This is a genomic window from Flavobacterium lipolyticum, assembly GCF_020905335.1.
Lineage (GTDB): Bacteria > Bacteroidota > Bacteroidia > Flavobacteriales > Flavobacteriaceae > Flavobacterium > Flavobacterium lipolyticum.
The window spans coordinates 634386-1095758 of record NZ_JAJJMN010000002.1; the positions used below are offsets into that span (position 1 = coordinate 634386).

A 461373-nucleotide genomic window follows, 5' to 3' on the forward strand; every position below is an offset into this window, starting at 1 on the left:
CAGAATCGTTTCAAGAGTCTCAGACTCTTTTTCATCAGTTAATAGATATTTAAAAATAAGTTAAATCTTATATTTTTGTAAAAAAGATTTAAAAATGAAAGAGGGATGCATAATTAGAGATCAAATATTGCCACATTTTATAACTTCAACAGTTGTAGACTGGGTAGATATTTTTACACGTCAGGTATATAGAGATATTGTCATTGAGAGTTTAGAATACTGCATTGAGAATAAAGGAATGATTTTATATGGTTACATTATTATGAGTAATCATATACATTTAATTATTCAATCTAAACATGGAAAATTATCAGATTTAATAAGAGATTTTAAAAAATTTACTGCGAAAAGTATACTTGAAAAAATTCAAAATACCCCTGAAAGCAGGAGAGAATGGATGTTAGAACGTTTTAAATTAGCAACCCACAGTCATTCAAGAAATAAAGAATACCAATTCTGGCAGTATGGAAATCATGCAGAAGAAATTTACAGTAATGAGTTTATGTGGTCAAAATTAGACTATATACATTTAAATCCTGTAAAGGCCGGAATTGTTGCAAAAGCATCAGATTATATTTATTCAAGTGCAAGTAATTATGTTTATGATTCAGGGCTCCTAAAAGTTGAAAAAGCTAATAATCCAGTAATGAATGTTTTAGACCATAAATCGTTTGTTCATTATAATAAATATTAAGTTTTTGGTTAAAAGTCAGAGACTTATAGCAGGTTTTGTTCTTTCATGAAGACTTGAGTAGGTAGCGCAAAGTCGGAGACATTTGCGCAGCTTTAGAAAAGAACACTGCGGAGAGGTGGAGAGCTGTGTGTTATTCTTGAGGATAAAATTACTTCGTTGCATACCGAAAGCGCTACAGAGCGTTATCAAACACTTATGGAACAACAGCCCAGTTTAGTACAGCGTATTAATCTGGGGTATATTGCCTTTTTTTGCGTGTAACACAGGAAACTTTGAGCAGAGTTTCTTGTTTTTTTAGTCTTTTCGCCAAGCTAAAAAAAAATGTAAATCTTTTATAACTTATTTAATGGAATTGAAAATACAAGCCTGTATAAAGATCTTACTTTTTTTCCTTCTTCTTCAGCCGGATTCCATTTACCTAATAGCTTTAATACCCTTATCAGCTCTTTTCCCGAACCATATTTAGCGTCACTACGTATTTTTATATAATTTAAACTTCCGTCTTTTTCAACTATAAATGTGGCATAAATTTCAGAATCTGCGCTTTTTTTTAATTCTGTTGGCACTACATAATTCTTTGTCAAAAATAAATACATATTATCTGTACCTTCAGAGTAGCTGGGAACAACTTTAGTAGATTGGACCGCATAAACATAGTCAGGTTCGCCCGGTTCAAAAACCCTGGTATCTTCGTAACCATAATAATCTTCATAATCTTCGTAAAGAGCGAACTGTTTATGGAGATAATTATATACTAGGTAATGATACTTTTTATTTTTTTTCAAAAGGATCATAGTAAACATTTGTCTTATTTTTTTTGAATATAAAATAGTTGCATTATCAAGCTTTAACAAAGGATTACTGTTAATAAATTCAGAAGCAATTTCTTTAATTCCTGTTTTACTTGTTTCCTGCCATTTCAAATAATACAGGTTACGTACCTGATTCCTTAGGTTGATAGAGTCTATCAAAGCAGAATATTTTACTTTACGTAAATCATTTTTAATTTTTCCATCACTTTTAATGAGTTTTGTACCCGTGGAGTCGCTATAAATAAAAAATAATCCTTTATCCTGATTTGGATTTGAGTCCCCTGTACATTCGCCTGATTTTTCAATTCTTTCCAAAAAGAAACGAATGTGATTATTGTCATTTTGAGTATACTTTCCGTAGGTTCTGGTAAAACAATCGTTACCGCATGGAGCAGAATAACCACTCATAAATGTATTGTTAGCATTTAGTATCAAATGATTTCCGGTGCTATTCTTATTGCTTTTAGAAAGATAATATTCTGAGTCATCATCCTGTTCTATAAGGTTGTCAATATGCCATCTGCCAGATAGCGTAACTTTCTGGTTTGAATTCTTAGAATTTTTATTTTCTGAGAATAAATTTTGAGAGTTACAGTTAACTATTGTGCCTAAAATTAAACAAAAGATATAAATGGATTTTTTCAAAGTGTTATTTTTTTTAATGATATACTTTGCAGAGCGGGGTGATATTGATTGGTTAGCAGTAGTTTTAATTATAATACTCTGATATTTTAATAATTGTGCTTTTTTCTTTTAGAAAGATCTCTATACCTTCAGAGATTAAATTATCTTCTGGATCATCATCTTTAAATTCAAAGAAAAATGATGAATCACTATTGTCAATTCTTTTAAACTGACCTTCAATAAGCTTTTTACAATAATTATTAAATTTAAATTTACATGCTACATCATTGATTTTTCTTATTAAGGCACTGTCTGATTCCTTTTTAGTGTAAATAGCTGTTTTAATTTCTATCGAACTGACAAAATGGTCACAGCCACCTTTATATACAGTTAAAGTATCACCATTAAATACCAGTGTTGCTCTATTATTTTTTGAATCCCAAACATATTTTTTGATTTCAAGTTCGCTTAGCCATTCTTCTGTTATTTTTTTGTAATTGTCATCAAATACACAATCTGAATTGTTTTCTAATAGAGCATCATCTACTTTAATAACCGAATCGGATTTAGTTTTTTTTGATTGTAATGTTTTCTGTTTATGTTTTTTTTCTGAACAAGAAAGCGTTGTAATTACTATTAATAAATAATAGAATGTTTTTTTCATAAAATTACTCTTAACGCGGATATATTTGTAACGATGTCCGACTTATTTACTTTAAATTAGTTTGGTTGGTCTGATGAATGTCAATGTTTTTTGTTTTCAAAAATAGCACTTTTCTTTCATAAATCTTCACGAGTGGGAGAGTTGAGTAAGTAGAACGCAAAGTCAGAGACATTTGTCGGCGTGGGATAAACAGTGTACTGATACAAGAGCAATATACCATAAAACTATTGGTACTGCAGAAAGAAGAGGTAGTATTGAGAGAACGATTATGGAGTAACTAAATTAAGATCTTTACCCGGTAGCTTTAAGGTGCGCTTTGCAGAGCAGGGGATGTGATAAAAAAAAGTTAAAAACGTTCTTTATTTTAAAGTGGCACAGTTCGTGCTTGGAAAGAAAACAATGAATAATCTGAATGCTTAATCGGTATTCTAAAAAATTAAAATAATGAAAAGATTTAAATGTATTTATGTTTTTGTAGCGGTATTATTATCAACAATTACATATGGTCAGGAAAGTTTAAAAATGTTTGTAAAAGAAAGTAAAGTGTCCTGTATGGGTGTTGGCCCTATGGAATGTCTGCAGGTAAAGTATGACAAGGACAAAGAATGGCAGCTATTTTACGACCATATTGAAGGTTTTAATTTTGAAAAAGGAAATCGATATGAGATCTTGGTAACAAGAACCAAAAGACAAGAGCCTATTCCTGCCGATGCTTCTGCATACCAGTACAAACTGAAAAGCATTGTTTCGAAAACTCCTGTAAATGCCGAAAAAGGAATTTACAATACCAAAATGATCTTGACCCAGTTAAACGAAAAAAAGATAACTAACGGGAAAGCATTTATTACGATTAATGACGAATCTGGTACAATAAACGGTAACAACGGATGTAATATCTTCAATGTAAAGTACACAAAGCTTTCTGCAAAAAATCAAATTAAGACCGATGCTCCTTTTGGAACTTTAATGGCTTGTGAAGGTGAAGGCATGAAATTAGAACAAGACTTTAGCGCTGCAATAACAAAGAAAAAGTTCAAAATTGTAAAGAAAAACAATAAAGTACAGTTCAGAAATGGGAAGAACAAAGTGGTGATGGAATTTTCTATACCAACTCAAAATCAACTGTGGAGTTTTATTGCAAAAAACAATTGGAAACTAATCGCACTTGAAAATGTTGGACAGGATTACGGAAAGGCTTCTATTAAGTTTAATCCGGCAGAAAAGAAGGTGAGCGGAAGTACAGGCTGCAACAATTTCTTTGGAACTTATGAAACTACCGGTGATCGTATTTCTTTTGATAAGGTAGCGTCTACAAGAATGGCATGCATTGGTGAAGAAGGAAACAAAACAGAGCAAAAAATGCTGTATTATTTAAACAATAAAGACTTACGTTTTGATGTAGCCGATCAAACGCTTAATTTTTATCTTAACGATAGATTGGTCATGATGTTTGGCATTACAAGATAAATTCAGTTTTATAAGTCATCTTAAAATAGGGGATGATTTCTTAAAAATAATTGCAAAACCAGTGAAGTTAATTCACTGGTTTTTTTATTATAGATAATTGGTTTTAAAGTCTGAGACTTTATGGTTCATGTGTTTTAAACTAGACGTTTACAAGTTGGCGCAAACTCAGAGACATTTACACAGTGTCTGTGAGGTATACTTTGCGGAGCGGGAGATGGTCGTATAAACACCCAAGACAACTGTCCGTTCACCTTTAACCCTGACCAGAAAGATTTGGATGGAGATGGTGTAGGTGATGTATGCGACAATTGTATTGCAATAGCAAATGGTCTGGCAGAAAAAGACGTTCCTGGTGTTGGCAATCAAACAGACACGGATAAAGATGGTGTAGGTGATGCCTGCGATAATTGCGTAAAAACACCTAACTTTGATCAGATAAATTCTGATGAAGATTCTTTTGGTGATGTTTGTGATAATTGCAGAACAAAAACCAACCCGTTACAAGAAGATGTCAATAAAAATGGAATTGGAGATGCCCGTGAAGGTTTAGACCAGGGAGAAGGAGATGGATCAGTAGTAACAAGTCCGTTGACCTCTTACCGTTTTGTTGGAGATAAAACCTATGAGTTCTCGAACCATTTAGGAAACGTTCTTTCGGTAATTACAGACCGTCCTTTGTTCGCACAAAACGGGCAAAACTATAGTTTCAATCCGGATGTTCTGAGCTTCTCAGATTACTATCCTTTTGGAATGTTAGTCCCGAATTAGACACGGGTCTAGTGATAGCTACAGATACGGTTTTCAAGGACAGGAGAAAGACGATGAGTTAAAAGGTGAAGGAAACTCCTTAAATTATACCTTTAGGATGCATGACCCGAGGGTGGGTAGGTTTTTTACAATTGACCCACTTACTCATAAATATCCATTTTATAGTCCATATCATTTTAGTTCAAACTCGCCTATAATGTCAGTAGAATTAGAAGGATTAGAGACAAGTACTTTGGTAAATGAAAAACAAAAGGCTATAAAAGAACATGGTGCTGTTAAAACTTGGTTAGGATTAAGGATTTTAGATTTTATTGAAGGATTCATAAATGTTGGAAGATTAACACAAGGAAAACCTATTTTGAAATATCCAATATTGCAAGCTAGTTCTGAAGAAAATCTTGGAGCAGTGAAATCTGTATACAATACAACATTCGAAGTAATGTCAGTTTGGCAAACTGCGAAATATGGAATTGGCGGTGAAAACGATGAGATTTAATTTAGTAATCCTTTTAAATCTTTTAAAAAGCCTAGAGCCCTTCAATCTATTACGGAAATTAGAACTAATTTAGCTAAAAGTTTTTTTAGCTAGTTTGGCGTAAGTAATATTGAAAAACATTTAGAAGCAGTAAATTTTGAAAAGCCAGTTTATACACAAATTTTAGAAGCTGGTTCAAAATTATTTAGGTATTCAAAAAAAGGTGCTACTGAACCAAAACATTATTTCTTTACTGAAGAATTTACATTACCTGGTGCACTTGGAAAATTAGATGCTATGAATAACCCACAAAATTATATTATTGAGGAATATACCTTAACCAAGCCTATCAAAGTACTAAATAGTACAACTGATTTAGCTGGAAAAGCAGGCGGTAAACAAGTATTTAGCACAGAAATTGAAAAAAATAGTACTGTTAAAGCCGCAAGTAATTGGGGTGATTTAATATCTAACTAATTATGAACACAATAGATAAATACTATTTTTTTTTGTAAAAGGCAATTACAAATATAGAATTCGATAAAAAATATTATTTTGAAAAACAAAATGATTTATTATTTTGTACTATTAAGACAGAAATCGGATTGTTTCCACATTTTAGAAATAAGAATGTCCAAATTGATAAAGATAAATTAACTATTGTTACTGGATTAATTGACAATAAAACTAATAAAATGGAGATTCCTAAAATTTCATTTTTAGAAAAAAAAACATTCCTTATTGATTTTATTAATAATGAACAAGATAATTATTTAAAAGAAAAATTAAATAAAGAGTTACAAATTTTCAATGAGAGTTCAGATTTTTTAAATTCATTTATTGAAGTAATACAAAATGAAGACAAAAGAAAAGCATATGCTTTTCACATGTCATTAGGTAATTTTTTAAGTATAAAAATTAAGGAAATAACTGAATCTATGGGCATCCATGAAGGCTCTTATGTGGTTTGGTAATTCCCTGCTCTGCAAAGTGTTCTAAATGAATTGCTAAATTTGTTGTATGCGCTGTGCGAACGTCACCCCGCTCTCCAAAGAGTTCTAGTGAATAAATAAATTTGTCCCGTGTGCTGTGCGAATGTCTCCGACTTCGCACGCTGCTGATATTGATCGGGTAGCAGAATCGGCTTTAGTGCTAAAAAACATTAAAAATCCTGGAAGTTACTCAAGATTAAGTAATAATGATGCTTGGAATGGTTTAATTCAAAAATATTCTAGTATTTTAGACGAAAAAGTGAAATGGCTAAAAGTGAATAATGAATGGTTTGAAAGGTATAATACTCCTTGGTTACAGAAGATTATTAGTAGAGGAGATAGAATTAAAGTAATTTCTGAAGAAATACCTAGAAATTTAATTAATAGAGATGCTACTCCTACACATTTTGCTAGAGAATTAGATTTTTTAAGAAAAAACGGATACTCTCCTGGTAGTGATTGGATTGATGGAGGTGTTTATCGGTATAAATCAAAATAATTTTTATGTTTTTAGAAAAATTAGAAAAGGAATTGAATAAGTATAGTTGGAGATACAAATTTACTATTAATGAACATAATCCATTTTATGACATAATTTTTCCAAATGTCATAATTACATTTTATAGAAATTTACAATATAGAAGTGTTGAATGTACGTTTGAAGTTATAAATCACAAGGAATATAAATCTAATTTGGAAACATTATTAAAGGCTAATAAAGTTGATACTTCTAATTTATACTATGAATATAGTTCTGTAGAAGAAGAAAGCTATATAAAGCAGTACGTACAAATAATATTTCAAAAATTGTTACATATCATAAATGGTAATTATGAGAATTTTGAAATGATTAACAAGTTCAATAATGATTTTAATTTAATCGTTAAAACTTTAGGAACAAGTATGATTTTTGATACAGAAATTTATAGAAAGTTAGAGAGGGGAGATGAGTCTTGGAGGGAAGATCTAATAAATATGAACCCTTCGGACAATTAGTACCCGCTCTACGAAGAGTTCTTCATTAAAGAGCAAATTTGTCGTGTATGCTGTGCGAACGTCTCGGACTTCGCACCCGCAACGATGAGTTATAAAGAGCGTTGAGGAAAAAAGGAAATTAACCAGTTGGAGCAGATTCTAAGGTTTATCTGCCAGATGGAACTAGTCAATCAGCAACACATATTTGGATTAGAAATAATGGAACAGGAACATTTCATGGGTATCCAAGACTTGATGCGGGGGAATAAGAAAATAATTAAATAAAAAAAACGATGATAATTCAAATAAGTAATCCAACAGTACTAAAAAATTACGATGAAGATGATGAAACAATCGCAGGAGCATTAAAATCTATATTTCCACATGACACAGAAATGGCATTTTTAAAATGGAATTATATATATATTCCTTTGTCATATAAGTATGACATCTCAATAATTGCAGTTGATTTTATTAATTTGTATGAATTCTTACATGATAGTACGAAAGAACATTTAGTTATAAATTGGCCATCTTCTACTTTTGTTAGTAAATGGGAAATTTTTAAGGACGGGCATAATTTAAAAATAGTTTCTAAGTGGAAAGAAGTATTAGGAGAAGTTTCTGATCTTTTAAATAGCGATAATATATTATTAATAAAAACAAACGAATTATATTTAGAGTTAGAAAAAATATTACTGTTTTTAAAAAAAGCTTTAGAGATTAATGGATATAACAATAATAATCTTTCGGACTTTTATTTATTTGAGAAGATAAATTTAAGTCTATGAGGGGTAATGCCAGCCTGCTACAGACGCTAAAGTATCAATTATCTCACAAGAAGGTGCTAGTAATGGAACTAATCCTCTTGGATTAGTAAGTGATGGACAACCAAAACATGAGCTAAATTTAGAAGAACTTCCTGAATAGTTATTAATACTTACCGTAATGAATTATGAAAAATACAATGATTTTTTTATTTTTTTATTGTCCTTCTATTGTCCTAGCATGTTCATGCATAGGAAAAAGCATGATAAATTCAGAGATTAAGAAAACTGATGTTTTATTTTTAGGAAAAGTACTGTCAAAAAAAATATTCTCAATGAAAATTGAATATCTCCCAGAAGAATTTTATCCTAAAAAAATTGAGTATAAAGTTTTGGTAACGAAGAAATATAAAGGAAATATAATAACTGATACATTAAAAATTGTTACTGGAATAGGTAGCGGAGATTGTGGTTTTAATTTTTTAATAGACCATAGCTATATAATTTACGGGATGTATTCTGAGAAACGACTTGAAAGTAGAGAAAAAGTTAATGAATTTATCGAAACTGACATTTGTACCAGAACAAGACTTTATGAATGTTTAGAAGAAAAAAAAATAGTACGATATTTAAGAAGACATCCTAGTAGATAAGATTTAGTTACATACTTATACTTAAAGCTCGAGCGATCAATGCTGTCTCGTCTTGAAAAAAGGTTACATACTTACACTTAAATCCTAAAATAGACTTGCATTCCCATTTTATTACTGCTATCCCTTTACAATTGTCGGGCTTTTTACATAATAATTTGTTAATCTATACTTTTACTTTACCAAAAACGTTCTAAATTGTGTCATAATTTGTAGTAGAGCTAATGAAATGTTTTACGATATCTTAGTGAAGAAAAAAACAAAATAAAGTATTAAACCGTAAAAAAAAGCAACATGTTAAAAGAAATTGAAAGTTTAATTCCGCATAGGAATCCTTTTTTATTTGTAGATAAAATAGTGTCATTTTCAAATGAAACCATTGTTGGTATTAAGACATTTGATGAAAGGGATCTTTGGTTAAAAGGAAGCGTTCCTATGTCTGAGTATATACCTGGAACAATATTGATAGAATCAATGGCGCAATGTGGTGGTGCAGGAGTTAAACTTTTAGGAATTACAAATGGAATTTTTGGACTTGTCAGTATTGAAGATGCTGAATTTTTTGCAACTGCAAAGTTTACAGATGATATTAAATTTGTAATACAAAATATTCGTCTAAGTGAAAAGATAATTAAGCAGTCCGGAATTGCTTATGTAGGAGATAAAGAGATCATTAAAGCAACCTGGATGTGTGTAAAATTGCAATAATGCAATTCATCAAAGCACCCCAGCTTTCCGAAGTACTCAACTGAAAAACAGCGAAAATGTCTCTGACTTTGCGCTTTTTTTATGCTTATTGAATTATTAAAGTCCGTAAAAGTCTCCCGACTTTTTATATTTATTTCTTAATATTACTTTGATTCTTTCTTGTCTAGAAATTAGACGTTTGCAAGTTGGCGCAAAGTCAGAGACGTTTGCGCATCACTTGTGAGGTACACTTTGCAGAGCGGGGGTTTTAATAAACTCTTACCACTATCTCAGTTATTCCCAGTCTTTTTATTCAATTACAATAATTTCAGGGTTAATCAAATTAATTCTATATTTTAAATTACTTGACGAATAGGCATGAATTTCATTGTTATTAAATTCGATTTTATAAAATGGATTCGAATCTGTAAAAAAAAGAGCCCATAAAAAATCATTAGACTTATCTGTGCAAGCTAAAAATCCTTCATTTCCCATTCCTCCTTCACCTCCAAAAATAATATATTCATTATTAATCTCTAATCTATTTGAAAAAACTTCAAAAGTTGTCCAAATATCCGAATTAAACTTTTCTAAACTCTCTATAGTAGTTTCGCAAAGAGGCGTTGAATAATGTGAAACATTATTTGCACCACTCACATTGTAACAATTTAAAATTATAATTTCATCATTATTTTTTTGCAAAGAATTTATTCCAACTAACTCTTCATTTAACCAATGCTCCAATATTTTTATGTTTTTCATATTTTTAACTTTTAATGACTCTCAGCTCTCTGAAGTGCGCAACTGAAAAGCTGCGCATTCTATGATATTATTTGTTTTTTATCATAGAATGCGCAGCGCTTGTGTGGTAGACTTCGCAGAGCGGGGAGCTTGCACCAATTCAAAAGAATCTAATCTTCGATTATTTCATACTTTATCTCTGTCAAATTATTGACATGCTTTAGTATTTCTCTTAGATGTTTGGCTTTTTCTTCTTTTTCTTTGTTTTTACCTTTTGTAAGAGATATTTTTATAAGTATTGGGCAATTTTTATAATTCTCTTCTTGCCACCAATCATCATATTCAAGATAATTATCTATAACTGAAATGGTTTCGGCTATTTCTCCAAATCGATAACCAAAATTACCCCCAGATGTGGGGGATAATTTTATATTTAGTTTTTCAGAAATTATAACTGCTATTTTCTCTTTGTTATCCTCTACATAACCAAAAGTTATATAATATGATTTTATCATTATTAGTTACATTTTTATGGTTAAACTTTTAGTACTACTTGGATTTCTAGTAGAAGGCTTACCACAAAAAATTGAAATCAGTTTTATTAGTAAGTAACTTTCGTACTATTGTAATTTATATCCTTACAACTAAAATAAATCGGACCAACATCTTCTGCAAGAAATTGAATTAATGTGTATCCCTGTTCTATTTCATATAAAATATTAACATCTCTCTGACATTCTATTTCTGGAATAATTAATACTTTACTAGTAGTGTCTGATTTCCAACTATCAAGACATTGTACAAAATAAATATCCTCAATTATTATTTCAATCTCATGAAAATAGCTAAAATCGGTACTACCAATTATTTTTGCATTTTTATTTTTCAATTCAATCAGTTCAAAATCAAACCATGGCTTGGTATTAATAATTTCATTAATTTTCTCTTTTATACTTTTCATATTATTTACATTTTACTTTTAGACCTGCAGGAATTTGTATGTGTGTATCAGCTGCTGCATGTGCATTATAAAGTGAATTAGCATTTCCTAGTTTATCAGTTGGTTTTAAAGTTTTTTCATAATGCCAATTACCAGAAGAGTCTAAATATTGAGTACCCATTCCCTGACCACTAGCGTCAACACCAGGTTTTTTCATTCCAACACGTAATATACTTCCCATTTTCCCATGTACCGGATCCGTTAAATTTAGAAAACCAAACCCATTAATATAGTGGGTTTGGTTTTCTAAATATGTTTTTTTAGGATGAGATAATAAAAGATTATAGTATATCCATAGAAAGAATACTTTTTTAAATGGGAGTTCTGTAAAATATTTCTGTTTCTTTGTTTGGAAAAACTTTTCGATATGGATCACCAATTTCTATCGGAGACCATATACCGTATTCCCATTTTATATTATTTTTTAAAATCTCTTTTATAAGATTTTCATTTGTTATATAATCAAAAGATTCTTTGTTCGTAAAAGTTAATTCTAATGTATGATAATCGTCACAAAGTATTTCATCTAAATCATCATAACGATCAATTACTTTCACTTTAAATTTCTCCGTATCAAATTTTGAAACAAATCTCCCTTTCTCATTTTTAACAGATAAAAATACATTAAAAGCTTTTTCTATTTTTAGAATTAATTCTTCAAACGAAATATTTTCCAATAGAACTATACTTATTTTTTTTGTCTTCATAATCATTAATAACATTTTAATCTAACTTGAACATCTCCTTTTCTTGCTAATTGATCCAATTCATGCGTTTTAAATATTCTAAATCCAAAAGGTTCATTTTTGAAACTATTATTTGGAAAAGCTTCGCGTAATTGTTTATCAATAGATTCTTCTATTTTCTTCATTCCTGCAATATCAGCAGCATTTCTAGTTCTATTAGTAAAAGCAGGATCATTTGCTAAATAATCGCTATTAATAAAAGCATCAACATCAAAATTATTAGGGTTAAGAGGTTTAGAAAGACTTGGATCGTGAGCTTTACTTATCCCACTCGCAACGCTACCTCTATAACCAATTGATGCATTTGGGTCAATTGCTTGTATTTGAGGTAAATGTGATTGCAAAATTGAGTTTACTTGCCCTTGTATAGCTTCTAAGCCGCCAGTAAGACCGAAGAGATCAATCCACCAATTACTATTATGAGTGTAAGCATAAAAATTAGGGTTATTTCCATTCAATCTAATTGGATCCTGTGATAAATAAAGTCCTGCCTCAGGATTATAATACCTAAACCTATTATAATAAAGTCCTGTCTCTATATCCTCATACTGCCCCAACTGCCTAAAAGGGACAAAATCTCGATCACCTTTTAGATTACGTAAATCTCCGTAAATATCATAATCCGTTTCCCAGACTAATTCGCCAGTGTCATTATAAGCTTGTACGGGTCTGCCAATATAATCATTGATAATAGAAAACTTTTCATCTCCAACAATCTTAGCGCTTGGAACAAACGAACCTCCTTCATACACCCAAGTTATGAGATTCTCGATAGGTTCCGGTTTATCATAGACTAAGTCATCCTCAGTGGCTATTAATTTAGGACGATCTTTTAAATCGTATTTCCATTCATGAATAAGAACGTTTCCATCCCAAACATAACGATTTATTCTTTGGTTTGCAATTTTTGCGGTACGTCTGCCCAGGGCATCGTACTCAAAATGTACCGTTTTTCCATCCGGGTTGGTGATGCTCTCGAGCATACCATTCGCCAGCCAGCTATAGGTGGTATCTCCGTCCTGCCACTGCTCGTGTTCTTGCTGTAATCTGCTTTCTTCGGTTTTGTTGCCTGCCAGTTTATCGATCCAGTTGGTGGGTTCTTCGAATTTTAGTACTTCGTTGATGTTTCTGGTACTTTTGTGTATCAGATTACCCAGTTCGTCGTATTTGTAATGATACTTTTCGTCCTGTAACAGTTTACCACCTTTACCATACTTCCGATCGCTACGATCGGGAGTTTTATAAAGATTTCCTACTGCATCCGGGGTTTTGTAAAGCTGTTCTTTACCATTATAATCTGCCTTTGCCAGATTACCAAAGTCGTCATAATCAAAGTAGGTGATATTGGAAGTCATTTGGTTTACCGCACTGCGCAGTTGCTGGTTGGTATCCCAGTTGTAAAAGCGTGATCCGCTGCGTTTGCCATTGGCAAATACTTCCCGTTCTTTTTGTTTTCCGCTGTTGTTGTAGCTGGTTTTAATGTGGAGTCCGTCGGTGGTGAAGCGTTCTATTTCTCTTCCTAGTTCGTCGCGTTTCAGAGTGGTTTCCCACTTCTGGTGCTGTTCTTTGAGTTCGTTGCTTTGTACCTCTATACGTTCCAACTGTCCTTTTGAGTCGTAATGCGTATTGATCTCTGCTCCTAATGAACTATTTATACCTATACGTTGTCCCAGTTTGTTGTAAATGGAAGTAAGGGTAATGGCATTATCATTTTTGTCGAGCTGCTGTTTTTGGGTTTCTTTTACGATACGCCCCATTTCATCACGCTCCAGAAGAATGCTTACGTTTTGGTTCACGGCTTCTGTTAAAAGTCCGTTTTTATTGTAGCTGTAGGTTTCCCAGGTACCGTCATGATAGTCGGCTCTAGTGATGCGTCCCAGTGCATCCTGCTCGTATTCAGTAAATTTTCCGTTGCCATGATCGATTCTGGTGACTTCACCTGCAAGATTACGCTGGTATTTTTTTACCATACCATCAAAAGCAGTTTCTTTGATTATTTGTCCGGCTTTGTTGCGGGCAAAATAGTAAACTTCGTTGTCTTCGTTTTTAATGGCTTGCAACTGTTCCATCTTGTCGTAATCAAAACGCACTTTTACGCCATTTTGCTCGCGTGTGGCAAGGCTTCCCAGTGGGGTATAACTAAACTTAATACTATTTTTATTGTCTTTTAGCGCTATGACTTCGTCATAATTGTTATAGGTAAACTGTATGACATTGCTGTCTTTCTCTACAATTTGTCTTACGCGATCCAATGCGTCGTAACTAAAATAATCGGCCATCTGCATTGGGGTGTAGATCGCTTGTACGCGTCCGCGATGGTCGTACTCCCATGATTTTAATTTTTGGTTGTTCTCTCGCCACTCTATAAGATTGTATTGATCGTCATAAATCAGTTCGAGTTTATTGTTGTTTTTGGCCACTGTCGCTAGTAGTCCATTATCGTGATAACTAAAGTGGGTAGTGGTTTTATCGGGAGCAATAATCGTTTTAAGCTGATCTTCTCTGTCTTCTTTGTACAGATAAACGGTTTTATTCCCTTCGGGATCTATGGCTATCGACGGGCGGTTTTCCTCATCATAAATCATGATTTCTTCGGTACCATCCGGGTAAACGGTACCGGTTTTGTTTCCTCTGTCATCATAATTAAAGCCCAGGATGCGTCCTTCGGGATCAATCTCACGATAGAGTTCCATAAACTCGGTATAATCGTAAAAGGTACTGTTGCCCATGGCGTCTTTTACTTGTGTAATCAGCTGACTTGGCTCGTAATAATAAGTGGTTACAGCTAGATTAGAGTCTGTTATCAGATTGTAACCTTCCTCAGGATGGTATTCCATCCAGCCTTCCTGCCAACCGCCATCACCCCAGGTGTGTATACAGCGGTTTTGAGTGTCATATTCCCAATAAAAAGCTTGTCCGTTACGATCCGTTTTTTTGACGATTAAATGATTTTCATATTCAATGGCTGTCGGTTTTTGCAATGCATCAATAATTGCACTTATGTTACCTTCGGGATCGTACTCATACGCCACTAAAAGTTCGTCCTGTTCCGGTCCGACAAGTTCCAGCTTTTGAATGAATCCGTCCTTAGTGCTTACTTTGATTTCTCTGCCGGCAGCATCGATGATTTTTTTCAGACGGTTGGCTACAAATTCGAAAACGATGTTAAGTCCGCTAACATTACTAATTTTAGTAAGTTGGTATTTTTTACCGTCAAACAGGGTAAAATCGTAAAAAAGCTTGCTTTGATGATCGTAAGCCTGATAGCCGTCCTGAGTTCTTTTCAGAGTTGTTTTTTCTTCACGGAGGTAAAATTCTTCTTCAGGCAGCAATATTGGAAAAGCAACAAGTCGCCCGTCGTCCATGCGAAGTCCTAAGGCATTGTCTTCGGTATATAATTCTACAGCTCTGTCGTAGACACTATGCATTCCATAACCAAGCCAGCCCACATAATCAGAATCGGAGTACCAGCTTCGTTTCCAGTTTAAAGGAATCGGACTGGTCAAATCAAAATCACTACCTTCATAAATGACCGCGCCATTGATCACGTTTACGGGATCATTAGCACACTTTCGGAGTCCATCTTTGAGTCCTTTAGGAGTTTTCGCCCCTTTAAGGTTAATTTTTTTAACAAGTCCTCTGACTTTTTTCATCAGAGTACTAAAACCAATACTAGCTAATAAGCCTGTAAGGACTCCTCCCCAATCGGGAGGATAGGGTCCACCAACCATTACGGGTTTTCCGGTAGGGATAGGCAATGAAAATGAGGTTGGGGCAAAAAGGGTTGGGGCAAACGGTAACATTTTCTTGCCTATTTTGGTTTTCCCTAAAGACATCGATAGGGGGATGCCGATATCATTACAGGTCATTAGCATATGTCCTTTGGGACTCATCCTCGTACCGTCTGAAAAAACGGTTTTTGAGGCGAAAAAATTCATACTTTCATGGCCTATGATAGGTGTCATAAGCCAGGGCGGTGTAAAAAGAGGAATGTGCATCAGTGGTATTATAATACCGCTGGTGTCCGAGTTTCCACGTTTAAAACCATTTACATGCACCGTGGCACCTAAAAACGGAATATAATCAAAAGGATCGATGACAATACCTATATAAGGATGAAAAGGGTTAAAAGGGGGTAGGGTAGTAAAATGGATGTCTATCCCCACTACAATGGTTAAATGGTTATCGGTTAATAGCATGTTTAGTAGGTGTCGCTTAATTATTGGGTGCTTCTATTATATTGGGGGGCTATTTATTTGCTATCCAATGTCATCACTTAAAGAATGATATGTCCATAGCTTTTTGTAAATACATTATGTTTACTTTATTTCTTGTAGGAAGAAGAAGAAAATCGAAATACAGTTATGAACGAAAATACAACAGTATTTTGGATACACAAACTAATTTGTAAGATTTATTATAAAGAAAAGACTCTAATTTGTTAGTTTAAGAAATTAGAAAAAAAACATAAAAAAAAATCCCACTTCGTAAGAAATGGGATTTTTTTTCTGACTTTGGTTAGACAAATTAAAAATCATTCTACTTGCTCCAATCTTTTTTTATTCTAATTTCTTTATTTGCATAAGATGAAAAATTACTTTTATTTTAAGCAATGAAATTTTGTTTTATGATACTCAGAAAGTTCAGATTTATCGATAGCAATTATACCAATAGCCACCTATGAGAGGAATATTTTTTACAGTTTGTAGTTTTATACTATTTTTTAGTTGTCAAAATAATAGTAAGCCGGCGCAGAAGAATTCTGTTATGAAAGCAGAAAGTAAACCTAAAAATAAACTTCATGGAAATGACAACAAAGTTTATAACCTTACATTAGTCAAGTCTTTGCCAAAATACCCTGGCGGCATAGAGAAATTTCATGTTTTCCTAACAAAAAATTATGTCGTACCGAAAGAAGTGGCTGAAGATGAGCAACCTTCTGGCGCAGTTTTCGCTACTATTATCATAGAAAAGGACGGAACCGTGTCTGATATAGAAATTCTTCGTGATTTTGGTTATGGTTCGGGAAAAGAATTAGAAAGAGTTTTAAGATTATGTCCAAACTGGATTCCGGCGACTATAGACGGAGAACCAGTGAGGTGTTTGTACAGTATTCCATACTATGTTCAATAATCAATTATTATATATAATGAAAAACTATATTTATATCATTTTGTCTTTTGGAACATTTCTTTGCTATAGTCAGGAACCTCCCGCCATTTTTAAATTAAAATACAGTTTATTAAATACTGATTCAAATCACTTACTAAGTGAATTCAGAATAGATTCCCCTTCGTTAGAGTATTATAAAAAATCAAAAAACGCCTATTTGACAGAAAGCAATTGGGACAATTACAATGATCGAATTAGGATTGATAATGAGTTTGCTTATTTTTATATGGGGAACCCTTTTCCTAGAGAAAATGACATAACTATTTTGAATATTTTTAGAAAGGATGATATTAAAATGAGCATCTTCATAAAGATTAATTTTGATTTAGATTTTGGAGAACCCTTGTATTTAAAGGGATTAAGATTTATGGAGCGATTCTTCTTTATTGATTTATCACAATTAAAAAAGAAAGGAAATAATCTATATACTACGGGTTATAATACTAAAGAAATCAAACTGGACCGTATTGAGGTTTATAAAATTAGTTCCAGAAAATTAGACCAAAAAATTAAATAAATCCGCTGTTCGAAGCGTTCACAGCACACACTATACAAATGTCAGTTTCTAAAAATAGAAAACACCTTCTTTTTAAAATTCTCAAAAGCATAAAAAAATCCCACTTCGTAAGAAATGGGATTTTTGTGACCTCGACTGGATTCAAACCAGTAACCTTCTGAGCCGTAATCAGATGCGCTATTCAGTTGCGCCACGAGGCCTTTTTGTTTTTTCAATTGAACTACTTTTTAGCAGCTTTGTTGATTGCTTATTGCCGGTGCAAAGCTAAGCATATGTCTATTTCTTCAATAAGGAATTAAAGAGAAAAAAAAAGACAAAAGATATTTTATCCTTTGCCTATATTAGTGACCTCGACTGGATTCAAACCAGTAACCTTCTGAGCCGTAATCAGATGCGCTATTCAGTTGCGCCACGAGGCCTTTTTGTTTTTCAATTCGGCTATTTTTCAGTAGCTTTGTTGATTGCTTATTGCGGGTGCAAAGATAGGCATAAATGTGAGATATGCAAGTATGAAATAACATAAAAATGAAAAAAAATGCAGATTGAAAAATATATACGTGATATTCAAGGATTTCCGAAAAAAGAAATTTTGTTCAAAGACATCACACCACTGCTCAATGACCCTATTGCGAGAAAAGAAACCGTTTTTATTTTGGCTGAATCTCTAAAAGGGCTCAAAATCGATAAAGTGGTGGGAGCCGAAAGCCGGGGCTTTTTCTTTGGGATATTACTAGCTCAGGAATTGAATGCAGGCTTTGTTCCGGTAAGGAAGCCAAATAAGCTGCCTTACGACACGATTTCGGCTTCGTATGAACTCGAATACGGCACAGACAGTTTAGAGATGCACACAGACGCCATAAAGAAAGGAGACAGGGTTTTGATTCACGATGATGTTTTGGCCACAGGAGGAACTGCAAAAGCCGTTTGTGAATTGGTAGAACAACTAGGAGGAGAGATCGTACAATGCAATTTCCTAATGGAGCTAAGTTTTTTGAACGGAAGAGAGAAAATTAGCAACTATCCTGTATTTGCTGCGATCACCTATTAAGTAGATTTTAGAATGAAGATTAACGATTTTTGATATCATACTTACTTGGCGGTACGGCTGTTGGTTTTGTATCGTCCTTGGTATCTGAAATCAAAAATCGTTAATCAAAAATCTTATATCCTCTCTCAAACTAGTGAAATTGTCTAAAGAGTAAAATTTAAAAACAGATAAAAAAAATCCCAATTCTAAATTATATTCAGAATTGGGATTTATAGTATATAGGAATTATTCTTTATCTCAAGGTTGCTCCAAGTTCAGTTTCGAAAGTCTGCTGTAATTTCGACATGATTTTGTCAATTTGAACGTCCGTAAGCGTTTTAGTGTTGTCCTGAATGGTAAAACTCAAAGCGTACGATTTTTTGCCTTCCGGAAGTTTATTTCCTTCATAAACATCAAACAGGTTAATATCTTTTAAAAGAGACTTCTCTGCTTGTCTCGCAAGGTTGAAAATACTTTCGTAAGTGGTACTTTTATCAATCAGTAAAGCCAAATCTCTTCGAACTTCAGGATATTTTGGAATTTCAGTATACTTAATCTTTCCGGTAATGATTTTTAGAATCAAATCCCAGTTGAAATCAGCAAAGTAAACATCTTGTTTGATTCCGAAATGTTTCAATATTGGCTTTTTAACAATACCTATCTCTACTAAAGTCTCGCTGTTGTAGCAAATTGCTGTTCCTTCTGCGAAAACATCCGATTGTACCGGAGCATTGGTAATTTTATCAATTCCTAAACGTGATAATACGCCTCTTACATATCCTTTTAGTAAGAAGAAATCCGTTGCTTTTTGGGGATTGGTCCAGCTTTCTTTGTTTCTGTTTCCTGAAATTAACAAAGTAAGATGTTTGTGCTCCTCATATCCGTTAAGATATTTATGATACGTTTTACCAAATTCAAATAGTTTTAAATCCGAGTTCTTTCTGTTGATGTTATACGAAATAGCTTCTAAACCTGAAAACAGCAAAGACTGACGCATCGTCGATAAATCACTGCTTAAAGGGTTCAGAATCGTAACATTGTGCTCCTCTTTTAAAGCAGAAGATAATTTTGCGTATGTAGCTGTGGTTAATGAATTGGCCATCATTTCGTGAAACCCTTGAGAGTTCAGCTGAGAAGCAATTACATTTTGAACCTTATAATCTTCTGTTCTTGGAGAATTAGCAACTGTCGCATTGAATTTTTTAGAAAAATTAATGTTATTGTATCCGTAAACTCTCAGAATTTCTTCGATCACATCAATTTCACGCTGTACATCTACACGGTAAGCAGGGATCGTTAAACCTAAACCTGAATCTGAAACGCTGTTTACTTTTATATCTAAAGAAACCAGAATTTTTTTGATGGTATCTTTTGGAATTTCTTGCCCAATAATTTTCGAAACGTGGCTGAAATTCAATAAAACTGAAAAATCTTCTACTTTTTTAGGGTAAACTTCTATGACATCAGAAGTGATTTTTCCTCCGGCTACTTCCTGAATTAAAAGTGCTGCACGTTTTAAGGCATATTCTGTAATGGTTGGGTCAATTCCTCTTTCAAATCTAAAAGAAGCATCCGTATTTAGTCCGTGTCTTTTAGCGGTTTTACGCACGCTAACAGCATCGAAATAAGCACTTTCTAAGAATATAGCGGTAGTTCCTTCTGAAACTCCGGATTTTTTACCTCCAAAAACACCCGCAATACAAAGTGGCCCTTTTTCGTCACAAATCATTAAATCTTCTTTGTGCAAGGTTCTTTCTACATCGTCTAAAGTCACAAATTTAGTGCCCTCAGGAAGTGTTTTTACAATTACTTTTCCATTGATTTTCGCCGCATCAAAAGCGTGTAATGGCTGTCCTAATTCGTGTAAAACATAATTAGTAACATCGACAATATTATTTTTAGGAGTCAGTCCGATTGCTTTAAGACGATCTTGTAACCAGGCTGGAGATTCTTTAACCGTAATTCCGGAGATAGTTACTCCGCAATATCTCGGTGCCAAAAGAGGCTCTTCAACCGTAACGTCAATTTTTAAAGTACGCATGTCTACTCTGAAATTGCTCACTGATGGTGTAATTAATTCGATATTTACACCACGCTGCAGCATTCCGGCTCTTAAATCACGGGCAGTACCCAGGTGACTCATAGCATCTGCACGATTTGGAGTCAATCCAATTTCGAAAACTTCATCGTTGACAACTTTAAAAACTTCCGCAGCAGGAGTTCCCGGAACTAATCCTTCAGCTAAAACCACAATTCCGTCATGACTTGTTCCCAGACCTAATTCATCTTCGGCACAAATCATTCCGTGACTTTCTACTCCACGAATCTTTCCTTTTTTAATGGTGAATTCAGCACCTTCTTTATCGTATAGAACGGTTCCAATTGTAGCAACAGGTACTTTTTGTCCCGCAGCCACATTAGCAGCTCCGCAAACAATTTGAATAGGAGCTTCTAAACCAATATTTACAGTGGTAACTTTTAATCTGTCGGCATCAGGATGTTTTTCGCAGGTCAATACATGCCCCACAACAACACCTTGTAAACCGCCTTTGATCGACTGGTATTTTTCGACAACTTCTACTTCAAGCCCTAAATCCGTTAGTAGCTCTGAAGTTTGATCAGACGGCCAGTCCGTTTTAATAAATTGTTTTAACCAATTGTAAGATATTTTCATTTTGCTTTTTTATTCTTGTATGAGGTTACAAATATAAGAATTGCACATTGTAGTAAGAAACAATTTATTTGCTTTTTTCGGACTATTCTTTCAGAGAGAAATTTTAGAATATCTAAGTCTCTTTTTAACACCGAGAAACATAATTTTACATCTTTAAATAAGGCGTTTCACTTGGAGCAAATCGCATAGCATATGGGAGAGAATTGTATTTCTTTTATATGTTCTTTCAGTAAATAGAAACTATTTTTTTATGTATTAATTTCTTTTAAAAAGACTTACTGCGTTAAATATCAGATATTTATATCGTTTGATTAAATTAACTCTTCAATGTGTTTTTTAATGTTTTCGGAGATCTTTTTTGTTGGCAGATCGTTTTCATCGTCGCCAAACGGGTCTTCGATTTCTTCGGCAATAAGTTCTAAACTTGCCAGTACATAAAAGATGAAAACCACAACCGGAGCTACATAATAGCCTAAACTTACCGAATAGCCAAAAGGAAGTGTCATGGTGTAGAAGAAGATAAACTTCTTGATAAAAGCGCTGTAAGAGTAGGGAATAGGGGTGTTTTTGATTCGCTCGCAGGCACCGCAAATGTCTGTAAATGATTGCAACTCTTCGTTTAAAATAATAAGCTGTTCTCCGCTGATTTTTTTATCTTCATACAGATCGTTTATTTTTTGAAAAATTATTCTTTTAACCTGATTTGGTTTGTGTTTGTGGTGATCAATTTCTAAATCTACATCTTCAAAAAGCTGCTTTCCGGTATCGGAATCATGCAAGTGTTTATGCAATACGGAAGCATAGGCAGGAATAAACTTTCTAAAGAATTTTTTATCATTTTCTTCTTTCAGCATGACTGAAAGTTTAATGGCCAGATTTCGGCTATTGTTAACAAGACCTCCCCAAAGTTTTCGACCTTCCCACCAACGATCGTAGGCCGTATTGGTTCTAAAAACCAATAACAATGAGATTACAAAACCCAACATCCCGTGCATGATCGGGATGTTGTGGATATAGTCGTTTTTGCCAATTTTAAAATACGAGACTTCCAAATACCCTACAATCGAAGAATAAATTCCGATCGCAATCATAACCGGAAGTAGTTTTCTAACGGTATCCGATTTATGAAAATGAAAAATAAAAGTGAACCAATCTTTGGTGTTGTATGAGATCATTTGGACTTGTTTTGAAACAAATTTACTTTAAAAATTGATATTCCCGGCCAATTCTTTCAACGCAATCTCAGATAATTTTGCCTGAAATTGTGCATTGCTGTAGCGTACTTTAGCATTTACATAATTTAATTGAGCCGTTCTGAAATCAAGCGTTGTAATAGTTCCAATTCTGAATTTATCTAAAGTAATATCTAAATTTTGTTTGGCAATCGTTACGTTGTCTTCTTCCAATCCAATCAATTCTAAATTGGTTAAATACGTTTGAAAAGCGGTACTTAACTGAGTATCGAGGATCATGTTTTGCTGTTCAATCGCAATTTGTGAGTTTTCGATCTGTAGTTTTACTACCTTTTCATTTCGGTGTTGATTGAACCCGTCAAAAAGGTTTAAAGTGGCATTAAAACCATAGTTAAAACCTTTAGAAGAGTTCTGACTTGTAAATCCAAGACTGGACTGACTTTCGTTAAAGTTGTATCCTGAAGTCAGATTTACCACCGGATAACGGTCTGCTTTTACTTGTTTAAGCTGAAGTTCCGCAATACGTTTGTTGATAATCTGAGATTCTAAAGCCGGATTTTGCTTGTGAGCCAATTCTATTAAATCAACTAAAACGAGTTTATTATCTACAGCAACTACATTGGTTACGGTAAAATTTATTTTAGGGTCACGTGCCAAGTATTGGTTGAGTAAGATTTTAGCATTGGCATAGGATTCTTTTTGTCTCAATAAAGCAACCTGATCGGAATTTAAATCAACCTGCGCATTTAAAACTTCCAGTTTTGATGCTTTTCCAATGCTGAAACGGTTTTGAGCCAGCGTTAATCTTTGTTTCGAAATTACAATTGTGGTGTCTAATGCAGACAGTTGCTGCTGTTGTTGTACCAAATCAAAGTAAGCGCTGTTGACCTGTCCGATTTTGACCAATATCACTCTTTTCATTTCAGAATCACCCAGTTTTTGCAATTCTTTAAGCTGATCCAGTTTGGCAAACATTTTCATTCCGTCAAAAACGGTCCATCCCAAACTAACACCGTAGGCTAAACTGTTATTTTTGGCATTTCGTAAAGAGGTTGTAGTTCCGTCCTGACGTGTTTGCGAGGAATTGGTAACACTGTTATTATCGGTTACCGAAGCCGTGGCCCTTGGCAGCATTCCCGCATTTCCAACTGTTACATTGGTTTCGTTTATTTTAAGGCTGTTTTTGGCAATCTTAATTTCGAAATTATTCTCTAAGGCGATCTTCATGGCGTCTTCAATGGTTAAGACTTCCTGCGCACTGCTTTTTGTTGTACAGAACAACAATAAAACGAGACTTGTTACTATTATTTTAGCTTTCATGTGATGAAGGATTAGCTGCGATTCGACTTTTTCAGAAGAGATTCGCAGCTTCTATATGGTTTCAGATTTTATATCAATTATTTCGTGTTTCTTTCATATTCATCAATATGATCAAATTCAGGATAATGTTTTCTCGCTTTGGACCACATTAAATAAATAGCAGGAATCACAAATAGGGTTAGAGCCAACGAAAAGATGGTACCTCCAACAATTACAACTCCCATACCAATTCTACTCGTAGAGGCAGCACCAAGTGACATTGCAATTGGCAAAGCTCCTAAAGCAATCGCCAAACTTGTCATTAAAATTGGACGCAAACGTGCTTCTGAGGCTTCTAAAATAGCTTCCAGTTTTGGTTTTCCTTGTTCGCGAAGCTGATTAGCAAATTCTACAATCAAAATACCATTCTTCGTCACCAATCCGATAAGCATTACCGTTCCAATCTGGCTAAAGATATTCCAGGTTTGATTGAAGAGCCATAATGAGAATAACGCTCCGGCAACTGCCATTGGTACGGTTAAGATGATGATAAGCGGATCGATAAAACTCTCAAACTGTGCAGCAAGAATTAAAAAGATCAGCAATAAGGCTAATCCGAAGGCGAAAGAAGTGTTTGAACTACTCTCAACAAAGTCTCTCGACTCTCCACTTAAATCAGTGGTGAAAGTATCGTTAAGTACTTTTGCTTTGATTCTGTCCATTTCCTGAATACCGTCGCTGATACTTTTTCCCGGTGCTAAACCTGCAGAAACAGTTGCCGACATATAACGGTTGTTGTGGTACAATTGAGGAGGATTACTTTGTTCTTCAATTTTAACCACGTTGTCCATCTGGATCAATTCTCCGCTTTTATTTTTTACAAACATAGAAGTCAGATCCAGCGGTTTCGAACGGTCTTTTTGATCAAACTGACCAATTACCTGGTATTGTTTTCCGTTTTTAATGAAATATCCAAAACGCTGTCCACTTAAAGAAAGCTGTAACGTTTGTGCAATGTCAAGAATCGAAATTCCTAAACTCTCTGCTTTTTCACGATCAATACTTACGTTGATTTCGGGTTTGTTGAATTTTAAATTCACATCGGTAACCGAGAAAACGTCACTTTTACCCACTTCTTCCATAAAAACCGGGATTTTTTCTCTCAGTTTCTCAAAATTCGGAGCCTGAATGATATACTGAATCGGTAATCCTCCACGACGGTTTACGGCAATGGTTGGCTGTTGAATAACGGATGTTTTAGCATCCGGATATCGTTTGGTCATTTTGGTCAATTGATCCGCAATATCCTTCTGAGATCTTTTTCTCTGATCCGGTTCAACTAATGAAAGTCGGATAAAACCGGAGTTAGTAGCCGAAGCTCCAAAACCCGGTGCAGTGATAACCAGACTCACTTTTTTCTCCGGAATAGAATCGTCTACCAATTTGGAGATTTCCTGCATAAAACGATCGGTGTATTCGTAAGAGGATCCCTCAGGCGTAGTCATACGCATGGTCACAGAACTACGATCGTCATAAGGCGCAGTTTCTTTTGGCAGTATGGTAAAAAACAAATAGATCAATCCAAAACAAGCAATCAGAATAGGGAAACTAAGCCATTTTTTTGCGATAAAACGATTCAAAGAGTCAGCATAACCGCTGTTTAGTTTCTCAAAGAAAGGCTCGGTTTTGACGTAGAATTTAGATTTTTTCTGTTCTCCGCCTTTCATCAAATAGGCATTAAGCATTGGTGTTAAAGTCAGCGATACAAAAGCCGAGATTAAAACGGCAGCTCCAATGACGACCCCAAATTCCCTAAAGAGTCGGCCAACAAATCCTTCTAAAAATATGACCGGTAAAAATACAGCTGCAAGGGTTACCGAAATCGAGATTACGGCATAGAATATTTCATTAGATCCTTTAATCGCGGCTTCAATTGGCGACATGCCTTCTTCAACTTTCTTGAAGATATTCTCGGTCACAACAATACCGTCGTCAACCACCAGACCGGTGGCTAAAACAATCGCAAGCAGAGTCAATACGTTGATCGAAAATCCGAAAAGCCACATGATAAAAAATGTCGCGATCAAGGAAACAGGAATATCAATTAATGGTCTGAATGCAATAGCCCAGTCTCTGAAAAACAAGTAAATAATAATGATTACCAGAATAATGGATATCCCTAAAGTTTCGGCAACTTCAAGTACTGATTTTTTCACAAAGATCGTATTGTCCAGTGCAATATTCAGTTTGATATCTTTTGGAAGATCCTTTTTTAAGGCTTCGTACTTTTTGTAAAATTCAGATGAAATGTCCAGATAGTTGGCTCCTGGCATTGGTACTATAGCAAGACCAATCATAGGTAAACCGGATTGACTCAATTTTGTTTCGATGTTTTCAGGACCTAATTCGGCTCCTCCAATATCGCTTAAACGAACAATCTTATCTCCGTTAGTACGAATGATAATGTTGTTGAATTCTTCCGGTTTTGAAAGATTACCAACCGTTTTTACGGTTAATTCGGTATTGTTTCCTGTTAGTTTTCCCGAAGGCAATTCAACGTTTTGGGAGTTTAAAGCATTGCGAACATCGGATACGGTACATTTATAAGCGGTAAGTTTTACAGGGTCAATCCACAAACGCATAGCGTAGCGTTTTTGCCCCCAGATTTGAACACCACTGACTCCGGGAATAGTTTCCAAACGTTGTGAAATCACATTTTCGGCATAATCACTCAGTTCCAGAGAACTTCTGGTGTCACTTTGCACGGTCATCGAAATAATAGCGTCACTGTCGGCATCTGCTTTGGAGACTACCGGTGGGGCGTCAATATCCTGCGGCAAACTTCTGATGGCTTGAGAAACTTTATCACGAACGTCGTTTGCTGCTTCTTCCAGATTTTTATCCAGATTAAATTCAATGGTGATGTTGCTGCTTCCCTGATTACTGGAAGAAGTTATGTTTCGAATCCCATCAATTGCGTTAACCGCTTTTTCAAGAGGCTCTGTGATCTGAGATTCTATAATGTCGGAATTGGCTCCGGTATAGTTGGTTCGGATAGAAACCTGCGCAGGGTCGATCGAAGGAAATTCCCTAACACCTAAAAAGGTATAACCAATGAAACCGAACAGAATAATTAAAAGATTCAGTACGATGGTTAAAACAGGTCTTTTTATACTGGTTGTTGATAAACTCATACTGTTATTTATGATTTTAGAGTTTAGATTTTAGATTTTTTTTTTGAATAACGGACAAAAGAGTATGGAATATAGAAAATAGATTGGAGCGTATTAAGTATCCCGTTAGACGTCATACATTTTACAACTCACATTTTACATTTTCTATTTTTTTACATTCACTTTTATTGGCGCCTCATTTTTAAGTGACATTACGCCACTGGTAATTAGAGTATCTCCGGCTTTTAGTCCTGACAGAATTAAAATAGAAGAGTCTGTTCTTGTCGTAGCGTCAACCATCACTTCTTTGGCCTTACCCATATTGGCAATGTATACTTTCTTACCGCTTTGTACCGGAATTATAGCTTCTGAAGGCACCACAATGGCATCTTTTACAATGTTTAGAGGCAGTTTTACATCGGCAAAAGTTCCTGGGAAAAGCTTTCCGTCAGCGTTATCAGCAATAGCACGAATTTGCAGTGTACGTGTAGCAACTTCGACTTCCGGCTCGATGGCGTATATTTTTGCTGTATAGACTTTATCGGAACCTGAAACGGAAAAATCGATAGTTGATCCGGATTTTACTTGTGAAGCATATTTTTCAGGTATCGAAAATGTAATTTTTAGTTTACCGGTATTTACCAGTTTGGCAACCAGAACGGTAGGAGTGATGTAGGTGCCCGGAGAAATTGAACGCAAACCAACTTTTCCTGAAAACGGAGCTTTAACGGAAGTTTTGGCAATTTGAGCTCTGATTAACTGACTTTGTGCCTGTGCAGAAGCATGATCGGCTTTCGCAATGTCAAATTCTTCCTGACTGATAGCTTCCTTCTGAAGCAATAATTTTGCTCTTCTCTCATTTTCAGCAGCCAGACCTTCACGGGTTACGGCTTGTCTAAGTTGTGCTTTTAATTCGATGTCATTTACTTTAAAAAGTACCTGTCCTTTGTTTACAAAACTGCCTTCATTGAAGTAAATCCCTTCCACAATTCCGGAAACTTCACTTCGAATTTCAATTTGTTCATTGGCTTCAATAGAACCTGATAGTGACAGGTTGTTGTCGAAGGTTGCAGTTTTAACAACTATTCCGGTTACAGTAGTAGGAGTATCTTTGTCTCCAAACTTTTTCGATTCGTCGTTTTTCTTTTTATTCGACACGACTCTGTAGGCAATAAAACCTCCTAATACGATGATCAGTAGGGCGTAAACTAAGTTTTTTACTTTCATAAACTTGAGGTAAAGGTATTTTTTTGGTGTATGTTTTGAGTAAGCACACAAATTTAACTTTTTGTTGTGAAATCTGGAGAGCTTAGCTTTTATTTAACATTTGTACGTACAAACATTACATAAAACTAAACTTAGACTCTTTTTCTGCACCAAGGTTTAATACAGGAACTAAAAAAAACAAAATAAATAATCAACTCGTTGGTTTTAAATAATATAAAAATTACTTAATACATAGTCCCGATGCATCGGGATATGTCTATATAAAAGTATATAAAAAGAAACCATAGTTGCAGCTGTGTTCAAAATAAGTGAAACGCCTGATTTAAAAATATTAATTCTATGTATGTACCTGTTAAAGAATGATTATATCCAACGGGTTAAATAAGTTAAAGTTTACATCCTTTTAAAACTTCTTTTCTATGGTTTTACCCACAAAAAGGGTAGAATTACGGGTTCTGCAAATCAAAAAAATCCGACAAAGATGATTTTCGAAGCATTTTGTCCGATTTTATTTGCACTTTATCGATTTTATTCGTAACATTGATAGGCTTAAACAAAATGATCTGTTTTTTAAGGACTAATAATGTTTTTGAGAGTTAAGCGTTAAAATGTGTAGGTTTTTTATTTGATTTAAAGTTAAAATAGTTAAATAAATAAACAGTGTAGTTAACAACTGTTTAGACATTTTTTAAGTTTCAACACCAAATTTACTTGTTTATGCTAAAAAAATTACTTGTTGGTTTATGGATGGCATTGTTGGTTGTTGCTATCTCATTTCTCTTCTGGCAGAATGAATTTAAATACAGTTTACCTACGCCGGTTCCTCAAAATTTCAAAGCGATAGCTCTAGGAAGCAAGATTGATTTAAAATGTTGTTTGGCAGATCGAAAACCCATTTTTATCCATTTCTTCAATCCCGACTGTCCTTGTTCTCGGTTTAACATTCCTCATGTTTCGGAACTCATTAAAAAGTATGGTGACCGGATTAATTTTAAAATTGTGGTGCTCAACAAAGAGAGGTCTTTCACTATAGCCGAAATTCAGAAAAAATTTGATGCTGAAATTCCGGTTTATTTCGATCAGGCTATAGCGAAAAGTTGTGGTGTATTCTCAACCCCGCAGGCTGTTCTTCTGGATGCTTCTCAGAATTTGTATTATCGTGGAAACTACAATAAAACCAGGTATTGTACCAATACAGACAGTAATTATGCGCAAATAGCAATTGATTCCTTATTGAAACAGCATCATTCTCCTTCGTTTGATGTTTTAGCGCTAAGAGCTTATGGATGCTCGTTACCAAAATGCAATAAATAAACCAAATTCTTAACCAAAATCATTTTAATTTATGAAAACAAGAGCCAGTTTGAATGAACAAGATTATTTGCACAATTTCATGTCTACGATGACCCAACGATCGGACACCATTGTCAATTATGTTTTAGCGATTTATTTTCTGTTTGGAATTGCTTTAGCTTTTAAATATGATACGTTTGAAATCGGAGTAGGAGTAGGTGTTTTAAATTTGCTGTTGTACTATTCAGCAAAGTTTTTCTTTAAAAAATCTAACTTTTACCAGTATGTGCTGGCTATTGTTTTGGCCATATTTATGGCACAGTACATCTATCAAATGCATGGTTTGTTTGAGATGCATTTTACCGTTTTTATTGCCAGTACAATTTTAATTATCTATCAAAACTGGAAGCTCCAGATTCCTTTGACACTTTTGGTAGTCTTGCATCATGGGGCTTTGGCGTATTTGCAAAATCAGGTTTTCAACGACCCAAAAGGATTACAATTGTATTTTTCACAGGTTAATTTTGATGTGGAAACCTTTGTAATTCACGTCGTCTTGGCGGCAGTGGTATTTTTTATGAATGGGTATTGGGCGTATTATTTTAAAGAACACAGTCAAAACCATATTTCTAAAATTTCAGACGAATACGAATTAGAAAACATGAAGCTGGCTTCTGCAAAGTACAGTTCACTAACCGCTACTAAAGATTATAATGATTTCATTCACAGAACTACACTGGATTTGAAATTACCAGTAAGCTCTGTGCTTAAACTTATTGACGTTTCCAAAGGACACACAGACAATGATAAATTATTGAATTATCTGGAGATGATGCGTGAAAGCGCCAAGAGAATTGACGACCTGGTAAACGATATTCATGTGAAATCTACTGATAGCAGGAATTAAAACAACAACTTGCAGTGTGTTTTAAATCAGTGATTTATACATTTTAAAATACAGGCCTAAGATAAAAAATGGTATTGCTTATTAATTTTAAATACAGGATTTATGGACAACAGAATTACTCGCCCGACTCCATCCGACAGAGAAGTCGACTGGAACAAAACAAAAGTATTATTAAGTAAAACAGATACAAAAGGAACCATTTTATATGCAAATGAGGCATTTATTGATGTTTCGGGATATGATGAGCACGAATTAATCGGTCACGCTCATAATATTGTCCGTCATCCGGATATGCCGAAAGTAATTTTTAAATTTCTATGGGATAGTATTAAATCAAGTCAGAATATCCATGTCATTATCAAAAACATGTCTAAAACGGGACGATTTTATTGGGTGGTAACCGATTTTAAAATCATTGCAGATGGTGATGGTGAAATTGTTGGTTACTTCGGAACAAGAAAAGCTGTGCCGGAAGAAATCATTACCAAGTTTATTGATCCTCTGTATAAAAAACTGCTGCATATTGAGGAGGTAAGCGGAATGGGTGCTGCCGAAGATTATTTGATTGGCTTTTTAGAAGAACGCAAAAAAACGTATATGGAGTACATCGATCATTTGATTGCGACAGGAAAAGACGATAAGAACAAAATAAGCAAAGGACTTTTTAGTGGTCTGTTTGAAAAAAAAGCAGCTCCTAAAAAATAACAACTTCACGAAGTTACATATACTTCATTGTAAAAGATAAGCATTCAACTTAGAAGAATTTGTCCCCCAACGAATTCAAATCACCAAAAAACATCAGTTGTTAAAAGCTTGGCCTTTACCACAATGAAGTATATTTTTTTTTTATAAATTGCCATAAGCCTTCGACTCCGCTCAGGGTGACCAAATTATTGCTGTATATGGTTTAGTTTTCATAAGCCTTCGACTTCGCTCAGGGTGACCAAAGTATAGCTGTATTTAGTTTAGTTTTCAAAAGCCTTCGACTCCGCTCAGGGTGAACAAAGTATAGCGGTATTTGGTTTAGTTTTCATAAGCCTTCGACTCCGCTCAGGGTGAACAGAGTATAGCGGTATTTGGTTTAGTTTTCATAAGCCTACGACTCCGCTCAGGGCGACCGCAATAGCTGTATTTGATTTAGTTTTCATAAGCCTTCGACTCCGCTCAGGGCGACCGTAGTATAGCTGTATTTGGTTTAGTTTTCAAAAGTCTTTGACTCCGCTCAGGTTGACCGTAGTATAGCTGTGTTTATTTTTAGTTCTCAAAAGTCTTCGACTCCGCTCAGGGTGACCGTAGTATAGCTGTATTTGGTTTAGTTTTCAAAAGTCTTTGACTCCGCTCAGGTTGACCGTAGTATAGCTGTGTTTATTTTAGTTCTCAAAAGTCTTCGACTCCGCTCAGGGTGACCAAAGTATAGCTGTATTTCGTTTAGTTTTCATAAGCCTTCGACTCCGCTCAGGGTGACCGTAGTATAGCTGTGTTTATTTTAGTTCTCAAAAGTCTTCGACTTCGCTCAGGATGACCATAGCGTTCTTGTTTAGAATATCCGTAGTAAAACACAATATCAGTATCTTAACATCTCAGCACCTTAGAACCTTAGAACCTTAACTAATATAATTCCAAATGTTTTTCTTCTTGGTCAGTTCGATAAAAACAGCCTTTAATATGGCGTGTTCTGGTTTTTGTAACGGTGCGTCTTCTTTTAGGATTTTCATGGCATAATTACGCGCCATACCTAGAATATCCCTGTCGCGGACAATATCGGCAATTTGAAGATTTAGAACGCCGCTTTGTTGTGTTCCCATCAAATCACCCGGGCCGCGTAGTTTAAGATCTACTTCGGCGATTTCAAAACCATCATTGGTCTGAACCATGGTTTCCATTCGTGTTTTACTGTCGGAACTTAATTTGAAACTCGTCATCAGAATACAATAACTCTGTTCGGCTCCACGTCCTACACGTCCACGCAGCTGATGCAATTGCGACAGACCAAAACGTTCTGCGCTTTCAATGATCATTACACTGGCATTAGGAACGTTAACACCAACCTCAATTACAGTGGTGGCTACCATGATATTGGTTTTACCTTCAGAAAAACGTTTCATCTCAGCATCTTTATCAGCAGGTTTCATTTTGCCATGCAGGATAGAAATAGCGTATTGAGGTAATGGAAAATCACGGGAAATACTCTCGTAACCGTCCATTAGATCTTTAAAATCCATTTTTTCTGATTCCTGAATCAACGGATAAACAATATAAATCTGTCTCCCTAATGCAATTTCATCACGCAGGAATTTCCAGACTTTCAAACGATTACTGTCGTATCGGTGAACCGTTTGAATTGGTTTTCGTCCGGGAGGTAATTCGTCAATTACAGAAATATCTAAGTCCCCATATAAACTCATAGCCAAAGTTCTCGGAATAGGAGTAGCGGTCATAACCAAAACGTGGGGAGGAATTTCGTTTTTCTTCCACAATTTCGAACGCTGTTCTACGCCAAAACGATGCTGTTCGTCAATTACAGCGAGTCCCAGATTCTGAAATTTCACCTTGTCTTCCAGTAGCGCATGTGTACCAATTAAAATTTGCAAACTTCCGTTTTCCAGTTCTTCGTGAATTATTTTTCGGGCCGCAGTTTTACTTGAACCTGTCAGAAGTTTTATGTTGATATTTAGCGTTTTAGCTAATTCAGATAAACCGATAAAATGCTGATTGGCAAGGATTTCTGTAGGAGCCATTAAGCACGCCTGAAAACCATTGTCTATCGCCAAAAGCATACTCATAAAAGCCACAATTGTTTTTCCGGACCCCACATCTCCCTGCAGCAATCGGTTCATCTGGGCATTGCTTCCCATATCAGAACGAATCTCTTTGATTACTCTCTTTTGAGCATTTGTGAGGCTAAAAGGTAAATGATTCTGATAAAATTCATTAAAAAACGTTCCTACCGTAGTAAAAGGATGTCCTTTTATTTTATGCTTTCGAATAAGGTTTTTAGTGATTAATTGAAGTTGTATAAAAAACAATTCCTCGAATTTTAGTCGGTATTGCGCTTTCGCTAAAGCATCAGTGTTTTTCGGAAAATGAATGTTGAATAAAGCGGCTCTTTTAGAAATAAGCCGTAGTTCCTCGATTAGATAAGCTGGAAAAGTTTCGGTAAATAGAGCCTGAGTTTCCAGAAACAGCTGTTCCATTAGTTTGTTAATGGTACGGTTCGAAATCCCTTTATTAGCCAGTGTTTCGGTGGAAGGATATACAGGCTGCATGGCCGAACGAAGACTTCTTTCATGTTCGCTCCACAATTCAATTTCCGGATGTGCCATACTAAATTGACTTCCGTATAGCGAACATTTTCCAAAAATCACACAAACCTCATTCAGTTTCAGACTTTCACGAATCCATTTATGCCCTTGAAACCAATTTAGATCTATTTGCCCCGTGTCATCAACAAAAGTAGCTACAAGTCGTTTTTTATTCTTTGCAAATTCGACGGTTTTAATATTGATTATTTTTCCAATAATCTGCACCTCAGATCCTGTATTCTGAAGTTCATTAATTTTATAATAACGCGTTCGGTCTATATATCTGTTCGGGAAAAAATTAACCAAATCTCCGTATTTATGAATCCCAAGTTCCTTTCGAAGCAGCTGACCGCGACTGGGACCAACGCCTTTTAGGTATTCAATGGGGGTTTCAAGGAGATTGTTGGACATTTCGGTAATTGTAGATTTTAGATTTTTAGAGTATAGAGCAAAGAATAAAGAGTACAGAACAAAGAGACAAGATTTTAGAGCAAAATCTATAATCTCGCCTCTTTGCTCTATTTTCTATTTTCGAATCGCTTTCATAACTGCGAAGATAAATTTTAATTGGGAAATTTGAAAGTCTGAAATAATTCATTGGCTATTTTAATAAATAAAGATATTGAGTAGATTTGTTCAGATGTTTTTAGACCAAAACCCTTTATAATGACTAACGAAGAAAAAGTTCCTTTTGAAACCATGAATTTTGCTGGTGTGACTTTCAAGGTGATTAACCGACCTGAAGCACATACTATTATTGGCGATCTTACTGATTTTAACAATCAAAAAATATACAATGTTTTTGAAGATACCTGGCGCTTTCCGGATTACGAAGACAATCCTATATTTCTCTTAGCGGAAGATGATGTGGAAATGGATACGTTTGAAATGGATTACAGTACAGATGAAAATCAGGATGTTTTTATACTCGGATTTATTTTCAAAGGCAATCTAACGGTTAAAAAACTTATTAGTTCTTTTGACACAGATAATTCACCTGCTCTGATCGTTTTAGGAGAAACAATTACTGCAAACATTACCTTGTTTGGAAGTGTACATTATTTAGGTGGCGGCTTAAAATGCGATTCACTTTTAGGAGAATACAATCATGGAGAACTTTTTGTAAAGGGTGATGTTACCGCCTGGTTGATCTACAGTGATGATATGTGGATGCATTTTGAACGTTTTACCAATGTTCAGGCAATTGTTAATGTGGGCAGACCTGATGTTTTGATTTGCAGTAATCTGACGGATACAGACGGATCAATCGTAATCATTGAAAATTACCTTCCTTCGACACACCGATTGAGTGATATCGTAAATGATTCTTTTATTGAATATTCCGATGATGGTACGGAGATCCTGGGTAATAATTACTATGATGATTGCTTTAAAAAAGGACTTTCAATTGTTGATCAGAGCAAATCAGATCAATATTTGTATACTGATTTTCGCGCTCAGTTTAGAGAAGCCGTAGAAACGGTAGTTGAGATGGAAAAATTCAAAACTGAGGAAAGGCTTTACAGCAATATTGGAAATACCACACATTTGTTTGTTTCTTTTGATTATGAAGAAAAGAAATACAGTCAGCTTTCAGAAGAAATTGGAAACGGATTTAATATTAGGATGCGTGGTTTATGGTGTCATGATACGGAAGAAATTACACTCATTCTCGAATATCTGGATGAAGAGGGGAATCCGAAATACCAATGGATGAATGATGAAACGACAAACGGAATAGAGTTTTATTGCATAAAACGTGCTGTAATAGAAGCTTTTTATTCTCTGACTTCAGAGACTGAAGAGGAAGAGGAAAGTGAAGAAATGGAGGAAGATGAAGAATACGACAACAGCTTTTCACTGGAAGAATTTGCTGTGCAGTTTGGCAAGTATGCTTTACCGGCAGATTTAGTAAAGTTGTACGAGTTTGAGCAGGAATATGGCCCAGAAACTTATTCGGAATGTTTTGGTTTGACTATTACAGAAGACAAGACCGGTATAAAAACATGGTCGGAAAAAGAAGCCTTTTACAATAGTTTTATCGAGTTTGCAGGAGCCAACGGTTCCGGAAGTTCGTATGCTTACTGGCTGATAAATGAGGATTTAAACGATTGCCCGATAGTCGTGTTTGGCGATGAAGGAGGTATTCATATAGTAGCCGAAAACACCAGTAAATTAATTCATCTTCTGACTTTAGATACCGAAATTTCAGTTGATTTCGATTCGGCTTATTTTTACAAAGACGAAGAGTATTATGAAGAGAACGAATATAAGGAAGAGTTTCAGCAATGGGTTAAAAGTGAGTTCAGTCTTGATGCGTTAGAAACCAATGAAGAAACAGAAGAAATTGTAAGCGAGGCTCAAAAGAAATACAAAAAACGACTGAATGATTTCTTAATCAGTTTTGATATTGAAATAGGCGAAAACGACGAGTAATTCTCAGAGAGTTCAAGAGCTCTACAAAATCGAAATTTCTATCTTTGAATAAAATTTATAAAAATGACTACACATTTAGCACTTTTACGCGGAATCAACGTTTCCGGTCACAACATGATAAAAATGGAAGCTTTGAAGACAATGTTAGAAAACATGGGCTTTCAAAACGTACGCACTTACTTGCAGTCCGGAAATGTATTTGTGGATACAGAAGAAGAAAGTGCTTCAAAAGTAGGTTTTATGATCAAACAGGAGATTTTTAAAGTTTTTGGACATGAAGTTCCTGTGATTGTAATTGCTAAAGAAGACCTGGAATTGTGCTTTTCTAACAATCCATTTTTAAAAGAAAAAGATATTGACATCAAGAAACTCTACATTGTTTTTGTTTCGATTGCTTTGAAAAAAGAAAGCATACACGATTTAAAAATCAGTCAGTTTAAGCCCGATGAAGCCAGTATTGATGAAAACAGAATCTATATTAAGTATGATATAGGTGCCGGAAAGACAAGATTAGAACTTAAATACATTGAGAAAAAACTAAATGTAATAGGAACAATGCGTAACCTGAATACCGTTACCAATTTGCTGGAGATGTATGTTTAGGTTTTTAGATCTTTAGATTATTAGATTGTTGGATCTTTAGATTGTTGGATCTTGATTGAAGAAACGCGAAAGACAGAGTCCCGGAACTAGTTTTTAGAAATTAATTCGTCGTAAGATCTAAGTAGTCTAAGCTAGTCTAACAATCTAAAGATCTAATAATCTATCTACTCTCTCATCCATTTTAACATCGTCGGAAAAGCCGGTTTTCCCTCCTTAGCAGCATTATCAACTCCTAAAGCGAGACCGATCCACTCAAGAAAAGGCAGACCAATAAAATTTCCTAAAGTAAAATTAGAGATCAGCCATTCAGAATCATTTTTATAACCATTAGGATGAAAAACCAGCTCGATTGGTAATTCTAAATGAGAACATGCGGCAAATGACCATAAAATAGCGGCCATTTCTTCGGCTTCAGTGGGCCAGTTAGAGGCTATTTTTTCGGTTCCAACGAGTTTTCTGTCGGAAGAACTGGTAACGGCAAGATGCCCCGCTTCGTGCAAAATATCACCCGGATATAATAATTTATCATAATCAATAATAACACAATTCGGACCTAAATCTAAACCCGGCAGAAAAGTGTCATTCAATTCCTTTTCAATTACATCTATTCCAATTTCAGTAAGAAAAGATATAATTTTCTTTATTTCTGAATTTTCTTTCGTGAACATATTCTCGTTTTAAATCAAATCGCAATACCAAAATCCATAATCAAAAGCATCACTGGAATTGGTGTCACAAGCAGTGTTTGAGGTTTCCTGAGTTTTAGGCTTTTCATACTTGCGGAAAACAATTTCTCCAATTTCAAAAGGAACAGGTTCGGAGAAAATTGGCCCATCAAAAGTAAAAGTATGAAATTCACCATTTTCACCGCAAACATCTACGTTTTCAGGTAAGTCGTTAATGAAATCCTGATCGATAATTCTTCCCACAAAACTTTTTTCTAAAAACCGCTCGTTTACACATACCACAATCGTTTTAAATCCAAGTGAAATGAATTCTTGTATCAAATCCTGAGTCGGAATTTTCCAAAGAGGGAATACACCTTCAAAATCTATTTTAGCCAATTGAGTCTCGCGATACTTGCGCAAATCTTCCAGAAAAATATCGCCAAAAATGGAATGTGTGATTCCAAGACTTTTTAATTCAGCTAAGGTTTCATTCATAACACCTTCATAGGTCTCCATCGTAGGCATCTCCGGGATTTGCATGATTTTCAAAGGTAAACCGAGACTTTTTGCTTGCGCTTCCAACAGTTCTACACGAACACCATGCATAGAAATTCGCTGGTATTGCTGATTAACACTTGTCAGTAAACATTCAATTTTGAAATCAGGATTTTGCAAAATTTTATAGAGGGCAAGAGCAGAATCTTTTCCGCTGCTCCAGTTAAATAAAGCTTTTTTAGGTATTGGCATGCTGTTGTAATTTTGTCTGGTAAACTTACAACTTTCATTCGATTTGTTTGTCAAACCTTTGTAACTTTGGAATTTCGCCCACAAATTTGGTTCAATGAAATATACGCTATTATTTTTTACCGCTTTTACTTTTGCGCAGCAAACACAATTTGTTGATTTTAAAACCGTTTCCGGACAATTGACTGTAAATGCTGTCGAAAAAACAATTTCAGGCACAGTCGATTATCAATTTGAGATTCTGAAACCGATTGATACGATCAGGATTGATGCAAAAAATATGGCATTTTCTAATGTTCAGATAGATAACAGAGAAGCTGTTTTTATAAGTACAGATAAAGAATTGAAGATTGTCGGTAATTTCCAAAAGGGAGAAAATCATCTTACTTTTCAATACAGCGCCAAACCAAAACAAGCCCTGTATTTTGTGAATATGGACAACTCGGAAGTACAAATATGGACACAAGGACAGGGAAGGTATACCAGCAATTGGTTTCCAAGTTTTGATGATGTAAACGAAAAGGTAGTATTTCGTTTAGGAGTAACATACGATAGTGCTTATCAGGTAATTTCGAATGGTATTTTAGAGAATAAAAAAATAAACGCCAATCAAACACAGTGGCAGTATAAAATGGAGAAACCAATGAGTTCTTATCTTCTGATGCTTGCCATAGGAAAGTATGATAAAAAAGAGCTAAAGGCAAAATCCAGAATCCCGTTAGAGTATTATCTGGAAAACAAAGATGCAGATCGTTTTGAACCAACTTACCGTTACTCTAAACGTATTTTTGATTTTTTAGAGAAAGAAATAGGAGTTAAATATCCATGGGAAATCTATCGCGAAATTCCGGTTCGTGATTTTTTATATGCCGGTATGGAAAACACCACTTCAACACTTTTCGCTACCCGTTATGTAGTGGATTCCATCGGTTTTGAAGATCGAAACTATACCAATGTAGATGCACATGAATTAGCACATCATTGGTTTGGTGACCTTATTACAGCCGAAAGCAGTACGCATCACTGGCTCCAGGAAGGTTTTGCAACCTATTTTGCAGCTTTGGCCGAAAGAGAAATTTACGGTGATGATTTTTTCTACTCCAAATTGTACGACACCGCACAACAGATAAAATTTGCCTCCAGGACCGATTCTATTCCGGTTTTAAATGCAAAAGCAAGCTCTTTGACTTTTTATGAAAAAGGAGCCTGGGCATTATTTGCATTACATGAATCTATTGGCGATAAAGCATTCAAAAAAGCAATAAAGAGTTATCTTAAAAAGTATGCTTATCAAACGGTAAATACACAAAACTTCTTCGATGAAATAAAAAAAGTCTCTGACTTTGATTTGGATAAATTTCAGAAAACCTGGTTGGAATCAATCGTTTTTGATACAGCAACAGCCAATACTTTATTGAGTAAAAACAAATCGATTCAGGTTCGATTAGAAGTTGATAAATTAAAAAAGACAGCTTTAGCAGAGAAAGAAGTATTTCTAAGTAAAACTTTAGATTCAGATATTTATTATTCTGTAAAAGAAGCTATTGTTAATCAATTAGAAAATGAAAAATACGAATCAAAGAGAGCATTATTATTGCAAGCTCTGAAAACTAATGAACTTCAGGTTCGGCAGGCAGTTGCGGCTTCTTTGACTAAAATTCCAGAAGACTTCAGGGTGGAATATGAAAGCTTACTTGACGATAAATCATATCAAACACAGGAAGTTGCTTTGTATTGGCTATGGAGAAACTTTCCCGAGCACCGTACCCGATATTTGGACAAATCAAAAAATTGGATTGGTTTCAACGACTACAATTTAAGAACACTATGGCTTTCATTAGCACTTTCAACACCTAATTATACAAATGATTCAGAAGTCTTAATCTCAGAGTTAATTGCTTTCTCTTCTGCAAAGTATGAAGCTACAACCAGACAAAATGCTTTAGAAAAACTGATTGCTTTTAAGATTATCAATGATGCTGTTTTAACGAACTTAGTTTCCGCGACAACTCATCACATGTGGCAATTTTCAAAGTTTGGAAGAGATACAATTCGACTTTTGCTAAAAAATACAGATTTGCGTGCTTCGTTTGAAAGAATTTTGACTAATTTAAACCCCGATGAACAATTTCAACTAAAACGTTTATTGGCAGAGGAGGTGAAGAAATAGCAATTTTTAGTAGTAATAAAAACAGATTGGAGTAATTTTTAAAAAAATACCATTGAATACTTTTAACTCCTAACTCAAAACCCACAACTTAAAAAAATATGAGAGCATTGGTTATTTCTGGTGGAGGAAGTAAAGGGGCATTTGCCGGCGGTGTCGCACAATATCTGATCGAAGAGAAGAATCACGAGTATGATTTGTTTATAGGTACTTCGACCGGTAGTTTACTTATACCTCATTTAGCCCTGGGACACATTAAGAAAATTCACTCTGTTTATACCAATGTTACCATGGCCAGTATTTTTAATATTTGCCCATTTGTTGTGAAAAATAAGGACGGAGTAGACATTGTAACCATAAATCATTTTAACGTATTACGACAGTTTTTCAAGGGAAAACGTACTTTCGGTGAAAGTAAAGGTTTAAAGAGGTATATAAAGAACAATTTTTCTATATCAGATTTCAATAAACTAAAAAAGCTTGACAGTGACATTGTTATAACGGTAACTAATTTTACCAAGAATGAAGCAGAATACAAATCGGTGAAAGATTGCACGTATGAAGAATTCTGTGAATGGTCCTGGATCTCCAGTAATTATGTTCCTTTTATGAGCCTTGTTGAGAAAAACAATTACGAATACGGGGATGGAGGCTTTGCGAGTTTAGTTCCAATCCGCGAAGCCATTAATCGCGGGGCAACAGAAATTGACGTTATCATTCTCGAAACCGAGGTAAATATGGACAAAACAGTTATCGGTAAGAATCCGTTTTCTTTAATGATCGATTTGTTTCGAATTGCTTTAGACCAGGTCGAAAAACATGATATTACCATTGGGAAGCTTCTCGCAAACAATAAAAATGTAAAACTTAATCTGTACTACACCCCAACAAAACTAACCGATAATGCCCTTATTTTCAATCAGGAAGTCATGAAAGAGTGGTGGGAACAAGGCTATGAATATGCCCAGAATAAATCTGAAGTCATGAGTGATAACAGATAGACTTTCTTAGACTTTCTTAGATTGTTAGATTTTTGGATCTTTAGATTATTGGATTGTTGGATCAATCGAAAAACACTCCTTATAAGATTTAGTTTCAAAATAGAACTAGTCCAAGCCAGTCTAATAATCTAAAGATCCAACGATCCAAAAATCCAGACTAGAAAAGCTCCGTTACTTTGATCTTTAGATTATTGGATCAATCGAAAAACACTCCTAATAAGGTTTACTTTCAAAATAGAAGTAGTCCAAGCCAGTCTAATAATCTAAAGATCCAACAATCCAAAAATCCAGACTAGAAAAGCTCCGTTACTTAGATCTTTAGATTATTGGATCAATTGAAAAACACTCCTTATAAGGTTTAGTTTCAAAATAGAAGTAGTCCAAGCCAGTCTAATAATCTAAAGATCCAACAATCCAAAAATCCAGACTAGAAAAGCTCCGCTACTTAGATCTTTAGATTGTTGGATCAATCGAAAAACACTCCTAATAAGGTTTAATTTCAAAATAGAAGTAGTCCAAGCCAGTCTAATAATCTAAAGATCCAACGATCCAAAAATCCAGACTAGAAAAGCTCCGCTACTTCATTCTTGATATACGCCAAAGCGGCATTGCTTGGAGATTGCTTCTCCAATAAATCATTTAAAATTACTTCACGCAATTTATCAGCACTGTCTACACGATCGCTCATGGCAGTTTTGCGGATGATTTGTATGGTCGAATTTTTTGCTGTGGTAATAATCGTCCAGCATTCATCCGACATATAAATTTGTTGGGTTAAATTGTGCTCAAACTCTTGTTCGATCTGATCAATCACGAAATTCTCGTAATCGTGTTTTTCATTTGAGATTGGAGCGATACGGATCAATAATTTGGTCAGATTGATACGCTCTAAGTATAAAGTCATACGCTCGTAAGCTTGTAAGCGTATCGGTAAAGATTCTTTATGTGCTTCTTTGTTTAATAAAAAATTACGCTTTTTATCGAAATTCTTAATGTGCAGTTCAAAAAAACTGTAAGCAACAAATCCGGTAACGACAGCAGGTAAAGTGTAACTGGCTAATTCTATAATTCTTGTAAAATCCATTGGGTTTAAATTTTTAGCAAAAATATACTTTTCGGGGAGAAATCCACTTTAAAATTATTGTAATAACAAACTGGAAGTATACTTTTGTGATGAGATTTTAAAACTACTTCAAATACAGCCTGAATGGACACCTACATTATAATTTTACTTTGTTTAGCTGCTTTTGCGGCAGGATTTATTGATGCTATAGTAGGCGGCGGCGGATTAATTCAAACACCAATGGGTTTGATTCTATTGCCAAATTTACCGGTTTCTACCGTTATAGGTACTCTGAAGTTACCCGCTTTTACCGGAACTTCTTTCGCAGCCTTTCAATACCTCAAAAAAGTTGTAATTCAATGGAAACTTTTAATCATCATGATGTGTTTAGCTGTTCCCTCTGCATTTCTGGGGTCCACGCTGCTAACCTACGTTAGCAACGATTTTATGAAACCTCTTTTATTGGTAGTATTATCACTTTTGCTGATTTATACGTATGCCAAGAAGAATTTCGGACAACATGAAGCCAAAGATCATTCGGCCGGAATACAAATACTGTATGCCGTTGTTATCAGTGTAATTGTTGGTTTTTATGATGGTTTTATCGGTCCCGGAACCGGCAGTTTTTTCGTGGTCGCTTTCATAGCTCTTTTAGGATTTGATTTTCTTCACGCGTCCGCAAATGCCAAAATGGTAAATCTCGCTACCAACTTCGGCTCGATTTGTTTGTTTATGATAAAAGGGAAAATAATCTGGACAATCGCAATTCCAATGGCGATAAGCAACGGACTTGGTGGCTGGCTTGGCGCAAAACTCGCCATTAATAAAGGAAACGGTTTTATTCGTGTTTTCTTTTTAGTGGTCGTAATTGGTACGTTAATCCGATTTTCTTACGATGTGTTTTATAAATAGGTGCTGAGTTGCTAAGATTCTAAGGGTCTAAGTTTTCAATTGGTTTTCGTTTCTAATAAATAACTATTAATAAATTTCATACATTGTAATAAATAATTCTCTTGAAAGTTTAGATAAACATGCCCACTAAATAGGTTAGTGCCTGATAATCTATATTATTAGAAAAACAAAAAACTTAGTACCTCAGAACCTTAGATTCTTAGTAGCTTATTAAAGCTATAATTCTTAATTTTGCATCACTATGGAGAAAAATTTCATGCAAAAGTACATTGACCAGCTCAATGAAGCGCAACGACAACCTGTTTTGAAAAAAGACGGGCCAATGATTATTATTGCTGGAGCAGGTTCGGGAAAAACCCGTGTTTTAACAATTAGAATCGCCTATTTAATGGCTCAGGGTATTGATGCTTTCAATATCTTGTCGCTTACTTTTACGAATAAAGCTGCCCGCGAAATGAAGCACAGGATCTCAGATATTGTGGGAGCTTCTGAAGCAAAAAACCTTTGGATGGGAACTTTTCACTCGATTTTCGCGCGTATTCTTCGTGCAGAATCAGACCATTTGGGTTACCCTTCTAATTTTACGATTTATGACTCTCAGGATTCTGCCAGACTGATTTCTTCTATCATAAAAGAAATGCAGCTGGATAGAGACATTTATAAACCAAAACAGATTTTAGGTCGTATATCAAATTACAAAAACAGTTTGATTACAGTTAAAGCCTATTTCAATAATCCTGAATTGGTTGAAGCTGATGCCATGGCAAAAAGACCTCGTTTAGGAGAGATTTATCAGCAATACGTTGAGCGCTGTTTTAAGGCCGGCGCTATGGATTTTGATGATTTGTTATTGAAAACAAATGAGTTATTGACCAGATTTCCAGAAGTTTTAGCAAAATATCAAAACCGTTTTCGTTATATTTTGGTGGATGAGTACCAGGATACGAACCACTCTCAATACCTGATCGTAAGAGCGTTATCTGATAAATTTCAGAATATTTGTGTGGTTGGAGACGACGCTCAGAGTATTTATGCTTTCCGTGGAGCGAATATCAACAATATTCTGAACTTCCAGAAAGATTACGAAGGCGTAATCATGTTTCGTTTAGAGCAAAATTACCGTTCCACCCGTAATATCGTGGAAGCAGCAAATACGGTGATGGAACATAATAAAACCAAACTTGATAAAGTTGTTTGGACGGCAAATGATTTTGGCGCAAAAATTAAAGTCCACCGAAGTTTAACAGATGCTGAAGAGGGACGCTTTGTAGCCAGTACGATTTTTGAACAAAAGATGCAAAACCAACTGCATAATGGTTCGTTTGCCATCTTGTACCGTACCAATGCACAGTCACGTGCGATGGAGGATGCACTTCGTAAACGAGATATTCCCTATCGAATTTACGGTGGTTTATCCTTTTATCAGCGCAAAGAAATTAAAGATGTTTTGTGCTACCTTCGTTTGGTAATCAATCCGAAAGACGAAGAAGCCTTGATTCGTGTAATCAATTATCCGGCACGTGGAATTGGAGATACAACCGTCGAAAAACTTACGATTGCGGCAAATCATTACAAACGTTCGATTTGGGAAGTAATGGTTAATATTGACAAAATCGATTTAAAATTAAATGCCGGAACAAAGAATAAAATCAGAGATTTTGTTACAATGATCCAGAGTTTTCAGGTCATCGATCAGAATCAGGATGCTTTTTATGTTACAGATCATGTCGCTAAGAAAACAGGACTTGTTCAGGAATTAAAAAAAGATGCCACGCCGGAAGGAATGGCTAAAATTCAAAATATTGAAGAGCTCTTAAACGGTTTAAAAGATTTTACTGAAGGACAAAAAGAGATTGATGGTGCAAGAGGAGCTTTGTCTGAGTTTATGGAAGATGTGGCATTGGCTACAGATTTAGATAAAGATACTTCTGATGAAGATCGTGTGGCATTAATGACGATTCACCTTGCTAAAGGGCTAGAATTCCCTCACGTTTTTGTAGTAGGAATGGAGGAAGATTTGTTCCCAAGTGCGATGAGTATGAGTACACGCAGTGAATTGGAAGAAGAACGTCGTTTATTTTACGTAGCGCTTACCCGTGCCGAACATCAGGCTTATTTGACCTATGCACAATCACGTTACCGTTGGGGAAAACTGACCGACAGCGAACCATCTCGTTTTATTGAAGAAATTGACGGGCAGTACCTGGAATATTTAACACCGGCCGAAACCAATTATCGCTATAAATCTCCAATCGACGGAGATATTTTTGGAGATATTGATAAGTCAAAACTACGATTGATAAAACCTGTAGGAAGTACACCGCCTAAACATGTTACAACCAATGAGCCAAAATCGGATTTGAATATTAGAAAATTAAAACCCGTTACTGGAACCAGTCCAAACAATGGAGCCGCCAATTTGTTTGATAATAAGCTCACCATTGGAAACATAGTGATGCACGAACGTTTTGGGAAAGGTGAAATCGTCAACATGGAAGGTGTTGGTGCTGATAAAAAAGCTGAAATAAAATTTGAAGTGGGCGGAATCAAGAAATTGTTGTTAAGATTTGCTAAATTAGATGTTGTAGGGTAATGAATGTTCCAGGTTTTAAGTTTCAAGTTGCTGTTCGGTAACCTGAAACCTGAAACTAATTAACTTTTAACAAAAAAATAAAATGGCTGAGTTCATAAAAATATATTCGGACAAACCCAGTGAAGCTGCAATAGCCAAAGTGGTAAAAGTACTTCAGAGCGGTGGTTTGGTGATTTATCCAACTGACACGGTTTATGGTTTAGGTTGTGATATTACCAATTCGCGTGCTTTAGAGAAAATTGCAAAAATAAAAGGCGTCAAATTAGAGAAAGCAAATTTCTCGTTCATTTGTCACGATTTAAGTAATTTATCGGACTATGTACGCCAAATTGATACATCAACGTTTAAAATTCTTAAAAGAGCATTACCAGGACCTTATACTTTTATTCTGCCTGGAAACAATAATCTTCCTAAAGAGTTTAAAAAGAAAACAACGGTAGGAATTCGTGTACCGGACAATAATATTATTCTTGAAATTGTTCGTCAGCTTGGAAATCCGGTGGTCTCAACTTCTATTCGTGATGAAGATGATGTAATTGAGTATACCACAGATCCTGAACTGATCTTTGAAAAATGGCAAAATCTGGTTGATTTGGTTATTGATGGCGGATATGGCGATAATGTAGGGTCTACAATTATTGATTTATCAGAACACGAGCCGGTAATCGTTAGAGAAGGAAAAGGGGATGTTGGTATTTTGTAAATTAAAACTTAAATTATTCTTCAAAAATTAAGATTGTAAATTAAAAATTTTGTTAGTTAGTAATATAATTCTATTACAAATTCTATGAAAAACATAATTTGCATTTCTTTTTTAATTATTTCTATAAATACTTTTGCCCAGAATATTAATGGGAAAGTTTTTAATAAAAATAAGGCACCATTAGCAGGAGCTAGTATTTATCTTGACGGAACTACAATTGGCACTGTTGCTGATGAAAATGGAAATTTCACTTTAAATTACGACCCGAAAGCAAATAATATTCTAGTTATAAGCTTTATGGGGTACGAGAATGAGTATCTTGCAACTTTCGATTTAAAAAAGGAACTCAATATATATCTGACTGAAGCAAAAAACAAACTAAATGAGGTAGTAGTAAGCAGAAAAGATTTGTTTAAAAGAGTGGATAAACTTAAGCTTTTCAGAACCCTTTTTATAGGAAAGAGACATAATGTTGTTATTCAGAATGAAGATGATATTTACTTTAAATATGATAAAGAAAAGTTTATTCTAAGAGCTTTCTCAGACCGACCATTGATAATAGTCAATCCTGAATTAGGGTATAAAGTTGATTATCAGTTACAAAATTTTGAAGTGAAATTTATAAAACTAAGTGTGTCTCTAAAAGATGCAATACAAAATTACTATGCTGGTTTAAGTCATTTTGTAGAAATAGACAGTTCTGTTGAAACATTAAAACGAAGAGAAGAAGCGTTTCAGGGATCGCAAATTCAGTTTTTTAGAAATCTAGCAAATAATACCTTAGAAGAATATAATTTCGTTCTATCTAAGAGTAATAAAAAAGTTATAGCAAATAATTGTTTCAAGTTGACAAAAGATGAGTTCTCTACAAAAGTGGAAGTAATTAGCCAGCCAAGAGGATTGGAAAACGATAAATTTATTGCTTCGTATGATCTTACATTCAATAATAAAGAAAAGTCAAATATTACTTTTGAGACAAAAACGTTCTATATTTATAAGTACGGAAATAACTCCAATATTGAGAATATTATTTTTCTGGGGAAATTTGCAGAAGTAGGAGTAGGAGATATGTTACCGTTGAACTATGGAATAAAAGATGACTTGCAAGAAGTTTTAAATTAACAACTTAAGATAGGATATTAGAAGTGATATTGATTCAAGAACCTTAGGTTTGTGATAATATCAATAAGTAGTTTTTTTGAAGATAGTATTAACAAACAAGGCCATTTGTAAAAAAAAACTTAAATGATATAATAATCTAAAATAATTAACTAACTTTAGGTTTGTTAAAATTTAGTTAGTTAATTTAAAGATAATGCTATTCTTGATTTATATTTAATTGGTTATTAAAAAATTAAGGATACATAAAAGCAGGTCAATTGACCTGCTTTTTCTGTTTTAATAAAGTATGTAAAACGAGATTCTTATTTCGCTTGTTTCTTCATTTCTTTTTCAATCATATCATAGAATTGATCGATTTTTGGCATAACCACAATACGAGTTCTTCTATTACGGGCTTTGTTCTCAGCACTATCATTAGCTACTAATGGTACATAAGAACTTCTACCGGCAGCGATTAATTTAGCAGGGTTTACACCAAGTTCATTGCTTAATACACGAACGATTGAAGTAGAACGTTTAACACTTAAATCCCAGTTGTCTAAGATAATTCCATTACTTTTGTAAGGAACGTCATCTGTGTGACCTTCAACCATACATTCAAAATCAGGTTTGTCGTTCACTACTTTAGCAACTTTAGCCAAAACAGATTTTGCTTTGTCGCTCACGTCATAACTTCCACTTTTGAATAATAATTTATCAGCGATAGAAATAAATACAACTCCTTTTTCTACGTTGATTTCGATATCCGGATCATTGATTCCAACAGCTCCTTTTAAGCTTGTAACTAAAGCTAAAGTCACACTGTCTTTCTTAGTTAATGCATCCTGAAGTCTAGATATTTTTAAATCTTTTTCTTTTAAACTTTCTAAAGATTTCTCAAGATTTTCAGCTCCTTTAGTAGTTAAAACAGTTAAGTCTTTAGAAGTACTGATTAAATCCTGATTGTGTTGTTTATAGCTTTCAGCAGTTGCTGCTAATCCTGCTTTTTCTTCCAAACAAGTATTTAATTTAACTGTGCAAGAGTTTAATAAATCTTGTATCTCTTTGTTCTTAGCTTCTAAAGCAGCATATTGCTTCTTCGATACACACGAAGTTAAGGCCATTAGTACTGATAGTGCGATAACTATTTTTCTCATAGGTATTATATTTAATTAAACGTTGATTACAAATTTAGTTCTTAATATTTTGATTAATGTTAAAGATTTCTTTAAATACCTGTAATTTCTTTAGGTAATACAAGTAAACGATACTTTTAACCATATAGTATTCTTGTATCTGGAAATCTTTACGCTTTTTAAGGTATTTTAAAGATATGCTATAAAAAGAGAAATGAGCTTTCAGGATAGCATAAGTATGGCTAACCTTTCCCTGAGTGAGGAAACGGATACCCGCTATTCCGTCTAAAACCATTCGGAAGAAAATCACAAAGAACAGTCTCTTTTTAGGTAAATTCTTAACGAGCATCAATAATGAATTTCTAAAATTTAAGAAAGTCTTTCTTGGATTTCCTTGTTGCAAAGTCGCACCTCCAACATGATAAACAGTGGAACCGGATACGTACTTAATCACGTGTCCTTCATTTGCAGCACGCCAGCACAAATCGATTTCTTCCTGATGAGCAAAAAAGGTCTCATCAAAACCACCTAATTCATGGTATACTTCACTTCTGATAAAAAAACAAGCCCCCGAAGCCCAAAACAATTCACAATTATCATCATACTGCCCATTATCTTTCTCTATCGTATCAAAAATACGGCCACGACAAAAAGGGAATCCATATTTATCAATGAAACCACCGGCCGCACCTGCATACTCAAAGTATTCCTTATTTTTATAATCGAGAATTTTTGGCTGAATGATTGCGGTTAGTTTTTCATTCTCAAAAGTTTCAAGGATAGGAGTGAGCCAGTTCTCAGTAACTTCAATATCTGAATTTACCAAAGCATAAAATTCAGCATCAATATTTTGCAAAGCATCATTGTAACCTTTAGCAAAGCCATGATTGCCTGTGTTTTGAACTATTTTTATGGAAGGAAAATTATTCTTAACAAAGTCTATAGAATCATCCGTTGAAGCATTGTCAGCAACATAAATTTGAGCACCCTCAGAAAATCGGATAACAGAAGGTAAAAATTGTTCTAACAATTTTACGCCATTCCAGTTTAAAATTACAACAGCTATTTTATCCAAAAGTAATTCTTATTTATTTTAATATTATTCTATTCTTTATAATCGGGCAAGCTTCTTAAAAACTGATATTTTTCATTCTCAAAATCCATCTGACAGTAAAAATGATTCAGTCCGTTTGTAACATTCAAAAACCGTGCCTGCATTGTCATGTTATAACGGGCAATCTGATCAAAAGTTGCCTGAGAGATTTTAACTTCGGGGGCTTTGCATTCTACCAATATATGTATAGAGCCATCAGAATTGAAGACCACTACATCATACCTCTTCCTTAAACCATTGACAGTAAGAACTTTTTCAACGTTTATAAGTGATTTAGGGTACTTTTTCTCAATCATTAAAAACTGAACGACATGTTGACGAACCCATTCTTCTGGAGTAAGAATGATAAATTTTTTCCTGATTTCATCAAAAATAGACACTTTATTTTCGCTATTTTTGAATCGGAAAGTATAGGTTGGGAAATTAAGTTTAAGCATAAAGCAAATATAATTTGAAAATTAGTCAATTTGAAAATTAACCAATTATTTATTTTGAATTAAACTGAAGACTGATACCGCATACTGAAAACTTAATTTAATGGACGAAGTTGTAAAAATTGTTAATGACATAAAAGCCGGAAATATAAAACCGATCTATTTTTTAATGGGCGAAGAGCCTTATTATATTGATAAATTATCGGAGTATATTGAACAGAATGTGCTTGCTGAGGAAGAAAAAGGATTCAATCAGACTGTTTTATACGGGAGAGATGTATCGGTTGAAGATATTGTAGCAACGGCCAAGCGCTATCCTATGATGGCTGATCGTCAGGTTGTTATTGTAAAAGAAGCACAGGATTTATCGCGAACAATTGATAAAATAGAGTCTTATGTAGGCAATCCGATGGAGACAACGGTCTTGGTTTTTTGTTATAAATACAAAACGCTGGACAAACGTAAAAAAGTAACCAAATTACTGGCTCAGAAAGGAATTGTTTATGAAAGCAAAAAATTATACGAAAATCAGGTTGGTGACTGGATAAAACGTGTACTTGCCGGAAAGAAATATACAATTGACCCAAAAGCCAATGCAATGCTGGTTGAATTTTTAGGTACCGATTTGAGTAAAATTAATAATGAATTAGAAAAATTGCAAATTATTCTACCACAGGGAACCGTTATTACGCCACAACATATCGAGGAAAACATTGGTTTCAGCAAAGACTATAATGTTTTTGAATTGCGAAAAGCGATAGGCGAACGAAATCAGTTAAAGGCCTATAAGATTGCGGAGAATTTTGCCCATAATCCTAAAGAATATCCATTAGTAATGACGACAGGATTAGTATTCGGTTTCTTTGTTCAACTTTTAAAGTACCATGGACTTAAAGATAAAAATCCTAAAAATGTCGCAGCAGCCATTGGGGTCAATCCTTATTTTTTAAAGGAATACGATTTAGCAATAAAAAACTATCCGATGCGTAAAGTGAGCCAAATTGTAGGTGCACTGCGTGATGTTGACGTTAAAAGTAAAGGAGTAGGAGCCAATGCATTACCACAATCCGATTTATTAAAAGAAATGCTATATAAAATATTCAATTAAACAATTCAAAATTAGTTCATTAATAGTGTTTTTATGTGTAATGAACGTATCAATCTATCCTGATTTATTCGCTTGGAATTTTGTTTTTAAAATCGCAACTGACAGGGACGATTTTATTTTTTCTTTTACTACATACATAAAATGAGTACAGTTACAGGAACTATTTGTCATAATAGTAGTATATAATTTATTAAAATTTTGGTAAAAACAATCTAAATTTACTATATTACCTCAATATAATTTATATAAAAAAATTCGGTGGCCCCATCTACTTTAAACTTACGCATTTCAAGAATAAGGATTATTCTTGCACTATTGGTTTGTCTTTTAACTGGTTTTAAGAGTCATTCTCAGTCTCAAATTCTCTCGAAAAAAAAATCAGACATTATTCTGTCAAAGATTGATAGTATAAAAAAGTTAATCCAAACAGAGAATGTCGAAAATCACCTTTTAGGACTTAAAATCTTAAATAAAACAAAAGCATATCTAGAAAGAACAAAAGACACGGCAAGTCTTTTATTCTTTCACAGAGAGAGTATCAAACTAATTTCCTATTTACGAAGTTTTGGAACTCCAAATGCTTATCTTTTTGAAAATTTCCAAATCTTAAAAAAATACAATGATAAGCGGGAGTTAGCCTTATTACACGAAGCTCTTGGTGATTTGAGATATTATGAAGGCAGTAAGTTATTGTCGCATGAATATGATTTGAAAGCGCAAAGCTTAATAAAAAAATATGGCAACTATGAGGACAATATAAACATAAACTACAATCTCTCCGTTTATTATAAAAACTCTAAAGACTACAAGAAATCTATTGATTTTGCGATGACCTCGCTTGAAAACATTAAGAAAAGCAACACATTCGAGAAGAACAATTTCAAGATACCAAATTTATACCTCTTCATTTCTGAAGATTATTACCATTTAAAAGAAAATGACAGCGTATATAAATACCTGATACTTGCAGAAGAAACAAAAACGAATACCACAGACGGAAGGTTTCCTTATGGAGCTAAGCTGAATGAATTAAAAGCAATGTATTATTACAATATAGGAGATCTGGAAACTGCGGCAAAGCTGTACCAAACTTCAGTATCTGAATATGTTAAACTCAATCAGTTTAAAATGAGACTGGTTCAAAAATCAAACAAGCTAAACAGTACTTTAAAAATAAAAAGTATTGAGAATAAAGGAAAAATTAATGAAGCGAGACTTGAAAGCGTAAGTGAATCTTATAAAAATTATTTGTTGATTTTTGCCTTATTGATTGTTCTGATATTGACAGTACTATTTATAATTCAATTTAGAGCCTATAAATATAAAATGAAGGTCAATTTAATCCTTCAGAAGAAAAACTTAGAGTTAAAAAAAATAAATAGAGAGTTAAATGAGGCATCAAAAATAAAAGATACTTTTCTTGATGTGGTAACGCATGAATTGAAAACTCCTTTAAATACAATTAAAGGAACAGCATATTTACTTAAAAATGAAAAATCGGAACTTCTAAAGGAAGATTATATTAAAAATTTAAATTTTTCCTCAGATTACCTGCTAGGTTTTATCAATAATATGGTAGATTTTAAAAATCTAAAACGTCACGATACTGTTAACTTAGACTACAAAGACATTAACCTGGAAATAATACTAAACTCCATCATTGAAATGTTTAGAATCAATAATCTGAACCAGAACAGGATCTTAATTGATTTTGATGATAAAATTTCACCTACTTTAAAATGTGATGAAATAAGATTTACTCAGGTAATTATGGAGTTGATGACGAATGCCGCAAAATTTACTAAATATGGCGAAATAACTTTAAAAGCAGAATTAATTCATTCTGTTAACGGTGAGGAAAGTATTAAATTTGAAGTTTCTGACACGGGAATTGGAATTTCAGAAGAGGTTCAATATAAAATATTTGAACCATTCATACAGGAATCGGCCGAGATTAATAGTAATTACGGCGGAAGCGGTCTGGGGTTGTCAATTATAAAAAGGACGTTAGAACTTTTTGGAAGTCAGATCAAAGTTAGATCTAAAAAAGATGAAGGAACTACTTTTTCGTTCGTAATCGATTTTGAAATTTCTAAAGAAACCAATGACGAAACTATTTTCAGTGATGCTGAAAGACAAAAAGAGCAACTTTCAAATATCGAGATTTTATTGGTTGAGGATAATAAAATGAATCAGCTGATCGCTAAGAAAATTTTAGTCAATAAAGGTTTTAAATGTGAAGTAGCTAATAATGGACTTGAAGCAGTTGAGAAAGTAAAAGCTAAAAATTATGCCATAATATTGATGGATATAATGATGCCTGTTATGGATGGTTTTGAAGCATCGGCAATTATTAGTAATTTAAAACCTGAAATACCAATCGTAGCTTTAACGGCCATTTGCGAAAATATCGGCAACGATGATTTTCAAAGGGCTAAAATTTTAGAAAAACTTGATAAGCCGGTAGATCCAGATATTTTGTACAAAACAATTTTAAAATATGTTGTACAAAAAACGCTTTAAGATCTATGGAAATTCACGATATTTGCATCTCTAAAAAATTACTACTTTTAAAATACTAATAACGCAATTATGGGAATGAATAAAAATACCATCCTGGGATGGGCTACTTTTATAATGGTGCTTATGGGCTTGTTACTTATTGGTCTTGGCGCTTTCAGATACAGAGATGTTTCAGGCTGGGGATTTGCTGCAACCGGAGTTGGTTTTATTGCAAACGCCTGGGTTTTTAACGCTTTGAAAGGAAGGGTGTAAGTTTGTTGTTAATAGTTTGTTGTTAGGACTAGAATAAATCTGAAGATTTACATATTTGGTATAAAACCAGAACATAATGCTAATATGTTACGTTATTGATTCAATCAACAACTTTAAAAACAAATGAAAGAGCTGCAATAGAAAAAAAATAAAATTAGGAGAATGATGAATTCTTTAAAGAACTGTAAAATCATAAGGAGTTAACTTTAAGTAATTCAATAATAAATAATAAACGAATAACTATAAACATAATAATAAACATAATATGTCAGACGATAAGAAAGTAATTTTCTCAATGCAAAAATTGAGTAAAACCTATCAAGGAGCAGACAAGCCAGTTCTTAAAAATATTTACTTGAGTTTCTTCTATGGAGCGAAAATTGGTATTTTAGGACTTAATGGTTCCGGAAAATCTTCACTTTTAAAAATTATTGCCGGAGTTGATAAAAACTATCAGGGTGATGTTGTTTTTCAACCGGGTTATACTGTTGGTTACTTAGAGCAAGAACCAATACTTGATGACTCAAAAACAGTTATCGAAATTGTTCGCGAAGGAGCAGCTGAAACTATGGCAGTTTTAGAAGAGTACAATCAGATTAATGATTTGTTTGGTCTTCCTGAAAACTATGAAGATCAGGATAAAATGGACAAGTTAATGGATCGTCAGGCAGCTTTACAAGATAAAATTGATGCTCTTGGTGCGTGGGAAATTGATACAAAGCTTGAAATTGCAATGGACGCCTTACGTACACCGGAAGGAGATACACCAATTAAAAACCTTTCAGGAGGAGAGCGCCGTCGTGTAGCACTATGCCGTTTGTTATTGCAACAACCTGATGTGTTACTTTTAGATGAGCCTACCAACCACCTTGATGCTGAGAGTGTTCTTTGGTTAGAGCAACATTTAGCACAATACTCAGGAACTGTAATTGCCGTAACGCACGATAGATACTTCTTAGACAATGTTGCGGGGTGGATTTTAGAATTAGACAGAGGCGAAGGTATTCCATGGAAAGGAAACTATTCTTCATGGTTGGATCAAAAATCAAACCGTATGGCTCAGGAAGAAAAAGTGGCTTCTAAAAGAAGAAAAACTTTAGAACGTGAGTTGGAGTGGGTTCGTCAGGGAGCAAAAGGTCGTCAAACGAAACAAAAAGCCCGTTTACAGAACTACGACAAATTATTGAATGAAGATCAAAAACAACTGGATGAAAATCTGGAAATCTATATCCCGAACGGTCCGCGTTTAGGAACCAATGTGATTGAAGCTAAAAATGTAGCAAAAGCTTTTGGGGATAAATTATTGTACGATAATTTGAACTTTACTTTGCCACAGGCGGGAATTGTTGGAATTATTGGGCCAAACGGTGCCGGTAAGTCGACTATTTTCAAAATGATTATGGGAGAACAACAAACTGATAGTGGAGAATTTTCAGTTGGTGAAACTGTAAAAATTGCTTACGTTGACCAGTCACATTCTAACATTGATCCAAACAAATCAATTTGGGAAAATTTTGCTGACGGTCAGGAATTGGTAATGATGGGAGGTAAACAGGTAAACTCAAGAGCTTACTTGTCACGTTTCAATTTTGGAGGTGGTGAGCAAAACAAAAAAGTATCTATGTTATCCGGTGGAGAGCGTAACCGTTTGCACTTAGCGATGACATTGAAAGAAGAAGGAAACGTGCTTTTACTCGATGAGCCTACGAATGACCTTGACGTAAATACACTTCGCGCACTTGAGGAAGGTTTAGAAAACTTCGCTGGTTGCGCTGTAATTATTTCTCACGACAGATGGTTCTTGGATAGAATCTGTACGCACATTCTTGCTTTTGAGGGAGACTCTGAAGTTTATTTCTTTGAAGGAAGTTTCTCCGATTATGAAGAAAACAAAAAGAAACGTCTTGGTGGTGATTTAACTCCAAAACGTTTGAAATACAGAAAATTGATTAGATAATATTCTAAGTAAATTTTAAAATAAAAAAAATCCCAAATTCTTATCCTATAGATTTGAATTTGGGATTTTTATTTTAAGCAGCTATTGAATTTGGGATTGGAAATTTGATATTTTTACAAAATAAGAACCTTCTTGTAAATATAAATCATCATTTTTTATCTCCATAAATCTTAAATATTTAAAATTAATAGAAGAATGCGTTTTGTATGCCCTAATTTTTAACTCATCCTTTTTATACAAATTTAAAGTATTGTTGTTAAAATTAAATTTAAAGATACCTTCCTGATCTACTAAAACATATAAATTATTCTGATTGTCAAAAGAAATATTCTTGAAACCTGAAAAAAAATAACTACGGCTAGTAGCTAATGTAGTGACTTTCCATCCATTTACGGTGTTTTCGATTTTACGGATTGAATTTCCAAGGTAGTTATTGTCTCCTCTGTCTATTACATATATTATATTATTCCTTATTATAATTTGGGATACGTCTTTAAAACTGGCATCTGCTCCAATACCATCTTTTACTTCATCTTTCCCGGAACCTGCAATCAGTGTTTCTTTGCTCAATAATGGATTTACTTCTTTTATCGTAAGTGAACCAGTATCAAAAACAATATAAGAATCGTTAGTATAATTACAAATCGCATTTAAAATGATAGGTTTAGAATTTGTAACTCCTAAAGGTTTCATTGTGTAATAACTAGCAACTGATTTGTAATTATTTGTAAAATTATAAATCATATTCCCTACTTCATGATCATTAGTTGTTATCAGAATTTCGTTTTTTTCATTCTTGGTCAATCTATTATAAAAAAAACGTAAGTCGTGAAAAGTTTTAAGTACAGCTACTTTACCATTTCTATCAATCGTGTATAAATTTGCCAGTACGGCTCCTCTTCCGGCAATATAAACTATGTTATTGTTATCGACAACGAAACCATCAATTTCAGTCGGAATTTCAGAATCTGTTATATAGTCCGCTATTAATTCTCCAGGAATGTTTTGATCATTTTCATTATTACTGCATGATGTTAACACTACTAATAAAATCATTAAACGTATTATTTTTTCTTTCATTTGTTTAAACTATTTTTTAAGATGTAAGATGAGATTATTTTTTATAAAAACTTCGCTTTCAATTCCGGAGTAGGAATCATACAGCTTTCTTTTTTACCATACCAATTGTATCTGTTTTTAGCAACATAATCATAAATACGGTCGCTGATAAAAATGGGAATAATCCTAAAAATTTCTGAAAGCCTCCAAAGACCACCAAATTCTTTTGCAATAGCTATTACTGCTGAAGATTTATAAAAGTAAGCAGAGTCAGGATTCAATAATAAAATACTGTCCATTTTTGCAAAACTAATCCCCAACTGCTTACAAATCGAAATCCCTAATTCTGATTGCAAAGCTACAAATCTGAAAATGTCATTTTTGTCATGCTTGATTATAAATTGTACGGCAGAGTTACAGAGATTGCAGATGCCATCAAAGAGAACTATTTTTTTATTTGCGGGTAAATCAATCATTTTTTAAACATGTACTATTTTGAAGGAACAATTCCTTTATTTATTTTATCTATTGTTGTTTTGTTTTCAATAGCATTTAAAGATTAAAAACGGCTTTGATAAAACATTTTTAAGAGGCTATTAAAATAAAGTGATCTTCTTATTAATTTTTAAAGAATTAATGCTTTAAATCTCTTTATTTTAATTTTTACCAAGAAAAACGCCAATTTTACTACTTTTTTACTGCTTCAACCAACTCCAGCTCGTCTAAACTTACTTTCGAAGTGAAAATGCCATAATTTACCGTTGCTTTATTTTTTTCTATCGCGTCAATACTTCCAACAGATCTTCCGTCAAGCATTCTTACACGATCACCAACTTTTAGAATTGGTTTTGGTTTTTCGACTATAGGTTTAAGTTTCTTTTCTTTTTTCTCCTTTCGAATTTCTTCTACTTTAACAGTGATTTCGGCAATTACTTCTTTTTTCTTTTCAATTATTGCTTTCGTTTCTTTTGGAGTAACTTTTTTGCGTTTTGAATTTTCAATCTCGACTATTTTCAAAAATTCACCAATAAGTTCCTTTTTGTTTTTATTGTTAAAGTATTTCTCTGAAATGTCTTCGATTTTCTGACCGATATAAATGGTTTTCTGATTACTATCGTACAGTTCCTGATAACTTTCCAGTTTTTGCTTGATCTTAACGTTGATGTTTTCCATCTTTTTGCTTTCTTCACGAGCCCTGGTTTCTTCCTCTTTCAGATTAAGAGAAGTTTTTTCAAGCTTAGAACGCTCCTTTTGAAGGGTTGCAATCGTTTTATCAAAACGTACTTTGCCCACTTCAATTTTCTTTTTTGCACGATTAATCAATCCAAAAGGAATTCCGTTTTTTAAAGCTACTTCAAAAGTAAATGAACTTCCGGCCTGACCTAAAGCCAGTTTGTACATAGGTTCTAAAGTTTTTTCATCAAACATCATGTTGGCATTGGTTGCGTATGGCAATTCATTAGCCAAAATCTTTAGATTGGAATAATGAGTGGTTATAATCCCGAAAGCTTCACGATGATAAAATTCTTCCAGGAATATCTCTGCCAAAGCACCACCTAATTCCGGATCAGACCCTGTACCAAATTCATCAATTAAGAACATAGTCTTCTTGTTGCATTTTTTCAGGAAGTAGTTCATGTTCTTTAATCGGTAGCTATAGGTACTCAGGTGATTTTCAATAGATTGATTGTCTCCAATATCTGTTAAAATCCTGTCAAACAAAAAGGTTTCGCTTCGTTCGTGAACCGGAATAAGCATCCCGGATTGCAGCATTAATTGTAATAAACCTACCGTTTTTAGCGAAATTGTTTTACCACCTGCATTAGGTCCTGAAATCACAATGATACGATTATCCTGCTTTAGCTCAATGGTTTGCGGATGAGTAACTTCATTTTTCTGTTTGTTGTTCAGATATAAAATCGGATGATACGCTTCTCTAAAAAACAACCTTCTTTCTTCTGTAATAGTAGGCAAAATTCCGTTGATTCGATTTGCATATTTTGCTTTTCCGGCTACAACATCAATATCACTCAAAAAATCCTGATATTCAATTAATAAAGGCAAGTACGGACGAATTGCATTTGATAATTGCTTCAAAATTCGGGTAATTTCTTCCTTCTCTTCGTATTCTAAATTGGCTAATTCTCTGGAGTATTTTAATGTAGCTTCAGGTTCGATATAAGCAATACTTCCGGTTTTCGAACTTCCTAAAATAGAGCCCTTCACTTTTCGTCGGTACATGGCTAAAACGGCCAAAACTCTTCGGTTTTGCACAAAACTTTCTTTGATATCATCAAGATAACCAAGGCTATTGTACTGTGTAAGAGCGACCCCGAAACTTTGATTTACTTTACCGCGAACCAGGTTCATACCCTGACGAATACTCAGTAAAGCCGGCGAAGCATTGTCTTTTATTTCACCATATTTGTCTACAATCGCATCAATAGTGGTCACAATATCTTTTGTGTATTCAACACGTGAAGCTCTCGCATTTAAATTTGGATAATAATCATCAAACTTTTTAAGGAAATTTAGTAAAAAGTTGGAAGTCGAAGAGAGTGTAGCAATTTTTCTAAAACTTCCCACTTCAAGAAAACTATCTTCAATTGCCAAAAACTTAATCTCGTGAGTTATAGCGTCAAATCCGTGATTGGGAATGGCGTTATTATTTTGAAAAGAGGAAACATATTCTGATGTTTGCATCAAAGCCTGCATCAAAGTTTCCTGATCTCTAAAAGGTGTTATTTGTAAAGCTTTTTCTTTTCCTATATCAGTATTACAGCCGGCTGAAATGGTTTCGAGTACCGTAGGAAATTGTAAATCTTGTAATGTTTTTTCGGTTATAGATATCATTATATATCGTAAGTTGTAAAGGTTCAAAGTTACAAAGTTTTGAAACGAAATAGCACTATTAATTAGTACTTTGAAGAAAACTTTGCTTAATTTGTGATAAAATTTAAAAAATGGAAATCAATCTTTCTCCTGATTGGGAAACGGTATTAAAAGATGAAAATCAAAAAACTTATTTTTCTGAGCTAATGAAAACTTTGGAAATTGAATATCAAACATATACTTGTTATCCACCTGCAGAATTGATTTTCTCCGCTTTTAATACCTGTACTTTTCAAAACTTAAAAGTTGTCATCATAGGACAAGATCCTTATCATGGAGAAGGAGAGGCGAATGGATTGAGTTTTTCTGTAAATGATTCCGTTAAAATTCCACCGTCACTGCGAAATATTTACAGAGAACTAAATGACGATCTCGATTCGATCTTTATGCCAACTTCGGGCAATCTTGAAAAGTGGGCAAAACAAGGTGTTTTACTCTTAAATGCATCCTTGACGGTTCGCAAAGACAGCCCAAATAGTCATAAACATTTGAAGTGGAATTTGTTTACAGACGCTGTAATTCAAGCCATTTCGGATCAAAAGGAGAATGTTGTTTTCCTGTTATGGGGAAGCTTTGCTCAGAAAAAAGGCGCTAAAATTGATCGTTCCAAACATTGCGTTTTAGAATCCGGACATCCTTCACCTATGAGTGCTAATCAGGGAAAATGGTTCGGAAACAAACATTTTAGCAAAACCAATGATTTTTTGAAATCCAAAGCAATCAAAGAAATCGACTGGCTGTAGAAACGGATAACTAGTTAGAATCAGTTTTTAGCACAACAAAAATGTTGCTGATTACTACAAATGACAGACCTATTCTTTAGTGTCTTTTTTAATGATCTCTTCCAGAATAGCTTTGTTCTCGTAGTTGATTACCTTTAAAATAATCTCTTGATTTTTAGCTGTTTTACCTTCAATGATGTAAAGTTTTCCTTTACTTACAGGCACATTGCTTTTGTCAAAATCAACATCACCAAATGTCAGTGTACTTTTAATATCTGCGGTGTCAACCCATTTTTCATTTAAAGTCTGAATTGCTTTTTCGGAATACTGAAAAGGCTTAGTGCGTAAATTATTTAAAACTCTGGCATTTGGAAAGTAGTTGCAACGTGTATCTTTTCCACTGAACACAAGGGCTACAAAAAAGCATCCCATAACCAAACCAATCAAATAATATGCAAAACGATGTACGAACTTCATGAAATATATTTTTTGCAAAGGTACACTAAAGTTCCCTTAAAATACAAGTAAATTAATATCGTTGTCCGGCAAATCAAACCATTCCCCAATTGCTTTACTGGTCAGGATTCCGTGATACATGTAAATTCCATTTTTTAATCCTTTATTGCATCGTATAGCACTTTCCAAACCGCCGTCTTCCGCAATTTGAAGCAAATAAGGAGTAAGGATATTGCTTATGGATAATGAAGCTGTTTTAGAATATCTGGAAGGGATATTAGGCACACAATAGTGCAGCACATTGCTTTTTATAAAGGTTGGTTTTTCGTGAGTGGTAACTTCTGAAGTTTCAAAACAGCCTCCGGTGTCAATACTCACATCTACAATTACAGCACCTTTTTTCATGTGTTCGACCATTGTTTCCGTAACAATAATAGGACAACGCTCTTTACCGCGCATGGCACCAATTGCCACGTCACAACGTCTTAAAGCTTTTAGTAGTGCTTTTTGCTGAACAGTTGAAGTAAAAATACGTTGATTAAGACTGTTCTGTAAACGACGTAATTTAGTAATTGAATTGTCAAAAACTTTCACATTTGCCCCCAGTCCTATGGCCGTTTTTGCAGCAAACTCACCAACGGTTCCAGCACCCAGAATAACAACATCAGTAGGAGGGACTCCAGTGATATTACCAAACAAGAGACCTTTTCCAAACTCGTCCGTAATCATTAATTCGGCTGCGATAAGAATAGAAGCTGTTCCTGCAATCTCACTTAGTGATTTCACAGCAGGATAGGAGCCATCTTCGTCTTTTATGTACTCAAAAGCCAGTGCCGTTATTTTTTTCTGTGCTAAAGCTTCAAAGTATGCCTTCTTCTTAGTTTTTAATTGAATGGCCGAAATTATGATAGTTTCCGGATTGATCATTTCAATCTCGGCTGTTGTAGGAGGTTCTACCTTAAGAAGCATTGGACAGCCAAACACTTTCTTTGTATCATTTGTTACTTCAGCTCCTGCATCAGAGTACTCTTTATCACTATAACTGGAGCTTTCTCCGGCTCCTGATTCAATCATTACCCTATGCCCCTCATAGGTCAACGCACTAACAGCATCCGGAGTCAGACAAATACGACGTTCCTGATAACTTGTTTCTTTAGGAATTCCTATAAAAAGCTCACTTTTGAATCGGCCAATTTCAAGTTTTTCTTCTTGTGGCAACAATTGCTGTTTCGTAAATGGGGTTAAGGTAATTGACATGGGTTGTGCAAAAAATTAAGAGTACAAATTACGTAAAAAGTTTTAAAATCAATGTAAAAATTCTGCTAATAGTTGTTTAAGAATTATAACAGAATTTTTTCCATTTTTATATCAGCTCTTTCGTAACTCACGTCACCCAAAGGAACTTCAGTAAAACCAAATTTCTCATACAAATGAAGTGCAGGAAGCAGTATGCGATTGGAATACAAAAACAGCTTTTTAATATGGTTCTCTTTTGCAACAGTCATGCAATGTGTTAACAGTTTGTTTCCAACTCCAAGGCCTTGTGCTTGATCCGAAACAGCCATTTTACTCAATTCAAAGGTAATGTGATCAACTTTCATTAAGGAAACAGTTCCGATAATTTCACCGTTATATCTGGCATAGAAGATTAATCCGCCTTTATCGATAATTTCTTCTTGTGGGTTAGAAAGTACCAACTCGTCTTTTTCTTCTACTTTAAAATACTTTTTAAGCCATTCCAGATTTAGAATCTTAATGTGTTCTTTTAAATCAGTTGAAAAAGAGATAATTTCTACGGTATTTTGGGTATTCATTTTTATTTTCTTAGTGTCTTTATGTAGACCTTTCGCCTTTTGTTGAAAGTTTTAGGATAATTTTAATTCTCTTTTTCCATCTGCCAGCAGTTCAATTGTGATGGTTGAAGTTTCTTCCGGCAGTAAGCTTGCAATTTTCTCAGACCATTCAATAAAACACCAATTTCCGGAATACAAGTAATCGTCAACTCCCATGTCTAGTGCTTCCGTTTCTTTGTTTAATCTATAAAAATCAAAGTGGTAAACAATTTGATTGTTAGAAGTATAATATTCATTAACCAAAGAGAAGGTTGGACTACTGGTTGCATCCTGAACTCCCAGGTTTTTACACAATTGTTTGATTAAGGTAGTTTTTCCAACACCCATTTCTCCATTGAAAAGAATGATTTTTTTTGGATTTGCTGCTAAAATTTGCGTGGCTACTTCTCTGATTTGATCTAATGAAAAAACGATGTTCATTTTTTGTTTGTTTTAATTAGTCTCAGTTTTCAGTCTCAGCTCTAAACTGAGACTGAAAACTGAGACTGAGAACTTTTTCTATTTAGGGTTAAATACCAAAAACGGAATAATCATTTCTTCTAACGAAATCCCTCCGTGCTGGTAAGTGTTTTTATAATAACTCACATAGTGGTTGTAGTTGTTTACATAGGCTAAAAAGTAATCGTTTTTAGCAAAAATAAACGAACTACTCATGTTAATCGCTGGCAAACCAATGGCTTTAGGCTCTTTAACGACATACACATCTTTTTGTTCGTATGTTAAACTACGACCGGTTTTGTAGCGCAAATTTAAACTTGTATTTTTATCTCCAACCACTTTCGACGGATTTTTTACATTAATAGTACCGTGATCTGTTGTCAAAATCAATTTAAAACCTAAAAGTTGTGCCTGTTGAATAATTTCGAGCAGTGGCGAGTTCTTAAACCAGCTTAAAGTGAGTGAGCGATAGGCTTTGTCATCTGAAGCCAGTTCTTTTACCACTTCCATTTCAGTTTTGGCGTGCGAAAGCATGTCAACAAAATTATAAACTACAGTTACAAGATCATTTCCTTTTAAAGCTTTGAAATTTTCTGCCAATTTTTTTCCTCCTGCGTAATTGGTGATTTTGAAATAATCTTCTTTAATATTTAAACCTAAGCGTTTTAATTGCGCTGATAGAAATTCGGCTTCAAAAAGGTTTTTTCCACCATCTTCAACATCGTTCTTCCAATATTGCGGAAACTGTTTTTCCATCTCTATCGGTAATAAACCTGAAAAGATTGCATTACGGGCATATTGTGTGGCGGTTGGAAGAATAGAAAAATAAGGAACCTCTTTTTCCAGTTTATAATAATTAGAAACCACCGTTTCAAAAGATTTCCATTGATCATAACGCAGGTTGTCAATTACCACAAATAAAATAGGCTTATCCTTCTTTTTAAGCTCCGGAACTACTAATTCTTTGAATAAATTGTGCGATTGAACAGGCTTGTCCGCCTTTGGAGCAAACCAGTCTTCATAATTTCTCTCGATATATTTTCCGAATTGCGAATTGGCTTCTACTTTCTGAGACTCCAGAATTTCTATCATTGCCTGATCGTTAATATTCTCCAGTTCCAACTCCCAAAAGATTAATTTCTTGTAGAGTTCAATCCAATCTTCAAAAGAATTAACCATAGCCAATTCCATGGAGATTTTTCTAAACTCCTTTTGATAATCCAATGTCGTTTTTTCAGAAATTAATCTCGAATGATCTAGATTTTTCTTTAGACTTAACAGAATCTGATTCGGATTCACCGGTTTTATGAGATAATCGGCAATTTTGGAACCAATAGCTTCTTCCATGATATACTCTTCCTCGCTTTTGGTAATCATAATCATCGGAATAGCTGATTTCTTCTCTTTCATTTCCGAAAGCGTTTCCAGACCACTCATTCCGGGCATATTTTCATCTAAAAAAACAATATCAAAATTATCTTCTTCAAATAGTGTAATCGCATCTAAACCATTGTTAGAGGTGGTTACAACGTAGTTTTTTTTCTCCAGAAATAATATATGTGGTTTTAAAAGATCGATTTCATCATCGACCCAAAGTATTTTTATCTTGTCCATAAACGATTTTAATTTTTAATGCAATTTATAAGTATAGAACTTAAAAAGTATTAAAAATAGTATAAAATTCAGAATTAAGAATGGTTAATTTTTCTAAAAATCTTTTCAATATAATATTATCATATTGATTTTCAAAGGGAACCTTTGTTGATTTTTAAGTAAAAAACGCAAAGTTGTTTATGGTTAATTACTTATATTTGTTCACCTAAAAATAACCAAATAGTGACTCATATCAATAAGTTAAAAATATTCAATGATCCCATTTATGGGTTTATCTCCATACCGAACGAACTTATTTACGATTTAATTCAGCACCCTTATTTTCAGCGTTTACGCCGTATTTCGCAAATGGGTCTGTCGTATTTGGTTTATCCCGGAGCAAATCATACGCGTTTTCATCATGCCTTAGGCTGTATGCACTTAATGCAAAAATCAGTAGATACACTTCGTTTTAAAGGAGTTGCAATTTCGACTGAAGAAGAGAATGCGTTATATATAGCCATTTTACTACACGATATAGGTCACGGACCTTTTTCGCATGCCATGGAAAAGAGTATCGTAGAAGATGTGCATCATGAGGCCATTTCATTGTTGTTTATGAACAGGCTCAACGAAGAGTTTGAAGGAAAACTAAGTCTGGCTATTCAGGTTTTTAAAGGCGATTACCACCGAAAATTCATGTTACAACTGATCTCAAGTCAGCTCGACATGGACCGAATGGATTATTTAAAAAGAGACAGTTTTTATACTGGTGTAGCCGAGGGAAATGTAAATTCTGAGCGTTTGATTCAGATGATGAATGTAGTTGACGGTACTTTGGTAATTGAAGAAAAAGGAATTTATTCTGTGGAAAAGTTTCTGCTTTCAAGAAGATTGATGTATTGGCAGGCTTATTTGCATAAAACAAGTCTCGTGGCAGAATTAATTTTGATGAAGGTACTAAAAAGAGCTAAAGAACTTACTCTAAAAGGCATTATTCTGCCGTGCAGTGAGCCGCTTTTGTATTTCATGAAGAACAGAGTCACTCTGGAGGATTTTGATGCTGAAAAATTAGACCTATTTTCTCAACTGGATGATTTTGATATTATTAGCGCTTTAAAAGCTTGGCAAAAGCACAATGATTTTATACTTTCTACTTTAAGTAAAATGCTTATTAATAGAGATTTACTTAAAATTAAGCTTACCGCAGAAAAAATACCTGTCGAAGAATTACAATCGCTGAAGGAAGAATTTGCTAACGAACACCATATTACACAATTAGAAGCCGGTTATTTTATTTTTGGTGGAAAAATTAAAAATCAAGCTTATAGCAAAGAAGCTGAACCCATACGAATTTTGAAAAAAGACAAAACAATTGAAGATGTTGTAGAAGCATCTGACCAATTGAATTTGAGGTCATTATCTAAATTGGTAACAAAATATTACATCTGTTTCCCAAAACAACTTATCTAAAATTAACATTTAAAATCTATTTTTTATATTTTTGTCGCAATGAAATTTACAGCAGAACAAATAGCGGGAATTTTAGAAGGAGAAGTTGTTGGGAATCCCAATGTAGAAGTTTCTCGGTTATCTAAAATAGAAGAAGGTGAGGAGGGATCGCTTACTTTTTTGGCCAATCCAAAATATATCAATCATATATATACCACAAAAGCATCTGTAACAATTGTTAATGATAGCTTTATTCCGGAACAGGAAATCACTACAACTTTAATAAAAGTGGAAGACGCTTATGCTTCTTTCTCTAAACTTCTACAGTTTTACAATCAGGTTAAATTAAACAAAAATGGTATAGAAGCACAGTCTTTTATAACAGAAGGAACTAAATATGGAGAGAATTTATATTTAGGAAGCTTTAGTTACATTGGACAAAACGTGGTTCTGGGCGACAATGTAAAAATTTATCCGAACAGTTTTATTGGAGATAATGTTGTTATTGGTGATAATGTGTATATTTTTGCAGGCGCTAAAATTTATTCCGAAACTATAATTGGTAACAATTGCACTATTCATTCCGGAACTATTATTGGTGCGGATGGTTTTGGTTTTGTACCAAATGACGAAGGAGTATACAGTAAGGTACCACAAATTGGTAACGTTATTATTGAAGACAATGTTGATATTGGTGCTAACACTACCATTGACAGAGCAACTCTTGGTTCAACTATTATCCGACAAGGAGTTAAATTAGACAATCAGATTCAGATTGCGCACAATGTTGAAATTGGCAAAAATACTGTAATTGCAGCGCAATCAGGTGTGGCCGGTTCAACTAAAATTGGCGAGAACTGTATGATTGGCGGACAAGTAGGTATCGCAGGACACTTGACTATAGGTAACAATGTCAGATTGCAGGCTCAATCAGGAGTAGCAAGAAATATTAAAGATGATGAAATTCTACAAGGGACACCGTCTCTTGGTTATACTGATTTTAACAAATCGTATGTTCATTTCAAGAATCTGCCTAAAATAGTTTCCGAAGTAGAAGAATTAAAAAAACAAATAATAAACCCAAAAAATGGAAATAATGGTTAAACAGAAGACCATCAAAAATGAAATTTCACTAACAGGCGTTGGATTACACACTGGGAAAGAAGTTACAATGACTTTTAAACCAGCTCCAATAAATAATGGTTTCACTTTTGTAAGAGTAGATTTGCAAGGTCAGCCGGTCATTGAGGCTGATGCTAACTATGTTGTTAATACGCAAAGAGGTACTAATTTAGAAAAACTTGGCGTAAAAATTCAAACTCCTGAACATGTTTTGGCGGCATTAGTTGGATGTGATCTTGACAATGTTATTATAGAATTAGATGCTTCAGAACTTCCTATCATGGATGGTTCTTCAAAATATTTTGTGGAAGCAATTGAAAAAGCTGAAATAGAAGAGCAAGACGCTAAACGTAACGTTTATGTAGTAAAAGAAGTAATATCATTTACAGACGAAACGACCGGAAGCGAGATCTTGGTTATGCCTAGCGACGATTATCAGGTGACTACAATGGTAGATTTTGGGACTAAAGTTTTAGGGACCCAGAATGCTACTATGAAAAGTATAGCTGATTTTAAAAATGAAATTGCAAGTTCAAGAACTTTTAGTTTCTTACACGAATTAGAGTCATTACTAGAGCACGGTTTAATTAAAGGTGGTGATTTAAATAATGCAATCGTATATGTAGACAAAGAAATTTCGGAATCTACTATGGCGAATTTAAAGAAAGCTTTCGGGAAAGATGAAATTTCGGTAAAACCAAATGGTGTTCTTGATAATCTTACTTTACACTATCCAAACGAAGCAGCAAGACATAAGCTTCTTGATGTAATTGGAGATTTATCTCTTATCGGAGTTCGTATACAAGGAAAAATTATCGCCAACAAACCAGGGCATTTTGTAAATACACAGTTTGCTAAAAAGTTAGCTAAAATTATCAAGATTGAGCAAAGAAATCATGTACCTGTTTATGATTTAAATCAGGAACCTTTGATGGATATTCATAAAATCATGGCGATGCTTCCTCACAGACCTCCATTCTTGTTGATTGACAGAATTATCGAGATGTCTGATCGTCACGTGGTTGGTTTGAAGAATGTAACCATGAACGAAAATTTCTTTGTTGGACATTTCCCAGAAGCACCGGTTATGCCGGGGGTATTAATTGTGGAAGCAATGGCACAAACGGGTGGAATTTTGGTTTTAAGCACAGTTCCGGATCCCGAAAATTATTTGACTTACTTTATGAAAATTGATAATGTCAAATTCAAACACAAAGTATTGCCAGGTGATACCTTAATTTTCAAATGCGAATTGATTTCTCCAATCAGAAGAGGGATCTGTCATATGCAGGCAAATGCTTACGCAAATGGGAAATTAGTGACCGAGGCAGAATTAATGGCTCAAATTGCGAGAAAACAATAATAATTAATCAATTTTATTGTTTAGGTTTGTTGCCCAAATTAGACTATTTTAATTTAAAATATAAAAAATACATATGAATCAACCATTAGCATATGTTCATCCTGGCGCTAAAATCGCTAAAAATGTTGTAATTGAACCTTTTACAACAATTCACAATAATGTTATTATTGGTGATGGTACTTGGATTGGTTCAAATGTGACGATCATGGAAGGTGCCCGCATTGGTAAAAATTGCAATATTTTTCCGGGAGCGGTTATTTCTGCGGTACCACAAGATTTGAAGTTCGGCGGAGAAGATTCTCTAGCTATTATTGGAGATAACTGTACAATTAGAGAATGTGTTACGATCAACAGAGGTACAGTGGCCTCCGGACAAACTATTCTTGGAAACAATTGTTTAGTTATGGCTTACGCTCACATTGCACACGATTGCGAAATTGGCAATAATGCCATCATTGTAAACGGTGTTGCACTTGCAGGTCACGTAGTTGTTGGAAACCACGCTGTAATTGGTGGTTTAGCAGCGATTCATCAGTTTATTCATATCGGAGATCATGCTATGATTTCGGGTGGATCATTGGTTAGAAAAGACGTTCCTCCTTATACAAAAGCAGCAAAAGAACCTTTGTCGTATGTAGGGATTAATTCAGTAGGTTTAAGAAGAAGAGGTTTCAGTACTGAGAAAATCAGAGAAATTCAGGAAATCTATAGAATTTTATACCAAAAGAATTACAACACGACGCAGGCTTTAAGTATTATTGAAGCTGAAATGGAAGCAACTCCTGAAAGAGATGAAATTCTGGATTTTATCCGAAATTCATCTAGAGGAATCATGAAAGGATATTCCGGAAACTATTAATTTTAGAGTTTAGATTTCTGATTTTAGATTTCTAAGTTGAAAAAATTGAAAATTGAAAATTAAAAATATTAATATAAAAATGAAGATTTATTCTATAGCTGGAATCTAAAATCTACATTCTAAAATCAAAAATAAAAAAATGGCATCTACATCAGATATTAGAAACGGATTGTGTATTAAATTCAACCACGATATTTTTAAAATTGTTGAATTTCTTCACGTAAAACCTGGAAAAGGACCTGCTTTCGTAAGAACAAAATTAAGAAGTTTAACATCAGGGAAAGTATTGGATAATACATTTTCTGCTGGACATAAAATTGATGTTATTCGTGTAGAAACGCATAACTACCAGTTTTTATATGCTGAAGGTGATGAGTTTCATTTTATGAACACAGAATCTTTCGAGCAAATCTCTCTAAATAAAAACATTTTAGATGCTCCGGGATTATTGAAAGAAGGAACAAGTGTAATGGTTCAGGTAAATACTGAAACTGACTTGCCTTTATCAGTAGATATGCCATCTTCTGTAATTCTTGAAGTTACTTATGCTGAGCCGGGAGTAAAAGGAAATACAGCTACAAATGCTACAAAAAACGCGACAGTAGAAACTGGAGCGTCTGTAAACGTTCCTTTGTTCATCAACGAAGGTGATAAAATTAAAATTGATACAGCTTCAGGTTCTTACATGGAGCGTGTAAAGGAGTAGTTTTTATGAGTTTTCAGTTTTCAGTCGCAGTTATCAGTTTGTTAATGCAGATTGAAAACTGAGACTGAAAACTGAGACTGAAAACTAAATAAATATATGAAATTTCCAAAGAGTCATTCTTTACAAGAAATTGCAAATTTGCTTGACTGCGAATTTATTGGTGACCAAAACTTTCCTGTTTTAGGCATGAACGAGATACATGTCGTTGAAGCCGGAGATATTGTTTTTGTTGACCATCCTAAATATTATGACAAAGCTTTACAATCGGCGGCTACTATAGTTTTGATTAACAAAAAAGTAGATTGTCCTGAAGGTAAAGCCCTTCTAATTTCTGATGATCCTTTCAGAGATTTTAATATCTTAACCAAACACTTCAGACCATTTCAAGGCACCAATGTGTCGATTGCACTCTCTGCAACTATCGGAGAAGGTACTGTAATTCAGCCCAACTGTTTTATCGGAAACAATGTTACCATTGGTAAAAACTGTCTGATTCACCCCAATGTCACTATTTACGATCATACCGTAATTGGCGACAACGTAATGATTCATGCCGGAACTATTTTAGGAGCCGATGCTTTTTATTACAAAAAACGTCCTGAGGGGTTCGATCAGTTAATTTCCGGAGGAAGAGTAGTTATCGAAGACAATGTCGGCATAGGAGCGCTGTGTACAATTGACAAAGGTGTTACTGGTGATACCACTATTGGTGAAGGTACAAAATTGGACAATCAGGTACATGTTGGACATGATACTGTAATTGGTAAAAAATGTTTAATTGCTTCACAAACTGGTATTGCCGGATGTGTAATAATTGAAGATGAAGTTACCATTTGGGGACAGGTAGGAACAACCAGTGGCATTACAATAGGAGCAAAGGCTGTTATTATGGGACAAACAGGAGTTACCAAATCAGTTGAAGGAGGAAAGTCTTATTTCGGAACCCCAATCGAAGAATCGAGAGAAAAGTTAAAACAAATGGCCAATATCAAAAAGATTCCTGAAATTCTAAATAAATTGAAGTAATTATGTCTATAAAAGAATTTGTTCAAAAATTTTACAAGTCAGATGCCTTAATTGATAGCGAAATCATGAAAGCTTACTTACATCCCGAAGTAAAGTTAGACTGGAACAGCACTAAAGGACTAATCGAAATGGATTACGATTCTATGATGGCTATGGCAAATGAGCTTAGTCGAGCTTATGTTCGTTCGAAGGTTAGAATTAGCCATATCATTGCCGAAGAAGACTTAGTTTCAATACGATATTCTCACTTTGTAAAAACGATTGAGAACCCTAGAGAAGAGATGTTATTAGCTCATTTTGCCACAATTTGGCAAATAAAAGATGATAAATTATATCGCGGTTATCAAATGAGTCAATTTTCTTAATTTTTTTAAAGACAAAAAGGTTAAAATACGTTACAAAACCTTACTTTTGCATCACAATTTTAAAAACTACATAAAATATATATCATGAGTGTTTTAGTTAATAAAGATTCCAAAATAATTGTTCAAGGATTTACAGGTAGCGAAGGAACTTTCCACGCTTCTCAAATGATTGAGTACGGTACAAATGTTGTTGGTGGTGTAACTCCGGGTAAAGGAGGAACAAGCCATTTAGACCGTCCGGTTTTTAACACAGTAAAAGATGCTGTAGAACAAGCCGGAGCGGATACATCTATCATTTTTGTTCCGCCAGCTTTTGCTGCTGATGCAATTATGGAAGCTGCTGACGCTGGAATTAAAGTAATTATTGCTATTACTGAAGGAATTCCTGTAGCAGATATGATTAAAGCTAACAACTATGTTAAAGAAAGAAATTCAAGATTAATCGGACCAAACTGTCCTGGTGTAATTACTCCGGGTGAAGCTAAAGTTGGTATTATGCCAGGTTTTGTTTTCAAAAAAGGAACAGTTGGTATCGTTTCTAAATCAGGAACTTTAACTTACGAAGCTGCTGATCAGGTTGTAAAACAAGGTTTAGGAATTACTACTGCTATTGGTATTGGTGGAGATCCAATTATTGGAACTACAACTAAAGAAGCAGTTGAATTATTAATGAACGACCCAGAAACTGAAATCATCATTATGATTGGTGAAATTGGAGGTCAATTAGAAGCTGATGCTGCTAAATGGGTAAGAGCTGATGGTAACCGTAAACCAGTTGTTGGTTTTATTGCGGGAGAAACTGCTCCAGCAGGTAGAACAATGGGTCACGCAGGTGCTATTGTTGGTGGTTCTGATGATACTGCTGCTGCTAAAAAACAAATCATGAGAGACAACGGAATTCACGTTGTTGATTCGCCAGCTGAAATTGGTAAAAAAGTAAAAGAAGTACTTGGATAATTCCGGGTATTTAAAATAATAAATTCCAAAAAAGTCTCAATATTCTGTTGAGACTTTTTTACATTTAAAGTCCTGAGGGATAAATCAAAAAAACTTAGTATCTAAGTATCTCAGCATCTTAGAAACTTAAAAATAAAAATATGTACAAAGAATTAGAAAAATTTAAAGTAAACAGCAGCTTTACTTTTACAATTGAAGACAGTTTAGAACAAGTTTGTAACGCTCCTGAAGGAGGTGCTGGTGTTTTTGTAGTTTATGCAGTTGAAGGAAATACAAAAGAATTGATCATGGTAGGATCTACCGGAACTGTTCAGAATGATGGTACTTTGAAAAGCAAAAACGGCGGATTGTACGATAAAATTGTAAACGGGCATCAATTTGCCAAAACAGGAAGAAAATACTCTTGGCCGGCTCAAATGAAATTAGAAAATATTACTGCTCTTGAAGTAGTTTGGTTCGAAACTTTCAATGCAGATTCAAAAGGAATTCCAACTACAGTAGAAGGACAGGTTTTGCAAAATTTCTTAGATGAAAATGCAAAATTGCCAAGATGGAATGTAGCTTTCTAGAAGAAACTTCAATATAAAATTGTCGAAAGCCTTGCTAAATATTTTAGTGAGGCTTTTTTTAATAAATTCGTTGCAAGAAGAACATTTGGATTTCTTGCAAACCTTTTTGATTAGTTGGGCTGTAAGCCCTAAAGCACAAACATAGTGCAACGCACTATGACTAAATCAATGGAGCACATTGCCCTGAAGGGGCAAGAGCATGCTTAGGCCATAATTATAAATGCGTTTTTGTTTGAGATTCGGCTTTCGCCCTTTCAGGGCTTGAAAAAAAATGTTTTACCATGCAATAGTGCTTTGCACTATTCTATTGCTATGGCTCTTTCAGAGCAAGTCTTTAAAACTATGCTTGTGTACTCAATATAGGTTTATAAATGATTATTTGCTGATAAATTTTTCAAACCTTGACATCATTTCATCTTTCTCTTTCAACATACGCTCGTATAACGCCATTTTTTCGTCATATAATTGAACAATTTTATCAATAGCATTGAAAGAGGGTTGATAGCTAAATCCAGAAGCGTCAGCATTATCTTTAAAATCTTGGAATGAATAAGTATTTGCTATAACATTTATTGCTTGTTCTTCATCAAAGTTCTGAAAAGCTTCAACAGGAATCTTTAGTAGTGCAGAAATTTGTTTCAACAAACTATCTTCAATCACTTCTTTCTGCTCCAGCATAGAGATTTTCTTCTGATTCCATTCTTCTCCCAGATCATACACTAATGCTTCCTACTTTATGTTAAGCATTTCTCTAAAAAAGTTTTACGTTTCTTCCCTGATGTATTTTCTGTTCCATAACAATTATCAATTTTCTAAAGACTCAAAGATAAGGTCTTGGCTAAGTTTCAAGGATAAAAAAACATCCCGTAAAACATCCCTTTTGTCAGATATTATAGTCAAATTTCAAATAGATTATCCTTTTGAAAAAATAGAGCTTCGCTTAAGATTCTTTTTGTTAATCTCCAGTTTATTTTTTTATCATATTTCAATTCGCAATTTAAATTTAACAATAAAGACCTCTTTTTCAAGTAAAGCCAAAATTGTAACAATGTAACAAATTAAAATAAAGCGGAAACTGTTATTAAAGATAATGTTAAAAAATAACAATAAAACTATGGTGATAAAATCTGACATTTAGAAAAAATAAAGCAATACTTTTAATTTTATTTTTCAGTGCTAAACCCCGTGTTTTCAGTAAAAAGTGTATTTATTGGTACGTAAATTCCTCTCTTTTTTTATTTTCGAAAATTTGTTTTATATATATGCTTTTATATATTTATCGCACAGATATAAAGAATATTGTTAACAAATCTTATTCTTTGTGTTAAAAACAAGTGCTTATTTTCAAGAATTCTATTGCAATTTTATATGAATACCAAAACTCTACAATTCAAAACTTCTGACGATCTTACGCTTTGGACTAACTTGAAAAATGGAGATGAAAAATCATTCTCTCTGTTGTTTGAAAAATACTATGGTGATTTGGTAAACTACGGAAATTCGCTTTCTCCAAATGCTGAAAAGGTACAAGATTGTGTTCAGGATGTTTTTACGGATATTTGGGTTTACAAAAACGGGCTTCAAAGTTCAGTTGTAGTAAAAGCCTATTTATTGTCGAGTGTGCGCAAGCGTATTGCACGTTTGTACGAACGCGATCATATTTTCCGCAAGTCAGCAAGCACAGATTCCATTGCTTTTCTTTTAGAATTCTCGGTAGAACACGATCTCATGGATGACGATTATGCTACAAAAGAAAAAGTAGTTCATTTGAACAAATTATTAAACAATTTACCGGCAAGACAAAAAGAGGCCCTGTATTTAAGATACCATCAAGGCTTAACAGTTGATCAGATTGCCGATATGCTAGAGGTAAATTATCAATCAGCAAGTAACTTACTACACCGCGGTTTACTTACTCTTCGCAAAGAATGGAAGGGTAGTGTTTCGTTAATTCTTCTTCTTTCTTCAGCTACTTTTTAATTTTATTTATACAGAATTAAAAAAAAATCATAATTTGGTGAGTATATAATAAGAAAGCCGTCCTCTATGTTTTTGTAACCCTATTTCTAGATGCAAAAACGTAATAAATATACCGAAATTGAAGATTTCTTATCTGATGAATCATTCCAGTCCTGGATCTTATCCAAAATAGACAATGATGGTTGGGAAGAATGGACTTTAGAGAGTCGTCAGCGTGCTAAGCTGGTAGAAGACGCGAGATTATTGTTGTTGGCCATGAAAGTACCGGATCAGCCTATATCTCCTGTAGATCTACATCATGCTTTGCAGGCCACCTGGATTAAAATCGAAGAGAAAGAGAATCAGAACAATTCAACCCCAAGTTCCAAGATAAAATTTCTTAAGAAATATTTTCTTAGTGGTATTGCCGCTGCTTTAATTCTTGGTTTAGGATCAATTTGGTTATATAACAACCAAATAGTCACCGTTGGCAGAGAAGTAACCTACAATGAGTTGATTAGTGAAAACAACGAGGGATTGGTAGAACAAACTAATAATTCAGACAAAGCTCAAATTATTACTTTATCTGATGGTAGTTCGGTTTTATTACAGCCTAATAGTAAACTTAGTTACCCTAAGATCTTTACCGGAAATGAAAGAAAGGTGTACTTATCTGGCGAAGGTTTCTTTGAAATTAGTAAAAATCCTAAAAAGCCTTTCTTTGTTTACGCAAATGAAATTGTTACAAAGGTAGTCGGAACTAGTTTTAGAGTCAAGGCCTATTCTGATCAACCTGATGTTGAAGTTTTGGTTCGCACCGGTAAAGTAAGGGTAAAATCAAACGACCTGGTTGCAAAGTCAGATGATCATGAAGTTGTTTTGTTACCAAATCAGGCGTTACGTTTTCAACGTAAAGATTTAAGTTTTAATAAAATTACAAATATCACTCAGGATATAGTCCTTACCCGTAGTGTCGGAAATATTGAGCAGCTCAGCTTTGAATTTACCGATATTCCGGTATCACAAATTTTTGAAACGATAGAGCAGGCCTACCTTGTAGACATTGATTACCCCAAAAATAAACTCAAAGACTGTCATCTTACCACTTCACTTAGTGATCAGCCTTTGATGGAAAAATTAAAAATTGTCTGTAACAGCATTGGCAATAAGACCACATTTGAAATGAATGGAAATCAGATTGTTATAATATCTGATGGATGTAACTAATCACATTTTACAACTGTAATTGTAAAGTTGAGTTTTAAAATTTAAAGAATCGAAAAATAACCAAAACAAGAAAATTAAAGCGCCTATGTAAAAGAAAATGCATAAAAAAAGTGCCGAAATGCTGTAACATTATCGACACTTAAATGAATCAAATTACTCTCTGTAAAGAGTAATTGAGGATGTTTCTTAAAATACACTCGAATCAGTATTAATCAAAACAAACCAAAATTATGAAAAAACCAGTTGTTAAACAACGATTACTCCATCGAATCATGAAAATAACACTATTTCAGTTTGTTCTGGCACTTGTGTTTTCAAGTGTTGCCATGGCAAATGATGTAAATGGACAAAAAAAGTTAGATACTAAAGTTACAATTAATATTACAAATTTAACTTTAGACAATACATTGTCTAAATTACAAAAGTCTGCAAACGTAAAATTTTCTTACAATTCAAGATTGCCACAACTGAATCAGAAAGTTAGCATAGATGCTAACGATGAAACATTGTCGAGTATTTTGAATCGAATTTTATTGCCATTTAATATCACTTATACCGAAGTAAGCAATCAGATTATTTTGCAAAAAAGTGCTTTGTCAGATCCTTTTACAGGTGTTGAATCAAATAATTCTTTGTTTGAGAGCTTAACAGCCGCGGGGCCAATTATTAAGGGTACAGTTACAGATGTTAGTGGTAGTCCGCTACCTGGAGCTACTGTATTGGCTAAAGGAACTAAAATCGCAGTACTAACAGACTTTGATGGTAAATTTTCTATCGAAATGCCAACAAACAGCGACAGGCTTGTGATCTCTTATGTTGGAATGGAGACTAAAGAAATCGGGATAACCAATACAAATCCGGTTGTGGTTTTAAATGAAGCAGGGCAAAATCTAAAAGAAGTTGTAGTTACTACAGGTTACGAAAAAACTTCAAAAAGAACTTTTACAGGAGCAATCAGTAAAATTTCCGGCAGTGAATTAAAAGTCGATGGTGTTGTAGATGTAAGCAGAATGATTGAAGGTAAAGCTGCCGGTGTTACTGTACAAAACGTTACAGGATCTTTTGGTTCGACACCAAAAATTACTGTTCGTGGATCTTCTTCTATTTTCGGAGATACAAAACCTTTATGGGTTATTGACGGGGTTGTTCAAGAAGATATTATCAACGTATCATTTGCTGATTTAGCTTCCGGAAATTCAGCAACATTATTAAGCTCTGCTGTAGCGGGTTTGAATGCTAATGATATTCAAAGTATTGAAATTCTTAAAGATGCTTCGGCCACTTCAATCTATGGTTCAAGATCTTTAAATGGGGTAGTAGTTGTAACTACTAAACAAGGACGTAGAGACTCTCCTCTAAAAGTAACTTATTCTGTTGAAAATACAGTGAGAACTGTACCAAGTTATACTCAGTATGATATTTTAAATTCTCAGGAATCAATGAGTATTTTTCAAGAGATGAGAACAAAAGGTTACCTTAATCAAAGTTCGTCTATTACTGCAAGATTTAGTGGTGTTTATGGTATTTTGGCTAAAGAAGTTAATCGTTATAATGAATCTAACGGTCAGTATGGCGTTAGAAATGAGCAGCCATACATCAATGAGTTTTTGCAAAAATATGAATTAGCAAGTACAGACTGGTTTAAAGTTTTATTTAGACCCTCTATCACGCAGAATCACTCCTTAAGTTTTTCAGGTGGTGGAAAAAATAATACCTTTTATGGTTCTCTAGGATACTACACAGATCCGGGATGGACTTTGGCTGATAATGTAAAACAGTTATCATCAAACTTAAAAGGAACATTCTTTATTAACGACAGATTAAATATTACTTTATCAACACTTGCTTCTATACGTGATCAGGAAGCACCAGGTACATATGAAAGTAAAAATGATGCTGTGTTTGGTAAAATAACCAGAGATTTTGATATTAACCCATTTAATTATGTATTAAGTACAAGCAGAACGCTTAGACCTTATGATGAAAATGGTAATTACGAATACTACCAAAACAACTGGGCTCCTATGAACATCTTAAAGGAGTTGAAAAATAATACTATGGGGATAAAAGTAAACGATATTCGTTTTCAAGCTGACATAGATTATAAAATAAATAAAAATTTGACCTATAACTTTACGGGGTCTGCGCGTTATGCCAATACATCAAGAGAGCATAAAATTTACGAAGATTCGAATGTAGTAGGGGCATATAATGCAGGTGTTGGTGCGACTCTAAATACTCAAATCCAAAAGGATAATGTGTTCTTGTACCAAAATCCAAATGATTTAACAGCACCAAAAATATCTGTATTGCCAAATGGTGGATTTTTAAGAAAATACACCAACGATATGACTTCTTATAATGTTAGAAATAGTATTACCTACAGAAACACCTTGAATGACAAACATGAATTAGAAGGTTTCTTTGGTACAGAGTTTAGATCAGTAGACAGAAATAATGACAATTTTACTGCTGCAGGAATTCAATACGAAAAAGGACTTAGTGCTTTTATTGACCCTAAATTAATTGAAAAGTTAGTAAACGAAGGAAACTCTTACTACGATTTTGGAGCTGAAAGAGAGCGAACAGTTGGTTTCTTTGGAAAAGTAGGATATACTTACGATCGTCGTTATACAGGATCTATTACGGGTCGTTATGACGGGTCTAACAGACAAGGAGATACAGGATCATCAAGATGGCTTCCTACCTACACCTTAAGTGGTAAATGGAATATTAAAGAAGAAAATTTCATGAAGAATGTTGAATCTGTTAACACTTTAGCGCTTAGAGCCTCATACGGTTTAACAGCAACAGCAGGTCCTGCTACAAATTCATTGGCTATTTACAAAAGTTTTATCACAAACCGTTTTAATACCGGAGACAGAGAAAATGCTATAAACATTGCGGATTTACAGAATGCAGATTTGACATGGGAAAAACAATTCGAAACCAATATTGGTTTAGATCTTGGATTGTTCAGAAACAGAGTACAAGTAACTACAGATGTTTACAGACGTAAAGCATTTGATCTTATTGATTATGTAATTACTTCCGGTGTTGGAGGACAATCTGTTAAGCAGGGTAACAATGCCGATATGGAGACTAAAGGTATCGAGTTTGGTTTTACTACTCAGAATATTGCTGCTAAAGATTTTAAATGGTCTACCACATTAAATTTTTCTGTTTATGACCAAAAAATTACAAAATTAGCCAACAGACCAGCAGTATTTGATTTGATAGCTTCAAATGGAGGTAACACAGTAGGTCATCCTAGAAACTCCCTTTATTCTTATCAGTTTACAGGTCTGAATCCTGAAGGATTACCAACTTTTAAATTACAGGATGGTGCTGAAAATAATATTACAGAAGCTAATTTTCAGGACACTAACAATGTAATGAAATATTTAAAATACGAAGGATCTGTTGAGCCAAATAAATCTATTGGTCTTGCCAATACGTTTACTTACAAAAACTGGTCATTATATGTTTTCATCGTAGGATCAGGAGGAAATAAAATCAGATTGAATCCCGTGTATAATAATGTTTACACAGATCAGACTGTTTTCACAAAAGAATTTGCTAACAGATGGATCAATCCAGGAGACGAAAACTTCACCAATGTACCAGTTATTGCAGATCGATTGTTGAATAGAAATTATGGTGAGAACGACTTACAGATTGCCTACAATACTTATAATTTTTCTGATGTTAGAATTGCAAGCGGTGATTTTGTAAGGTTAAAGAATATTTCTCTTGGCTGGGAATTTCCAAGTGATTTTAAGAGAAAGTTAGGCGTTAGCAGCTTTACTCTTAAAGGATCCGCAGTTAATCCATGGTTGATTTACTCCGATAAAAAATTAAACGGACAAGATCCTGAATTCCGTAATACCGGAGGGGTAGCTTTCCCTATTACAGCCCAATATACTTTTGCAATAAATATTTCATTCTAATACTAAAATTGATTATGAAAAATATAAAAATAACACTATCACTAGTATTGCTGATTGGTTTTAGCAGTTGTGATGATTTCCTTTCAGAAGTACCAGATAACAGAACACAGATAGATACGCCTGAGAAAATATCCGAATTATTAGTTACAGCCTATCCTAACGCTTCCTATTTTGCACTTGCAGAAGCTATGTCTGATAATGTTTTTGACTCAGAGTTAAAACAGGCTGCGAATGTAAACAATGATAACAGCTATAATTGGGAAATGCAAAATCAGATCGGAACAGATACTGAAAATGGATTTTGGATCGGATCGTACGAAGCTATCGCGGCTGCCAATCAGGCATTGGATGCCATTGAAAAATTAGGCAGTCCAACAAGTTTAAATCCACAAAAAGGGGAGGCTTTGATTGCGAGAGCCTATTCTCATTTTATGTTGGTTTCATTATGGGCGAATCGTTACAATCCTGCAACAGCCGGATCAGATTTAGGAGTTCCGTATATTACAAAACCGGAAACAGCCTTATTGGTACAATACAAACGTAATACAGTAAAAGAAGTTTTCGATTTTGTAGAACAGGACATTATAGAAGGTTTAAAATATGTAACGAATGATTATAAAGAACCTAAGTTTCACTTTAACAGGGATGCTGCCAGAGCCTTGGCATGTCGTTTTTACTTAATAAAAGGGGATTGGGACAAAGTTCTTGAATTTTCTGAAGGACTTGGTTCTAAACCAACTAAAATTAGAAGTTATCTTGCATTTAATGCTGTTCCTTTCTCTCAAATGCCTTTAGAATACTCTAAAGCAGAGCAAGAAACCAATCTCTTAATTGCTTATCCTAACTCAATTGCAAACAGAGCAGGTGCTTACCGATTTGCTCTTGCAGGAAATAAGTCAGATGAAATATTAGGAAATCAAACCAATATGTGGGGTAAACCAAATTTAATTAAAGCTCAGGGTCAATATTACAGCGGAGTACTGGTTGTGGTTCCTAAACTTTACGAATATTTTAAAGTTACAAACCTAACATCTGGTATTGGAGAGCCTTATACTGCTACCGTTTTACTTAGCAATGACGAGTTGTATCTGAACAGAATTGAAGCATTAGTCATGAAGAATAGGATGGCAGAAGCTAATATTGAATTAGGATACTTTTTAGGAACCAGAACATCAGGATACAATGCTGCAACAGATCTATTCAATGAATCAGTAGTACAGGCTAAATATCCGGTAATCTCAAATGAGTTTACTCCGTTCTATACCTTAAGCCCACTTCAGGCTTCCTATATAAAAGCATTAGCAGAGGCAAGAAGAAAAGATTTTTTACGTGAAGGACTTAGATGGTTTGATATCAAACGTTTTAATCTGGTTGTAACTCATAATACACTTGAGTTTGGTAAAGTAATTCGAAAAAACGTCTTAGAGAAAGACGACAAACGAAGAGCATTACAAATTCCGCTTAGAGCTTCAGATAATGGTATTGAAAAAAATCCTAGATAATTTTTAATTAAAGTATAGTATGAAAATAGTAAAAACATATAAAATAGCACTAATGGCAGGGGTCTTACTTCTTGCATCCTGTGCTCATGAAGTGCAGCCAAAAGAAAGTCAATTTGATTTTTCAGCACTGTCAAAAACAGATTTAGATAAATGGATTGGGACCACTTTCTTAAACCCTTATAATATAAATGTATATTATGAGTGGAATCAAAATTTAGTTGATAATACTAAATATCTATTCCCACCACAGGTAGATAAAGTTCAGCCGGCAATGGAAGTGGTAAAGAAAATCTGGGTGGACAGTTACACCAAGATTGGCGGAGTGAATTTTGTAAAGAAAATTGCTCCTAGAGAATTTGTACTTGTTGGAGGTGTTAATTTAAACACTAACGGAACAGTAACTTTGGGATTAGCAGAAGCCGGTCAAAGAGTTACGCTATTTGAGGTAGATAAACTTAATAAGAAAAACAGAGCTAATGTTACACAGTTTATTCACACCATTCAGCATGAATATGTGCATATTTTAAACCAGACTAAGCCATTTGACGAGCAGGCCTGGTCAAAGTTAACTCCGGTAGGTTATACTTCTACATGGTATACAGAGGCCCTTTCAACTTCAAGATCATTAGGTTTTATAACCAGTTATGCAAGATTAAACATTTATGAAGATTTTGCCGAAACTGCCGCTACAATTTTAACCAGTTCAAAAGCAGAATACGATGCCATTTTGGCGGGTGTTACAGATGCTACTGCTAAAGCAAATATTAAAGCAAAAGAGGCATTGGTTGTAAAGTATTATAAGGATTCTTTTAATATAGATTTCTATGCCTTAAGAGATGAAGCTCAAAAAAACACTGATGTTGTAGTTAATAACTAAGGACAATAAATTTTATAAAAATCATATTATGAAAGCAAAAAATATATATAAGTATTTAGCGATTTCTTTTATAGCTTTATTACTGGGGTCTTGTACAAGCACAGAAGTAGACGCTAAATTTGATAAAAATGCTACAGAAAGATTAAGTTCCCGTCAAAAAGAGCTGAACGATGTTTTACTTTCATCTTCAGAAGGATGGAAAGCAGTTTATTATACAGACAGCACACAATTAGGGGGGTGGACACATTTATTTAAATTTCTTCCAGAAGGAAAAGTAGATATGGCCTCCGATTTTAATAGCCTGACAGGAACTTACAAAAGTCAGTACGAAATTCAGGTCGGTAGCACTGTAAGTTTAGTTTTTACAACCGAAAACAGAATACATCTTTTGTCCGATGCAAATAATTCTCCAACAGCGGCACTTTTAGCCAAAGGATATTTAGGAGATTTTCAATTCTTTTATTATGGACAAAAAAATGGAGACATTATTTTTAGAACCAATAGAAACGGACACGAAGTTCGTTTTGTAAAAGCGACAGCAAAAGATTGGACAGATTTAGCTAAAAACACGCCAATAATAAATGCCATAACAGGAGATGAAGTAAGTCCGCTTTATAGATTATTACAGATTAATGACGGATCTACAATTCAAAACTATGATTTTGATTATAATACAGCTGCGCGTTTTGGAGTGGCAACATCTTTATTGACAGGATCAAATGACGTTCAGAATTTAGCTTTGGCTTTTACACCAACGGGAGCTACAGTAAAACCGGCACTTACAGTAAAAGGTCAAAAACTAACTAATTTTGTGTATGATACCGCTACTAATAATTTTGTTGCAACAGGAACTGGAGGAGTAAGTGCAACTCTTAAATTTAGCAATGTCCCACCAAGGTTAACAGATGATTATAAGATACTGCTTCCGGGGAAGATTTCTGCCAGATTGGGATACTTTGTTGATGATTATACAGAGGATGCATCAACAAACTCACAATTGTTTATAAATGAGTTAGCAAAAATTAACGCAAGCTTACCTAAAGGTGTAACCATAGCATCCGTTCAGCTTTACTTGAATCACTCGCTTGGAAATTTCATTTATTATACGTTCGCAGGTGGTCAGCCTGCAATTTTTCACTACATAGATGTTGTGGAAGACGCACCAAACCAAAAGATCATTCTAAAACATAAGTCTTGGAATGGAAACACAACTGCTGCAGCTCCAGCATTCTTGGCTAGTTTTGATAAAAATCTTGTCAATACCACTGGTGTTTTTGTCAAAAAAGAAAACTTCAAGTTAGGATATACCAATACAGTTTATACGTTTACTAGTGCGTCAAGTTCATTTAGAATGACAACCTGGCTGCTTTAAGTCGAACCTAAAAAAATGCATTGTAGTCTTTTAGAAAGAGCAGCTACAAACTACAATGCGTTTTGTCTTTATTTTATTTTATTTTTATTTTGAGTTGAGGCAGCCCTAACGGGCTGCTTTTTAAGTGAGAAATCAGAACAACTCGTTTTACTTGATTTAGAAACCAAACTAATATGTAATTTAAGAATATCTTTAGGTCTGAAACTCAACGGACAAAAAATGATTGAGATAATCAACTGTTAAATAACCAATTTTATGATGTTAAAAACTATTTTAAATTTCTCAGGAGTTGAAGTACTAGGCAAAGAAGAACTAAAAAGAGTAAACGGAAGCGGTGGAGTAAGATGTACTATTCCATGGACACCTTTTCCTTATAACGGACCATGTATTATGCTCCCTCCTGAACAACCGGTAGAACCAATATGCAGAGCAACAATAGATGGCGTGATTTGTGAGTAGTTTTTAAGATGTGTCGTCTTTAAAAAATGATATTCAACCCATACTAATAATTGAATAAATGGCTTTTAAGACAAAACACCTAACTAAAAGCAGTCTCTTTCTTTGCGTTAATTATTAATTTTCAGATGTTAACACCATTGATTACACTGCATTTCTTTTGAAAACTAAGAGAGATAAATCTTCACTTGTTAGTCCATTTTTTTATAGATTAAGAAAAACCGTTTCATAATTTGAAACGGTTTTTTTATGATTATTAGTAAAGAATCATTCTTAATCCTAAATTATGCCGTGACTTAATTTTTTTAAAAAGGGAATTATCATATATTTGACAAGTCATTCACAGCACTGTTTTTTACTCTTTTTTCAAGAGAAAGTAAATAGCTCATTAGCTGGAAATAATATTAACATTAATTTTGAATATGAAATTACTAGAAGGAAAAGTTGCCATTATTACGGGCGCTAGTCGTGGAATTGGAAGAGGAATTGCTGAAGTTTTTGCTAAACATGGCGCAAACGTTGCTTTTACATACAGCTCATCTGTAGCTTCTGCAGAAGCTTTAGAAGCTGAATTGAACGGTTTAGGAATTAAAGCAAAAGGATACCAATCAAATGCTGCCGATTTTAATGAAGCACAAACTTTTGTTGATGCAGTTTTAGCTGATTTCGGAACCGTAGATATCTTAATTAACAATGCCGGAATTACAAAAGACAACCTGTTAATGCGTATGTCTGAAGCAGATTTTGATCAGGTTATTGATGTAAACCTGAAATCTGTCTTTAATATGACAAAAGCAATTCAAAAAACCTTTTTGAAACAACGTTCAGGATCCATCATAAATATCAGCTCAGTAGTAGGAGTTTCAGGAAACGCAGGGCAAACTAACTATGCCGCTTCAAAAGCGGGTGCTATTGGTTTTACTAAATCTGTAGCATTAGAGTTAGGTTCCCGTAACATTCGTTGCAATGCAATCGCGCCAGGTTTCATTGAAACGGAGATGACTGCAAAATTAAACGAAGATGTGGTAAAAGGATGGAGAGAAGGAATTCCATTAAAAAGAGGAGGAAGCGCAGAAGATGTTGCTAACGCTTGTCTTTTCTTAGCTTCAGACTTAAGTGCGTATGTCACAGGACAAGTACTTAATGTTTGTGGAGGAATGCTTACCTAATAAGTTGATTGTTGATGGTTTGTTGTTTATTGTTCTGCAGCCATAAACTATAAACAAAAAACTCTAAACCATAAACAAAATAATATATGACTACAAACACGATTCTATTAATATTACTTTCTTTAGTAATCGCAGTTGGTTTGTCGTATTTTCAATATTTTTTTAAAGCCAAAAACAAATCCAATGTGATTTGTTTTTTGGCTTTTTTACGTTTTTTAGCCATTTTTGGATTATTGCTTCTACTAATAAATCCAATAATGACCAAAAATGCACTGGAAGTTATCAAAACTCCGCTTGCAATTGCTGTAGACAATTCAAGTTCTATTACCGCTTTAAATTCAAATAAAAAAGTAATAGAATTGCATCAAAAATTGATGTCGAATCCTGCTCTTCGGGATAAATTCGAAATTCAGTCCTACCAGTTTGATGCCGATTTTAAACCTTCGGAGAAGTTTGATTTCAAAGGAAAACAAACCAATCTTGACGAAGTTGCCAAAAACCTAAAAAGCATCAATAAAAACCTGATTTTTCCAACTGTAATTATAACTGACGGAAATCAGACTACAGGAAACGATTATGTCTATCGTTTTGATCCTGTCAATAAAGTTTATCCCTTGGTTGTGGGAGATACAACCACTTTTTTAGATCTTAAAATCAATCAGCTTAACGTAAACAAATACGCTTTTCACAAGAATAAATTTCCGGTAGAAGTATTTCTTCAATACGCTGGAGACAAAGCCACGAATGCTGATTTTACAATATCACAAGGAGGGAAGGTCGTTGCCAAAGAAAAAGTTTCTTTTTCTCCCTCTAAAAAAACAGCAACCTTAAACTTGCTTTTACCAGCAGATAAAGTAGGCCTACAAATTTTTAAGGCAGCAGTTTCTTCCAATATCAAAGAGAAAAACAGCTACAATAATATCAAAAATTTTGCTGTCGAAATCATTGATCAAAAGTCAACGGTTGCAATCGTTTCTGCCATAAATCATCCCGATATTGCAGCCTTAAAACGTTCGATTGAAACCAATGCCCAGCGTAAAGTGATTCTGGTTAAGCCAAACGATATCAATCAGCTACAAGAAGCTTCTGTTTTGGTTTTATACCAGCCAACGACAGCATTCAAGGCCATTTTCGATAACAATAAGCTTGCCGGAGTAAATACTTTTATCATAACGGGCAACAACACTGACTTTAATTATTTGAATCAGCAGCAAAAAAATCTGGTCTTTAAAATGAGTGGTCAGAGAGAAGATTATCTGGCAGAATTTGAATCGCAGTTTAATCTGTTTGCTGTAGACAATATAGGTTTTGAAAATTTTCCGCCACTGCAAAATTTATTCGGAACGGTGACAACGAATGGAAATGTATCAGTACTGCTTTCTTCAAAAATAAGAAATGTTTCGACAAATGCACCATTACTGGCCTTTACAGAGAGTCAGGCAAAAAGAACTGCTTTTCTTTTAGGAGAAAACAGCTGGAAATGGCGTCTACAAAGCCATATTGACAATCAGTCTTTTGAGAAGTATGACGTTTTTATTGATAAGGTTATTCAGTATCTGGCTTCAACTACTTCCAAAAAATCTTTGGTAGTTACACACGAAAGCTTCTACAATTCCGGTGAAGCTATTGTGATCAATGCGCAGTACTTTAATAAAAACTATGAGTTTGATGAAAAAGCAAGACTTACGATTACCGTAACAAATGCAGCAACCAAACAGGTAAAAAACTACGACTTGCTAAAAGGAAACAACTCTTTTTCCGTAAACCTGGATGGACTTTCAACTGGAAAATATAACTTTACCGTAAAAGAATTAAACACCAATACTTCTTATTCAGGTCACTTTGAAATTTTAGATTTTGATATCGAAAAACAGTTTGTAAATCCGGATGTTCAGAAATTAAAGCAATTAGCCTTACAAACCAACGGAAAAGCTTTCTTTGAAAATCAATCAGATGATTTAATTCAACAGCTTTTAGAGAACAAAGAATACAAATCGATCGAAAAAAATATTTCCACCAAAACACCTTTAATTGATTGGGTTTGGCTGTTGATTTTAATTGCTTTGGTATTGACTGCAGAATGGTTTATCAGGAAATACAACGGGTTGCTTTAACCAATCATTTAAAAGCCATAGGTAAACCGTAAAACTTGAAACTTGAAACTTGAAACAGAATAACTAAAAACTAAAGCAAATGGATTTCAGGCTAAAAGTATTCTACACCGTTGCACTCCGTCTTAACTTTACCAAAGCGGCAACTGAATTATATATTTCACAGCCAGCGGTTTCCAAACACATCCAGGAACTTGAAGAAGCTTATAAAATCAAGCTTTTCGAACGAAACGGTTCCAAAATTGCTTTAACTCCGGCAGGAGAAATTCTGCTCAAACACACCAAAAACATCTTTGAAATCTATCGTGAAATAGACTTCGAAATGAGCAGTTTTATTAACGATCGTCAAGGATTACTGAGGCTGGGAGCGAGTACAACCATTTCTCAGTACATTATTTCACCGGTATTAGCACGTTTTCATCAAAAACAAAAAGACATCAAAGTCAATTTGCTCAACGGAAATACAGAACAAATTGAGAATGCCTTAATCCATAAAGAAATCGAAATTGGAATTGTCGAAGGACAATCCAAAAATCAATCAATAAAATACACTCCGTTTTTAAAAGACGAACTGGTACTGGTGTGCAATACCAAAAATCCGCTGATCAAACAAAATGAAATTTCATTAGAAGATCTGAAATCGATGAAATTTATCACCCGTGAGCGTGGATCTGGAACACTTGAAGTTATAGAATACTCTTTGAAACAAGTTGGGATAAAAATAAGTGATCTGCAAATCGAAATGCAGTTAGGAAGTACCGAAAGCATCAAATCATATCTCCTAAATTCGGATTGCCTGGCTTTTATGTCCATTCACGCAGTAGGTAAGGAACTTAAAAACAATGAATTAATGATACTTGATATCGCTAACTTATCTGTTGAACGCTACTTCTACATCATTACTTTACTGGGTAAACCAAATGCATTAACCGAGCTTTTTATCCAAAATTTGTCTTCTTATTATAACTTAGAGTTATAGCCAATCGCGTTTTACGATTGGTAATATTGATACAAACGACGGACCTTTGTAGAAGAAATATCAAATTACTTATTTTGAAAACGAAACAACAAACATCGGTACATTTTTTTGAAATTAATCCCTACCTGCAACAGGCAATTTTTGCTTTTATCATTGTTCTATGCTTATTTTCAATCATTTCACCTCCAATTGCTTTATTATTAGGGGTAATTCTGGTAAATGTCTTTGGAAATCCATTTGAAAAGTTCAATGCAGTAGCGATTACTTTTTTACTTCAATTTTCAGTGGTAGGTTTAGGCTTCGGAATGAATGCGACCGCAGCGCTCTCTGCCGGAAAAGAAGGATTCTTACTTACTATATTATCCATTTTCAGCACTTTAATTTTGGGAACTTTCTTAGGGAAATGGTTAAAAACCGAGAAAAAAACCTCTCATTTAATTTCTTGTGGAACAGCTATTTGCGGAGGAAGCGCCATTGCGGCCATTGCACCAGTAATTAAATCTAATGAAAATCAGACCTCAATCGCTCTGGGGGTTATTTTTATTCTGAACTCCGTAGCATTGTTTGTTTTCCCCTTTATCGGACATCAACTCGACTTGTCACAAAAAGACTTTGGATTATGGTGTGCCATAGCCATTCACGACACGAGTTCTGTCGTAGGAGCAGCCAATAAATATGGTACAGAAGCACTACAGATTGCAACTACGGTGAAATTAGCCAGAGCCTTATGGATCATACCGATCTCTCTCTTAACTGCTCTGCTTTTTAAGAATAAAAACTCTAAAATCAAGATTCCGTATTTCATAGGTTTATTCATTCTCGCCATGCTTTTCAATACTTATGTACCTCAAACGGCTGTCCTGGCACCACCTATTGTTTCGATTGCCAAAATCGGTCTTACGATAACTTTATTCCTGATAGGAGCTACATTAAGTATCAATACTTTAAAATCAGTTGGAATTAAACCTTTACTACAAGGAGTTGTTCTTTGGATATTTATTGCGGTTCTGGGGCTTGTATCGATACTATTTTTCCACTAAAAAGAAATAGCTATTTCACATTCAAGAATTTAACAACAGGCTTATCCATCAGCTTATACTGTTTTCCTTTAAACGAATAACGTCTTTCGATCTCGAAATTAAACTTCTTTTTAGTTTTGGCCATTGCAGCAATTTCATCGGGTAAAACGACTTCAAATTCATCATTAGCCTGAGCAGCTTTACTAAAGGAACCGTTTGTTTTAACGATAATATCCTTAAAGTGTTTTTTCTTTGTATCCTTTACGACCGTATAAGAACCGGACCATTCTACGCTCGCCACATTGGTGAGTTTATAATTGTAAGACTCTAAAATAGGCTGATACCTTCCGTCAAATCCGGCAATCAGATAGAGAATCCCCTCAAATGGACCGCCCGCACCACCATTTACATGGGTGAGTGTAAAGGCGAACTGATCTTCTCCAATTTCTATCAATTTTGGAGAAGGTGCCTGAGAAAATGAACCAAACGCCGCTACAGCAGGCTGAAAAGACCTCATTTGCCATATCTTATCATTTTTTGCAAACTTAGCAACGCCAACAAGTCCACCAGAAAATCGCCCAGTCTGCAGCCCGTCTTCGTCGTAAAAAGAATGGTTAAAAAGCAGCAATTTAAACTGATTCCCTTTGGAATCTGTATAATCAAGAGTACCCAAAACCCTGGTGGCAACGCCATTTTCATAAGGAAACAACTGATCGCCTTCGACACCATTGACATCAATATAGGCGGTAGGTTTGCATTTGCTGCATTTCCAACTTATAAAAGTATTATGGTCGGAGAGATTGTATATTTTACCCGGAAACAATTGCTGCATCGTTTTCACCGAATTGAACGGATCCGCGACCTGTAATGTTCTTTTGGTATTCAGAATCGTATCTTGAACATTCTTCAATTCGACAATATCTTCTTGTGCAAAACTGCTGGAAGTGTAGAGCAGGAAAAGAATTCCTATAGAAATCAGGCGCATATTTTTAGATTTAGATAAAAAGTAACGAATTTACGAAGAAACTTTTAATTTGAATTTCAATTACTTCGGATTCAAAAAAAAATAAATGAAGCTAATTTTGCAATCTTTACGATTATTCACTTTGAAATGTACATAAATAAAATAAATTTGCACCTCTAACAAAAATAAAAATGAAAAACTTAAAAATGAAACCAAGACTAATTGCATTATTCGCATTAGCAATTGGTTTTTTGACATTATCCTGGGGGATGGTGGGTCACGAACGTATTAATAAAGCCGCAGTTATGGCTTTGCCACACCCGCTTCAGGTATTCTTCTATAATCATATAGATTTTATTACACAGGAAGCCTCTGTACCGGACATTCGAAAATATGCCTTAAATTATAAAGACGAAAATCCTAGACATTATTTTGACATGGAGAGTTTTGGTAACCCAGCAGATTTCCCACAGACTTTAGAAGCAGCAAAGCAAAAGTACGATGCCAAATTCTTAAACGAGAACGGAATCCTGCCTTGGTATATCGAAGAGATGATGGTAAAACTAACAAAAGCTTTTAAAGAGAAGAACAGAGCTGAAATCTTGTTTTTAGCAGCAGATTTAGGTCATTACGTTGGTGATGCACACATGCCATTGCATACTTCTTCAAATCATGACGGACAATTAAGCGATCAAAAGGGAATTCATTCACTTTGGGAAAGCAGACTTCCTGAATTATTTGTTAAAAACTACAGACTAAACGTTCCGCAAGCACAGTACTATGAGGATGTTCACAAAGCAACTTGGGATATGATTAATGATACTCACAGTTTAGTTCAGCCTTTGCTGGATGTGGATAAAAAGCTAAGAACAACAACTCCGGAAAATGAGACTTTTAAATTGGATGCTGAAGGGAAAGTACTAAAGAGCAAATACAACACAGCTGTTTTCTCTGACGAATATGCTAAAAAACTGCACAAAGAATTAAACGGAATGGTGGAGAATCAAATGAAGAAAGCCATTGCAGCAACAGCAAGCTTCTGGTATACAGCATGGGTAAATGCAGGAAAACCTGATTTAAGTGATTTAGATGCATTTGAGCTGACACAAAGAAACAATCAAGCTTTAAAAGATGACGCCAGATTATTTCAACAAGGAAACTTATTTGGAATGAAAAATCAGAATGATTAAATTAGTTTACAGTCTCAGTATTCAGTAGCAGTCATCGTCTTTGAACTGCGTTTAGTTTACAGATTGCAACTAATTTATTAAAATAAAAATAGCCTCAAATTCTAATGAACTTGAGGCTATTTTTATTTTAGTCTTTGTTATATAGTTTTTCCCAAAGACTTCATTTACGATCAATACCGCAACAGTAAGTAATATTCAAACTGAGACCGCGACTGAATACCGCGACTGAGTACTGAGACTGAGTACTGAGACTGAATACTGAGACTGAATACTGAGACTGAATACTGAGACTGAATACTGAGACTGAATACTGAGACTGAATACTGAGACTGAATACTGAGACTGAATACTGAGACTGAAAACTAACGCTGATACTTCTTCTCTTTAAGCATATAGGAAGCTGTTTGATAAAAAGAAATGGTTTCTTTTACCAGATCAGCTCTCTCTGTTTTCATCGGAGTTTCGTTGTAATCAATCTGAAATTCAGGAGCAATACCCGGTTTCGGATTAATTTGCACATTAAACTGTTTTACCTGCTGCTTAGGCGACAAAATCGTCAAAACATTGTCTTTTAGTAGTCCCATGTCCTGATAAGTAGCGATAAAAGCTCTTGGTTTATAATCCGGTTCTAAAACGTCCTGACCGAAAAACTTACTTTCGTAATTAAAATTTAATAATCCAAAGAGCGTTGGCATAACATCTATTTGCGACATTAACTGATTGTATTTTTGAGGTTTTCCATTCGGATCATAAATAAACCCCGGAATTCTATACTTATCTAAAGGAAGCTCAGTTTTTCCTGCACTTGAGGCACAGTGGTCGGCTACAATAACAAAAATGGTATTCTTAAACCAAGATTGTTTGCTTGCCATTGCAAAAAATCTTTTCAACGAATAATCTGTATATTTTACACCACCTTCACGAGATTTTGCATCACCCGGAATATCAATTTTATTATTTGGATACGTAAAAGGTCTGTGGTTACTCACCGTCATAATATGATTAAAGAAAGGCTTGTTTTCCTTTTTCTCAGCATTCATAACCTTTATCGCTTTATGGTACATATCTTCATCACAAACACCCCAAACATTGGAGAAAGTAATTTCTTCAGGTGCAAAACTTGACTTGTCTACAATTTCATAACCATTTCCGGAAAAGAAATCCTGCATATTATCAAAGAAAGCATCTCCGCCATACAAATATTTCACCTTATATCCTTTTTGCTTAAAAACAGCTCCGGTAGAAAATTTGTTCTTATTATCTTCTCTTTTCACAACACTTTCACCGGCAGTTGGAGGCAAGCATAAAGTAACCGCTTCCAGTCCGCGAACTGTTCTGTTTCCGGTAGCATACAAATTGGTAAAAAGAAGACTCTTTTGAGCCAAACTATCTAAAAAAGGAGTAATATTTTCCTCATTTCCATACATCTTCATAAAATCGGCACTATAACTTTCAATAGTAATCAGAACCACATTTTTATGATTTTCAAGCGAATCTCCGGTGATAGTTCTTTTAGTACTGTTTCCTTTAATAGTAGCGAACTGTTGTTTTAGTATCGCAAAAGCCTCTTCATTAGGTAACGTTTTATAAAAATCAAAGTAATCAAGCTTACTGTTCACAAATGCTAAGTAAAATTTATAGATACCGTTAGCCTGTAATTCGTTAACAAAAACATTCTTTGAATTTTCCGTTTTTGCCAGCGTTGGAATCGCAATTAGTGAAACAGCAAATGCTCCAAGATAGATAGCCGTAATTTTTAGTTTCTCACTTATAGTCGGAATATGGTCAATATAGTTTCTGGACTTTTTAACAATAAAGTAAGTCACAATTCCAGTCACTAAAAATAAAGCCGAGAACAAAGGAATAACGGGATAGGACTCCATAATATTTCCAATAACCTCAGTAGTGTAAATCAAATAATTTACCGCAATAAAATTATACTTCACACCAAACTCATTCCAAAAGAAATATTCACTTAAACCATTTTGCAGAATTAGTAAAACATACAGGAACATTACAAATGCAAACAACCAATATCTGATTTTATCTCTTAACTTAGGAAGAAACAACAAAAGTGCAAAGAGAGCCATCTTAATTCCGATAAAAATCATAACAATCATTGGCAAAGCACCTCCATACTCGTCAAAGACACTTTTTCCGGAAGCTGCATAGATAAAAAGAACTGCAAAAATCCCAAGAATTATATAACCGGAAGGTTTATTATACTTAGAATTGGATATGAAAATTAGATAAAGCCATAAAAAAACACTTGCCACAACAAAAACAAAAAAATCAGAAATAAGCCCCAGGACAAAGATTTTTAAGCTTTGAATAATGGTAAATGAACTTTGTGTTATAGGATGAAAAAACAAAACAATTCTTAACAGAAAACTAACGATAAAATAAAATATCGCCAGATTGTAAATTGGGGAAAACTTTTTTGAAAGGGACATTAATAGCTTTTTAAGTTCAGAAATTATTAATTTAAAAGAGTTATTCGTTTGCTTAATATTGTAAAATTAGCAAAAATAACATACTTTTTTTAAGAATAAACAACGAGTAGTCTCTTTTATAGTCAAATATGAGAATAGTACCTATTTTGACTTCTGTTTCAAGCAAAAATAATCCCATTAAATTAATTCAGAATAAAGTTATGCTTTTGCCTTTCTTAGTGTTAACTTAAGGTTTACTTAAGCAGGTTAATTTTCGGCTATTCTAATGGTATTAAATCCTTTCTGACCTCAAAAGTCTTATCTTTGAAGGTAGATAATTACAGTTCAACTAAAATTACACTATTAAAATGCACATTCTAATCGTTGAAGATGAGTTAGGTATTGTTCAGTTTTTGCAACAAGGTCTGCAGGAAGAAGGATACCAGATTACGACAGCCAATGATGGCTCTAAAGCTTTTGAGCTGATTCACAGCCAACACTTTGATTTGATTTTATTAGACTGGATGCTTCCTAAAATTAACGGATTAGATTTGTGCAGAGCCATTAGAGTTAAAGATCAGAAAACCCCAATTATCTTTTTGACCGCTAAAGATACTGTACAGGAAACAATAGAAGGCCTAAAAGCAGGAGCAAATGACTACATTAAAAAACCTTTTAGCTTTGAGGAATTGGTGGAACGCATCAAAATACACTTTAGAAATCAAAAAGGATCAGAAGATTTGACTTTGGGAACTATCAAAATAGATTTGTTAAAGCATACTGTTCTAAAAAACAATGACGAAGTTGCACTGACCCAAAGAGAATTCGAACTCTTAAAATATCTTATTCAGAACAAGGGAAAAGTCTGCACACGAAATCAAATATTAAAAGATGTTTGGGAAATAAACTTCGAATACGACACTGGTGTAATCGATGTTTTTATGAATGCCATCAGAAAAAAACTCAATTTAAAAATTGAAGAAGATTATATTAAAACGATACGCGGTATCGGATATATTGCAAACGATTTATAAATGACACAACTTTCTTTTAAAAACAGAATTGCTTTAAATTATATCATTACAACGGGATTATTAATTTTAGCCGTTTTCTCCGTCATTTATTCTATTGTAAAACATACGGTTTACAGTCATATCGATGAAAAAATAAAAGTTGAAATTCAAAATCACCTCCAGGAAATTAAAGAGGTTAAGGGAAAGGTAATTTTAATTGATGAAGAAGAATGGAACGAAAGAGAGCACAACACGGTAGATGTAAATCCGGTTTTTGTAGAGTTCCTTGATCTGAATAAAAAAATCATTGAAAAAGCGCCGAATCTAAAAACCCAAACTCTTACCTTTAATGATTCTGTTGAAGATTTTGAACTCTTTGACACTAAAATGGGAGACCATGCGATCCGACAAATTCAGGTTCCGCTTCATCTTAAGGAAAAGAAAATTGGATATGTGATTGTTGCCATGTCCCTGGCCGATTCTAAAATGGTATTGAACAACCTGTTTGATATCATGTCACTTTCTTTTTTAGGGATTTTGATCCTGTTATTTTTCATTGCCAGATTCTTTGCGGGACGAAGTATAAAACCCATCAATGAAATCATTAATACCTCAAAAATCATCACCAAAGACAATTTAAAGGCACGTATCGCATTGCCGAGAACTAAGGATGAATTGTACACGCTCTCGAAAACGATAAACAATCTTTTAAACCGAATTGAACATGCAATTGAACGCGAAAAAGAGTTTACCTCTGATGCTTCTCATGAACTAAGAACGCCTCTTACTGTTATTAAAGGAACACTTGAAGTGTTAATTCGTAAACCTCGAGACAATAAGGAATACGAAGATAAAATAAACTATTGCATAAAAGAAGTCGACCATCTGAATATGCTTGTAGATCAACTGTTGTTGATGGCTCGTTTTGAAAATCAGAAGAAAAATATTAATACCGAATCTGTTTATCTAAATGCGATAATTTTAGACGTTTTCAGATTAAACTCCGAAAGAATTAACAATCAGCAGATCAAAATTAAATTTGATACTCGTCAGGATTACTATATTGAGTCGGATAATTTTTTAGTCATTACCATACTTAGAAATATAATTTCCAATGCTATTAAATATTCGCACAGTGGAGGAGAGGTAACTGTTCTGCTCTCCGAAGAAAATGAAAAGACAATCTGCAGAATTTCGGATAACGGTATTGGTATTGCAAAGCAAGATTTAGACGCTATTTTTAGTCCCTTCTTCAGATCCAATTCTACAGAACATCCGGAAATTAAAGGAACCGGATTAGGGCTTTCCATCGTAAAAAGGGTAACTGAATTACTTCATATCAAGTTTAAAATGGAAAGCGAAATAGGGGTCGGTACTACCGTAATTTTATACTTTGATCAAAATAAAAAAGCACTATTGTAGATTCTGAAAGACCTGTAAAACCAAGCCTTGAAAGATTTTTTAACAATAAAATACCGTTAAGTTAAAATAAAAAATGCTTTTTTATGAAAATAACTACTATATTTGCAACCGAATCAAAGAATTAAAAAATAAAACAAGACATGATTTCTAATCAATTACATCATCATCATTTTCATTATTGCTCTCAGGCGATGTGTTAATGGTATGCGTGTAAATCATCATATTTTAAAACCCGTTTGAGTACATCAAACGGGTTTTTTTATACCACTTCTTTGTACTCAGACTATTTAATACTAAAAAACTAAAAAAATGAGTACATTAAAAATTGCAATTCAAAAATCAGGTCGATTAAACGAAGACAGCATTCAAATTCTTAAAGATTGTGGTATTTCAATCAACAACGGAAACGATCAGCTTAAAGCCGAAGCTTCCAACTTTCCTTTAGAAGTTTTATACCTTCGAAACTCAGACATACCGCAGTATTTAATTGATGGAGTGGTAGATCTAGCTATCGTTGGTGATAATTTACTTGTGGAGAAAGGCCGACAAATCGAAGTAATTCAAAAACTGGGTTTTTCTAAGTGCAAAGTTTCTGTTGCAGTTCCCAAAACCTTTGAATACAATTCGATACAGGATTTATCAGGTTTGCGTGTTGCAACCTCATATCCTAATACCGTAAATGAGTATTTTAATTCTTTTGGACTGACAGTCGATATTCACCAAATTTCGGGCTCAGTAGAAATTGCTCCTAATATCGGACTTGCAGATGCCATTGTTGATATTGTTTCAAGCGGAAGCACCTTATTCAAAAACAATTTAAAAGAGGTTGAAGTAATTCTTAAAAGTGAAGCTGTTCTCGCTGTTTCACCAAAAGTATCACCCGAAATTCAAAAACACATTGATACTTTAAAATTCAGAATCCAGTCCGTTTTAAGAGCTAGAAACTCCAAATACATCCTAATGAACGTACCTAACGATAAAATCGAAGCAATTGGAAAAATTCTGCCGGTGCTTCGAAGCCTTACCGTTTTGCCGCTTGCACAGGAAGGATGGAGCAGCGTTCACTCGGTAATTGATAAAGACACCTTTTGGGATGTAATTGACCAATTAAAAGAGGAAGGAGCAGAAGGAATCTTAGTGTGTCCAATTGAGAAAATGGTTCTTTAAATGCACTTCGTGCGCTGTAAGCAATAAGCTTTAAGCTATATGCTGACAGATTAAAGAAAAAACAAAACTGCTTATAGCCTAAAGCTTAAAGCCTAAAGCATAAAAAAAATGAATAAAATAAACAATCCGAAACTAGATACCTGGTCAGAAATACTAAAACGACCAACTAAAACGATCGATGATATTGAAGTTACAGTAAAGGAAATCTTTAAAGAAGTACAGAAAAAAGGGGATGAAGCTGTTGCTAAATACACTTCAATTTTTGACGGAATTGCTCTGGAAAACTATGAAGTTTCATCTGAAGAGATTCAGGAAGCCAATAGTAGCATTTCAGAGGAACTAAAAGCGGCTATTCTGTTAGCAAAAGAAAACATATATAAATTTCACAGCGCTCAAAAAACAGATAAGATCTCGATTGAAACGACTGAGGGAGTCAACTGCTGGCAGGAAAAGAGACCTATTCAAAAAATTGGCTTATACATTCCGGGAGGAACAGCACCTTTGTTTTCAACTGTTCTAATGTTGGCTGTTCCTGCCGGAATTGCAGGCTGTAAAGAAATAGTACTATGTTCTCCGCCTGATAAATCCGGGAAAATAAACCCTGCAATTCTATATGCAGCTACTTTATGCGGTGTAACCAAAATCTTAAAAGTGGGAGGGATTCAGGCCATTGCCGGAATGACATTCGGAACAAAGTCAATCCCTAAAGTATATAAAATTTTTGGACCTGGAAATCAATTTGTAACTGTAGCAAAACAGTTGGCAACTCAATTTGGAGTAGCCATCGATATGCCTGCCGGACCTTCAGAATTGCTGGTCGTAGCTGATGACACCGCTGTACCAGCATTTGTTGCCTCCGATTTACTGTCTCAGGCAGAACACGGAACAGACAGTCAGGTAATTTTGGTTTCGACTTCTAAAAGATTAATTCAAGCCGTTGAAAAGGAGATCCAGATTCAAATTGAAGAACTTCCCCGAAAAGCAATTGCCAAGAAAGCCATTGAAAACTCAAAACTAATTTATGTAGAAAACGATCAAATCGCTTTAGATTTAATTAACGAGTATGGACCGGAACATTTTATAATTTGCTCACAATATGATGATTTCTACTGTAACGGAATTATCAACGCAGGTTCTGTGTTTATAGGCAATTACACCCCTGAAAGTGCAGGAGACTACGCGTCAGGAACCAATCATACTTTACCAACAAACGGCTATGCTAAAAATTACAGCGGCGTAAACCTGGACAGTTTTGTTAAATCAATGACCTTCCAGAAAATATCTAAGGAAGGCATTCAGAAAATTGGCAGCGCCATTGAAATTATGGCTGAAGCTGAAGGATTACAAGCTCACAAGAATGCAGTGACATTGCGATTAAAGAGTTTGAAGGAAAGAGGATAGAGGCAAGAGTCAGGAATATAGAAGCAAGAATATAGAGCAAAGACTATAGAACATAGAAGTAAAGGATATGGTATTGACTGACCAGATAAAAAGTCTACTATCTTGCCTCTTGGCTCTATTATCTATTCTCTAAAGAAAAAACAAAAAAAATGAAATTCGATATAAACACGATAACAAGAGAGAATGTAAAATCTTTGAAACCTTATTCTTCAGCACGTGATGAGTTTGAAGACTTTGATACTGCCGACATGATTTTTTTGGATGCGAATGAAAATCCGTTTCAGACTGGAGTAAATCGTTACCCTGATCCACAACAACTTTCGGTCAAAGCCATTTTAGCGAAGAATAATAAGGTAAAAGCAAACCAGATTTTATTAGGAAACGGAAGTGATGAAGTTCTCGATTTACTATTCAGAGCGTTCTGCGAACCTAAAACAGACAATATCATTTCGCTTCCGCCAACTTATGGGATGTACAGCGTTTTGGCAGATATTAATGCCGTCGAGAACAGAGAAGTTTTACTTTCAACTGATTTTCAGCCACAAGTAGATCAAATCTTAGATGCTGTTGACGATTCGACCAAAATTATCTTTTTATGCTCTCCAAACAATCCTACGGGAAATTCATTTTCAGACGAGAGCGTTGTAAAACTACTTCAAAACTTTAAGGGTTTAGTTGTGATTGATGAGGCTTATATAGACTTTTCAAAAAAGGAAAGCTGGTTGACGGAGATAGACGAATATCCAAATTTAATCATCACGCAAACCCTTTCAAAAGCCTACGGACTAGCAGGAATCCGTTTAGGAATTTGTTATGCTTCCGAAGCTGTGATTTCGGTTCTCAACAAAATAAAACCTCCTTATAACGTAAACGAATTAACCCAGCAGAGAGCTATAAATCGTTTGAATGATCCTGAAAGGATACAGAATGAAATAGCTTCAATTATCGAACAAAGAGAAGAACTAATTAAAGTTTTACTTGAGGTTGATTTTGTAGAAAAAGTATATCCAACAGAAGCTAATTTTGTTTTGGTAAAAGTAGACGATGCCAATAAAAGATACAATCAATTAATTAAAAAAGGAATTGTAATCCGAAACAGAACCAATCAGCCTTTATGTGAAAACTGCCTTCGTTTGACGATTGGGATTCCGGAAGAAAATGCTGTTTTGATTAAAGAATTGAAATTATTGAAATAAAACTTAACCGCAAAGCTCGCAAAGAATTACGCGAAGTACGCAAAGTTTTCTTGCCACAGATTATATAGATTAAAAGAATTTTTATTTTGCCACAAATTTCTCGAATTTTCACTAATTCAATTCGTTTTAATTCGTGAATTCGTGGCGAAAAATTAAACACAAGGAATAAAAAAATCATTATAATCTATATAATCTGTGGCAAAACAAAAATATAAACTATGAAAAAAGTACTTTTTATCGATCGTGACGGAACGATTGTTTTAGAACCTGAAAATTACCAATTAGACGCTTTGGAGAAAGTAGAATTTTATCCAAAAGCTTTTCAATACTTAGCTAAAATTGCCAACGAATTAGATTACGAATTGGTAATGGTTACCAATCAGGACGGTCTGGGAACGGATAGTTTTCCGGAAGAAACGTTTTGGCCAACACAAAATTTTATCTTAAAAGCTTTTGAGAATGAAGGAATTAAATTTGATGCAATTTTCATCGACAGATCTTTTCCGGAAGATAATGCCCCAACAAGAAAGCCAAGAACCGGGATGCTGACACAATACATCGATAACCCGGAATATGATTTAGAAAATTCTTTTGTTTTAGGAGATCGTTTGACGGATGTTGAATTAGCTAAAAATCTGGGAGCGAAGGCTATTTTTATTAATGATAATGATGGAATCGGGAGCAATGAAATTTCATCCAAGCGTGAAGAATTAGACCAAACGATTGTGCTTCAGACAATGAGTTGGAAAACCATCTATGAGTTTTTAAAATTAGAAGCACGTTCAGCCTCAATTACACGTAAAACGAATGAAACAGACATTTTTGTTAATTTGAATCTGGATGGAACGGGAAAAAGTAAAATCGAAACCGGAATTGCATTTTTTGACCATATGTTAGATCAAATTTCCCGCCACGGTCAAATGGATTTAGAAATATTGGTTAAAGGTGATCTGGAAGTAGATGAACACCACACCATTGAAGATACGGCAATTGCTTTGGGAGAAGTTTTCGCCAAAGCATTAGGAAACAAACTGGGAATCGAACGTTATGGCTTTTGTTTGCCTATGGACGATTGCCTGGCACAGGTCGCAATCGACTTTGGCGGAAGAAACTGGCTGGTTTGGGAAACCGAATTCAAACGCGAAATGGTGGGTAAAATGCCAACAGAAATGTTTTTTCACTTCTTTAAATCATTCTCAGATGGTGCAAAAGCAAACATCAACATCAAAGCTGAAGGAACGAATGAGCATCACAAAATCGAGGCAATTTTTAAAGCTTTCGCAAAAGCGATAAAAGTGGCAGTGAAAAGAGATACGGAGAAAATGATTTTACCTTCAACAAAAGGAATGTTGTAAATCGCTATAAGCTATAAGCAATAGGCAATAAGCCTAAAGCTTAAGGCTTAAAGCATAAAGCTTTTATTAATGAAAATAGTAATCATAAACTACGGTGCAGGAAATATTCAAAGCATCATGTTTGCAGTGGAAAGACTCGGTTTTAAAGCGGTTTTGAGCAATGACCCTGATGAAATTCAAAAGGCCGACAAAGTAATTTTTCCGGGAGTAGGTGAAGCAAGTTCGGCAATGACTAAACTGAAAGAAAGCGGTTTGGATCGTTTGATACCGAACTTAAAACAGCCTGTTTTAGGAATCTGCCTCGGAATGCAATTAATGTGTAATGCTACGGAAGAAGGAAATACTCAAGGTTTAGGAATTTTTAACGTAGACGTCATAAAATTTTCGTCTAATGTAAAAGTACCACAAATGGGATGGAATCAGATTTATAATCTAAAATCTGATCTGTTTAAAGACATTGCCGAGAATGAATTTATGTATTTGGTACACAGCTTTTATGCCCCAAATTGCCAATATATGATCGCAACAACAAACTATGATACAGAGTACGCGTCGGCATTACAAAAAGATAATTTTTATGGAACGCAATTTCACCCCGAAAAGAGTGGTGATGTTGGGGAGAAAATTCTTGAGAACTTTCTTAAACTAAGTAACAAAGAATAAAATCCAAATTCCAACAACGTAAGAAAATCTAAAATCTAAAATCAGAACTCTAAAATTTAGAAAAATGAGAATAATACCCGCCATAGATATTATCGACGGAAAATGTGTTCGCTTATCGAAAGGCGATTACGACACTAAAATAATTTACAATGAAAATCCTATCGAAGTTGCCAAATCATTTGAAGCTCATGGAATCGAATACCTGCATTTAGTAGATTTAGACGGTGCAAAGTCAAATAAAATTGTCAATTACAAAATCTTAGAGCAAATTGCGACACAAACCAGCTTACGAATTGATTTTGGAGGCGGTTTAAAATCAGATGAAGATTTAAGAATTGCTTTTGAAAGTGGGGCAAACCAAATTACAGGCGGAAGTATTGCTGTAAAAAATAAAGAAATATTCCAAAAATGGATCTCTCAATATGGTTCTGAGAAAATTATACTGGGCGCTGACGCCAAAGACGAAAAAATTGCCGTTTCGGGCTGGTTAGAAAATTCAGACGAAGATTTGATTCCGTTCATTCAGGAGTATCAAAGCAAAGGAATTCAATACGTTATTTGTACCGATATCGCCAAAGACGGAATGTTAGAAGGCCCAAGTTTTGATTTGTACGGCAAAATTTTAAAAAACTGTAATGTCAAATCGAGCGAAGTCGAAATTAAATTGATCGCATCAGGCGGAATTTCAACATTCGATGAATTGCCTAAACTAGCCGAACTGGGCTGTGAAGGAACAATCATTGGAAAAGCAATCTACGAAGGGCGCATTAGCTTAAAACAATTAGAGAATTTTATAATTAGAAAATGAGATAATTGGAAAATGAGAAAATTAGATAATTTGATAATTCAAAAACAATCGTAAAAAAGAAATTATCTAATTGACTAATTATCACATTTACCAATTCCCTAATTAACACATTAAAGAAATGTTAGCAAAAAGAATCATACCCTGTTTGGATATAAAAAATGGGAGAACCGTAAAAGGGGTTAATTTCGTTGATCTTCGTGATGCAGGGGATCCTGTTGAGTTGGCAGAACTGTATTCAGCAGAAGGTGCCGATGAACTGGTTTTTCTGGATATTTCAGCCACTGAAGAACGCCGTAAAACGCTTGTTACTATGGTTCGAAATGTCGCAGAGAAGATCAATATTCCATTTACCGTCGGAGGTGGAATTTCAAGCGTTGAAGATGTTGAAATTTTACTGAACAACGGCGCAGATAAAGTTTCGATCAATTCCTCGGCAGTCAAGAATCCACAGTTAATTAATGAATTGGCTCAGAAATTTGGAAGTCAGTGCGTGGTCGTCGCTATCGATGCCAAACAAATTAACGGGCTATGGATCGTACATTTGGTAGGAGGAAAAGTACCAACCGAACTCAACTTATTCGATTGGGCAGTTGAAGTGGCAAAACGTGGTGCAGGAGAGATATTATTTACTTCGATGGACAATGACGGTACTAAAAACGGATTTGCGAATGAGGCACTCGCTAAACTTTCAGCACTCGTTAATATTCCGATAATTGCCTCGGGTGGCGCAGGAAACATTCAGCATTTTGTCGATTCATTTAAGAAAGGCAAAGCCGATGCAGCCTTAGCCGCAAGTGTTTTTCACTTTAAAGAGATTGAGATTAAGACTTTGAAGCAAGAGCTTAGGAATAATGGTGTTGAAGTCAGAGTTTAGAGCACAGAGAATAGAAAATAGAACAAAGAGAATAGACTAAAGAAAAAAAAGATTCTGGTAATCTACAATCTGAACTCTAAAGTCTAGAATAAAAAGGGCAGGATATAATTAAAAAACCAAAAGAATTCAGCAATCTAAAATCTGAACTCTAAAATCTAAAATAACTATGAACGTAGATATTAAAAGTGCACACGGATTAATTCCGGCAATCATTCAGGATGCAGAAACCAGGAATGTACTGATGCTGGGATATATGAACGAAGAATCACTTCAAAAAACAATAGAAACACAAAAAGTAACCTTTTTCAGCCGATCCAAACAAAGACTTTGGACTAAAGGTGAGGAAAGCGGTAACTTTTTAAATCTGGTAAGCATTAAAAATGACTGCGATGGAGATACACTTTTAATCCAGGCAAACCCTGTAGGACCAACCTGTCACACAGGAGCAGACACCTGCTGGCAGGAAGAAAACAAAGAAAACTACAGTTTCATTTCTACCTTAGAAAGTACTATCAAGACCCGAAGGGAAAATGCTGATTCAGAAAAAAGTTATGTCGCTTCACTATTCGAAAAAGGAATTAACAAAATAGCCCAAAAAGTCGGTGAAGAGGCCGTTGAAGTCGTTATTGAAGCTAAAGACAATAACGATGATTTATTTCTTAGCGAAAGCGCCGATTTACTTTTTCACTACCTTATCTTATTACAAGCCAAAGGCTATCAGCTTAATGATGTTGTTGATGTTCTGAAAAAGCGTCAGAAGTAAAAAGTTTAGTTTCAGGTTTCAAGTTTCAAGTTTCAGGTTTCAAGTTTCAGGTTTCAAGTTTCAGGTTTCAAGTTTCAAGTTGTGTGAGGTAACCTGAAACCTGAAACCCGAAATTTACTCTCCAAACTTCGACTTCATTTAGTACACCAAAAAATACTATTTAGTAGAAAATAATACTTTTATGAAACTATTTATTGGCCTACTTTTACTTTTAATACCAACATTAAATTATGGTTACAAGAAAAATGAACTACCATATCCAATTGCTATATTAAAAGCAGATCTAATTGTAGACGGAACTATTACCAAAGTTTCTAAAAATGAATATGAATTTGCGATAACACAATTTGTAAAAGGTAAATCAGATTCGAAAATCAAGGTTTCTATATGGAAAGAATGGTTATGTGATCCCAGAATTAAAGAATTAAAAACTGGTCAGAGATTAATTTTATTGTTAGAAAAAACAACTCACAACAATTTTGCTACAATTAACAACAGTACTGGTGAATTGTATATAGATAATAATAGTTTTATAAATATATTTCTTCCGAAAGACTTCTCGACTCCAGAGATTTTTAAGAAAGGCATTTTAATGTTTATAGAAACTTATAAATTTTATGGCGATTCAAATGACAAGTTTTTTCAAAATGTATATTTTGAATGTAATAAATCTATTTTTGAAATTTATCTCATGAAACAAAATAATAGTACCTTTAATTTCCTAGTGAATTATACTAATTATTTTAAAATAAAGGAAATACACCCAGTCTTCCAAATCAAGAATTTACAAATATTTGGTTAAACAAAATTATCCATGAACTGATAATGTCAGTATTTTTTAGTTTCAATGAAAAGTCCCAACGGGACGAAATATTTCTAAAAAAACTATCGCCTCTCACGAGAGCCCCAGCGGGGCGGCATGTATATTACCTGTAGATCATCAAATATAGCGCTCCGATGGAGCTTTCTCAAAAATGTATTTAATTTTTAACTATAATTATTTCATTCCTGGCAGAATTAAAATGAATTGAAAATCCCTCTATTCAGTAAACTCAAAAACAGCAAACTCCTGTGGTTGATGAAAACCAAATCTAGAACTTTTATAAGCTTGTAAAGCAAGATATTCAGTGGTATTACCGTAATCAATTCTAAAAGCATTTCCTCGCCACTTAGTTCCCGCTTTTGGTGTTGAAAAACTACCGTTTTTAATCGTATTCAGGCTTGAGAAAGGAATTTTAATTTCGGTATTGAATCCTTCGTTCGTTATTTTGCTTTGTGTTTCCAATCCCAAAACATCAAACGCTATACTCATGTTCCATCCGCCACAAGCTGGTGAGATACACTTTAACAATAAATCATAATAAGAAGAGTAGGCATTGACCCCAATTTCGAGATAATTTTCCCCATTACCGTCTGGATCTATAAAAATTTCAACTAAATCATCAGTGTTAAAAATTTCAGTGTCTTTTTGCTGTGCCTTACCCATAATTTTAGAATCAATCGAACGATAGGCGATATACAGATTATCATTGTCCCATGCAAAAGAAACATACGTATCCTGAGTCGCCTTTTTTCCGGAATCATGAACCACAAAAGGCCCAAGAAAAGAAGTCTTCCAATCTGATAAATTGCCATCAATAGTAACTTTTTGAATAGTTCTTGGAATAAGAATATTTTGCGAATAAGTTGTGATCGAGCACATCAAACAAAGCAGGATAGTAATTTTAAGATTTCTCATAAATAACATATATGAATTTGATAAGCTAAAATACAGAAGAATAAACGAATTTTAACATTAATTTTTAGAATCCTCACTATAAAATCAGTCAAAACTTGATTCGAATGTTTACATTTGTTGAAGTGTAAACGGCTCAAAAAGCCTTCTTAATTTCGACTAAAAGAAAATATCTGCTTCATATGAAAAAATACTTAGGTGGCGTCTGTATCGCCTTTCTATTTGGCTTTACTGCCAATGCACAAGGACTTTTGAATAAGTCAGAAACTACTTTTACACATCAGGACACTTTACGCGGAAGCATTACAAAAGAAAGAGCCTGGTGGGATTTAAAATACTATCATCTTGATGTAAAAGTGAGCCCAAAAGAGAGAACAATTTCAGGTTCGAATACAATCCGTTATACTGTTTTAACCCCATACGACAAGATGCAGATTGATTTGCAGGAACCTATGCAAATTACGAAAGTAACACAGGGGGGAAAAGAATTACAGTTTAAGAGAGATGGAAATGCCTTTTTTATTACGCTGACTGAAAAGCAAAAAATAGGTGATACCAAAGAAGTGGTAGTGAGTTTTACCGGAAAACCAAGAGAAGCCGTTAAGGCACCCTGGGACGGTGGAATCAGCTGGAAAAAGGACAAAAACGGTAAAGATTTTATCGCTTCATCCTGTCAGGGACTGGGAGCAAGTGTATGGTGGCCGAACAAAGATCATATGTACGATGAAGTCGAGAACATGATGATCAGCGTAAACGTTCCCGGAGATCTTACCGATGTTTCAAATGGAAGATTAAAAAGCGTTAAAAAGGAAAAGGATGGAACTAAAACCTTCAACTGGTATGTTTCAAATCCCATCAACAACTATGGTGTAAACATCAATATTGGGGATTATGTTAATTTCTCAGAAGTATACAAAGGCGAAAAAGGAGATTTAGATTGTAACTATTATGTTTTAAGAGACAATCTTGCTTTGGCAAAAGAACAGTTCAAAGATGTACCGAAAATGCTAAAAGCTTTTGAAAACTGGTTTGGACCTTATCCATTTTATGAAGACAGTTACAAGCTGGTTGAAGTACCTTATCTGGGAATGGAACACCAAAGTAGTGTGACTTACGGGAATGGCTATAAAAATGGTTATTTAGGACGTGATTTAAGCGGAACAGGCTGGGGATTAAAATTTGATTTTATCATCATCCATGAATCTGGTCACGAATGGTTTGCCAACAATATCACGTACAAGGACATTGCCGATATGTGGATCCATGAAAGTTTTACTAATTATTCAGAAAGTCTTTTCCTGGAGTATTACTACGGAAAAGATGCTGCTGCAGAGTACGTAATTGGATGCCGTAAAGGGATTCAGAACGATAAACCTATCATTGGTAATTATGACGTAAACAACGAGGGGTCAGGCGATATGTATCCAAAAGGAGCTAACATGCTGCACATGATGCGTCAGATCATAAATGATGATGCCAAATGGAAATCGATTTTAAGAGGTTTAAATAAGACTTTTTATCACCAAACTGTGACAAGCAAGCAAATCGAGGATTACATCAACACACAATCCGGAATTAATTTTAATAGAGTATATGCTCAATATTTGACCACAACAAAGATCCCGGTTTTTGAGTATATGTTTAAAAACGGAACTTTCGGTTACCACTGGACCAATTGTGTCTCTAAATTTGACATGCCCGTGAGAGTAAAATTAAACGGAGTTGAAACATGGTTAAAACCAACAACCGAATGGCAATCAGAAAAAACTACTGATGAATCACGTAAAGTAGAAGTAGATAAAGATTTTTATGTAACGACTTCTAATATTATAGAATAAAGCACCTAAATGGGAATCGCTATTTGCGGACGCATTCAGAAGTAAATCGATTTTAACAAAAATTAAACAAAAGGGCCTGTTTTGAAAATCAAAATTGGCCCTTTTGTTTTGGAGTTATTTTTCTTTTAGAATGGGATTTTGACACCGCACAAAACACACCTGCCTCTAAGCCTCTGAATAAAATTTTAAAAGAAAACCCCATTTGACTCTTTTGAGGTATTTTAAGGGTTTGTTTCTTCTAAATATAACACCCGTTTTATTAAAAAAAGATTTTATTCTATTCTGACTGTGCTTAAATTTATAACTTAAATACAAATGAATTTAGTTTTGAGAATCAGTATTCCTTCTTCTATTTACTATATAACCAAACAGAGCAGCTGTAAAAAACATGATAAGACTATATACAGCGGCTGGTATACTCATGACACTATTCCCAATTACATTTAATGCAATAAAAATAGCCAGTGTGCCATTATGAATTCCTATTTCCATCCCAATAGCAATTGATTGTTTCTTATTGATACTTAACAACAACGGAGTATAATATCCAATTACCATACTTATTATATTAAACACCAAGCAAGCTAATCCTACTTGTTGAAAATAGCCCAGGAATTGATCCTTTTCCTTGATAATAGCCCCAATGATAATAAGCACTAGAAAAACAGCTGACATTGCTTTTACGGGTTTCTCCATTCTTCTTGAATTTTTTGGACAACGATAATTAATAAGCATTCCAATAGCAACCGGAACAAGTACAATTATAAATATCTCAACTATTTTTTTAAATTGCATGGGGATAACCTGCTCGTCAATCATAAAAACATCAATCGCTTTATTGACTATAAAAGGAAGCGTAAATAATGTCAGTACACTATTTACTGCTGTCAGTGAAATATTTAAAGCCACATCACCTTTTGCTAAATGACTGTAAAGATTAGCTGTTGCACCACCGGGAGATGCAGCTAATAGTATCAGACCAACGGCAAGTTCAGGACTAAGATTAAACGATATACTAACACAAAAACAAATAATGGGCAAAAGTATCATCTGACACAATAAACCTACAAGAATTGCTTTTGGGTAATAAATTACGTTTTTAAAATCATCCATTTTTAAATTTAGTCCTAAGCCTAACATGATAATACCAAGAGCAACAGGAAGCAACTGGGTTAACAAAGAATTTTGTTCCATAATTAAATTAATTAAAATTGTATGCTTTTACTAGTTTTAAAACATTAAAAACTAATTAAACATACTGATTCTCAATTAAAATTTTTCAGTAGAATTTCTATATGGTATCTATGATATAATATGCGGTCATTAATAAGTCATAATTGGCATAACTAATTTAAATTGCCAGTTACAAATAAAAAGTAAACATAGAAAATGAGAAGTTTGGATTTTTGATGGAACTCCAACTAAACAAATCAATAATGCCGCAACTTGAATAAATTAGAAAGAACACTATTATCGACTGTTTAATTTCGCCTTCTCTTTAATAATGTCGGCGATCTTCCTGTTGTCAATTTTACTTTCCAGCCATGAAATAATATCAAGGTATAAAAAGGCTCTTTTCTCATACGTATTTTTCTCCAATTCGATAAAACGAGTCCTCATCTTGATAAACTCCTTTTTTATATCGGCAGGGTAGAAGTTATTCAGATTTTTCATGAACTTGATAATCTCTTTCTGAACCTCATGTAAATCATTCATTTTCAAGAGAAACTTATACGTGTTCTTCAAATGATTTTCCAGATAATAATCCTTACCCAATTCGTAATGCGCAATCAAGGATAAAAGTCTGGCAAAGCACATTAAATCTTCACGCATCGACAGATTTTTATTGTTGATGATTTTATCCAAATAATTAATCGATTCATTGTACTTTTCAGTACCAAAATAAATAGAGGCAATTTTATAGTAAAACAACATCTCATGATGCTCATCAAGATGTTCGCTGTGAAGTTTTATCTTTTGCAGAATCTCCGGAATTAGATATTCACTTTCAGCAAAAGTTCCTTCCAGTATGTGAAGGTTCAACTTATTATTATAAACGTACAGAAAAGAAAGCGACGCAATATTATCATTTACCGGAAACCTTGGATCAGCAATGGTTTCTTCTAAAAGCGTCAGATATTTTTTGAAATTCGACTTGTATTTCAACATATACAGCGACTCTAGAAAATAATGATTCCCTTTTAAGAAAAAGACAGGATTCAAATAAATCATATTAGGATTGTCATAAAACAATCTTACCCATTTGTAGGCATATTTATAACTCGCTAAGAAGTCCTGAACCAGAAAACTACGCCAAAGATTAGCATTGTAAAACCAATACTTTTCCCTAAAACCAAACTTACTTTCGTCCAGCTTTGAAATGTGCTTATTGAAGTAATCGTCAATGTATTTGTACTCTTCGTCGCTTTTAACATAGCCGGTTTTTAGCATGATTCCGTACAACTGCAGCGATAAATTGGATAACTTACTTGAAATGGTGTTGCGATAATTCAGTTCTTTGGCCTGAATCACCAATTCATCGGCACGTCCCTGAATACTTCGGGTGATGTATTGCGATTCGATTAGTTTTTCGAATTCTACAATTTCATATGCCATGTATTTCTCGTCATTCTCAAGCGCCAGTTGTTTTGTTTTGTCCAGAATCTTCAAACTTTGTTTGTACAAACCTTTATTGTATAAAATAACAGCAAAATCGATTTGTTCCCGCAACTGATAACGAATATTCTGACTCGGAATATTCAAGCGTATACTCACTAAAATCTGTTTGTATAAGTATGATTTTAAATTAGATAGCTGAACCTTTTTAATAATACCACTCTTGAGAATCAGCTTTTCATCATAAGTTTCAGACTTATCCAGAATGTTAAATAATTCGATGAATTTGGTATTCGAACTCGTCTCTAAACGACTTGCAAAAATCTTAAATTGTCTTTTTTCGGATTTAGAAAGTGATTTTATTAATACAAATAAGAAATCTTTTTGATGGTTAGCCATTGTAAAATATAATAATATAACTTATTGGTTTCTAGTTAATTAACCTGCTTTAAAATGTTTTATGAACAGTATAATTTCATTAAAATGAATTTCGTGCCGGCAAAGTACAATATATATTTGTTATCAAGATGTGAAATTACATTAAATAAATGAATATGAATAGAGAGAAAGTTCAAATTTTTGACACCACTTTGCGCGATGGAGAGCAGGTCCCAGGATGTAAGTTAGATACGAAACAAAAACTAGTTATCGCAGAACGACTTGATACAATGGGAGTTGACATTATCGAAGCAGGTTTTCCAGTGTCAAGTCCAGGCGATTTTTTATCGGTTTCTGAGATTTGTAAAATTGTAGAAAATGCAACGGTCTGCGGTCTGACAAGAGCCGTAAAAAACGACATTGATGTTGCTGCAGCTGCCTTAAAGCACGCTAAGAAACCTAGAATCCATACCGGAATCGGAACCTCTCAATCTCACATACTCCATAAACTAAACACAACTCCGGAAGACATCATTGCAAGAGCAAAATTTGCTGTAGCACATGCCAAATCTTATGTGGAAGATGTAGAATTCTATGCCGAAGATGCCGGAAGAACTGATAACGCCTTCCTTGCAAAAGTTTGTGAAGAAGTAATAAAATCAGGAGCAACAGTATTGAATATTCCGGATACAACAGGTTATTGTTTGCCTGAAGAATACGGAGCAAAAATAAAATACCTAAAAGAAAATGTGAAAGGTATTGAAAATGTAACCCTTTCCTGTCACTGTCACAACGATTTAGGAATGGCTACCGCAAACTCCATTGCAGGTGCTATCAACGGAGCAAGACAAATTGAATGTACTATAAATGGCATAGGGGAGAGAGCCGGGAATACAGCTTTAGAAGAAGTTGTAATGATCTTCAAACAACATCCTTACCTTAATTTGGACACCAATATCAATACAAGAGAATTAAACGAGATGAGCCGTTTAGTTTCTGAAAGTATGGGAATGATTGTACAGCCAAACAAAGCCATTGTAGGAGCAAATGCTTTTGCGCACAGCTCCGGAATTCACCAGGATGGAGTGATAAAAAACAGAGCCACTTATGAAATCATGGATCCGCTGGATGTAGGTGTAAATGAGTCCTCTATTATATTAACAGCAAGAAGCGGAAGAGCTGCATTGGCTTACCGCGCTAAAAAAGTAGGTTACGAGCTTACTAAAGTACAACTGGATATCGTATACATTGAATTTTTGAAATTCGCCGATATTAAGAAGGAAGTAATTGATGCAGATATTCATCAAATTATAGAAGCTGCTAAAATTCAGGGAGAATTAATCAGAAACTAGTTCAAGAGAGCAAAGATCTTAGAATAAAGAGAATAGAAGAAAGAGAATAGAAGAAAGAGAATAGAAGAAAGAGAATAGAATAAAGAGAATAGAATAAAGAGAATAGAATAGAATAAAGAAAAAAGGATTTAAATACATAAAGAACGAGACGTTATGAATTTGAAAATAGCAGTTTTACCAGGAGACGGGATTGGACCAGAAGTAATTTTACAAGCCAAAAAAGCTTTACATGCTATTGGCGAGGTGTACAATCATGAATTTGTTTTTGAAGAGGCGCTTATGGGAGCTATTGCCATTGATAAAACAGGAAATCCTTTGCCGGAGCAGACATTAAACCTTTGTCTAAATACAGATGCGGTATTGTTTGGAGCAATTGGAGATCCTAAATACGATAATAATCCGTCAGCGAAAGTACGTCCGGAGCAAGGATTATTAAAACTGCGTAAGGAGTTGGGATTGTTTGCTAACATACGCCCGATAAAACCTTATAAATCATTAATTGATGCTTCTCCGTTAAAAAGAGAAATTATCGATGGTGCTGATTTTACTATTTTCAGAGAATTAACCGGAGGTGCTTACTTTGGAGCTAAAACCTTAAATGAGGAAGGTACACACGCTTCCGATTTATGTGAATATTCAGAAGAAGAAATCACAAGAATTGCGCATTTGGCTTTTAAATCAGCACAAAACCGACGCAAGAAACTTACGATGGTTGACAAAGCAAATGTTTTAGAAACTTCCCGTTTATGGAGAAAAGTCGTTCAGAAAGTAGGCCAAAGTTATCCTGATGTCGCTTTAGACTTTTTGTTTGTAGATAACGCAGCAATGCAATTGATTCTAAATCCAAAACAATTTGATGTGATTTTGACCGAAAATTTATTCGGAGATATTTTATCAGATGAAGCAAGTGTGATAACGGGATCTATTGGTTTATTAGCCTCAGCATCTTTAGGTGAAAAGAATGCTTTGTTTGAACCTATACACGGTTCATATCCTCAGGCGAAAGGAAAAAACATCGCCAATCCGATTGCTTCAATTTTATCAGCGGCGATGTTATTAGAACATTTTGGTCTGTTGAAAGAAGCTGGCATGATTTATAAAGCAGTCGAAAAAGCAATCGAATTTCAAGTAGTAACCGTTGATTTAAAACCGGATTCAAAGTTCGGTACAAACGAAGTAGGGGACTTTGTATCCAATTTTATCTTCAGTAAAGACGATTTACTCTATTTTAATAATGATAACGTTCACATTGGACAATCAACAATTGTTTAATATTTTTTGTTAAAAATTAAATAAATAACAAGAAGTATGTAAAATGTTGAGATTTTATTTTTTTAGTCCTTTAAGTTTTCATACTTTTGTCTCACTAAGAAAAACAAAGATGCAAATCTCAATTATTATTACTATTTCTGTCATTATTGTAAATGTGATTATCACATATGCACGGGGAATGGTATAAATATAATTGAAAAACTATATTATAAACCTTCCAAATACTGGAAGGTTTTTTTTTGAATTAAAATTAAAAAAATAACACAATAATGGAATTAAATAAGTACAGCAAAACCATCACTCAAGATCAAACACAACCAGCAGCGCAAGCCATGTTGTACGGTATTGGTTTAACTGAAGAAGATTTGAAAAAAGCACAGGTAGGTATTGTGAGCATGGGGTACGATGGTAACACTTGCAACATGCACCTGAATGATTTAGCAAAAGACGTTAAAAAAGGAGTGTGGGATGCAAATCTGGTCGGACTTATTTTTAATACCATTGGTGTAAGTGACGGAATTTCAAACGGTACAGAAGGAATGCGTTATTCCTTAGTTTCCAGAGATGTCATTGCCGATTCTATCGAAACAGTTGCGGGAGCGCAGTGGTACGACAGCATCATTGCAATTCCGGGTTGTGATAAAAACATGCCTGGTGCTCTGATCGCCATGGGACGTTTGAACCGCCCGTCTTTAATGGTGTACGGAGGATCTATTCATTCCGGAAAGTGGAAAGGAGAAACATTGAATATTGTTTCAGCTTTTGAAGCCTTAGGAAAAAAAGTAAAAAATGAAATTACTCCGGAGGATTTTAAAGGAGTTATTCAAAATGCTTGCCCGGGCGCTGGTGCGTGTGGTGGAATGTATACGGCTAACACCATGTCTTCGGCAATTGAAGCCCTGGGAATGAGTTTGCCATACAGTTCATCAAATCCCGCTTTAAGTCAGGAGAAAAGAGACGAATGTCTCGCTGCAGGTAAAGCTATTAGAACATTATTGGAAAAAGATATTAAGCCTAGAGACATTATGACTCGTAAAGCTTTTGAAAATGCCATTACAATCGTTGCCGTTTTAGGAGGTTCAACCAATGCTGTAATGCATTTGATCGCTATGGCACATTCCGTTGATATTGAAATTACACTTGATGATTTTCAAGCGATTAATGACAGAACTCCTGTACTCGCAGATATGAAACCAAGTGGCAAGTATATGATGGAAGACATTCATGAAGCAGGTGGTATTCCGTCAGTAATGAAATACTTATTGAAAGTAGGACTAATTCATGGAGATTGTTTAACTGTAACCGGAAAAACAGTGGCCGAAAACTTAGCTTCAACTCCGGATTTACAAGACGGACAACAAGTAATTCACGAAATACAAAAAGCTTTAAAACCAACCGGAAATATTCAGGTTTTATATGGAAATCTGGCTTCTGAAGGAGCTGTTGCCAAAATCAGCGGAAAAGAAGGTGAGTATTTTGAAGGTCCTGCGGTTGTTTTTGAAGGTGAGTTTGAAGTGATTCCAGGCCTTGAAGCCGGAAAAATTAAACCCGGTAATGTAGTCGTCATCAGGTATTGTGGACCAAAAGGTGGTCCGGGAATGCCTGAGATGCTAAAACCTACATCGGCCATTATTGGAGCAGGATTAGGAAGCAGCTGTGCTCTTATTACAGACGGCAGGTTTTCCGGAGGTTCACATGGCTTTGTGGTAGGACACATTACACCAGAGGCTTATGATGGTGGCGGTATTGCACTGGTAAAAGATGGCGATTTAATTGCTATTGATGCAGTAAAAAATACAATCGACCTGAAAATATCTGACGAAGAATTCGCAGCCCGTAAAGAAAGTTGGATTCAGCCTCCTCTAAAAGTAAACAGAGGAGTTTTACTGAAATATGCCAGATCAGTCTCAAGCGCTTCAACTGGTTGCGTTACCGATAAATAATTTTACAATAATAATTTCAAAAAACAATGACAATATCAATAAAATAACAAAGTTCAATTGCAATAAAAAGTAGAAATGTAAAGAATCAGTTTGAAATTGATTTTAACATTGCCATTGATTTTTGAAATTGATTTTTGACATTGAAAAAACAATATACTATGAAAATATCAGGGGCAGAAGCCGTTATAAGATGTTTGTTAGCAGAAGGAGTAGACTTACTTTATGGTTATCCGGGAGGAGCAATCATGCCGGTTTACGATGAATTATATAAATTTCAGGATCAGTTACACCACGTGTTGGTACGTCACGAGCAAGGTGCTACACATGCCGCACAAGGATATGCCCGAGCTACAGGAAAAGTAGGGGTAGCCATTGCAACTTCAGGGCCGGGAGCAACCAATTTAATAACCGGAATTGCAGATGCTCAAATCGATTCAACCCCAATGGTTTGTATCACAGGTCAGGTAGGGAAGCACTTGTTAGGATCTGATGCTTTTCAGGAAACGGATATCATTGGAATTTCGACTCCGGTAACCAAATGGAATTATCAGGTAACCGAAGCTTCGGAAATCCCTGAAATTATTGCAAAAGCATTTTACATCGCACGTTCCGGACGCCCGGGACCTGTATTAATTGACATTACGAAAAATGCTCAGTTTGACCAATTAGAATTTAGTTATGAAAAATGTACCGGAATCAGAAGTTATACTCCGGTTCCGAAACTAAAATTAGATAAAGTGGCCGAAGCTGCTGCTTTAATCAATAGCGCTAAAAAGCCTTTTATTGTTTTTGGACAGGGGATTATTCTGGGAAAAGCGGAAGCCGAATTTAAAGCTTTACTTGAAAAATCAGGAATTCCAGCTGCCTGGACCATTTTAGGACTATCAGCCTTGCCAACAGACCATCCCTTAAACGTGGGAATGCTGGGAATGCACGGGAACTATGGCCCAAATTTGCTAACCAACGAATGTGATGTCTTAATTGCTTTCGGAATGCGTTTTGACGACCGCGTTACCGGAAACCTGAATACTTATGCCAAACAGGCAAAAGTAATTCACTTCGAAATTGATCCTGCCGAAATTGATAAAAATGTAAAAACAGAAATAGCTGTTCTTGGAGATGTAAAAGAAGCCTTAACCGCTTTATTACCATTAATCGAAGCAAAATCACATGATTTATGGCATAACAAATTTAAAGAGCTAAAGGAAATCGAGTACGATTCCGTTATAAAAGAAGAATTAAACCCAACCAATAATAAAGGAATTTCAATGGGAGAAACCATAGAAATGATAAACAAACACTCAAAAGGTGATGCTATTATTGTCTCTGATGTTGGGCAGCATCAAATGTTTGCCTGCCGTTATGCAAAATTCAATTCTACCAAAAGTAACATTACCTCAGGTGGATTGGGAACGATGGGATTTGCTTTACCGGCAGCCATCGGAGCTAAAATGGGAAAACCGGATCGTGAAGTTGTGGCTATAATTGGTGATGGCGGTTTTCAAATGAACATACAAGAATTGGGGACCATTTTTCAGACTAAAGTACCTGTAAAGATTGTTATCCTAAACAACGAATTTTTGGGAATGGTGCGTCAATGGCAGGAGCTGTTTTTTGATAACAGATATGCTTCTACTAAAATGATCAATCCAAATTTTGTTGCGATAGCCGAAGGATATTATATTAAATCTAAAAAAGTAACACAAAGAGAAGATTTAGATGCAGCCGTTGCCGAAATGCTGGCTTCAAAAGATTCCTATTTCTTAGAAGTTATGGTAGAGAAAGAAAATAACGTATTCCCAATGATTCCAACGGGTGCATGTGTTTCTGAAATTAGATTAAGCTAAAATTAAAGTTTCATGTTTCAATTTTTTTGAGTTTCAAGTTGTAAAACGTGAAACCTGAAACTTGAAACAAATAAAACTAAAAAAAATGGAAAACAGAACATTTACCATATCGGTATACTCAGAAAATAATGTAGGATTGTTAAACAGGATATCAGGAATATTCTTAAAGCGTCACATTAACATATTAAGCTTAAACGTTTCTGAATCAGAAATAGAAAGTGTTTCCAGATTCATTATTGTTGTGGAAACAACAGAGAAATGGGTCAAAAATATTGTCGGGCAAATCGAAAAGCAAATTGAAGTGATAAAAGCATTTTATCATACAGATGAAGAAACCATCTATCTGGAAAACGCTTTATTTAAAATTGCATCAAGCCTGTTGTTTGATGAAAAACAAATTCAGAACATCATCAAGGACAGTCAGTCTACAATTGTCACGGTTTCCCGCGATTTCTTTGTGATTTCTAAATCGGGGAGACGTTCAGAAATCGAAGATTTGTATACCAAATTCAAACCTTATGGCATTATGCAGTTTGTTCGCTCAGGAAGGATATCTGTTTCAAAAGAAAAAATGGAAATTTCAACAATGTTAGAAACATTCAAATAGTATTATTTCATCTATTAACCAATTATTAAATACAACATTCATTAAATATTTTTAAAAAAAATGGCAAATTATTTCAACACATTACCACTTAGATTACAATTAGAACAATTAGGCGTTTGCGAATTTATGGAGCAATCAGAATTTGCAGACGGAATTTCGGCTCTGGCAGGAAAAAAGGTTGTCATTGTAGGCTGTGGAGCACAAGGTCTGAATCAGGGTTTAAACATGAGAGATTCCGGTTTAGACATTTCATACGCGTTGCGTGCAGATGCAATTGCAGAGAAAAGAGCATCTTATAAAAATGCCACTGAAAACGGATTTAAAGTAGGTACTTATGAAGAATTAATTCCAACTGCCGACTTAGTTTGTAACTTAACTCCTGACAAACAACATACTGCTGTAGTTACTGCCATAATGCCTTTAATGAAAAACGGAGCTACATTATCATATTCTCACGGATTTAATATTGTCGAAGAAGGAATGCAAATCCGTAAAGACATCACTGTAATTATGTGCGCGCCAAAATGTCCTGGTTCTGAGGTTCGTGAAGAATACAAAAGAGGATTTGGTGTTCCTACACTAATCGCTGTTCACCCGGAGAATGATCCAAACAATTTTGGTTTAGATCAGGCTAAAGCTTATGCTGTAGCCACCGGAGGCCATAAAGCAGGAGTTCTGAAATCGTCATTCGTAGCCGAAGTAAAATCAGATTTAATGGGAGAACAAACCATTCTTTGCGGGTTATTACAAACCGGTTCTATTTTATGTTTCGATAAAATGGTGGAAAAAGGAATCGACAAAGCCTATGCTTCAAAATTGATTCAATATGGATGGGAGACCATTACTGAAGCCTTAAAACATGGAGGTATCACCAATATGATGGATCGTCTTTCCAACCCAGCAAAAATTGAGGCTTACGAAATTGCTGAAGAATTAAAAGACATTATGAGGCCGTTATTCCAAAAACACCAGGATGACATTATCTCAGGAGAATTCTCCAGAACCATGATGATCGACTGGGCAAATGATGATGTAAACTTACTAAAATGGAGAGCTGCAACAGGAGAAACTAATTTCGAAAAAACAGCTCCACAAGAAGCTCCAATTTCAGAGCAGGAATATTTTGATAACGGAGTACTGATGATCGCAATGGTAAAAGCGGGGGTAGAATTGGCTTTCGAAACCATGACTGAGGCTGGAATTATCGAAGAATCAGCTTATTATGAATCATTACACGAATTACCTTTGATTGCAAACACAATTGCAAGAAAAAAATTATTTGAAATGAACCGTGTGATCTCGGATACTGCTGAATATGGCTGTTATTTATTCGACCATGCCTGCAAGCCGTTGTTAACAGAATTTATGAAAACAGTAGAAACAAATGTAATAGGTAAACCATTTTCTACTTCAAATGGAGTTGACAATGCTACTTTAATTGCTGTAAACAAAGAAGTTCGTCAACACCCTATCGAAGAAGTAGGAGCATGGTTGAGAGAATCAATGACAGCAATGAAAAAAATTGGATAATAAATTGGGAATTACCACACATACGGTTGTGGAATCTGCTCTGTATCTCCGTTTGATGTAATATTTTTGAATTAGTAAGCACTTATTAAGAAAAATGGATATAGATGCAAATTGCATTCACTTAACTTCTGAAAGTAAGACTGTAAGTTAAGTGAAGCTAATCCCTAATGAAGGGGGTATATTTAGTAATAAATGTACTTGTTGAAGTTTCATTTTAATTAATAAAGTTGCTTCTATTTTCAAAAATAGTGCGGAAGATTGTAATACAGAATTACAAAATTAATTGTTATTGAAATTGTTAAAATTAAAAAGGCATGGTATTCATTTATCGTGCCTTTTTTGCAAAATGTCTTTTTTCATCAAAAAGCCGTTTTTTATATTATACTTATTAAAAAGTAATATTTTTTTCAATATCTGTTTTTTTTTCCTATTATTTATGAATTAAATAATTTTAAGAATAGACTGATATTTAATACATTTATAAAAAAAAATTCTAAAAACGTATGAGTTATTATAAAATTGAAAATTTAGAACAGTATTTTAAACATTACAATAAGTCGATAAGAGAGCCTAGAAAGTTTTGGGGAAAAATAGCTGAGGAAAATTTTACCTGGTACCAGCAATGGGAAAAAGTAGTTGATTTTAATATGGCTGATGCGGAAGTAAAATGGTTTACAGAAGCAAAAGTTAACATCACTAAAAATTGCATCGACAGACATTTAAGCAAAAGAGGAGAAAAAACGGCTATCATTTTTGAACCGAATGATCCCTCAGAAAGCGCTTTACATATAACGTATAATGAATTGTACGAAAGAGTTTCAAAAATGGCGAATGTTTTGCGCGAGCAAGGCGTACGTAAAGGAGACAGAGTTTGTATTTATTTACCTATGATTCCTGAATTGGCAGTAGCTGTATTGGCCTGTGCCAGAATAGGAGCGATTCATTCTGTTGTTTTTGCAGGATTTTCAGCTTCTGCTGTGTCTGCCAGAATAATTGATTGCGAATGTAAAATGGTTATTACTTCTGATGGAGGATACAGAGGTAATAAAAACATTGACCTTAAAGGAATTGTTGATGAGGCATTAGAAACTTGCCCGTCTGTTACTAAAGTTTTAGTTGTAAAAAGAACTAATAACGAAGTTAAAATGAAAGACGGCCGTGACGAATGGTTACAGCCTCTATTAGATAAAGCCTTAGATAATAGTGTTGCGGAAATAATGGATGCTGAAGATCCGTTATTCATTCTGTACACCTCTGGTTCTACAGGCAAACCAAAAGGAATGGTACATACCACAGCCGGATATATGGTTTATACGGCTTATACCTTTAAAAATGTTTTCAATCACGAAGAAAATGATATTTTCTGGTGTACTGCTGATATAGGTTGGATTACAGGTCACTCTTATATTTTATACGGACCTTTATTAAATGGAGGAACAACCGTAATTTTTGAAGGAGTTCCATCTTATCCTGACTTTAGCCGTTTTTGGGATATTATTGAAAAACATAAAATCACACAATTTTATACCGCACCAACTGCAATTCGTTCACTTGCAAAAGAAAGTTTAGATTATATCCAAAAATACCCTCTAAAATCACTTAAAGTAATTGGATCAGTTGGAGAGCCCATCAACGAAGAAGCCTGGCACTGGTTCAACGATCACGTTGGAGATAAAAGATGTCCGGTTGTGGATACCTGGTGGCAGACTGAAACCGGTGGAATTATGATTTCGCCAATTGCCTTTGTAACCCCAACTAAACCAACCTACGCGACTTTGCCATTACCGGGAATTCAACCTGTTTTGATGGATGAGAAACGCAATGAAATCGAAGGAAATCAGGTTGTTGGAAGTTTATGTATTAAATTTCCATGGCCGGGAATCGCCAGAACAATCTGGGGGGATCACCAACGCTACAAAGACACTTATTTCTCTGCTTTCCCGGGAAAATATTTTACAGGTGACGGGGCATTGAGAGACGAAGTAGGGTATTACAGAATTACCGGTAGAGTAGATGATGTTGTAATTGTATCCGGTCATAACTTAGGAACAGCTCCTATTGAAGATGCCATTAACGAACATCCTGCAGTAGCCGAATCTGCTATCGTTGGATTCCCTCATGACATTAAAGGAAATGCCTTATATGGTTTTGTAATCTTAAAAGAAACAGGAGAAGTAAGAGACCGATCTAATCTTAGCCGTGAGATCAATCAATATATTTCTGACCATATCGGACCAATTGCAAAACTCGACAAAATTCAGTTTGTTTCAGGCTTGCCTAAAACACGTTCAGGAAAAATTATGCGTAGAATTTTACGTAAAATAGCAGAAGGTGATTTTTCTAATTTTGGAGACACTTCAACTTTACTAAATCCTGAAATTGTTGACGAAATTACAAAAGCGAGGGTCTAGTATCTTCACAAAATAAAAAAAGCTGTCCATTGGGCAGCTTTTTTTATATCGATTATTTTTTTTACTTCCTTAATCCTTTAAGAAGTGCATAAATAGCCATTGCGTGTCCGTGACCTAAATCAAAATCTGCTTTTAGCCAGGTTACAATTTCGGTTGCTTTTACTTCAGGTTTTAATTCTCCACTGACAGAAAATCCTTTTTCATCTGAAAGTTTTTTAAAATCATCAGGACCTTTTCCTGTCTTTGTTTTAATATTGATTAAATAAGCTTGAAATGACATAATTTTGTAATTTTAAAAGTTATACTTTATTTTTCGACAATCGTTTTTATGTTCGTTAGACTTTCTTCTACATCAGCTCCAATTATTTTATCCATATCAAAAAAAAGAAGCATAAAATTCTTAGGCCAGTTCATTCCGCTATTATAAATCCAGATAAGCTTTGTTTGATTTTCGGCTAAAGTTTCCGTTTCCATATGCCCGTTTGCCGTAAATACATAAGGCGCTAGAAAACGAAGTTCAAAATCGATTCTGTTATTTTCTACTTTTTTTATTTCCCATTCTCCTTTACCAGTCTTATGGTGTTTGCTTTCAAAAGTCAGAAGAGAACCCGCAGTCCCGTCAGTACCTGTTATCTCTATTTTTGTGGCAGGATCCAGCAATAGCCATTTACTGTACAATTTTTGATTTCGATTCAGTTTTATAAAATCAAAAACTTCCGCTTTGGGTTTATAAATAGTTATTTCTCTCTTAATAGTATACTTATTTTTAGTAAACATCGCTACTACTAAAGCTATTGAAACTATAGCTACCAATACCGTTATTATTTTTACGAATATCATTTTCATTTTTGTTAAATTGGTTAATTAAAAAGCTCTTTATATTTATTTATAATATTGATTTGCAGCGAAGTTAAACATCCCGGAGATTCACCGATGGCCTGAAATATAATCTGACTGTCCAGACATTTTCTACAGAACGTCTTTACTTTAAGGCAATTACCGCCGAAAACCAGATGAGAATTTATAGTTGTCATTTTGTTTTACTTTTTCTGTTAATTTTTAATCAAACTAACAAGACAAAGATGCGATTACTTACAAAAGACAATACTGTACGTAAATGACAACAATAGGGGGATTTACGTCATTTCATTCCACACTACGAAAAACAAGCAAAATCGAAGGCTTGCAAAACTAAAGAACTTTGATTGCCCTTAGCCTGACAGCTTTTCACCTAACAAAAAAACTCTAAAAAAAACAAATCCGACAACCCCAAAACCTTGGGATTATCGGATTTACAATATTTAATTAGCTATGCTTTATTTTGAATACTCCAAATTATCTTGTGGTATATCCTCCATTAGCAAAAATAGTTTGCCCGGTTACCCACCAGCCATCGGTCACTAAAAACTCAACTAAAGGAGCAATGTCTTTGATGTCCGTAAGTCCTCCTAAATCCGAAGCCTGTTTGTGATAAGCCACTGCATCAGCACTTTCCTGACCATAGAAGAATGGTGTATCCATAGGTCCCGGAGCGACAGCTGTAACAGAAATACCTCGCGAACCAAATTCCTTTGAAGCCGCTCTCGTAAAGTGCTCTACCGGAGCTTTTGCCCCTGCATAAGTAGAATAATATCCTGTAAATGCTGCCAGTAAGGAAGTAACAATCGTATTAATTTTACCATTGTCATTCAATTTTTTACCCGCTTCCTGTATAAAAAAATAGGCTACTTTTGAGTTGATATCACTCATACTGTCGTATTCTTCTTCGGTAGTCTCTGCAAAAGGTTTCTTTAGCACTTTCCCAACAGTATTAATAGCGATATCAACACCTCCGAACTTAGCAATTGCAGCATCAAACAACTTGGTAATATTTTTCACCTCAGTAAGATCGGCCTGAAACAAAAATGCTTCTCCTCCGGCATTTTCAATATCTGCCAAAGTCTTTTCCGCATCTGCCTTTGTGTTTTCGCTGTTGTAATGAATGACAACTTTTGCACCTTTAGCTGCAAAATTACGACTTAACAAACCTCCTAAGTTTTTTGCACCACCTGCAATTAAAACCACTTTCCCTTTCAAATTGTTTCTTGCCATTGTATCTAATTTTAAATTAATAACGTAAAGATGACAAAACAGCTCGTTTATTTCGTGGTGAACTTTTCGGAAATTTTATTTTTGATTTTCCGCTCTGAACTGTCCTGGTGTCTGCCCAACAAATTTTTTGAAGAATTTAGAAAAATTTGATGGGTCGTAGGTTAGTGTTCTGGCAACTTCAGAAACAGATTTATCGGTGTGGGCAAGCATTCTTTTTGCTTCTTCTATAATTTTTAAATCGTAAAAGTAACAAGGATGGTTTCCGGTTTCTTTTTGAACGGTATCGGTCAAATGTTTATGAGAAACAAACAACGCACTTGCTATTTGGTTGATTTCCATAAAGTCGGCGCCATTTCCCAAAAGGACCTCCGCAATATGTGTATCCAAAAAAAGGAAATACTTTTCAGTGATTTCCTTACTTCTTTTTACTATGTTTTGATTCATTTCACTCATTATCCAACACTTATAAAACAAAATTTAAATTCGTTTTACTTCAACAATCATTTATGGTGAATCCAACTGCCTATTTAATTCCTAATCTCGATTTCAGTTTCAGGAATAATAGGCCAATTTTATACGCGTCTTCTGCAGACGAATTTCTATCGCTTTTCGGAATTTTGAATATTTCACTTAAATCGTCCAAAGAAAACTGTTTGTCATTAATATCCATCAATTTTCGGTACATCATATCGATATCCAGCGCTTCATTTTTTAATCTTCCACAATCCAGACGTTCTAATGCTGCATTCAACATTTCGATATCAAAATTAATATGATGTCCAACCAGAACTGAGTTTCCTATAAAATTGATTAAAGCTTCTATCGCATCAGGTTCCGGCATCTTCATCATTTTGCTTTCGATGATAAACTCATTAGAAAGTCCGTTATCCTGTAAAAATTTGTACTGCAGCAAAACAGCTTCAAAATTGTCTTTAATCACAATGCTGTCATCCGTAACCGAAAATGCACCTAAAGATAAAATAACATCTTTATTCGGATTTAAACCTGAAGTTTCTGTAGATAACACCACAAATCTGTTTGGTTTAACTTCAAATTTCGTTAAGTATTCCTTCCAAAAATCAGGATACTCTTTATTGATATTTTTAATCCAGTCTAGCATACTTATGAGAATTGTGTAAGTTGAAATTTACTCTTAATTAATTCCTCAAGGTCTTTCATTGGGGTTAAGGCATTTTTTAACTTTTCTTTGTCTGTTTTGGACATTTCCCTCAAATTGATATATTGTCCGGAATCGTCATTTTTCAAACCTTCAACAGTTCTAAATTTAGACAAAGTTAGAAAAGCTTCAGCACAGCTTAAATAAATCTCTGCATTTTTAGAATCTGTAATCGCTAATTGTTTAAATCTCAAATAAGTATTTTTAATTCCCTTTATATTAGCATTCAAAATCAGCAAACGAGCTGAATCAATTAAAGGCATTAATGCACGGGTTTTAATATCAAATTTTGTTTTATGTGGTCCTTCTTCTTCAATAATAAACTTTTTGAAAAAGCTTAATGGAGAATTGCGTTTTAAAGCATCATTCCCTAAGAAATCAAAAAACAAAGTATTGTTTACGGCATTCTTAAAGATTACGTTTTCGATCACTTCTTCAATTTTTGGTTCTCCAAAAACAATCTCATAATCAAAGAAAATACTGCTCAAATCATTACTGTTTTCACCTGGAGTATTCATCCAGCTATTATACTGTTTTGTCCAGTCTGTCAACGACTTACACCAAAGCATATTACTCCCCATATGTCCGTTTGGACAAAGTTCGTAACCCACTTTTTCTAAGATGGAAGTTGCTCTTTTAGCCAGTCTTAAAAAGTAATCTTTTACCTCTCTGTACTTGTCCGGTGCTACGTCTTCAAAAATCAGAATACTGTCCTGATCTGTAAGCAAAAGCTGCTCTTTACGTCCCTGACTACCAATACTTAACCACGCAAAACGAGCAGGAGGGGAGCCTAAATCTAAAATAGACAGCTCGACAGCACGTTTAATAATAGCCAGATTAATTTCGCTTGCGATGTTACTGACATGAGAAATTGGAATATTTTTTTGGATTGAATTCTGAATCAAATCAGACAAACGATCACGGATTTGTTTTAGATCTTTTGGTAATTGAGAACGTTTTACTTCCTTAATCAAAACACCAGGATTACTGGCCTGAGCCACAATTAGATCGTGCTCGGAAATAATTCCTTTTACAGCAGATTTACTTGTGCCGTCTTTGGTAACACATAAATGAGTAACATTATGTTTCAACATTAATAATTGTGCTTCAGCCAAAGAAACATTTTCAATAACCGTAACCACCGGCGAAGACATAATCTTATCAATGGTTTCAGTGATAGGATAACGGCCAGTCGCAATTTTAGAAGATAAATCCGCGTTGGTTACAATACCAATTGGATTGTTTTTTTCACAGATCACAATATTGTCTACCAATGATTCGGTCATCAAAATAGCAACATCTTTGATAATGTGATTGGATTCAGTTGTTAAAGGCGAATTATTGTAAGCCAAAGACTGAATGTACTGCATTTCAGATTGCTGATCTACATAAAAAGCAGTATCAGAAATCAATTTTCCGTTGGAATGTACATTGTCCTTTGCATGTCTTGAATTTACAGCAAAGCTTTCCAGCAGAAAATTCAACACATCCGAATTATTCGCTACGAATGGTCTGAAAACTGCAATTGGAATAGCATAGATAATACTTTCTTCACGAGCTTTAGCCGTCATCATATAGTTATTTTTGGCAAAAAACGGACGCAAGCCAAAAATATCTCCTTCATGACATTTGTTTATAATAGTTTCCTCGGCATCAGCAATTGTGGTCAGATTTACAATACCTGAAGCAACAACATAAAAGCTGTCATGAAGCAGGTCATTGTTTTGAAATAATACTGCATGTTTTTCTAAATTGATCACACGAATGTTAGTTGCAATATCTGATAATTCCTGAAAAGTTAAATTATCAAATGGCGGGTATTCTTTTAAAAAATCTGCAATATGCTCAGCAATTGTATTCATACGGTTGATATTTTTTTTAAAGTATCGAATGTAAAAATAAGAAAATTATGTCTTAGAATGAAAGCATCCCATACAGAATATAATTATTTTAAAGAAACCTTAAATATAACCATTTTAAAGCTTCTAAAACAGCTCATTATAATTTTGAAACTCAATTTAAATTAGTTATTGATATGGATTGGTGAAAGTACAGGCACAGAGTAGCACTGAGAATCGATTCTTTTGCATTAGAATAATCTTTATCGAAAATATTCGAAGGATAATGAATCACAGTAGAACAATTCTCTAAATTTTCTATTTTACATAATATAAATTATAGGTCAAAATACATACACTAGATAATCGCTAATATATTGACGTTTAAAGCCTTTGTTGGTTCTTTAATGAATTGCTTTGTTGTCATACTGTAATACTTATTAGTAAATATTGCAAACATTCAGAAACTAAAATTTCAATATCATGCTAAGCTCCGCTTGCTGAGATTCTCATAAAATATAATTTTGAAATTTATTTTTCAAATACTACGAAATTGCATTCATAATGTTCAACAAGATTATTAGCTAAACTTGCAAATTCTATAAAACTTAATTTATAGCCTGTGATACGTCTTTAAGAATATCATGCTAATTTCCATTTGCTGAGATTCTCGTAAAATATTATTTTGAAATTTATTTTTCAAATACAGCAAATTTCAACACATAATGATCGGCAAGATTATTAGCTAAACTTGCAAATTCTATAAAACTTAATTTTAGCCTGTGATGCGTCTTAAGAATATCATGCTAATTTCCGTTTGCTGACATTCTCGTAAAAAATTATTTTGAATATTATTTTCCAAATAAGGCCTTTATACGTCCTTTAAAAATTTATCATTTCTTTCTTTTATTTTTTGAAGCATTTTGTCATGTGTAATTATTCGACCAGCGTTAATGTCATTTTTAGCTTGTTCAATTTCCTTTATAAATTCCAGCATATAAAATTCATCAGGACAAAGAATTTTGGCAATTTCCAGGATTTCATCCGGCGTAAAGGATTTAGTCTTCAACTTTCTATAAAATATAGATCTTGAAATTCCAACTTTTTCAATTGCGTAATTCTTTTTATACGTCGATTTATCTATTAATTCATAAATTTCGTTTACTACTTCCTTATAAATCAGAATTTCTTTTATCATAATAATTTTGCTTTTTCTATTTTACATAATATTATTCTCTTCCACTTCACGATTAAGAGTTGCTAAAAATTTATCTTTGCTTTTCTCTGTTGTTTTCGTCTTAGCAATTTTTATATTACTAAGTGCGACAAGACTTACTTAGTAATCAAACCTTATACAAGATGCTTTATACCGCAAAAAGCATAATTTAGAAACAACAATAACCAGCCTACCTATTGGTGTAAACATGTGGGATTTGATTATCGATACATTAATATTTACAATCGAAAAACTGGTAATTATATTTCTCGACAATACTTCAATAATTATATAATATATAAGCCTTTGTATTAAGTTACAAAGGCTTATTTTTTTTTATAAAGTAATATTCAATTCGTTTCTAAAATAATCTTTCCAAAAGTCAACTACTTTTGTTATCTCTTCATCAAAGAAAAGTTTGCTATTGTCTGTTAAAATTATTTCGAGTCTGCTAACTTCAAATTCTTCCATGGAAAAATCAGATGGGTCAAATTCTCCCTCATATAAATATGCAGATTGTATTCCAGCTTTTGGATGGCTTGTATCTCCATGTTTACTAGAATTTGCTAAATCATGCATTATTTTTAATGAATTGCAATTAGGATAAAGAGTTCCACGAAAACTACCTAAATCATCTATATTATGAGTTGTTTGAAATTCTTTATGAACCCAGTCTGTTAAATGCCACGCTTCGATAGCAATTTGTAAAGCTTTCTCTGAAGAATCAGGGTCTTCCGTAAACTTATCATGTAAGAAGATTAAATGTTTTAATTTTTTCTCGGAAGAGTCTTGGTCAAAAAGGTATGCTGGCATAGTTATTTTTTTTGCAATTTATAACTTTTTAATGGTATAATTATTTATTCTTTTATAGCAATTGCCACGATAGAACAATAGGAATTAATAAAAAAAGTTAATTCCTTGTTTCAATACCATGCAAATCCCGTTTGCTGAGATTCTCGTAAAATATTAAATACTTTTACAGATGACGCACAAGTAAACTTCAACTGTATATTTTTAAACACATAGAAACATAGATTCGATGTCTATAAAAGAGTATTACAAGAAACATGTTTCTTACACATAGTAGTCTCTGTGTGTTTTAAATAAGTGAAACGCCTTTTTTGAGACTTAAAATCTATGTTTCTAGGTGGTAAATGAGTTAAGAGTATTATCTTTTTCTACTCGTACAATTTGGTTAGAACTGTATCTTTGGGAACTAAATCGTCACCGCCTCTTTTTGAGAATTGTAAAACATCATCCTTTGCAAATAAAACGGCACCTGCGGAACCGTCTTTGCCTTTAATGGTAATTTGAGCTTTTTCGCCAAGCGCGTATACATTACCGGTAACTTCCATAACGCCGCTGACAAATTTCTGATTGTCGCTCGTAATCTCAGCCGTTCCGAATATTTTATTATTGGATTGCGCCATATTAATTTTCAGGACATATTCTTTGCTGCAGGTTTTACAATTTTCAGTGCTCCAGGTTCCGGTAAATCGATTGGTTTGCGAATAGGACGCTATAGCAACAATCATTAATAAGAATACGAAAATTTTCTTCATTTTGATTTAAAAGTATTTGTAATTCAATCAGCTTCAAATATAAAACAAAAAAGCATTCACCGTAGCGAATGCTTTTGTTTGATTTCAATTTTTAGTCTAAAATCTATTGTTTTAGTTTTGTTTTATCTTTTTCAGGTAAACTGGTTTTCCGTTCAGCGATACGCTAATTTCATTGTTTTTTTCATTGAAAGTAGTTCGCAGCGCATTTCCTTTAAAAATGGTGACGTCTCCGTAGACTTTTCCGGTTTCATCAGATACGTATTCAAACAGCAATTTTTTGTTATCCGGTTCAAGTCCGATTTTGTAGCTTGAAAATTTTGAAGTGGTTAAATCAAACTCCTGATGCGTGTCAATAATATTGCCATCTGCATAAAAATTGGTAACGGTTTTGTTTAAAGTAATGTCCGGGTAATATTTGTTTACTTTTTGCAGTAATGCGTACTGCTCTACATTTGCCTCTTCTTTTTTGGACGTAATGGTTTGTGCAAATGAAATTGTGGTAAAAATAAGCGCGAATACTAAAATGTAATTTTTCATAATTTTTGATTTAAGATTAGTGTTAATAATGCTTTTTTATAGTTCAATTAATGCGTAACCTAATCAAACGTTTTATTAAAAAACGTTTAAATTACACTACAAGATATGAAATCTTTACCTTTGCAAAAAATGAAAAGCAATTTTTTAAGAAAATGACAACAAAAAAATACATTACCCTTATCCTTATTTTAGGTTCTTTAACAGCACTCGGCCCATTTTCAATAGACATGTATCTTCCTGGTTTCTCTGGTATAGCAAAGGATTTGCATACTTCGGTAGCAAAAGTATCCATGAGTTTATCCAGTTATTTTATCGGAATCTCAGCAGGACAATTATTATACGGACCATTATTGGATCGTTTTGGCCGAAAAAAACCTTTGTTTATAGGTTTGATGGTTTATATTCTGGCTTCTTTGGGATGTATTTATGTAACTAATATTGATTCGTTTATCCTTTTACGATTTGTTCAGGCCATTGGTAGTTGCGCTGCCACAGTGGCTTCTGTAGCGATGGTTCGTGATTTATTTCCCGTAAAAGACATTCCAAAAGTATTCTCTTTATTGATGCTTGTGGTTGGGCTTTCTCCTATGCTGGCACCAACAATTGGAGGTTATGTAACAGAAGATTATGGCTGGCATACCGTATTTTTTATCCTAATGTGTATGGGAATTGCTATATTAATTGCATCACAAATTGGTTTACCAAATACTTATAAACCTGATACCTCAATATCTTTAAAGCCAAAACCGATTATCACTAATTTTATCAGCGTTTTTAAGGAGCCACAATTTTACACCTATGCCTTTACTGGTGCAATCGCTTTTTCGGGCTTATTTTCATACGTTGCGGCCTCGCCTATCATTTTCATGGATATCTACCACGTTGATGCCAAGACTTACGGTTGGATTTTTGCTTTTATGTCGTTAAGCTTTATCGGTTCAAGTCAGTTAAACTCCTTATTATTGAAGAAATATTCAAGTGAACAGATGATTTTTGGGGCACTAATATCGCAGTCTGTTATTAGTATCCTTTTTCTAATTCTAGCTTTAAATGACCTTTTGGGATTGTATGAAATTATAGGAATGTTGTTTTTATTCCTGGCTTGTCTGGGAATTTCGAATCCAAATACTGCCGGACTTACCTTGGCGCCTTTCGCTAAAAACACAGGAAGTGCGTCAGCATTAATGGGGGCTATTCAGTTGGGTATTGGGGCTTTGGCTTCGTTTGCTGTTGGAGTTTTCGTTAAAGATTCTGTAGCTCCAATGGTAGCTATTATGACCATCACTACTCTTACAGCTTTTGTCTTTTTAAACATCAGCAAACGTTCTATCAAACAAAAAGTAGAATTGTCTTCGGAAGACGATATTGCGATTGGTCACTAATAAAGATATTTTGAATTGTCATTTCGACGAAGGAGAAATCACACTAGAAACTCCGCAAAGTAATTCGCCAATCTTTGTCGAGCCACTAGTGTGATTTCTCCTTTCAGTCGAAATGACAAGACTGCATAAAAAAGCCAGAATTTAATAATTCTGGCTTTTTTATGCTCCATTAAATACTCCAACTTCATTTGAATTTGAAATTTAAAAAATTGGGATTTATTTTCTAAGATCTTTTATCCGGTCTGATAATCATTCTCAAAGATTGATCTCTGGCAAAATAAGCGACCATCCAGTTCCAGAATGTATTTAATCTGTTTCTGTAAGTGATTAGAGATATCAGGTGGATAAACAGCCAGATAATCCAGGCAAAGAATCCTTTAAAATGCCATTTTGGACTTGGTAAATCTACAACAGCTTTATTTTTTCCAATAATAGCCATAGAACCTTTGTCATTGTACATAAATGCTTTTAAAGGTTTGTTTTGGACCATTGCTTTAAAGTTTTTAGCCAAATTTAATCCTTGCTGAATAGCGACCTGCGCTACTTGCGGATGTCCGTCCGGGAAATTTTTATCACCGGCTGTGATGGCTGTGTCACCAATAGCGTAAACATTTGTCAAACCATCAACTTTATTGTATTCATCTGTTGCCATTCGTTTTCCACGACCATAGCTTTCTGCTGGGATTCCTTCAAAAGTTTTAGCAGAAACTCCGGCTGCCCAAATCAGATTTTTGGTTTTAATGGTCTCGCCGTTAGCGAAATGAACAGTATCATCAACATAGTCAACAACACGTGTTTGAAGTTTTACCACAACACCAAGTTTGGTAAGTGCATCCAGAGTATCCTCCTGAGAAGCTTTACTCATAGGTGAGAGGAGTGCGTCTCCCCCATCGACTAAATACACATTACTGGCTGATGTTTCTAATTCCGGATATTCTTTTAATAGAATACTTTTGCGCATTTCGGCAAACATTCCCGATACTTCCACACCTGTTGGTCCTCCTCCCGCTACAACAATGGTTAACAATTTGCGTCGTTTGCGCATGTCTTTGGTAATTGCTGCTTTTTCAAGGTTTTTAAGCAGTGCATTACGCATTTCGATGGCGTCGTTTAGCGTTTTCATCGGAATGGCGTTTTTCATTACATTTTCCATTCCAAAATAACTGGTTTCAGCACCGGTTGCAAAAACTAAATGATCGTATGTTAATTCTCCGTTGTTCAGGATAATTTTATTCTCGGCCGGAACCACAGAAAGCAGTTCTCCTAAACGAAACTGAAGATTCTTTTTACCAGCAAAGAATTTTCTAAACGGATAACTGATACTTGAGGGCTCTAAAAAAGCTGTGGCAACCTGATATATAAGTGGTGGAAAAAAGTTATAATTGTTCTTGTCTACAAGTGTTACCTGTATCTGAGGATGGTTAACAAGCTCTTTTGCAAGATTGATTCCTGCAAAACCACCTCCTATGATGACTATCTTCATATATGCTGTATATTAACTGGGATTATAGTGAAATTACCTTATAAATATACGACATAAATTAGCAAAGTTAATCGGCCGGAATATTACTTTTTGAATTTTTTAACAGGTTTTTCGGTGACTTCAACTTTGTTCTGTAAAACATAACTGGCCATCAGTTTTTCAATTAGTTCGTCTTTAGTCAGATGATGAAAAACGGTCTTTACCTTCGTTTTCAGATCGCTTGACATATCATAATTGGGCTTTGTTTTAAAAATTTGCTTGGCCCATAAAAGCATATTGTTTTCTTCAAGACTTAAAGCCGACGGTTTTTGGAATTTGGTAAATTTAATTCCTAATTCTGCTTCAAATTCCGGAATTTCTGCTACTTCTTCCTCCTGTAAAACAGTTAGTGAAAGCCCCTTCGCTCCTGCCCTTGCCGTTCTTCCGCTTCGGTGAACGTAGTTTTCATAAGTGTCAGGTAAGTGATAATTCACAACATAAGAAATCTCTTTTACATCAATTCCTCTGGCTGCCAAATCTGTAGCCACTAATATATTGATATGTCCTTCACGAAATTGCTCCATAATTCTGTCACGTATTCCTTGTGACAAACTGCCGTGAAGTGCTCCAGAAGAAAAACGATTGATCGCTAAATTCTTCGCCAATTTATTGACTGCTGCTTTGGTTTTACAGAAAATAATACCGCGTTCTCCCTCTTTTGAATTCAGGAAATGCATTAAAACATCCAGTTTTTCAATGGGATCCACTACAATATATTCGTGATCAATTCCTTGATTACCTGCAGTTTCCATATTGGCGCTAACCTGAACTACATTTTTATTCAAATAGTTCTGAATCAGTTGTTTGATTGTTCCCGGTAAAGTAGCCGAAAACAATAAAGTACGGTGTTTTTTAGGAAGTTCCGCAATGATCTCGTCCAAACTTTCTTTAAGTATCGAAACCATTTCATCGGCTTCATCCAGCACTAAATAAGAAGTTTGTTTTAAATCAATCGCTTTGCGCTGAATTAAATCAATTAAACGTCCCGGTGTAGCCACCACTATTTGTGTAGGCTGTGTTAATCGCTCAATTTGTGGTTTTATTGGAATTCCTCCACAAATTGAAGCAATAGAAATATTTGGAATATGTTTTCCAAAATCTTCTAAATTTCTAAAGATTTGCTGTCCAAGTTCTCTTGTTGGAACTAAGATGACAGCCTGAACAACAGGAGATTTAGTATCCACTAACTGCAGTAACGGCAATCCGAAAGCTGCGGTTTTACCGGTTCCTGTTTTGGCTAAACCAACTACATCCTGAGTTTCAGCCAGAAGTAATGGAATTGTTTTTTGTTGAATTTCTGTTGGTTCAACAATATTCAATTCGCCTAATGCTTTTAAAATTGGTGCTGAAATTCCTAATGATGAGAATTGTTTAGACATACTTTTTATTTTAGAGTTCTGATTTTAGATTTTTGATTCCTGCTACAGATTACTCGGATTAAAATGATTTTTTAGAACCTTTAGTTCTTTATTTTGTCATTTCGACGAAGGAGAAATCACATCCAATATTCGACAAACTTTGTGTAATACCAGTGCGATTTCTCCTTCGTCGAAATGACATATTGTAACTTTGATTTCGCTCAACGCGAAAACCTGAAACAAAATTTTTCTATTCGTCCGGTTCGTTCATGATTTTTTCACGATACTTCTTACCTATTAATAACGTCAGGTTCTTTTTATAATCGTCAAGAAGCCATTCGCGGTAATTTTTACTACACTGACTCAAACATTTTGCAAAACGTTTGATACGGCATTCTATATCATCATCAAGTTCTTTTCCTAATGATTTTGCTTCTTGCAGCGTTTCTGTATTGTCCACACACATGGAAGCATGTTGTTCTAATGATTTGTCTAAAACCACTTTTGAACGTAAATTTTGTTTGATAATTAACTTATGTTCTTCATCAACATCAAAAGTTACATCGGCAGTTTTACTGAATTTAGCACGTAATTCCGGAGGCATACTGTATTTAAAGTACATTTCAATCTCAGTATCATCGCGAAGATTCTCTAAATAAAATTCCGGCGATTTAAAGATGTGCTGCCAGTTTACCGGCTCACTCCATAAACCAAAACGCGCTGCATTATTACCTAGGTCGATTACTGTAAATTCGTCTTTTCCGGGTAATTTACGGGACCCACGACCAATCATCTGATAGTATAAAGTTAATGATTTAGTCGCTCTGTTTAAGATAATTGTTTCAACTGTTGGTTCATCAAAACCTGTTGTTAAGATTCCCACAGAAGTCAGAATCGCATCCGGTGTTTTTTTGAACCATTGTAAAATATCCTTACGCTCTTCTGAGCTGCTGGTGTTATCAAGGTGTCTGATGTCATAACCCGCTTCTCTAAATGTTTCATAAACATATAACGAAGTGTGGATACCATTATTAAAAATCAGGGTCTTTTTACCTATTGAACGTTCTGTATAAGCATGCAGTAATTTTTCCTGCATAATAGTATTGGTGTACAAATCATCAGATGATTTTACGGTATAATCTCCGTTAATACCTACTTTAAGAGAGGTTAATCCAACATCATAACTATAGGTAGTTGCACGAGCCAAAAATCCCTTGTCAATCAATGAACTAATGGTATCACCCACAATAAGTTCATTGTAACTCTGGTGCATCGGTAATTTTATATTTGAACTCAAAGGCGTCGCTGTTACTCCAAGAATAAAAGCATTTTTGAATGAGTTTAACAGCTTTCGGAATGAGTTGTAATGCGCCTCATCAATAATAACCAAACCGATATTATCTAAATGTAATTTTTCGTCATTGATACGGTTTTTCAAAGTCTCGACCATGGCCACAAAACAAGAGAAATCGTTTTGATCCGGTAATTCTTTTACTTTACTGTTAATGATTTTATTGGAAACACCAAACCCTTTCAGCATTTTTGAGGTTTGCTTACAAAGTTCGATACGGTGTGTCAGGACCACCACTTTTTTATCATTATTAGCTAAATAACGACGAACGATTTCGGAAAAAATCACAGTTTTTCCACCACCAGTAGGCAATTGATATAATAAATGATGTTTCGGAGGAGCGTTGTCTAAACGATCAAAAATGGCATCAATATCGCCTTTTTGATATGCATAAAGTTCTTTTTTCTCTTCTCTTTCTATTTCTAAAGTGTTTTGAGACATTGTTTATTTTTGGATTTTTGCAAAAATACACCGAAAAAACAGTTTTTCACTTTATTTTAACCTAAAATAAATGTTTTTTTTAAATAAGATTTTTTATGAGAATCGATTTATTAGTCGATTTTCTCTAAAATTGCCTCGAAATCGTACCTATTTATCCATATTTGTTGAAGAGTTTCTTGTTGAATGGTGACGATTCGTTCTTTAAAATCCGGTAAAATTCCATTGGAAATCGAAAAATTCACTGCCTGTTCAAAGGAATTGAAGATGCTTTTACAGAATAATTCCTGTTTAACCGGATTTTGAGACGAATAAGTTTGTGCTATTTCTATATTGTAAAGCATGATATCAGCAACCACAAAAGGATCAACTCCCAATAAAATAAAATGTTTGATGTATTTCTGCGCTACTGAACGTCGCAATTTTGCTTTCGGACGTTTTCTGGCTCCTGCTTTTTTGATCGGAAAATATTCGTGTGAAATCTTTACTTTACATTCCTGCAACAGTTTATCTTCTTTAGGATTAAAGACAAAATCGTAATACACTTTTACAGGACTAAACTTTTCATACAATTCGATAATTTGCTCTTCGAGCTGTTCCTTATCTAATTCGGCAAGATATTTTTTTAAATCGCGTTTACTCATTATCAAAGTTTAAGATTACAAAAGTAAATTACTTTCCTGATTCATACTGCAAAAACCAACGATAATACTTAATTTTGCTAGTATTAAACTCAAAAATTAGAATATGCTCAAGATTTTCAAAGTTACTGCAATTTTAGAGGGAATCTCTTATTTAGTATTGTTTACCAATATGCTTTTCATCAAAACCAATAATCCTGAACTTTATCACACCTTATTACGTCCGTTGGGAATGACGCATGGTGTTTTATTTATCGGATATGTTTTACTCGCTATTTTACTTAAAAAACCGCAAAACTGGGATTTAAAAACCTTTGCAATTATACAAATCGCCTCACTTATTCCGTTTGGAACTTTTTATATAGAGAAAAAATACCTGGAGAATAATGCCTAGACTTTTGGATAAAATATTCAACTTTTTATACCCTATTTTTAGAGACTGGGGCATGAGTCGTAATATTGCGTCTTATGTGAGCCTGGTCTTTAATATTGCCATTATGGTAATACTGGCTTATGCCATTTATTATTTGGCAAAATTTGTTTTGGTTACACTAACCGCCGTTTTTGCGCAGCGTACCAAAACAAAATTTGACGATTACCTTATTCACAATAAAACCACAAAATATACAGCCTATTTAATTCCGTTTTTCTTTATTTACAAGGCTGTTCCAATCATTCTGGATAAATATGAGTACTGGGAATCTGTTTTTGGAAAAATTGTAGGTGTTTATATCGTTTTGCTGGGATTGTGGATTACCCGCACCATTTTTAATGCTTTACGTGATTATTTAAAACAAAAACCGGAATACAGCGACAAACCAATCGACAGTTTTGTTCAGGTTATTATGATCGTACTTTGGATTTTTGGAGTTGCCATTATTATTTCGAAGTTATTCGGAATCAAACAAGGCGAATTGCTGACTATCCTAGGAACACTTTCAGCTATTATTATCTTGATTTTCAGAGATACTATTCTCGGGTTTGTTTCGAGTGTACAGGTAGCGATAAACGATATGGTTCGTATTGGTGACTGGATTACGATGGATAAATTCGGAGCTGATGGTGATGTAATCGAAATTAACCTGACGACCGTTAAGGTTCGAAATTTTGATAACACGATTACCACAATTCCAACCTATGCTTTGAGTTCTGATTCTTTTCAGAACTGGCGCGGTATGCAAAAATCTGACGGTCGACGTATCAAAAGACACGTTTTAATCAAAAGCAGCAGCATTCGTTTTTTGAATGACGAAGATTTGAATCAGATGAAAAAAGTACAATTGATTTCTTCTTATATCGAAAGCAGACAAGCTGAAATCGACAAATACAATGAGCAACGCGGAGTAGATAAAACTCTAGCGCTTAATGGCCGAAACATGACCAATTTAGGATTGTTTCGCAAGTATATCATGCAATATTTGGTAACACATCCCGGCTTAAACAAAGACATGCACATGATGTGCCGTCAACTGCAATCGACTGCAAATGGAGTTCCTTTAGAAATTTATGCTTTTTCGAGCGACAAACGCTGGGCCAATTACGAATATATTATGTCTGATATTTTTGATCATGTAATGGCTTCCGTAGAATACTTCGATCTTGAGATATTTGAACTGCCTTCGAAGATTGGTAGGTTTGATTAAGAAAAGTTTTGTTTCAGGTTTCAAGTTTCAGGTTTCAAGTTTCAGTCTCAGTTTTCAGTCTCAGTTTTCAGTCTCAGTTTTCGGTCTCAGTTTTCAGTCTCAGTTTTCGGTCTCAGTTTTCGGTCTCAGTTCTCAGTGCCAGTGTTCAGTCTCGGCATAAAACTGAATACTGAGACTGCGACTGAATACTAAAAACTACTCCTTAACTTTTTCAAAAACAAACCCTGATTCGTTATAATCTATAGGCTGATCAGGCATAAAAAGCGGAAGATTAAAATAAATTCCGATTACTCCTTTTCCTAAGAACAATTTATTGTCTTTTTTTAGCAAGGCTAAAGGAATTCTCTTCCAGCTTCCGCCATTAGCAATAAAATGATAATCCCCTCTTAGCGTATCTCCTTTGATATCCCCTCTTACATCCCCCGAATCTTTACCTATTTTATGGTAGAATACTTCATAACGGCCAAAAAAACGCTTATTGTTTATACGAATGTCCAAGATTGCTGTATCGCCTTTGTGAACCGCACGATAGACGGCATGTTTGTACTCTTCTTTGTTTTCTTTTGAATTGCAGGAAATTAGAGCAAGAGTCAATAAAGAAGCTACTATAAAAGTTTTGACCATTGTTTGAGTTTTTAAAATAACAGGTTCTGTTTTTGTGTGCCGAAAAAATTACAAACGATCTTTTACAAATTCAATTTGAGTTTTTCCGTGAGCTTTGGGTTTTCCCTCTTCATCCAGACTAACCATTGTAGTTTTATCTATGGTAATGATAATTTCACGAGTCATCATATTACGTACGGCACATTTTAAAATCAGTGAAGTGTTTCCAAATTTCACAACATCAATTCCAATTTCAACGATATCACCTTGTCGGGCGGAACTCTTAAAATCAATTTCAGACATGTATTTGGTAACTACTCTGGTATTTTCCAACTGAATGATCGTATAAAGCGCCAGTTCTTCATCGATCCAGGCAAGTAACTTTCCTCCAAATAATGTTCCGTTCGGATTTAAATCTTCGGGTTTGACCCATTTTCTGGTATGAAATCGCATAATATTTAGTTTGAATAAAAAATTTTGTATTGGATTTTTTTCTAAATTTAAAGAAAAAACATGGAAGCAAGAGACACTTTTTTAAAAGAATTCAGAGGCGAAACTTTAGGAACTATAAGTGCTCAATCTTCTGCGGATGAGTTGTTTCAAAATCAAACGATTAGACCCATTTTAAAACTTCAGAACGATTTATTTGTGGCGGTTTTCATCAACTATGTCAACAAAAATAAAGCTGATTTTTACTCGTACACAGTCGAAAAGAAACTCCAAACCATCGAAAACTCCATTCAGAAAGATATTAAGTTTAGAAATTCTCTAAAAGGAATCGTAATGGCGCTTTTCACCCTTGAAGAATACGAAACCTATATTCAAAACTCCTCCAGTCTCAACAAAAGGATGATGAATTTACTCATCGACCGATTGAAAAGTCAGGTACAATTGTTTGAACTAGAATCGAAGTCGAAATAGAATTTGACCTATAAAACAAATCCGATAGATTTTAAAAACCTGTCGGATTTGCATAAATTACTGTTTAAACCTCAAAATAAAAAAGACTAACAGTTAAACAAACTGTTAGTCTTTTTACTTTGCATCCATTAGGACGCAGTTCTCAAAAAAATGTTTTACACTTAATAAAACAAAATCTTGCAAACGACGATTCTATAAGTTTAAAATCGGCCGTAATTATTGCTGTTTATTCCTCAGACAACATTAATTCTTTGATATATTTCACCGGAGCGCTTCCAAAACTTAAGAATTTCTCGTGAAACTTCTTCAAATTGAATTTATCCCCTTCTTTCTTTTTAAGTTCTTCTCTTAAGTTATAGATCTCAGTATATCCTGTAAAATAAGAACACAATTGTACTTGTGATAAAGTAACACGTTTCCATTTTCCATCTGCCTCTGCCTGCTGTTGAAAAGCTTCTTTAGTCAATAAATCCAATGCTGCTTCTTTAGACATATTTTTAGTATGTACGCTAATATCCAAAATGGTGTTGCAAGTAGCTCTCAAGTTCCATTTGTAATACATTAACCACATTTCATCAGAGTTTTTATATCCGCTTTCCAACATCATTTTCTCTGCATAAACAGCCCAGCCTTCTACCATAGCGCCATTTCCTAAAATAGATTTAATGATACTTGGCGATTGATTGCTGTACACCAATTGAGTATAATGTCCAGGAACAGCCTCGTGAATGTTTAAAATTTGAAGGATATAATCGTTGTATTCACGCAGGTAGCTTTCTGCATTTTCAGCCGTCCAACCTGACATACTTCCCACATTATAATAGGTGTTAGCATTTTTATCATAAGGTCCGGGAGCTGAAATAGAAGCTCCTGCCACTCCTGCCATATATGCCGGCTCTTTACGAACTACAAGTGGTTTTGAAGGATCGATATACAATAAATCTTTTGCTTTAACATAGGCTGTTAATTCCGGAATTTGTTTTTCAATTTCAGACTGGAATTTCTCCGGTGTAGTATGCTGCAAAGAGATTTTATCAATTACTTGTTTGATTAAATCCAGTTTATCAGCAGGCTTTGGTTCGTTTCCTTTGTATTTTTTCCAAAGTTTATCAGCTAAAACAAACATTTTTTCGTGCAAATCTTTTTTATGATCCACGGCAACTTTAAAGATTTCCTCCGCCGTATAGCTTGATTGAATATCAAAATTGAACTTTTTAGCAAACAATTCCGATCCAAGTCTGAAAGAACGTGGTGTTTTGTTGTCTAACTTCTTTAACCAATCAGCATAATCTGTAACTGCTTTTTTTAGCAACGATTCCTTTATCGAGTATTTGTTTTTTCTCGGCAGCAGTTAATTTACTTTTTTCCAAAGCTGTAGCCAAGTCAACGTCAAAAACACTAGAACCACCCAAATTTTGTGCTATAGCAAGCTCTGTATGTTCAACTGTTGGATTTTTAATATTCTTTTTGGCTGCTTCATAAAATGCAGGAACCTTATTCATTTTAGCATTGAAAGCACGTAAACGAACTTCTAATGAATCGTATTTACCATTTAAGATTTCAGCGAAAGCTCCACAAACATTATATTCAGAAGGATTCCACTGAGAAGATTTTACTTCCTTAATACTAAAAACAGTAGCTTCCAACTGATTTTTTATCATTTGAAAATCTGTCTTATTGTTATCCGACAAATCTTCAAGTTTAAATTGTTTTAAAGAATCCAATTCAGAATTAACAAAATCAAGTTGTCTTTTTTCCTCAGCAGCATCCGGAACCACCAAAACACTGTCTAGTTTATGATAACCAACAGCCGAAGCCCAGCCCGGGTTAATCTTCCATAAATCAGTAACAAAACGATCCTTATAAGCGTCGAATTTTGTATCTAATGCTTTGTCGCTCTCAGACTTCCCATTCTTATTACAGGAAAAAAGTACCGTGATTGCAAAAATTGAAACAAACAGTTTTTTCATAAGTTATATTTTTTATGGTTTAAAGATAAAAAAAATGTTCTTTATGCAAAACTATTTGTTATTTGTAATTAATATTTCAATAATTCTAATAAAACATCTTCAAATCGATTTTTAGCTAAAAACTGATCCTCCAGTGCTTTGGTAAACGGAATAGGTGAATCTAAACTGGCTACTCTTTTTACAGGAGCGTCTAAATATTCAAAGCATTCCTCCATAATTAAGGCCGAAATATCACTCGCAATACCTCCAAACAAAGTATCTTCCTGATAAATGATTACTTTTCCTGTCTTTTTAACCGAATTAAAAATAGTTTCGGTATCCAAAGGCTGTAACGTTCTTAAATCAATTAAATCTGCTTTTATTTCAGGGTTTTTATTCAGTGTTTCTAATGCCCAATGAACGGTGGCACCAAAAGCTATAATAGTGATAGAATCTCCTTCTTTCAATAAGGCTGCTTTTCCTAACGGGATAGTGTAATACTCTACAGGAACATCCTGATAAACGCTGCGATACAATTGTTTGTGTTCGAAAAACAATACCGGATTCGGATCATTTATAGAAGTATTCAATAATCCTTTTGCATCATACGGAAAGGCCGGATAAACAACTTTCAGTCCCGGAGTTTTAGTAAACCATGCTTCATTAGTCTGCGAATGAAAAGGTCCTGCCTGAGTTCCTCCGCCACATGGCATTCGTACCACAACATCGGCTTTTTCTCCCCAACGATAATGAGATTTAGCCAGCAAGTTTACGATCGGGTTAAAACCTGTAGAAACAAAATCAGCAAACTGCATTTCGACAATAGCTTTACAGCCGTTGATTGACAATCCCATTCCGGCAGAAACAACCGCACTCTCACAAATTGGGGTATTTCGTACACGTTCTTTCCCGAATAACTTCACAAATCCATCCGTAATTTTAAAGGCACCGCCATACTCGGCAATATCCTGCCCCATTATCACCAGATTCTCATGCCGTTCCATCGATTGTTTTAAACTACTGCTGATGGCATCAATAAATCTAATATTAGTTACTTCAGAATCAGATTTAACTTCTTCATAAACAAATGGTTTATACACATCATCTAATTCACCACTATAATCCGGAACGATTTCCGGCTCTGCATTTGCCATGGCCCAATTTTCATCAATTTCCTGTTTAAGTGAACTGTGCAATTGTTCGTCAAATTCAGTAGTCAGAACACCGGTTTCTATTAAATACTTTTTGTAATTCGCTACCGGATCTTTGGCTGCCCACTCGTCCATTAGCTCTTGCGGAACATATTTGGTACCACTTGCCTCTTCATGGCCACGCATTCTGAAAGTCTTAAACTCCAGTAAAACCGGATGCGGATCTTTCTGCATTTCTTCTTTCAGTTGTGCCAGTTTATTATAGATTTCCACTATATTATTTCCATCAATAATATGACTCTCTATACCATAACCTATTCCTTTATCGGCCAGGTTTTCACAAAAATACTGCTCGTTTGTTGGTGTAGATAATCCGTAACCGTTGTTTTCAATTACAAACATGACAGGTAGTTTCCACACGGCAGCTATATTCAGCGCTTCATGAAAATCACCTTCACTGGTAGCACCTTCACCTGTAAAAACTGCTGTTATTTTATTCTCCTTTTTAAGTTTATGCGCCAGTGCAATTCCGTCTGCGATCCCGAGTTGTGGACCCAAATGCGAAATCATACCGATAATATTGTATTCCTGAGTACCAAAGTGAAAACTGCGGTCTCTTCCTTTTGTAAAACCATTTGCTTTTCCCTGCCATTGCGAAAATAAACGATGTAGCGGGATATTTCTACTGGTAAAAACGCCTAGATTTCGGTGCATAGGCAGCACATATTCTGATTCATCTAAAATAGAGGTAACCCCCACTGCGATGGCCTCTTGCCCTATTCCGGAGAACCATTTGGAAACTTTTCCCTGACGAATTAAGATGAGCATCTTTTCTTCGATGAGTCGGGGTTTGAGAATTTTTTTATATAAGTCTAATAATTGAGTGTCAGTTAGGTCTTGTCTGTAAAAGATCATTAGCGGTTAGTTTTTAGTATTTCAAATATAGAAAAATATAACAATTTTATTGCTTTTTGTTAGAAAATTTTAATTTTAGTATAACTTTTAAAATTGAATTCTAAAATATTCTCTACCTTTGTTACTGAAAGGTTTTACAACGCCTTTTATCTTTAAATAAAAATGTAAAGTATGCAAAACATTCCTAGTGTAGACTTACGTGATTTCCTTTCGGACGACCCGAAACGTAAACAAAAATTTGTAAATGAAATCGGCAGTGCATTTGAAAACATTGGCTTCGTAGCCCTAAAAGGTCACTTTTTAGACGACCAGTTGGTAGACGAGCTATATAGCGAAATTAGAAAATTTTTCGCTTTGCCAGTAGAAACTAAGCATAATTATGAAATTCCCGGTATTGGCGGACAAAGAGGTTATGTATCTTTTGGAAAAGAACATGCTAAAGGACGCAAAGAGGGAGATTTAAAAGAATTCTGGCATTTTGGTCAGTACGTGGATGCTTCTTCTAAATATGCAGCAGAGTATCCTGAAAATGTAAATGTTACAGAATTACCTCGTTTTAATGTTGTAGGTAAAGAAGCGTATCAAATGCTTGAGAAAACAGGTGTTTATGTGTTAAGAGCCTTAGCATTACATTTAGGACTGGATGAGTTTTATTTCGATCAATATGCGAAAGACGGAAACTCTATTTTAAGACCAATCCACTACCCGCCTATTACTACTGAGCCGGAAAACGCAATTCGCGCGGCTGCTCATGGTGATATCAATTTGATTACCTTATTAATGGGTGCTCAGGGTAAAGGATTACAGGTTCAGAATCACGATGGCGAATGGATTGATGCTATTGCTGAAGACGATCAGTTGGTAATTAATGTTGGAGATATGTTGTCAAGACATACAAACAACAAGTTAAAATCAACTATTCACCAGGTAGTTAACCCACCAAGAGAATTATGGGGAACCTCTCGTTATTCTATTCCGTTTTTTATGCATCCGGTAAGCGATATGAAGCTGGATTGTTTGGAAAACTGTATTGATGCAGAGAATCCTAAGAAATTCGAAGATATTACAGCTGGAGATTATTTATACGAACGCTTGGTAGATTTAGGTTTAATCAAGAAATAAACCTAAATTAGATTCCAAAATTTAAAAATTCCAAATCCCAAACTCATCATTGGGATTTGGAATTTGATTTTTACATACTATCTTTAATTAGCATTTATTTTTTAGCATAAAAATTATGGACTTACAAGATCAATTAAAAAATTTGTTTCCGGATCATGTCGAATCCAATGAACCTGAAGAGGTTCAGGAGCAAGATCATGTTCTTTATATCCAAAAGGAACCTATGATTTGCAAATTCGAAAAACGAAAAGGAAAAGCCACCACCATAATCGAAGGCTACGAAGGATCAGACGAAGATTTCAAAGTACTGGCTAAAGAAATCAAAACCAAACTTAGTGTTGGCGGAACTTTTAAAGACGCCTCTATAATTATTCAGGGAGATTATCGGGATAAAATTATGGAAATCCTTAAAGCTAAAGGATTTAAAACTAAAAGAGTTGGCGGGTGATGATTCTTGATTTTAGATTGCAGATTTTAGATTTAAATAATCCAACCGCAACGTCCGCAAAGAATTTACAATAGTAACCCTTGAATAAAAACGCAAAGATCGCAAAGCTTTGGCTAGAAAAATTTAGAATTTAGAATTTTCAAAAAAATCTTAGAACCTTAGAACCTTTGCTACTTTGCACCTTTAAAAAAACTTAGAACCTTAAAAAAAATGATACAAAATTCAGAATTAATACTTAATCCGGACGGGAGTGTTTACCATTTAAACCTTCGTCCTGAACATATTGCGCACGATATTATTTTCGTAGGAGATCAAAACAGAGTGGAAAAAATCACTCAGTTTTTTGATTCTATTGAATATTCTACACAAAAAAGAGAATTTAAAACTCAAACCGGAATCTATAAAGGAAAAAGAATATCGGTAATGTCAACGGGAATTGGTCCTGACAATATTGATATCGTGATAAACGAACTTGATGCTTTGGTAAACATCGATTTTGAAACACGCCAACCAAAAGAAAACCTGACTTCTTTGAATATTATACGAATTGGAACTTCAGGTTCTTTACAAACCGATATTCCGGTAGACAGTTTTGTAATGTCTAAATACGGATTGGGACTTGATAACATGCTTCGTTCTTATTTAATTGACGAAGTTTCGAATGCTGATATCGAAGAGGCTTTCATCAAGCATACGAACTGGGATGCTAAAAAAGGAAAGCCTTATGCTATCGCTTGTTCTGAAAAGCTGGAAAAAATTATCGAATCGGATCAAATGTTCAAAGGAATCACTGCAACAGCCGGAGGTTTTTACGGACCACAAGGACGTGTTTTACGCTTGGACATTCAGGATCAGGAATTAAACAATAAAATGGATAATTTTAGTTTTGACGAACAAAGAATTACCAATTTAGAAATGGAAACTGCAGCGATATACGGACTTTCTGCTCTTTTAGGGCATAATGCGCTTTCGTTAAATGCAATTATCGCCAATCGTGCTTCGGGAACTTTTAGCGAGGATCCATATAAAGCGGTTGATGCACTTATTGCGTATACTCTTGATAAGCTGGCAGGAAATTAATTCAATACTATAATCCATTCGGAAATTAGATTATTCATGGAAAATGCTATTTTAAAGTTTGAAAAATTACTGAAGGATAATTCGACCTATTTCCCTTCTCTGAAAAGTGAAATTCTGGAAGCTAAAAAACCCGGGAAATGGTCAAAAAAAGAAGTTATCGGACATTTGGTTGATTCAGGGATTCATAATCTGGTTCGTTTTACAGAAATTAATTATCTGGAAAAACCGTATTATCACAGACCTTACAATCAAATGGATCTGGTAAATTTAAATCAGTATCAAACCATGGACATTGAGGACCTTATACAGCTATGGCTCTCCATAAACCGTCAAATTGTAAGGATCATGAAGAATGTGGATGAAAAAGCTTTGGATTATGAGATCATTTTAAGTGATGCATCTGTAATTGATCTAAAGTTTTTAATGACTGATTATGTAGAACATTTAGAACATCATATTAATCAAATAAGATCCTAAAATTATGTTTTTAAGAGTTGCCCGACATACCGATAATATTGAAAAAATAGCTAATTTTTATATCAATGTCCTTGGTTTTGAACTTTTGGGCAGCTTTGAGAAACATAAACATTACGACGGTGTTTTTCTTGGGATGCCGCAGTCCGACTGGCATTTCGAATTTACACAATCAAAAGTAAAAGCAAATCATACGTTTGATGAAGATGATGTAATTGTGCTTTATCCAAAGTCAATTATAGATTACAATGAATTGATAGACAGGGTCGAACGCAACAATATCTCCATCTTAACTGCAACCAATCCTTTCTGGAATGAGAACGGAAAGATGTTTTTAGATCCTGACGGTTATCGCATTGTGATATCGTCTTTGAAAGCAGTGATCGATGAGATTAATTAATAGAGGTTGCAATAAATATAAAATGAAATAATGGCAGAAACGCATAAAAAAATCCTGTTCAAATACTACAGCACTTACCTGGAAGAAATAGTGTCGGAAACCATGTGGGCAGAAATTTTAGATTCTGAGAAAGGTCTTTTTAAATTGGATAATATTCCCTTTTTTGGTCCTTTAATTGCTACTGATGATATCTTCAGGGCAGAATATGATGAAAATGAAAAGTGTTTTATTCACAAAGAAACTATAGAACATTCAGGAAACTCAATCGTACAGGTTCTTATTCTTGAAAAAGAATTTGATAAAGAAATCATACGCGAAAAATTAAAAGCAATCAATTGTTTATCAGAAGCATTAAACGAAACCTTTCTTGCAGTCGAAATTGCGAAAAATACTGATTATTCGATTGTAAAAAACTTATTATCAGAATACGAAGCAAATGCTGTAATTGAATTTGCCGAACCTTGTTTATCAGACAAACACAGAACTGATTTATTAAAAAATTAATGTCCCAATAAACTTAGAATACTCTTAACCAACTTAAACTAAACTTAGAATGAAAACTGTAAAAATTGTAGGTGTTCCTGAGCACTTCAATTTACCATGGCAAATGTGCATTGAAAATGGTGAATTTGAAGCCGAAAATATTGATTTACAATGGGAAGACATTCCGGAAGGAACCGGCAAAATGTGTCAGATGCTGCGCAATGATGAAGCTGACATAGCCGTTATCCTGACTGAAGGTATTCTAAAAGATATTGCAGCAGGAAATCCAAGCAAAATTGTTCAGATCTACGTACAATCACCTTTGATTTGGGGGATTCATGTTGCTGCAAAATCAGCTTTTGAGACCGTGAAAGATCTTAAAGATAAAAAAGCAGCCATTTCACGATTGGGTTCAGGATCTCAATTAATGGCTTATGTGAATGCACATGAGCAAGGATGGAAAACCGATAATTTACAGTTTGAAATTATAAATACAATTGACGGCGCTGTTGAAGCTTTAACTAACGGAACTGCCGATTATTTTATGTGGGAGCGTTTTATGACCAAGCCACTGGTGGATCAAGGTATTTTCAGAAGAGTTGGTGACTGCCCTACTCCATGGCCATCGTTTGTAATTGCCGTCAGAGACGAGTTTTTGAAAAAGAACCCTAAAATAGTCGAGCAGATATTGGAGATAATCAATAGAACAACTCAGGATTTTGCTCAGATTCCAAATATTGACAAAACTCTGGCAAGTCTTTTCAATCAAAAACAAGAAGACATCCAGGAGTGGTTAAAATTAACCAAATGGTCTCAGAAGCAATTGACAGAGAAAGCTTTTATCAAAATTCAAAATCAATTATTTGATCTGGGAATTATTGAGAAAAAAAGTACTTTTGTTGAAACCGTGAAAGCGCTGTAAAAACTGCTTTTGAATCTTATGATAAAATTTCCTAAAATTGACTTTCCGCAATTAAAATCCAAATTACAGGTGAAATCACCCTGGGACAGGATTATTATTATGCTATTGAGTCTTTTAATTACGGTTCCAATTTTTATCATATTACATCAAAATCTGATCGATTTACAATGGGCATTCAATTTAGATCGTGTTTTGATTTTTGTACTGGTTTTTACTGCAATTTTCTTTCTTCTGATGTTGCTCAGAACCATCATTATACTCTGCATTGCGGTATATTTATTAGTATTGTTCTACGGAACGGTTATTGGAAATTACGGCTTCAGTGAAATCTCCGAAGACTACAATTCGATGATTTATACCATGTCTGACAATCCATTCCCACAGGATATTATTGTAGCAAAACTGCTTCCGTTTCCTAATAAATCCAAAATCATCAATGCGATAGAGTATCAGAATCCAAAGGTTCGAAACTTTGCCATTATGGCCACTTCTAAGCATTTTAAAGGCCTTAAAGGTTATTCAGATTACAGAACCATCATTCAGTGTTTTGCTGTGTTTAAAGAAATCAACAGCCGTTGGAATTATGTTAATGATCCTAAAGAAGGGGATTATATTGCAACTGCGAGTGAATCTTTAGAATACTTTTCAGGCGATTGCGACGATCATTCTATACTGATGGCCGCTGCGGTTCGATCGATTGGCGGAACTCCCCGATTGATTCATACGAAAGGACATATTTACCCTGAAATACTTATCGGTTCAACAATCGACTTGGAAAAAGTGAATTACCTGATCAAAAATGTGCTTTTTGTAAAAGAAAGTTATGGCAAAAAAATTCACTACCATATAGACGAACGTGGGCAGGTATGGATGAACCTGGACTATACGGCCAAATATCCGGGTGGGCCTTTTATGTACGAAGAAATTCTGGGAGAGCTCACCTTAAACTAGTTTTTCTGAAGCTATTCAGACACAAAACCCTTTAGATTTATGGTTTTTTCATGTGTGATAGTAATTTTATAAATATTTGATTTTTAGATTTTTAATTAGAATAAATTTTGTAATTTTCTGTAGTTTAACATATAACCACAAAATCATGAAAAAATCTAAATTATTTATCTTCGCAATTGCAGTACTGGCTGTATTAATGATTTCATGTCATAAAGGTCGAAATAAATTAGTGAACTCCTGGAAAATTACTGCTGTAGAGCCTAAATTACCGATTTCAGATTCTATGAAAAATGTAATTCTAACACAGGGCACACTTACCTTTACCGAAGACGGACATGTTACCGGATATCTTACTCAAGAAATTAACAATGGTACTTATGCTTTAACAAAAGGTGGTAAAAATTTAGTCATAAAGGATGAAACCGGTACTCCTTACCCTTGTGAAAGTATCATAACAGAAGATCAACTGACACTAGACAGTAAAGAAATGAAACTTACCCTCAAAAAAATATAATATTTTACACCTTACAACAATAAAACCACTCTTTTATAAACCAGAAAGAGTGGTTTTTTATTTGGATCTCTACTCCAATCTCTTTTTAAATAACAAAACACTTCTGAAAGTGAATTCCTTTATTCACTAGATTTTTTTTGTCAAACTATTGTAATTTAAAATTTTAGACCTAACTTTAATAAACCAAAACAAATGCCCCCAATAGAACCTATGATTTTAAATTCGAAAAAAATATTTCTGATCGACGGCTTAGGAGCTTTATTTTCTACTCTTTTGTTGGGCGTAGTACTGGTTGAATTAGAAATCTACTTCGGCGTTCCTAAAAAAACACTCTATCTTCTTGCTGTTTTAGCCTGCCTGCTTATGGCTTCTTCATTTGCGAGTTACTGGCTTGCAAATGAGAACTGGCGAGGTTGCCTCAAAATTATTGCTTTTGCCAACCTGTTATACTGTGGTGTCACAGCAGGTCTGTTGCTCTATCTTTATACGCACCTAACTTATTTAGCGGTATTCTATTTTCTCGCAGAAATTGCAATTATACTCTTTCTTGCCCGAATGGAATTTAAAATTGCGAGCCGTTAACTTCTTATCTACTCTGTAGCTTCATCACTGGGAAGTCTTAAAAACATTGACAATCTTACTGTTACAATAAAATATTTTAAAAAAAATGTGTCAAAAATTTTGCGCAGTCAAATAACTGCATTATATTTGCTGTCAAATAACTGCACAATGGAAATTCGTAGAGATGTATTTCAGGCAATTGCCGACCCTACCCGAAGGGCAATCTTAAGCTTAGTAGCTATCCAGTCAATGACTCCGGGAGTTATTGCTGAAAATTTTAATTCTTCCAGACAAACTATTTCAAAACACATTCAAATATTAACGGAATGTGAACTTCTGGAGCAAACGCAAAATGGAAGGGAAATTTATTACGTAACTAATGCCAGAAAAATGAAAGAAGTTGCTGATTTTATAGAACCGTTCCGCCAAATGTGGGACGATCGTTTTAACAAACTGGAAAGTATCATGAAAAACTATAAACCGAAAGAATAACCAAATTATGGAACGAAAAACGAAAATTACTGCCGAAGAAGGTCAACAGGATTTACTAATTACAAGAGAGTTTGATCTTCCGCTGAAATTATTGTTCACGGCTTATACAGAGCCCGAAATTGTCGAACAATGGATGGGAACCAAAGTGCTAAAGCTGGAGAACAAAAAGTACGGAGGCTGGCAATTTGAAACTTCCGATCCTAAAGGGAATGTGGTTTTTAAAGCCAACGGAGTAATTCACGAGTTTTTTCCGGAGCAGAAAATCACAAGAACATTTGAAATGGAAGGCTCACCATTTCCACCTCAGCTTGAGTTTCTTGAATTTGAAGCCGTAACAGCTGAAACCAGTCTCTTAAAAATGCATATTATTTACAGATCTGCTGCACTTAGAGATCAGATGTTAAAACTGCCTTTTGCTCAGGGGATCAATATGGCTCACAACAGATTACAAGAATTCGCTGCCAAAAAATTGAACTAAACTCGGAGGTGCAATGATTTAACACATAGAAACATAAATTTTGTGTATTTAAAAGAATATAAAAAGAAACATGTTTCTAACACATAGTAGTCTTTGCGTCTTTTAAATAAGTGAAATGCCTTTTTCGGGATTGCTAAATCTATGTTTCTATGTGTTTAAAATAATTCCCAACTAAAACAAACTAAAACAAACTAAACTAACTTAAACTAAACTATAAAATCATGAAAAAAAGAGACAAAATCATCTATTGGGTTGCTACATTATGGCTGGCGTTAGGAATGACAGCAACAGGAATCGTACAAATGCTAAAAATAAAAGAACAGGAAGGCATGATACAGCATTTAGGGTTTCCGGTGTATTTTTTAACACTGATTGGTATTTGGAAATTATTAGGTGCCGCAGCTATCTTAATTCCTAAATTTCCATTACTAAAAGAGTGGGCTTATGCAGGCTTTTTCTTTACCATGACGGGTGCTGTTTTTTCGCATTTAGTGGTTGGAGACCATCCAAAAGAACTATTCGGTCCGGTATTACTAATTGTTTTGACTATTGTATCCTGGCAGTTCAGGCCTTTAGAAAGAAAGACCGTTTTAGCAAATTAGTCTATTTCTTCCGGTAAAAAATATCAAAATTATTTTAACACATAGAAACATAGTCTTTGTAAACTTAAAGAAGGCGTTTTACTAATTAAAATTCACCTAGTAAGTTATATAAAAGAAAAACCTTGTCTTTTTTAAGTATTAGTATCTATGCTTCTATGTGTTGGCATTCAATTTTGTTCGATTTCACTCCATACTATTAAAAATATAAAAAAAATTTAGCTTCTAAAAATCAAACCCAAATGAAAAACAAACTATCAACAGCACAAAGTGAAGAATTATTGAAAGTACTACAAATCCGTTTTGAGAACAATATGAAGAGACACGCAGGTCTCGAGTGGAAAAATGTTCAGCAAAAACTGGAGGCAAATCCGGGGAAACTCTGGTCACTCGATGAGATGGAACGAACCGAAGGCGAGCCGGATGTTGTTGGATTTGATGAGAATACGGGAGAATTTATTTTCTTCGATTGTTCTGCTGAAAGTCCAAAAGGCCGAAGAAGTCTGTGTTTTGATCATGAGGCACTGGAAAAAAGAAAAGAACACAAACCTGCCGGAAGTGCTGTAAATATGGCCGAAGAGATGGGAATTGAACTTTTAGATGAAGTACAGTACAAAGAACTTCAAAAACTGGGTAAGTTTGATGCCAAAACTTCAAGCTGGATTGTTACACCTTCTGAAATTCGCAAACTGGGTGGTGCGTTGTTCTCTGATTTTCGCTACAATACTGTATTTGTGTATCATAATGGCGCCGAATCTTATTATGCAGCCAGAGGTTTTAGAGGATCTTTGAGAGTTTAATGAATTTTAATAACAATAGCATATGAACCCTAAAGTTGATCTTTACTTTGAAAATGCTGAAAAATGGCAAAAAGAACTGGAAGAGTTACGAAAAATTGCGCTGGATTGTCAATTGACAGAAGAACTAAAATGGGAAACAGCCTGCTATACACTGCATGGTAATAATGTTGTTTTAATACACTCTTTTAAGGAGTATTGTGCTTTTCTGTTTTTTAAAGGAGCCTTAATGAAGGATACGGATGGAATTCTAATCCAGCAAAGTGAGAATGTCCAGGCCGCAAGACAAATTCGTTTTACGAGTCTTGACGAAATCAAAGCTCAAAAAGCAATCTTAAAAACGTATATTTATCAGGCCATTGAAATAGAAAAAGCCGGTTTGAAGGTAAAATTAAAGAAGACTGCCGAATTTGAGATCGCAGAAGAATTTCAACAAAAACTAGACGAAAACAAGGCTCTTAAAACTGCTTTTAAAGCTTTAACTCCAGGTCGTCAACGTGCTTATTTACTGTATTTCTCAACCCCAAAACAATCTAAAACGAGAGCGTCCAGGGTAGAAAACATGACCAATCAGATTCTTGAGGGAAAAGGATTGAAAGACTGATCGCTTTTGAAAAACAACTAATGATGTTGTCACAAATTAATAAATATGGAAAAACAAATGTTCTTTTCAGTAAAGGCTTTGATTATAAAAAACGATACTTTTTTAGCGGTTTATAACCTTGTAAGGGGGATTAAAATATGGGATTTACCCGGTGGCAGAATGGAATTTGGAGAGACCGCCGAAGAAACCTTGAAAAGAGAAATTAAAGAAGAGTTAAATGTTGAAATCAGGCCTGTGAAAGTAATTGACACCTGGAATTACCTGCCGGCCGATAATTGTCAGATCACAGGGATCATTTACTACAGTGAACTCATTACAAATCAAATCAAATTATCAGAGGAACACGACGGCTATGAATGGATTGCATTTGAACAGGCAGAGGCTTTTTTTACAAAAGATTTTCTGTTAGACCAAATTCAACTATGGGATTGGAATTCAATTAAAAATGATGCCGTTAGATTTACTAAATCCATTAAGTAGTCGCTGTTATCGTTTTTTTATCATTTTGACAAAGGAATGCTCGAGCGATTAAAATTTTAATTGGAGACGTTTTTTTCACGCAGATCCGGCAGATTTAGCAGATTTTTTTAATCTTTTTATCCCTTTGTTATGGACTATTAATCTTAATTACTCACGTTCTCTGTTCGCTATCACGAGACAAATCTCTTTTACTGCTTTTTTTCAGAATTTGGACATCTCCTTAAAGGGGTTAAATTTTGACTTTACCAAAAGAAATTAGTTTTATCTTAGTACTAAAAACAAATCTTATGGAAGACCAAAAAAATCAAACCAACCCCTCCTCTTCTGACCCAACACCAAAAGTAACCGGAGTGGGAGGTATTTTCTTTTTTTCAGAAAACCCAAAGGAAACCAGAGATTGGTATGCTAAAAACTTAGGGCTTGAAGTTAACGATTGGGGATCTACTTTTGAATCCAGAAAAATAGATGCTCCTGAGGTCGTAGAATCTCTTCAATGGAGCCCGTTTAAAAAGGATGATGCGTATTTCTCTCCTTCCAAAAAAGAGTTTATGATTAATTATCGCGTACAGCATATTGAAGCTCTTGTCAAACAGCTAAAAGAAAATGGTGTAACGGTACTTGATGATATTGCTACCTACGATTATGGAAAGTTTGTTCACATTATGGATACTGAAGGCAACAAAATTGAGCTTTGGGAGCCGGCATAGGATGTATTGGTCTTCTCTGTACAAATAAATTATGTTTCTATGTGTTTAGTTTTTTTCACGCAGATCTTGCAGATTTAGCAGATTTTTTATTCTGGAATAGTTCTTAGCTGTACGGAAGGAATGTGTTTCTTTTATTTGTACTTCTTAGTACATAGAAAAACTATGTTTCTATGTGTTTAGTATTTTTTCACGCAGATCTTGCAGATTTTTTATTGTGGAATAGTTCTTAGCTGTACGGAAGGAATGTGTTTCTTTTATTTGTGCTTCTTAGTACATAGAAAAACTATGTTTCTATGTGTTTAGTTTTTTTTCACGCAGATCTTGCAGATTTTTTATTCTGAAATAGTTCTTAGCTGTACGGAAGGAATCTGTTTCTTTTATTTGTGTTTCTCAGTACATAGAAAAACTATGTTTCTATGTGTTTAGTATTTTTTCACGCAGATCTTGCAGATTTAGCAGCTTTTTTATTCTAAAAATATTTCTTAGCAATTATATTCGATCGAAACATCCAATTGCCTCTTGGCTGAAATAGCTTAAAAACTATTTTGGCAAACATGGGGCGTTACAAACATGCAATTCAGTTTTATGGGAAATAACCCTTGCATAGCTCTTTGAAAAACCGAACTTCTGAAAACTTAAAGAAACTTATAACAGATGCAGCTACATCATTGTTTAGGCCACTACATACAGCATTAATTCTAAAGATAATTCTTATATTCGCTGATGGGAATGTTAATTTTTAACAACACCAACTAACAATCAAAAAAACGCCATAACCAAAAAAAAATTATGAAAAAAGTAACTCGTCTGTTTACATTAATGCTCTTTATTTGTTACGCTTCTACCCCACTCTATTCGCAAATTACATCTGAAAAAATAGATCTTTTAATGCAGGACGCTTTGGAGAAATTTAAAGTGGCAGGGGCCTCAATTGCTGTTGTTAAAGATGGAAAAGTAATTCACCAAAAAGGATATGGTGTTGCCTCTATCGAAACAAAAAAAGCCGTAAATGAAAGCACAAATTTTCAAATAGCCTCCAACAGCAAAGCTTTCACAACTGCAGCGCTCTCTATTCTTGAAGACGAAGGCAAATTGAAATGGACAGATAAAGTAAAAGACCATCTTCCAAAGTTTAAGATGTATAATGATTATGTTACAGAGAATTTTAACATCCAGGATTTGCTAACACATCGCAGCGGACTTGGATTGGGTGTGGGTGATTTGATGTTTTTCCCTGACGGCTCCAATTTTACAATAAATGATGTTCTAACTAGTTTTCAATATTTTAAACCGGTATCTGCTTTTCGAACTAAGTTTGATTATGACAATTTATTGTATCTCGTAGCGGGAGAATTAATTTCTAAAGTAAGTGGTATGACTTACGAAGATTTTATACAAACCCGAATTATTGATCCTTTGCAAATGAACAATTCTTTTGCACAAAGCGACAGGATAAAGGATAAAAGCAATCTGGCTGTATCACATTCGTCAGAATCCGGAACTATAAAACGAATTGATGGATTCGGAATACAGATAAACGGTGCCGCCGGAGGAATCATTTCTAACGCAGCCGATATGGCAAAATGGATGACTTTATGCCTAAATAAAGGTCAGTATGGAAGCGACTTGAAATCAACACTATTTTCTGTGAAAAATCATAACGAAATGTGGCGCATCCATACCGTTGAAGAAGTAGATCGTGATCCGAGATATAATTCACATTTTAGTGGTTACGGTCTGGGTTGGGGATTAACTGATGTGAAAGGAAATCTAAAAGTTTCTCATACAGGAGGTTTACCAGGAATGCTATCCATTGTTATGATGTACCCGGATCTAAACTTAGGCATCGTGATTTTAACCAACACAGAGAATGGCGGTGGCGGGCTCTTTACTGCCGTTACCAATACTATCTCTGACAGTTATTTAGGCCTGGACGATTTTGGCTGGACCAATAAAATTGTGGAATGGATGAAACAAGGTAGAAATACAGGAGATGACGTTACCAAGAATGTTTGGGAAAAAGTAAAATTGGCAAAAAATGTGAAAGTAAAAAACGAAGACTTTACTGGCGTTTATACTGACAATTGGTTTGGAGAAATTGAAGTCTTTGAAAAAAACAAACAGTTATGGTTCAGATCCTATCGTTCACCAAAATTAAATGGTCCTATGGCTTTTTATAATGCTAATACATTTGCCATAAAATGGGAATATCAGGCTATGAATTGTGATGCCTTTGCGATGTTTTCACTGGATGAAACCGGTAAAGCACAATCAATTAAAATGAAAGGCATCTCTCCTAATATTGATTTCAGTTTTGACTTTCAGGATCTGGATCTAAAAAGAGTGAATAAATAAACCTATTTTTTATAACAAAATTAAAAAAAAGTCCGCAAAGTTTTCTTTTATACTTTGCGGACTTTTTGCTTCTCTATTTAATCAAGTAATGCTTTAAGCTCTGATTCCTTCTGGTTAATAATGAAAAGCTGACTTTTATCGTCTAACAATATCTTGTAATCAAACTCTTTGGCTGCATTGAACTTCCAGTTTTTTAATTCTTTAAAACTGTTCTTAATGAGTTTTAAATTTTCAGCGTTATTTTTAGAAACAATGATCATCTTAGTCAGATTTGATTTTTGCATCTTTTCTAGAGTGCTTATGCTTATTTCAGTCTCATCCTCTGATCTGGAGCGGTAGCGGTATTTTTGTTTGATGGTATCAAAATCCTTTTCATTTTCAGAAATAACGTATCGGTAAGCCATTAGATTTTCCATTTCGTTTATCCAGTTTGGGAATTTTGTTTCATAGATCTCAATATAACGATCTATAAAACTTTTGTCAATGGCTTTCTTTTGAGAAATGTACTCGTTAAGCATAGGGTAAATTTCTTTTGCCATGAGGTTGATGTATTTTTTATTGTACCAGTCACCACTATCTGCTTTTCCATTCAGCTGTGCGTATACATAACCATTGGCTAAGGAAGTTGCCAGCGCTTCGTTAAGCAGCTGATAGGCGTAATTGCTGTACTTGGATTGGTTTTCTTTGAAACTATTGTCGATCATTTTTTTTACTTCCAATGGCTGTTCGTTGTAAATAATATGATACGTTTCGTGCAGCATTACACTAAAGAGATCCTTATAATCGTCTAAATCTGTTTGAATGGCACTGATGAAATTATTACCAAAAGAATTTGCGGTAAAGCCTTTAGAATTAGGCAAAGGATAAAATGCGATTTCAAAAGGAATTGAAGTGTCCCAACTCGAATTGTAAAAAATCAAACCCATTTCAAAGTAACGCTCCATGTCATTTTCCTTTGCGTATTTAGTAATTTCAACGAGCTGTTTTTCAAATTTTTCTTTATTGGGATTGTATATGAGTTCGTTGTAGATTGGAGTAAAAGCGGAAATAATTCTCGTAAGATCATTCAACGTTTTGTTGGTTAGCACTCCAATAGAGCGTATTTTAAAATCTTTTAAATTTTCTGTTTCGATTAAATTTTTTCTCAAAAAATCAAAGGATTGCATTGGTTTTTTAGAACCTTCCGGGAATTCTTCAAATGGATAGCTGTAATCCAATGTCAGATGATCAAATTCTGCGGCCAGTTTCTGAAATTCCTCAGTGTTGTATTTTGATTTTTGAAACTCGGTTTTAAAAACGTTGTCCGGATAGTTTTCGGATAAATTCTGAAGGAAAACAAAAACAGCTAATTGCTCAGAATACTTAATATTAAATACTGTTTTTTGAGCAAAAGACCAATTGGTTATGGCACATAGCATAACGACCAAAAGCTTAATTTTTAAAGTAATTTTCATTGTTTAGTAATTAGAATTTATTCGATAAGGATTAAAAATAATTCAAAAATTAGCAGGCAACAAACACTCACGATGCCCTACACAAAACAGTAATTGCTATGTTATCTTCCATAACTCCCCCAATCTGTTTTTAGTATCTTTAGCTTACTATTTTGCACTAGCCCTCTTTTATCTTAAATTTGCAGTCTTGTTACAAACATAGCAAAGTTTTCAAATGCTGAAGTGTCTAAATTAGGTAAAAAAAGTGGGAATACATACGATCGAAAATGCAGAAGGAAACTGGACTATTTGTCCCGAATGTCAGGGACGCGGTAAAAAAAGCCAAAGACTCAGCAAGAAAGTACGGCTTCAGTATCAGATAGCGCTGGAAAACTTTGAAAAATCGAAGGACTCAGGAGTTCCTCCTACTCGTCCTAAAGCGCATCTGAATGTCTGTCTCCACTGTGACGGATCGGGATTGATTCCTTCGGAACATCCTACTATTATTGACCAAGAAAACTTCCCGCATGTCGCTATAATTGGAGCCGGTATTGGAGGAGTTGCATTGGCTGTCGCTTGTCTGCACCGCGGAATTCCTTTTACTCTTTACGAACGCGATACTAACTTTGATACCCGATCACAAGGTTATGGTCTCACTTTGCAACAAGCCAGTAAAGCCATTGAAGGATTTGGTATTTTCTCTTTAGAAGAAAAGGTCATTTCAACCAGACATTTGGTACATACTCCGGAAGGAAAAGTAATTGGGGAATGGGGTATTCGAAAATGGATTCCGTCGGATACCAAAACAGCTCCGAAGCGAACGAATATGCATATTGCGCGACAATATTTGCGTTCAGCATTACTGAAACAGCTTGGGACAAATGATATCGTACAATGGGGACATCAGCTCCTAGATTTTAAGGAATCCGAAGACCAAAGTATTTCCTTAAACTTTGAAGTAAATGGCAAAATCAAAAGTGCTAAAGCTGACCTCATCGTTGGAGCTGATGGCATTCGCAGTACGGTACGAAAACTATTAATTGGTGACGATGTTACTCCTTTGCGTTATCTGGGATGTATTGTGATATTAGGCATTTGTCCGTTAAAGGCTCTTAATGGACTTGATCATAATTTGCTCGACTCGGCAACTGTGTTTCAAACGGCTAACGGCAATGAGCGAATTTATATGATGCCTTATACAGAAGATTCTGTAATGTGGCAGCTGAGTTTTCCAATGTCCGAAGACGAGGCTAAAATATTGAGCGCGCAAGGACCAAAAGCGTTAAAAAAAGAGGCTTGTCGAAGAACACAATGGCATGCCCCTATTCCACAAATTTTATCGGCAACTTTAGAGGCGCAAATTTCAGGTTATCCGGTATACGACCGTGAATTACTTCGTCCTGAATTATTAGCCAAAAACAAACTGGCTACATTGATTGGGGACGCTGCACATCCGATGAGCCCTTTCAAAGGACAAGGCGCTAATCAGGCACTGTTAGATGCGCTTTCTTTGGCTCGCGCAATCGTAAGAGAATGCAGACCGCTATCCAACTGGAGAGAGGCAGGAATAAGAGAAAGTGTACTGACTGAGTTTGAATCCGAGATGCTTGTGCGAAGTGCTGCCAAAGTAAAAGGCTCTGCTGATGCTGCTGAATTCCTGCATTCTGAAATTGTACTTCACGAAGGCGATGAACCAAGAGGCAGATGTTTAAAGAATAAATAAGCCAATCGTTTATGGCGTTTTTGTACATCTTTTTTTCTCGCAGATTTTGCAGATCAAGCCGATTTTTCTTTACCATCTATATGTTTTAAACTAAAAAAAGGAGCCACTTTTCAATGACTCCTTTTCGATATTAAATTTTAGTATTATTGAATTCTTTTTACAGACAGCTTGTCTAAACAGAAGTAAGCCGCAGTATTCATTCCGTATACGGGATGTGAATCTGTTGAAGCCATTTGAAAAACAAGGTATTTTACATCTCCCAGACCTTGAAGTGCTGTAGCACTTACATTTATCCATCCTGTTGGCATTACTAAAGAACCTCCTGTGTAATCAGCCAGTGATTGTGTAATTGGTGCAGTAATAGTTCCGCTTGAATCTACTCCGTAAATTAACAATTCAAAGTGATCTCCTGAAGAAAAGGCCTGAGCAAAACCGTCTCCATACAAACAACCATAATAAGGCCATGGGTGCATGTTGATTTTTAATCCTTTTACATTATACAATCCTGTATTTCCAATTTTAATCCAGTTAGAGAAACTTGTCTCACTAAAAGTAGTTCCCTGTGGATTTTTAGGATCTGTATAACTTGACCAGTAGGCTACGATGTACGGATCTCCTGTTGTACCCGGAGTACCTGCCGCAATAGTAGAAGAAGTTCCGAAACCACTTCCTGCCATAGTACCCCACTGATTGGCTACCCAACCGTTAGATCCGCCGGTACCTGCTCCTGAACCGTAATTGGTAATATCATTTACATTGGATACAATAAAACCATCCCAATAGTTGTAACCTGATGATGTTCCGCTATGTGAAAATTTAAATATGTCAACTGTTAAATTGGTATTTGCCACATAAGTATTTTGCCAATACTTCCCTCCTGTTGTTGATGTTCCGCTGGTCAATAAAGAACTTGTCAGGTTAAGCGTAGAAGTCGTTCCTATCGAAGGATCGGTCACTGCGCTTTTAGAAGTTAAGCCTGAGCTTTTAACCGCTGCACTGCCGCTTTCGCTATTTAATAGATTTTCATCATTGCTACAGGACGAAAGTCCCAGAATCAAACCTACTGTCAAAAAATAAAGTACTTTTTTCATGATTTATAAAAATTTTGGATTAATATTCTTGGTTGATTAATAAATAGTTTTATTCCGCTTTTCGATTATTTTCCTGCGGCAAAATTCAAATCTTCTACCTGTTTAAAGGAGTTCGTAACCAGGTCTAATGCGCCAATCTCTGTGAACGTAGACACGTATACCTTTACGAAATCGACCCCGGGAAGATGTACTTTATTACCATTACCATCTACAGCCCAACTAATGTCTATTGAAGGATCTTTGATTCCGCCATAACCCCATTCAAAAGTTCCAACATTGAATGCTGTACCTTCTCCATCGCTAATATCTTTTGTCGCCAAATTGACTTTTGTTCCTTTTAATGTGTAAGAATCACCAAGCCATTGTGGGTAATAATTATAACGTCTCCATTTTTTTGTTCTGGTGATAAAACCTGAAGCCGTTTTATTACTTGCCCATTTAAGATATTCCTTGTCGAACTGCCAATCGTACTTTCCTGCTACGGCAGTTTTACTTGGGTCCGGCTTGTAATACGTCACCTCATAGTTCTTCACTGTAGTCGATTTATAATACTCACTTCCGGCTATTTCGTACCACTCATTATCCTCTGCAATCCCATTTTTATTGGCATCGTAAGCCACCATAATACTCACAGGAGAAAACTTTGAAGCATTTGAAACTGTATTCATCTGAACTGTAAAATCGCGTTTGCCATAAGCATTGATCACCGTGTGATCGAATTTTGTTACGATATAACCACCGAAAGTTCCCAGATCAACAAGAGATCCGTCAGCCAAAATAGCCTGTGCATTCTCTATCGCTTCCGCTTTCGTTGCAAACTCAAAACCGTCATTGTTATAATGCGGAGCAGGTACATAATCGATAATGGAAAGCGCTTTCGAAGTATACGTTTTACCGGTTTCGGCAACTGTAACTTTAGTAGAAGCCTGTTTTACCAACTTATTCAGCGTTACGGTAAAATCTACAGCATAACTTAGTGCTTTTGGCGCTATAAACTTCAAGGTCTTACTGTCGCCGATAACAGAATCTTTAGCCACTCCGTCTTTTCCGGTTACTTTTAAAGTCCATTTGTATTGGGCAACAGCACCATTTGCATTTTCAATCGTTACTTCCGGATCAATCGCTACAACGTTGTATCGCTCCGTTGTAAAATCTGCTTGCAATTTTATAGTAAGAGTTGGATCTTTAATCGGCTCCGGTTTAGGTTCTTCAATTACAGGCTCCGGCTTTGCATCATCATTGCTACAATTGTAAAAAGAACAAACAATGGCGAGGTACAAACTATATTTTATAAACTTTTTCATATTTTTCTCTTCTTACTTTTTTAGATTGTATTTTTTAATTATTTGAAGATCTGCAGCTCCTGAGAATCGCGTAGCCATAGACGACTGCTGGTGGCAAAGTCCCATTGGTTCGCTGACACAGTTCACTACTTTGATAAAATGAATTCCTGGAAGATTTGCTTTATTTCCATTCTTGTCTACCGCCCAGTCGATATCAATATCAGGGCTTTTGGCATTTACGTATCCCCATTCCGGAGCCTCAAAATTCCATAAGGTAGTTTGCCCCGGACGTACTGCTGCGAAATTTACGTTTAGCTTCGTTCCTTCGTAAACAGCTGTATTTTGAGTATCCCAGGCTGGATAATACTCTTTCTTAGTTTTAGACCTTGGTAAAAAGTAGGTTTGAGATTGGTTGTTCTCGCAATAAAGATGCTCACGATCTAAAAAAGGATCATTTGGACCGCTTACTACTACTTTCTTACCGGCCGCAGGTTTATAGTAGGTAATTTTAAAATTCTTAACCGTGTTTTCTTTAGCATGCTGACTTCCTATGATTTCATACCATTCGTCTTCATCGGGTTTTCCATTGCCATTTTTATCATAAGCAACATAAATTAAACCCGGAGCCGGAGGATTGGCTTTATCCGTTAAATCTGCTCCGTAAACTCTGAAGTCTTTTTTTCCTGAAAGATTAACTACCATGTGATCAAATCCAACCACAATTGAACCTCCAAAACCTCCTAAATCGATTGGATAACCAACGCTGGTTTCGCTAATTCTTCCCAATGCTACCCTCATAACATCTGCTTTCACAAATCCGTCTTTGTATAAATCATTGGCAAACATTCCGGGTGCCGGATTAAAATCCTGAATACTTGTTATGTAAGGATTGTAATTTTGAGTCTCATTTATCACATTCACTATGGTGGCACTTGTCCCTTTTTTATCTCCTTCAGTAACATTTAAGGTTAGTTCATAGGCACCGGGATATAAAGCCACAAATCGTAAATCTTTTGTAGTTCCTACAATCGAATCTTTAGTCTGATTGACCGGATTTTTTTTAAGTACCCATTGATAATTTGGATTACTGGTTTCAGCTGAAGCTGTAATATTCAAAACTTTAAAGGTGTTTACTTCAAATTTATCCTGAAGCTTTACTGCTATTGGTATGGCGAGTCCTTCTCCAGAGTTGGCATCATTTTTATCGTCATCGCTGCATCCGGTAAATACCGCTGCAAAAGCCAATAATAATAAATGGGCAAAGTTTTTTTTCATAATTCCTGATATAATAATTTAGTTTAATACACTTTTGAATGGGTTATCGCGTAGGAATGCTTTCTCCTGAAAGATGCAAATCTGTCGCCCCCATTATTTCTGTCGAAGTTTCTCCGAGCCATCCCGCCTGCTGATTAAGGCCATTGTACACTTTCACAAAATCGATTCCGGGAAGCATTACTTTGTTTCCTTTTTCGTCCACAGCCCAGTTAATATCTATGGCCGAATCATCATCATTGTTTGGAGCATTATCTGCATATCCGTATAAAAAAGCATACTGCACAAAATAACTTCCCGTTCCGCTTTCATCAACTGCGTTATCGGATAGTCTTGTTCCTTTATAAGTGATAGAAGATTGGTCTTTAAGCCATTTTGGCCAGTAATCTAAAGAATGATTGTAAGCATTATTCTGAACCAGATAACCACTTTTCCCCTGATTGTCTTTCCATAAAATATACTCCATATCAACAAAACCTACTGTACCTGTAGTTCCGCCCGACACCGGAATTTTATTGGGATCAGGTCGGTAATACGTTATTTCATAATTCTGAATCGTTTTTGGCATCTTATGCCCACCGCCTTCTATCTCGTACCACTGATCGTCCGGAAGTCCGTTTTTATTTGTATCGTAAGCAACCATAATTACTCCTGCTTCACTGCTTCCGCCGCGCATGGTACTGTTCGGATTTGGATTAGCCTCTGCCCAGAATGCATTACCCAGAATTCTGAAATCACGTTTACCCTTAACATTAACAATGGTATGATCGAATCCAAAAACAACATAACCGCCAAAAGCCCCCAATGAAACCAGATCACCGGTTTTCTTAGCCAGATAAGTATTGGCTCTTGATAAAATTCTTTCAGGAGTATCTCCGTCATTAGCAATAGGCAGATCGTTTACAAACTGCCCGGGTGCCGGTTTAAATTCAAATACTTTTGAGATATAGGTTTTATACTCCTTCGTTTCTTTTGTAACGGTAACAACTACTTTTTGAGTTTGTACACTTCCTTTGTCATTTACAGTAACGGCCAATTCATAGACTCCTGCTTCTGCTGCCGCAAATAAAAGTTCCTTTGCTGTAGTAGTACTTAGTGCATAACTTTCTGAAGATGCTTTTGTGATGGTCCAATTGTAAGTAGCTTCTGCTGTTGCGCTGATCGTTGGATTTAAAGTCGTAATTGTAAATCTCTGCATACTAAAAGCTAAATCTGAACTAACAGGCGTCGGATTGCTATTTTCATTTGATGCATTATCATCAGAACAATTGGTTAAGGAGAGTACTGCAATAAGCAACAATAAGGATTGGCAGTTTTTGAAAATAGGATGGTACATGTGGTATTGTTTAGGTTGGTAGTAGTAAAAGCAGGAGAAAATGAAGGAATAACCAAAGAAGTTTTAATTAAAAGCCTTCAACAGAGCGCAATGTTATCCTTATAAGCGTACACAATCCGGCACCGCCAAACGTCCCTGGAATTGAGATGATTTTCTATTAGAACAGGATTAAAATAAGGGAAGAAACCGACACATAATGCATTCAAAAAATCCCGACTCCATACCGATTTCCGTTTCAGAGATGATGGTCTCAAAGAGAAAAAGCAACTATACAACACTCCCGACTGAAGCAGCATAGAAGCAAAAACGATAACAATCAATAAGAATTCTCTTTTTGTATGATACATCACTAATTGAATTAAGAAAACTCCGGGATGTATAAATCAAAAAAGCAATAAGAGAGAATCCCGTCATAAAAAATGACAGGTTCGTTTATTGTTGTTCAACTTTATTCCACGAAAGTCTTAAACTATGTGATTGTGGCAGGTCTCCTGACTTGTTCCATCTTTAAAACAGCCTTCTCATCCCGCAAAGCGAGGCAATGGCATGAGTAACGTTTAAAGACTTATACAGAACTTACAGTAGCGGGTCTGCTCAGGATTTACACCTGATTCCCTTTTAACCATTTTTTCTTAAGAAAAAACAGACCAAAATCTGGCGCAAAGATATAACTATCTTTTACAATAGCGTAATTCTGAATAAAAAATTCCAAATTCCAATATATCTGTCCTAAACACTCTTAGAATTTTGATTTTATTAGTTGATCCCAGAGTGTAACTTTAAAAAATATTTTTTCTTTTTTTTATTCAGATTTTACCCCTTAAATCACGTAGTTATACGCTAAAATTATCAGTACCCAAGTACTAATTTTATAATGGTTTTTGAAACTATAACAACCCTTATAGATTACAATCAAAAATTAAATTACTCCACCAAAAAACAAATAATAACTTAAATCTTATCATTATGAAAAAAGAGTTTCAATCAAACGGGTGTTCTGAAATAAAGCTTGAATCGACTATCCAGAATAATTTTGGCTTTGAACAACTTTATACAGAAGTTTACCTAGGTTTAAACAATGGCAAAAAAACTAGCAAAGCTATCTTTAGTACACCAGAAGACCTGACTGATGGTTCCATCCCTTTAACCCCAGCTTTTCAACATCACGAGGGAACACTTTATCTTAGACATTATTTAACCTATGAGGCAATGCCGGGAGGGCTCGATCAAGCTAAAACAGCTGCAAAGAAACTTCAGTTTCATTATACTATAACGAACAACTGTGATGCTAAAACTAGCAATTTTAAAGGATTTGGACTTGGACCAACTTTTATAGAGAGTGGAAGTCTCGTTTTTTTTGTGACTTTAATTGATATTGTATGAGAACACTAAATATACTTACCTTCCTAATTAGCTTTTCTTCTTTTTCACAATCTATCCAAAAGGTTGATTTAAAAAAAGTAGAAATACTCAACTCAACCGCTTTGGCTTTACTAGACAATTCTGCAGCTATTATATCATCAAATCCGGATGTTAAAGAATTCAATATTAATACAGAAAGTCTGGAGAGTATCTCCTTCGACGGTAATTTATTCTCATCGAACATGAGAGGACTCGAGTACTATGGCTTAGGAACCAAAACAAAAGAGATCAAATCTTTTACCATGCAAAAAATGCAAATGCCTTCGGTTTCCGGAGCATATAGTAAAAATGATTCTATTGCTAAAGTAGCGGTCGGAATTAAATTTAATGTTTTCACACTGTATAATGCCTCATCTGAAGACATGAGAGAAAAATATGCTTCAATGCGCCAAAAATTAAAAAAACTTATAGCATTAGCTAACGATCAAATGGAAAGAGAAGGATATGAGATAGGCGAAGACGAAGACGAAGCAAAAAAATATAATGCTCGCTTCGAAGAAGTATTAGAGGAGCTAATTAAAAACGAATCAGGAATCGAAGCAAAGAATTTTTCAGATATCCTTAAAGCTCCTTTATTAACACTTGATATAGCATCGGCTTATAGTATGCTAATGCCAGCAAAAGATTTCAACAAGTCCCAATCTGGTCGTTTTGGTGCATGGTCTACCCTTACTTTTACATTAGGCAAGGGAGACGAGCATTTAAAGCTATATGGATTCTGCAGATACATACAGGATAATACAGACTACGATTCAAAAAGTAAAAAGTTCACCAACCAAACTAATTTTTTTGATATCGGCTCAAAAGCACAGTTTGATTGGAATAAAATCTCTGTAGGTTATGAATATATTAAACGAAATGGAGACGGTAAAAACTACAGATCTGTTGGATTTGTTCAGTACAAAGTGTCTGACAATCTTTATGTGACAGGCGGTTTTGGAAAAAACTTTGAATCTGCTTTAAACGACGAAACAGTCTCTCTACTTGGGATAAGATGGGGGATTAATGCCAAAGACAGTCGCGACTGGGAATAGCGGTAATTAATAACCAAAATATAAACTCCAAACTCCGGCTAAAATTTGCCGGAGTTTGGAGTTTTTCATAAAATCGTATGGGCCGATTATGTGTTCCTATTCTGAAAAGTCAGGATGAATAGAGTTTGTTTAATTTCTCTAAACCAAAAGCAAATGTTCCTGTACAGGTCCTAATGCAAAAACAATAAACATGGACATTACGGTTAAAATCATAATGACCATAAATAATAAGGTCCCAAAAATACCCGAATCAACCCTCAAGGTGCCCAGTGAAGGAGCTACGGCTTTTTTAGCACTTAAACAACCAATGATTAGAAATGCTCCAATCATCGGAATAAAGCGACCGGCAAGCATCGTAACTGAAGTGGTTAAATTCCAGAAAGGAGTGTTATCAGCCAGCCCTTCAAACCCGCTTCCATTTCCCGCCATCGAAGACACATACTCATAAACGATAGTGGTAAAACCGTGTGGCCCTGTATTGCTCAGCCATTCCACAGCTTCCGGAACATACAAATAAACATGAACCGCTATTGCCGAAAATAATAATGGAATTGCCAAAGCACAAAGGTTAACCAAAACAGCTACCTGAACTTCCTTAATCGAGATTTTTCTGCCAAACAACTCCGGAGTTCGTCCTACCATCAGCGAACCAATAAAAGTAGCTATGATCAGGTAAATAAACATATTGATCCATCCGGTACCCAGCCCTCCAAAAAACGCATCTACCTGCATTCCAATAAACATCCCTATCGAAGACAACGGCATATAACTATCGTGCATACCCGTTATCGTACCGGCCGGGATTATCATATTGACTGCACTGTAAAAGGACGAATAATACGTTCCAAAACGCACCTCTTTACCTTCCATATTGGCTAGTGAAGCGTCAATTCCCATTGCGCTGAGTTTGGGATTACCAGACATTTCACCATAGAGTAAAGGAATACAAGTCACAACAAACCCCATCAACATCACTCCCAAAAGCATTCTTGAAAATTTCTTATTGTTGAGGTATCGGCCTACGAAAACAATAAAAGACATCGGCAAAAGCCAAACGATAATAGTATGAATGATGTAGGTGAAAAAGTTAGGATTCTCAAATGGATGCGCACAGTTGGTTCCAAAAAAGCCACCGCCATTAGATCCTAATTCTTTGATTGGAAGAAACACCGCTGCCGGTCCTGTTGACACTACTACTTCCCTGCCTTCAACAGAGGTAATTTTCTCAGGCTCGTCAAATGTCATTGGTACACCGTTAAACAAAAAAAAAGTTGCCGTAATCATACTTAACGGCAACAATATACGAGTAGATGATCTTACAAAATCACTATAAAAATTCCCTAATCCTTGTATTGATTGTGCAGCAAGTCCCCTGACTACTGCTACACCCGCACATAGGCTTGTGGCCGCACTTAAAAACTGTAAAAGCATAAACACGCCTACTTGTGCAAAATAACTCGCTCCTGTCTCTCCTGAATAATGCTGCAAGTTGGTACTGGTCAAAAAACTAATTGTCGAATTTAACGCCAATGTCCACTCCATACTGTCGATACCAGCCGGGTTTAAAAATAGTTTTCCCTGCAGCAATAAAATAATAAATCCCCAAAGAAACCATATGAATTGTACAGATAACAATACTTTTAAATATGTTTTCCAATTCATTTGAACCGTGGGGTCAATTTTACAAAACCGGTATATCAATCGGTCTAATGGATTAATGAAGTCCGTTATGCTTTTTTCATTTGCATATATTTTTTTCATTTCCCGGCCTACGATGACCGACAGCAAAATAACAGTTAGAAGAATACCAAGTGAAACTATTAATTGAGTTAACATATATTTTAAGATTGAGGTTCTTTGCGAAAGCACCAACAACTAGTCCATACGAACAATAAAAATGTTAATCCCTGATTTACAACCGAAAGCAAATATAAGAAACGCTACTACCTTATCATTTTGATAAGATTACACTATCATTTTGATACTATTTCCTTCTTATTCCTAAAAAATCTCAAGGAATTAGGATACTAAAAATCAAATAATTAATTAGAAAGTACTTTTTACGGCACATCATTTGCATAAAAAACACAAAAAGTAAGTCCGTTTACTTTTATCAAACTTAATTTCCAAAGCCATGAAAAGACATAAAAAAAATGCCGGTTACTTTAAAATTTTTAAACAAGCTACTAAAGAGCGAAGACAAAAAAACAAAATCATACTTACGATACAAGTCATTTTTATAACCATTATAACTATTATGGTGTATCAAAGAATTATGACATAGAAATGTATTGCAAAAAAACGAATCAGCTTATACAACGCTCTTCACCTTCAGGCAAATAAGTCCAAAATAGTAATCACACCAAACTTATCACTCCCTGAATAAAGCGACACAGAATAAAATCCGGAGAATGCTGATACGTTTTTTTGCCTATCGAATCAATTTTAAAAATGCACTATACACATCATCTTTAATTGAGGTTCGCAAATAGACTTCGTTTTCGTCTTTGGTTTTATATTCAAACTGAATCAAAGCCGCATCAGAATAATAAAAAAAGTAATCATCGCCCAAAAATTCAAGATTTGAAATAGGTCTCGTTGATAATTTGTATTCAAATGCTACCTCACCATTGGTAATGTCCAATTGAAAGAGCTTACTTTTACGAGTGTATCCCCAAATATTATCACTTTCTTCGACCATATACTCCACATTATCGGCTTTAAAATCCCTTTTCCAAATTTGAGTTCCTGTTTTTGAATCTACAGCATATATCGAAGAAACTTCGGGGCCTTGTGCGGCAAAATATAGCTTCTTGTCTTTGCAAAATATACGCTCCTTAATATTGTTCTGAGTTTCCTCCAATTTAAACTGCCACAGAACCTCTAGTTTATCAGGATTTAGAGCAAAAACTACATTTTTTTCATTTGCTGTAAAGATAGTTTCTCCATCTGTTACCAATTTTCCGCGCATGGCTTCCTCAAAACTTTTTTGAATAAGAAGTTTTCCTGAATTAGCTTCAAAACTATAAACAGAAGTTCCGCTTTGAATAAAAACTTTGTTATTGAATAAAAGAACCGGACTTTCATTATTTTCAGCATCTAGTTTATGATTCCATAGCAAACCGCCAGTTTTAATATCAAGTGCATAAAGATTCCCGTTTTGAGAGGTTACCAATAATTTTCCCTCATTTATAACCGGAATCTGATTTTTCAGGATGATCTGATCTGTGCTATTCCCCAGTCTTGATTTCCAAAAAACAGCACCAGTCTGATTATCAATCGCAAAAATTTCTCCGTTAATAAAAGGAACATACACTACTCCATCCTGCAATGTGACAGCATTTGCACACAACTCCGTAAAAGAATCTGTTGCTTTTACAGTCCAGTTAATTTTTTCGGACTCTAGATTAAAGGAAAAAAGAGAACCGTCATAATCGTAAATCAATATCGACTCTTTATCCAATGCAACTTTCGCCAACGGTTTTAGCACTTTATGAGTAACTTTATCGCTAATATTGCCCGCAGCTTCCATTTTACCTGGTACTGAAACCGTTTGTACTTGTCCAAAAATATTGGTAACGGCACACACCAATAAAAGAGTTATTAGATTTTTTTTCATTTTTAGATTTGGGGTTAAATGAACTGATTTCTTTTTATCAAAACGAAATTGCCTTTTAAGGGATTCCTAGCTTGATAAATGCTTAAAATTATTACGGTACTAATATAGAAACAATTTTCACCGATAGATCAATATTCAAGAAATAACAACTAAAAAAACTTCTTAAGGAATTAAGGCTTTTTTTATAGTCCTTATAAACCTGCATACAAGCCATTTCTCCCATGGTTTAATGAAAATTTCAACTAAACGACGACGAGAAATATTTTTAGTTTGTTTTTCAAATCAACCAAATCATTCTCTCTAATAATTCTTACATTCGCTCAGGGAAAAGTCTATTGATGCCCACTAATAAACAATTTAATGAAACAAACTTTTACACTCTTCAGAATCCTCTTTTTAGTACTTTTTATTAGTGGCAACAATTACGCACAACACAAAGACGACTTTTCTTCAAAAATTGACAGTCTGATACAAACCACAAACCCAAGAAATTTTAACGGAGTGGTTGTTATTAAACAAAACGGAAAAATAAAATATGCAAAAGCACATGGCTATTCAGATTTCAACAAGAAAACAGAACTGAAAATTTCCGATAAATTTTCAACCATGTCAATTGCCAAACAAATCACGGCTACACTTATCTTACAAGAAGTAGAAAAAGGAACAATCCATTTAGAAACCCCTATTCGTAAATATTTACCGGAATTAAAATATTCGTGGGCAGATACCATCACCGTTAATCAATTGCTCAACAATACTTCGGGATTAAGCAGTGAAGATATAGACAAACCTCTTAAATTTACTCCGGGAGTCGCTTTTAATTATTCTAATATTGGCTATTATGTAGCAGGACAAGTTTTGGAAAAACAAAGTCATAAAAGTTTTGAAGAGCTAGTAACTGCTTTGTTTAAAAAGTGCGGAATGACCAACAGTTACTACCCCAATGAGACAAACAATACATTTTTAACAAAAGGGCACTCCATAAAAAAAGAAGGTAGTATCAGGCTGAACGAACAATTAAATTTTGATATTCATAATTATTTTGGCAGTCATTTAATTGTTTCGGTTCCTGACTTAGCAAAATGGAATGAATGTCTGCACTCCGGTCAACTATTAAAACCCGCTACTTACAAAATGATGATCGCTTATTCAATCACCAATACCCATCCGCTTTTTGGTGATAAACCAATTGGCTATGGTTATGGATTGCGAATAAATGATAAAACCAATATTATGGAAATCGGACATACAGGTTTTCATCCTACTGAAGGATATACAGCGGTCAATTTATACTATCCAAAAACCAAAACCAGCGTTATTGTTATGGAAAATCAAGCATTTGAAAATTTTAGTATTGCTTATTATTTTGAACAGGAAATTAGGAAAATCGTTAGAGAAAGTAATCTGTTGAATTAAAACTCAAATTTATAAAAGCCATATGCATAAACGAAATTCAAAACAAATTATCACCGTACTTTTTTTGACTTTAAGTCTAAACTTCGCCTTTGCGCAAAAAAAAGAGTTCCGGAAAACCACCGTTGACATTCTAACTTTCGTAAATAACCGAAAAGTATTAAACAGTTTAAATACCGATAGCTTTCTTAAAAGAATTTTTACTAAAGACAACATACAAATTCCTTATAGATTTCTAACGCCAAAGGATAATAACAATCACCAAAAATACCCTTTAGTCATTACTTTCCACAACTCTACCCGAATTGGAAATGATAATGAAAACCAGCTTGAACCATTTGCAAAAATTTGGCTGAGACCTGAAATTTATACTAAATATCAATGTTATGTAATCGCACCACAATTCAGCGAGCGTTCTTCAAATTATGAAAAGAATAGTGATGGAATTCCAATTTCAAAACCTTCTGCAGCTGTTTTTGCCTTACTCGAATTAATTCAAAATATTGAAAAAGAATACCCAAACATCGATAAAAACAAGATTTACTTAATTGGATATTCTATGGGTGGATCGACTGCGCAAAATCTACTCAATATCGCTCCAAACCAATTTGCCGCTATGGTTTCCGTAGCAGCAGTTCCTGATTTTTCAAATCTTAAAAAATTAAGTAAGAAGAACATTTGGCTTATTCATGGAGAAAAAGACGATGACAATCCTTATATCGGTAGTGTGGAATTGTTTACAAAATTATCTTCAAACAAGAATTTGACTTTTACCACTTTCAATAATTTAAATCATAACAACATTGTGATTCCGTTTTTACTAACCGAAGAGATTCCAAAATGGCTGTTTGAAAAGCACAAGTAAATCGTATTTTGATGGATTTAGAACTTAATATCCTTGAATCAAATGTCTGCGCAGACTGTTGATAAAGCATTTTATTTGTTTTTCTCCATCCATTCAATGATTTTTAAGGCAACGCCATTTGAGGATTGAAAATTTTGTCCTGTAATAATACGGCCGTCTTGTTCCACATAAGATTCATTTCTCTTTGAAAATTTAAAATCCCCTCCTCTGTCTTCTATAGTCTTCTGAATTAAAAATGGAAAATGTTTAAAATATTCGCCATCTTGTTTTTCGAAAGAGTCAGGATAACCGCTTATTTTTTTTCCTTCCACTAAGAATTTACCATTTCTGGTTTTCAGGTTAACAATACCGGCTGTTCCGTGACATACCGAAGAAATAATGCCATTATTATCTTCGTACACTTGCATCGCGATACGTTGAATATCTGAACTTTCAGGAACATCATACATAGCACTTCCACCGCCGATATAATGAACGGCTTTATAGTTTTTATAATCAATTTCTTTAGGGCTTACGGTATGTTTTATGGCGTACATAAAATCCTGATCGTATAAATATTGCTTTTGTAAATTATCGGAGGTATTGATATAAGCTAAAGGAATACTACCACCCTTTGGACTCACAAAATCAACTGTATAACCGGCATGTATAAAAGTATCATAAGCATTTACGATCTCCGCGAAACTATTGCCTGTTGCAATGGTAGAATTTCCATAATAATGTGCGTTAGAAACAATAAATAAAATCCTTTTTCCAGATTTATTACTTGTTTTACTGCTGGCCGCTTTGCTAATTATTTTCCATTCACCCTGAATTTTCTTCAGCAAAAACATATCCATAAATTCTTGTTTTTTTTCTGCAATGATAATTTCAGCCTTTGCAATAGCAATATCATTAAAAAACTCCAGAGAAATAACTCTGCCCACACGACCGTTAAATTCTCCTTTCTTACCTTTTTGAAACCAGCTAACATATTCCGAGGCCGGAACGATCCATAAAGGTTTGTCTTTGTGACTCAAAAAAAGACTGGCCTCAGAATAAAAAGCCTTACTAATACTGTCAGGCTCATTATAAGATGTACCCTCGATATAGTTTTGAATGCAATTCTGAATTAAAGACTGTTCTGATTGTGAAAAAGATAAATTGGATACTAATGCAAATAAGATTGCAAGAAAGATTCTCTTCATAAACTTGGATTTAATGGTTTTAAAAATATTGCTCAAAACTATACTCATTGCATTCTAAAACGTTCCGGATTTATAATAACGGACTCCAATTTTATACTTTTAGGAGTAGAAATGATTCTTTTTGGTAAATAGCTTCAAAAAAGTCAGGCATAAAAAAAACTCCTTAATTTCTTAAGGAGTTTCTTGATGGGAAATGAAGGATTAAAACAAAACCTATATATTAAGCTATTTCAACCCAATTCAATTCTTTTATCTTTTTGGATCTGTTTAGGCTAACTGCAATGCGAATTCTATCATTTCTTTAAAAGAATTTTGTCTGTCATCTGCTGATAAAGCCTCCTTTTTAAGGATATGATCCGATACCGTTAAAATAGCCAAAGCCTTTTTTCTATATTTAGCAGCTATAGAATACAAAGCAGCTGTTTCCATATCAACAGCCAAAACGCCGTAAGTTTTCCAATTTAAAAAAGGATCCCCTAAATGACTTTCAGTATAGAAAAAATCAGATGTCAATATTGACCCCGTATGCGCTTTTATCTTATTTTGTTCTGCAATTTCATTGGCCTTTTTTAATAATTCAAAATTCGCCGTTGGAGCAAAATCATTGCCGTTAAATTTAAATTTATTCATCCCGGAATCTGTGCACGCACTCATGGCTAAAACAATATCCATCATATTTACATCATCCTGGATAGAACCACAAGACCCCACTCTCACCAACGTCTCTACACCATACTCTTCTATTAATTCCGTAATATAGATTGAAATGGAAGGCATCCCCATACCTGTGCCCTGTACACTAATTCTCTTACCATTATAAAAACCGGTATATCCTAACATTCCTCTAACCTCATTATAGCATATAACGTCTGTTAAAAACGTTTCCGCAATCAGCTTTGCTCTTTTTGGATCACCAGGAAGTAAAACGAAATCTGCTATATCACCCTTTTTTGCGTTATTATGTGCACTCATATTATTATTTTTTAGATTTATAAACTATATTTCTCTCCTCTAATTTACTTGATTTGGATACTATTTCAAGCATAATTCTATAACGGATTTTAATGACAGTCAACGTGATATGAATAAAAACTAATTTGGAGTTGTTCTTGCTTTCGCTTCATAAATCCCTGACAACACCTTAATAGAGGTCCCATAAAACAAAAAACCTCCAAAATCAAAGATTTTGAAGGTGTCTTAAAAAGTGGTGGGCGATGAGGGGTTCGAACCCCCGACCCCCTCGGTGTAAACGAGGTGCTCTGAACCAGCTGAGCTAATCGCCCTATTTTATTAGGTCGCTATCCTTTCGTGATTGCGAGTGCAAATATACAGCTAGATTTTGTATTTGCAAGCATTTTTCGAAAAAAAATTAACTATTTTTAACTTAACACACCTACCCGCTTCATAGTCAATACCTTTTATAAACTATTTTTTATTCGTTCTGTTATTTCGTCAATTGCTCCTAGCCCATCAAAAGTCAAAACTTTAATTTTAGACTTCATATATTCGATTGCAGGCCGGGTTAAAGTTTCAAAAACTTTAATTCTCTTCAGATGGATTTCAACATCTTTATCGTCTTTTCGATTAGACGTTTCAGCTCTTTTTTGTGCTCTTTTTAAAAGTTCTTCTTTTGGAACTTCTATATTGATTACCTTACCTATTTCCATATTCTTGGATGCAATGAGTTCCATCAAATCATTAACCTGAGGTTCAGTCCTCGGATAACCATCCAAAATAATTCCCTTAGCCGAACTGTTTTCATCCAGAATTTTACTAAAAAGATCTTTCATAATGGAATCAGGCACTAAGTCTCCTTTTTCCTCATATTGAGACATTATTTTTCCGATCTCTGTTTTATTCTGTTTTTCCAGACGGCATCGGTCTCCGGTTGAAATATGCTTAAACTTAAGTTCTTCTTTTAGAATTTCACATTGAGTACCTTTTCCTGAATACGGAGGCCCCATTATTACTAATATTTCCATTTATGTGGTGTTTTTATTCTTCTTTATTATCTTCAAAAATTTGAATGAGTTATTTTGTTTTTATTTGCATGACATTACAAATTTACAGGAAATGCAAATTAATTACTTTAAAGACCTTCTCGATAAAGAACCAAACTAAGTCTATATTCACTTTATAGCAAAATAATACCTACTATTTTGTTTAAACAATATAACTAATTTCAGCTTTAAAAACACTATTTTAATTAATTTAGTCGTAAACTTAAAATAACTATCTGTAAATGGAATTAACTATTAGAAATTATACTATTGCTCAAAAATCTGAAAAATTTGACATTCTAGTACCATGTGATAGTTCAGTTGAACTAAAGTTTTCCTACGTAGATTTCGAAACTAAAGAAACCCCTAAAAAAAAACTAACAGTAAAGTTCGCCCTCAATCAATCTAACGATGAATTAAGTGAGTTTAATTTCGTTAACTTCAAGAACACTGATCTTATTTTCTTTAGATATACCTATCAATGGGGAATTATAGATTTCAAAACAAAACAACTAAAAAGAAATATCATTGACAAGTCTTTGGATTTTCCTTTTTTTTACTTGCATGATAATTGTATCCTGGTAATTGATGATTCTTTTGCGGAAACCATAACTTTTGATGGGGAAACAATTGACAAGATCAGTAATGAACAGCCTCATGAAATGAACGAACATGAAGATTATTTTGAATTTGACATTATTGGAATTGAGAAAAGAAAACTAAGTAAATTCCATAAAAGATAGACTATCGATAAAATTCTTAGTTTCTCTAAAGTCGTATATAGATTTTTTCTTGTTCAGATTATCTAATCTTTTTGCTTAATCCCCAACTTTTGAACCTGATCCAGAATTTGTTCTTACTTTCACTAAACAAAACATATACTACAAACTCCATAAATCTACAAAATAAAAAACCTCCAAAATCAATTGACTTTGGAGGTGGTATTATTGGTGGGCGATGAGGGGTTCGAACCCCCGACCCCCTCGGTGTAAACGAGGTGCTCTGAACCAGCTGAGCTAATCGCCCTATTTTACTAGGTTGCTATCGTTTGTGATTGCGAGTGCAAACTTACGACTAGATTTTGTATTTACAAGCTTATTTTGAAGAAAAATTACATCATTTTGCGAAATATTTTTTAGTAATCTATTTATCAATCTTTTAAAACAGAAATATTTTTTACCATTTTTTACCATTTAGTTAAAAAATGAAATCTCAAAGCCTAATTTCGAATATTCTTTTGTATTCACTCGCTATAATCATACATTTGCATACCTTAAATAGTATACTCAAATGCCTAGATATCAAGAAAACGATTTACCTAAAGCTAAATTAGACTCTAATTCACTTCAAAAAGCACTACGAATTTTTAAATACGGTAAAAATCACAAATGGAAATTCTTTCTGGGATTGATTTTTCTCTTATTAACCAGCGCCACTGCCCTTGCCTTTCCCAAATTAATGGGTATGCTCGTGGATTGCGTTACCAATAAAAATCTCAACAGAGCCAACGAAATTGCGGTTGGACTTATGGTCATCCTTACACTGCAAGCTATTTTCTCTTTTTTCAGAATTTCGCTTTTTGTAAATTTTACTGAAAATTCACTTTCAAACATTCGTTTTGCTTTGTATGAAAACTTAGTAAAACTACCCATGTCATTTTATTCTCAAAAACGTGTTGGAGAACTAAACAGCCGAATCAGTGCTGATATTTCACAACTACAGGATACTTTCACTACGACCATCGCTGAATTTTTACGTCAGTTGATCCTAATTATTGGTGGATTTGTTATCCTAGGTAACATCAGTCCAAAGTTAACTTTAATGATGTTGGCTATTGTACCTGTGGTCGCTGTAGCGGCAGTTGTTTTTGGAAGATTCATTCGCAAGTACGGAAAGAAAACGCAGGATAAAGTAGCCGAAAGCCAGGTAATTGTTGAAGAAACGCTGCAAGGAATAAGCAATGTAAAAGCTTTTGCCAACGAATGGTACGAAATTCAGCGTTATAAAAATAAAATCAAAGAAATTGTAAAAATCGCTATAAAAGGCGGTCAATACAGAGGTTACTTCGCTTCTTTTATCATTCTTTGTCTTTTTGGCTGTGTCGTTGCTGTGGTTTGGTACGGAATCACCTTAACCATTAAAGGTGAAGTGGAAGGCGTAGGAGATTTGATTTCTTTTGTACTTTACACCACATTTATTGGTGCTTCTTTTGGCGGAATTGCCGAAATGTATGCGCAGATTCAAAAAGCAGTTGGCGCAACGGAACGTGTTTTTGAATTACTGGAAGAAACTCCGGAGGATATCAATGCCAAAACCAGAACTACCCCAATTGAAAAAATCAAAGGAAATCTTTCCTTCAAAAATGTTGCTTTCAGTTATCCTTCCAGAAAAGAAGTTGAGGTACTAAAAGAGGTGAATTTCACTGCCGAATTTGGTCAGAAAATTGCGATTGTAGGCCCTAGCGGTGCCGGAAAATCAACCATCTCTTCGCTCCTTTTACGCTTTTACGACAGAACATCTGGTGACATTACTGTTGATGGAAAAAGCATCTATGACTACGATTTAGAAGAGCTTCGCGGAAACATGAGTATCGTTCCTCAGGATGTCATACTGTTTGGCGGAACCATTAGAGAAAACATTGCTTACGGAAAGCCGGATGCTACCAATGAAGAAATTATCGCCGCGGCAAAACAAGCCAATGCTTTTAATTTTGTAGAAGGTTTCCCTGAAAAATTTGAAACCCTGGTAGGAGAACGTGGCGTAAAATTATCAGGTGGACAGCGTCAGCGCATTGCAATCGCAAGAGCATTACTTAAAAACCCAAGTATTTTAATATTAGATGAAGCAACATCATCTTTAGATAGTGAGAGTGAAAAACTGGTTCAGGAAGCATTGGAAGTTTTAATGGAAGGAAGAACAAGCATCATCATCGCACACCGACTTTCGACTATTAGAAACGCCGATAAAATTTTGGTTTTAGATCATGGAAAAATTACCGAAGAAGGTACACATCAGGAATTGATCAATCTGGAGAATGGAACTTATAAAAACTTAAGCAACCTTCAATTCAGCAACTCCTAATTAGAATGTAAGCAGTATTAACTAACCTTAAACCAAAGAAATGCCACATTTAAGAATCGCTTTAATTTTATTATTTATTGTTGCAAATACGATCAATGTTCTTGCTCAGGAAAAACCTTTTAATGTGGTTAATATTTCCAAAGACGGATCACAATACATCAAATTTGGAATGAACCTTCAGGTTTGGGGAAGATATTCCGAATTGAACGAAGGAAGTAAAATTGGCACAAATGAAGTTAGTGATACCTACGATATCGTCATCAGACGTTTGCGTTTGCAGGCAATGGGAATGCTGACGGAGAATATTTTCTTTCATCTTCAACTGGGACAGAACAATATTAATTTCACACAAAACAATGGACCTTCAAATGCACCGCTTTCAGTTATGGATGCTTTAGGAGAATATCATTTTAGTAAAAAACTTCATATTGGCGGTGGATTAACAGCCTGGGGAGCCGGAACAACTCGTTATTCAGCGAATAGTTCTTCCTCACATCTTACTCTGGATACGCCCATGTACCAGCAGTTTACTAATATTTCATCGACATTCGGAAACCGAAATCTAAGTATTTACGCTAAAGGTGATCTGGGCAAATTTAATTATCGTGCCGCTATTACCAATCCATACCGAAGTACAACTGACAATCTGGGCATTAATTCTTCGGTAAGCACACAAACACCAAAAGCACAATATGCAGGAATCTTAACTTATTCTTTCTTCGATAAAGAATCTCTTGAAGATGCCTACCACAAAGGAACGTATTTAGGAACAAAGAAAATCTTTAATATCGCACTAGGCTATATGACTCAAGCCAAAGCCATGTGGCGCTTAACTCCTGATGCGGCTATCGCATACGACGATATGAGAATACTGGGTTTTGATGTTTTTTACGACAGTCCAATTAACAGTAAAGGTGCTGCTATAACTGCTTACGCGGCTTTTAACAATAATAATTACGGAAAAAATTACATCCAGTCTGTTAACACACCCAATCCCGCTATAGGCGATAATTCTCTGATAAACGGTTCAGGTGCCGGATTTATCGGTGTAGGAACCGGAAATATTTATTACGCTCAGTTAGGATATCTTTTTGGAAAATCAGATAACGAATCCAAAAAAGGTCGTTTCCAGCCGTATGCTGCCACACAAATTGCAGACTTGGAAGCATTAGACAGTCCAATGGCTATGTATGAGTTAGGTGTAAATTATTACACTACCGGTACTTTGGGACCAAAATTCAGTTTAAACTATCAAAACAGAGCGGTTTACGACAAAAACCTTACAGGTGCTTACAAACAAAGTGACCGATTAGGAATGGTCGTTTTACAATGCCAGGTTTCATTTTAATTCAATACCCAAATCTGACCGGATTTAAAAACCGTCGGATTTAATAGATAAATAAGACAAAATCAATAAAAAATCCCAAATTCCAATTGTTGCGATTGGGATTTGGGATTTTTTATTGTATTGGAATTTTACTTTAATTTATTTTCCTTTTCTTCTTTTACGTTCCGCTTTAATCATAGACAATTCGCGGCTGGTTTGACCTGCAACTGAAGTATTCTCTTCTGCACGACGAATCAGGTAAGGCATAACATCTTTGACTGGTCCGAATGGTAAATATTTCGCAACATTATAGCCGTTCTCTGCTAAATTGTAACTGATATTATCACTCATTCCGTACAATTGTCCAAACCAGATTTTAGTATCGTTTTTCGCAATTCCTTTTTCCTGCATGATCTCCATCAGTTTATAAGAACTCAATTCATTGTGAGTTCCTGCAAAAATGGACATGCTTTCCAAATGCTCTGCCATATAACGTATAGCAGCATCATAATTAATATCTGTAGCTTCTTTAGAAACGCAAATTGGGGAAACGTAATTTTTCTCTTCCGCACGTTTGTTTTCTTTCTCCATATAAGCACCACGAACGATCTTCATTCCTATAAAGAAACCTTCGCTCTTAGCCACTTCATGCAGTTTTTTCAAATAATCCAAACGATCCCAACGGTACATTTGCAAAGTATTGAAAACAATCGCTTTTTCTTTATTGTATTTACGCATCATGTCGGTAACCAAATCATCGGCCGCATCCTGCATCCAGCTTTCTTCTCCGTCAATTAGCAAAGCCACATCTTTTCTGTGAGCTTCAGCACAAACATGATCAAAACGGGCTACTACTCTATCCCACTCTGCTTGTTCTGCTGGAGAAAGCGTTTGTTTCTCTCCTAATTTTTCATATAATTCGAAACGTCCAAAACCGGTTGGCTTAAATACTGCAAACGGAATCGCCAGACGTTCTTTTGCAAATTCAATGGTTTTTAGTGTCATTTCTAAAGCAGCATCAAACTGCTCTTCTTCTTCTTTTCCTTCAACTGAATAATCCAACACTGATGAAACACCTTTAGTAAACATTTTGTCTACCACTGTAATACAATCGTCTTCGTTTACACCACCACAAAAATGGTCAAAAACGGTTGCACGAATCAATCCCTCTACCGGAAGATGCGCTTTAATAGCAAAATTAGTAACAGCGGTTCCTATCCTCACCAAAGGCTGGCTGTCGATCATTTTAAAAAGAAAATAAGCTCTGTCAAGTTCCGTATCACTTTTTAGCGAAAATGCAACCTGAGTGTTATCAAATATTTTTTCCATTAAGGTCAGTTTTTTATGCAAATATAGATAGAGTTTTGAATATTTGTCAATAATCACTACCCAATTTTTCAATATCATTAACAACATTGTTATATTTTTACAGCTTGCAACACAAGAGTTTGCCACATAACAATCTTTTTGAAAGAAAATTACAGATAAACACCTTGAAACCTTATATAGAATGATTCGTTTTAATACAAATTAGAACAAAACTTTGAATATTATTTAGTTAAAAATGCCTTATTTTGCGGTTTCAATTCAACGACAGAGATATGCAATCTATTCAGGCCAATAATTATCTGGTGCATTTTAACCAAAATGCATACGAAGCTTTAAACCATCACTTAAAAGAAAGTAAATATTCAAACGTGTTTATTATAGTTGATAATCAAACCAATGAGCATTGTTTACCGAAGTTTTTACCTTTATTGGAAACTGATCTGACCATTGAGATCATTGAATTTGAAGCAGGAGAAATCAATAAAAATATTGAAACCTGTATTGAAGTATGGAAAGTCCTGACAGAACTTGGTGCCGACAGAAAATCACTTGTTATTAATCTTGGTGGTGGTGTTGTAACTGATTTAGGAGGCTTTGTTGCTTCGACTTTTAAGCGCGGAGTAGATTTTATCAATATCCCTACTACCTTATTATCTATGGTTGATGCTTCTGTTGGAGGAAAAACCGGAGTAGATTTAGGAAATTTAAAAAACCAAATTGGTGTAATTAACGTACCTCAAATGGTATTAATTGACACACAATATCTTGAAACGCTACCGCAAAACGAAATGCGTTCCGGTCTTGCCGAAATGCTAAAACACGGGTTGATTTACGATTCCGCCTACTGGAAGCGGTTTTTAGATTTAAATTCAATTGATTACGCTGATTTTGACGAATTGATTTACCGTTCTGTAGAGATAAAAAATGACATTGTTGTTCAGGATCCAACCGAAAAGAACATTCGTAAAGCCCTTAATTTTGGACACACCTTAGGGCATGCCATAGAAGGTTACTTTTTAGAAAGTGAAACAAAAACGACACTATTACACGGTGAAGCCATTGCGATTGGAATGATATTGGAAAGTTATATTTCACTGCACAAAAACTTAATTTCAGCAGCAGAATATGCCGAAATTAAAACCGCAATTAAGAGTATTTACGAAGACGTAAAAATCGAAGAAAACGACATCGATCCGATCCTCGAATTGCTGATTCACGACAAAAAAAATGAGTACGGATTAATTCAATTTGCCTTAATCGAAGGAATCGGAAAAATAAAAATTAACCAATCGGTTGAAAATAAATTGATTCTAGACGCGTTTCAGGATTATAAATCTTAAACTTTTTTTAATAAAAAAGCTTTGCTTTAGGTATATATTATTTTTTACATTTGCCACGATGAAAACGAACAGTAAACAAAGACATTTTAACTCTTACAGAAACCGCCTCAACAGTTCTTTACTAAGAATGTTGAACCGTTTTTATAATAGTAAAAGTCCATTTTGTTTTGATGTCTTTTTGTGCTCGAAAGCAGAACACGAAAAGCTGGAAATTATATTTGCTAATATTAGGGTTTGAATTTTAGATTGAATTTTCGTCATCTAAATTAAATATCACATCCTAAATATTAAAAAATAAATGAATACAAAATATTCTGACCTTATCAATCAAACTTACTATTTCCCTCAGGAAGAATTCAAATTAAACAAAGACAATCTACAATTTCACAACATCGATTTGATGAAATTGGTAGAGCAATACGGAACTCCTTTAAAGTTTACTTATCTACCTCAGATCTCAGAGAACATTAATAAGGCAAAAGCCTGGTTCAGAAAATCAATGGAGAAAAATAAGTACGATGCCAAGTACTACTACTGTTATTGCACAAAAAGCTCTCATTTTGAATACATTATGAATGAAGCTTTCAAGAATAACATTCATATTGAAACCTCTTCGGCTTTTGACGTAAATATTGTTGAGAATTTATTAGAAAATGGTAAAATCAACAAAAGTACTTATGTAATCTGTAATGGATTTAAAAGAGACGAATACATTAGTAATATTGCGAGATTGATCAATAACGGGCATAAAAACACAATTCCGATTATTGACAACTACGAAGAGTTAGATTTACTTCAGGCTGAAATCAAAGGAAAATTCAAAATTGGAATTCGTATTGCTGCCGAAGAAGAGCCTAAATTTGAGTTCTATACTTCAAGATTAGGAATTGGATACAAAAACATCGTTTCGTTCTATAAAAAACAAATTCAGGAGAATGACAAACTGGAGTTAAAAATGCTTCACTTTTTCATCAATACCGGAATAAACGATACCTCCTATTATTGGAATGAGTTGGTAAAATGTATCAAAGTATACATTGCCCTTAAAAAGGAATGCCCTACCCTAGACGGATTAAACATTGGAGGTGGTTTCCCGATTAAAAACTCTCTTGCATTCGAATACGATTATCAATATATGATTGATGAAATTATCAATCAGATTAAAATTGCATGTGACGAAGCCGAAGTAGATGTACCCAACATCTTTACAGAATTTGGATCATTTACGGTAGGTGAAAGCGGTGGCGCGATCTATCAGATTTTGTATCAAAAACAACAAAATGACAGAGAGAAATGGAACATGATTGATTCGTCATTCATTACCACTTTGCCGGATACTTGGGCAATAAACAAACGTTTTATCATGTTGGCGGTAAACCGCTGGAATGATACTTACGAGCGGGTTTTATTAGGTGGCCTGACTTGTGATAGTGACGATTATTACAACTCAGAGCAAAATATGAACGCTATTTATTTACCTAAATACAACAAAGAAAAGCCACTATACATTGGTTTCTTTAATACTGGTGCGTATCAGGAAACTATTGGAGGATATGGCGGTTTACACCACTGTCTGATTCCGCAGCCTAAACATATATTAATAGATCGCGATGAAAATGGCATTTTAGCTACAGAAGTTTTCTCTGAACAACAAACTTCTGACGATGTGTTAAAGATTTTAGGATATACAAAAAAGGTTTAAAAAAAAATACTGCTAAATAAATGTTAATAAATATAAAATTATTAATTTGCAGTATCAACTAAAAGGTTAAACTTTTAATTCAAAAAAAAATAAAAAAACAAGAACAAATGAAAGGACCAATCAGTCAGTTTATTGAAAAACATTATTTACACTTCAACTCTGCCGCTTTAGTAGATGCTGCAAAAGCATACGAACAACAATTGGCTAATGGAGCTAAAATGATGGTAAGTATGGCTGGCGCTATGAGTACAGCAGAAATTGGTAAAATTTTTGCCGAAATTATTAGACAAGATAAAGTACAAATTATTTCTTGTACTGGAGCCAATCTAGAAGAAGACATCATGAATTTAGTAGCACACTCTCACTACGAAAGAGTGCCAAACTATCGTGATTTAACACCGGAAGACGAATGGGCTTTATTGGAAAGAGGATTAAACCGTGTTACTGATACTTGTATTCCTGAGCATGAAGCATTCCGTCGTTTGCAAAAACACATCTACAAAATCTGGAAAGAGGCTGATGATAAAGGAGAACGTTATTTTCCACATGAATTCATGTATAAAATGCTTTTATCAGGCGTTTTAGAAGAATATTACGAAATTGATTTAAAAGACAGCTGGATGTATGCCGCTGCTGAGAAAAATTTACCTATCATAGTTCCGGGATGGGAAGACAGTACAATGGGAAATATCTTTGCTTCCTATGTAATTAAAGGTGATTTAAAAGCCTCTACCATGAAATCAGGAATTGAATACATGACTTTCCTTGCAGATTGGTATCCAAAAAACAGCGCTAACGGAATTGGATTCTTCCAAATTGGTGGTGGTATTGCAGGAGATTTCCCTATTTGCGTAGTGCCAATGTTGTACCAGGATATGGAAATGCACGATGTTCCTTTCTGGAGTTATTTCTGCCAAATCTCAGATTCAACAACCAGTTATGGTTCGTACTCGGGAGCAGTTCCGAACGAGAAAATTACATGGGGGAAACTTGACATCAAAACCCCTAAATTTATTATAGAGTCGGATGCTACAATTGTGGCTCCATTAATTTTTGCTTATTTATTAGATCTATAAGATATATATGAAAAGAGTTATAGTAGACTACGCTAAACTTACCAACGAAATTTTAAACCTTTTGGTAGAAAAATTTCCTGATGGTTATGATGATTCGGATGTAATCCGTTTTAGAAATGCTAAAAACGAATTAGTTGAAGCTGTTGAAGTTCGTACTGAAGACACTATTTATTTGGTAAAAATTAGTACTAAACTTGCTGACAGAATCGAAAATTATGATGAAGACGATGATATCGACGTAGACGTAGATACAATCGAACCTGTAAAAGGTCTTGATCTTGATGACGATATTGACGACGACGACGATGATGACAATCAGGACAAACCAGATGTTGACAATGGAGATGACGACGATGACGACGAAGACAAAGAAGATATTGCTGACGACGAAGATGATGAAGACGAAGATTAAGCAATCTTTTTCAAGATAATTTAAAGGAACTCTATTGGAGTTCCTTTTTTTTATGACTACATAAGTCCTCTGTTTAAAAAATAAGAAAAATACTATATATTTGCTTTTTTGCTTTTCTTCCTAATCAATCAACGCCATGACTTCAGAAATTCTACATGCCAAACTAAAGGAAAATTTCGGATTTGAAAAATTCAGACCCAATCAGGAAACAATAATTACTACGATACTTTCCGGTCAGGACACTTTAGCTATTATGCCAACCGGCGGAGGAAAGTCAATCTGTTTTCAGCTGCCCGCTTTAGTTTTACCCGGAATCACAATTGTGATTTCTCCACTAATTGCTTTGATGAAAGATCAGGTCGACAGTCTAAAAACAAATGGTATTAATGCCTGCTACATCAACAGCAGTCAATCCAGTCAGGAACAACAATTTTACATAGACAATTTAAAATCAAACACTTTCAAGCTTGTTTACATTGCGCCCGAGAGCTTGTCATATTTGGACGTAGCTTTCAACGAGTTGACAATCAGTTTAATTGCAATTGATGAAGCGCATTGTATTTCTTCCTGGGGACACGACTTTCGTCCGGCTTATACTAATTTAGGATATTTAAAGAGCCGCTTCCCTTCTACTCCGGTTCTCGCTTTAACCGCTACAGCCGATAAAGCAACCCGAACTGATATAATCAAACAGTTAAAACTTAGAAATCCAAAAACGTTCGTAGCCTCGTTCGACCGAAAAAATCTAAGCCTCGAAGTGCGCCCGGCTTTAGACCGCGTCAAACAAATTGTTGATTTTATTGAAAAGAAACCCAATGAATCCGGAATTGTTTATTGCTTAAGCAGAAAAACAACCGAAGAACTGGCGGATAAACTAAAGAAGAATGGAATTACTGCAAAGGCCTATCATGCCGGGCTTGACAATAAAATCCGAGCTAAAACTCAGGATGATTTTATAAATGACGATTGCCAGGTGGTTTGTGCCACGATTGCCTTTGGAATGGGAATCGATAAATCCAATGTTCGATGGGTTATACATTACAATTTACCCAAAAATATTGAAGGTTATTATCAGGAAATCGGTCGTGCGGGCCGGGATGGGTTACCTGCTGAAACCGTAATGTTCGAAAGTTACGCCGATGTAATACAATTACAAAAATTTGCCTCCGAAGGATTAAACTCCGATGTGCAATTGGCAAAATTAGAAAGAATGAAACAATACGCGGATGCTTTAAGCTGCCGTCGAAAAATTCTGCTTTCGTATTTCGGCGAACTGGTAAAAGAAAATTGTGGTAACTGTGACATCTGCAAAAATCCGCCCACCTTTTTTGATGGAACTATTTTAGCGCAAAAAGCGCTGTCTGCAATCGCCCGTTTAAAAGAATCTGAGCCGTTAGCTGTAATTGTTGATTTTTTAAGAGGCTCGAGAAATGCGTATATCTACGAAAAAAACTATCAAAGTCTAAAAACGTACGGAATTGGATCCGACATTTCCTGGTACGATTGGAATCAATACTTAATTCAGTTGATCAACTTAGGATATCTCGAAATTGCCTTTCATCAGCACAATAAAATTTTACTAACGTCTTTTGCGAAAAAAGTTTTGTTTGAAGGAGAAAAAGTAAAACTAAATACAGTCGTTAAAAAGGTAATTGATAAAAATGAAGTAAAAGAAGCCAATACAAAAACGGCCAAAAATTCTCTTTTCGAAACGCTACGAAAACTACGCTACGAAATTGCTCAGGAAGAAGAAGTTCCGGCTTACGTAATTTTCAGTGATGCTGCTCTGAGACAAATGGAAACCTTACGACCAATGAGTGATGAAGAATTCCTTGCTATCGATGGTGTCGGAAATGCAAAACTCGAAAGATATGGTTCTGAATTTATAAAGGCTATCATTCAATTTCAGAAAGCCAAAAAGACAAACACAAAAGTAAAAAAAGAAAGCAACACGTATAAGACTACTTTAGAACTTTTTAGAAATGGCGAAACTGTCACAGAAATTGCAGGAAAAAGAAACTTAGGCTATACCACAATTATATCACACTTAGCCAAACTATATCTTGACGGTGAGGAAATCGATTTAAGTTCGTTTGTAACAAATGAAGAAGTCAAACAATTGCACAAAGCTCAAATCGAACTGGAATATCCTTCTGCTCTAAAACCCTACTTTGATTATTTTGAGGAGAAAATGAGTTATGATAAAATTCGTTTAGGACTTGCAATTGTGGAACGAAACAAGTAAGACTTGCTTTTTTTTGTCATTTCGACTGAAGGGAGAAATCACATGCGGGATTCGACAAAGATTGAGATTCTAGGAGCGGAGTTTCTTGTGTGATTTCTCCCTTCGGTCGAAATGACAAATAGTGTAGAAATTCAGTTTGGACTCAGCACATGTGATTTCTTACTTCGCCGAGATGACATAAAAACAAAAATTCGTGAATTGCTTCGCCTGTTCGCTATCGCTTGGGTCGTGGCGACAAAAATTTATCACCTCTTTCATCACAAAGAGAAAAAAGTAGCTTAACTAAAAAATAAAAAAATCCTGCGAAATTTACTCCACAGGATTTTTTGTTTTATACTGGAAAGAATTTTACAAATATCGTTCTTCAAAAACTTTCTGATGGTGTTTTTGATGTCCAATTATTACGAATCCCAGAGCACGTACAGAAATCTGAAGATTAGAAGCTGTCCCAATTCTCTTAAGCTGCTCTTCTGACAAACTCTTAAAAAACAACAAATTAGAATGTCTTAAAGCAGAGAGTTCCGTTAATAAACTCTGAATACTTCTGCTATTTGAATCTGTACTAATCGCATAGTCATTCTCTTCAAAACTTGGTAAAGCCGTTTTATCATTTCGCGAGAATCGCAAAGCACGGTAAGCAAAAATTCTCTCACAATCCATAATGTGCTGAATAATATCCTTAATCGTCCATTTTCCTTCTGCGTAACGATAATCAAATTTATCCATCGGGATATTTTGCACAAATCTGATAAACTCATGCAATGAAATTTCTAATTCTTCAAATAAATTTACGTCTCCGGCTTCTTTGATGTAATTGGCAAATCCGCCAGAATATTCATTTTCTGTTAATAAAGCTGTGTTCATTTTTTATAATTTTTAAGCTGAGTTTCTACTCGCATTTGTATTTCCGAAAAGTGATCTTGTTACTATTTTTTCATACACTTTAACCAAGTCTTCATCTACCACACTCTCCTTATTTAATTCGTTAATTCTTAACAAAGCATATTGCTGTATTGTCAACAATGGCAATACAATACGCTCTCTTATCTGAATCGATGCTATACCATCAGGGTAATTTTCCATAAGCGTTTTATGCCCTGCAATTTTCAACAAAAGACGTTTGGTTTCTGAAAATTCATTGTAGATAATTTGCCAGAATTCACCAAATTCAGGGTCATTTTTCATATAAGCAGTTAGCGGTAAAAACGATTTCGCCAATGACATCATACTATTCTCTAACAATGTTTTGAAAAACAAGGAATCGTGATACAAATTTTGAACTTTGTCCCACTGTCCACTTTCTTCAAAATATTTCAAAGCTGAACCAACCCCAAAAAATCCCGGTACATTTTGCTTTAACTGACTCCAGGATCCCACAAAAGGAATCGCTCTCAAATCAGCGAAATCAAGTGATTCGGATTTACTTCTTTTAGACGGTCGGCTTCCGATATTGGTTTTTGAGTAATATTTTAGCGTACTCATTTTCTCCAGATACGGAATAAACTTTGGGTGATTCTTGAAACTCAGGTATTTTTCATATCCTAAATCAGCCAATTGTGTCAAAATTTCAGTTTCTTCAACACTCAGCTCATTCTTTTCTTTACTAAAAACCTGATTGGTCACTCCGGCACTTAATAAGTTCTCAATATTATAACGACAGGAATCTAAAGTTCCAAAATTGGAACTAATCGTTTGTCCCTGAATTGTAATTTGAATTTCGTTATTCTCGATTTTTGGTCCTAAAGAGGCATAAAATTTATGCGTTTTTCCACCACCACGAGCAGGAGGCCCACCGCGACCATCAAAAAATATTGCTTGTATACCGTATTTTCTTGAAATTTCTGTCAATGAAATTTTAGCCTGATAAATACTCCAGTTCGCCATTAAATACCCCCCATCTTTCGTTCCGTCAGAGAAACCTAACATAATGGTTTGTTTGTTTTCTCTCGCTTCAAGATGTTTTGAATATTCTGAATTAGTATACAATTGCTCCATAATCTGATGTGCATTTTGTAAATCATCAACAGATTCAAAAAGCGGAATAATATCTACCGTCGGATTCTCCCAATTGTTCAGACGAATCATCGCAAAAGTTTCCATAACATTCAAAGCGCTTTCGTTATTACTGATAATGTAACGATTGGCTCCAGATTCACCATTTGCCTGCTGTATGGTTTTAATGGCCTGAACAGATTCTAATGTTGATCTTGTAATTTCATTTTCAAAGTCAGCAGGATTCAAGTCCCCTTTTACTTTCGATAAAACCCCTAATTTCTCCTCTTCAGACAAATCAAAGTAATTTTTCGGAAATATCTCTGAACCCGAATTCAGATAAAAATCCACCACATCTTTAAATACAGCATTGTGAATTTTACTGTTCTGACGGATATCCAACGTAGCAAAGTGAAAACCAAATAGATTAATTTTTACTAAAAAAGCTTCCAGTTCATCTAAATAAAGGGATTGATGCTTCTCTATAATTATGGTTCTGATTTTGTTTAATTGCGATAATAATTCTTCCAGAGTGATATAAATCTCGCCTTTAGAATAAAAAACAGAACGGTAAAGTTTATGTTCAAGTTCAGAAACCAAAGTATCTACTCCTGAGAAAGTTAACTTTCTTTTTAAATTCCTCATTTCTATATAATAACACTTCAGAATTGAGGTACGCAAACGCTCGGCTACTTTTAAAGTAATATCGGTCGTAACGAAAGGATTTCCGTCGCGATCACCTCCCGGCCAGAAACCCAATTTTATCAATTGATTCTGAATAGAACTCCCCTGAAGGATATTTTTTTGCAAATAGTGAACAATTTCTCCTGAAGTAGCGTAGAACACATTTTCTAAATACCAGATCAAACTCACCGCTTCATCATAAGGATTTGGCTTTTCGTTCTGAATAAAAGGTGTTTTTCCAAGCTGCGCCAGCAATTGTTTGATTTTTAATAAATCATTTGAACGAATAGCATCTTTCAAATCATTTATAATACCTAAAACAGGCCCTGGGTAAAACTGCGTTGGATGCGCTGTTAAAACAGTTCTGACATTAAAGTTTTCTAAAAACTCAATCAACTCCTCATTCTTCTCCTTTGCATCTGATTTTTCTTTAATGTCACGCAACGAACCACGCCCTTCCATATTATTAACTTCCGGAAAAGCAGCATCTTCAATGGCATCAAACAATACAATCTGACGTTCGATATACTGAATAAATCGGAACATTAAATCGATTTTGTCTTTTTCTGAAGCATCATTCAGGAATTTATTAGAGAAGAAATTAACAATTTCTTTAGGAGTTTCCTGCTTTTTGAATCCTGTCTCACAAGTATCTGTAAACAAAGGAAGTAAAACTCCTGTATTATCAATTGAATCAAAAGGTAATGTTATAAATACACTATTGTAAATATGGTATTTTGAAAGAACGTCCTGATTGAAACGTTCGATTTTTGGTAACGTGTACATAATTTATGGGTAGTTGGTTGGTTAATTGGTCATAAAAAAACCCCAAGAATAAACTTGAGGTTATATTTAGATATAGCATTCAAGAAAATATTACATATTTTTAAAAATAGTATGCATCAAACGCTTCTTATCGTTTATACTTTCTTCTAATGAAATCATAGTTTCTGTTCTGTAAACACCGTCAATATCATCAATCATAAAGATAACTTCTTTCGCATGTTTAGTATCTTTTGCTCTAATTTTGCAAAAAATATTGAATTTTCCTGTCGTTACAGAAGCTACTGTTACGAATGGAATTTGATTGATTCGCTCTAATACAAATTTAGTTTGAGACGTATTATTAAGGAACACACCCACATAAGCAATAAATGAATACCCCAACTTATCATAGTCTAAGGCTAATGAAGATCCCATTATTATCCCTGCGTCCTCCATCTTTTTTACTCTAACATGCACTGTACCAGCAGATATCAATAGTTTTTTAGCAATGTCAGTAAACGGAACTCTCGTATTGTCTATTAACATATCTAAAATCTGGTGATCTACTTCATCTAAACGAAATTTACTCATAATTCTTTAATTAATATTACTAATTGCTATTACAAAGTATAAAAATATGTATAAAAAACAACAAATTCACAAAAAATCTAACTTTTTATCAACCCGTTAACAAATTTAACATTTTTATCTAAACAAAAATCTGCTTTTTGATTCAATTTCGGAAAACTACCAAAGTCATCAGAGTAACCAGCACCTTTTGCATCGTATTCATAATGTCCAAAATAATTTTCCAAATCGCCTACTTCAACTATGTAAGCATTGAAATGAATCTTATTTTCAATCAATTCCTCTTTGTATTGTGCGACAAAATTCGTAATAATTTCGATACCATCATAATTTATTTTGATATTTTTCCACATAAAATCATAAAAAACCACTTTATTTTGTGAAATATTCAAATAATCATTAATTCTATTATCAACTAAATCGTTTTCGCTAATCAATTGAAAACTCGAAACAAGTGAAAAGAATAAAAACTTTCGAGTGATTTCGCGCTCGTAATCATCAGGAAAATGACCTGCCTCAAACAAGATCGTCGGGACTCCCAAATGCTGAAATGTATCCCCTATACAATTGATATTAAATGAGTCATCAAAACGTCCGACCTGCCCGGGAATATATTGCTGTAAAACATCATTGATTCCGGCAATAACATTAATAGCCTTTAAACGATTCTCATTAACTTCTCTCTCTTCATTATAAGAAGGAGCCAAAAACGAAAGCGTTGCCGGTTTTCCGGTTTCACCAGCCCCAAAAATAGTACGCTGATCATGCAGGTTAAAACAGAAATGCGGTTTAAAAGCCTCAAATACCGATCTTAAAATATTGCTTTCTGGCTGCGTTAGATTTTGCGAATCACGATTTAAATCCACTTTATTAGCGTTCTCACGTGTATACAGTCTTGCTCCGTCAGGATTCAGCATTGGAATACTGTAAAAAGTAAAGTTTTTTAACATCTTCTGCGCAAACTCAGAACCGCTGTTTAACACATTTATAAAATCAAATAGCGCTTTTGTAGTCGTACTTTCATTTCCATGCATTTGAGACCAAAGATAAATACGTGTTGGACCGCTCCCAATTTGATAACTATAAACGGGTTCTCCTAAAACCGATTTACCAATAATCTTTACTTGATTGTTTGTATTTAATTGCTCTAATAAAGGCTGAATATGATCTAAAGTCAGATAACGTCCTTCTATGGTTTGTTCTTTATGCTGGTGAAATAATTCTTCTAAATTCATCGTGTTTTGATTAGTTTACAAAAGTAAACATCTTTATTTTTACAATTGTAAATGATTTGTAAACAAATTAATTTAGAATTGTAAACAGTTTTCTCTCTATTTCCAAACCCCCTCTCACTTCACCAATAAACATTAGTCGCAACTTTAATTCCATAAAATCAATTCTTTATTTTTCAATTAATTAACAGCAATCACTTAAAGCAATAAATATGCTATTTCAAGGCTTAATTAAAGATTTTTGACTCTTAAATTGTTTTGCGTACTGCTTTTGATTACATTTGTAAACAGCAAATTTCCAAACAGTAATTTACAATGGTAAACATCGACGATTTTGTAAAACGGCTTGAAATTATACTAGACTATTACGCCTTAAATGCTTCCTCTTTCGCAGATCGAATTGGAGTTCAGCGTTCCAGTATGTCTCACCTGCTTTCCGGCAGAAACAAACCCAGCTTAGATTTTGTACTCAAGATTTTGGAGGTTTTTCCTGAAATTGATTTATACTGGATTTTAAATGGTACGGGGAATTTTCCAAAAACAGAAGACAGTTCCGATCTAAAGAAAAATGAATCAGTGCCTGAATTTACAAAATCTCTTTCCTCTATTCCATTAGACAAAAATGCTGCTTCAGGAAATTCTTTATCAGAAAATATAAAAACGAAAAATGCATCCTCTGCAGAAATTAAAAACCAAAATTTAAATGCTGCAGAAAATGAAATTGAAAAGATAGTGGTATTTTATAAAAACGGAACTTTCAAGACTTACGTTCCTTAGTTTGAAATTTTTGAGTATTTGAAAATCTTTAAAATTATTTTTCATTTAAACCGATTCTCGCGCAATGGGATCTACAGCAAAAAAATCAGCTCCAAAATCCGTTTTCAGGAATTTTACCCAAAACTCCTTCATAGTGTTTTTTCAACACACTCAAATCACAATCATAATCCCCCGTTGGAAGAAATGGCTTTCCTAAATTAACCTCTTTTTTCCCCCAGTCAAAAGCGACAGGAATAATGGGCACATTTGCCTTAAGAGCAATATAATAGAAACCACTTTTTAATTCTTTAACACCTTTACGAGTTCCTTCGGGAGCTACAGCCAGGCGAAAAACCTCTTTACGGTCAAAAATTACAGCAATCGATTCCACTTTATTCAATCCGCCGGTACGATCTATTGGTTCTCCTCCCACATTTCTGAAATAATATCCAAACGGAAAGCGGAATAATTCTTTCTTTCCCACCCAATTCATCTCCAAGCCAGAAATTCCACGGGTAAAAATTCCTAAGTAAAAATCATGATTGCTTGTATGCGGCATCACCATCATCACACATTTTTTTACTTCAGCATTTTCGATTCCTACTATTTTCCAGCCCATTAGCTTAAAAAAAATGAATTTGTACAATCGCTTTTTCATTAATTACTTTTTTACTGCAAAATAAAAGATTTAAAGTGGTATTTTTGAGTAAAAGCATTTAAAATGATCCAAAAATTGTTCAGTTATATTGTTCCTATAAAAATATTCAAAAAAAAATCACAAAGAAGCAAAATCATCGAAGTTACCTGGGCCAACGGCGAACTGGTTCTTGATTCTGAAAATACAAATTACTCTTACGGAAGCCTGCAGCGCATCTTAAGATATGGTCTTCGAAATATTGGATACGATACTATTCTTAAAATGGATCATATTTTATTATTGGGAGTTGCCGGTGGAAGCGTAGTTAAAACTTTGGTGGACGAAATTCAGTATAAAGGTAAAATTACCGGAGTAGAAATTGATCCCGAAATGATTAAAATAGCCAACGAGTATTTCAACCTGAATGAAATCAAACAACTGGAGGTGGTAATTGATGACGCATTTGAGTATGTTTTAAAAACAAAAAATAAATATAATTTAATTATTATTGATATTTTTGAAGATATCAAAATGCCAAATTTTTTATTCGAACGTTTTTTTAGCGAACGTATCTGTTTATTGTTGCAAAATCACGGATTTGTTTTATTTAATACCATGATTTTAGATGAGGCGCATAATGTTCGAAACCGAAAATACATTTCTGAAATTGACCCCAAACTGTTTGCTTCAAAAATGCTCCCACGAGTTGAAGCTCACAATGAATTAATAATTATCGAAAAAGTAGTTTAAATTTATGAAACCTCTTGCCTCTATTTTAAAAGCCTTACCTCCCACTAAAATAATAGATTCCACCATTGATATTTCAAAATACATCCCTTTAGATTTATCCGTAACCAATCAGGAACTTGCTGATTTTAAACCTACCTGTACCCAAGAATTTGAGGATTTTATTTCAGACTACTTAGAAAAAAATGATGCCGAAGTAGCCTTTGGCGGTTATATTGAAGGAAGAACTCTTTATCAACGCAGTACCATTTTTAAAAATAATTCTATTCCGGAACGCAACATTCATATAGGATTAGACTTATGGACAAAAGCAGACACAACAGTTTTGGCACCACTCGATGGAAAAGTACACAGCTTTAAAAACAATATAGGTCTCGGCGATTATGGTCCGACCATTATTTTAGAGCATCGGGTAGAAAATGAGAAATTTTATACTTTATACGGACATTTATCGTTAGAAAGTATAGAAAACCTCAGTGTTGGGACATTTTTTAGTAAAGGTCAAAAGATTGGAACCTTGGGAAGTTCGTCTGTTAACGGGGACTATCCTCCACACGTACACTTTCAGATTATTCGAAACATCGAAAACTATTCCGGCGATTATCCGGGAGTATGTAATACCAACGATTTGAACTTTTACATTGAAAATTGCCCTGATCCCAACTTATTATTAAAAATTACTTAAATAGTTATGAAGAAAGCAGGATTGATTATATGTTTGTTGTTGTTGATGGGATGTAAATCGAAAACCATCCACAGAGATACTGAAGATTTAAAGATCAAAAAAGTCAATGCTGCCGAAATAAATTCCAATCAGCAGAAAAAAGCGTATGAATTAGGAAAAAGAGTACTGGAAACCTGCAATTCTTCAAAATTCAAACCTTTTAACGAGACTGAAGTCACTAAATCGGTAATGGAGAATACAACCGAAGAACGTCTGACCAAAACCTGTCAAAGGTTCAGACAATACTATGGAAGTTTCATCGATTTAAAACTGGACGGTGTTTACAGAACCAGGCAAGAGGTTATTTATCGCTATCATGCCCTGTACACCAAAAAAGTAGCCAATAAAGAATTGCGCATTTTTGTAAACGAAGATAATCTGATCTCAGCTATAAAATCAATGGATTGGGACGAAAAATTTGACTCCAAAATAACAGAACAATAAAGTAAAAACCTATGAATTTAAAACTGCCTCTTTTAATCGTATTGTTAATCTCCAGTTTCGTAAATGCACAGCAAACCATAAGTGTAAAAGGCTCTAAACCATTTCCGGCAACAACCAGTTATACTTTTATCTGTGAAAGATATGTATTTACGGGCGAAACAGAAGTTCAGATTGCAAAAACAGATAAAGGAGGGGTCTTAAAACTATCAATAGGAATTTCTAATGATAAAACTCAAATCTCAGGAGGCGTATACGTTGACCTTGTTAACGGAGATGTAATTGCTTGTGTGGACAAAAACATCAAAGAAACTCTTGACGGAAAAACTACCGCTTATTACTATTTCACCCCTGCTGAAATGGTAAAACTAAAAAAAACAGATATTAAAGCCATCCGATTTATCATTAAAGGGAACAATACGGCCGCTTTTGGTGATCAGACCGGTTACTTTACCGCTTTAAACAGAATGGCGTACTTTTCGACAGCATTCGATAAATCTAAAAAAACTTTTGACACTGCAGCCGCAATCAGCATTTTATAAGTTTTCATGCTAACTGTTTTAACACAGGGAAATATCACTTCTACATCCATAAAAAAGACATTTCATTTCACCTAAAAGCACATATTCTTCCCTACGAAGAAATACTTTCCTTTTTTTACACTCTTTTTTGGCCTGAAATTATGAGAACATTTTTTTACTAATTAAACTCAACAGGTTTATATTAGTATAATAATTTCTTATATTTATAATCTAAATACCACTTTCATGAATTCGAATGAAGTTTTAATTACAAAATTCTATACTGCTTTTGCCAATGCCGATGCTAAAACAATGAGCGAATGTTACCATCCAAAAATTCATTTTATCGATCCTGCCTTTGGTTTACTAAAAGAAGAGCAGGTTTCTAAAATGTGGGAAATGTTGATTTCGAAAAGTAAAGGCAACATTAAAATCGAATTTTCAGATATTAAAACCGATGATTCTTCGGGCAGTGCAAAATGGATTGCAACTTATAATTTTAGCAAAACCAACAGAACGGTAATCAATCGGATTTCCGCTGAATTTACTTTTCAGGATGGTCTGATTATTAAACATACAGACAGTTTCGATGTTTGGAAATGGTCGAAACAGGCTTTCGGTTTTACCGGATATTTAATGGGCTGGACAGGATTTTTTCAAGGCAAAATTCAGGAACAGGCACTCTTATCTCTAAAAAAATTTCAGGCAAACCAGACAGGTTCTTAAAACCTGTCTGCTTTATTTAGTTTTACGATTTGAACCATCCGGCCACTAAATCGTCTTCAAACGAACCGGCGTTCTTGTGAATAAATTCATTTGTATCTTTATTATAGGAATAATCCAAAGCCCACTCCTCGTGATTTTTCGCCAAATCTTTAATGCTTTCACAAACAAAAGCAATTTCTTTATCGGTAGTAGTCGGATGAATTGACATTCTGATCCATCCCGGTTTTTTAATTAAATCTCCAATCGTAATTTCATTCACTAGCTTATTGGATGTTTCCTGATCTACGTGCAATAGAAAATGCCCATACGTTCCCGCACAACTGCATCCTCCTCTGGTTTGAATTCCAAATCTGTCATTCAATAATTTCACTCCTAAATTGAAATGAAGATTTTCAATAAAAAACGAAACAACCCCTAAACGGTTCTTATGTTGGCCTGCCAGAATTTTAATGTTGGAAACAGTATCCAATTCATTAAAAACATACTCTACAATCTCATGTTCACGTTGCAGAATATTCTCGATTCCCATTTCTTCTTTCAGCTCAATTGCCAGCGCCGTTTTAATTACCTGAAGAAAACCCGGAGTACCACCATCTTCACGATCCTCAATGTTGTCGATATATTTATGTTCGCCCCATGGATTGGTCCAGCTTACTGTACCTCCTCCTGGACAATCGGGAATCATATTGTTGTATAGTTTTTTATTAAAAATTAAAACCCCTGAAGTTCCGGGACCTCCTAAAAATTTGTGTGGAGAAAAGAAAATTGCATCCAGGTATGCTTCCGGGTCTTCGGGATGCATATCGATTTCTACATAAGGTCCTGAACAGGCAAAATCAACAAAACAAACACCATTGTGCTTGTGCATCAATTTTGCAGCTTCGTGAAACGGTGTTTTTAAACCTGTAACATTCGAACAGGAGGTAATAGAAGCAATTTTAATAGTTCTTTCACTGTATTTCTCCAATAGTTGCTCTAAATTATCCAGACAAAAAAGTCCTTTTTCACAAGATGGAATAATTTCAACATCTGCAATGGTTTCCAGCCAGGAGGTCTGATTGGAATGGTGTTCCATATGAGAAATAAAAACAACAGGGCGCTTTTCAGCTGGAACAACAGTGCAATCTTTCAGGTTCTCCGGAATTTTTAAACCCAGAATTCGCTGAAATTTATTGACAACACCCGTCATTCCGGTTCCATCTGTGATCAAAACATCATCATTGCTCGCATTGGTATGACGCTTGATGATCGATCTGGCATGATGATAAGCTTTTGTCATGGCAGTACCTGACACAGTAGTTTCTGTATGTGTATTGGCTACAAAAGGCCCAAATTCGTTAAGAATTTTCTCTTCAATAGGTCGATATAACCTTCCGCTGGCAGTCCAATCGGTATAAATAATCTGCTTTTTGCCAAACGGAGAAGAAAACTCCTGATTAATTCCTACAATATTCTTTCTAAAATCCTGAAAATAGGTTTCTAAAGTGATGGTACTATTTTTGCTGTTCATTAGTGTGCCTGAATTTAATTGCAAATATATTGCTTTTTTATACAATTGCGAATTTATCAATTATAAAGTTCAAACACCAAAAAACTATTTAATATCTTTATTTTAACTGTCTTTTTACTTATAATTTATCACAATATTCTATCGGATTAATAGGGCATTAAATCTTGAACAATACTATTTATGGAGAATTTATCAGTTGCCACTTTTGGTGGAGGATGTTTTTGGTGCATTGAAGCTGTAATTCAGCGTTTAAAAGGAGTCGAATCCTTAAAATCAGGATTTTCGGGAGGTTTTATTAAAAACCCGCCCTACCGTGAAGTATGTACCGGAAGAACCGGTCATGCAGAAGTCATACAAGTTGCTTTTAATCCTGACATAATTTCATACCATGACCTGATCTTCATATTTATGACTAGTCATGATCCTACCACCCTGAACCGTCAGGGTGCGGACAGCGGAACACAATACCGCTCGATTGTTTTATATCATAACGAAGAACAGAAAGTGATTACCGAAAAAGTTTTGGAAGAAGTAAAAGCCTTTTATGAAGACCCGATTGTAACGCAGCTCGTTCCTTTTGAAGTTTTTTACGAAGCTGAAACAGACCATCAAAATTATTACAACAACAATCAGGAAGCACGTTACTGCCAGATCGTAATTGATCCTAAAGTTCATAAATTAAAAAAAATGTACGCCGACAAATTAAGGGAGTAAACAAGCATTTTTACCACATCTTAAAATAACACACTACCAACAGAACTCGTTCTAATTTGGAGTCAGAGAAAGATTATTCTAATGAAAAATTTAAAAATAAACAACCGATTTACTGCTGAATTGCCTGCAGATCCAAATGAAACCAACGAAGTTCGTCAAGTTTCTAATGCGCTTTTCTCGTATGTAAATCCAACAAAACCATCCAATCCTAAACTCATTCATACTTCACAGGAAGTAGCAGAATCGGTTGGAATTTCGCTTGATGAAATTAAGTCCGAATCCTTTTTGAATGTTTTTTCAGGGAAAGAAGTATTGCCTGAAACTCGTCCGTTTGCTATGTGCTATGCCGGACATCAGTTTGGAAACTGGGCAGGACAATTGGGTGACGGCCGTGCCATTAATTTAACTGAAGTGACACATAATGATGAATCTTTTATGCTTCAATTAAAAGGTGCCGGAAGAACTCCGTACTCCCGAACTGCTGACGGCCTGGCTGTTTTGCGTTCGTCTGTAAGAGAGTATTTATGTGCCGAAGCCATGCATCATTTAGGAGTTCCCACTACCCGATCGTTATCCCTTATGCTGTCCGGAGATCAAGTTTTACGTGATATGTTATACAATGGAAATGCCGCTTATGAAAAAGGTGCAATTGTTTGTCGCGTCGCTCCTTCCTTTATTCGTTTTGGAAGTTTTGAGATGCTGACCGCCCGAAATGAGCTTCAAAGTTTAAAACAGTTTGTAACGTACAACATTAAATACTACTTCCCGGAAATAAAAGGAGAGCCTAAAGAGCAATACCTACAATTTTTTAAAACAGTAGCTGATAAAACCCGCGAAATGATTCTGCATTGGCAGCGCGTGGGTTTTGTACACGGAGTAATGAATACCGACAACATGTCAATTCACGGAATTACGATTGATTATGGTCCTTATGGCTGGCTGGAAAATTACGACCCAAACTGGACTCCAAACACCACCGACAGCCAATACCGAAGATATCGTTTTGGAAATCAACCGCAGATTGCGCAATGGAATTTGTACCAATTGGCCAATGCCATTTTCCCTTTAATCAATGAAGCAGAACCTCTAGAAAAAATTCTGGAGTCTTTTATGATTGATTTTGAATCTGATTATAAGAATATGTTTTTAAGCAAATTAGGCTTGCTTATTTCAACCGAAACTGATAATGCGTTAGTTGACGGTTTGGAAACCGTTTTACAACTCTCTGAAACAGACATGACGATCTTTTTCCGAAATTTAAGCAGTGTACAAAAATCCGATTCTCCTGAAAAAGCTATCGAAAGAATTCAGGATTCGTTTTATATTCCGGAACAGATCTCAGGAACAATTTTAGAATCATGGCAAAAATGGTTTACTCTTTATCTCGAAAGACTTCGTACAGAAGAGCGTTCGGATAAAGACCGTTCGGAAAAAATGAATACTATAAATCCAAAGTACGTGCTGCGAAATTATATGGCGCAATTGGCTATTGATGCCGCAGATCAGGAAGATTATTCCTTAATTGATGAATTGTACACACTTTTACAAAAACCATACGACGAACAACCGGAATTTCAAAAATGGTTTGCCAAGCGTCCGGATTGGGCACGATCTAAGGTTGGGTGTTCCATGCTTTCCTGTAGTTCTTAGTTTTTTTTGCCACGAATTCACGAATTTTAGGTTTTATAAACTTAAACCGTTGGGTGAAATTGTATATAATTTAATTTTAAGCAACGGGTTAAACTTAATGAAGTTTTAATTCGTGAATTCGTGGCTATAAACTTATTTCGAAATAATACAATCCACAATCATGCTTGCATGCACACGAGAATTTTCGATAAACCATTTGTGCGTATGCATGCCTCCAAAAGTTACCCCCTGCTAAGAATAAATCTTTCACATTAAAATGGTTTTCCAAACGTCCGGACTGGGCCCGCCCAAAAGTTGGATGTTCTATGCTTTCCTGTAGTTCTTAGTTTTTTTAGCCACGAATTCACGAATTTTAGTTTTTATAAACTTAAGCCGTTGGGTGAAATTGCATAAAATTTAATTTTAACACATAGAAACATAGATAGTAACACCTCAAAAAAGAAGGCAAAGTAGAAATATCTTTCTTTCACATAATATAATATGTGCTTTTTAACTAGTGAAACGCCTTTTTTAAGTCTAAAAAGCCTATGCCTCTATGTATTAAAACAATTTCACGCAACGGGTTAAACTTAATGAAGTTTTAATTCGTGCCTAGAAACTTATTTCGAAGTAATATAATCCACAATCATACTAGCATGCACACGAGAATTTTCAATAAACCATTTGTGCGTATGCATTCCTCCAAAAGTTACCCCTGCTAAGAATAAATCTTCAACATTAAAATGGTTTGCCAAAGGTCCGGACTGGGCCCGCTCAAAAGTTGGGTGTTCCATGCTTTCCTGTAGTTCTTAGTTTTTTTTTGCCACGAATTCACGAATTTTAGTTTTTATAAACTTAAACCGTTGGGTGAAATTGTATATAATTTAATTTTAACACATAGAAAAATAAATAGTAACACCTCAAAAAAGAAGGCAAAGTAGAAATATCTTTCTTTCACATAGTACAATATGTGCTTTTTAACTAGTGAAACGCCTTTTTTAAATCTACAAAGCCTATGCCTCTATGTGTTAAAACAATTCCACGCAACGGGTTAAACTTAATGAAGTTTTAATTCGTGGCTAGAAACTTATTTCGAAGTAATGTAATCCACAATCATGCTCGCATGCACACGAGAATTTTCGATAAACCATTTGTGCGTATGCATTCCTCCGCAAATTACACCCGCTAAGAATAAACCTTCCACATTGGTTTCCATAGTTTCGGGGTTGTATGTAGGGGTTTTTAATTCATCTTCTGATAATTGTATTCCCATATTTTCCAGAAAAGCCAAATCAGGTTTGTATCCGGTTAGCGCCAGTACAAAATCATTTTCAATAGTAATTTTCCCCATAGGAGTTTCTATTTCTACTTCAGCCCCCCTGATTTCAGTAATATTTGATTCGAAATAAGCTTTAATGCTGCCTTCCGCAATTCGGTTTTCAATATCGGGTTTTGCCCAATATTTTACCCGACTGTTGATTTCCTTTTTCCGAATGACCATGGTTACATTGGCTCCTTTTCTCCAACATTCCAAAGCCGCATCTACTGAAGAATTGTTTGCTCCTACCACCAAAACATTCCTGAAAGCATATTCATGGGCTTCCTTATAATAATGACGGACTTTAGGCAATTCTTCTCCTTTCACTTCCATTTCAATCGGAATATCATAAAAACCGGTTGCAATTATCACATTGGCGGCTTCATAAAGTGCTTTATCGGTTGTAATTTTAAAAGTAGTATTTAAGAGTTTTTCTACCTGAAGTACTCTTTCAAATAAATGAATGGAAAAATTAAAATACCGATGAATATTACGATAATACTCCAATGCTTCCTGACGACCAGGTTTTGGGGCAAGACAACTGAACGGTATGTTTCCTATTTCAAGTCTTTCCGCAGTGGAGAAAAAAGTCATATACAAAGGATAGTTGAATATACTATTGACTATAGCTCCTTTTTCAATTATCAAATAACGCAAACCTTTCTTTTGGGATTCAATTGCACAAGCCAGACCAATTGGTCCGCCCCCTACAATAATCAAATCATATGTATTCATGTTTTTTACTTCTCCCGCTCTTTAAAAGGATTCTTACTCAAATAAGCGTTATAATATCTTGGGTCATTTGTTACTTCTTCACCCAGCCAATCCGGCTTCTCGAAAATTTCTGTTTCCGATTCCAACTCTACTTCTGCCATCACCAGTCCTTCATTTTCACCGTAAAATTCGTCTACTTCAAAAATATGTTTTCCTAATTTTATTTCGTAACGTGTTTTCTCGATTTTTCCTTTTTCACATAACTTAAGCAATTCCAATGCTTCATCAAGCGGAATTTCATTCTCCCATTCAAAGCGGGACATTCCGCCCTGCTGACTGACTCCTTTTATGGTAATAAAACCTCTTTCGCCTTTGATACGCACACGAACTGTTCTTTCCGGAACTGCACTTAAATATCCTTGGGCAATTTTATTGTGCGTAAAAGCCTGTTCTTTAAAATCAGCTGATTTTACCAGAAACTTTCTTTCTATTTCGACCATTTTGATGTCTGAATTTAATTTTTATGCAAGTTACTCAATTTAATTTGGCCTAAGAATTGAAATCACAAGAATCATTGGTAGACATTAAATTTCATTTTTGTAATATGCTCACAATAAGAATAATAACTTTAAAATAACTGATTTTTAATAGGTTATGTATTTATTTTTTTGTTAAATTTGATAGAATCTTAACTTCATCACCTATGTCTAAAAAAGCACTTTATCTGTTAGGCATTGTAATAACCATTATTTTAGGTACCTTTTTGTATTTGAAATTTTGCTGCAATTGCACTATGAAAACACCTGCAATTGATACCGGAAAAGTATCAAAAGTAGTGGCTCCGGACGAAACTATTGTCCCTTTTATTCTAAATGGTTCCGGAATTGATTATCACACCAATGATAATATCAAGTTCCTTAAAAACAGTTCTACAGCACTTTTGCCTGTGGGTGATTCGGTATCGATTGGAGTTCAAAACCTTAAAACATTCCTGATCGCTAATCCAAAGCAAAAAATTACCCTAACAGGTTATGCTACTTCAGATGAAACCAATACGACCACTTTTGAAAATCTAGGCCTCGCACGGGCTAATGACATTAAAAAATATTTTGTGTCGCAAGGTTTACCTGATGCGCAGTTAAACACAAAAGGTGAAGTGATTGATAAATGGCAAACGAAAAAAGATACACTTTTTGGACCTGTCAAATATGCTTTTGAAGCTCCGGAAGCCGCTCCGGCTGTAACCGATGAATGGATTATTCTGAAAGAGAAAATCAATGGTGATCCACTTATTTTACATTTCAGTACCAATAAATCCAGTGATAAGTTAACTCCTGCAGAAAAAGAAAAAGTTGCCGATCTAGTGAAATATATGGAACATGTGAAAGAAGCGGTAATTGTGGCTGTTGGGCATAGTGATAATGTTGGAAACCGTGATTCTAATGTGGCTCTTGGTCAAAAACGAGCTGAGTTTACTAAAAATTATTTGTCGAAAAATGGTGTTGACGGAAATCGGATAACAGCAGAATCAAAAGGTCCTGACGAGCCTATTGGTGAGAACACCACTGCCGAAGGTAGGGCAAACAACAGAAGAACAGTAATAACAATTAAATAATCAATCAAAATATACGATCATGAATATACCTTGTATCTTAATACCGGCTCTAGTGGGATTAATCTGTGGAATATTAGGTTACTTACTGGGAAAAATGAATTCTAAAGGTGACGATTCACTTGCTTTGTCACTACAGGCCGATTTGGATGCCTGCAAAGCCAATACACGAAACCTGAATGCTAAAATTTCTTCTCTGGAAGCTGAATTGGCCGCAAAAGCTAAAGTTAATAACGCTCCACAATCTTTCGCAGCAACAGCGATACCTGCAATACCTTTTGACAGTGCATTAGCAGCGACCGCTTACGGCAAAAAAATTAAAGAAAATGATTTAAAAATAGTCGAAGGTATCGGGCCAAAAATTGAAGCGTTATTTAACGCTGCTGGAATTAAAACATGGCACGAACTGTCAGAAGCTTCAATCGAAAAATTACAATCCATTCTGGATGGCGGAGGTGAAAATTATGCTATTCACAATCCAAACACCTGGGCCAGACAGGCATTACTCGCTTACCAGAGCAAATGGCAGGAATTAAAAGACTGGCAGGACAGTCTAAAAGGCGGAAAAGAATAAAACCGAAATCAATATAACCCTAAAAACTGGCTTTAAGCCAGTTTTTTTTATAAGCTGCTGAGAAAATCGAAATCCCAGTCTTTTGTTTTACTGTACCATAACTGCCCCCCCACAACTTCAAGCGGACAATCAAAATTATTCGTGTAAAGTGCTCCGGTTCCAAGACCCTGAGGCATTTTTGAGTTTTGCAAAAATGTCCATTGTGCGATCGCATTAAGACCTATGTTACTTTCCAATGCTGAAGTAATCCACCATCCTATTTGATATTTATCGGCCAAATCTATCCATTCTTTTGTGCCTTTGAAGCCACCAACAAAACTAGGTTTTAGAATAATGTATTGTGGTTGTATTTTTTGCAGTAAAGCCTCCTTTTCTTCCAATGAAAAAATACCAATCAATTCTTCATCGAGAGCAATCGGAAACGGTGTGGTTTTACACAAATCGGCCATTGCGGCAATGTTTCCTTTCTTTATAGGCTGTTCAATGCTATGCAACTGATATTTATTCAATTGATTCAATTTACCTAATGCTTCATTTAAAGCAAAAGCGCCATTAGCATCCACCCTGATTTCAATTTGCTCTGCTGAAAAATGACTGCGAATAAAAGCCAATAACTCCAATTCCTTTTCGAAATTGATCGCTCCTATTTTCAATTTTATACAATTAAAACCGGTGGCTAATTTCTCTTCGATTTGTTCTTTCATAAAGGAAGATTCCCCCATCCAAACCAGACCATTTATCACAATTGACTCTACATTACTGGTAAAATCGGACGGAAACAAAACAAAAGGATCTTCACTTTTAAAGGATAAAAATGCCATTTCAACACCAAATTGTATCGATGGAAATTCTAACAAAGCATCCCAAAGCGCCTTTTCTCCTAAATGAATATTATCACACGTCCACTGCAGTTTTTCTTCATAATCTTCGCGATCATCCGCACTCAAACCACGAAGTATTCCACACTCTCCTATTCCTTTTTTACCGTTCTCTTCCAGAACAATAAACCAGGTTTCCTTCTCGGTCATAACCCCTCTTGAAGTCCCGGAAGGCCTTTTAAAATCAAGCATGTATTTATGGAAGGTTGCTTTCATATAATAAATAGATGGTAAAAAAATAAGCCTGAATAAGTAGGTGTCATACCATTAAACAGGCTTATTATTGGTTTTATGTTTTTTTTAATTGTACAGTTTCAATATTTTTTCAAAATCTTTTGAGGGTAATCCTGCTTTTTGAAAAATTACGAAATCCTGTTTTGTTTTCTCTATCCAGCTTAAACTGTCTGTTACGTTTTGCGACTGGTATTTTTTATAAATGGCTTTCGCTTCGCTATAATCATCACTAATCAGATAAACGTGCGCCAGATTTAATTTGACAAGCAACTCCGTATCGTCCAACTTTTCACCTTCTTTCAGAAATTTAATGGCTTTAGCGTATTGTTTGGTCAAAATATAGCAATATCCTATCGAACTGTAATCCAAAGCCGTTGCTTTTCCGTCGTTAATAATAGTATTCAGTTTCGGAATTGCTTCGTTGTATTTATGAAGTCTGACTAAAGCAGCCACTTGTGTTCTTAGGTCGTTATAAACATTTTTAGAAATATCAGCATCTTTATAACAGCTATTTCCAAAATCCTTATAAACTTTACTCTTTTCAATTGGCAGTAACTTTTGAAACTCCGTATAACGATATTGTTTCATGATTTTATCGAGTATGCAAACACAAAAATCATCAGAATTCGCCATTTTCTGAGCCATTGTGGAGGTTTTACAAAGGCTTATAATTTCATTTTTATTGTCCTGATTCCATCCACGATTTAATTTTGTGTCTACCCACGGCACCACTTCCAAAACTATTTTTTGATTTAAAAGCCAGTTTTTGCTGTGAAAACCAAACCAAAGTGTATTTACATTCTGACCCAGACAGGACGATTTATCCAGCGATAATCGTTTAGCGTCTTTGCTTAAGGGATCTTTCTGATCGTAACAGGCTTTATCCGTTTTACCATCAGTGATATACTTTTTTGCTGTTTCGTTGGAGGTAAACAGAGCATACGTACAGGTATCATCTCCTGAAATTTTAGACATCAGAAAAACTGCTCCGGCCGATCCCTGACTGATTCCGGTTGGATCCGGAATTGATTTTAGAACGGAGACCAGACTGTTTGCCATTTCCTGATTTTCATCCAGAAGTGTGATTCGGTATACAATTTCTGTTGTTCCTACGGGTAAATCTTCTGTTTTAAGCATAATTCGGTCACGGGCAGAAACTATAATTTCTTTTGTAGTAGCACGTTCTTTATCCCAATAACCGTCTTTTTGCGCAAAAATGCTGCACGAAGTTGTAATTAAAAGAAACAGGGCAATTTTTTTTAAAATCATTGTAGAAAATTTATTTTAAGATCACTTACAAAATTCAGACCTTATTATTTAATATTCTGTAAATTCTTTTCTCCGCTTCAGCTTTTGTAATACCGTTATAAAAATCTTTCACAAAAGGATGATCGAAATCCTGGTGTGGAAAAATCTCAGGTCTTTCATTACCAGGTTTAGTCACTACTGTTGTCGGAATACTGTTCGAAAATTCGTAATCCGGAATGTAATTGGAAAGCCATCCGAAATACTGCGCCTCGTGATTTTCATCTTCGCCATTTTCCAGATAGTCTTCAAAACTTTTTTCACTAAGTGAAACCCAGAAGCCATACTCTAAATCTTCGCAATGATCGTTCACTTGCTGAACCAAAACCACTCTTATAAAGCGATTGATATGATCTTCATGTTTAATGACACAAAAATCCTGGTCAATAACTGCAATTTCTTCTTTTTCCTGTTCCGAAAGCTTGTTGTAAGCAGAAGGTGAACTGTAAGCAATTGCAGGCCAGCTTTCATGCTCTTCGCCACAGCATTCACAAATAAATTTAATATCTGACATTTTATTACAGTTCAATTGACTCGCCAATTTCCAAAAGCATCAGATCTTTTCCTTTATCGAAGAACTTGCGAATAGCGTCTTCATGATCTATTTTAATGTAACCAAAAGTATCAAAATGATATCCAAGGATCTTATCGCATTCTACAAAATCTGAGGCTATGATGGCATCTTCAACATCCATTGTAAAATTATTACCGATTGGAAGAATGGCCAGATCCAATTTGGTTCTCATTGGAATCAGTTTCATATCCATAGTCAGTGCAGTATCGCCGGCAATGTAAATGTTTTTATGTTCGCCTTCGATTACAAACCCACCCGGATTTCCACCATAACTTCCATCAGGGAAAGAGCTTGAATGAATCGCATTGACATATTTCACTTTTCCAAAATCAAATTGCCAGCTTCCACCGTGATTCATCGGGTGTGAACTGAAACCTAATTTAGCATAATAACCTGCAATTTCAGCATTTGAAACGATCGCTGCTTTGGTACGATTGGCAATAGCTTCAACATCCAGAATATGATCACCATGCGCATGAGTAAGTAAAATATAATCTGCTTCTAAGCTGTTGATATCAACTCCTGCTGCTTGTGGATTTCCTGTAATAAAAGGATCTACAATAATTTGTTTTCCACCCACTTCAATACCTAAAGACGCATGTCCGTAAAATGTTATTTTCATTTTAATTCATTTTTAAAATTGAACTTTGTTTTATCTTCCCCCTAAAAAGAGGTTTACAATAATGTCTGAAATCAATGAAATCATACATACCGTCAGTAATATTGAAAGTAAAAAGGTGCTTAGTGCCAGTTTCTTCAATTCGGGATCTAACAACTTTGGATTTTGGTTTTTATAAACGGTAATTAAATGCTTAGTTAAAGGAACAAAAGCCAATAAAAACAAATACTGATCGAAGTTATAATCACTCAAAAAGGCAAAAGTAACCACTAAAAGCATAGCCGTAATAATCAAAGTGAAATGATAAATTTTAGCTTTTGCACCACCAATCTGAACTACAATCGTATTTTTTCCTGATTTGCGATCTGATTCTTCATCACGCATATTGTTCAGGTTTAAAACTCCAACACTTAATAAACCGATTGAAATGGCCGGTAAGATCAAAAGCGGATCGACTTCTTTTGAATACAAAAAGTTTACTCCCAATGTACTAACCAATCCAAAGAAAATAAAAACGAACAAATCTCCAAATCCTCTGTATCCGTAAGCTGAATTTCCAACGGTATAACGAATTGCCGAAACAATTGCTGCTATTCCAAGCAATAAGAAAAAGATGGAATATCCAAAATTACTTTCTCCAAAAGCAAAATAGATCAATACAATTGCAGACAACAAGGTCAGAAATGAAGTAATTATAATGGCTTTTTTCATGGCCTGAGGTGTAATAACACCACTCTGAATAGCTCTTTGTGGTCCAACCCTGTCCGCATTGTCAGTACCTTTTACACCATCGCCGTAATCATTTGCAAAATTGGATAAAACCTGCAATCCAAGCGTCGTTAATAGTGCAAAACCAAAAATTTTCCAACTGAATACCTCTGTTGGTGTATTAATGGTTTCCGTTGGGTTTGATAAGGCATATATACTTCCTACTATGATTCCGGAAACTGATAAAGGCAATGTACGCAAACGAGCGGCTTCAATCCAATGTTTCATTCTGTTTTTATTTTAGATTTTAGATTTTAGACTTTAGACTTTAGATTGTTGCATTCTTAATTTGAATTGCAATACTCTAAAGTCTATCCTCTAAATTGTATTATATAATTAGGATTTAATCTCAAATTTAGCTCCCAGTTTCAGATTCAAAAATCTAAAATCTGCAATCTAAAATCTCAGATAGTCTTATGGCAACCATTTATTCTCACCGAAGTTTGGCTTTCTTTTCTCTAAAAAGGCATTTCTTCCTTCTTTTGCTTCTTCGGTCATGTACGCTAAACGTGTTGCTTCTCCGGCAAAAACCTGCTGACCTACCATACCGTCGTCTGTTAAGTTCATTGCAAATTTTAGCATCTTGATAGAAGTTGGAGATTTTTGTAAAATTTCCTGTGCCCACTCGTAAGCAGTATCTTCAAGCTCATCATGTGGAATTACAGCATTCACCATCCCCATATCCATAGCTTCCTGAGCAGAATAATTTCTACCTAAAAAGAAAATTTCACGCGCTTTTTTCTGTCCGACCATTTTAGCCAGATACGCAGATCCGTAGCCACCGTCAAAACTGGTTACATCGGCATCCGTTTGTTTGAATATGGCATGCTCTTTACTCGCCAAAGTCATGTCACAAACGACATGCAAACTGTGTCCACCGCCAACTGCCCAACCCGGAACAACTGCAATAACCACTTTTGGCATAAAACGGATTAAACGCTGCACTTCAAGAATATTTAAGCGATGTTGTCCGTCTTCACCCACATAACCCTGATGCCCACGCGCGTTTTGATCGCCTCCGCTGCAAAAAGAATATACTCCGTCTTTGGTTGAAGGTCCTTCTGCAGACAGTAAAACCACTCCTATCGAAGTATCTTCCTGCGCATCGTAAAAAGCCTGGTACAATTCTGAAGTTGTTTTTGGACGAAATGCATTTCTAACGTTTGGTCTGTTAAAAGCAATTCTCGCAACTCCATTACATTTTTTATAAGTTATATCTTCAAATTCTCTGGCTGTAATCCAATCCATTTCTGTTTGTTTTGTTTTTAATAATTGATAGTGTAAAAATAAAGCATTTTTATATTTTTACCTACCGCTATTTGTTTTTAGTCGTAACTAAAATCTGTTGTAATGTTAACAATTGGTATAATCTTACAAATAATAATAATTTTAACAGTAGTTTCAAAAAATAATATTTAATTTTACAACCTAGAAATCAATGAGATACATTTTATTTCATTGACTAGAAGATTGATTTTCTTTCACTGATTTATTAACCTAAAAAATGATTTTTTTGAGAAAATTTAAAAATTTTGTCGCTCATTATTTTACGGTTTTTATTCATATGCCGTTGATCAATGAGCAAATGATTTATTCATTTGTTGAAACTTCAAAAAGGAGATAGTAACACCTAAGGTTAAAAGCTGGAATTGTTTAAGAATTAGTATCAGATTGATTACGAAAAGAGGAAAAATACTAACTAAAACTTTCTACAAGTTATTTTATCAAACTAAATGGGTCGAGCCGTGAAATTGAGTTTTTGCTTTTAATATGAATTTATAAATTGTTTAAAGACATACTTATTTCAGAAAATAGTTTCTAAAATTTTTAAAGCTGCTATTTTTTGAATAGATTCGAGTTTATTTTATTTCTGTTTTTTTTTAATTACAATTTTTTTTAAAACTAGAATAAAAAGGAAAAGGCTACTTGTAATGAGTAGCCTTTTCTGTTATGAAACTACCAAACTAGAGTAGAATCATCGCTCAAATCAAAAGTTGAGAATCTTAGATAATAATTAAAAAACTTAACTCTACTTAAAAGTCCTTCCTTATTTTTTTGACTTTACTCATTTTTTTTAGATACAATCTGCAATAATAGAACTCTATCTAAAAATACGGGAATTGCCAAATATTGTATAAGAAAAAACAAATAAAATATCTCTCCATTGAAAACCTTACTATTCTTTAATAAATGGCTTGCTGCTATTTTTTATTCTAATGATGTATAATCCATTTGGGAGAGTGCTAACATCAATTTGTCCGGTTTGGGTTCTGCCAGTCAGTATTTGCTGGCCTGTTAAATTATAAATTGCATATTCTTCATTTTCCATATTCGAAATAGTTAAAATATCCTTTACAGGATTAGGATATAGAATGATATCTTGGGATTTTTCTACCTCTTTTTCCAAAGTATCTCTCTTGCTTCTGCCTGTTTTACCGGGTCTTAAATCTTTCACTGTAATGTTAAGATCTGTATTAATACCAGCATCCGTTGATCTTTGAGTAGTATACAAATTAGGAAAAACTTTTCGAATTCTATTTCTCATTGCTATAACCTGGCCCGGAGTAAACATAAAACGGCAATTACTATAATCCATAATATTCTCTATCAACCTTCTCTGTCCTCCACATTGAAGAGGGGCAATACAATCTTTATAGGACCATAAGTATGTTGCTTCTGAGGCAGGAGTATCACTAATTTTATCATTTGGCCCTGTACAACCACCCGCAAAAGTGTGATCTAGTCCAAAATAATGCCCCAATTCGTGGGCAAGTGTTACTATTATTAATGGATTACTATCGTATTTGCTATAAGCAATAACTGTAAGAGCTGCTACTAATTCATTGTTACTATTATCAATCCAGATACCACTAGTTCCAAAGAGAAAAACATTTGCCTGATTTCTTAATTTAGGCACATATTTAATAAATATTTCATTTTTGTTAATACTCTTTATATCAATTCCATCTGCATTTTTATTTGCCATTGCAGCTCCTGAAGCTATCTTGTCTCGGTCATAAATCTCTTTTGATCCTTTACGGACAGTAATATCAATATCTTTGAACACAATTCTGGCATTAGCCATTTTGGCACCCGCCGCCACTGCTGCAGGTGGTAAAGTCTTACCCGTTTTATCGGTATAGGCTTTATTAGCCCAATTAAATTGCTGTCTTACCAAATCTTCGTAATAAGAAGCTGTATTGTTATCTTCCGGGGCTTCCAGAATTTCTGCATTTACTTTTTTGATGATAAAATAAGGATACTCTTTTTCTATTATTCTCTTCAAGTTGTCATTCCTTTCCACCGCGGGAACCCGTACGTCTATCAAAGTAGCATCTTTCACCGTAATTTTTACCACTACAGGCTGGTTTTCTAACTGTATCAGTTTATCCTCATCTATTTCCAAAGAACAGGAAGAACTTACAAGGCTGAAAGCCCTAAGCCAGTTCCAGGCCCAGCCTCCACAATTCACCGTAACTGTATTCGATGATTTAGCACCCAGTGTTTTTATATCATCAGAAGAAATCTTACCAATCTGCTGGCCATAATCAAAGTATTCGTAATTCATTTCTTTTGTTGTTTTAGAAAACACATTTGGGGAACTTTGAGTGATTTCCACATTATAGATCGGTCTGGTTACAAATGTCTTCTCATCGTTTGTCAATAGCTGCAACCCTCCTGCTCTCTTACTGTCGTAAGCATGCACCTCGATTTTGATATAACCTCCGGGTTTATCTATGGTTCCCTTAATACCGCTTAGGTAGTTGTTGCGACGGTTGTAAAGTCCTTTATAATATACGGTCAGTAAATCAGACTCAATGCTATTGTCTGTTTTCGGATTTGCAGACCAAAATTCCTTCTCTCCAACTACCTTTATATTATTATCCGGATAGCTGACAACACCACTGCCTTCTGATTTTTGGGCATACATAAAACCCGAAAAACAAAATATAAAACTCAAAATAATATATTCTTTTTTCATAATGTCTCTTGTTAAATTTTAAAATCCAACAGAATTGAATGAAATTTTCACCAGTAAAGGGAAATGAATCGAGAGTTTAAGTACGATTATACTTATTGCGTACAAAAAACACTTCGAATACTAAATTATTAAGACAGGTCGTTAAAAAAACGATAACAATCTCTTCATCAAACTATTCTTTAATAAATTGCTTGCTGCTATTTTTTATTTTAATGATGTATAATCCTTTTGGGAGAGTGCTAACATTAATTTGCCCGGTTTGGGTTCTGCCAGTCAGTATTTGCTGGCCTGTTAAATTATAAATTGCATATTCTTCGCTGCCTATATTAGAAATATTTAAAATATCCTTTACAGGATTAGGATATAAAAAGATGTCTCGTGATTTTCCTACTTCTTTTTCCGAAGCATCTCTCTTGCTTCTGCCTGTTTTACCCGATCTTAAATCTTTCACCGTAATATTAAGATCTGTATTGATAGCAGCATCCGTTGATCTTTGAGTAGTATATAAATTGGGGAAATCATTTCTAATTGAATTTCTCATTACTTTAACCTGACCCGGGGTGAACATAAACGAGCAATAACTGTAATCCATGACATTTTCTATTAACCTTCTTTGCCCATCACATTGAACAGGAGCAATACAATCTTTATAATCGGGCACATCACCCTTTATGATTTCAGCTCGAGGTGTATCACTAATTTTATCATTTGGACCGGTACATCCACCCTCAAAAGGATGAAGCAACTTAAAATAATGCCCAAGCTCGTGTGCAAGTGTACTTGTTTTCAGCAATAATTCCTTATTATTCGCATCGAAGTTATAACACAAAACTGTAAAAACAAGAAAAAATTTTCCATTTTTCATATCATGAAGATCGAAGGTATATCCTGTAGATTGGCTTGTTGTGCTAATTAATTTATGTACATATTTAATAAAAATTTCATCCATATTAACATTCCTTATATCAATTCCACCAACATTCTTCTTTTGTACGTCAGCTATTGAAATATTACTTAAGTCATAGTTCTTTTTTAATCCCTTTCGGATAGTAATATCGATATCTTTGAACACGATTCTGGGATTAGCCATTTTGGCACCCGCCGCCACTGCTGCAGGTGGTAGAGTCTTACCCGTTTTATCGGTATAGGCTTTATTGGCCCAATTAAATTGCTGTCTTACCATGTCTTCGTAATAAGAGACCGTGTTATTATCTTCCGGGGCTTCCAGAACCTCTACATTTACTTTTTTGATGATAAAATAAGGATACTCTTTTTCTATTATTCTCTTCAAATTGTCATTCCTTTCCACCGCGGGAACCCGTACGTCCATCAAAGTAGCATCTTTCATCGCAATTTTTACCACTACAGGCTGGTTTTCTAACTGTATCAGTTTATCCTCATCTATTTCCAAAGAACAGGAAGAACTTACAAGGCTGAAAGCCCTAAGCCAGTTCCAGGCCCAGCCTCCACAATTCACTGTAACTGTATTCGATGCTTTAGCACCCAGTGTTTTTATATCATCAGAAGAAATCTTACCAATCTGCTGGCCATAATCAAAGTATTGGTAATTCATCTCTTTTGTTGTTTTAGAAAACACATTTGGGGAACTTTGAGTGATTTCTACATTATAGATCGGTCTGGTTACAAATGTCTTATCATCGTTTGTCAATAGCTGCAACCCTCCTGCTCTCTTGCTGTCGTAAGCATGCACCTCGATTTTGATATAACCTCCGGGTTTATCTATGGTTCCCTTAATACCGCTTAGGTAGTTGTTGTGACGGTTGTAAAGTCCTTTGTAATATACGGTCAGTAAATCAGACTCACTGCTATTGTCTGTTTTCGGATTTGCAGACCAAAATTCCTTCTCTCCAACTACCTTTATATTATTATCCGGATAGCTGACAACACCACTGCCTTCTGATTTTTGGGCATACATAAACCCCGAAAAACAAAATATAAAACTCAAAATAGTATATTCTTTTTTCATAATGTCTCTTGTTAAATGTCTCTTGTTAGATTTTAAAATCCGGCAAAATTGAACGAAATTTTCACCAGTAAGGGGAAATGAATCGAGAGTTTAAGTACGATTATACTTATTGCGTACAAAAAACACTTCGAATACTAAATTATTAAGACAGATCGTTAAAAAAACGATAACAATCTCTCCATCAAACTATTCTTTAATAAATTGCTTGCTGCTATTTTTTATTTTAATGATGTATAATCCTTTTGGGAGAGTGCTAACATTAATTTCTCCGGTTTGAGTTCCCCCAGCCAGGATTTGCTGCCCTGTTAAGTTATAAATTACATATTCTTCGCTGCTTATATTCGAAATAGTTAAAATATCCTTTACAGGATTAGGATATAGAATGATATCTTGGGATTTTTCAGCTTCTTTTTCCGAAGCATCTCTCTTGCTTCTGCCTGTTTTACCCGATCTTAAATCTTTCACCGTAATATTAAGATCTATATTAATACCAGCATCCGTTGATTTCACAATGGTATATAAGTCTGGGTATTCATTTCTAATTGTATTTCTCATTACCTTGACCTGACCTGGTGTAAACATAAACCGACATTGACTATAATCCATTATATTTTCTATTAACCTCCTGTGTCCTCCACATTGAAGAGGGGCGATACAATCTTTATAAACCGGTGTAGTTGCAACTTCTTCCGCAGGAGGAGTATCACTAATATGGTCATTAGTTTTACTAACACAACCTCCCAAAAAAGTATGCTCTAGCATAAAATAATGCCCCAACTCATGCGAAACTATATTTGTACTCTCAAAAGCCGGAGGATTATTAGGTAAGGTATATCTTAAAACGAGAAAAGCCAAGTCTATATTATTTTTCTCATCAAAACCTTGAAAAGTATGTCCTCCCAAAGCTGTTCCTAAGTCAAATAATTCAGGAACATATTTGATGAATATTTCACGTTTAGTAGGCTCTTTTAAATTAATATCACGATCTCTTTCATTTTCTATATTCTGATTAAAATATCTTTTCTTTGATCCTTTACGGATAGTAATATCGATATCTTTGAACACGATTCTGGCATTAGCCATTTTGGCACCCGCAGCCACTGCTGCAGGTGGTAGAGTCTTACCCGTTTTATCGGTATAGGCTTTATTGGCCCAATTAAATTGCCGTCTTACCATGTCTTCGTAATAAGAGGCCGTATTATTGTCTTGTGGATCTTCCAGAACCTCTACATTTACTTTTTTAATTATATAGTATGAATACTCTTTTTCTATAATCCCCTTCAGATTTTCATTGTCTGCCACCGCGGGAACCCGTACGTCCATCAAAGTAGCATCTTTCATCGCAATTTTTACCACTACAGGCTGGTTTTCTAACTGTATCAATTTATCCTCATCTATTTCCAAAGAACAGGAAGAACTTACAAGGCTGAAAGCCCTGAGCCAGTTCCAGGCCCAGCCTCCACAATTCACTGTAACTGTATTCGATGCTTTAGCACCCAGTGTTTTTATATCATCAGAAGAAATCTTACCAATCTGCTGGCCATAATCAAAGTATTGGTAATTCATCTCTTTTGTTGTTTTAGAAAACACATTTGGGGAACTTTGAGTGATTTCTACATTATAGATCGGTCTGGTTACAAATGTCTTATCATCGTTTGTCAATAGCTGCAACCCTCCTGCTCTCTTGCTGTCGTAAGCATGCACCTCGATTTTGATGTAACCTCCGGGTTTATCTATGGTTCCCTTAATACCGCTTAGGTAGTTGTTGCGACGGTTGTAAAGTCCTTTGTAATATACGGTCAATAAATCGGACTCACTGTTATTGTCTGTTTTGGGATTTGCAGACCAAAATACCTTCTCTCCAACTACCTTTATATTATTATCCGGATAGCTGACAACACCACTGCCTTCTGATTTTTGGGCATACATAAAACCCGAAAAACAAAATATAAAACTCAAAATACTATATTCTTTTTTCATAACTGTCTCTTGTTAGATTTTAAAATCCGTAAGAATTGAACGAAATTTTCACCAGTAAAGGGAAATGAATCGAGAGTTTAAGTATGATCATACCTATTGCATACAAAAAAATGCTTCGAATACTCAATTATTAAGACAGGTCGTTAAAAAAACGATAACAACCTCTCCATCAAACTATTCTTTAATAAATTGCTTGCTGCTATTTTTTATTCTAATGATGTATAATCCATTTGGGAGAGTGCTAATATTAATTTGTCCGGTTTGGGTTCTGCCAGTCAGTATTTGCTGCCCTGTTAAGTTATAAATTGCATATTCTTCATTTTCCATATTCGAAATAGTTAAAATATCCTTTACCGGATTAGGGTATAAAACAATGTCTCGCGATTTTTCTGCTTCTTTTTCCAACGTATCTCTCTTGTTTCTGCCTGTTTTACCCGATCTTAAATCTTTCACTGTAATGTTAAGATCTGTATTGATAGCAACGTCTGTTGATTTCTCAATGGTATATAAATCAGGGTAATCATTTCTAATTGTAGCTCTCATTACTCTAACTTGACCTGGAGTGAACATAAACTGGCAATCGGTATAATCCATCATATTCTCTACTAACCTCCTATGTCCACCACATTGAACAGGGGCAACAATGCAACTTACACCTATATAGTTCATATCTTCTGTAGGAGGCGTATCGCTAATTTTATCATTTAAACCATCACAACCTCCTTCAAAAGTATGTTTCAGTCCAAAATAATGTCCCAGCTCGTGAGCTGCTACTCCTTTTTTAAAAATTATATCATTACTACCGTAGTAGTAATCCAAAACAATAAAAGCTACTTTTAGTTCGTTCTTTTTAGTACGTCCCCTAATTGTAACTCCTGCTTCAGAACCTGTGCCACTATTTATTCCATGAACATATTTAATGAATACTTCATTTTTATTTGTGTTATTGCCATCAATCTCACCGTCTTTTCCTTTTATTAACTCATTTATGTCATAAATTTGCTTTAATCCTTTTCTGATGGTAATATTTATATCTTTGAATACAATTCTAGTATTAGCCATTTTGGCACCTGCCGCCACTGCTGCAGTTGGTAAAGTTTTGCCGGTTTTGTCTGTGTATACCTTATTGACCCAATTAAATTGCTGTCTTACCAAATTTTCATAATAAGAAGCTGTATTATTATCTTGCGGGGCTTCCAGAACCTCTACATTTACTTTTTTGATGATAAAATAAGGATACTCTTTTTCTATTATTCTCTTCAAATTGTCATTCCTTTCCACCGCGGGGACCCGTACGTCCATCAAAGTAGCATCTTTCATCGCAATTTTTACCACTACAGGCTGGTTTTCTAACTGTATCAGTTTATCCTCATCTATTTCCAAAGAACAGGAAGAACTTACAAGGCTAAAAGCCCTAAGCCAGTTCCAGGCCCAGCCTCCACAATTCACTGTAACTGTATTCGATGATTTAGCACCCAGTGTTTTTATATCATCAGAAGAAATCTTACCAATCTGCTGGCCATAATCAAAGTATTGGTAATTCATCTCTTTCGTTGTTTTAGAAAACACATTTGGGGAACTTTGAGTGATTTCCACATTATAGATCGGTCTGGTTACAAATGTCTTCTCATCGTTTGTCAATAGCTGCAACCCTCCTGCTCTCTTACTGTCGTAAGCATGCACCTCGATTTTGATGTGACCTCCGGGTTTATCTATGGTTCCCTTAATACCGCTTAGGTAGTTGTTGCGACGGTTGTAAAGTCCTTTGTAATATACGGTCAGTAAATCAGACTCAATGCTATTGTCTGTTTTGGGATTTGCAGACCAAAATACCTTCTCTCCAACTACCTTTATATTATTATCCGGATAGCTGACAACACCACTGCCTTCTGATTTTTGGGCATACATAAACCCCGAAAAACAAAATATAAAACTCAAAATAGTATATTCTTTTTTCATAATGTCTCTTGTTAAATGTCTCTTGTTAGATTTTAAAATCCGGCAAAATTGAACGAAATTTTCACCAGTAAGGGGAAATGAATCGAGAGTTTAAGTACGATCATACTTAATTGCATACAAAAAATACTTCGAATACTAAATTATTAAGACAGGTCGTTAAAAAAACGATAACAATCTCTCCATCAAACTATTCTTTAATAAATTGCTTGCTGCTATTTTTTATTCTAATGATGTATAATCCTTTTGGGAGAGTGCTAACATCAATTTGTCCGGTTTGGGTTCTGCCAGTCAGTATTTGCTGGCCTGTTAAATTATAAATTGCATATTCTTCATTTTCCATATTCGAAATAGTTAAAATATCCTTTACAGGATTAGGATATAGAATGATATCTTGGGATTTTTCTACCTCTTTTTCCAAAGTATCTCTCTTGCTTCTGCCTGTTTTACCGGGTCTTAAATCTTCCACTGTAATGTTAAGATCTGTATTGATAGCAGCGTCTGTTGATTTCTGAGTGGTATATAAATTTGAAAAATCCTTTTTGATCGCATTTCTCATTACTTTGACCTGACCTGGGGTGAACATAAACGTGCAGTTGCTATAATCCATAATATTCTCTATCAACCTTCTGTGCCCACCACATTGAACAGGAGCAATACAATTTTCATAAAATCTCGTTTTTGGTTCTTCGGCAGGTGGAGTATCACTAATTTTATCATTTTTACCGGTACAACCACCTTCAAAAGTATGTATAAGGCTAAAATAATGTCCCAACTCGTGTGCAGCTGTTGTCTTTTTTATCGATAGTTCATTAACATCATCTTTATAGTCATAAGCCAAAACAATAAAAGCTAGTAATAGTTTTTCATTGCCATCACGCCCGACAACAGTTACTCCTGAAAAAACCGACTTTTCTGAGATTAATTCAGGTACATATTTGATGACTATTTTTTCTTTACTATCATTACTTACAAGATCTCTTATATTAATTCCATCAGCGTTTAATTTTTGTATTTCAGGTATTGAATTTATCTTATCTTGATTATAGATCTTCTTTGATCCTTTCCGGATAGTTATATCAATATCTCTGAATACGATTCTGGCATTAGCCATTTTCGCACCTGTCGCCACTGCTGCAGGCGGTAAAGTCTTACCTGTTTTATCGTTATAGGCTTTATTAGCCCAATTAACCTGTAGTCTAACCAAATCTTCATAATATTGGGCCGTATTATTATCTGCCGGGGCTTCCAGAATTTCTACATTTACTTTTTTGATGATAAAATAAGGATACTCTTTTTCTATTATTCTCTTCAAGTTGTCATTCCTTTCCACCGCGGGAACCCGTACGTCTATCAAAGTAGCATCTTTCACCGTAATTTTTACCACTACAGGCTGGTTTTCTAACTGTATCAGTTTATCCTCATCTATTTCCAAAGAACAGGAAGAACTTACAAGGCTGAAAGCCCTAAGCCAGTTCCAGGCCCAGCCTCCACAATTCACTGTAACTGTATTCGATGCTTTAGCACCCAGTGTTTTTATATCATCAGAAGAAATCTTACCAATCTGCTGGCCATAATCAAAGTATTGGTAATTCATCTCTTTTGTTGTTTTAGAAAACACATTTGGCGAACTTTGAGTGATTTCCACATTATAAATCGGTCTGGTTACAAATGTCTTCTCATCGTTTGTCAATAGCTGCAACCCTCCTGCTCTCTTACTGTCGTAAGCATGCACCTCGATTTTGATGTAACCACCAGGTTTATCTATGGTTCCCTTAATACCGCTTAGGTAGTTGTTGCGACGGTTGTAAAGTCCTTTGTAATATGTGGTCAGTAAATCAGACTCACTGCTATTGTCTGTTTTGGGATTAGCAGACCAAAATACCTTCTCTCCAACTACCTTTATATTATTATCCGGATAGCTGACAACACCACTGCCTTCTGATTTTTGGGCATACATAAAACCCGAAAAACAAAATACAAAACCTAAAATAATTTTTCTTTTCTCTCTCATAATTTTATCTAATTAACTCCTAAAATCGCTAACAAATAGTCGTTGTCTTTATATCCTAAATAACAACTGAATCAGTATATTATCAATTATTTACGATAATTACTTTCTTTTTCAAGTGCTTCTATCTTTTTATTCAATATTTCAATTTTCTCATTTTGATTCCTGATGTTTTTATTTTGGTCAATGATATGAAGAAGCAACTCTTCAACATTTTGTAAAAGGCCTTCATTAAAAGTATGTATTTTATATCCTTTTTCATTTACCTCTTTCTCAGAGACTATACCAGGAAGATGTTTGTTTTCTTTAACATAATTTTCCAAAGCCATTAAATCCATTTTCTTATAATCACTCTCAAAAACAACATCCTTCCAATGTGGTTTAGGAATAATATTTAAATCTGATGTCAAAATTTGTTTTTCAACAATAAGGGAGCAGTCCGCTTTAAGATCGTCAGTTAATCCGGGATTAGCTTCTATATTTTTAGAGCTGCCAATGTAGGTCATTCCACCCACTGTTAAGGCTGCGCCGTTTACCGGATTACCTGCGTTTATTGCAAGCTGTGCCAGATCATTTGCTCCTCCATAATCCATAATGACATACTTCCCATTGATCGTAATAGCATCATTATCGTCCCCTAGCTGTATTTTATTACCTAAGTTGGAGGAAATATTCAAGCCATTTTCGTCCCCATAACTAATAAGTTGTGTTTTGTAATCATCCACCAGCACCTTAAAATTGTCATGTTGACCATTTGGGTTAGTACTGGCAACCGTTAAGTTTCCCTGAGAGTAAATATCTCCTTTTACCCATAAATCGGCCTTGTTATAAGCGCTCCAGGTTAATGACATCCCCATATACTCGGTAGATTGATCATTATCATGCCACCATCTAAAACCTTCTACTCCTTTTAGACCACTACTAGGTCCATTGTTGTCTTTATCTACCAGTAAATCAAATATCGATGCAGCATAATAATACGGATATGTATCACTAGAATAAGGTAATGGAATAAAAGTTTGAGCAAAACCGGAACCTGTAAAAAATAAAAAGGTAAATAAATTAAAAAAGTAATCTTTCCTTTTTAATTGATTTTGAAATTTAGTTGTTTTCATAATATTTATTTTTTTGTTATTAGCAATGGTTAAAAACTACAGTAAAATATGTCGCTTTCTACGGTATGAAGAAAAATCAGCTTTAAGATGTTTTTTATTATTTCGACAGTACTTTAGTGAGGAACAGAGTCCAACTAGTATTGTTTAGGAATACTATTTAAACTGGTCCCAGGATTTGTTTTTCAACAAAAAGGGAACAATCATCTTTAAGGTCTTTATAATCTATATTTTTCTTTAAAGCTTGTCACTACATATATAAGGTTACCATTAATTATGTTATATATTAACAAGCAAAACGCATTACATCTAAACCGACTGTTGAATTTTAATCGATTAAATTATGTAAGTAAATTTATGTTAAATAAACAAAACACCATTGCAAAATAAATAAGTGCAAGGATTGATGTAATAAATGGCTGTATATAAACAACAACTTTAACTTTAGTCTTTTTCTTGTAAAAAACCAAAAACTATATTCGAATTCGATTTTATTTGAAACTTAAATAATTCATTTTTTAATCGTCCTTCGACATTCTTCTATTGAATCTTTGCATAAATTGTCTCTTATGATGAAAACTATTTTTTCTTCATACTCTACTCTGTCTGCTTTTTCCAGAAAGTAAAACTTAAAAAAAAATCCAAATTTCAATACTAGTATTGAAATTTGGATTTTAGAATTTAATGAATCGGAATTTTTACTCTTTTACCAGATAAATCCCGTCTTCTTTAATTTCGATAAGTTTTTCTTTATACAAAGCTCCAACAGCCTTTTTAAACGTTTTTTTACTCATTTTCAGTACCGTTTTGATATCTTCCGGATGCGAATTGTCATTTAAACGTAAAAAACCTCGATTGGCTCTTAATTCGTCCAGAATCTTTTCTGCATTAGGCTCAATACTTTGATATCCTTGTACTTGTAATGCAACGTCGATTTTATTATCAGGACGGATATTTTTAATGTAACCGCGCATTCTGTCCCCGGTTCTGATGGCGTCATCATACACCTCGTCTTTGTACAGCAATCCTTTGTGTTTCTCGTTAATGATCACATTGATTCCTATTTCGGTGATATGAGACACAATTAATTCTACTTCCTCCCCTTTTTCAACGGTCAGATGCTCATTGCTCAAAAACTGATTGGTTTTACTTGAAGCTACCAGACGATTTGTTTTTTCGTCCATGTACAAATACACCAGGTAACGTTTTCCCTTCTCCATAGGACGGGCCTGTTCTTTGAACGGAACAAGAATATCCTTTTCCATTCCCCAATCCATGAAAGCACCTACGTTATTAATGTAATTTACTCTTAACAGCGCAAATTCATTCAACAGGATGTAAGGCTCTAAAGTGGTCGCCACCGGACGCTGTTCGTGGTCCAAATAAACAAAAACGATTAATTCTTCACCAATTTCAAACTCGTTCGGAACGTATTTGTTGGGTAATAAAATATCGTGAATTCCTTCAGGGTCTTTTTCAGGATTTCCTAAAAACAAGCCAACTTTGGTATCACGAAGTATAGTAAGGGTATTGTATTTTCCTATTTCAATCATATGCTAAAAATTCTAAGCTGTTAAACAGCTAAGTTTCGAGCTGCAAATGTACGAAGTTTGAAAATGGTAATCCTAAAAATGTTTCTAATTAAAAAAAGGCAGTTGCATCTTATTCTAATTTATTCCTTTTGGTTACATTTGAGAACCTATAATTAATCCAAAACCAATGAAAAAGACCATTTTCTATTCTATTTTTACCTTCTTATTTTTTACTCATATTTCTACTTCACAGATTACAGAAGATCCTGAAATCAAAAAAATGATTGGTGAAATCAAAGCCGAAAATCTGGAAGCTACGATTCATAAATTAGTTTCGTTCGGTACCAGACACACCCTCAGCGACACTAAAAATAAAACCAAAGGCATTGGTGCGGCGCAACAATGGGTGAAATCTGAGTTTGATAAATTTGCTTTGGAATCTGGCGGAAGACTTACTTCTAAAATCGATTATTTTGACGTAAAAGCTGATGGGAAACGAATTGCCAAAGACAGTCAGCTTGGAAACGTTATGGCAACTTTAAAAGGTACCGATCCAAACGACAATCGTGTTCTTATCATCAGCGGACATCTGGATTCCAGGGTTTCGGATGTGATGAATGTCAAATCTGATGCTCCCGGTGCCAATGATGACGGTTCCGGTGTTGCGGCCGTCATCGAACTGGCCAAAGTAATGAGTAAAAGATCATTTCCTGCTACCATCATTTTCGTTGCCGTAACCGGTGAAGAACAAGGGCTTTATGGTGCCCGACATCTGGCTGAATTAGCCAAAGCAGCCAACTGGAATATTGTAGCGATGCTCAATAACGATATGATTGGAAATAGTCTTTCCAGCGGTACAAATTTAAGAGATAACACTCAAATCAGAGTATTTAGTGAGACCATTCCATTTACAGAAACTGAAGAAGAAGCCAAGATGCGCAAAGCAACAAACCGCGATAACGATAGTCCGTCACGATTATTGGCACGTTACATTAAAACAGCTACAGAGCAGTATGTAGATCAATTAAAAGTGAAATTAGTATATAGAAACGATCGTTTTCTTCGTGGCGGAGATCATACTCCTTTCAGTCAAAACGGCTTTACTGCTGTTCGTTTCTGCGAAATGAATGAAAATTTCAATCATCAGCATCAGGATTTAAGAACTGAAAATGGTATCCAATACGGTGATCTTCCGGAATTCATGGATTTTGACTATTTGAGAAAAAATACTTGTTCGAACCTGGCAACACTGGCTAATTTAGCCTGGTCACCAAAAGCACCTTTAAACGTGGGGATCGAAGTAAAAGAACTTTCCAATTCTTCTACTTTAGTCTGGACTGCACCTGAAGGACAAGCTCCTTTTGGTTACCAGATTTTAATGAGAGAAACTTCATCGTCTCATTGGGAGAAAACTTTTTTTGTGAAAGAAACCAAGGCCGAAATTCCCTATTCTAAAGACAATTACTTTTTTGCCATACAAAGTGTTGATGCTTTAGGACATGCAAGTTTACCGGTATTTCCGGTTCCGATTCGTTAAATTCTCTTACTATTATAAAACAAAGAAGACGCAAAGAAAAAAAATAATCTTTGCGTCTTTTGTAATTTATAAGGCTGAAAGCCTGAAAGTACAAGCATAGTGTAATGCACTATGTATAAATTAAACAAGAAATATTGTCCTGAAAGGGCAAAAGCAAACAGATCGGAGCATACATTTTAATAAAAGCAGCTCATTTTCCTTTAGAATATCATCCGGAATACGATAGATTGTCTTTCTTTGAATTTGGGCTTTTGCCCTTTCAGGGCTAAAACAATCGCCTTCATAATTCATAGTGCTTCTCACTATGCTCTGGCTAAAGCTCTTTCAGAGCAATAGTTTTGGAATAACTAATTCTGTAGCTTACAAGTTTTGGACAAATCTTTTTTCATAGAAAATTCTTGATGATTCACAAAACTTTGAGGTATTACAAAAATAACCCTATCATCTTTAAATATTTTTTTGAATTAAGAGAACAATCGTTATTCAAACTACTCCACAACTTTCCGTATTGCCCTATTTTCAACTTAAGCCAACTCTTTAAAATACTGCTTTAAAACAATATCATTCTCCAAAGTTGGCGTGAATACTTCCAAAATACAAGGAGCGTTGTTTGTAGCATAAAGCGACTTAATACCTCCCGTTAAAGATTCTTCATCTGTGGCTGTAAAATAAGGCATCTTATACATTTTGGCCAAATGTTCGGCTGTCAAATGATGTGACGTTTCGAAATAGGTATTAAAAACCGGTTTTTCTTCATGGCCTGGAAGAATCCTAAAAATTCCTCCTCCTCCATTATTGATTAGAATAATTTTGAAGTTTTCAGGTATGTACGAATTCCACAAAGCATTGCTATCGTAAAGAAAGCTAATATCTCCGGTAATAAAAACGGTTTCTTTATCGTTTCCTACTGCTGCACCAATTGCTGTTGAGGTACTTCCGTCAATACCACTAGTTCCGCGGTTACAATAAACTTCGATTGAAGGATCAATCTCAATTAACTGTGCATATCGAATGGCTGAACTATTGCTAATTTGCAACTGACTGTTTTTAGGAAGTGACCCGATTACTTTTTCAAATACTTTAAAATCTGAGAAGGTAATTTTACGCAGATATTCTTCTTTTCTGATTTTTCTTAAATCGTAAATTTGATCAATTTTAGAAAAATAATCACTTGCTGTAAATTCTGTCTTTGGAAGCAGCACTTTGAAAAAAGCATCAGGTTCCATTACAAAATGCTTCGTTAAAGCACTAAAGGTATCATAAGCACGTAAAGTATCAATATGCCAGTGATGTTCGGGTTTGTATTTTCGCAAAAAGGCTTTAATACGTTTGGATACAATCATACCTCCAAAAGTGATTAACACCTCTGGCTCAAGATCTTTAAAATCAACATCATCAAATGGCGTAATTAAAGTATCGATACTGTTAATAAAACTTGGATGATGCAAATTTGAGGTAGTCTCTGTCAGTACTACAATTGAGGGATCTTTGGCGAAGTTTTCCAAAATTTCTTTATCGACAGAATTCGCTTCATTTATTCCTCCAATAAGAATTAATTTTCTTTTTGAAGTATTCCAGACAGAAACAACTTCTGCTTCGTTTTCTATAGTTGTTGTTCCGACAATTTCCTCTAAATGGGTAATTGCTGGTGCTACAGAAAGTTCGGAAACAGTTTCGTATAAGGGCTCTTCAAAAGGAGCATTAATATGAACAGGGCCTTTTTGAAGTATCGCTGCTTCTATGGCTTCGTTGATCTTTAAATCGTTTTCTACTGAAGCTTCTTCAGTCAGATTGGCATTATATACTGAATGGTTCTGAAAAACATTCTCCTGACGAATGGTTTGCCCGTCTCCAATATCAATCTTACTTTGCGGGCGATCTGCCGAAATAACAATAAGTGGAATCTGACTGTAAAATGCCTCGGCTACAGCCGGATAATAGTTTAACAAGGCAGAGCCTGAAGTACAAACAACTGCGGTAGGCATTTTGGTTTGCTGTGCAATTCCTAATGCAAAAAAGGCAGCGCAGCGTTCGTCGGCAATACTATAACAGTTAAAATTAGGGTTTTGAGCAAATCCGATCGTTAGAGGAGCATTTCTTGATCCCGGAGAAATAATAATATTAGTGATTCCTTTGCCTGAACAAATTTCGATAATGCTTTGTGCAAGCGCTATTTTGGGGTAAATCATTCTTATGGTGTATTACTTTTTGAAAAGAGACTTACAGTTATAAAACTCTTTTTTTAACCTCACAAAGTTACAAACTTCGCATTGGATTTAACTTATAAATAGGAAGATATTAAAAAGGAGTTTCCCGAAAAAGGGAATATATTTGTAAAACTGATTGTTTCTATCCAAAACAAACCGATTATGCGTTTCTTATATCTATTCTTTCTTTTTATATCCCTACAGACTACATCGGCTCAAAATCAATTTATTCCTGATGACATGCCTTATAAGACCGCTCTGAACAATGCCAAAGCACAAGGAAAACCGGTTTTTCTAATGCTTTATGCCGATTGGTGTCCGCATTGTAATCTGATGAAAAAAGAAGTTTTTAGTGATCCTGCTGTGATCGATTTTCTAAAAAAGAATTATGTGTGTGTCTGGAAAAATATTGAAAAAGAAGAAGGAACTGCACTTAAGAATAAATTCAATACAAAATCGTTACCTTCCTTTTTGTTTATAGACCCTGCCACCGAAACCCTTTTATATGCTTTAAAAGGCGAATTAAAAAAAGAGGTTTTTATGACGGAAGTAAATAATGCCTTAAATCCGAAACTGCAATTGCCCTATCTGGAAAAAGAGTTTCTCGCTGATCCTTCTAATGTCGACAAATTTTTCAACTATCTGAACACGCTGAAAAAAGGAAAAGACCGTACTGACTTATCAATTCCAACACATATTTATCTCAATACACAATCTGACGCGCAATTAATTAGCGAAACCAACTGGCGAGTGATTGCCAATGGGGTTACCGATATCAAATCGAGGGAATTTCAGTATGTATTAAGTCATAACAAGGAATTTGCTGCTGTGGCCTCGCAAAGTCGTATCGATCGTAAGACTGAAAGTATAATCACAGAATCACTTCGTCCGTATGTTGATAATTTAGACACTACCAACTATTACAAACAAAGAGAAATTGCAAAATCGATACGCTTGCAAAAAGTAGATTCGCTGGTTTTTAAATTTGACTTAACTCTGGCAGAACGAACCGAAAAATGGCAATTTTACAAGAAAGTTACACTCGAAAGCACCCAAAAGTTAGTCTGGAATGATGCCAGTTCTCTGAAAGATATCGGACAAACTTATTTAAAGCATATTTCGGATACCGAGAGTTTAAAAAAATCAATCGTATGGATAAAAACATGCTATTGAACTGAATGATTCTTACGATGGAAATCTACTTTTGGCAAGGCTTTACCAAAAAATAAAAGATAAGAAACTGGCCTTGCAATATGCTAAGGATGCTAAAGAAATCTCCAAAGAAATGAATTGGAACCCCAAAGAAGTTGACGCTTTACTGAAAGAGCTAAACGCTAAATAATATTTTTTAGGAATCATCAGGCTGTCTCTTTAAAATAATTGCCAAGCAGTCGCACTCAAAAAACATCGCATATACCCAAAAAACTATGAGCCTAAACCTTAGACCGGCAACAACAAATGATTTAGAAAAGATTCTAAATATTGTAAACCATTCGATTCTGCACACCACCGCAAATTATAGTTATGAAATTCAGACTCTTGACGTTCAAACGAAATGGTTTGAAGATAAAAAAGCTAAAAATCTGCCCATAGTGATTGCCGAATTAGATGGCGAAGTAGTAGGATTTGGGAGTTACGGACAATTCCGTGAGAAAATCGGGTATCAATATACCGTAGAACATTCTGTATATGTAGTGGATACTGTTATTGGAAAAGGCATTGGATCTCAGTTACTGTCAGAGCTCATTCGTCTGGCTAAAGAACAGGGGTATCACGTTATGATTGGGGCAATTGATGCCGATAATGCCGGGAGTATTGCTTTTCACGAAAAATTTGGATTTGTCGCCACCGGAACCCTTCGCGAGGTAGGATATAAATTTGATCACTGGCTCGATTTGGTTTTTATGCAGTTAATATTGAAATAAACAGCTTTAGAAATACAAAATAAGAAACCCGCTAAAAAAATAGCGGGTTTTATTATTGATCTAACAAAAGCTAAAAAGAAAAGGGCTGAAAGCCCAAAAAGCAACAGCATAGTGCGTAGTACTATGAGTTAGATTAGGGGTGGGAATTGCCCTGAAAGGGCAAAAGCAATCTTCATTCCCTATAAATCTCAATAAAAACCGTTCACAACTCTTAGAGAATCTCACACAAAATATACAGAATGCATTTCTTTGCAATCAGGCTTTTGCCCTTTCAGGGCGTAACCCATAATTGCCATCATTATTCATAGTGCTATGCACCATGCTATTGCTATAGCTCTTTCAGAGCAAATGTTAATCTCATAAATCAGTTTTACAAAATCATCTCTTTCCTTTTTTATAATGTAACAAAATGAGTCAGAACAATGTTCTTTGTCCTCCATCTATAAACAAAAAAAATCCACAAAATTAAAAAGTAAAATTTCAATTTTGTGGACTAGATTTATTGTTTTCTTTTTTTAACCCTTGATCCAGTTGATAACTTCCGGATCTGTTGGCAATGTTCTTGGTTTAATCACTTTTACCAACTCCCCTTTTTCGTTAATCAGGTATTTTTGAAAGTTCCATTCTACTTCAGAATCCTTCAACCCGTTTTTGGATTTTTGTGTTAAGAATTTGTATACTTCACACATATCACTTCCTTTTACAGAAACTTTATCCATCATTGGAAAAGTTACACCATAATTTTGCTGGCAGAATGTCTCAATCTCTTTATTTGTTCCAGGCTCCTGCTCGGCAAAATTATTAGCAGGAAAACCCACAATTACGAATCCTTTATCTTTATACTCTTTGTAAATTGCTTCAAGATCTTTGTATTGAGGAGTTAAACCGCATTTTGATGCCGTGTTAACAATCATCACTTTTTTCCCTTTTAGCGAAGCAAAATCAAAAGTGTCTCCTGATAAATCTTCTACCTTAAATTGATAAATGGTTTCTTTTGTCATAGGTTTATCCGTTTTAGATAATTTCTCTTTACTGGTTTGTGCCTGAATTTTAGTACCGAACAAAAGGACAATACTACAAGCTATAAATGCTACTTTTTTCATTGTTTATTTTTTTATAAAATTAGTTAAATTCTCTTCTCAAAATCACTTTAAAATCTTTATTTTTTGCTAAACATACGTTAAATAAAAAAATGAAGCCTAACGTTAATCAGACGTTAGGCTTCCCCCCATACAAACAAATCAAACCATGAATTAATTGTTATTCCCCTTTTATATCGTTATATTAAAAATAGTTGATGCCCCGGTTTTAGTGTGCTCATATTTCAAAATTCCAATCCCTCAGGCGTATCTTTTTTAACGGCTTTTATCTTTTATTCTGGGCAAGAGTTGGACTACCTTCATTTTTTCTGGAAGTCCGAAGACATCAACTGATCTACTAATTCCTAAATAATGTATTATCGTTTATTACAAACTCTGAATTCTTATGAACAAGTCCTTTACGAAAATCACTTTTACTGAATCCCGCCAGCGACAAAACTGTAGTCAAACCAATAATCAATATTTTCAGTTTATTTAAGCTATTCATGACAAATAAATTTTTATTTATTGAGATTTACTTTACGATTTACTCTTTCTAAATATTAATTTTCATTACTAACTTTAAAAGCAAAAACGCCATTAAAAAATTCAAAACTTATTCATTTTCAAGTTTTTGCTATTTTCGACACTATAAATTCGATGTTATAATAGCATTTACGCAATTGGATTGCTTTTGGTTTTAAAAAAATCAAAAAAAAATGATATTTTTTTCAAACCCCTTACTTTCCTAGGTTTAAGACTACTAAAAAAATTAAAATATTCACGAAAAAATAAATTATCTTTATCTCAGGTTAGACATAATGTCCCTTAAAATTTTGTTCCAACTTAAAATACCACACCTATGAGTCAAGAAGAATTATTAGTTTTAATTTACAAGAAAGACGAACGAGCTTTTACCCATTTGTACGATATGTACTCGAAAAGTTTGTTTTCTGTTATTAATGTTCTCATAAAAAATCGTGAAGAAGCCGAAGATGTTTTGCAGGAAGTTTTTGTCAAAATCTGGAAAAACATCGATTCTTATAATGAGAGTAAAGGTCGGTTTTACACCTGGATCCTTAATATTGCAAGAAATACCTCCATTGACAAGTTAAGATCCAAAAATTTTAATAACAGTCAAAAAAACCTTTCTTCAGATAATTTCGTAAATCTGTTAGACGACAGTAATAAACTCGTTAATAGAATTGATACTATTGGAATACAAGAATTTGTGAAAAAATTAAAACCCAAATGTATCGAGATTATTGATTTATTATTTTTTAAAGGATATACCCAACAAGAAGCTTCAGAAGAATTGGCAATGCCATTGGGGACTATCAAGACGCAAAACAGAAACTGTATTAATGATCTAAGAAATTATCTAAAAATATAATGGAAGCAAAAGAGTATATAGAATCAGGAATTCTGGAACTATACGTTTACGGTTTATTGACCGAAACTGAAAATCTGGAAATAGCCGAACTGGCTAAGAAAAACCCGGAAGTTGATCAGGAAATTATTTCGATAGAGAAAGCTATTGTAGCTTTATCATCAAGTTTTTCTCCTTTTCACTCGGTAGCTAATTTTGAGAAGATAAAAGCTCGTTTAGAGCTGAAACACGGCAAAGTAGTCGACATGAAACCAGCTTCGAACTGGTCACAATATGTAGGCTGGGCTGCGGCAGTGTTACTGCTTTTAGGCTTTGGATATCAAACTCTGGAATTGACAAAAACGAAAGAAGCTATTGCTACTGTTGGGACTGAGAAAAACAAAATTGAAAAAGATTACGCTTTCTTAGATCAGCAGAACAAGCAAACCGAAAAAAGTCTGACTATAGTGAGGGACATCAAAAACACCGGTGTAACACTTGGCGGGCAAGCCGTTTCTCCAAGTTCATTTGCAAAAGTGTACTGGAACAAAGGCACAAAAACGACGTATATTGATGCTGCCGGTTTACCAAAACCTCCAAAAGGTATGGTGTATCAGGTTTGGGCTTTAAAATTAAGTCCTGTACTAACACCTACGAGTATTGGTTTATTGAGCGATTTTGAAGGAAACTCTCAAAAAATATTTGCTGTAAATCAAACCGATTCAGCAGAAGCTTTTGGAATTACTTTAGAACCTGCCGGAGGAAGCCTGACGCCTACAATGGAACAATTGTATACTTTAGGAAAAGTTTAAAACAAAATACATCTTATCACTTAAAAAACGCATATTCAATTTAATATGCGTTTTTTATTATTTTCAATTTGAAATATACCTAAAAAATTATGAATGGAAATTTACTTTTAAGAACTGCGGTCGCTATTATACTCCTTACTCATTCGGTTTTCGGAATGTTTAATAACGGAATCAATGATTTTGGAAATCTTTATTTAAATCAGATTGGCTTCGCTCCTTTTGGCGTTTTTCTGGCCTGGTCTATTAAACTATCCCATGTAGCAGCAGCCATTCTTCTGCTTATTAACCAATACGTTAAACCGGCAGGATTTATCACTATCCTCATATTGATAATGGGAATAATCCTTGTTCATTTTCAGGAAGGCTGGTTTGTTGTAGGCGGTGGAAGAAACGGTGCCGAATATAACTTTTTACTCATTGTCGTACTGCTGGCAATTATGTATCCCAATGGCTTAAAAAAACTAAACTAAATACCTCCCGTTTAGACATAAAAAAAGATTCAGCTAAGCTGAATCTTTTTTTGTTTATTATACTATTTACTATTTTTTCTTGCTTTTATAGTATTTACGGTATTTCGGATACGTTAAAGCTCCAATAACTGAAATGGTTCCTAACGAATACCAAATCCAGCTTAATGAATGTGCTTCTCCAGTGGCATACGAGTGTAAACCAACTAAGTGAAAGTTTACTCCATAATATGTGAACAATATTGATACAAAAGCAAACATACTCATTAAGTTAAAGAACCATTTTCCTCTAAGTGCCGGTACAAAACGAGCGTGAATCACAAAAGCATATACCATAATTGAGATTAAAGCCCATGTTTCTTTTGGATCCCATCCCCAATAACGTCCCCAACTTTCGTTAGCCCACTGTCCGCCCAGGAAGTTACCAATCGTTAACATGATTAAACCAATCGTAATCGACATTTCATTGATATAAGTGATCTCTTTGATATTTAAATCCATTTTAGCTTTGTTCTTTTCATTGGTAAAGAAAATCAATACCAAGGCTACAAAACCTAAAATCATTCCTAAAGCAAAAGGACCATAACTTCCAACAATTACTGCTACGTGAATCATTAACCAATACGAGTTCAATACCGGTTGTAAGTTTGCAATTTCAGGATCAATCCAGTTCATATAAGCTGCCATTACGATCATGGCAGTCACAAAAGCAGATGAAGCTACGGTAAGTTTCGATTTTCGGTCAAAAGCCAATCCAAAGAACATTGTTGCCCATGCTACATATATAATAGACTCATAAGCATTACTCCATGGAGCGTGACCCGAGATGTACCAGCGTGCAATAAGTCCTAAAGTGTGCAGTGCAAACAATACTCCTACCAGTATATGGAAACCGTTGATCGTTATGCGAAGCCATTTTTTCTCAAAAAAGATATTTACAATAGTAAACATCAACATCAAGACTGAAACGGTAAGATACCAGTACGGCAATTTTTTGAAAATATCGTATTTGTTATAGGTTATTTCGGCATCAATTTTCTCCTCGCTTGGTCTTACCTTAGCCCCAAACTTTTTTTGGAAACCATTAATACTTTCTACTAACTGATCGGCTGTTGTAAAGTTTTTAGAAATTGAGCCATTGTTTAATGCACTAAAATACATTGGCAGAATTTGCGTTACATAAGTCGAATCCATTCCTTTAAATCCTCCCTGTTGTCTTTCCAGATACGAAACCCATTTGTGATTTGGATCATTCGGAATAGGGAATATTTTCAGAATGCTGCCACTTAAAGCAGATTCCATCAGATTCACTCTTTTATCGGTATCTATGAAATCTTTCTCAAACTGATTTGGATTTGCTGCTTTATAGGCTGCATCTAAAAATGGTGAAAGTTTATAATTTCCGTTAGCATCAAAAAACTGTACAAACGCGGCACGTTTAGCTTCTTTCTCTACGCCAATAATTTTTCGAATACTGTCGTTTCCGGATCTTAGATGAATCAAAGGAATTTGTATCCAAACCTGAGCATACTGCGTCATAGACAGAAATACCTGATCAGAATTCATTCCGTTGTAGGTATCACTCTGACTTACTTTTCGAAGCAATTCAGATGAAAAAGTATTCACCGGTTTCATTCTACCTCCCGCATCCTGAATAATCAAACGTCCAAATTTAGCGGCATGTGATTCGGGAGCTTTGTAAATGGTGAGTAAAGAGTCTAACTGTTTCTGACTTGGCGGTGCAGTAACATGATTGGCATGATCCTTTGGATCTGTGTTGTGATCGTGATTGTGTCCCGGTGTGTGTACATGCGGAGCCTGAGCAAAACCACTTAAACCAATCATTAAAACTAAAATGGTGATTAGTTTTTCTTTTTTCTTTTTTACGCCTTCTAGTTTGCGTTTCAAATCGCCAAAACGGGAATGTTTGGTAAACATAATAGCCATTAAGCCTATGTATAAAAGAAAATATCCTAAATAAGTAATATTAGTTCCCCAGAAATCGTGATTTACCGACAATACTGTTCCTTTTTCGTCCGGATCAAATGAAGATTGAAAAAATCGATATCCTTTGTGATCTAAAACGTGGTTCATATAAATATCAGCATTAAATGTTTCTGTTGAATCCTGAACGGTTACTTTACTTTCAAAAGAAGAGTAGCTTTTTTCTGTTCCCGGATATTTTGTAGCGATAAAATCGTTTAACTTTATTTTGAAAGGCAAAACATAGGCTTTACTTCCGTAGAACAAACTGTATTCGATTTTTCCAATTTTAACCGTCTGAGGCTCCCCTACACTACCTTTAGAGCCTAAAAGTCTAACTTGTTTTTCCTGTCCGTCAGCCTTAATTTTTACAATCAAAGCATCATGATGTGATTTGGCTTTGTAATCGTTATTAGATTCATAATCCACAACTCCTTTAACGGCAGGATCAGGAAATACAATTCTGATATCACCAATACTGTACAAAGAACGCATCATTAAAGGTTGTACATTATCTTTGCTTACCTTACCTTTTAACTGATCGGCCATTCGCATGAACTCTCCTTCAAAAGGTGTCTGGATGGTATATTTATCTCCTGTAGTATTGATGTTGATTGCACCGGCAGTTGGTTTGTTCAACGCAAATAATACATTGTGAATATTTTGTACTTCACCCTCTTTCAGGTAATGCTCCTCACGTCCGCCAGAACCGGCTTCTACCATTTTTAAGTATAACGTTCCTGTTGGATCCGGTTTTATAGTCTCTTTAGCCCCCATGATGTAATTCACGTACGACACTTCAAAAGGAGTCTCATCGAATTTTCCGGAAAGCGTAAAATCATTATTGGTCACAGGTGAAAACAATAAGCTTTTGTCAAAAACTCTGCGTTTCATTTCTCCCTTATATTCTCCATCTGCAAAAACAGTCAGGAATGTTTTATCAGAATAAATTTGATTCTCAGCAGCCCCTTCACGGATAGGCATCATTCCTTCATAACTGATATAACGCGTAATAAAAGCTCCTAAAAGAATAAAAATAAAGGCAAGGTGAAGTAACAAAGTGGCCCATTTTTCTTTTTTATGCAATTGGTAACGTTTGATGTTTCCAAAGAAATTGATCAAAAAGAAGACCATTATCGCTTCAAACCACCAGGTATTATAGATTAAAATTCGGGCTGTATCTGTGTTGTACTTACTTTCGATAAAAGTTCCAACACCCATTGCAATTGCGAATGTTAAAAAAAGAACGGCCATTAATCGTGTAGAAAACAAAAAAGAGAATATTTTTTTATCCATTTTTAAGGAATTACATTGTATAAAAGTGGCACAAAAATACTTAAAAATGTTGATTTGCAACGGCTGTAATTTGTTAATAAAAACCAAATATAAATTAGTAAATCAAATCATTTCTTTAAAAAACGTGCGTTTAATTTTACAAATTTACAATCGAGTTTATGAATCTGTTTTTTTATGCCACAGATTACGGGATTAAAACAGGATTTATTCTTTGAGCAAACTACTTTTAGAACAGTCCTTTTTAAATAAATCAACAGAATCATTGCAATCCGTATAATCTGCAGCTAAACTTCTTTCATGCTTATTCTCTTTAAAAAAAATAATACTAATTTTGCGCTATGATTCGAATTACAATAATTGGTTCCGGAAATGTTGCCCAGCATTTGATCAAAGCTTTCTCTAAAAGTGAAGCGGTAGAAATTGTGCAGGTATTTTCGAGAAAAAAGGAAGCCCTTGCTTCTTTGGTAAGTTTTGAAAAAATCACGGATAGTTTTGACTCTTTACAAGAAGCTGATCTGTATATAATCGCGGTTTCAGACAATGCAATTTCAGAGGTTTCAAAGCAGTTACCATTTCAAAATCGTCTTGTCGTTCATACCTCAGGAGCGGCTCCCATCGAAACTCTGGATATAAAAAATCGTAGAGGTGTTTTTTATCCACTTCAAACCTTTTCTAAAAATACCACCATTGACTTTTCAGTGATTCCGGTTTGTCTGGAGGCTGAAAATACCTTTGATTTTCGTGTTTTAGAAAAAGTAGCCAAAAGCATTTCAAAGTCGGTTTACCCTATCAATTCCGATCAAAGAAAGGCACTGCACGTTGCAGCGGTTTTTGTGAACAATTTCACCAATCATCTGTATCAAATCGGACAGGAGATCTGCAAAGAACATCAGGTGCCATTTGACGTTTTGAAACCTTTAATCCAGGAAACGGCTCAAAAAATAAATACACTAGATCCGATTGACGCTCAAACCGGACCTGCAAAACGCAAAGATTCTACTACAATCGAAGCGCATTTGGAGTATTTAAACCCTGAAAATCAAAAGAATATTTATAAAATACTAACACAATCTATACAAAATAATGGCAAAAAATTATAAAGAAATAATGAATGACATCACCACTTTCGTTTTTGATGTTGATGGTGTGCTTACTGATAGTTCCGTTTTTGTAACCAATGAAGGAGAGATTCTTCGTACCATGAATATTCGTGATGGTTATGCTATGAAAGCAGCAGTTGAAAGCGGTTACAATGTTTGCATTATTTCAGGCGGAAGCAATGAAGGTGTTCGTGTACGTTTGCGCAATTTAGGCATTAATGACATTCATTTAGGAACTCCCGATAAAGTAGCAACTTTTGCAGCATATACTGAAACTTATAACATTCAACCGGAACAAGTTTTGTATATGGGCGATGATATTCCGGATTATCATGTGATGAAATTAGTAGGTTTACCAACTTGTCCACAAGATGCAAGTCCGGAAATTAAAAACATTTGCCGCTATATCTCACACGTAAATGGTGGTAAAGGTGCCGTACGCGATGTGATCGAACAAGTAATGAAAGTTCAGGGGAAATGGATGGAACATTTTAACGGAAAACACGATTAATGATTGCTGATTGTAGATTTTAGATTTTAGATTTTAGATTGCGCGATCACATCTCACATTTCACAAAAAAACTTAGCCCCTCAGCCTCTCAGAACCTTAGTACCTATAAAAAAATGAAATTCCTCAAACTCATTCGCTACAAAAACCTGCTCCTGCTAGCTTTTATGCAGGTATTATTTCGCTATGCCTTTCTAAAACAGCAGAATATTCCTTTAGCTTTAGCGGACTGGCAATACGGATTATTGGTTTTAAGTACCGTTTTACTGGCAGCAGCGGGATATGTCATTAATAATATTTACGATGTTGCAACGGATAGTATCAATAAACCTGCTGATGTTGTAATTGGTAAAGGAATTTCTGAAACAACAGCCTATAACCTTTATATTGGACTTAACATTACCGGGGTTGCTATTGGATTCCTGTTGTCTAATATCATTCTAAGGCCTATGTTTGCTTCGCTTTTTATTTTAATTGCTTCACTGCTTTACTTTTACGCAACGACATTAAAACAAATTATGATTTTGGGAAATTTTGTTGTGGCCTTATTACTTTCTGTAAGTGTATGGATTATTGGAATTTTCGACCTTTTTCCGGCTACCAATTCTGAAAATCAGGCACAAATGGCGAGTTTTTTCTCCATCTTAACCGATTATGCAATATTTGCTTTTATGATTAATTTTATTCGGGAAATCGTCAAAGACATTGAGGATCATAATGGCGACTACAATCAGGGAATGAACACATTGCCAATCGCTATAGGAATTAGCAGAACTGCAAAAATAGCCTTGGGACTTGCAATAATTCCTTTTATTTCTTGTTTACTTTATATCAAAACCTATTTTGTGGAGAACAATCTTTTTATCGCTACATTTTATGCTTTTGCATTTGTTTTGGCTCCCTTATTGTATTTTATTGTAAAAATATTTGGAGCGAAAAATCAAAAAGAATTCCACCATTTAAGTACCGTTTTGAAACTAATTTTATTCTTTGGAATTTTATCCATTCTCGTTATCACCTTAAATATCAAATACAATGCTTAAAGAAAAGCTAAAAAAATATACGTTAATTCTAGCTTCGGGATCGCCTCGCAGACAGCAGTTTTTCAAAGACCTGGATCTTGACTTCGAAATTAGGTTAAAGGACATTGAAGAAATCTATCCGCCGGAACTAAAAGCAGTCGAAATCACAGATTATCTGGCAGCATTAAAGGCCAGTGCATTTGAAGGTGAACTGAATGAAAATGAAATCCTGGTCACCAGTGATACCATAGTTTGGCATGAGAATAAAGCACTAGGTAAGCCAAAAAATGCCGAGGAAGCCTTTGCTATGATCAAGTCATTATCCAACACTACTCATGAAGTGATCACCTCCGTTTGTTTTAAAACAAACAGCTCTTCTACTCTTTTGAATGATATTACAAAGGTTACCTTTAATGATTTATCAGACGAGGCAATTTTGTATTACATCGAAAATTACAAACCCTACGACAAAGCCGGTGCTTATGGCATTCAGGAATGGTTTGGTTTTATGGCAGTTGCAAAAGTAGAAGGTTCTTACACCAATGTTATGGGATTGCCAACAGCCAAAGTTTATGAATATTTGAGTACTTTAGTGTAAAAATTTGTTTATGTTTTCTTTCAAAGAATATAGCCAGGAGATCTTAACTACCATAATTTTGATTCTCGTTCTGATAGCGTTGCGTATTATTGTTGCAAAACTAATTCGTCGTTATGCCAGTACAAGTCAGTTATTAGAGCATCGTACCAATTTAGTGATCAAGTACATTCACTTGCTCATGAACATACTGGTTATGATTAGCCTGATAGTAATTTGGGGCGTTGAAACCAAAGATATTTTCATAACGGTTTCTTCCATTGCTACTGTAATTGGAGTGGCTATGTTTGCTCAGTGGTCTATTTTGAGCAATATAACTTCGGGAATGATTTTGTTTTTTTCTTTTCCTTTCCGAATTGGAGATACCATCAAAATTCATGATAAAGACTTTCCAATCGAAGCAGAAATTGAAGATATAAGCGCCTTTCATGTGAACTTAAAAACAAAAGACGGCGAAAAGATTATTTTTCCCAATAATTTACTGCTACAAAAAGGAATTTCTATAATGCCTGTCCAATACGAAGAAAAGGAGTTTTTTGATTAAGATAAGTTCTTGAATCTTATACTATTTTATTCAACAAAATGCCTCTTTTCCTCAAAGCGTTAGGGATGGTAGCGATATCCTTTTGCAATACCCAAACATTTTTTTGCATCTCCCAAATCTCCTATTGCAAAAGATTAAGCGTACAGCCAGACCCGAAGGGAAACGCCATAAACAAAATTATCAGTAACGAAATACGAATCTAATGTTTTAAAGAGTGATAATAATTGCTTATATTCATCTACAAATTAACCTTTAAGCCGATAAAAAAATATAATGTCTGTAAACACAAAAATAGTCGTTTTTATTCTATTATGCTTTTGCTTACAAGGCACTTATGCACAGGTTAATCCACCACAGAAAAACGTAAAAACTAAAAAAGACAGTACTGAAGTTTACCAAAAAATTAGAAACTATTCGAAAAAGAATAAATTTACACAAACCCTTCATAAACTGTTCTTCAGGGGAGACAATACACAAAAAAAAGAAGTTTTAGTACAAAATGACACCACCGATTTTAGTGGTAAAATCATTCGGAACATTAATATTATAACACTTGATCCGTTCGGGCATTCGGTAACAGACAGCACCAAGATACCCAAAAACTGGGGAGAAAGAACAGGAAACAGACTGCATTTAAAAACAAAAAAAATAGCAATCTACAATCTGCTGCTCTTTAAAAAAAACACCCCTTACGACACTTACAAAGTACAGGAAACTGAACGTTTGATACGATCTCAGCGATATGTTACAGCTGTAAGAATTACGAATAAAATAATCGGAGTAGCCTCAGATTCAGTTGACGTAACGATTAGAGTTCTGGACTCCTGGAGTACGATTCCCAGATTTGCGGTCTCTGGTAATCAGGTGTCTTTTGGTATTAAAGAGAAAGATTTTTTTGGAACAGGACAACAATTGGACTATAAACACACCAACCGATTTAAAGATGGCCGTACTGCCAACGAAGTAAGCTACAACATTCCTAATATTAAAAATACTTATATAGGAACCACTTTATACTACAAGATTGATCTTGATAACAACTATACGAAAAGTATCAACATTGAACGACTTTTTTATTCTCCTTTGACCCGATGGGCCGGTGGTATATATGCGGGGCAGAACTACAAAAAAGATTCTTTGCAGGCACCTGATAAATCGTATGCATTTCAACCCTTTAAAAATAATTTTCACGATTTCTGGGCAGGGCATGCCAGTAAAGTAACTCAAGATGAAGACGGTATCACCAACCTCGTGGCAACCGCACGTTTTCTGAACGTTAATTATAGTCAAACTCCTTCTGAACTCTACGACCCCACTCGTTTTTACTCTGATGAAAAGCTGATTTTAAGTGGAATTGGTTTGAACCGACGCAAATTTATAAAAGACAATTATATTTTTAGAAATGGCCAAACAGAGGACGTTCCCATTGGGAAAGTCTACGGAATTACTCTGGGGTATCAATACAAAAACAAAGAATGGCGCCCTTATGCAGGAGCACAGTTCTCTTTTGGAAATTACTACCGTTGGGGATTTTTTAGTACCAATCTGGAAGCCGGTACTTTTTTTCATGATTCAAAAACCTATCAAACGGCTTTCTCGTTTGAATCTAACTATTTCACAAAACTATTCACTATCGGAAACTGGAAACTTCGCCAGTTTGTAAACCCATTCATCGTTATTGGTGCCAATCGCGAAAATATCATTGGAGATCAGCTTAACATTAATGAGGCAAATGGTTTGGCTGGATTTAATACTGCTATATACGGAACAAATAAGGTGGTTCTGTCACTTCAAACACAAACCTATTCCCCTTACGCTATACTAGGATTTCGTATCAATCCCTTTTTTAATTATGGACTCGCTGTATTAGGAGGTCCAAATGACGCTGTTGGAAGAAATAAGGCCTACCAAAAAATAACTTTGGGTTTGTCGATAAATAATGACTACCTGGTATTCAGTTCCTTCCAGATTTCACTGTCCTACTACCCTACTATTCCTTTTCAGGGAGATAATGTTTTTAAAACCAACACTTTTCAGGCCTCTGATTTTGGTTTACAAAGCTTTGAACTGGCTAAACCACGAATTGTAGAGTACCAATAGTAAAAAATCTATTTTTCTTTACTTTTTTCAAAAAAAACAGAGACTACAAAAATAACTAGTATTCAACACTTTAGATAAATTTCATTTTTAAAAAGTCGTCAAAATGCATCATTTATCCGATGAAATACATTGTGCTTTAATTTTTGGCACAGTATATGAATATCACAAAACAGGATCAACCTTAACCTTTAAATTAAAAAAAATGAAAACAATAAAATTAGCAATTGCAGGACTTTTTCTCCTGGTTGCAAATGCCACGCAAGCGCAGGTATCTATAAACGTTAACATAGGAACACCTCCGGCTTGGGGACCGGCGGGATACGAAGAAATGGAGTATTATTATCTCCCGGACATCGAAGCGTACTATGACGTTAGAGCTTCACAGTTTCTTTATTTTGGAGGGGGTCGATGGGTTAGAACAACCTACTTGCCAAGGCAATACAGAAACTATGATTTATACGGAGGTTATAAAGTTGTTTTGAACGATTATCACGGCAGAACTCCTTATACTTACTTTGACCGTCACAGAGTAAAGTACTACAAAGGATACCATGGTGCTCCACAAAGATGTTACAAGCCAAGACCAAGATATGGTTATGACGACCGTCATTATGATAAAAAACGCTACGAAAAACGCCATAAACATGATAGAGACGATGACGATGATGATGACGATCACGATGGTCATTACGGGCGAAGAAGAGGCTAATTATTGCTAAATCGTTAATTTTCAACACAAAAGAGGATCAAAAATCATGATACTCTTTTTTTATGCATGCATAGTAAATACCAAAAACGTTAATTTAATAAATATAATTTAAAAATAACAACTAAAACGATTGAAAAAGTTAAAGTATTCACAAGCATAATGAGTTACGACTTACAAAATCGTAATTTTGCACAAAATTTAAACAAAAAAATAGATTTTATGAAGAAGAGCGTTTATTTATTTTCATGGTTAGCGTTGTCCCTTTTTACATTTTGTACGAATCATGACGACTCTGCAACGAATGACCAGGCTAAAAACAATAACATCGAAATCAATAGCGATATTACGGCTTTAAATAAGAGACTTGATTACACCAATTCCGGAGTAATTTCAATTAGCGGTTCATCAGCTTCAACAGCTAAACTGTTGAATAGCGCTCAATCTTCGGCTACCGGTTTTCCATTGGTTCAAATTGCAGAGGTTAATCCACCAAAAGACAATAGCGGAAGAACGTTACAGGCCAGTCATGTAGCGGTAAACGGAAACTATGCTTACGTTGCTTATACCATGAGTGGTGAAGCATATTCAGGAGCTATTGATGTTATTGATGTCTCTGATCCTTATAAACCTAAATTGATCACTTCAGCCCTAATCGCCAATACCGATATTACCTCGCTTACCTATTCAAACGGAAATCTAATTATTGGTGCAGCGGCCGATATCGATAAAAATCCATCGCTAAAAAGCCCTGCTGTTGTCATTAACATGCCTTTAAGTTCAGGTATGCTAACGGATAAATACACGATCACTAATCTTGAAGGTCAAGTAACAACTGATGCTGCTTCGAATTCAGGTTCTTATTTTGCGGTAACCGGAGATCAGGGAAGTCTGTTTAAAATCAATGCTGCCTCTAAAACAATCTCAGGAAAAGTTGCCGTAGAAGATTTACGTTCTGTAGCAATCAACGGAGATAAAGTAGTGACTTTGAGCGGAACAAAAGGAGTAAATATTTATAACGAATCAACACTGGCATTACAAAAAAGCTTTACCACATCAACAGATGTAAAGGCTTCAAAAAGAACGATAGATTTTGATGGTACAAAATTATTAGTATCAGAAGGATATAACGGTTTAAGTGTTTACGACATCAATAGCGGTTCAAAACTACAGACTATTCCGTTAGCTGTTGCCGGTGAAGAGAATGTTACTAATGCCTTGTCTGTTAATGACGGTTATGCCTTTGTAGCCAATGGTGCCGCAGGTTTAAATGTATACAAAACGGGGGCTCAACTTGGTTTATTGGGAACTGTTGATATACTAGGTTCGTCAAACTATGTAAAATCAAGTGGTAATTTTATCTATGTAGCCAGTGGAAAAGGCGGTTTGAAAATTATCAAGATGGAAAAACCAAACACCACTTTTGAGGGCTGTACAGGATATGGTACTTATAATCAGGGACAAAATCTGATTCTGAACTCCAATGAAGTTAAATCGTACTCCGGTGCTACCTCTATTAGCTCTGCCATTATTAATTCCGGTGCAGTATTAACGCACTGTGGTTCAATTACAGTTCAAAATAATCTAACCTTAAACAGTGGAGGAACTTTCAACATGAAAGGAACATTGTCTCAGGGTAAATACGGTCAGTCTAATCCAACAGAACTTATCATCAACAGCAATGCGGTATTACAAGTTGAAGGTACTGTAGTGATTTGGGGAGATGTTAGATTGAATAGTGGTGCGAAGATTAATTTTATTGGAAACAGCTCTTCTATTACCATTTATGGAAAAGTAACCAAAAACAGCAATGTTACCATTACAGGAAACTATAAAGACACAGAAAATAAATTGAAATAATTTACTGCAATCCTAAGAAATACCACGTGATCTAATACATTAGATCCATTTTCTATAAAGCTGTCAGATTTGATCTGGCAGCTTTTTTTTTGAATCAATTTTCTTAAAAAAGCAAATCAATAACCAAACATTAACATTTCATTTAAATACTCTTCCATGATTTAATTAGTATTTTTGAAACGCTATCAAAAAACACCTAACCTTATTATGCGAAAAATTCAGATACAAATTCTTCTCTTTTTTTTATCAGGCATTTCTCTTTCTTTTGCACAACAACCACAAAAACCAAGTTCTGTTGAAATTTACAACCAAATTAAAAAATTAAACTTTTTAGGTTCAGTATTGTATATCGCAGCGCATCCGGATGACGAAAATACCCGCCTAATTTCTTATATGGCCAATGAAGTAAATGCCAGAACGGGTTATTTATCTTTAACTCGTGGTGATGGCGGACAAAATTTAATTGGTCCGCAATTACGTGAATTGCTAGGTGTTATCAGAACACAAGAACTAATCGAAGCCAGAAAAATTGATGGCGGTGAACAGTTTTTCTCCCGTGCAAATGATTTTGGCTATTCTAAAACCCCTGATGAAACATTAGAAATCTGGAATAAAGATAAGGTACTGGCCGATATGATTTGGACGATCCGAAAATTTCAACCGGATGTAATCATCAACCGATTTGATCACCGTTCACCAGGTACTACCCACGGGCATCATACATCATCGGCGATGCTAAGTGTGGAAAGCTTTAAACTCACCAATGATCCGAAAACATATCCGGAACAATTAAAATATGTAAAACCCTGGCAGGTGAAACGTCAGTTTTTCAATACATCCTGGTGGTTCTACGGAAGTCAGGAAAAATTTAAAGCTGCAAATAAATCCAACTTTATTCAATTGGAAACCGGAGTTTACTATCCGGGAATTGGAAAGTCAAATCAGGAAATTGCTGCTTTAAGCCGCAGCCGTCATCAATCACAAGGTTTTGGAAGTACCGGATCACGTGGTGACGAAACCGAATTTTTAGAACTCATCAACGGTGATCGTCCGATAGACAAAACTAATTTATTTGAAGGAATTGATACTTCATGGAACCGCGTTAAAAACGGAAAACCTGTTGGAGATTTAATCTTTTCCATCATCGCCAAATATGATTTCAGCAATCCGTCAGCCAGTATTCCGGATCTGATTAAAGCCTATACGATGATTGAGGCATTGGAAGACGATCACTGGAAGTCTGTAAAATCAATCGCCATCAAAAATATCATCGCTTCCTGTACCGGATTGTATCTGGAAGCGGCAGCAATTGAGCAGGAAGCCACTCCGGGAAGCACTATTAAAGTTACTCTGGAAGCCATTAACAGATCTTCAATCGAAATGCAATTAAGCAGTGTGACTTCACTGCCAGATCAGAAAAGCACTCCACAAAATATACTGCTGAAAAACAATAACGATCAAAAAATAAGCTACCAAATTCAGCTTCCTACTACATTAGAATACACGCAGCCTTATTGGTTAAAAGAAAAAGCAACTGAAGGAATGTATACGGTTTCTAATCAGGAAAACATTGGTATTCCCGATATTATCAGACAAGTCAAAGTAGTTTTTAATGTCAAAATAAATGGTGTAGAAATTCCGTTCGAACGCACTGTAATTTACAAATACAATGACGGTGTAAAGGGAGAAATGTACAATTTCCTTGATATTGTTCCTGAAGTTACTACCTCAGTTCTTGAAAAAGTTCTAATTTTTGGAAGTACGAAAAGCAAGTTAGTACCGGTAAAAGTACGTGCAGGGAAAGACGGTATCAAAGGAAATCTGCAATTGGAATTACCAAAAAGCTGGAGCGTTTCTCCTAAGGAAATTCCTTTTACTTTAGAGAACAAAGGAAACGAACAGATCTTTTACTTTGAAGTTACACCACCCGTAAATCCGGAAGAAACCGTTGCTAAAAGTATTGCTGTTGTCGATGGCAAACGTTTTGACAAAGATCAGACCATTATCGATTACAGTCATATTACCAAACAAATGGTTTTAAAACCGGCTGAGTCAAAATGCATCCGAATTGAGTTAAAAACAAATGGTGATTCGATAGCTTATATTATGGGTGCCGGTGATGAAGTTCCAGAAAGTTTAGCGCAAATGGGATACAAAGTCAGTATTATTAAACCGGAAGAAATCACACCCGAGAAACTGGACTCCTTCAATGTTGTAATGACCGGAGTACGTGCCTATAATACTATAAATGCTTTGGCACACAAACAAAATATCCTTTTCAACTTTGTGAAAAGTGGTAAAAACATGATTGTACAATACAATACGTACGGACAAACGGTAACCGATCAAATTGCTCCTTATCCGTTAAAAATATCAAACGACCGTGTGACCGAAGAAAATGCTAAAATCACTTTTCTGGCTCCTAATCACCCTATTTTAAACACACCAAACAAAATCAGTACTAAAGATTTTGAAGGCTGGAAACAAGAACAGGGTTTGTATTATCCTGATCAGTATGATCCTGCCTTTACTCCTATTCTTTCTTCACATGACAAAGGAGAATCGGCTAAAAATGGTGCTCTGTTGGTGGCACCCTACGGAAAAGGATACTATATTTACACCGGTTTAAGCTTCTTTAGAGAACTGCCCGAAGGTGTTGCCGGAGCTTATCGATTGTTATCGAATATGATTTCATTAAAACAGCCCATAGAGGCTCCCAAACAGGAATTAAAAAAGTAAACTATTCCCAATATGGAAACTAAAAAAATAAAAAAATGGAAGAAAAGCTACACTTATGTTTTAGTAGCCAACGCCATTTACATTCTGATTTTTTTCTTAATCATGAAATTATACTCATAACCTATGCAGCTATTTGATTGGATCGTACTGATCGTTACTCTTTTATTCATCGTTGGGTACGGCTCTTGGAAAACCAAAGGAAGTAAAAACGTCGAAGATTTTATTCTTGGAAACAACGAAACTCCCTGGTATACCGTCGGACTATCCGTTATGGCTACTCAAGCCAGTGCTATTACTTTTCTTTCGACTCCAGGACAGGCCTATCATGACGGAATGGGTTTCATACAGTTCTATTTTGGACTGCCAATTGCCATGATTGTGATTTGTGTGACTTTTATTCCTCTTTATCATAAAAATAAAGTATTTACCGCTTATGAGTTTCTGGAAAAGAGATTCGATTTAAAAACCCGTTCTCTGGCTGCCATTTTATTTTTAGTTCAGAGAGGTTTAGGAACCGGTTTAACCATTTATGCACCGGCGATTATTCTCTCGGCTCTTTTGGGGTGGAATTTAACTCTAATGAACATTATAATCGGGGTTATGGTTATCATTTATACCTTTTCCGGAGGAACAAAGGCAGTAAACGTGACTCAGAAGCAGCAAATGTTTGTAATCATGTCGGGAATGTTTATCACTTTTTTCCTGATTCTGCACTACCTGCCAAACGATATGACTTTTACCAGTGCGCTGCACATTGCCGGAGCCAACGATAAAATGAATATTGTCGATTTCTCTTTTGATCCGGAAGAAAAATATACTTTCTGGAGTGGAATCACTGGTGGTTTTTTCCTCGCTCTTGCCTATTTCGGAACCGATCAATCGCAGGTTGGTCGCTATTTATCCGGAAAATCAGTTCGTGAAAGTCAAATGGGACTAATCATGAATGGACTTTTAAAGGTTCCTATGCAATTCTTTATTCTGCTGACCGGAGTTATGGTTTTTGTCTTTTTTCAGTTCAATCCCGTTCCGTTAAATTTCAATCCCAACAATAAAATTGTCATCGAAAAATCACCTTACAAAGAGGAGTACCATGCTTTAGAGAAAAAACTAAGCAGTTTATCAGAAGACAAAAAAGTGATCAATTTATTATACATCGACCAGCTGAATCAGGATTTCGACAATCCGATTTTACGAAAAGAACTGGTTACATTGTCCAATAAAGAAAAAGACCTTCGTGACCGTGCCAAAGAAATCATTTCCAAGGCTGATAGCAACAGTGAAACTAATGATAAAGATTACGTCTTCTTTCATTTTATTCTCAATTACTTGCCAAAAGGATTAATTGGTCTACTTTTAGCCGTAATTCTTTCAGCCGCAATGTCTTCAACGGCTTCAGGGTTAAATGCTTTAGCGTCGACGACTGCCATTGATATTTACAAACGAAATCTGAAAACTGAAAAATCGGAAAAACATTATCTGAACGCGACCAAGTTTTTCACCTTATTCTGGGGAATTGTAGCGATACTTTTTGCCTGCGTGGGAACTTTGTTCGAAAACTTAATTCAATTGGTAAACATTATTGGATCTATTTTCTACGGAACCGTTCTGGGCATCTTTTTAGTCGGCTTCTATCTCCGACGCGTAAAGGCCAAAGCCATGTTTTATAGTGCTATAATCAGTCAGCTTACCATATTTATCATTTATTATTTTATGATTGCAATTTACCCGAGCGGTCAGGAAAAACTGGGGTACTTATGGTTGAATTTCATTGGAGCCATTCTGACAATTGTTCTCTCATTATTCATGCAGCTGGCCTTTTTTAGAAATGAACCGGACGCAGAGGAAATCATTATCTAGTAATTCTAAAACCTAAATTTAGCATACAGCCTTTTCAAGTTAAAAAAATTAAACCCAGACAATTAAAAAATAATCTTCTAAATTTGATTTTGGAAGATTATTTTTTTTTATAAGCTGTAGTGGATAATCTGGTAATTCAAAACCATCTAACAACTAATATTTTACTTCAGCTAATTCTTCGACAAAATTTTTATCTTTGAGAAAGCAACCGTTTAAATTCCAACTCTATGAAAGATTTGAAAAAATACAGCAATAAGACTAAAGCTGCTTTTATTTTATTGATTGTAATGCTTCTAATTCTTCTGGGGAATTTCAATACACTTCTAAATTCAAAAAATGTAAATGAAAATATTAACGCAATTTACAAAGACCGCTTAGTGGTTGCGCATTACATTTTTCAATACTCCAAAGAACTCCATTTTATAAAATCGGAAGCCGAAAAACTGGATTTAAGCGATACTATCAAAAAAGACGAAATCATTCAGACATTAAATATTATCCACACCATTGACGATTTATATGCCAAAACTGTACTGACCGATACGGAAAAACAGTATTTCGATGCTTTTTTAAATTCCTGTAAAGAAATAAACCATCAGGTTGCTGCCAAAAACTGGAATAAAATTGCCGTTTCAAGCAATGAAGCTCTAAAAACCTTAGAAGCTTTATCCCAAATTCAGATTCAGGAAGGAAAAGCAAAACTCGCGAGTGCCAATGCGATGTACAGTAAAAACAATAGTCTTGGGCAATTGCAAATTGCACTTCTCATTATTTTGGGCAGCATCACAGTTTACCTTTTGATTGTCAAGAAAATTAAAAAAAGTATTAAAATTCCTGAGCCGCCAAGTTTGAACTAATTTTAGGATGTGTTCTCATTAAGAATGTTACGAATTTAATGCGCTGAGTTTTACGGATTCGTTTCACAAAAATACAGATTTGTTTTTTTAGCATTTTAACCAATATTGTGCTCATTTGGCACAAGAAACTGTATTACTCTTTAAAATCAAACATTTACAAACTTTTCCCCGATAAATTATGTCGCTCCTTCGGAGCTTTTTATTGTATTGGATAATTTTGTTATGGCTATAACTATTTCGCTCCTTCGGAGCTTGATCAGAAATTTTCCTTCATGAGAATGATACATAAAAAAAAACCGTGAAAATCCGCGTTTTCGTGAAACGAATCCGCTACATCCGCGTCTAGAACCGAGGTATATATCTCCATTTCAATATCAATATCAATGTCAAAAATAACGCTATCTATTACTTTAATTTCCTGCCCTCTTCTTTAATTGGCAAATCACCGAAGTTTCTTCCTTGTGGAGATAATTCTGTTAAACCTATTTCGCTCCTTCGGAGCTTGACTCAAAATTATCCTTCATGAATAATACATAAAAAAATCCGTTCAAATCCGCGTTTTCGTGAAACGAATCCGCTACATCCGCGTCTAAAACCGAGGTATATATCTCCATTTCAATATCAATGTCAATGTCAATGTCAAAAATAACGCTATCTATTACTTTAATTTCCTGCCCTCTTCTTTCATTGGCAAATCACCGAAGTTTCTTCCTTGTGGAGATAATTCTGTTAAACCTATTTCGCTCCTTCGGAGCTAGACTCAAAATTATCCTTCATGAGAATGATACATGAAAAAATCCGTGTTAATCCGCGTTTTCGTGAAACGAATCCGCTACATCCGCGTCTAAAACCGAGGTATATAACTCCATTTCAATATCAATGTCAATGTCAAAAATAACGCTATCTATTACTTCAATTCCTGCCCTCTTCTTTCATTGGCAAATCACCGAAGTTTCTTCCTTGTGGAGATAATTCTGTTAAACCTATTTCGCTCCTTCGGAGCTTGACTCAAAATTTTCCTTCATGAGAATGATACATGAAAAAAAATCCGTGAAAATCCGCGTCTAAAACCAAGGTATATACCTCCATTTCAATATCAATGTCAGAACTAATGCTATCTACTTCAATTTCCTGTCCTCTTCTTTAATTGGCAAGTCATTTATACTGGCGAATCGCTTTTGCATAAGTCCATTAGCATCAAACTCCCAGTTTTCATTTCCGTAGGCTCTGAACCAGTTTCCATCCGGAGTCTGATATTCGTACTCAAATCGCACGGCAATTCTGTTTTCTGTATGTGCCCAATATTCTTTTTTGAGTTTGTAATGTCTTTCCTTCTCCCATTTTTGAGTCAAAAAACGAATGATGGCCTCTCTTCCATTGACAAACTGATCTCTGTTTCGCCATTCGCTATCAACGGTATACGCTTTTGAAACACGCTCAGGATCCTGACTGTTCCAGGCGTCTTCTGCCAATTGAATTTTTTCTAATGCCGTTTCATAAGTAAAAGGCGGCAATGGTAACTTCTGTTCCATAACTATAAAATTAAAGTTTGAATTATTTTCTTGGATTGCTCGATAAGATGATTTGATTGGAATAACTGACTTTCGATGATACAGCTTTCAAACAGTAAATAAATATGATCTGCCAAAAGCTCATTTTCAATCTCCGCTTTAAAGTAATTTCGTAAGTCTGATTTATGGCTATGAATGACACTCAGTACTTTCTCATTATCTGGAGGTATTTCTGAAAGTAGGTTCAAAAAACTACACCCTCTGAAATTTTCCTTTTGATTCATGGCTATTAAAAAGTCAAAAGAAGTCAAAACTTTTAATTTAGAATCTTTTTGATCTGAAGTGAATTGTTCTAGCTTCGCAAACCAATATTCATGACGCCACTCTAAAAAGGCGACACATAAATCTTCTTTTGATTTAAAATGCTGATAAAAACTCGCTTTTGCCACTTTCGCTTCTTCAATAATCTGATTTATACCTGTGGAATTATATCCTTGGGTATGAAACAAAACGGAGGCTTTATCTAAAATTCGTTCTTTGGGCTGCATGTTTGGTTTACGTTTGGAAGTACAAATGTAAACAATTTTTAATAAAAACAGACAGGTCTGTCTATTTTAAATAAATCTTCTATTTTTTTTAACCGCAAAGAACGCGAAGGTTTACGCAAAGTACAGCAGGGTGAATTCTGAAATATTTTTTTAAGACTTCCCAAGCAATACTAAATAAAAAATCCAAATTCCAAATCCCAATTGAACATTGGAATCTGGAATTTGGATTTTTAAAATTTAGAATTTAATAATTCAGTGAATTATTATCTGCTCCACTCAGCGATACTGTCTTTATTTAATTTTACGTAGTCTTGATTTTTAGCAGCTTCTGCAGCAGCAAGGGAAATTTTAGCGGTTTCAATTGCTCCTTTTTTATCTCCTTGTTTTGCCTGAATTTGCGATTTCAATCTTAAAATGTAATATGGTTTATCAGCGCTAAGGTCTAATGATTTATCTATATAAGTTCTGGCAGTTTCGATGTTTCCGTTTGCCTGAAACAAGTAAGTTGCAGCTGAAAAATAATCGTTTGAACTTGGTCCTCCTAAAACTTTCTCAATACTTGCCGTAGCCGTTTTTGCAGTTGGTACTTCAAACTTTAATGCTACATGAGAATTTTCCCAGGACATTTCTAAATAACCGTAGTTTGGGTCTAAACCATTAATTCCAATAGTAAAAGTCTCTACCGGAGTTGGCAATGCATCTTCTTTCACCGTGGTTCTCAAAGCTACATAAGCATCACTCCAGTTTTCAGGTAATCCCCAGTTATCAGTAGAAAGGTAAAAAATAACTTCCCAGCTTTCAATTTTAGGAATCGTATAAATTGCATATTTACCTTTTTTCAATGTTTTCCCGTCGATCACTACATCATCACTAAAATTAATGATCGTGTTTTCATTAGCTCCGGTTCTCCATAATTTTCCAAACGGAACCAGATTTCCAAATACAGCTCTTCCTCTGGCACCCGGTCTTGAATAGGTAACTTCAACGTCAGTCAATCCAACGGTTTGCTTGATATATCCTTTAGGACTCGCTTGCGGAGTTTTTATTTGTGCTTCTGTAGCAAAAGGAGCCAAAACAATGGCTAATGCGATAAGTAGTTTTTTCATTTTGTTAGTTTATTTTGTTCCCTCAAATTTACAAATTCAATTAGCGAATAAATGTTAAATTTAACTTAATTCAAGCGTCTAACTGTGATATTTTTTGCGCATTCAGCTCACTAAAGTGATTGATAATCAAATCAGCATCTGATAAATCCTGTAATTTCGAATGATGACTGTTATACCCTACACAATATACGCCAGCGCCTTTTGCTGCTTTCACCCCATTTGTACTGTCTTCAATGATAATACAGTTTTCTTTTGGAGCTTTCGATAGCGAAGCTGCATGTACAAAAATGGCCGGATTTGGCTTAGATTGCGGAAAATCTTCACCACTGACAATATCGGTAAAATACTGGTGCAAATTGAATCTGGTAAACACACGTTCAATCGTTACTTTTGAAGCCGAAGAAGCCAAAATTAACTGTATTCCGTTAGCGTATAGATCTTTGATCAAATCTTCAACACCTTCTAATAAGTACAAATCTTCTTTGGTATCAAAGGCGTCATTAAAAATATTTCTTTTTCGTTGGATTAAATCTTCAACTTCGTGCTCAATTGTTGGAAAAAGCTCTTTTAGAGTCTGAAAGGTATTTCGTGTCGAAAATCCGGTAAACGAAGTGTACATCTCTTCCGTTACTGTAATATTCAGTTCGGTAAATTGTTTGTAATAAGCATAACGATGTACAGGTTCAGTGTCTACAATGACACCATCCATATCGAAGATTACTGTTTTTATCATTTTTTTTTAGTTACTAAGGTTGTGAGGGGCTAAGGTTCTAAGTTTTTTTCTTAAGGTACTAAGGTACTGAGATTCTAAGGTTCTGAGTTTTTTTTCTGAAACTTATTTGCTAAAGACTTAGTACCTCAGAACCTTAGTATCTTAGAACCTTTTCTACTCCTTCTTCAGCAAATAACGAATCACTGTTTCAGCAACATGCAGACCAAATAATCCCGGCATATAACTGTTGGTTCCGTAGAATGATTTTTTGAAGTTTTTCCCGTCTGTTAGTTTTAAACTTTTCTCGTCCTGAATTTCAGAAGAGAAAACTACTTTTAATTTGTTTATTTTTTCGGCTTTTAGACGCTTTCTGATTGTTTTAGAGAAGTAACAGTTTATTGTTTTTGAGATATCCGTTACTTTTACTTTCGAAGCCAGCATTTTTCCGCCCGCACCCATACTGCTGATAATTTTTACTCTCTTACGTTTTGCAGCAATGATCAGGTTTAATTTTGGTGTGATACTGTCGATACAATCCAACACATAATCAAACTCAGAAGAAACCATCTCAAAAGCTCTTTCAGGAGACAAAAACTCCTGTACTCTCGTTAGCTTCAATTCCGGATTGATGTCCATCAAACGGTCTCCAACAATCGTAATTTTAGGTTGACCAACAGTGGAGTGCAAAGCCGGTAATTGTCTGTTAATGTTTGTAATATCTACTACATCGCCATCAACAATAGTCATACTTCCTACTCCTGCTCTTGCCAAAAATTCAGCTGCAAATGATCCAACTCCTCCTAAACCTACTACCAACACATTGGAATTTTGTAGGTTTTGCAATCCTTCTTTCGTAAATAAAAGCTCGGCTCTTTCTGTCCACTCTGCCATATGTTAATCTTGTTATTTTTGTTTATTTTTTTATTTGTTTCAGGTTTCAGTTTATTTGTTTCAGGTTTCAAGTTTCAAGTTTCAGGTTTCAGGTTTCAGGTTTCAAGTTTCAAGTTTCAGGTTTCAGGTTTCAAGTTTCAGGTTTTACGTTGGTCAGTTCGAGCGAAGTCGAGAACTTTTTGGAATTTAGATTTTCTAAAATTGAAATTTTAATTCTCATTACTTTTCCCAAAAACAGCATTGAAATTATCCGACACAATCTTTTGCAATTCTTTAATGGTTAAACCTTTATATTGCGATGCCAATTCATAAACCTGCTCTATACTTTCCTCAATCGTATCCGTTTCCAAAAAAAAGCGATCCTTAGGTATGGTCTGAAAAACAGTTTTTAAATCGGGATTTCGCAAAAGATATTTTCCAAACGAAATATAAAATCCTTCTTTAATTAGCTGCGCGGCAATCTGACCGTTTTTTGAAAAACCATGAACAATCATCGGAACCGAAATTTTCATTCTCTTCTTCAATGCAATCATTTCCTGAAAAGCAGCAACACAATGGATGACAACCGGTTTTTGATACTTCTCCGCCAGTGCCAGTTGCTTTTCAAAAACGATTAATTGCTGTTCCAACGGAATCTCGATTCGCTTGTCTAAGCCGCATTCACCGATAGCCAGACAATTATTCGATTGTAATTTTTCTTCTATAATTTTCAATTCAGCATCAATTTGATCCTCTTTTATGTACCAAGGGTGAATTCCTATGGAATAAAACGGAATCGAAGCATCAAACTCCTGTGGGTATTGATTGACCAATTCCAGCACATTGGCTTGATTTTTAAAGTGATGGGTATGAAAATTAAAAAATTCCATTTAATGAAATGCTTTAACTCCCGCTTTGATTTCTACATTCAGATCGTTTTCCAAAGGAACTATCGGACATGAATATTTATGATTATAAGCGCAATACGGATTGTAGGCCATATTAAAATCAACCGCAATTGTGTTTCCTTTTGGAACTTTTAAATCAATGTATCTTCCTCCGATGTAACTTCCTTTACCCGAAGTTAAATCTGAAAATGGTAAGAACAGATGATCTTTATACTCCTTCGTTTTCGAAAGTTCTATGTTTCTGTAAACATTCAATTTAAGGGCCACTCCGTCAATTGTAAAATATAAAGTTCCGTATTTGATGTATTTTGGCGTTCTTGTTCCGGTCGTTTTCATTTCGAAAACTTTTTCATTTTGTGCTTTCTCTAATTTTGCAGTCACAAAATACTTTGCATTTATGGGATAAAAATCTAAACTTTTAAAGGCTTTCAGATCTTCCGCCATTAACGGACTCGTCTTAGCATCAGCATATTCTGAATTTATTGTCTTTTGAAACTTTTCACTTTCCTTTTGATCAAATTTACTTTGTCCCAAGCAAAAATTAATCGCTAACAATACTAAAAAAACTATACTTTTTTTCATCTTAGAAATTTTGAGCAAAAATAGTTCAAAAGTAACAAAGCAGCAACCGCTCATCCATACAAAGTTTACTAACTTTGTTGCAAATAACTTATTTATAATGCTTAAAACCGCTTTTAGCCGCTACATCAATAATTTTAAAGGTTTTTCGAGAGAAATTTGGATTCTTGCTATTGTTACTTTTATCAATCGTGCCGGAACCATGGTGCTTCCATTTTTGTCCAAATATTTAAAAGAAGATTTGCATTTTACGTACATTCAGGTAGGCTGGATTATGGTGGCTTTTGGTTTCGGATCAATGTTAGGTTCCTGGCTGGGTGGAAAATTAACAGACAAAATCGGGTTTTACAAAATCATGATTTTTAGTTTGTTTACTAGTGGAGTTTTCCTTTTCCTTATTCAATATGTTACCCATTTCTGGACGCTTTGCGTCGCGATATTTACTTTAATGACTATTGCCGATATGTTTCGCCCGGCGATGTATGTTTCGCTTGGTGCCTATTCTGAACCCGAAAACCGAACGCGTGCCCTTAGTTTGGTACGTCTTGCCGTTAATTTAGGATTTGCCGCAGGACCAGCATTAGGAGGTTTGATTATTATGGGTATGGGGTATTCAGGCTTATTTTGGGTAGACGGTGCATCGTGTATCATCGCCATTTCGATATTTGCCATACTGGTTAAAGAGAAGAAAAAAATACTAGACGAAGATAAAATCGAAAATACCGAAGTTAAAAAATCAGTTCTTCAGGACAAAATCTTTTGGGTTTTCTTGTTTGTGTGTTTCGCGACGGCTATCATATTCTTCCAGCTTTTTACCACTTTACCGCTGTATCATAACGAAAAATTTGGTTTAAGCGCGTTTCAGACCGGACTCTTAATGACACTAAACGGGTTGCTTATTTTTACTTTGGAAATGCCAACTGTTGCTTTTATGGAGCGGAAAGGCTTTCCTAAAATAAAAATTATCACACTTGGATCTTCCATTATAGCCCTGAGTTTCTTTTTATTATTGATTAATGTTTGGGCATGGATTCTGGTAATCAGCATGATTCTTTTCTCGCTTGGAGAAATTCTCAACTTCCCTTTCTCGAATGCTTTTGCACTAAGCCGGGCACCACGCGGACAGGAAGGCCGTTATATGGCACTTTACACTATGAGTTTTAGTCTTGCACATATTGTGAGTGCAAAAGTAGGCTTCGAAATCATCTCCCGGTTCGGATACCAAATCAATTGGCTTTTCATGGCTTCTATTGGAGTTTTTGCAACGCTATGCTGCTTTTGGATTAAAAAGGCATTGGTCAGGGAGAAAATATCTTAAAAACTTATTTTCCTTATATCGTTTATTAAACCCGACAGGTTTCAAAAACCTGTCGGGTTTCTTTGTATATAATTTTTTTTATAGATCAAAGTCCAATAATTCTCTTGGATGTTTTCCTAATCCTTCTTATTTAACCCATTAAAGAAAATCGACTATTTCCTTCACTTCTTTTTTAAACTTTAAAGCTACGAATGCATTTTAAGACGTCCTTAAACCATGTTAAAAACCTATAAAACAACCCATTAAACCTAATTTTAAACTAACTTTAATGCCTCTAAAAGACATTCAAAACGTAATTTTTAGTTAAATAACTATTTTTATAGTTGCGTAACTAGAAAAATAGTTGTAGGTTTGAATTAAAATTAGAAAACATGCAAAAGTTAACGAACAAAGAAGAGGAAATCATGCATATTTTATGGAGGCTTAAAAAAGCTTTTGTAAAGGAAGTTCAGGCAGAAATAACAGAAGATCAACCCCACTACAATACCTTATCGACTATAGTGCGTAATCTGGAAGAGAAAGGATTTGTGGGGCACAATGCTTTTGGAAACACACATCAATATTATCCAATCATTACTTTAGAGGCCTACAGTAAAAAGTATATGAATACGGCAATTGACAACTATTTTAATAGTTCGTATAAAAATATGGTTTCATTCTTTGCTAAAGAGGAGAAAATTTCGGCAGCAGAATTACGTGAAATTTTAGACATGATCGAAAATCCAAAAGGAGAAAAATAATTGTTTATGGAAGCACTTTTCTTATTTATCGCAAAATCCGGTGGTTTATTAATATTGTTTTATTGTGCTTATTATTTTTTACTGCGCAAAGAAACTTTTTTTAACAGCAACAGATGGTTTTTATTGGCTGGTTTAATTACCTCAGTAGTGTTGCCTTTTTTGGTATACTCTAAAACTGTTTGGGTAAACCCTACTCCCGAGACCCATTTGCATTATACTACTGTTTACCAACCGCCGCTTGTCGAAAATAATGCTTCCTTAATCAACTGGAATCTGGTGCTGCTTTCAGTCTACATCATAGTACTTCTGGGATTACTTTTAAAATTTGCCTACGACTTTTATAGTCTAAATGCAGTTCTGAAAGGAAAGAAAATCACGCAGCAAGCCGATTTCAAATTCATCGATACCAACGAAAATATTGCTCCTTTCTCTTATTTTGATTATATCGTGTACAACTCATCAATGTACACGCCTTCGGAATTAGAGAGTATTATCGAGCATGAAAAGGTGCATAGTGAGCAAAATCATACTGCCGATGTTTTACTGTCAAGAATATTCTGCGTTCTCTTTTGGTTCAACCCGATCATGTGGCTGTATAAAAAAGCAATTCTTCAAAATCTGGAATTCATCGCCGATAGTGAAGCTGCACGAAAAATCTCCGACAAAAAAGCGTATCAGTACACACTTTTAAAAATTACAACACATGAAAATTGTGTTGCCATTACCAATCATTTTTATCAATCATTAATCAAAAAACGAATCATTATGTTAAACAAAAATCAATCAAAGAAAAGAAATTCCTGGAAGTTTGGAGCAATAGTTCCGGCACTTGCTGCATTTGTATTAGTATTTCAAATCGAAGTAATTGCCAAAGAAAAACAACAAACGGCAAAGGTAATTTCAGGAAAAACAGAATCTGTAGATGTTTACAAAATCAAAAAAAATACGACAGATGCTGAATTAAAGGAGATCAAAGAAAAATTAAAAGCAATTCATAACATTGAATTTAAGGCTTCTGAGATAAAAAGAAATGCTGACAATGAATTAATATCAATCAAAATTGATGTTAAAAATGGCAAACAGCAAGCACAATCTGTTCAGACTTCAGGAAATGAAGCCATTAAAGATTTTGGATTAATTGTTACAACGGATACGAATGGCAGCAAAAATGTTGGCATTCAGACTGCTGATGAAAGTAATAATTCTGAAAGCCACAAAGAATCCAAAAAAGTAAAAAACAAAAAAGTAATCCTTAAACAAACTAAAAATGTTAACACTAATTCTGGTACTGACAAAGAAATTGCTAGCAATACTCGTACAAATACTAGCACTACTACTGTAATTACAGATGATAACGGAACAACCAGCGTATCTACCTCAAATAGTGATGGTAAAATTATTGTTTCGACATCGGGTAAAGGCAGCGCAAAAGGGCCTAAACTTACCATCGTTGACGGAGTTGAAATGCCTGCCAATTATAGCCTTGAAGACCTTAAACCAAAACATATTAAAAAAATGAGTGTCTATAAAGGAAGTGAAGCCACTGCTAAATATGGAGAAAAAGGGGCTAATGGTGTAATCGAAATCGAAACACATCAATAGGAAAGCTTAAAATGCAAAAGCTAACCAACAAAGAAGAGGAGATCATGCACATTTTATGGAAGCTTCAAAAAGCTTTTGTAAAAGAAATTCAGGCAGAGATCACAGAAGATCAACCACATTACAACACTTTATCTACAATTGTTCGTAATCTGGAAGAAAAAGGCTATGTAAGTCATAGCGCTTTTGGAAATACACATCAATACTATCCACTGGTGAGTATTGAAGAATATCGAAAAGGGTTTATGCATACTGCTATCGATAATTATTTTAACAGCTCTTATAAAAGTATGGTTTCATTTTTTGCCAAAGAAGAAAAAATCTCGGCAGCAGAATTACGAGAAATCTTAGTCATGATCGAAACTCCCTAAAATAAAAAATAGTTAGTTATGGAAGCCTTTTTCATTTTTATCGCAAAATCAAGCGGACTGGTAATATTGTTCTATTGTGCTTATTATTTTTTATTGCGCAAAGAAACCTTTTTTAACAGCAGCCGATGGTTCTTATTAGCAGGATTAATTACCTCCGTTGCTTTACCTTTTTTAGTTTACACCAAAATTGTATGGATAGAACCCACTCCTATTGTTCAGGCTCCTGTAATGGCTGCCTCAAAAACAACAATCGCTGCAATGGATTATTCGAAAGCATATCTTTCGCCCGCTGTAGCAGAAGATCCTTTTGAAATCAATTGGAATTATGTTGTACTGGCTGTGTATGGTATCGGATTTTTGGCTTTGGTCATAAAATTCATGATTGACTTTTATAGTCTTAATTCTGTTCTAAAAGGGAAAAAAGTACTACAGCAGGCCGATTTTAAATTTGTCGATATCAACGAAAACATTGCTCCTTTTTCTTATTTTGATTATATCGTATACAACTCATCAATGTATACCGCATTAGAATTAGAGAGTATTATCGAACACGAAAAGGTACATAGCGACCAAAATCATACGATGGATGTTTTAATCTCTAGAGTATTTTGCGTCTTATTTTGGTTCAATCCTTTTATCTGGCTGTACAAAAAAGCAATTCTTCAGAACCTTGAATTTATTGCCGACAGTGAGGCTGCCAAAATAATAACCGACAAAAAAGCGTATCAGTACACGCTTTTAAAAATAACAGCACACGAAAGCTGTGTTGCAATCACCAATCATTTTTATCAATCATTAATCAAAAAACGAATTGTCATGTTAAACAAAAATCAATCAAAGAAATGGAATTACTGGAAGTATTATGCCATCATTCCGGCACTAGCTGCTTTTATCTTTTTATTCCAAATTAAAACCATCGCACAAGAAAAAGAGGCTAAAGAAGGTAGAGAATCGAAAGAGATCATCGAAAAAAATGACTCAACCGAGGTTATTAAAATCCAAAAAAACACTACAGATCAGGAACTTAAAAAAATTACAGCCGATTTAAAACAAAAACACAATGTTGATGTTGTTATTTCGGATGTAAAAAGAAACAGTGAAAATGAGCTGACCGCCATTAAAGTAGACGTGAAAAGACAAAATGGAAAAACACAAACCATTCACATTGAAAGCAATAAAGCGATTAAAGGCTGTGGAATTGTGGTATCAACCCAAGATAACGGTTCCAAGAATATAGCGTTAATAACGGATGATGCTCCAAGTAACCCCCGAATTTTTAGAAATCAGGTTGCAGAGAGAGATGAAATTAATGATACAGATGGCGCCCCTCTTACACCTCCAACCCCTCCGACTCCACCGTCATTTCCTAATGGAGCAATGCCACAAATGCCTACATTAAATGTTCCAATGCCTCCAATGCCACCAATAAGTTCAGGCAGTAAAGCTGACATGGCTAATTTTAAGAAAGATATGGCCGAATATGAAAAGAAAGTAAAATCTATCGAACCAAGTATTGCCGCCTACGAAAAACAATTGAATGAATTCTTATCGCAAAGAGATGCAAATTATGAGAAAGATATGCAAAAGTATGAGGCTGCAATGGATAAATTCAGTGCCGAAATGGAAAAATTTGCCGAGAACATAGAAGTTAAATATGGAAAAGATTCTAAAGAGTACGACATCAATATAAAGCAGTACGAGCAAGATATGGAACATGTCAAAAAAGACATGAAACAGTACCAAAAAGATGCAAAACAACATGAAAGAGATGCAAGGCAAAAAGAAAGAGACGCAAGACAAAAAGAAAGAGATGCAAGACAGAAAGAAAGAGACCAAAGAAGAGATTTAGAAAGCAGAAGATCATAATTCAGGATTTACTTCAAAACAATATAAAAACTTAAAAATCAACAACAAAGACTTTGCCTGACCGCAAAGTCTTTTTTTTATATCTTTGCAAAAAATTAAGCACTTATGTACAAAATTTTAGCCCGAATCAATAAAATACTGTTGCCGAGTTTTACAAAACAAGGTCTGGACATTACGAAAGCAAAAAAATGGCAGATGGCCGTTATTGGTTATCGGGCTTATGTTACCAAAAGAGCTTTAGGATAGTATTCTAAAAAATCTCTTCAAAGCTCTACCCAACCGTCTTCGGTTATCGGCTATATTGGCCGTTTTTCTCTCCACTACATTTCCATGAAAAATAAAGAATTCAATATCCCCCCTGTTTACGCTGTACTTCTTGCAATTATAAGTGTTCAGTGTGGGGCTGCCATTGCAAAAAGTTTATTCCCAACTATAGGTGCTGCGGGAACAGCTTCTTTGCGAATCGGGATTTCGGCTGTCATTTTACTTTTAGCATACAGACCCAATTTAAAAGCAATTACTCCAAAACAATGGAGAATTGTTCTTCCTTATGGTTTGACACTTGGCGCTATGAATTTAGTTTTTTATAGTGCAATAGAAAGAATCCCGATTGGTCTGGCAGTGACACTTGAATTTATAGGTCCATTACTGGTTGCCATCGTCGGCTCGAAGCGTTTGCTTGATTATTGCTGGGTAGTACTGGCAGCGATTGGAATAGTTTTAATAGCTCCATGGTCAAATGACCAAATCGATCCTATAGGTGTTTTATTTGCTCTTTTTGCAGGTGCTTTATGGGCTGCCTATATTGTTCTGGGCGGAAAAGTTTCTAAAATTATGCATGGCGGAGAAGCAGTTGCCACCGGAATGCTATTCGGAGCCATTTTAATTCTACCGTTTGGTATCTATGAAAACGGATTGATAAATCTTACCCCTAAACTCTTCGGGATGGGTGTTGCTCTGGCTCTTCTATCCAGTGCCATTCCATTTACACTCGAAATGAAAGCTCTGGGCCAGCTCCCTCCTCGTACTTTTAGTATTTTAATGAGTTTAGAGCCCGCTGCGGCAGCTATCTGCGCTTTTATTTTCTTGCAGGAACATCTAAACTTTTATGAAATTTTAGCAGTACTATGTGTTGTAATTGCTTCGGCAGGATCAACTTTAACTGCAAAGAGGTAAATCGCAAAAATTCAAATTCCAAATCCCAAATCCCAATTTGAAAGTCGGAATTTAGAATTTGGAATGTAAGAATTAAGTCTAAGACTTAGTGTCTAAAAATTATATTAACTTTTTGGCAATAATACCGTATCAATTACGTGAATTACACCATTTGACTGATTTACATCTGCAATAGTAACTTTAGCACTGTTTCCGCTTTCGTCAGTAAGGTATAAATCTTTTCCTTTCATCCAGGCTGTCAGTGTACCACCGTTAACCGCTTTAATAGTTGCTTTCCCTTTACCCTCTTTAATTGCTTTTGCAATACCTGAAGCATTCCATTTTCCTGCTACTACATGGTAAGTCAGGATATTTTGAAGCATTTTTTTGTTTTCTGGTTTCAATAATGTTTCAACAGTTCCTTTTGGTAATTTATCAAATGCTGCATTTGTTGGGGCAAAAACAGTAAACGGTCCCTTTCCTTCAAGGGTTTCCACTAATCCGGCTGCTTTTACAGCTGCCACTAATGTCGTGTGGTCTTTTGAATTAACGGCATTTTCAATAATATTTTTAGTAGGATACATTGCGGCTCCTCCAACCATTACGGTTTTTTGCGCAAATGATGTAAATCCAAATCCTAATACCAGGATTGCTACGGCTAAAAAATTTCTAGTTTTCATAATTAATATTTTAGGTTATAAGCTCATTTACGCGGTAATATTAGTTTTGGTTTTAATACATCTTCAAAAAAACTAATATTATACTGAATATTTTTCAAAATCCGCTAAATAACAAGGCTTTAGAAAAGAAATTTTTTTTTTTTTAAAAATCGAACTTCCTTCCCTTTTAACTTAAAAACATTAACCTTAAATCATTATTTTTTTCTAAGAATCGTTTGATTCATGTAAAGCCCAATTCTGTTTTACGACTGATTGAATGATAACCCAATTTTCGATAGCTCTCAAACTGTGCTTCATCAAAAAACTGATCTGCTGTAGATTGTTGTGGAAAATCGGGATTAGCCAAAGCATATTCTCGTATATCAATAGGCTCATCCCCCGTTAATGCAGCTTTTATATAGATTAACGTTCCTTTTCTTTTTATGCCCGGATAAGTAATTTCTCCTTTAATAATGTGCTCCTTTGACTTCCCATCTCGCTTCGTAATATCTTTAAAGTCTTCAAAAATAATCTCTACACCAAAATCAATACGGCATCTTCTAATCGCATTGGCCAGACCTTCACAGGCTATGTCCTGATCTTGTTCACCATCTCCCAATATGATATGATGACAACGTCTTCTAATGAGTTCATACAATCCCATATTGTCAAAATGCCCTCCATCTGAAAGACTTACATACTCCATGTTGATATCAGATTTACCAATCAAATCGTAAATAATGTACAATAAACCAAATCTCGGATTAGAATCCTTCCAACGTTTAAGTCTTGTATTACCAATCCATCGTCCCAAACGAACATTAAACATGGTTAACAAAAACGCCATAGGTGCTGAAGAATGATATCCCCAATTCGGATTTACTGCTGCTCCTGAAATAGCCATAGCGGTACCAATAGTTGGTCCTCCATTTACATTTGAAAATCTATTCGTAGGACGATAACCGTATTCGTATACGTGATCCACGTAATAAGTAGACGGGCGTGTTGGACTAAAATCATATCCACAATACAGAGGTGTAAATACAAAAGATTCCGCTTTACGATCCTGACGGTCTAATGCCGAAACAACAGTAGCATTGAGTGCTGTATTCAAAATAGGATATGGACCAAAATAACCGTCTTCGACCTTCATTGATGACAGCAATACATCATCGTCTGTATCAAAACCAGTAAATACATTTGCAGTTTTAATACGATCTTCCCTGCTACGGGTGGCCCCCATAAAAGCTCTTATAAGTCGGTTGCGATAAAAATGGTGAAGGGAAAACTCATTGACTCCAACACGCCAGCTCAGTAAAAATGTGATAATTAACAATCCTATCGATATTCCCAAATTACCTAAAATATTTTCATCCGTTTTCCTGATCAGCTCTATAATAGCCGACCCAATAAGAAGCACCCCAATCATAAAAATAAATGGTACAATCTTAGCAACCTTATTCATAATGCCCATAAACTTCTTTGGATCTTCATCACCTTTAGACGTAAATGCTATTTTTACACCCCAGGCAACTATTGCTGCCCAGCCTCCGGTAATAGGTATCCCAATCAAAGCGTCCTCAACATTAAAATTTTCCCATAAATCGGGCATAATTAATGCTGTAAAACAAATAAGAATCCAAAAAAACATAAATCGATGTAAATAAGCTCCCGTTCTTCCCCACCACTCCCTTCGATAATCGGGAAATACCTTTCCCATTATAGCCATTCTTGTGATTATAGAAAGAGTAAAAATTTCGAGAACAATAGGAATACTAACTAATAATTTTACTTTAGATTCAAAAACTGCGTTGTCCCATAACTTTAATTCTATACCAAATATGCTTTCTAAGCCAGTGCGAAATTCTAATGCAATAAAATTAATATTCTTCCAAAATAAATAAAACAATAGACCAACAACGACAGAAGCCACTGCTGAAGATATCACTATCACAGTCCAATTTTTGAGTCCGGTCTCCCACTTCTCACTTTCCAATCTCCTTCTTTCTACTTCAGAGGATTCTTTTGCCACTACATTTGCCTTACCTAATTCTATTAAATCGTATCTTTTACCATAATTCCCCTTTAACGCCACTAAAATTAATGCTATAAATGACGGAAGAGATATCACTAATAATAACCACTTAATAGGATTCCCTTCAGGGCAAACATCATACAGATCGGTATTAATTAAAAATGCACTCATCAGCAAAGCACAAATTACACTCCAACTGATCAGCAGGTGTGGCAGTGCATCTTTTATCCCTGTCAAAATAAATCCATTCCATTTTTTTGAAAAACGCGCTACTTTTCTTTTTTCACTTATTTTATAATTAGAGCTCATAGCGCTTGCTGCTATAAATGCTACAACGGACAGCATCCCTAAATTCCACAAGAAAAATAGTCTGGTATTGTTTGTATTTACTTTTCGTAAAATTTCTCCGAGATACTCCCATCCTTTATAAAGATCTAAAATAAACGAAAGAACGGTGAGTAAAACCAATAACAACACTGCCTGATTAACAAGAGTATTTCTTAACCACGTTAATCCTGATGTCCAGGCATCCGGAGACATTGTACCAACGTTTGGAGAAAGATAATTGCTAAACATTCTGAGCCAGCGTATCGGACGCACTTCATCGGCAAACGGATCAGATGATTTATCCGGACATAACTGATCTGTCACTTTACTAAAAGATCCGGAGCGTTTGATCCAGGAGGTGTACCATGTTCCTATGTAACCTCCGCCTGATACTGTCGAGATATAATCTATCTTATCTAAAACACCCAAACTTGCTAATTTCTGGAGTATCCCAAGATTAAAGGTAGCCGAACGGATTCCTCCGCCTGAAAATGCAAGTCCTACAAGCTTCATATCTACCGCTTTCAACATTGGATCGTGTATATTTTTCTCTTCAACAGATTTCTTCGGCAATTCTATATCAAAATTTTCATCCGTTGTTTTTGATGCCTGCCATTCCTCACTCTTTTTTTTACGGGCTTTGCTAATCTCGTGAAGCTCATCATTAAAAAATGTTTCAAATGGCAGAGGAAATTCGATTCTGCTTCTACTGTCTGAATCTTTATCTAATAATTTTCTAAGAAGTAATTTGTCATCAGTAAGATACTGTAAAGCATCCTCTCTGTTTTTTTCCCACCACGCTTTATGATTACTAAAATCAGCCTTGTTTAAGATACTAGAGTAATCATATTCTTTGTCTATCGCTGTGTAAAATTGATAAAGACGTATCTCATAGGCTGAATTGCTCTGACGGCAAATAACCTGAACTACTTGTACAGGCATGTATCGAAGCACTGCTGCCAATTTTTTGCGTTCCTCAAACCCTTCTCCATAAAGCATTGCCCTTATTTGCTGCCTCCAAAAAAAAGGTACCCTGAACAATAAAAGTTCAGATGATGCACTTTTATCTTTGTACTTTATAGCAATATTAGAAGCAAGCCATTCTAAAAGATCATAAACAGTATCTAAATATATTCTTATGAGAATTTCATCATTACGATTATCCGGGCTATGCCAGACTAAGTCCGAAATCTCGTCTATCTGGCTCGGAGTCAACTCTTCTATTATCCCATAATCCCGATCACTGTTTTTGCCCAAATTACTCCAGGAATTTCTTCCCAAAAACTCTCGTGGGAATGAATTATTAGAATTCTTTTTCAAAATATCCTGAAAAAGAGTCAGATAGGATATTGCTTCGGCGGTTAGATCGGTTACTATATCCATAATAAATGAGGTTTAATGATTAATAAACTAGCTAGAAACTAAACCAGCAGAAAAATCAATCGATTAGTCAATTGATTCTCTGTAAGATACTGGAATTTTCAGTACTTTAAAACTGTACTAAATTACATCAAAAAATTATGTACAGAGCAGGTGGAATTACCTGTTTATAACCTATCATTCTTATTATTCAAAATCAATTTTAAGCAACTGTTTTTCATTCAATATATTTTTATAACTTTAGAATCAAAACCAATTTATTATGCAAAATCTTCCAAAAAAAGTAAGAAGTAAAAAGTTAAATGCAAGAGTTGATTTAACCGCAATGGTGAGTGTTTCATTTTTGCTGATTATATTTTTTATGGTTGTTGGTGAATTGTCTAAACCAAAAGGTATTGATTTAGCTTTACCTGATAATGGGGATATCTCCTGCGGACCAATTGGTTGTATTGATTCCAATCGTATTTATACAATCTTATTAGATGATGATGACAAAATTGTTACCTATTCAGGATTATTACTTTCTCCTCTTGAAAACCCAAAAAGTAGCGTTTATGGAGAAAGTGGAATTAGAAAACAACTATTTGAAAGAAATAAGAAAATTACAGAATATTCGACCGCGCTTGGAAAACCTAAAAACGGTACAATTGTAATTATAAAACCCAGCAAAAAAAGCAATTTTAAAAATCTTGTTGATATTCTAGACGAAATGGCAATTGCCAAAATTGAAACCTATTCGATTGTAAATGAATATACCCCCGAAGAAGTTAAACTACTAGCCTTAAATTAAAAACATTCTCAATCACTAAAACTATAGCTATGCAAAACCTGCCAAAAAAAGTAAGAAGTAAAAAGTTAAATGCAAGAGTTGATTTAACCGCAATGGTGAGTGTTTCATTTTTGCTGATTATATTTTTTATGGTTGTTGGTGAATTGTCTAAACCTAAAGCGATGGAATATTATACTCCAGATTGTGGTGATGAGTGTTTTTTAGGAGGTTGTTATAGACCAGATGAAAATCGTTCAACCACAGTGCTTTTAGATAAAAATAACAAAATTATTGTCTACTCCGGATTAATATATGCTCCCATTGCTACTCCAAAAGGGATGCAATATGGTAAAAATGGAATCAGAAAGGAATTGTTTGACAGAAATAAAACAGTTCTGGAATACTCAGCTGCTTTAGGTAAACCCGGACGTGGACTTACCGTTATAATAAAACCAAGCAAAAAATCCAGTTATGGCAATTTGGTTGATATAATAGACGAAATGAAAATTATTGGTATAACTTCCTATTCTATTGTTGATTATTATACTCCAGAAGAAGAAAAATTATTAGCTTCAAAGTAATTCCTTTAAAATTTACTTTGAAGTTTTTCTGCATTAAATCTAACGATACTTAATAAGAAAAACAGCCGTCTCAAAATTATTTTGAGACGGCTATTTTTACTTTAAATTGAACTCTTATTTCTTAATAAATTTCACTCCGGAACTGCCTTTGTTTGATTTCACTTTTATAAAATAACTCCCTGTTGTAAGCCTTGAAACATCAACGCTAGAAACCGCTTTTGCATTTGGAACTGCTATTACCAACTGTCCTAAAATATCGTAAACCCATACTGCCTGTATTTCTATATCCTGTTTAGCGTTAATGTTTAAAACATCAGTCGCAGGATTTGGAGACACCGTAAAATAAGTCGAAAAATCAAAATCTTCTTTTCCTAATGTTATGTTTTTAAAGGTAGAAGTTGCTTTATTGGTTAAAATTGGAAAATTATAATCAAAATAAATATTAGCTTCGTTTTCAAATGTGTCCCCTACTTTTAAGGTTGGTTTTGTCTTAATCTTAAACGCTACATAACCATCATTACTGGCATCATCAAAAGGGAGATTAATTTTTTCGAAAATGAATTCCACTTTATTTCCTTCCGAAATTTTAGTTACAAAAGGATGGCTTGAACTTGTTGGAATTAAAGTTGCGAGATCAAATTTAGACAAATCAATCATGTCGGTTACAACAATATTTCTTGCAGGAGACGTTCCTGTATTTTCAAAGCGGATGCGATAATGAACGTACTCCCCTATTAGATTTGGTGTTATAATTGCACCTTCCAGACAAGTTTTATCATTTGGATCATAAGAACCTACCACTGTTTGTTTTAACCCAAATACATTATTTAATGGAGTCTCATCTAAATTTTGAGAAGAAATATTTGCACTAAACTCTAGAATATCGCCTATGTTGGCCGCAGGTTTATCTGTTGGTCTATTTAAATACAAAGTCAAAGATATACTACCACTTTCAAAAGGTTTTAAATTATTGAAATCCCATTTTAATTCATTACCAGATTTAGAGGTTAAATTTTTATTTGAAGAAACATAGTGTAAAACAGTATTGTCGTACTTAATTGTTATAACACCGGACTGAGTTGTATTTCCATTGTTTTTATAAACAATGTCGTAGGTGCTTTCAAAGCCAGGTTCAGCTGATATCATTGGAACTAAAACTATTTCTAAATCGTTTCGGCTGCCAACAGCAGTAATACAAAAATTTTCTAAACGCGGACTTGCATCGTTTGGAAAAGAAACGATTGCCTCTTTTGGTGCTATGTCAAAATACTCCGGGTACTCCAAAACTGGTGTTATTTTATAATTTCCTTCCTGAAGTTGAATTGAAGGAACTTTTGAGTTATTAGAAACTAAGACTCCTTTTTTTGAATTACTAGTTACATTATATTTTATATCATAAATAAGTACATCATTTAAATCACACCCATTTTTATCTTGATCGAATTTATTTAATGCCTCAATAGTGTAAAAATCGCCTCCAGGTGTAAAAGAACAGTAAGTATTTAAATTAACTTTAGGCATACTATTATTTACTAAATAATATTCTATTTGTTCTATATCAGTATCATCTGCACAAATGTATTTTAAATTTGGATTGTTATAATAACTAAAACGATCATGTATACCCAATCCTTCCTGTTTGCCATTTTTCACAAATAGATAGATCAGATTATTATTATAACATACAATTTGTGAAATCTTTTTAGCATTATTAAAATCTAAGGCCTCAATTTGATTGTTACTGCAATTTACCTCCAGAAGCTTTGACAAGTTTTCTAAATTTAATACTTTAATCTGATTATTATAGCAAGATAATACTTGAAGATTAGGAGAAGATTGAACATCCAAGCTAGTAAATTGATTCATACCACAATATAACGTTTCTAATTTTGATAAATTACTAGTTTGTAATGAACTAATTTTATTAGTATCACAATTAAGAAATTTTAACTCTTTAAAAGCACTAATCTCTAAATTACTGATATTATTATTACCACAACCCAACCATTCAAGTTTACTTGTATTGGCAACATCAAAATCAGTAATGTTATTATAATAACATTCCAATTTTTTCAAATTTGGTAAACTTGATATTTTTATTGATTTCAATGTTCCCCACCTACTTAAAACATCCTCAAGTTTTGGAAAATTATTCAAATTTAATGTTGTTATTTTAGTATAATCACACTCTAGAAATTGTAGATTATCTAATCCTTGCAAATTCAAATCAGTGATAGGATTATTACTGCAAACAAGATTATTGAGTTTGCTTAAACCAACAATACTTAATGATGTAAGTAAATTGTAACTGCAATTTAGTGTTTTCAAATTAAATGAATCACTTACGTCTATACTGGTTAATCTACAAGCAGTACAATCAAGACTTTCAAGATTGGATAAAGTACTTAAATCTAAAGTCGTAAGCTTGCAGCTGTATAGATCTAATATTTTAAGATTATTTAAACCACTTAAGTTAATAGATTTTAATTGTTGGTTTCCTTTAAGTGATAAAGTTTCCAACTTATCTAATCCTGCTAAATCAAGTGTAGAGAGATTACCAAATTCTAGTGTTATTTTTTTTAAGTTTTTAAAATATAAAATACCCGTTAATGAAGCTATTCTTCTGATGACAACATTTTCGTTTAAATAAAGTTCACTTACCTTTTCAGCTTCACTAATTTCAATTTCTCCATTACTATTTGAATCTATTTTTATCTTATTACCATTCAGATCTTTTGCAGTATCTAAATATGCGGCTGATGCTAATAATTTATCTTTAAAATTAGTGTCTGGAATACTTATTATTTGTGCATTCAAAGTATTAAAAAGGCATAGAGCCAGAACTACAAAGTAGAGTTTCTTCATAAGTGGTATTTTTACACAAAAATAAATCTTTAACACAATAACACAACTTTTTCTGTTAAATTTTAAATAAAAAAATATTGAAGTAAAAAAAAAGTCCCACATTGCTATGGGACTTTCTATTTAGAGGAAACTAAGAATTATTTTTTCTCCGTTTTTTCCATTTTAGCTTTTAATGCAGCTAATACATCATTGTTATCTCCTAAAGTTGCAGCTGGTGCATTAGTAGTAGATGTAGATGAAGTATTTTCAGTTGCAGCTTTCACGTTTTTCTCTTCTTCTTCACGGAAGATAGCAGTGTGAGAAGCTACTACTCTTTTGAATTCTTTGTTGAATTCGATTACTTTGAAATCAGCAGTATCACCTTTTTTCAATTTCTTTCCGTCTTCTTTTTCAAGGTGACGAGTTGGAATGAAAGCAACGATATCATCTCCGAATTCTACAGTAGCTCCTTTGTCAACGATTTCAGAAATCTCACCATTGTGGATAGTTCCTACAGCGAAAGAATCTTCGTATTGATCCCAAGGATTAGCAGTAGTTTGTTTGTGACCTAAAGATAATTTACGTCCTTCAACATCTAATTCTAATACTACAACATCAAGTTTCTCACCAACATTTACAAATTCAGATGGGTGTTTGATTTTCTTAGTCCAAGAAAGGTCAGAAATGTAGATTAATCCATCAATTCCTTCTTCTAATTCTACGAAAATACCAAAGTTTGTAAAGTTTCTAACGATACCTGTATGTTTAGAACCTACTGGGTATTTAGAAGTAATGTCAGTCCATGGATCTTGAGTCAATTGTTTGATACCTAATGACATCTTACGATCGTCTCTGTCTAAAGTTAAGATAACTGCTTCAACAACATCTCCAACTTTCACGAAGTCCTGAGCAGAACGTAAGTGAGTAGACCATGACATTTCAGAAACGTGGATTAAACCTTCAACACCTTCAGCAACTTCGATGAAAGCACCGTAATCAGCGATTACAACTACTTTACCTTTTACTTTATCACCAATTGTTAAATTAGCATCTAAAGCATCCCATGGGTGAGCGTTTAATTGTTTCAATCCTAATTGAATTCTTGTTTTCTCATCATCGAAATCAAGGATTACAACGTTTAATTTTTGGTCTAATTCAAGAACTTCACTTGGGTGGTTGATTCTGCTCCAAGAAAGGTCAGTAATGTGAATTAATCCGTCAACACCACCTAAGTCAATGAACACACCATAAGAAGTAATGTTTTTAACAACACCTTCTAATACTTGTCCTTTTTGTAATTGACCGATGATTTCTTTTTTCTGTACTTCGATATCAGCCTCGATAAGTGCTTTATGAGATACAACAACGTTTTTGAATTCGTGGTTAATTTTTACCACTTTGAATTCCATCATTTTGTTTACATATACATCGTAGTCTCTAATTGGCTTAACGTCAATTTGAGATCCAGGTAAGAAAGCTTCAATACCAAAAACGTCAACGATCATACCACCTTTAGTTCTGCATTTTACAAAACCATTAACGATTTCACCTGTTTCGTTTGCAGCAATAACTCTATCCCATGATTTAATAGTACGAGCTTTTCTGTGAGATAATACTAATTGACCAGTTTTGTCCTCACGGATGTCGATTAATACTTCTACTTTGTCACCTACTTTTAAGTTTGGGTTGTAACGGAATTCGTTTAAAGAAATAACACCTTCCGATTTTGCGTTGATATCAACGATAACGTCTCTATCTGTAATTCTAACAACTACACCTTCTACTACTTCTTCCTGATCTGTAGCGATGAAAGTTTTTGAAACTAGTTCTTCGAATTCTAATAAGTTTTTCTCATCAACTGCATCAATTCCTTCTTGGAAGTTATGCCAGTTAAAATTTGCTAAAAACTCTTCTTGTGATTTTAATTGTTCAGACATGCTGATAAAAAATTTGTATTCTGTTTCTCTCGAGTTTCATAAAGCAGTAGAAAATACAGAAGTTGTTTTACATAAATAGTTGATACCTAAAGGAAACTCTTCTTTGCCAAAAGGACTGCAAAATTAATACATTTATTTTTAATAGCAAAACAAAAGTGTGTTAGATGTTAATGGTTAATTGATAATGGTTAATGGTTAATGGTTAATGGTTAATGGTTAATTGTTAATTGATAATGGTTAATTGTTAATTGTTAATTGTTAATTGTTAATTGTTAATTGATAATTGTTAATTGATAATTGTTAATTGATAATTGTTAATTGATAATGGTTAATTGATAATGGTTAATTGATAATTGTTAATTGTTAATTGTTAATTGTTAATTGATAATGGTCCTGTCTTTCAGTTTGCATTTCACATCTAACGCTTCACAGATATACAAATCACTTATAAAAAAATATACCCGACTGGTTTTTAAAACCTGTCGGGTATTGCTATAATTAATTAGATTCTTATGAATTGGCTTTACTCAAAATATTGAGGTTACATTTGTATTTCGGCTTTTCTCCAGTAAAATATCAAGTTTTACAACGGTAAGCCTTCCGGTATTGTCAATAAAATTGAGGGTTTCTTTTCCCGCATTCAGTGAAATTGTTTTTGGGTAATTAAAGTTAGGTACTAACTGAGGAAGATCAATTACAACCTTTTCCCCTAAGCTATTTTTATATTTTAAAATACCACTTTTGTTTTCAAATACTGCCTCGTAAAAAGTGTAATCACTTGTTGTCATTGAAAGCCACATCGATCCATTAAAAAAATACACATCTTTTGTAGAATAGTCAAAAAAGAGATCCCCTGCTTTTCCATTATCCTCAGGTAAACCATCTTCTTCAATCAGATTTTTTAGATTGTTCCATTTGTTTTCGTACCAATAATAATAACCTGGCAAAATTTGTGTGTTTTTTGCGGTATTAAAAACCAAAATAAATTTGGTGTCTCCGTCTACAACTGTAGACTTGTCAAATCTGCTTTTTAATGTTGTTCGTGGTATCATTATTTCTTTACTTTTACAAATTAGATCTAAACGTGATGCTATAATAGACATTTCTTTATGCGTATCTATCTGGTGTTTTGGGGTACCAGTCTGGCACATTACTACTGCTGGAACTAACCAAATAATACTCAAAATTATCATTCTCATATTTACTCCATCTTTAAATTCAGATGCAAATTTAACACACTCATTTACTGCTAATTACTCATAATCAACAAGCAGCAGTAATGATGCAATAAATAGTACTTTATTTGAAATAAGTGGTGAGGAGAGGGAGATGTGAGTTATGAGTTATGAGTTATGGATTATGAGTTATGAGTTATGAGTTATGAGTTGTAACTGTAACTGTAACTGTAACTGTAACTGTAAACTATAAACTGTAAACTATAAACTGTAAACTGTAAACTGAAAACTATAAACTATAAACTATAAACTATAAACTATAAGCTGTAAACTATAAACTATAAACTATAAACTATAAACTGTGACTGTAAACTGTGACTGTAAACTGTAAACTGTAAACTGTAAACTGCAAACAGTGTTTACATCTAACAAACAGTTAAGATTGGTCTTTATTTTCGATTTCGAAGCCATCTTTCGATTGGTTCAAGAACTGTGTTGACGATTGTAACTAGAAATGTGCAAATTAGAGCTTCTATGAAATAACCTGATGCGGCAATACAGCCAATAGCGGCGCTACACCATATAGTAGCAGCTGAATTCAAACCGTGTACATTGGGTCCTTCTCTAAATATAACTCCGGCACCTAAAAAGCCAACTCCCATAACAACCTGAGCTGTAATTCGGGTTACATCAATATTGGGTGCTGTTGCAGCTACTTTAATCGACAATAAAACAAATGCTGCTGCTCCTGTTGCTACCAGCATATTGGTTTTTAAACCGGTTTCTTTGTGGTGCCACTGTCTTTCGAAACCAATAATTAGTCCGGCGAAGAGTGAGATTATAAGTCGGGTTAGGAATTCTGTTGTACTCAAAGTTATTGTTTTTTATATTAGATACCGTTGGGTTTATGTTTTCAGGCAGATTGCTTCGCCTGTTCGCTATTGCTCGGGTCTGCAGATTTTTTTCTGTTTAATCTTTTCTCCAGATCATTTAATAGAATAAATTTAAGAAATTAAATACAATCATTTTTTATCTCTATCCTTAAAAAACAAATCTTTTTGTACGGCACAAAAAAAAGCTGCAAGATTACCCTGCAGCTTTTCATAACAATTTAATTAACTCAACTTTATTAAAAAAGCTAACTCTTTATTACATCGAAACAATAATGAACTCACTTCTTCGATTCGCCTGATGTTCTTCTGTAGTACATTTTACACCATCAGCACATTTATTCAGCAATTGTGTTTCTCCGTATCCTTTTCCGGTTATACGATCAGCAGCAATTCCTTTTTTAACAAGCCATGCCACTGTTGCTTTAGCCCTTCTGTCGGATAGTTTTTCATTGTACGCATGTGTTTGTCTGCTATCTGTGTGCGAGCGAACATCAATTTTCATGCTTGGATTTTGAATCATCACCTGACGGATTTTTTCTAACTCAATGGCCGCCTCTTTTCGAACAATAGATTTACCCAAATCGAAGTAAATCATTTTTATGTGTAAAATTTTCGCCAAATCATCACCAACAATCAATTTTTCAATCGTTTTTTCGACCACTTTTTGAGGTGTTCTTTTCAAAGGCAATGTCAAACTTGTTTTATCGATCGCTTTAGGTAATTCATTAGTATCATAATCTTGTCTTGCCGCGCGAACAAAGTATTCCTTATTACAATTAACTTTAAAACTATATTTCCCATCGGCTCTGGTTATTACCTCACCTATTATCTGAAGCTGATTGTCAAGTAAATTTACTTTAGCGTTTTCCAGTACCAAATTTGTTTCGGCATCTATAACAATCCCTGATAAAATCTCCTCACAAGGCAATTTTCTGGTTTCCGAAAAACGGTAGACGTCATCGTAACCATGCCCTCCATCTCTATTGGAGGAGAAAAAACCAGTTCTGTTTTTACTGTCTATTATAAAACCAAAATCATCCACTTTTGTATTTATAGGAGCTCCAACATTCTGAACTTCGCTAAACGTCAAATCTCTTTTAATAGTCGAAACATACACATCAAGCCCTCCTAATCCCGGGCGTCCGTCGCTGGCAAAATACAATTCGTTATCTCCTGATATAAAAGGAAAAGTTTCTCTTCCTTCAGTATTAATTGCGGCTCCCAGGTTTTCAGGTTTACCAAAACTGCCATCATTATTAATAGTAACACTATACAAATCTGATTGTCCAAAAGTACCCGGCATGTCTGAAGCAAAGTATAACTTTTTTTCATCTACACTTAATGTCGGGTGTGCCACACTGTATTGATCACTGTTAAAAGGCAATTCAACGATATTCGTCCATTTACCTTCTATATAACTTGCCTTATACAATTTCAATAAAGTGACTTTCTTGTCGTCTGCCCCTCTTGTACCGTTTAGAAAATTGTTTCTGGTAAAGTACATCGTTAATCCGTCTTTTGTAAAAACAGGAGTCGATTCATTAAATTTTGAATTGATCTTATTTTCAAATCGCTTCGGAATTCCAATACTACCATCGGCGTTTAATTCTGCCGAATAAAGATTTGTAAACGATTTATTGGTCCATTTAAATTTTACTTTGGCAACTCCGCCCGTGTCTCTGGCAGACGCAAATACCAATTTATTATCTAAAAAAGAACTTCCATAATCTGAGTATCTTGAATTAATTCCGGCATCGGCTATTTCAAATCTCCCTGAATTGTTTTTTATCTGCTCTAAATAATTTTTATTCTTTTCAAATAACAATCCTCTTTTATCAGTACTTGCTTTTTGGTTGAAAAGCTCTAATATTTTATCGGCTTTAGTATAATTTCCTGTTGCTTTTAAGGTTTGAGCATATCGGTAATAATACTCAAATTCCTGTTGATCATTCATTCCGAAAAGAGCTTTATACCATTTTAATGCTCTCACCAACTCGCCATTAAAATAATAGGCGTTACCCAATCGTTGGAGCATTTTTTCCTCTTTATATCCTTTTTCTGCTACCTTTTCGTAAGTAGCAATTGCATCTATGTAAGCATACTGATTGTAATTTTTATCAGCTTTGTCTAAACCTGACTTTTGTGCCATTCCACTAAAAAAAACGGAAGACAGAAAGACCGTATATGCTATTTTTTTTATTTTCATAATTAGAAGAATCTAGGTGAAGTTATTCGGCTGTAATTTTTTAAGAATTCAAAACGCAGAAATATCTCATGCGACCCTGAGTTGTAGTTTACCAATCGAGTGGTTTCGCGATCGTAGGAATACCCTACATACATACTATCGGTTATCTGAAATCCTGCCAAAGCACTAAAAGAGGCGCTCCATCTGTAAGCTAGTCCGATCACAAATTTATCGTTGAACATAAAATTTGCCGATGCATCTACTTGTAATGGTGAACCTTCTACCATTTTAGTCATTAAAGCCGGCTTGAATTTTATCGTTTCATAACGATTTAGATTAAATACATAACCCGCTATGAAATAATAGTTAATACGGTCTTTATAGATTGAATAATCGTTATCGTCAAAGCGGGTAGTTTGAATAAAATTAGGAACGGATAATCCCACATAAGCTTTATCCGTATGCCAGTAAACTCCGGCTCCGATATTGGGAGCGAACTTATTCTGAAAATCCTGAAACTGAGGATCTCCCTGATGTTCGGGATTTAACTTTGTAGGATCCAGCTTAAATATATTGGCAGAACCTTTAATACCAAAAGAAAGTTTCGCGGTTGCTGATGTTTGTATGGAGTAAGAGAAATCAGCTGACAGATTGTTTTCATTTGTAGGGCCTATTTTATCATTGACTAACGATACTCCTAAACCTACATTATTGTTTATGGGGGTATTTAACGAAAAACTACTGGTTTCGGGTGCTCCATCCAATCCGACCCACTGGGTGCGATACAATCCGAAAATGCTCATAGCTCCGCGAGAACCGGCATAAGCAGGATTTATATTGATGGTATTATACATGTATTGTGTAAACTGCGCATCTTGCTGGGCAAAACCTGCAGTAGAACAAAACAATAAAACTAAAACTAATTTTTTCATTTATTTTATTTTTAAAGAATGGCTTAGCCTATTGACTAAGCCATTTTATTAGTACAGAATATTATTTGGTCAGGTATAAATACCCCGCCTCCTGATGTGGATTGGATTGGTTGTCTTTGTATTTAATGATATAATAATAAGTTCCTTCCGGTAATCCATCTGAATCTTTGATTGTAACACGTCCTTCAGAAATACCTCTAAAAACGATATCATTATTATTGTAATGATCACGATCAAAAACCAAAACTCCCCAACGGTTAAAAATCTGAACCGTATTGTCAGGATAACATTCTAATCCCTGGATATAAAATCTCTCGTTCTTACTGTCTCCATTTATAGAAACCGCGTTGAATACTTTAATTACACAACCTTGTAGCGATAAAACAGTTGGTTTATCCCCCAATACACTACTATCATCTGATTTGTCTTTTACCTCAATATGATCAGGACTTGTTCCAAAAACTTCGGCTTGATTCGATATACTTCCCGAATTAATATCAGCTTGTACGATCGAATAAGTTCCTGTAAAGGAAGTGCTATCCTCTTCTCCTACAGCTAAATTTATTGGGCCTCCGGTCATGGTAATTCCAGTTAACGGATCTACTATATAAACATTAGTCAACGCTACATTTCCTGTATTGGTTACTGTAAAATTATACGTAATAGTCTCCCCTACTTTTGCATTACTGTCACCATCTTCATCATTGAAATGTACCGTTTTCACTAAAGCAATACTTGGTCTTGATACCAATATGGTTACCGTTGCAGCATCACAATTCGAAAGATTTGATTTTTCGCAAATACTGTACGTTAATGTATAGGTACCTCCTGGTGTATTAGCCGGAACACTTATTATTCCTGTGGTAGTGTCAATTACCGGAACTGCTGCTCCAGATGTTTTTGGAACTGCCGGTGTTGTCACTTTTAAATCAACCAGGCTAATCACAACTGGTACGCCATTTAAAGTATCCGAATTTGGATTACCACCTAATACGTTCCCTGCATTTGGTGTACCTGTTATTCCATTTACGTTTGGAATGTTATCATCATTTGCAATTATTGATGTCCCTGCAATTACCGTTACTTTGATTTCATCTGAAACCGTCGCACAAGTTGCCGGAGTTAGTTTGTCGCATAACTCATAAACTACATTATAAGTTCCCGGTGTGGTTCCTGCCGCAACACTTACTTTTCCGGTTAACGGATCTAAAGTAATTCCTGTTGGCCATGTTCCTGACACCGCAACTGCAGCATTCCCTGTTGTTCCTAATACTGCCGGAACTCCATTTACTTTATCGTTGCTTGCAATGTTTGCGAAAACAGTTCCTCCTGTTGACACAATAGTTCCATTTTCGAATATTGGTTCAACAACTGGAGTTACTTTAATTTCATCTGAAACCGTCGCACAAGTTGCCGGAGTTAGTTTGTCACATAACTGATAAACTACATTATAAGTTCCTGGTCTGGTTCCTGCCGCAACACTTACTTTTCCGGTTAACGGATCTAAAGTAATTCCTGTTGGCCATGTGCCTGACACCGCAACTGTAGCATTCCCTGTTGTTCCTAGTACTGCCGGAACTCCATTTACTTTATCATTGCTTGCAATGTTTGCGAAAACAGTTCCTCCTGTTGACACAATTGTTCCATTTTCGAATATTGGTTCAACAACTGGAGTTACTTTAATTTCATCTGAAACCGTCGCACAAGTTGCCGGAGTTAATTTGTCGCATAACTCATAAACTACATTATAAGTTCCTGGTCTGGTTCCTGCCGCAACACTTACTTTTCCGGTTAACGGATCTAAAGTAATTCCTGTTGGCCATGTTCCTGACGCTGCAACTGTAGCATTCCCTGTTGTTCCTAATACTGCCGGAACTCCATTTACTTTATCGTTGCTTACAATGTTTGTGAAAACAGTTCCTCCTGTTGACACAATAGTTCCATTTTCGAATATTGGTTCAACAACTGGAGTTACTTTAATTTCATCTGAAACCGTCGCACAAGTTACCGGAGTTAGTTTGTCACATAACTGATAAACTACATTATAAGTTCCTGGTCTAGTTCCTGCCGCAACACTTACTTTACCGGTTAAAGGATCTAAAGTAATTCCTGTTGGCCATGTGCCTGACACTGCAACTGTAGCATTTCCTGTTGTTCCTAATACTGCCGAAACTCCATTTACTTTATCATTGCTTGCAATGTTTGTGAAAACAGTTCCTCCTGTTGATGCAATACTTCCATTCTCGAATATTGGTTCAACTGTTGCCGTTACTGTAATTTTAGCTTCAGCCTGATCGCACATTGGTGTACCGGCTGCTGCCATTGCTTTTGAACATATACTATAAATTACAGTATAAACCCCTGGTGCAGTACCAGTACTAACTTTAATAGTACCATCGGTATTTAATGTCATTCCTGTTGGTAAATAAACCGCACTTAAATTCACGTCTGAAGCGACTATAGTTGTACCATGTAATTTGTCATTCAACAATACAGAAACTGTGGTGCCTCCGTTCAATCCATTAACTACTAATGGGATCTCATCTATCGCATCAATAAAACTTACTACTGTACAGGTTGAACAAGTAGGGTCTATTGGCCTGCAAGTCGAACAAATTGGACTTGGATCGGTTGACTTAGCTGTTACTGGAGATCCTGTTGGAGGAGTTCCTGTAGCTGTAGCCACGTTGTCTACCTGACCGTTATTCATATCAGCCAAAGTGATGGTGTGAACCGCTGTAAAACTAGACGAATCTGTTGCTCCTGGAGCTAAACTCGCTAAGCTTCCACTTACCACTGCATTAGCATCACTAATGGTTACTGGAGCCAGGGTTACGTTTCCTGTGTTGGTAACTGTAAAAGTATAGTCAATTCTATCACCAACGTTTACGATTCCATCTGCATTAGCATCTACGTAAGTTGCCTTTTTGCTTACCGTTACTTTTGGTGAAGATGTTAAAGGAACTACGGTACAGCTTGGACATGCCGCTGGATCTTTTGGTGGACAAGTCGAACAAATTGGACTTGGATCAGTTGACTTAGCTGTTACCGGAGATCCTGTTGGAGGAGTTCCTGTAGCTGTAGCCACGTTGTCTACCTGACCGTTATTCATATCAGCCAAAGTGATGGTGTGAACCGCTGTAAAACTAGACGAATCTGTTGCTCCTGGAGCTAAACTCGCTAAGCTTCCACTTACCACTGCATTAGCATCACTAATGGTTACTGGAGCCAGGGTTACGTTTCCTGTGTTGGTAACTGTAAAAGTATAGTCAATTCTATCACCAACGTTTACGATTCCATCTGCATTAGCATCTACGTAAGTTGCCTTTTTGCTTACCGTTACTTTTGGTGAAGATGTTAAAGGAACTACGGTACAGCTTGGACATGCCGCTGGATCTTTTGGTGGACAAGTCGAACAAATTGGACTTGGATCGGTTGACTTAGCTGTTACTGGAGATCCTGTTGGAGGAGTTCCTGTAGCTGTAGCTACGTTGTCTACCTGACCGTTATTCATATCAGCCAAAGTGATGGTGTGAACCGCTGTAAAACTAGACGAATCTGTTGCTCCTGGAGCTAAACTCGCTAAACTTCCACTTACCACTGCATTGGCATCACTAATGGTTACTGGAGCCAGGGTTACGTTTCCTGTGTTGGTAACTGTAAAAGTGTAATCAATTCTATCGCCAACGTTTACAATACCGTCTGCATTAGCATCTACGTAAACTCCTTTTTTGCTTACCGTTACTTTTGGTGAAGACGTTAAAGGAACTACGGTACAGCTTGGACATGCAGCTGGATCTTTTGGTGGACAAGTCGAACAAATTGGACTTGGATCAGTTGACTTAGCTGTTACCGGAGATCCTGTTGGAGGAGTTCCTGTAGCTGTAGCCACGTTGTCTACCTGACCGTTATTCATATCAGCTAAAGTGATGGTGTGAACGGCTGTAAAACTAGACGAATCTGTTGCTCCTGGAGCTAAACTCGCTAAACTTCCACTTACCACTGCATTGGCATCACTAATGGTTACCGGAGCCAGGGTTACGTTTCCTGTGTTTCTAACTGTAAAAGTATAGTCGATTCTATCACCAACGTTTACGATTCCATCTGCATTAGCATCTACGTAAGTTGCCTTTTTGCTTACCGTTACTTTTGGTGAAGACGTTAAAGGAACTACGGTACAGCTTGGACATGCAGCCGGATCTTTTGGTGGACAAGTCGAACAAATTGGACTTGGATCAGTTGACTTAGCTGTTACCGGAGATCCTGTTGGAGGAGTTCCTGTAGCTGTAGCCACATTGTCTACCTGACCGTTATTCATATCAGCTAAAGTGATGGTGTGAACGGCTGTAAAACTAGACGAATCTGTTGCTCCTGGAGCTAAACTCGCTAAACTTCCACTTACCACTGCATTGGCATCACTAATGGTTACCGGAGCCAGGGTTACGTTTCCTGTGTTTCTAACTGTAAAAGTATAGTCGATTCTATCACCAACGTTTACGATTCCATCTGCATTAGCATCTACGTAAACTCCTTTTTTGCTTACCGTTACTTTTGGTGAAGACGTTAAAGGAACTACGGTACAGCTTGGACATGCAGCTGGATCTTTTGGTGGACAAGTCGAACAAATTGGACTTGGATCAGTTGACTTAGCTGTTACCGGAGATCCTGTTGGAGGAGTTCCTGTAGCTGTAGCCACGTTGTCTACCTGACCGTTATTCATATCAGCCAAAGTGATGGTGTGAACCGCTGTAAAACTAGACGAATCTGTTGCTCCTGGAGCTAAACTCGCTAAGCTTCCACTTACCACTGCATTAGCATCACTAATGGTTACTGGAGCCAGGGTTACGTTTCCTGTGTTGGTAACTGTAAAAGTGTAATCAATTCTATCACCAACGTTTACGATTCCATCTGCATTAGCATCTACGTAAACTCCTTTTTTGCTTACCGTTACTTTTGGTGAAGACGTTAAAGGAACTACGGTACAGCTTGGACATGCAGCTGGATCTTTTGGTGGACAAGTCGAACAAATTGGACTTGGATCGGTTGACTTAGCTGTTACTGGAGATCCTGTTGGAGGAGTTCCTGTAGCTGTAGCTACGTTGTCTACCTGACCGTTATTCATATCAGCCAAAGTGATGGTGTGAACCGCTGTAAAACTAGACGAATCTGTTGCTCCTGGAGCTAAACTCGCTAAACTTCCACTTACCACTGCATTGGCATCACTAATGGTTACCGGAGCCAGGGTTACGTTTCCTGTGTTTCTAACTGTAAAAGTATAGTCAATTCTATCACCAACGTTTACGATTCCATCTGCATTAGCATCTACGTAAACTCCTTTTTTGCTTACCGTTACTTTTGGTGAAGACGTTAAAGGAACTACGGTACAGCTTGGACATGCAGCTGGATCTTTTGGTGGACAAGTCGAACAAATTGGACTTGGATCGGTTGACTTAGCTGTTACTGGAGATCCTGTTGGAGGAGTTCCTGTAGCTGTAGCTACGTTGTCTACCTGACCGTTATTCATATCAGCCAAAGTGATGGTGTGAACCGCTGTAAAACTAGACGAATCTGTTGCTCCTGGAGCTAAACTCGCTAAGCTTCCACTTACCACTGCATTAGCATCACTAATGGTTACTGGAGCCAGGGTTACGTTTCCTGTGTTGGTAACTGTAAAAGTGTAATCAATTCTATCACCAACGTTTACGATTCCATCTGCATTAGCATCTACGTAAACTCCTTTTTTGCTTACCGTTACTTTTGGTGAAGACGTTAAAGGAACTACGGTACAGCTTGGACATGCAGCTGGATCTTTTGGTGGACAAGTCGAACAAATTGGACTTGGATCAGTTGACTTAGCTGTTACCGGAGATCCTGTTGGAGGAGTTCCTGTAGCTGTAGCCACGTTGTCTACCTGACCGTTATTCATATCAGCTAAAGTGATGGTGTGAACGGCTGTAAAACTAGACGAATCTGTTGCTCCTGGAGCTAAACTCGCTAAACTTCCACTTACCACTGCATTGGCATCACTAATGGTTACCGGAGCCAGGGTTACGTTTCCTGTGTTTCTAACTGTAAAAGTATAGTCGATTCTATCACCAACGTTTACGATTCCATCTGCATTAGCATCTACGTAAACTCCTTTTTTGCTTACCGTTACTTTTGGTGAAGACGTTAAAGGAACTACGGTACAGCTTGGACATGCCGCTGGATCTTTTGGTGGACAAGTCGAACAAATTGGACTTGGATCGGTTGACTTAGCTGTTACTGGAGATCCTGTTGGAGGAGTTCCTGTAGCTGTAGCTACGTTGTCTACCTGACCGTTATTCATATCAGCCAAAGTGATGGTGTGAACCGCTGTAAAACTAGACGAATCTGTTGCTCCTGGAGCTAAACTCGCTAAGCTTCCACTTACCACTGCATTAGCATCACTAATGGTTACTGGAGCCAGGGTTACGTTTCCTGTGTTGGTAACTGTAAAAGTGTAATCAATTCTATCACCAACGTTTACGATTCCATCTGCATTAGCATCTACGTAAACTCCTTTTTTGCTTACCGTTACTTTTGGTGAAGACGTTAAAGGAACTACGGTACAGCTTGGACATGCAGCTGGATCTTTTGGTGGACAAGTCGAACAAATTGGACTTGGATCAGTTGACTTAGCTGTTACCGGAGATCCTGTTGGAGGAGTTCCTGTAGCTGTAGCCACGTTGTCTACCTGACCGTTATTCATATCAGCCAAAGTGATGGTGTGAACCGCTGTAAAACTAGACGAATCTGTTGCTCCTGGAGCTAAACTCGCTAAGCTTCCACTTACCACTGCATTAGCATCACTAATGGTTACTGGAGCCAGGGTTACGTTTCCTGTGTTGGTAACTGTAAAAGTGTAATCAATTCTATCACCAACGTTTACGATTCCATCTGCATTAGCATCTACGTAAACTCCTTTTTTGCTTACCGTTACTTTTGGTGAAGACGTTAAAGGAACTACGGTACAGCTTGGACATGCAGCCGGATCTTTTGGTGGACAAGTCGAACAAATTGGACTTGGATCGGTTGACTTAGCCGTTACCGGAGATCCTGTTGGAGGAGTTCCTGTAGCTGTAGCTACGTTGTCTACCTGACCGTTATTCATATCAGCCAAAGTGATGGTGTGAACGGCTGTAAAACTAGACGAATCTGTTGCTCCTGGAGCTAAACTCGCTAAGCTTCCACTTACCACTGCATTAGCATCACTAATGGTTACCGGAGCCAGGGTTACGTTTCCAGTGTTTCTAACTGTAAAAGTGTAATCAATTCTATCGCCAACGTTTACGATTCCATCTGCATTAGCATCTACGTAAGTTGCCTTTTTTGCTACTTCAATTTTTGGTGATGCTATAAAAATAACCGTTAAAGCATCTGTTTTTACGTTATTACAACCCACACCACTAGGCGTTCCGTCACATTCCACATCAGGATCTACCGGGGGTGTACCGATATGTGTATCTGCTGTCGCGTCCGGATCTGTCAAATCTGCAGGGCGCATGATCGTGGCTTTAACCGTAGGATTACTTCCAGCTGCTGCTAATACTTTTGCGACAATTGTGAAAGTAATCGTGGCGTCTTTTGGTAAGTCAACCGTAGCATCAAGCACACCGCCGGTAATGGTATGCGTGGTAATTGCTCCACCTAAAGTAGAAGAAGAGGTAAACGACTGAACCGCTAAATTTGCGCCTGAAGCTAAGTCTGAGAATTTAAACTTTGCTCCAGTTACATTGTTTGGTCCTGCAATATTTTTTACAACGACTGTATAAGTAACATTTGATCCCACATTACCACTAACCACATCACTAATACTTGTTACCGCTAAATCTGCCTCATTTTGTACAATTGGTACAGATATTGGTGGCCCGGGTGTAGTATACACATAAGCCCATGTATCCAGTAATTGTAAGTCTCCATACCCTGAAGAACGAGACGAACTAGTAGTCCATTTATGTGTACCAGCTAAACTACTATTGTTTAAGGTACGCGAAGAAGCATCCAACAAATTTGGAGGAAATTTATCGGTACTACCCGTATCTGTTCCAATCGGCGTATCGTTCCAATACACATTACTATTAGGATCCGGTCCATTCGATCTGGTAATAATAATACCGTTCGTATTTCGCTCGGCGTCTAAATATGGAAAGTGTACCTCTCCATTGAAAAGGACGATACTTAATTTCAAACTAGTATTATTGGTTATAGGATTACGTGCACCATCTCTACCATCCCATCTTACTTTATTCGCACCCGCAATAGCAGTACCTGTTAAAGTTACATCTATGGCATCTGTCATCAATCCATTTCCATTAACATCAATTTCGATAAGATAATTAGCGTTAACAGTGGCCGTAAAATTGATAAAAGCTCCTAGAGGATAAACTCCCATACCACTGGTTCCTTCTACTCCATTTACCGAAATAGCTGAAATAGCTTGTGCAACAATAGGCACATTCAACCAGGTTGTGGAAGCTGTGCTCCCCGGAAAAAAAATAGGCGCAGAAGCCGGTAAGCTTGCGTCTGGCAGATTAAAAAATATTTTGGATGTCGTATTGGTTAAATCATCAACAATTGTAGGATCCTGAAAAGAAAAACCTGTTTTAGTATTATCTAAATTATATAAACTCGCCATAGACGTGCTTTTATAACTTGGAGCTCCTGTTGCCGCTGAACCAGTTCTAACCCCTTTATTGTTACAAAAAAAAGCAAAGTAATAAGGTGTCATACCATTAGGTTTAACAGTATACCTAAAACCATCATTTGTAATAATATTACAAGTAGACATGAAGCTATTTGAAGCAGAACCTAAAGACCCTGTTAACACATTAGTATACACACGTCCCTTTTGTCCAGTTCCTCCTTCATTGGCTACTGTAATATCCCAAGCAACAACATAAGGACTATTATTAGCTTGTGTCCAGTTTCCGTCAGCTGTAAAAGTATGAGCAGCATAACTAGTAACAGAAGGATCTAAAGAATCATTAGGTGATATAAACTCTACTACCCACACTCCCGTTTCTCCTGCCGGTACTTTAAAACTATATGGTGTATAACCACCCGTAGTTAAATTTACAGGACCATTAATTTCTTGCGTTCTATTGGCAATTAACCCAACTGTAGTAGAGTTCCCGCTACTAAAGCTAGTATTACCAGTTGGACTTGTCAAAAGAATTGTTCCTCCGCGAATACCTTGAGCAGAAGACCCTAAATAAAGGGTTTCGTTGGCTTTCGCATAAACAAACATTCTTCCTCTGTTTACAATTGCGGTACTAGTAGGTGCTATACCAGAACTAGACAACATCATTCTATGTCCCGTTGCTCCACTGGGGAACAAATCCTTAGACCCTTCAGCAAAGACATTCCATCCACTGAAGAGAGAAAGAAAACACAGTATAAAAGTCAGCTGTAATTGCCTTAATTTTAATGTAATTTTATTCAACATTTTAATAGTTTTGATTATTAGTAACTGCTATAGAATTTATCTCCCGATAACAACCTGAATGCCATTTTAATTCCTGCTGTTGTAGCGAATGCATGAGAGTAAAAAAAAAGTTTTTAATACATGTATCGGGTGAAAAGCGATTACTTTTTCGGAGAAAAGCATCAAAATCAAGCGAAGTAAAAGAGATTAAGAAACCCTCCTCCAGAGCGCTTCTTCTAACAAAAAACCGGGTTATAAAAAAAGTAAAGTTCACCATATAATAAATAATTAAAATTCCATACAAAGTCTTTTCGAATATCCCTTGATATTCAAAAATTATAGCGATTAGACTCAAGTCGAAGGGACCTAAACCACCACTATACTCTAGTTAATATGTCCCAGTTTTGATGCCTCGCGCACCATACCGGCAACATTACTCACGTCGAGTTTGCTAAAAATGTTTTTTCTGTGATTTTCGACCGTATTGACCGAAAGTTTTAGTTCGCCGGCAATATCGGCTGTAGTAAATTCTCTAATAATGTATTGCATGATCGTAAGCTCTTTTGCCGTTAGCGTAATTGCTGTGCCTACCCTGTTTTGTTTGGATAAAAAGGCATAGTCGTCCGGCAGATAAACTCCGCCTTCCCATACTAATCTAATGGCTTCTAAAAGATCTTCACTGTCCTGGTTTTTATTAACGTAACCTTTTACGCCCATAGCCAATAAGTTTTCGACTAATATGGGACTTGAAAGAGAGGTAAAAGCAATTACTCGCAAATCAGGATGATTTTTATGAAGGTATTCATAGACTTCCAGTCCCTGCACATCACTTGCAATCAGATCAACAATAATTAAATCTAATCCTGAATGCTGCTGAACTTTAAGATATAAATCTTGCTTATTTGTCGCGTAAAAAAGCACTTCCAAATCTTTTTGATTTGAAAAAAAACTAGTAAGACCCCCACAGACAATAGGTTGGTCTTCAAAAAATGCAATATGTATCATAACACAAATTAGCGACAAAAAAATTGTTAAATAAATAGCGGTTTTCCCTATTTTGGCAAGATAATTTTGAAAGTACAACCTGCTGATTCATTGTTAAAAACGGCAAGCGTTCCTTTGTTTTTCAGCATTAGTTCCTGACACAAATAGAGTCCGATTCCAAACCCCGATTCCAGATTAGTGCCTAGTCCCGGATTTATTTTCTGTTTGAATAATTTGTCAATCTTTTTTTGCTCGATTCCTTTTCCTGAATCTGTTACGATTATTTCATGATGATCATATTCTATAACAATAGCGCTGTCTGCGTAACTAAACTTAATAGCATTGTTGATAACGTTTCGCAAGACTATACTTAAAACAGCCGAGTTAAAAATGATGACTGTACCTTTTGCTACTTTAAGTTCAATTGTAATATTCTTGGCCTTTACCTGATGCCCTAACTCCTTACAGGCCGCGCTGATAAGGTTGTGCAGCATGATCTCACTATAACCCGATTGTGCGGTAATCAGTTCCATTTTGGCCCAATCGAGTAAACTGGTGAGCATGGCATCCGATTGTTCCAATTGCTGCCCGATCGCTTTCATGTAGGTTGATACAATCTCATTTTCATTTTTAAGTATCTCTTCTTTCTCTAATAAAATTTTTAAGGTTGTGATTGGTTCCTTAAAATCATGGGAGATTACTGTAAAAATCTTTTGGTGCAATAAATTAAGGCGTTTAAGATCATTATTCTTTACCTCAATTTGCTCTTTTTGCAGTTTTAGCGTTTCATTGGTTATTCGTTGCTTTTTGGTCAATACCACAATCGAATACAACAATATGATTAATAAAGTAATTCCGATTAACGAAGCAATAAGAGCCACTTTCTGTTTTTGCAAACGCTCTTCTTTATTATAGTTGATTCTTTTCAGGTAAGTATTCTGCTGTTCCTTTAACTTGATTTTGTTCGCAATTTCAAACGAATCGATTCTGCTGTTTCGAATCTTCATATCTTCTATCCCTACTAATCGATCCAGTCTTTCGAATGTTTTATGAGCAGCTTCAAACTCTCCCTGCTCCACCATAATTTCTCTTAAGGTTCGTAAGGCGTTAATTTTATTCTCTAAATCATTGCAGCTGTCCGCTACTCTTATACTCTCGGTAATCGCTTTTTTTGCTTTTTCTATTCTGTTTTGCCTACTGTACACACGGGCCGTTTTGACATAAACTTCCGCTAGCTTACATGGACTATACTTTTTTGCCACACGCTCTGTGAGCAAAAATTCTTCCATGCTTCTCTTGTGGTCGTAATTGATGTAATAATAGTATCCAATAATTAAATGCAATACAATATAATTACTGGGGCTATCCGTTGGCGAAATTTCATTTTGGCATAAATTGGCATAATAAAATGCTTTTTTATAATCTTTCTTAGTAAATAATAAATCCGATAATATATAAAGACTCCTATTATACGTTTTCAGCGATTCTCTTCCTTCTCCTTTCAGTGCTATAGATTTATTCAAAGAAACAATCGCATCCGAGGATCTACCGATGATTTTATAGTAATTAGCCTTAAAAAAATGAAGTAATTGAAGTTCATATACACTCAAATCAGGTTTCGTGAGATGTTTATCAATTAAGTAACTGATACTGTCTGTTTGATTACGGTTATCTAAATTTCTTAATTTCTCTCCCAGTTGTTTGATTCGGGGGGTGATTTCCTGAACCTGAGCCTGAGAATGGAATGAAACTAAGAAAAAAGCAAGAATGAAGTACTTTACGGAACTGATTAATTTTACCTTATGGTCAGGTAATATGGAGCAAAAGCTAAAAAGAGAAAGGAATTCAAAAAAAATACTCTTAAAAAGAATAAAAGACTTTTGAATATGTTTGGGCCAATTGTCTACAGTCATAAAATTAACTTACATTTTTTTAGTAAATCTCTTCACAACTTAGCCCCTATCCATTTAAAATTTACAGCCGCAAAATTATCAATAACAACCTAATTCATTGCTATGAATTCAATAAAATAATAATTTAAACTTAAAGAAATTGCCTTAAATTCAATTTTTAATAAATTAACAAGATATTTAATACCACTTTAAAAGTAATTAAATATAATCCTACCATGAGATTCCTGCTTATACCCTGTCTTTATCCCCTTTTAAAGGCAATGACATTTTAAGAAAAGTGAAATGACATTCTGAACAAAGTCACTCCTTCTATGCCAATACCGGCTACTTCAATGGTTTAAAAACAATTTCGTAAGACTTGGCTTTGTTTAGAAATTCATTAGCAAACTGCTGAATGTCTTTTTCAGTGATGCTATTTACAATAGCTACATAAGCTGCAGGATTATCCATGTTTATATTGTACTCAAAAAAATTGTATAATAAACTCAAACTGTAGCTGTTAAAATTTTTGCTATCTTCTCTTGATTTCAAGTAGTTGCTTTTGGTTTTCGCCAGGTCCTCTTTTACCAAAACGCCATTTTTAATTTTGTTAATTTCGTTGTACACTATAGGAAGTAAACTGTTCACTTTGATCGGATCTGAATCAAAATTTATCGATAGAGCAACCGTATTTTTTGGAAATCTCGAAGCTGCTGCACTGACCTGAACACCATAAGTTCCTCCTTCCTTCTCTCTAAGATTCTCTGTATAGCGTAAAGTCAAAATGTCACGCAGCATATCCGCCAAAACAGCATTTTTGGAAGTGTATTTAAAATCGCTTTCAAACTGAATATTGACCGTACTTTTGGGCGTTTCCATTTTAATTAAAACTTCTTTGTTAATTTTATTAGAACTCCAGACAGGTGTTTTGTCTTTGAATGTTTCATCTCTTTTTATACCGGGAATACTGGCGATGTATTTTTCTAATAGTGGTTTCAGTACTTCCGGTGTTACGTCACCTACGATAAAAAACTCAAAGTTAGAAACATCACAAAATCGCTCTTTATAAATTGCTTCTATTCTTTCAAAAGACAAATCATCAATAAACTGCTGATCCAAAATTCTTACTCTGGGATTATTTTTCCCGTAAACGATTGCATTGATACTATCGGTCATTTTTGCATTGATATCCTTGTCTTTGTTTTCCAGGTAATTTTGAAGATCTAATTTCTTAATATCATAAATTTCCTTGTCGAAACGCGGCTTTACAAAACGCAGATGCACCAATTGCAGCATTGCTTCGAGGTCCTTTACTTTGGCATTACCCGAAACCGTCTCATTTAAATCTCCCACATTTATTCCCGTACCGACCACCTTTCCTGAAAGGATTTTTTCCAAATTAATATTAGAAAATGCTCCCACACCTGAAGCATCTGTCAAACCGTTCAGTGCAAATGTCGATGGCAGATCTTTGAGATCATATAAGGACGCCCCCCCGAAACTTTCCGCATACAACTGTACATCATTTACATTTTTATTGGCAAATTTATAATGCACCTTTACGCCATTGCTTAAAATATAAGTAGTAGCTCCGATTTCTTTACTTTCCTTTTCAGCAGTAATTTTACCCGGAACAATTGTTACATCAGTCAACAGTGACTTATCATTAAAACTGTCTGTATAAGGCTTTAAATTAGGATTGTTTTCTGATTTGGTAATAATAGCAAAAGCGTTCTCCTTTGTTAAATTGGTTTCATTTTCCATCCCTTCAACAGTCACTACTCTGTTTTTTGAAGTATATCCACGAGTTAATTCGACCTGAAGAGCTTTTGAATCGATTTCTTTCAAAATAGATTGTATCATTTCAAACTCGCTTTTAGTATCTGTAAACAGTCGATGTAAAAGATAATCTGATTGTATACTATTGGCAATACTACTATGTGAAACTTCTTTCTCTGATTGGATATAGTTTTCGTAAAAAGAACTAATGAAAGTTACTTTTCTTTGAATTTCACCTTCCGAAAAACCAAATTTTCCGGCACGTATATACTCATCCACAACTACAGCTAAAGCTTCTGCCTGTTTATTTGGTTTTGGAGCAATATCCATCCCCATTACATCATTCATTCTTTTAAAATTAGAATAATAAGCCTCCGCATTTTTAAACGGACAGTTTTCTTTCTGTGCTAATTCATTCAATCTGTCGTTGAGCATCGAAAACGCCATTATCCTCGTTATTGACTGCTTTAGATCAGCAAAAGTCTGACTCTGACCTGCGCCATTTTGAATGATTTTAAAAGATATAGCCGAATTTGTGATTTCTTTATCGAGTGCTAACTTAAAAAAAGGTTCCTCATGATCCGGAATTGCGACCTCAAAACGTTTTTTCGGGTTTTTAGCTTTCGGAATATCAGCAAATAACGTTTTTATTTTTTGCTCAATTTCTTCAGCATTTACATCCCCAACAACCGCAATTGCCTGCAAATCGGGACGGTACCATTCTTTGTAAAAATCTCGTAGCAAAGTGTAATCAAAATGTTTTACAATATCCATATCACCAATAGCAACACGGTTTGCATACAGCGAATGGTTGTACAAATAAGGGTTGAATAAGTTAGAAATACGGGTTGATGCGTTTTGCCTGGTTCTCCATTCTTCAACAATAATACCACGTTCGGCATCAATTTCCTCATTGGTCAGTAGTAATGAATGAGACCAATCGTGTAAAATCAGTAATGCAGTATCAATTACTTTAGGATCTGTTGATGGAATATTGTCAAAATTATAAACCGTCTCATCAAAACTGGTGTAAGCATTTATATTATTTCCAAAAACAGCCCCTTGTTTTTCGAGAGTCGTCAAAATTTCTTTTCCGGGAAAGTTTTTAGTGCCATTAAAAGCCATGTGCTCCAGAAAATGTGCCAATCCTTTCTGATTGTCATTCTCTAAAATAGAGCCTACGTTTTGAATAATATAATAACTTGCTGTGTTTTTATTTACCGCTGTTGGATAAATATAATACGTCATGCCATTGGATAGTACTCCTTTTTTAAGAGTTTTATTTCCAATTAAGACATCAGCAGATTTGTAGTTTTGCGCATTTATTGAAGCAACTCCAATAAATAATAATAGTAAGTGTAAAAGTTGAGCGTGTACAGATTTCATCATTTTTGATTTCGGCATTTAAAGTAAGAATATACTATCCCACATCAGTTGAAAGTATACGTATTCGTCCTACTTAGAAGCATCTTTGCCTAAGAACGGATAGGATTCTTTTTCAGTTCATCTGATCATGGTATGCGCAAAATAATTAAAAATGATGTACCAAAAAATTTGCGTTACTTATTTAACACATTAAATTTCTGTGCGACACTCGTTCTGCTCCACCTATTTATACTTGAGTCACCATCCAAAATTTTTTAAAATCGCACTTTATAGCTCACCCCCGCTGTCCATGCCCGTGTAAGTCCGTCCGGTCTGACATCTCTCACTACAAAAGGCGTCGCAACCGAGGCTTCGATACTGCTTCCGGACGAAAAATGATATCCTGCAATTAGATTTCCATTAATGGTTAGTCCGTCAGAGCCTTTAATCGTCTGTCTTTGTCCGTAAATATCTTCATAAGTATCTTCCCCTAAATGATAAATCAAAAGCAAATTCGGCTTGAACGAAAATTTGCGATTGGCTGTATTTATGGTGTAGGTTCCGCGCAACAGAACGTCCGGTTTTCTCTCAAATAAATTGGTGGTCACAAAATCATCAGTACCGGAATATTCGCTGAAATAGGAATTCTTGTTTATATTAAAGACCGGCAATTGTATCGCAGAATTAAAATCCCAGTTTTTATAGTTCAGATTCACACTTCCTAAAAAATCAAAAGTTCCAAGACTGCTTTGATAATCCATTGGAAGCGGATGATCGTTTATTTTGAGATTACTTTGGTTAAACGGAACTTTAATTCCCGAAGTAAAACTCCATTTGTACAAATTTGTCGTAACCGGAGTATAGTTTGCCGTTAAAAAAGCATCTCCAACCGAGCCCCTTCCTCCAAAACTTCCATTGGCATACTGAGAAGTCACTTTTACATTTCCCGACCATTGTTCATTAAAACTCCTGGTGTAGCCAATATAACCCGACAAATATTTCACATCCACATCACCTTTTCCCAGAACAGTTCCAAATTCGATATGGTTGTTCTTCTTGTCATCATTTTCGTGAAATGCTCCTCCAATACTGCAAATACCGGCATCACTACAGCCTTGTGCGTTACTATAATTGAATATAAAAAATGAGGCTAAAACTATCAAAAAATTAATTTTCATAATAAGTTGGATTTTAAAGCAGCAGTAGCAAAAAGATGATTGAATTGCTGACAATGAATTAATACATAAGGATAAACCGTTAAATTTACTCCTGCCGGAATCGTATAGGTCTGTGAATTTCCTGTTCCTAAGCTTCCCAGATTTACAAAACTGTCCGGTCGATTGGTTTTAGAAAGATAAACCTTAAGATCAGGCCCACTGGAAATGCTAAAATCTTTAAGTGATAATTTGTACAGATCCCCTTCTTTGTAAATTCGGGCAGAACCGGTAACGGTATTGCCCGGCTCAGCTTCAAAAGTTCCTGTAGAAAGCAAAATTGCTTCTGAAGAAACTACCATTGAACCAATTTTTTCGCGGGTCAGTTCTCCTTCAGATTCACAGCTGAAGAGTATTAAAATAGCTATAAAAGAAAAAATTGTTCTCATGTGATATCGTTTAGTAATTCGAAATTAGTAACTCTTACACTCTCCTAATGTCGGCTAGTTTACATATCCTGAACATTTTTGATATTCTCCGTTTGTATTTTACATTTTCTACTGCCTAGATCAAAAAAAACACCAAAGCGCTCCGTTATATTTTTTTACCTTTACCTGTTATAAAAAATCATTTAACAGATAGAAACCTATTTCTTAAACATAGAAGTCTCTGTGTATTTTAAATAAATGAAGCGCCTTTTTTGTGAGTGTTAAATCTATGTTTCTATGCGTTTAAAAATAATTACATCCAACGGGTTACTTTTATATCCATTATACCAATCGAGATGACAATTCAACAATTAAAATATATTGTAGCATTAGACGAGGAACGTCATTTTGCAAGAGCAGCAGAAGTTTGCCTGGTATCACAACCCGGACTAACCATTCAGCTAAAAAATCTGGAAGAAGAAATTGGAATTAAAATTTTCGATCGAAACAAGGTTCCGTTAACCCCTACCGTTCTTGGAACCGAAATTATAAACCGAGCCAAAAAAATACTTCGCGAGGCCGACGAAATTAGAGATTTTGTGGTGAATGAGAAAAACAAACTAGAAGGCGAAGTTAAAGTTGGAATCATTTCGACTTTATCCCCTTATCTGATACCACTTTTTATTCAGGCCATGAAAAAAGCCACTCCAAAAATGCAATTCATTATAAAAGAAGCCAATACCGGACAATTGATGAATGATGTTATGACAGGAGCTCTGGATGTAGCTATTATGGCAACTCCTACCGGAAATCCTCATTTAATGGAGCATCCGGTTTTTAAAGAACCTTTTGTAGCTTACCTAAATACGGTGCATCCTATGGCCACAGCATCACATTACGAATTGCAGCCCTCAGACCGGGCCGAATTGCTTTTGCTTCAAAACGAATATTGTTACAATGCGCAGCTGCTTGATATCTGTGATATCAAAAGTACAGGAAAAATTAAAGAGCAATTCAGTTACGATATTAGCTCGATTGAAACCCTTAAAAATTTGGTACGGGCCGAATTAGGATTCGCCATAATCCCTCAACTTTCGATGATTAACGAGGTAGAAACCGGGCTTTTTAAGCATTTTAAAGATCCAAAACCTGTACGTGAAATCAGTCTGGTGGTGTCTGATACTTTTTCTAAGAAATTATTGCTTGAAAAAATGAACGAAGCCATCTGGAATTGCTTACCGGAATCTTTGCAGCAAAATTTTGCTTACCGCAAAATAAAATGGAACGACTCTCCCTATTTTATTAAAGCTACCACCCGATAAATAGCTATCGGGAATCCATACAAAAAAAGCCAAAATACCTTGCAGTACTTTGGCTTTTCGTATTTAGAAAAATGCTTCAATTAGTAAGATCAATGAAAAAAAACATCATCAAATTAAAATAATCTAAAGTTCTTTCACGCAGATTCTGCAGATCGAAACAGATTCTATAAGATTTTATTAATTGCTCCGCGTACATCTACTCAAATCTCTTTTAAATCTGCGGGAAACAAAAAAAATGAATCATCAAATTAAAACAATCAAACCTATTTTCTCGCAGATCTCGCAGATTGTGCAGATTCTATAAGATTTCATTAATTGCTCCGCGTACATCTGCTCAAATCTTTTTTAAATCTGCGGGAAACAAAAAAAATGAATCGTCAAATTAAAATAATCTAAAATTCTTTCACGCTGATCTCGCAGATTGTGCAGATTCTATAAGATTGTATTATTTTCCGCTTAGATCTTTAGCTGCACCAATAATTACGTTTGCCACAGCTTCCGGTTGTGAGATAAAAACACAATGGCTTCCTTTTACTTCTGTCGCTTTCGTTTTGGAACGTTTGTACATGGCATGCTGAATGGAAGGATCGATACTTTTGTCCTGTGTAGCAATTACTGCATAAGCCGGTTTATCTTTCCAGGCTGCTTTTGTAATAGGTGTGATAAACCCTTTGGCATAAAAAGCACCTTGCGAAGCGTACATAAAAGCAGCATCTTCTTTGCTAACGTCGGCACAGAAACCGGCATGAAACTTGGCCTCATCATAATACACGATGCCTTTATCATTTGGAGCCAAAACACCATTCTCGGGAGCGGGAGCGGTTGTTTGCACCCATTGCAAAGCCGATTCTCCGTTATCCGGCTGAAAAGCGGCTACATATACCAATCCCACAACATTTGGGTGATTCCCGGCCTGCGTAATTACAGCACCTCCCCAGGAATGTCCCACTAAAATCGTTGGACCATCCTGATTGTCCAATACCATATTGGTTGCTGCTACATCGTCTTCAAGAGAGCTTAACGGATTTTGAACAATGGTAACTTTATATCCTTTTTTTGAAAGTACATCGTATAAATTTCTCCATCCGGAGCCGTCAGCAAATGCTCCGTGAACCAATACTACATTTTTAACTTTTGCCGGTGCAGTTTGTGCAATTGAAGTGGCAGATAGTAAGAAGGTCAAAATTAAAGCGGCAGACATGAATACGCGATTCAATTGTCTTTTTAAATTTATTGTTTTCATTTTTTTATTTTTTTAAGATGTTGTTTGTTAGATTCAAATAGTCTATTTAGGTGTAATTAATTCTAACACATAGTAACATAGATTTTGTATTTTCAAAAAGGACGTTTCACTTATTTTTAATACGCAGAGTAGTCTTTGTCAAAGAAATTTATTTCTTTATAACATGCTCTGCTACTCCTAAATTCTATGTCCCTATGTGTTTGATATATTGTCAGATACACTACTAAATATTTTTTTTTAAGACAGTAAAGACACGTTCAAAGCGATCTCTGTATTGAGCAGTTTTGAAATAGGACAAATCTCTTTTGCTTTTTGAGCTGTTTTCTCAAAATCTTCTGTAGTAATCCCCGGAACCGATCCCGAAAGTTCAAGTGTAATTAAAGTAATTGTTCCATCTTCAAAAGTTACTTTGGCTGTAGTATTTAAATCTTCAGGAACAAAACCGGCCTCTGATAATAGAAAGCTCAATTGCATTGTAAAACATCCCGCATGTGCAGCAGCAATCAATTCTTCAGGGTTAGTTCCTACTCCTTCCGCAAAACGGGTTTTAAAAGAGAGTTGAGCATTGTTTAAAGTAGTACTTTGTGTCGTGATGGTTCCTTTTCCTTCCATTCCTGTACCTTTCCAGTTTGCGTTTGCGTTTCTTGTAAATTTCATGATTAAAGTTTTTAATGTTATCAATTTTTAATTTTCAAACCGTTGTTCTGATTTGATGGGACAAATTTATGGCGGGCATTCTCATAAATCAAATTGATAATTTTATAACCTTATAAAATAAAATTATAATCCTAAGCTAAAATCCTGAAACTTTAGCTGATTTCTAAGGCTTCAACCCAATTTATCAGGAAGTATTAACGGCAAGATTCTTGTTTACTTTTTAAAGTAGTTTATTTTCTCCAAATCATAATGAAGAGGAAAACAACAACAAAAAGAGATTTGTATTCACATAAACAGCATAAGCATCTGCGAAAAAAAACGTAACTTTATAACTGATTGTCTGCATGTTACAAAACACTAGAAATAATTAACTTTCAGTAAATGCAATAAATAGTTATACTTAAATGTTATCTATCCGGATACAAACACATTCGTTTGATGTTTGTCTTAAAACCTTAAAATAATATGAAAAAGATACTATTAACTATTATACTAACCGGTGCTGTTTTACAGGGATATGCACAGAAGGAAATGAATGGCAAATACAAACCCATTGATTCGAAAAATGTTGAATTAAAAGACGTACCGCCACCAACAGAAACTCCGTTAAATCCTGATCTTCCGCTGCCAAAAGAGCCTACCGTTTTAAAAATCAATCCGGAAGATTTGTATAAAAACAACAGTCTGTACAAACCCGAAGCCAATGTGGAAGGGATTTTTTACAGAAGAAATGAATATTTGGGAGGTTTTGTCACCAATACAGCTGTGTCTACTATTCGTTATCGCGATGCTGCTTTTGTCGATGGCGATAAAATACGAGTATACCTGAATGATAAAGTAATTGAACCCGAAGTAAGTTTAAACGGAGATTATCAGGGTTTTAAAATTACCTTGGTAAAAGGAATGAACAAAATTGACTTTGAAGCTTTAAACGAAGGTTCTGCTTCACCTAATACCGCTGAATTTCAAGTTTATGACGACAAAGGAAAAGTGATTGAAGCAAGTCAATGGAATGTGGGAAAAGGTTACAAAGCAACTATTATCCTGTATAAAGAATAAAGTTTTCTTCACAAATAAATATTCTTTCTTTAGGTTTTACGACCATAAAGTAAAAGTCTTTTAAAAGAATAAATAGCGGGAAGTTTGGGAAAACTTTCCGCTATTCTTTTTTTATAGGTTTCGATAAAAAGTGCCTTCTCCTCTCCTTCCAGTCTTTCTGTATACGGAATCAAAGCCGATCCCGAGATGAAATTAAAAAGTGTTTCATGATCTTTAGCTATAATTGGATATACCTTTTGCTGCATCTGAAGGTCTTCCAATCCGCCATCAAACAGAATTTGTGCGTACTCATCGATACTTAAAACCGGGGATTCTCTTTTAAATCCTTTTAAGAAAGAAACGAAAGGCTCTTCCTGTACCAGCTCTAAAAGGATTTTATTGAGCTTGTTTTCGGGCTGAACCGGCATTTGTACAGCAAATTGTCCTTTCGGATTTAACTGTTGCAGCAATCTGGTAAATAATATCTCATGATTGTCCGACCATTGTAAAGCTGCATTACTAAAAATCAGATCCCATTTTTCGTCCGATTCTATTGTTTTTTCTGTGGTCGCTTTTCTGAAATGCAAACGATCCGTTTCTAAAGACTTCGACTGTTCCAGCATTTCCGGCGAAGAATCGACTCCCAAAAAGTACGCTTCTTCAAATTGATTAGACAGAATCGCCGTTTGTTCTCCCGTGCCGCAACCCAAATCAATGGCTTTCATTCCTTTTACTTGCTGAATAAAACCGGTCAAATCATAAAATGGCTGATAACGAATATTTTTAAACTTATTATAAATTTCGGGATTCCAGGGCATTGCTTACTTATTTTATAATCCGTTCTGATTGAAAAAAAACCACAATCAGGACAGATTTAGGTTACTAAAGACTAAGATACAAAATTATTCAAGGTAGATATAACAATAAAAACAGACATTACAATGCGTATTTATACGGCTTTTAGTAAAAGTGTGTCGTTCTGTAGTAGATTGCCTTTTATTAAAAAAAGAAACAAACCGAACAGGTTTTAAAAAACTGTACAATTTGTTAGAAAAATGCTGATAATAAATACTCCTTTCTAATAAGTGACTAATTTTAAATGATACTAATACGCTCTCCTTTACAAAAGAGTACGTTTTTAATTTTTTATGTTTTTCTTTAATCTTAAAGCATCATCTTCAAATTATCTAATTATCACTTTTGACTTCATTACTCAAAACACGTAAAAACATAAATTTTATACTATCGAATATCCAAACATTGCTTGCGGTTTCCACAGCAGAAACACAATGCAAAATACCTGACTAATACAGCCCGCAGTTGAAACTTACAATCATACTTTACTCTTTTTTCTATAAAAAATGCCCCCAAATAGTGTCTAACTTTTTGGGAGCAGTTCATTAAAATTTGTCGGGTTTACCTACATTTTAATATCTTTCTACAGTACCCCCATAAATTTTAGATAAGGAGTCATCAATTTTTTATCAAAAACAGGTGGCGTTAAATTCGAATCCGATAAAAAATATCTTGTATTACTTCTGTCATAATAATAGGTGTTTTCATAGGCCTCAACCAAAGATTTTCCTTCATGTACATCTTCGGTAAACAAACTCAGTAAAGGATAGATTGGTAAACTATTATCATATTTCCATTGGCTCAGCCACTTATGATACTCCATCCCTTCTAAATCTGTAGCATAATATTCGTTCATTTTAGCACAAAAATCGGTCAGGGATACATCATTTTCGGACAAAGGAGACAGATGGAAATTTAAACCAACAGCTTCCTTCTTTTTACTGATATGTGTGATGGCTTTACACATATAATCTACTGTTGTAAGCTCATCTTTTAATCCCATTACCAGAGGAAAAGATTTGAGTTTAACGCAGCTTCTGATTAATGCTCCCCACCATTGATTCATTACTGTTGCTCCCGAGGTGCTGTGACATACGGCAAAACCAAGTCTAAAATTAATAATTGGCAGCCCCTTTGCCTTTGCTTTTTCGGCAATACTTTCCATAACCCATTTACTTTTAATGTATCCCAAATCGCGAGAGACAGCGGCCATATTCTGATCGATTGCATCATCTTCGTACATCCATGTTTTTTGGGTAAAAGACCTTCCCCAACTAAAAACGCCCATTGAAGATAAAAGCACCAGATATTTTACCTTTTCTTTTACGGCAAGATCAATTATATTATGCAAACCGTCTATGTTTGATTTTTTAATTACAGCATAAGGCTGCACATAACTTACAGAACTTCCGGAATGATAAATAACTTCAATTTGTCGCGCAATAAAAGAATAATCACTCACAGTCATTCCAAACTGAGGCAATGACAAATCCCCTACTATAGCAACAACCCGATCGTTATATACCGGAAGCCATGGCAATTTAAATTTATCAAATGTGTTTTTAATTCTTTCCAATCCGCTTTCAGGAGACGAAGCCCGTACCAGGCAATATATTTCAGCGAAGGTTTTATTCAAAAGTTCTTCTAACAAATGTGATCCAATAAAGCCGGTAACTCCCGTTAAAAAAATACGTTTCGGATTAGTCAGCAGCGCAGCATCCGGTATTTCCTTTATATCAAAATCAATATGCAATTCCGAGTCGCTAATTAATTCATCAATCATCAACCCGGCTCTTTCTTTTTGAGAAATTTCGATTTCCTGAAATCTTTTCTCCACTTCTTGTACAAAGGTAGAAACAGTCTTAAAAATATAAAGCTCCGGTAGACTAATGCAATTTTTAACGGGTTCAGGAAGCAATACATGAAGCTGTGCCAGAAGTAATGAATGTCCGCCCAACTCAAAGAAGTCGTCATCATCATCAATCTCTTCTATGGTAAGTAAATCTTTCCAGATGTCTTTTACAATTTCGGGAAGATTGGCTGTCTCTCGTTTAGGAACTGCTTTGTTTTGAGATTGATTTTCCGGAATTTCCAATAATAATCTATCAATTTTTCCGGCATGTGTCAGCGGCATTTTATCGATCACAATAATCTTATCAGGCAACATATATACCGGCATAAGCTGTTGTAGTTTTGCTCTTATATGTTGCAGGGATTGTATTTCGTCATCGTGTGCGGTCATCAATTGTATAAAAGCAATCAGAGCCGGAAGACCATTTTCCTTCCGATGAACTTTTATGGCCGCCTTAGAGATTTGTGGGAGCTTTGTCATATGGTGTTCAATTTCACCCAGTTCAATTCGGTAGCCTCTAATTTTAACCTGATCGTCTTTTCGTCCGTAAAACTCCAAATTTCCATCTGGTCTTTTCAGAACTAAATCCCCCGTTTTGTAGATTATTCGTTTTTGCCCTAAATCATTTCTAAGCCATTCAGGGGCTTTAATAAATACATTTTTTGTATCCTCCGGGCGGTTCAGGTAACCTAAGGCCAGTTGCGGCCCACCAATATATAGTTCTCCAACCGAGCCGTCTGCTATCGGTTTTAAATCTCTGTCGAGAATAAATAAATGAGCCAGTGGCATCGCAGCTCCAATAATTCGGGGATTGGTCTCTTCCTTAAATTCGTAATTCGTAACAGCAACAGTGGCTTCCGTAGGCCCATAACTATTAATAAGCCGAATTTTTTTGTACCAGGATTTAACAGTAGCCTCACTACCGGCCTCACCTCCTATAGCGATCGTTTTTAGGTTTCCGATAGGCTTGTTTACAGGCAATGAAGCCAGTACCATAGGTGGCAGCAATGGAATAGTATCGATATTTTGACTGACTATAAAATCTAAAAGAGGTTCGCCAACAATTTTGTTATTGGGATACAAATAGACCGTTGCACCTTTAATTAATGGGGTCCAGATGTCAATAATTGCGGCATCAAAACTTGGAGAAGCAAATTGCAGTGTTGAGCTTGCTGCAGACAATCGCAAGAGATCCGATTGATATTCAACAAAATTATAAAAAGACTCATGACCAATACTAACTCCCTTAGGTAATCCGATACTACCCGAAGTATATATAATATAAGCGGGGCTTTCGGGTGCAATTGAGATTTCAAAATCAGCTTTGGAACTCTTTTTGTAATCTTCATTTTGAAACAAAAAGTCCAGGGCAATACTTTCATTGGCATTGTTGTAAACTTTATTCAAATGCAGTTCCACCGTTAACATCATGTCTATTTTCGAATCTTCGATCATCATTTGTATACGAGACTCCGGTAACTCTCCGTCAATAGGAAGGTAAGCTGCACCCGTTTTTAAAATTGCTAAAAAAGCAATAATCCGATCAACCGATTGCGGAATACAAACACCCACAACCCCATTTTCTGCAATCCCTTGTTCTCTTAAATAATGAGCCAATTGATTCGTTTGTTCATTAAGTTCTTTATAGGTGATTTTTTCAATGTCGTCAATAATAGCTAATTTTTCGGGATACTTTTTAAAGATTTCTTCCATCTTCCTGACAATATTAATGGAAGATTCTTCTAAATTATTGTTCAAAAAATGACCTTGATTCTCCTTCGCAGTTGCATTCATTTCTTCGTTCATGGTGATTTCAATTTAGGGTTAAATTTAGGGGTAAATACGAATTGACTATAAAAATCTAAATAACAAACACTTACGTATTTTCAACATTTAAAAGCGGACAATAAATTTAACTTAAAAAAGTCTTACCTTTTACAATGAAATTATTAAATCGATGTTAATAAAAAACAACTTAAACAATTAATAATCAAAACATTAAAATATCTATTTTTGTAAAAAAAGCTATTAAATCAGTGCTAATCTGAATCTGATGATCTACTTTCGGGAAATATAAACAGGCGGGATTTAAAACCCTATCAGGTTTATGGAATAGTAGCAATTTTATTGACCTAGATCAAACTTTTGTGTCTGAAACAAGTCTAGCTTTGCTGCTCTTTAATTCAAAAAACGCAACAAAAGATGATCAGCACATTATCCTATCCTTTAGAAAAATTTGGTTTAACCAGTGTCGAGCGTGTCGAAAATGCTTTGCGACAACTGCGAAACGGAAAAGGAATTCTATTAACTGATGACGAAAACCGCGAAAACGAAGGCGATTTAATTTTTTCGGCACAACACATCAACGTACAAGACATGGCCATGATGATACGAGAGTGCAGCGGAATTGTTTGCCTTTGTCTGACCAATGAAAAAGCCGATCAGTTGGAATTACCCTATATGGTGAAAGAAAACACCAGTAGTTTTCAGACGCCTTTTACCATTACAATCGAAGCAAGAGAGGGGGTAACTACAGGAGTTTCAGCAGCAGATCGAATTACAACCATTAAAACTGCAATTGCACTAAATGCCAAACCCACAGATCTTGCAAAACCCGGGCATATCTTTCCCCTACGTGCCAAAAACAACGGCGTCCTTGAACGAAACGGACATACGGAAGGCAGTGTAGATCTAATGAAATTAGCAGGCCTAAAGCCGGAAGCCGTCCTGTGCGAATTAATGAACGAAGACGGAAGCATGGCTAAACTGGACAAAATCATTAGCTTTGCAGTACAACATGATTTGGTAGTACTTTCAATAGAAGATATTATCTACTATCGAAAATATGTAAAAGACTATGTTTAATTACTGATTGTTAATGGTTTGTTGTTGATAGTTGATAGTTAATTGTTTATACTCATTATCTAATTATCCAGCAATCTAATTATCTAACAATCCAACAATCTAATCATCCAACAATCTAATCATCCAACAATCTAAAAATCTAATTATCTAATTAAAAAAATGCCCTACAAACAACTTGGTGCTTATATAAAAAGTCGTATTGCAGTTTCTGATAAAGACCTCAATATTATTTTGTCGCATTTTAAACCTTTGGATCGGGACAAAAACGACCTGTTGCTTTCGGCTGGGCAAACGAGTCAAAATAGTTATTTTGTAGATAAAGGCTGTTTGAGAATTTATTACATCAACGAAGAAGGAAAAGATGTCACCCGATACATTGCATTCGAGAATCAATTCGCCACGGCTTTGGTAAGTTTTATTACCAAAATGCCTTCGACAGAATACATACAGGTTATCGAGAAATCGGAGTTATTGTATATCAGTCATGAAGATTTCACTCATTTGATGGAGATTGTTCCTCAATGGAGGGAGTTTTATTGTTCGTATCTCGAAAAAGCCTATGTCAATAACACCAACAGACTCATGTCGTTTACCACTATGGGGGCTTTAGAAAGATACACCCAATTGCTCAAAATCAATCCCACAATTGTAAAACGATTGCCCAATAAAATTGTAGCTTCCTACATCAATATTTCGCAGGAAACACTAAGCAGACTTAAATCTAAGGTTTTAATTTAGCTCCCTGTCAATCTGTGAAGTGCGAAATCTTTTTAGTGAGATGTGAGATATTAATAGTCAGAGCCTCAGGATAAAGAGTGAAGAATAAAGAGTAAAGAGTGAAGAGTAAAGAGTAAAGAGTAAAGAGTAAAGAGTGAAGAGTAAAGAGTGAAGAGTGAAGAGTAAAGAGTAAAGAGTGAAGAGTGAAGAGTGAAGAGTGAAGAATAAAGAATAAAGAGTGAAGAATAAAGAATAAAGAATAAAGAGTGAAGAGTGAAGAATCTGCCATAAACAATTAACAATTAACAATAAACAATTAACCATTAACCATTAACAATTAACCATCAACCATTAACAATGCACATCGATACCATTCTTGACAACATCTTTCAGCTTCCCGAGGGGTCCAAAAATGCACTAAAGCTTTGTATTAGTGAAATAAAATATCCTAAAGGACACATACTGTTAAATGCCGGAAAGGTTGAGTCTGCGCTCTATTTTATAAAAAAAGGAATTGTGCGGGCGTATGTGGATGAAAATGATAGTGAAGTTACGTTTTGGTTCGGAAAAGAAGGACAAACCGTTGTTTCGATGAAAAGTTATGTTGAGGAGCAAAAAGGTTATGAAACGATTGAACTTCTGGAGGACTGCGAACTCTACGAATTAAAAAAGACAAATCTTCAGCAATTGTTTGATACCGATGTTCATATTGCCAATTGGGGCAGAAAATTTGCCGAACAGGAACTTGTTAAAACCGAAGAACGCCTCATTTCAAGGCAGTTTAGAAATGCCACTGATCGTTACCTGGAACTTATGAAATACCATCCCGAACTACTTCAAAGAATTCAATTGGGACATATTGCCTCCTATCTGGGTATCACGCAGGTTAGTCTGAGTAGAATCAGAGCTGATCTGAAATAAATTCATTTTTTATCATTTGTTAAATTTTTATTGCGGGAGTTAAAGGAACTTTGCGTCCTAAAATTTTAACAATTATGAACTGGATTATTCTAATTATTGCGGGACTGTTTGAAGTCTCTTTTGCAACTTGTCTCGGAAAAGCCAAAGAAGCCACCGGTACCGATGTTTATTTATGGTATACCGGCTTTTTTGTATCACTAACCATAAGCATGCTGTTACTGATTAAAGCCACTGAAACCTTGCCTATCGGAACGGCCTATGCGGTATGGACCGGAATTGGAGCCGTTGGAACGGTATTGATGGGGATTCTTATTTTTAAAGAGCCTGTAGACTTCTGGCGATTATTTTTTCTCTTTACTCTGGTAAGTTCTATTATTGGACTAAAAGCGGTATCACATTAATCAGACAATAACATTTACCATAGTTACTTCAAATTCAAATGTCAATTCAGGGAACGGAAATTTTATTCAGTACAAGCTGATTTTTTTTGCCATTTTTCGTTCCCTGAAACGACAAAAGAGACCTAATCTGTCTTTTTACTTATAAGATTTATCCTTTTATTTTTTTCTTTATTTTTTTTTAATGAAACAATGTTGCATTTACAAATAAGAATTCTATATTTGTACTTCATTGCTTTATTAGCTATGGATTCATTAGAATGAAAAAGAAATTTAAATTTATAAATCTTTTGATGCCGTTGGTGGTAGTATTTGCTATACTATTTCCGGCGATACATTCGTATGAACACATACACAGTCACAGTTCCACTGCTAAAAAAGCCGTACTTTATCCTACCGATAAAAGTGAATTTAAAATGCAGGATCACTCAAACGAAGAGTGTGCTATTTGTCATTTCAAATTCAGTCCGGTCAGCACTTTTGACTTTGTAACTTTTCAGTTTTATAAAAATAGTACGCCAATTCCTTATGTACATTTTTATTCAAAATCGTTTGCTCCTTTTTTCAAAGGCTCTTTATTTGCCCTTCGTGCACCTCCTATTGCCTAAAACGACAAAAGTAAATCATTTCAATTCTGAGATGATGTGCGGTTACGCGTTTTAGACACCCTCAATACCGAAAAAGTATTTCACTTTTTCACTACAGCGCTATTTTATGTCTTTTTCTATATTTAGAAAAGTACTTTGATCGATACTGATTGATACAATTATTCCTTTTAGGAATACCACTTTCGTACAACACTATTGTTTCAAAAGAACTTCGCTGTCGGTTGATTGTCTGCAACTGTACAATTCAATACCTGTAATTGGGTATTGAGCTGGCTTCACTGCACCCCCTTTTACTTTTGTTTCCCAATTTCCTTCCCGATGAAAACAATGCTTTTTGCGGCCTAATCCTGTGCCCTAAAACTGCCATTTTCCTAGTATTATCAGGTTTGGAATACGCCTTTTGTAACCCACAATTTTCACATATGAATACCACAAAACTCAAACCAAACCGAATGAGAACTTCAAAATTGCTTTTGGCTTTTTTGGCGGCTGGCTTTACTTTCACAAGCTGTGACAGTGATAAAACCGAAATTGATACCGAATATCCTGTAATTAATGTTTCTGCCGCGAATGCGTTCCCGATACAATGCAGTACGATCACTCGCGGACAAAAAATTACTTTCAGAGCAAAGTTTTCAGACAACGCACAACTGGGATCTTATAGTCTGGACATTCACCACAATTTCGACCATCACAATCACAGTACCGAAGTAGCATCCTGCAACGAGGATCCTATCAAAAAACCGGTAAACCCGATGCTTTACATCAATTCGGTTACGATTCCTTCCGGGCAAAAGAGTTATGAAGCGGTCCAGGAAATCGAAATTCCACAAAACATTGATGCCGGAGATTATCATTTCCTGATTCGTTTAACGGATAAGGAAGGCTGGCAGACGATCAAAGGTTTGAGTATTAAAATATTATAAATTGATTTTGATGAACAACACTAAGTCAAGTCAATTGCGGACTTATTGCGTGCTGCTCTTTTGTTTTGTTTTGGTTACAAAAGTAGCAGCCCAATCCGTTCGTGTTTCCGGCACCGTATTTTCTAAGGATCAAAAACCTTTGGAAGGTGCTTTGGTCACGCTGTATCCGGCTCATATTAGTACTATAACCAATAAAAAAGGAGAGTATTTCCTAAATCAGGTTCCTAAAAACACAAAGCGATTAACGGTAACCTATTCCGGGTATGCTTCTTATGAAACGGCAATTGCTATAAGTCAAAACACAATTGTGCAGCCTGCTATTTTCTTAAAACCGGAAATACAGGAGTTATCAGAAGTTGTCATTAGTGAAGGTTATGAAGTACGTCGCAAAAAACAGGAATCCCTTAATCTTGAAATCGTAAACAGCAGCTTTATCCAACGTAATCTCGGCGGAAGCTTAATGCAGTCTTTGCAAAGACTTCCGGGTGTTAAGACCATTTCTATCGGTTCCGGTGGCTCAAAACCACTCATTCGCGGACTGAGTTTCAATCAGGTTATTGTAGTTGAAAACGGTATCAAACACGAAGGTCAGCAATGGGGAGCAGATCACGGTTTAGAAATCGATCAATATGCTGTAAACCGCGTGGCAATCATCAAAGGTCCATCATCGTTTATGTACGGTTCTGATGCCATTGGCGGCGCCATAAACATACAGCCTGTACCTTTTCCTACTCAACATGTTTTGGGCGGAACAGTTGATTTTACAGGCAAAAGTAATAACGAACAATTCGGAGGATCTGTCAATCTTTACGGTCGAAATGAAAAATGGTTCTTTGATTCCAGAATAACTGCTATGGATTACGGAGACTACCGCGTTCCCACTGATACGGTACAGGTGTACAATTATGCCGTTCCTTTATACAAAAACCACTTGCGCAACACCGCAGGACGTGAACTCGATGTACACGCCAGTGCCGGTTATGTGACGGATCAACTCAAATCAGTTTTGTATTTCAGTAACATTTATACCAAAAGCGGCTTTTTTGCCAATGCACACGGACTCGAACCACGAAATGTAGACACAGAGCTGCACGATCGTTCCAGCAGAGATATTTTAATGCCATTTCAGGAAGTTACACATACCAAAATCAGTAATACCACTTCCTTTTCGTTAGGTTCCCACCGTTTCGAAACGCAGTTGGGTTTCCAGAAAAACTTTCGTCGGGAATGGAGTCATTATGTCAATCACGGTTATATGCCACCCCTGTATCCTTCTGATAGGCATGCTCCGGAAGATCTGGAAAGACAATACGATAAAGAAGTGTTCTCCGCTGCTTTTAAAGATGAGTTTTCCATCCGAAATCATCAATTTACCACAGGAATTAATGCCGAACAGCAACAAAACAGCATTAACGGCTGGAGTTTTCTGATTCCTGCCTATAAACAATTCAATGTCGGAGGATTTGTTTATGATAAAATTCAGCTTAACGAATTATGGCTGCTTCATGCCGCTGTACGACTCGATTATGGTAAAATCAAAATGAAACAATACACCGACTGGTTTCCAAGCGAAGTCACTGAAAACGGTCAAACAACTTCTGAATATTTGAAACGTTCTGAAGACCTGACCCGTACTTTTCAGAGTTTCAATTGGTCTGCAGGCATTAATTATACACCGGGACAATGGTCCTTAAAAGCCAATCTAGGAACGAGTTTCAGAATGCCCATTGCTAAAGAACTGGCCTCAAATGGGGTAAATTATCATTATTTCAGATTTGAAAAAGGCAATCCCAATTTAGCAGCCGAACGTTCGTATCAATTGGATCTTGGTATGGAATGGAAGAATACTAAGTGGTCTTTTCAACTGAGTCCGTTCTTTAATTATTTCCCCAATTACATTTACCTCAATCCAACTTCGCAACATGATATTTATTACGGAGCCGGCAATCAGGTATTTGAATACGAGCAGAGTAAAGTTATGCGTTATGGCGGTGAATTACAGCTCCGTTATCAGTTTCTGGAAAATTTAAGCGGTGAAGTTTTAGCAGAATATCTGTATAGCGAGCAAATGTCGGGAGATAAAAAAGGATACACACTACCCTTCTCTCCGCCCCCATCCGTTTTGTTTGGCATCACTTACAATCCAAAAATAAAAAGTTTAAAAGACACCTATTTCTCTCTTGATTATCGCTTTACTGCCGAGCAGCATCAGATTGTCCCACCTGAAAAGAAAACAGCAAGCAGTAACGTCTTTAACCTCGCCGTGGGAACTAAACTAAAAGCCGGATCGCAGGATTTCATCATTAGTCTTCAGGTTCAGAATCTGTTCAACACAAAGTACCTCAATCACACCAGTTTCTACAGGTTAATAGAACTTCCTGAAGCTGGAAGAAACATTATTATATCGCTGAAAATTCCATTTTTAATACACCAATAAATACCCTATGAATTTAATTAATCAACCCAGTACCCTAATGAAAACGCTAAAACTAACACTGCTCTTTCTGGCTGTTAATCTGTCTTTTACAGCCTGTAGTAACGATGACGACAAAGAAGTTATAAAACCCAAAGCTGAAAATATTGAAATTGGTACCGCCAATAATAAAAAAGCCCTGATTGGCCGCGATTTTCACTTTAATGCCGACGTACTTGCCGGAGATAAAATTGCCGATGTACAGTTGAAAATCCTTCCCATAAAAGATGAAACTTATAGCAAAGACTGGAAATTTGAACTGTCCTGGGCAGAATACAAAGGCGCGAAAAATACTAATGTACACAAACATTTCAATATTCCGGCTGATGCTCCGGAAGGCAAATTTGATTTCCTTTTTATTGTTACAGACGAAAACGGATCTAAACTCGAAATTAAAGAGGTCGTTACAATTACAGATCCTGCCAACTTACCTGTCGATCCCGTAATTGGCCGCGATAATCTCTCCCGAAACGATAATCTGATTTACTATATGAATACCTGGGTTGAACCAGAGCTTATTTTCAAAAAGAATGACCTTCTGACTGCACATGCACAGGTAAGTCAAATTATGGGGGATGGAATTTTATATTCTGTTTTGATTAAAAAAAGTACCAATTACAATCCAGAAAGTATCGACAAGCTCGATTTGAAAAAAGTTATTGTCATTTCAAAAGTCGAACATAAAGGTCTGGGACCTGCTTCAAAAATTACTACCCTTCAAAAAATAAATGGTGTTTTGGGCGGTCAAAGCATCACTATTGGTGCAGCTACAGATTTCGAAGGAACTCCAATTACAGCTGACAAAGCCTGGCAATCCGGAACCTACAATTGGGTAATACTCTATAAAAACACTACACACAATATAAGCGTCTATAAATCGATGCCTATTACCATTAATTTTTAAAAATCAACTTTAATTACCTTTACCATGAAAAACAATTTTTACAAACTCATTTTCCTATTCGCCTTATCTGCAACTGTATTTTCCTGCAGCAACGACGATGACAATAGTCCTGAAACTCCCAAAGAAGCTTTAACCGAATATAAATTCTTAAGAATTTTACTTTCTGATGAAAAAACAACTGAGATCACCTTAGTTAATCCGGTTGAAGCCACGATAAGCTCTTTTAATGCTAAGTTTGCAAAATCTACTGTTTATACTACAGAATCCAAACGATATGCGGGAATCATTCACAGAGCCAGCAACACGGTTGAAACTTTCGACAGCGGTTTTGAAGGTCATGGCGATCACGTGGATGTAGACGGAATCCCTAAATTTGGCGCTTTAATTGGCCAGTCGCCTATGCCTACCCATTTTAAAAGCAAAAGCGGAGAGCTGATGACTTTTAATGACGGCGACGGAACACTGGCGGTTGCCAAAGAATCTGAAATTACTACTGCGGGAGCTAAATTTAAGATTATAAATGCAGGTTTGTTGGCACATCACGGCGCAATGGCTACTTTTACTAATGGTACTTACGCTATTACTGAAAAAGACAATTCGATAACAGGAACACTCCCTGAAAAGGTTAAAATTATTGATAATTCCGGTAAGACTCTTTTTAATGCAACGGTTGCTACCAAAGGAATTCACGGAAATGCCTCAGATGGAACCTATGCCGTTTTCGGATCAGCAAGCGGTGTTCTTGTAGTAGAAAGTAACGGAAAACAAAAGCTTATTGCACTTCCTGCTGATTTTGGGACTGCGTGGTTTGGAACTATTCTGGAAACAAAGGCAAAAGGAAAATTTGTGGGATATACCGCTGCAAAAGGAGCTTTTCTAATTGATGTAGCAGCCGAGACCATTAAACCTATTATCCAAAGTACTACAATCATGCAATGCAAAGTGAGTTTTAATGCGACTAAACTGGGAATTCTATTGCATACGGGCGAATTCAAATTGTACAATCTTACCAGCCTGCAAGTTGAAAAGGAAGCTAAAGTTATTGCCGAAACTGCTACTGATGCGGCATTAAAACCTCAAATGCAGTTAACAGAGAACTTTGGTTATATTACTTCTCCCACTACAGGAGAATTATTACAACTGAATTTGTCTACCATGGCAATTGCAAAGAAAATCAAGGTTTCAAGTACACCATATATGATTACCGTTTTAGGCTTTGAAAATAGCAAAGGCCATTAAAAAGTAATTCTATTATTTATTTTATCAAGAAGGCCGGATCATTTATCCGGCCTTCTTTACTATACTTCGATCTAAAATTGTAAATCCGAAGAAGGAATAAATCTCGCGAAGTCGCAGAGTCACAAAGATTTTATATTTTTTAGCGTTTTGGAAAGTATTACTATTTGGATCAAAGATTAAAATTAATTCCCAGAATATCTTCCCGATTCAAAGACACTCGCAAAAACAGTTCCGCAGGAACGCACTATTTTGTAGCAACGGATTTTAATCCGTTGAAAACAAAACACAACGCAGAAAAGTTCCGTAGGAACGACATATCTATAGCAACCGTAGGAACGACATATTTAAAAAGACCGTAGGAACGACATATGTATAACGACCGTAGGATCGATGTATATAAATTGTGATTGTGCGGAGTTTTTGCCACAGATTAAAAGGATTATGTATATTGTATATCTGCTTAATCTGCTAGATCTGCGGGAGAAATAAATCTCGCGAAGTTGCAGAGTCGCAAAGGTTTTATATCCTTTCCCTCTCACAAAAACCGATCTCAAAAGCAGTTCCGAAGGAACCCTCTATTTTGTAGCAACGGATTTTAATCCGTTGAAAATAAGATACCGAATCTCGCTCAAATGCCTGTCAATTTTTAAATAAAACCTCCTGACGTAACTTTTATCGGAGAACATTTTACTATTTAACAAACAAAACACTACTTTTACAAACATAAAACAATGATAAACAAGCAACTACATCCGTAAAACATTTCATTTCACTATTATTTTATCACGATCAACAAGTAGGCTCCTCATAAAAAAATATAAGTTAACCCCTTAATAATTGAGTACTATGAAACAAGTGTTATTTAAAGATTTAGGCGAAAGCAGAAATAAGGATATTTTTCCATCGCAAGAAATAAAAGAAAATTTAGTCAATGCTTTTTTTCCGGAAGATACATTGACACTTACTCACAATTTATCGAGTGTAACTGCGGCTTTTTATGGTTTGTTATTAAAAAATATTGGCGCCGCTTTCGGAAATGATAAAATGGATGAGCATTCTAAGAAATTGTTCTATGACCTCGGGAAACTAAAAACCATGCAGGCTTTCCAGGCAAACCCTACACTGGAAAAAGACACCAGGACATTTGCTGCAGTTGTTATTTATGCGATATACAACTCAAGTCCGGAGTACAACTTCAGAATACTAAAATACAGTCCCGAAAACACAATTGTAGAACTTACCGGAGTCGATCGGTATTTAAAAATTCTAACAGAACTGGGAATCGAGAAACACATTACGATACCAACGTTTTTGCCTTTTGTTGAAGGAATTAAAGAAGTTGTAAATATTCCTTGTCAGATCGAGTATACGTTTGAACAAACAAATCCAGATTTTACAATTAAATCGGTGTATAACATTAAACAACTTTAGTACGATGATACCACAACCCCAAAGAAATATAGTAGAGCTTATTGGTGAAACTTCGCCCTATTTATTTGAAAATGCCGATAAAATTGCTTTTAAGGACAATCCTACTGAGTTTCCGCTTCATCAACCCTTTGAGTCATTTGAACGGGAGAATTTTAGTGATTTTATTAAAATACTCACAACCATGGGAAGTCTAAACTTAGTAAAAGAAATGAAAACGGAGGAGAAAAATTATTTTCTGGCCGAAAAGCTTCGAATAAGAAGAATCTCGCACCAACAACCCTCTGGATTGTTGGTGGCCAAAATAAGTCCACAATTGGAAAACCATCAAAAAGGAAAATCCTTAATTGAAATTAGAGACGATGCCAATACCTTGTTTCAAATGGAAGTTGATTATTACATTTTCAACGAACCTTCTTTCAAGAAAATATTTGAGCCTCATTACAATGACGAAACTGATGCTGCTTTCCCGTCCTGTGCTCTGCCCGAAACTTCATTAGAGTATTTAAATGAAAATGAATTTAATGTCACTGTAAATGGATTTACCCGCGATCAATGCAAAGGACATTTTGAAAACTATCAGATTGTACCCGCCGTATATATTGCGAAATGCATACTGAAAAATGTCTTTAAATCGGCTCCTGCCAATACTACTGAAACAGCTGCTGTAGAAATCGAGAACGTAGAAGCTTTTTTAAATAAAGCAATGCCTGTAGATACCGCTTTTAAAGTTAATGTGAGCATCTTTCGACTGCAAAAGAATCTAAAAACGTATAAATGTACTGTAACCGATTATGCAAATGAATATGGCCACTATTTTATTACACTTAAAAACTTAATAAACTAAAATGTTACTCCAAAAAAGTACATCTCTACAAATACTAATCATCAGAATGAAACAGCAGTTACCTCAAAAAAAACAAACAGAAAGGCCGGATAATACATCCGGCCTTTTCTATTTTTATGATTCACAGCTGCTACAGCTCACCAAACTGGTTACCAATTCTTTCGAGACACTTTGACTGCGTTGGTAATACAAACTCTTAATTCCAAGCTGCCAAGCTTCTATAAGCAGTCGGTTTACTTCCTTAATGGGTAAATCGGCTGGGATATTCAAATTGATGCTTTGTCCCTGATCGACAAATTTCTGACGTATTGCGGCCTGCTGTACAATCTCTAACTGACTGATTTCTTTAAAGGTTTTAAAAACATCTTTCTCTTCTTTTGTCAGCTGGGTCATGTGCTGTACGCTTCCGCCATTTAACATGATCTCTCTCCAAACCTCTTCATTGTCGAGTCCTTTTTCTTCCAGTAAAATTTTAAGGTATTTATTTTTACGCATAAAATTTCCCTTGCTCAGACCGGCTTTGTAATAATTACTGCTAAAAGGCTCAATCCCGGGCGAAGTCTGTCCTAAAATAGCCGATGAAGAAGTGGTTGGTGCAATAGCCATAGTGGTTGTATTACGTCTTCCATAACCTTTAAGCAATTCCGGTTCGCCATAAATTCGGGCCAGATCCTGAGTGGCTTTATCGGCCTTATCACTAATATGTTTAAAAATTTCAGTAGTTTTCATCTTGGCTTCCATTCCTTCAAACGGAATCATATTCTTTTGCAGATACGAATGCCATCCCAGAACACCAAGTCCAAGTGCACGGTGTCTTTTGGCAAATCGATTGGCTGCGGAAAGGTAATAATTACCTTCTGTTTTTTCTATAAATTCCTGCAATACGGCATCCAGGAAAAAGATCGCTAATTTTACGGCTTCAGTATCTCTCCATTCTTCGTAAAGCTCGAGATTCATTGACGAAAGACAGCAAATAAACGATTCGTCAAGACTGGAAGGCAGCATAATTTCGCTGCACAAATTGCTGGCATTAATACGCAGGTTTTTGTCTTTGTAAACTTGTGGTTTGTTTTTATTTACATTATCACTGAAAAAGATATAAGGCAATCCCTTTTGCTGACGGCTTTCTAATACTTTCGCCCAAATTTGTCTTTTGTCGACATCACCATCAATCATTTCCTGCATCCAGTAATCCGGCACGCAGATTCCGGTAAACAAATTCTGAATCGGGTTTCCAATACTTTTAATCTTCAAAAATTCCTCGATATCCGGATGATCAACATCTAAATAAGCAGCAAATGCCCCACGGCGAACCCCTCCCTGAGAAATGGTATCCATTGTAGTATCAAAAAGTTTCATAAAACTTACCGCTCCACTACTCTTTCCATTATCTGTAACAGCACTTCCTCTCTCGCGCAGCTCTCCAAAATACCCCGATGTTCCTCCACCAATTTTGGTTTGCATAATCACCTCTCCCAATTTGTGGGTGATTCCTTCTATTTCATCGGGAACATGCACATTAAAGCACGAAATTGGCAAACCGCGTTCAGTTCCCATATTCGCCCAAACAGGCGAACTGATGCTCATCCAGCCACGTTCGATCATTTCTACAAAAGATTCCTTTAATTCGGGTTTGTATAATCGTCGGGCCGCAGCGGTACAAATTCTGTCAATTGCACCTTCTACAGTTTCTCCCTTCAAAAGATAACCACGATTTAAGATTTGCTCACTTTCAGAGTTTTTCCACCACATTTTATTCTCGGCTTCACTTAACGGAAGGCTGTTTGCTGAAGTTGTATCTATTGTATTCATCATTGTAATTTTGCTTTTTAGAACAGGTCGTTTGCGGTAATGCTTTTGTCGTGTTTGGTATATTCTACTGGTCTTTTGGCAAAGAAATCGTCAAGGCTGTTGGCAAAAACTTCTTCTTCAAACCAGGCCATCGCTTTATAATCATCTGCCGGAACATTAAAAATAGTCGGGATATTGATCTGAACCAGACTTTCGTCGATTCTGAATTTCATGAAATTAACCAAATCAGTCTTCTTGATTGTTTCAATTTCACCTTCTTCAAAAATCCAGTCTAATATATCGGCTTCTACTTCTATTGAATTTTTCACGGCCTCACGAATAAGCGTTAACGTTTCTTCATCGAAATAATCTGGAAACTCTTCACGAATTTTGTTTACGATATAGATACCGCCATTGGCATGAATCTGCTCGTCGATAGAAGTCCACGCAATAATGTTACTCACATTCTTCATGTAGCCTTTGAATCGCGTAAAAGACAATAAAATCGCAAACTGACTGAAAAGCGACACATTTTCGATCAGAATACTGAACAAAATCAGTGAAATCACATACTTTTTATTGTCCTGAGATTTGGTATCCTTAAGCACATCCGAAAGATAATCGACACGTTTGCGGATAACCGGTATCTCCATCAGTTTTTCAAATTCATCATTGTAACCTAAAACTTCCAGCAAACGTGAATAAGCCTCAGAATGTCTGAATTCACATTCGGCAAAAGTACTCCCCAAGCCGTTGAATTCCGGCTTTGGAAAATGCTCGTAGATATTTCCCCAAAAACTTTTCACGGCTACTTCTATCTGTGCAATCGCCAATAGACTATTCTTAATGGCGGTTTTCTCCGCAGCATTTAAATGAGAATGAAAATCCTGTGTATCGGCTGTAAAATCAACCTCTGTATGAACCCAATACGCTTTATTTATGGCTTCTGTAAATTGCAAAACCTCCGGGTACTCGAAAGGTTTATAATTGATTCTTTTATCAAATATAGACATATATATAAGTATTAAATGGTGACTGAACCTGGATAAAAATGCTTCGTTCTTGGGGAGGTATAAACGACATTTCTATAGGTACAAATTTAACCCCGCGATCTTCTTTCACCCCTTTTTTGATGTTAAAAAACAACGCAATTATCAACAGTTTGACTCCCTGAAATCTTCCCTCTTTTTTGCGTTTTATCAACAGCAGGAAAATAAACCGTAAGAGGCAATACATCAGTTATTTATACTAAATCTAAATAGAGTTATCAACAGCATAGGGGCTAAAAAAAGGCTTCGCCCTAAAAACAGTTATCAACAGCTACTCTTAAAAAGATAGCCTTTATACTACAAAAACTATCGTTTTGCGCAACAAGAAAAACGCTGACTACTCTCATTTTTGAAATTATTACACTCGATCAGCTAAACGAAAAAGCACACTTTAAAACACACGTAAGTTATTAATAATAAACAAATTAACTATTTAAAAATTATACCCTATAGTACCAACTATTTCTTTAAATTTTATGAAAAAGGCAATTTTTTATCACAAATATTGAGCAAAATTGATTCATCTGTAAAAGTTGGTGTAATTTTGTACACTAAACGCATTTATCATGATTATCAGAAAAGCAACAATTGAAGATTCAGAAAATATTACAGCACTTTTGCTGCTGGCAATGGAAGACATTATCTATAAATTTACAGGTGAAAAGGATCCTAAAACGGCCTACTATTTCCTCCTTCATTTTGTTGAAAGCGAGAATAATCAATACTCCTATCAAAATTGTTATGTAGCGGAGGAAGACGACCAAATTATTGGTGCTGTTGCTGTTTATGACGGAGGACAATTGCATTCGTTGAGAAAACCAATTGTTGATTATGTTCGTCTGAATTTCAATGCTGATTTTAATCCTGAAGACGAAACGCAAAGTGGTGAATTTTATATTGATTCGGTTGGTGTGAGTCCAAATCATCAGGGAAAAGGGATCGGCTCTAAACTGCTGCAATTTTTAATTGACGAGTATGTAACTCAAAATCAAAGAACTCTCGGACTATTGGTGGAAGACGCTAACCCGAACGCCAAAAAACTGTACTTAAAATTAGGTTTTAAAGTGAAGGGTACCAGAACTTTGGTAGGAAAAAATATGGAACATCTGCAGATTTCATAGTTTTTTAGTTTCAGGTTTCAGGTTTGAAATTGGTGTAAGACTTACAAAATTTAACCGCAAAGTCCGCAAGTTTTTTTACTAAACAGGATTTTGTAAAAAAAAGGTTCGCAAAGCTAAACTTAAACTTTGCGAACCTTGCGAAAATCTTTGCGGTTAAATCATATCACAATTCTATTCTCATTCCAAACCTGAAACCCGAAAACAGAAACCTGAAACTTGAAACCTGAAACTTGAAACTTGAAACTTGAAACCTGAAACCAGAAACTTTTCTACTCTTAACAAGATTTTTACTAAACGTACCCTTCGAAATACTGTTAACTTTTGCTAACTACAACAGTATCAAATAAAAAGTTTTATATTTGCACCCTAAAAAAATAAAACTTATTGCTCTTTAAGGCCTGTAATACTGCCTTATATTTTAATCCACATCGTTGAAATTTACTTTTAAAAATACCTTTTCCCGCAGGAACTTCTTTATTTTAGGAATTATCTTTATTGTCCTCACACTGCTTTCAATTTATATTCTGAGCAGTTTTATAACGGAGATCACCGAAAAATCAAATACTGCCACTGAAGAACGAGGCTTTCTGAAAAAACAGGAAGTGCTTGTACAGGAATTGTCGCATTTTTTAGAAATTCAAAAGGAGTTAAAACGTATTGTTGAAATGAGCAATACCCGGAATCTGTCGGATAATCTAAAGGTACTCAGCACAATTCACGCCAATGACAGTCTTATTAAAAACAATTGGTTTCAGATTAATAAGGAGCATATCACTTTTGTAACTGCTAAAAATAGTCCAAATCTGGAAGCTTCCATCAAAGATTTTGCTGTTAAAAACGGGAATCTCAGTGCATACAATTGCATTGTTGAGAATAAGCAGGATTTTTTCTGGCGCATTTATTACAAGTACATCGCGACAAATGGTACGGTCATTCGATACGGGTATGACATTGATTTGAAGGCACTTCAAACCTATTTTTCTACCATTGACCAAAAAGCGCTCAATTATGCTTTTGTGTTTGATAAAAAAGGAACAATCCTCTACCATCCTGAAGTAAAATTGCTGAAGAAGAATGTTTTCAAAATTACAGACCTTCGTGCCAATGATACTACTTTTACCAATAAAAACAGTTTCAGCCGACAAATTGCGCTTTCGGAATATTTAGGTCTGGACATTGTACGCTATACCAAACGACTCAATGTAAAAGGAACGGATTGGTACATCTGTGTAAACTTTGCGGAGAAAATATCCAATGAAGATGTCAATACTGTAAAAAAGTATGCTTCCTTAATTTACATCGTTACAACAGCTATTTTAATCGTATTCTTCTATTTATTTACTCTTTTCACTCGTAAAAATTTTCAGGAAAAAGAAGTACTGGCACAGGAAAAAAACAATCTTTTGATAGAAAACGAAAAAATTAATAAAGAGAAAGCCCTCATTCAGCTGCAGCAACTGAAAGAACAAATCAATCCGCACTTTCTGTTCAACTCGCTGAATTCGTTATACATGCTTATTGAAAGTAACACGGCTGTTGCGCGAAAATTTACCCTGAATCTGTCCAAAATCTACAGATATCTGATTACGCCCCCGGTTAACAATATTGTTACGGTACAGGAAGAACTGCTTTTTATCGAAAAGTATATATTTCTGCAACAAACCCGCTTTACGAAAGAATTTGTCTTTTCGATTCAGATCGAAGACGAAAATAATCTGGCTAAAAAAGTGCCGTATCTGGCTTTTCAGATCGCGGTAGAAAACGCCATAAAACACAATATTGCTTCTGAAGAAACCCCTTTAAAAATAACAATTGACATTAAAGAAAACGTTGTAATTATTACCAATAATTTAAACGAAAAGCAAAACTTTGGCAAAGAATCCAAGTTTGGTCACAAATACTTAGAAATTATTTACAAATATTATGCTAAGGACGATTTCAAAGTCTTCAAAAAAGACGGCGATTTTACTTGCATTTTGCCTTTAATTGGATAAAAGAAAACATTCACTCCCGAAAAAAAGCCACTCACTCCATTTTGTTTTTTTTAACGTTACCCCTGCAATATTTTTAGCCAAAAATTAACCTAAACTTAACTTTCAATGAGAGAAAAGGCATTGTTGATAAACCTAAAAAATATCGTTTTATTGGTATTGGTACTGAGCACCAGTACTATGGTTTCTCAAAAAAAGAATAAAAAGAATAAAGAAGACAAAACTGTACAAGTTAAAGATTCATTAAAAGATTCAAAAGGAAAAAAGTATGATGATCTTGTTAAAAAGGGAACTTTCAAGAAAGGACTTTTTAACACCATTCAGGTCAAAACAGATTTATACCTGGAAATTAATGATTCTCTTTTTCAAAGAGAGTTTTTAGTAGTCAACAAAATATCGAGTGTTCCTTTGCCTGTTAATGATGCCGGATTGAATAAAGGAATGAACTACGAGAATAAAATTATAACGTTTCACAAAGATTTAGTGGCCAAGAAAGTTTGGGTAAAATCTTCTGTTCCAAAGGTTTCATCACCTGTTGGGGATGCTATTACGGCTTCGGTAAACAGTAATTTCTCAGAATCTATTATTGAAGTTTTTGATATTGAAACCAAGAATAACGATTCGACTTCGGTTGTCATTAAAGCAAATAAGGTTTTCGACGGTAAGCAAAAGAGTTTCAATGATGTATTGAGCAACATTGGCTTTGGCGGATCTGTAAAATCGGAACTATCGTATATAGAAAATGTAAAAACGTTTCCTAAAAATATTGTTGTAAAATCACAACTTACTACATCTGTAAGCGAAGGCGGTCCTGCCCTTTCGGTTACTCTTGGAGTGACGTCCAACATTATTTTACTGGATAAAAGACCTATGCAACCGCGTTTTGCAGACAAGCGTGTCGGGTATTTCTCTGAAAAACACTGGTATTTCAGCGACAGTCAGCATGCTATGCAGGAGAAAGAATTAATCACACGCTGGAGACTGGAGCCTAAAAAAGAAGATATCGAAAAATACCGCAAAGGCGAATTGGTAGAACCTAAAAAGCCAATTGTGTATTACATCGATCCATCGACACCAAAACAATGGCGTTCTTATATTATTGAAGGGGTTCGCGACTGGCAGGTTGCTTTTGAAAGAGCCGGATTTAAAAATGCTGTAATCGCCAAGGAACCTACTGAGGAAGATACTGATTTTGATGTCGACGACGTACGTTATTCTGTAATTACATATGTAGCTTCTCAAAAATCTAATGCTATGGGACCTGCAGTAGTAGACCCAAGAAGCGGGGAGATTATAGAATCGGATATTATCTGGTGGCACAATGTAATGACTTCACTGCAAAGCTGGATGCGCATTCAGACAGGTGCCATTGATCCGAAAGCCAGAGGAAATAAGTTTAGTGACGAACACATGGGAGAAGCGATCCGTTTTGTATCGTCTCATGAAGTGGGACATACTTTTGGTTTAAAACACAATATGGGTGCTTCATTCGCTTATCCGGTGGAATCGTTAAGGTCTAAAGATTTTACAGCAAAAATGGGTGGAACAGCTCCATCAATCATGGATTATGCCCGTTACAACTATATTGCGCAGCCCGAAGATCATGTTGAAGCGATTACGCCAAAAATTGGTGAATACGATAAATATGCTATCGAATGGGGTTACAAATGGTATGCAGACCAGAACGAAGAACACACTGCGCTTAACGATCTGATTGCAAAACACCAGAACGATCCGGTTTATTTCTACGGAGAGCAGCAGGACGGTGACAGTACAATTGACCCGCGTTCGCAATCTGAGGATTTAGGTGATGATGCCATGAAAGCCAGCGAATACGGGCTTAAAAACCTTAAAAAAGTGGTAGGTAAAATCCTTGAGTGGACGTATGATAAAGATGAATCTTACTATCAAACGGGTAAACTTTATATTGGAGCTATTGGTCAGTGGAATCTTTACAACTATCATGTGTTAACAAATGTGGGAGGAATTTATCTGAATACCACGGTTCACGGTGACAATAAAGCAAGTTATGTTCCAGTTCCGGCTGCCATTCAAAAAAGAGCTGTTTCGTATTTATTGAAAAATAGTATTGCGCTTCCGGAATGGTTGTTCTTTAACCCGATTCTGGACAAAACAAATCCTTTGAAAGATTCTCCTCTTGGACCATATGAGTACACTCCTTACACCCTGGCAAGAGAATTACAATATGGAATTTTATACAACCTGTTAAGTGATGATCGTTTGTTGAGAATTACAGAAAATGAGCTGTTCCAACGTAATGAAGCCAAAGAAAATGTTTATACCGTAACACAATTATTTAAAACTGTTCACCAAAACATTTTCGCTCCTACGATTCAAAACAAATCGCTTACGATTATGGAACGTATGACACAGAAAAACTATGTAGATGTATTGATTGTTTCGACCAATAAACTTTTTGAAAAAACAGATAGCAAGAAAATTATTCAATTAGAAGAGACTTTAAAAATGCCTCATTTATGTGATTATCTGCAAGAATCAAAAATGGCGCGCAACATCAATCAGTCTTCATTAAAGAGAGTTTCCGAAGTGACTTCTGATAAAAAAGGAGAATTGAATCAGATTCTGAAACTTTTAAAGACGAAAAGAAACATTGGAAATCAAGAGACAAAGAATCACTATTTCGATCTGATCCAGCGTATTGAAAAAGCACTAAACAACACACTTTAAATTAACATAATCCAAAAACAACCCAATGAAAAATTTATTTTACATGCTGAGTTTCCTACTTACCCTCTCGGGGTTTGCGCAGGAAAGGACTATTAAAGGAAAGGTACTTGATGCCAAAGATGGACTGCCGATACCGGGAGTCACCATTGCTGTTGAAAACAGTTCCGTATCAAACAACACCTCTGAAAAAGGAGTAATTCAAAGTGCCGGTCTGGGAACTGTAAGTGACTTTGACGGTGCCTTTGAATTGAAAATAAACCATAATATCAAATCTCTAAGAGTAACCTATATGGGTTACCTGCCTTATACAATTGACATTACAGATAAAAATCAATACAACATTTCTTTAAAGTCAGATGTAAGCGAATTAAAGGAAATCGTAGTTACCGGTTATCAGAAAATCGAAAAGAGAAAGCTGACATCTGCTGTTGCCAAAGTGGATATGGCAGATATCAAACAAGCGGGTGTTGCGAGTTTAGATCAAATGTTAGTAGGTCAGGTTGCGGGTGTTGCCGTAACACAACAAACAGGAGCTCCGGGAACCATTGCAAAAATCAGAGTTCGTGGTACTGCCTCTCTTAACGGTGCACAAGATCCATTATGGGTTTTGGATGGTTTGCCACTTGAAGGAAATGACGTTCCTCAAAATTATGACAAAGACAATATCGATGTTTTAAGCAATTTTTCTATCGCAGGTTTAAATCCTGAGGATATTAAAGATATTACCATATTAAAAGATGCTGCTGCAACTGCCATTTACGGAGCAAGAGCTGCAAACGGTGTTATTGTGGTAACGACTAAAAAAGGAAAAAAAGGAAGCATGAAAGTAGACTTGAATGTCAATACTTTCATGACACAAAAACCTGATTTTTCTAAATTAAATCTTTTAAATTCTTCTCAAAAAGTAGATTTTGAACTTTCGCTGGCTTCAAGAGAAGATTTGACTTACAGAGACGGTAACGGAGAAATTTCCCGTATTCTTAAACAGGCTAATGAATTAGGAGCCTACAGATCGGGAGGTTTTTCGTCTCTAAGTCCAACAACACAAAACTCAATCAACTCTTTAAGAAACATCAATACCAATTGGGGTGATTTATTGTACCGAAGTGCCATCAACAAACAATATACATTAGGTTTATCTGGTGGTGGAGAAAAATCAGATTACTATTTCTCTTTAGGAGCTTACAACGAACAAGGTGCTACTATCGGAACTGGTTTTGACCGATACAACCTTACCTTAAAAAACAACTTTGATGTAACTGATAAATTGCGTGTTGGCGTTGGAATTTTTGGTACACAAAGTAAAAAATCATCTTATATTTCAGATACGGACACTTTTACAAATCCTGCTAATTACTCCAGAAACGCAAATCCATATCTAGCTCCATTAAATGCTGATGGAAGTTATAATTATGATAAAGACATGACCGGGTATGGAAATGGAAGTGTATATATTCCTTTTAATTACTTAGAAGAAAGAGAAAATACCAATTACGAATTGACAACAAGATCTATAAAAGCATTACTTGACGTTGATTATAATATTACAAAAGGATTAAAAGCAAGTACCCAAATTGGTTTACAGTTTGACAATAATGCTTCTGAAAAATATGCTGGTAAAGACACTTACTTTACAAGAAAAGAAAGAGAAAAAACAAGTGTATTTGCAAATGGAGCTTATACTTATTTCCTTCCTGTCGGCGGAATTATTCAAAATTCAAACACTGACTTTTTTCAATACAACTGGAAAACGATGTTAAACTATAACACTACTCTTGGAGGAAAACATGAGTTAGAATTTATGGTGGGTAATGAGTTAAGAAAAAACAAAAGCACCGCTATTAATACAAAAGGTTTTGGTTTCGACCCGAAAACATTGACTACCACTCAAATTGTTTTTCCGACTCAAAGTTATGCATCTAATCCAACCTATAGAACGTATTTAAAGAATGAAAACGAAAATGCATTTGCATCATTCTTCGCAACAGCATCTTATACGTATGACAGAAAATATACGTTCTTTGGAAGTGTTCGTTACGACGGTTCAGATTTATTTGGTGCAGATCCTAAGTACAAATATTTGCCATTGTGGGCAGTTTCCGGTTCATGGGCGGTATCTGAAGAAAATTTCTTAAAAGATAGCGAAATAGTTTCTAATTTAAGATTACGTGCGTCTTACGGTTTACAAGGAAATATCGATAAAAATACTTCTCCGTATGTCGTTGGAACAAATCAAACAACTATTATTTTACCGGGACAATCAGAACCTATTATTAGTGTAGCTTCTCCTCCAAATGATAAATTAAGATGGGAAAAGACGACCAATACCAACTTTGGAATGGATCTGGGGTTATTCAACAACCGTATTAACATTATAACCGATGTTTACGGAAGAAAAAGTACTGATTTAATTGGCTTACAATCACTTCCTGTTGAAAACGGTTTTGAATATACAAACGCTAACTGGGCTCAGGTAACGAATAAAGGATACGAGATTTCTTTGTCTACAAGAAACATTGACCGTCCGAACTTTAAATGGAACACGACTATTAATTTTGCTCATAATAAGAGTACCGTTGATCGTATCCAGACAAGATCTAACACCTATTTACCTTCAAGACAAGGATTACCTGTTAATGCCGTATTTGCCTTAAAAACTAACGGAATTGATGAAAGTGGTTTCCCTTTATTTGTAAATAAAAAAGGAGAAACTGTAAACACGCAAGCTCTTTTTGGTCTTTTTGATCCTTATGCAGATTTTTTCCCGGGAGTTTTCTCGCAATCAAAACTTACGAATGAAGAAACAAGAGATTTGTTTACTTATGTTGGAGATGCAGATCCTAAATTTACCGGTGGTTTTATCAACACTTTTAAAGTTCATAATTTTGATCTTACTATCGCTACCACTTTCAATCTTAAACAAACTGTTGTTGAAAAACCAAATTTTAATGGTACACAATTAGATCGTGGTCAGAACTACACTACAGATGTACTTAATGCCTGGTCACCTACTAATACCGGTTCAAACATACCTGGAATTACTAGTCCAACTTCAGGAACAGGAGATTCATGGATGGCTTACCAATGGTTTTCTCCAGCAGGAGCACCACTTAATGTTTACAACTATTTAGATACTTGGGTTCATGAAATGAGCTATATGCGTTTAAGCAGCGTTCGTTTAGGATATTCATTGCCTAAAACAGCGACAAAAACGTTGTTTATGGACAGTGTTAGATTTAGTATCGAAGGAAGAAACTTATTTGTAATCAGCTCTGATTATAAAGGTTACTTTGACCCTGAAACGTTCGGAAATATCTATGCACAACCAATCCCAAGATCAATATCTTTAGGATGTAACCTAACTTTTTAATCTGATTTAAAATGAAAAATATACTAAAATACGTATTCTTTGCCGGCGTAGCCATTACTACTGTAAGCTGTGATCATTATCTTGATGTTGAGCCGGTAGGTAAAGTAATTCCGGAAACTTTAACTGATTATAGAGCAGTAATGACAACCGGTTATTCTACAACTCCTATTCATAAAGCATTATCTACTATTAGAACAGACGAATTGGTTTTAGATGAATCTAATGATAATGCTACTTTCTACAGAGATCATTATATCTGGAACGATGCCAATCCTGATAAAACTACCAATAGTTTTCCTTATGCTGCTCTGTACAACAGAATTTTCTATACCAATGTGATCATCAATGAAGCAAGCGTAAAATTAGCACCTTCTGCAGAGAAAAATCAATTACTAGGAGAAGCTTATGCACTAAGAGCATTATCTTATTTTGATTTATTGAATATCTTCAGTAAACCTTTTAATGCTGCAACAGCTGCAACAGACAGAGGGGTTCCGTTGGCTTTAAAAATAGATTTAGAGCAGGCTTACGTTCCTCAAAGTGTTGCGGTTATTTACGACCAGATTTTATCTGATAATGAAGAGGCAAAAAAATTATTGAATTTAGACACTCAAACAGCGGGTATCAACTACCGTTTTTCTAAAGCTGCTTTATATGCAATGGAATCCCGAATTTTCTTATACAGAAAAGAATGGGCAAAAGCTATTGCTGCTGCAGATAAAGCAATGACATACAAAAGTGCTTTAATCAACTTAAACACTACTGCTGCTTTACCTAATCTTTACAACGGACCAGAATCTATATTAGCACTTGAGGATCCATTTATTAATCTTTTGAAAGGAACATCATATGCTGCACCAACTTTAACAGGTGCTTATGATAAAACAAACGACTTGCGTTTTGCGTTGTATTATCAGGCAAGCGGAAGCAGATACAGATTTAGAAAAGGTGGTGATATTGCACAAAAATGTACTTTTAGAACCGCCGAATTGTACCTGACAAAAGCAGAAGCATCGGCACAATTAAACGATCTGCCTACCGCAAGAACGACGGTAATCGCTTTCATCAAAAACAGATATAAAACTACGGCTTTTGATCAGTTAAGCCTGTCGATTGCTGCCATGACACAAACTCAGCTTCTTGATTTTATCGCTCAGGAAAGACAACGTGAGTTTGCTGTAGAAGGTCACCGCTGGTTTGATTTGCGTAGAACAACTCAAAAACAAATCATCCATACTTTCAATGGAGAAAATTATACACTAATAGAAAATGATCCGCGATATACGCTGCCATTTCCTTTAGATGCCCGATTAAACAATCCTGAATTGTAAGTCTATAAAATAACTTCAAAGTAAAATTGCCCCAAAATTTTAGAGAATTATATGCTTACAATAATGAGCCCGATATTACATCGGGCTCATTGCTTTTTAGACTTATACGGTTATCACGGTCGGAGTTATACTAACTAATAAAATTTAACTTTCAGCCATCTATGTTTAATGATTTTTTAATAGAAACTCCTGTTTTATGCCTTCAAATTTCTCTTTACAAAGGGGTTTGTTCAGAAAGCCTATTACCAAGGGGTTACTTTCTGCCCGTTTGAGATCTTCGGGATGCGTTGAAGAAGTAATCATCATTATAATACAATTTAGTTTGATTGATTCAGAAAGTTTTGCATATTCCTCAAGAAACTCAAAACCATTCATTTCAGGCATGTTGATATCGAGAAAAATAAATTGCGGAAGCAAATCGGGTGTATCTTCTAACGAACGTAAATATTCAAGTGCTGTTGTGGCTAACTCTTCTAAAACAATTTCCTCAGCAAAATAATACTTTTCGGCCATTCGCTTTGCAATATAACGATCTGTAGCACTATCGTCTATGACAAGGATTTTTCTAAAGTAGGGTTGTGTTGTGTTCTGTTCCATAGCTTAAGGTATTTACTTGTTTGGGATTTTAATCGTAAAAGTGGTTCCATGACCAATTTCAGATTGAACTTTTATATCTCCATTGAGTTTATAGATTGCTTCTTTTACAATATAAAGTCCCAATCCTGAACCAACCGACTCTCGGGAAACGCGATAAAACATGTCAAATATTTTTGGATGTAAATCTTGCTGAATTCCGATTCCATTGTCCTCAACAACAATATTGGTTTCGATGTTGGAAATATCAATTTTAATATTGACAAATGGGTTTGAAACCTTAAAATTTTGATAGCGGATTGAATTTGAAATCAGATTGTTCAGAATAGTCGTAAGCCGGTTTTTATCGGAGTAGACCGAAGCATTACCAATAATATCAACTTTAAAATCAACTCTTCGGTTAGAATCTCCCATGAATTTTAAATTTTGGGTTACCTCTTTGATAAGTTCTTTAAAATTGATCCTTTGCTTCTCGATTTCCATCCGTGAGTTTCGCGAATAATCCAGGATATCACAAATGAAATTATCTAACTTTTCGGCATTCTCCTTTAACATTTCAAGATGTCCAATCATTAACGCTTCAGTTGTATCGTCTTTGGCTATTTCAATAAGTCCAAGCATAGAATTCAATGGAGCACGTAAATCATGAGAGGTACTATACACAAAACGATCCAATTCGTAATTTGCCGTTTTTAATTCCTGATTTTCAATTTCTCTTTTTTTAAAGGTCTGATTAATATGAGCTTCACTGTAATTTTTAAATTGATAAGCCCACAATCCACAAAGCCCAAAAATGGTCGTGGCTAATAGTATGTGAATCACAAAAGTGCGCAGTGTCATATAATCCAACTGAGTAAAATAAATACCACTGACACCACTATATTGCAAATAACCAAATAGTGCATGATGAATTATTACTACTAATGTTAGCGGTATTTGCAGTTTCCAGTTTTGATAAGTGATAAGTATTGCACTTGCAACAAATGCCGTAAAATGCATCTCAAACATACCGTGCATCTGATAAATAAACTGGCACATGAAAATCCCCAATACGGTACTGAGAACATACTGATAAAAGTCAGATTCCGGCAACGCTAATTTTGATGAATAATAAGCAATAAGCAATATTCCCCCCACTCCAATTGCAATCTCCCAGGTATCATAACAAAACGCTAATAATAAACCTATAATAAAAAAAGCGACCAGAAAGTAATTAATTAAATTATCCGATTTTCTCTTTATTGCCAAAAGAAATTCCTGAATGTTCTTAGATTGTTCCAGATTTTCGATTTTCTCTTTCATACTTTTTTCAATTTGGTACTGCATTGCGATACTCTTTTAAAGTAAAAGCAATTGGATTAAAAAAGGACAAGAAAAGCAGTTTTATGCTTAGTTTAGTATGTTCATTACTTCATTCGCTTCAGCAAATGAATACTAACTTTCAGATAAAAGATTTTGATGAACTCTACTTGCGCTCCATTATTATATCTCCAAAGCGAAAAAAAATATACCTGAATAAAGTAGTCGTCTCATAGTACATCAATCTTTAACAAAAAGCTGACGAACAATACCATTAAAGCTTTAGCTAATTTAATAAAAAAAACGATAAAGTAGGATTTTATCTCTTATAATATATCTAAAAAGCGGGTAAAAAAACCTCAATCACCATAGTGAAAAACATTTGATAATGAGGTGGTTAAATACCAAAATTCATAAAATCGTTTATATCCAATACAAATACGGCTAATGCTTATGTAGGCTGCCAGAAGATCGTATACTGCACATTTCTGACAGCAAATCAATTGTAATGCTATAAAATAAACAGACCCGCCAAATTAGGGCAGGTCAATTTTTTACCATTTTATCTTAACATTATACTCCCTAATTCAACCTGATAATGTTTCGGGGGTAACCCATTTCTATACAGGTCGGTCTAATCGTGTTCAGGTTCCCGCAAATCAAAATATTCTCCTTGCGTTTTATTTAAAGAACCCGAAATCATTTTGAAATTTTCATCTGTTGGCTCCAGATTGATATATTTATCGACAATGCTTCTCTGTTTGTATACGATAAAGGTGTTTTTTACTTTTGGATTTATCTTATTCAAATCAGCTTCTGTTACCTGGTCTGTAAAGGACGGAACAAAGGTTAAAGCTGTATTTTTAATATGAAGCAGCTTCCCTAAGTTCTCCAACTGAAGCTGCCGCTGGTTTTTAGAGTAATTTTTATGGTTTCCGTATACAAAATAGACTTTGAGATACTGCCTGCGTTTTTCGCTTTCTTTTTCTAAAAACAACAGCCACTTTTTTATAGCTGTCCAATCAGGATTGTTGCCTGCAAAGTAAATAATTCCATGATAACGTCCATACTTACAAACGGGACAGGTTTGTGTTCCTTTGTCCGGACCAAATGCGTGAAAAGGCATAAAAGAAGGCTGATCTTCTCCAATATTTAATCCCGAATGAAGTAGTGCTGGTGCTTTCTTGGGATAATTCGGAATATTTAACCCCAAAACAATATCATGTTCTGCAATCTGTAAACTGTCTTTTAACAGGACCCTTACAATACCACTTCCGCCTCGGTTTTCAGGAAGGTGCTTCTTTCTATAAGCAAGGAGTAATTTATCATCATCAAAATTAATTTCATCTGTATAATACTCCTTTTTAACATCTGGTTCTTTGACCGACAAATGGATGTGTGCCGGCAAAACATCGTTGGGATACGGTGCCGGACGAATGGTTCTTATCGTGTATTTTCCTTTAGCATCTGTTTTGACCCAACCGCGAATATGCCCATGCCGTTTGATTGTTTCGTCCATTCCGGGTGTGGGCGAATAATATCCGTCGTTATCCGTCTGCCAATAGTAAATAATTACATTTGGTGCTACTGTTTTACCGTCCAGTTGAAAGACAGTACCGGTAACGATTAACTTTTGTCCTTTTTCACTCCATCCCGGACTTGTGCTAACAGAAGAAATTTCTTTTGCCATTTCGATGTACATCAGTTCACAGCCATCACACCCTCCACCTACAGTATTACTATTTTTAATCTGAGGTTTTGGATTATTCTGTCCGTTACAACTGCTAAACAACAGGGCTATAAAAAACGTTTTGCAAATGGTTACTTTTTTCATTGTAGTACTTTTTTCTGCAAATATCAGGATGGATATAGCTGACTGTCAAATGAAATACAGTAAGACGAGTTTATTTTAAGGTAAGCTGATTGTGTTCTGAAAATTTTGATTTGAAATTTTTAGCATAATTGCGACTGACCCTTAAAATAGTATCCTCACAGAGTGTAACATCATAGTCCCCATTTTGGCGGGACTGTATAGATGAAATCTTGCTTATATTCACAATATGTGATTTATGAATACGGACAAATTGTTTTTCATCCAATTGGGTTTCCAAAGCTCTCAGTGTTTGAGTATGCAGGTATTTTTTAGAAGAATGATAAATGTTGATGTATGGTGAATTTGCTTCAAAATAAAGAATTTCAGCTGCTTCCAGAAGCAGCTTTTTATTATGAGGATCAGAAATTAAAATAGAGCGTATAAAATTTTGCCCTTTCCTTTGCTCATCGATCTTTTCTATTAATTGTAAAGACTCGCTTTTTCTATTCCATAAAATAAAGACCATCAGTGAAAATCCATAAATGATTACCGTTTTTATAAAATAAGCCGACAAACCAAAATTGAAAGTCTGCCAATAAGAAAAGGTGTGATCGTAGAATGCTTTTGAAATAATCCAGACCAATATCGGATAAGAAAACAAATGAAGAAGAATTGCTGCACTTATTACCAGTATTCTTACCGTCAGGTTTTCCGTTTTTCTGATCCATTTTAAAACAACTATTAGTAAAGGAAGAAATAATACCCAGTAGGAACTGAACAATAGCGATTCTGAAATGTAGAACGCACTATTTTGAAACAGGGTAAAGGAATAATCCAATACTACGTTTGTAAAAACAAACAACAGTACACAAGCCGTAATAATAAAATTTGGCTTTTGCTTGCTTTGAAAAATTTGATCTATTACTGACTGAAACATCAAAATATAGTGTTTAGGACCAATTTATAGCGCTAATGAAAATACATTTTTACTAGTTTGTACGATTCAAAATAGGCTATATAAACCACAAATTTAGTAAATTAACCACACATCTGATACATTACCGACGTTCTGTTAGTCGTCTCTATACTATCAGATTTTACAATTTCACATTCTTTTTCAATCAGTTACACAACTGCTTTATAAAACAACTGATGTAAAACATTATCCATTCAATACCTGCGCCAGCTGGGAGATAAGAAATTTTAAGCCCGTGTATAATGGAATGGTCTTTTTGTATATTTTTGGTTTCGCAATAAAACAAGTTATAAAGAACAAAAAAACACCTGCAGAAAGCCAGGAAACGTTAGGAGTAAATATAGAAAGCATTACGATGAAAAAAATTATACTTAAATTTACAAAGTGGGCACTTCTAATTTGCCTCGCAATATTCATAGTTAAAGGATGCATTCCGACAACTCCTGATGTACCTCATATTACACCTCGCGCAACTACTCAATACTGGAATTTACCTACAGGTTCAAAAATTGCTTATACGCACATTGCAGGCAAAGGAGAAAAAAAACCATATCCAATTATTTACCTGCACGGTGGTCCCGGAGGATATGTCTATACCAAAAATATTGAAACATTAGGAAAGCTTTCTGCATCGGGCTATGATGTATATTTATACGACCAGGTAGGTTGCGGGCTTTCAGAAAGACTGGAAAACGTTAGCGAATATACAGCTGTACGCCATGTAAACGACCTTGAAGCAATTGTCAAATTATTAGGTGTTGAAAAAGTAATTCTGGTTGGACAATCCTGGGGTGGAGCATTAGCAGTATTATATTCCGCTGAGCATTTGGACAAAGTAGACAGAATTGTTTTTACTTGTCCCGGTGCGATTAAACCTGCAAATGAAGCGTTAGAAAAAATTAAAGCACCCGACAGCCTGAATTTAAAAGAACCATACAATCCAAATTCAAAAATACTTCCAATTGTGCTTCAACCAAGGTATGTATCTATAGGAATTTGGGCAAGATTTTTTGGAAAAAAACTGGCTAATGATAAAGAGGCTGATGGTTATCTTACCGGTATGGCTAATGTTTTTACGAAAGGTCTTGTTTGCGACTCAACAAACGTATTGAAAGAAGAAGGAGGTGCCGGTAGTTATTGTAATTTAAATACAAGTGTAAGTTATGGTGGTTTAAAGGATCCCAGAATAAAACTGAAAAACAACAAAATTCCTGTTTTGGTCATGAAAGGACAATGCGATAATATTGATTGGGGCTATACGAAAGAGTATCTTGACTTGTTTAGTAATAGCACGTTCAAATTAATTCCAAGTGCAGGGCATCAGATTTTTGCAGAACAACCCGAATTATATACCAAAACAATTAAAGATTTTTTAACCCAATAGGATTATCAACAAAAGAAAAAGGTGTAACCACTTTACATTGCAAGACACTAAGGTTTCACAACGCTCCGTTTTTTTTTAACTTTACAAAAAATAAACGAAATGAAAATAGTCATCATTGAAGATGAACATCTCGCCTCCACCTATCTCAAAACCATTCTGGAAGAGCAGACTATCCTTCCGATCAGTGAAATTACAGTACTGAAATCGGTAAAGGGTGCTGTTGCCTTTTTTAAAGCGAATGTCGTTGATCTGGCATTTATGGATATTCATTTGGGAGATGGTAAAAGCCTCGATATTTTCGAGCAGGCTCTCGTGTCATGCCCCGTTATTTTTATCACTGCTTATGACTCTTATGCGGTAAAAGTTTTCAAACATTTTACTATTGATTATCTTCTTAAACCTTACGAAGAGGAAGAATTACTCGAAGCTTTACACAAATACAAAAACATAAAAGAAACCTTTAACAGCAATTCAGTTGTTGAATCTTTGGTTGAAATTGAGAATCAAAGCAACATTCAGCATCATTTTTTGGTGAGCCACAGAGACAAACTAATTTCTGTTAATGACACTTCAATTCCCTTTTTCTTTGCTACCGGAAAACACCTGTTTATCCACACCAACTCCGGCAGTAGTTATCTGTACAATAATAATTTGAAAGACCTCATCAATAAACTCGATCCGGCTCTTTTCTTTAAAATCAACAGAAAATATATTATCAACCGTCATTCTGTTCAGGAAATTGTAAAACATTCGAGCCAGAAAATCGAAATATTACTGAATGTTACCGTTCCGGATACAGAATCTATTATTTTAAGTAAAAAGGAAATCAATAATTTTAAAAACTGGCTCGATTCCTAAAATTCAATTCGAGTAAAGAATATAGATTTCCAGATTATTCAGAATCCGGAAGCCTGTCGGCTTCATTCTTTTTTCGGTTGAAACGGTAAACTACAGTCAATCTGATATATCTTCCCTGAGAACGAAACTCTGATTCTAAATAATAGAGGGGTGTACTGACCGTTTGTTTGGTTAGTTGCGAATTGAAAAGGTTGTTCACGTTTAAAGTAACCGACATTTTATCGTTAAAAAAGTCCTTGTTTAAACCAATATTGGCCGAGTATTGTGCCTCAGTAACCGATTGAACTCCCTGATTTTTACCTCGGTATTTAAAACTAAAATCACCTGAAATTATTTTTGGAAACTTCACAACCGAACGAAAGCCCGACAACCAGGTTTCATCTTCCACATCATAGACCACCTCTTTGTAAGTACCCTGCTGTTTGAATTTGTAGTAATTAAAATCCAAAGACAGTCTCAGCCATTTTGTGGGACTATAGGTAGAAGAAACTTCTGCTCCGTAACGATCTTCGGTGTCCAGATTTACCGGTGTTCTCACGAAATAATTTTCATCTGTACGCTGTAGAATATACTCGAAAAAATCGGTAGTGTGCTGATAGTATACAGACGGATTAATACTGAATTTTCCGGGTTTGGCCAGTAAAGTCAATTCAAAAGAATTCGTAAACATCGGATTCAAATCCGGGTTTCCTACGGTAAGATTGCGCAAATCTGAAAGCCCGGAAAAAGGATTCAGCTGCCAAAACCTCGGACGATTGATCCGTTTGCTGTAGCTAAGCTGTAAGTCCGTTTTTTCGGTAAGATTGTATACTAAATGAACAGTTGGAAACAGGTTGATATAATTTTTAGTGTTGCTGAACAAGTTCTTAGAATCGGCAATTTTTATATCGGATAATTCTGCCCGCAAACCTGCCAGATAACTGAACTTTTTAATTTTACTCCCAAACTGAATGTAACCACTATAGAGGTTCTCGTCGTATTTTAATTTATTGGTAAACTGATCCTGCAGCACCTCATCCAAAATCGTATAATAATCACTTCTGATGGCGCGTAAATCGCTTCTGATTCCCATCTCAATTTTAGAATTTTCGTTTATCGGATTTACAAAATCAGATTTTAGAAAGATATCGTTACTGCTTTCTATATCGCGGCTGTACAGATTAGAAACTTCGGGTTCATAAGGCATCGTTTTTTGCTGATCGATGTATTGATTTTCATCGTCGTGCCAAAAATCATATTGCAGGCTGGTCGTCCATTTTTTATCCTTTTTATCAAATGTTTTTACATAATTTAATTCTAAGGCATTGTAAAACTTAGGTTCCTTATAATTTTCATAGCGATTGATGATACTGTCAATTGCATGATTGGCATTGGCATACTGGTACCCAATTGCCGTTTTATAATTGTTATTGTTTCTGTCGCGATAGTAACTTCCTGTTAAGGTATTTTTGGCATTAATGTAATAATCTCCTCCTACGTAAATATTGTAGATGCTATTATTTCTTCGGATATCATCGTATTGATTCAGCGTGGTTACTACGTTGTTGCTGGTATTGCGCTGAAACTGTCTGTTGGAAGCAAAAACGTCAATGTAACGGTATCCTATATTGGAAAACAAATTGACTTTTTCGGTTTTATAACTCACATTGGCATTCAGACTATGATTTGCCGGATTCCCTATTCCTGCCTGCAGCGAGCCGTTGAATCCCTGCATACTATTTTTCTTTAATATGATATTTATAATTCCCGCACTCCCCTGCGCTTCGTAAGCCGCTGAGGGGTTTGTAATGACTTCTACCTTTTCAATATTCCCCGCCGAAATTTGAGATAAACCGTTATTGGCCGTTAACATGGATGGTTTTCCATTAATTAAAACCGTAACACCGCTATTGCCTCTAAGACTTACTGCCCCGGCAATATCGACATTCACAGAAGGAACATTATTCAAAATATCATTGGCTGTTCCGCCTTTGGAGAGAATGTCTTTTCCAACGTTGAATACTTTTTTATCCATTTTTAGTTCTACGGCCGATTTTTCAGCTACGACATTCACTTCATTTAGTTCATTGACTTCTTCTTCCAGTAAAACGTCTTTTAAAACTAAATCTTTCTGGAGTGAAATTGCATTTACGACGAATGGTTTGTAGGACATCAATTCGATTTTCAACTGATAATTTCCAGGAGAACTCTTGAAAACATAAATCCCGTTTTCATCAGAAGAAACTGTTCTCTTTTTCTGATCAGACGATTCCAGCGTGACGGTGACATAGGGCAGCGATTGTTTTGTTTTGGAGTCCATAACTTTTCCTTTAAGCGTAAATTCATTGGTCTGTGCCACAGCTTCAAAGCCTAAAGAAAGGAGGATGAGTAAGATGAGCTTTTTCATTTTTGGTTTGGTTTATAATTTTCACCAAAACTCTTCTTTAATTGTATGCAAAAATTAAGCGCATGCTATACAGTTCTTTCCGATCGATAAACCATTTAATAATGAGTATTAACGGTGTTTATCTTCGCTTTTTATGCGTTAATGCCTTTTTTGAACCTGTTTGTCGACACATTCTTTCTCTTTCTAAATAAATACTAACTTTGGTCTACTATGTCAGTATTCGAAAAACTCATCAACTATTCCTCAGCACACAGGCTTCCAACACACATTATGTTTTGGTTTTGCCTGTATATCATGTTCCTTGGTAAAAACAATTTTGATGACCCTTCTTTTAATCTTCCATATGAAATGCTGGGAATTGCATTCGATCTGTTTTTCTCTATCCTGTTTGCCTATTTCCTTTCCTATCGCATTCTTCCGCGCTTAATGACGCCCAAAAATCATAGTATGGTCTGGCTTGAATTTATAGTGGGCTCTTATCTTATCTCGGCTATTAACCGAACCATGGTCATTTATGTACTGGAACCTATTGTACGTAAACCTCCTTTTGAACAGGAATCTGTTTTTGAAATCTTTACAGATGTTTCAAAACTGTTTCGATCGTATTTTATACAATCCTTTTTTCTTTCTTTATTTTTTGTTTTTGTAAAACAGGTTAAAAACCTCTATTTAGTTCAGAAAAAAGCAATATTACTGGAAAAACAAAAGGCAGAAACAGAGCTAAAAGTGCTAAAAGCTCAATTGAACCCTCATTTTTTGTTCAATACGCTCAACAATATTTATTCGCTTTCCCTTGTTAATTCACCAATTACCTCACCATCAATTGCCGTTTTGTCTGAAATATTAGATTGTATTTTGTATCGCTGCAGCGGCACTTATGTACCTGTTTCGCAAGAAATTGCATTGCTGAACAATTATATTGCACTTGAAAAATTGCGATATGATGAAAGGCTTAGTGTCATTTTTAATACCGAAGTCGACCATAATAATGTTATTGCGCCTTTAATTTTACTTTCATTAGTCGAAAATGCTTTTAAACATGGCGCCGGAGAAGATACAGATTCCCCCGTTATAGTTATTGATTTAAAACTAAAGAACAGTCATTTTAGCTTTACGGTTAAAAACACTATTGGGAAGAGTGAAACTGAATCTGAAAACGGTAAAATTGGACTGAACAATATCATACAACAATTGGACAAAATTTATCCGGAAAACTATACTTTTGAGGTTACCAAAAACGATACTCATTTTACAGCCCATTTAGAAATTAAGCTGCAAAACGATTCCAACCAAGCTTAGAACAATGAAAATAAGATGTTTATTAGTCGATGATGAGCCTTTGGCCATAAACCTGCTGCAAAATCACATCAGTAAGCTGGATTATTTTGAGATTGTAGGAACCTGTCCGAATGCCTTAAAAGCTGCCGAAGTATTAAGAACTATGGCTGTTGACCTGATGTTTCTGGACATTAAAATGCCTCAGATCACGGGAATTGATTTTTTAAAAACATTAAAAAACCCTCCGGCTATTATTTTCACAACGGCTTATCGTGAATATGCTTTGGAAAGCTACGAACATGATATTGTAGATTATTTACTCAAACCCATTACTTTTGATCGCTTTTTTAAAGCCACTGATCGTTATTTACGCATCAGTGGCCCAAGCAATACAAAAATTATAACGCCGCCTCTTGAGAGTTTTATTTACATCAGAAGCGGTACTAAATTCCACAAAATCAATACAGACAGTGTTTTGTTTATTGAAAGTGTGAAAGACTACATTGTGGTTCATCAGAAGGAAGGCATAAAACTAACCTCTAAATACAAAATCGGCGATATTGAAGCGGAACTTCAGGGAAAAGATTTTCTTCGGGTACACCGTTCTTTTATCATCAATTTAAAAAACATTACTGCCTTTACCGCTTATGATGTTGAAATTGGCTCCATAGAAATTCCTATCGGGGCAAGCTACAAAGAATACGTTTTTAAGATATTAAAAGGTTCATAACCTCATCCCTGCTTGTCTTTAGAACTTAATAGCAATTTTTCCTATAGTCTTCCCTGACTCTAATAGTTCATGTGCTTTTTTGAAATTCGCTACTGTTAAACCTGTTAGCGTTACATTTAGCGTTGATTTTAAAATACCCTGATCTAAAAGATCTGCCAGTCTATTCAAAATAACGTGCTGTTCCTGCATATCATCGGTTTCATACATCGATCGTGTGTACATAAGCTCCCACGAGAAGGAGGCACTTTTATTTTTCAATTTGTTCAAAGCCACGGGATCACTGCTTCCGGTAATAGAAGCTATATGTCCTTGCGGTTTAATCAATTCGACCATAGTATCCCAATACGAATTCGTATCTACAAAATCTAAAATAAAATCGACCTGTTGAAACCCGGCATGCTGAACCGTAGCAATTAAATTTCGGTGATCGACTACATAATCGGCTCCCTGCTCTTTGCACCAGGCTATAGTTTCTGGGCGGGATGCGGTTGCAATAACTGTGAGACCCGCTACTTTTTTGGCCAATTGAATAGCGATCGAACCTACTCCTCCTGCTCCTCCAATAATCAAAATCGACTTACCCTTATCTTTTTCAGGATTGATTCGGATACGGTCAAAGAGAATTTCCCAGGCCGTTAAACCAGTTAAAGGCATGACTGCCGATTCTTCAAGGCTTAAGGACTTTGGTTTTCTGCCTACAATTCGTTCGTCAATACTTTGGTACTCGGCATTGCTGCCTTGTTTGGTAATATCTCCGGCATAAAACACTTCATCACCTACCTTAAACAAAGTCACCTTCTCTCCTACTGCCTCCACAATACCCACAGCATCCCAGCCTATAATCTTCGGAGTTTCTAAAACGGTATCTTTTGTACTATTCTGACGAATTTTAAAATCAACGGGATTAACCGATACTGCACTTATTTTTACTAACAAATCACGTTCTCCGGGAACTGGTTTTGGAGTTTCAAATGCTATAAAACTCTCCTCTTCAGCAATTGGCAACGATGTTTTAAATCCTATGGCTTTCATCTTTATAATTTTTAAGTTCTATTATTATTACAAAGATAAATACAGTCCGAATCTTACAAACGGTATAATTTTATACTAAACCAGTATATTTTTATCAAAAATCAATAGCACTTTAGAATTCTCAAATACTAAAAAGCCGGTCCTAAAACCAGCTTCTTACTTTTACTATTTAAAATTTAGCGGCAAATTCTTTTGCAAAATCTTCCAGTTTAGTTCGTCCTTCAACAGCACTATAATCGCCTAAAAAATGTGCTGCAATTTTACCGTTTCTAAAACCTGATCCCATTTCGGTATACAATTCAGCAATTTCTTCCGGTAGTCCCGCTTGTTTCATTCCGTCAAGAGATTGTACATCGGTAAATTCTATCCATGGTAAATCCGGTTTTCCAATGGCTGAGCCTAAAGTTTTGGCTACTTCATCCGGAGTTCGCACATCACTTACAATATAACGAATGTTCTTTCCCGTTATCGTTTTTAGTAATTCTTCAGACACTGCTGTGGCAATATCTTCAGGATGTACAAAAGGAATTGTAGTGTTAGAAGGATAATTTGCTCCAATAATTCCTGCTCCCTTAATCATTGGAACATCATGATACAAATTCGTGTAGAAAAAACCCGCACGAAGATACGTAACTGATACGTTCTCTAATGACTCATATAATTTCTCGATATTATGAAGTCCGGCAATTGGACCATTTCCTCCCGGTAAATCTGCACCAATGCTGCTCAGCATTACCACACGTTTTACTCCGGCAGCTGCTATGGCTTTTGCAAGTGCTTTACCGGCGTCCGTAGTATTGGTAACGATATTAACTCCTCCCATATTAGGCGGAGTCATTGCAAATACAGCATCAGCCCCTTCAAATGCGCTTTGCAAAAAAGCGGCATCACTTACAGAACCTATCGCTGCTTTGGCTCCAGCTGCTTCAATCATCTTTACCCGGTCTGCACTGCTGCTGATTACTGTTACCTCATGTCCCGAGGCAATAAGTTTTTGGGTCAATGGCTTACCTATGTTTCCTAATGAACCTGAAATTGTAATTTTCATCTCTGTTTATTTTTTTATGTTCTGTAACAAAGGTATATTTGTACTTACTTTTACACAAGTACTTACCCTAAAGTATGCACTATGACCGCAATCAAAGAATCATCGACTATTCAGGAAAATAAGCAATATGCTTTAGACCAATGCCCTGTAACTTATGTTATGGGAAAAATTGGAGGCTATTGGAAACCCATTATCATTTACCATCTTTCAGGCGGGAGCAAACGTTACAGCGAACTAAAAAGGGCTATCCCTGCAGTTACCGAAAAGATGCTGATACAACATTTAAAACAGCTCGAAGCCGACCATCTTGTCATTAGAGAAGCTAAACCGGTTGTACCTCCTTTTGTGACCTATAGCTTAAGTCCTTCGGGAAAAGGTTTAATGCCTGTTATCGAAGCTATGGCGACATGGGCCTTCAAGGATAAGGAAGATGGATTTAAGAATTCTTAAAATAATTTGATCTCAAAAATAATCATCAAAGTAGCAGTACATCTTGTTATCTTTACCTAAAAAGATCCAAATGAGAAAAATTGGTGCAACACAAGCAGGTTTCGTTTTAAGAATTGTTTTAGGAATTACGATGCTCTCTGCAGTTGCCGACCGTTTTGGTCTTTGGGGCGCTCCCGGTGCTCCCGGAGTAGCGTGGGGAAACTGGGACAATTTTATTGTTTACACCCAGACCTTAAACTCCTTTGCGAGTAGATCCCTAGCAGAAGTATTGGGTGCTTTGGCTACTTTTTTCGAGATTTTGTTTGGTTTGTTTCTCATCATAGGATTTAAAACCCGTTACATTGCTTTGGGAACCGCAGGTTTAATGCTTCTTTTTGCCTTCTCCATGGCGGTTTCTGTCTCTGTAAAAGCTCCTTTTGATTATTCGGTTCTAACAAGTGCTGCGGCAGCCTTATTGCTTTCTTCTTTGGACAAAACGTATCTTGCTTTAGACAATCAATCCCTATAAAAATTTATACAACTCATTCAAAATAAAAAATCCTCAAAAAATAACTACCCGCAAAAAGACCAAAATATTTGGCTTTCAACAACCTGCTTACCTCAAATACAAATTTTGTAAATCGCAATACAAATTATATAACAATTCCCAAATCTAAATTCTCAATTTAAACGTATGTATGAAAATACGATACTCCGGAGGAATTAAACTCAAATGGTAATGGTTTTTGGGGCATATTGAGCTTAATAACCTCCCGGGATATCGTTTATTAAATAATTTTAAACGAAGGAAAAGAGTGGAAAAGTTAAATGTCGAGAGATTAAAAAACAGTCTGGATTACTTGCAAAGCAAACAAAGGGAACTAAAAAGGCAAAATGAGGAAGATACCCGAACTCTCGAATCTCTCATAAAGTATTTAAAAAAAGACATGATTGATCAGTATAAATTAACCAAATACGATTTATACATCAAGCAGGATGTTAAGGATACGGAGACTTTTATCAATAGTGTGCAAAAAATAATAGAAGACAACCAGTAAGTTCTTCAACCTTAGCGCATCATCAACCTCCCTGATTGTTATTTAAAAATCAATCAGTTAGAATCATTTTGGCATTATTTTTCTTCCTTTATACTTTAGGATGCTGCCATTTTAGTTTTTAATTAAGAAATAAAAAAGTTCCTCTCCCAATTTCAATTCGTAAATTAGCGGTAACAAAATCGATTCGAATGACAGTACTTACGTTTACCCTGATTATGATTCTTGGTGCTTTTTTAGCAGGTTTTATTGGCTCATTATCAGGTTTAGGTGGCGGGATTATCATAATTCCACTTTTAACAGTCGTTCTTGGCGTTGACATTCATTATGCAATTGGTGCGGCTCTGGTTTCTGTAATTGCAACTTCTTCAGGTTCAGCCGCAGCGTATGTGAGAGAAGGAATCACCAACATGCGATTGGGTATTTTTCTGGAAATTGCCACTACAATAGGTGCTGTTTGCGGAGCCCTGCTTTCAACTATCGCTCCTACTTCGTTTATTGCCGTTTTATTTGGGCTAACTTTAATTTTCTCGGCTATCAATTCGCTTCGTAAAAAAGAAGAACATATTGTATTAGAATCTAGTCCTTTGGCTAAAAAACTAAAATTAGAAGGCACTTATCCCGCACACGATGGCAAAGTTATTCATTACGGAACTAAAAATGTTATAGGAGGTTTTAGTATGATGGGAATTGCCGGAATGATGTCCGGTTTATTAGGAATTGGTTCCGGAGCTTTTAAAGTAATCGCCATGGACAATATTATGAGAGTTCCGTTTAAAGTTTCTACTACCACCAGTAATTTTATGATGGGAGTTACGGCAATGGCAAGTTCTGTCATTTACATTCAGAAAGGATACATCGAACCTGGAATCTGTATGCCTGTAGTGGTTGGTGTACTTTTTGGAGCGATGGCAGGAGCTAAAGTTCTCGTGAAAACAAATCCTAAGAAACTTAGAATATTCTTTGCCTGCCTCATCTTTGTATTGGCAGTAAATATGATCTATAACGGAATTAATGGAAAAATCTAAGACTATGCAACACGAAAAATTTGGAGAAAAAGATTTTCAAACCATTATCGGAAATTTATTGCGCTATGGCGTCTGGATTTCTTTATCCGTAGCTTTTATTGGTGGAATTGTTTACTTACTGCATCATAGTGCAGACATTGAAAATTATTCGGCCTTTCATGAAAATGACCGTAATATCTTTGAAGTAATTTCGGCAATTTATCAGGGTGTAATTCAGGGAAACGGTGAATCTTTAATCTTTTTTGGAATTATTCTGCTTTTTCTAACTCCGGTTTTACGCGTTTTACTATCGCTTTTTTCGTTTTTACTGGAAAAGGATTATCTGTATGTAGGCATCACCTTAATTGTTATTGTGATTATTCTGATTAGCGTTTCCTTTGGTTTTTCTCATTAATTAATGGCTATAAGCCGTAAGCTTTAGGCTTTAGGCTTTCTTAATAACAACCAAACCCGACAGGTTTTAAAAACCTGTCAGGTTTACTAAGCGATAATACTCTACTAACCACGATAAGCATTGGGTTGTAGGCTTTCCAAAAAAGCATATTGCTTAAAGCCTAATGCTAAAAAGATACTAACCGCGATAAGCATTTGACAATAGGCTTAATAAGAAAGCATACTGCATAAAGCTTAAAGCATAAAGCTATAAAAAATGGAAATAGGAATTGACAGTTTCGCTTCGGCGATGTATGGAGACCACAATACCTTAAGCAGTGTTGATGCAATGGAACAGCTGCTGCAAAGAATCGAGCTGGCAGATCAGGCCGGACTTAATGTTTTTGGAATTGGTGAACATCATAAAAAAGAATTTTTAGATTCGGCAACTGCTGTGATTTTAAGTGCTGCGGCGGCGCGAACCAAACGCATTCGATTGTCAAGTGCCGTTTCGGTTCTAAGTGCTGCCGATCCGGTAAGAGTTTATCAAAATTTTGCAACACTTGATTTAATTTCAAAAGGAAGAGCCGAAATTGTAGTAGGCCGTGGGTCTTCCATTGAAGCTTACCCCCTTTTTGGTTTTAATCTGAATGATTACGATGAACTTTTTAAAGAAAAATTAGACCTCTTACTTCAAATTAGAGACAATGAATTTGTGACCTGGTCGGGAAAATTTCGCCCTTCCATAAATAATCTTCCGGTTTATCCCAGAGCTTTGCAGGAAAAACTTCCTATTTGGTTGGGTGTTGGCGGAACTCCTGAATCGTTTATCCGGGCCGGATCTTTAGGACTTCCTTTGATGGTCGCAGTTATTGGTGGTCAGACTCATCGTTTTCGTCCTTTAGTTGATTTGTATCGTGAAGCAGGGAAAGCAGCCGGTTATCTGCCCGAAGAACTTCAGGTAGGTTTACATTCACCCGGATTTGCAGCAAGCACTACCGCAAAAGCCATCGAAGAATATTATCCCGGTTATGCTGAACTTTGGACAAAATTAGGTCTGGAACGCGGTTGGCCGCCCGTGACCAGAGCCAAATTTGACGGATTGATTGACGATCAGGGTGTACTGATTGTGGGAGATCCGGAACGCATTGCTGATAAAATTTTGCGTCACAGCGAATCTCTTGGCGGTATTTCAAGATTCACCTTTCAAATGGACAATGCAGGTCTCACGCACACACAACTCATGAATGCGATCGAACTTATAGGAGCAAAAGTAATTCCGCTTATTAGTAAAGGGTAGTTTTTTACCACAGATTGTACCGATTAAAAGATTTTCTTATTTCGTAATAACAAATAAACCCAACAGATTGTAAAAATCTGTTGGGTTTACTTTTAAACACTTAGAACCTTAGCACCTCAGTACCTTAGCTTCTTAGAACCTAAAAAATTAAAACTTATACGTTACCCCCACTCTAAAATTTCTTGGTGCTTCTGTTTGCCAATAGTAAGCAGAAAGCCATTCATAGTAAGATCCACTGTACAGGTATTTGTCCAGAATATTAAACACATTTGCTGTAACCTTAAACTTCCCGGTTTCATAAGATAAACCTCCATCCAGTTTAAAATAGTTGGGTAAGCTGATACCTCCTACACTCCAACTGTCCGTTTGACGGCCTGCAAGATAAGTCCCTCCTATAGAAGCCCCCAGTCCTTTTAACTTTCCGCTTTGAATGCTGTAGTTCAACCACGCATTTGCACTATGCTTAGCAAATCCCGGTACAACTGAACCCACCGTTATTTTTGGAATAACCGAACTTGTTACTATAGATTCTGTAAAAGCATAATTAGCAACAAGATTAAGTCCGTCTAATAACCTTCCTCTAATGTCAAATTCAATACCCTCCGCTCTTTTCTCTCCCAAAACAATTTTATAAATATCATTTGGTCCGTTCGTTGGATCGGCAGCAAGTTCATTCTGTTTTACGATTCTATAAGCTGCTAATGTAGTACTCCACGATCCGTCAAACCAATCTTTCTTAATTCCAAATTCCACATTATTTCCGGTTATCGGTTTTACCTGATCACCATTTTTAATAATTCCGGACTGCGGTATAAATGCCTGATCGTACAAACCATAAAGAGCTAAATTATCGGTCACCGAATAACTAAATCCTACACGTGGTGTAATATGACTATCAGATTCAATTGTTCCCCAACTGTTTTGGCTAATCCAGGTATATCGTGCTGCAAGAGTCAATCTCAATTTATTCTCAAAGAAACCAAGTTCATCCTGAATATAACCTGCTGCGTATTCTTGTGTTAATTTACCACCAGCTCTGACTGAAAGCGGTGTTGTACGATTGAAAACGGGAAAACCGTTAGAAGGCGTCCCGTAATTTGGATTGTAAACATTAAATGGATTTGCAGCTGTATCAAGATCATGAGACTGTCCCCAATCTGCCATATAATCTTTACTTCCTAAATCTACACCACTTAGTATTTTATGTGTAACAGCTCCTGTATTGAACTTCCCGTTTACGAATACCTGACCTAAATACATATTACTTTCTGCATCCCAGATACCCACATTTCTAATAATGTTGCCTTTACCAAGGGTATTTTCACTTGAGCCAACGCTGGCAGGCCATGAACTGTACCCTTGCTGAATGTATTTGAAATAAGAAGTTTGTGCTGTCAGTTTCCAGTTGTCATCAAACTTGTGCTCAAACATAAGATATCCGCTATGATCCTGAATATTAGTATCCGGTATACCCGGTTGTGTCAAAGTAAATCCAACCGGTAATGTGGCATATCCTTCAGCTTTAGGTCCAAAGACATAATAAGATCCTACCTCAGTCATGTTGGCATACTGAAAGTTGTACTCTGCTGTAATTTTTGTTTTATCATCAACCTGATACGTGATTACCGGAGCAATTACATAGCGGTTATTGTGTTCAAATGCACGATGCGCACCTCTGTTTTGGGCAGCAGCATTAAAACGATACAATAGCTTTCCTTTTTTATCCAGTTTCCCATCAAGATCGATACTCGCTCTGTAAAAATCATAGCTTCCCGCCATTACACTGGCTTCTCCTTTTGTAATTCCGGTTGGTTTTTTAGTCACTACGTTATACAAACCACTTGGATCACCAACGGAAAGCATAAATCCTGCAGGTCCTTTCACAAACTCAATATGATCTACAAAACTCATATCTTCCGTAAGCGGTCCCCAGGAAGAAGAAACTACGTTGAAACCATTACGGAACGCCTGAACCTGTGAACCACGCATTTTTATATTCGTATACAAATCTCCCCAGTGCTCAGAACGTATTGCCCCACTCACATTTCGAATTACTCCGTCACTCATACTTACAATCTGTTGATCTTTTAATGTCTGACCACTCACAATCTGAATATTTTGTGGAATTTCCAATACAGGTGTTTGAAGACGTAAGGATAAAGAAGGCTTGTCTTGCTTGTATTTGTTTTTAGTAATCACCACTTCGTCCAAATCTTCCTGGCTCTCCGAAAGCATGAAGTTTTTAGTTGTCGTTTGCTTTGATGTCACTGTAATTCTGTCTTCAACGGGACGAATTCCAACTGCACTAATGCTGATGGTATAACTGGCAGGTTTAACATTTTTAATTTCGTACTGTCCGTGTTCGTTCGTAATAGCACTGTACCTTGTTCCTCTAAGAGCAACAGCAACATTTTCTGCCGGCACATTTCCGGTTAAGGAAACTCTTCCGATTACTTTTCCGTGTTCCTGCCCCATCATCACTAATGAGTTTAGGAAAATCAGAAAAAATAAAACTTTTTTTATTCTCATGGTATTCATTATTATTTTTTATTGGTTTTTATTTCGCTGGCAAAAGTAAGGGCTAAAACATTTTTTTGCAAATTATTTTTAATTATTCTAAATAAATATAATTAAAAACCAAATCCTTGAATATCACCTCAAGACCTATCATTTTGGATTATAAAATCATCAATAGTAAATAACTCTGCTTATCTTTAAGGACAAAAACACAATCTCAATTATGAATCACACTAACACAATCAAAAAAGTAGCTATTGTGGGATACAACCGTATTCCGTTTGCAAGAGCTAATACTGCCTACGCCGAAGTTGGAAATCAACAAATGATGACCGCTGCTCTTGATGGTCTTGTCACCCAATACAATCTGAAAGGAAAATTAATCGGTGAAGTTGCCGGAGGGGCCGTAATCAAACATACTTACGACAATAATCTAATGAGGGAATGTGTCCTGAAAACAACACTAGATCCCGCTACTCCTGCCTGCGACTTGCAGCAGGCCTGTGATACCGGAATCGAAAGTGCTATTTATATTGCCAACAAAATTGCATTGGGACAAATTGAATGCGGAATTGCCGGAGGTGTTGATTCTATAAGTGATATTCCGATGGCGGTGAGCGATAAACTTCGGAAAATTCTACTCCATGTCAGAAATGCAAAATCAATTACCGAAAAAATAAAGTTCTTTCTAAAAATTCGCCCTGGAGATTTGGCCCCGCTGGTTCCCAAGAATGAAGAAGTTCAAACCGGACTTTCAATGGGAGGTCACACCGAAATCACTGCCAAACATTACAAAATCTCTCGCGAAGATCAGGACAACTTTGCGCTTAAAAGTCATCTGAATATGGCGAAAGCATACGATGACGGCTTTTTTGACGATATGATTACTCCCTTCCACGGACTTGACAGGGACAATAATTTAAGAAAAGACAGTACGCTGGAAAAATTGGCCAGGCTAAAACCTGCCTTCGACAAAATCAATGGAACCTTAACTGCAGGAAATTCAACTCCGCTAACCGATGGCGCTTCCTGCATTCTTTTAGCCAGTGAGGAATGGGCAAAAGAACATGATCTGCCCATTTTAGCTTACATCACCTTTGCTGAAATTGCTGCCATCGAATATGTCAAAAACCAGCAGAACCTTTTATTGGCTCCTTTGTTTGCTGTCAGCCGCATGCTTGATAAAGCAAGTTTGGCCTTACAGGATTTTGATTATTACGAAATTCACGAAGCTTTTGCCGCTCAGGTTTTGGCCACTCTGAAAATCTGGGAAAGCCCCGAGCTAAGTGCTCAAATTGGACTTCCTAAAACCCTAGGAGCAATCGATCGCGAAAAACTAAATGTGAAAGGAAGCAGTCTTGCAGCAGCACATCCCTTTGCTGCCACAGGAGGTCGTATCATTGGTGTTATGGCTAAACTGTTAAACGAAAAAGGATCCGGACGCGGACTAATTTCAATCTGCGCCGCCGGAGGACAAGGCGTGACCATGATAATCGAAAAATAATTATTCCTATCGTTACAAACAACAAACCGGACAGGTTACTAAAACCTGTCCGGTTTATTGTTTAAAAAAATTAAAACTGTAACAAAATCAAAATAAAAGTCTCTATAGTATAAAAAACGCTAATCCATTAATCCAAACCTTACTACATGAGAACTTTAAAACTTACCACTTTACTCATTTTCACTTTCTTTTCATTTTCGAAAATAAATGCTCAGACCACTCCAAACGACAGCATAAAACTGAATTACACTAAAATCTACTCGCTGGCTTTAGATGGGAATCCAAAATCAGCTTTGCCACTATTGGAAATCGATCCCAATAAAAAGATAGCTGATAAAGACTTAAAATTCAAAACCAACTTTGAAAACCGATTTAAGTTTGCAGAAGACAAAAGTGATTTTCTGGAAACGCGAAAATCAAAAATAGATCCGTTATTAAAGATTTACAGAGATTACTGGCGTTTCTCTTTCTTAAACAAAGAAAAGAAAACCGATACACTGATCCTAAAAAACGTTTCGAATTTTCTTAAAACGAATTTTCCATCTGCTAAAAACCTGACGCTTAACGAAGACAGCATCAATGTCTATCAAAAAAAATACATCGCAAGTTTAGGTTATCATACGACCGGATTTGGAAAAACGGGAGGTTTATATGACTTACTGGTTTGGAAAACAGAAAAAGACACCATCTATAAAGTTACCTATGATGGAAAAGAAACTCCAATTAAAATCTATTTTATGGACGATTTTGTCACCCTGGGCTGGAGCGAATATGCTACTTTGGGACGCTATTATCCTGCGGGCTGGGCCACAAAAGAAGCTTTGTTTTGCGTAAAAAAAGCCTATGACTTAAAATCCGAAAACTTTAGAGTTAGCTACATTGGTCATGAAGGGAGACACTTTGCCGATTATAAACTATTCCCAAAATTAAAAGGTGTCGGTTCTGCCGATCTGGAATACAGAGGCAAATTAACTGAAGTTTCTCTTTATTCTCAGGAAGGTCTGCTGAAACGATTGCAGTTTTTTATCAATACCGGAAACTATGATAGCGATAATGGTCATTCAATTGCCGCTTATTGCGTGATAAGAGATTTATCAAGAGTTTTGTTTGGAAACGATTTCGAAAAGGACATCAACAAATGGAAAGCAATTCCGGCAAGCAAAATAAATGAAGCTGCTGCTAAACTGCTGGCCGAAAATACAAAGGCACTTGAGAAAATCCCGAATGTTGAAAAATTCATCAAATAGTACTTACAGAAGGTATGAAAAACACTTAACCCATAGAAACATAGATTTATATATTCAATACGTAAAGGAAACTTATTTCCTTCACATAGGATTTCCTAACTAATTGAAACAAAACACACCATTCCAATTAGAAAATCTATGTTTCCAGGTGTTTAATAATAATCAAAAAAAAATCTGCCAAATCTGCGTGAAAAACACTTAACCCATAGAAACATAGATTTGTATGCTAAGCTCCTAACCCAATTATTTTGAATTGCAATATACCGTTCAAATAATAGTTTTTTCTTTACAAAAAATCATTTTTTTATAGTAAATTAGACCTCCTTTTAAATCAAGTCACTTATAAAATTTGTGTATAAATTCATTTTAAACTAAAATAAAAATGATTGACTCCAAAATACCCGAAGGTCCACTAGCCGATAAATGGAATAATTACAAAGCAAAAGCAAGGCTTGTAAATCCAGCCAACAGAAAAAAACTGAACGTTATTGTTGTTGGAACCGGACTTGCAGGTGCATCCTGCGCAGCGTCTCTGGCTGAACAGGGTTATACTATTCAATCGTTTTGTTTTCAGGATTCTGCCCGACGTGCCCACTCTGTGGCGGCACAGGGAGGAGTTAACGCTGCAAAAAACTACAAAAACGATGGCGACAGTACTTTCAGAATGTTTTATGATACCATCAAAGGTGGTGATTTCAGATCCCGGGAAGCCAATGTATATCGTTTGGCTGAATGTTCCGCACATTTGATCGACCATGCTGTGGCGCAAGGCGTTCCTTTTGCCAGAGAATATGCCGGATATTTAAACAACAGATCTTTTGGAGGCGTTCAGGTTTCAAGAACCTTCTACGCACGCGGACAAACCGGCCAGCAGCTTTTATTAGGTGCTTATCAGGGATTGTTGCGTCAGGTATCCTTAGGAAAAGTAACCATGCACACCCGTCATGAAATGCTGGAATTAGTAATTATTGATGGAAAAGCAAAAGGCATTATAGCCCGAAATCTCGAAACAGGAGCTTTAGAACGTCATGTTGCCGATGCCGTTGTACTGGCTTCGGGAGGCTACGGAAAAGTATATTATCTTTCTACACTGGCTATGGGCTGCAACAGTTCTGCCATCTGGCGAGCACATAAAAAAGGCGCTTATATGGCCGGAGTAAGCTGGATTCAGTTCCACCCTACCTCACTTCCACAACACGGAGCCAACCAATCTAAACTCACTTTAATGTCAGAATCATTGCGGAACGATGGTCGGATCTGGGTTCCGAAAAAAGCCGAGGACGCACGAAATCCCAATACCATTCCCGAAGAAGAACGTGATTATTATCTCGAACGTCGTTACCCCTCTTTTGGAAATCTGGCACCACGTGATATTTCATCGCGTGCAGCTAAGGAACGGATTGATGCCGGACATGGTGTCGGACCAATGAAAAACGCTATTTATCTCGACTTTGCAGATGCTATAAAAGCACAGGGGAAAAATACTATTGAAGCCAAATACAGTAATCTGTTTGCCATGTATGAAAAAATTACCGGTATCAACGCTTACAAAGAACCTATGCTAATTTCTCCCGCGGCCCATTTTACTATGGGTGGACTTTGGGTCGATTATGAATTAATGACCAGTATTCCCGGGCTATTTGCTTTGGGGGAAGCCAATTTTGCCGATCATGGCGCTAACAGACTCGGAGCGAATTCTTTGCTTCAGGCTTGCGTAGACGGCTATTTTATTGCTCCGTATACGATTCCGAATTATTTGGCTGGAGAATTAAACGCTCCAAAAGCAACCATCGACCACCCCGCTTTTGAAGAAGCCGAAAAATCCGTGAGAACGCAGCTCGATCGTTTTTTAAATAGCAAAGGCACACTTTCAACCGATCACTTTCATAAAAAAATTGGACGATTACTTTATGAAAAATGTGGTCTTTCGAGAAGCAAAGAAAAACTGGAAGAAGCCATCGAAGATATAAAAGCCCTGAAAGCTTCTTTTGAAAAAGATTTACTGATTACCGGAGATGATACCTTAAACAGTGAACTCGAAAAAGCCGGAAGAATTGCCGATTATATAGAACTGGCCGAATTAATGTGTTACGATGCTTTACAAAGAGAAGAATCCTGTGGAGCTCACTTTCGCGAAGAATACCAAACTACCGATGGTGAAGCAGTTCGAAATGATAATGATTTCTGCTATGTTTCAGCATGGGAATGGAAAGGGGAAGCCAAACCGCCTGAATTACACAAAGAGCCCCTCGTATTTGAATCGGTTGAACTTGCAGTAAGAAGTTACAAATAATCAAAAGTTGAAGAAATATGAAACTTTCTCTTAAAATATGGCGGCAATCTGATAGTTCCTCTAAAGGAAAAATGACCGATTATGAAATAGATGCGGTTTCAGAACATATGTCTTTTCTAGAAATGCTCGATCTTTTGAATGAATCCTTAATTCAGAAAAAAGAACGGGTTATTGAATTTGATCACGATTGTCGGGAAGGAATTTGCGGACAATGCGGTGTGATGATCAACGGAAGAGCTCATGGTCCTCTAAAGAATACCACAACCTGTCAGCTCCATATGCGAAGTTTTAAAGATGGAGATACTATTTATATTGAACCTTTTCGGGCTAAAGCTTTTCCTGTACTCCGAGATTTAAAAATCGATCGTTCGGCTTTTGACACCATCATTGCCTCCGGTGGTTTTATCGGAGCTTCAACAGGTCAGGCACCAGAGGCCAATAGCATTCCCATATCCTATGAAACTGCCGAAGCGTCTTTTGATGCGGCAGCCTGTATTGGGTGTGGTGCCTGCGTAGCCACTTGTAAAAATGCCAGTGCAGCCTTATTTACGGGGGCAAAAATCACACATTTGGCTTTGCTGCCACAGGGACAAATCGAAGCTCCAAAAAGAGTACTGAGCATGGTAAGCCAGATGGATGCCGAGGGTTTTGGAAACTGCTCAGACACCAGGGCCTGTGAAATTGAATGTCCTCAAGGTATTTCAATTCTTTCGATCGCCAAAATGAATGCCGAATATACCAAAGCTTTAATTTTTAAAAAATAAAATATCAAATCATTTAATAAAATACACATAGAAACATAGACTTATCAAACTCAGAAATATCATTTCATAAGTTGAAAATACAAGCAACAAACCATGCGGAAGAAATGTATTTCATTTTGAAACCTTTTTGCCCCATTATCTCTATGCTTCTATGTGTTTATTAAAATAAAATCGTCTTAAAAAAACAAACCGGACAGGTTTTAAAAACCTGTCCGGTTTACTTTATTAGATCAGACGGTAAAATAAGGTGTTAAAATATCTTCAAAATTATACAGTCCTTTGGGTTTGTTTTTTAGATTTTCAGCAACAAAAACAACTCCGTTTCCAAATGCTTCTCTCGAGATCGATTCATGAATTAAACGAACCGTCTGATAAGGGAATCCAAATATAACCTCATGCTTACCTACTATTCCTCCTGCCCTTACTGAGTTGATATTGTCTTTATCAATTTCTAAAGCTTCGGCAATTTTAACGGCTGTTCCTGAAGTTCCTTCTTTCTTTTTAAAATGTTCTTCGTTTACTTCAATATCCACCCAGGGAGCAATTTTCTTTAAAAATTTAGCAGCAAAAAGCAAATAATTGACCCCAAGCGTAATATTGGGTGACCAAAAGACCGTAGTTTTATGTGCCAGTTTCTTTAGGAACTGCAACTCTTTGTCTTTGTAGTGAGAAATAGCCGAGATAATCTTGACCTTTCGCTGCGCTGCCTGCTCTCCGTATGTATAGATGCCATCATTCGAAGAAAAATCTATAATAACATCAACAGGATGTTTGTCCAGTAATTCTTCCATTGAAGTTTTAGAACTCGAATAAATGACCCCTTGTTCTTCTGACGGAATGCCCAAAAACTCTGAAACAGATCTCTTTTCCAGAACAGTACTTTTTCTTAAAACCCATTCCAGACAAAATTTATTATTCTCCAGTAATACAGTTGCCACTGACTTTCCCGTTTTTCCAAATCCAATTAAACCTATTTTCATAATTTACTTTTTTATGGAGCAGAACGCCCGTTTATAAAATTGACATTTTGTGGAGTTCATGTCAAATCAAGAATTGAGTTATCAACGATGCCGATCACTATCGTCTTCCAGTAAAAATAGAAAATCTATAATGGGATTACCGGCAATAACTTAGATAACTACTAATAAACAACGATGTTAACACGAATAATATTGTCAAAATAATTTCTAAAGTACGACAATGGTATTTTTGGCACTGCCCTTTTTAATTTTATTTTATGCCAAAAACTCTCCTCCAAAACGGCCTGAAATACAACTGCATCTTATGAAAACTCAAAAAATCTACTGACAAAAAATAACCCTTTATTAATCCAGTCCTAATAAAATAATAATCGATTCTGACACATTTTTAAATAAGATATCTATATTTGCAACAACGTTGCGTTAGTTTATAAGCTACTAAGTCCTTTAAAAATGGGCATTTTCCATTAAGAATGAAAAAGAAAAATGTATTAATTCCTCTTTTTATGTCTGTAACCGTATTGTTTGCAATGCTGTTTCAGACGCTGCATTCTTACGAGCATGTTTACAAGCAGCTGACAAGTAAACATTGCGAGCATACCTCTATTGACGGGCAAAAGCAAATCACGCACAGTCATACAGTAGACAACAATTGTCAGATTTGCCATTTTACGTTTAGCACTTTTATACCAAGTACTTTTCAAACGTACTCTTTTCTTAAAGCAACCGTTGAAACTTACAGCGTGTTCTTTTACGAAAAAACAATTTCTGTCGTTTTCAAAGGCAGTCTTTTTGCACTTAGGGCACCCCCATTTATTCACTAGTTTACTGCATTCTCGTCCGAAAAATTAAAAAATAGCTTTTGCTTGTCTTTTTTTCAAAGATCAGGCAAAACGCATTGATAATCTTATTGGGTCTGTTTTCAATAAAACAGCTCTAATTAAGATACGAAAGATCATTTTGGTTTATCCAATTTGCCTAACTCTTCGGTTGTCCCAGTAAATTCTACCCTTCCTGTTTCGTCACTGGTTAACATGTTTCAGCCCTAAAGGCTGTCACTATAACTGTGATTGAAAAGAAAAACCCGTACTAAAAATCATCCAAATACATCAAAACTATGCTTATAGCTGAAAATCTAACAAAAAAATATGGCGACCATATTGCTCTAAACAAACTCAACTTAACCATTAAAGAAGGGGAAATTTTTGCTTTATTGGGGCAAAATGGTGCCGGAAAAACCACCACAATCAATCTTTTTCTAGGTTTTATAGCTCCAACAGACGGAGAACTAAAAATTAACGACCTATCCGTCATCGACAACGCACAGGAAACGAAAAAATACGTTGCTTATATCCCCGAAACCGTCATGCTGTATCCTAATCTTACCGGTCTGGAAAACTTAAAATTCTTTTCATCGCTGGCAGGATTTAAATATTCACAGGGAGAACTGACTTATTTCCTGTCTAAAGCGGGGCTTCAGATTAAGGCGCACCATCAAAATTTAGGTGGTTATTCTAAGGGAATGCGTCAAAAAGTTGGAATTGCCATTGCGATTGCCAAAAAAGCCAAAGTGCTCTTACTGGATGAACCTACAAGCGGCTTAGACCCTAAAGCTTCCAACGAGTTTTCCCAAATACTAAAAGAACTTTCTGCTGATGGAACCGCTATTTTAATGGCGACGCATGATATTTTCAGAGCGCGGGAAGTGGCCTCTCATATTGGCATTATGAGACAGGGAAACCTTGTTACTGTTATCGAAGCCGATAAAATCTCGGCAAATGAACTGGAAGATTTGTATTTACAAACTGTATAAAGGGGAATTACTTTCTCAATCCTATCCAAAAAAAATGAAACACCATATTCTCTCACTGTTTTTATTAAGCATTACTTCGTTTGCCCAATCGCAAACCGTTAATAAAAAGATATCTGATAGTATTCCTAAAGATTCTGTCAGGGTAAAAACCGAACACACCCAATTGCAAACTGTCGAAATCATTGGCCGTTCGACCAAAAAATACAATAGCGATTATTCTTTTGCAGCCACCAAAACAGCCGCTCTCAACAAAGACATCCCGCAATCCATATCCACGATCACCAAAGAATTAATTGCAGACAAAGGGGCTATCTATCTGGCCGATGCTGTAAAAATGGCCAGTGGGGTGATCCCGGCAAGTTATTACAATCAATATACCATTCGCGGAATCAGTCAAAATGAAGAAGGCCAGATCATAAATGGTATGCGAACACATCAACATTACTTTTTACAGCCTTTAACAACCAATATTGAAAGAGTTGAAGTGATCAAAGGGCCTTCGAGTGCTACATTTTCCTCAGTAGATCCGGGTGGAAGTATCAATATGGTGACTAAAAAACCTTTGGCCGTTGACCGAAAAGAAATAAGTCTGACTGCAGGAAGCTTTAGCACTTTGCGCGGAACCTTAGATTTTACAGGCCCATTGAACGAATCCAAAACACTTTTGTATCGTGTAAACGGTGCCTATCAGGAAGCCAAATCGTTCAGGGATCTGGTACGTAACAAATCGTTTTTGATTTCTCCTTCTTTCAGCTACATTCCGAATGAAAAAACAGCCATCAATACAGAACTGATTTTAAGCAACATGACTGGAGTTCTGGATCGTGGACAGCCTATTTTTGGCGCTGTAGCAGGAGTTACCAGCTTACACAAAACTCCAATTGGTTTGAACTTAGGAGCTCCAAGCGATTTTTTCAAATCAAAAGAAATGATTTTGATGACGAATTTCGCTCATAAATTCAGTTCAAAAGTCGGTTTTAACGCTTCATACATGAAACAAACCTGGACAGAAGACCTTCAGGAGCACCGAACTACAAATGCTTTTGCAGTCGACATGAACAATAAACCGGTTAGCAGTCTGGCCATGATGCAGTTTGTACAGCGTCAGCAATATTGGAACATTGATAACCTGAGTGCTTATTTCAATTTTGATTTAAAAACCGGAAAACTGAAGCATAAAGTATTAGCAGGTTACGATTTGAGCAGCTGGAACAAAACCAAAGGCGGTGGACAAAATGCGGCCAGAGGTTATGTATTGAAAGACGGAACGGTAGCCCCTTCATTTGTTGCTGCAAACTCTGCCAATTATCAAACCATAACCGTTGACGGAGTGCTGTTACCTAAACCAAATGTCAATTATTTTAACCTGAACAATCCAACCTATACTTTAACAAGTCCTGATGATTATACCCTAAATGTCCGTACCGCATTACCCCCTGCACTAACCACTACTAATGCAATCTACATTCAGGATCAGGTACAATGGGAAAGATTTACCATTTTATTGGGTTTGCGTCAAGAATGGTTTAAAGACATTACGAACTACAAATCCAACAATGAATTAACCGTGAAAAAGTCAGCCTTACTACCGCGTATTGGAGTGACTTATGCCGTAAACAATCAAATAAACGTTTACACAACTTATTTGGAAGGCTACCAGCCACAATCGAATACAGTCTCTTTGATGCCTCAAACCGGAAGTTTACCAGCTGGAAGTTTGTTTGATCCACTGAAAAGCAACTTGAAAGAAGTTGGACTAAAAGCTACTTTTTTCGACAATTCGGTAAGTTTTAATGCTGCTGTTTATGAAATCAATCAGCGTAATATTCTGATGAATGCCAACGACCCTGCAAATCCGGATTTGCTCGTGACAAGAGGTGCTGAGAGAAGCCGTGGTTTTGAGTGTGATATAGCCGGTTTTATTACGGCAGACTGGCAAATAAATGCTTCTTACAGTTACATTGATGCTAAAATCACCAACGATCGCGATCCTTCGTTAATTGGCGCCCAAAAACAAAACACACCTAAAAACAGTGCTAATTTATGGACACGCTACAACTTCAATTCCGATTCGGCTCTAAAAGATTTGGGCGTTGGTTTTGGAATGCAATATCAAAGCAGCAAAGTACCCTGGTTTACAAGAGCTTTTACCCTGCCTGATTTTACAGTTTTTGATGCTGCATTGTACTATAAACCGAACAAAAGCAATATGCAAATTGCTCTTAATGCGGGCAATTTATTCAATAAAACGTATTGGCTGGGTGCTCAGAATTACCTGCGCCTGTTTCCCGGTGCACCACGTAACTTCAGTCTTACTGTAACTTATAAATTTTAAACGGTATCATGTCATTACACAAAGAAATTTTAATTGCCAGACATTTAAAAAAGGCTGTTTTTAAAAATACAGCAGTCTATATCATCACGATTTTTATCGGGATCCTGTTGCTTTACGCCGCTTTTTCAGGTTGGGAAAATTACAGCAACCAGAATCAGACGAGCGAAAAATACCAACATGAATCACGCGAAGACTGGCTCAATAATCCGGATAAGAATCCGCATCGAATGGCGCATTACGGGAATTTTGCGTTTAGAAAAAGTACACCCCTGAGCGTTTTTGAATTCGGGATGGAACCGTTTTTCGGAAATGCGATCTTTCTCGAAGCACACAAACAGAACAGTGCCAATTTCTCAGAAGCAGGATTCTCCAACAGTATGCTTCGTTTCGGAGAGATTAGTATTGCTATGGTTTTACAGCTTTTATTACCTCTGTTGATTTTTTTCTTAGGATTTAATGCTGTCGCAGCCGAAAGAGAAAACGGGACTTTAAAATTAATTTTAAGTCAGGGAATCAGTTGGAAACAACTCTTAACAGGTAAAATAGTAGGGGTTGCAAGTGCGATTCTGCTTATTTTTATTCCTACCATTTTAGTTCTTGTATTCCTTTGGCTGCTGTTACAGGATTTTACGATTTCAAGCGATGAAACCATCAAAATGGTATTGTTTATTCTGTTTCATTTTATTTACCTGATCTTCTTTTGTGTCATTGCTGTTTTGGTTTCTGCTGCGAGTAAAACTTCTAAAAAAGCACTGATTTCCTTAATCGGAATCTGGCTGGTTCTTACGATTATTTTACCCAGAACCACTCAGGCAATTGGCGCTTATCTTTATGAAGCTCCTTCCAAAATACAGTTCAACAGTGCTATCGAAAAGGACATTCTGAAACAAGGTGACAGCCACAACCCGAACGACATACATTACAAAGCCATAAAAGATTCCCTACTACGCGCCTACAAAGTAGATTCGGTACAAAAACTGCCTTTTAATTATTCGGGATTTATCATGACGGAAGGAGAGAAAATCAGTTCGCGCATTTATAACGAACACTTAGAAGAGCTGCTAAAAGTTTACGATCAGCAGAACAGTTTTTCTAAGGCCGTTTCGTTCCTGAATCCTTATATCGCCATACGAAACCTGTCGATGGGTATATCCAATACCGACTATGGTTCGTATATCGATTTTCAAAAACAAGCTGAAATTTACCGCTATACGATGGCGCAAAAAATGAATGCTTTGCAGGTTAAATATATTAGTAATAAAAAGCCGGGACCAAACGACAAGCCTTTATCCATCAGCAAAGAACACTGGGCTGATTTGGAAGAATTTCATTATGAGCCAAAAGAAATCCCGGCTATTTTAAAGTCCGAAATCCTCTCTGTAGTCTCTATTTTTCTCTGGATTATCCTGCTTTTTGCTCTCCTGCGAATTGCAGCCAAAAACCTTAAAGCCCTCTAATATGTTAACATTACTTTTTAAAAATTTCATTCGATCAAAAGGTACCAAAATTGGACTGATGTTCCTGCTGCTCATCGGATTCATCGGTATTTTAATTGGGCAGCAGTTTCAACAAAAGCAGCAAAACAATATTGCGGAAGCTGCACTGTACCAAAAAGAGCATATTGCACGAAATGCCGCTTTTCACAAAGACGAAATGGGACTCCTGCTCTACTATATCAAATTTTCTCTCATCAATAAAACATTGCCTCTGAATCCTTTGGCAATTGGTCAGCGCGATGTAAATCCATCGATTCAAAGCGTCACGATTCGGGGTCTGGAAGGTCAGAAATACGACTCGGAACTCAATAATCCGAACAATCTTTTATCCGGAAATATCGATTTTAGCTTTGTGCTTATCTATCTGTTTCCTCTTTTGATTATAGCATTCTCGTACAATCTGGTTTCGGAAGAAAAAGAAAGCGGTACCTGGAAAATTGTGTCTGTGCAAAGCGAAAATACCTTTTTATACATTCTCAAATTGTTTTACGTCCGAATTTTAAGTCTGATCGCGCTGTTCACCTTTTTACTTCTTTTAGCCGTTTTGATTCTGAGAATTCCTTTTGACTCCTCCCTTCTTGCCTTTTACGGACTGGGTGTTTTGTATCTTATTTTCTGGTTTGCAGTCTGTTTTTTTATCGTTTCCCTTCAACAAAACTCTAATTTCAATGCGGTTATTTTACTCACGATCTGGCTGTTTCTCATTATTATACTGCCTGCCGTAATCAATACGTATATTGTGAATAAATATACTATTCCGGAAGCTCTGGAGCTGACTGTGAAACAACGTAATGCCTATCATGAAAAATGGGATATGGATAAGAAAATCACAATGGATAAATTTTACCAGCATTATCCGCAATTCAAGCGATATCCTCTGCCTGATACAGAGTTTAACTGGCTTTGGTATTACGCCATGCAGCAGGCGGGCGACGACGATTCGGCAAAACAATCTCAGGAACTGCAATCCAAGTTAGAACAGCGCAACAAAGCGAGTCAGTTTATTGCTTTATTCGTTCCTACCCTGCATGCCCAGCTTCAACTGAATGAAATTGCGAAATCTGATTTAGGAAACCAGCTTTTATTTTTGAAGGAAACGAAGCGTTTTCATGAGAAAATGAGGTTGTATTTTTATCCTAAAATATTTGAAAATGCACCGGTGGTTAAGGAAAACTGGTCGAAATTTAAAGTAGAAACCTTCACAGATCCGTCAAAAACTAATGGTATAAAAGCCTTTTTGCCATTGTTGCTTTTTAATTTGTTACTGATTGGTTTGAGTTGGTTTAACTTCAAAAAACAAAACCTATAGTTGTTTTAAATTTACCATATAAGCAATACAAGTAACTACTGAAACTTTGTGAATCACGAATCTAAAATAAAGAGTATTTTTAGTTTACTGATACTCTTTAATTTACTTCTGTTGCTTATATGGTTTAAAAAATTCCGCATATTCTGACTAATATTTTTTCAAATGCTCTTTATTTAAATTTTATTTAGAACTAATTTAAATAAACTTTTATATTTGCCCCTTTCTTGGCAAATTGTTGTAGTTCTTTAAATTTACAAAATTGCCTTTTCAAAGTAAATTTTGTTTAATGAACCATAATAACAGTTTCGAATTAAATCTTTTTGAATCTTTCAAAGAAGGAGACGAAACTGCCTTTACGTACTTCTACGACAAATACTTCCGTCGCATTCAATCTTTTAGCATTCAGTTTATTTATGACAAAGACGAAGCCGAAAATCTGGCTCAGGAAGCTTTCCTCAATCTTTGGCAAAACAGAAAAGATATTGAATCACTAAACGGAATTCCCTCCTACCTGTATACGTACGCCAAATCAAAATGTCTCAACATGATCCGACACAATAAAGTGAAGGATAAATTTAAAAACGACCTTCTGAACCAAAAGGAAAGAGAACTGGATGTCGAAATCTTAAATTCGGTACAATTTGATACTTTAGAATTAACCGAATTAGAGCGTTTAATTCAGGAATCGATAAGTGACTTACCTCCAAAAACCAGAGCCGTTTTTATAAAAAAACGTTTCGAGAATAAAAAAAATGCCGAAATAGCCGAAGAAATGCAAGTGACTTTAAAAGCTGTTGAAGCCCACATGACCAAGGCTTTGAAGATTTTGAAGACCAAATTATCCGATTATTTGTTTCTGATTTTTATCCTTATTTATAATAATTAAGAATAAAAGGTAGGGTATTTTAATTCTGAAGTGTACTTACTATAACGAGAAGTTTAAAAACTCCAATATGACATCGGAACTCATTTACAAATACCTTTCTAATGAAGCCTCGGAACGAGAAGTTCAGACTCTCTTTGACTGGATTGATGCCTCAGAAGAAAACAAGAAGTATTTTATTCAAGTAAAGAAAACCTGGGCTTTAGCTGCTCTTTCCGAAACTGTTTCCAACGATTCAGCAGCTGTTATTTCTATTCAGCCAAAAAGGAAAGCGATTCAGTACTTCAAATATGCCGCTGTATTTTTGGTTTTATTCGGATTAGGGAAACTGGCTTTCGATTTTAGCCAACCATCGAAAACCGCTTCAAAAGAAATTGTTTTAGAATGGGCAGATGGCCGTACAGAGATAATGGAAAAAGACAAACCAACTGTTTTAGTACTTGATGGCAATAAAAACCTGATTGCTAAAAAATTTCCAAACCACATTATTTATTTCGGAAAAGTCGAAGACCAAAAAGTAGTCTATAATACGCTTAAAGTTCCATATGGAAAAAGATTCATACTTACCCTTTCCGACGGAACGGTTGTCAGTTTAAATTCAGGAACAAGCTTACGTTATCCCGAGCAATTTGGTACAAACGGAAAAAGAAATGTGTATTTAACCGGTGAAGCGTTTTTTGAAGTTGCTAAAGACAAAGAACATCCGTTTATTGTAAACGCCAACCAAGTGGATATTGAAGTTCTCGGAACCAAATTCAACATAAGTGCTTATCCTGAAACTCCAACAGTAAATAGTACATTGGTTGAAGGAAGCATTCAGATGTATGAAACAGAAAACAAACAAAATCTGGTTCTGCTAAAGCCTAATCAAATGGCAACGTGGCAAAACAACACCAAAAAAATAACAACAAAAGCAATTGACCCTACCTTTTACACCGCCTGGACAAAAGGAGAGCTTGCTTTTAAAGATACCCCATTCTCTACAATTGCTAAAATAATTCAGCGTACCTACGATGTCGAAATTATCAATGAAAATTCTGATTTGGCCAAACAGAATTTCACCGGTACGATTAAAATTAGCGAATCCAGTGTCGAAAACATTTTAGAGCTTCTAAAACGTGACACTCCTTTTAATTATTCTATTAAACAAAATACGATTACCATTACCAATCTTCGATAACAAAACAAATATGACTTTTACGATACCCAATTTAAGGAAAATTTTATTTTTCCTCGCCCTTCTCATATCCTGTTTTAAAGGTTTTTCTCAGAAAAAACTCATAACATTACAGCTAAAAAACAAACCTATCAGTTTGATTATTAAATCAATCGAAGAGCAAAGTGATTTTAGGATTATTTATAATGCCCGAAAAATTGATACGGATCAACTGGCTGACATTACAGTGCAGAATGCCTCTTTAGAAACGACTTTAACGCAGTTATTTTCCGGAAAAAACATTTCGTTTTACATCCAAAATAAGCAGGTTTTATTGACGAGTGCCGCTCCTCCAGTTAATTCTTCGGAAAGAAATGCACCAGAAACAGAAAGATTTATAAGTGGAACCGTTTATAATTCCAAAGACAAGCAACCTCTTCCGGGTGCAACAATCCGTATAAAAGGCACCGGCATGGGCGCTATCACAGATTTTAACGGAAAATTTGTCTATGAATTAAAAGGAAACAATATCAATGATAAGGTGCTTGAAGCTGGTTTCTTAGGAATGGAAACCCAATCGCAAAAAGTCGAAGACAAAAAACAGTTTGTATTTTATCTTCAGGAAACTACAGATGAATTAAATCCGGTCGTAATCACTTCATCTTACGGAACTACTAAACTAAAAGAAGAAATTGTTGGAAGTATTTCGACTTTAAATGCTAAAGATATAGCAGTAGAACAGGCTTCTGAGAGTTTCGATAAAATGATTACAGGTCAGGTTGCCGGTGTATTGGTCGAAAACACTTCCGGTGTTGGAGGCCCGGTCAAAATTAACATTCGCGGACAGGGAACTCTATCTTCTTTAACCGGAGCAATAACCGGAACTTCTTCACAGCCCTTAATTATTGTCGATGGTGTTGTGATGAGTGAAGAATTTGCGATTGACAGTAATGATTTTGATGGAAGCGGTGATACTGTTGAACGTTTAGCCAATCCGTTAATGAAAATTGCTCCTGAAAATATCGAAACGATTTCGGTCTTAAAAGATGCCGCCGCTGTAGGCATTTATGGTGCTGACGGGGCAAATGGTGTTATTTTGATTACAACTAAAAAAGGAAAAAAAGGAAAAACACAATTTGGTTTCTCTAATCAGCTTGGAATTTCATCTGCCATCAACCGAATTAAATATCTAAACGGTGAGCAATTTACCGAGCTTAGAAATGAGTTTCAAAAAAATACTACCACAAATTATACTCCTGTTGCTTACAATGGTATCAATACCGATTGGTTTGAGATTTTAAACCGATCCGGAATATACAATAAGTACAATTTTAATGTTTCGGGTTCAACTTCAAAGTTTTCATATCGCACGAACATTAGTTATTTAAAGATCGAAGAACCTCAAAGGGGTAACGATACCAAACAATTAAATGCAGGAATCAATTTAGGCTACAATTCAGGTAAATGGAGTGCTAATCTGATGTTAAACCCTAGTTACGTGCAAATAAACGCTCCCAATATTTTTGCCAGTTTTGCTTACCTGCCTACCCTTGCGGCTTATAATCCGGACGGTTCCTATGCTGATTTAGGGGTAAACGGTATCACCAGAGGAAATCCGCTTGCTGCGATAGAACAAAATAAAAATCAAGCAGAAACATTTGGGCTTTTGGGAAGTTTAAATTTATCTTATGAACTAAGCAAAGCCGTAAAATTTTCTACCCTTTTTGGAATTGATTATACAGATAAAGAGCAGGATCGTTATTTTTCTGCTGCAAACGAAAGTGGTCAGCTTGGAGGGACCTTTACACTTGACGAAGTTTTATATCCGGCATGGGGACGACGTCTTCTAAATCAGCGAAATTCGACTAAATGGAACTGGCAAGGACAAGTTTTATTCAACAAACAATGGAATGAAAATCATGAAATCGATGGTGTTGCAGGTTTTGAATTGTCAGAGGATAAAGCAGATTTTAATTATAAATCAGGTGCAGGATTTGTTAACCCTAATCCAGTTAATAAAATTTCAGAGGCCAATAATCAGACTTACAGAAGTGAAATCAGTTACAATTCCAGAGTTTCATTCTTATCTCAGGTCAATTATAACTTCAAAAAACGCTACTACATTCTAGCCAATTTAAGACGTGACGAAAGTTCTGTTTTTGGCGATGATACAAACGTTGCTTTAAACGGAGGTGCAGGATTAAGCTGGATTGCCAGTAACGAAAATTTCTTACAGTCCAATTCATGGATTGATTTCCTGAAGTTTAAAGTGAGTTATGGCTCAACAGGAAACTCAAGAATTGGTTCTTACAGAGCTAAAGGTTTATACAACATTGGTCAAAACAATTATAACGGTTACAGCGGAGCCACTACCGGTGACGCGCCAAACGGTCACTTAAGCTGGGAAAAAAACACGAAGTTTAATGTTGGATTTGACTTTAATATTTTTAAAAGAGTTGAACTGACTCTTGAATATTACTATGACCATAAAAGTGATTTAATTACAACGAGGGAGATCCCAACAGAGACAGGATATAATTCTGTACAATTAAATGCTTCAGGCATGTATAATAAAGGTTTTGAACTTACTACAAGAATTAAATGGATAAAAAGCGAACCTTTTAAATGGACTACCACATTCAATATTGCTACCGTAGACAGTAAAGTAACTTCATTAAAAGGTTTAGGAAGCGATTATGCAGTAGGAAATATTGCATTGGCTCAAAAAGTAGGTTACAGTACAACCACTTTATGGGGCGTAAAATGGGTGGGTGTTGATCCCGCAACAGGACGTGATCTTGTCGAAAAAAGCGGACAAGTATACGATGTTAAAACTTACAATGAAGGTCATACGGTTGCAGACTGGGTACCCATTGGGGACAAACAGGCGGATGCCTACGGTGGTTTTTACAACAATTTTACCTTTTATAATAATCTGTCTTTATCTGTTAGGGGAGATTTTCAACTTGGAGGCGATGTTTTCATTTCTGATGTGTATATCGATAAATATTCTAATACTTTTAATCGAAATCTATCTGTAAACGCTGTAGATCACTGGAGAAATCCGGGTGATATTGTTTCGCAGCCTGCCGTGACCACTGCTCCTGTCATTCCAAACTTAAGCAAATATGTTTATGATGGAACTTATGTGAGAATCAGCAATATCAATCTAAGTTACAAAGTACCGCTAAAAAATAGTTTTCTGGATACGCTTTCTGTTTTTGCAGATGCTTCTAATGTAGCGTATTGGTACAAAGCAAAAAGTCCGAAAGGAATGAACGGAATACGAGAGTACAGTTTTATCTATCCACAGGCAAGAACAATCTCTCTTGGAGTTAACGCAAAATTTTAACGAAATGAACTATTCAAAATACATCACATTATTCTTCCTGATCTTCTCCTTACAAAGTTGCAGTGACTTTTTGGAACAAGAGCCCGGAACAAAAACTTCTATTGATGAGCTTTTGCAAAACAAACAGGGAGTGCTAACAGCATTAACAGGACTTTATACTGAACTTGAAGCCAATGTTAGAGGCGAACGTTTTGCTATTTATGCTGATTTGCAGGGAGGAAATATAAAATTTACACCAACAGCTTCCGGTACCAATAAAGGACAAATCGTACCGGCCGGAAATCTTGCACAGCTATATTCTTTTGATGATTTGGCACAGACCAGTAATTTCCAAAGCTTTTATGACGGAAGTTACGATATAATCAATCAGGCCAACTTGATTTTAGAATATACTCCTGCTCTAAAAGATGCTACCGAAGAAGAAAAAAAACAAATTATGGCCGAGGCTATGACCATAAGAGCTTATGCCCATTTTCTGGTAGCAATTGTTTACAGTCAGGATTACAAATTTACTGCTGACGCTTCGCATTTGGGAATCGTTTACAACACCAAATCAATCAAAAGGGGAATACAATACCCTGCCAGAGAAACTGCTGCAACGACATACGGTTTAATCATAGCTGATTTAAAGGAGGCAATCCCCAATTATTCGAATTTGGTTCTTAAAGGTCCTGAATACTCTTATTTTAGTCGTTACAGTGCAAAAGCCTTATTGGCCCGAGTTTATCTGCAGAAAAATGATTGGACAAATGCCTACGAAACCGCAAATGATGTCATTACAAATTCGGGAGTAAAATTAGTTCCAAAAGAAAACTACCTTACGGAATGGGCAAAAACCGATCTTCCTGTATCTGAAATTTTATTAGAGTTTTCGATTCCAAAAGATTCTGAAGGTACTGTCGGAGCCTCTATGGCAAGTTATTTCGGATATACTTCAGCAACTAATTTCGGTAAATATGTGGCTTCAAATGATATTGCTAACCTTTATGAAAACAGCGATTTAAGAAAACAATTATTCTTAACACAACCTCTTTCAACTTTAGTAAACGGCGTACTTAGTCCGGTGAATTACAACTTCACTAAAAAATTCCAAAATAATGCCGGTTATGTAGCTTTCAGACTTAGTGAAATGTACCTCATTCGTGCAGAAGCAGCTTTAGAAACCAGCAAAGCAGATATTGCTATGGCTGATATCAATACGATAAGAGCTCGTGCAAATACTACTTTATTAACCAGCACAGTCAATCTGAAAGAGAATATCCTGTTAGAAAGAAGAAAAGAGCTTTGTTTTGAAGGACATTTATTTTTCGACCTTATACGCAATCACAAAAATATTTCCAGAAATGACGGCTGTATTTCAACCAGCTGTGGTATGACCTACCCTTCTTCAAAGTTTGTATTACCGATTCCGACATTCAACACTAATGCTAACCCTAATTTAAAACAAAATGAATCGTATTAAGATGTTAAGCGTATTGTGTATAGCAGTATTATTTGCTTCCTGCTCAAAAGACGACTATAAATTAGGCGCTGAAATTGATCCGTTTATCAGATTCAACTTTCTGGTAAAAAGTGATAATACCCCTGTCGAATATCCAATTGCTAACGGAAGTTTGATTCCTCAGTCTACCTATACCAATACTTCGATAAAAACACTGAAAATACCCGTTGCTTTAACGACGCGTCATTTAAACAATACCGTAACGGCCCATTTTAGTGCTGTATCTTCCACCGGTAACAACGAAAACTTTACCGTAAACCCAGTGAATCAATTAACTTTTCAAGGTGCTAAACTGACCGATACGATTAAAGTTTCTTTTGTTAAAAGATGGGCCGCAAACCAAAGCATTACCTTAAAACTAGAAACCGTATCAGATCCTGAAATTCATATCGGAAATCTAAATTCGACTTACCCCAATGATACTTTTAAGATTGATTTGGCGCCCATTACGACCAATTATACTTTTCCGGTAAATCAATACATCATTAAAGGTACGGTTGGAGAGACTGTCGATTTTAAAGTAAATTTTCCAAATGGTTTTTTCCCTGAAGAAATTGAAAAAGTATCCTTTTTTAAGTTTCAAAATGGTTTCGAATACCAATTGACTCATGATGATTATGGCGATAACAGAAGCTCAATCAATTATCATTTGACACTATTAGAAGACCTACAGAATGATGATGTTCGATATGAATCGAAAATTACCCTGGTAAACACCCCTAACTACAATGCTACGGGAGCCCTTAACCTGACGATTGTAAAACCAACAAAATCGCCCCGAGACCTTCAGACCAATCCGGCATCAAAATTTTCAGATCCAACAAATGCTTTTTATCTTACCTATGGCGAACATTGGTTCAACAACAACGGTACTTGCAGCTGGCAGGCTTTTAATGCACTAACTTTTCCCGTTGTCGTAACAAAAGATAATGAAAATGCGATTCTTTACAGCGACAAAGGAACTGCAAATCCAAATGATGACGTGTACCATGATGCCTTCAAAATCGGATTTAATGTGGCCAGCGGAACCAATACGGTAAACTCTTTTGGATTAAAAAGATGGTTTTCGAACGAAAATAACACTGCCGCAGTTTCTCCCGGATTTAATATTACTTCTGCTTTGGAATTTTTTCCGGCCAACGGAAACAGTAAAACCAACGGAACAGTTCTGGTAATTCCGCAAGAAATTGTTATCGGGTCTGCCGTTACGGGTTCAAACAAACCCAATATACATGTTATTGCCATTTCCGGTGAAGGAACTTACAAAGAAATCAGCAACGGATTGTATGAAATTTCATTTGAACTAAAGCTTACAAACGACAAACTGTTTGGAGGAACCGTTTCGACGCAATACCGAATGTATAACAACAGAGTATATCCAAAACCAGCGGCTTTAAGCATCCCCTGCCCTAAAGAAGTTACTTTGTAATTGTGAATTATGAATGGTTAATGCCCTTGAGCTTTGTCAAAGCTTTTAGTACCCAAAAAGAGTTTCAAATTTCAGGTTCTACAGCAACTTGGAACCTGAAACTTGGAACCTGAAACTTGGAACCTGAAACTTGGAACCTGAAACTGAAACAAAACAAAACAAAAAACAAAAGAATTGAAAAAACTACTCTTCCCACTCCTGTTCCTGCTGAGTCTGACGGCTTATAAAACAGCTGAAGATCCTGATTATATAGACATTCAGGAATTACGAAAACTATATTCCAGCGGAAATCCTTCTTCCTGGCCTGCAGCGGAATTGGATAAAAGTATCGACAAAACCACCTTTCAGGATATTGGAGTTCTTTCTGCAGTTCCGTATCCTGAGTACAATCCGTACTCCAAAGAAAAAGAAAGTCTGGGTAAGATATTGTTTTTTGATCCCAGATTGTCAACGAGTGGACAAATTGCCTGCGCTTCCTGCCATAATCCCGAATTAGGCTGGACAGACAATTTAACACGTTCCTTTGGTCACGATCGCCAAACAGGAAAACGCAACTCCATGACGATTTTAAACTCGGCGTATGCCAAAACTTTATTCTGGGACGGACGCGCTTCCAGTTTGGAAGATCAGGCACAGTTCCCGATTGCTGACCCTCTCGAAATGAACGAAAAACTGACCATTGCCGTTGATAAAATTGCCAAAATTAAAGGTTATAACGAACTTTTCACCGCTGCATTTGGCGATAAAAAGGTATCACTTCAACGTATTCAGTATGCCATTGCAACGTTCGAACGATCGATCAACAGCCCTAAAAGCAAATTTGATCAGTTTGTAAGTGGAAAATCAGATGCCTATACTGATTCTCAGGTAAAAGGACTGCATTTGTTCCGAACCAAAGCGCAATGTATCAATTGTCATAATACACCTTATTTTAGCGACAATCAGTTTCATAATGACGGACAGACTTTATTTGGAACTAAAAATGAAGATTTTGGACGTTATAATGTGACCAAAGATGTAAAAGACATCGGTAAATTCAGAACGCCAACGCTTCGTGAAGTGGTCAATACTAAACCCTGGATGCATCACGGACATTTTCCTTCTCTATTGGATGTTGTAGAATTATACAATTTAGGAAACCCCTCGCCTGTTCAGAAAAAATATTTAGGAACAGCCCGCGATTCATTGATTCCCAAATCGGACCCGTTACTAAAAAAATTAAATCTCAATAAAGAAGAAATTACAGATCTCCTGGCTTTTATCGAAACCCTAAGCACTCCAACCAGAAGAACTATAATTCCAACATTACCCAAATAAAAAAAATGGTTTGCTAAATTGCCCCCAAGATTTTCAAACCTGTAAAGCCTGTTTTCTTTATGAAAATGGGCTTTTTTTAATTTAATACAATGATTAAATTGTGCTAATAAGCAACTTTCTCCTTGATAACTCGTATTTTGAATACCTATAAATTTAAATATTTATCTTAAAAAAAATGGTACATATAAATTTATATCGTAATATTGCAATATTATATTTTACTCATATGGGAGCTTCTAAAACGGAACATTTTACCGACAAACAAAATCAGATCGCCACTATAGCCAAAGCACTGGGACATCCGGCCAGAATTGCTATAATTGAATATCTGTTAAAAGTAAACGAATGTATTTGCGGGGATATCGTAAATGAGTTACCTCTGGCACAGCCTACCGTTTCGCAACACCTCAAAGAACTAAAAAATGCAGGACTTATCAAGGGAAACATTGAAGGAAACGCCATCTGTTACTGCATCAACGAAGAAACTTTTGATATTCTAAAGACCTATTTTTCCGCTATTATTGCGGTCACAAAAAATCAAAAGTGCTGTTAAAGGCTTTTTTTAAATCACTATATCGTAATATTGCATTATACCTATAAAACAAAAAAATGAAACTATCAGACATTAAAAAAATACTCCCTACTCTCGAAAACGTAGCATTTCAATTGGAAAACGGAACTTTTGTTCCTGAACACTTTCACGTTACCGAAGTGGGAATGATCACTAAAGATTTTATGGATTGCGGAGGCCTAATCCGTCACGAAAAAAGTATCAACTTTCAGCTTTGGAATGCAGACGATCATGAACATCGACTAAAACCCGGCAAACTTTTACACATCATTAAACTCTCAGAAGAAAAACTAAATATTGAAGACCTGGATATCGAAGTTGAATATCAAAATGAAACTATCGGAAGGTATGATTTAGAGTTTAATGGCAATCATTTTGTATTGAAAAGTAAAGTTACAGCCTGTCTGGCACAAGATGCCTGTGGAATTCCGTCACCATCCGGCTTTATCGAATTAAATAAGGACAAAACAAACTCCTGTTCTCCAAACTCGGGCTGCTGCTAAACTATGAGCACTTTCTTTCTTAAATATAAAAAAACAATTATAATCACTACAGCTGTTATTGTACTGCAACTGATTTATGGCTTTGAGCCTAAATTTTGTATGATCAATATCATTTGGTTACTCGTTTAAAACTATGACAAAAAATATTCTGGTGCTCTGTACAGGAAATAGCTGCCGAAGCCAGATCGCCGAAGGTTATTTACGCCACTTCCTGGGCAACAAAGCCCACGTTTACAGCGCCGGTATTGAAACGCACGGGGTAAATCCAAGAGCCATTGCGACGATGAAAGAAGATGGAATCGATATTTCCGGACACACTTCTAATCACATTGACGAGTATCAAAACATTGTTTTTGATGTTGTACTTACGGTCTGTGATCATGCTAAAGAGCAATGCCCTTTCTTTCCTTCAAACGCATTAAAGTTACATCACAATTTTCCGGACCCGGCTAAGGCAGCAGGATCTGAAGAAGAGATTATACAGGAATTCTGTACCGTGAGACAAATGATCAAAGCATATTGCAGTGCATTCGCAAAAACAATCAACACAGATTATTAAATACAAATCTATGTGTTTAAAAAAATACCACTACCCTACTTTTCATCAAAATTTGTTATTCCTCTATTGAAGTATAAAATGATGCGACGATAAGAATGCAGCGATCCTTTTTTAAATTTGTTTGAAACGAAAAGAAGCTTCTGCCTCTTTGTAAATCTACCGCATCATGAAATTAAAACACCTTCAGATTCAAACCAACAATATTCAGGAAACAGCAACATTCTACCAAGACGTACTTCATCTTTCAATTCTGGAAAAAAAATCCAATTCGGTTACGATTCAGGTAGGTGAATCGGTTTTACAGTTTATCGAAAATCTTCAATTCAACTCTATCTATCATTTTGCTTTTAATATTCCTCAAAACAAGCTGCAAGAGGCTATTCAGTGGGTCACAAACAAAGTGGATTTAATTGTTATTGAAGATGCTACTGTTATCGCCAATTTTGAGAACTGGAATGCCAATGCTGTATACTTTTATGACAACAATGGTAATATACTGGAATTCATCGTCCGATATGACCTCAACAATGCTCAAACGGAACCCTTTAGTTCTCTATCCATACTCAACATCAGTGAAATCGGAATTGTCAATGAGAATCCTTTGGTCCTCGCTAACCAACTCATAACCCAGCACGGTTTAGAGTTCTTTAGCAAAAACGACAATAGCGAGCTCTTCGCTGCCGTTGGAGATGATCAAGGTTTGCTGATTATGGTACGCCCCAATCGAAACTGGTATCCTACTCAAATACCTTCTACAAGCAATACAACCGAAATTTACATAGAAAATAAGGGAACTCAGATTGAATTGAAGTTTTAAAGAATTAATTTAAATTCCGATTTATAACTTCTAAATCAAAAAGTTTCTTTCAGTATGGTACTGACTACAATAAGAAAAACCTTCTCAAAACAAATTTTGGGAAGGTTTTCTTGCTTTTCAATGTTTAAAAAAAAATACGGTCTGAGAAATTAAATTTATTGGCTGTAGTTTTATTGTATTGCCAAATATTACGCGTTTAGCTCCTTTATTACATGAGAATACCAGTTATTTAATTAGTGAGTTGTCAGTTATTTTATCTGTATAATTTTTATCAAAATTTAATGGAATGTGGAAAGACGTAAAAAACTTACAAAACAGAATATTAGATTTGGTGTCAGAATACAAAAACCAAAAGACTAAACCAGAATGACTTATGAAAAAGAACAGATTAATTTTATTCTTGCTGTTATTTGCCAGTATGGGTACAAAAGCCCAGACTTTCAGCGACGACAACTTCATATACACACTTACCCCTAAGAAACCGGTGCGGGCAGCAAACTTAAATTCGCTCACCAAAGACGAGATGAGTCAAAACGTGACCTATTTTGATGGGCTGGGGCGTCCGATACAAACCATTGCCATTGGTCAGGGAGCAGCAGGACAAGATATTATAACCCCTATGGAATATGACGGCTTTGGCCGACAAGCCATAGAATACCTGCCTTATCCGGCTGCCAATGGAGGCAGCAGTTATCCCAGAATTGACTCTAATACGGCCATAGCTGCCGCAAAAGGCATTTATAGCGCTGCAAAATACGACAATACTGCGAACCCTTTCTCTCAGAAGGCATTTGAACCATCACCGTTGAATCGCGTTGTTAAACAAGCTGCTCCGGGAGCTTCGTGGGAAATGGGCAAAGGCCATGAAATTAAAATCGATTATCAGGCTAATACCGCTGCTGATACCGTAAAACTGTATAAAGCCAATACCACTTGGGACGCAGATTTAGGGTTGTACGACATTAGTTTTTCAGATGCTGGAACTTATGCCGAAGGGAGGCTTTACAAAACGATTACGTACGACGAGAATACAACTGCAAACCCAAGCGAGTCATCAGGCTCCACAGTAGAATTTAAAAATACCGAAGGGCAAGTTATTCTCAAAAGAACCTACAATTCAGGCAACCGACACGATACCTACTACGTTTACGATATTTATGGGAACCTGACTTATGTATTGCCCCCAAAAGTATCGGGGACAGTCAGTGACGAGATTTTAAACGGTTTGTGTTACCAATACAAATACGACTACCGCAATCGTCTGGTCGTGAAAAAACTGCCCGGAAAACAATGGGAGTTTATCGTGTACGACAAACTCGATCGTCCCGTAGCCACAGGACCGGCTTTCTCACCTTTTAAAGACGAAACTGCCGAAGGCTGGCTCATTACCAAATACGATGCTTTTGGCAGACCTGTTTATACGGGTTGGAGCAGTCAGCCTTCCAATGCGGTGACCAGAAAAGCAATGCAGGACACCCAAAATACAACCAATGTTATATTTGAAACGAAAAAGACCTCAGGAACCATAGATGCTATTTCGGTATATTACAGTAATGACATTGCTCCGACCAATTTTAAGCTTTTAACGGTTACTTATTACGATAATTATGCTTTTCCCAACGCAGAAAGCCGGCCTACTACAATTGAAGGACAGACTGTTTTGGACAATTCCAAAGGTTTGGTAACCGGAAGCTGGGTAAGAGCTCTGACTACTGCCTCAGCGGCATTGGGAGAAACCACTACGACTTTTTACGATACCAGATCCCGTGCGGTAAGAACCCGGACTCAAAATCACTTGGGAGGTTATACCAATACCAACAGCAGTTTAGATTTTACCGGAAAGTCGCTCTATACCATTACCAAACACAAACGTACTTCCGGAGACACAGAACTCACCATAAGAGAAGAATTCAACTATTCGCCACAAGATCGTTTATTAACCCATACCCATCAAATCAACGGAGGAACTGTTGAAGTTTTGGCAAACAATACTTATGATGACCTGGGACAATTGAGCGTTAAAAATGTGGGGAACAGCGCAGGAACTCCGTTACAGAAAGTACACTACAGTTACAACATCAGAGGCTGGCTTACCGGAATCAACAATGTCGAAGAACTACAGCAGGACACTGATCCGAAAGATCTGTTTGCTTTTAAAATTAATTATGACAAACAGCCGGGCAACACACAGGTTCAGGCCTTGTACAATGGAAATATCTCAGAGACCACCTGGACAACAGATACGGATCTTAGCAAGCGTTCTTATGGGTATCAGTACGACAAGCTGAACCGTCTGACCAGTGCCATTTACAGTAAACCCAATGAAGCTATACCGGTTTCAGGAGCGTATAACGAAAGTTTGAGTTACGACAAAAACGGAAATATCAAATCTTTGCAGCGTTATGGAGACAGTGATGCACCTTCTATAGTTTTTCAAACCGATGATTTAACTTACGGTTATTTAGATCAAAACTCGAACCAGCTCACTAAAGTAACCGACGGCCCCGCCGGAAATGACAACAAAGGTTTTAAAGACGGCAATAAAACGGGGGATGATTTCACGTATGATGTCAATGGGAATATGATTGCAGACAAAAACAAAAACATCACCGAAATACAATACAATCATCTGAATTTACCTAAGAAAATTACATTTGGAACAAATGGCACGATTGAGTATATTTACAACGCAGCGGGGCAAAAACTGAAGAAAATTGTAAAAGAGGCCAGCGGTACAACTCATACTGATTATCTGGGAGGATTTCAGTACAGGTATAGCGAGGACCAAAGTATTCCGGTTGATCCGGGCGGTGGAGATCCAGAACCTCCTGCACCTGATGATCCGGGCGACACTGATCCTCCTATTTTTACTCCGGATCCAGTAAAAGATCCTCCGGTAGAAGCCAATCGTTTTGGTGGCTTCACAGCACAATCGGCAAGTCAGGCTGCTCCATCGCGACCAACCTTAGAGTTTTTCCCTACGGCAGAGGGGTATTATGATTACATAGGTAAAAAATATGTGTACCAATACAAAGATCATTTGGGTAACATACGATTGAGTTATGCTAAAAATCCCGCAACCCAAGTTCTTACCATTATTGACGAGAATAATTATTATCCTTTTGGGTTGAAACACAATGGGTATAATGATTATGTACCTACGAGTAATAAGTATAAGTACAACGGAAAAGAACTTCAGGACGATGATATCGGAGGCCTTAAACTTAATATGTATGACTATGGAGCTAGAAATTATGACCCTGCGCTTGGTAGATGGATGAATATTGACCCATTGGCCGAAACTAGTCGAAGATTTAGTCCTTATACTTATGGGCTTAATAATCCGGTATTTTTTATTGATCCTGATGGAAGGCAAGCAACGTATAATTGGGACGAACACAAAAAGGGTAATAAAGGAGTCTATACTGATGGTGGTAAAACCGTATCGTATGAGCAAGCTATTGCAGGTTATAGTGATGATAATGGGTATGATGAAAAAGGGAATCAAGTAAATAATAAAGGTGGGGATACAACCGATTATTTATATGGTAAAGATGGAAAGATCATATCTTCAACTTCCGTTAAGTTAAAAAGTATTTCACAAGGAGAATTTGGAAGTAATGGGGGGAAATTAAGAGGTTATGGTTTTAAGGGTTGGAAGATGGCTACTGGAAATTCACAATCGATGGAACTTACCTCTCCTTTTTTCTCATGGGGTTGGGCTTTTAAAGGTATAGGGGCAGTTTGGAGTGCAACATTTGGGACAACAGCAAGAACGGCAGAAGCATCGGGTTCTGTATATTCAGTTGCATTCGAAACATCATTATCAAGTGACTTATTTCCGGGTGGAAGTTATTATGGACACTTTAAAGCGGCTAACACCGCTCTGAATACAGCTATTGAGACGGATGCTTCGTTAGCATCCTCCATGTATGAGTTAGGGATTACTGTTCCGAAATCATCAGCTGGAAGTGTTTTAGGTAAGTCCCCAACGAATTGGGTGTGGCATCATGCTATAGAGCCAGGAGTTATGCAATTAGTGCCAAAAGTACAACATACACCGGGATCAGTCTTTTGGAATACCTTGCACCCAGGCGGAGTGGGTGGAATGTCAATATGGAACAAATTATAAATAAATATAGATATGAAATTAATTGAACTGGTAAAACATTTAAAAAGTGTAAAGGAATCTGAGAAGTTTACAAGTACACAATTGTCAGATATCGAATATGATCTTATCGATATGTATATGATTGAAAAAGTTGACCTTGATTCAGATATTCTTTTTTTTGATGCTGAAAAAATACCTAATAAACTTATTTTAGAAGTTGAAGGGGTAACTTATGAGAATCTTTTTCCATTGAATATGGCACAAGATATGATCGAAGAATTTGTTGGGACTAATGCAAGTGCAAGTGATCTTGAAATTGCTGAATTTATAATAAATTATAGAAAAAAAGATGCCTAAGAAAAATCGACAAAGCATATAAAAAGAAAGCCTCGCTACCAGCGAGGTTTTTTGCGTTTTAAAACTTGTGTAAACATGCTTGTTTTTTCTGCATAAATGCCAACGATAAACTTCAATTAAAACCTAAAATGTTCCTGGCATTTATGCAGAAAAAACAAGCATAGCGATTGCGGCGATTGAGGGTAATGTTACAGATTAGGTGTTTTTGCAAAATAACGATGTAACGAACTGAAAGAGAATATAAAATTTTAATTCTTGAATAGAATGAGAGGCGACCAACCGGTCGTCTCTTTCATTTTTTGTCTTTTAATGTGCCTTAAAATGCTTTTACTTTAACTTAGTGTTTCAAATTAGGTCATGAAAATAAAATGTAATTCTTGCAATAATAAATGCATAAAAAATGGATTTCAATCTGAGGGAAATCAGCGTTATAAATGTTGTGTTTGGGTAGTGTATCAATTGTATGGTTTTTATTTATTGAAATGTCTAGTCCTGAAATAGCGATACACAAAAATTGCCTTTGCAAGCCCTCGATCAATTGAGTATATTTACAACGCAGCGGGGCAAAAACTGAAGAAAATTGTAAAAGAGGCCAGCGGTACAACTCATACTGATTATCTGGGAGGATTTCAGTACAGGTATAGCGAGGACCAAAGTATTCCGGTTGATCCGGGCGGTGGAGATCCAGAACCTCCTGCACCTGATGATCCGGGCGACACTGATCCTCCTATTTTTACTCCGGATCCAGTAAAAGATCCACCGGTAGAAGCCAATCGCTTTGGTGGCTTCACAGCACAATCGGCAAGTCAGGCCGCTCCATCGCGACCAACGTTAGAGTTTTTTCCTACGGCAGAGGGGTATTATGATTACATAGGTAAGAAATATGTGTACCATTACAAAGATCATTTGGGTAACATACGATTGAGTTATGCTAAAAATCCCGCAACCCAAGTTCTTACCATTATTGATGAGAATAATTATTATCCTTTTGGGTTGAAACACAATGGGTATAATGATTATGTACCTACTAATAATAAGTATAAGTACAATGGGAAAGAACTCCAAGACGAGAGTATTGGTGGGAATCAGCTAAATTTGTATGATTACGGAGCGAGAAATTATGACCCTGCACTTGGTAGATGGATGAACATTGACCCGCTGGCAGAAGTTTCACGAAGATGGTCGCCTTACAACTACGCTTATGATAATCCTGTAATTAATGTTGACCCTGACGGAATGTTATCACAATCTGTCATTCAAGATTTATGGAATAAATCCGATAATAATGCAGAAACGAAATGGACTTTTAATAATGGTACTGCCACAGCAAGTAATGGAGCAACGGCAAATGTGGCTGAAGATGAAGAAGGTGGCTCTAGTTGGAGTCCATTAACTGCAGATATTTTTAAAAATTATGTTCAAAAAAAGTATGGCGTAGCAGATAAGCAGTTAGAAGACTTTCAAGGAAAATTATTTGAGCAAAAGTTTATCGAATTTGGCGAAAGTAATTTTGAAGAAGATGCTAATTTTCATGGAGTATCTGGTCGTTCTACATTATCAATACCAGACGCTTATTCTGATGGACAACATTTTAATTTAATGAGATTAAGAAGTTATAGATATTCTAAATCAGTTTGGTGGGAAGCTAAAGCACGTAACAAAAATGTCACATTGAATAAACAAATTAAAGGATTTATAGATAGTATTGCGAACGAATTTCAATATACCGCTACAAAAACAGGAGCCGCATTTTTATGTTTCGTGACAACAAGTAACAGTAATGTCAGTCCTGAGGTTTATATTTACGCAGAATCTAGAGGAGTTAATATTCAGCATTGGCAAGCACAATATAAAATAGAAAATGGTTCGATGCATGTAGACTTTGGATATAAAAATAGTCCAGTTACTCCACCCGTTTTTCAAAGTAATTGGAAGCCAGTAAAGTTATGAGTTGTATAAAACTAATAATATTAAACATACTAATTATGAGTATGAGTTTAAAATCCTATTCGCAGAAATTTGAAATTGTTAATTCAAGTTTTGCTAGAAATCTAATGTCAAAATCAGAGCCAAAGCTTGTTAAAAATTTGGAAAGAAATAATTGTCCTGTTTATAAGCTGGATAATAATCAATTTTTGGTTTATTCATCAATAAGTAAATTTAGCATTCTATTCAAAGACATTAAAAACTTAAAAGAAATAGAGACAGTTAAAACGTTTTCAATTGATTTAGAAACTGAAGATGTTAGAGAAAGTGAGCAAGAACGAATATTAAATATTGCATCATCCGCAAATGATTATATTAAAGATTTAGAGAAAAAATTTAATATTAATCTGGATTTAAAAAACTTATCAAATCTTGATATTCTTGATGAAAAAATTAAAGAATTTGGAGTTGAGAATCTTTCTGAAAAAGAAGTATTTGCTGTTAGTATTTACTTAGATGAATTCTTTAGGAATAATACAGAAACATATTGGTCAATTGAGAAAGTTTTTACATTAAATACTTACTGGATTCCTTTTCTTAAAAGCAAGAATGATAACAAGGAATATAGTTTCTATAGAACATTATTTAAATCATATAATGATAATGAAAGTGGTTACCTCAATCTCAAATTAAACTATCTTTTAGAGTTAGCTAAATACAAAAACATACCCGTTTTATCAAAAGAACATATTGATTTTATAAAATCATTTCAAACAACAAATTAGACTTGAACATAGAAAAGCCATTCCTTAAACGGAGTGGTTTTTGCTTTTATAGGACTTTATAGTGTACCAAACGGTTAAAATAGAATCCAAGTTATCCTGTATTTGCTAGGGAATCTCAATTGATTTGAAAAATAACGCTTAGAACATCCTCCCTCCCTGTATCGGCTATTTTGATATCAAAGATCTAGATTTTAAGATTCAAGTTACCTCCCCGTGACCACACATGTACACTAAATTCAAATGATAACTATCGATGCATCAATCAAAAATTCCATAAGTTTTGAATCTTCACCCGCTCTCCGAAGAGTTCCTTATGAGCCGATGTGCGAATGTCTCTGACTTCGCACTTGCAATCTAAATCAAGCAAAAAAAAGCCACTTCATTATGAACATGCCCCAAATAGTGTCTAACTTTTGGGGGCATGTTCAAACGGAGTGGCTTTGTGCTTTTATAGCACTTTAAAGTATACCAAACTGGGTAATGTTACAGATTAGGTGTTTTTGCAAAATAACGATGTAACGAACTGAAAGAGAATATAAAATTTTAATTCTTGAATAGAAAGAGAGATGACCGCTTGGTCGTCTCTTTCGTTTTTTGTCTTTTAATAAGCCTTAAAATGATTTTGTAATATCTTAGTGTTTCAAATTAGGTCATGAAAATAAAATGTATTTTAGATCTTATAAAAGATCCACCGGTAGAAGCCAATCGTTTTGGTGCCTTTGCTGTACAGTCGACAAGTCAGGCTGCTCCGTCGCGACCAACGTTAGAGTTTTTCCCTACGGCAGAGGGGTATTACGATTATGTAGGTAAAAAGTATGTGTATCAATACAAAGATCATTTGGGTAACATACGATTGAGTTATGCTAAAAATCCGGCAACCCAAGTTCTTACCATTATTGATGAGAATAATTATTATCCTTTTGGGTTGAAACACAATGGGTATAATGATTATGTACCTACTAATAATAAGTATAAGTACAACGGAAAAGAACTGCAAGACGAGAACATTGGCGGGAATCAGCTTAATTTATATGACTATGGTGCTCGTAATTATGACCCTGCATTAGGACGCTGGATGAATATTGACCCGCTGGCGGAAAAGTATGATAACTTTACTCCATATGCATATACTGTTAATAATCCAATCTTTTTTACTGACCCAGATGGAATGAGAATAAGATGGGCATCTTGGAGTGATGTGAAAAATGATGAAAATTTGAGCAAACAATTTTCTTCTAGAAAAGAATACAGAGAAGCTAGACGAGAACTAAAAAAACAATATAATGACGTTTTAAAAAATTCAGAAACAGCTACAAAAATATACGGCGATTTAGATGCTGATTCGGCGACACATACTATTTTTGCCACAAAAGAAACTGGAGGAAATACAACAGTGGCTGAGGGAGGAGGAACGAACATTAAGATTGGTGTCGGGGATGGTTCTTCAAACTTTTTAGATGGAATTACAAGCAATGATGCTAATATTCAAGCTCAAGTTGGACATGAAGGTGGGCACGCTTGGCTAAAAATGAACGGTTTAGAAGAGGGAAAAACATTGCCAAGTAGAGACAATGCTAATAGTTTCGATGTTAAACTCTATAATAACTATTATGAGAACAGAGAAAGAACCGCATCTCATATAGAGAATATTATTCGTGGCGAATTGATAAATAGTGGTGCACAAAACATGAATCTATCATCAAAATATTTTGGAACAACATTAAATTATACTGGAGGCTCATTTTCTAAATATGAGACCAAGACTAATACATTTCAACTATTAAATAATAATCCATATAATGCTCAAGGATATTTAAGTCAGGCATATAAACTCCCAGCACCCAAAAAAAAATGAAAAAACTAATATTTTTATCAGTCCTATTTTTAATTTATTCATGCAAAGGCCAGAATAGTAAGAATTTTAATGATTGTGATATTGCAATTACAAATGACATTAAAGAGTTCGAAGAACTATATTCAAATATTGACACCACTACTATTTATAATAATGTAATATTGAGTTTTAATAAAGTTAATTCGGGGGTTTTATTGTATCAGATTAATCATAATAATAAATTTGGTAATTTTTTAATAATTGATAATCAAGAGCAAAAATGTAGAATTATAAAAAAGGGACTTGATAAAAATGTCAATCTTTCAGAAAAAGACAAACTTTTTTTTAAAAGCAATATACCTTCAATAAAAAACATTAACTATTATCAAACTTGTAAAAATGATGATAATAATTCTGTTACACTTTTTATTATTAAAAATGAGGGCATTATAGTTGCTAGATATTTTTCTAAAGCTAATCAATTTTTAAAATCAAAAGATATTGGGGATGAAAATTATCAAAATGTCATGAATTTATTGAAAGTCGCTTATAAGCGTTCATTTGATTAGAAAAAACCTTGTGTCGCTAGAGTCCCGCTCGTGAACCCAATCTGAATAAAAGCCATTCCATATAAGGAGTGGCTTTTGATTTTTTATCACTTTAAAGTCTACCAAACTGGGTAATGTTACTGATTAGGTGTTTTTATAAAATAAAGATGTAACGGACTGAAAGAGAATATAAAATTTTAATTCTTGAATAGAAAGAGAGGTGACCTATCGGTCGCCTCTTTCGTTTTTTGTCTTTTAATAAATCTTAAAATGATTTTGTAGTATCTCAATGTTTCAAGTTAGATCTTGAAAATAAAATGTAATTTTAAATCTTATAAAAGATCCACCGGTAGAAGCCAATCGTTTTGGTGGCTTCACAGCACAATCGGCAAGTCAGGCTGTACCATCGCGACCAACCTTAGAGTTTTTCCCTACGGCAGAGGGGTATTATGATTACATAGGTAAAAAATATGTGTACCAGTACAAAGATCATTTGGGTAACATACGATTGAGTTACGCTAAAAATCCCGCAACGCAAGTTCTTACTATTATTGACGAGAATAATTATTATCCTTTTGGGTTGAAGCATACGGGGTATAATGATTATGTAGCTACTAATAATAAGTATAAGTACAACGGAAAAGAACTGCAGGACGAGCTGGGGCTTGGGATGTACGACTATGGTTTCAGAAATTACGACCCTGCGCTTGGTAGATGGATGAACATTGACCCATTAGCAGAAATATCAAGAAGATGGTCTCCTTATACATATGCTTACGATAATCCTGTCTTACTTGTAGATGTTGACGGTCTTTATGTCGACACATCTTGGATTTACCGCAAAAATAAGGATGGTAACTATGTAAATAAAAAATTAGTAGAAGCTTTTGAAACTTTTGCTAAATCAAAAGAGGGAATTAGCTTTTTAGGTAGTTTTGCAGAAAAAGGTCAGGTAATTGCAGGACATGAATATTCTGAAAGTGGTAAATTTGATAAGAAAGATATTGATTTAAATTTTGTAGAAGCAAAAAGTGAAGAAAGTGTTGGTGATGCTTATACAAGTAAAGAAACTAAAGGTAAAAATGGACTCCAAATTACTGTTAACTTGTTTCCATCAGCAAAAACTGATGCTTTAATTGATGATATTGGACATGAATCTTTTCTTCACGCAGACCCAATAGCTAAAGATTTTGATGATGATAAGAAATTCAATTTATCTCCAATTGACAAAGATATTGTAAAGCAGTTGGAAGATGAAAACTATCCGAAAAAATGGAGGGAAAATGCCGCTCATCATATGCAAGATATGAGATATAACATTCTTGACAAAAAAGTACTCCCAATATTGAGAAATTATTATAATAGCAAAAATATAAAGAAGACAGATGCGCAAATTAGAAAAGAAAGACCAAGAGGATATTAAAAATAAATCTACATACATAAAGTCAACTTACAAGTTTTTTATCTTGTTAATAATTTATTTGCTTACTATTAATTGTACTAATACATTAAAAAACAATGAAGAAGATTTTTACGCAATTGATTTAAGTGTTAAATATAAGAGTGAAATTAATACCTTTCAAATAGAGAAAGATGGCAGAGCTTTGGTATTAATTAGAAAATTCAATAAAAAGGATAAATACTATAATGTTGTTTTTAATGAAAAAGAAATGACTCATATTCAAAAAACATTAATTGAAATGGATTATTCAAAATGTGATACAGTAAATAAGACAATTTATGATGGTACACAATATATTTTCCTTCTTAGCAATGATAGTATAAATAGAGAAATAATAAGCGGTACATGTGAACAATTAAAAACTAGTGGTAAGTTAGTAAAATTCATTACTGAAGCTTACCGAGAAAAAAAGAAAACTGAATTTTTTAAAAGTTTGGAAATAATTGTTCCACCAGATTTACCAAATTGATGTACGTAATTTAGGTACATGTTGGTGGTTAATTATTTCGGTAATGTTACAGATTAGGTGTTTTTATAAAATAATGATGTACCCCCCGCTCTCCTAAGAGTTCTTATAAGGAGCCGTGCGAATGTTTCTGACTTCGTACCCACAATCCAAAGCAAACAAAAAAGCTACTTCATTACGAAAGTGGCTTTTTGCTAATTGTCTAGTCCTGAAATAGCGGTACACAAAAATTACCTTTGCAAGCCCTCGATCAATTGAGTATATTTACAACGCAGCGGGGCAAAAACTGAAGAAAATTGTAAAAGAGGCCAGCGGTACAACTCATACAGATTATCTGGCAGGATTTCTGTACAGGTATAGCGAAGACCAAAGTATTCCGGTTGATCCGGGCGGTGGAGATCCAGAACCTCCTGCACCTGATGATCCGGGAACCCCGCTCTGCAAAGTTTCCTGACTTCGTAATGACATCGATAGGAAAGAATACCAATATATTCTTAAATATATTTAAGTGGGTACGAAGTCGGGAGACTTCGCACAGCGTGAGAAACTAAATGGACTAATAATAATGGGACATTTTCTGCTGATAATGGTGCTACTGTTAATACAAAGGAGGAGGATGATACTTATACTGTAGATAAAAATGGAAATGTGAATCGTGTCGATGAGAAAAAGTATAAAGATAAGAATGGTAAAGAAGTAGATAGATTAATAGCCTTAGATGATAAAGGAAAAAGAACTTCTACTACCATGGATGTCGACGCAGGGACTATAAATGGTGGAACGGGTGGTGAAAAAGGGACGTCTAAATTTGGAAGTTACAGATACTATTTTGGGAAAAATAATGCGAATATCAAACAATTATTTAATTTTCTTGCTTATAATACAAATGTTGAGTGGTCAATAGTAGCATCTTCACAAGAAGTATACATAGCAACTGCTCAGAAAACCGATATTGAATTTGGAGGTATCTCACTGTTAAATGGATTTTTAGAAGAAAATGGGACTATAAAATATACGTACACTCATAGCCATCCAAACGGATATTCTTTGACACCTTCAGGATATGATGGAAAGGACAATTCTCACGGAGGCAATGACATGAAGGTTAAAGCATATTTTAATAGATGGTATCCTGGAAGAGTTACAAATTACATTTACCATATGGGTAAAATTGTAAAATTTTAAAAAAAAAGAAATATGATAAAATTAATGTTTAGAGTTATTCCTTTAATTGTTTTTGCAATGATAAGTAGTTGCCAAACGGAAAACAAAGATGTTTCGTATAAGGACTTATTAAATTTAAATAGCACTCATGAGATAAAAAAATCTATTCTCACCAAAACTCTAAATGAAGTTTTGAATGATACTGTAAATTACAGTAAATATGATTACCCAATATTATTAATTATTAGTGAAAAATTGTCAACAAAATACAAAGTATGCGTTTCAAAAACTGATTATAATATTTTTAAAAGTAGTCGTCCTGATACGTTTAATAAGCTTATTGGTTATTCAATTTACAAAGATATTCCAGTTCTACTATTTGGGGACAGTAATAAGAACGTCATAACTTTAGAGAATATTGATTTTTATAATGTATTAGGTAAAATGCCTGAATATGGACGTGGAAATCCACCAATAATTTTTGAGCCGAGGATGAAATGTTATGAAGAAAAATTGTAAGATTCTTTTGTACTGAATAATTTTTAGTAAAAGCCATTCCATAACGGAGTGGCTTTTGTATTTTTAAGCTATTTATTGTTCTTAAAATACTAGCTGTTCAGTCACATGCTCCTGTATTTATTCTCAGATGTTACCAGTGCAATTCGAACATATGGCTATCAATACGATCAACTGAACCGCCTGTTGGAGGCAACCTATAAGACTCCAAATTTAGCCGATAACAAAAATTATTTTGGTGAAAGTATGGATTATGATAAAAATGGAAATATTACCAAGCTACAGCGGCAATATATGGCTGGTGTGTCATCAAATCCTTATGTAGGTGATATGGATATTTTGGGGTATTTCTACGAGACCAATTCCAATCGATTGATGAAAGTTACCGATACCAGTAATCAGCTACAAGGATTTAATGACGATAGTAACGGATTTAATGATTCGGGAGATGATTATGCCTACGATCTTAATGGTAACTTAATTAAAGACGAAAACAAAAACATCACTGGAATAGTATACAATCACCTGAATTTGCCTAAGAAAATTGTATTTGGAACAGCGGGGTCAATTGAGTATATTTACAACGCAACAGGTCAAAAACTGGAGAAAATTGTAAAAGAGACTAGTGGTACAGTTCATACTGACTATTTGGGAGGTTTTCAGTATAGGTATGTTGAGGGACAGGGCGATCAGAAAGGTGGTGATCAAGGTGGCGGTAATGAAGGAGGAGGAGATCCTCCGGCACCAGAAGATCCAAATGATCCTAAAAATCCACCTATTTTTACTCCGGATCCAGTAAAAGATCCACCGGTAGAAGCCAATCGCTTTGGTGGCTTCACAGCACAATCGGCAAGTCGGGCTGCTCCGTCGCGACCAACCTTAGAGTTTTTCCCTACGGCAGAGGGGTATTATGATTACATAGGTAAAAAATATGTGTACCAATACAAAGATCATTTGGGTAACATACGATTGAGTTATGCTAAAAATCCGGCAACCCAAGTTCTTACCATTATTGACGAAAATAATTATTATCCTTTTGGATTGAAACACAATGGGTATAATGATTATGTACCTACGAGTAATAAGTATAAGTACAATGGCAAGGAGCTTCAAGACGAGTTACAGCTTAATGTGTACGATTATGGAGCACGTAATTATGACCCTGCACTTGGTCGCTGGATGAATATTGACCCATTAGCAGAGCAAAGTAGACGATGGTCGCCTTATAACTATACGTACAATAATCCGAACTATTTCATTGACCCTGATGGTATGTTAGTTGATACGTCAAAAATTAAGGAAGAAGGAAAAGACGATGGTAGTTCAATGGGAAAATATTTAGAAGAACAGGCAGAGATTTCTAAAAAATCTAATGAAGAATTCAAAAAATATCTGGAATCTGTTAAAAGTGATAACGACGATGAGAATGAGTCAAACGATAAAGATGATGATGATGACCAGAGAGGGAAAAAAGTTACAAAACAATCTGCAGGGATAAAAAAAGGAGATACCGCAGAAACGATGGTTGCTAAGATACTTAAAGCCATGAAAACGGGAGACTACATTGATGGAGGAGATTTAAGTTTCCTCAATTCTCAGATTGGCTTAATTTTGGATGAAGCAACGATGGGCGCTAATGGAGAACTAAATATTGAAAGAACTTTTGCAGGAAGGGTTGCAGGTATTGGTTCTGATGCAAAATTAAGTTTGAAAGCGGGTACATTAAATGGAATGAAAGGATTTAACTTTAAACTTTCGGGTGTTTCTGATGGTATTAAAAAGAAAATATATACTTCAGGTTTTATAAATGATAATAAATTATATGTTAATGAAAAAGGTAAATTATATGTTGTTCCAATTAATTAATGACAAAAAAAGCATGTATTTTTGTATTCTTGTTTTGTTCTTGAACTTGACTTATCTATTTTTAAATGATGATAGATATTTCATTTTTGGTAGTGGTTATGGATTAGAAACAATGTTAAATCTAAACCAAACTACACATCCTATTTTAGATTTGAACAGCTTTTTTTTAAGAGGGTTTAGTTATCTTGGAAATTTGATATTTTGCAATTTTATTTTTTTAATGTTGTATAATATTATCTTTAAAACTTTTAAATCGATTAAATACGAAGCTTTCTTTATATATACAATTAATATTTTACTGGTATTGGTAATTCTATATTTTTATTTGCTTATGAAATAAGTAATAGATGAAGAAGTAAAAAATATCTAGTTAAGAGAAAACTAGAAAGATTTTAATTAACAAAGCCATTCCATAACGGATTGGCTTTTGCTTTTATAGCACTTTAAAATGTACCAAAATGGGTAATGTTACAGATTAGGTGTTTTTGCAAAATAACGATGTAACGAACTGAAAGAGAATATAAAATTTTAATTCTTGAATAGAAAGAGAGGTGACCTATTGGTCGCCTCTTTCGTTTTTTGTCTTTTAATGAGGCTTAAAATGCTTTTACTTTAACTTAGTGTTTCAAATTAGGTCATGAAAATAAAATGTAATTCTTGCAATAATAAATGCATAAAAAATGGATTTCAATCTAACGGAAATCAGCGTTATAAATGTTGTGTTTGGGTAGTGTATCAATTGTATGGTTTTTATTTATTGAAATGTCTAGTCCTGAAATAGCGATACACAAAAATTACCTTTGCAAGCCCTCGATCAATTGAGTATATTTACAACGCAGCGGGGCAAAAACTGAAGAAAATTGTAAAAGAGGCCAGCGGTACAACTCATACTGATTATCTGGGAGGATTTCAGTACAGATATAGCGAAGACCAAAGTATTCCGGTTGATCTGGGCGGTGGAGATCCAGAACCTCCTGCACCTGATGATCCGGGAACCCCGCTCTGCAAAGTTTCCTGACTTCGTAGTGACATCGATAGGAAAGAATACCAATATATTCTTAAATATATTTAAGTGGGTACGAAGTCGGGAGACTTCGCACAGCGTGAGTTGAATTGAAGTTTTCCTAAACATTTGTCTGCTCCTCCTCCTCTATTTTTTTTATTTTTATACAAAACTCAAAATCTAAAAAATGCCATTTGTCCGAATCAGTTTACCTAAGAAGCTTTCATTAGAAACCAAAAACAATATTTCAGAAGCGATTCATCAATCTTTAATAGCAGAATTTCATATTCCAAGTGCTGATTATTTTCATGTAATTGAAGAATTAGAACTGCATCAGATAAAATATCCCGAAAGTTATCTTGGTATTTCGCATTCTGAAGAAATTGTATATGTTCAGATCACCGCAGGACAAGGTCGAACAGTAGAACAAAAAAAGAAATTATACCACCAAATTGCTACAAGAATTGCCGCAACAACAGCGATTCTCATTAATAACGTGATTATTGTTTTATTAGAAAATAACGGTTTGGAAAACTGGTCCTTTGGTAATGGAGAAATTCAGGAACCAACACATTTAAAAAAATAAATTTCTTTAATAGTCTTTATACCGCTCTGGTTATTCCATATGAGAATAAAGTATTAAAAATAAAACCGTTTCAGTTTAAACTCTGAAACGGTTTCTTTCTATTAAAATTTCATCTTCTGAATCCTCACGGCATTCAATATGGCCAGTAAAGCTACTCCAACATCAGCAAAAACAGCTTCCCACATGGTTGCTAGTCCGCCGGCACCCAAGATAAGTACGGCAGCTTTTACAACGAAAGCCAAAGTAATATTTTGCCAGACGATTTTTTTGGTTTGTTTCCCAATGTTTATCGCCATCGGAATCTTGCTTGGTTTATCGTCCTGAATGACCACATCGGCAGTTTCGATCGTGGCATCACTGCCCAACCCGCCCATCGCGATTCCAACCGTACTTAAAGCAATTACCGGAGCATCGTTTACACCATCACCCACAAAAGCTACCGTTTCGTTTTTGGCTTTAATTTCGTTTAGTTGATTCACCTTATCTTCGGGGAGTAAATCTCCAAAAGCGTTTGTAATGCCTAACGTTTTGGCAACAAACTGCACCACATTGGTTTTGTCACCGCTCAGCATGGTTACTTTAACTCCGAGAGCTTTCAATTTGGTTACCGCCTCTTGCGCATCTGCTTTAATTTCATCGGCAATCGTTAAATAACCTGCAAACTTATTGTCGTAAGCAATGGCAATGGTCGTATAAACCACCACATTTGGATCAACATCGTATGCAATACTGAATTTATCCATCAGTTTAAAATTCCCTACGTGCAGTTCTTTTCCGTCTATTTCAGCTTTTAATCCGTGTCCGGAAATCTCCTCGACGTTTTTCAGTGTTATCGAGGAATCAATTTGTCCTACATAATTGTGAATCGCAGTCGCAACGGGGTGTGTACTCTGACTTTCAAGTACATTGACCAATTTTAAAATTTCGTTTTTGTCAAAACCGTCCTGAATAATCACTTCCTGAACTTTAAAAACACCTTCGGTCATCGTACCTGTTTTGTCCATCACAACATTCTGAATGGTCGATATACTGTCTAAGAAATTACTTCCTTTAAACAGGATACCATTCTTGCTCGCTGCTCCGATTCCTCCAAAATAACCTAGCGGAATGCTGATCACCAAAGCACAAGGACATGAAATTACCAGAAAAACCAATGCTCTGTACAACCAGTCACTAAACACATAATCGGAAACAAAAAGCATAGGCAACAAGCAAATGGCAATCGCCAGATAGACTACAATGGGCGTATAAATCTTAGCAAATTTTCGAATGAACAATTCTGCAGGAGCTTTTTTAGTAACGGCATTCTGAACCATTTCCAGAATCTTAGACAATTTACTGTCGTTATAAGCTGCGGTTACTTTTACCAATGCAATGGTGCTTCCGTTAATCATTCCGGCCAAAACAGCTTCTCCTTTTACTTTGGTGTCCGGTTTACTTTCTCCCGTAAGTGCTGCAGTATTAAAGGAAGCCGAATCGGAAAGTAATTCTCCATCCAACCCTAGTTTTTCCCCTGCTTTTAGCTGCACTATCGTTCCAATGGCAACATCGGCAGCTTTCACTTTAGTCGCCACATTATTTTCCAAAACACTTACCTCATCCGGACGCTGGTCCAGTAAGCTTTTTATGTTTGATTTGGCACGACTGACTGCCAATCCCTGAAAGTTCTCACCAATGGTATAAAACAACATCACAGCAACGCCTTCCGGAAATTCTCCAATAGCAAATGCTCCGATGGTGGCGATACTCATCAGGAAAAACTCCGAAAATACGTCGCCTTTTCTGATGCTTTCGTAAGCCTCCTTTAAAACAGGGAATCCCACCGGCAGATAAGCGATGACATACCAGGCGATTCTAACAGGGCCAGAAAACCAATCTTGTTCGAAATACTGATCGAATCCAATTCCAATCAGCAATAAAACAAAGGAAATAATGGCCGGTAAAAACATTCTAAACCATCCGCTATCTGCATTATGACCGTGATCGTGCCCGTCATCGTCTGAATGTACGGGCTCGTCATGTGAGCAGCAGGAACCGGGTTGATTTATTTTATTCTTTTTAATCTTTTCTTCTTTATGCAGATGTTCCATGAGAAATTTAAAGTTTTAGGTTTCAAAGTTTCAAGTTTAAACTTTGTTTCAATAATGTTCTAAATTTACGGATTTTGTATTAATAGTTTTTAGGCAATAACAATTAATCTGGCAAAGGCAGAGAAAAGAGATTTTAGATTGTAAATTGTAGATTGTAGATTAACGATTTTTGATTTCAGATGTATGAAATCAGGAAATAGAGAATATAACTAATAACCAATACCAAATCAGAAATCTACAATCGTTAATCAAATATCTTAAATCATTTCACTTAATGCCATTGGATCAAAGCCAAGAGGTTATTCAGGAACGCACTGTTATGCGTCTCTACAAAAACCTCTGAACCTTTGTCCCGATCAAAATTTAATGATCATGTTCTCCCCCGCCTTTCATAGCCGAAAGCAAATAGAAAGCTCCTTTCGTTACGATTTTTGCATTTGGATCAACATTTTCTACAAATTTTATTTCTGTAAAGCCCAAATCTGTAGTGCCCGGAATGACTTCCATTGCTCTAAAATGAACTTCTTTTTCATGATTTCCTTTTTCCGGCGTTTTCTTTTCCTCATGTGCTTCTTCTTCCACATAAACAAAATATTTATCAGCATTTCGAACTACGGCATCTTTTGGTAACGCAGGAACAGTGGCATTTGTAATATTGATGTTAGCCGAAACGTACATCCCCGGAATCAGTCCTTTAGCATCAGCAGATTCGATTTTAGCATGTACCGCAACGGTTTTACTTTCGTTTGAAAAAGACTTATTTATTCCGAAAATCTTCCCTTTTATGGATTTGTTGGACTGATTGGTTAAAACAAAATCTATCACCTGACCAATTGAAATCGACCCCAGATCTTTTTCATACACGTTCAGATCCAGGTGCATCTGACTGTTATCGACCACTTCAAATAAAACAACTCCGGTTTGAGCATAAGCTCCTTTTGCAATACTTATCTTCCCTACATAACCATTGATTGGTGCCACAACCGGGACTAACGAAGTGCTTCCTTTGGTACTGACATGCAACGCTTCCAATTTGTTCTTCGCAGCCTGTGCACGGGCTTTTTCTGCTGCCAATTTTGATTTTACTTCCTGAAATGTTTTCCTTGGATTTACATTTTCATCGCTCAGCGTTTTCTGACGGTTGTATTCCAATTGCAGGTATTCAATATTGGCTACAGCCGAATGGTATTCTTCCTGCATTTCGATTACTTCCAGGTTTTGAATGGTCGCCAATACTTTTCCTTTGTTAACGTACGTTCCTTCCAAAACAAAAATATCTTTGACTGTTCCTCCTATTAAAGTCGAAACTTCGGCGGAATTTTGTGGCGGAACGGTAGTATAACCATTGGCTTTAATGACTTTATTAAGGTTTCTGTTTTCTACCAAACCTGTTTCAATCCCAACCGTTTTATATTGCGCTTCGTTTAAAGCAACTTCTGTTTGCGATTTTTCTTCCTCCGGAGCCTCTTCTGTTTTCTTTTGACCACAGGATGCTAAAACCACCATCGAAGCTACCATTAATCCCAAATAAGCGAACTTTCTTTGCGATAAAACCTTTGTGCTTTTTACTGTTGTATTATTATTAATCTGTTTCATTTTAATTGTTTTTGATGGTTGGAAATTGCAATTCGATTGCGCTCTGATTAAAATTGTGCGTAGCCTCTGTATATTGTTTCTTAATATCAATTGCCTGATTTAAGAAACTGATGTACGACCAATAACTCAAATCGCCATTGGCATAACTTTTCTGGGCCGTACTAATAATCTGATCGGCATACTGCAATCCTTCTTTTTGAAAATAGTCCATTGCTTTTTGCTGCTTCTCGAAATTGTTTTGCAATTCCTGTTTTTGCAGATTCAGCGTCAGCTTATTTTTATCCAAAGCCAGTTGCGATTGCGAAATACTGATTGCCGAAGCCTTAGCTTTCGCTGTGTTTACCCCTCCAAACAACGGAATCTGCAATCCCGTCGTAAAACCCTGAAACAAGGATTGCGTGTTGATCGTTTGTGCAAAATATCCTAATCCAACTTTTGGTGTTCGCATGGCTTTGTGTGTATTGGCTTCTTTCTGATACACCGAAATTTGCTGCTGATAAAAATCGGTCATTAAAGTCTCTGCTTTCGAGGTTCCTTCTTCTTTTACCATCGAATATTGCAAGGCCGTTTGAGCATCGGGAATGACATTCTCATCCGTTTGCACAAAAAACTGCAGCTGCTTTTGGTAAATCGCCAAATCAAATTCTAATTGTGCTTTTTGAGTTTCAATCTCTTTAACTTTAGCTTTAGCACTAATCACTTCAATATTTCCGCTTTCTCCGGTTTTAAAACGAAGCTCAGCATTCTTCAGGAATTTGGTATAAATTTCATTCAGTTCTGAGTTTAGCTTTTGGATGGAAACGCCGTACAGGTATTGATAATAGGCAAGAGTAACGGCTTTTTCTACTTCATAAGTCGATAACGCTTTTCGTTTTTCGGCCAGCTTTGCCAGTTCTTCCTGCAATTGTCGATTGGCTTTTGTGATATTTCCCAATGGAAAAAACTGCTGTACGGAAACATTATGGTCGTAATCGGCACTATTGAATTGCCCGCCCTGGTATTGCACCTGAAGCGGATCTGCCTGAAATGCCGTCTTTTTCAAAACGGTTTGTTTTTCAATTTCCTTATCGGCAATCTTCAAATCGATGTTGTTTGATTTTGCCAGTTCGATTGCTTTTTCGAGACTGATTTTTTGCTGTGCGGTTGTTACTGTCGTTGCAAACAAGAATGCTAGCACCAGCTTGTTTAACCGCAAAGCACGCAATCCATCTTTCGCAAGATGCGCAAAGGAGCTTGTGTTTATATGCTTTAGTATGTTTTTCATTTTTATATTTTTTGTTTCTCGCAGATTTTGCTGGTTTTTACTTTTAAAGCTGAATCTGCAAGAGAAATCATTTTACACTAATCAGTAATCACCCTACACCTAATTACTTCATTATCAAATTATCTAATTATCTAATTATCTTTTTTATCCTTAAACTTCTTCTCTAACAATAAATACAGAATTGGTAAAACGATTAACGTCAGTAAAGTTGCTGAAACTAATCCTCCAATTACAACGGTTGCCAAAGGTTTTTGTACCTCTGCTCCACCACTTGTTGACAATGCCATTGGCAAGAATCCTAACGAAGCTACGGCTGCGGTCATTAAAACCGGACGCAATCTGGTTTTGGTCCCGATTAAAACTCTTTGCAACGGATCGAGAACTCCCTCTTTTTTGAGCTGATTGAAATACGAAATCAATACAATTCCGTTTAAAACCGCAATTCCAAACAAAGCAATGAAACCAATACCCGCCGAAATACTAAACGGCATTCCACGCATCCAGAGTGCAAAAACTCCCCCAATTGCTGATAATGGAATGGCTGTAAAAATCAATCCCGCCTGCTTGAAGCTTTTAAAAGTAAAATACAGTAACACCAATATCAATCCTAAAGCGATTGGAAGCGCTACCGATAGTCGTTTGGTTGCTTCGATTAAATTCTCAAACTGACCTCCGTAGGTTACATAATACCCTGCCGGAAGTTTGTAGTCCTTATCCAGTCTTTGCTGAATTTCCTCTACCACACTTTTTATGTCACGGCCACGAACGTTTAGTCCAACCGTGATTCTGCGTTTTCCGTTTTCACGGATTACCTGTACCGGCCCTTGTTCGTACTCGACTGTAGCCACTTGCGAAAGCGGTACCTGCTGTCCGTTAGGCAACGGAATAAACAAATTGCTCACGTCTGTAATATCGGCACGATTGTTTTCATTCATTCGCACTACGACATCAAACCTTTTGCTTTCATCATAGATTTTTCCGGCACTTTCTCCCGCAAAAGAGGAACGTATAATTTGATTGATATCTGAAATATTCAATCCGTATAAAGCGATTTTATTGTAGTCGTATTTCACCGTAATTTGCGGTAAGCCGGTCACTTTATCAGCTTTTAAATCGCCTATTCCTTCAATACTTTTAATTTTCGAAATTAACTCTGTTGCTTTAGCGTCCAGAATCTCCAGATCGTCTCCAAAAATCTTAATAGCTATATCACTTCGGCTTCCGGTCATTAATTCGTTAAATCGCATCTGAATAGGCTGAGAGATCTCGATATTGGCTCCTGGAATGACTTCCATTTCTTTTTTCATGGCATTGGCTAAATCTTCCCAGTTGTCATATTTGCCTTTCCATTCTTTTTTATCTTTCAAAACAATGATCAAATCACCACTTTCGATAGGCATCGGATCGGTTGGAATTTCCCCGCTTCCAATTTTGGTTACGATGGTTTTTATCTCGGGAAATTTAGCTTTTAAGATCTGTTCGTATTTTGTAGTAGTTTCCACCATCTGGGTTAACGAACTTCCGGTCATGATGGTTGCATTTATAGCCAAATCGCCTTCTTCGATAGTTGGTATAAACTCTCCTCCCATTGAATTGAAAACAACTAAACCAAGGGCAAATAAACCCAGTGATACACCTAAAACTACCTTTTTAAACTGTAGTGCTTTTTTCAAAAACGGTGTATAAACAGCTTCCAGCCACGCCATCATTCTGTCGCTGAAATTTTCTTTGTGTTCAGTACTTTTAGACAAGAACATCGCACTCATCATCGGTACGTAAGTCAGAGAAAGAATAAAGGCTCCTGCAACTGCAAAACCTACTGTCATCGCCATCGGCTTAAACATCTTGCCTTCGGTTCCAACTAAAGCAAGAATTGGCAGATACACGATCAGAATAATAATTTCCCCAAAAGCAGCACTGTTTCTGATTTTCGAAGCCGAATTGTACACTTCAGCATCCATTTCGTTTTGCGTTAACGCTTTCTTGCGTTTGAGCTGCTGCAAGTGGTGCATGGTGGCTTCGACAATAATTACAGCGCCGTCCACGATGATTCCAAAGTCGATTGCCCCAAGGCTCATCAGATTTCCGCTTACGCCAAAAGCATTCATTAAAATAACAGCAAAAAGCATGGCCAGTGGAATAACCGAAGCTACAATTAAGCCTGCACGAAGATTCCCCAAAAATAAGATCAGTACAAAAATAACGATCAAAGCCCCTTCTAATAAGTTTTTAGAAACGGTTCCAATAGCACTGTCGACCAACTTCCCTCTATCGATAAAAGCCTCGGCAACGACTCCTTCGGGCAGGCTTTTATTGATCTGAATCATTCTTTCATGAATTCTGTTGACCACCGCACTGGAATTTTCTCCTTTTAACATCAAAACCATTCCGGAAACAATTTCCCCTTTTCCGTCTTTCGTTGAAGCTCCGTAACGCAAGGCAACACCTTCGCGAACTTCGGCTACATCACGAACCAAAACGGGCGAACCATTTCGGTTTTTCACTACTACATTTCCTAAATCTTTGGTTCCTTTCGCCATACCAACACCCCGAATGAAGTACGCAAACTGGTCTTTTTCGATATAGGCACCTCCTGTATTTTGATTGTTTTTTTCGAGTGCATCAAAAATCTCTGTAATCGTAACGCCCAAACTGTTCAGTGTATTTGGATTTACGGCGATTTCATATTGTTTTAGTTTCCCTCCCCAGGTACTAACATCGGCTACACCTTTGATACCCTGCAATTGCGGGATAATGATCCAGTCCTGAATGGTACGCAGTTTTATAGCATCGTATTTGTCTTCATAGCCTTTTTTGGCATAGACATCGTACTGATAGATTTCTCCTAAACCGGTACTGATTGGAGCCAATTCAGGCGAACCGGCATAAGCAGGGATATTCTCTTCGGCCTGTTTAAGACGTTGAAATATTTGCTCTCTGGCCCAATAGATGTTCACATCGTCCTCAAAAACGACCGTAACTACTGATAATCCGAAACGTGAAATACTGCGGAGTTCTATGATATCCGGAACTGTTTTTACAGCCTGTTCTAAAGGATATGTAATGAGTTGTTCGACTTCCTGACTGGCCAAAGTAGGTGCTGTGGTAATAATCTGCACCTGATTGTTGGTTACGTCAGGCAAAGCATCTAAGGGTAATTGTTTGATCGAATAGCTTCCCCAGGCTATTAATACAAGGGTTAATAATAGTATAACGAACTTATTCTTTATACTAAACTGTATGATTTTATCTAACATTTAAATGGTATAATGATGTGAGAAATGAGGCAAAGTGTTGCCTATTTAAATACTGCGGAAAATCCGCAACGCTCTAACCCACATTCCGACTTATCGGGTGGGCATCATTATGCTATTTGTGGGGGCTGCCAAATACTTCCGTAGAAATTAGAAGCAAAAACAGAAATGTAATTGGGTAACGGACTTGAAATAAGGGAATGTGTGACAGGGAAATCAAAGCTTACAAAAGTCTGATAACTTAAAACCTGCGCTCCACAACAATTGCACGCACAGAAAGGCGAGCATAAATCATTGTCTTTATCGTGTGTGTGATTGGCTTCAGAAGAAAACTGAGCTGTTTTGTGAGCAGCACTATTGATTTCCATATCTGCACAAGGCATATTGGAAAGCGCCATTAAATAAATCGATAATATGATTGTTATCCATTTCACGACACAAAAATAGTATTTATTTCAATTGAAAAACTGAATTATTGAATTTGATGCTTCTAAAAAAATACGGACGAATCAAAAAAATTAACAAAATCCCCTGTATATCAAAATTACTTTCTTAAAAAAACAATCCCGCCGATTCAAAAATTTGGTCAACTTTAACAACAATTAACATTTTATTCTAAAATTTATTCTTTCGAACCAAAACACCCTATTTTACTAATTAAGATAAAAGTTTCCCATTTCCTTATCAAACAGCAGCCATGTGAGAGAAGTGTATTTTTCTTTTATATTCTTTGCTTAAACTAAAAAACGATGTTGTTAGGTGTTGAATATTATTTCTAAAATCATAACTACAAAACATAGATTGCTACTATTAAACAAGTTATAATAATTAATTAAAACTTCTACTTTATATTTAAAAACAGCTACTACAACCACAAAATAAAAAAAACAATACTACATAAAGCAATAATCCTCCTCTCAAAGCTTCTGCAATTAGTATTACTTAAAAAACTCATCAACAAGCAATTAAAACCATATTCAATTGAATTTATTTTAAAGCCATATTGTTCGGTTTGGCAAAATTTAAAATTTAAAACCTCAAGCATTTTTTCTCCTTCAAAAGAGTACTTTTTCTCTGAAGAAATTAGAGTTCAAATTAAAATTCTTCCGGCTTTTTTGTTTCATTTCTAAATCGTTTTGACCAAAAAACAATCATAAAGTTGCAATTTAACAAAACAAACCTAAAACACTGGAAACAAAACAATTCAAAACAAAAACAAAACACAACAAGACAAACTGTCAGTATCAAAAAACAGTCCTTTTTATTCTCAACAACCCCATTTGTTCAACGCTATTTTATCTCAAACAAGTACCTCTTCATTGAACATGAAAATTCATGATAATTTATCCTATTCCATCCTAAAAACTAAAACATAATTAACACTTCAACTCATCACCCATTCTCTCCAAAAAACAACAAACCCCTTAAGAATTAAATTCATTAAGGGGTTTATTGTTTTACACCAGGTTACATCGTTTCAACAAAACTTAGCACCTCAGCACCTTAGTACCTTAGTCACTTCAAAAAAGTTATACCGTTTCAACAAAACTTAGCACCTCAGAACCTTAGTACCTCAGAACCTTAAAAAAGTTATACCGTCTCAACAAAACTTAGCACCTCAGAACCTTAGTACCTCAGAACCTTAAAAAAAGTTTCACCGTTTCAACAAAACTTAGCACCTCAGAACCTTAGCACCTCAGAACCTTAAAAAAAGCTATACCGTTTCAACAAACTTAGCACCTCAGCACCTTAAAAAAGTTTCACCGTTTCAATAAACTTAGCACCTCAGAACCTTAGTACCTCAGAACCTTAAAAAAAAGCTATAAAGAAGCCATATCAATTACAAAACGATACTTAATATCTCCTTTTAACAGCCTTTCATAGGCGTCATTTACTTCGTTTACGCCAATTAATTCAATATCGGCAGTAATATTGTGTTCAGCACAAAAATCAAGCATTTCCTGAGTTTCTTTGATTCCGCCAATAGCAGAACCCGCAAAACTTCTTCTTCCCAATAAAAGACTGAACGAAGTTACCGGAAGAGGCTCCATTGGAGCACCAACCAAAGTGAGCGTTCCATCCACTTTTAACAGATTTAAATAGGCATCAATATTGTGTTCTGCCGACACACAGTCCAGAATAAAATTCAGACTTTTAGTGTATTTGGCCATTTGCTCAGGATCCGTCGACAGTACTACCTCATCTGCCCCTAGGCGTTTTGCATCTTCGGTTTTAGACAATGAAGTTGTAAAAACTACCACATGAGCCCCCATTGCTTTCGCCAATTTGATTCCCATATGCCCTAGACCGCCAATACCAACAATCCCCACTTTTTGCCCGGGACCTACATTCCAGTGTCTTAATGGTGAATAGGTTGTGATACCTGCACAAAGCAATGGTGCAACACCTGCAAGATCTAATTTATCAGAAATATGCAGTACATAATTCTCATCGACTACAATACTTTGCGAATACCCTCCAAAGGTGTGTCCGCCTAAATGCGTGTCCGGAGAATTAAAAGTTAAAGTACTGCCGGCATCACAAAATTGCTCTAAATCGCCTTTGCAATGCTCACATTCTCTACAAGAATCAACCATACAGCCTACTCCGGCCAAATCGCCCACTTTGAAATTCTTTACGTGACCTCCCACTTTTGTTACCCTCCCCACAATCTCATGCCCCGGAACTATTGGGTAAATCGTCCCGTGCCATTCGTTTCTGGCGGAATGCAAATCCGAATGACAAATTCCACAATATAAAATCTCTATTTCTACATCATGAGCCAATACCGCTCTGCGCTGAATGTCTAATGTCTGCAACGGTGCATCCGCAGCCTCTGTCCCAAAGGCTTTTATGTTTTTTACTTCCATGTTTTTATTGTTTTTTAGTTTTATTGGTTTCAAATTTCAGGTTTCAGGTTTCAGGTTTCAGGTTTCAAGTTTCAAGTTTCAAATTTCAGGTTTCAGGTTTCAGGTTTCAAGTTTCAGGTTTCAAGTTTCAGGTTTCAAGTTTCAGGTTTTAGCTTACAAAAAATACAGGCATTCCCATTCAGAATTTTCTAATTATCTAATTATCTAATTAAATCACTTCCCGTAACTGTAATACTCTTCATCGGTTACGCTATCGAGCCAAATTCCGGTTCCTTTATCAATTTCTGTAATAATAGCGATGTGCGAAAACGAACTGAACGGGGTGGCTCCATACCAGTGTTCTATTCCGGGCAGAATCGTAACTACTTCGTCTTTATGAAGCAATCGGACGGCTTTTCCTTTTTCCTGAAAATAGCCAATCCCGTTTGTAGCGATAAACAACTGCAGCGTTGGATTAACATGCCAATTACATCTTGAACCCGGTTCAAAAGAAACTTCTTTTATAACCGTATTATCAGGATGAATAGCACTGGTTTGCTTTTTATACGAAACATCACCAGTCATATAGGTATTTGGGATTTTCCCCTCTTCAATAACTGAAGTATAAAGTGTTGACATAAAATTGATTTTTTGAGATTGATTTCTTTTTTAAAATAACCCGACAAAAGCTGCTGCCCTTAAGTGCCGGATACCACAATGCCTGCCTTAAATCATTTAAGACTAAAGCAATCCACAGAAGCTAAATCTTCCTTAGACAAAATAGCTGTAACAAATTGATTCTCTGAAGTATTCATAATTATTCGTTTTTTTTACACCAGTTTAAACTAAATCATGAAAGCGGGAATATGCTTTGTGAAGTATTATTTAGCTTATTGAAAACTGATTAATGATTAATACTACTTATTTCAATGCAAATCTACAGTGGTAAAGAGGCAGAGAGATAACAATAATCAAACAAAAAATTAAGAATATGAAACAATTTACACTCTGAGTGATTTTGGAATTGTTCCTGTAATCCTTTTAAAGTAATTATTAAAATAACTTGGATATTCAAATCCCAGCGAATATCCGATATCCGAAATACTCCAATCCGTATGCTGCAGCAAAGCTTTGGCTTCACCAACAATTCTTTCTGAAATATGCGCCGTTGTTGGTTTTCCGGTGACTTCTTTAACGGAACGATTTAAATGATTCACATGAACAGCCAAACTCTGCGCATAATCCTGAGGTGTTTTTAGCGCTAATGGTTCATTTTTGGTTTCTATGGGAAACTGTCTTTCCAACAATTCCAAAAACAAGGAGGTAATTCGCGACGAGGCATTTCTGGGTTTAAAGAAATTCTCCGAAGGCTGCATTTTCATAGATTCGTGCAAAATCAAGTTGATATAATTACGAATCAAGTCATCTTTAAAAACATAATCTGTTTCCTGCTCCTGTATCATTTTCTGAAATAAGGAATCGATAAACACCTTTTGATCAGCTGATAAAGAAAATATTGGTGTACCGCCAATTTTAAACAAAGGCGATTCATGAAGGCTTTCAGAACGATCTTTTACTTTTAGAAAGTCCTCCGTAAAAACACAGGCATAGCCTTCATACGAGGGTGAAATAATTTCCCAGGAATACGGAATGTGCGGATTTCCGAAAAATAGTATAGTTCCGTCCGTTTCGATCCCTCTGTCGGCATAATGAATAAAACTCTTACTGGTATTGATGCAAATTTTGTAAAAATCCCTACGGTTATACGTTGGAATCTTACTCACGTCACCGTTTACTTCATACACCTTAAAGCCTTTCAGCTTTAAATCACTAATTCCAAGTTCTGAACCCTGTTCTTCTAATTGCTCTTTCATTTTGCAAAGTTATGAAAATCAAACAAAAGTTTTTGAAGTTGTTTTTTTAGTTTGTTTCAGGTTTGAAGTTTCAGGTTTCAGGTTTCAAGTTTTAAGTTTTAAGTTTTACATTTCAGAGAGGTACTGTCCTACGATGCATCCCGCAGTCTTTGTTTTTTTTTCAAAAAGTTTGTTATTTTATACCAATCGGTATATATTTGTGTTTTAAATTTTCAATTACCATGAGTAAAGCCGAAAGAACCAAGCAATTTATTATAGAGAAAACCGCTCCTATTTTCAATATGAAAGGGTACAGTGGAACTTCTATGAGTGATATTACCGAAGCGACAGGCCTTACAAAAGGAAGTATTTACGGTAACTTTGAAAACAAAGACGAAGTAGCCTTGGCGGCTTTTAAATTCAATGTAAAAAAGCTTCAGGATGCTTTTACGCGAGAAATCGACAAGCAAACTACGTTTAAAGACAAATTATTGGTTTATCCAAGACTCTACTCTAATTATTACGAGCTAAGAATCACTCAGGGTGGATGCCCTATTATCAACACTGCTACTGAAGCAGATGATACTCATCCGGTACTTAGAAAAAAAGTGGAAAGTATAATTCTTGCCTGGAAAGAAAAACTGGTTTATTTTATTGAGCAAGGCATCGCTGCGGGAGAATTTAAGGGGGAATCCATAAATCCGGAAAAAACCGCTCTAACCATCATCGCCATTATCGAGGGTGCCGTCATGATTTCTAAAATAACGGGCGACCTGTCTAATTTATCCACTATTATGCTTTCACTGAAAAAGATAATTGATGACTTAGAGTAAAGTCAATAAAAACAACTGTCCTTTTTTTTAATTAAAAATATACCGATCGGTATAAAATATTTATCTATGACACCATTAAACCGAAAACTACTTATTCTGACTGTCATATTAGCCGCCATTATGGAACTGATAGACATATCGATTGTAAATGTTGCACTTTCCCACATGAGCGGAAATCTGGGCGCTACGCTTGAAGATACCTCGTGGGTGATTACGGCATATGCCATTGCCAATGTGATTATAATCCCTATTACAAGCTTTCTAAGCGCCAATCTTGGGCGGCGTAATTATTATATTGGTTCTGTTATTTTGTTTACGTTCTGCTCTTTTATGTGCGGGCATTCGTCTAACATTTGGATGCTCGTTTTTTTCAGGTTCTTTCAGGGAATTGGAGGCGGTGCCTTGTTATCCATCTCACAAGTTGTGGTTTTCGAGCTTTTCCCAAAAGACAAACAATCTACAGCCGGAGCTATATTTGGAGCCGGAATCTTCATTGGCCCCACTATCGGCCCAACTTTGGGTGGTTATATTACCGAAAATTACGATTGGCCCTGGATATTCCTCATCAATGTTCCGATTGGAATTCTTGTCATGATTTCCTGTTACTTTCTACTACAGGAACCTCCTGTAAAACCTGAAATCACTAAGGTCGACTGGACCGGCATTGCTTTACTGGCCATAGGAGTTGGTACTTTGCAAACGGTTCTCGAAAGAGGCGAAGTCGAAGACTGGTTTGAAACCCGCTATATTGTTGTGCTTACCTTTATTGCCGTGACAACCCTGCTCCTGTTTATCTATTGGGAACTTACGATCGAAAAGCCTGTAGTAAATCTTCGGGTCCTCAAAAGTAAATCTTTAAGTATTGCTGCAGTCCTAACTTTTGTAACCGGATTTGGTATGTTTATTTCCATCTACATTAGTCCGGTTGTCGCACAGCGTTTATTAAGCTTCTCGCCTTATCAAACCGGATTGCTTTTGTTACCCGGAGCGCTGTTTGCATTATTGGCTTTAAAAATGTGCGGAACCTTACTGCAAAAAGGCGTCTCACCGGTACTGATTATCGCAGCCGGATTTCTTTTGTTTATTTATTTTAATTGGAGAATGTCCGGAATGACTTTAAACACCAGCGCTGCTGAAGTGGCAACTTCTCTGATTTTTCGTGCATTAGGAATGGCTCTGCTTACTGTTCCGCTTACCATGCTGGCCGTCTCCTCTTTAGAAGACAAAGATGTTGGTCAGGGCGCCGCTTTGAATAATATGATGCGGCAATTGGGCGGTTCTTTTGGCGTTTCGATTATCAATACTTATGTAGCTCATCGATTTGCAGCACACCGAAACGAGCTAATTTCGACTGTTACCCCAGACAACACCATCGCAATGGACCGGATAAATGCCTACATCAGGTATTTTCAAAGCAAAGGTTTTGCTTATAACGAAGCTAAGTTTAAAGCACTCCGACTTATGGAAAATATTGTTTTAAGACAATCTTCTTTATTAAGTTACAGAGATGCTTTTTTCCTTGTTGGATTGTTCTTTTTGATAACCTTACCCCTGCTTTTGTTTGTAATGAATAAATCCAAAAAAAGAAAAACCGATCTTATGCTCTCCGATCACTAAGGCACGCTTTCTTTCTGATAAACAAGCCTGTAAACTCTTTCTATAAAATTTAGAATCATTCTATTGCCTCTCTTTTAACAATTCACTTTGTTTTGGTGTAATTTTATATTGAAATTAACCTATAAAACAAAAAACAGCTATTAGTTATGAGTGTTATTAAAGATGAAAATAAACTTATTAGCACCATTAAACGAGTTGATCAGAAAATCGACAAGCTTAATGATCAAAAGATCATTGCCTTTTTTGAAGCCCTTGGATTAAATGAAAGAGCAGATGTTCCTAAAAATTTCCTGGAATGGGAAACCATACTTATCGTCGTTCCGGATCGACATATTTCTCACGAATTAAAGTATTACAAATATTCTATTGCAAGACTCGCTTTTGTTACCAATCCGAATGCGACTGAAATTCATGCTTTCGATTTCAATGAATGGAAAAAAGTTACTCAGAATAAAACACAATTTCAAATTAGAGAATTTCTAAAAAATAACTTTGGCGGTGTTCGAAATCATGCGGACAGATTGAATTAAGTAAACAAGTTCATTTCAGCTTCAGGTGATCATCTAAATAATAAAACCTTTGTCAATTCTATGTTTTGACAGAGGTTTTATTTTTAGAGTTCTATTGGATCAGTTGCAAAATCTGAGGATCAGGCAAAAAGATAAGATAATCTGTATAAGAAAAAAATCTATTTTTCTCACTCCACTAAATTGAGCTCTAAAAGCTTTTATTTTAGCATTGAAATATACTTCTCTGGCTTTCAGTCTTTATTGGTGTTTATTTAATTTTGTGAATATTGCTCTGAAAGAGCTTTAGCAACGGCATCGTGTGCAGCACCATCAATAACGATAACAAATATCGGTTACGCCCTGAAAGGGCACAAGCTTACGCGCAAAAAGTTGGTTTTATATCTTTTTGAATTGTATTTTATAAAAGAGCGGTTTGTTCTTTATTGAAAATTATAATATATAGTTTGCTCTTGCCCTTTCAGGGCAATTCTACACCTTACTCCAATTCAATGTACTGCGCACGATGCTGTTTCTTTTGGGCTTTCAGCCCTTTCTTCCTAACTTTTGTTCTGGATTAGTTCTATCAGCAGTCTCTCTTAATTTCAAAAATCCTGAGGAACTTTTTCTCTAATTTCTTACGCCTTCTTTCTTCTTTCCACCTGGAATAGAAAATGGTAATAAGTAAAAACAAATTCACGATAGTAGAAGCTCTCCTGAGTCCTCTCGCAAATAGAACAAAAAACAGGTTGATTGCAATTATAGCCACTACAGGTGAATATTTCACCCAAAACAATTGAATTTTACTATTGGGCTCAATCGTATAATTTACCTTAAGTCTGTTGTCAACATTTTTGTAGCTTCCTTTTATAATGAAACAAGTGGGAGATGTTGCCGAATTTATGGTCAAACGAAAGCTTTTATCGTCAAAAAGACCGTAAAAAGGCTTTAATTCACCAAATCTCGGAAATATTCTCAAGTGGCTGAATTTTATTTTCAAAGAACCAATTTCAGTATTGTTTTTTAATCTTGCTCTAAATTCAGCTATACTTAATTTTGATTCCATTCCATCCCTTTTATATCCTTCTTACCTGCATTCTTTCTCAAAACAATCCTACTCTCAAAGTTTCTATTTTTACTGAGCCGTAAGTAAGTTTTTCAACATTTCGTTCAATGCGTTTCCGTGAATGTTTTTTGCCAGTATAATTCCATTTTTATCGATCAGAAAATTCAAAGGCACTGATTGAAGCATATAATCGCCAATAACCGGAGAATTCCAATATTTTAAGTCGCTTACCTGAGTCCATGGCAGTTTTTGTTTTGCAATGGCTCCGGTCCAAAGAGCTTTCTTCGTATCCATTGAAACACTGTAAATAGAAAACTTACCGGAATAAGTGTTATACAGTTTTATCAATTCGGGCTGTTCTTTTATGCAGGGACCGCACCACGATGCCCAAAAGTCGACTAAAACAAACTCTCCTCTTAAGGAAGAAAGCACAATATTATTTCCTTTTGTATCCGGCAAATCAATTTCGGGAGCAATGTCGCCAATGTCGGTTCCTACCACCTGAGCTTTCGAACTCGTGACAGCACAGCATAGGAAACCTAAAATAAGTAGTGTTTTTTTCATAATCTTCATGAATAAATTTGGGGTTATTTTCTTGACAGTTCTTTCAAAAACCTAGTAATCAAAAGGTATTGTCCTTTGCAAATTCTACAATCCTATCGTCAAAAAAGCGCTGTTTTCAAGAGGAAACAAATATAAATACTTCTCACACAAATTGCATCCTTACTCTTAAAATTATACTAAATAAGTTTCTTTAAATTGATATATCGGGAAAAGTCGATATATTTGCCCGATGGAATCTATAGAAATCTTTAAAGCATTAGCCAACAAATCCAGATTACAAATGCTGGAATGGTTAAAAGAACCCGAAATCAACTTCCCGGATCAGCTCCAGCACTCGGGATTTGAGCATGGGGTTTGTGTGGGACAGATACAAGCCAAAGCAGGTCTTACCCAATCGACAGTCTCAGAATACCTGTCTATTTTACAACGCGCCGGATTTATCGAATCCAAACGTGTTGGACAATGGACTTATTATAAACGTAACGAAGGTGCCTTTGAAGCACTCAGTAAATTAATTCAATCTAATTTGTAAATTACTATGAGTACAAACAACCTGTTTTCGCCATTTAACTTAAAAACGTTAAATCTTAAAAACCGAATCGTAATGGCGCCTATGACGCGCTCCTTTTCTCCAAACGGAGTTCCAACTGACGAAGTAGCTTCTTACTACCAAAAAAGAGCTGAAGGTGAAGTTGGTTTAATATTATCAGAAGGAACTGTTATCGACAGACCTTCGTCGTCAAACGATGCCAATGTTCCTCATTTTTATGGCAATGAAGCCTTAAACGGATGGAAAAAAGTAATTGAAGAGGTTCATACCGCCGGAGGTCAAATGGGGCCGCAAATCTGGCATATGGGAATTATGGACAATCATCATTCAGGATGGGTTCCACCAGTGCCTTTTGAAGGACCGTCGGGTTTAAACCGACCTGATTTTAGTAATGGAAATACCATGTCAGAGAAAGACGTTGAAAATACTATTATCGCTTTTGGAAAAGCAGCGGCCGATGCTAAAAGACTAGGATTTGATACGATCGAAATTCACGGTGCGCACGGTTATCTAATTGACCAGTTCTTTAGAGCCGAAACCAATTTGCGTACGGATCTTTACGGTGGAAAAACATTACCGGAACGCAGCCGCTTTGCTATTGAAGTCGTAAAAGAAATCAGAAGACAAGTCGGTAACGATTTTGCTGTGATTATGAGATTTTCTCAGTTTAAGCCTTCTGATTACAACTATAAACTAGCCCAAAATCCACAGGAATTAGAAGCCTGGTTAAGCCCTATTGTTGATGCAGGAGTAGATATTTTACACTGCTCTCAACGTCGTTTCTGGGAGCCGGAATTTGAAGAATCTGACCTGAACTTTGCAGGCTGGGCTAAAAAAGTTACCGGAACGCCAACTATTACAGTAGGTTCTGTCGGACTTTCAAGCGATTTCTTTGGTGCTTTTGCAGGAGAAAGTTCTGAACCAACTTCTTTAGAGGAACTAAACAGACGTTTCGACAGAGGCGATTTTGATTTGGTTGCCGTGGGAAGACCTCTTTTATCTGATCCTAACTGGGTGGCCAAAATCAAAGCAGGACATACGGATCAATTAAAAGGTTTTAGCAAAGAAGCCTTAGGACAGTTGGTCTTAGAATAAATTTAAAAGTTATTAATTAAAGAATTATATTTGCAATCGAATGAAATCATTGAACAGCATATTACGCCTTCCTTTTTTCAGCACTTATTATTATGCAATAATACTTGCTCGGAAAGGCTATGCATATAATTCAACGTATTCGCGATTATAAATTAAAGAATAAATTATATATCAACCTTTAAGCCCGGGCATTTTTGTCCGGGCTTTTTTTATTTAAAAAAAATGGAAACAATTCAAAAACTAAAAGAAAACACAGCCATCTTTCTTCCTGAAAATGGCTTAAAAGAAAAACTAAATTTAGCTAAAAAAGAAAACAGAAAATTAATTATCAAACTTGGTTTTGATCCAACCGCCCCAGATTTGCATTTGGGACATGCTGTTGTTTTAAAAAAACTAAAGCAATTTCAGGACTTAGGGCATCAAATTGTTATTGTAGTAGGAAGCTTTACTGCCCGAATTGGTGACCCTACCGGAAAAAACAAGAGTCGAAAACCTTTGAGTACTGAAGAAGTAAAGCACAACGCAGAAACTTACATTTTGCAATTGGCGAAAATTATTGATGTTGAAAAAGCAAAAATCGTTTTTAATTCAGAATGGCTGGACGAACTATCTTTCTCTGAAATAATTCAGATTATGTCGAATGTTACGGTCGCACAACTGATGCACAGGAATGACTTTAACAAAAGATTTACCGAGAACACACCAATTGCAATGCATGAATTGGTTTACCCAATTTTACAAGGTTTTGATTCTGTCAAAATTAATGCTGACATCGAAATCGGAGGTACAGATCAGTTATTCAATTGTACTATGGGAAGACAATTACAGGAAAATTTCAAAATATCCGGGCAAATCGTAATGTGTATGCCATTGTTAAAAGGTCTTGATGGAAAAGAAAAAATGAGTAAATCATTGCGCAATACAATTGGATTGACTGATGAACCAAACGAAATATTTGGGAAAACCATGTCGATTCCTGATGAACTTATTTTAGAATTCTTGGAATTAACAACCGATTTTTCATTAGAAGAAAAGTTAGAAATCAGGAAAAGATTAGAAAATGATAATCCAATGCATATTAAAAAGTTGATTGCGAAAAACATTATCACTCAGTACCACAATAAAAATAGCGCTGAACAAGCTGAGAAATTCTTTATTAATCAATTTCAAAGTAAGAATTTAGAAGCGAAATCATTTGTCACGGTTATGATATCTTCTTTAAAAACGGAGTCAAATCAAATAACCTTAATTGATCTTTGTTCTTTAATTAAAAATGACATTACAAAGTCAGCAAACAGAAGATTGATTGAAAGCGGTGCAGTTCAGATTAATCATGAAAAAATTCAAAACCCATTTGAAATGATTTCATTGCAAAAAGAAACAAAAATCAAAATCGGAAAGAGAAATTTCTATGAATTATTATAAAAACCAAAAGGGATGAAAATAACAATATTTTCATCCCTTTTTGATTTAGGCGCAAAGGTTTTACCTCTGTCCCTTTGAACCTTTGCCCCTTTAAACCTCCTTTTTAAGAAACTTTTCTTTTTTGAAATTTATTCTGAAGCCAGTTGCGCACTGGCTCGTCATAAAACTTCAGGCACAGGTAGGCAATTGCAATACTCGAAATTACAATTCCTATTCCGATCCCGTAACCATCCTTTAATGGTACTTTGTTTTCGAATACCCACGCCATATAGCAATAAATTAACGGATAATGTATAATATAAATTGGATACGAAATGTCTCCTAAGGCTTTGCAAATTTTAAGCGATAGCGGATTTTTGATCTCTCCTCCTGCTCCAATAGCTACAATTAAAGGAAACAACACTATAATAGCAATGGATTCATACAAACCGTTCATCCACAAACTGTTTTCATCACCCAATCTCGGGATACTAAAAATGACTAAAATCAAAACGCTGCAAATCCAGAAAGCACCTTTTACATGAATGAGTTTTCCTAAACGGGAAAGTAAAACTCCCGCAAAGAAAGGATACAACAAACGGGTGAATCCAACATACAATTCCTGCATCGTTAGTGACCAACCACCAATAACATCTCCTTTTGGACCAAAAACGGTATAATGAACAAGCATTCCCGCAAAAATTAATACTAAAAAGCCTAGAACTTTATTCGAGAATTTACGAAAGAACAATGCATACAGAATATTAGCAATATACTCAAAGAAAAGCGACCATGCCGGTCCATTAAGCGGAAACGTTTCGCCCCAGCCTCTAATTTCCATTGATGGCGGAAGCGGTATCAGTACAAAACCGGCCAGCATCACTAAAATTAGTTTCCAGATTGGCATAGTAGCAATTTGCGGAAAAGCAACATTCGAAGCCTGAAGATAATAAAGCGACGCTCCAATGACCATTCCCATAATAACCATGGGTTGTAAACGGATTAAACGTCGTTTGTAAAATTCCCATTGCGACATTTTCTCCCAACGATCGTCATAGGCGTACGCAACCACGAATCCCGATAAAAGAAAAAAGAAGTCGACTGCCAAATAACCATGATTCATGATCTGCTTAAATCGGCTTCCTTCGTTAAAAGCTTCGAACGCGTGAAAAATAACTACTAAAATTGCGGCTACCCCACGTAAGCCGTCTAAAATTTCATAATGTTTTTTGGGTTTAATTTCCATTGAACTTGAATTCATAAAATAGTTTTTGGTTGTTAAAAGGTTAGATAATTTTTTGGTGAAAGCTAAAATAGCGATATTTCCCTAACAGGCTGGCGGATTGAAGCTTGTAATCCTAAAGAAAGACTGGTTATTTGTTACATTAATTACATTAGAGATCAATAAGGTAAGAAAAATCTTTTCTTCGGAAATTCTAATTGAAATTTAGAATTTAACTTCTTAGAAAATTGGCTTTTAGCGTTACTATTCCTGGTGCTTTTTAAGCCATTCCAGTCTGCGTTGATCCGGTAAATGTGTTACTTTAAAATTTTCGAATTTGGCTTCAAAGCCTTTTCCGTCCGGTGATGCAGCCATCAGGCCCACCATGACCGGTGTATTGTCCTGCAAAGGTGCATTTCGGGTCAAAATATAGTTTTTATCATCATACGAAAAGAAGACTTCAACGGCGTCCAGTCTTCTCACCACTTTTATCCATACAAATGGTGGTGCTTTCTCTAAAGTTGTTACACTCCAGTCACTTTTATTGTGTGTAACAACGGTACTTATATTAAATTTTCCATCCACAAATTCAACTCCGGTTTTAATGTAATTTTTCTCATCAATACGAAGCATCAGTCCCATTTGGTCAAAACGGGCGATATAATTACCGGTTAACTTTACTTTGGCTTCAAACTCTCCGCCATAAGTAGCATAATAAAACGGTGCATCGTCTACAGTAAAACCATAATGCGAAATGCGCCAATAATCACTATTCGCTGTCACATTCATGATCAAAGCATTGTTTTTAATTTCCCATTTTTCAGGTTCGTTAAACCATTGCATTTTGTTCAGGCTTTGTGCCGAAAGACTTTGTGCTAAAAATAAGGTGATGACACCTAGTATGGCTTTTTTCATAATAGTATTTTAAATAATAGACTTTTTATTTAACGTATTGGTATAATTCATTTTTAACACATAGTGACATAGATTCTTTATCTAATAAAAAAGGCGTTTCACTTCCATTAAATGCACGTAGTTTTTCTATATGAAAGAGATATATTCCTATTTTTTTCTCTTCTTACCGCCAAAATCTATGTTTCTATGTATGTGTGTGTTGACAATCCCCCCCAACAGAGTTCATAAAAGTAAAGCCACAAGTTTTTACACTTGCAGCTTTACAACCAACCATTTTTAGAAACATGAAATTATTGAAGTGAGAAACTCACTTTAGATTTTATAGCTGTAGAAGAGGCTCCAATGATGGCTTCAAAAGCTCCTGGTTCAGCTACCCAGTCGTGTTTTTTATCATCAAAAAAGCTAAGTGCTGTTTTATCGATGGTAAAAGTCACCGTTTTTTCTTCTCTCGGCTGAAGGGAAACCTTCTCGAAGCCTTTTAATTCCTTAATCGGACGCGGTAATGAAGATTTCAAATCACTGATGTAAAGCTGAACTACTTCTGAACCTTCTCGTGTTCCCGTATTCTTTACTTTTACCGAAAAAGTGATCTGATCTCCGGCTCCCATTTGTTTTTTATCGGCTGTTACTTTTCCATATTGAAAAGTCGTATAACTCAACCCATGCCCAAAAGAGAACAATGGCTTTGCTTTTTGCTTGTCGGCCCAACGGTACCCTACAAAAATGCTTTCTTTATATGTTACGTCATCTCCGCCCGAAAATTCGCCTAAGGCATGAGCTCCGTTATCGGATAATTTTACAGGAAAGGTAAACGACAGCTTCCCTGAAGGGTTCACATCTCCTACCAAAACAGCAGCTAAAGCATTTCCTGCTTCTGTGCCCAAAAACCAACCTTGTACAATTCCCGGAACGTCTTTTACCCATGGCATTGCCACTGCATTTCCTGAAATATTCACAAAAACGATATTTTTATTTACTTTCACCAATTCTCCTATCAATTGATCCTGACCATACGAAAGACCCAAATCCAGACGGTCAAAACCTTCAGCGTCTTGTTTGTCACTTTTATTTGTACCTCCTATGAACAAAACAACATCTGCGGCTGCAGCTACTTTTACAGCCTCAGCGGTTAACTCGGCAGGAGAACGTTTGTCTTCCAGACTTACTTTGGCCACTACTCCATTATAATTACTTGTCGGATCTCCCACGTATCCGCGAGCGTAAGTAATTTCAGCCTGATTTCCGATTCTTTTCCTTAATCCTTCAAGTGGCGTAATTTCGTATCTCGCTTTCAATGAAGAACTTCCTCCTCCAACAGTCATCATTTTGATGGCATTTTCTCCAATTACTGCAATTTTCTTTGTTTTAGAAAGGTTAATTGGCAAAATGTTATTGTTGTTTTGAAGCAGCACAATTCCTTCTTCGGCGATTTTCAAACCTGCTTTGGCGTGTTCTTCTGTTCCAAAAGAACCGAAAGGTCTGTTCTTATTCATCGTCGTTAAGAATGACAGACGTAAAATACGACGTACTTTCTCGTCCAGTTCTTTTGTTCCAACCTCACCTTTTGCAATCATTATAGAATAGGGTTTAGCCAAAAAGTAATTGTCATAAGCGTTACTGGTTCCCCATGAAAGCCCGTTAGTCCAGGAACCGAACTCCATATCCAATCCATTGTAGATGGCCTGTTTGGTATCATGAACGCCTCCCCAGTCTGACACTACAACTCCTTTAAAGCCCCATTCTCCGCGCAGAATATCATTCAGTAAAAACTCATTATGACAGCAGTGTTGCCCTTTATATTTATTATATGCTCCCATAATTGCCCAGGCATCTCCTTCCTGAACAGCAGCTTTAAAAGCCGGTAAATAAATTTCGTATAAAGCACGGTCATCAACGATTACATTAACGGTATTACGTCCTATTTCCTGATTGTTTAATGCGAAATGTTTAACGCAGGCAGCCACTCCATTTGCCTGTACCCCTTTGATATAAGGAACCACCATTTTGGAAGTCAGGAAAGGATCTTCTCCCATGTATTCAAAATTACGACCGTTTAGAGGTGATCTGTAAATGTTAACTCCGGGGCCTAATAATACATTTTTATTACGGTAACGCGCTTCTTCTCCTATAGATTTACCGTATAGAGAAGATAATTCTTTGTTCCAGGTAGCAGAAAGTGCGGTTAAAGCCGGAAAAGCAATACAGGAATCATTAGTCCATCCAGCCTGATCCCATTCGTCCCATAAAACTTCGGTACGAATTCCGTGTGGTCCGTCGGTCATCCAGTTTTCCGGAATACCCAAACGTGGTACACCCGGTGAGCTGAATTTTGACTGCGCATGTATCATGGCAATTTTCTCGTCGGTTGTCATTCTTGCAAGGGCATCTTCTACACGTTCATTAATCGATTTTTTATCGTCTAAATAAACCGGAATTTTATGCTGTGCACTCGCCCCGACAGCACTCAACAATAGTAAAACAACAATTGTTTTAACATTTTTAAACATAACTATTAATTTATTAAAGCATTTAATTTACAATGGGAAGAAAGTATAAGCAGTACCTCTCTTTTTAAGAATACTGTAAAGCTAAAACGTTATAGTTTGTTCTGGATTTCTAAATGAAAAAAAGTAGTGAATTAAAAACACAACTCAATGAATAACAATTGCTTACAAAAAACAAAAAGCCAAAAAAAGTAGTGATTTTAGAATGATTTTCTAAAGTTTTACGGATATTAAGCCAATTTTTGTGACCCTTTCTTCAAAATCATTTCGGGAAACTGCGGCTTTATTTCGTGCTCTGGTTCGGTAATTGTAAATGGTGCTCAAAGAATAACGCAAAAACGCCGCAATTTTTACACTGTCTGTAATTCCTAAACGAATTAAAGCGAAAATTCGAAGTTCTGTATTCATCAGTTCTCCTTGTTTTAAAACAATTTGCTCTTCCGGAATTAAAAGCGCATTGAAATCTTTTACGAAAGTGGGATATAAATTCAAAAAGATGATGTCAAAATTTTTGTATAATTCTTCCAGTTCGTTATCTACCAGAGTGGTTGATTTCAATACTTTGTAGATTTCATCAAATTGTTTGGCGGTCGCTTTTTTGTTTAAAGTGACGCGATAATTTTCTAGTTTGTTGATATAGGCTGAACAAAGACTAAAAAAATGTGCAATGTATTCTTCTTTAACATGGTTGGATTCCGATAATTGTGCATTTCTTTCCTGCAGCTGATTGTTGGTTTCTGTAATGTCTTTATTTAATTCGGCTAATTTTTGACTTGTATTATACAGTTCTGTCCTGATTCGCGATACTTTTTTCATTTGTTTGTAAACATAAATCACCGCAACAACTAAAAATGCCGATAATAAACTGATACATAAAAGGTACAGTTGAAGTTCCGTTTTTCTCTTAGCTTCTTTCTCTAAGTAAACAGTGTTAATGATCGAATATACCTCTGACATTAAAAGGGTACGAAACTGAACATTGCAATACAAGGCATCTTCAATCGCCGATTGGGTTAGTTTATAGGCCATATCAACATCATTGGCTTGATAAAAAAATAAAGCGAGTTCCTGAAGAGAAGCATTGTCCTTGTTTGCGGTTTTTAGATCGGCAGTAGCTGAAAGTGCATAGTATTTTTTTTGAAGTTCCAGCTGCTTCGTTTCTTTATAGATGCTCGCCAAAAGATAAGTAATCATGGCATACTGCGGATGATCGTCTTTTGCTTTTTTCAATAAATACGATAGCTTTTTTTCAGCTGCAGCAAACTTTTTCTGCGACATCTCCTGCTCAATTCTGGTGATTCGATAGTTTAAGGTAGAAGGATCTAAAACGGTGAGCAGCGAATCACGGTATTTGTTAATTTGCTCAATGTACTTTACATCGTCGCTATTGGCAGCATAATGTTCCAAAAACTCGCGATACGCAATATAATAGTTAGGTAGTAGTTTCTTAGGCAATTCCTTTTTAGGAATGCTTTTTAAAATGGCCTCAGATTCGCGATATTTTCCCGAGGAAGAGTACAATGTTACCAATTGCAGATTGGCCAGGTTCAGTAAATCCGTATTTTGAAGCTCGCTGGCGATTTTCAGATTTTTTTTGACATATAAAATAGCCGAATCAGAATTGAATTTCAGATATTGACTGTACAAACTTTGGTTGTAATTGTACTCCTGCTCTTTCGTTAAATCATCGGATTTGATTTTTTTGAAATTTAAAATACGTTCTTCTCTCAAACGAACATAATGAGCTTTGTTCTTTAAAGCTTCATTTAACTTATCGATAATACTATCTGTGCTGTCCGCTGAATAAACAGGACTTCCTAAAATGATAAAAAGAAGAAACAGCAGATAATTTTTCAAACCAATTGGGAATATAATGAGACTTGCAAATATAAGAAAGTGCTACTAGAAAAAGTAATTATTTAGCAAATTGAAAATTGTGGTTTTTGTAAAAAATAAAAGCTCCCGAAAACAAATAACTGCACTCATTCTCTATCGGATTTTTGTAAATTTGTTTATACTTCATTTTTGCTAATTTAAACATTATACTCATGCCACACTTTGTTATTGATTGCTCTGAAAATGTAATCCGACTAAAATCTACCGACGATATCATGCAGGAAATTTACCATACCGCTTTAGCCACTACTCTTTTCGTTCCTACTGATATTAAGGTTCGTATCCATCCTTTCAGCTATTATAATAATGGAAATTCTTCAGACGATTTTATTCACGTCTTTGCCTACATTCTGGAAGGCAGAAATACCGATCAAAAAGCAGGATTATCAAAAGCAATTGTCACTAAACTAAACGAGATACTTCCTGAAGTCCCTATTATTTCGATCAATATTATGGATTTTGAAAAAGCCAGTTATGTCAATAAAGCTATGGTTTAAGAAACACTTTTAGCTACCTTGTGATATAACAGAAGTAATAACAAAAAATTCTTGTTATGTTAAAAAAAAATACCAAACAATTTAAAACCAAATACTTAACACTCAATAAAAAGCTGAAACTTTAAAAAAGTTAGCCACGAATTCACGAATTTCTTTAAACCATACAGATTAGAAAAAATTCGTGAATTCATGGCTATTTATTACATACTCTTTACTCTTTACTCTTCACTCTTTACTCTTCACTCTTCACTCTTCACTCTTCACTCTTCACTCTTCACTCTTCACTCTTCACTCTTCACTCTTCACTCTTCACTCTTCACTCTTCACTCTTCACTCTTCACTCTTCACTCTTCACTCTTCACTCTTCACTCTTCACTCTTCACTCTTCACTCTTTACTCTTTACTCTTTACTCTTTACTCTTTACTCTTTACTCTTTACTCTTTACTCTTTACTCTTTACTCTTTACTCTTTACTCTTTACTCTTTACTCTTTACTCTTTACTCTTTACTCTTTACTCTTTACTCTTTACTCTTTACTCTTTACTCTTTACTCTTTACTCTTTACTCTTTACTCTTTACTCTTTACTCTTTACTCTTTACTCTTTACTCTTTACTCTTTACTCTTTACTCTTTACTCTTTACTCTTTACTCTTTACTCTTTACTCTTTACTCTTTACTCTTTACTCTTTACTCTTTACTCTTTACTCTTTACTCTTTACTCTTTACTCTTTACTCTTTACTCTTTACTCTACTAAACCGCAATTGGTGCAGACAGACAGCTCTCCGGAATATCAAAAGCATTCACCAGAGCGACCGCGTCAGGTCGGATATCCCAACAAAGCTGATTGACTATTTTACGGATTGCTTTCGTTTTGATAGCTTCCATATAACCGTCCTCGAGATACCAGGCTTTATTTTTTTCTAATTGTGAAAGCGCATACAACTGATTGAGTTTCGTTAGAATTTCTTTTGTCTTACTATCTTCTACGGATTTAATTGCGAGTTGAAATTGCTCCAGCACCACTCTCTCCAGATAAGCCTGAGCCACGTCGATCATTTGGTGCTGCACGACATTAAAAGCGTCGTAAGGTTCTAAACCTCCATCAACCAGTTTTTTGATGCGTCGTGCTGCCGAAGCTAAAATTGTTTTCTCTCTGTGAACAAATGCCTGTAAATGAAAATCCCCATCCAACAAATGTTCGTCATCCGTTTTTCTGGTGGCTATTGGGTTTTTCTCGGTAAGTGCCGTTTTTGCATTTTCATACACATAATTGATAATCCCTAACGAGCCCATTTCTCCGAAAGTTTTTCTGAATTCTGAGAGTCTGTTTTTGGCAACTAATTGCATCAAAACAGTATTATCGCCTTCAAAGGTGGTATAAATTTCGGTATCGTTTTTTAAAGCATCGATTCGGTTCTCAGATAAATATCCTTTTCCACCACAGGCTTCGCGGCATTCCTGAAGGATATCTCTTGTACTCCAGGTCGAATAGGACTTCATTCCTGCGGCCAGTGCTTCAATTTCCTGCATTTCAGCTTCAGTTCTGTTTAAAAAGCGATTGGTAAGGTACTGCAGCGCAAAATGCGCAGCATATGTTTTTGCTAATGGCGGAATCAATCGACGCTGGTGCATTCTGTAGTTCAAAATCGGAACTTCTGATCCGCCTTCAGGTCCAAACTGTCGACGCTGATCGCTGTATCGAATGGCAATGGTCAATCCGGATTTGGCTGCCGCCAACGCTGAACGGGGAATCCCAATACGACCGCCTACCAAAGTCCCCAACATGGTAAAAAAACGCCTGTTGTCACTCGGAATCGGGCTTTCAAATTCCCCTTTGTCATTTACAGAGGCAAAACGATCGAGCATGTTTTCCTTCGGAATCACTACCTGATCGAAACTGATAGTTCCATTATCAACTCCGTTCAAACCCATCTTATGTCCGCAATCTCCAATCGTAACTCCTTTTAGTACAGTTCCGTTGGTATCTCTTAATGGGACAACAAATGCATTTACGCCATAATCGTGATCGTCTATAATTAGTTTTGCAAAAACGGTTGCCATCTGACCGTGAATGGCCGCATTTCCGATATATTCTTTTTGAGCATTTTTATTTGGGGTATGAATGATAAAAGTCTGATCCGCATGATTATAAGTTGCTGTCGTTTCCAGCCCTTTTACATTAGAACCATGATGTGTTTCGGTCATCGCAAAACAGCCCGGAATTTTTAGTGTTCCAATGTCTCTTAAATATTTGGCATAATGTTTTTCTGTTCCTAACGATTGAACACTCATGCCCCAAAGTCCAAACTGAACACCAAATTTGATTACCAAACTAAGGTCATGATAACTTAAGGTTTCCATAATCGCAAAATAATCGGCTATGTTTTCTCCTCCTCCATATTGTTTTGGGTACGCCATATTGCCGAGATTCTCTGCTGCGAGCAGCTTACACCAATTGTAAACCGTCTGGCGATACACCTTAATATCTGTGGAAGTTTCGTATGCAAATTCCGATCTTGAAATAATTGCTTTTACTCTATTGATTATCCCGGCTTCTTTACCATTTAAAAGAGCTGTAATTTTTTGAACATCAAACTCGCTGTTCGCCTGAGAGTTTGATGTAAAGGAATTCGCTTTTGTTTTAAAATTCTGAAGCGCTTCTTCCCCTAAAATTCCCAGATCATTTTCCAGTTGGATAAAATTTGATTTTAAGGTCGAAATGTCCAGATCCTTTTCTGAAAGTGCCACGGCAATATCAAAAATCGATCTAATATCTTCTTTATTTTCAATGCTTTTCTCTATATCCAATTTCCATTGCGTCAGTTCATTTCGCCCCGGCGGATTTGAAATATCAACTCTGGAAAGCAATTGTTGTTTTTCTTCGGGCGAAAGCCAGGTAAGGTCATTGATAAATTTCTGAATGGTAACAAACTCTTTCTGAGTCAGTAAATCATCGGACCACACTAAATAAAACAACGGAATAAAGGCCTGGAGTTTGGTGTTTTTCATAGGAATATTGGTTTTTAGGTGTCGAAACATCGATTTTTAGCGAATTATGCCGCTTAGATCTCTATTATGTATTTACAGTTTATGTGATCTAAAAAAGTAAAAATGAAAATACTCATTCCTGCTTACATACCTTGTTAAGATTGTGGTAATTTTAGCTAGGTTCCGGAAAATAACCATACAAAACACGAGAATTGTTTTTCTTTGGAATTAGGCTTTTGCCCTTTCAGGGCGTAAACGCTCATTCCCAATTATTCATAGTGCTTCGCACTATGCTATGGCTAAAGCTCTTTCAGAGCAAGGATTTTCAAATATTCACTCCCTAAAGGTTAATCAATTCACATTTGAGTATAAGTGTCCTCGATGAATAAAAAAACTGAAGACTTAATAACTTCAGCATAATACAACGTACTATGATCTAAATTAAGAAAGAGCACAAATATCTCAAATGAGTAAAAAGGCTGAAAGCCCAATAAGACTTGCATAGTGCAACGCATTATGATCTAAACGAAACAAAAAGTATAAGTATCCGAAATAGATAAGAAGACTCAAAGGCCCAATAATACTGACATAGTGCAACGGACTACGAACTGAATTAAGAAAAAATATAAGTGTCTGAAATAAATAGTAAGAGGGCTGAAGGCCCAAGCACAAGCATAGTGCAACGCGCTATAAATGATAGAAATGATCGTTTACGCTTTGAAAAGGCAAAAGCAGACAAAGAAGCGTACGCATTCTAAAAAAAAACAGGAATGAAAAATATTCATTCCTGTTTACACATCCGATAAGATTCTGATACTTTAGATTTTAAACCAATAAAAAACATAAAGTATTTCAAATTACTTGAGAACCTTTGGATATTGCGTTATTTTTTGCCTAATGGCGAAAATATGATGTGAATTAAAAACCAATACGGCCAGAAAAACAATGCTATAAGCCACAATTTGTATGGATCCTATTGGCTCATGATACCAAAAGAGAGCCAATAGAAATGCAATCATTGGGTTGATATTTAAAAGCATACCTACCGTCGAAGAATTGATTCCGGAAAGTGCATATAAATTGAGAAACAACGGGAATATGGTAAACAGAATCGCGATAGTTTCGATACAGAAATAAAATTTAAACTCTGTTGGAATCGGTCCGCTGTAAGCCGGGTAAAAGGGTAATAAAAATAAGGCTGCCAATGTGATATGAAAGGTGAGCACAATAAATTTATCGAATCCTTTGTTGATCCTTTGACTTACTAAATACGAAGCATAAGTAGAACCAATGACTATACTAAAAACCATATCCATAATATTGGCATAGGATAAAAGCAAACAACCGGAAACACTTAGCCCTACTGCTATCCATTGTGTTTTGCTTAATTTCTCATTCAAAATAAAGTGTGCCAGTAGGGTGGTCAAAATTGGACATACTAAGTAGGCCAAAGAAGTTGCTTTTACACTAACATGATTCATTACATAAATAAAAGTAAACCAGTTGGCCATTAAAAAAACACTTCCTCCAATATTCAACAAAAGTGATCTGCGTCTCTCCAAGGCTGGTAATGCTTTAAAGGTAGCGATGGTTTCTTTGATTCTTTTTCTTTTAAAAGTAAAGACAATCAGTAACATGAGAATACTGCAGCTGAAAACACGATAGAATAAAATATCTAAAGAAGGATACTCGTGAATGGGCTTTAATGCCAAGCTAAAAAATCCCCAGATGATGAAACAGATAATGGCCGCTACATAATATTTTGTTGTTTTCACAAGTTATTCTTTTTAGGTTCGTTATTGAATAAAACAAATTTCTAAAAAATAAAACAGCAATACAGATACAGTTTTTGTAAATTGCACCATAACAGTTTCTTTTTTATGAAAAATTCCAACTACTTGTATCTGCAGTTTGCAGACCGAATTGAAAAACAAATAAAATCGGGTGTTTTAAATGTAGGCGATAAGCTGCCCTCTATACGTGAAGTCTGTGCCGAAACGGGTTACAGCATGAGCACCGTAAGCAAAGCCTATTATGAAATTGAAAGCAGATCTCTTATAGAATCCAGACCTCAATCCGGTTATTATGTGACTAACATTTCGGCCAGAAATATTCCTGAACCTTCACCCAGCAGTCCTGTTTTAAAATGCGTGAACATTGACCGGGAAGATTTAATTGATCAGGTTTACAAAAACATGACCGATCCGAGTATTACGATGCTTTCTATGGGGTTTCCTTCTAACGAATTGCTACCTATTGCCAAATTAAATAAGGGAATGATTCAGGCCATGCGTCAGCTTCCTAATAGTGGCACAAGTTACGAACAGGTACAGGGGAATCTTAATCTACGGAAAGAAATTGCAAGATGGTCCTTTACCTGGGGAGGTTCTTTAACAGAAAGAGACATTATCACCATGCCCGGCTGTACGAGTGCCATATCACATTGTTTAATGACACTAACGAAACCGGGAGATACTATTATTACCGAAAGTCCTGCTTATTTTGGCATCCTGCAGTTGGCTAAATCTTTGGGTTTGTATATCATGGAACTGCCTACCAATATGACCACTGGAATAGAACTGGATGCCCTAAAAAAAGCACTTTCTACTAAAAAAATAAAACTCTGTTTGCTGATGAGCAACTTCAGTAATCCTTCGGGAAGTATGATGCCTGTTGAACATAAAAAGGAAGTGGTCCGATTAATGGAATTTTACAACGTTCCATTAATTGAAGACGATATTCACGGTGATTTGTACTTTGGCTCGAGTCGTCCAACCAATTGTAAAACCTATGATGAAAGTGGCATTGTACTTTGCTGCAGTTCGGTTTCAAAAACTTTGGCACCGGGGTATCGTGTGGGCTGGGTTTCTCCGGGGAAATTCAAAAAAGAGATTTTGCGCAACAAAATCTATCATACCCTCTCTACTCCTACCATCACGCATCAGGTAGTTGGCGACTTTCTGAAAAATGGCCGCTATGAAAATCATCTTCGAAAAATACGACAGATATTGAATCACAACTGTACGAACTATATCAATACGGTTTTAGAGTCATTTCCGAAAGGAACCAAGGTAAGTCAGCCACAAGGAGGTTTTTTTCTTTGGATTGAACTTGATAAGAATATAGATACGGCTGCTTTTTATCCATTAGCGATGCAGCATAAAATTAGTTTTGCTCCGGGAAGAATCTTTACTTTTCAAAATCAATTCTCAAATTGCATGCGATTGAGTTTTGGACTTCCGTGGACTAATGAATTAAGATCCTCTATACAAACTCTGGGAAAATTGATTGATCAGTAGAACTAAGTGACAGTTTGCAGTAACAGTTTGCAGTCGCATTTCACATTTTACACCTATGTTTTTCCCGCAGATCTCGCAGATTATGCAGATTTTTTTTAATCTTTTTAATCTGTGGCGATTGTTTCAACACATAATATAGATACTGTATCTATAGAAAAGGCGTCTCACTTTTCAAAGTTTGCAGTCGTAGTTTATAGTCACACTTTGCAGTCGCATTTCACATTTTACACCTATGTTTTCCCGCAGATCTCGCAGATTATGCAGATTTTTTTAATCTTTTTAATCTGTGGCGATTGTTTCAACACTTAATATAGATACTGTATCTATAGAAAAGGCGTCTCACTTTTCAAAGTTTGCAGTCGTAGTTTATAGTCACACTTTGCAGTCGCATTTCACATCTCACATCTATTTTTTTCTTACACCCAACGGGTTAAAACACATAAAAAAAACTGGACAGCCGCATTAACAAAGCGTTGTCCAGTTAACAAATTGAGAAACCAAAATCAATTCACATAATTATAAAACAAAATAAGCGTTGTTTTCCGCTTTTTTTAAATCGGGTTTAAGATCGAATTCTTTGATGATGTCAAACTCACTTTGATACTCGTTTAACATTTGCATCAGATTCTTTTCGATAGTATTCGAAATTGCCGTTACAGGTGTATCTGTAGGTCTGTTTTCGAATGGATCCTGTAAATGGATTGCCATTTTTTCAATTAAGAAGAACGTTCCTCCGATAATTGTAATTAACGGAACGGCAAACCAGCTCAATAAACTGATCAGTCCAAAAGGCAATAACAAAATAAACAAACACAGCGTCATTCTGATGTACATGCTGTAAGTGGTTGGAAAAATGGTATTTTTAATACGCTCGCATTTTCCCATTGCATCACATAATCTTGACAAAGTATTGTCTATTTCAACCTGTTGATAAGGATTTAATCGTTTATCCTTTTTGGCAATTCTAAGATCTCTACCATGAAGCAATAATATCGCATTTGGAATATTCTGATGGTTTTTGACAAAATTCAGTTCCTCTTCACTAATCAAATCTTTGATCGGCTTTATCGCATCTTTATTACGCAGCGCCTGTCCTAAGCTATAACACCATGCAATTTGTCTTTTGGTGAAGTTCTCCTTAAACTCGTTTGCTTCAACAGAAAACCCCGGATCTTTATAAAAAGTGAGCATTTGTCTCACCAAAGTTCGGGATTCATTTACAATTGATCCCCAAATAATGCGTGCTTCCCACCATCTGTCATAAGCCTGATTGGATTTAAAAGCCAGTAATAAGGATATAATTGTACCTACCATGGTAGGAATTGCGATTGGTATTTCGATCGCTACATTGATAAAATAATGATGAAAAATTTCAAATAAAATGGTGTAAGTCATTACAAGTGCCAATTCCACCTTAATTTTCCCGAGAACGTACCTCATTGGAATTCTTTTCTTTAATAACATATCTTTCCGTTTAAATTAAACTTGTATTCTTTTTGAAGAAATGAGGTTTTACGCCAATTCTTCATAGAGCGAAAGCACCGGTAGACCCGTTTTATCGTTTATGCTCTCTTTTTTATTTTTCTTGAATTGTATCTTCTCTCCTTTGCGGGTTTCCACTAACAAATCGATATCGTATTTTGAAATCGCTTCTGATAAGTAAGGAGCAAAATTTTCGTAGTTGTCTTCAAAACTGGAAGTCTGGCTTACAATTTCAAATGAAAAATTGTTGTTCAAAAATTGCTGAACATCTTTTACATGCATACTGGCACGACCGTTTTCGATATAAAGCGCTTTATTGAAGTCTTCTTTGTATTGCTCTGAACCTAAATGCAGAATTGGACACTTTTGATTTCCGGCTAATTGTACCAGGTATTGATGAATTCGTTTTGTTTCCTGCTTATACGAATTGGTAAGAACTACCAGTTTTATAGCAAAAACATCAATAATACGCTTAAAAATCGGAGAAGAAAGTCCGTATTGATTGTGAACTTTTATTTTACAGTTGGGTGTGTGTTCAATAATGTATCGGCAAGTGTCCAGTACTTCTTCCTGACTTGCAGTAAGTCCTGTGCGCATTTCACGTAAAAAATTAGAGGATGAAAAAGCATCAGGAGTTTCTGATACCATCATAAGAATAATTTCGCAATCTGAATCTTTTGCCTGACCAATAGCTGATTTTACAGCACAAATTGTATCGTCTTTTAAAGTAGTAGGTATAAGGAAATTTTTCATAAGTATACTCTTTTAGTTTATACTTACAAAGTAACTCCCGTCAAATTAGAAGGGTCTTAATATGAAATTAGAATTTTCTAAGATTCAACATTAGAAGTCTTAATGTTGCTTTTCTTCGAACTTGTTTTATTAAAGACAATGGTTACGATGGTGCCTTTGTTTTGCTCTGACTGCACCTGAATCTCTCCGTCGTGCATGCGGATGATTTTGGAAGCCAATGGAAGCCCCAAACCGTATCCTATATATTTAGTTGCAATTTTACCTCTAAAGAAAGGTTCATACAAATGCGGAATGTCTTCCGGAGGGATCCCAATCCCGATATCGTTGATCGCCACCTTTATCCAGTCCTGATTGGCTGAAAGGGTAACAAAAACCTCATTGTTATCCGAGTATTTTACACCATTGGTAATAATGTTGTTAATCGCGAGTTCCAAAAGTGGCTTATTACAAGGTATCAAAAGTAAATTGGAGTCTTTAGGCGCAAAGTTAAGCTTGATACTTACACGATTGTCCGGATAAATTTTATCTAAATCCGACTTTACATCCATTAATACTTCGTCGATTCTGGCAATATCCAACACCTGTTTTTTACCGTCGTAACCTGTTTGTGTAAGTTTAAGCAAACTCTCTGTTAAGTTTCCTAATCGGGAAGCCTGGCTGTAAATATTTTCAAGGGACTGAATGTATTCCGGAACTTCCCTTTCTTTCAAAAGCATGATTTCAGACTCTGCAATGATTGTCGTTATAGGAGTTTTTAACTCGTGTGAAGCATTATTGATAAAATTGGCCTGTATTTCGAATGAGGTTTCCAAACGATCCAGCATATCGTTGAAAGTCTCTGTAAGATCTGAGATTTCATCTGAATTTTTGACTTCCGGCAAGCGATTGTGAAGGTTGGAAGCACTAATTCTATTTACTTCTTTAGTAATTCTTGCCACAGGATTAATGACTCTTTTGGCCAGGAAACGTCCCAAAAAGAAGGCCAAAAATATAAAACCTATACCTCCGAACAGCATGATTTTTAAAATATAGATTGTGGTGGTCGGTCCTTTTCGGTCACGAGCTCCAACAATTACAATGTATTTTTGATTATTCTCTGTAAAAACCTGTCCTAAATAATATTTGTTTTCTACCTCAAAATAGTCTTTTCCGGTTTTTAAAATATTGGTATAAAACTCATTCGGTAAATTCAGTTTTGTATTGTAATCAAAACTATTGGCACTGTTTATCTTTAGAACAAACTCTTCTTCTTCGATAAGTTCTTCCAGTCCATTTTTTTTAAGATTACTGTAGTATTTTATTTTCTCAGGATCGTTCTGAAAATGAATGGATGCGACAATTTTAGCTCTGTCTTCAAGCCTTTTTAAGAAATGGTAACGATTATTTTCTCTGAATAGAACAAAAACAACAATACATAGAAGTAATGTACTAAAAGACGACAAGGCTACATAAGTGTATGTTATTTTTTTTCTTATATCCATTTTATGGCTGTATCACATAACCCAGACCTTTCATGGTATGGATGAGTTTGGTTTCAAAAGGTTTATCGATTTTTTTTCTTAAATAAGTAATGTATACATCGACAACATTGGTGTTCATATCAAAATTAATATCCCAGACATTATCTAAAATCTGATCGCGGGAAACGATGCGACCGCTATTTTTAGCCAGATAGTATAATAATTTAAATTCTTTTGCGGTCAGGATAATCGATTCTCCTTCTCTCTTTACTGTCTTTGCCCGGCCGTTTATTTCTAAGTCGCCAATGGTTATAGTATCTACTTTTTCTGTATCCTGATGAGCTCGTCGGTGCAGTGCATTGACTCTGGCATCAAGTTCTCCAAACTTAAAAGGTTTTACCAAATAATCGTCGGCTCCTGCATTAAGTCCGGTCACAATATTTTCTGACGTTCCAAGAGCGGTTAACAGTAACACCGGAACAAAATTCTTACTGGCGCGAAGTCTTCTGCAAATCTCAATTCCGTTAATATCCGGAAGCATTACATCCAAAACGACAACATCAAAATTATAATTGTGAATCATCTCCAGAGCAGTTCTGCCATCCAGAGCCACACTAACTTCATTATTGTTCTCGGCAAATCCTTTCCGTAAAATGGACAACAGATTTGGTTCGTCTTCGACTATAAGTAATTTCATCTTAGTTCAGGTATGAATAGCAAAAATAGGGATTGACTTTAAAAATATAAATCACACTCGTTATAAATTATGATTTAATTATGAACAACAGCCCCGTTTTCATAAAAAACGACTCCGAAGAATTTCTTTTTTATGTGAGTGTTTTTTGTGCGTTGTAATACTGGTTCTTTACATTAAAACTTTGTATTACCTCTAAGCCAGACAAGTATTTACTCAATCTTTTACTCTTTCTAAGTAAATCTAAGGGATTGAATTGTATCTCAGTGATTTCTTTTTTCCATCTTTGATTAAATTACCTTTTAAATTATAGGTATAATCATTATAACAGTTACTATTGTATTTATTCCCCTGCAGTTAGTTTGTGGTTTCTTCAGATTCTTTGGTTGGAGGTGGATAAAATGACACCTTTGATAAATTTTGGACTAACAGGATTAAAACCAAAACAAAGAGGCAGACCCGTATCGATGAGTGACCATAAAGACAAAAAGCGTAAATCAGACAGCCCCCTTACAAGAGAGCAGGAACTGCTGAAAGAAAACGAAAGACTTCGCTGTGAGAATGAACTGCTAAAAAAGCTTCAAGCCTTAATTCAAGCCAGGAAAAATCCAAAGCCATAAACGAGCTAAGGCATAAATATGGTTTGGAATTACTTCTGAACCTAGCAGATATGGCACGCAGCAGTTTTTACTATCATCAAAAACAAAGTAAATCACCTGATAAATACAGAGAAACTAAAGAGCTGATTAAAGCCATTTATCAAAAGCATAAAGGGCGCTATGGCTACAGAGGGATAACCGATGAGCTGCAAAACAGAGGACTGCTTATCAATCATAAGACAGTTCTCAGATTAATGAATCTATTAGGGCTAAAAAGTGTTATTAGAGCAAAAAAGTATAAATCTTATAAAGGTGATAATGGTAAAATAGCTCCAAATCAAAAATGGGCAACCGATATAACAAAGTTTAATGTAAGAGGAAACAAATTATATTTATCACCAATAATTGACTTGTTTAATCAGGAAATAATCAGCTATGAAGTTACAGAACGACCAGTGTTTAATCAAGTAGTAATCATGCTGAAAAAAGCCTTTAGAAAAATCCCAAACAATACAAATTTGATACTTCATTCTGACCAAGGCTGGCAATACCAAATGAAACATTACCAAGACTTATTAGAACAAAAAAAAAATCAAACAAAGCATGTCAAGAAAAGGAAACTGTCTGGATAATGCAATTATTGAAAACTTCTTTGGAATATTAAAATCTGAAATGTTTTATACCCAAAAATTCAAATCAATAGAGCAATTAAAAAAAGAAATTAATAGATACATAATCTATTACAATAACGAAAGAATTAAATCAAATTTAAACAAAATGAGCCCAATACAATATCGAGTTCATTATTATCAAACTTAATTATAAATTTGTCTAAACTTTTGGGTTCAGTTATATATATATGGAGTGGCTTTAATTTATTTCTCAATTAGTTCAGATTATAAATCTAATTTATTTGAATTATCTAATCGTCTAGCTAAAAAAGACAAAATAGTCAATGAAAAAAGCAACGAAAAAGGATAGAACAACAAAATATAATTCTCATCATGTACCATGGTTGTCAATATTGATAGTAACATTGATTTTTGAGCAAACAATAAAGAAATTAAATCCATTAGTACAAATATTATGACCAATTTGAAGACAAAATTAGAACTTATTAAATTTGAAAACAAAGACAAAATAAAATACATTAAAAAAGAGAATGTGTATATCAAAATACTGCCAAAAAAGTTAAAGAAAAATAATTCCCAATCATTATTTTTAGGTATTATTAAAAATAAGAGACAATTAAAACAGTTAAAAATTATCAGTGTGATAAGATACCATTTCGTACTAAATTTTATTTTTTCTTTATATTCCATCTAATTAAATATTACGTAGGTTCTTGTTTCTGTGGTTTTAGTAAATCCTCCATTCCCATCAGGACGATACACATCTCCTGTCGCTGATGTAGCCATGTATTTACTTTTAGTATTTGTATACGCATCTCTAGATTTCATATAACTATTTATAGTTCCTACTTGATTACCAACAACACTGAATGTTTTTACTCCTTCTTGTATCCTAACTTCTGTTTCAAGTATTGCACTATTTTGTTCTGTCGTTCCTTTGTTATCGGCAACATAATTAAATGTAAACATATCCTCTAAATTTCCACCTAACATTGAAGTAAGTGATGAAGCGTATTCTTTATACAATTCAGGACGTTCTGCTATTTTATCTGGTGTATGTCCTTCAAATAAATGTCCTATTCCCGTTGAATACATTCTTCCATTATCTTTCGAGTGAGCAAAACTATCTCCAAATCTATGTAATGCATATCCTTGTTGTCTTGCCGTTTTACCATTAAAATAACCTAACTCAGAATTTCTTCTTTCACCATCTCTATAACCACCAGTTAACGCATGCACATCTACCTGCCAATCCAAGAGCGTCCATGTATTTGTAGCTTTTACTATATCTCCACCTCTGTCCATTATTTCGTCTGGAATTTGAGCATAATAAGCTAACTCCCCAGCATTTGATTTTCCTGCTAACAAAGCCGCTAGATAAACAGTCCAATAATGTCCATCAACCTCGTAATTACCATTAGGGTCAACAAAAGTTAATGGATTATTAAACGCATATCTATAGGGAGTTATTGAGACTGCTTTTTCTGCCATTAGGTCAACATTCATCCAACGACCAATTGCAGGGTCATAATTACGTGCTCCATAATCATAAACGTTAAGCTGTAGCTCGTCTTGAAGCTCCTTGCCATTGTACTTATACTTATTACTAGTAGCAACATAATCATTATACCCCTTGTGTTTCAATCCAAAAGGATAATAATTATTCTCGTCAATAATTTCAAGAACCTGTGTAACTGGATTTTTAGTATAACTCAATCGTATGTTACCCAAATGATCTTTGTACTGGTAAATATACTTATAAGAACTTCCTGAAGGCTCTACATAACCTTCCACAGTTCGGGGCTTTTATATTCTTTATCGATTTTCTTTGCGTTCACGAGCGGGACGCTCGCGCCAGCGGGGGGTTTCTTGTTTTTATTGCTTTGTCGATTTCCTTTGCGTCACACGAAAGGATTCGTGCGGGAGCTGTGTAGCTGGCTATTCATTATTATTCATAACTGCCAAAACTTTGCCTTCGCCTAACCTACTTAAACCTTCGCCAAAGAAAAAAATATCATTAACTTTTAAGTTATCTACATTTGCAAAAGTGATATAAACTTCATCTATTTCTCCTGGAAGAAATATTCTTTTATTAATTAAATCTATTTTACCAGAATATCTACTGCTGCTACCTTTAAAATCAAACAATGGTCTGTAACCTGATTCAAAAGGTGTTTTTCTCCCATTCTCTTTATATAAATAAATTTGTGCTTTTATCTTTAACATAATAAACTTTAATTACCGATTGGACTTGAGTTTGAAGGTATAACTTTTTTAATATTTTGCAATTGTTCAGCAGGAACTGCTACTGCAGACATTCCATCTGCAGTAAAACTCGTTGTAGTTCCCATAACACTATTAGGAACTTTTGCCTCTATAATAGTATTGGGAATACCATCAAAACCATAATTTAATTTTCCAAACTGTGCTGCATTTTCTGCACTAGTTGCAAATAATTTTGATGTTTCATAACCTCCAGCAGTAGTTCTTAAGCCATTAGATGCGATATCTGATAATTCAGCATTAGAAACGGCTCTAAATAAACTTGTCGTTTTTCCTGCTGCAGACAATGCTTTTGTAGCCGCTCCCATTCCTTTAGCTCCTATAACTGCACCTGCAATCTCACCAATAACTTCTCCTCTTTGACTACCATTACCATTGACTAATTTGTTCCCTCCACTAACTACTCCGTTTAAAAGAGCATTACCAGCCCCAGTAGAGTTTGTCCCTAGTACTTTATCTAATGCGCTAGAGCCTTGCGACCCAACGGCAACCCATAAGGCCGCATTTCCAATTCCTTTGGCAATTTCTACTGGATGAGCAACAGAGTTTATTAAACCTTTTGCACTATGAACCAAACCTTGCGAAATACCCATAACATGAGCACTAACACCATTGGGGTTAGCCGCTTTATCAGCATTCATTACAGCTTGAAACCAAATACCTTCCAATCCTTCCAATTCTCGATGACTAATTACTTTATTTTCAGCAAAGTTATAAGGTGATTGATAGCTATATTTTTCAGCTAACGGGTCAATACACATAAATCTTCCAATAGCATAATCGTAATTTCGCCACTTGAAGCTATCCCAGTTCAGTGATAGCTCGTCCTGCAGTTCTTTTCCATTGAACTTATACTTATTACTAGCAGCTACATAATCATTATACCCCTTGTGTTTCAATCCAAAAGGATAATAATTATTCTTGTCAACAATATTAAGAACCTGAGTCACAGGATTTTTAGTATAACTCAATCGTATGTTACCTAAGTGATCTTTGTATTGATAGATATATTTATAAGAACTTCCTGAAGGCTCTTACATAACCTTCCACAGTTCGGGGCTTTTATATTCTTTATCGATTTTCTTTGCGTTCACGAGCGGGACGCTCGCGCCAGCGGGGGGAATTAAAATTTTATATTCTTTTTCAATTCGTTATATCGTTATTTTATAAAAACACCTAATCTGTAACATTACCTAATCGACTACAAAAACCTCTTTCGAGAATAAACAATCACTGGTTCTTAAGATCATTTTGTCTCGTGGTATATTCTTCTGTGGTTTCAAAAATTTATGATCGCGTATAACTATATTTAGCATTTGCTTACCTTTTTTTTCAAAAACAGCTTTAAACTCAAATTTACCTGTATTTAATGAATCAACATAGGATAACAAAGCATTATTGTCAACTTCTTTATAATTAGCAAGTTCTTTGTTTACACTAGTTGATAATACAAGTACTAAAAACCTGCTACTAGTTACAGTAGAATCAATATTACTCACATCATATTGAAGTTTACCATCAATAACTTTATTTACTTTTACTGTATCAGGAAAGCTACAAAATAAAATTTTACTTTTACTTAGATTGCTTTTTAAAGTTTCTGTTGAATTTTCTTCTTTCTTGTTATTACATGATGTTATAAGCAATACAGTAAATGCAAAGCTAATTATCTTAAAAATCCGTTCCATATTTTTTATTGAAATTTTCAATACGTTTCTGTTGTATATTTTTAGCCTCATTAGTTACTCTTGCAGAATCTTTTTTATTGACAATAGTATCTTTATTAAATTTAGTAGCTGATCTTGAACCGTTACCACTTGCGTCAAATGTCACCTTGGGTACTGATATTTGAACTTCACTATTTTCTGTTTTCATTGTTGGTTCAGATTTTACTTCATCTCCGCCATCTGGACTCTTTACAAAAGGATTACTGCCATCAGGGGCTACACCAGGTACCGTTGTAGGCGGGCCATAAACATCTGTTAATCCAACAACTACACTCATGTCAACTTGTTTTGTCTTTCTATCTCCTTGATCGGTTGTCATTCCACCTTGTTTTCCACCTTCCGTCGCAAAACTAACACCAAAACCAGATGCTTTTTGAGCTTTTTCAGCCTTTCCTATTTTAATATCAGGCGTTATTTTATCCAATATTGTACTAGCTTTCTGAGAAAGTATATTTCTAGTATTTGAAACAACAGTACTTACTTTATTTGAAACATAATTTTTAACTACTGATGTAGCTCTACTAATTAATCCCGTAATAGAATTATCTGGCCACATCCCAACAGGGTCAATAAAATAAACAGGATTATCCATAGCATAATTATAAGGCGACCATCTACGACCTTTCTCAGCGAGCGGGTCAATCTGCCAAAATCTTGGAGCATCGGGAGTATAAATTCTCGCTCCATAATCGTAAACATTAAGCCCTAATTCGTCCTGCAATTCTTTTCCATTGTACTTATACTTATTATTAGTAGCTACATAATCATTATACCCTGTATGTTTCAATCCAAAAGGATAATAATTATTTTCATCAATAATGGTAAGAACCTGAGTCACCGGATTTTTAGCATAACTTAATCGTATGTTCCCTAAGTGATCCTTGTACTGGTACACATATTTATAAGAACCTACGAAAGGCTCTACATAACCTTCCACAGTTTGGGGCTCTTTTATATTCTTTATCGATTTTCTTTGTGTTCACGAGCGGGACGCTCGCGCCAGCGGGGGAGCACTCCGTTATGGAATGGCTTTAAAAAGTAATGATTCATAATAATTTGACTTATGCAATATTCTCTAAATATAACAAGTAAATTGAAAAAATGAAATTGCAAACAATGAATAATATTATTCCAAAAAATATCCAACTGCCTTTTCTGTTTTTATCTATTGACAATTGGTCAAATTCTTTATTGAAATTTTTCCATTTACTATCATGTGTAAAAATTATGTGATTACAAATAGCAATGAAGACCGCTATAGATATATAAATCCCTTTAGAGAGGTTTAGAGCACTATCAATGTAAACGTTATAATAATTAAGCACAGACACTACAAACCAGAACTCTAAAGCGATTATTGCTAAAGATGCTTTAAAGTCAGTTAGAAATTTACCTCCCGATTTCTCTGATGTATAATCAATTAATGTATACATCTTGTAAAAAAAATAATAGTAAGCTTTTTTTAATAACATATTTAAAATTTTAAAGCAGAGTTATTCAAAAGTGAATGTCCTGTCATTTTTATTTCTTGATCCTCTGTTCTTTTTGCTGTATTTGCCGCTCCTTCAAATCCCCCTGGGTAGAAAACGTCAATACCTGTATAAACAGCTGAAGCAATAGCTCCAGGAGGCCCTCCCATTAATCCCCATGCTCCCATACCAGTATTAAGGCTTGCCTTAGCAGGATGGACTGCATTTGGTGATTTAGAATTTTTAGTCCATTCAATAACTCCATATGTATCTGTTGCTAAACCTATCCCAAAACCAATTCTCCCTAAACCTTTACCAATTTTGCCGAAATTATATGTTGTAATACTAGCACGACTTCCTCCAGCCCATGCACTTTGGTAATACCTTAAACTAAGTTGACTACCATTATAAACACCATTCGTAATTCGAAAAGAACCACTGATTTGTTCAATTCCTGTAGCTCCATAGCCTGCAAGCGCATTAACCTGTCCAATAGTAGACATTGTATTACTTGGCTCTGGAGCTGATACTAATGCTGATTCTTGAACTCCATCATTACTGAATTTTTCATTAGAACCTTCCTCTCCTTTGGTATAACTTATATGATTTTTTTTATCATTTATTGCAAAAGAACCATCATCATTTTTACTAATTGAACCTCTAATATTATGTTCACGTCTATAAGCTCTTGCTTCCTTCCTAGTTTCAAAGAGACCAGTAGGGTCTGTATACATGATTGGATTATCAAATCCAAATCTGTAAGGAGTTATTGCTGGAGCAAATTCTGCAAGTCTATCAATTCCAAAGAACCTACCTAATGCATTATCATATTCACGGAAGTCCATTGCTGTAATGTTAAGTCCAAGCTCATCTTGCAGCTCTTTTCCGTTATATTTATACTTATTACTAGTAGCAACATAATCATTATACCCCTTGTGTTTCAATCCAAAAGGATAATAATTATTCTCGTCAATTATGGTAAGAACTTGTGTTGCCAGGTTTTTCGTGTAACTTAATCGTATGTTGCCTAAGTGATCTTTGTACTGGTACACATATTTGTAAGAACCTGTGGAAGGCTCTACATAACCTTCAGCAGTTGGGAAAAACTTCAGAACTCCGGTATATCCTCTTCCTGCCCTTGTGCATTTGTTGGCCATACTTTCATATTGAAATCCTCCTAAATAGTCTGTAATGGTAGTGATGCAAGTGCCTTTATTAACCGTTTTACTTAGTTTTACGCCATTGGCATTGTAAATGTACTCAATATTTCCGGTGGTCGCAAAGGTAATTTTTAGAGGTAAATTCAAGTGGTTGTAAGTGATAGAAGTGATGTTTTTGTTTTTATCGGTAATCATATTTCCATTGGCATCATAGGTAAAATCATCCCCGGTTTTATTACCATCTATAAAACCTTCGTTGTCATTTCCGGCAGTACCGTCGATTACTTTGGTCAGTTGATTGGAGTTTTCATTTAAATAATCATAAGTCAAATCATCTGTTTGAAAAACAATAGACGGTGCATCACTGGTTCCATATCGCTGCAAAGATTTAATGTTTCCGTTTTTATCATAACTCAAACTTTCGTTATAGGCCCCTGAAATCGGAATAGCGTCATTGGGTTTACTGTAAATCGCACTGGTTAAACGATTCAGGTTGTCGTACTGATACCCATAGGAACGCTTGGTAAGATCGGTGTTGGTCTTCCAATAGGTCTCTGAAATGTTTCCGTTGTACAAAGCCTGAACCTGTGAGTTGCCCGGTTGTTTGTCATAGTTTATCTTAAAGGCAAACAGATCCACCGGGTCCGTATCTTGCTGTAGGTTTTCCACATTGTTGATTCCGGTAAGCCAGCCTCTAATGTTGTACCTATAATGTACTTTCTGCAAAGGGCTTGCTGTGTTGTTCCCTACATTTTTAACGATCAATTGTCCTAAGTCATCATAAGTGTTATCTGCCAAAAGTTCTACTGTTCCGCCATTGATTTGGTGGGTGTGCGTCAGCAAACGATCCTGCGGCGAATAGGTGTATTCTTCTCTTATGATGAGCTCGGTATCTCCTGAGGTACGTTTGTGTTTGGTGATGGTATAGAGTGACTTTCCAATAAAATCTAGTTTGCTGTCGGTATTGGTATAACCGCTTAAATAATTCTGAGTTCGAGTACTCACTGCTCTGGCTTTTCGATCGTAAAAGGTAGTGGTGGTTTCTCCTGATGTTTCTGAGGCAGTGGTTAAGGCTCTTGTCCAGTTTCCGGTTACCAGACCTTTGGCATTGTCTAAAACGGTCTGATCTTCAATAGTTGTAGGCTTAACAGCTGCATTAGGATAATTATAATTGTCGTAATAGGTAACGGTTAAAAGTTTAAATTTCGTTGGAGCAATGTTATTGCTGTAGTATACCGGTATATCGTCTATGGTTCCTGAACTTTGTTTCGTTTCAAATAAAACGGCAGCGGTATTTTGGGCATCCTGTAATGCCTTTCTGGTAGCTGAATTTGAGGTTTGACTGCTCCAGCCCGTATAAACAGGTCTGCTAAAGGCGTCGTATTTGGTAATGAGCCAGCCTTCGGCAGTTTCATCTTTAAAAGGTGAAAAAGCCGGTCCTGTGGCTACGGGACGATCGAGTTTGTCGTACACTATAAACTCCCATTGTTTTCCGGGCAGTTTTTTCTCGACCAGACGATTGCGGTAGTCGTATTTGTACTGGTAACACAATCCGTTTAGAATCTCGTCATTAACTGCACCCGATACTTTTGGGGGCAATACATAGGTCAGATTCCCATAAATATCGTAAACGTAGTACGTATCATGTGGATTGCCTGAATTGTAGGTTCTTTTTAAGATAACCTGCCCTTCGGTATTTTTAAATTCTACCGTCGAACCGGCACTTTCGCTTGGGGTTGCAGTTGTATTTTCATCGTGCGTAATCGTTTTATAGAGTCTTCCTTCCGCATAGGTTCCTGCATCAGTAAAACTAATGTCGTACAATCCTAAACCTGCGTCCCAAGTAGTATTGGCTTTGTAGAGTTTTACCGCATCCACATCGGTATTGGCCTGGTAATCGATTTTAATTTCATGGCCTTTGCCCATTTCCCACGAAGCTCCCGGAGCAGCTTGTTTTAAAACGCGGTTCAATGGTGATGGTTCAAATGCTTTTTGAGAGAAAGGATTTGAGGTATTATCGTATTCCGATTTACCATAAAAGATGGTTGCTGCACTTATAGCTGTTTTCGGGTCGATCATGGGGTAACTGTTGCTTCCATTGGCCACTGCATACGGCAGGTATTCTTTGACTTGCCGGCCAAAGTCATCATACTCCATAGGGGTTACAATGTCTTTGTCTCCTGTTCCCTGACCGATGGCAATGGTTTGTATCGGACGGCCTAATCCGTCAAAATAGGTTACAGTCTGACTCATTTCGTCCTTGGTAAGCGTGCTTAGATTTGCTGCTTTAACCGGTTTTTTAGGACTTAGGGTGTATATAAAGTTTTCATTGCTAAGCGTTTGGGCTTTTATACTCAAACTTGTTACTAATAACAGACAGATAATTGGCTTGTACTTTTCCATAAGCTGCTTTGGTTCAGTATTTTGTATATCTTAGGTTCTGTTACTAAACCCAGTATTCTTATTTGTAAGTTTTTTTCAGGTCTTACAGTATCCCGCTAAATTTTGATAGAAATTATGAAGATAAAACAAACAATCAGTGCTAAATTCAATAAGCGATAATATTGATGTAATAAATGGATCATAACATTACACATTTGTAAGTATAAAAAATAAGAACTGTATTAGGTAAAGCTTATGCTCTCAGAAAATGGAAATTTCTTTACCTATAATTTTAATCAAAAAAAAGCGCAACAATATTTGATCGTTGCGCATAACATAATTTCTATCGTTTGACGAACTTAAAAAGATTCCCTTAATCACTGTTATCGACAAATTAGAATTTGATCAAAAACAGGTCTTTCACATAAATCTTAACTTATAATTTTACCATAAAAAAAAGCCGACACTAAAAATAATGTCGGCTTTCTATAACTAGAGAGAAACTCTCCTATTTTGTAATGAATTTTGGGTTGATTAAATTATCCAATGAATAAATTTCGTCCCATTTTTCCTGAGTGATTAATTTTCTTTCAATCACGGCAATCTGATGTACACTTTTGTTCAATTTTAAAGCTTCACCCGCAATACTGGCACTTTCTTCATAACCTAAAATTGGGTTTAGCTGAGTCACGATTCCAATACTATTCATGACCATATTGTAACAGTGATCTTCATTTGCAGTGATTCCAATGATACATTTATCAATTAAGGTCTGAATTGCATTTGAAAGATAATCCAATGAAGTAAACATAGCAAAAGCAATTACCGGCTCCATCACATTCAATTGTAATTGTCCCGCTTCGGCTGCCATAGTTACAGTCAAATCCTGTCCGATTACATAAAAACAAGTCTGATTTACCACTTCCGGAATTACCGGGTTTACTTTCCCTGGCATGATAGAAGATCCCGGCTGACGTGCAGGCAGATTGATCTCGTTAAATCCTGTTCTTGGTCCTGAGCTCAACAATCTTAAATCGTTACAGATTTTAGAAATTTTAACGGCCGTTCTTTTCAATGTTCCCATGATTTGAACATAAGCTCCGGTATCTACGGTAGCTTCAATTAAATCAGGAGAAAGGGTTAACGGAATTCCAACTTCTTTTGCTAAGTAGTTTACGCAAATTTCAGGGTATCCTTCCGGTGCGTTTACTCTTGTTCCGATAGCTGTTGCTCCCATATTGATCTCCAAAACCAAACTCTGAGCATCTCTTAATCTTCTAACATCTTCTCCAATAGTGGTAGCATAAGAGTTAAACTCCTGCCCTAAAGTCATAGGAACAGCATCCTGCAATTGTGTTCTTCCCATTTTCAGAACACTTTTGAACTCTTCTCCTTTTGCAGCAAATGCTACTTCAAGACCTTCTAAAGTTTTAATAAAACTTTCTATTTTCAGATAAAGTGCAATTCTAAAAGCTGATGGATAGGCGTCATTAGTAGACTGAGAGCAGTTTACGTGGTTGTTTGGGTGTAAGAAGTTATAATCTCCTTTTTTATGTCCTAAATATTCTAAACCAATATTAGCGATTACTTCGTTAGCGTTCATGTTTACCGAAGTTCCGGCTCCACCCTGAATCAAATCGCTTACAAATTCCTGATCAAATTTACCAGCAATTACCTGATCACTTCCATAACAAATTGCTTCTGCTATTTTAGCATCTAATGCGCCACAATCTTTGTTAGCCAAAGCTGCCGCTTTTTTTACATAACCTAATGCTTTGATGAATAAAGGTTCTTTTGAAATAGGAATTCCTGTGATATTAAAATTCTCTACTGCTCTGAAGGTTTGGATACCATAATATAGATGATTTGGAATGTCTAATTCCCCTAAAAAATCATGCTCTTTTCTTGTTGATCCCATATAATTTAAATTATTACGTTTTAACTTTAAAAAACAGTGTAAATCTACATCAAATTACCCTCATAGGAAAATATTTCAAATCAAATACTGCTAAGATTTTCTTAAATTTTACCTCTAAAATTAAGTACTTAACATTTTAAGGGTCAAAAAATATCAAATTCACAAAAAACACCTCTAAACAGAGTTCCTTAACTGCATCAGGCAAAAGGTCTTAACCTCCTTTTCTATTCCGTCCGAAAGTCACCTTCGGGATCGAAAATTATCTTTATTTATCGTCTGCTAGTACTCGTATAATTAGTATCTTTTCGGTCTGAAAATTATCTTTAAAAATCAACTTGAAAAAAGAATCTCAATATTTCCTTGATAAAGAATACGATACCATTATCTATGGTAAAGAGGATGTCAATTTTAAAGATTTTGAATGTTGTGTTTTTAACAATTGTAATTTTTCTGCCTGTACCTTTTTAGCCGTTACTTTCATCGATTGTGTTTTCAACGATTGTATTTTCAGCGAAGCTAAAATTAACTATGTTGCCTTTCGAACCGCCACTTTTAATCGCTGCGAAATTAAAGACGTTAATTTTACCATGTGCGACAAACTGATCTTTGAAATTCATTTTTACGATTGCATTTTGGATTTTTCAAAATTTTACACTTTAAAGATCAAAGGAACCACTTTTACGAATTGTAGTTTAATTGCTGTAGATTTTATGGCTACCGACCTCACCAGCGTCCTGTTTGAGAATTGCGATTTGTATCGCTCTGAATTTAACAAAGCCATCGCCAATAAAGCCGATTTCAAAACCAGCTACAATTACACTATTGATCCCTCAAAAACTAAACTAAAAAAAGCAGTTTTTGCTTTGAATGAAGTAAAAGGATTGTTATTCAAGCACGATGTGATTGTGAGTTAAAGTGGTAGTTTTCTGTTTACAGTCTCAGTTCTCAGTCTCAGTTCTCAGTCTCAGTTCTCAGTCTCAGTTCTCAGTCTCAGTCTCAGTTCTCAGTCTCAGTTCTCAGTCTCAGTTCTCAGTCTCAGTTCTCAGTCTCAGTTTTCAGTCTCAGTTCACATCTAACAGTTCACATCTAACAGTTTACAGTTTACATTTTACAGTTCACAACTTACATCTCACTTCCAAAAGAATATATGGCTCAATTCTAGAACTTCTTCTCCATCACATAATCTTCCATCAAGTAACCGTTTCCAATATCAAGATCGGATTCTCCAACAATTTCAAAACCTATCTTTTTGTAAAAACCCAGAGCCGTATTAAATCGGTTCACATTTAGGGATAATGCCTGAGAATTGTGTACTGCCCCAAGCCTTTCAATTTCTTCAATCACTTTTTTACCAATTCCTTTTCCCTGAGTTTCCGGTAAAAGGTAAATTTTATGAATTTTGGTTGCTGCTTTTTCTTTATAATTGTGTTCAATTCCGATAAACCCTATAGTGGTCATCTCATCCTCAATCATATAAAACAACTGCTCTCTTTTTTCTAACTGATCAGCCAAAGCTTCATCAGAGTAAAAAAGATCCAACATATAATCTAATTGTTCTTTGGTTAAGATTTCACCGTATGTAATCGGCCATGTTATATGTACTATTTTTTGAATTTGTTTAATATCTCTAACTGTAGCTTCTGAAATTGCAATCATAATTCTATTTTAAAATGCTTTTATTATTTTGTAAAAACTTGATTTTCCTGTTCACTTACCCTAATAAAGGTAGTTCGTTTGGTAAGTTCCTTTAGACGCGAAGCCCCTACATAGGTACAAGTACTTCGTAAACCTCCCAAAATATCTAATATTGTATTTATAACCTCACCCTTAAAAGGTACCTGCACTGTTTTACCTTCACTTGCCCGGTACTCAGCCACTCCCCCAACATGTTTCTCCATAGCTGTTTTAGAACTCATTCCGTAAAACTGCTTGAATTTCTGTCCCTTTTTTTCAATCACTTCGCCGCCACTTTCTGTATGTCCTGCCAACATTCCGCCTAACATTACAAAATCCGATCCTGCACCAAATGCTTTTGCCACATCTCCCGGTGTCTTACAACCGCCATCACTAATAATATGTCCACCTAAACCGTGAGCAGCATCGGCACATTCAATAATAGCCGAAAGCTGTGGATACCCTACGCCTGTTTTTACACGGGTAGTACAAACAGAACCACCACCAATTCCTACTTTTACTATATCAGCACCAGCCAAAAGTAGTTCTTCAACCATTTCTCCCGTAACTACATTTCCAGCAATTATAACTTTGTCTGGATATTGTTTGCGAGTTTGCTTCAAAAACTGCACAAAATGTTCTGAGTAGCCATTTGCAACATCGATACAAATAAATTTAAGCAATGGATTCTCTGTAATAATCCGGCTTATTTTTTCAAAATCTTCTGTCCCTGTTCCCGTACTGATCGCAATATGATCATAAAAATCAGTTGTCTTATCTTTTAAAAACACCTTCCATTCTTGTGGAGAGTAGTGTTTATGAATGGCTGTAAAGAGTTTTTCTTTCGCTAAAACTCTGGCCATTTCAAAAGTTCCTACCGTATCCATATTCGCCGCCATAATTGGAACTCCGGACCAAGACGAAGTACTGTGCAAAAACTTAAAATCTTGTTTTAAAGAAACTTCAGATCTGCTTTTTAGCGTTGATCTCTTTGGACGAATCATTACATCTTTAAATCCCAGTTTTAAATCAGCTTCTATTCTCATACGTTTCCGTTTTAGTGGCTCTCAAATATAGTGAATTACGGATTGTGAATGGTGAAATATTAGATGTAAAATGTTAGATGTGAACTGAATACTAAATACCGCTCACTATAAACTATAAACTGTAAACTATAAACTACAAACGTTACCCGTGAATAGTTTCTCCTTTTCCGTAATTGGTAATAATTGATTCTTCGAAAGCCAGCCACTCTCTCCAGCGTTTTTCTACGTCAATTCCAACGCCGTACTTTCGGGCATAGGTGATAAAAGTAGTGTAATGTCCGGCTTCGCTTTCCATTAACTCTCTGTAAAAAACGGCCAGTTCTTCGTCCTGAATATTTTCAGAAAGCACCTTGAAACGCTCACAGCTTCTGGCCTCGATCATCGCAGAAAACAACAGTCTTTCAACCAGTCCGGAAACACGGCTTCCGTCTCCACTTTTCTTCATGTACTGATACAGTTCGTTTACGTAATCGTCTTTACGCTCACGTCCAAGCTTCAATCCTCTTTTAATGATAATGTTATGAACCTGCTCAAAATGATCGATTTCTTCTTTGGCTAACGCCAATAAATCCTGCACTAAATCCTGATGTTCAGAATTATTAGTAATAATCGTAATCGCATTTGTTGCTGCTTTCTGCTCGCACCAAGCGTGATCCGTCAGGATTTCTTCAATATTTTTCTCTACAATATTGACCCATCTTGGGTCTGTTGGCAGTTGTAATCTTAGTACGCCCATTTTTTGTTGTTATTTGTTTCAGGTTTCAAGTTTCTTTTGTTTCAGGTTTCTTTTGTTTCAGGTTTCAGGTTGCTTCCACAACTTAAAAGGTTTAACTTTCTATATTTTCCGCGGTAAAAAACATGAAACTTAATTACTCCCAGAACTAAAAAAAGTTTAAAGTTCTATACCTTTTACAGTACAAAACTTTAAACTTGAAACTTTTAAGCTTGAAACTTTATTAGTATACGAAAATTGGTCTTTCGCTCATCATTTCATTTACTTCATCTGCTACGGCTTCGATAACTGCTTCGTTTGTATGATCCACAAGCACTTTATCAATTAAAGCAACAATCGTTTCCATATCTTCTTCCACTAAACCACGAGTTGTGATTGCAGCTGTTCCGATACGGATTCCTGAAGTTACAAATGGTGATTTATCATCAAATGGAACCATGTTTTTATTTACTGTAATTTCTGCTTTTACTAATGCATTTTCAGCTTCTTTACCAGAAATACCTTTATTTCTTAAGTCGATAAGCATCATATGGTTATCTGTTCCGCCAGAAATAATGTTGTATCCTCTTTTTACGAAAGCATCAGCCATAGCGCTTGCATTTTTCTGCAATTGCATAGCATAAGTAAAGAAATCATCTTTAAGTGCTTCACCAAAAGCTACTGCTTTAGCTGCAATGATGTGCATTAAAGGTCCACCTTGATTTCCAGGGAAAACAGCAAGATCTAATAAAGAAGACATCATTCTGATTTCTCCTTTTGGAGTTTTTAAACCTTGTGGGTTTTCGAAATCTTTCCCCATCAAGATTAAACCTCCACGTGGTCCGCGTAATGTTTTATGAGTAGTTGTAGAAACAATATGACAATGTGGAATCGGGTCATTCATCAATCCTTTAGCGATAAGACCTGCAGGATGAGAAATATCAGCAAACAAGATAGCTCCTACGCTGTCTGCAATTTGTCTGAAACGTGCAAAATCCATATCACGTGAATAAGCCGAAGCTCCTGCAATGATTAATTTTGGTTGTTCTTTAGTGGCAATTTCCTGAATTTTATCATAGTCTAAACGACCAGTTTCAGCATCTACACCATAAAAAACAGGACGGTACAAACGACCTGAGAAATTTACAGGAGAACCGTGAGTTAAGTGACCTCCGTGAGATAAGTCGAAACCTAAAATAGTATCTCCAGGATTTAAACATGCATGGTAAACTGATGTATTAGCCTGAGATCCAGAGTGTGGTTGAACGTTTGCATATTCAGCTCCAAATAATTCTTTGGCTCTGTCAATGGCAATTTGCTCAATTACGTCTACTACTTCGCATCCTCCGTAGTATCTTTTGCCAGGGTAACCCTCGGCATATTTGTTAGTTAAAACAGAACCAGCTGCTTTCATTACCTCATCACTTACAAAATTTTCTGAAGCGATAAGTTCTAATCCGTGAATTTGTCTGTCCTTTTCTTCTAGTATAAGGTCAAAAATTTGTTCGTCTCGTTGCATTTTTTCGTTTTTCGTTAATTTCCTGCAAAAATACAAAAAAACGTTTGTCAAACTGTTAGATTATGATATATTTGACATAGAATTTTTCAACAAATAATTAACATTCACATGCCAATAACCGCTAACGATACTAAGAGAAAATCATGGTTAGAAGTACCTGAAAATAGTGATTTCCCTATTCAAAATATTCCATTCGGTATCTTTCTTACCAAAGAAAATGTTGTTACTGTAGGAACAAGAATTGGCGATTACGCTATAGACTTAGGGGCTCTACAACAATTAAACTACTTTGCAGGAATAGATCTGACTGATGATATGTTCATGCAGGACACTCTTAATGATTTCATTTCTTATGGAAAAATAACATGGAGATTAGTCCGTAACCGTATTGCTGATATTTTCGACGAAACCAATCCGCAATTAAGAGATTCAAAGAAAGACCGCGATATTGTTATTTTCAATATTGATGATGTCGAAATGCAATTACCAGTTTTAATTGGTGATTATACGGATTTCTATTCCAGTAAAGAACACGCAACGAACGTTGGAAAAATGTTCCGTGATCCTGAAAACGCTTTATTGCCAAACTGGTTACACATTCCGGTAGGATACCACGGAAGAAGTTCTACCATAGTTCCGTCAGGAATTCCGGTACACCGCCCGATGGGACAAACTTTGCCTGCAGGACATGATACCCCGGTATTTGGAGCATCCCGTTTAGTAGACTTTGAATTAGAAACCGCTTTCATTACTACAGATGTAAATGTAATGGGCGAAAACATTTCAACTTACGAAGCAGAGGACTATATTTTCGGAATGGTTTTATTAAACGATTGGAGCGCACGTGACATTCAAAAGTGGGAATATGTACCACTTGGACCATTTTTAGCTAAGAACTTTGCTTCTTCAATCTCTCCATGGATTATTACAATGGATGCTTTAGAACCTTTTAGAACTAAAGGCCCTAAACAAGATCCTACTCCGCTTCCCTATTTACAAACAAAGGGCAAAAAAGCGTACGATATTCATTTAGAGGTTGCTTTAAAACCTGAAAATCAAGAAGAAACCGTACTTTCAAGATCAAACTTCAAATACATGTACTGGTCTATGGCACAGCAGTTAACACATCATACATCCAACGGATGTCGTGTAAACTCTGGTGATATGATGGGTTCAGGAACTATTTCCGGCCCAACTGAAGACAGCTTTGGCTCGATGTTAGAACTAACCTGGGGAGGAAAAAACCCAATAGCCTTAAATGGTGGTGGTGAGCGTAAATTTATAGAAGATGGTGACACAGTAATCATCAGAGGTTTCTGCGAAAGCAATGAAGTACGTATTGGCTTTGGAGAAGTTTCAAGCCAATTATTACCTCCTTTTGTGAGACAATGAAGAGATCCTGCCGTATCGGAAGATATATAAGCAAAAAAACCTTGTTAGCTGACTAACAAGGTTTTTTTTATTCTTTTTGCCACAGATTAAAGGATTAAAAACTGATTTTTTATAATCTGCGAGAATCCTTTAATCTGTGGCAAAAAAATTCGATATCCTTCGAAATCTAAAAATTAAGCCGGAATCTGTTGACTCAAACAGTGTAATGTTCCAAAGCCCCAAATAAAATCAATACAACTGATACCGATTACTTCTCTGTCAGGAAAACATTCAGCAAGTATATTCAAAGCTACACGATCATTGCTATCGTTAAAAGTAGGAACCAGTACACAATTATTCAAAATTAGAAAATTCGCATAGCTAGCCGGTAATCTTAACGTATCAAAATCAACACGTTTTGGCATTGGCAATGCTACGATAGTTGGTGATTTTCCGTCTTCCAGTTTTGCATTTTGCAAACGTTTCAAATTGTCCTGTAATGGTTTATAATTAGAATCGTTTTTATCCGTTTCTACAATCGTTACAATAGTATCTTCGTTTACAAATCGGCATAAATCGTCGATATGTCCGTGTGTATCATCTCCTTCTATTCCGTCACCCAGCCATATTACATTGGTAACTCCTAAGTATTCCTTAAAAACAGCCTCGTAATCTTCTTTAGTAAAACCTGCGTTTCTAACCTGAATGGTCGGATGCATCAAACATTCTTCAGAAGTCAATAAAGTTCCTTTTCCGTTTACATCAATTGCACCACCTTCTACAATTACAGGTTTCCCCTTATACATTACCTGCGTAAGCGGAACATCAATAAAATCGGCTATTTTAGCAGGAACAAATTTATCCAGCTGGTAGTTTTTGTACTTCGCCCAACCGTTGAAATTAAAATTCAAAGCTTCTCTTTTTGAACCATTTTGTACAATAATTGGCCCCGAATCACGCATCCAGCTTCTATTGGTTTTGTGAACAATAAAAGAAACATTCGCCAGATTCACTCGTCCCATTTCCAGCATTCCATTTACTTTTTCTTTTAGTTTTTCATCGGCTACAACCAAAAAAACAGTTTCAAAAGTGGCTACTTTTTTAATAAATTCTACAAAAGCCCATTGAACAGCTTCGTATTTTCCCGGCCAATCGTTTCCATTATGCGGAAAACACAATACAATTCCTTGTTGTTTCTCCCATTCCGCCGGAAACCTTCTATTATTTGTTGACATAAAATGATTCTAAATTTGAAAGTGTACAAAGATAATGAGATAATGTGATAATTAGATAATGTGATAATTAGATAATTGGAGAATTAGACAATTGAGCAACCTAACAATTTAATAAATAACAAATTAACCAGTTATCTAATTAACAGATTAAGTTAAAGATTAAATAATAAAGCCTTAATATAAGACCACAATCTGCTAATTACATTTGGCAAAACTAAAAAACACAAAAATGAAAAATGTAAGCCTTTCATTATTAGCTGCTTTATTTGTTATGGCAAGCTGTAATAATGATGAAACCTCAAAAAATCAGGAATCCGAAATTGTGGTCAACGAAAATCCGGGTTCTTTTAAAGAAATCGGTTCGATCACTATTGGCGGCGAAGCTGCCGCTGAGATTTCGACATATGATGAAAAAACAAAAAGACTTTTTACAGTAAATAATAGCGGAACGAATCAAATTGATGTCATTGATATTTCCGATCCTACAAAACCCGTTAAAATTGGTAAAATCGATCTGACTCCGTACGAAGGTGCTTCCAATAGTGTTGCAGTTTACGATGGAAAACTGGCTGTTGCTTTAGAATCAACTCTTAACAAACAAGGAAATGGAAAGGTGGTTATTTTTAATACCAGCGATTACAGCTTAATCAAACAAGTTCCCGTTGGTGCATTACCCGATATGATTACGTTTTCGCCGGACGGAAAATTCATCATGACGGCTAACGAAGGAGAACCTAACACCGATTATACGCAGGATCCAAACGGAAGCATTTCTATTATTGATACAGCTACTTATGCTGTTACCACTTTAGATTTCAGTTCTTTTAGTGGTCAGGCCGAAGCTTTGAAAAAAGAAGGACTTAGAATTTCAAAATTTGCCAAGAGTTTTACTCAGGACATAGAACCTGAATACATTACCATATCTGATGATTCTAAAACTGCCTGGGTGACTTTACAGGAAAATAATGGTGTTGCCAAAGTAGATCTAACTTCTAAAACCATCACAGCTCTTTATCCTCTGGGCTTTAAAAATTTCAATACCGCCGAAAATGCCATTGATGTAAGTGATAAAGACGATAAAATTGCTTTTAATCCCTGGAAAGTAAAAGGAATGTACATGCCGGATGCCATTAGTCATTTTTCAGCAAACAATACTCCTTATTTTGTTACAGCCAACGAAGGTGATGCCAGAGAATATGCTGCCTACGCAGATATTAAAAGAATGAAAGACATGAAACTGGATGCCACTGCTTTTCCTGATGCTACCACTTTAAAATTGGAGACTAATTTAGGAAGACTTAACCTTATTGCCGATATGGGAGATGCTGACGGCGACGGTGACCTGGATGAGTTGGTCGCTTTTGGAGCCCGCTCCTTCTCTATCTGGAATGGGAATACCGGAAAAATTGTTTATGATAGTAAAAATGATACAGATAAAAAAACAAATGAACTTGGAACCTACGATGACAAACGTAGCGATGACAAAGGCTCTGAGCCGGAAGCAGTCGTTGCCGCTAAAATGGGATCTCAGAATATTTTATTTGTTGGTTTAGAAAGATCTGATGCTTTTATGACTTATGATGTAACCAATCCTGCTTCACCACAATATTTACAGACGGTAAAAACCGGTGACGCTCCGGAAGGAATACTCTTCATTCCGGCTTCTAAAAGTCCAACCAAAAGAAGTTTGTTAGTCGTTAGTAGTGAAGGAGATGGAACTGTAAAAATATACCAACCAGATTTAAAATAACCTTCACATTTACAATTTCAAAAAGGGGCTAAAAATTAAATTTAGCCCCTCTTTTTGACCAAATATTTTGATTTCATTAACATATTTGCATAATTAAAACCCAAAAGATGGGAATTATGTAAGACCAAATAGAACACTATCTAAATTTCGTACTATAAATTTGTCCTGAGTTTAAAAGTTAAGGCTCAAAAATAATATTAAATAAAAATTTGGATATCATGAAAAAGAAATTAGCTTCAGTATCACTTTTACTACTATCAATCGCTGCCAGTGCACAAAACACGACAACGACATCGGCCCCGTCTACAATTGACAAACCTGCTTACAATAAATGGTCTATAGAATTAAACGGAGGTTTAAACAAACCTATGAGAGCCATAACACCTGGTTATTCAACAGAATCAGTTAGTCCGTTTCATGCCGATTTAGGAGTAAGATATATGTTTAATCCTAAATTTGGTTTGAAACTGGATGTTGGATACGATCAATTTCAGGAACGTAAAGACACTCCGGAGTTTGACAGCAAATATTACAGAGCAAGTTTACAAGGGGTTGTTAACCTTGGAAGAGCTTTAAACTTTGAAACCTGGACAAATACTTTCGGTTTATTGGCACATGGAGGTTTTGGGGTTTCTCAATTAAGCAGCGATAAAGGTTTTGACGGGAAAGATTATATGGCTCACGGAATTATGGGATTAACCGGACAAGTGAGACTAAGCAACAGAGTTGCTTTAACCGGAGATCTTACCGGAATTGTTAACGGAAGACAAAACCACAACTTCGATGGAAAAGGAGTTCCTGCTACCGGTTCATTAGATGGTGTGCTATTAAATGCATCTGTTGGTTTGACGTTTTACTTAGGTAAAAACACAAAACATGCTGACTGGTATTCTGAAGACAATGAAAGACTGAACAAATTAGAAGACCGAGTGAATACAATTGAAACTAATCTTATTGATACCGATAAAGATGGTGTTGCTGATTTGTATGATTTAGAACCAAATACAATTTCAGGAGTGGCTGTTAATACTAAAGGACAATCTATTGATACCAATCAAAATGGTGTTCCGGACGAATTAGAAAGCTATTTAGATAAAACTTATGCTAAAAAAGGAAGTGAAGCTGCTCCAACAAACAAAACGGTTGAAGAATTAATTAACGGAGGGTATGTAAATGTATACTTTGATTTCAATTCTTCTAAACCAACCAATACTTCTCTATCCGGTGTTGATTTCTTAGTGAAATACCTGAAAAACAATCCTGGTAAATCTGCTGATATCATTGGTTATGCAGACGAAATTGGAAACTCAAGCTACAATACTGAATTATCAAGAAAAAGAGCTGAAGCAGTTAAAAAGATTGCAACAAATGCAGGAATCGATGCTTCAAGGCTGAATGTAATTGCTAACGGTGAAGATACTTCTGTGAACAAAAATTCAAAAGAAGCGCGTCAAATCGTAAGAAGAGTTACTTTCCAGGTGAAATAAACAATTCTAAGCTAGTATAAAAAGAGGCTGTTTAAAAATTTAAACAGCCTCTTTTGCATATAAATAATTAAGATTGGAATTAAAGTCCAAAAGCAGTTTTAGTCTACGTCTTACTTCAACGCGGATAAAAACAGATCTTAAAAATTGTAAACTCATTTAAAGAGAAAAAAATCGGTGTCTATCCATTTTATCAGCGTCGAATTAAAGCTAAAATTTTAAAACGATATTGTCTCTGCTAAAAAAAAGAGGCTGTTTAAAATTAAACAGCCTCTACTTCTTTGCCTTTCTATAAAGGTATTTTTTACTTATTGATCAATCGCTCTTTTGGTAATATCGCCAAAAGCATCAATTCTTCTGTCTCTGAAAAATGGCCAGTTCTGACGTACGTTTTCCTGTAGATCCAAATCAACTTCAGCAATTAGAATTTCTTCCTGATCATGAGAAGCCTGAGCCAAAATCTCACCCTGAGGTCCCGCGATAAACGAAGCTCCCCAAAACTGAATTCCTTCTGTTCCTTCAATATATTTTTCTAATCCAATACGGTTTGCAGCGGCAACAAAAACACCATTTGCAACAGCATGGCCTTTCATTACGTTCATCCATGCACCATATTGATTTACTCCATACTCTTCTTTTTCTTTTGGATGCCATCCAATTGCTGTTGGGTAAAATAAAACCTCAGCTCCTTTTAAAGCAGTAATACGTGCTGCTTCCGGATACCATTGATCCCAGCAAATAAGGGTTCCGATTTTTCCTTTTTTAGTCTCAATAGCCTGAAAACCTAAGTCACCCGGTGTGAAATAGAATTTTTCATAGAAATGCGGATCGTCCGGAATGTGCATTTTACGGTATAACCCTGCTTCTGTTCCATCCGTATCAATGATATAAGCACTATTATGATAAATTCCTGCCATTCTTTTCTCAAAGAAAGGAACAATAATTACCACTCCTAATTCCTTTGCCAAGGCACTAAAAGCAATAAATGAAGTACTGTAAAGTGGTTCGGCTAATGCAAAATTATCTACATCTTCGCTTTGGCAAAAATAATGACTGCTGTACAATTCAGGCAGCAAGATTACTTCAGCTCCTTTATTGGCAGCATCTTTTACCCAGCTGATACATTTTTTAAGATTATTCTCGGCAACATCATTCAGATTTAACTGAATAACGGCTATTTTATACTTTCTTTTCGGCATGACATAAAATTTAGAGTGCAAAAATAGTGTTTTTTGAAAGAATGACAAAGAACACCTATCTTCCAGTTCTTATAAAAAAGAAAACCATCTTACAAACATCCCTCTCTATTAAAGAATCAAATGATTGCAAAATGGTTTCGTTACCTAAGATTTATCGTCTAAAAACTTAATTACTCAATAACCACTTTCGTCGTTACGAATTCCGTTTCCGATTTTTTGAATTTGATTTCAAATGTTCCTTTTGTTGCGGACTTAAATTTGTAAACTGTCTTTTTAGGATCTGGTACCTGAGTAGTACAAACTCCTGTTGGATACTTAACTTCAACTTGTAGCCCTTTTACTCCCCCAATGGTCACTTCACCAATTTTACTGAATTCTCCACAAGCATTATCGACAATAAAGGTAACATCGTAGCTCAGTTCTTCATTAACCTTCCCGGTTGCAGGACCTTTCACTTCGGTCACTAAAGCAGCTTTAGTAATTGATTCAGGAATACTTGGTGCGTCATTATCGTTACTGCATGAAGCCAATCCAATCGTTAGAAATAATACTACAAAAACTGATTTTAATTTAAACCTTTTCATATAAAATAATAATTAATTGTTAATTACTATGAAGATGCCGTTGGATGGCAATGGTTGCTTTTCAAATTTGTTAATTCTTTCGACAAAACAAATAAACCATTAAAAATCAAATCTTTATTCCGTCAAAATACTTAAAAAAAAACACCACTTTCTTATGAAAAACCAAAATTTATCGCATAGCCCCGATAGAAACGGCATCCTTTTTCCTGCTTTTTTAGCAGGGAAAAGATAGAGTGAATAGCGGGACAAAAGTCCTTTTTAAAAATAAGTTACAGTGCTTCAAAAAACAAAACACCAGCCTTTCGACTGGTGTTTTGTTTATGTTTTTTTAAACTTTAGAAATCAGTTTATTTTGCAAAACGTTATTTTATTATTTTAAAGCAATACTCTAATCGACTACCTTTTTAAAGAAAAGTGAGATCTAAATACCGCTGGGCTTCCATCAGTATTGATATACTCTATCAAAAACCAATAATCATCAGAAAATAAGTCAATACCATTATATTTTCCATCCCAGCCCTCTCCAATTGTATTTATTTTTTTTAACAATTTTCCATACCTGTCAAAAATGCTAATTTTTGGATTCATTGAAGGCAACAAATCATCGATTTTCCATACATCATTAAAACCATCCTCATTAGGGGTAAAAAATTTAGGATACTTAATCACATTCGCAGTTAGAAATATCTGATTACAGCCATTTTTATCACGAATAACAACCTGATAAATTCCGGATTTAGATACTGAAAAAGAAGGGTCATCCTGAAAATTTATTCCATCTATAGAAAATTCATAATTTCCGATACCATTTGTAACTGAAATAATAATATCCTGAATATCAAAAAAAATACTGTTAACCTTTACCGATGCAATAGCCGACGACGATTTACCGACGACTGAACTGTCATTGGTTACACACCCGGTTAATTGGTCTGTTATTTCAACCGTATAAGTTCCAATTTTACTAACTATAATTCCGGAATCAATATCCGGTAATGTTACACCATCACATTTCCACTTAAATTTATATAATTCATTTGATAATTTTGTATCAATCAAAATTGGGTTCAATAATTGATTTGTAACAGGGTCAACGCAGAGATACTGATCAGGCAAATTTACAAATGGTAAAGGAAGGATTTTAATTAAAAGTATTTGGCTTAAACCCGTACAATAATCATTCTTTTCATTTACTTCTAAAAGATAATCTCCAGGTGGAGTATCTTTCCATTCTATACTGATCTCATTAGTTCTGTCATTATAAGGCTTTAGTATCTTTCCAACAAAACGTGAATCCTTAATGATCCAATTATACACAGATCCTGATGTCCCTAAACCTAAATTCTCAGACCTGTCAACTCCATAATTACTCACACTGCCAAAGCAAATTATTTGTTGCCCCCGGGAGCAAAAAGAAAAAAAAACAAGAAATAAGGCTAATACAATCTTAAGAGAAAAAGAATAACTTTGCTTCGATTTGAATACTATTCGCATCATTTGTGTTTTTTATAACTTTTCAAATTATATTTAATCATAAGAAATAGGACTAGTAACCGGTAATAACTTTTTCACAACTTTAACGGGAGATGGTGAAG

General features: G+C 35.5%; 377 protein-coding genes, 4 tRNA genes, 2 pseudogenes and 1 riboswitch (1 of these 384 cut by a window edge). Of the genes and pseudogenes, 217 read left to right on the plus strand and 166 right to left on the minus strand.

The genetic code is table 11. From position 1 onward, the window contains the following. The first annotated feature begins 94 nt into the window (after positions 1–94). Positions 95–694 carry an REP-associated tyrosine transposase gene (locus LNQ34_RS19245; protein WP_230000909.1) on the plus strand — a complete coding sequence of 200 codons (600 nt, stop codon included), beginning with the start codon at positions 95–97 and terminating at the stop codon, positions 692–694. Positions 695–1026: 332 nt separating this feature from the next. Here the strand turns inward: LNQ34_RS19245 and LNQ34_RS19250 are convergent, their stop codons facing one another. Then, positions 1027–2151, minus strand: coding sequence for a hypothetical protein (locus tag LNQ34_RS19250; protein ID WP_230000910.1), 1125 nt, complete (start codon positions 2149–2151; stop codon positions 1027–1029). 64 nt (positions 2152–2215) lie between these two features. Next, positions 2216–2794 carry a hypothetical protein gene (locus LNQ34_RS19255; RefSeq protein ID WP_202704447.1) on the minus strand — a complete coding sequence of 193 codons (579 nt, stop codon included), beginning with the start codon at positions 2792–2794 and terminating at the stop codon, positions 2216–2218. A gap of 444 nt (positions 2795–3238) precedes the next feature. On the opposite strand from LNQ34_RS19255, the gene LNQ34_RS19260 reads away from it, so the two are divergent. The 10 genes from LNQ34_RS19260 (at position 3239) to LNQ34_RS19305 (ending at position 9596) form a co-directional block, all read left to right on the plus strand. Beyond that, positions 3239–4261: an META domain-containing protein gene (locus tag LNQ34_RS19260; protein WP_230000911.1), complete on the plus strand. Its 1023-nt coding sequence runs from the start codon at positions 3239–3241 to the stop codon at positions 4259–4261. Positions 4262–4456: 195 nt separating this feature from the next. Continuing rightward, positions 4457–5029, plus strand: coding sequence for a thrombospondin type 3 repeat-containing protein (locus LNQ34_RS19265; RefSeq protein WP_428979075.1), 573 nt, complete (start codon positions 4457–4459; stop codon positions 5027–5029). Further along, the gene (locus LNQ34_RS23480; protein ID WP_346432374.1) at positions 5025–5525 is read left to right on the plus strand and encodes an RHS repeat domain-containing protein; all 501 of its coding nucleotides are present in this window, start codon (positions 5025–5027) and stop codon (positions 5523–5525) included. The genes LNQ34_RS19265 and LNQ34_RS23480 overlap by 5 nt, the downstream gene beginning before the upstream one ends. Before the next feature lie 276 nt (positions 5526–5801). Continuing rightward, complete coding sequence (locus LNQ34_RS19275) at positions 5802–5981, plus strand: hypothetical protein (protein WP_202704444.1); 180 nt, start codon at positions 5802–5804, stop codon at positions 5979–5981. A gap of 218 nt (positions 5982–6199) precedes the next feature. After that, positions 6200–6478 (plus strand): hypothetical protein, encoded by a 279-nt coding sequence (locus LNQ34_RS19280; protein WP_230000914.1) that lies wholly within the window; start codon positions 6200–6202, stop codon positions 6476–6478. A 121-nt stretch (positions 6479–6599) separates the two neighbouring features. After that, positions 6600–6995, plus strand: a complete 396-nt coding sequence (locus tag LNQ34_RS19285; RefSeq protein WP_230000915.1) for a hypothetical protein — start codon at positions 6600–6602, stop codon at positions 6993–6995. Positions 6996–7000: 5 nt separating this feature from the next. Then, positions 7001–7492 (plus strand): hypothetical protein, encoded by a 492-nt coding sequence (locus tag LNQ34_RS19290; protein ID WP_230000916.1) that lies wholly within the window; start codon positions 7001–7003, stop codon positions 7490–7492. A gap of 272 nt (positions 7493–7764) precedes the next feature. Further along, entirely contained in the window at positions 7765–8262 is a 498-nt protein-coding gene (locus LNQ34_RS19295) for a hypothetical protein (RefSeq protein WP_230000917.1), read from the plus strand. A gap of 164 nt (positions 8263–8426) precedes the next feature. After that, positions 8427–8891 carry a hypothetical protein gene (locus LNQ34_RS19300; protein ID WP_230000918.1) on the plus strand — a complete coding sequence of 155 codons (465 nt, stop codon included), beginning with the start codon at positions 8427–8429 and terminating at the stop codon, positions 8889–8891. A gap of 291 nt (positions 8892–9182) precedes the next feature. Continuing rightward, on the plus strand, positions 9183–9596 hold the full coding sequence (locus tag LNQ34_RS19305; protein ID WP_070908121.1) for a 3-hydroxyacyl-ACP dehydratase FabZ family protein: 414 nt from the start codon (positions 9183–9185) through the stop codon (positions 9594–9596). Between the two features lie 288 nt (positions 9597–9884). Here the strand turns inward: LNQ34_RS19305 and LNQ34_RS19310 are convergent, their stop codons facing one another. The 6 genes from LNQ34_RS19310 to LNQ34_RS19335 all read right to left on the minus strand — a co-directional run bounded on the left by LNQ34_RS19310 (position 9885) and on the right by LNQ34_RS19335 (position 16261). Next, complete coding sequence (locus LNQ34_RS19310; protein ID WP_230000919.1) at positions 9885–10337, minus strand: hypothetical protein; 453 nt, start codon at positions 10335–10337, stop codon at positions 9885–9887. Positions 10338–10486: 149 nt separating this feature from the next. Continuing rightward, positions 10487–10831 (minus strand): hypothetical protein, encoded by a 345-nt coding sequence (locus tag LNQ34_RS19315; protein ID WP_230000920.1) that lies wholly within the window; start codon positions 10829–10831, stop codon positions 10487–10489. Positions 10832–10917: 86 nt separating this feature from the next. Continuing rightward, positions 10918–11277: a hypothetical protein gene (locus LNQ34_RS19320; protein ID WP_230000921.1), complete on the minus strand. Its 360-nt coding sequence runs from the start codon at positions 11275–11277 to the stop codon at positions 10918–10920. A 1-nt stretch (position 11278) separates the two neighbouring features. Next, positions 11279–11497 (minus strand): hypothetical protein, encoded by a 219-nt coding sequence (locus LNQ34_RS19325; RefSeq protein ID WP_230000922.1) that lies wholly within the window; start codon positions 11495–11497, stop codon positions 11279–11281. Positions 11498–11627: 130 nt separating this feature from the next. Then, positions 11628–12023, minus strand: a complete 396-nt coding sequence (locus tag LNQ34_RS19330; protein ID WP_230000923.1) for a hypothetical protein — start codon at positions 12021–12023, stop codon at positions 11628–11630. A gap of 5 nt (positions 12024–12028) precedes the next feature. Beyond that, complete coding sequence (locus LNQ34_RS19335) at positions 12029–16261, minus strand: DUF6531 domain-containing protein (RefSeq protein ID WP_230000924.1); 4233 nt, start codon at positions 16259–16261, stop codon at positions 12029–12031. 568 nt (positions 16262–16829) lie between these two features. Between LNQ34_RS19335 and LNQ34_RS19340 the strand changes: the two genes are divergently transcribed. Both LNQ34_RS19340 and LNQ34_RS19345 read left to right on the plus strand, forming a co-directional pair. Continuing rightward, the gene (locus LNQ34_RS19340) at positions 16830–17195 is read left to right on the plus strand and encodes an energy transducer TonB (RefSeq protein WP_202704406.1); all 366 of its coding nucleotides are present in this window, start codon (positions 16830–16832) and stop codon (positions 17193–17195) included. Positions 17196–17211: 16 nt separating this feature from the next. Then, positions 17212–17751 carry a hypothetical protein gene (locus LNQ34_RS19345; RefSeq protein ID WP_230000925.1) on the plus strand — a complete coding sequence of 180 codons (540 nt, stop codon included), beginning with the start codon at positions 17212–17214 and terminating at the stop codon, positions 17749–17751. Between the two features lie 126 nt (positions 17752–17877). Here the strand turns inward: LNQ34_RS19345 and LNQ34_RS19350 are convergent. Beyond that, positions 17878–17951 (minus strand) — tRNA-Arg (locus LNQ34_RS19350). 145 nt (positions 17952–18096) lie between these two features. Beyond that, positions 18097–18170, minus strand: a tRNA-Arg gene (locus LNQ34_RS19355). 116 nt (positions 18171–18286) lie between these two features. Here LNQ34_RS19355 and LNQ34_RS19360 point away from each other — a divergent pair. Beyond that, a complete protein-coding gene (locus tag LNQ34_RS19360; protein ID WP_202703370.1) occupies positions 18287–18799 on the plus strand; it encodes an adenine phosphoribosyltransferase in 513 nt (170 codons plus the stop codon). 232 nt (positions 18800–19031) lie between these two features. Here LNQ34_RS19360 and pheT read toward each other — a convergent pair whose 3' ends face one another. The 5 genes from pheT to LNQ34_RS19385 form a co-directional block, all read right to left on the minus strand. Then, positions 19032–21452 (minus strand): phenylalanine--tRNA ligase subunit beta, encoded by a 2421-nt coding sequence (pheT, locus tag LNQ34_RS19365; RefSeq protein ID WP_230000926.1) that lies wholly within the window; start codon positions 21450–21452, stop codon positions 19032–19034. 311 nt (positions 21453–21763) lie between these two features. After that, positions 21764–22627, minus strand: a complete 864-nt coding sequence (locus LNQ34_RS19370; RefSeq protein ID WP_230000927.1) for a bestrophin family protein — start codon at positions 22625–22627, stop codon at positions 21764–21766. Positions 22628–22654: 27 nt separating this feature from the next. Continuing rightward, on the minus strand, positions 22655–23965 hold the full coding sequence (locus LNQ34_RS19375; protein ID WP_230000928.1) for a TolC family protein: 1311 nt from the start codon (positions 23963–23965) through the stop codon (positions 22655–22657). Between the two features lie 77 nt (positions 23966–24042). Then, positions 24043–27138, minus strand: a complete 3096-nt coding sequence (locus LNQ34_RS19380) for an efflux RND transporter permease subunit (protein WP_230000929.1) — start codon at positions 27136–27138, stop codon at positions 24043–24045. Positions 27139–27282: 144 nt separating this feature from the next. After that, on the minus strand, positions 27283–28344 hold the full coding sequence (locus LNQ34_RS19385) for an efflux RND transporter periplasmic adaptor subunit (RefSeq protein WP_230000930.1): 1062 nt from the start codon (positions 28342–28344) through the stop codon (positions 27283–27285). A 717-nt stretch (positions 28345–29061) separates the two neighbouring features. Between LNQ34_RS19385 and LNQ34_RS19390 the strand changes: the two genes are divergently transcribed. From LNQ34_RS19390 to LNQ34_RS19400, 3 genes are all read left to right on the plus strand, one after another. Continuing rightward, entirely contained in the window at positions 29062–29658 is a 597-nt protein-coding gene (locus LNQ34_RS19390; protein WP_230000931.1) for a TlpA family protein disulfide reductase, read from the plus strand. A 31-nt stretch (positions 29659–29689) separates the two neighbouring features. Next, positions 29690–30544, plus strand: coding sequence for a histidine kinase (locus LNQ34_RS19395; protein WP_202703376.1), 855 nt, complete (start codon positions 29690–29692; stop codon positions 30542–30544). 102 nt (positions 30545–30646) lie between these two features. After that, the gene (locus LNQ34_RS19400) at positions 30647–31249 is read left to right on the plus strand and encodes a PAS domain-containing protein (protein ID WP_230000932.1); all 603 of its coding nucleotides are present in this window, start codon (positions 30647–30649) and stop codon (positions 31247–31249) included. A gap of 899 nt (positions 31250–32148) precedes the next feature. Here LNQ34_RS19400 and recG read toward each other — a convergent pair. Next, positions 32149–34257, minus strand: a complete 2109-nt coding sequence (gene recG, locus LNQ34_RS19405; protein ID WP_230000933.1) for an ATP-dependent DNA helicase RecG — start codon at positions 34255–34257, stop codon at positions 32149–32151. Between the two features lie 255 nt (positions 34258–34512). Between recG and LNQ34_RS19410 the strand changes: the two genes are divergently transcribed. Then, positions 34513–36282 carry a hypothetical protein gene (locus LNQ34_RS19410; RefSeq protein WP_230000934.1) on the plus strand — a complete coding sequence of 590 codons (1770 nt, stop codon included), beginning with the start codon at positions 34513–34515 and terminating at the stop codon, positions 36280–36282. Positions 36283–36345: 63 nt separating this feature from the next. After that, positions 36346–36885, plus strand: a complete 540-nt coding sequence (locus LNQ34_RS19415; RefSeq protein WP_202703380.1) for a DUF1697 domain-containing protein — start codon at positions 36346–36348, stop codon at positions 36883–36885. 164 nt (positions 36886–37049) lie between these two features. Here LNQ34_RS19415 and LNQ34_RS19420 read toward each other — a convergent pair whose 3' ends face one another. Together LNQ34_RS19420 and LNQ34_RS19425 are read right to left on the minus strand one after the other, a co-directional pair. Then, positions 37050–37553 (minus strand): hypothetical protein, encoded by a 504-nt coding sequence (locus LNQ34_RS19420; RefSeq protein WP_230000935.1) that lies wholly within the window; start codon positions 37551–37553, stop codon positions 37050–37052. Positions 37554–37562: 9 nt separating this feature from the next. Then, positions 37563–38300 carry a Dph6-related ATP pyrophosphatase gene (locus LNQ34_RS19425; protein WP_230000936.1) on the minus strand — a complete coding sequence of 246 codons (738 nt, stop codon included), beginning with the start codon at positions 38298–38300 and terminating at the stop codon, positions 37563–37565. Positions 38301–38394: 94 nt separating this feature from the next. Here LNQ34_RS19425 and LNQ34_RS19430 point away from each other — a divergent pair, with 94 nt between their 5' ends. Further along, positions 38395–40467: a M1 family metallopeptidase gene (locus tag LNQ34_RS19430; RefSeq protein WP_230000937.1), complete on the plus strand. Its 2073-nt coding sequence runs from the start codon at positions 38395–38397 to the stop codon at positions 40465–40467. A 98-nt stretch (positions 40468–40565) separates the two neighbouring features. Then, a complete protein-coding gene (locus LNQ34_RS19435; RefSeq protein WP_017497538.1) occupies positions 40566–41465 on the plus strand; it encodes a patatin-like phospholipase family protein in 900 nt (299 codons plus the stop codon). A 562-nt stretch (positions 41466–42027) separates the two neighbouring features. Here LNQ34_RS19435 and LNQ34_RS19440 read toward each other — a convergent pair. Then, positions 42028–42549 carry a DUF7935 family protein gene (locus LNQ34_RS19440; RefSeq protein WP_070908108.1) on the minus strand — a complete coding sequence of 174 codons (522 nt, stop codon included), beginning with the start codon at positions 42547–42549 and terminating at the stop codon, positions 42028–42030. 123 nt (positions 42550–42672) lie between these two features. Between LNQ34_RS19440 and LNQ34_RS19445 the strand changes: the two genes are divergently transcribed. The 4 genes from LNQ34_RS19445 to LNQ34_RS19460 all read left to right on the plus strand — a co-directional run bounded on the left by LNQ34_RS19445 (position 42673) and on the right by LNQ34_RS19460 (position 47858). After that, positions 42673–43440 (plus strand): sulfite exporter TauE/SafE family protein, encoded by a 768-nt coding sequence (locus tag LNQ34_RS19445; protein ID WP_230000938.1) that lies wholly within the window; start codon positions 42673–42675, stop codon positions 43438–43440. A 256-nt stretch (positions 43441–43696) separates the two neighbouring features. Next, the gene (locus LNQ34_RS19450; RefSeq protein ID WP_230001329.1) at positions 43697–46033 is read left to right on the plus strand and encodes an ATP-dependent helicase; all 2337 of its coding nucleotides are present in this window, start codon (positions 43697–43699) and stop codon (positions 46031–46033) included. Positions 46034–46115: 82 nt separating this feature from the next. Further along, entirely contained in the window at positions 46116–46736 is a 621-nt protein-coding gene (locus tag LNQ34_RS19455) for an L-threonylcarbamoyladenylate synthase (protein WP_202703386.1), read from the plus strand. Between the two features lie 84 nt (positions 46737–46820). Next, on the plus strand, positions 46821–47858 hold the full coding sequence (locus LNQ34_RS19460) for a carboxypeptidase-like regulatory domain-containing protein (protein ID WP_230000939.1): 1038 nt from the start codon (positions 46821–46823) through the stop codon (positions 47856–47858). Positions 47859–48160: 302 nt separating this feature from the next. On the opposite strand, the gene LNQ34_RS19465 is transcribed toward LNQ34_RS19460, so the two are convergent. From LNQ34_RS19465 to LNQ34_RS19475, 3 genes are read right to left on the minus strand one after another with little or no spacing between them, the layout of a single operon-like run. After that, positions 48161–48994, minus strand: coding sequence for an OmpA/MotB family protein (locus tag LNQ34_RS19465; protein ID WP_017497531.1), 834 nt, complete (start codon positions 48992–48994; stop codon positions 48161–48163). 34 nt (positions 48995–49028) lie between these two features. Beyond that, positions 49029–50048: a glycosyltransferase family 2 protein gene (locus LNQ34_RS19470; RefSeq protein WP_230000940.1), complete on the minus strand. Its 1020-nt coding sequence runs from the start codon at positions 50046–50048 to the stop codon at positions 49029–49031. A gap of 29 nt (positions 50049–50077) precedes the next feature. Beyond that, positions 50078–50524, minus strand: a complete 447-nt coding sequence (locus LNQ34_RS19475) for a type I restriction enzyme HsdR N-terminal domain-containing protein (protein ID WP_070908104.1) — start codon at positions 50522–50524, stop codon at positions 50078–50080. A gap of 100 nt (positions 50525–50624) precedes the next feature. On the opposite strand from LNQ34_RS19475, the gene holA reads away from it, so the two are divergent. The 4 genes from holA to ettA all read left to right on the plus strand — a co-directional run bounded on the left by holA (position 50625) and on the right by ettA (position 56361). Beyond that, the gene (gene holA, locus LNQ34_RS19480; RefSeq protein WP_017497528.1) at positions 50625–51629 is read left to right on the plus strand and encodes a DNA polymerase III subunit delta; all 1005 of its coding nucleotides are present in this window, start codon (positions 50625–50627) and stop codon (positions 51627–51629) included. Between the two features lie 258 nt (positions 51630–51887). Next, complete coding sequence (locus LNQ34_RS23580) at positions 51888–54152, plus strand: hybrid sensor histidine kinase/response regulator (protein ID WP_230000941.1); 2265 nt, start codon at positions 51888–51890, stop codon at positions 54150–54152. Between the two features lie 69 nt (positions 54153–54221). Then, positions 54222–54404: a CAL67264 family membrane protein gene (locus tag LNQ34_RS19490; RefSeq protein WP_017497526.1), complete on the plus strand. Its 183-nt coding sequence runs from the start codon at positions 54222–54224 to the stop codon at positions 54402–54404. Between the two features lie 265 nt (positions 54405–54669). Beyond that, the gene (ettA, locus tag LNQ34_RS19495; RefSeq protein WP_026110094.1) at positions 54670–56361 is read left to right on the plus strand and encodes an energy-dependent translational throttle protein EttA; all 1692 of its coding nucleotides are present in this window, start codon (positions 54670–54672) and stop codon (positions 56359–56361) included. Positions 56362–56442: 81 nt separating this feature from the next. Here ettA and LNQ34_RS19500 read toward each other — a convergent pair whose 3' ends face one another. The 3 genes from LNQ34_RS19500 to LNQ34_RS19510 form a co-directional block, all read right to left on the minus strand. Then, on the minus strand, positions 56443–57441 hold the full coding sequence (locus LNQ34_RS19500) for an NHL repeat-containing protein (protein ID WP_230000942.1): 999 nt from the start codon (positions 57439–57441) through the stop codon (positions 56443–56445). 41 nt (positions 57442–57482) lie between these two features. Beyond that, complete coding sequence (locus tag LNQ34_RS19505; RefSeq protein WP_202704192.1) at positions 57483–57896, minus strand: thiol-disulfide oxidoreductase DCC family protein; 414 nt, start codon at positions 57894–57896, stop codon at positions 57483–57485. 211 nt (positions 57897–58107) lie between these two features. Then, positions 58108–60273, minus strand: coding sequence for an endonuclease MutS2 (locus LNQ34_RS19510; RefSeq protein ID WP_202704193.1), 2166 nt, complete (start codon positions 60271–60273; stop codon positions 58108–58110). Positions 60274–60383: 110 nt separating this feature from the next. Between LNQ34_RS19510 and LNQ34_RS19515 the strand changes: the two genes are divergently transcribed. Beyond that, entirely contained in the window at positions 60384–61055 is a 672-nt protein-coding gene (locus tag LNQ34_RS19515) for a uracil-DNA glycosylase (RefSeq protein WP_230000943.1), read from the plus strand. A gap of 69 nt (positions 61056–61124) precedes the next feature. Here the strand turns inward: LNQ34_RS19515 and LNQ34_RS19520 are convergent, their stop codons facing one another. The 5 genes from LNQ34_RS19520 to porX form a co-directional block, all read right to left on the minus strand. Next, entirely contained in the window at positions 61125–61511 is a 387-nt protein-coding gene (locus LNQ34_RS19520; RefSeq protein ID WP_202704195.1) for a DUF4258 domain-containing protein, read from the minus strand. Positions 61512–61547: 36 nt separating this feature from the next. Then, positions 61548–62747 (minus strand): alanine dehydrogenase, encoded by a 1200-nt coding sequence (locus LNQ34_RS19525; protein ID WP_202704196.1) that lies wholly within the window; start codon positions 62745–62747, stop codon positions 61548–61550. An 83-nt stretch (positions 62748–62830) separates the two neighbouring features. Then, a complete protein-coding gene (locus tag LNQ34_RS19530; protein ID WP_230000944.1) occupies positions 62831–63304 on the minus strand; it encodes a GNAT family N-acetyltransferase in 474 nt (157 codons plus the stop codon). A gap of 51 nt (positions 63305–63355) precedes the next feature. Next, the gene (gene tsaE, locus LNQ34_RS19535; protein ID WP_202704198.1) at positions 63356–63763 is read right to left on the minus strand and encodes a tRNA (adenosine(37)-N6)-threonylcarbamoyltransferase complex ATPase subunit type 1 TsaE; all 408 of its coding nucleotides are present in this window, start codon (positions 63761–63763) and stop codon (positions 63356–63358) included. 78 nt (positions 63764–63841) lie between these two features. Beyond that, complete coding sequence (porX, locus tag LNQ34_RS19540) at positions 63842–65395, minus strand: T9SS response regulator signal transducer PorX (protein WP_202704199.1); 1554 nt, start codon at positions 65393–65395, stop codon at positions 63842–63844. A 222-nt stretch (positions 65396–65617) separates the two neighbouring features. Here porX and LNQ34_RS19545 point away from each other — a divergent pair, with 222 nt between their 5' ends. The 9 genes from LNQ34_RS19545 to LNQ34_RS19585 all read left to right on the plus strand — a co-directional run bounded on the left by LNQ34_RS19545 (position 65618) and on the right by LNQ34_RS19585 (position 73793). Then, positions 65618–66847 carry an HD domain-containing protein gene (locus LNQ34_RS19545; protein WP_202704248.1) on the plus strand — a complete coding sequence of 410 codons (1230 nt, stop codon included), beginning with the start codon at positions 65618–65620 and terminating at the stop codon, positions 66845–66847. 39 nt (positions 66848–66886) lie between these two features. After that, positions 66887–67930 carry a UDP-3-O-(3-hydroxymyristoyl)glucosamine N-acyltransferase gene (gene lpxD, locus LNQ34_RS19550; RefSeq protein WP_017497515.1) on the plus strand — a complete coding sequence of 348 codons (1044 nt, stop codon included), beginning with the start codon at positions 66887–66889 and terminating at the stop codon, positions 67928–67930. Continuing rightward, on the plus strand, positions 67923–69311 hold the full coding sequence (locus LNQ34_RS19555) for a bifunctional UDP-3-O-[3-hydroxymyristoyl] N-acetylglucosamine deacetylase/3-hydroxyacyl-ACP dehydratase (protein ID WP_026110093.1): 1389 nt from the start codon (positions 67923–67925) through the stop codon (positions 69309–69311). Before lpxD ends, LNQ34_RS19555 begins: the two co-directional genes overlap by 8 nt. A gap of 73 nt (positions 69312–69384) precedes the next feature. Next, a complete protein-coding gene (gene lpxA, locus LNQ34_RS19560; protein ID WP_017497513.1) occupies positions 69385–70170 on the plus strand; it encodes an acyl-ACP--UDP-N-acetylglucosamine O-acyltransferase in 786 nt (261 codons plus the stop codon). Between the two features lie 139 nt (positions 70171–70309). Further along, on the plus strand, positions 70310–70876 hold the full coding sequence (gene efp / locus LNQ34_RS19565; RefSeq protein ID WP_017497512.1) for an elongation factor P: 567 nt from the start codon (positions 70310–70312) through the stop codon (positions 70874–70876). Positions 70877–70972: 96 nt separating this feature from the next. Beyond that, on the plus strand, positions 70973–71902 hold the full coding sequence (locus LNQ34_RS19570) for a UDP-3-O-(3-hydroxymyristoyl)glucosamine N-acyltransferase (RefSeq protein WP_089077628.1): 930 nt from the start codon (positions 70973–70975) through the stop codon (positions 71900–71902). A gap of 2 nt (positions 71903–71904) precedes the next feature. Further along, entirely contained in the window at positions 71905–72267 is a 363-nt protein-coding gene (locus tag LNQ34_RS19575; protein ID WP_202704250.1) for a nuclear transport factor 2 family protein, read from the plus strand. Between the two features lie 84 nt (positions 72268–72351). After that, positions 72352–73224, plus strand: coding sequence for a succinate--CoA ligase subunit alpha (sucD, locus tag LNQ34_RS19580; protein WP_017497509.1), 873 nt, complete (start codon positions 72352–72354; stop codon positions 73222–73224). A gap of 140 nt (positions 73225–73364) precedes the next feature. Further along, positions 73365–73793, plus strand: coding sequence for a hypothetical protein (locus LNQ34_RS19585; protein WP_202704527.1), 429 nt, complete (start codon positions 73365–73367; stop codon positions 73791–73793). Between the two features lie 375 nt (positions 73794–74168). On the opposite strand, the pseudogene LNQ34_RS19590 reads toward LNQ34_RS19585, so the two are convergent. After that, positions 74169–74589: pseudogene (locus LNQ34_RS19590) on the minus strand (XRE family transcriptional regulator). A 572-nt stretch (positions 74590–75161) separates the two neighbouring features. Between LNQ34_RS19590 and LNQ34_RS19595 the strand changes: the two are divergent. The 11 genes from LNQ34_RS19595 (at position 75162) to LNQ34_RS19645 (ending at position 90435) form a co-directional block, all read left to right on the plus strand. After that, positions 75162–75773, plus strand: a complete 612-nt coding sequence (locus tag LNQ34_RS19595) for an RNA polymerase sigma factor (protein WP_230000945.1) — start codon at positions 75162–75164, stop codon at positions 75771–75773. Between the two features lie 90 nt (positions 75774–75863). Beyond that, the gene (locus LNQ34_RS19600) at positions 75864–76979 is read left to right on the plus strand and encodes a FecR family protein (RefSeq protein ID WP_202703268.1); all 1116 of its coding nucleotides are present in this window, start codon (positions 75864–75866) and stop codon (positions 76977–76979) included. Between the two features lie 230 nt (positions 76980–77209). Next, complete coding sequence (locus LNQ34_RS19605) at positions 77210–80929, plus strand: SusC/RagA family TonB-linked outer membrane protein (RefSeq protein WP_230000946.1); 3720 nt, start codon at positions 77210–77212, stop codon at positions 80927–80929. A 14-nt stretch (positions 80930–80943) separates the two neighbouring features. Then, on the plus strand, positions 80944–82431 hold the full coding sequence (locus tag LNQ34_RS19610; RefSeq protein ID WP_230000947.1) for a RagB/SusD family nutrient uptake outer membrane protein: 1488 nt from the start codon (positions 80944–80946) through the stop codon (positions 82429–82431). Positions 82432–82450: 19 nt separating this feature from the next. Then, positions 82451–83308, plus strand: a complete 858-nt coding sequence (locus LNQ34_RS19615; protein WP_173967755.1) for a zinc-binding metallopeptidase — start codon at positions 82451–82453, stop codon at positions 83306–83308. Between the two features lie 28 nt (positions 83309–83336). After that, positions 83337–84680, plus strand: a complete 1344-nt coding sequence (locus LNQ34_RS19620) for a DUF4302 domain-containing protein (RefSeq protein ID WP_202703265.1) — start codon at positions 83337–83339, stop codon at positions 84678–84680. Between the two features lie 255 nt (positions 84681–84935). Continuing rightward, positions 84936–85139 (plus strand): hypothetical protein, encoded by a 204-nt coding sequence (locus tag LNQ34_RS19625; RefSeq protein ID WP_202703264.1) that lies wholly within the window; start codon positions 84936–84938, stop codon positions 85137–85139. 419 nt (positions 85140–85558) lie between these two features. Next, the gene (gene fabG / locus LNQ34_RS19630) at positions 85559–86305 is read left to right on the plus strand and encodes a 3-oxoacyl-[acyl-carrier-protein] reductase (RefSeq protein ID WP_017497500.1); all 747 of its coding nucleotides are present in this window, start codon (positions 85559–85561) and stop codon (positions 86303–86305) included. Between the two features lie 86 nt (positions 86306–86391). Beyond that, the gene (locus LNQ34_RS19635; protein WP_230000948.1) at positions 86392–88419 is read left to right on the plus strand and encodes a hypothetical protein; all 2028 of its coding nucleotides are present in this window, start codon (positions 86392–86394) and stop codon (positions 88417–88419) included. Between the two features lie 79 nt (positions 88420–88498). Continuing rightward, a complete protein-coding gene (locus LNQ34_RS19640) occupies positions 88499–89395 on the plus strand; it encodes a LysR family transcriptional regulator (RefSeq protein ID WP_230000949.1) in 897 nt (298 codons plus the stop codon). A gap of 74 nt (positions 89396–89469) precedes the next feature. Further along, on the plus strand, positions 89470–90435 hold the full coding sequence (locus LNQ34_RS19645) for a YeiH family protein (protein ID WP_202703261.1): 966 nt from the start codon (positions 89470–89472) through the stop codon (positions 90433–90435). 10 nt (positions 90436–90445) lie between these two features. On the opposite strand, the gene LNQ34_RS19650 is transcribed toward LNQ34_RS19645, so the two are convergent. After that, entirely contained in the window at positions 90446–91399 is a 954-nt protein-coding gene (locus LNQ34_RS19650; RefSeq protein ID WP_230000950.1) for a hypothetical protein, read from the minus strand. A gap of 170 nt (positions 91400–91569) precedes the next feature. On the opposite strand from LNQ34_RS19650, the gene LNQ34_RS19655 reads away from it, so the two are divergent. Further along, complete coding sequence (locus LNQ34_RS19655; RefSeq protein ID WP_202703259.1) at positions 91570–92568, plus strand: zinc dependent phospholipase C family protein; 999 nt, start codon at positions 91570–91572, stop codon at positions 92566–92568. A gap of 362 nt (positions 92569–92930) precedes the next feature. Here LNQ34_RS19655 and LNQ34_RS19660 read toward each other — a convergent pair whose 3' ends face one another. Next, entirely contained in the window at positions 92931–95021 is a 2091-nt protein-coding gene (locus LNQ34_RS19660; RefSeq protein WP_202703258.1) for an LTA synthase family protein, read from the minus strand. 347 nt (positions 95022–95368) lie between these two features. Between LNQ34_RS19660 and LNQ34_RS19665 the strand changes: the two genes are divergently transcribed. The 11 genes from LNQ34_RS19665 (at position 95369) to LNQ34_RS19715 (ending at position 106464) form a co-directional block, all read left to right on the plus strand. Then, a complete protein-coding gene (locus tag LNQ34_RS19665) occupies positions 95369–96034 on the plus strand; it encodes a response regulator transcription factor (protein WP_230000951.1) in 666 nt (221 codons plus the stop codon). Next, entirely contained in the window at positions 96035–97435 is a 1401-nt protein-coding gene (locus tag LNQ34_RS19670) for a sensor histidine kinase (protein WP_230000952.1), read from the plus strand. Between the two features lie 309 nt (positions 97436–97744). Continuing rightward, the gene (gene hisG / locus LNQ34_RS19675) at positions 97745–98602 is read left to right on the plus strand and encodes an ATP phosphoribosyltransferase (RefSeq protein WP_070908082.1); all 858 of its coding nucleotides are present in this window, start codon (positions 97745–97747) and stop codon (positions 98600–98602) included. Between the two features lie 108 nt (positions 98603–98710). Beyond that, positions 98711–100003, plus strand: a complete 1293-nt coding sequence (gene hisD, locus LNQ34_RS19680; RefSeq protein WP_230000953.1) for a histidinol dehydrogenase — start codon at positions 98711–98713, stop codon at positions 100001–100003. A gap of 149 nt (positions 100004–100152) precedes the next feature. Then, positions 100153–101199: a histidinol-phosphate transaminase gene (gene hisC, locus LNQ34_RS19685; protein ID WP_230000954.1), complete on the plus strand. Its 1047-nt coding sequence runs from the start codon at positions 100153–100155 to the stop codon at positions 101197–101199. Between the two features lie 218 nt (positions 101200–101417). After that, entirely contained in the window at positions 101418–102554 is a 1137-nt protein-coding gene (hisB, locus tag LNQ34_RS19690; protein WP_230000955.1) for a bifunctional histidinol-phosphatase/imidazoleglycerol-phosphate dehydratase HisB, read from the plus strand. 69 nt (positions 102555–102623) lie between these two features. Then, positions 102624–103217: an imidazole glycerol phosphate synthase subunit HisH gene (gene hisH / locus LNQ34_RS19695; RefSeq protein WP_230000956.1), complete on the plus strand. Its 594-nt coding sequence runs from the start codon at positions 102624–102626 to the stop codon at positions 103215–103217. A gap of 64 nt (positions 103218–103281) precedes the next feature. Further along, positions 103282–104025, plus strand: coding sequence for a 1-(5-phosphoribosyl)-5-[(5-phosphoribosylamino)methylideneamino]imidazole-4-carboxamide isomerase (hisA, locus tag LNQ34_RS19700; protein ID WP_230000957.1), 744 nt, complete (start codon positions 103282–103284; stop codon positions 104023–104025). A gap of 118 nt (positions 104026–104143) precedes the next feature. Continuing rightward, positions 104144–104899, plus strand: coding sequence for an imidazole glycerol phosphate synthase subunit HisF (gene hisF / locus LNQ34_RS19705; protein ID WP_230000958.1), 756 nt, complete (start codon positions 104144–104146; stop codon positions 104897–104899). Positions 104900–105059: 160 nt separating this feature from the next. Next, positions 105060–105662, plus strand: a complete 603-nt coding sequence (gene hisIE, locus LNQ34_RS19710; RefSeq protein WP_346432375.1) for a bifunctional phosphoribosyl-AMP cyclohydrolase/phosphoribosyl-ATP diphosphatase HisIE — start codon at positions 105060–105062, stop codon at positions 105660–105662. Positions 105663–105843: 181 nt separating this feature from the next. Beyond that, positions 105844–106464, plus strand: coding sequence for a hypothetical protein (locus tag LNQ34_RS19715; protein ID WP_230000960.1), 621 nt, complete (start codon positions 105844–105846; stop codon positions 106462–106464). Positions 106465–106701: 237 nt separating this feature from the next. Here LNQ34_RS19715 and LNQ34_RS19720 read toward each other — a convergent pair whose 3' ends face one another. Then, the gene (locus LNQ34_RS19720; protein WP_230000961.1) at positions 106702–107400 is read right to left on the minus strand and encodes a carbohydrate-binding family 9-like protein; all 699 of its coding nucleotides are present in this window, start codon (positions 107398–107400) and stop codon (positions 106702–106704) included. A gap of 179 nt (positions 107401–107579) precedes the next feature. Here LNQ34_RS19720 and LNQ34_RS19725 point away from each other — a divergent pair, with 179 nt between their 5' ends. Further along, positions 107580–109235: a M1 family metallopeptidase gene (locus LNQ34_RS19725; RefSeq protein WP_202704321.1), complete on the plus strand. Its 1656-nt coding sequence runs from the start codon at positions 107580–107582 to the stop codon at positions 109233–109235. A gap of 321 nt (positions 109236–109556) precedes the next feature. On the opposite strand, the gene LNQ34_RS19730 is transcribed toward LNQ34_RS19725, so the two are convergent. Together LNQ34_RS19730 and LNQ34_RS19735 are read right to left on the minus strand one after the other, a co-directional pair. Then, positions 109557–110429, minus strand: a complete 873-nt coding sequence (locus LNQ34_RS19730) for a bile acid:sodium symporter family protein (protein WP_230000962.1) — start codon at positions 110427–110429, stop codon at positions 109557–109559. A gap of 276 nt (positions 110430–110705) precedes the next feature. Beyond that, on the minus strand, positions 110706–112250 hold the full coding sequence (locus LNQ34_RS19735) for a hypothetical protein (RefSeq protein ID WP_202704320.1): 1545 nt from the start codon (positions 112248–112250) through the stop codon (positions 110706–110708). Positions 112251–112405: 155 nt separating this feature from the next. Here LNQ34_RS19735 and LNQ34_RS19740 point away from each other — a divergent pair, with 155 nt between their 5' ends. The 7 genes from LNQ34_RS19740 to acs all read left to right on the plus strand — a co-directional run bounded on the left by LNQ34_RS19740 (position 112406) and on the right by acs (position 123191). Next, positions 112406–113581: a 2-isopropylmalate synthase gene (locus LNQ34_RS19740; RefSeq protein WP_230000963.1), complete on the plus strand. Its 1176-nt coding sequence runs from the start codon at positions 112406–112408 to the stop codon at positions 113579–113581. Positions 113582–113734: 153 nt separating this feature from the next. Continuing rightward, complete coding sequence (gene leuB, locus LNQ34_RS19745; protein ID WP_202704319.1) at positions 113735–114853, plus strand: 3-isopropylmalate dehydrogenase; 1119 nt, start codon at positions 113735–113737, stop codon at positions 114851–114853. Between the two features lie 269 nt (positions 114854–115122). Beyond that, on the plus strand, positions 115123–116796 hold the full coding sequence (gene ilvD, locus LNQ34_RS19750) for a dihydroxy-acid dehydratase (protein ID WP_230000964.1): 1674 nt from the start codon (positions 115123–115125) through the stop codon (positions 116794–116796). 158 nt (positions 116797–116954) lie between these two features. Continuing rightward, positions 116955–118643, plus strand: a complete 1689-nt coding sequence (gene ilvB / locus LNQ34_RS19755) for a biosynthetic-type acetolactate synthase large subunit (protein WP_230000965.1) — start codon at positions 116955–116957, stop codon at positions 118641–118643. A gap of 85 nt (positions 118644–118728) precedes the next feature. Continuing rightward, a complete protein-coding gene (ilvN, locus tag LNQ34_RS19760; protein WP_202704389.1) occupies positions 118729–119250 on the plus strand; it encodes an acetolactate synthase small subunit in 522 nt (173 codons plus the stop codon). Between the two features lie 60 nt (positions 119251–119310). Beyond that, positions 119311–120780, plus strand: coding sequence for a ketol-acid reductoisomerase (gene ilvC, locus LNQ34_RS19765; protein ID WP_202704390.1), 1470 nt, complete (start codon positions 119311–119313; stop codon positions 120778–120780). Positions 120781–121283: 503 nt separating this feature from the next. After that, complete coding sequence (gene acs / locus LNQ34_RS19770) at positions 121284–123191, plus strand: acetate--CoA ligase (RefSeq protein ID WP_202704286.1); 1908 nt, start codon at positions 121284–121286, stop codon at positions 123189–123191. 61 nt (positions 123192–123252) lie between these two features. Here acs and LNQ34_RS19775 read toward each other — a convergent pair whose 3' ends face one another. The 10 genes from LNQ34_RS19775 to LNQ34_RS19820 all read right to left on the minus strand — a co-directional run bounded on the left by LNQ34_RS19775 (position 123253) and on the right by LNQ34_RS19820 (position 131612). Further along, positions 123253–123471, minus strand: a complete 219-nt coding sequence (locus LNQ34_RS19775) for a DUF4287 domain-containing protein (RefSeq protein WP_230000966.1) — start codon at positions 123469–123471, stop codon at positions 123253–123255. A 26-nt stretch (positions 123472–123497) separates the two neighbouring features. Beyond that, positions 123498–124037, minus strand: coding sequence for an SRPBCC family protein (locus LNQ34_RS19780; protein WP_230000967.1), 540 nt, complete (start codon positions 124035–124037; stop codon positions 123498–123500). Between the two features lie 489 nt (positions 124038–124526). Then, positions 124527–125282 (minus strand): SDR family oxidoreductase, encoded by a 756-nt coding sequence (locus tag LNQ34_RS19785; RefSeq protein WP_202704291.1) that lies wholly within the window; start codon positions 125280–125282, stop codon positions 124527–124529. 75 nt (positions 125283–125357) lie between these two features. Then, positions 125358–125735 (minus strand): helix-turn-helix domain-containing protein, encoded by a 378-nt coding sequence (locus LNQ34_RS19790; protein ID WP_230000968.1) that lies wholly within the window; start codon positions 125733–125735, stop codon positions 125358–125360. A 70-nt stretch (positions 125736–125805) separates the two neighbouring features. Continuing rightward, positions 125806–126402, minus strand: a complete 597-nt coding sequence (locus LNQ34_RS19795; RefSeq protein ID WP_017497471.1) for a 3'-5' exonuclease — start codon at positions 126400–126402, stop codon at positions 125806–125808. A 2-nt stretch (positions 126403–126404) separates the two neighbouring features. Beyond that, entirely contained in the window at positions 126405–128321 is a 1917-nt protein-coding gene (locus LNQ34_RS19800; protein ID WP_202704295.1) for a DUF294 nucleotidyltransferase-like domain-containing protein, read from the minus strand. A gap of 847 nt (positions 128322–129168) precedes the next feature. Next, the gene (locus LNQ34_RS19805; protein ID WP_230000969.1) at positions 129169–129495 is read right to left on the minus strand and encodes a hypothetical protein; all 327 of its coding nucleotides are present in this window, start codon (positions 129493–129495) and stop codon (positions 129169–129171) included. Positions 129496–129849: 354 nt separating this feature from the next. Further along, positions 129850–130326: a hypothetical protein gene (locus LNQ34_RS19810; RefSeq protein ID WP_230000970.1), complete on the minus strand. Its 477-nt coding sequence runs from the start codon at positions 130324–130326 to the stop codon at positions 129850–129852. 365 nt (positions 130327–130691) lie between these two features. Next, entirely contained in the window at positions 130692–131075 is a 384-nt protein-coding gene (locus LNQ34_RS19815) for a hypothetical protein (protein ID WP_230000971.1), read from the minus strand. Positions 131076–131186: 111 nt separating this feature from the next. Beyond that, positions 131187–131612, minus strand: a complete 426-nt coding sequence (locus LNQ34_RS19820; RefSeq protein WP_017497466.1) for a hypothetical protein — start codon at positions 131610–131612, stop codon at positions 131187–131189. Positions 131613–131764: 152 nt separating this feature from the next. Here LNQ34_RS19820 and LNQ34_RS19825 point away from each other — a divergent pair, with 152 nt between their 5' ends. Then, positions 131765–132994, plus strand: coding sequence for a multidrug effflux MFS transporter (locus LNQ34_RS19825; RefSeq protein WP_230000972.1), 1230 nt, complete (start codon positions 131765–131767; stop codon positions 132992–132994). A gap of 223 nt (positions 132995–133217) precedes the next feature. On the opposite strand, the gene LNQ34_RS19830 is transcribed toward LNQ34_RS19825, so the two are convergent. The 4 genes from LNQ34_RS19830 to LNQ34_RS19845 form a co-directional block, all read right to left on the minus strand. Beyond that, positions 133218–134477: an NAD(P)/FAD-dependent oxidoreductase gene (locus tag LNQ34_RS19830; protein ID WP_230000973.1), complete on the minus strand. Its 1260-nt coding sequence runs from the start codon at positions 134475–134477 to the stop codon at positions 133218–133220. An 83-nt stretch (positions 134478–134560) separates the two neighbouring features. Further along, a complete protein-coding gene (locus LNQ34_RS19835; protein ID WP_230000974.1) occupies positions 134561–135895 on the minus strand; it encodes a DEAD/DEAH box helicase in 1335 nt (444 codons plus the stop codon). 229 nt (positions 135896–136124) lie between these two features. Continuing rightward, positions 136125–137666: a DEAD/DEAH box helicase gene (locus tag LNQ34_RS19840; RefSeq protein WP_017498295.1), complete on the minus strand. Its 1542-nt coding sequence runs from the start codon at positions 137664–137666 to the stop codon at positions 136125–136127. 110 nt (positions 137667–137776) lie between these two features. After that, the gene (locus LNQ34_RS19845) at positions 137777–138307 is read right to left on the minus strand and encodes a DUF6155 family protein (RefSeq protein WP_230000975.1); all 531 of its coding nucleotides are present in this window, start codon (positions 138305–138307) and stop codon (positions 137777–137779) included. A 103-nt stretch (positions 138308–138410) separates the two neighbouring features. Here LNQ34_RS19845 and LNQ34_RS19850 point away from each other — a divergent pair, with 103 nt between their 5' ends. Then, a complete protein-coding gene (locus LNQ34_RS19850; RefSeq protein ID WP_017498293.1) occupies positions 138411–138698 on the plus strand; it encodes a DUF3817 domain-containing protein in 288 nt (95 codons plus the stop codon). Next, positions 138691–139947: a mechanosensitive ion channel family protein gene (locus LNQ34_RS19855; RefSeq protein ID WP_202703869.1), complete on the plus strand. Its 1257-nt coding sequence runs from the start codon at positions 138691–138693 to the stop codon at positions 139945–139947. Before LNQ34_RS19850 ends, LNQ34_RS19855 begins: the two co-directional genes overlap by 8 nt. 195 nt (positions 139948–140142) lie before the next feature. Here LNQ34_RS19855 and LNQ34_RS19860 read toward each other — a convergent pair whose 3' ends face one another. Together LNQ34_RS19860 and LNQ34_RS19865 are read right to left on the minus strand one after the other, a co-directional pair. Next, positions 140143–140571 (minus strand): hypothetical protein, encoded by a 429-nt coding sequence (locus LNQ34_RS19860; protein ID WP_202703868.1) that lies wholly within the window; start codon positions 140569–140571, stop codon positions 140143–140145. 48 nt (positions 140572–140619) lie between these two features. Beyond that, positions 140620–141003 carry an acyl-CoA thioesterase gene (locus LNQ34_RS19865; protein ID WP_017498290.1) on the minus strand — a complete coding sequence of 128 codons (384 nt, stop codon included), beginning with the start codon at positions 141001–141003 and terminating at the stop codon, positions 140620–140622. A gap of 60 nt (positions 141004–141063) precedes the next feature. Here LNQ34_RS19865 and LNQ34_RS19870 point away from each other — a divergent pair, with 60 nt between their 5' ends. Beyond that, positions 141064–141471 (plus strand): hypothetical protein, encoded by a 408-nt coding sequence (locus LNQ34_RS19870; protein ID WP_017498289.1) that lies wholly within the window; start codon positions 141064–141066, stop codon positions 141469–141471. A 226-nt stretch (positions 141472–141697) separates the two neighbouring features. Here the strand turns inward: LNQ34_RS19870 and LNQ34_RS23490 are convergent, their stop codons facing one another. The 3 genes from LNQ34_RS23490 to LNQ34_RS19880 form a co-directional block, all read right to left on the minus strand. After that, positions 141698–142783, minus strand: a complete 1086-nt coding sequence (locus LNQ34_RS23490) for a DUF885 domain-containing protein (RefSeq protein WP_255664601.1) — start codon at positions 142781–142783, stop codon at positions 141698–141700. Continuing rightward, complete coding sequence (locus LNQ34_RS23495; RefSeq protein ID WP_255664602.1) at positions 142752–143441, minus strand: DUF885 family protein; 690 nt, start codon at positions 143439–143441, stop codon at positions 142752–142754. The genes LNQ34_RS23490 and LNQ34_RS23495 overlap by 32 nt, the downstream gene beginning before the upstream one ends. A gap of 68 nt (positions 143442–143509) precedes the next feature. Then, the gene (locus LNQ34_RS19880; protein WP_230000976.1) at positions 143510–145486 is read right to left on the minus strand and encodes an alpha-ketoacid dehydrogenase subunit alpha/beta; all 1977 of its coding nucleotides are present in this window, start codon (positions 145484–145486) and stop codon (positions 143510–143512) included. A gap of 171 nt (positions 145487–145657) precedes the next feature. On the opposite strand from LNQ34_RS19880, the gene LNQ34_RS19885 reads away from it, so the two are divergent. From LNQ34_RS19885 to LNQ34_RS19970, 18 genes are all read left to right on the plus strand, one after another. Beyond that, positions 145658–146608 carry an isopenicillin N synthase family dioxygenase gene (locus LNQ34_RS19885; RefSeq protein WP_017498286.1) on the plus strand — a complete coding sequence of 317 codons (951 nt, stop codon included), beginning with the start codon at positions 145658–145660 and terminating at the stop codon, positions 146606–146608. Positions 146609–146723: 115 nt separating this feature from the next. Beyond that, entirely contained in the window at positions 146724–147056 is a 333-nt protein-coding gene (locus LNQ34_RS19890; RefSeq protein WP_230000977.1) for a translation initiation factor, read from the plus strand. Between the two features lie 210 nt (positions 147057–147266). Then, positions 147267–148136, plus strand: coding sequence for a nucleoside phosphorylase (locus LNQ34_RS19895; RefSeq protein WP_202704227.1), 870 nt, complete (start codon positions 147267–147269; stop codon positions 148134–148136). Between the two features lie 36 nt (positions 148137–148172). Beyond that, positions 148173–148613 (plus strand): DinB family protein, encoded by a 441-nt coding sequence (locus LNQ34_RS19900; RefSeq protein ID WP_230000978.1) that lies wholly within the window; start codon positions 148173–148175, stop codon positions 148611–148613. A gap of 4 nt (positions 148614–148617) precedes the next feature. Continuing rightward, on the plus strand, positions 148618–149010 hold the full coding sequence (locus LNQ34_RS19905) for a VOC family protein (protein ID WP_230000979.1): 393 nt from the start codon (positions 148618–148620) through the stop codon (positions 149008–149010). Positions 149011–149040: 30 nt separating this feature from the next. After that, complete coding sequence (locus tag LNQ34_RS19910; RefSeq protein ID WP_230000980.1) at positions 149041–149514, plus strand: DUF4265 domain-containing protein; 474 nt, start codon at positions 149041–149043, stop codon at positions 149512–149514. Positions 149515–149563: 49 nt separating this feature from the next. Beyond that, entirely contained in the window at positions 149564–150415 is an 852-nt protein-coding gene (locus LNQ34_RS19915; RefSeq protein WP_202704223.1) for a substrate-binding domain-containing protein, read from the plus strand. Between the two features lie 18 nt (positions 150416–150433). Then, positions 150434–151366 carry a transglutaminase-like domain-containing protein gene (locus LNQ34_RS19920; RefSeq protein WP_202704222.1) on the plus strand — a complete coding sequence of 311 codons (933 nt, stop codon included), beginning with the start codon at positions 150434–150436 and terminating at the stop codon, positions 151364–151366. Between the two features lie 145 nt (positions 151367–151511). Further along, on the plus strand, positions 151512–151880 hold the full coding sequence (locus tag LNQ34_RS19925; RefSeq protein ID WP_230000981.1) for a hypothetical protein: 369 nt from the start codon (positions 151512–151514) through the stop codon (positions 151878–151880). Positions 151881–152072: 192 nt separating this feature from the next. Beyond that, entirely contained in the window at positions 152073–152462 is a 390-nt protein-coding gene (locus LNQ34_RS19930; RefSeq protein WP_230000982.1) for a hypothetical protein, read from the plus strand. 147 nt (positions 152463–152609) lie between these two features. After that, complete coding sequence (locus LNQ34_RS19935) at positions 152610–152933, plus strand: ArsR/SmtB family transcription factor (protein WP_017498276.1); 324 nt, start codon at positions 152610–152612, stop codon at positions 152931–152933. A 7-nt stretch (positions 152934–152940) separates the two neighbouring features. After that, positions 152941–153411 (plus strand): SRPBCC domain-containing protein, encoded by a 471-nt coding sequence (locus LNQ34_RS19940; protein WP_202704220.1) that lies wholly within the window; start codon positions 152941–152943, stop codon positions 153409–153411. A gap of 221 nt (positions 153412–153632) precedes the next feature. Then, the gene (locus LNQ34_RS19945; protein WP_230000983.1) at positions 153633–154013 is read left to right on the plus strand and encodes a DoxX family protein; all 381 of its coding nucleotides are present in this window, start codon (positions 153633–153635) and stop codon (positions 154011–154013) included. A gap of 239 nt (positions 154014–154252) precedes the next feature. Next, positions 154253–154810: a DUF4256 domain-containing protein gene (locus LNQ34_RS19950; RefSeq protein WP_202703544.1), complete on the plus strand. Its 558-nt coding sequence runs from the start codon at positions 154253–154255 to the stop codon at positions 154808–154810. A 22-nt stretch (positions 154811–154832) separates the two neighbouring features. Then, positions 154833–155411, plus strand: a complete 579-nt coding sequence (locus LNQ34_RS19955; RefSeq protein WP_230000984.1) for a YdeI/OmpD-associated family protein — start codon at positions 154833–154835, stop codon at positions 155409–155411. Positions 155412–155456: 45 nt separating this feature from the next. Beyond that, entirely contained in the window at positions 155457–155891 is a 435-nt protein-coding gene (locus LNQ34_RS19960) for an NUDIX hydrolase (RefSeq protein WP_230000985.1), read from the plus strand. Positions 155892–156178: 287 nt separating this feature from the next. Further along, a complete protein-coding gene (locus LNQ34_RS19965; RefSeq protein WP_017498271.1) occupies positions 156179–156598 on the plus strand; it encodes a VOC family protein in 420 nt (139 codons plus the stop codon). Positions 156599–157387: 789 nt separating this feature from the next. Further along, positions 157388–158953, plus strand: a complete 1566-nt coding sequence (locus LNQ34_RS19970; protein WP_230000986.1) for a serine hydrolase — start codon at positions 157388–157390, stop codon at positions 158951–158953. 77 nt (positions 158954–159030) lie between these two features. Here LNQ34_RS19970 and LNQ34_RS19975 read toward each other — a convergent pair whose 3' ends face one another. Continuing rightward, positions 159031–160407 carry a hypothetical protein gene (locus tag LNQ34_RS19975; RefSeq protein ID WP_230000987.1) on the minus strand — a complete coding sequence of 459 codons (1377 nt, stop codon included), beginning with the start codon at positions 160405–160407 and terminating at the stop codon, positions 159031–159033. Positions 160408–160657: 250 nt separating this feature from the next. Here LNQ34_RS19975 and LNQ34_RS19980 point away from each other — a divergent pair, with 250 nt between their 5' ends. Then, positions 160658–162109, plus strand: a complete 1452-nt coding sequence (locus LNQ34_RS19980; protein WP_230001331.1) for an FAD-dependent oxidoreductase — start codon at positions 160658–160660, stop codon at positions 162107–162109. A 143-nt stretch (positions 162110–162252) separates the two neighbouring features. Here LNQ34_RS19980 and LNQ34_RS19985 read toward each other — a convergent pair whose 3' ends face one another. The 4 genes from LNQ34_RS19985 to LNQ34_RS20000 all read right to left on the minus strand — a co-directional run bounded on the left by LNQ34_RS19985 (position 162253) and on the right by LNQ34_RS20000 (position 167091). After that, the gene (locus LNQ34_RS19985) at positions 162253–163200 is read right to left on the minus strand and encodes a DUF4465 domain-containing protein (protein ID WP_230000988.1); all 948 of its coding nucleotides are present in this window, start codon (positions 163198–163200) and stop codon (positions 162253–162255) included. Between the two features lie 65 nt (positions 163201–163265). After that, complete coding sequence (locus tag LNQ34_RS19990) at positions 163266–164504, minus strand: hypothetical protein (RefSeq protein WP_230000989.1); 1239 nt, start codon at positions 164502–164504, stop codon at positions 163266–163268. Positions 164505–164516: 12 nt separating this feature from the next. After that, on the minus strand, positions 164517–165758 hold the full coding sequence (locus tag LNQ34_RS19995) for a hypothetical protein (RefSeq protein WP_230000990.1): 1242 nt from the start codon (positions 165756–165758) through the stop codon (positions 164517–164519). Positions 165759–165801: 43 nt separating this feature from the next. Then, complete coding sequence (locus LNQ34_RS20000; protein ID WP_230000991.1) at positions 165802–167091, minus strand: cell surface protein; 1290 nt, start codon at positions 167089–167091, stop codon at positions 165802–165804. Between the two features lie 464 nt (positions 167092–167555). Beyond that, a riboswitch (cobalamin riboswitch) is annotated at positions 167556–167758 on the minus strand. 299 nt (positions 167759–168057) lie between these two features. Between LNQ34_RS20000 and LNQ34_RS20005 the strand changes: the two genes are divergently transcribed. Then, positions 168058–168474 carry a hypothetical protein gene (locus LNQ34_RS20005; protein ID WP_202703553.1) on the plus strand — a complete coding sequence of 139 codons (417 nt, stop codon included), beginning with the start codon at positions 168058–168060 and terminating at the stop codon, positions 168472–168474. Then, on the plus strand, positions 168471–169547 hold the full coding sequence (locus LNQ34_RS20010; protein ID WP_230000992.1) for a hypothetical protein: 1077 nt from the start codon (positions 168471–168473) through the stop codon (positions 169545–169547). The genes LNQ34_RS20005 and LNQ34_RS20010 overlap by 4 nt, the downstream gene beginning before the upstream one ends. 138 nt (positions 169548–169685) lie before the next feature. Here LNQ34_RS20010 and kdpA read toward each other — a convergent pair whose 3' ends face one another. Both kdpA and LNQ34_RS20020 read right to left on the minus strand, forming a co-directional pair. Further along, complete coding sequence (gene kdpA, locus LNQ34_RS20015) at positions 169686–171383, minus strand: potassium-transporting ATPase subunit KdpA (protein ID WP_230000993.1); 1698 nt, start codon at positions 171381–171383, stop codon at positions 169686–169688. Between the two features lie 595 nt (positions 171384–171978). Further along, positions 171979–173166, minus strand: coding sequence for an outer membrane protein assembly factor BamB family protein (locus tag LNQ34_RS20020; protein ID WP_230000994.1), 1188 nt, complete (start codon positions 173164–173166; stop codon positions 171979–171981). 360 nt (positions 173167–173526) lie between these two features. On the opposite strand from LNQ34_RS20020, the gene LNQ34_RS20025 reads away from it, so the two are divergent. Further along, on the plus strand, positions 173527–174582 hold the full coding sequence (locus tag LNQ34_RS20025; protein WP_230000995.1) for a serine hydrolase domain-containing protein: 1056 nt from the start codon (positions 173527–173529) through the stop codon (positions 174580–174582). Between the two features lie 22 nt (positions 174583–174604). Then, on the plus strand, positions 174605–175444 hold the full coding sequence (locus LNQ34_RS20030; protein WP_230000996.1) for a carboxylesterase family protein: 840 nt from the start codon (positions 174605–174607) through the stop codon (positions 175442–175444). Between the two features lie 71 nt (positions 175445–175515). On the opposite strand, the gene LNQ34_RS20035 is transcribed toward LNQ34_RS20030, so the two are convergent. From LNQ34_RS20035 to LNQ34_RS20050, 4 genes are all read right to left on the minus strand, one after another. Further along, complete coding sequence (locus tag LNQ34_RS20035) at positions 175516–176631, minus strand: nuclear transport factor 2 family protein (protein ID WP_230000997.1); 1116 nt, start codon at positions 176629–176631, stop codon at positions 175516–175518. Positions 176632–176898: 267 nt separating this feature from the next. After that, positions 176899–177603, minus strand: a complete 705-nt coding sequence (deoD, locus tag LNQ34_RS20040; protein WP_202703560.1) for a purine-nucleoside phosphorylase — start codon at positions 177601–177603, stop codon at positions 176899–176901. Between the two features lie 233 nt (positions 177604–177836). Continuing rightward, positions 177837–177914 (minus strand) — tRNA-Val (locus LNQ34_RS20045). A 135-nt stretch (positions 177915–178049) separates the two neighbouring features. After that, a complete protein-coding gene (locus tag LNQ34_RS20050; RefSeq protein ID WP_230000998.1) occupies positions 178050–178613 on the minus strand; it encodes an adenylate kinase family protein in 564 nt (187 codons plus the stop codon). A gap of 260 nt (positions 178614–178873) precedes the next feature. Between LNQ34_RS20050 and LNQ34_RS20055 the strand changes: the two genes are divergently transcribed. Continuing rightward, positions 178874–179374: a hypothetical protein gene (locus tag LNQ34_RS20055; protein WP_230000999.1), complete on the plus strand. Its 501-nt coding sequence runs from the start codon at positions 178874–178876 to the stop codon at positions 179372–179374. A 205-nt stretch (positions 179375–179579) separates the two neighbouring features. Here LNQ34_RS20055 and LNQ34_RS20060 read toward each other — a convergent pair. Then, positions 179580–179657 (minus strand) — tRNA-Val (locus tag LNQ34_RS20060). Positions 179658–179921: 264 nt separating this feature from the next. On the opposite strand from LNQ34_RS20060, the gene LNQ34_RS20065 reads away from it, so the two are divergent. Next, positions 179922–181712: an ABC transporter ATP-binding protein gene (locus LNQ34_RS20065; RefSeq protein WP_202703035.1), complete on the plus strand. Its 1791-nt coding sequence runs from the start codon at positions 179922–179924 to the stop codon at positions 181710–181712. Positions 181713–181752: 40 nt separating this feature from the next. Beyond that, positions 181753–183060 (plus strand): OprO/OprP family phosphate-selective porin, encoded by a 1308-nt coding sequence (locus LNQ34_RS20070; RefSeq protein WP_230001000.1) that lies wholly within the window; start codon positions 181753–181755, stop codon positions 183058–183060. 138 nt (positions 183061–183198) lie between these two features. On the opposite strand, the gene LNQ34_RS20075 is transcribed toward LNQ34_RS20070, so the two are convergent. After that, positions 183199–184368 carry a proline dehydrogenase family protein gene (locus LNQ34_RS20075; RefSeq protein WP_230001001.1) on the minus strand — a complete coding sequence of 390 codons (1170 nt, stop codon included), beginning with the start codon at positions 184366–184368 and terminating at the stop codon, positions 183199–183201. Positions 184369–184640: 272 nt separating this feature from the next. Here LNQ34_RS20075 and aroB point away from each other — a divergent pair, with 272 nt between their 5' ends. The 5 genes from aroB (at position 184641) to recQ (ending at position 191143) form a co-directional block, all read left to right on the plus strand. Next, entirely contained in the window at positions 184641–185708 is a 1068-nt protein-coding gene (gene aroB / locus LNQ34_RS20080; RefSeq protein WP_230001333.1) for a 3-dehydroquinate synthase, read from the plus strand. Positions 185709–186006: 298 nt separating this feature from the next. Beyond that, positions 186007–187410 carry a type III PLP-dependent enzyme domain-containing protein gene (locus LNQ34_RS20085; protein WP_017498536.1) on the plus strand — a complete coding sequence of 468 codons (1404 nt, stop codon included), beginning with the start codon at positions 186007–186009 and terminating at the stop codon, positions 187408–187410. Between the two features lie 107 nt (positions 187411–187517). Next, positions 187518–188486 (plus strand): deoxyhypusine synthase family protein, encoded by a 969-nt coding sequence (locus LNQ34_RS20090; protein WP_017498535.1) that lies wholly within the window; start codon positions 187518–187520, stop codon positions 188484–188486. Positions 188487–188493: 7 nt separating this feature from the next. Further along, positions 188494–188898: a hypothetical protein gene (locus LNQ34_RS20095; RefSeq protein WP_017498534.1), complete on the plus strand. Its 405-nt coding sequence runs from the start codon at positions 188494–188496 to the stop codon at positions 188896–188898. A 136-nt stretch (positions 188899–189034) separates the two neighbouring features. Next, positions 189035–191143, plus strand: a complete 2109-nt coding sequence (gene recQ, locus LNQ34_RS20100) for a DNA helicase RecQ (protein WP_230001002.1) — start codon at positions 189035–189037, stop codon at positions 191141–191143. A 348-nt stretch (positions 191144–191491) separates the two neighbouring features. On the opposite strand, the gene LNQ34_RS20105 is transcribed toward recQ, so the two are convergent. From LNQ34_RS20105 to LNQ34_RS20120, 4 genes are all read right to left on the minus strand, one after another. After that, complete coding sequence (locus tag LNQ34_RS20105) at positions 191492–192007, minus strand: DinB family protein (RefSeq protein ID WP_230001003.1); 516 nt, start codon at positions 192005–192007, stop codon at positions 191492–191494. 12 nt (positions 192008–192019) lie between these two features. Next, the gene (locus LNQ34_RS20110; protein WP_230001004.1) at positions 192020–194605 is read right to left on the minus strand and encodes a phosphoenolpyruvate carboxylase; all 2586 of its coding nucleotides are present in this window, start codon (positions 194603–194605) and stop codon (positions 192020–192022) included. Positions 194606–194695: 90 nt separating this feature from the next. Beyond that, positions 194696–195175 (minus strand): Lrp/AsnC family transcriptional regulator, encoded by a 480-nt coding sequence (locus LNQ34_RS20115; protein ID WP_008468989.1) that lies wholly within the window; start codon positions 195173–195175, stop codon positions 194696–194698. A gap of 77 nt (positions 195176–195252) precedes the next feature. Further along, positions 195253–196407, minus strand: coding sequence for a M14 family metallopeptidase (locus LNQ34_RS20120; protein WP_202703029.1), 1155 nt, complete (start codon positions 196405–196407; stop codon positions 195253–195255). Between the two features lie 312 nt (positions 196408–196719). Between LNQ34_RS20120 and LNQ34_RS20125 the strand changes: the two genes are divergently transcribed. Next, positions 196720–197181: a helix-turn-helix transcriptional regulator gene (locus tag LNQ34_RS20125; protein WP_230001005.1), complete on the plus strand. Its 462-nt coding sequence runs from the start codon at positions 196720–196722 to the stop codon at positions 197179–197181. An 85-nt stretch (positions 197182–197266) separates the two neighbouring features. Here LNQ34_RS20125 and LNQ34_RS20130 read toward each other — a convergent pair whose 3' ends face one another. Then, entirely contained in the window at positions 197267–197818 is a 552-nt protein-coding gene (locus tag LNQ34_RS20130; RefSeq protein WP_230001006.1) for a 1-acyl-sn-glycerol-3-phosphate acyltransferase, read from the minus strand. 63 nt (positions 197819–197881) lie between these two features. Between LNQ34_RS20130 and LNQ34_RS20135 the strand changes: the two genes are divergently transcribed. The 5 genes from LNQ34_RS20135 (at position 197882) to LNQ34_RS20155 (ending at position 200956) form a co-directional block, all read left to right on the plus strand. Then, complete coding sequence (locus LNQ34_RS20135; RefSeq protein WP_230001007.1) at positions 197882–198547, plus strand: spermidine synthase; 666 nt, start codon at positions 197882–197884, stop codon at positions 198545–198547. A gap of 4 nt (positions 198548–198551) precedes the next feature. Continuing rightward, a complete protein-coding gene (locus tag LNQ34_RS20140) occupies positions 198552–199229 on the plus strand; it encodes a peptidoglycan DD-metalloendopeptidase family protein (RefSeq protein WP_202703025.1) in 678 nt (225 codons plus the stop codon). 6 nt (positions 199230–199235) lie between these two features. Next, entirely contained in the window at positions 199236–199712 is a 477-nt protein-coding gene (locus LNQ34_RS20145; RefSeq protein WP_230001008.1) for a hypothetical protein, read from the plus strand. Positions 199713–199723: 11 nt separating this feature from the next. Then, positions 199724–200251 (plus strand): hypothetical protein, encoded by a 528-nt coding sequence (locus LNQ34_RS20150; protein ID WP_202703023.1) that lies wholly within the window; start codon positions 199724–199726, stop codon positions 200249–200251. Positions 200252–200476: 225 nt separating this feature from the next. Then, the gene (locus LNQ34_RS20155) at positions 200477–200956 is read left to right on the plus strand and encodes a nuclear transport factor 2 family protein (RefSeq protein ID WP_202703022.1); all 480 of its coding nucleotides are present in this window, start codon (positions 200477–200479) and stop codon (positions 200954–200956) included. A 22-nt stretch (positions 200957–200978) separates the two neighbouring features. Here the strand turns inward: LNQ34_RS20155 and LNQ34_RS20160 are convergent, their stop codons facing one another. After that, positions 200979–202466 (minus strand): aminotransferase class V-fold PLP-dependent enzyme, encoded by a 1488-nt coding sequence (locus tag LNQ34_RS20160; protein WP_230001009.1) that lies wholly within the window; start codon positions 202464–202466, stop codon positions 200979–200981. 180 nt (positions 202467–202646) lie between these two features. Here LNQ34_RS20160 and msrA point away from each other — a divergent pair, with 180 nt between their 5' ends. After that, positions 202647–203180, plus strand: coding sequence for a peptide-methionine (S)-S-oxide reductase MsrA (gene msrA, locus LNQ34_RS20165; RefSeq protein ID WP_230001010.1), 534 nt, complete (start codon positions 202647–202649; stop codon positions 203178–203180). An 81-nt stretch (positions 203181–203261) separates the two neighbouring features. Beyond that, on the plus strand, positions 203262–204830 hold the full coding sequence (locus tag LNQ34_RS20170; protein ID WP_230001011.1) for a protein adenylyltransferase SelO: 1569 nt from the start codon (positions 203262–203264) through the stop codon (positions 204828–204830). Positions 204831–205429: 599 nt separating this feature from the next. On the opposite strand, the gene LNQ34_RS20175 is transcribed toward LNQ34_RS20170, so the two are convergent. The 3 genes from LNQ34_RS20175 to LNQ34_RS20185 all read right to left on the minus strand — a co-directional run bounded on the left by LNQ34_RS20175 (position 205430) and on the right by LNQ34_RS20185 (position 207341). Further along, a complete protein-coding gene (locus tag LNQ34_RS20175; protein WP_230001344.1) occupies positions 205430–205603 on the minus strand; it encodes a hypothetical protein in 174 nt (57 codons plus the stop codon). Between the two features lie 293 nt (positions 205604–205896). Beyond that, positions 205897–206862 (minus strand): YpdA family putative bacillithiol disulfide reductase, encoded by a 966-nt coding sequence (locus LNQ34_RS20180; RefSeq protein ID WP_230001012.1) that lies wholly within the window; start codon positions 206860–206862, stop codon positions 205897–205899. A 5-nt stretch (positions 206863–206867) separates the two neighbouring features. Further along, positions 206868–207341, minus strand: a complete 474-nt coding sequence (locus tag LNQ34_RS20185) for a CYTH domain-containing protein (RefSeq protein ID WP_230001013.1) — start codon at positions 207339–207341, stop codon at positions 206868–206870. 203 nt (positions 207342–207544) lie between these two features. Between LNQ34_RS20185 and LNQ34_RS20190 the strand changes: the two genes are divergently transcribed. Both LNQ34_RS20190 and LNQ34_RS20195 read left to right on the plus strand, forming a co-directional pair. Next, positions 207545–208456, plus strand: coding sequence for an OmpA family protein (locus LNQ34_RS20190; protein ID WP_230001014.1), 912 nt, complete (start codon positions 207545–207547; stop codon positions 208454–208456). A gap of 19 nt (positions 208457–208475) precedes the next feature. Then, positions 208476–209027, plus strand: coding sequence for a hypothetical protein (locus tag LNQ34_RS20195; protein ID WP_230001015.1), 552 nt, complete (start codon positions 208476–208478; stop codon positions 209025–209027). Positions 209028–209074: 47 nt separating this feature from the next. Here the strand turns inward: LNQ34_RS20195 and LNQ34_RS20200 are convergent, their stop codons facing one another. The 13 genes from LNQ34_RS20200 to LNQ34_RS20260 all read right to left on the minus strand — a co-directional run bounded on the left by LNQ34_RS20200 (position 209075) and on the right by LNQ34_RS20260 (position 227986). Further along, positions 209075–210121 (minus strand): o-succinylbenzoate synthase, encoded by a 1047-nt coding sequence (locus LNQ34_RS20200; protein WP_230001016.1) that lies wholly within the window; start codon positions 210119–210121, stop codon positions 209075–209077. Positions 210122–210205: 84 nt separating this feature from the next. Then, the gene (locus LNQ34_RS20205) at positions 210206–211408 is read right to left on the minus strand and encodes a tetratricopeptide repeat protein (protein WP_230001017.1); all 1203 of its coding nucleotides are present in this window, start codon (positions 211406–211408) and stop codon (positions 210206–210208) included. A 34-nt stretch (positions 211409–211442) separates the two neighbouring features. Beyond that, complete coding sequence (locus LNQ34_RS20210) at positions 211443–211958, minus strand: DUF2199 domain-containing protein (protein ID WP_230001018.1); 516 nt, start codon at positions 211956–211958, stop codon at positions 211443–211445. Positions 211959–211962: 4 nt separating this feature from the next. Further along, a complete protein-coding gene (locus LNQ34_RS20215) occupies positions 211963–212640 on the minus strand; it encodes a metal-dependent hydrolase (RefSeq protein ID WP_230001019.1) in 678 nt (225 codons plus the stop codon). 30 nt (positions 212641–212670) lie between these two features. Further along, positions 212671–213633 (minus strand): 1,4-dihydroxy-2-naphthoate octaprenyltransferase, encoded by a 963-nt coding sequence (gene menA / locus LNQ34_RS20220; protein WP_202703010.1) that lies wholly within the window; start codon positions 213631–213633, stop codon positions 212671–212673. A 186-nt stretch (positions 213634–213819) separates the two neighbouring features. Beyond that, positions 213820–214653, minus strand: a complete 834-nt coding sequence (locus LNQ34_RS20225; RefSeq protein WP_035681238.1) for a 1,4-dihydroxy-2-naphthoyl-CoA synthase — start codon at positions 214651–214653, stop codon at positions 213820–213822. 928 nt (positions 214654–215581) lie between these two features. After that, a complete protein-coding gene (locus LNQ34_RS20230) occupies positions 215582–217387 on the minus strand; it encodes a zinc-dependent metalloprotease (protein ID WP_230001020.1) in 1806 nt (601 codons plus the stop codon). A gap of 172 nt (positions 217388–217559) precedes the next feature. Next, on the minus strand, positions 217560–219374 hold the full coding sequence (locus LNQ34_RS20235) for a zinc-dependent metalloprotease (RefSeq protein ID WP_230001021.1): 1815 nt from the start codon (positions 219372–219374) through the stop codon (positions 217560–217562). 186 nt (positions 219375–219560) lie between these two features. Further along, positions 219561–221354: a zinc-dependent metalloprotease gene (locus LNQ34_RS20240; protein ID WP_230001022.1), complete on the minus strand. Its 1794-nt coding sequence runs from the start codon at positions 221352–221354 to the stop codon at positions 219561–219563. A gap of 174 nt (positions 221355–221528) precedes the next feature. Next, complete coding sequence (locus LNQ34_RS20245; protein ID WP_230001023.1) at positions 221529–223313, minus strand: zinc-dependent metalloprotease; 1785 nt, start codon at positions 223311–223313, stop codon at positions 221529–221531. Between the two features lie 187 nt (positions 223314–223500). Next, positions 223501–225324, minus strand: coding sequence for a zinc-dependent metalloprotease (locus LNQ34_RS20250; protein ID WP_230001024.1), 1824 nt, complete (start codon positions 225322–225324; stop codon positions 223501–223503). 86 nt (positions 225325–225410) lie between these two features. Next, positions 225411–226436 (minus strand): hypothetical protein, encoded by a 1026-nt coding sequence (locus LNQ34_RS20255; protein WP_230001025.1) that lies wholly within the window; start codon positions 226434–226436, stop codon positions 225411–225413. Positions 226437–227131: 695 nt separating this feature from the next. Beyond that, positions 227132–227986, minus strand: coding sequence for a CvfB family protein (locus LNQ34_RS20260; RefSeq protein ID WP_202704339.1), 855 nt, complete (start codon positions 227984–227986; stop codon positions 227132–227134). Between the two features lie 166 nt (positions 227987–228152). On the opposite strand from LNQ34_RS20260, the gene LNQ34_RS20265 reads away from it, so the two are divergent. Beyond that, positions 228153–229502: a M28 family metallopeptidase gene (locus tag LNQ34_RS20265; RefSeq protein WP_230001026.1), complete on the plus strand. Its 1350-nt coding sequence runs from the start codon at positions 228153–228155 to the stop codon at positions 229500–229502. A 524-nt stretch (positions 229503–230026) separates the two neighbouring features. Here LNQ34_RS20265 and menD read toward each other — a convergent pair. Beyond that, positions 230027–231691 carry a 2-succinyl-5-enolpyruvyl-6-hydroxy-3-cyclohexene-1-carboxylic-acid synthase gene (gene menD, locus LNQ34_RS20270; protein ID WP_230001027.1) on the minus strand — a complete coding sequence of 555 codons (1665 nt, stop codon included), beginning with the start codon at positions 231689–231691 and terminating at the stop codon, positions 230027–230029. Positions 231692–231871: 180 nt separating this feature from the next. Between menD and LNQ34_RS20275 the strand changes: the two genes are divergently transcribed. The 3 genes from LNQ34_RS20275 to LNQ34_RS20285 all read left to right on the plus strand — a co-directional run bounded on the left by LNQ34_RS20275 (position 231872) and on the right by LNQ34_RS20285 (position 233634). Further along, on the plus strand, positions 231872–232882 hold the full coding sequence (locus LNQ34_RS20275; RefSeq protein WP_305070286.1) for a thioredoxin family protein: 1011 nt from the start codon (positions 231872–231874) through the stop codon (positions 232880–232882). 31 nt (positions 232883–232913) lie between these two features. Beyond that, positions 232914–233051, plus strand: coding sequence for a hypothetical protein (locus LNQ34_RS20280; protein WP_230001028.1), 138 nt, complete (start codon positions 232914–232916; stop codon positions 233049–233051). 85 nt (positions 233052–233136) lie between these two features. After that, complete coding sequence (locus tag LNQ34_RS20285; protein ID WP_202704335.1) at positions 233137–233634, plus strand: GNAT family N-acetyltransferase; 498 nt, start codon at positions 233137–233139, stop codon at positions 233632–233634. 515 nt (positions 233635–234149) lie between these two features. On the opposite strand, the gene LNQ34_RS20290 is transcribed toward LNQ34_RS20285, so the two are convergent. After that, entirely contained in the window at positions 234150–234737 is a 588-nt protein-coding gene (locus LNQ34_RS20290; RefSeq protein WP_230001029.1) for a glutathione peroxidase, read from the minus strand. Positions 234738–235575: 838 nt separating this feature from the next. On the opposite strand from LNQ34_RS20290, the gene LNQ34_RS20295 reads away from it, so the two are divergent. The 3 genes from LNQ34_RS20295 to LNQ34_RS20305 all read left to right on the plus strand — a co-directional run bounded on the left by LNQ34_RS20295 (position 235576) and on the right by LNQ34_RS20305 (position 237364). Continuing rightward, entirely contained in the window at positions 235576–236106 is a 531-nt protein-coding gene (locus LNQ34_RS20295; RefSeq protein ID WP_017498502.1) for an RNA polymerase sigma factor, read from the plus strand. Continuing rightward, complete coding sequence (locus tag LNQ34_RS20300; protein WP_230001030.1) at positions 236106–236894, plus strand: anti-sigma factor; 789 nt, start codon at positions 236106–236108, stop codon at positions 236892–236894. The genes LNQ34_RS20295 and LNQ34_RS20300 overlap by 1 nt, the downstream gene beginning before the upstream one ends. Before the next feature lie 89 nt (positions 236895–236983). Further along, positions 236984–237364: a DoxX family membrane protein gene (locus LNQ34_RS20305; protein ID WP_230001031.1), complete on the plus strand. Its 381-nt coding sequence runs from the start codon at positions 236984–236986 to the stop codon at positions 237362–237364. 69 nt (positions 237365–237433) lie between these two features. Here LNQ34_RS20305 and LNQ34_RS20310 read toward each other — a convergent pair whose 3' ends face one another. Continuing rightward, the gene (locus LNQ34_RS20310; protein WP_230001032.1) at positions 237434–240640 is read right to left on the minus strand and encodes a cytochrome c biogenesis protein CcsA; all 3207 of its coding nucleotides are present in this window, start codon (positions 240638–240640) and stop codon (positions 237434–237436) included. A 338-nt stretch (positions 240641–240978) separates the two neighbouring features. Between LNQ34_RS20310 and LNQ34_RS20315 the strand changes: the two genes are divergently transcribed. The 11 genes from LNQ34_RS20315 (at position 240979) to LNQ34_RS20365 (ending at position 254528) form a co-directional block, all read left to right on the plus strand. Beyond that, a complete protein-coding gene (locus LNQ34_RS20315) occupies positions 240979–241740 on the plus strand; it encodes a Rossmann-like and DUF2520 domain-containing protein (protein ID WP_202702825.1) in 762 nt (253 codons plus the stop codon). Beyond that, complete coding sequence (locus LNQ34_RS20320) at positions 241724–242251, plus strand: KdsC family phosphatase (RefSeq protein WP_230001033.1); 528 nt, start codon at positions 241724–241726, stop codon at positions 242249–242251. The genes LNQ34_RS20315 and LNQ34_RS20320 overlap by 17 nt, the downstream gene beginning before the upstream one ends. A 113-nt stretch (positions 242252–242364) precedes the next feature. Next, positions 242365–243291, plus strand: a complete 927-nt coding sequence (locus LNQ34_RS20325; RefSeq protein WP_230001034.1) for a geranylgeranylglycerol-phosphate geranylgeranyltransferase — start codon at positions 242365–242367, stop codon at positions 243289–243291. Beyond that, positions 243284–243868 (plus strand): Maf-like protein, encoded by a 585-nt coding sequence (locus tag LNQ34_RS20330; RefSeq protein WP_202702828.1) that lies wholly within the window; start codon positions 243284–243286, stop codon positions 243866–243868. Before LNQ34_RS20325 ends, LNQ34_RS20330 begins: the two co-directional genes overlap by 8 nt. A gap of 10 nt (positions 243869–243878) precedes the next feature. After that, positions 243879–244409: a mechanosensitive ion channel domain-containing protein gene (locus LNQ34_RS20335; protein ID WP_202702829.1), complete on the plus strand. Its 531-nt coding sequence runs from the start codon at positions 243879–243881 to the stop codon at positions 244407–244409. Positions 244410–244682: 273 nt separating this feature from the next. Next, positions 244683–246509: a BamA/TamA family outer membrane protein gene (locus LNQ34_RS20340; RefSeq protein WP_230001035.1), complete on the plus strand. Its 1827-nt coding sequence runs from the start codon at positions 244683–244685 to the stop codon at positions 246507–246509. A 202-nt stretch (positions 246510–246711) separates the two neighbouring features. Continuing rightward, entirely contained in the window at positions 246712–247218 is a 507-nt protein-coding gene (locus LNQ34_RS20345; RefSeq protein ID WP_230001036.1) for a hypothetical protein, read from the plus strand. Positions 247219–247437: 219 nt separating this feature from the next. After that, a complete protein-coding gene (locus LNQ34_RS20350; RefSeq protein WP_202702832.1) occupies positions 247438–249075 on the plus strand; it encodes an LVIVD repeat-containing protein in 1638 nt (545 codons plus the stop codon). Between the two features lie 207 nt (positions 249076–249282). Continuing rightward, positions 249283–251814, plus strand: a complete 2532-nt coding sequence (locus LNQ34_RS20355; RefSeq protein WP_230001037.1) for a PIG-L family deacetylase — start codon at positions 249283–249285, stop codon at positions 251812–251814. Positions 251815–251937: 123 nt separating this feature from the next. Further along, complete coding sequence (locus LNQ34_RS20360) at positions 251938–253671, plus strand: sodium:solute symporter family protein (RefSeq protein ID WP_202702834.1); 1734 nt, start codon at positions 251938–251940, stop codon at positions 253669–253671. A gap of 227 nt (positions 253672–253898) precedes the next feature. Continuing rightward, positions 253899–254528, plus strand: coding sequence for an MCP four helix bundle domain-containing protein (locus tag LNQ34_RS20365; protein WP_202702835.1), 630 nt, complete (start codon positions 253899–253901; stop codon positions 254526–254528). 1118 nt (positions 254529–255646) lie between these two features. Here the strand turns inward: LNQ34_RS20365 and LNQ34_RS20370 are convergent. The 7 genes from LNQ34_RS20370 to LNQ34_RS20400 form a co-directional block, all read right to left on the minus strand. Continuing rightward, positions 255647–256060, minus strand: a complete 414-nt coding sequence (locus LNQ34_RS20370; protein ID WP_202702836.1) for a nuclear transport factor 2 family protein — start codon at positions 256058–256060, stop codon at positions 255647–255649. A 2-nt stretch (positions 256061–256062) separates the two neighbouring features. Then, complete coding sequence (locus tag LNQ34_RS20375) at positions 256063–256587, minus strand: TetR/AcrR family transcriptional regulator (protein WP_230001038.1); 525 nt, start codon at positions 256585–256587, stop codon at positions 256063–256065. A 263-nt stretch (positions 256588–256850) separates the two neighbouring features. Beyond that, positions 256851–257693 carry a DUF2911 domain-containing protein gene (locus tag LNQ34_RS20380; protein WP_202702838.1) on the minus strand — a complete coding sequence of 281 codons (843 nt, stop codon included), beginning with the start codon at positions 257691–257693 and terminating at the stop codon, positions 256851–256853. Between the two features lie 70 nt (positions 257694–257763). Beyond that, positions 257764–258426: an HAD family hydrolase gene (locus LNQ34_RS20385; RefSeq protein WP_230001039.1), complete on the minus strand. Its 663-nt coding sequence runs from the start codon at positions 258424–258426 to the stop codon at positions 257764–257766. A gap of 153 nt (positions 258427–258579) precedes the next feature. Beyond that, complete coding sequence (locus tag LNQ34_RS20390; protein ID WP_202702840.1) at positions 258580–259296, minus strand: tRNA threonylcarbamoyladenosine dehydratase; 717 nt, start codon at positions 259294–259296, stop codon at positions 258580–258582. Between the two features lie 209 nt (positions 259297–259505). Further along, positions 259506–260165, minus strand: a complete 660-nt coding sequence (locus LNQ34_RS20395; RefSeq protein WP_230001040.1) for a TatD family hydrolase — start codon at positions 260163–260165, stop codon at positions 259506–259508. Then, positions 260166–260765: a DUF1684 domain-containing protein gene (locus LNQ34_RS20400; RefSeq protein WP_230001041.1), complete on the minus strand. Its 600-nt coding sequence runs from the start codon at positions 260763–260765 to the stop codon at positions 260166–260168. Between the two features lie 97 nt (positions 260766–260862). On the opposite strand from LNQ34_RS20400, the gene LNQ34_RS20405 reads away from it, so the two are divergent. The 7 genes from LNQ34_RS20405 to LNQ34_RS20435 all read left to right on the plus strand — a co-directional run bounded on the left by LNQ34_RS20405 (position 260863) and on the right by LNQ34_RS20435 (position 267832). Next, complete coding sequence (locus LNQ34_RS20405) at positions 260863–262080, plus strand: MDR family MFS transporter (protein ID WP_230001042.1); 1218 nt, start codon at positions 260863–260865, stop codon at positions 262078–262080. A gap of 371 nt (positions 262081–262451) precedes the next feature. After that, positions 262452–262820 (plus strand): BlaI/MecI/CopY family transcriptional regulator, encoded by a 369-nt coding sequence (locus tag LNQ34_RS20410; protein ID WP_202702846.1) that lies wholly within the window; start codon positions 262452–262454, stop codon positions 262818–262820. Between the two features lie 6 nt (positions 262821–262826). Then, positions 262827–264422 (plus strand): M56 family metallopeptidase, encoded by a 1596-nt coding sequence (locus tag LNQ34_RS20415; protein ID WP_230001043.1) that lies wholly within the window; start codon positions 262827–262829, stop codon positions 264420–264422. A gap of 11 nt (positions 264423–264433) precedes the next feature. Continuing rightward, complete coding sequence (locus tag LNQ34_RS20420) at positions 264434–264790, plus strand: BlaI/MecI/CopY family transcriptional regulator (protein ID WP_017498599.1); 357 nt, start codon at positions 264434–264436, stop codon at positions 264788–264790. 18 nt (positions 264791–264808) lie between these two features. After that, positions 264809–266656 carry a M56 family metallopeptidase gene (locus LNQ34_RS20425; RefSeq protein WP_230001044.1) on the plus strand — a complete coding sequence of 616 codons (1848 nt, stop codon included), beginning with the start codon at positions 264809–264811 and terminating at the stop codon, positions 266654–266656. A gap of 105 nt (positions 266657–266761) precedes the next feature. After that, positions 266762–266902, plus strand: coding sequence for an SsrA-binding protein (locus tag LNQ34_RS20430; RefSeq protein ID WP_070907978.1), 141 nt, complete (start codon positions 266762–266764; stop codon positions 266900–266902). Between the two features lie 84 nt (positions 266903–266986). After that, positions 266987–267832 carry an EamA family transporter gene (locus LNQ34_RS20435; protein WP_202702849.1) on the plus strand — a complete coding sequence of 282 codons (846 nt, stop codon included), beginning with the start codon at positions 266987–266989 and terminating at the stop codon, positions 267830–267832. Between the two features lie 104 nt (positions 267833–267936). On the opposite strand, the gene LNQ34_RS20440 is transcribed toward LNQ34_RS20435, so the two are convergent. Continuing rightward, positions 267937–268491, minus strand: coding sequence for a fasciclin domain-containing protein (locus LNQ34_RS20440; protein WP_202702850.1), 555 nt, complete (start codon positions 268489–268491; stop codon positions 267937–267939). 220 nt (positions 268492–268711) lie between these two features. After that, positions 268712–272215, minus strand: coding sequence for a patatin-like phospholipase family protein (locus tag LNQ34_RS20445; RefSeq protein WP_230001045.1), 3504 nt, complete (start codon positions 272213–272215; stop codon positions 268712–268714). Positions 272216–272474: 259 nt separating this feature from the next. Between LNQ34_RS20445 and LNQ34_RS20450 the strand changes: the two genes are divergently transcribed. Both LNQ34_RS20450 and LNQ34_RS20455 read left to right on the plus strand, forming a co-directional pair. Next, entirely contained in the window at positions 272475–273002 is a 528-nt protein-coding gene (locus tag LNQ34_RS20450) for an ExbD/TolR family protein (protein WP_202702852.1), read from the plus strand. A 29-nt stretch (positions 273003–273031) separates the two neighbouring features. Then, entirely contained in the window at positions 273032–273562 is a 531-nt protein-coding gene (locus tag LNQ34_RS20455; RefSeq protein ID WP_230001046.1) for an ExbD/TolR family protein, read from the plus strand. 114 nt (positions 273563–273676) lie between these two features. Here LNQ34_RS20455 and LNQ34_RS20460 read toward each other — a convergent pair whose 3' ends face one another. From LNQ34_RS20460 to LNQ34_RS20515, 12 genes are all read right to left on the minus strand, one after another. After that, the gene (locus LNQ34_RS20460) at positions 273677–276427 is read right to left on the minus strand and encodes a DUF7619 domain-containing protein (protein ID WP_230001047.1); all 2751 of its coding nucleotides are present in this window, start codon (positions 276425–276427) and stop codon (positions 273677–273679) included. 137 nt (positions 276428–276564) lie between these two features. Further along, a complete protein-coding gene (gene rpsA / locus LNQ34_RS20465; protein WP_202704508.1) occupies positions 276565–278343 on the minus strand; it encodes a 30S ribosomal protein S1 in 1779 nt (592 codons plus the stop codon). 527 nt (positions 278344–278870) lie between these two features. Beyond that, complete coding sequence (locus LNQ34_RS20470; RefSeq protein WP_230001048.1) at positions 278871–279542, minus strand: hypothetical protein; 672 nt, start codon at positions 279540–279542, stop codon at positions 278871–278873. A gap of 425 nt (positions 279543–279967) precedes the next feature. Beyond that, positions 279968–280390 carry an MgtC/SapB family protein gene (locus LNQ34_RS20475; RefSeq protein ID WP_230001049.1) on the minus strand — a complete coding sequence of 141 codons (423 nt, stop codon included), beginning with the start codon at positions 280388–280390 and terminating at the stop codon, positions 279968–279970. Between the two features lie 277 nt (positions 280391–280667). Beyond that, on the minus strand, positions 280668–282617 hold the full coding sequence (locus LNQ34_RS20480; RefSeq protein ID WP_230001050.1) for an OmpA family protein: 1950 nt from the start codon (positions 282615–282617) through the stop codon (positions 280668–280670). Between the two features lie 2 nt (positions 282618–282619). Continuing rightward, on the minus strand, positions 282620–283528 hold the full coding sequence (locus LNQ34_RS20485) for a PorP/SprF family type IX secretion system membrane protein (protein ID WP_230001051.1): 909 nt from the start codon (positions 283526–283528) through the stop codon (positions 282620–282622). 61 nt (positions 283529–283589) lie between these two features. Continuing rightward, positions 283590–292994 carry a DUF7507 domain-containing protein gene (locus tag LNQ34_RS20490; protein ID WP_230001052.1) on the minus strand — a complete coding sequence of 3135 codons (9405 nt, stop codon included), beginning with the start codon at positions 292992–292994 and terminating at the stop codon, positions 283590–283592. 363 nt (positions 292995–293357) lie between these two features. After that, a complete protein-coding gene (locus LNQ34_RS20495) occupies positions 293358–293978 on the minus strand; it encodes a response regulator (RefSeq protein ID WP_157495883.1) in 621 nt (206 codons plus the stop codon). A gap of 47 nt (positions 293979–294025) precedes the next feature. Next, positions 294026–295870 (minus strand): ATP-binding protein, encoded by a 1845-nt coding sequence (locus LNQ34_RS20500; protein ID WP_230001054.1) that lies wholly within the window; start codon positions 295868–295870, stop codon positions 294026–294028. 324 nt (positions 295871–296194) lie between these two features. Continuing rightward, positions 296195–299017 carry a M16 family metallopeptidase gene (locus LNQ34_RS20505; RefSeq protein WP_230001055.1) on the minus strand — a complete coding sequence of 941 codons (2823 nt, stop codon included), beginning with the start codon at positions 299015–299017 and terminating at the stop codon, positions 296195–296197. Positions 299018–299268: 251 nt separating this feature from the next. Then, complete coding sequence (locus LNQ34_RS20510; protein ID WP_230001056.1) at positions 299269–300171, minus strand: hypothetical protein; 903 nt, start codon at positions 300169–300171, stop codon at positions 299269–299271. After that, a complete protein-coding gene (locus tag LNQ34_RS20515) occupies positions 300168–300596 on the minus strand; it encodes a DM13 domain-containing protein (RefSeq protein ID WP_230001057.1) in 429 nt (142 codons plus the stop codon). The genes LNQ34_RS20510 and LNQ34_RS20515 overlap by 4 nt, the downstream gene beginning before the upstream one ends. Before the next feature lie 335 nt (positions 300597–300931). Here LNQ34_RS20515 and LNQ34_RS20520 point away from each other — a divergent pair, with 335 nt between their 5' ends. Next, positions 300932–301897 carry a hydrogen peroxide-inducible genes activator gene (locus LNQ34_RS20520; RefSeq protein ID WP_202704253.1) on the plus strand — a complete coding sequence of 322 codons (966 nt, stop codon included), beginning with the start codon at positions 300932–300934 and terminating at the stop codon, positions 301895–301897. 445 nt (positions 301898–302342) lie between these two features. Here the strand turns inward: LNQ34_RS20520 and LNQ34_RS20525 are convergent, their stop codons facing one another. Together LNQ34_RS20525 and LNQ34_RS20530 are read right to left on the minus strand one after the other, a co-directional pair. Beyond that, a complete protein-coding gene (locus tag LNQ34_RS20525; protein WP_230001058.1) occupies positions 302343–303140 on the minus strand; it encodes an alpha/beta hydrolase in 798 nt (265 codons plus the stop codon). Between the two features lie 237 nt (positions 303141–303377). Further along, positions 303378–303797 carry an OsmC family protein gene (locus tag LNQ34_RS20530; protein WP_230001059.1) on the minus strand — a complete coding sequence of 140 codons (420 nt, stop codon included), beginning with the start codon at positions 303795–303797 and terminating at the stop codon, positions 303378–303380. Between the two features lie 465 nt (positions 303798–304262). On the opposite strand from LNQ34_RS20530, the gene LNQ34_RS20535 reads away from it, so the two are divergent. Beyond that, complete coding sequence (locus LNQ34_RS20535; RefSeq protein ID WP_202701714.1) at positions 304263–304856, plus strand: hypothetical protein; 594 nt, start codon at positions 304263–304265, stop codon at positions 304854–304856. Positions 304857–304885: 29 nt separating this feature from the next. On the opposite strand, the gene LNQ34_RS20540 is transcribed toward LNQ34_RS20535, so the two are convergent. Further along, positions 304886–305653, minus strand: coding sequence for a methyltransferase domain-containing protein (locus LNQ34_RS20540; RefSeq protein WP_202701715.1), 768 nt, complete (start codon positions 305651–305653; stop codon positions 304886–304888). 620 nt (positions 305654–306273) lie between these two features. Continuing rightward, complete coding sequence (locus tag LNQ34_RS20545) at positions 306274–309348, minus strand: non-ribosomal peptide synthetase (protein WP_230001060.1); 3075 nt, start codon at positions 309346–309348, stop codon at positions 306274–306276. A gap of 396 nt (positions 309349–309744) precedes the next feature. On the opposite strand from LNQ34_RS20545, the gene ribB reads away from it, so the two are divergent. The 11 genes from ribB to LNQ34_RS20600 all read left to right on the plus strand — a co-directional run bounded on the left by ribB (position 309745) and on the right by LNQ34_RS20600 (position 320868). Then, positions 309745–310407 carry a 3,4-dihydroxy-2-butanone-4-phosphate synthase gene (gene ribB / locus LNQ34_RS20550; RefSeq protein ID WP_230001061.1) on the plus strand — a complete coding sequence of 221 codons (663 nt, stop codon included), beginning with the start codon at positions 309745–309747 and terminating at the stop codon, positions 310405–310407. A 159-nt stretch (positions 310408–310566) separates the two neighbouring features. Then, the gene (locus LNQ34_RS20555; protein ID WP_230001062.1) at positions 310567–311145 is read left to right on the plus strand and encodes a Crp/Fnr family transcriptional regulator; all 579 of its coding nucleotides are present in this window, start codon (positions 310567–310569) and stop codon (positions 311143–311145) included. 336 nt (positions 311146–311481) lie between these two features. After that, entirely contained in the window at positions 311482–312045 is a 564-nt protein-coding gene (locus LNQ34_RS20560) for a Crp/Fnr family transcriptional regulator (RefSeq protein WP_230001063.1), read from the plus strand. A gap of 74 nt (positions 312046–312119) precedes the next feature. After that, positions 312120–312446 carry a DMT family transporter gene (locus LNQ34_RS20565; protein WP_230001064.1) on the plus strand — a complete coding sequence of 109 codons (327 nt, stop codon included), beginning with the start codon at positions 312120–312122 and terminating at the stop codon, positions 312444–312446. Between the two features lie 257 nt (positions 312447–312703). Continuing rightward, positions 312704–313051, plus strand: coding sequence for a hypothetical protein (locus tag LNQ34_RS20570; protein WP_202701723.1), 348 nt, complete (start codon positions 312704–312706; stop codon positions 313049–313051). A gap of 452 nt (positions 313052–313503) precedes the next feature. Next, positions 313504–313977, plus strand: coding sequence for a DUF4625 domain-containing protein (locus LNQ34_RS20575; protein WP_230001065.1), 474 nt, complete (start codon positions 313504–313506; stop codon positions 313975–313977). 10 nt (positions 313978–313987) lie between these two features. Further along, a complete protein-coding gene (locus LNQ34_RS20580) occupies positions 313988–316414 on the plus strand; it encodes a TonB-dependent receptor (protein WP_230001066.1) in 2427 nt (808 codons plus the stop codon). Between the two features lie 37 nt (positions 316415–316451). Further along, complete coding sequence (locus LNQ34_RS20585; RefSeq protein WP_230001067.1) at positions 316452–317354, plus strand: DUF4625 domain-containing protein; 903 nt, start codon at positions 316452–316454, stop codon at positions 317352–317354. A gap of 24 nt (positions 317355–317378) precedes the next feature. Then, positions 317379–318593: a hypothetical protein gene (locus LNQ34_RS20590; RefSeq protein ID WP_230001068.1), complete on the plus strand. Its 1215-nt coding sequence runs from the start codon at positions 317379–317381 to the stop codon at positions 318591–318593. Positions 318594–319439: 846 nt separating this feature from the next. Next, positions 319440–320024 carry a hypothetical protein gene (locus tag LNQ34_RS20595; protein WP_230001069.1) on the plus strand — a complete coding sequence of 195 codons (585 nt, stop codon included), beginning with the start codon at positions 319440–319442 and terminating at the stop codon, positions 320022–320024. Between the two features lie 4 nt (positions 320025–320028). Continuing rightward, a complete protein-coding gene (locus LNQ34_RS20600; RefSeq protein WP_230001070.1) occupies positions 320029–320868 on the plus strand; it encodes a hypothetical protein in 840 nt (279 codons plus the stop codon). Positions 320869–320982: 114 nt separating this feature from the next. Here the strand turns inward: LNQ34_RS20600 and LNQ34_RS20605 are convergent, their stop codons facing one another. Together LNQ34_RS20605 and LNQ34_RS20610 are read right to left on the minus strand one after the other, a co-directional pair. After that, positions 320983–322680 (minus strand): ribonucleoside-diphosphate reductase subunit alpha, encoded by a 1698-nt coding sequence (locus LNQ34_RS20605; RefSeq protein WP_230001335.1) that lies wholly within the window; start codon positions 322678–322680, stop codon positions 320983–320985. A 17-nt stretch (positions 322681–322697) separates the two neighbouring features. After that, positions 322698–323672 carry a ribonucleotide-diphosphate reductase subunit beta gene (locus LNQ34_RS20610; protein ID WP_202701735.1) on the minus strand — a complete coding sequence of 325 codons (975 nt, stop codon included), beginning with the start codon at positions 323670–323672 and terminating at the stop codon, positions 322698–322700. A 602-nt stretch (positions 323673–324274) separates the two neighbouring features. Here LNQ34_RS20610 and LNQ34_RS20615 point away from each other — a divergent pair. The 5 genes from LNQ34_RS20615 (at position 324275) to LNQ34_RS20635 (ending at position 334230) form a co-directional block, all read left to right on the plus strand. Then, on the plus strand, positions 324275–324829 hold the full coding sequence (locus tag LNQ34_RS20615) for a GNAT family N-acetyltransferase (protein WP_202701737.1): 555 nt from the start codon (positions 324275–324277) through the stop codon (positions 324827–324829). Positions 324830–325260: 431 nt separating this feature from the next. Then, positions 325261–326823, plus strand: coding sequence for a histidine kinase (locus tag LNQ34_RS20620; RefSeq protein ID WP_230001071.1), 1563 nt, complete (start codon positions 325261–325263; stop codon positions 326821–326823). Positions 326824–326928: 105 nt separating this feature from the next. Next, positions 326929–329529 carry a zinc-dependent metalloprotease gene (locus LNQ34_RS20625; RefSeq protein ID WP_230001072.1) on the plus strand — a complete coding sequence of 867 codons (2601 nt, stop codon included), beginning with the start codon at positions 326929–326931 and terminating at the stop codon, positions 329527–329529. Between the two features lie 25 nt (positions 329530–329554). After that, positions 329555–332899 (plus strand): SusC/RagA family TonB-linked outer membrane protein, encoded by a 3345-nt coding sequence (locus LNQ34_RS20630; RefSeq protein WP_230001073.1) that lies wholly within the window; start codon positions 329555–329557, stop codon positions 332897–332899. Positions 332900–332910: 11 nt separating this feature from the next. Then, positions 332911–334230 carry a RagB/SusD family nutrient uptake outer membrane protein gene (locus tag LNQ34_RS20635; RefSeq protein WP_230001074.1) on the plus strand — a complete coding sequence of 440 codons (1320 nt, stop codon included), beginning with the start codon at positions 332911–332913 and terminating at the stop codon, positions 334228–334230. A gap of 165 nt (positions 334231–334395) precedes the next feature. Here LNQ34_RS20635 and LNQ34_RS20640 read toward each other — a convergent pair whose 3' ends face one another. The 4 genes from LNQ34_RS20640 to LNQ34_RS20655 form a co-directional block, all read right to left on the minus strand. Beyond that, positions 334396–334827, minus strand: a complete 432-nt coding sequence (locus LNQ34_RS20640) for a response regulator (RefSeq protein ID WP_202701747.1) — start codon at positions 334825–334827, stop codon at positions 334396–334398. 12 nt (positions 334828–334839) lie between these two features. Next, positions 334840–336150 carry a sensor histidine kinase gene (locus LNQ34_RS20645; protein WP_230001075.1) on the minus strand — a complete coding sequence of 437 codons (1311 nt, stop codon included), beginning with the start codon at positions 336148–336150 and terminating at the stop codon, positions 334840–334842. Positions 336151–336757: 607 nt separating this feature from the next. Continuing rightward, positions 336758–337957, minus strand: coding sequence for a dioxygenase family protein (locus LNQ34_RS20650; RefSeq protein ID WP_230001076.1), 1200 nt, complete (start codon positions 337955–337957; stop codon positions 336758–336760). Between the two features lie 70 nt (positions 337958–338027). After that, on the minus strand, positions 338028–338873 hold the full coding sequence (locus tag LNQ34_RS20655; RefSeq protein ID WP_230001077.1) for a LytR/AlgR family response regulator transcription factor: 846 nt from the start codon (positions 338871–338873) through the stop codon (positions 338028–338030). 394 nt (positions 338874–339267) lie between these two features. On the opposite strand from LNQ34_RS20655, the gene LNQ34_RS20660 reads away from it, so the two are divergent. Beyond that, positions 339268–340296: an alpha/beta fold hydrolase gene (locus tag LNQ34_RS20660; protein ID WP_230001078.1), complete on the plus strand. Its 1029-nt coding sequence runs from the start codon at positions 339268–339270 to the stop codon at positions 340294–340296. 99 nt (positions 340297–340395) lie between these two features. Beyond that, positions 340396–341154: a LytR/AlgR family response regulator transcription factor gene (locus tag LNQ34_RS20665; protein WP_230001079.1), complete on the plus strand. Its 759-nt coding sequence runs from the start codon at positions 340396–340398 to the stop codon at positions 341152–341154. A 34-nt stretch (positions 341155–341188) separates the two neighbouring features. On the opposite strand, the gene LNQ34_RS20670 is transcribed toward LNQ34_RS20665, so the two are convergent. Beyond that, complete coding sequence (locus tag LNQ34_RS20670) at positions 341189–343540, minus strand: TonB-dependent receptor (protein WP_230001080.1); 2352 nt, start codon at positions 343538–343540, stop codon at positions 341189–341191. Between the two features lie 210 nt (positions 343541–343750). Between LNQ34_RS20670 and LNQ34_RS20675 the strand changes: the two genes are divergently transcribed. Continuing rightward, the gene (locus tag LNQ34_RS20675; protein ID WP_230001081.1) at positions 343751–344839 is read left to right on the plus strand and encodes a sensor histidine kinase; all 1089 of its coding nucleotides are present in this window, start codon (positions 343751–343753) and stop codon (positions 344837–344839) included. Positions 344840–344843: 4 nt separating this feature from the next. After that, positions 344844–345548, plus strand: a complete 705-nt coding sequence (locus tag LNQ34_RS20680; RefSeq protein ID WP_230001082.1) for a LytR/AlgR family response regulator transcription factor — start codon at positions 344844–344846, stop codon at positions 345546–345548. A gap of 18 nt (positions 345549–345566) precedes the next feature. Here LNQ34_RS20680 and LNQ34_RS20685 read toward each other — a convergent pair whose 3' ends face one another. Together LNQ34_RS20685 and LNQ34_RS20690 are read right to left on the minus strand one after the other, a co-directional pair. Then, the gene (locus LNQ34_RS20685) at positions 345567–346580 is read right to left on the minus strand and encodes a zinc-binding alcohol dehydrogenase family protein (protein WP_230001083.1); all 1014 of its coding nucleotides are present in this window, start codon (positions 346578–346580) and stop codon (positions 345567–345569) included. A 169-nt stretch (positions 346581–346749) separates the two neighbouring features. Further along, positions 346750–347628 carry an NmrA family NAD(P)-binding protein gene (locus LNQ34_RS20690; protein WP_230001084.1) on the minus strand — a complete coding sequence of 293 codons (879 nt, stop codon included), beginning with the start codon at positions 347626–347628 and terminating at the stop codon, positions 346750–346752. Between the two features lie 81 nt (positions 347629–347709). Here LNQ34_RS20690 and LNQ34_RS20695 point away from each other — a divergent pair, with 81 nt between their 5' ends. From LNQ34_RS20695 to LNQ34_RS20720, 6 genes are all read left to right on the plus strand, one after another. Further along, complete coding sequence (locus LNQ34_RS20695; protein WP_230001085.1) at positions 347710–348078, plus strand: winged helix-turn-helix transcriptional regulator; 369 nt, start codon at positions 347710–347712, stop codon at positions 348076–348078. A gap of 70 nt (positions 348079–348148) precedes the next feature. Continuing rightward, positions 348149–348586: a DoxX family protein gene (locus LNQ34_RS20700; protein ID WP_202701760.1), complete on the plus strand. Its 438-nt coding sequence runs from the start codon at positions 348149–348151 to the stop codon at positions 348584–348586. Positions 348587–348872: 286 nt separating this feature from the next. After that, positions 348873–349115 (plus strand): hypothetical protein, encoded by a 243-nt coding sequence (locus LNQ34_RS20705; RefSeq protein ID WP_230001086.1) that lies wholly within the window; start codon positions 348873–348875, stop codon positions 349113–349115. A gap of 188 nt (positions 349116–349303) precedes the next feature. After that, entirely contained in the window at positions 349304–350140 is an 837-nt protein-coding gene (locus tag LNQ34_RS20710) for a sulfite exporter TauE/SafE family protein (RefSeq protein ID WP_202701764.1), read from the plus strand. A gap of 4 nt (positions 350141–350144) precedes the next feature. Continuing rightward, a complete protein-coding gene (locus LNQ34_RS20715; RefSeq protein WP_230001087.1) occupies positions 350145–350534 on the plus strand; it encodes a DUF1634 domain-containing protein in 390 nt (129 codons plus the stop codon). A 255-nt stretch (positions 350535–350789) separates the two neighbouring features. Further along, positions 350790–351812: an LLM class flavin-dependent oxidoreductase gene (locus tag LNQ34_RS20720; protein ID WP_230001088.1), complete on the plus strand. Its 1023-nt coding sequence runs from the start codon at positions 350790–350792 to the stop codon at positions 351810–351812. A 147-nt stretch (positions 351813–351959) separates the two neighbouring features. Here the strand turns inward: LNQ34_RS20720 and LNQ34_RS20725 are convergent, their stop codons facing one another. Continuing rightward, the gene (locus LNQ34_RS20725; protein ID WP_230001089.1) at positions 351960–354341 is read right to left on the minus strand and encodes a TonB-dependent receptor; all 2382 of its coding nucleotides are present in this window, start codon (positions 354339–354341) and stop codon (positions 351960–351962) included. A gap of 211 nt (positions 354342–354552) precedes the next feature. Between LNQ34_RS20725 and LNQ34_RS20730 the strand changes: the two genes are divergently transcribed. From LNQ34_RS20730 to LNQ34_RS20745, 4 genes are all read left to right on the plus strand, one after another. Continuing rightward, entirely contained in the window at positions 354553–355833 is a 1281-nt protein-coding gene (locus tag LNQ34_RS20730; RefSeq protein ID WP_230001090.1) for an acetyl-CoA C-acetyltransferase, read from the plus strand. A 146-nt stretch (positions 355834–355979) separates the two neighbouring features. Beyond that, positions 355980–357080, plus strand: a complete 1101-nt coding sequence (locus tag LNQ34_RS20735; protein WP_230001091.1) for a hypothetical protein — start codon at positions 355980–355982, stop codon at positions 357078–357080. A 382-nt stretch (positions 357081–357462) separates the two neighbouring features. Then, positions 357463–359373 (plus strand): fumarate reductase/succinate dehydrogenase flavoprotein subunit, encoded by a 1911-nt coding sequence (locus LNQ34_RS20740; protein WP_230001092.1) that lies wholly within the window; start codon positions 357463–357465, stop codon positions 359371–359373. Positions 359374–359390: 17 nt separating this feature from the next. After that, on the plus strand, positions 359391–360137 hold the full coding sequence (locus LNQ34_RS20745) for a succinate dehydrogenase/fumarate reductase iron-sulfur subunit (protein WP_230001093.1): 747 nt from the start codon (positions 359391–359393) through the stop codon (positions 360135–360137). 230 nt (positions 360138–360367) lie between these two features. Here LNQ34_RS20745 and LNQ34_RS20750 read toward each other — a convergent pair whose 3' ends face one another. Continuing rightward, complete coding sequence (locus LNQ34_RS20750) at positions 360368–361117, minus strand: 4-hydroxy-tetrahydrodipicolinate reductase (protein WP_230001094.1); 750 nt, start codon at positions 361115–361117, stop codon at positions 360368–360370. A 473-nt stretch (positions 361118–361590) separates the two neighbouring features. Between LNQ34_RS20750 and LNQ34_RS20755 the strand changes: the two genes are divergently transcribed. From LNQ34_RS20755 to LNQ34_RS20865, 23 genes are all read left to right on the plus strand, one after another. Next, entirely contained in the window at positions 361591–361941 is a 351-nt protein-coding gene (locus LNQ34_RS20755; RefSeq protein WP_230001095.1) for a hypothetical protein, read from the plus strand. A 293-nt stretch (positions 361942–362234) separates the two neighbouring features. After that, positions 362235–362930 carry an ABC transporter ATP-binding protein gene (locus LNQ34_RS20760; RefSeq protein WP_202701783.1) on the plus strand — a complete coding sequence of 232 codons (696 nt, stop codon included), beginning with the start codon at positions 362235–362237 and terminating at the stop codon, positions 362928–362930. Further along, the gene (locus LNQ34_RS20765; protein ID WP_230001096.1) at positions 362896–365265 is read left to right on the plus strand and encodes a TonB-dependent siderophore receptor; all 2370 of its coding nucleotides are present in this window, start codon (positions 362896–362898) and stop codon (positions 365263–365265) included. Before LNQ34_RS20760 ends, LNQ34_RS20765 begins: the two co-directional genes overlap by 35 nt. A gap of 8 nt (positions 365266–365273) precedes the next feature. Further along, complete coding sequence (locus LNQ34_RS20770; RefSeq protein WP_230001097.1) at positions 365274–366722, plus strand: ABC transporter permease; 1449 nt, start codon at positions 365274–365276, stop codon at positions 366720–366722. 1 nt (position 366723) lies between these two features. Beyond that, positions 366724–368070: a DUF3526 domain-containing protein gene (locus LNQ34_RS20775; protein WP_230001098.1), complete on the plus strand. Its 1347-nt coding sequence runs from the start codon at positions 366724–366726 to the stop codon at positions 368068–368070. Between the two features lie 286 nt (positions 368071–368356). After that, positions 368357–368956 (plus strand): RNA polymerase sigma-70 factor, encoded by a 600-nt coding sequence (locus LNQ34_RS20780; protein WP_230001099.1) that lies wholly within the window; start codon positions 368357–368359, stop codon positions 368954–368956. Between the two features lie 67 nt (positions 368957–369023). Further along, entirely contained in the window at positions 369024–370133 is a 1110-nt protein-coding gene (locus LNQ34_RS20785) for a FecR family protein (RefSeq protein WP_230001100.1), read from the plus strand. A gap of 133 nt (positions 370134–370266) precedes the next feature. Then, on the plus strand, positions 370267–373461 hold the full coding sequence (locus LNQ34_RS20790; protein WP_230001101.1) for a SusC/RagA family TonB-linked outer membrane protein: 3195 nt from the start codon (positions 370267–370269) through the stop codon (positions 373459–373461). A gap of 4 nt (positions 373462–373465) precedes the next feature. Continuing rightward, positions 373466–374923 carry a RagB/SusD family nutrient uptake outer membrane protein gene (locus LNQ34_RS20795; RefSeq protein ID WP_230001102.1) on the plus strand — a complete coding sequence of 486 codons (1458 nt, stop codon included), beginning with the start codon at positions 373466–373468 and terminating at the stop codon, positions 374921–374923. Beyond that, on the plus strand, positions 374910–376391 hold the full coding sequence (locus LNQ34_RS20800) for a hypothetical protein (RefSeq protein WP_230001103.1): 1482 nt from the start codon (positions 374910–374912) through the stop codon (positions 376389–376391). Before LNQ34_RS20795 ends, LNQ34_RS20800 begins: the two co-directional genes overlap by 14 nt. A gap of 174 nt (positions 376392–376565) precedes the next feature. Beyond that, positions 376566–377708, plus strand: a complete 1143-nt coding sequence (locus LNQ34_RS20805) for a cytochrome-c peroxidase (protein WP_230001104.1) — start codon at positions 376566–376568, stop codon at positions 377706–377708. A gap of 226 nt (positions 377709–377934) precedes the next feature. Continuing rightward, entirely contained in the window at positions 377935–378261 is a 327-nt protein-coding gene (locus LNQ34_RS20810) for an ArsR/SmtB family transcription factor (protein ID WP_230001337.1), read from the plus strand. 56 nt (positions 378262–378317) lie between these two features. Beyond that, the gene (locus tag LNQ34_RS20815; RefSeq protein WP_230001105.1) at positions 378318–378782 is read left to right on the plus strand and encodes a DUF6428 family protein; all 465 of its coding nucleotides are present in this window, start codon (positions 378318–378320) and stop codon (positions 378780–378782) included. A 133-nt stretch (positions 378783–378915) separates the two neighbouring features. Further along, positions 378916–379341: an arsenate reductase ArsC gene (locus tag LNQ34_RS20820; RefSeq protein WP_202701793.1), complete on the plus strand. Its 426-nt coding sequence runs from the start codon at positions 378916–378918 to the stop codon at positions 379339–379341. Between the two features lie 166 nt (positions 379342–379507). Continuing rightward, entirely contained in the window at positions 379508–380158 is a 651-nt protein-coding gene (locus tag LNQ34_RS20825) for a VOC family protein (protein ID WP_230001106.1), read from the plus strand. A gap of 373 nt (positions 380159–380531) precedes the next feature. Continuing rightward, positions 380532–384290 carry a DUF6443 domain-containing protein gene (locus tag LNQ34_RS20830; protein WP_230001107.1) on the plus strand — a complete coding sequence of 1253 codons (3759 nt, stop codon included), beginning with the start codon at positions 380532–380534 and terminating at the stop codon, positions 384288–384290. A 12-nt stretch (positions 384291–384302) separates the two neighbouring features. After that, positions 384303–384626: a hypothetical protein gene (locus LNQ34_RS20835; protein ID WP_202704519.1), complete on the plus strand. Its 324-nt coding sequence runs from the start codon at positions 384303–384305 to the stop codon at positions 384624–384626. Positions 384627–385547: 921 nt separating this feature from the next. Beyond that, positions 385548–386576, plus strand: coding sequence for an RHS repeat-associated core domain-containing protein (locus LNQ34_RS20840; RefSeq protein ID WP_230001108.1), 1029 nt, complete (start codon positions 385548–385550; stop codon positions 386574–386576). A gap of 35 nt (positions 386577–386611) precedes the next feature. Continuing rightward, a complete protein-coding gene (locus LNQ34_RS20845; protein ID WP_230001109.1) occupies positions 386612–387337 on the plus strand; it encodes a hypothetical protein in 726 nt (241 codons plus the stop codon). Positions 387338–387989: 652 nt separating this feature from the next. Then, positions 387990–389192, plus strand: coding sequence for an RHS repeat-associated core domain-containing protein (locus LNQ34_RS23585; RefSeq protein ID WP_346432368.1), 1203 nt, complete (start codon positions 387990–387992; stop codon positions 389190–389192). Continuing rightward, positions 389189–389740 (plus strand): hypothetical protein, encoded by a 552-nt coding sequence (locus LNQ34_RS20855; RefSeq protein ID WP_230001110.1) that lies wholly within the window; start codon positions 389189–389191, stop codon positions 389738–389740. The genes LNQ34_RS23585 and LNQ34_RS20855 overlap by 4 nt, the downstream gene beginning before the upstream one ends. 451 nt (positions 389741–390191) lie before the next feature. Then, positions 390192–391142, plus strand: a complete 951-nt coding sequence (locus LNQ34_RS23675; RefSeq protein WP_428979070.1) for an RHS repeat domain-containing protein — start codon at positions 390192–390194, stop codon at positions 391140–391142. Then, positions 391105–391650 (plus strand): hypothetical protein, encoded by a 546-nt coding sequence (locus LNQ34_RS20865; protein ID WP_230001111.1) that lies wholly within the window; start codon positions 391105–391107, stop codon positions 391648–391650. The genes LNQ34_RS23675 and LNQ34_RS20865 overlap by 38 nt, the downstream gene beginning before the upstream one ends. Positions 391651–391977: 327 nt before the next feature. On the opposite strand, the gene LNQ34_RS20870 is transcribed toward LNQ34_RS20865, so the two are convergent. Beyond that, positions 391978–392115: a hypothetical protein gene (locus LNQ34_RS20870; RefSeq protein ID WP_230001112.1), complete on the minus strand. Its 138-nt coding sequence runs from the start codon at positions 392113–392115 to the stop codon at positions 391978–391980. Positions 392116–392295: 180 nt separating this feature from the next. Here LNQ34_RS20870 and LNQ34_RS20875 point away from each other — a divergent pair, with 180 nt between their 5' ends. The 5 genes and pseudogenes from LNQ34_RS20875 (at position 392296) to LNQ34_RS20890 (ending at position 396782) form a co-directional block, all read left to right on the plus strand. Continuing rightward, positions 392296–392832 carry a JAB-like toxin 1 domain-containing protein gene (locus LNQ34_RS20875; RefSeq protein ID WP_230001113.1) on the plus strand — a complete coding sequence of 179 codons (537 nt, stop codon included), beginning with the start codon at positions 392296–392298 and terminating at the stop codon, positions 392830–392832. A gap of 12 nt (positions 392833–392844) precedes the next feature. Then, positions 392845–393330 (plus strand): hypothetical protein, encoded by a 486-nt coding sequence (locus LNQ34_RS20880; RefSeq protein ID WP_230001114.1) that lies wholly within the window; start codon positions 392845–392847, stop codon positions 393328–393330. A gap of 105 nt (positions 393331–393435) precedes the next feature. After that, positions 393436–395193, plus strand: a complete 1758-nt coding sequence (locus LNQ34_RS20885) for an RHS repeat domain-containing protein (RefSeq protein WP_230001115.1) — start codon at positions 393436–393438, stop codon at positions 395191–395193. 637 nt (positions 395194–395830) lie between these two features. Next, positions 395831–395914 (plus strand): annotated as a pseudogene (locus LNQ34_RS23680) (IS1 family transposase); the annotation flags it as partial. A gap of 469 nt (positions 395915–396383) precedes the next feature. After that, a complete protein-coding gene (locus LNQ34_RS20890) occupies positions 396384–396782 on the plus strand; it encodes a tautomerase family protein (RefSeq protein ID WP_230001116.1) in 399 nt (132 codons plus the stop codon). A 101-nt stretch (positions 396783–396883) separates the two neighbouring features. Here the strand turns inward: LNQ34_RS20890 and LNQ34_RS20895 are convergent, their stop codons facing one another. The 8 genes from LNQ34_RS20895 to LNQ34_RS20930 form a co-directional block, all read right to left on the minus strand. Then, complete coding sequence (locus LNQ34_RS20895) at positions 396884–398872, minus strand: heavy metal translocating P-type ATPase (protein ID WP_230001117.1); 1989 nt, start codon at positions 398870–398872, stop codon at positions 396884–396886. Positions 398873–399235: 363 nt separating this feature from the next. After that, positions 399236–400468 (minus strand): efflux RND transporter periplasmic adaptor subunit, encoded by a 1233-nt coding sequence (locus LNQ34_RS20900; RefSeq protein ID WP_230001118.1) that lies wholly within the window; start codon positions 400466–400468, stop codon positions 399236–399238. Position 400469: 1 nt separating this feature from the next. Then, positions 400470–401732, minus strand: coding sequence for a TolC family protein (locus LNQ34_RS20905; RefSeq protein ID WP_230001119.1), 1263 nt, complete (start codon positions 401730–401732; stop codon positions 400470–400472). A 131-nt stretch (positions 401733–401863) separates the two neighbouring features. Next, positions 401864–404989 carry an efflux RND transporter permease subunit gene (locus LNQ34_RS20910; RefSeq protein ID WP_230001120.1) on the minus strand — a complete coding sequence of 1042 codons (3126 nt, stop codon included), beginning with the start codon at positions 404987–404989 and terminating at the stop codon, positions 401864–401866. A 107-nt stretch (positions 404990–405096) separates the two neighbouring features. Next, entirely contained in the window at positions 405097–405420 is a 324-nt protein-coding gene (locus tag LNQ34_RS20915) for a DUF6660 family protein (protein WP_230001121.1), read from the minus strand. Positions 405421–406806: 1386 nt separating this feature from the next. Continuing rightward, the gene (locus LNQ34_RS20920) at positions 406807–407856 is read right to left on the minus strand and encodes an NAD(P)-dependent alcohol dehydrogenase (RefSeq protein WP_230001122.1); all 1050 of its coding nucleotides are present in this window, start codon (positions 407854–407856) and stop codon (positions 406807–406809) included. 213 nt (positions 407857–408069) lie between these two features. Next, positions 408070–408474: a cupin domain-containing protein gene (locus LNQ34_RS20925; protein WP_230001123.1), complete on the minus strand. Its 405-nt coding sequence runs from the start codon at positions 408472–408474 to the stop codon at positions 408070–408072. A 362-nt stretch (positions 408475–408836) separates the two neighbouring features. Beyond that, on the minus strand, positions 408837–409709 hold the full coding sequence (locus LNQ34_RS20930; protein ID WP_017497050.1) for a helix-turn-helix domain-containing protein: 873 nt from the start codon (positions 409707–409709) through the stop codon (positions 408837–408839). 221 nt (positions 409710–409930) lie between these two features. On the opposite strand from LNQ34_RS20930, the gene LNQ34_RS20935 reads away from it, so the two are divergent. From LNQ34_RS20935 to LNQ34_RS20945, 3 genes are all read left to right on the plus strand, one after another. Next, positions 409931–410521, plus strand: coding sequence for a TetR/AcrR family transcriptional regulator (locus LNQ34_RS20935; RefSeq protein ID WP_202703846.1), 591 nt, complete (start codon positions 409931–409933; stop codon positions 410519–410521). Between the two features lie 66 nt (positions 410522–410587). After that, positions 410588–412138: a DHA2 family efflux MFS transporter permease subunit gene (locus LNQ34_RS20940; RefSeq protein ID WP_230001124.1), complete on the plus strand. Its 1551-nt coding sequence runs from the start codon at positions 410588–410590 to the stop codon at positions 412136–412138. 146 nt (positions 412139–412284) lie between these two features. Beyond that, a complete protein-coding gene (locus LNQ34_RS20945; RefSeq protein ID WP_202703844.1) occupies positions 412285–412668 on the plus strand; it encodes a hypothetical protein in 384 nt (127 codons plus the stop codon). Between the two features lie 562 nt (positions 412669–413230). On the opposite strand, the gene LNQ34_RS20950 is transcribed toward LNQ34_RS20945, so the two are convergent. Together LNQ34_RS20950 and LNQ34_RS20955 are read right to left on the minus strand one after the other, a co-directional pair. Beyond that, positions 413231–413710 carry a hypothetical protein gene (locus LNQ34_RS20950; protein ID WP_230001125.1) on the minus strand — a complete coding sequence of 160 codons (480 nt, stop codon included), beginning with the start codon at positions 413708–413710 and terminating at the stop codon, positions 413231–413233. A 69-nt stretch (positions 413711–413779) separates the two neighbouring features. Further along, positions 413780–414274, minus strand: a complete 495-nt coding sequence (locus LNQ34_RS20955; protein ID WP_230001126.1) for a TlpA family protein disulfide reductase — start codon at positions 414272–414274, stop codon at positions 413780–413782. Positions 414275–414503: 229 nt separating this feature from the next. On the opposite strand from LNQ34_RS20955, the gene LNQ34_RS20960 reads away from it, so the two are divergent. From LNQ34_RS20960 to tyrS, 3 genes are all read left to right on the plus strand, one after another. Next, positions 414504–414806, plus strand: coding sequence for an ArsR/SmtB family transcription factor (locus tag LNQ34_RS20960; RefSeq protein ID WP_017497055.1), 303 nt, complete (start codon positions 414504–414506; stop codon positions 414804–414806). Between the two features lie 6 nt (positions 414807–414812). Further along, the gene (locus tag LNQ34_RS20965) at positions 414813–415919 is read left to right on the plus strand and encodes an NADH:flavin oxidoreductase (protein WP_230001127.1); all 1107 of its coding nucleotides are present in this window, start codon (positions 414813–414815) and stop codon (positions 415917–415919) included. A gap of 222 nt (positions 415920–416141) precedes the next feature. Further along, positions 416142–417344 (plus strand): tyrosine--tRNA ligase, encoded by a 1203-nt coding sequence (tyrS, locus tag LNQ34_RS20970; protein ID WP_230001128.1) that lies wholly within the window; start codon positions 416142–416144, stop codon positions 417342–417344. Between the two features lie 103 nt (positions 417345–417447). On the opposite strand, the gene LNQ34_RS20975 is transcribed toward tyrS, so the two are convergent. From LNQ34_RS20975 to susR, 4 genes are all read right to left on the minus strand, one after another. Beyond that, the gene (locus tag LNQ34_RS20975; protein WP_230001129.1) at positions 417448–418584 is read right to left on the minus strand and encodes an acyltransferase family protein; all 1137 of its coding nucleotides are present in this window, start codon (positions 418582–418584) and stop codon (positions 417448–417450) included. Between the two features lie 225 nt (positions 418585–418809). Continuing rightward, positions 418810–419460 carry a DUF1349 domain-containing protein gene (locus LNQ34_RS20980; RefSeq protein ID WP_230001130.1) on the minus strand — a complete coding sequence of 217 codons (651 nt, stop codon included), beginning with the start codon at positions 419458–419460 and terminating at the stop codon, positions 418810–418812. 290 nt (positions 419461–419750) lie between these two features. Then, entirely contained in the window at positions 419751–421967 is a 2217-nt protein-coding gene (locus LNQ34_RS20985; RefSeq protein WP_230001131.1) for a glycoside hydrolase family 3 C-terminal domain-containing protein, read from the minus strand. 210 nt (positions 421968–422177) lie between these two features. Next, positions 422178–423821 (minus strand): SusR family glycan utilization regulator, encoded by a 1644-nt coding sequence (gene susR / locus LNQ34_RS20990; RefSeq protein ID WP_230001132.1) that lies wholly within the window; start codon positions 423819–423821, stop codon positions 422178–422180. A 191-nt stretch (positions 423822–424012) separates the two neighbouring features. Here susR and LNQ34_RS20995 point away from each other — a divergent pair, with 191 nt between their 5' ends. Beyond that, a complete protein-coding gene (locus LNQ34_RS20995; RefSeq protein WP_230001133.1) occupies positions 424013–424357 on the plus strand; it encodes a 5-carboxymethyl-2-hydroxymuconate Delta-isomerase in 345 nt (114 codons plus the stop codon). A 751-nt stretch (positions 424358–425108) separates the two neighbouring features. On the opposite strand, the gene LNQ34_RS21000 is transcribed toward LNQ34_RS20995, so the two are convergent. Both LNQ34_RS21000 and LNQ34_RS21005 read right to left on the minus strand, forming a co-directional pair. Further along, positions 425109–427367 carry an acyl-CoA dehydrogenase family protein gene (locus tag LNQ34_RS21000; RefSeq protein WP_230001134.1) on the minus strand — a complete coding sequence of 753 codons (2259 nt, stop codon included), beginning with the start codon at positions 427365–427367 and terminating at the stop codon, positions 425109–425111. An 836-nt stretch (positions 427368–428203) separates the two neighbouring features. Beyond that, positions 428204–429121 carry an EamA family transporter gene (locus LNQ34_RS21005; protein ID WP_202704045.1) on the minus strand — a complete coding sequence of 306 codons (918 nt, stop codon included), beginning with the start codon at positions 429119–429121 and terminating at the stop codon, positions 428204–428206. A gap of 105 nt (positions 429122–429226) precedes the next feature. On the opposite strand from LNQ34_RS21005, the gene LNQ34_RS21010 reads away from it, so the two are divergent. Further along, on the plus strand, positions 429227–430645 hold the full coding sequence (locus tag LNQ34_RS21010) for an aminotransferase-like domain-containing protein (protein WP_202704046.1): 1419 nt from the start codon (positions 429227–429229) through the stop codon (positions 430643–430645). A gap of 516 nt (positions 430646–431161) precedes the next feature. Here the strand turns inward: LNQ34_RS21010 and LNQ34_RS21015 are convergent. From LNQ34_RS21015 to LNQ34_RS21030, 4 genes are all read right to left on the minus strand, one after another. Beyond that, positions 431162–432109, minus strand: a complete 948-nt coding sequence (locus LNQ34_RS21015; RefSeq protein WP_202704047.1) for a bestrophin family protein — start codon at positions 432107–432109, stop codon at positions 431162–431164. A 48-nt stretch (positions 432110–432157) separates the two neighbouring features. Beyond that, positions 432158–432880 (minus strand): adenine nucleotide alpha hydrolase family protein, encoded by a 723-nt coding sequence (locus LNQ34_RS21020; protein ID WP_202704048.1) that lies wholly within the window; start codon positions 432878–432880, stop codon positions 432158–432160. 77 nt (positions 432881–432957) lie between these two features. Continuing rightward, positions 432958–434361, minus strand: a complete 1404-nt coding sequence (locus tag LNQ34_RS21025; RefSeq protein ID WP_017497069.1) for a sensor histidine kinase — start codon at positions 434359–434361, stop codon at positions 432958–432960. A 1-nt stretch (position 434362) separates the two neighbouring features. Beyond that, a complete protein-coding gene (locus LNQ34_RS21030; RefSeq protein ID WP_017497070.1) occupies positions 434363–435037 on the minus strand; it encodes a response regulator transcription factor in 675 nt (224 codons plus the stop codon). A 398-nt stretch (positions 435038–435435) separates the two neighbouring features. Here LNQ34_RS21030 and LNQ34_RS21035 point away from each other — a divergent pair, with 398 nt between their 5' ends. The 3 genes from LNQ34_RS21035 to LNQ34_RS23685 are packed head-to-tail and all read left to right on the plus strand — an operon-like array spanning position 435436 to position 436452. Continuing rightward, positions 435436–435654, plus strand: a complete 219-nt coding sequence (locus LNQ34_RS21035; RefSeq protein ID WP_230001135.1) for a hypothetical protein — start codon at positions 435436–435438, stop codon at positions 435652–435654. Then, positions 435651–436265: an IS3 family transposase gene (locus LNQ34_RS21040; RefSeq protein ID WP_230001339.1), complete on the plus strand. Its 615-nt coding sequence runs from the start codon at positions 435651–435653 to the stop codon at positions 436263–436265. The genes LNQ34_RS21035 and LNQ34_RS21040 overlap by 4 nt, the downstream gene beginning before the upstream one ends. Further along, entirely contained in the window at positions 436237–436452 is a 216-nt protein-coding gene (locus LNQ34_RS23685) for an IS3 family transposase (RefSeq protein WP_428979071.1), read from the plus strand. Before LNQ34_RS21040 ends, LNQ34_RS23685 begins: the two co-directional genes overlap by 29 nt. Before the next feature lie 503 nt (positions 436453–436955). Here the strand turns inward: LNQ34_RS23685 and LNQ34_RS23590 are convergent. From LNQ34_RS23590 to aspA, 7 genes are all read right to left on the minus strand, one after another. Beyond that, on the minus strand, positions 436956–438059 hold the full coding sequence (locus LNQ34_RS23590) for an RHS repeat-associated core domain-containing protein (protein ID WP_346432369.1): 1104 nt from the start codon (positions 438057–438059) through the stop codon (positions 436956–436958). 144 nt (positions 438060–438203) lie between these two features. After that, complete coding sequence (locus tag LNQ34_RS21050) at positions 438204–438491, minus strand: hypothetical protein (RefSeq protein ID WP_230001136.1); 288 nt, start codon at positions 438489–438491, stop codon at positions 438204–438206. Positions 438492–438499: 8 nt separating this feature from the next. After that, positions 438500–439519: an RHS repeat domain-containing protein gene (locus tag LNQ34_RS23595; protein ID WP_346432370.1), complete on the minus strand. Its 1020-nt coding sequence runs from the start codon at positions 439517–439519 to the stop codon at positions 438500–438502. A gap of 222 nt (positions 439520–439741) precedes the next feature. Continuing rightward, complete coding sequence (locus tag LNQ34_RS21060; RefSeq protein WP_230001137.1) at positions 439742–440236, minus strand: hypothetical protein; 495 nt, start codon at positions 440234–440236, stop codon at positions 439742–439744. Beyond that, a complete protein-coding gene (locus LNQ34_RS23600; protein WP_346432371.1) occupies positions 440220–441212 on the minus strand; it encodes an RHS repeat domain-containing protein in 993 nt (330 codons plus the stop codon). The genes LNQ34_RS21060 and LNQ34_RS23600 overlap by 17 nt, the downstream gene beginning before the upstream one ends. Before the next feature lie 537 nt (positions 441213–441749). Then, on the minus strand, positions 441750–445307 hold the full coding sequence (locus tag LNQ34_RS21070; RefSeq protein WP_230001138.1) for a DUF6443 domain-containing protein: 3558 nt from the start codon (positions 445305–445307) through the stop codon (positions 441750–441752). Positions 445308–445794: 487 nt separating this feature from the next. Further along, positions 445795–447204 (minus strand): aspartate ammonia-lyase, encoded by a 1410-nt coding sequence (aspA, locus tag LNQ34_RS21075; protein WP_017497071.1) that lies wholly within the window; start codon positions 447202–447204, stop codon positions 445795–445797. A 335-nt stretch (positions 447205–447539) separates the two neighbouring features. On the opposite strand from aspA, the gene LNQ34_RS21080 reads away from it, so the two are divergent. After that, on the plus strand, positions 447540–448118 hold the full coding sequence (locus LNQ34_RS21080) for a pentapeptide repeat-containing protein (RefSeq protein ID WP_230001139.1): 579 nt from the start codon (positions 447540–447542) through the stop codon (positions 448116–448118). Positions 448119–448362: 244 nt separating this feature from the next. Here the strand turns inward: LNQ34_RS21080 and LNQ34_RS21085 are convergent, their stop codons facing one another. The 4 genes from LNQ34_RS21085 to glyA all read right to left on the minus strand — a co-directional run bounded on the left by LNQ34_RS21085 (position 448363) and on the right by glyA (position 452155). Next, a complete protein-coding gene (locus LNQ34_RS21085; RefSeq protein WP_230001140.1) occupies positions 448363–448860 on the minus strand; it encodes a GNAT family N-acetyltransferase in 498 nt (165 codons plus the stop codon). Positions 448861–448883: 23 nt separating this feature from the next. Next, positions 448884–449924, minus strand: a complete 1041-nt coding sequence (locus tag LNQ34_RS21090; RefSeq protein ID WP_202703661.1) for a GMP reductase — start codon at positions 449922–449924, stop codon at positions 448884–448886. Between the two features lie 142 nt (positions 449925–450066). Next, the gene (locus LNQ34_RS21095; RefSeq protein WP_017497075.1) at positions 450067–450660 is read right to left on the minus strand and encodes a MiaE family protein; all 594 of its coding nucleotides are present in this window, start codon (positions 450658–450660) and stop codon (positions 450067–450069) included. 220 nt (positions 450661–450880) lie between these two features. Continuing rightward, complete coding sequence (gene glyA / locus LNQ34_RS21100) at positions 450881–452155, minus strand: serine hydroxymethyltransferase (protein WP_202703660.1); 1275 nt, start codon at positions 452153–452155, stop codon at positions 450881–450883. 108 nt (positions 452156–452263) lie between these two features. Here glyA and fahA point away from each other — a divergent pair, with 108 nt between their 5' ends. Next, positions 452264–453547, plus strand: coding sequence for a fumarylacetoacetase (gene fahA / locus LNQ34_RS21105; protein ID WP_202703659.1), 1284 nt, complete (start codon positions 452264–452266; stop codon positions 453545–453547). Positions 453548–453720: 173 nt separating this feature from the next. On the opposite strand, the gene LNQ34_RS21110 is transcribed toward fahA, so the two are convergent. Beyond that, the gene (locus LNQ34_RS21110) at positions 453721–454761 is read right to left on the minus strand and encodes an agmatine deiminase family protein (RefSeq protein ID WP_202703658.1); all 1041 of its coding nucleotides are present in this window, start codon (positions 454759–454761) and stop codon (positions 453721–453723) included. Positions 454762–454990: 229 nt separating this feature from the next. On the opposite strand from LNQ34_RS21110, the gene LNQ34_RS21115 reads away from it, so the two are divergent. Both LNQ34_RS21115 and LNQ34_RS21120 read left to right on the plus strand, forming a co-directional pair. Then, the gene (locus LNQ34_RS21115; RefSeq protein WP_230001141.1) at positions 454991–456511 is read left to right on the plus strand and encodes a choice-of-anchor I family protein; all 1521 of its coding nucleotides are present in this window, start codon (positions 454991–454993) and stop codon (positions 456509–456511) included. Positions 456512–456729: 218 nt separating this feature from the next. Then, complete coding sequence (locus LNQ34_RS21120) at positions 456730–457998, plus strand: OmpA family protein (RefSeq protein WP_230001142.1); 1269 nt, start codon at positions 456730–456732, stop codon at positions 457996–457998. Between the two features lie 305 nt (positions 457999–458303). On the opposite strand, the gene LNQ34_RS21125 is transcribed toward LNQ34_RS21120, so the two are convergent. The 4 genes from LNQ34_RS21125 to LNQ34_RS21140 all read right to left on the minus strand — a co-directional run. Further along, on the minus strand, positions 458304–459194 hold the full coding sequence (locus LNQ34_RS21125) for a carbon-nitrogen hydrolase (RefSeq protein WP_017497081.1): 891 nt from the start codon (positions 459192–459194) through the stop codon (positions 458304–458306). A gap of 170 nt (positions 459195–459364) precedes the next feature. Further along, on the minus strand, positions 459365–459778 hold the full coding sequence (locus LNQ34_RS21130) for a hypothetical protein (protein ID WP_202703655.1): 414 nt from the start codon (positions 459776–459778) through the stop codon (positions 459365–459367). A 396-nt stretch (positions 459779–460174) separates the two neighbouring features. Beyond that, positions 460175–461152, minus strand: coding sequence for a T9SS type B sorting domain-containing protein (locus LNQ34_RS21135; RefSeq protein ID WP_230001143.1), 978 nt, complete (start codon positions 461150–461152; stop codon positions 460175–460177). 153 nt (positions 461153–461305) lie between these two features. Beyond that, positions 461306–461373, minus strand: partial view of a hypothetical protein gene (locus LNQ34_RS21140; protein WP_230001144.1) — the 3' end only. It continues 1282 nt past the right edge of the window; the window shows 68 of its 1350 coding nt (coding positions 1283–1350); its start codon lies off the right edge, out of view; it ends in the stop codon at positions 461306–461308.

What these genes read in the sequence shown, in the direction of transcription:
- LNQ34_RS20050 (WP_230000998.1), bottom strand. Translation starts at nt 178,613, where the DNA reads ATGGAAATATTAGTAATAATGGGGCCTCCGTATTCAGGAAAAGGTACT.
- LNQ34_RS19260 (WP_230000911.1), top strand. Translation starts at nt 3,239, where the DNA reads ATGAAAAGATTTAAATGTATTTATGTTTTTGTAGCGGTATTATTATCA.
- LNQ34_RS20515 (WP_230001057.1), bottom strand. Translation starts at nt 300,596, where the DNA reads ATGAGAACAATTTTTTCTTTTATAGCTATTTTAATACTCTTCAGCTGT.
- LNQ34_RS19815 (WP_230000971.1), bottom strand. Translation starts at nt 131,075, where the DNA reads ATGAAGAAAATTTTCGTATTCTTATTAATGATTGTTGCTATAGCGTCC.
- ilvD (WP_230000964.1), top strand. Translation starts at nt 115,123, where the DNA reads ATGGAATTAAATAAGTACAGCAAAACCATCACTCAAGATCAAACACAA.
- LNQ34_RS19280 (WP_230000914.1), top strand. Translation starts at nt 6,200, where the DNA reads ATGGAGATTCCTAAAATTTCATTTTTAGAAAAAAAAACATTCCTTATT.
- LNQ34_RS19585 (WP_202704527.1), top strand. Translation starts at nt 73,365, where the DNA reads ATGTACAAAGAATTAGAAAAATTTAAAGTAAACAGCAGCTTTACTTTT.
- LNQ34_RS20065 (WP_202703035.1), top strand. Translation starts at nt 179,922, where the DNA reads ATGCCTAGATATCAAGAAAACGATTTACCTAAAGCTAAATTAGACTCT.
- LNQ34_RS20995 (WP_230001133.1), top strand. Translation starts at nt 424,013, where the DNA reads ATGCCACACTTTGTTATTGATTGCTCTGAAAATGTAATCCGACTAAAA.
- LNQ34_RS19845 (WP_230000975.1), bottom strand. Translation starts at nt 138,307, where the DNA reads ATGAGTAAACGCGATTTAAAAAAATATCTTGCCGAATTAGATAAGGAA.
- LNQ34_RS23685 (WP_428979071.1), top strand. Translation starts at nt 436,237, where the DNA reads ATGTCAAGAAAAGGAAACTGTCTGGATAATGCAATTATTGAAAACTTC.
- LNQ34_RS20185 (WP_230001013.1), bottom strand. Translation starts at nt 207,341, where the DNA reads ATGGTCGAAATAGAAAGAAAGTTTCTGGTAAAATCAGCTGATTTTAAA.
- LNQ34_RS19740 (WP_230000963.1), top strand. Translation starts at nt 112,406, where the DNA reads ATGAATAGAGAGAAAGTTCAAATTTTTGACACCACTTTGCGCGATGGA.
- LNQ34_RS20985 (WP_230001131.1), bottom strand. Translation starts at nt 421,967, where the DNA reads ATGTTTAAAAATGTTAAAACAATTGTTGTTTTACTATTGTTGAGTGCT.
- LNQ34_RS21000 (WP_230001134.1), bottom strand. Translation starts at nt 427,367, where the DNA reads ATGAAAAACACCAAACTCCAGGCCTTTATTCCGTTGTTTTATTTAGTG.
- LNQ34_RS20615 (WP_202701737.1), top strand. Translation starts at nt 324,275, where the DNA reads ATGATTATCAGAAAAGCAACAATTGAAGATTCAGAAAATATTACAGCA.
- menA (WP_202703010.1), bottom strand. Translation starts at nt 213,633, where the DNA reads ATGAAACATTGGATTGAAGCCGCTCGTTTGCGTACATTGCCTTTATCA.
- LNQ34_RS20950 (WP_230001125.1), bottom strand. Translation starts at nt 413,710, where the DNA reads ATGGAATCAAAATTAAGTATAGCTGAATTTAGAGCAAGATTAAAAAAC.
- LNQ34_RS20670 (WP_230001080.1), bottom strand. Translation starts at nt 343,540, where the DNA reads ATGAAAAAGCTCATCTTACTCATCCTCCTTTCTTTAGGCTTTGAAGCT.
- LNQ34_RS21050 (WP_230001136.1), bottom strand. Translation starts at nt 438,491, where the DNA reads ATGTTAAAGATAAAAGCACAAATTTATTTATATAAAGAGAATGGGAGA.
- LNQ34_RS19660 (WP_202703258.1), bottom strand. Translation starts at nt 95,021, where the DNA reads ATGTCCCTTTCAAAAAAGTTTTCCCCAATTTACAATCTGGCGATATTT.
- LNQ34_RS20650 (WP_230001076.1), bottom strand. Translation starts at nt 337,957, where the DNA reads ATGAAAAAAGTAACCATTTGCAAAACGTTTTTTATAGCCCTGTTGTTT.
- LNQ34_RS19515 (WP_230000943.1), top strand. Translation starts at nt 60,384, where the DNA reads ATGGAAATCAATCTTTCTCCTGATTGGGAAACGGTATTAAAAGATGAA.
- LNQ34_RS19825 (WP_230000972.1), top strand. Translation starts at nt 131,765, where the DNA reads ATGACAACAAAAAAATACATTACCCTTATCCTTATTTTAGGTTCTTTA.
- LNQ34_RS20205 (WP_230001017.1), bottom strand. Translation starts at nt 211,408, where the DNA reads ATGATTTTAAAAAAAATTGCCCTGTTTCTTTTAATTACAACTTCGTGC.
- LNQ34_RS19670 (WP_230000952.1), top strand. Translation starts at nt 96,035, where the DNA reads ATGACACAACTTTCTTTTAAAAACAGAATTGCTTTAAATTATATCATT.
- LNQ34_RS19895 (WP_202704227.1), top strand. Translation starts at nt 147,267, where the DNA reads ATGATACAAAATTCAGAATTAATACTTAATCCGGACGGGAGTGTTTAC.
- LNQ34_RS20590 (WP_230001068.1), top strand. Translation starts at nt 317,379, where the DNA reads ATGAAAAACAATTTTTACAAACTCATTTTCCTATTCGCCTTATCTGCA.
- LNQ34_RS19940 (WP_202704220.1), top strand. Translation starts at nt 152,941, where the DNA reads ATGGAACGAAAAACGAAAATTACTGCCGAAGAAGGTCAACAGGATTTA.
- LNQ34_RS20295 (WP_017498502.1), top strand. Translation starts at nt 235,576, where the DNA reads ATGAGTCAAGAAGAATTATTAGTTTTAATTTACAAGAAAGACGAACGA.
- LNQ34_RS19510 (WP_202704193.1), bottom strand. Translation starts at nt 60,273, where the DNA reads ATGATATCTATAACCGAAAAAACATTACAAGATTTACAATTTCCTACG.
- LNQ34_RS20600 (WP_230001070.1), top strand. Translation starts at nt 320,029, where the DNA reads ATGATACCACAACCCCAAAGAAATATAGTAGAGCTTATTGGTGAAACT.
- LNQ34_RS19985 (WP_230000988.1), bottom strand. Translation starts at nt 163,200, where the DNA reads ATGAAAAAAGTACTTTATTTTTTGACAGTAGGTTTGATTCTGGGACTT.
- LNQ34_RS20245 (WP_230001023.1), bottom strand. Translation starts at nt 223,313, where the DNA reads ATGAAAAAAGAATATACTATTTTGAGTTTTATATTTTGTTTTTCGGGG.
- LNQ34_RS19975 (WP_230000987.1), bottom strand. Translation starts at nt 160,407, where the DNA reads ATGAAAATTACTTTAAAAATTAAGCTTTTGGTCGTTATGCTATGTGCC.
- LNQ34_RS21035 (WP_230001135.1), top strand. Translation starts at nt 435,436, where the DNA reads ATGACACCTTTGATAAATTTTGGACTAACAGGATTAAAACCAAAACAA.
- LNQ34_RS20170 (WP_230001011.1), top strand. Translation starts at nt 203,262, where the DNA reads ATGAAAAATTTAAAAATAAACAACCGATTTACTGCTGAATTGCCTGCA.
- ribB (WP_230001061.1), top strand. Translation starts at nt 309,745, where the DNA reads ATGATCAGCACATTATCCTATCCTTTAGAAAAATTTGGTTTAACCAGT.
- LNQ34_RS19920 (WP_202704222.1), top strand. Translation starts at nt 150,434, where the DNA reads ATGATAAAATTTCCTAAAATTGACTTTCCGCAATTAAAATCCAAATTA.
- holA (WP_017497528.1), top strand. Translation starts at nt 50,625, where the DNA reads ATGGACGAAGTTGTAAAAATTGTTAATGACATAAAAGCCGGAAATATA.
- LNQ34_RS20730 (WP_230001090.1), top strand. Translation starts at nt 354,553, where the DNA reads ATGAATCACACTAACACAATCAAAAAAGTAGCTATTGTGGGATACAAC.
- LNQ34_RS19520 (WP_202704195.1), bottom strand. Translation starts at nt 61,511, where the DNA reads ATGAAGTTCGTACATCGTTTTGCATATTATTTGATTGGTTTGGTTATG.
- LNQ34_RS19325 (WP_230000922.1), bottom strand. Translation starts at nt 11,497, where the DNA reads ATGGGAAGTATATTACGTGTTGGAATGAAAAAACCTGGTGTTGACGCT.
- LNQ34_RS20335 (WP_202702829.1), top strand. Translation starts at nt 243,879, where the DNA reads ATGTTTTCTTTCAAAGAATATAGCCAGGAGATCTTAACTACCATAATT.
- LNQ34_RS20570 (WP_202701723.1), top strand. Translation starts at nt 312,704, where the DNA reads ATGAAAAAGAAATTTAAATTTATAAATCTTTTGATGCCGTTGGTGGTA.
- LNQ34_RS20785 (WP_230001100.1), top strand. Translation starts at nt 369,024, where the DNA reads ATGACATCGGAACTCATTTACAAATACCTTTCTAATGAAGCCTCGGAA.
- LNQ34_RS20740 (WP_230001092.1), top strand. Translation starts at nt 357,463, where the DNA reads ATGATTGACTCCAAAATACCCGAAGGTCCACTAGCCGATAAATGGAAT.
- LNQ34_RS19960 (WP_230000985.1), top strand. Translation starts at nt 155,457, where the DNA reads ATGGAAAAACAAATGTTCTTTTCAGTAAAGGCTTTGATTATAAAAAAC.
- LNQ34_RS20625 (WP_230001072.1), top strand. Translation starts at nt 326,929, where the DNA reads ATGAGAGAAAAGGCATTGTTGATAAACCTAAAAAATATCGTTTTATTG.
- LNQ34_RS19625 (WP_202703264.1), top strand. Translation starts at nt 84,936, where the DNA reads ATGATGTTAAAAACTATTTTAAATTTCTCAGGAGTTGAAGTACTAGGC.
- LNQ34_RS20445 (WP_230001045.1), bottom strand. Translation starts at nt 272,215, where the DNA reads ATGGATATAGTAACCGATCTAACCGCCGAAGCAATATCCTATCTGACT.
- LNQ34_RS20960 (WP_017497055.1), top strand. Translation starts at nt 414,504, where the DNA reads ATGGAATCTATAGAAATCTTTAAAGCATTAGCCAACAAATCCAGATTA.
- LNQ34_RS20520 (WP_202704253.1), top strand. Translation starts at nt 300,932, where the DNA reads ATGACAATTCAACAATTAAAATATATTGTAGCATTAGACGAGGAACGT.
- LNQ34_RS19360 (WP_202703370.1), top strand. Translation starts at nt 18,287, where the DNA reads ATGCAGATTGAAAAATATATACGTGATATTCAAGGATTTCCGAAAAAA.
- LNQ34_RS19995 (WP_230000990.1), bottom strand. Translation starts at nt 165,758, where the DNA reads ATGAAAAAAAACTTTGCCCATTTATTATTATTGGCTTTTGCAGCGGTA.
- LNQ34_RS20505 (WP_230001055.1), bottom strand. Translation starts at nt 299,017, where the DNA reads ATGATGAAATCTGTACACGCTCAACTTTTACACTTACTATTATTATTT.
- LNQ34_RS20545 (WP_230001060.1), bottom strand. Translation starts at nt 309,348, where the DNA reads ATGAACGAAGAAATGAATGCAACTGCGAAGGAGAATCAAGGTCATTTT.
- LNQ34_RS20085 (WP_017498536.1), top strand. Translation starts at nt 186,007, where the DNA reads ATGAATACAAAATATTCTGACCTTATCAATCAAACTTACTATTTCCCT.
- LNQ34_RS20305 (WP_230001031.1), top strand. Translation starts at nt 236,984, where the DNA reads ATGAATGGAAATTTACTTTTAAGAACTGCGGTCGCTATTATACTCCTT.
- LNQ34_RS20285 (WP_202704335.1), top strand. Translation starts at nt 233,137, where the DNA reads ATGAGCCTAAACCTTAGACCGGCAACAACAAATGATTTAGAAAAGATT.
- efp (WP_017497512.1), top strand. Translation starts at nt 70,310, where the DNA reads ATGGCATCTACATCAGATATTAGAAACGGATTGTGTATTAAATTCAAC.
- LNQ34_RS19275 (WP_202704444.1), top strand. Translation starts at nt 5,802, where the DNA reads ATGAATAACCCACAAAATTATATTATTGAGGAATATACCTTAACCAAG.
- LNQ34_RS20865 (WP_230001111.1), top strand. Translation starts at nt 391,105, where the DNA reads ATGCGCAAATTAGAAAAGAAAGACCAAGAGGATATTAAAAATAAATCT.
- recG (WP_230000933.1), bottom strand. Translation starts at nt 34,257, where the DNA reads ATGTCCAACAATCTCCTTGAAACCCCCATTGAATACCTAAAAGGCGTT.
- hisB (WP_230000955.1), top strand. Translation starts at nt 101,418, where the DNA reads ATGAAAAAAGTACTTTTTATCGATCGTGACGGAACGATTGTTTTAGAA.
- LNQ34_RS20910 (WP_230001120.1), bottom strand. Translation starts at nt 404,989, where the DNA reads ATGTTAGATAAAATCATACAGTTTAGTATAAAGAATAAGTTCGTTATA.
- LNQ34_RS20035 (WP_230000997.1), bottom strand. Translation starts at nt 176,631, where the DNA reads ATGAAGAGAATCTTTCTTGCAATCTTATTTGCATTAGTATCCAATTTA.
- LNQ34_RS20025 (WP_230000995.1), top strand. Translation starts at nt 173,527, where the DNA reads ATGAAACAAACTTTTACACTCTTCAGAATCCTCTTTTTAGTACTTTTT.
- LNQ34_RS20885 (WP_230001115.1), top strand. Translation starts at nt 393,436, where the DNA reads ATGCTCCTGTATTTATTCTCAGATGTTACCAGTGCAATTCGAACATAT.
- LNQ34_RS19810 (WP_230000970.1), bottom strand. Translation starts at nt 130,326, where the DNA reads ATGCCAGCATACCTTTTTGACCAAGACTCTTCCGAGAAAAAATTAAAA.
- LNQ34_RS21020 (WP_202704048.1), bottom strand. Translation starts at nt 432,880, where the DNA reads ATGAAAAATTTCCTTATACCTACTACTTTAAAAGACGATACAATTTGT.
- LNQ34_RS20435 (WP_202702849.1), top strand. Translation starts at nt 266,987, where the DNA reads ATGAAAAATAAAGAATTCAATATCCCCCCTGTTTACGCTGTACTTCTT.
- LNQ34_RS20355 (WP_230001037.1), top strand. Translation starts at nt 249,283, where the DNA reads ATGCGAAAAATTCAGATACAAATTCTTCTCTTTTTTTTATCAGGCATT.
- LNQ34_RS20225 (WP_035681238.1), bottom strand. Translation starts at nt 214,653, where the DNA reads ATGGATTGGATTACAGCCAGAGAATTTGAAGATATAACTTATAAAAAA.
- LNQ34_RS20890 (WP_230001116.1), top strand. Translation starts at nt 396,384, where the DNA reads ATGCCATTTGTCCGAATCAGTTTACCTAAGAAGCTTTCATTAGAAACC.
- LNQ34_RS20525 (WP_230001058.1), bottom strand. Translation starts at nt 303,140, where the DNA reads ATGAAAACAATAAATTTAAAAAGACAATTGAATCGCGTATTCATGTCT.
- LNQ34_RS20500 (WP_230001054.1), bottom strand. Translation starts at nt 295,870, where the DNA reads ATGACTGTAGACAATTGGCCCAAACATATTCAAAAGTCTTTTATTCTT.
- LNQ34_RS20380 (WP_202702838.1), bottom strand. Translation starts at nt 257,693, where the DNA reads ATGAAAAAACTACTTATCGCATTAGCCATTGTTTTGGCTCCTTTTGCT.
- LNQ34_RS20770 (WP_230001097.1), top strand. Translation starts at nt 365,274, where the DNA reads ATGTCATTACACAAAGAAATTTTAATTGCCAGACATTTAAAAAAGGCT.
- LNQ34_RS20405 (WP_230001042.1), top strand. Translation starts at nt 260,863, where the DNA reads ATGCTTAAAACCGCTTTTAGCCGCTACATCAATAATTTTAAAGGTTTT.
- LNQ34_RS20000 (WP_230000991.1), bottom strand. Translation starts at nt 167,091, where the DNA reads ATGTACCATCCTATTTTCAAAAACTGCCAATCCTTATTGTTGCTTATT.
- LNQ34_RS19440 (WP_070908108.1), bottom strand. Translation starts at nt 42,549, where the DNA reads ATGGATTTTACAAGAATTATAGAATTAGCCAGTTACACTTTACCTGCT.
- LNQ34_RS20425 (WP_230001044.1), top strand. Translation starts at nt 264,809, where the DNA reads ATGGAAGCCTTTTTCATTTTTATCGCAAAATCAAGCGGACTGGTAATA.
- LNQ34_RS20230 (WP_230001020.1), bottom strand. Translation starts at nt 217,387, where the DNA reads ATGAAAAAAGAATATATTATTTTGAGTTTTATATTTTGTTTTTCGGGT.
- LNQ34_RS20235 (WP_230001021.1), bottom strand. Translation starts at nt 219,374, where the DNA reads ATGAAAAAAGAATATACTATTTTGAGTTTTATATTTTGTTTTTCGGGG.
- LNQ34_RS19595 (WP_230000945.1), top strand. Translation starts at nt 75,162, where the DNA reads ATGAATACCAAAACTCTACAATTCAAAACTTCTGACGATCTTACGCTT.
- LNQ34_RS20640 (WP_202701747.1), bottom strand. Translation starts at nt 334,827, where the DNA reads ATGGAACAGAACACAACACAACCCTACTTTAGAAAAATCCTTGTCATA.
- LNQ34_RS19385 (WP_230000930.1), bottom strand. Translation starts at nt 28,344, where the DNA reads ATGAAAGTAAAAAACTTAGTTTACGCCCTACTGATCATCGTATTAGGA.
- hisA (WP_230000957.1), top strand. Translation starts at nt 103,282, where the DNA reads ATGAGAATAATACCCGCCATAGATATTATCGACGGAAAATGTGTTCGC.
- LNQ34_RS21120 (WP_230001142.1), top strand. Translation starts at nt 456,730, where the DNA reads ATGAAAAAGAAATTAGCTTCAGTATCACTTTTACTACTATCAATCGCT.
- recQ (WP_230001002.1), top strand. Translation starts at nt 189,035, where the DNA reads ATGACTTCAGAAATTCTACATGCCAAACTAAAGGAAAATTTCGGATTT.
- LNQ34_RS19930 (WP_230000982.1), top strand. Translation starts at nt 152,073, where the DNA reads ATGCCCCCAATAGAACCTATGATTTTAAATTCGAAAAAAATATTTCTG.
- LNQ34_RS20700 (WP_202701760.1), top strand. Translation starts at nt 348,149, where the DNA reads ATGAGAAAAATTGGTGCAACACAAGCAGGTTTCGTTTTAAGAATTGTT.
- LNQ34_RS20825 (WP_230001106.1), top strand. Translation starts at nt 379,508, where the DNA reads ATGAAATTAAAACACCTTCAGATTCAAACCAACAATATTCAGGAAACA.
- LNQ34_RS20925 (WP_230001123.1), bottom strand. Translation starts at nt 408,474, where the DNA reads ATGTCAACACTTTATACTTCAGTTATTGAAGAGGGGAAAATCCCAAAT.
- lpxD (WP_017497515.1), top strand. Translation starts at nt 66,887, where the DNA reads ATGAAATTTACAGCAGAACAAATAGCGGGAATTTTAGAAGGAGAAGTT.
- LNQ34_RS20070 (WP_230001000.1), top strand. Translation starts at nt 181,753, where the DNA reads ATGCCACATTTAAGAATCGCTTTAATTTTATTATTTATTGTTGCAAAT.
- porX (WP_202704199.1), bottom strand. Translation starts at nt 65,395, where the DNA reads ATGGACAAGATAAAAATACTTTGGGTCGATGATGAAATCGATCTTTTA.
- LNQ34_RS19925 (WP_230000981.1), top strand. Translation starts at nt 151,512, where the DNA reads ATGAAAAAATCTAAATTATTTATCTTCGCAATTGCAGTACTGGCTGTA.
- LNQ34_RS20930 (WP_017497050.1), bottom strand. Translation starts at nt 409,709, where the DNA reads ATGAAAGAGCAATTAGAAGAACAGGGTTCAGAACTTGGAATTAGTGAT.
- LNQ34_RS19795 (WP_017497471.1), bottom strand. Translation starts at nt 126,402, where the DNA reads ATGCTAGACTGGATTAAAAATATCAATAAAGAGTATCCTGATTTTTGG.
- LNQ34_RS19345 (WP_230000925.1), top strand. Translation starts at nt 17,212, where the DNA reads ATGAAAAACTATATTTATATCATTTTGTCTTTTGGAACATTTCTTTGC.
- LNQ34_RS20585 (WP_230001067.1), top strand. Translation starts at nt 316,452, where the DNA reads ATGAAAACGCTAAAACTAACACTGCTCTTTCTGGCTGTTAATCTGTCT.
- LNQ34_RS20665 (WP_230001079.1), top strand. Translation starts at nt 340,396, where the DNA reads ATGAAAATAGTCATCATTGAAGATGAACATCTCGCCTCCACCTATCTC.
- LNQ34_RS21125 (WP_017497081.1), bottom strand. Translation starts at nt 459,194, where the DNA reads ATGCCGAAAAGAAAGTATAAAATAGCCGTTATTCAGTTAAATCTGAAT.
- LNQ34_RS20155 (WP_202703022.1), top strand. Translation starts at nt 200,477, where the DNA reads ATGAATTCGAATGAAGTTTTAATTACAAAATTCTATACTGCTTTTGCC.
- LNQ34_RS20870 (WP_230001112.1), bottom strand. Translation starts at nt 392,115, where the DNA reads ATGTCATTACGAAGTCAGGAAACTTTGCAGAGCGGGGTTCCCGGATCA.
- LNQ34_RS20765 (WP_230001096.1), top strand. Translation starts at nt 362,896, where the DNA reads ATGAACTGGAAGATTTGTATTTACAAACTGTATAAAGGGGAATTACTT.
- LNQ34_RS19435 (WP_017497538.1), top strand. Translation starts at nt 40,566, where the DNA reads ATGAGAGCATTGGTTATTTCTGGTGGAGGAAGTAAAGGGGCATTTGCC.
- LNQ34_RS20540 (WP_202701715.1), bottom strand. Translation starts at nt 305,653, where the DNA reads ATGCCCTGGAATCCCGAAATTTATAATAAGTTTAAAAATATTCGTTAT.
- LNQ34_RS19465 (WP_017497531.1), bottom strand. Translation starts at nt 48,994, where the DNA reads ATGAGAAAAATAGTTATCGCACTATCAGTACTAATGGCCTTAACTTCG.
- LNQ34_RS20810 (WP_230001337.1), top strand. Translation starts at nt 377,935, where the DNA reads ATGGGAGCTTCTAAAACGGAACATTTTACCGACAAACAAAATCAGATC.
- LNQ34_RS20495 (WP_157495883.1), bottom strand. Translation starts at nt 293,978, where the DNA reads ATGATACATATTGCATTTTTTGAAGACCAACCTATTGTCTGTGGGGGT.
- LNQ34_RS20240 (WP_230001022.1), bottom strand. Translation starts at nt 221,354, where the DNA reads ATGAAAAAAGAATATAGTATTTTGAGTTTTATATTTTGTTTTTCGGGT.
- LNQ34_RS20830 (WP_230001107.1), top strand. Translation starts at nt 380,532, where the DNA reads ATGAAAAAGAACAGATTAATTTTATTCTTGCTGTTATTTGCCAGTATG.
- LNQ34_RS19955 (WP_230000984.1), top strand. Translation starts at nt 154,833, where the DNA reads ATGAACCCTAAAGTTGATCTTTACTTTGAAAATGCTGAAAAATGGCAA.
- LNQ34_RS19785 (WP_202704291.1), bottom strand. Translation starts at nt 125,282, where the DNA reads ATGGCAAGAAACAATTTGAAAGGGAAAGTGGTTTTAATTGCAGGTGGT.
- fahA (WP_202703659.1), top strand. Translation starts at nt 452,264, where the DNA reads ATGCCAATAACCGCTAACGATACTAAGAGAAAATCATGGTTAGAAGTA.
- LNQ34_RS20490 (WP_230001052.1), bottom strand. Translation starts at nt 292,994, where the DNA reads ATGTTGAATAAAATTACATTAAAATTAAGGCAATTACAGCTGACTTTT.
- LNQ34_RS19720 (WP_230000961.1), bottom strand. Translation starts at nt 107,400, where the DNA reads ATGAGAAATCTTAAAATTACTATCCTGCTTTGTTTGATGTGCTCGATC.
- LNQ34_RS21070 (WP_230001138.1), bottom strand. Translation starts at nt 445,307, where the DNA reads ATGGAAAAGTACAAGCCAATTATCTGTCTGTTATTAGTAACAAGTTTG.
- LNQ34_RS20420 (WP_017498599.1), top strand. Translation starts at nt 264,434, where the DNA reads ATGCAAAAGCTAACCAACAAAGAAGAGGAGATCATGCACATTTTATGG.
- LNQ34_RS20655 (WP_230001077.1), bottom strand. Translation starts at nt 338,873, where the DNA reads ATGTTTCAGTCAGTAATAGATCAAATTTTTCAAAGCAAGCAAAAGCCA.
- LNQ34_RS20660 (WP_230001078.1), top strand. Translation starts at nt 339,268, where the DNA reads ATGAAAAAAATTATACTTAAATTTACAAAGTGGGCACTTCTAATTTGC.
- LNQ34_RS20780 (WP_230001099.1), top strand. Translation starts at nt 368,357, where the DNA reads ATGAACCATAATAACAGTTTCGAATTAAATCTTTTTGAATCTTTCAAA.
- LNQ34_RS20360 (WP_202702834.1), top strand. Translation starts at nt 251,938, where the DNA reads ATGCAGCTATTTGATTGGATCGTACTGATCGTTACTCTTTTATTCATC.
- LNQ34_RS19620 (WP_202703265.1), top strand. Translation starts at nt 83,337, where the DNA reads ATGAAAGCAAAAAATATATATAAGTATTTAGCGATTTCTTTTATAGCT.
- LNQ34_RS20325 (WP_230001034.1), top strand. Translation starts at nt 242,365, where the DNA reads ATGAAATTCCTCAAACTCATTCGCTACAAAAACCTGCTCCTGCTAGCT.
- LNQ34_RS19610 (WP_230000947.1), top strand. Translation starts at nt 80,944, where the DNA reads ATGAAAAATATAAAAATAACACTATCACTAGTATTGCTGATTGGTTTT.
- LNQ34_RS19635 (WP_230000948.1), top strand. Translation starts at nt 86,392, where the DNA reads ATGACTACAAACACGATTCTATTAATATTACTTTCTTTAGTAATCGCA.
- LNQ34_RS20300 (WP_230001030.1), top strand. Translation starts at nt 236,106, where the DNA reads ATGGAAGCAAAAGAGTATATAGAATCAGGAATTCTGGAACTATACGTT.
- ilvB (WP_230000965.1), top strand. Translation starts at nt 116,955, where the DNA reads ATGAAAATATCAGGGGCAGAAGCCGTTATAAGATGTTTGTTAGCAGAA.
- LNQ34_RS20725 (WP_230001089.1), bottom strand. Translation starts at nt 354,341, where the DNA reads ATGAGAATAAAAAAAGTTTTATTTTTTCTGATTTTCCTAAACTCATTA.
- LNQ34_RS20820 (WP_202701793.1), top strand. Translation starts at nt 378,916, where the DNA reads ATGACAAAAAATATTCTGGTGCTCTGTACAGGAAATAGCTGCCGAAGC.
- LNQ34_RS19315 (WP_230000920.1), bottom strand. Translation starts at nt 10,831, where the DNA reads ATGATAAAATCATATTATATAACTTTTGGTTATGTAGAGGATAACAAA.
- LNQ34_RS19600 (WP_202703268.1), top strand. Translation starts at nt 75,864, where the DNA reads ATGCAAAAACGTAATAAATATACCGAAATTGAAGATTTCTTATCTGAT.
- hisD (WP_230000953.1), top strand. Translation starts at nt 98,711, where the DNA reads ATGAATAAAATAAACAATCCGAAACTAGATACCTGGTCAGAAATACTA.
- LNQ34_RS20055 (WP_230000999.1), top strand. Translation starts at nt 178,874, where the DNA reads ATGGAATTAACTATTAGAAATTATACTATTGCTCAAAAATCTGAAAAA.
- LNQ34_RS19860 (WP_202703868.1), bottom strand. Translation starts at nt 140,571, where the DNA reads ATGGTCAAAACTTTTATAGTAGCTTCTTTATTGACTCTTGCTCTAATT.
- LNQ34_RS20315 (WP_202702825.1), top strand. Translation starts at nt 240,979, where the DNA reads ATGATTCGAATTACAATAATTGGTTCCGGAAATGTTGCCCAGCATTTG.
- LNQ34_RS20030 (WP_230000996.1), top strand. Translation starts at nt 174,605, where the DNA reads ATGCATAAACGAAATTCAAAACAAATTATCACCGTACTTTTTTTGACT.
- LNQ34_RS21110 (WP_202703658.1), bottom strand. Translation starts at nt 454,761, where the DNA reads ATGTCAACAAATAATAGAAGGTTTCCGGCGGAATGGGAGAAACAACAA.
- LNQ34_RS20935 (WP_202703846.1), top strand. Translation starts at nt 409,931, where the DNA reads ATGAGTAAAGCCGAAAGAACCAAGCAATTTATTATAGAGAAAACCGCT.
- LNQ34_RS19865 (WP_017498290.1), bottom strand. Translation starts at nt 141,003, where the DNA reads ATGCGATTTCATACCAGAAAATGGGTCAAACCCGAAGATTTAAATCCG.
- tyrS (WP_230001128.1), top strand. Translation starts at nt 416,142, where the DNA reads ATGGAAACAATTCAAAAACTAAAAGAAAACACAGCCATCTTTCTTCCT.
- LNQ34_RS20645 (WP_230001075.1), bottom strand. Translation starts at nt 336,150, where the DNA reads ATGCAGTACCAAATTGAAAAAAGTATGAAAGAGAAAATCGAAAATCTG.
- LNQ34_RS20480 (WP_230001050.1), bottom strand. Translation starts at nt 282,617, where the DNA reads ATGAAAATAAAAAAAATAGCATATACGGTCTTTCTGTCTTCCGTTTTT.
- LNQ34_RS20745 (WP_230001093.1), top strand. Translation starts at nt 359,391, where the DNA reads ATGAAACTTTCTCTTAAAATATGGCGGCAATCTGATAGTTCCTCTAAA.
- hisG (WP_070908082.1), top strand. Translation starts at nt 97,745, where the DNA reads ATGAGTACATTAAAAATTGCAATTCAAAAATCAGGTCGATTAAACGAA.
- LNQ34_RS20675 (WP_230001081.1), top strand. Translation starts at nt 343,751, where the DNA reads ATGTCAGTATTCGAAAAACTCATCAACTATTCCTCAGCACACAGGCTT.
- LNQ34_RS19450 (WP_230001329.1), top strand. Translation starts at nt 43,697, where the DNA reads ATGCAAAAGTACATTGACCAGCTCAATGAAGCGCAACGACAACCTGTT.
- LNQ34_RS20560 (WP_230001063.1), top strand. Translation starts at nt 311,482, where the DNA reads ATGCACATCGATACCATTCTTGACAACATCTTTCAGCTTCCCGAGGGG.
- LNQ34_RS19640 (WP_230000949.1), top strand. Translation starts at nt 88,499, where the DNA reads ATGGATTTCAGGCTAAAAGTATTCTACACCGTTGCACTCCGTCTTAAC.
- LNQ34_RS20350 (WP_202702832.1), top strand. Translation starts at nt 247,438, where the DNA reads ATGAAGAAGAGCGTTTATTTATTTTCATGGTTAGCGTTGTCCCTTTTT.
- LNQ34_RS20720 (WP_230001088.1), top strand. Translation starts at nt 350,790, where the DNA reads ATGGAAATAGGAATTGACAGTTTCGCTTCGGCGATGTATGGAGACCAC.
- LNQ34_RS20510 (WP_230001056.1), bottom strand. Translation starts at nt 300,171, where the DNA reads ATGAAAATTAATTTTTTGATAGTTTTAGCCTCATTTTTTATATTCAAT.
- LNQ34_RS20095 (WP_017498534.1), top strand. Translation starts at nt 188,494, where the DNA reads ATGAAAAGAGTTATAGTAGACTACGCTAAACTTACCAACGAAATTTTA.
- LNQ34_RS20410 (WP_202702846.1), top strand. Translation starts at nt 262,452, where the DNA reads ATGCAAAAGTTAACGAACAAAGAAGAGGAAATCATGCATATTTTATGG.
- LNQ34_RS19335 (WP_230000924.1), bottom strand. Translation starts at nt 16,261, where the DNA reads ATGCTATTAACCGATAACCATTTAACCATTGTAGTGGGGATAGACATC.
- tsaE (WP_202704198.1), bottom strand. Translation starts at nt 63,763, where the DNA reads ATGAACATCGTTTTTTCATTAGATCAAATCAGAGAAGTAGCCACGCAA.
- LNQ34_RS19965 (WP_017498271.1), top strand. Translation starts at nt 156,179, where the DNA reads ATGGAAGACCAAAAAAATCAAACCAACCCCTCCTCTTCTGACCCAACA.
- LNQ34_RS21115 (WP_230001141.1), top strand. Translation starts at nt 454,991, where the DNA reads ATGAAAAATGTAAGCCTTTCATTATTAGCTGCTTTATTTGTTATGGCA.
- LNQ34_RS23495 (WP_255664602.1), bottom strand. Translation starts at nt 143,441, where the DNA reads ATGAAAAAACTGTTTGTTTCAATTTTTGCAATCACGGTACTTTTTTCC.
- LNQ34_RS19410 (WP_230000934.1), top strand. Translation starts at nt 34,513, where the DNA reads ATGACTAACGAAGAAAAAGTTCCTTTTGAAACCATGAATTTTGCTGGT.
- LNQ34_RS19420 (WP_230000935.1), bottom strand. Translation starts at nt 37,553, where the DNA reads ATGTTCACGAAAGAAAATTCAGAAATAAAGAAAATTATATCTTTTCTT.
- LNQ34_RS20215 (WP_230001019.1), bottom strand. Translation starts at nt 212,640, where the DNA reads ATGAAAATAACATTTTACGGACATGCGTCTTTAGGTATTGAAGTGGGT.
- LNQ34_RS21085 (WP_230001140.1), bottom strand. Translation starts at nt 448,860, where the DNA reads ATGATTGCAATTTCAGAAGCTACAGTTAGAGATATTAAACAAATTCAA.
- LNQ34_RS20150 (WP_202703023.1), top strand. Translation starts at nt 199,724, where the DNA reads ATGAATTTAAAACTGCCTCTTTTAATCGTATTGTTAATCTCCAGTTTC.
- LNQ34_RS20695 (WP_230001085.1), top strand. Translation starts at nt 347,710, where the DNA reads ATGACCGCAATCAAAGAATCATCGACTATTCAGGAAAATAAGCAATAT.
- LNQ34_RS19880 (WP_230000976.1), bottom strand. Translation starts at nt 145,486, where the DNA reads ATGATCTTTTACAGACAAGACCTAACTGACACTCAATTATTAGACTTA.
- ettA (WP_026110094.1), top strand. Translation starts at nt 54,670, where the DNA reads ATGTCAGACGATAAGAAAGTAATTTTCTCAATGCAAAAATTGAGTAAA.
- LNQ34_RS20430 (WP_070907978.1), top strand. Translation starts at nt 266,762, where the DNA reads ATGTACAAAATTTTAGCCCGAATCAATAAAATACTGTTGCCGAGTTTT.
- LNQ34_RS20735 (WP_230001091.1), top strand. Translation starts at nt 355,980, where the DNA reads ATGAGAACTTTAAAACTTACCACTTTACTCATTTTCACTTTCTTTTCA.
- LNQ34_RS20580 (WP_230001066.1), top strand. Translation starts at nt 313,988, where the DNA reads ATGAACAACACTAAGTCAAGTCAATTGCGGACTTATTGCGTGCTGCTC.
- LNQ34_RS20715 (WP_230001087.1), top strand. Translation starts at nt 350,145, where the DNA reads ATGCAACACGAAAAATTTGGAGAAAAAGATTTTCAAACCATTATCGGA.
- LNQ34_RS19245 (WP_230000909.1), top strand. Translation starts at nt 95, where the DNA reads ATGAAAGAGGGATGCATAATTAGAGATCAAATATTGCCACATTTTATA.
- LNQ34_RS20895 (WP_230001117.1), bottom strand. Translation starts at nt 398,872, where the DNA reads ATGGAACATCTGCATAAAGAAGAAAAGATTAAAAAGAATAAAATAAAT.
- LNQ34_RS20710 (WP_202701764.1), top strand. Translation starts at nt 349,304, where the DNA reads ATGACAGTACTTACGTTTACCCTGATTATGATTCTTGGTGCTTTTTTA.
- LNQ34_RS20470 (WP_230001048.1), bottom strand. Translation starts at nt 279,542, where the DNA reads ATGAGAATGATAATTTTGAGTATTATTTGGTTAGTTCCAGCAGTAGTA.
- LNQ34_RS20005 (WP_202703553.1), top strand. Translation starts at nt 168,058, where the DNA reads ATGAAAAAAGAGTTTCAATCAAACGGGTGTTCTGAAATAAAGCTTGAA.
- LNQ34_RS20795 (WP_230001102.1), top strand. Translation starts at nt 373,466, where the DNA reads ATGAACTATTCAAAATACATCACATTATTCTTCCTGATCTTCTCCTTA.
- LNQ34_RS20320 (WP_230001033.1), top strand. Translation starts at nt 241,724, where the DNA reads ATGGCAAAAAATTATAAAGAAATAATGAATGACATCACCACTTTCGTT.
- LNQ34_RS19530 (WP_230000944.1), bottom strand. Translation starts at nt 63,304, where the DNA reads ATGAATACCCAAAATACCGTAGAAATTATCTCTTTTTCAACTGATTTA.
- fabG (WP_017497500.1), top strand. Translation starts at nt 85,559, where the DNA reads ATGAAATTACTAGAAGGAAAAGTTGCCATTATTACGGGCGCTAGTCGT.
- LNQ34_RS19395 (WP_202703376.1), top strand. Translation starts at nt 29,690, where the DNA reads ATGAAAACAAGAGCCAGTTTGAATGAACAAGATTATTTGCACAATTTC.
- LNQ34_RS20190 (WP_230001014.1), top strand. Translation starts at nt 207,545, where the DNA reads ATGTCTAAAAAAGCACTTTATCTGTTAGGCATTGTAATAACCATTATT.
- LNQ34_RS19490 (WP_017497526.1), top strand. Translation starts at nt 54,222, where the DNA reads ATGGGAATGAATAAAAATACCATCCTGGGATGGGCTACTTTTATAATG.
- LNQ34_RS21015 (WP_202704047.1), bottom strand. Translation starts at nt 432,109, where the DNA reads ATGTTATTAAAGAAAAGAATTCCAATGAGGTACGTTCTCGGGAAAATT.
- LNQ34_RS20610 (WP_202701735.1), bottom strand. Translation starts at nt 323,672, where the DNA reads ATGTCTATATTTGATAAAAGAATCAATTATAAACCTTTCGAGTACCCG.
- LNQ34_RS21130 (WP_202703655.1), bottom strand. Translation starts at nt 459,778, where the DNA reads ATGAAAAGGTTTAAATTAAAATCAGTTTTTGTAGTATTATTTCTAACG.
- LNQ34_RS20160 (WP_230001009.1), bottom strand. Translation starts at nt 202,466, where the DNA reads ATGAACAGCAAAAATAGTACCATCACTTTAGAAACCTATTTTCAGGAT.
- LNQ34_RS21030 (WP_017497070.1), bottom strand. Translation starts at nt 435,037, where the DNA reads ATGAAATTACTTATAGTCGAAGACGAACCAAATCTGTTGTCCATTTTA.
- LNQ34_RS20345 (WP_230001036.1), top strand. Translation starts at nt 246,712, where the DNA reads ATGAAAACAATAAAATTAGCAATTGCAGGACTTTTTCTCCTGGTTGCA.
- LNQ34_RS19330 (WP_230000923.1), bottom strand. Translation starts at nt 12,023, where the DNA reads ATGAAGACAAAAAAAATAAGTATAGTTCTATTGGAAAATATTTCGTTT.
- LNQ34_RS19900 (WP_230000978.1), top strand. Translation starts at nt 148,173, where the DNA reads ATGGAAAATGCTATTTTAAAGTTTGAAAAATTACTGAAGGATAATTCG.
- LNQ34_RS21025 (WP_017497069.1), bottom strand. Translation starts at nt 434,361, where the DNA reads ATGGATATAAGAAAAAAAATAACATACACTTATGTAGCCTTGTCGTCT.
- LNQ34_RS20330 (WP_202702828.1), top strand. Translation starts at nt 243,284, where the DNA reads ATGCTTAAAGAAAAGCTAAAAAAATATACGTTAATTCTAGCTTCGGGA.
- LNQ34_RS20690 (WP_230001084.1), bottom strand. Translation starts at nt 347,628, where the DNA reads ATGAAAATTACAATTTCAGGTTCATTAGGAAACATAGGTAAGCCATTG.
- LNQ34_RS21090 (WP_202703661.1), bottom strand. Translation starts at nt 449,924, where the DNA reads ATGAGAATAGAAGCTGATTTAAAACTGGGATTTAAAGATGTAATGATT.
- LNQ34_RS19725 (WP_202704321.1), top strand. Translation starts at nt 107,580, where the DNA reads ATGAAAAAATACTTAGGTGGCGTCTGTATCGCCTTTCTATTTGGCTTT.
- LNQ34_RS19525 (WP_202704196.1), bottom strand. Translation starts at nt 62,747, where the DNA reads ATGTCAATTACCTTAACCCCATTTACGAAACAGCAATTGTTGCCACAA.
- LNQ34_RS19300 (WP_230000918.1), top strand. Translation starts at nt 8,427, where the DNA reads ATGAAAAATACAATGATTTTTTTATTTTTTTATTGTCCTTCTATTGTC.
- pheT (WP_230000926.1), bottom strand. Translation starts at nt 21,452, where the DNA reads ATGAAAATATCTTACAATTGGTTAAAACAATTTATTAAAACGGACTGG.
- LNQ34_RS21010 (WP_202704046.1), top strand. Translation starts at nt 429,227, where the DNA reads ATGAAAAATTCCAACTACTTGTATCTGCAGTTTGCAGACCGAATTGAA.
- LNQ34_RS20555 (WP_230001062.1), top strand. Translation starts at nt 310,567, where the DNA reads ATGCCCTACAAACAACTTGGTGCTTATATAAAAAGTCGTATTGCAGTT.
- LNQ34_RS20455 (WP_230001046.1), top strand. Translation starts at nt 273,032, where the DNA reads ATGCAAAACCTGCCAAAAAAAGTAAGAAGTAAAAAGTTAAATGCAAGA.
- LNQ34_RS20760 (WP_202701783.1), top strand. Translation starts at nt 362,235, where the DNA reads ATGCTTATAGCTGAAAATCTAACAAAAAAATATGGCGACCATATTGCT.
- LNQ34_RS19990 (WP_230000989.1), bottom strand. Translation starts at nt 164,504, where the DNA reads ATGAAAAAGTTTATAAAATATAGTTTGTACCTCGCCATTGTTTGTTCT.
- LNQ34_RS19935 (WP_017498276.1), top strand. Translation starts at nt 152,610, where the DNA reads ATGGAAATTCGTAGAGATGTATTTCAGGCAATTGCCGACCCTACCCGA.
- LNQ34_RS20370 (WP_202702836.1), bottom strand. Translation starts at nt 256,060, where the DNA reads ATGGAACAGAAGTTACCATTGCCGCCTTTTACTTATGAAACGGCATTA.
- LNQ34_RS19445 (WP_230000938.1), top strand. Translation starts at nt 42,673, where the DNA reads ATGGACACCTACATTATAATTTTACTTTGTTTAGCTGCTTTTGCGGCA.
- LNQ34_RS20340 (WP_230001035.1), top strand. Translation starts at nt 244,683, where the DNA reads ATGTCTGTAAACACAAAAATAGTCGTTTTTATTCTATTATGCTTTTGC.
- LNQ34_RS20090 (WP_017498535.1), top strand. Translation starts at nt 187,518, where the DNA reads ATGAAAGGACCAATCAGTCAGTTTATTGAAAAACATTATTTACACTTC.
- LNQ34_RS20845 (WP_230001109.1), top strand. Translation starts at nt 386,612, where the DNA reads ATGAGTATGAGTTTAAAATCCTATTCGCAGAAATTTGAAATTGTTAAT.
- LNQ34_RS20450 (WP_202702852.1), top strand. Translation starts at nt 272,475, where the DNA reads ATGCAAAATCTTCCAAAAAAAGTAAGAAGTAAAAAGTTAAATGCAAGA.
- LNQ34_RS19555 (WP_026110093.1), top strand. Translation starts at nt 67,923, where the DNA reads ATGGTTAAACAGAAGACCATCAAAAATGAAATTTCACTAACAGGCGTT.
- LNQ34_RS20195 (WP_230001015.1), top strand. Translation starts at nt 208,476, where the DNA reads ATGAATATACCTTGTATCTTAATACCGGCTCTAGTGGGATTAATCTGT.
- LNQ34_RS19775 (WP_230000966.1), bottom strand. Translation starts at nt 123,471, where the DNA reads ATGTCATTTCAAGCTTATTTAATCAATATTAAAACAAAGACAGGAAAA.
- hisC (WP_230000954.1), top strand. Translation starts at nt 100,153, where the DNA reads ATGAAATTCGATATAAACACGATAACAAGAGAGAATGTAAAATCTTTG.
- LNQ34_RS20605 (WP_230001335.1), bottom strand. Translation starts at nt 322,680, where the DNA reads ATGAATACAATAGATACAACTTCAGCAAACAGCCTTCCGTTAAGTGAA.
- LNQ34_RS19500 (WP_230000942.1), bottom strand. Translation starts at nt 57,441, where the DNA reads ATGAAAGAAAAAATAATACGTTTAATGATTTTATTAGTAGTGTTAACA.
- LNQ34_RS20175 (WP_230001344.1), bottom strand. Translation starts at nt 205,603, where the DNA reads ATGGAACACCCAACTTTTGAGCGGGCCCAGTCCGGACCTTTGGCAAAC.
- LNQ34_RS20010 (WP_230000992.1), top strand. Translation starts at nt 168,471, where the DNA reads ATGAGAACACTAAATATACTTACCTTCCTAATTAGCTTTTCTTCTTTT.
- LNQ34_RS19910 (WP_230000980.1), top strand. Translation starts at nt 149,041, where the DNA reads ATGGCAGAAACGCATAAAAAAATCCTGTTCAAATACTACAGCACTTAC.
- LNQ34_RS20530 (WP_230001059.1), bottom strand. Translation starts at nt 303,797, where the DNA reads ATGAAATTTACAAGAAACGCAAACGCAAACTGGAAAGGTACAGGAATG.
- LNQ34_RS20815 (WP_230001105.1), top strand. Translation starts at nt 378,318, where the DNA reads ATGAAACTATCAGACATTAAAAAAATACTCCCTACTCTCGAAAACGTA.
- LNQ34_RS19425 (WP_230000936.1), bottom strand. Translation starts at nt 38,300, where the DNA reads ATGCCAATACCTAAAAAAGCTTTATTTAACTGGAGCAGCGGAAAAGAT.
- LNQ34_RS20800 (WP_230001103.1), top strand. Translation starts at nt 374,910, where the DNA reads ATGAATCGTATTAAGATGTTAAGCGTATTGTGTATAGCAGTATTATTT.
- LNQ34_RS19905 (WP_230000979.1), top strand. Translation starts at nt 148,618, where the DNA reads ATGTTTTTAAGAGTTGCCCGACATACCGATAATATTGAAAAAATAGCT.
- LNQ34_RS20105 (WP_230001003.1), bottom strand. Translation starts at nt 192,007, where the DNA reads ATGAACACAGCTTTATTAACAGAAAATGAATATTCTGGCGGATTTGCC.
- LNQ34_RS20265 (WP_230001026.1), top strand. Translation starts at nt 228,153, where the DNA reads ATGAAAAAGACCATTTTCTATTCTATTTTTACCTTCTTATTTTTTACT.
- LNQ34_RS20200 (WP_230001016.1), bottom strand. Translation starts at nt 210,121, where the DNA reads ATGAAAGCAACCTTCCATAAATACATGCTTGATTTTAAAAGGCCTTCC.
- LNQ34_RS19850 (WP_017498293.1), top strand. Translation starts at nt 138,411, where the DNA reads ATGCTCAAGATTTTCAAAGTTACTGCAATTTTAGAGGGAATCTCTTAT.
- LNQ34_RS20390 (WP_202702840.1), bottom strand. Translation starts at nt 259,296, where the DNA reads ATGGCAGAGTGGACAGAAAGAGCCGAGCTTTTATTTACGAAAGAAGGA.
- LNQ34_RS20980 (WP_230001130.1), bottom strand. Translation starts at nt 419,460, where the DNA reads ATGAAAAAAGCCATACTAGGTGTCATCACCTTATTTTTAGCACAAAGT.
- LNQ34_RS20395 (WP_230001040.1), bottom strand. Translation starts at nt 260,165, where the DNA reads ATGGAATTTTTTAATTTTCATACCCATCACTTTAAAAATCAAGCCAAT.
- LNQ34_RS20145 (WP_230001008.1), top strand. Translation starts at nt 199,236, where the DNA reads ATGAAGAAAGCAGGATTGATTATATGTTTGTTGTTGTTGATGGGATGT.
- LNQ34_RS19460 (WP_230000939.1), top strand. Translation starts at nt 46,821, where the DNA reads ATGAAAAACATAATTTGCATTTCTTTTTTAATTATTTCTATAAATACT.
- LNQ34_RS19790 (WP_230000968.1), bottom strand. Translation starts at nt 125,735, where the DNA reads ATGAGTGAAATGAATCAAAACATAGTAAAAAGAAGTAAGGAAATCACT.
- LNQ34_RS19665 (WP_230000951.1), top strand. Translation starts at nt 95,369, where the DNA reads ATGCACATTCTAATCGTTGAAGATGAGTTAGGTATTGTTCAGTTTTTG.
- LNQ34_RS20965 (WP_230001127.1), top strand. Translation starts at nt 414,813, where the DNA reads ATGAGTACAAACAACCTGTTTTCGCCATTTAACTTAAAAACGTTAAAT.
- LNQ34_RS20255 (WP_230001025.1), bottom strand. Translation starts at nt 226,436, where the DNA reads ATGAAAACAACTAAATTTCAAAATCAATTAAAAAGGAAAGATTACTTT.
- msrA (WP_230001010.1), top strand. Translation starts at nt 202,647, where the DNA reads ATGGAGAATTTATCAGTTGCCACTTTTGGTGGAGGATGTTTTTGGTGC.
- LNQ34_RS19475 (WP_070908104.1), bottom strand. Translation starts at nt 50,524, where the DNA reads ATGCTTAAACTTAATTTCCCAACCTATACTTTCCGATTCAAAAATAGC.
- LNQ34_RS20685 (WP_230001083.1), bottom strand. Translation starts at nt 346,580, where the DNA reads ATGAAAGCCATAGGATTTAAAACATCGTTGCCAATTGCTGAAGAGGAG.
- LNQ34_RS20535 (WP_202701714.1), top strand. Translation starts at nt 304,263, where the DNA reads ATGAAAAAGATACTATTAACTATTATACTAACCGGTGCTGTTTTACAG.
- LNQ34_RS20775 (WP_230001098.1), top strand. Translation starts at nt 366,724, where the DNA reads ATGTTAACATTACTTTTTAAAAATTTCATTCGATCAAAAGGTACCAAA.
- aroB (WP_230001333.1), top strand. Translation starts at nt 184,641, where the DNA reads ATGCAATCTATTCAGGCCAATAATTATCTGGTGCATTTTAACCAAAAT.
- LNQ34_RS20945 (WP_202703844.1), top strand. Translation starts at nt 412,285, where the DNA reads ATGAGTGTTATTAAAGATGAAAATAAACTTATTAGCACCATTAAACGA.
- LNQ34_RS19870 (WP_017498289.1), top strand. Translation starts at nt 141,064, where the DNA reads ATGGAAGCAAGAGACACTTTTTTAAAAGAATTCAGAGGCGAAACTTTA.
- LNQ34_RS19505 (WP_202704192.1), bottom strand. Translation starts at nt 57,896, where the DNA reads ATGATTGATTTACCCGCAAATAAAAAAATAGTTCTCTTTGATGGCATC.
- LNQ34_RS19295 (WP_230000917.1), top strand. Translation starts at nt 7,765, where the DNA reads ATGATAATTCAAATAAGTAATCCAACAGTACTAAAAAATTACGATGAA.
- LNQ34_RS20900 (WP_230001118.1), bottom strand. Translation starts at nt 400,468, where the DNA reads ATGAAACAGATTAATAATAATACAACAGTAAAAAGCACAAAGGTTTTA.
- LNQ34_RS21060 (WP_230001137.1), bottom strand. Translation starts at nt 440,236, where the DNA reads ATGGAACGGATTTTTAAGATAATTAGCTTTGCATTTACTGTATTGCTT.
- LNQ34_RS21095 (WP_017497075.1), bottom strand. Translation starts at nt 450,660, where the DNA reads ATGGGCGTACTAAGATTACAACTGCCAACAGACCCAAGATGGGTCAAT.
- LNQ34_RS20485 (WP_230001051.1), bottom strand. Translation starts at nt 283,528, where the DNA reads ATGAAAAAATTAGTTTTAGTTTTATTGTTTTGTTCTACTGCAGGTTTT.
- LNQ34_RS20920 (WP_230001122.1), bottom strand. Translation starts at nt 407,856, where the DNA reads ATGGAAGTAAAAAACATAAAAGCCTTTGGGACAGAGGCTGCGGATGCA.
- glyA (WP_202703660.1), bottom strand. Translation starts at nt 452,155, where the DNA reads ATGCAACGAGACGAACAAATTTTTGACCTTATACTAGAAGAAAAGGAC.
- LNQ34_RS19310 (WP_230000919.1), bottom strand. Translation starts at nt 10,337, where the DNA reads ATGAAAAACATAAAAATATTGGAGCATTGGTTAAATGAAGAGTTAGTT.
- acs (WP_202704286.1), top strand. Translation starts at nt 121,284, where the DNA reads ATGAGTTATTATAAAATTGAAAATTTAGAACAGTATTTTAAACATTAC.
- LNQ34_RS20955 (WP_230001126.1), bottom strand. Translation starts at nt 414,274, where the DNA reads ATGAAAAAAACACTACTTATTTTAGGTTTCCTATGCTGTGCTGTCACG.
- LNQ34_RS20755 (WP_230001095.1), top strand. Translation starts at nt 361,591, where the DNA reads ATGAAAAAGAAAAATGTATTAATTCCTCTTTTTATGTCTGTAACCGTA.
- LNQ34_RS19800 (WP_202704295.1), bottom strand. Translation starts at nt 128,321, where the DNA reads ATGAATACAATTGCTGAGCATATTGCAGATTTTTTAAAAGAATACCCG.
- LNQ34_RS20125 (WP_230001005.1), top strand. Translation starts at nt 196,720, where the DNA reads ATGGTAAACATCGACGATTTTGTAAAACGGCTTGAAATTATACTAGAC.
- LNQ34_RS20565 (WP_230001064.1), top strand. Translation starts at nt 312,120, where the DNA reads ATGAACTGGATTATTCTAATTATTGCGGGACTGTTTGAAGTCTCTTTT.
- hisF (WP_230000958.1), top strand. Translation starts at nt 104,144, where the DNA reads ATGTTAGCAAAAAGAATCATACCCTGTTTGGATATAAAAAATGGGAGA.
- LNQ34_RS19400 (WP_230000932.1), top strand. Translation starts at nt 30,647, where the DNA reads ATGGACAACAGAATTACTCGCCCGACTCCATCCGACAGAGAAGTCGAC.
- LNQ34_RS19730 (WP_230000962.1), bottom strand. Translation starts at nt 110,429, where the DNA reads ATGGAACAAAATTCTTTGTTAACCCAGTTGCTTCCTGTTGCTCTTGGT.
- LNQ34_RS19375 (WP_230000928.1), bottom strand. Translation starts at nt 23,965, where the DNA reads ATGAAAGCTAAAATAATAGTAACAAGTCTCGTTTTATTGTTGTTCTGT.
- LNQ34_RS20385 (WP_230001039.1), bottom strand. Translation starts at nt 258,426, where the DNA reads ATGATAAAAACAGTAATCTTCGATATGGATGGTGTCATTGTAGACACT.
- LNQ34_RS19290 (WP_230000916.1), top strand. Translation starts at nt 7,001, where the DNA reads ATGTTTTTAGAAAAATTAGAAAAGGAATTGAATAAGTATAGTTGGAGA.
- LNQ34_RS19255 (WP_202704447.1), bottom strand. Translation starts at nt 2,794, where the DNA reads ATGAAAAAAACATTCTATTATTTATTAATAGTAATTACAACGCTTTCT.
- LNQ34_RS20365 (WP_202702835.1), top strand. Translation starts at nt 253,899, where the DNA reads ATGAAAGATTTGAAAAAATACAGCAATAAGACTAAAGCTGCTTTTATT.
- LNQ34_RS20310 (WP_230001032.1), bottom strand. Translation starts at nt 240,640, where the DNA reads ATGGATAAAAAAATATTCTCTTTTTTGTTTTCTACACGATTAATGGCC.
- LNQ34_RS19735 (WP_202704320.1), bottom strand. Translation starts at nt 112,250, where the DNA reads ATGGCTAACCATCAAAAAGATTTCTTATTTGTATTAATAAAATCACTT.
- LNQ34_RS19570 (WP_089077628.1), top strand. Translation starts at nt 70,973, where the DNA reads ATGAAATTTCCAAAGAGTCATTCTTTACAAGAAATTGCAAATTTGCTT.
- ilvN (WP_202704389.1), top strand. Translation starts at nt 118,729, where the DNA reads ATGGAAAACAGAACATTTACCATATCGGTATACTCAGAAAATAATGTA.
- LNQ34_RS19340 (WP_202704406.1), top strand. Translation starts at nt 16,830, where the DNA reads ATGAAAGCAGAAAGTAAACCTAAAAATAAACTTCATGGAAATGACAAC.
- LNQ34_RS19890 (WP_230000977.1), top strand. Translation starts at nt 146,724, where the DNA reads ATGGACTTACAAGATCAATTAAAAAATTTGTTTCCGGATCATGTCGAA.
- LNQ34_RS20855 (WP_230001110.1), top strand. Translation starts at nt 389,189, where the DNA reads ATGAAAAAACTAATATTTTTATCAGTCCTATTTTTAATTTATTCATGC.
- LNQ34_RS20835 (WP_202704519.1), top strand. Translation starts at nt 384,303, where the DNA reads ATGAAATTAATTGAACTGGTAAAACATTTAAAAAGTGTAAAGGAATCT.
- rpsA (WP_202704508.1), bottom strand. Translation starts at nt 278,343, where the DNA reads ATGTCTGAACAATTAAAATCACAAGAAGAGTTTTTAGCAAATTTTAAC.
- LNQ34_RS20275 (WP_305070286.1), top strand. Translation starts at nt 231,872, where the DNA reads ATGCGTTTCTTATATCTATTCTTTCTTTTTATATCCCTACAGACTACA.
- LNQ34_RS19840 (WP_017498295.1), bottom strand. Translation starts at nt 137,666, where the DNA reads ATGTCTCAAAACACTTTAGAAATAGAAAGAGAAGAGAAAAAAGAACTT.
- LNQ34_RS20460 (WP_230001047.1), bottom strand. Translation starts at nt 276,427, where the DNA reads ATGAAGAAACTCTACTTTGTAGTTCTGGCTCTATGCCTTTTTAATACT.
- LNQ34_RS20375 (WP_230001038.1), bottom strand. Translation starts at nt 256,587, where the DNA reads ATGCAGCCCAAAGAACGAATTTTAGATAAAGCCTCCGTTTTGTTTCAT.
- LNQ34_RS20905 (WP_230001119.1), bottom strand. Translation starts at nt 401,732, where the DNA reads ATGAAAAACATACTAAAGCATATAAACACAAGCTCCTTTGCGCATCTT.
- LNQ34_RS20140 (WP_202703025.1), top strand. Translation starts at nt 198,552, where the DNA reads ATGAAACCTCTTGCCTCTATTTTAAAAGCCTTACCTCCCACTAAAATA.
- lpxA (WP_017497513.1), top strand. Translation starts at nt 69,385, where the DNA reads ATGAATCAACCATTAGCATATGTTCATCCTGGCGCTAAAATCGCTAAA.
- LNQ34_RS19830 (WP_230000973.1), bottom strand. Translation starts at nt 134,477, where the DNA reads ATGAAGATAGTCATCATAGGAGGTGGTTTTGCAGGAATCAATCTTGCA.
- LNQ34_RS19945 (WP_230000983.1), top strand. Translation starts at nt 153,633, where the DNA reads ATGAAAAAAAGAGACAAAATCATCTATTGGGTTGCTACATTATGGCTG.
- LNQ34_RS19970 (WP_230000986.1), top strand. Translation starts at nt 157,388, where the DNA reads ATGAAAAAAGTAACTCGTCTGTTTACATTAATGCTCTTTATTTGTTAC.
- LNQ34_RS20635 (WP_230001074.1), top strand. Translation starts at nt 332,911, where the DNA reads ATGAAAAATATACTAAAATACGTATTCTTTGCCGGCGTAGCCATTACT.
- LNQ34_RS19915 (WP_202704223.1), top strand. Translation starts at nt 149,564, where the DNA reads ATGAAAACTGTAAAAATTGTAGGTGTTCCTGAGCACTTCAATTTACCA.
- LNQ34_RS19455 (WP_202703386.1), top strand. Translation starts at nt 46,116, where the DNA reads ATGGCTGAGTTCATAAAAATATATTCGGACAAACCCAGTGAAGCTGCA.
- aspA (WP_017497071.1), bottom strand. Translation starts at nt 447,204, where the DNA reads ATGGGATCAACAAGAAAAGAGCATGATTTTTTAGGGGAATTAGACATT.
- LNQ34_RS20210 (WP_230001018.1), bottom strand. Translation starts at nt 211,958, where the DNA reads ATGTCAGATATTAAATTTATTTGTGAATGCTGTGGCGAAGAGCATGAA.
- LNQ34_RS19805 (WP_230000969.1), bottom strand. Translation starts at nt 129,495, where the DNA reads ATGATAAAAGAAATTCTGATTTATAAGGAAGTAGTAAACGAAATTTAT.
- LNQ34_RS19950 (WP_202703544.1), top strand. Translation starts at nt 154,253, where the DNA reads ATGAAAAACAAACTATCAACAGCACAAAGTGAAGAATTATTGAAAGTA.
- LNQ34_RS20750 (WP_230001094.1), bottom strand. Translation starts at nt 361,117, where the DNA reads ATGAAAATAGGTTTAATTGGATTTGGAAAAACGGGAAAGTCAGTGGCA.
- LNQ34_RS20940 (WP_230001124.1), top strand. Translation starts at nt 410,588, where the DNA reads ATGACACCATTAAACCGAAAACTACTTATTCTGACTGTCATATTAGCC.
- LNQ34_RS19615 (WP_173967755.1), top strand. Translation starts at nt 82,451, where the DNA reads ATGAAAATAGTAAAAACATATAAAATAGCACTAATGGCAGGGGTCTTA.
- LNQ34_RS20115 (WP_008468989.1), bottom strand. Translation starts at nt 195,175, where the DNA reads ATGAGTAAATTTCGTTTAGATGAAGTAGATCACCAGATTTTAGATATG.
- LNQ34_RS20880 (WP_230001114.1), top strand. Translation starts at nt 392,845, where the DNA reads ATGATAAAATTAATGTTTAGAGTTATTCCTTTAATTGTTTTTGCAATG.
- LNQ34_RS23585 (WP_346432368.1), top strand. Translation starts at nt 387,990, where the DNA reads ATGAAAATAAAATGTATTTTAGATCTTATAAAAGATCCACCGGTAGAA.
- LNQ34_RS20110 (WP_230001004.1), bottom strand. Translation starts at nt 194,605, where the DNA reads ATGTACACGTTACCAAAAATCGAACGTTTCAATCAGGACGTTCTTTCA.
- LNQ34_RS20415 (WP_230001043.1), top strand. Translation starts at nt 262,827, where the DNA reads ATGGAAGCACTTTTCTTATTTATCGCAAAATCCGGTGGTTTATTAATA.
- LNQ34_RS20440 (WP_202702850.1), bottom strand. Translation starts at nt 268,491, where the DNA reads ATGAAAACTAGAAATTTTTTAGCCGTAGCAATCCTGGTATTAGGATTT.
- LNQ34_RS19820 (WP_017497466.1), bottom strand. Translation starts at nt 131,612, where the DNA reads ATGAAAAATTACATTTTAGTATTCGCGCTTATTTTTACCACAATTTCA.
- LNQ34_RS20260 (WP_202704339.1), bottom strand. Translation starts at nt 227,986, where the DNA reads ATGATTGAAATAGGAAAATACAATACCCTTACTATACTTCGTGATACC.
- LNQ34_RS19305 (WP_070908121.1), top strand. Translation starts at nt 9,183, where the DNA reads ATGTTAAAAGAAATTGAAAGTTTAATTCCGCATAGGAATCCTTTTTTA.
- LNQ34_RS19780 (WP_230000967.1), bottom strand. Translation starts at nt 124,037, where the DNA reads ATGAAAATGATATTCGTAAAAATAATAACGGTATTGGTAGCTATAGTT.
- LNQ34_RS20120 (WP_202703029.1), bottom strand. Translation starts at nt 196,407, where the DNA reads ATGAATTTAGAAGAATTATTTCACCAGCATAAAGAACAAACCATAGAA.
- leuB (WP_202704319.1), top strand. Translation starts at nt 113,735, where the DNA reads ATGAATTTGAAAATAGCAGTTTTACCAGGAGACGGGATTGGACCAGAA.
- LNQ34_RS19655 (WP_202703259.1), top strand. Translation starts at nt 91,570, where the DNA reads ATGAAAAACTTAAAAATGAAACCAAGACTAATTGCATTATTCGCATTA.
- LNQ34_RS20680 (WP_230001082.1), top strand. Translation starts at nt 344,844, where the DNA reads ATGAAAATAAGATGTTTATTAGTCGATGATGAGCCTTTGGCCATAAAC.
- deoD (WP_202703560.1), bottom strand. Translation starts at nt 177,603, where the DNA reads ATGAGTGCACATAATAACGCAAAAAAGGGTGATATAGCAGATTTCGTT.
- LNQ34_RS19390 (WP_230000931.1), top strand. Translation starts at nt 29,062, where the DNA reads ATGCTAAAAAAATTACTTGTTGGTTTATGGATGGCATTGTTGGTTGTT.
- ilvC (WP_202704390.1), top strand. Translation starts at nt 119,311, where the DNA reads ATGGCAAATTATTTCAACACATTACCACTTAGATTACAATTAGAACAA.
- LNQ34_RS20250 (WP_230001024.1), bottom strand. Translation starts at nt 225,324, where the DNA reads ATGAGAGAGAAAAGAAAAATTATTTTAGGTTTTGTATTTTGTTTTTCG.
- LNQ34_RS19430 (WP_230000937.1), top strand. Translation starts at nt 38,395, where the DNA reads ATGAAATATACGCTATTATTTTTTACCGCTTTTACTTTTGCGCAGCAA.
- LNQ34_RS20400 (WP_230001041.1), bottom strand. Translation starts at nt 260,765, where the DNA reads ATGAAAAAAAGTATAGTTTTTTTAGTATTGTTAGCGATTAATTTTTGC.
- LNQ34_RS19835 (WP_230000974.1), bottom strand. Translation starts at nt 135,895, where the DNA reads ATGTCTAAACAATTCTCATCATTAGGAATTTCAGCACCAATTTTAAAA.
- hisH (WP_230000956.1), top strand. Translation starts at nt 102,624, where the DNA reads ATGAAAATAGTAATCATAAACTACGGTGCAGGAAATATTCAAAGCATC.
- LNQ34_RS19575 (WP_202704250.1), top strand. Translation starts at nt 71,905, where the DNA reads ATGTCTATAAAAGAATTTGTTCAAAAATTTTACAAGTCAGATGCCTTA.
- menD (WP_230001027.1), bottom strand. Translation starts at nt 231,691, where the DNA reads ATGATTTACCCCAAAATAGCGCTTGCACAAAGCATTATCGAAATTTGT.
- LNQ34_RS19855 (WP_202703869.1), top strand. Translation starts at nt 138,691, where the DNA reads ATGCCTAGACTTTTGGATAAAATATTCAACTTTTTATACCCTATTTTT.
- kdpA (WP_230000993.1), bottom strand. Translation starts at nt 171,383, where the DNA reads ATGTTAACTCAATTAATAGTTTCACTTGGTATTCTTCTAACTGTTATT.
- LNQ34_RS20075 (WP_230001001.1), bottom strand. Translation starts at nt 184,368, where the DNA reads ATGGAAAAAATATTTGATAACACTCAGGTTGCATTTTCGCTAAAAAGT.
- LNQ34_RS19285 (WP_230000915.1), top strand. Translation starts at nt 6,600, where the DNA reads ATGTCTCCGACTTCGCACGCTGCTGATATTGATCGGGTAGCAGAATCG.
- LNQ34_RS20180 (WP_230001012.1), bottom strand. Translation starts at nt 206,862, where the DNA reads ATGAATACATATGATTTGATTATTGTAGGGGGCGGACCAATTGGTCTG.
- LNQ34_RS20575 (WP_230001065.1), top strand. Translation starts at nt 313,504, where the DNA reads ATGAGAACTTCAAAATTGCTTTTGGCTTTTTTGGCGGCTGGCTTTACT.
- LNQ34_RS20020 (WP_230000994.1), bottom strand. Translation starts at nt 173,166, where the DNA reads ATGAAAAAAAATCTAATAACTCTTTTATTGGTGTGTGCCGTTACCAAT.
- LNQ34_RS19605 (WP_230000946.1), top strand. Translation starts at nt 77,210, where the DNA reads ATGAAAAAACCAGTTGTTAAACAACGATTACTCCATCGAATCATGAAA.
- LNQ34_RS19715 (WP_230000960.1), top strand. Translation starts at nt 105,844, where the DNA reads ATGAAACTATTTATTGGCCTACTTTTACTTTTAATACCAACATTAAAT.
- LNQ34_RS20290 (WP_230001029.1), bottom strand. Translation starts at nt 234,737, where the DNA reads ATGAAAAAAGTAGCATTTATAGCTTGTAGTATTGTCCTTTTGTTCGGT.
- LNQ34_RS19650 (WP_230000950.1), bottom strand. Translation starts at nt 91,399, where the DNA reads ATGCGCCTGATTTCTATAGGAATTCTTTTCCTGCTCTACACTTCCAGC.
- sucD (WP_017497509.1), top strand. Translation starts at nt 72,352, where the DNA reads ATGAGTGTTTTAGTTAATAAAGATTCCAAAATAATTGTTCAAGGATTT.
- LNQ34_RS19885 (WP_017498286.1), top strand. Translation starts at nt 145,658, where the DNA reads ATGCAAAACATTCCTAGTGTAGACTTACGTGATTTCCTTTCGGACGAC.
- LNQ34_RS19415 (WP_202703380.1), top strand. Translation starts at nt 36,346, where the DNA reads ATGACTACACATTTAGCACTTTTACGCGGAATCAACGTTTCCGGTCAC.
- LNQ34_RS20630 (WP_230001073.1), top strand. Translation starts at nt 329,555, where the DNA reads ATGAAAAATTTATTTTACATGCTGAGTTTCCTACTTACCCTCTCGGGG.
- LNQ34_RS19320 (WP_230000921.1), bottom strand. Translation starts at nt 11,277, where the DNA reads ATGAAAAGTATAAAAGAGAAAATTAATGAAATTATTAATACCAAGCCA.
- LNQ34_RS19370 (WP_230000927.1), bottom strand. Translation starts at nt 22,627, where the DNA reads ATGATCTCATACAACACCAAAGATTGGTTCACTTTTATTTTTCATTTT.
- LNQ34_RS20135 (WP_230001007.1), top strand. Translation starts at nt 197,882, where the DNA reads ATGATCCAAAAATTGTTCAGTTATATTGTTCCTATAAAAATATTCAAA.
- LNQ34_RS20595 (WP_230001069.1), top strand. Translation starts at nt 319,440, where the DNA reads ATGAAACAAGTGTTATTTAAAGATTTAGGCGAAAGCAGAAATAAGGAT.
- LNQ34_RS19380 (WP_230000929.1), bottom strand. Translation starts at nt 27,138, where the DNA reads ATGAGTTTATCAACAACCAGTATAAAAAGACCTGTTTTAACCATCGTA.
- LNQ34_RS20130 (WP_230001006.1), bottom strand. Translation starts at nt 197,818, where the DNA reads ATGAAAAAGCGATTGTACAAATTCATTTTTTTTAAGCTAATGGGCTGG.
- LNQ34_RS20975 (WP_230001129.1), bottom strand. Translation starts at nt 418,584, where the DNA reads ATGAATTCAAGTTCAATGGAAATTAAACCCAAAAAACATTATGAAATT.